The sequence below is a fragment of the Pseudorhodobacter sp. MZDSW-24AT genome, assembly GCF_002794355.1.
Classification (GTDB): Bacteria; Pseudomonadota; Alphaproteobacteria; order Rhodobacterales; family Rhodobacteraceae; genus Pseudotabrizicola.
The window spans coordinates 337,526-774,398 of sequence record NZ_PGOI01000008.1; the positions used below are offsets into that span (position 1 = coordinate 337,526).

Sequence of the window (436,873 nt, forward strand, 5' to 3'; positions counted from 1 at the left end):
TCTGTTCGCGGGCTTTCTGATCCTGACCGGCATCAAGATGCTGTTTGTCGCCGACAAAGAGCACAAGATCGAAGACAATGCGCTGATCCGCTTTCTCAAGCGGCGGTTGAACGTGACCGAAGAGCTGCATGGGCATGATTTCTTTGTGAAAAAGCCCAACCCGCAAACCGGGCGCATGGTGCGCTATGCCACGCCACTGTTTCTGGCGCTGGTGATGATCGAGATTGCCGATCTGGTCTTTGCGGTGGATTCGGTGCCGGCGGTGTTTACCATCACCACCGACCCCTATCTGGTCTACACGTCGAACATCTTTGCCATCCTTGGCCTGCGCGCCCTGTATTTCGCGCTGGCGGCGATCCTGCACCGCTTTGCCTATCTGAAATATGCGCTATCGGTGCTGCTGATCTTCATCGGATCGAAGATCTTCATCGCCGATGCCATGGGCTGGGAGAAGTTCCCGCCGGAATGGTCGCTGGGCATCACCTTTGCGATCCTTGGCGCGGGTGTGGCCTTCTCGTTGTGGAAGACCAAAAGCCCCGAAGCGGCGCAGGTTGAGGCCCCCAAGGCCGAGTCCTTGCGCTAAGCACGCGGCACGGGCGGATCGACCCCGGCCTTGCAGCCGCGCGGTTGATCCGCCACAGTTTCTTGGCCCGGAGTCGGCCTGCCCTGCCGGGCAAACCGACTCCGGGCCGCCTGTCTTGGGCATGACGCCCGATTTTTTGCATTTTGAAGCGCCTTTCAACCTTAACGGATATCCCAGCCATGTGGCTTGAACTGCTGATCGTTTTTTCCCTTACCCTTGTGAACGGGGTGCTGGCCATGTCGGAGCTGGCGATCGTGTCGTCACGCAAGGCACGGTTGCAGGTGATGGCAGATGCCGGGAGCCGGGGGGCGGCGCATGCCATCCGGCTGGCCGCCGATCCGGGCCGGTTCTTGTCCAGCGTGCAGATCGGGATCACGCTGGTGGGGGTGCTGTCGGGGGCCATTTCGGGGGCGACGCTGGGGGTGCGTCTGGCGGCGGCCTTGCAAGAGGCAGGGCTGGGCGCAGACCTTGCGCAGACGCTGGGCGTGGGCGGCGTGGTGGTGCTGATCACCTATGTCTCGTTGGTGTTCGGCGAATTGGTGCCCAAGCAAATCGCCCTGCGCGCGCCCGAAGCGGCGGCGGTGCGCATCGCGCCGCTGCTTACTCTGATCGCCACCGTGGCCGCGCCCTTGGTGTGGGTGTTGAACAAATCGGGACAGGCCTTGCTTGCGCTTTTGGGTCAATCCGGCGCGGTGGATCGCAACATGACCGATGAAGAGGTCAAGATGGTGCTGTCCGAGGCGCAATCTTCGGGCGTCATGGAACAGGCCGAGACAGAGATGATCGCGGGGGTGATGCGGATCGCCGACCGCACCGCACGCGGTCTGATGGTGCCGCGCCATGAGGTGGAGACCATCGAGGTGACGGAGACGCCCGCCGCCATCATCCGCCGGTTCCGCGAGACGGGCCATTCCCGGCTTGTCGTGCGCGAAGGCGCGGCGGACAACATCATCGGTGTGTTCAAATCGCGCGATTTTCTGGATGCGGGGCGCAAGACGCAAGGATTTGACCCGCGCGCCAAGCTGATTGCCGCACCGGGCATCCGCGACGGGATGGCGGCGCTGGATGTGCTGGAAACCCTGCGCAGGTCGCCCGCGCATATGGTGCTGGTCTTCGACGAATACGGCAATTTCGAGGGGATCATCACCCCGATGGATGTGCTGCAGGCGATTGCAGGTGAATTCATTGATGGCGATGAGACCGAAGAGAAAATCGCCGAGCGCGAAGATGGCAGCTTGTTGGTGGCGGGCTGGATGCCAGCGGATGAATTCGCAGAACGTCTTGGCATCCCGCTGGAAAGCGACCGCGATTATGAAACGGCGGCGGGCTTTCTGATTGCCCGGATGGGGTCGCTGCCGAAACTGGGCGATTATGTCGATCTGCGCGGCTGGCGGATCGAGGTGATCGATCTGGATGGCCGCCGGATCGACAAGCTGTTGGCGACCCGGCGCGAGGACTGAAAGACCCTTGCCCCCTTCCCTGCCGAAGGGGGCTTGCACTGTGCGGCGGGGCCGATGCCCGCCCTTAGCGGCGGTTCTGACGCATGGTTTGCAGCATGTCCCAACCGGCCAGCGCCACGGTGATGCCCACCACCGCAAGCAGATCGAGCCGGGGCACCTTCCACAAGAGGATGCCAAGGAAGGCGCAGAAGATGGCAAAGGCAAAGAGCCCCAAAAGCTTGTTCATCGGTTCAGGCTCCGTCACTGAGGGAAAGGAGATGCTGGGACAGCCAACGGGCGCTGCGCAGCAGGCGGGCATCATCGCCGCGCCGCCCCACCAGTTGCAAGCCCATCGGCAGGCCGTTTTCAGCCGTAAACAGCGGCAGCGTCAGCGCGGGCACGCCCGCCAGCGTCCACAACCCGTTGAAAAGCGGGGAGCCGGTGGAGGCGAGCCCCTGTGGCGCAGGGCCAAGCGCTGCCGGGCAGAGGATGGCGTCGCAGCGTTCGAAGATCTGTTCCAGCCCTGCGTTCATCAGGGTGCGCCAGTCCAGCGCGGCGATGTAATCGCGCGCGAGCACCGCCTTACCTTCGTCCATTGCGGCGCGCAGCGGGTCTGACATCAGATCGCGGCCCCGGCGTTCCAAACCGAAATAGCATTTCGACATTTCGGCAAAATTGATGCGTTGCCGGGCGGCGGCGACCTCTTCGAACCCCGAGAGCGGCAGTTCGAAACAGTCGGGCAACAGGCCTGCCAGTTCCGCCATGGCCGCCTGCATCTGCGGATCGGCCTGATCCTGACCGGGCAAGGTGACGATGGCAAAGGTTGGCGTGACCGGCGCCGGCGACAGCGCCACATCGAGCAGTCTTGGCGTGGGCAGCGGGGCGGTGGCGGTGTCGGCAGGGTCATGCCCGGTGAGGGTTTCGGCCAGCAGCGCGCAATCCTCGGGCGTTTTGGCGAAGACGCCGATGGTGTCGAGGAAGGGCGACTGCATCAGCACGCCGCTGCGGGGGATCAGCCCAAAGCTGGGCTTGAAGCCGACCACGCCGCAATAGCTTGCCGGGCGGATAATCGAGCCGCCGGTTTGCGTGCCGATGGCCAAGGGGACCATCCCGGCGGCGACGGCAGCAGCAGAGCCTTGGCTGGAGCCGCCGGGGGTGTGGTCGGGGTTGTGCGGGTTGCGCGTCTTGCCCGGATGCAGGAAGGCGCATTCGGTGGTGACGGTCTTGCCCATCACGATGGCGCCGCTCGCGCGCAGGCGGGCGACAAGCCACGCATCCTCGGTGGGCACGCGCCCCGCATCGATGGCGGTGCCATTGGCGGTGGGGATGCCTTTGGTGTCGATGATGTCTTTCAGCCCCACCGGCAGGCCATGCAGCGGGCCGATCGGCAGTCCGGCCAAGCGGCGTTTGTCGAGCGTGCGCGCCTGCTCCAGCGCGTAGTCGCCATCCAGCCAGGCCCAGGCCTGCACGTCGGGTTCACGCGCGGCGATGCGGGCAAGACAGGCCTCGACCAGTTCCACCGCGCGCAAGGCGCCCGAGGCGAGCCTGTCGCGCAGCTCAACCGCGCTGAGCGACAGGATCGCTTGGGTCTTGTCAGCGGCCCGGGCCATAGAATGCCTCCGGCAAGGAGAAGACGATCTGCGGGAAGATATACATGAGCGCCATGCAGACAATGACCATGCCACAATAGGGCAGCACGCCGGAGAAGATTTCGGTGAGCTTCACCTGCGGCGGCGCGATGCCCTTGAGGTAATAGGCGCTCATCGCCATGGGCGGGGTCAGGAAGCTGGTTTGCAGGTTCAGCGCCACCAGCACGCCAAAGAACAGCGGGTCGATGCCAAAGACGGGCAAGAGCGGAAGGAAGATCGGCACAAAGATGATGATGATTTCCGACCATTCGAGCGGCCAGCCCAGAAGGAAGATGATGAGCTGCGCCATGATCAGGAACTGGAAGGGCGTCAGATCAAGCCCTTGCACGAATTCCGCGATCACATGCTCGCCCCCCAGATAGCTGAACACCGCCGAGAAGGTGTAGGAGCCGACGAAGAGCCAGCACACCATCGCCGTGGTGCGCACCGTGAGATAGACGCTTTCGCGCAGGCGCTGGAAGGTCATGGCGCGGTAGGCCACCGCCAGCACGATGCCGCCCAAGGCGCCGATGGAGGCGGCTTCGGTGGGGGTGGCAAGGCCAAAGAGGATGGAGCCCAGCACGGCAAAGATCAGGATGGCCAGCGGCAGGAAGCTGGTGGCCAGCATCCAAGCCAGCTTGGCAAAGGGCACCTCGGGCATTTCTTCCTTGGTGGGTTTCGGCGCGAGCTTGGGGTTCAGGATCGAGCGCACGACGATGTAAATCAGATAAAGACCCACCAGCGTGAAGCCGGGCAGCAAGGCCCCCGCGTAAAGCCGCACGATGGAAACGCCCGAGGAGGCGGCGTAGACGATCAACATGATTGAGGGCGGGATCAGAATGCCCAGCGTGCCGCCCGCGCAGATGATGCCGGTGGCGAAGGAATGGTCATAGCGCGCCTTGAGCATCTGCGGCAGCGCCAAGAGGCCCATCAGCGTGACCACCGCGCCCACGATGCCGGTGGCGGTGGCAAACAGCGCGCAGGTGATCAGGGCGGCCACGCCCATCGATCCGGGGATGTTGCGGGTGGCAATGGCCAGCGTGCCAAACAGCTTGTCCACGATATTGGCGCGTTCGACGATATAGCCCATGAACAGGAACAGGGGGATCGCCGTCAGCACCTCGTTCGAGATCACCGTATAGGTCTGGTTCACGAAGAGGTCGAAGATGCGGTTGTTGTAGAACCCCTCGATCCACAGGCTTGTGCTGTCCCACCAACTGGCGTCTTCGGTCAGGCGGTTGTAGCCGCGCCACATGCGGCCAGCGTCGAAATAGGCGTAGTAGCCAAAGGCGATGCCCAGCGCCATCAGCGTGAAGGCAATCGGAAAGCCCAGGAAAACGAAGGCAATGAAGATGCCCAGCATCAAGAGGGCGATTTGCGGGTCGGTCACGGGTGCGAACTCCGGGGAATGGGGCGGCGGTGGGGCCGATGGCCTGAGCGGCGATTATCGGGGGGCGGCGGCGTTGGCCTTGGCGGCAGCCTCTTCGGCGGCCTGACGCATCAGAAGCTGTTCGGTTTCCTCGACGTCTTCTTCCGCCTCGAGCCATGTGCCGGTGCGCATGCAAAGGATGCAGCGGAACACCTGCGCGAGACCTTGGATGAGCAGCAAGAGGCCCGCGGCGACGATCACCGCCTTGAACTGATAGATCGGGATGCCGGCGGGGCTGTTCACCGAGACTTCGCCATAGCCCCAAGAGCGGCTGGCGTATTTCCAGCCGGTAAACACCAGCGCCAGAATGCCGGGGAAGAAGAAGGTGATGTAAAGCACCAGATCGACGAAGGCCTGCGTTTGCGGCCGCCACGTGCGATAAAGGAAGTCGCCCCGCACATGCCCGTTGCGCGACAGCGTGTAGGCCCCGCCCATCATGAACAGCGTGCCATACATGATGAAGCTGAGGTCCAGCGCCCAAGGCGTGGGGCGGTTGAACAGATAGCGCACCATGACCTCATAGGCCATGCCAAAGGTCATCAGAATGATCAGCCAGCCAAAGGTCTTGCCGAAGAAGGCAGAGAGCCGATCGGCAAAGCGAATATACCAGATCATGGGAAAGGGCTCCGTTCATGCGGCAGGCAAGGCGATGCCGCGCGCAGCAGGGATCACGGGGAAGGCGCCGGACAGGCCGGGGCATCAGCGGGAAAAAGCGGGGCAGAGTGGCCAAGCAGACAGGGGCGCGCCGGGCGCGCCCCTGAAGAGCAGGTCAGAGCTTGAGCTTGCCGGGGAAGTAATGCTCATAGGCAAGGCCCAAGTCGGGCGCGCCCATCAGCTCGTAATAGGACACTTGCTCGACCCAAGCGCGCTGGCTGTCCATCACCTTCTTGTTGAAAGGATCGGCTTCCAGATCGACGATCAGCTTGTCCCAAGCCTCGATCTGCGCGGCGAGGATCTCTTTGGAGGTGCGGTGCACGGTGACACCGGCTTCGCTTTGCAGTTCGGCCAGATCCTTGGAGTATTCGCGCTGCGCCAAGGCGAGGTTTGCCGTGGCCGAGGCTTCGACGCCATATTTCAGGATGGCTTGCAGATCGGGATCAAGATCTTCGAAGAAATCGCGGTTGAAGGTGTATTCAAACGCTTCGGACGCCTGATGGTAGGAGGACAGGTAGTAGTTCTTGGCCACATCCTGCGCGCCAAAGCGGCGGTCGGAAGAGGGGTTATTGAACTCGAATGCGTCGATCACGCCGCGCTCCATTGCGGGGACGATCTCGCCGCCCGGAAGCTGGGCCACCGACATCCCCATTGCCTGCAACAGGTCCGCTGCCAGACCGACGGTGCGATACTTGAAGCCCTGAATGTCGGCGACGGTGTTCACTTCGGTCTTGAACCAGCCAAAGGGCTGGGCGGGCATCGGCATGCCCATGAAGCCGATCACGTTCAGCCCCAGAATGTCTTGAGTCAGCTCGCGGTAGAACTCGGCGCCGCCGCCTTCGTAGAACCAGCCCAGCATGGTGGAGGCCGAGCCGCCGAACACGGGCCCGGTGCCAAAGAAGGACGCGGCCTTGTGCTTGCCATACCAGTAGACGGGCACGGTGTGGGTGGCATCGATCACGCCGTCATGCACGGCATCCATCACCTGAAACGCGCCGACGATGGCGCCTGCGGGCGACAGGTCAATCTTGAGCCGCCCGCCCGACATTTCCTCGACCCGGGTCACATATTGACGGGCGAAATCCATCCAGATGTCGGAGGCAGGCCAAGAGGTCTGCATCTTCATCACAATCGGGGCCTGCGCTAGCACGGCCGGTGCGGCAAGCACCGAGGCGGCAGCGGCGGCAGAACCGCCAAGCGCCCCCTTGCGCAGGAACGAACGACGGGAAAGCCCGGTGTCGCGGGTATCGGTCATATGGTGTCCTCCCAGACGATTGTGGCTGCTCCCCGCAGCCTGTTATCCGGGGCAGTGTAATGCGGAGGACATGAAAAGCAAGCACTGGTAAGTTTGTTTTACCACAACTACCCACTCTTCGGTATAGGTCAGCCCTTGGCCTGCGCGTGGGGGTTGTGCATGCCGCAAGGGAAAGTGGCATCAGATCAGGCACTTCACGCGCGCCGGGGCGTGCCGCGTCTAGGCCAGCGCCAGCACAGGCCCGTCAAGAAGGCGCATCAGATCGCCGAAATAGCCCCCCGAGCGGGCCGTCTGCGTGGGGTCAGAGGTGATGGCCACGGCCAGACGACGCTCGGGATGGGCGGCGATGATCTGGCCGCCATAGCCGCGCGCGATCGTCCAGCCCGTCGGACTGAGAAACCAGCCCAAGCCATAGTCCAGCCCGGAATAGGGCGAGCGGGTCACGGCGCTGCGCGAGGCCGTGATCCAATCCGCGGCGATCACCTGCGCGCCGTCATATTGGCCACCATCGCGCAGCATCAGGCCGACGCGCAGCATCGCCTCTGGCGAAAGCGCCATTTCATTGCCGCCGAAGTAATAGCCCTGCGGGTCGCGCGTCCAGGACGGCACGTCGATGCCCAAGGGCTGGCCCAGCCGTTCGCGGGCCAATGTGCGCAGGTCCTTGCCGGTGGCCACGGCGATGGCCGCGCCCAGCACATGGGTGGTGCCGGTGGAATAGATCATCCGCCCGCCATTGGCGGCGATGCGCGGCTGGCGCAGGGCATAGGCGATCCAGTTGCGCGAATTGACCCACGCACCGTAGTTGCCGCCCGAGGTGCCCTGAAGCCCCCCGCGCAAGGTCACAAGATCGCCCATCGTCAGGTCGGCCACGCCTTCGGTGGCATCGGCGGGAATCAGCTGCGGCGCCACATCGCCCAAACGCGCGGTCAGCCCCGCGATCTCGGCGCGTGCGATGGCGCTGCCAAGGATCAGCGCCAGCAGGCTTTTGGAACAGGATTTGATATTGGCCGCCGCGGCAAGCCCCCTGCCCCGAGGCGCCTCGGCCAGCACCACCTCATCGCCCCGCTGCACCAGAATGGCATGCAGTTGCGGCAGGTTCAGCGCGGTGTCGCGCAGGTCGGGCAAAGACACCGATTGCGCGCGCAACAGGCCCGGCGACAAGGCAAGACCGGCAACGGCGGCGGTGAAGGTGCGGCGCGACAGCATGAGACCCCGAAAGCTGGCAGCGGCGACGGTGCCGCACCCGATCAGATGCGCATATGCCGGGCAAAGGCAAACCACACGCCATCACAAAGCGGCGAGGCGTCGGGAGGCGCCCAGACCTCCCCCCCAGATCCGGCAAAGCTGGCCGCCGCACAAGGCTGCAGCCGGCGGCGCGATCACCCTTGGGCCATGCCCCAGATGGACAAGCCCCGAGCCGCGTGACATCAGTTTTCGCTGAGGCGGCACGCCCGCCCTTTTCCTTATACGCGGCGCAAATGCCGCATGGCCCCTTTCAGGACTCCCGCATCATGGCCCTTCCTTTTTCCGTTCCCGTCACCACCATCGGCCTTCTGCTGGCCAGCAATATCTTCATGACCTTCGCCTGGTATGGACATCTGAAGTTCAAAAGCACCGCCTTGGTCACGGTGATCTTTATCAGCTGGGGCATCGCGTTCTTCGAATATCTGCTGATGGTGCCCGCCAACCGGATCGGGCATGGCCATTTCAGCGCCGCCGAGCTGAAGACCATTCAAGAGGTCATCACCTTGTGCGTTTTTGCCGTGTTTTCCGTCTTTTACCTGAAAGAGCCGCTCAGCTGGAACCACCTTGTCGGCTTTGCGTTCATCGCAACGGGGGCGTTCTTCATCTTTCACAAATGGGCATAGCTGCACAGACCACTCTGCCGGAATGGCGTGGACAGGTCGCGCGCCCCAGCATAGCAAGGTCGGATGGCTGACAGTGTTTTCCTAGATCGCCGGACGCCGCCGCATATTGCGACGCTGATCCTGCTCGCCGGGGTTTCGGCCCTGACGATGAACATCTTCCTGCCCTCGCTGCCCGGAATGGCCGAGTGGTTCGGGGTGCCCTATGCCACGATGCAGCTTTCGGTCGCGCTGTATCTGGCGCTGTCGGCGGTGCTGCAAGTGGTGATCGGCCCGATTTCCGACCGCTATGGACGGCGCAAGGTGCTGCTGGGGTCGCTGATCCTGTTCCTGATCGCCACGGTGGGCACGCTTCTGGCGCCCAATGCGACCGTGTTTCTGGCGTTCCGCATGGCGCAAGCGGTGATCGCCGCCGGCATGGTGCTGAGCCGCGCGGTAGTGCGCGACATGGTGCCGGATGCGCAGGCGGCCAGCATGATCGGCTATGTCACCATGGGCATGAGCATCGTGCCGATGGTCGGCCCGGTGATCGGCGGCGTGCTGGAAGAGGCGATCGGCTGGCAGGCGAACTTTGGCCTGCTGCTGGTGCTGGGCCTTTTGACGCTGTGGCTGACATGGGCGGATCTGGGCGAGACCGCCACGCTGCGCCCGGTCACTCTGGGGGCGCAGATCCGGCAATATCCCAAGCTGTTGCGCTCGCAGCGGTTCTGGGGCTACGCGCTTTGTGCCGGCTTCTCGTCCGGGTCCTTCTTCGCCTATCTGGGCGGCGCACCCTATGTGGGAACCGAGGTCTTCGGCCTGTCGGCGTCCGGCGTGGGCGCGCTTTTTGCACTGACGGCGGTGGGCTATGCGGCCGGAAACTTCGTGGCCGGACGCTTTTCGGTGCGGGTGGGGATGAACCGGATGGTGTTTCTGGGCGCGCTGATCACGCTGCTGGGCCTTGGCGCGCTGGCCTTGGTGACGCTGGCGGGCGTGCATTCGGCACTGGTGTTCTTTGGCTTTACCACTTTTGTCGGCCTTGGCAACGGGATGACGCTGCCCAATGCCAATGCGGGCCTGCTGTCGGTCAAGCCCGAACTGGCGGGCACGGCCTCGGGTCTGGGCGGCGCCATCATGATCGGCGGCGGCGCGGCCTTGGCGGCACTGGCCGGGGCTTTGCTGGGGCCGGGTGCGTCCGAGATGCCGCTGGTCCTGTTGATGCTGGCCTCTGCCAGCGGGGCGCTGCTGTCGATCCTGTGGGTGATGCGGCGCGCGCGGGCGCTTGGCCTGCCGGGCTGAACGGCGGGCGGGTTTCGGGGCTTGACGCGCCCTTTGCAAAGGCAATGATGGCTTTGCAAATCCGGGGAGCGCGATGGCCACGCAAAAGCTGTATGCAGGGGCAAAACTGCGCGAGATGCGGGCCCGGCTGGGGCTGACGCAAAAGCTGTTTGCCGACAAGCTGGCGGTGTCGCTGCCCTATCTGAACCAGATGGAAAACAACCACCGCCCGGTCTCGGCCGGGGTGGTGCTGGCCTTGGCGCAGGAGTTCGGGCTGGATGTCACCGAACTGACCGTCGGCGAAAGCGAGCGGTTGGTGAGCGACATGAAAGAGGCCTTGGCAGATCCGGTGTTCGGCGCCTCCAGCCCGCCCTTGGCCGATCTGCGGCTGGCGGCCTCGAACGCCCCGGCGCTGGCGCGGGCCTTTCTCGATCTGCACCGGGCTTACCGGCAAACGCATGAACGCCTCGCCTCACTCGACGAGGCGCTGGGGCGTGACGATGCCGCCTTGCGTGCTTCGCCTTGGGAAGAGGTGCGCGATTTCTTTCACTACTGCGACAATTACATCGATGCGGTCGACCGCGCCGCCGAAGCCTTTGTCACCGGGCCGCAGGGGCGCCGCCCGGTGGTGCAAGCCGCGCGCGAGGCGCTGGAGCGGCGCGGCATCACCTTGCACTTCAGCGACACCGGCGCGATGCGCCGCTATGATCCGGCCGCGCGGCGGCTGGATGTTTCGGCCCGCGCCTCTGAACCCACACAGCGCTTTCAATTGCTGCATCAGGTGGCGCTGATCACCCAGAATGACCTTCTGGAGGCGACGCTCGATCTGGCCCGGTTCCAAAGCCCGGAGGCCCGCGAGATCGCCAAGATCGGGCTGGCGAACTACTTCGCGGGCGCGGCCCTCCTGCCCTACCGCGCGTTCCTCGAGGCCGCGACCACCCATCGGCATGATCTGGAGCGGCTGGCCGATCTCTTCGGCGCCAGCATCGAACAGGTGGCGCATCGCCTGTCCACCTTGCAACGCCCCGGCGCCAAGGGGGTCCCGTTTTTCTTCGTGCGGGTGGATCAGGCGGGCACGATCACCAAACGCCACTCGGCGACGCGGCTGCAATTCGCCCGCTTTGGCGGCGCCTGCCCTTTGTGGAACGTGCATCAGGCCTTTGAAACCCCGGGCCGCTTCCTGCGCCAGCTGGCGGAAACCCCCGATGGTGTGCGCTATCTGTGCCTGTCGCGCGACGTGTCGAAATCAGGCGGCGCCTTTCACGCGCCGACCCGCCGCTATGCGATCGGTCTGGGCTGCGAGGTGCAGCACGCGAACGCGCTGGTCTATGCCGATGGCCTGGACCTGAGAGGTCGTTTCGAGCCGATCGGCATCTCCTGCCGCATCTGCGAACGGCCCGACTGCCACCAACGCTCGGTGCCGCCGCTGGAACGCCGCCTGCGCGTCAATCCGGACCGCCGCGATGTGCTGCCCTATGAGATCCTGTCCTGACGCGGGATCGCCTGTGCCCCCCCTGCGCGCTCCGCGCGGGAGTATTTAAGAAAGGTGCAAATGGAGGCCGCGTTCCGCTTGCACCTTTCCGAAATACTCTGGGGGGAGCCGCAGGCGGGGGGCAACGCCCCCCTTCTTGCGCCGCGGGTCACGCAGGCCTAGCGCCGGGCGGGGCGGAAGCCAGCGGCGCGCGCTTCGGCTTCGCTGCAGAACCACGCCTCGCCCTTGGCCGTGTCGATGCGGGTGGCGTCATAGTCGCGCTGGCCGGGGCGGTGGTAGATCTTGCCCGAGCTGCCGATATTGCCCTTGATGGCGCAGCCTGTGGGCGCGCCTTGGCGGGAGGTGCTGGACTGGGCGCGATGCGCTTCGGGCGAGACCATGGCCCCGGCCCAGATGCCACTGCGCGCGGCCTTGGCCTTGGCCTCCTCGGCCACGTAGCGGGTGGAATAGCGGGTATAGGCTTGGGCCGCCCCGGCCTGCACCTGCGCGCGCGACAGGTCGCGCGTGCCGGCCGTGCAGGTGGCGACCATGCGGCCATAGCGGTCGGTGTCTTCGCGGGTGCAGCTCACCCGGCCAGAGGCGAGGGTGCGGGCGAGTTGCTGCGCCGACCAGGCGCCGCAGTCCCAGCTTTTGCCGCCGCGTTCGCAGCGCTGGCCGCGTTCGGGCGCGTCGATGCCGAACAGGCGCACCCGCTGGCCTTGCCAGTCGAGCGTATCGCCGTCGATCACCCGCACATCATCGGTCACGGCATGGGCGGCGGGCGCGGTTCCGGCCAGCACGGCCAGAACAAGGAGCGAACGAAGTGTTAACATCCCCCGTTGATCGGGGGTTTGGCGCGGCGGCGCAAGCCAAAAGTTAACAGCGGGTTAACGTGCGCGGGCGCAAGGGACGGCGCTCAGCGCTGCGCGCTTTGCCAATTCGGGTTCATCACCGGGCCAAGGTTGCTGGGCGCCAAGGGCGCGCGGCCCAGGATGTGATCCGCCGCCTTTTCTCCCACCATGATCGAGGGCGCGTTCAGGTTGCCATTGGTCACCTGCGGGAAAACCGAACTGTCGGCGAGGCGGAGCCCTTCGACCCCGATCACCCGGCATTCGGGGTCGACCACCGCCATCGGATCGCTGCGCCGCCCCATCCGCGCGGTGCCGCAAGGGTGATAGGCCGATTCCACATGCGCGCGCAGGAAGGCGTCGATCTCGTCATCGCTCTGCACATCAGGCCCCGGCTGGAGTTCCGATTTCACGTAAGGCGCCATCGCCTCTTGCGCGAAGATTTCGCGAGTCAGGCGAATGGCGGCGCGGAATTCGGTCCAGTCATCAGGGTGCGACATGTAGTTGAAACGGATCACCGGGGGGGCCGACGGGTCGGCCGAGCGCAGGGTGACCGCGCCGCGTGATTTCGACCGCATCGGGCCGACATGGGCCTGAAAGCCGTGCCCGCCTGCCGCCACCTTCCCATCATAGCGCACCGCGATGGGCAGGAAGTGATATTGGATATTGGGGTAGTCGATGCCCGCATGCGAGCGGATGAAGGCACAGGCCTCGAACTGGTTGGACGCGCCAAGGCCCTTGCCGGTGAACAGCCATTGCGCGCCGATCAGCGCCTTGGACCAGATGTTCCAGTGCTTATACAGCGTGATCGGCTGGGCGGCGGCGAATTGGAAATAGATTTCCAGATGGTCTTGCAGGTTCGCCCCCACGCCGGGGCGGTCGGCCACCAGCGGGATGCCGTGGCGGGCGAGTTCGGCCGCAGGGCCGATCCCCGAGAGCATCAGGATCTTGGGGCTGTTGAGCGACGAGGCGGCGAGGATCACCTCGCGCCCGGCCTGCACCACGAAAGGAGCGCCGCCCTGATCCACCTCAACCCCGGTGGCGCGGCCATTTTCGATCACCACGCGGCGGGCGTTGGCGCGCAACAGATGCACATTGCCGCCTGCGAGCGCGGGTTTCAGATAGGCATTGGCGGCAGACCAGCGGCGGCCTTTGTAGATCGTGGCCTCCATCGGGCCAAAGCCTTCTTGGGCCGCGCCGTTATAGTCCTCGGTGACCGGATAGCCGGCCTGCGCCCCCGCCTGAATGAAGGCGTTGAAGAGCGGGTTGTCGCGCGGGCCACGGGTGATGTGCAAAGGGCCATCGGTGCCACGGTATTCGGGGCCCGATCCGCCGTGTGACTGTTCCATGCGCTTGAAATAGGGCAGCACATCGGCATAGGCCCAGCCATCGGCCCCCAGCTCGGCCCAAGTGTCAAAGTCGCGGGCGTGGCCGCGCACATAGACCATGCCGTTGATCGAGGAGGAGCCGCCGATCACCTTGCCGCGCGGGGTGGCCAGACGGCGCCCCCCCAGATGCGGCTCGGGTTCCGAGTGCAGGCCCCAATCATAGATCCCCATGTTCATCGGATAGGACAGCGCGGCGGGCATCTGGATGAAGGGGCCGGCATCAGAGCCGCCCGCTTCGATCACCGTGACGCGCCGCCCGGCCTCGGCCAGACGATAGGCCATTGCGCAACCGGCAGAGCCGGCCCCGATGATAACGTAATCCGCGTGCATGTCTTTGACTTTTCGTGTATTTTTCAGGTTCAGAAAGAAGCGTCGACCGGGCCCATGCCGACATAGACCGATTTGACCTGCGTGTAGTGCTGCACCGCCGCATGGCCGTTTTCACGGCCCACGCCCGAGGCCTTGTTGCCACCGAATGGCCCTTCGACCGGGGTGAGGTTATAGGCGTTGATCCAGCAGGTGCCCGCCTGCAACTGCCCCACCACGCGGTGCGCGCGGGTGAGATCGGCGGTGAAGACCCCGGCGGCAAGGCCGAATTCGGTGGCATTGGCGCGGGCAATCGCCTCGGCCTCGGTGTCGAAATCAAGGACCGCCATCACCGGGCCAAACACCTCTTCGCGGGCGAGGGTCATGTCGTCGGTGACATCGGCAAAGACGGTGGGCTGCACGAAATAGCCGCTGTTCAGATCGGCGCGGGCGCCGCCCGTGACCAGCCGCGCGCCTTCGCGCTTGGCGGTGTCGATATAGCCCATCACCTTGTCCAACTGCGTTTGCGACACCAGCGGGCCCATCTGGGTGGCCTCCTCCAGCGGGTCGCCAAGGCGGATCGCCTCGGACCGCTCTTTCAGACGGGCGAGGAAGGCGTCTTTCAGGCCCTTTTGCACGAAGACGCGGGTGCCGTTGCTGCACACCTGACCCGAGGAATAGAAATTGGCCATCATCGCCGCGCCCACGGCATCGTCCAGATTGGCGTCATCGAACAGGATCAGCGGCGATTTGCCCCCCAGTTCCATGGTGACATAGCGCATGCCTTCGGCGGCAGCGGCATAGACCTTGCGCCCCGTCGGCACCGATCCGGTGAGCGAGACCTTGGCCACGCGCGCATCGGTGATCAGCGCGCCGCCCACGGCGCCCCGGCCTTGAACCACGTTGAACAGGCCCGGCGGCAGCCCGGCCTGCATGTAGATCTCGGCCAGTCTGAGCGCGCTGAGCGGGGTGACTTCGGAAGGTTTGAACACCATCGCATTGCCAAAGGCGAGCGCGGGGGCGGATTTCCAGCAGGCGATCTGGCTGGGATAGTTCCAGGCGCCGATGCCCACACAAACACCCAGCGGTTCGCGTAAAGTATAGATGAAATCGCGGCCCAAGGGGATGGTTTCGCCCGTCACGGTGGGGGCGAGGCCCGCGAAATATTCCAGCGCATCGGCCCCCGAAGGCCAGTCGGCCACGCGGGTTTCCTGAAGCGGCTTGCCGGTGTCGAGCGTTTCCAGACGCGCCAGCTCTTCGCCGTGCGCGCGGATGAGATCGGCGGCACGACGCAGGATGCGGGCGCGCTCCACCGGGCGCAGCGCCGCCCAGTCACCTTGAGCGCGGGCCGCGGCGGCCAGCGCGCGGTCGATCAGCGCCGGAGTCGCTTCGTGCAGGCGCGCCAGCACCGCGCCGGTGGCAGGGTAGATGACCTCGATCACCGCGCCGGAGGTGTCTTCGACAAAGGCGCCATCGATGAAATGGCTGGCGGTTGGTTGCGCTTTCATGCGGCATCCCCCGTGAGTTGTGAGTTGAGATAATGGAGCGCCGTGGCCACCGCCGCCGCCCCGTCGGGCTGGCCGGATTTCAGCACTTCGCGCAGATAAAGCCCGTCGATCAGCGCGCCCAGACCCGTGGCGAGGGCCGCGGCCCGGTCCCCGGCGAGGGGGCGCAGGCATTCCATCAGGTTGGACCGCAGGCGGCGTTGATAGATGGCCAAGAGGCGGCGGGCCTGCGGCACGGTTTGCGCCAGAACCCAGAAGTTGAGCCACGCCCCCACCGCCTCGCGCCGGAAGTTGCCGGGGCTGAAGCTGGCGCGCAGAATCGCCTGAAGCCGCGCCTCGGGGCCTTGGGCGGCGGCCAGAGCGCCGCGCACCTCGGCCCCGTAAAGCGACAGGATGTGGCGCATGGCGGCCAGAAACATCTCTTCCTTGGAGCCAAAGTAATGGTGCGCGAGCGCAGGCGACATGCCGGCCCGCCGGGCGATCTGCGACACCGTCACGTCCAGAGACCCGGCCCGCCCGATCTCGGAGATCGTGGCTTTGACCAGGGCGTCCTTTCGGATAGGCTCCATCCCGAGTTTGGGCATTCTGGGGTAACCTTGTGGAAATTCCTTGCCAAACCAAGTAAGCTTGAAGTTCATTGACTCGTCAATCAACAAAAAACAGGGAAGTTCCATGACCCTTCGTTCTGCCTTTCTGGCCACAACCGTCAGCTTCGCTTTTGCAGGAAGCGCCTTTGCCGCCAGCTGTGACAAGGTGATCTTTTCCGATGTGGGCTGGACCGACATCACCGCGACCACAGCCGCCACGACGGTGGTGCTGGAGGCCTTGGGCTATGAGACCGAGATCAAGCTGTTGTCGGTGCCGGTGACCTATACCGGCCTTGCGGGCAATGATATCGATGTGTTCCTTGGCAACTGGATGCCGACGATGGAGGCCGATATCGCGCCTTACCGCGAGGCGGGCACGGTGGACACGGTGCGCACCAATCTGGAAGGGGCGAAATACACGCTGGCCACCAATGAGGCGGGGGCTGCGCTGGGCATCGCCGACTTCAGCGACATTGCGACGCACAAGGACGCGCTGGGCGGCGAGATCTATGGGATCGAACCCGGCAATGACGGCAATCGGCTGATTCTGGAGATGATCGAAAGCGGGCCTTTCGGGCTGGAAGGGTTCACGATCGTGGAATCCTCGGAACAGGGGATGCTGTCGGCGGTGGCGCGGGCAAATCGCAGCAACACGCCGATCGTCTTTCTGGGCTGGGAGCCGCATCCGATGAACGCCAATTTCACCATGACCTATCTGACCGGCGGGGATGATTTTTTTGGTCCCGATCTGGGCGGGGCGACGGTGGCCACCAACACCCGCGCGGGCTATGTGGCGGAATGCCCCAACACCGGCAAGCTGTTGCAGAATCTGGAATTCACGCTGGCCATGGAAAACGAGATCATGGGCGCCATCCTGAATGATGGCGCAGATCCGGCGCAGGCGGCCAAGACCTGGCTTGCGGCAAACCCGGCCACCTGGGAAGCCTGGCTGGACGGCGTGACGACCAAAGAGGGCGGCGATGCGAAAGCCGCGGTGGCGGCCGCGCTGAACTGATGGCGCGCGGGAGTGACAGGGCCGTCTTGCGGCCTGTCGCCGGGGGCTTCGCGCCCCCGGACCCCCGCGGGATATTTGAGCCAAGATAAAGAACAGCAGGGGCAGGCCGAAGTGATGGATTGGCTGACGGAGCACAAGATTCCGGTCGGGCGCACGGCGAAAGCCGCGTTCGACTGGTTGAACGACAATATGGCGGGGGTGTTCGACACGATCTCGGACGGGATGGAGGCGATGATCAATGCCATCCTGTGGGTGCTGTCGACGCCGCATCCTTTGGTCGTGGTGGCGGCCTTTGTGGGGCTCACCTATGCGGTGCAGCGGCGCTGGACGGTGGCACTGGGGGTGTTTGTCGGGTTCTTGTTCATCCTGAACCAAGGTTATTGGACCGCGACGATGGAGAGCCTGACGCTGATCCTCTCGGCCTGTGTGGTTTGTATGGGGCTGGGCGTGCCGATCGGGATTGCGGCGGCGCACCGGCCCCGGCTTTATGCGGCGTTGTCGCCGGTGCTGGATCTGATGCAGACGCTGCCGACCTTTGTCTATCTGATCCCGGCCATCGTGTTCTTTGGACTTGGCATGGTGCCGGGGCTGATCGCCACGGTGATCTTTGTGCTGCCCGCGCCGATCCGGCTGACCTATCTGGGGGTGTCCTCGACGCCCACCCCGCTTCTGGAGGCGGCGACCGCCTTTGGCGCGACGCCGCGCCAGCGGTTGTGGAAGGTGGAACTGCCCTATGCGCTGCCCCAGATCATGGCGGGGTTGAACCAGACCATCATGCTGAGCCTGTCGATGGTGGTGATCGCGGCGCTTGTCGGGGCCAATGGTCTGGGCGTGCCGGTGGTGCGGGCGCTGAACACGGTGAACACCTCGCTTGGCTTCGAATCGGGCATCATCATCGTGGTGGTGGCCATCATGCTGGACCGGATGCTGCGACTGGGGGCCCGCAAATGAGCGCTGTGCGCGATGGGAAAGACAGCGCCGGGCTGGCGGTGCGGTTTGACACGGTGTCGATCGTGTTTGGCGATCACCCGGAGCGGGCCTTGCCGCTTATGGACAAGGGCCAGAGCCGGGGCGAGATCCAGAAGGCGACCGGGCAGGTTCTGGGGGTGCATGACTGCAGCCTGGAGGTGGCCACAGGCGAGATTCTGGTGCTGATGGGGCTGTCCGGGTCGGGCAAATCCACGCTCTTGCGTGCGGTGAACGGGCTGAACCCGGTGTGCCGGGGCGCGGTGCATGTGTCGGATGGCGCGGGAATGGTGGATGTGACCCATGCCGATGCCGCCACCTTGCGCCGGATGCGGTTGAGCCGGGTGGCGATGGTGTTTCAGCAATTCGGCCTGCTGCCGTGGCGAACGGTGCGCGAGAATGTGGGGTTGGGGCTGGAGCTGGGCGGGGTGCCGGTGGCCGAGCGGCGGGCGCGGGTGGATGCGCAGCTCGAGCTGGTGAACCTCACGCAATGGGCCGAGCGCAAGGTGGGCGATCTGTCGGGCGGCATGCAGCAGCGCGTGGGGCTGGCGCGCGCCTTTGTGACCGAGGCGCCAATCCTTCTGATGGATGAGCCGTTTTCGGCGCTGGACCCGCTGATCCGGGCGAAGTTGCAAGATGAGCTGCTGGCGCTGCAATCGACGCTGAAGCGCACCATCATCTTTGTGAGCCATGATCTGGACGAGGCCTTTAAGATTGGCAACCGCATCGCCTTGATGGAAGGCGGGCGGATCGTGCAATGCGGCACCGCGCGCGAGATCATTGCCAATCCGGTGGATGCCTATGTGCAGGATTTCGTGGCGCACATGAACCCGCTGTCGGTGCTGACGGCGCGGGATGTGATGGTGGCGGGCGAGACCGCCGCCGCGCAAGTGGTCGAGGCGGAGACGCCGGTGCGCGAGATCATGGCGCTGATGCGCGACGGGGCGGGCGAGCTTGCAGTGGTGGAGGCGGGCGCGCGCATCGGGGTGCTGCGCGCCGGGGCGGTGATGGGGCGGCTGATCAACCCGCGCACGGGGTGAGCGCGCCGCCCCCTTTGGCCTATTCCGCCGCCTTGGGGGCGGCTTTCGTTGCGGTTTTCTTGGCGGCGGGCTTTTTCGCGGGCGCCTTCTTCACTGCGGGTTTTGCGGCCTTTTCTGCTGCGGGCGCAGCTTTCTTGGCGGCGGGTTTTTTCGGCGCGGCTTTCTTCTTGGCCGGCGATTTGGCCGCTTTTTCCGCGATCAGTTCCAGCGCCTGATCAAAGGTGATCTCTTCGGGCGGGATCTCCTTGGGGATGGTCGCATTGACCTTTTCCCATTTGATGTAAGGCCCATAGCGGCCCGGCATCACGCTGATGGCGCCGCCTTCGGGGTGGTCGCCCAGCGCCTTGATCGGCTCGGCCGGGGCGGCGGCCCCCCTGCCCCGGCTGGCCTTTTGCGCCAGCACTTCCATCGCGCGGTTCATGCCGATGGTGAAGACTTCCTCGACATCGGGGATGTTGGCATAGGTCTTGCCATGTTTCACATAAGGCCCGTAGCGGCCGATCGCCGCCTCCACCGGTTCGCCATCTTCGGGGTGCAGGCCGATGTGGCGCGGCAGCGACAAAAGCTCCAGCGCGCGGTCGAGCGTGAGGCTGTCGGCGCCCCAGCCTTTGGGCAGGCTGGCGCGGTCGGGCTTGGGCTGCTCTTCGGTCGCCTCGCCGCGCTGGACATAAGGGCCAAAGCGGCCCGCGCGCAAGGAGATGGGCAGGCCGTTTTCGTCATTGCCCAAGATGCGGCCATCGGCCCCGGCGCTGTCTTCGCCGCCCGAGATCGGGCGGGTGTAGCGGCATTCGGGGTAATTGCCGCAGCCGATGAAGGCCGAGCCGGAGCGCGCGGTCTTCAGATGCAAACGCCCGGTGCCGCAGGTGGGGCAAGAGCGCGGGTCAGAGCCATCTTCGCGCAAGGGGTAGAGATGCGGCGACAGGAAATCGTCAATCTTGTCCAGCACTTCGCCGATGCGCAGATCGGCGGTTTCCGCGATGGCGGCGGAAAAATCGCGCCAGAAACGGTCCAGCACATCCTTGTAATCCAGCGCCCCGGCAGAGACATCATCCAGCTGGTTTTCCAGATCGGCGGTGAAATCATATTCCACATAGCGGCGGAAATAATTGGTGAGGAAGGCCGTCACCAGCCGCCCTTTATCTTCGGGGATCAGGCGGTTCTTGTCCTTGCGGACATATTCGCGGTCTTGGATGGTGGAGATCACCGAAGCATAGGTCGACGGACGCCCGATGCCCAGTTCTTCCATGCGCTTGACGAGCGTGGCTTCGGTATAGCGGGGCGGCGGTTGGGTGAAATGCTGTTCGGGTGCGACATCGCGCTTTTCTGCCGCTTCGCCTTGCATGATCTGCGGCAGGCGGCCGCCTTCTTCATCCTCATCATCGCGGCCTTCGTCATAGACCTTGAGGAAGCCGTCGAACTGCACCACTTGCCCCGTGGCGCGCAAGGTTACCTGCGCGTCGGCGCTGCCCACATCCACCGTGGTGCGTTCCAGCCGCGCGGCGGCCATCTGGCTGGCAATCGTGCGCTTCCAGATCAGGTCATAGAGATTGGCCTGATCCTTTTCCGACAGGCGCAGCTTTTCGGGCGCGGCGGCCATATCGGTGGGGCGGATACATTCATGCGCCTCTTGCGCGTTCTTGGCCTTGTTCTTGTAAAGGCGCGGCTGGTCCGGGACATAGGCGGCGCCAAAGCGGTCCTTGATCGCGTCGCGGGCCTGCGCCACGGCCTCGGGGGCCATGTCGATGCCATCGGTCCGCATATAGGTGATGTGCCCGGCTTCATAGAGGCGCTGCGCCGTGCTCATGCACTGTTTGGCGCCCATGCCCAGCTTGCGGCTGGCCTCTTGTTGCAGGGTCGAGGTCATGAAGGGCGGATAGGGGTTGCGGGTGGCGGGCTTGGCCTCCACCGATTGCACGGTGAGGGTTCGGGACGTGACAGCCTGCACCGCAATTTCCGCGGCCTCGGCGGTGGGAATGTCGAATTTGTCCAGTTTCTTGCCGCCCAGCACCGTCAACCGCGCCTCAAACTCTTGGCCGCGCGGGGTGACGAGAACGGCCTTTACAGTCCAGTATTCGCGGGCACGAAAGGCCTCGATCTCCATCTCGCGCTCAACAATCAGGCGCAGGCAGACCGATTGCACGCGACCTGCGGATTTGGACCCCGGCAGCTTGCGCCACAGGACCGGCGACAGGGTAAAGCCCACCAGATAATCCAGCGCGCGGCGGGCGAGATAGGCCTCGACCAGCGGGGTATCAATCTCACGCGGTTCCTGCATCGCCTTGGTCACCGCATCCTTGGTGATGGCGTTGAAGGTAACACGGGCGACCTTTTTGCCCTTTTTCAGGCTGCTGGCCAGCGCCTCTTGCAGGTGCCAAGAAATCGCCTCACCTTCGCGATCAGGGTCGGTGGCAAGGATCAGGGTGTCATCGGTCTTCAGCGCTTCGGTGATGGCGCGGATGTGCTTTTTGCTGTCGGCCGCGACTTCCCATTTCATGGCAAATTCATGCTCGGTGTCGACAGACCCATCCTTGGGCGGCAGGTCGCGGACATGGCCGTAAGAAGCCAGAACCGTGAATTCGGGGCCAAGATATTTGTTGATTGTCTTGGCCTTGGCAGGAGATTCGACTACGACGACGGCCATGAATTACCCTTTTTTGCACGAAGCCCCGAGAGGCGCGGCAAGATGTGGGGGAAGCGGTGCGAATGTCAATGCAACAATCTTCATGACCGATCCGCAGGACTTGGGCGCGGTTATTCCACCCGGCTGAGCAAGCCGCCGGGCGCGCGGTGGACCCGCCCCTCCAGCTCCAGCGTCAGAAGGTGCTGCGCCACCGTCGCGGGGGGCATCGACAGATCGCGGATCAACTGATCCTCGGCCAAAGGGCTGGGGCCAAGGCGTGACAGGATCTGGCTGTGCACCGCCGCCATGTCCGAAAGCGGGCGACGGGCGGGAACCGGCCCCGGCAGGGGCGGCGCCTCGGGCACGGTTTCTGCGCGGAAGGGCAGCACCTGCGCGCCCAGGCTTTCCAGCACATCGGCTGGCCCGCGGATCAGCGTGGCCCCGTCGCGCAAAAGCAGGTTGCAGCCCGCCGCGCGCGCATCGAAGGGATGGCCCGGCACCACCAGCACCTCCCTCCCCTGATCCAGCGCGGTTTTCGCGGTGATGAGCGAGCCCGAACGTGCCGCCGCCTCGACCACCACCACGGCGCGGGCAAGGCCCGAGACGATGCGGTTGCGTTGTGGAAAATGGCGTGCCTGAGGGTGCAGACCCATGGGTTGTTCCGACACCAGACAGCCCTGTTCGGCGATCTGTGCCATCAGCCGGGTGTTTTCTTCGGGATAGGGCACATCCACGCCGCCCGCCTGCACCGCCACAGTGCCGCTGGACAGCGTCGCCTCATGCACCGCGGTGTCGATGCCACGCGCGAGGCCCGACAGGCTGGCATAGCCGGCCTGCGCCACGCCTTCGGCCAGCCGCCGCGCCATGCGCAGCCCAAGCGATGAGGCATTGCGCGCGCCCACCATGGCGATCAGCGGGCGCTGCAACAGCGCCGCATCGCCCTTGACCCACAGCACCGCCGGGGCGTCGGGCAAATCGCACAGCGCAAGAGGATAGGCGGCGCTGCCCCAGACAATGAGCTGCGCGCCAAAGGCGCGACCTTGGCCCAGTTCGTGGCGGGCCACCTCGGGCGGGCAGGGCGTGTAATCGTCAACACCGGCGGCGCGCGCCACGGCGGGCAAGGCGGCCAGCGCGGCGCGGACCGAGCCATGTTCGGCCAGCAAACGGTGGAAGGTGACCGGCCCCACCTTGCGGGAACGAATGAGACGAAGACAATCCACCGGGTCATCGTCCAGGGGTGTGGGGTGGGGTGTGGGTTTGGATGTCTGTCCCATGGCCGCCTCGCCTCATTCGCAGGGCCAGACTGCACCGGGCAAGGTTAACGGCGGATGAATCCCGCAAGGCCCGCTGCGGTTTTTTCGCGCCCGTTTCCAAAGCAGGCGGCTGCGGTCCGGCCGCATGGCGAAAACGGCCCTTGCAGGGTCGGGAAGGTGATGGACGCGCGCGCGAAAGTTTGATCAAATGTTGGGCAACGGCCCATGTCGGGCCAAAGGGAGTGCCAAGCCATGTTGAACGCCGAAGTTGCCCGCCGCCGCGATGATGCCATCTCGCGCGGGGTGGGGATGATGACCCAGATCTACGCCGACCGCGCCCTGAATGCCGAGGTCTGGGACATCGAGGGCAACCGCTACATCGACTTTGCCGCAGGGATTGCCGTGGTCAACACCGGGCATTGCCATCCGCGCGTGATGGCGGCGGTGACCGAACAGCTGGGCCGCTTTACCCACACCTGCCATCAGGTGATGCCTTATGAAAACTACATCCGTCTGGCCGAGCGGCTGAACGACAAGGTGCCGGGCGATTTCGCCAAGAAAACCATTTTCGTCACCACAGGGGCCGAGGCCTGCGAGAATGCGGTCAAGATCGCGCGCATCGCCACCGGGCGCAATGCGGTGATCGCCTTTGGCGGCGGCTTTCACGGGCGCACCTTCATGGGCATGTCGCTGACCGGCAAGGTCGAACCCTATAAAAAGGGCTTTGGCGCGATGATGCCGGATGTGTTCCACGTTCCCTTCCCGATGGCGCCGCATGGCATTTCCACCAAGGATGCGATGGCGGGGATTGAAAAGCTGTTCAAATCCGATCTGGACCCGGCGCGGGTGGCGGCGATTGTGTTTGAACCCGTGCAAGGCGAAGGCGGCTTCTACCCTGCCCCCGCCGATCTGGTCAAAGGCATCCGCGCGCTGTGCGACAAGCATGGCATCGTGATGATCGCCGATGAGGTGCAAACCGGCTTTGCCCGCACCGGGCATCTGTTCGCGATGGAAGCTTATGGCGTGGCGGCGGATCTGACGACCATGGCCAAGGGCCTTGCGGGCGGCCTGCCGCTGGCGGCGGTGACAGGCCGGGCCGAGCTGATGGATGCCGCCAATCCCGGCGGCTTGGGCGGCACCTATGCCGGCAACCCCTTGGGGATTGCCGCCGCCCATGCGGTGCTGGATGTGATCGAGGACGAAGACCTGTGCGCCCGGGCCAATGAGTTGGGCAGCCGGTTGAAGCAGCGGCTGGAGGCGATCCGCGCCACCACCCCCGAGATCATCGACATCCGGGGCCCCGGCTTCATGGTGGCGGTGGAATTTGCCAACCCCGGCACGCAAGAGCCCGACGCAGGCTTCACCGCCCGCGTGCGGATGGAGGCGCAAAAGCGCGGGCTGATCCTGCTCACCTGCGGGGTTTATGGCAATGTGGTGCGCTTCCTTGCCCCCATCACCATTCCCGACGCGCATTTCGCCGAAGGTCTGGACATTCTGGAAGCCTCGGTCGCGGCCGCGCGCCAAGGCTGAGCCCAAGGCTAAACACGGCCACCGTCCCCTGCCGCCGTCTCCCGGCGGCAAGGGGCGGGCTGGCAGTTTGAGCACAGTTGCGGGCTGCATGACCAGAATATGGCTCGCCTTCTGCGGAAGCTGTGGCAAGTGTTCGCGAATGAGTTGTAAGCTCTGGGCAAGACACCTGACGAACCGGCTTCTGGAAGAATGACGACAGTGACTTCGTTCACCACAGACCTGCTTCAATCGCTTGAAGAAACGTCCGATCGCGACCGGTTGGACGAGGTGATGGCATGGACACTGCGCGAATGCGGCGCGCAATCCGCCCTGCTGCTGATTGGCGCGCCGGATGCCAGCGCCTTTCTGCGCATGGCATGGCCCGAGTCAGAGCTGGAGCCTTTGTGCGCGCTGTTTGCGGGCGCGGCCCCACCACCCGACGGCCCTGCCCCCGGCCAGTTCCGCATCAGCCTTGGCCTGATCGCGGGCCTGCCGGCCCACCTGCTTTTGACGCTGCGTTCAGACAGGGTGCCGCCCGAGGTGCAGCGCGCGCTGGACGGGTTGCGCGCTGTGCTGCGGATCACGGTGGAGGCCGTGTTGTCCCGCCGCAATTCGGACCGGCTGACCGAGCTTGCCGGGCTGGTCGGGGTCTGGGTCTGGGATATGGATGCGCAGGGCAATGTGACCTATCTGACCTCGCCCAAGGACGGTGAAGGCGGGCCCGGTTTTCCCGAGAGCGTGCTGCGGCAGGCCGACTGGGCGGGCACCGACTGGTCGGAGATCCGCGCGCGGCTCCCGCAGAAAACACCCTTTCGCAGCCTCGTGCACGCGGTCACGCTGGCGGATGGCAGCAAACGCTGGCTGCGCAGCAGCGCGACCCCGCGCCGCGACAAAGATGGCCGCTTTCTGGGCTTTACCGGGATCAGTTCCGAACGCGCCGATCCTTCGGTCAAGGAACACAATGCCATTGCGGCACATCAGCGTTTGCAAGCCATCCTTGGGGTGCTGCCGGATCTGGTGTTTGAGCTGACGGAAGATGGCCGCTACACTGATTTCATGGCGGGCCCTTCTGACATACTGGGCGACGCGCGCGAAACCTTGCCGGGCAAGACGCTGGAAGAAGCGCTTCCGCCCGATGTGGCCGCCCGCAGCCGGAAAAGCCTGAACGAAGCGCTCAAGACGGGCCGCAGCGCCTCCAACCGCTTCAAACTGATGACCCCGCTTGGCCTGCGCTGGTTCGAGGCCACAGCCGCGCGCAAGCTGGGCCGATCGAAAGAAGACCCCAGCACGGTGATCTTTGTCGTGCATGACGTGACGCGCGACATGCAGATCTCGGAAGATCTGGGGCGGCTGGGGCGGGTGGTCGAGAACATGTCGAATCTGGTGGCGCTGGTCGACACCGATCAGACCATCACATGGGTCAACCGGGCGTGGGAAACCCGCACCGGCTGGACCCTGCCCGAAGTGATCGGGCGCAAACTGGCCGATGTGGTGCGCGGCAAATACAGCGAACCGCGAAACGCGGCCGAGGTGACACGCGCCATCAAACTGGCACAGCCCTATCACGGCTCTACCATCAATTTTGATCGGAATGGCGTGGGATATTGGATCGATTTCAACATCCTGCCCCTGCATGACCGGGAAGGCAAAGTGAACGGTTATGTCTCGATCGAAACCGATGTCACCGCGCAAAAGGAAAGCGAAGCCCAGATGGCGCAACTGGCCGATGAGGCCGACCGGACGCGCGCGCAACTTTACAATGCCATCGAAACCCTGCCCGACGGGGTGCTGATCTGGGATTCGAACGAACGGCTGGTCTTTGCCAATTCCGCCTACAAGCGCATGTATTCCGAAGCGGCCAAGGACATGGTGCCGGGGGCCGCGCAGGAGGATTTGCTGCGCATCGGTCTGGCAAAAAAGGCCTTTCCCGAAGCCTTCGGGCGCGAGGAAGACTGGCTGCGCGAACAACTGGAACGCTATCGCAACCCCAACACCGACGAGGTTCAGCGCGCAGGCGATCGCTGGATCCGCCGGGTGGACCTGCGCACGCCCGATGGCGGGCGCATCGCGGTGCGCATCGACACCACCGAACGTCACCGCCAGCTGCGCGCCTTGGACGAGGCGCATCGGTCGCTGGCCGAAGCGCGCGATTCCCTTGCGCAGGTCATCGAAAGCGCCGATGTCGGCACATGGCATTGGCGGGTGGACACGGGCGCGCTCCAGATCGGCGGGCGCTATGCGCAGATGCTGGGCTACACGCCCGAAGAACTGGGCGACCCCACCAACGATACCTTCCGCAATCTGGTTCATCCCGACGACATGTCCCGGCTCGACATGACCGAGATGGACGATTTCGCCCCCCTTCCCGACGGGCGCGAACCGGTGCGCGAGCATCAGCTGCGGATGCGGCGCAAGGATGGCAGCTGGGCATGGATCCTGTCCCGTTCGGCCGTCACCGAACGCTCGGCCGACCGCAAGCACAAGGCAGTGGTGGGCATCCATCTGGACATCACCGAACGCAAGAAGCTGGAAGACCTTGTGCTCAGCAATCAGGCCTTCTTGGCCGAGGTGATGGATGCGTCGATTTCCGCCATCGTCGTGATCGACAGCGCCGGGTTCATCACCTATGCCAACGCCGAGGCAGAGCGCATCCTGGGCCGTCCACGGGCCGTGATGGAAGGGATGGACTTCAAGGATGCGATCTGGCGCATCACCCATGCCGATGGCAGCCCGATGCCGGTGGAAGCGCTGCCGGTGGCCCGAGCGCTTGCAGAAGACCGCATCGTGCGCGATGTGCGGCTTGCGATCGAGCTTGAGGATGGCACCCGGCGCGTGCTTTCGGTCAATGCGGTGCCGCATCAGGGCATAGATCCGTCAAACCCCGAGCGGCGCATCATCGCCACCTTTGTCGACATCACCGAAGATCTCGCCAAGGCCGCCCGGCTGGAGCAGGCGCTTGTCGAGGCCAAGACCGCCAGCCAGTCGAAATCGACCTTCCTTGCCAATATGAGCCACGAAATCCGCACGCCCCTCAACGGCGTGCTGGGGATGGCGGAATTGCTGGACGGGCTGATCGACGATCCGCGTCGCAAAGAAATGATTGGAACCATTCGCCGGTCTGGGGAGTTGTTGCTCAACGTCATCAACGAAGTCCTGGATATGTCCAAGATCGAAGCTGGCAAGATGATCATTGAGCGGATCCCTTTCGTGCCCGCCGAGGTCGCGCGGCAGATCGAGCCGCTGCATGGGCTGCGGGCCGAAGAAAAGGGTCTGGACTTCGAGGTTCTGACCAATCCAGGCGCGGAAAAGCTGCGGCTGGGGGATTCCTTCCGCATCCAGCAAATCCTGAACAACCTGCTGAGCAATGCGATCAAGTTCACCGAAAGCGGCTCTGTGTCGCTGGTGATGTCGGCGCGCGACGGCAAGCCCCTGACCATCGAGGTGAGCGACACCGGCATCGGCATGTCGCCCGAACAGGTGGACCGTGTGTTCGACAATTTCGAACAGGCCGAAGGCGGCACCACGCGCCGCTTTGGGGGCACGGGTCTGGGCATGCCCATCGTGCGCAATCTGGTCGAACTGATGGGCGGCACCGTCACGGTGTCGAGCAAGCTGGGCCAAGGCACCCGGGTGCGGATCACCCTGCCCTTGGACGAGACCACCGAACCGGCAGCACCCGAACCCGCGCGCAGCGAGCAGACCGTGCTGAAATCGCTGCGCGGGGTGTCGCTGCTGATCGCCGACGATTCCCCAACCAACCGCATCGTCATCAGCGAGATGCTCAAGGACACCGGGGCCGAGATTGTGCTGGCCATCAACGGCTCGGAGGCGGTCGACCTTTGGCGGCAGCGGGCAGAGGCCGGGAAGCCCTTCGACATGCTCATCCTCGACATCGCCATGCCGGTGCTGGATGGCATCGGGGCACTGAACGCGATCCGCAAGCACACCCAGCGCGGCGCACAGGCACCGGCCATCGCGGTGACGGCCAATGCGATGTCGCATCAGGTGTCGGAATACATCATGGCGGGCTTTGATTCGCATGTTCCCAAACCCTTCCGCCAAGCCGAATTGCTGCATGCAATCTCAACGCTTCTTCTGCGGAAATGACACAATCCTTGCGCGCATTTCACAACCCAAAATTGTGAACGTTAACGGCGCATTCCGGATACCGGGTAATGGGGCGGCAAGAGCCCATTTTAATCCTTGGTGCAGCCACAATCTGATGGGATAAGAGCGCATGAATTATGTCCATTACGCGTTGACCATCAAGTTAGTTGCAGTGTGTGTCCGAGGGGGGCTCAGTAATGACCCGGGTTGTTGACACTTCGCCAGCAGTAGTTCTGCTGGCCGAAGACGATGAAATCAATCAGCAGGTTGTCCGTCATCTTCTGGCGGACTTTCCTTTTATTGACCTGGTGGTGGCGTCCGATGGCAAGATGGCGCTGGAAGCGGCCATTTCGCGCCCGTTCGATCTGATGATCTTTGACCGTCAGATGCCGCTGATCACCGGGGACCGGGTGATCCGGCATCTCAAGGCCGCGCGCACCCCCAACACACAAACCCCGATCATCCAGTTCACGGCGGAGGTGACCCATGCCACCCTTGACCCGGGCCAGAATGATCACGCCGATGCGGTCATCCCCAAGCCGATCCCGGCCGATGTCTTCCGTTCTACGGTTCTGCGTCTGCTGAACCGGCAGCCCAATCTGGGTGCCGAAAAGATTCACAGTTAACGCCGTATTTATGCCGTAAATGCCAGCTTAGGTTGTGCGAAGCAACTGCGGGTGGTGAAGATGTCTTCGAGCATGAGGTATTTGGCGGTCGATGATGATCCGGCGTTTCACTTTGTTCTGACGAAGACGATGACCCATCTTGGCTACCAAGCCCCGGTTTGCGTGATGTCCGCAGACGAGGCCTTGGCTTGGCTTGCCGACCCGCAAGAACACTTCGACGCCATCCTGCTCGACATTCAGATGCCCGGAACCAGCGGAATCGAAGCCTGTCGGCTGATCCGCGACATGCCCCACCGCCGCGATACGCCGATCATGATGATCACCACCATGAACGGGCGCGAATATGTGGATCAGGCCTTCGCCTATGGCGCGACCGATTACCTGACCAAACCGATCAACCGGATCGAATTGCAAGCGCGTCTGGGCATGCTGGACCGCTTGGTGAAGGAACAGGCGCATCTGCGCTCGCTTCAGTTTGCTATGGAGTCGATGGACGACATGCAAAGCTTTGGCTTTGCGTTCGAAGACGCGGTTGCCTTGCCGAAGTGCGGATCCTTGATCGAATATCTGGCGCTGGAAAACCACCTGCTCACGCTCAGCCGGCTCAAGCTGCATGCGCATACTGCCCTTGCCTTTCAAGTGGTGGGCAGCGGCTCGCTGTTCAAGCGGCTGGATCGTGTGGCCTTTCTGGATTGCATGGCCGATGTCGGGTCGGCCATCGCGGCCTGCCTGAAGCGGCAGACCTTTCTGCTGGCCTATGCGGGCAGCGGCGAATTCGTGGCCGTGCTCAACCGGACCGAACCTGTCGATATGCTGGAGCTGGAGAACGAGCTGGCGTCCGAGCTGATGGTCTATGATGCCGTCTATGAAAGTCTGGGCCTGCCGATGTTGCAGGTGCGGATCGGCGCGACCGTGCATTCCGGCCTGTTCTCCACCTCGGCAGTGAAAACGATGCTTGGCCGCGCCCGCGCCGCCGTGCGCGGACAATCGGGTTACCAGATGCAGTATTTGGCAGGGTAAAAATGCAGCATGACACGCGACTTGTGATGACCGGCGTTCTGGGCGAGGTCAATTCTTGGGCCGAGTCCATCCTGCCGCAATTTCTTGACATGACGGCAGGCCGTCAGATCGAACTGGATGTCGCACGCTTTTCCCTGCTGTCGGGGGGCGATGCTTTTGAAGCCGTGCAAGACATCGGGCGAATGGCCCATAAAATCGCGGGAACCGCCGCCAGCTTTGGCTTTGCCGCCTTGGGCGATCAGGCGCAAGAGGTGGAGGGTCTGTGTCTGCGGATCGAACGCATGCCACCGGCGGCCCTTGCAACCGCAGCCCACAGCGAAATGCTGCCAGCGCTGGAACGGCTTATGCTTGAGCTGGACCTGATCTTGGTGACGCCGCTTTGATCCGGCGCGCCCCCTGCCCCGCGTCCGTCACAGGCCCGGCTTCCGGGCCTGTTCGCATTTGCGCGCCCCCGCGCAGGCGCGATGGCGAAAGGGCGCCGAAAATCAACGAGTCACATTTTGATGACTGGAACCTTTCGCTCCTTTGCCGCGTTATGGATGCATAGGAACACTAGTTTGCCAATTCAACGAGGCCTCTCCATGAAAAAATTCGCCCTTCTCTCCGCTGTCGCCCTGTCCTTGGCCGCTTGCCAAACCTCTGACCAGAACGCCGCTCTGGGCGCTTTGGGCGGTGCGGCTGTCGGCGCGGCCGTCTCTTCGGGCAGCGACCGCACCACCGGCGCACTGATCGGTGCAGCCGCAGGCGTTGCGGCCTCGACCCTGATCGGCCCCGCACAGCAGCGCGGCCAGTGCTACTACCGCGACCAGAACGGCAACCGCTTCATCGCGGCCTGCTGATCTGCCGCAAGGCACAGCAAAGGCGGGTCCGGGCAACCGGGCCCGCCTTTTGCATGGGGCGCTCGACGTGCGTCCCGCTTTGCGCACCTGCCAGCGGCCTTTTCACGCCGCGCCTCACCCGATAAGACCGGGGCACGCATCGCCACCCAAGGCCGCCTCGCATGACCCAAATCCCATCCGCTGCCCCGCCCGGCCTTGTTCTGACAGGCGCCTGCGTTTCGCTGGCGGGCAAGGCGGTGCTGCACGACCTGACCTTGCATCTGCAAGAGCAGCGAATCGGCATCATCGGGCGCAATGGCTCGGGCAAGTCCACGCTCTTGCGGCTGTTGGCCGGGCTGATCGCCCCCAGCACGGGCCGCGTTCAGGTGGAGGGCGTCGATCCCTTTCGTGCGCGACGCGAGATGCTGTCGCATTTGGGCATCCTGTTTCAGAACCCCGATCACCAGATCCTGTTTCCCACCGTGGAAGAGGAACTGCGCTTTGGTCTTGAGCAGATGGGCCTGCCGAAAGCCGAGGCGCAGGCGCAGGTGATGGCCTTGCTGGCCCGCCATGGCCGCAGCCATTGGCAAGGCGTCTCGACCGCCACGCTGTCACAAGGCCAGCGCCATTGGCTGTGCCTGCAAGCGGTTCTTCTGATGCAGCCGCGCAGCATTTTGCTGGACGAACCCTTCGCCGGCTTGGATCTTCCCACGCAGGCCCGACTGACGCGGGCGTTGGCCGCGCTTCCGCAGCGGCTGATCACCATCACCCATGATCCCGGCAGTCTGGCGGGCTGTGACCGGGTGATCTGGCTCGAACACGGCCGCGTCGCCGCAGATGGCCCGCCCGAGGCGGTGCTGCCCCGCTTTGAAGCCGAGATGCAGCGACTGGGAGGGCTGGATGCTGACGCTGACCTCGCCGGTTGAAACGCCTTTGCACCGTTTGCGCGCGGGCGGAAAACTGGGCGCCTTGGCGCTGTTCACCTTCGCGTTGTTCTGGACTCACTCTGCCCTTGTGCTCGGGCTTGGACTGATCTTGGTGGCAGGGCTTTACCTTGGCGCAGGGGGCTTGCGATTTGCCCGCCACGGGCTTCAGATGCTGCGCCCGCTTTGGCCTTTTGTCGCGGTGGTCGCGCTCTGGCATCTGTGGCTGGAGGATCTGGCCATGGGCGCGGTCGTGGTGCTGCGCATGGTCACGGCCGTGGCCGCCGCCAATCTTGTCACCATGACCACGCGGCTGTCCGACATGATCACCGTGCTGGAAGGCTTGGCCCGCCCGCTGGCACCGGTGCTGCCGCCGCGCCGTCTGGCGCTTGCCATCGCGCTGGTGATCCGTTTCATCCCGGTGCTGTCAGGACGCGCCGAACAATTGGCGCAGGCGTGGCGCGCCCGATCCGGGCGCCCGCCGCGCTGGCGCTTGTTCGGCCCGGTGGCGCTGGCGGCCTTGGATGATGCCGAGACCGTCGCGGAAGCCTTGCGCGCGCGCGGTGGCGCAGGCTAGGAAGCCCCACCAGCTTTGCGGTGGCCCGGCGCGTGACCGGGACAGCCCGCTTTTTCGCATCCAACCCGAGGACCAGATGGAACGCAACCTGACCCATATCGCCCTGTTTGCCGCGCTGATCGCCGTTCTGGGCCTTGTCCCGCGCGTCGATCTGGCCGCCGGTGTGCCGATCACGGCGCAATCGCTGGGCATCATGCTGTGCGGCACCGTGCTGGGCGCCAAGCGCGGGGCGCTGGCGGTGCTTTTGTTCCTGCTTCTCGTGGCGCTTGGCTTGCCGCTTCTGTCAGGCGGGCGCGGTGGACTTGGCGTGTTTGTCGGGCCTTCGGCGGGCTTCCTTGTGGGCTTCCCCATCGCCGCCTTCGTCGCGGGCTGGATCATGGAGCGCACCACGCTGCCGCCGTTCTGGGCGGCGGCTTCGGGCGGTGTGATTGGCGGCATCGGAGTGCTTTATGTCTTCGGAATCAGCGGCATGGCCATCGTGCTGGACAAGACGCTGTCGGAAGCCGCCTTGCTGGGACTTGGGTTCCTGCCCGGCGATGTGATCAAGGCGGCGCTGGCCGGACTGGTGACGCAAGCCATCGCCCGCGCGCGGCCCGGCGCTTTGCTCGCGCGCGCCTGAGCGCGGCGGGGGCCGCGCTTGCCGCCAGGCAGTAGTCATCGCGCGCGCTGAACCGCCAGCGCGGTGCCGATGCCTCCGGCCGAGGCAATCGCGGCCAATCCCACCCCTGTGCGCAGGCTGTGAAACAGCCGCACCGCCAGAATGGCCCCCGAAGCCCCAATCGGGTGCCCGCGCGCCAAAGCCCCGCCGCCGATGTTCACCGACGGCGGGTGCAGCCCCAGCCTCTGCACACAAGCCATCGCCTGTGCTGCATAGGCCTCCATCACCTCGGCCTGCGTGATGTCATCGACGGTCAGGCCAAGCGCCGCCAGCAGGCCCTGCACAGCCGGAACGGGGGCAAGACCCGGCTGTTCCGGGTCCGCGCCCAGCGTGCGCCCGCCAAGGATGCGTAAAGCCCCCGGGCGGGCAAAACGATCCGCCGCGACCAGACAGAACGCCGCCCCATCCGCCGCCACCGCTGCCGTGGTCCGCGTGACCGTGCCCGCCACCGCAGGCGCGCGGGCCAAAAGCCCCGGCGTCAGCCGCCGTGCAAAGGCATCGCGCGCGACGCCCGCCAGAGGCACGATTTCGGGCCAGTCCGCCTGACCCAGCGCCTTGACATGGCTTTCCACTGCCCAAGCCTCTTGTGCCGCGCGCCCATAGCCGCAGGCCTGCGCCAGCGCCGCCGCCGCCTCGGCCATGCGCGGGTTGCGCGCGGGCCACGGGGTGAAGGGCGCCTCGTCATAGGCGATGGGCGGCCCGCCATCGGGGTCAGTGGCCAGCCGCAGCGGGCGGCGCGAATAGCTCTCCACCCCGCCCGCCAGCACCAGATCCGCCTGCCCCGAGTCCACCAGCGCCGCCGCAAGCCGCAGCGCATCCAGCCCGCCCGCACATTGCCGGTCGATCGTCAGCCCCGCCACGGCCTCGGGCAAACCCGCCGCCAGCGCAAGGCGCCGGGCCGGGTTGCCGCCCGGTCCGATGGCATTGGCGCAGATCACCTCAGACGCGGCCTCCACCCCGGCATCCGCCAGACAGGCTCGCAGCACCGGCACCGCCAGATCTTCCAGCGACAGCCGCGCAAAGGCGCCCCCCTTGGGCACCACCGCTGTCCGCCGCGCCGACAGGATCACCGCCATGCATCCACCTCGGCTTGCAGCGCGGCAAGATCGGTCTTGCCCGAGGCCAGCACCGGCCAATCCCTGCGCCAGATCACCCCGCGCGGCGCCAGAAGCGGCCCCAGACGCGCGCGCAGTGCCGCCAGAATCGCCGCCTCCGCCGCAGGCGCGCCCATCAGCACCGCCACCAGCAGATGCCCCCTCAGCGCATCGCGCCGGGCCAGCACCGCCGCCCGCGCCACCCCCGGCAGCGTGGCGGCAAAGCGCTCGATCTCTTCGGGAAACACATTCTGCCCCGCGATGGTGACCATCCGCCCCGCGCGCCCGCGCAGAACCAATCCGGCGGGCGTCAGCGCGCCAATCTCTCCGACGCTCAGCCACCCCCTATCCCAGCGCGCCGAACCCGCGTCCTCTCCGGCATAGCCCTCGAACAGATAGGGGCTGCGCACCCAGACCGCCCCCGTCTCGCCCGACGCCACCTCGCGCCCAGCCGGGTCCCGGATCTGCACCTCGACCCCCGGATAAGGCTGCCCCACCGACTCGGGGGCATCTTCGGGGCCTGCCAGCGTGATAAAGCTCGCTTCCGCCGCCCCATAGAATTCCCGCACGTCGGCGTTGGGCGCCGCCGCGTGCAAGGCCGCGCGCACCCCGGCCTCCAGCTTCGCGCCCCCCACCAAGACAAGCCGCACCAAAGGCCAAACCACCCCGCTGGCCAGCATCTGCGCCAGATGCACCGGCGTGGCATAGATCACGCCGATGCCGCGCGCCGCCACGGCCTGCGCCATCCGGTCCGGGCGCACCCCGTCGAGCAGATGCACCTCGGCCCCGAGCGCCAGCCCTTCCAGTGCCGCATAAAGTGCGAGCGATTGCGTCAAGCGCCCCGGCACCGCCACCCGCACCCCCGGCCCGATGCCAAACAGCCGCGCATTCACGGCAAAGCTTGCCAACCACGAAGCCTGGCTGCGCCGCACCCGCCGCGCGCCGCCCAAGGAACCGCCCGTCAGGGTTTCAAACGCGCCAAAGCCCGCCTCCAGCGCGCCCGCGCCGCCCACCCGAAAGCCACGGCCTTGTCCGGCCAACACCGCCGCCAGCGCATGCCCGCCCGGACGATCCGGCACCACAGGCGCAAACGCGGCCTCCCGCCGCACTTCCGCCCCGTCCGGCCCGATCAGGCGCGCCGCCTCATGCCATGAAAACCAAGGACTTGCAGCTTTCCCAAATACTCCCGCCGGAGGCATCCGCCGCGCACCGCCCATGACCGGGTTCAGGACGAAACCAAACTGCGCATCCGCCGCAGCGCCAGCAGATAGCCTTCGGTGCCAAAGCCCGCGATCACCCCTTCGGCGCGCAACGAGACATAAGAGTGATGCCGAAAGGACTCGCGCTTGTGCACATTCGAGATATGCACCTCCAGCACCGGGCCTTCAAAGGCGTTCATCGCATCCAGAATCGCCACCGAGGTATGGGTAAAGGCCCCGGGATTGATGATGATCCCCGCCCCTTGCCCGCGCGCCTCATGAATCCAGTCGATCAGCACGCCTTCATGATTCGATTGGTGAAACCGGATCCCCAGCCCCAGATCCTCGGCCAGCGCGCCACAGGCATTGGCCACATCCTCCAGCGTCTCACGCCCATAGATCTCGGGCTGGCGCAGGCCCAGCAGGTTCAGGTTGGGACCATTCAGAATATAGATCGGCTTTGCCATACTGTCCTCTTTGCATCTGCCCCCATGCTATCTACAGCGCGCGCAACAGGAAACCGGCATTTGCGCCCGCAGGCGATGCCAGCCGTAAGACCTCTGACGTCAGACGAAAAGAGCGTGCCCCAAAAAAAAGGCCCAAGCCACAAAGGGCAAGGGCCTCAGGGAGACGTCGTTGGCCTGATCTCAGGCGACTTTCTCCAGAACCACCTCGGGCTGAATGCCCAGCGCGCGCACCACTTCACGGGTCAGATGCGGGCGGTTCAGCGTGTAGAAGTGCAGATCCTCCACCCCGCCTTGCAGCAGATTGTCGCAAAGCTGGGTGCAATGGGCCAAGGCATACAGCTCTTCCCGCCCGTCGCGCGCGGCGGTGGTAAAGGCCTCGTCCAACCGCGCCGGAACCGCCGACCCGCAGCGCTGCGCGAATTTCTTGGCCCCCGCCCAGCTGGTGATCGGCAGGATGCCCGGAATGATCGGCGCGGTGATGCCTTCTTTCACGCACAGATCGCGGAAGCGGAAAAACGTCTCCGCATCAAAGAAGAACTGCGTGATCGCACTGGATGCCCCCGCGTCGATCTTGCGCTTGAGCCAGCGCACATCGGCCAGCGTATCCGCGGCATCGGGGTGCGGCTCGGGATAGGCCCCCACCCGCAGCGTGAACTTGCCCGTCGCCGCCAGCGCCTCGATCAACTCCACCGAAGACGCAAAGCCCTCGGGATGCGCGGTGAACCGCTCTGCCCCTTTGGGCGCATCGCCGCGCAGGGCGACGATCTCGGTCACACCCGCCTCGGCATAGGCCGCCGCGATCTCCAGCGTCTCGGCGCGGGTCGCGTCGACACAGGTGAGGTGCGCCGCCACATTGAGCCCGTAATTCTTGCCGATCGCCGTTACCGCCTCATGCGTCAGCTTACGGGTGGTGCCACCGGCGCCATAGGTGACCGACACGAATTCCGGCTGCATCGGGGCCAAGGCCTGCACGGTTTCCCAAAGACGGAACGACGCATCCAGCGTCTGGGGCGGGAAGAACTCGAACGAAATGCGCGGCGTGGCCATGGTCGTCTCCTTGTGATGCCCCCTTGTCGCAGATTCGACGATGTGAGACAAATTCATAAACTTCACCATCATCATGTGGTTCCCTTCATGTATATCGAGCTTCGCCACCTGCGCACGATCCGGGCCATCCATCAGGCGGGCGGCCTTGCGCGCGCGGCCGATCTGCTGAACATGACGCAATCGGCGCTGTCGCATCAGGTCGCCAATCTGGAGGATCAGGCCGGGATGGAGCTGTTCGTGCGCCGCTCGAAACCCATGCGCCTGTCAGCCGCCGGAATCCGCATGTTGCGCGCCGCCGACCGCATCCTGCCGGAAATCGAGCAGATGGAAGAAGAATTCCGCGCGCTGCGTGCGGGCAAGACCGGGCGGCTGCACATCGCCATTCAGTGCCATGCCTGCTTTGACTGGCTGTTCCCGGTGCTGGAACTCTTCCGCCAATCCTGGCCCGAAGTGGATGTCGACATCCGCGCAGGCTTGGCCTTCGACAGCTTTCCCGCGCTGTTGCGCGAAGAGGTGGATCTGGTGATCACCTCCAACCCCGAACCGCTGCCGGGCCTCGCCTACAACCCGCTCTTTGACTACCACCCGGTGTTCCTCGCCTCGGCGCAGAACCCGCTGGCGGCCAAAGAGGTGATCACGGCCGAGGATTTCCGCGATCAGGTGCTGATCACCTATCCGGTGGCCCGCGACAAGCTGGATGTGTTTACCGAGCTTCTGACCCCCGCCAAGATCGAACCGCGCGGCCAGCGCCCGGTGGAACTGACCGCGGTGATCCTGATGCTGGTGGGCTCCAACCGGGGCGTGGCAGTGCTGCCCGATTGGGTGCTGCGCGACATCAAGTCCAACGCCGATTACGTCACCCGACCGCTCGGCCCCGAAACCGTGACCAAACGCCTGTTTGCCGCCACCCGCGAGGAAGATGCCGCCAAACCCTTCATGGCGCATTTCCTGCGCCTGTGCCGGACCGAGCCGGTCAAACTGCAACGCGGCTGACCGCCAACAGCCGCTCCTCGCCCGAATCGCGCCGAAACCACAGGAAATCCCCATCCCCCCTTTCCTTGTGCGCCGGTCGGGCCTATACGCGGGCGCTGACGCGGAACGGAGTTCTCACCATGCAAGGCAGCGCCAACCTCAACCTGATGATCAAGGCCGCGCGCCGCGCGGGCCGCAGTCTGGTGAAAGACTTCCGCGAGGTGGAAAACCTGCAAGTCTCCACCAAGGGCCCCGGCGATTTCGTCAGCAAGGCCGACCGCGAAGCGGAACGCATGATCCGCGACGACCTGATGGGCGCGCGCCCCACCTATGGCTGGCTGGGCGAGGAAACCGGCGCCGCCGCCGGGGCCGACCCCACCCGCCGCTGGATCGTCGACCCGCTCGACGGCACCACCAACTTCCTGCACGGGATGCCGCATTGGGCGGTGTCGATCGCGCTGGAACACAAAGGTGAGATCGTCTCGGCGGTGGTCTATGATGCCGCTAAGGACGAGATGTTCTGGGCCGAGAAAGGCTCGGGCGCGTGGTTGAACGACAGCCGCCGTGTCCGCGTCTCGGGCCGCCGCAGCCTGTCGGAAGCGGTCTTCGCCACCGGCGTGCCCTTTGGCGCCAAGAAAACCCTGCCCGCCACCTTGCAGGATCTGGCCCGCCTGATGCCCGCCTGCGCGGGCGTGCGCCGCTGGGGCGCAGCGGCGCTCGACCTCGCCTATGTGGCCGCCGGTCGCTATGAAGGCTATTGGGAACGCGAGCTGAACGCCTGGGACGTCGCAGCGGGCATCCTGTTGGTGAAAGAAGCAGGCGGCATGGTCAGCGGCATCCGCGATGGTCAGGACCCGCTTGAAGATGGCAGCATCGTCGCCGGCAACGAAGGCCTGTTCGAACCCTTCCGCAAGATCATCCGCAACGACGGCTGACCCACCCCGCCCGCGCGGCAGGCCCCTAGCGGGGCCGCCGCGGCACCTGCGGCACGCGCGAGCGCGTCAGCTCATAGCGCGCCTCGGGATGCGGCGGCGCGCCATGGGTCCGGCTCCAGAAACCGATGCCCCCCCGGCGCAGCCACAAGGGCAGCGTCAACAGCACCCCCGCCACAAAACCGCCCGTATGCGCCCAATAGGCCACGCCGCCGTCCTCGGTTGGCGTCACCGCGCCGTTGAACAGCTGCAGCCCGAACCAGACCCCCAGCACGATCCAGGCCGGAATGGGAAAGATGCGGAAAAAGATCACGATGATCAGCAGCACATCGACGCGTGCCTTGGGAAACAGCAAGAGATAACCGCCCATCACCCCGGCAATCGCCCCCGAGGCCCCCACCATCGGGATCTGGGACAATGGGTCCACGGCATATTGCAACCCCACCGCCGCCAGCCCTCCGGCGAGGTAGAACAGCGCAAAGCCAAAATGCCCCATCTCATCTTCGAGATTGTCACCGAAGATGAATAAAAACAGCATATTGCCCAGAAGATGCATCCAGCCGCCATGCAGGAACATGTGGCTGAAAACCCCCTGCACCCCAAAGCCTTCGGAGACAAAGGCCGGCACGAAGCCCCAGACATAGAAAAACCGCGCCAGCGTGATTTCGTCCATCATCTGGTTGAACAGAAGAAAGATCCCCACATTCGCCGCGATCAGCAGCCAGGTGACATAGGGCCTGCGCCCCGACGGGTTATGGTCGCGGATGGGAAACATGACCGGCAGCTTTTCCCATCGCCCGAACGCCGTCAAGCCCAAGGCCGCCTTTCGTCTCGCGCGGCACGCGGCCGCAGCGACAGAGGGGGGCGCTGCCCCCCGCCTTCGGCCCCCCCGGAGTATTTTCAAAAGGTGCAATACAAGACCGCGCCTGCCTTGCACCTTTTCCAAATACTCCCGCGCGGAGCGCCTCTCCGAGGAGACGCGGCACCGCCGCGCGACGAGACAAAAACCTGCGGCGCAGCCGCGCCTTGAGATCCCGCCGCGTCAGCCTGCGGCTTCGGTCAGAAGCTGCGCATTGCCGCCGGAGGCGGTGGTGTCGATGCAGGCATGGCGCTCGAGTGTGGCGTGGCCGGTGTCCGGCAGATCGGTGATCAGCGGCAGGATCGGACCTTTGCGCGACGCCAAGGCCTGCGCACAGGCGCGCGCGGTGGCGGCGTCGCCCCACCAGATCGCGCCGGAGAAGCCCGTTTCCGTCGCCAGCACCGCGGGCTCCAGCCCCGGCACCTCGACCGCCAGCCCGCCCAGCGCCCGCACCGCCGTCGCCTGCGCCAGCGCCTGTGCCGCGGTCGGGCCAAGGCACAGCAGCGGGGCGCGCGCCAGCGTGGTCAGCCGGTTTGACTCGCCGGTCGGCCCTGGCAGATCGGTTGTCACCGCGGCCGGCGCCGCCTGCGGCGCCCGCAGCCGCGCGCGCAGATCCGCCTCTGTGCTTTTGCCCGCAGTCTTGTCCGCGGTCTCGGTCGCGCCTTGGGGCGCGGTGGCGCGGGTGAAGCGGTGCAGATAATGCGGCCCGCCCGCCTTTGGCCCGGTGCCCGACAGGCCCTCGCCGCCGAAGGGCTGGCTGCCCACCACCGCGCCAATCTGGTTGCGGTTGACATAGATGTTGCCCACCTGCGCCGCCGCCACCACCTGCTGCACCCGGTCATCGATCCGGCTGTGCAGGCCAAAGGTCAGCCCATAGCCGGTGGCATTCACCGCCGCGATCACCTGATCCAAGTCCGAAGCGCGGAAGGTCGCCACATGCAGCACCGGGCCAAAGATCTCGCGCGGCATTGCGGCGATGCCCGGCACCCGGAGCACCACGGGCGCAATGAAGGTGCCGCCTGCTGGCGCCGCCAATTCCTTCAGCACCCGCCCTTCGGCGCGGGCCTGCGCGACATAATCCGCGATTCCCTTCTGCGCCTCGGCATCGATCACCGGCCCCACATCGGTGGCCAGATCCCAAGGATCGCCCAAGGCCAGATCCTCCATCGCGCCGAACAGCATCTCCAGCACGGTCTCGGCGATGTCCTCTTGCACATAGAGACAGCGCAGGGCCGAGCAGCGCTGCCCCGCCGATTGGAAGCTCGAGGCGAGAATGTCGCGCACCGCCTGCTCGGGGAGCGCCGTCGAATCCACCACCATCGCATTCAGCCCGCCGGTTTCCGCGATCAGCGGCGCGCCGGGCGCGAGATGCGCGGCCATGCTGGCGCGGATCTTCAGCGCGGTCTCCGTGCCTCCGGTGAAGGCCACGCCCGCCACCCGCGCATCCGCCGTCAGCGCCGCGCCCACCGCGCCATCGCCGGGCAGCAGTTGCAAGGCGCTGAGCGGAACCCCCGCCTTGTGCAAAAGCCCCACCGCAAGCGCCGCGATCAGCGGCGTCTGTTCCGCAGGCTTGGCCAGCACGGCATTCCCTGCCGCCAAGGCCGCCGCAATCTGCCCGGTGAAAATGGCCAGCGGGAAGTTCCAAGGGCTGATGCAGGCGAAGACACCCCGGCAAGGGTGGCGGAGCACGCCTGCCCCATCCGCGTAATAGCGCAGGAAATCCACCGCCTCGCGCAGTTCCGCCACCGCATCGGCTTGCGTCTTGCCCGCCTCGCGCGCCAAGAGGGCAAAGATCGGGCCGAACTCCGCCTCATAGAGATCCGCCGCGCGGCGCAGCACCTCGGCGCGTAGGCCCGCCTCGGCGGCCCAAGGCTCGGCCAGTCGCAGCGCGGTGTCGATGTCGGGGGCCGCCGCCTCGGTCACAAAGCCCACCCTTACCCCCGTTGCGGGGTTGATGACCGCGCGCTGCATCCCGCCCACCGCACGCCCCGCCAGCATCGGGGCCGCCTCGAACATATGGTCGGCAAAGGGCGCGCGCGCCGCCTCGATCGCCGCCAGATCAGGGGCTGCCGTCAGGTCAAACCCGCGCGCGTTCCGGCGCGTGCCGAACAGCTCTGGCCCGGTCAACAGCGCCTTGTTGGGCAGGCTCATCGCCTCGACCGCGGTCAGCGGACAGGCGGCCACCCGCGCGGGCGGCACGTCTTCGTCCACGATCTGGTTCACGAAACTGCTGTTCGCCCCGTTCTCGAGCAAGCGCCGCACCAGATAGGCGAGCAAATCCCGATGCGCCCCCACCGGCGCATAAATCCGGCAGCGCGTGCCCTGATCGCTCAGCACGATGTCATGCAGCCTTTCGCCCATGCCATGCAGGCGCTGGAATTCATAGGCCAAGGGCTCCACCCCCATCGCCGACGCCATCTGAAGCACCGCCGCCACCGTATGCGCGTTATGGGTGGCGAATTGCGGATAGATCCGTCCGGTCATGCCGAGCAGCTTGCGCGCATTGGCGATATAGGAGACATCCGTCGCCTCTTTGCGGGTGAACACCGGGAAACTTTCAAGCCCCAGCACCTGTGCGCGCTTCACCTCGGCGTCCCAATAGGCGCCCTTGACCAGCCGCACCATGATGCGCCGGTCCAGCCGCCCAGCCAGATCATGGAGCCAGTCGATCACCGCGCCCGCGCGCCGACCGTAGGCCTGCACCACCACGCCGAACCCGTCCCACCCGGCCAGCGAGGCATCGTCCAGCACCGCCTCGATCACCTCGAGCGACAACTCCAGCCGGTCGGCCTCTTCGGCGTCGATGTTGAAGCCGATCCCCGCCGCCCGCGCGAGCCCTGCCAGCGCCCGCACGCGGGGCACCAGTTCGGCCATCACCCGGGCGCGCTTGGCCACCTCATAGCGGGGGTGCAGTGCCGACAGCTTGACCGAGATCCCCGGATTGGCGCGGATGTCATTGCCGCGCGCCGCCGCCGCAATCGCCGTGATCGCGCGGGTATAGGCCAGATGATAGCGCCGCGCGTCGCCTTCGGTGCGGGCGGCCTCGCCCAGCATGTCATAGCTGTAGGTATAGCCCTTGGCTTCCAGATCGCGGGCGCGGTCCATGGCGCGCTCGATCGTCTCGCCCAGCACGAAGTTGCGGCCCATCTCTTTCATCGCCTGCGCCACCGCGCGGCGGATCACCGGCTCGCCCAGCCGCTTGACGGCGGCGCGCAGATGCCCCGCCACCCCCGGCTCGCGCTCTTCCAGCACCTTGCCGGTCAGCATCAGCGCCCAAGTCGAGGCGTTTACGAGCGAAGACGCCGACCGCCCCAGATGCCGCCCCCAATCGCTGGGCGCGATCTTGTCTTCGATCAGCGCATCCATGGTTTCTGCATCCGGCACCCGCAACAGCGCCTCGGCCAAGCACATCAGGGCGATGCCTTCATCCGTGGACAGGCCATATTCGGCCAGAAACACCTCCATCAACCCGGGCTTGGCGCTTTTGCGAATGCGCGTCACCAACTCTGCCCCTTGCGCAGAAATCGCGGCGCGCGCCTCTGGCGACAGATCCGCCTCGGCCACAAGGCGCTGCACCAGCGCCGCCTCGTCGCGCAGGGCCGCGTTGCGGATGATCTCGATGGGCTGGGGTTGGGAATCGTGCGGCATCTGGCCTCTCCTGTTTGTCCCATGATACTGCGCTATTCAAAGGCCGTTCTCCTGATTATGAAGGGATTGACAGCCATTCCGCCCGCAATTCAGGAAATAAACCATGCCATCCGCCTTGCCCGAACTGGACCGCTTCGATCATGCCATCCTGCGCATCCTCTCGGCCGAAGGGCGCATCAGCGCGGTCGAGCTTGCGCGCCGCATCGGCCTGTCGAAAAGCCCCACACAGGCACGCATGAAACGGCTGGAAGATCTGGGCGTGATCACCGCCTATCGCGCGGGGCTTGACCCCATCAAGATGGGTCTGGCCCATGTCGCCTTTGTCGAGGTGAAACTGGCTGACACCCGCGAAGCGGCCTTGCAGGCTTTTAACAGGGCCGTGCAAACGGTGCCGGAAATCGAGCAGTGCCACATGATCGCCAGCCGCTTCGACTATCTGCTGAAAGTGCGCACCGCCGATATTCAGGCCTATCGCAGGGTCTTGGGCGAGCGCATCTCGGCCCTGCCCCATGTCACCAGCACCTCCACCTATGTGGCGATGGAATCCGTGAAAGAAGGCCCGATCTGAGGGGTCCGGCGGCAGACCAAGACCCGTCCGGCCTTAGGAAAAGGTGGTGCCCGCGGCCGGACTTGAACCGGCATGACCTTGCGATCGGGAGATTTTAAGTCTCATGTGTCTACCATTTCACCACGCGGGCAGTGCCGCGCCAGCATAGCGATGCGCGCGTCAGGGGAAAGGGGGGCGCGCGCAGATTCCTGCGGCGGCCGAAGATGCCGCACAAAAGGCCGCGCGGCTCAGCCGTTCCAAGCCCGCCCACAATGCTGCTCTGCGGCAATTGACAGCACGCCGCTTCCCCCGCTTTATGAACGCAACGGTTTTGCGGGGAAAGTCACCATGAAAAAGGTCTATCCGAATGCGGCAGCGGCGCTCGATGGCCTGCTGTTCGACGGCATGCTCATCGCGGCGGGCGGCTTTGGCCTGTGCGGCATCCCAGAGTTGCTGATCGCCGCGATCCGTGACGCGGGCACCAAGGGCCTGACGGTGGCCTCGAACAACGCGGGCGTCGATGGCTTTGGCCTTGGCCTGCTGCTGGAAACCCGGCAGGTCAAGAAAATGATCTCGTCCTATGTGGGCGAAAACGCCGAATTCATGCGCCAGTATCTCAGCGGAGAGTTGGAACTGGAGTTCAACCCCCAAGGCACGCTGGCCGAACGCATGCGGGCGGGCGGCGCCGGAATCCCCGGCTTTTACACCAAAACCGGCGTTGGCACCGTGATCGCGACCGGCAAGCCCACGATGACCTTCGACGGGCAAGAGTATATCATGGAACGCGGCATCGTGGCGGATCTTTCGATCGTCAAGGCGTGGAAGGCCGACCCTTCGGGCAACCTGATCTTTCGCAAGACCGCGCGCAACTTCAACCCGCCCGCCGCCACCTGTGGCAAGGTCTGCGTGGTGGAGGTCGAGGAAATCGTGCCGCTGGGCAGCCTCGACCCCGATCACATCCACCTGCCCGGCATCTATGTTCACCGCATCATCCAAGGGCAGCACGAAAAGCGCATCGAACAGCGCACCGTCCGCCCGCGCAGCTAGAACCGGGGGCGCGCGCGTGGCCGGCTCTCCCTATGATGGGCTTCCCGACCGGGCCTATTGGCGCAAGGCCGTGGCCGCACGCGGGCCCGGTCGCCTGCGTGATCTCTATCGCCCGCGCTTTGCCATCGGCCCCGACACGCCCATCCTGACGGCGGGAAGCTGCTTTGCCCAACATGTCCACCGCGCGCTCAAGGGCGCGGGGCTTGCGGTGATCGAGACCGAACCCGCCCCCGCCTGCCTTGATCCCGCCGTGGCGGCGCGGTTCTTTTACGGCACCTTCTCCGCCCGTTATGGCAATCTCTACACCCCCCGCCACCTTCTGCAGCTCTTGCGCGAAGCGGCGGGTGATCATCGCCCCGCCCATCCGATCTGGCAGCGCGACGGCCGCTTCTTTGATGCGCTGCGCCCCAACACTGACCCCGAGGGCCATGCCTCCGCCACCTCTGTTGCCTTGGCGCGCGCCGATCATCTGGCGGCCGTCCGCGCGGCGGTGGCGCAGGCCCGCGTGGTGATCTTCACCCTCGGCCTCACCGAAACCTGGGCCGACCGCGCCAGTGGCACCGTCTACCCAACCGCGCCCGGCGTGCTCGCCGTCCCGCCCGAGGGGGCGGACATCGGCTTTCTCGCGCTGGGGCATGATGCCATCACCGCCGATCTGCGCGCGCTGCTTGCCCTGTTGCGCACGCAAACCCCTGACATCAAGCTCTTGCTCACCGTGGCCCCCGGCCCGCTGGTCGCCACCGCGAGCGATGATCACGTCTTGCCCGCCTCCACCGCCTGCAAGGCCATCCTGCGCGCGGCCGCCGCGACATTGGTCGCCGAAGACCCCGGGGTGGACTACTTTCCCTCCTATGAGATCATCACCAATCCCGCTGCCCGGGGCGGGTTTTTTCAGCCCAATCTGCGCCACCCCACCCCCAAAGGCATCTCGGTGGTGATGAAACAGTTCATGGCTGCCCATGCTCTTGCAGCGCCGACAGAGGCCTTGGCCGACCTGCCCGGCGCAGCCGCCACCGCCGACGCAGGCGATGACGCGGCCCTCTGCGACGAACAGCTGAACGATCCGTCTTTGCGCGCGGGGCCGCGATGACCCGCCTCCTGATCCTTGGCAATTCCCACGCCGCCGCCCTGCGCCGCGCCTTTCCGGCCATCACAGCGGCGCATCCGGACATGGATCTCTGCTTCTGGGGCCTGCCCGGCGGCGCTTTCGCCAAGGCCCGCACCGGACCCGATGGCCTGCTGCGCCCCGACCCCACAGACCGGATCAGCCTGCGCAAGGCGGCACACTGGGGCATCGCCCCCGAAATCGACCTCACCGCCTTTGACCAGATCTTCCTCGTGGGCCTGCGGTTCAACCTGCAACGGGTGCACAGCCTCTTGCACGCCCTGCAACCGCTGGACCTTGGCCGCCGCCCCGGCGCGCTCGGTGTTTCCGACAGCCTGCTCCGCGCGGCGCTGCGCGCCGAGGTGGACAGCTGCCTTGCCGCACAGATGGACCGCACCCCGCTGGGGCCTCGGGTCACGCTGATGCCCGCCCCCTACCCCGCAGCCGCTGTCACCCAAACCGGCAGCCCGCTTTATGAACCCCTCACCGCTGGCACCGCCGCCTTGCCGGATGCGGCCGCGTTGATGGCGCTTTACGAAGCCGAAATCACCGCTGGCGCCGCCCGCCACGGGCTGCGCCTTGCCTTGCAACCGCGCGCCACCCTGGCCACCGCCTTTCTCAGCGCCGACCGCTACCTTGACGACCCGACCCGCGATGGCCGCCACCTGAACGCCGATTACGGCCGTCTTGCCTTCCGCGCCTTGCTGGACGCGGCCCCGCTTTCCCCATCCGCCGCGCCTGCGGCACCGATAACCGCCTGAAGAGGAGACAGATCATGCCTTGGGACCGGAACCAGATGGCCGCACGCGCCGCACAGGAATTGCAGGATGGCTGGTATGTGAACCTTGGGATCGGCATCCCCACACTGGTGTCGAACCACATACCCGCAGGGATCAGCGTCACCCTGCAATCCGAGAACGGGATGCTCGGCATGGGTCCTTTCCCCTTTGACGGCGAAGAAGACGCCGACCTCATCAACGCGGGCAAACAGACCATCACCGAATTGCCGCAAACCGCCTTCTTCGATTCCGCGCAATCCTTTGCGATGATCCGCGGCGGCAAGATCGCCATGGCCATCCTCGGCGCGATGGAAGTGGCGGAAAACGGCGATCTGGCCAATTGGATGATCCCCGGCAAGCTGGTCAAGGGCATGGGCGGCGCGATGGATCTGGTGGCCGGTGTGGGCCGCGTGGTGGTGGTGATGGACCACACCTCGAAACATGGCGACTCGAAGGTGCTGAAAGCCTGCACCCTGCCGCTGACCGGCAAGGCGGTGGTGGACCGCATCATCACCAATCTAGGGGTGCTGGATGTGGTGCCCGGCGGGTTGAAACTGGTGGAACTGGCAGAGGGCGTGTCCGAAGCCGAATTCCGCGCCGCGACGGAGGCCACCCTTGTCAACTGAGGGCGCGATCCACAGCGAACAGACCGGCAGCAAGGGCCGCTACGTCCTGTTGAAAAACGGGCTCGAGGCCGAGATCACATTCTCGGTCACCACCCCCAGCCTCATCATCGCCGATCACACCCATGTCCCCGATGCCTTGCGCGGCACCGGGGCCGGGGTGGCGCTGGTGCATTTCATGGCCCAAGACTCCCGCGCGCGCGGGATCAAGATCGTCCCGCTGTGCCCTTTCGTGAACGCGATGCGCAAGCGCCACCCGGACTGGGCCGATGTCTTCGCGGTCTGACCGCGGGGGGCTGGTGGCCTGATCCACGCCTTGGGGCACAGGCCGCCACCCACGATTTTTCTGCGAAAAATCGGTCCCGGTTCTTCTTCCTGATTTTTCGCAGAAAAATCGTGCCTGCGGCTTCAGCCGCCCGCGGCGATCACCTTGAAGACGCAAGGATCGGTCACCAGCTCCGGCGGGGTCAGGCACAGGCCTTGCGACACCTGCCAGGCCGCCAGCACCTTGGGCACATAGTCGCGCGTTTCGGCATAGGGGGGTACGCCATCATTGGCCCGCACCGCCCCCTCGCCCGCGTTATAGGCCGCCAGCACCATCAGCGGGTCGCGGTTGAATTCTTTCAGGAGCCAGTCCAGATAGGCCACCCCGCCCTTTATGTTCTGACCCGGGTCCTTGGCATCGGTGACGCCAAAGCGTGTCGCCGTCGCCGGGATCAACTGCATCAGGCCTTGCGCCCCGGCATGGGACACCGCATCCGCCCGCCCCGCGCTTTCCACACCGATCACCGCCAACACCAGCGCGGGCGACACTTCGGTGCCGATCGTCGCGGTCAGGATATGCTTGCCATAGGTTTCGGCGATGCCTTGCATGTGTTGCAAGCGCGGCGCCGCCACCCGCGCGCCTTGCGGCCCCTTCGACAGCGTGGCCATCGCCAGTGCAAAGCGGTCTGCCACCGCGGCGCGGCTGGTGGGCACGGTCTGCCAGAACCAGTCATAGCTCGCCGCCTTCGGCGGCAGCTGCGTCAGCGCCCCCGGAGACGCCCCCGGAGAGGCCGCCCCCGCTTCCCCCTCGGGCTCGGCCGTGGGCAGGCGCGGCACCACCTTTGGCGCCAGTGCCAGCAGGCGGGCCTGCTCTTCGGGATCAATCTGCACGATGCGGCGTGGTCCCGCGGCTTCCCCCACCTTCACCCGCTTGAAGGTGAAGTCGCGTTCGCCCGACAAGCCCTGCGCCACACCCGCACCGGGCGCGACCCCAAGGCCCGCGATCAATACTCCTGCCATGAATCGCATCGCTGCTCGATGCCTGTCTGTTGTTGTGCTTGCGCGCATCCTCGCATGAATCTGCGCGCCACTCCATCCGGGGCGGAAATTCAGGCCGCAATTCTGGCGAAATTGCCGCAATTGCAGGCTTGTGCACCAAAATCAATCCAAAACTACATTCACCATTAACGGTATTTTAATTCCTTTTCAGAGACTTGCACAATTCGCTCGAAAAATTTCCACAGGACGAAAATTCACCCGATGCGCGCCCAGATCTTGCCACCGTGCAAAGGGACAACAGGCCATACCGAACGGAAGACGGAACGGAACAGAGGCCAGACCGAAAAGACGCCGCGCGGTGGAACAAACCAAAGCAACAGTGAAAGAGAGACTTGTCATGAAATTCCTGACCATGATCAAAAACTTCAAGAACGACGAATCCGGCGCTGTGACCGTTGACTGGGTGGTTCTGACCGCCGCCGTCGTGGGCCTCGGCCTGATCGTGATCAACGCTGTGACCCCGGAGATCGAAACGGCTGGCACGACCATCGCCACCGACCTGGCAAATGCAACCGCTCTGGGCCGCGAAGCAGCCGAAGAGTAAGGCGTTCCGGCAACACACCGTTGCCCATCACATTGGCGGGCGCGGGCCGAAACACGGTCCGCGCCCCCTGCTCGTCACGGCGATGCGTCGGCCGACCATTGCAAATCTGGTGTCCGCAACCCCTGCAGCCCGTCCGGCCCTTGGCCAAGGGGGCCCGCCTGTCCAACGGAGTGTCGACGATGGCCTTTCGCTGTCTCAAGCCGTTTCTGAACGTCAAACGCTTCCGTGACTGTGAGGACGGTGCCGTCACCGTCGATTGGGTGGTGCTCACCGCCTGTACCGTCGGTCTTGCGATCTGGCTGTTCACGGTCATCACCGAAGATCATTTCCGCGAGGCAGCCGTGTCGATCAACGAAGACATTCAAGAGGCCACGGTCCGCGACTGACGGGCCCGGCCCAAACAAAGGGTAAGATGATGCGCGGCATGTTCGGACTGGTTCTGGTGGCAGGCATCGCCCTTGCGGGCGGCGCTGTCTATCTGGCCAAAGGCTATATCGGAGAAACCCAGTCCCAACTGGCCAAGGAACGCCAGCTGCGCGAGCTGGTGGGGCCGATCGTGCAGGTCTATGTTGCGGCGAAGACCAAGAATTACGGCGAAGAGCTGAAGCCCGCCGATGTGCAGCTGGTCTACTGGCCCAAGAACTCTCTTCCCGAAGGCGTGTTCCTGGAAGAAGCCACCCTTTTTCCCACCGGGGTCAAGGAGAACCGCTTCGTCCTGCGCCAGATGGACAAGTTTGAACCCATCCTTGCTTCCAAAGTCACCGATCCGGGCCAAGGCGCGGGCCTGACCGGACAGATCGCCAAGGGCATGCGCGCCTTTGCCATCAAGGTCGACGTGGCCTCGGGAGTCTCAGGTTTCGTGCAGCCCGGTGACCGGGTCGATGTCTACTGGACCGGCGCGGTGGATGGCACCGGAGGCGAGATCACCCGCCTGATCGAAAGCTCCACCCGCATCATCGCAGTGGACCAACAGTCCGATGCCTTGGGAGGCGCCATGGTGGCCCGCACCGTCACCGTTGCCGCCACGCCGGAACAGGTGGCGCGCTTGGCGCAGGCACAGGCCACCGGGCGCCTTGCCCTCTCGCTCGTGGGCTCCGGCGATGACAGCATCACGGAAACCATCTCGATCAACAGCCGCGAATTGCTGAACATTCAAAAGCCCGAAGTCGTGCAGGTCGAAACCGAAAAGGTCTGCACCGTGATTCAGCGCAACGGCAACGAACGGGTCGAAGTGCCGATCCCTTGCACCAACTGAACCATCCGGGCCTTCCGGCGGCCACCTTATCTGGTGGCCGCCGGAAAGCTTTGACCGACCTGTTGCGGGGTGTGGTATCTTATCCACATAAGCTTTACCGAATAACCGTTTGATTGTTGCAAAAAAACGGCTTTGCAGGCATCCTCGCCGCAATCACGGGCGAAAAGACCCGGAAAGAGGCGTGATCAAAAGGGCAGGTCACATGAGCATGAACATCCTTCTCAAGGCAGGCCTGATGGCAACCGCCTTGGCCACGTCGGCGCTGACAAGCGCCGCCTCGGCAGAGACCCTGCGGGTGATGCGAGGGTCCGTCTCCGCCCCGTTGCAGGTGCCGATGAACCGCGCGGTGGTGGTGGAAAGTGATACCGCCTTTGCCGAACTCTCGATCGCCAACCCCGGCATCGCCGACATTTCCACCCTGTCTGACCGCTCGATCTATGTGCTGGGCAAGACGCCGGGGCGCACCACGCTCACCCTGCTTGCCCCCGATGGGCGGCTGATCTCGAACGTCGATGTGCACGTCACCCCCGACATTGCGGAATTCAAGGAACGCCTGCAGCAGATCCTGCCGGGCGAACCCATCGAGGTGCGCACCGCCAATGATGGCATCGTGCTGTCGGGCGTCGTCTCCTCCACCGCCAAACTTGACCGCGCGCTGGATCTGGCCAACCGCTACGCGCCCGAGCGCGTGTCCAATCTGATGAGCGTGGGCGGCACCCAGCAGGTGATGCTGAAGGTCCGCTTCGCCGAAATGCAGCGCTCGGTCGCCAAGAACCTTGGCGTGTCCTTGGCCGCGCGGAATGGCGGCCGCAACATCAGCGCCGCAGAAACAGGCACCTTCCTGTCCGGCAACAACGGCATCGGGGCTCCGGTCACGGTCGCGCCCGGCACGCGCGGCGCGCTGAACATCGGCTTCAACGCGGGCTCGGTGGAATTCGCGGTTTTGCTTGAAGCGCTGGAATCCAAAGGCGTCGTGCGCACGCTTGCCGAACCCAACCTCACCGCCCTGTCAGGACAAGAGGCGCGCTTTCTGGGCGGCGGGGAATACCCGATTCCCGTGCTGAGTTCGGATGGCGTGGTGATCGATTACAAACCCTTCGGTGTCGAGCTGAGCTTCACCCCCACGGTTGTGGATGGCGATATCATCAACCTGCAGCTCAATGCCGCCGTCTCTTCGATCGACACCACCATCAGCATCGAATCCGGCGGTTTCGCCATCAACGCCTTCAAGCGCCGCGAAACCTCGACCACGGTGGAAATGCGCGATGGAGAAAGCTTTGCCGTCGCCGGTCTGCTGCAAGACGATTTCCGCAACCTGAACAACCAGCTGCCTTGGATCGGGGATGTCCCTGTTCTGGGGGCGCTGTTCCGGTCTTCCGATTACCAGCGCAACCAGTCGGAACTGGTCATCATCATCACGCCGCATCTGGTGACCCCCACGCGCGGCGATGTCTATGCCTTGCCGACAGATCGGGTGCGCCTGCCCACCGAACGCGAATTCTTCCTCAATGGCGTTGTCGCCAGCACCCCGCGCGGCGCGGCTGGCGAGGTGGCGCGACAGGACTTCAGCTCTTCCTATGGCTATGTGATGGAGTAAGGCCGATGCTCAAGCCATCCACTGCGTTGCTGACCTTCGTGCTGACCACATCCCTCGCCGCCTGCACCGCTTCTTCGGGCTTTGACCGCCCGCTGGGAGACGAGCTTGACAACATCAACACCGGTCTTGCCACCCGCAACAATGCGGCGATCATGTCGGGCGAGATCGATGCCACGATGCAACTCAACACGCGCTTCCGCGCCGAAGTGCCCAGCACCGTGACCTTTGCCTTCAACAGCGATGACCTGACACCCGAAGCCCGGCGCATCCTTGCGCAACAGGCCAACTGGATTCGCCAGTTCCCCGAGCTGCGGTTCTCGGTTTATGGCCATACCGATCTTGTCGGCTCGAACGCCTACAATCAGGCGCTGGGCAAACGCCGCGCGCAGGCGGTGGTGAACTTCTTTGCCAGCCAAGGCATCAGCCGCCACAGGCTCGAGGCGCTGGTGTCTTACGGCAAGACCCGCCCGGTGATCGCCACCCAAGGGCCGGAAGAGGCCAACCGCCGCACCGTCACCGAAGTGTCCGGCTTCCACCGCCGTCAGGGCGCGCCGCTCAACGGCAAATATGCCGCCGTGATCTTCCGCGAATATGTCGCTGGCGCAGTGCCTCCCCACACCTCCGGCGGGCAAGGCAGCCAGGTCAATCCCGGCGGCTGACCGCCGCCTTTTGCGTGCTCTGCGCAGTGTTTCCAAAAAGGGGGCAGTCATCTGCCCCCTTTCTGCATCCGGAACACCGCGCCACGAAGGCCCGAGCCGCCCCGGCCAAATACCAAAGAATCACGATCTTTTGGCCCCAATCCTGCCACCATTGGCCAGCATTCCTTGCCCTCATGGAAACAGTCGCGGGCGCAATCCCGCACGGGTCCGAGGCACGTTTCTTTTTGGTATCGGTGCGGCACCGACACTCCGCCTCTGGAACCGTCTTCTGGAAGGACAAGAAACGAGATGACGAGCGTGGCAACCCTTCACCCTGATCCGGCTCCGATCAAGGCCTGCACCATCTCGCGGGATGTGCAGAACTTCGATCTGCTGATCGACGACATGGAAAACGCCCTTGGCGAAAGCTGGGGCGATCTGTCGTTTGAAGATGCCCTCGTCTTCATGGGCCAGCCAGAGGCCGCAACTCTTGAATTCGTGGCCCTTGCGGTCGATGCCGAGGACGAAGCCGATATGTCCCGCATCTCCGAGATCGTGCGCGGGGCCAAGGCGCGCGACATCAAGGTAATCTTGATCGCCGATCAACTCAGCCCGATTGCGCTGCACCAGCTGCTGCGTCTGGGCGCCGATGATTTCGTGCCCTACCCGCTGCCCGAAGGCGCGCTTGACGAGGCCATCGCGCGCCTGCGCAAACCCGCCGTGGCCACGCCCCCCCCCGAGCCGCAAGCGCCCGCCCCGTTCGACGACCCCGATCTGGAGGCCGTGGCCACCCCCCGCTTCAAGGCCAAGGGCGACCGCGAAGGCGTGGTGCTGCCCGTCCATGGTCTGGCAGGGGGCACCGGCGCTTCTACCTTTGCCGTCAATCTCGCTTGGGAACTGGCGACCATTTCCAAGACCGATGCGCCGCGCGTCTGTCTGCTGGATCTGGATTTCCAATATGGCTCCGCCGCCACCTATCTCGATCTGCCACGCAAAGAGATCGTGTTCGAAGTGCTGTCCGACACCGCCAGCATCGACAGCGATTCCTTTCTGCAATCCATGCTCACCTTCAACGACAAGCTGCATGTCTTTACCGCACCAGCCGACATGCTGCCGCTCGACATCCTCGGCCCCGAGGACATTGGCCGGATCATCGACATGGCCGCCGCGAATTTTGACTATGTCATCATCGACATGCCCAAAACCATTGTGGCCTGGACCGAAGCCGTGCTGACCCGTGCCCATGTCTATTTCGCGCTGCTTGAACTGGATCTGCGCTCTGCGCAAAACATCCTGCGCCTGATCCGGGCCCTGAAGGCCGAGGCGCTGCCGCATGAAAAGCTGCGCTATGTGCTGAACCGCGCGCCCAAATTCACTGACCTTTCCGGGAAAAGCCGCGTCAAGCGGATGGCCGAAAGCCTTGATATCGCCATCGAAGTGCAACTGCCTGATGGCAGCAGCCAAGTCACCCAAGCCAATGACCACGGCCTGCCCTTGGCAGAAACCTCGGCCAAGAATCCGTTGCGCAAGGAAATCCAGAAACTCGCCAAATCGCTGCACGACCTGAACCGGGGCGTGGAGTCTGGCAAGGCCTGATCGGGCCAAGGGGGCAACCACGATGTTTTCGCGATTCAAGAAGCCCGAAGCAGGCCCGGCAGCGACCGGGTTAAAGCCCGTTACGGCGTCCGGCCCGACGGCCCCCATCGCGGCGGCGACGCCAAAGCCCGTGGCCGTCACCGCGCGCCCGCTGACGGCCGCCGCAGCGCCGAAATCGCCCGCCGAGGCCATGGCGGCAGACAAGGAGAAAAAGCGCAAGGACAAGCTGATGGAGCTCAAGGTCGAGCTTCACAAGCGCCTGCTTGACAACCTGAACCTGTCCGCACTGGAAAAGGCGTCCGAAGCCAGCCTGAAGCAGGAAATCGCCTCGATCACCGCCGAGGCGCTGGACGAGATGAGCGTGGCGCTGAACGCGCAAGACCGGCAGGTGCTGCATCAGGAACTTTACGACGAGGTCATGGGCCTTGGCCCGCTCGAGGCGCTGCTGAAAGATGACACCGTCAACGATATTCTGGTGAACGGCCCCAAGCGCATCTTTGTGGAACGCGCAGGCAAGCTCACCCTCACCGACATCACCTTCAAGGATGAACGCCACCTCTTGCGCATCATCGACAAGATCGTGTCGGCCGTGGGCCGCCGCGTCGATGAATCCAACCCCTATTGCGACGCCCGCCTTGCCGATGGCTCGCGCTTCAACTGCATGGTGCCGCCGGTGGCGGTGGATGGGTCGCTGGTGTCGATCCGCAAGTTCAAGAAGGAAAAGCTGGGGATCAGCGATCTGGTCCGCTTTGGTGCCTTCACCGAGGAAATGGCCGCCTATCTGCAAGCCGCTGTCGCCACACGGCTCAACATCATCGTCTCGGGCGGCACGGGTTCGGGCAAAACCACCACGCTCAACGCGCTGTCGTCTTTCATCGACAATGCGGAACGTGTGCTGACCATCGAAGACACTGCCGAACTTCAACTGCAACAAGTCCATGTCGGCCGCATGGAAAGCCGCCCGCCCAACGTGGAAGGCAAAGGCGCCGTCACCCAGCGCGACTGCCTGCGCAACGCGCTGCGGATGCGCCCCGACCGCATCATCGTCGGCGAAACCCGCGGCGAGGAAGTGATCGACATGCTTCAGGCGATGAACACCGGCCATGACGGGTCGATGACCACGATCCACGCCAACTCTGCCCGCGATGGCATCAGCCGTCTGGAAAACATGATCGCCATGTCCGGCATCGAAATGCCCATCAAGGCGATGCGCAGCCAGATTTCCTCGGCTGTGAACCTCATCGTGCAGGCCAGCCGCCTGCAAGACGGCTCGCGCCGGATGACCTCGATCACCGAAATCACCGGGATGGAAGGCGACGTGATCTCGATGCAGGAAATCTTCCGCTACGAACGTCTTGGCACCGAACCCAATGGCAAGATCATCGGCCGCTTCAATGCCACCGGCATCCGCTCGGCCTATTCCGACCGCTTCCGGCAATGGGGCTATGATCTGCCCGCCTCCATCTACGAGCCGATTGTCTAAAGGACAGCACCATGGAAATCTCAGCCGCACCGCTGATCTACATCCTGATTTTCGTCGCGGTGGTGGTCCTTGTCGAAGGCCTCTACCTGACCGTTTTTGGCAAATCCATCAGCATGGACAGCCGCGTCAGCCGCCGTCTGGCGCTGATGCAAAAGAACGGCAACCGCGAGCAGGTTCTGGAACAGCTCCGCAAGGAGATGAGCCAGCACATGTCCTCGCGCGGGATTCCGCTCTATGCGCTGCTCGCCGACAAGGCGCAGAAGGCCAATATCGCCTTCTCGCCGCGCCAACTGGTCGGGATCATGGCCCTCGTCACCGTCTTTGCCTTTGTCGGCCTTACGGTCGGAACGGGCGTTGAAACCCCGGTCCGCATCGCCATCGCGGTGGTGATGGGTGTGGGCGGCGTCTATTTCTGGGTCAACAAAAAGGCCAAGACCCGCATCTCGCTGATGGAGGATCAGTTGGCCGAAGCGGTGGAACTGATGGTGCGTTCCTTGCGCGTGGGCCATCCCTTCGCCTCGGCCATCGGCATTGTCGCCAAAGAGGTGCCCGACCCGCTTGGCACCGAATTCGGCATGATCGCGGATGAAGCCGCCTATGGCCGCAACATCGCCGACAGCCTCAAGTCCTTTGCCGAACGCATGGACAATCAGGACCTGCGCTTTCTCGCGGTCGCCGTCGCCATCCAGCAACAATCGGGCGGCAACCTTGCCGAAATCCTCGAAGGTCTGGGCAAGGTGGTACGGGCCCGCTACAAGCTTTTCCGTCGCGTCAAGGCCATCACCGCCGAAGCGAAATGGTCGGGCATGTTCCTGTCGGCCTTCCCCATCGTCGCCCTGATCGTCATCAACCTGATCGACCCGCTCTATTACGAAGAGGTCAAGGACTCCCCGATGTTCGTGCCCGCCGGCATTTTCGTCGGCGTGATGCTGACCTTCAACATCATCTACATGAAAATCATGACCACGATCAAAGTCTGAGGCAGGCCATGCAAATCCTTGACCAAATCAATGCGCTGCTGATCGATCTGCTGGGTCCCATGGGGCCCTTGCTGGCGCTTGGCTTTGTCGGCATCGTGCTCATCATCGCGGCCCTGCCCTCCATGCTGCAAAAGCAGAAAGACCCGCTGGATGGCATCCGCGCCTTGCGGACCGGCAAGGCGGTCACCGAAGAAAAGCTGCGCCGGGGCGGCCCGTCCAAGGCCGACAAGCTGGAACGGTTCGCCACCTATCTTGAACCCAAAAGCGCCGAGGAACTCTCGGCCACCAAGCTCAAGCTCCTGCGCGCGGGATATCGTGGCAAGGGCGCGGTGCGGATGTTCCACTTTTCGCAATTCGCGTTGGGGATCGGCATTCTGGTGGTGGGCCTGCTCTATGCCCTGCTCAAATCGTCACAGACCGAGATGACGACGCAGACGATGGTCCTTTACACCATCCTGCCCGCCGCCATCGGCTATTATGCCCCGGTCTACTGGGTCACCCGCCGCATCGCCGAACGGCAGCAACAAATCACCGAAGGCTTCCCCGATGCGCTCGACATGATGCTGGTCTGCGTCGAAGCGGGCCAATCGCTGGACCAATCCATCATCCGCGTCGGCAATGAGGCCCGCAACGGCTACCCCGCCTTGGCCGAAGAATTCGAAACCGTCGCGCAAGAGGTGAAGGCCGGCAAGGAACGCGTCACCGTGCTGCGCGATTTGTCAGAACGCGTGGGCCTGCCCGACATCACCTCTTTCGTCACCACCCTGATCCAATCCGCCAGCTTCGGCACCTCGATCGCCGATGCCTTGCGCGTCTACTCCGCCGAGATGCGCGACAAACGGATCATGCGGGCCGAAGAAAAGGCCAACACCATTCCCACCAAGCTTACCTTGGGCACAATGCTCTTCACCCTGCCGCCACTTCTGGTTATCCTGATCGGACCCTCTCTTGCCAAATTTGCCAGCGGCATCGGGGGTGGAGGCTGAGATTCCACAGACCCAATTTCACACAGGCGTGCTTCTGGCGCTGACAATCTGCCTCGCCGCCTGTGGGTCCTCGGGCGGCGTCGGGCTTTTTGGCGGCAGCGCCCCCCGTGAAACCCCCTTTGGCGTCAATCCGCGCGAAGACTCGGTCGACGGACTGATCGTGGGCCATCGGCTGATGGAAGCCCAAGAATATGATCTTGCGCTCAAGGCCTATTTGCGCGCGGCGGGCGAGCAGGGCTTTACCTCGGATGTGCTGTCGGCCCTTGGCTCTGCCAACCTCCACCTTGGCCGCCTCAACCAATCGGAAAAGCTGCTGCGCGACGCCGTCACCGAAGACCCCAATTTCGTCCCGGCCCTGAACAATCTTGGCGTGGTGCTGATGGAGCGCGGCAATTACGGCGAGGCCCGGATCTTCTTTCAGCGCGCCTTTGCGGCCGATAGTGGCCAAACAGACATGATCCGCGAAAACCTGATGCGCGCCATCGCAAAAAGCGAAGATGCCGTGTATGTTGAGCCCGAGGAAACATCACGGTTCACCCTCGTGCGGCGCGGCTACAGCACTTACGAATTGCTGTCCGAACTGTAACGCGGGCCAAGGGCCGGAGCAGTCAAAGAGGACGCGAATGCGCCGACCGATCGTAGCGGCACTGTGCCTTTCCGGCGCGGTTGCTCTGAGTGCTTGCCAGAAGTCCCCCGATGCCGAAGTGCAACGCGCGTTGAAAGACGTGAACGTGATCGACGAGTCCAACCTCTCGGACATCATGCTCACCGTGGGCGATCCCAATGAGGCCGTCTCCTATTTCCAGCGCACCGCCGACCAGAACCCTGACCGCATCGATCTGCGGCGCGGGCTTGGCAAATCGCTGATCCGTGCCAACCGTCCCGCCGAGGCCGCCACCGTCTGGCGCAGCGTCGTCGCCCATCCGCAGGTCACCAACGAAGACCGTGTCGCGCTGGCCGATGCGCTGATCCGCGCCAATGAATGGCCCGCCGCCGAGGCCGAGCTGAACAAGGTGCCCCCCACCTTTGAAACCTTCGAACGCTACCGGCTGGAAGCGATGATCGCCGACAGCAAGAAAGACTGGCGCAAGGCCGACAGTTTCTATGAAATCGCGGCCGGTCTGACCACCAAACCTTCGGGCGTGCTCAACAACTGGGGCTTTTCCAAACTGACGCGCGGCGATGCCGTCGGGGCCGAGCGCCTGTTCGTGCAGGCCCTCACCTTCGATCCCAATATGTTCACGACCAAGAACAATCTGGTTCTGGCGCGCGGCGCGCAGCGCAAATATGAACTCCCTGTCGTGAAGATGACACAGGCGGAAAAGGCCGAACTGCTTTACACGATGGCGCTGACAGCGATCAAGCAAGGCGATGTCAGCACCGGCAAGCAACTGTTGCGCGAAGCCGTCGACACCCATCCGCAGCACTTTGAAACCGCCGCCCGCGCGCTGGCCGCACTCGAGGCCTGAGCTATGGAGCTTCCCACCCTCGCCCCGCTGACCCCGGGCGCCGCCCTCGCCTTCCTGCCGTTTGCGCTGGTCATCGGGGTTTGGGTTGCGTGGTCCGACATGAAGCGGATGAAGATCCCCAACAAGACCATGCTCGCCTTGCTGGCGGTCTGGCTGGGGGTGGGCTTGGGCGCCGTGCTGCTGACGGAACTGCCGCTGCAATCTTGGCTTTGGGGCTGGGCGCTGGCCGCCGTCACACTGGTGGTGGGTTTTGTCGCCAATGCCTTGCGCCTTGTGGGGGGCGGCGATGCCAAATTCGCCACCGCCATGGCCCCTTTCTTCGTCGGGGCCGATTGGCGCATGGTTTTTGTCCTTGCGGCCTCTTGCCTGATCGGCGCCTTCATCGCCCATCGCATCGCCCGCAGCATCGGCGCAATCCGCCGCGCCACCCCCGATTGGATCAGCTGGACCAGCCGCGATTTCCCGATGGGGCTGGCCCTTGCCGGAACACTGATTTTCCATCTTTTGCTCACAATTTCGGGCGCATTCTAGGACAATCTGCGGCGCAGGGCCGTGCCAGGCTGGCACCGCCCTCTCCCGCCTCCAACCCAAGGTGTGCCCGCGCATGAACATGCCCTTCACCCCCAATGTGATTGCCCCGCCCACGCCCAAATCGCTGGCCGATACGGGCCTGTCCTTGGTGATGATGCGCGACATCCTGTTGAAAACCATCTTCCGGATGAACCTTGATCTGGTGTCCGACATCAGCCGGGTGATCGCCCTGCCACCGATGCTGACGCAAGAACTGATCGACATCGCGCGCGGGCAAAAGCTGGTCGAGGCGACGGGCACCCTGCACGCCACCTCGGGCAATGAAATGGGCTATCAGCTCACCGACAGCGGCAAGGCCCGCGCGCTCGACGCCTTGTCGCAGTCCGAATATTACGGCGCCATCCCCGTGCCACTGGCCACCTATGCCGAGCAGATGAGGCGGCAATCGGTGCGCAACATCCGCCTGACGCGGGAACAGCTGATGGGCGCGATGGGCCACCTGATCCTGCCCCCCGATCTTCTGAGCAACCTTGGCCCCGCCATCACCTCGGGCCGGTCCATCCTGATGTATGGCCCGCCCGGCAATGGCAAATCCTCGATCTCGAACGGCATTCGCGCCGCCATGGGCGACAAGATCTATGTCCCGCGCGCGCTTGAATACGCCGGGCAGGTCATCACCGTCTATGATCCCATCGTGCATACCTCGGCCGAGGAATCGGTGGATGACCCGAATTCCCTGCGCCGGACCTCGGGCCGCTTCGACACCCGCTATGTCTATTGCGAACGCCCCACCGTCATCACCGGGGGCGAACTGACGCTCGACATGCTGGATCTGAAGTTCAACCCGGTGGCCCGCACCTATCAGGCGCCGCTGCAACTCAAGGCCTCTGGCGGCATCTTCATCGTGGACGACCTTGGCCGTCAGGCGGAACCGCCGCAGAAACTGGTCAACCGCTGGATCGTGCCGCTGGAAGAGGCGCGCGACATCCTCTCGCTTCAATCGGGTGAGAAATTCACCGTGCCTTTCGACACGCTGGTGATCTTTTCCACCAACTTCCACCCGAACGAGATTTTCGACGGCGCCGCCCTGCGCCGCATCTTCTTCAAGATCAAGGTGGATGGTCCCAACCAAGAGATGTTTCTGAAGATCTTCGCCATGGTGGCCCGCAAAAAGAAGATGCCGCTCGACGAAGCCACGCTGCTGCACATGCTCAAAACCAAATATCCGACGATCCAGAACACTTTCGCAAACTATCAGCCCACCTTCTTGATCGATCAGATGATCGCCATTTGCGAATTCGAAGGCATCCCCTATCAGATGCGCCCCGACCTGATCGACCGCGCGTGGAGCAATATGTTCGTGCGGGACGAAAAGATCGCCAAGTAACGATTTTTCTGCGAAAAATCAGGCGCGTTCCGCCGAATTTTCGCAGAAAATTCGTCTGCGCGCGTCAGAACCGCCGCACCCCGCGCTCGGTCACCAGCATGTCAAGCCGCTGGTCGGTCGCCTCGATCGGCACCTCGGCCACCTCTTGCGCGGCAAAGGCAAAGCCCACCGCCAGCACCGGCCCGCGCGCGCGCAACGCCTCCAGCGTGCGGTCGTAGAACCCGCCGCCATAGCCCAGCCGATAGCCGCGCGCGTCAAAGGCCAGCAGCGGCACGATCAGCACCCGGGGCTCCACCCAAGCCCCCTCCTCGGGGATCTGCGCGCCGAACTCCCCCGGCACCAGCGCACAGCCCGGCGACCATTCGCGAAACCGCAAGGCCTGCGCCCTCCCCATGATCACCGGCACCCCGACCGGGCCTTGATGCGCCGCCATCGCGGGCAAAGGGTCGATCTCGGTCCGCATCGGCATATAGCCCGCCAGCACCTTTCCCCGCTCGGACGCCAGCACATCGGCCAGAATCTCTGCCGCCTGCCCTTGCCCGGCGGCAAAGGCCGCCTTGCGCGCGGCAAAACCCGCCTGCCGCGCCGCCGCCTTCAGATCAACATCCATGTCGCCAGTCCCAAAAAGGCAAAGAAACCCACCACATCCGTCACCGTGGTCACAAAGGTGCCCGAAGCCAGCGCCGGGTCCGCCCCCAGCTTGTTCATCGTCAAGGGCACCACCACCCCCGCCAGCGCCGCCACCAGAAGGTTGATGATCATCGCCACCCCCAGCACCACGCCCAACAGCGCCCAGCCAAACACCAGCCAGCCCACCATCCCCATCAGCGCCGCGAACACCATCCCGTTCAGCAAGCCCACCGTGGCCTCGCGCCGCACCACCCGCAGCGCGTTGGACGAGGTGAGGTCCCGCGTCGCCAGCGCCCGCACCGCCACGGTCAGCGATTGCGTCCCGGCATTGCCCCCCATCGAGGCCACAATCGGCATCAGCGCCGCCAGCACCACCACCGCCGAAATCGTCGCTTCAAAGCGCGAGATCACAAAGGCCGCCAGATTGGCCGCCAGAAGGTTCACGAACAGCCACGGCAAGCGCCCCTTCAACGTCTCGAACACCCCGTCCGAAACACTGGCGTCATCGCTCACCCCGGCCATGCGCAGCATGTCCTCTTGGTGCTCCTCGTCCAGCACATTCATCGCGTCATCAATGGTGATGACGCCGACCAGACGGCCATAAGCATCGACCACCGGACAGGAAATCAGGTGATACTGGTTGAACAGATAGGCCACATCCGCCTCTGCGTCATCGGCGGTGATGGTGCGGAAACTCTCTTCCACGATCGCCTGCAACGGCACCTCACGCCGCGCCGACAGCATCCGCCCCAGCGTGACATAGCCCACCGGCTTCATCCGTGGATCGACCAGAATCACGTGATAGAACTGGTCAGGCAGCGTCTCGGCGCGGCGCAAATGGTCGATCATCTCGCCCACTGTCCAATGGGCAGGTGCCGTCACCACCTCGCGCTGCATCAAGCGCCCGGCGGAATACTCCGGATAGGCCAGCGCCTGCTCCACCGCCAGACGGTCGGCGGTGTCCAGCGTCGACAGGATCGCCTCCTGCGCGGGCTCTTCCAGATCCTCAAGGATGTCCACCACATCATCGGTGTCCAGATCGCGCATTGCCTCGGCCACCACGGCGGGCGGCAAGGCCTCGATCACCTCCTCGCGGATCGAATCCGAGATTTCCGACAGGATCTCCCCGTCAATCTCGCCCGCGCCCAGCGCCAGCAGGGCCCCGCGCTCTTCGGCACTGATCTGCTCCAGAAGGTCGGCCACGTCGGCAGGGTGCATCGGCTGCAACAGCCGCGCCAGCGCCGCCCGGTCCTCTGCCTCCACCGCCTGCAGAATGGCCGCCACCCGCCGGGCATCCAGACCATCTTCCGCCTCGAAGCGCGCGTCATCTGCCATGGCTCGTCCTTTCCGATTACCCCAACACTAGCGAAAGCTGTTTCCGGCAAACAGGGGGCATCCGGCAAATTTACCCAAGCGCGGAAAGACGATAGGCTGCGCCGATCACAAGGGGACGCTCTGGAATGCCGATGACCGAACTTTTGCTGGGCCAAGTGCTGCGCTACACCTCCGATCCATTTGATCACGGCCTTGGCGCCGCCCGTGTCGATGAGGCGCTGGTGATCGAAGCGGGGCGCATCCGCGCCGTGGGCAGCGCCGATACGCTCCGCCGCCAGCACCCCGACGCCCGCGTCACCGATTATGGCCGCAACCTGATCAGCGCGGGTTTTGTCGATGCGCATGTGCATTATCCGCAAACCGCCATCATCGCCTCTTGGGGCAAGCGGCTGATCGACTGGCTCAACAGCTACACCTTCCCCGAGGAGATGCGCTTTTCGAACCTGCCTTATGCGCAAGACGTGGCAAACCGCTACTTCGACCTGACCGTTTCGAACGGAACCACCTCGGTCTGCTCTTACGCCACCATCCACCCCGAAAGCGTGGACGCCTTCTTCACCGCCGCCGCCCGACGCAATCAACGCGTCTGGGCGGGCAAAACCTGCATGGACCGCAACGCGCCCGACGCTCTGCGCGACACCGCGCAATCCGCCTATGACGACAGCAAGGCGCTTCTGGCGAAATGGCACGGCCAAGGCCGCGCGTCTTATGTCATCACGCCGCGCTTCTCGCCCACGTCAAGCGAAGTCCAACTCGCCGCTATGGGCGCGCTCTGGGCCGAACACCCCGACTGTCTGATGCAAACCCATCTCAGCGAGCAGACCGATGAAATCGCCTGGGTGAAATCCCTGTTCCCCACCGCGCGCGACTATCTTGATACCTATGAACGCCACGGCCTTCTGGGCAAAGGCGCGCTGTTGGGCCATGCCATCTGGCTGGAAGAGCGGGAAAAATCCCGCATCCTTGAAACCGATGCCAGCCTGATCCACTGCCCCACCTCGAACACCTTCATCGGCTCCGGGCTCTTTGACATGGGCGGGCTGAAAGCCGCAGGCCACCGCATAGGACTTGCCACCGATACCGGCGGCGGCTCCAGCTTTTCCATGTTGCGCACCATGGCCGCCGCCTATGAGGTCGGCCAACTCAAGGGCCGCGCCTTGCATCCGTCAGAACTCTGGTGGCTCGCCACCGCAGGCTCGGCGCGCGCCTTGCATGCCGATGACCAGATCGGCACCATCGCCCCGGGACGGGAGGCCGATCTGGTGGTGGTCGATCTCGCCTCCACTCCGGCCATCGCGCAAGCCACGCAAAGGGCCGAAGACCTCTGGCAGGCGCTGTTCCCCACCATCATGATGGGGGATGACCGCGCGATCCGCGCCACCTACGTGGCAGGCGCGCGGGTGCACAGCCGCTAGGCGGCGTCAGTCAAAGCCGAATTCCCAGCCATCAGGCAGGAAATCATAGGCCACGCCAATCTCGCTCACCTTGCGCTCTTCCTCCCACAGCACTTCGGGGGAAATGCGCAAGGCCGTTTTGGTAGTCACGATCAACGTGTCCTCTTCCGCGTCGCGCTCGGTGGCATAGCCCTTGGCGTGCAAGGCCTTCTCGCAAGCCTTCCAATTGGCCTCCTCGCTTTCCGCCAGCAAATAGAACTCCACCACCGATGTCTGCGGCAGCGTCGCACCCGCCTTTTTCATCTCGTCAAAACTGTCGAATGTCTCGCGCCGTTGCGCTTCGAAATCATGTGCCATGCTCAACCCCTCAGCTTTTGCGCCAAGGCGGTCTGGCGCTCGACGATCCGGCCCACGTCTAGCGTAACCATCTGCCCGCCCGCAACCACCCTGCGCCCTTCGACAAAGAGATCGCGCACCCGTCCCGGCCCGCACAGGATCAGCGCCGCCACCGGGTCCCATGAGCCCGCCGCTTGAATCCCCGACACATCCCAGATCGCCACATCCGCCCGCTTGCCCACAGCCAACTGCCCGCAATCTTCGCGCCCCAGCACCTGCGCGCCGCCCAGCGTCGCCACCTCCAGCGCCTCGCGCGCGCTCATCGCATCCGCTCCGCGCGCCACCCGCTGCAACAACATCGCCTGCCGCGCCTCGCCGATCAGATTGCCCGCATCATTGCTGGCCGACCCATCGACGCCCAAGCCCACCAGCACCCCGGCGTCGCGCATCTCCCGCAGCGGCGCGATCCCCGACCCCAGCCGGCAGTTGGAGCACGGGCAATGCGCCACCCCGGTCCGCGTGCGGGCAAAGAGGTCAATCTCCCCCGCATCCAGCTTCACGCAATGCGCATGCCAGACATCCGGCCCCGTCCAGCCCAGATCTTGCGCATATTGCCCCGGCCGCACCCCGAACTTGGCCAGCGAATAGGCAATATCTTCTGCGTTTTCCGCCAGATGGGTGTGCAGCATCACCCCCTTGTCGCGCGCAAGCAAGGCCGTCTCGCGCATCAGATCGCGGCTCACCGAAAAGGGGGAGCATGGCGCAAGCCCCACCCGGCACAGGCTGCCTTCACCCGGGTCATGGAACGCGTCCACCACCCGGATCATATCCTCCAAGATCGCCGCCTCGCGCTCCACCAGACTGTCCGGCGGCAAGCCGCCCTCCGACTCGCCAATGCTCATCGCCCCGCGCGTGGGGTGAAAGCGCAGTCCCACCTCCGCCGCCGCCGCGATGGTATCCTCCAGCCGGGCGCCATTGGGATAGAGATACAGATGATCCGACGTCAGGCTGCACCCCGTCAGCGCCAGTTCCGCCAAACCCACCTGCGCCGAGACGAACATCTCCTCCGGCCCGAACCGCGCCCAGATCGGATACAGCGTCTTCAACCAGCCAAAGAGCAGCGCATCCTGCCCTCCCGGCACCGCCCGCGTCAGCGTCTGATACAGATGATGGTGCGTATTCACCAAGCCCGGCGTCACCACACAGCCCCGCGCCGACACCACCTCGGCCCCCGGCGCCTTCAGCCCCACGCCCACCGCCGCCACCACGCCGCCGCGCAACAGAACATCCGCCCCCGCCATCTCACGGCGGTTCGCGTCCATGGTCACCACCACATCCGCATCTTGAATCAGAATATCCGGCAAAATCGGTCCCTCCGCCCCTTCGCTGGACCCAAAGGCGGGCCGACAGAAGGGGAAAAGGACTCGGTCACCGCAGCAGAACCCTACCAAGGCCACAAAGCCCCCGGCAAGCCATGTTCATCTGTTCACAAATATCCTCGGGGGGTGAGGCCGCAGGCCGAGGGGGGCAGACAGCCCCCCTTTCAACGGTTCAGCAGCGCCAGCGCCTCGGCATGCACCGCCGCATTGGCCGCCGCCAGCACCTGCCCGCCCTGATGGCAAGGCCCGCCCTGCCAATCGGTCACCACGCCGCCCGCCGCCTCGATCACCGCAATCGGCGCCTGCACGTCATAGGCCTGCAACCCGGCCTCGATCACCAGATCCACTTGCCCGGCGGCCAGCAGCGCATAGCCATAGCAATCCATGCCATAGCGCACCAGCCGCACGGATTCGGCCACCCGGCGAAAGGCCGCGTGCTCTGCCGCCGTTCCCACCTCAGGGAAGGTCGACAGCAGGATCGCCTCGCCCAAAGGCCGCGCCGGTCGGCACGCCAGAGGAAATGCCCCCGACGGCCCCACCACCCGGGCCACACCAAAGCCGCCCTCGAACCGTTCCCGGATAAAGGGCTGGTCGATCAGCCCGTAAATCGGCCCCGTCGCATCCGCGACCGAGATCAACACCCCCCATGTCGGCGTGCCCGACAGATAGCCGCGCGTCCCATCGATCGGGTCCAGCACCCAAGTCAGACCTGATGTGCCCGCCTTGCGGCCATATTCCTCGCCCAGAATCGCATCTTCAGGCCGCCGCTCGGCCAGAATCGCGCGCATCCGCTCTTCCGCCAGCCGATCGGCCACGGTCACCGGGTCAAAGCGCGCCGCCTCTTTGCTGTCTGCCGCCAATCCGGCCTTGCGGAAATGCAAAAGCGTCGCCTCCCGCGCGGCTTCGGCCAGCGCATGGGCGGTGTCTTTCAGCGCGCGCTGAACATCATCGGTCAAATCTGCCATGGGGTCCCCCTGCGGTGCGCGGGGCGCGCCATGCCCCCGGTTCACAGCGCGCTAGCGCCGCACGGAACCGGGGTCAAGCTTTGTCTCAGGGCCGCAAGGGCTTCAGGCCGCTTCGCTCAGCACGCGGGCCAGATCAAACAGGCGGCGGCGCTGCGCTTCGGGAATCGCGTAATAGGACCGCACCAGTTCCAGCGCTTCCTTGTCGGCGAAGAAATCACCGGCGGTGGCTTCGGCCGGGGCGGCACCCTCTTCCGACAGGCCTTCAAAGAAGAAGGAAATCTGCACGCCCAGCGTGTCGGCGATGTCCCACAGGCGCGACGCGCTGACGCGGTTCATCCCGGTCTCATATTTCTGGATCTGCTGAAACTTGATCCCGACCTTGTCGGCAAGTTGCTGTTGCGTCATGCCCACCATCCAACGACGATGGCGGATCCGCTTCCCGACATGGGTATCAACTGGGTGCTTCATCACATTCTCCGACCTTGGGACTCCCTATCCATATCACAAGCAACTTGCGTGCCAAAGTAACGATATGGTTTCACTTGGTAAGAATTATGAACAATGCCTCCGGTCCGGCCCGGTTTATGGGGCCAGAATTGCACAACTGACCAAATCCCGCGATCTGTTACCTGTGGAGGAATTGCATCGTCGACAATTCTCGTCCTGCGTGTTTTTCATAATGCATTGCAATTTGCAATGCATTCGCAAAACAGATCACGCGCCCCGCCCCCGCGGGGCACTGGCACCGCCGCAGCCAAGCGCATAAACTGCCGGGCAAAGCCCCCCGGGGGAAACCGTCGCTCAAAGAGGGTCCGATGCGCGCTTGGCAGATCGACAGCCTGACCACCCCCGCCCGCCTGTGCGACGTGCCGATGCCGGAGCCGCGCCACGGTCAGGCGCTGTTGCGCATTCACGCCTGTGCGCTGAACTTCGCCGATCTCTTGATGGCAAAGGGCCAGTATCAATCCAAACCGCCGCTGCCTTTCACCCCCGGCCTCGAACTGGCCGGAGAGGTGGTGGCGCTTGGCCCCGACACCACTGGCCCCGCCCCCGGCACCCGCGTCGCCTGCTATGCCGGGCACGGCGGCTTGGCCGATTACGGCACCTTCCCCGTGGACCGGCTGATCCCGATCCCCGATTCCATGCCCTATGACCACGCCGCGGCCTTCCTGATCGCCTACGGCACCTCGCATCTCGCGCTCTGGCACAAGGCGCGCCTACAACCGGGGGAAACCCTGCTGGTCACCGGGGCCGCAGGCGGCGTCGGCCTCACCGCGGTCGAGATCGGCAAACGCATGGGGGCCCGCGTCATCGCCACCGCGCGCGGGGCCGAGAAACTGGCCGTCGCCCGCGCCGCAGGGGCCGATCACTTGATCGACAGCGACGCGCCCGACCTGAAAGACCAGCTCAAGGCGCTCGGCGGGGTCGATGTCACTTATGACGCCGTCGGCGGCGCAGGTTTTGACGCCGCCCTGCGCGCCACGCGGCCCGATGGCCGTATCCTCTGTATCGGCTTTGCCGGGGGGGACGTGCCCAAACCCGCCGCCAATATCCTCTTGGTCAAGAATATCTCGGTCATCGGCTTCTGGTGGGGGGCCTACCTCGACTTCGCCCCGCATCTGGTGACCCAAAGCCTCACCACCCTGATGGGCTGGTATGAAACCGGCGGCCTGCGCCCTCACATCTCCCACCACCTGCCACTCGACGCCCTCCCCGAAGGCCTCGCCCTGCTGCAAGAGCGCAAGGCGACGGGCAAGGTGGTCATCCAGATCGGCTGATCCCCCCGCCTTGCCCCCCCTTGCACCCCGTGGCGCTCCTTGCCACGATGGGGGCGCTGATCTTTTCCCCGTCCCGCAAAGGCCCCTGCATGCTCGATATCACCCATCTCGACCACCTTGTGCTCACGGTGGCCGATCTCGACAAAACCTGCGCCTTTTACGAAACCGTCCTTGGCTTTCAGGTGGTTACCTTTGGCCAAGGCCGCAAGGCGCTGGCCTTTGGCCATCAAAAGATCAACCTGCACCCGGCAGACCGCCCGTTTGACCCCAAGGCCCGCCACCCCACCCCCGGCTCGGCCGATCTGTGCCTGATCACCACGCGCCCGCTCGACAGCGTCATCGCCCATCTGGCCCGCACCGGCACCACGATCGAGGACGGACCCGTCGCCCGCACCGGGGCCACCGGGCCGATCACCTCTGTCTATATCCGCGATCCCGACCACAATCTGATCGAAATCGCCCGCTACGACAGCCAAGCCTAAGAAAGGCCTTCTGCCGCATCCGCCCGCACGATCCGCGCCTGAAAGCAATTGTTCCGCGCCGAGCGCACATCGACAAAGCAGATCTCATCCCGCGCGAGCAGCGACGCCGCATAGGACTCGATCTGGTCCCTTGGCACCACCTTGCCCGTGCCATAGCGGATGCGCTGATCCGCCGTATAGCCCTTGAGCAGATAGTCCGCGCTGTCCAGTGCGGGCGGCAAGCCCTCGCCTGCCCAAGCCGCGCAGTCTTGCGCGCACAGAAAGATCGGCCCTGTCTCGGCATAGGGCTGCACTGCGTCAAACGGCCGATAGGCCAGCACCAGCATCCCCGCCCCTTTCGGCACATGGTCCAGACAGTGGCGGCATGGGGAGCCGCCACCTTCCGACACCGTCACCTCGGGCGCGCAGCCATAGGCATCGGGGCCGCCGTCCCGCAGCCTTTGCGCCACCGCTGTCGACACCCCCAGAAATCTGATCCGCGCCATGGTTCCCCTCCTTGTCGTGCCAGCAAGGATTCCCCAAGCGCCCCGCGCGCCTCAATCCGCTTCTTGCGCATTCGCGCGGCGACAGGCCTCACCCTGCCGCGCGCACCACGCCGCGCGCCTGATAGGCGCGCTGGATCATGGCCGCCATCTCCAGCACCACCGGGCTGTGCGCCGGGTCGGCGACATACAGGTTCACCTTCATGCGCTGCAATTCCGGCAAGGCGCCGCCATGGCTCACCCGCTCCACATAGGGCGGCTCCGACCCGGCCAGCACCGTATGCACCGCCAGATCGGCGCTCACGCTCGCCTCGATGGTGCGGGTGCTGTCGCTCTCCACCGCCATCTGCCACGGCACCCCCGCCCGGTCCAGCGCGGCCTGCACCCCCTGCCGGAAGATGCAATTGTGCTCATAAGCCAGCTTCAAGGGCCGCCCCTTCCACGCCACACCCCCCGGCGCCCCCACCCAGACCAAGGGCAGCTCGGCCAGCGTCACCCCGCCCGGATCGACCAAATCCTCGGTGGTCAGGATGATGTCACACTCCCCCCGGCCAAATTGCGCCTTGAGCACCCGCGTGAAGCTCGAAATCAGCGACACCTTCATCCGCGGATAGCTGCGCGCGAAATGCTGCAAGACCTGCGGGATCACCGGATAGACAATGTCATGCGGCACCCCCAGCACCACTTCGCCCTCATGCGGGTCGCGCGTCAGCCGCTCCATCACCTCATCGTTTAAGGCCAGCATCCGCCGCGCATAGCCCAACAGCTGTTCCCCCGCCGCCGTCAGCGCCACCTGCCGGCCCGAGCGGTCCAGCACCTCCACCCCCAGCATCTCCTCCAGCCGCTTGATCTGCATCGACACCGCCGATTGCGTCAGGTTCAAAAAGCCCGAGGCGCGGGTCACCCCCCCGGCATCGGCCACCGCCACGAAAGACCGCAAGGCGGTCAGGTCCAGATTGCGCGCCACATCACATTCCTTGATGCCAGACTTCAAAAGCATTCACTTTTCTAATGTCGCTGATTCGCCTATATCCGGCAAGTGCCCAAACCCTTGGGCAAGTGCGATGGCGCAGCCCGCCTCGCACCGCTGTTCATCCTGAAAGGAAAGACCATGTTTGCCTCGCTCCACACCGCAACACTCGCCACCCGGCGCGTGCAGTCGGCTGGACGCGCTCCGCGCCTTCTTGCGCTCGTGCAGGCGGCCCTCGCCGCCCACCGCCAGCGCCAGTTTCTTGCCCGCCTCGACGACCGCACGCTGGCCGACATCGGCCTCACCCGCGATCAGGCCCTGACCGAGGCCGAACGCCCGATGTGGGACATTCCCGCCAACTGGAACGGCCGCATCCTCGCCTGATCGGCCCAAGGACCCGGCACCCGATGCCGGACTGCGACGAAAAAGCCGCTTTTTCGGCACAGGTTTGGCCCGGAAATCCTTGAATTCAGCCGCAGCCTTCCCGATATTGACCCCATAAATCCTGCGCGGACGAACCGCGCAGGGCACGGGGTAACTATCGGAGGCTTTCACATGGCTGACTATACAACGATCCGTACAGCCGGCGCAGGTGTCCGCGCCGCTCAGATCGACGAGGGCCTGCGCGCCCATATGAACAAGGTTTACGGGCTGATGTCCGTCGCCATGGTGCTCACCGGCGGCGTCGCCTGGGCTGTTGGCACCAATGACGCGATGATCGCGGCCATCTTTGGCACGCCCGTGAAGTGGCTGGTGATGTTTGCCCCGCTGATCATGGTCTTCGCCTTCAGCGCCATGATCAACCGCCTCTCGGCCGCGGCAGCGCAGCTGTTCTTCTACACCTTCGCCGCGCTGATGGGTCTGTCGATCAGCTTCATCTTCGCCGTCTACACCGGCGTGTCGATCGCACAAACCTTCTTCGCCACGGCGATCGCCTTCGCCAGCCTCTCGCTGTACGGCTACACCACCAAGCGTGACCTGTCGGGCATGGGCACCTTCCTGATGATGGGTCTGATCGGCCTGATCGTCGCCTCGATCGTGAACATCTTCATGGCCTCCTCGGCCCTGCAGTTCGCGATCTCGGTGATCGGTATCCTGATCTTCGCAGGCCTCACCGCCTATGACACGCAAAGCATCAAGAACGAATATGTGCAGCACGCCGCTGCGATGGATCAGGAATGGCTGGGCAAGTCGGCCATCATGGGGGCCCTGCGCCTCTACCTCGACTTCATCAACATGTTCATGTTCCTGCTGCAATTCATGGGCAACCGCGAATAAGCGCAAAGCGCACAGACGTGACCGACTGGGCCGCCTCCGGGCGGCCCTTTTCATGCGCGCGCCCCTTTTCTGGCACGCGCCCCCGCCCTGCCAGCGCCGCTTTTGCCCCAAAGGCCGGGCCGGCGCCCCGCTCTACCGAGGCGGCACCGACCGGGCAAAGCCATCCACGAAACGCGCCACTTCCGCCGGGGATTGCAGCCGCACCCGGGCCTTGCCGTCCGGCACCCGGTCCCACAGCCGCTGCAACCCTGCACGGGCGCTGTGCCGCGTGCGCCAGATGAAGCGCCAGAACGGCAGCGTCTCGCGGTGAAAGCCCTCAGGGCAGTCTGGTGGCAAGTCGGGCCGGTTGCGGCCATGCCAGCGCAGACTGCGCCCGAGCACGCGCATCAGGCGCCGCCCCACCGGCACATCCAGCCAGATCAACATCTGCGCACGGTCAAGACGGGTGTTCCACGTGGCGGAATGCCCGCCCTCGAAGATCCAGGCCTCTCCCGCCTCCACCACATGGCACAGCCGCGTCTTCTCGTCGCGCGGCCGCTCCACCCAGCCGGGCATCCAGTGAATATGGTCGATATGCACCACCGGCAAACCCGTGCGCGCCCCCAACATGCGGGCCAGCGTCGACTTGCCCGATCCCGGTTGCCCGACAATCATGATCCGCTGCACCGCCACGGGATCTTCCCTTTCCTTGCCCCGCGCGGCTCCGGTCCCCGATCTGTCGCGCGTCCGAAATGCAAAAGGCCGCCCAAAGGCGGCCTTCAGACAAAAGACAGCAGGATCTTACTTGATCTTGCCTTCCTTGTATTCCACATGCTCCCGCTTCACGGGATCGTATTTGCGGACCGTCATCTTCTCGGTCATGGTCCGGGCATTCTTCTTGGTCACATAGAAGTGCCCGGTGCCAGCCGTCGAGTTCAGACGGATCTTGATCGTCGCCGGTTTGGCCATAGTCGTCTCTCCTGCATCGGGGAAACACCGTTGCCCCGCGAAATCCTTGAAGCCCGCCTTTTACCCGTGCCCCAGTCAGAGTCAACACGCAAACAGACCCAAAGCGCGAATTCTGCGCGCAAAACGCACAAGCCCCGGACTTGCCCCCGGCAACCCTGCCCCACCCGGTGAAAAAGAGCCTCCGGCGGGGATATTTAAGAACAGATGACACTCATCAAGAACACGCACCAGGGCTGTCATCTGTTCTTAAATATCCTGGGGGTGAGGCGAAGCCGAGGGGGCAAAGCCCCCTGACACCGGTTGGGATAATGCGCGCGGACGGCCTGTAAGCCGGATTCTGTCCAAGGCCCCCCTCTTGCGACGGGCGCCTCTGGATGACCATTCCTCTGCCACATCTGTTGCCAGATGCAGTCAAGCTGCCAACCCGGGCCTCTGGGCTGAAGCGTCCCTGTGGAGGTCTCTGCTGTCGCCTTCCGCTTGCGCGTCAGACAGGCGCAGACCTTTCCACACGAGGCCCCTATTCGGCATTGCTCCGGGTGGGGCTTGCCGTGCCGGTCCTGTTGCCAGTCCCGCGGTGGGCTTTTACCCCACCGTTTCACCTGTTCCCTGCCACGCCAAAGGCGAACCTTCGCGAACAGCAGGGAAGTCTGTTCTCTGTGGCGCTTTCCCTGGGGTTGCCCCCGCCGGGCGTTACCCGGCACCCTTGCTTCATGGAGTCCGGACTTTCCTCGAAGGGTCGCCCCCCCGCGATCATCCAGCCATCCGCGCGATGCGGGGCTTACGCTGGCGCGGGCGGGGCGTCAACGCCAAAGCGCAGGGCAAGGTTGGCCGCCATCGCCGCATCCAGCGGCGTCACCGGTCCCACCGCTCCGGGCCGAAAGCGCAGGCGGAAGGCCTGTAGCAGCGTCTCGAGCGGCAGCGGCGGATAGCCGAAGCGGCAGGCCGCAGCCGCGAAATCGCCCGGGTCCGCGCCTTCCCCGGCCTCGGGCCAGACCGACAGCCCGCCCCGCGCCAACCTGCGCCAGTCAAAGCGCGGGCCCGGATCGGATTTGCGCGTGGGCGCCATGTCGGAATGCCCGATCACCCGCTGCGCCGGAATGGCCCAGCGCGCCATGATCTCGGCCAGCAGCCGCTCCAGCGCATCCATCTGCGGCGCGGCGAAAGGCTCCGCGCCACGATTGTCCAGCTCGATCCCGATGGAATGGCTGTTCACATCCTCCAGCCCGGCCCAAGCGCCCGCGCCAGCGTGCCACGCGCGGTCAGCCTCGTCCACCAGCGCCTCCACCGCGCCTTGGCGCGCGATCAGCCAATGCGCCGAGACCTCGGCCGCCGGGTCACACAAACGCGCCCGCGCCGCCGCGCAGCTTTCCATCGCGGTGTAATGGATCACGATCAGCGACGGCCGCACCCCGCCCCGCCGCGGGCCGAAGTTCGGCGACGGCAGGGCCGCCATCCTCAGCGCAGGCGGTAGGGCGCCGGGTCCCAAGCGCAGGCATAGCCGTCCCCATCCGGGTCAAGGCCCAGCCGGTCGCGCTCGGGCCCGCCACGCTCCAGAAACGCCTCTTGCGCCAGATCCGGCGAGGCATAGGCCGCGCATTTCGCCGCCGTGTTGCCAACGCCAAAGCTGGAGCGCCGATAAAGCTGGGTGCCGCGAGGATGGTTGGTCGCCAGTGCATAATCCACGATGTTCGGCCCCAAGGCCCCCGGACGCACCGGCAAGGCGCCCGGCTGGATCACCTGATATTGTGCCCGGTTGCGGTCGATCCGCGCGCGGTCGCTTTCAATCGTCTCGCGGCTGGACACCGCCTCGAAATCATTCTCGTCCGAGATCGCCACACTGCCGCCGCCGCCCAGCGCCGCAATCCGCGCCGCCTCGCCGGTTTCCTCGCGGATGCCCGCCGGTGCATTGCCGCGCGGCCGGTCACCACTCACGATGCCCCCCGGCGATGCGCCGATCACCGCACCCTGCGCAGGGCCAGATGCGGCACCAGCGGGCGAGGCTGGCGCAATCCCACCGCGCCCGTCGGCCCGGTCAATCGCCGCGCCGATCTGGTCGGGCGAAAAGCCCGGAGTCACGATCGGCTGCGCACGGCCCGCCGCCGCATCGCGTTCGCGCATATAGGAATTGTAATCCTGAAACCCGACACCCGACCCGCTGTCCGGCACGGTCGGCGCGCAGGCCACAAGAGCCAAGGGCAAAAGCATCATCAGGGAAAGACGCATGATCTGACAGACCCATTCAAGAATTCAGCGGCAGGAACTACCACCATTTCGCAGGCTTGGCCACAAAACCCGCCGCGCGCTCCAGCACATAGGCGTGATTGAGCAAATCCGCCTCTTCCCACGGCCGCCCGATCAGTTGCAGGCCCAAGGGCAGCCCCTTGGAATCCAGCCCCACCGGCACCGCCACCCCCGGCAGACCCGCAAGGTTCAGCGTCACCGTGAACACATCGTTGAGATACATCTCCACCGGGTCCGCCCCGCCCTGCTCGCCCAAGCCAAAGGCCGAAGACGGTGTGGTGGGCGCCAGAATCGCATCGATTCCGGCCGCAAAGGCCTGCTCGAAGTCGCGCTTGATCAGCGCCCGCACCTTGCGCGCACGGTTGTAATAGGCGTCGTAGAACCCTGCCGACAGCACATAGGTGCCCGCCATCACACGCCGCTGCACCTCGGGGCCAAAGCCTTCGGCGCGGGTCTTTTCATACATCTCGGTGATGCCATCGCCCTGCGCCAGCTTGGCGCGGTGGCCATAGCGCACCCCGTCATAGCGGGCGAGGTTGGAAGACGCCTCGGCCGGGGCGATGATGTAATAGGTGGGCAGCGCGTATTTCGCATGCGGCAGGCTGATATCGACGATCTCGGCCCCGGCATCGCGCAGCATGTCCATGCCGCGGTCCCACAGCGCCGCAATCTCGGCGGGCATCCCGTCCAGCCGGTATTCGCGCGGGATTCCGATCTTCTTGCCGCGAATGTCGGCGGTCAGCGCGGCTTCGAAATCCGGCACGGCCAGATCTGCGCTGGTCGAATCCTTCGCATCATGCCCAGCCATCGCCCCCAGCATGATCGCCGCATCGCGCACCGATTTGGTCATCGGCCCCGCCTGATCCAAGCTCGACGCATAGGCCACCACGCCCCAACGGCTCACGCGCCCATAGGTCGGCTTGATGCCCGTGATCCCGCAAAACGCCGCAGGCTGGCGGATGGACCCGCCCGTGTCGGTCCCCGTCGCGGCAAGGCACAGATCCGCAGCCACCGCCGCGGCCGAGCCACCCGACGATCCACCGGGAGTCAGCCGACGGTCATCCACCTTCCACGGGTTCACCGCAGGCCCATAGCACGAGGATTCGTTCGACGACCCCATGGCGAATTCGTCCATGTTCAGCTTGCCAAGGCACACTGCCCCCGCCTCCCACAGCTTGGCCGTCACCGTCGATTCATATTCCGGCTTGAAGCCGCGCAGGATGTTCGACCCGGCCTGTGTCGGCACACCCTTCACCGCAAACAGATCCTTCACCCCCACCGGAATGCCGCACATCGCTGGGGCATCGCCCGCCGCGATCCGCGCATCCGCCGCCCGCGCCTGCTCCAGCGCCAGCTCCGGGGTCTTGTGCACAAAGGCGTTCAGCCCGTCGCCCGCATCCATCGCCGTCAGGCAGGCCATCGTCAGATCGACAGCCGTCACCTCACCCTTGCGCAGCGCATCCCGCGCCGCCGCGATGGTCCATCCGTTGGCACCCGTCATATCCACGCTCATTCCACCACCTTCGGCACTGCAAAGAAGCCTTCGCGCGCATCGGGCGCGTTCTTCAGCACGGCGGCCTGCTGGCCGCCATCCGTCACCACATCCACCCGACGCTTCAGACGCATCGGCGTCACCGATGTCATCGGCTCCACACCCTCCACATCGACATCCTTCAACTGCTCCATGAAGCCAAGGATCGAAGACAGCTTCTCGGCCAGCGCCGGCAGATCGCCGTCTTCCACCCGGATTCGGGAAAGTTTCGCCACCTTGCGCGCGGTGTCGATGTCGATGGACATGGGTTGGCCCCCTTTTTCCTGCGATGATCCGCTTCGTTTAGCCCCCCGGTCCAAGGCCTGCAAGCCCGCGCAATCCGTTCGCGCCTTGTCAAAGCCGCGCCGCGCGCTCAATTCCACCTCACAACAGCTTCAAGGACCTTTCCCCATGCAGATCATCTGGCTTGGCCACTCTGGCTTTCGGATCGAAATCGAAAACGCCGTCCTGCTCATCGACCCGTGGCTCGAGGGAAACCCGATGTTCCCCGCCGATCAGCGCGCCGCCGCCACGCAAGGCGCCACCCATATCTTCCTGACCCATGCGCATGGCGACCACGCCTCCAGCGCGCTTGCCATCGCCAAGGACACCGGCGCCACGCTCTGCGCCATCCATGAACTCGCCGAATATCTCAAGCGGCAGGGCGCCGAAAACGTCATCGGCTTTGGCAAGGGCGGCACGCTCGAGGCGCATGGCGCCAAGGTGACGATGGTCAACGCCAGCCACTCCTCCAGCATCGATTTCGCAGGCGGCGATGCCATCCATGGCGGATCGGAAGCCGGTTTCATGATCGCGGGCGAAGGTCAGGTCATTTATGTCTCGGGCGATACGGACATCATGGCCGATATGGATTGGATGGCGGATTACCACAAACCCAACATCGGCATCCTGTCCTGCGGCGGGCATTACACCATGGATATGGCGCGTGCGGCCTATGCCGCGCGCCGCTATTTCAATTTCAAGACCGTGATCCCCTGCCATTACAAAACCTTCGGCGCTTTGGCGCAGGATGCCTCCGAGCTCAAGGCGGGCCTGCCCCCCGGCGTCACGATGATCGAGCCGCAGGTGATGGACCCGATCCGGCTCTAAGGCGCGCCGCGGCGCGGGGACAGCGCAGATCACCCGCGCCGCAGGGCAAAGAAATCCCGCAGCAGGCCCTCGGCCTCTGCGGCCCCGATCCCGTCATAAACCTCGGGCACATGGTGGCATTGCGGATGGGCGAACACCCGCGCCCCGACCGCGACGCCGCCAGATTTGGGGTCCGCCGCCCCATAGTAAAGCCGCGCCACCCGCGCCGCCGCAATGGTCGCCGCACACATCGGACAGGGTTCCAGCGTCACATAAAGGGCATGCCCCACCAGCCGCTCTGACCCCGCCAGGCGGCAGGCCTCGCGAATCGCCAGCACTTCGGCATGGGCCGTGGGATCGTGCAGTTCGCGCGTCCGGTTGCCCGCGCGCGCCACCACCTGCCCCCCCGGCGCCACCACCACCGCCCCCACCGGAACCTCGCCGCGCGCCGCCGCCGCCCGCGCCTCTTCCAGCGCCAGATCCATGAAGGAGGTAAACCCGCGTTGCTCTTTCATCTGTTTCTAAATATCCTCGGGGGTCCGGGGGCAGACAGCCCCCGGGGCTGGCCACCCCGCGCCAAGGATGACAGTCATGGCCGAGAATGAAAAGCCACGCCGCCCGAAAGCGGCCCCGAAAACCGCCGCCCGCCCCGCAGCCGAAGGGGAGCGCATCGCCAAGGTGCTCTCCCGCGCGGGCATCTCTTCCCGGCGGGAAGCCGAGCGCCTGATCGAGGCGGGCGAGGTCACGGTGAATGGCAAGATCATCGCCTCCGCCGCCCTGAATGTCACCGCCGCCGACAAGATCACCGTCTCCGGTCAACCCGTGGGGGCGCCGGAACCACCCCGGCTGTGGCTCTACTACAAGCCCGAAGGCCTCGTCACCTCGGCCTCGGATGAAAAGGGCCGCGACACGGTCTTCGACCACCTTCCCGAAGACATGCCCCGCGTCATGTCTGTCGGGCGGCTCGACCTCAACTCCGAAGGCCTGCTGCTTCTCACCAATGACGGCGCGCTGAAACGCCAGCTGGAACTGCCTTCCACCGGATGGCTCCGCAAATACCGCGTGCGCGTCAAGGGCAACCCGACCGAGCCCGAGATCGAACCCCTGCGCAAAGGCATCACCATCGATGGCGAGCGGTTCCAGCCGATGGAGGTCAAGATCGACCGCCATCAAGGCGCCAATGCTTGGCTGACCATTGGCCTGCGCGAAGGCAAGAACCGCGAGATCCGCCGCGCCATGATGGCGATCGGGATGACGGTGAACCGGCTGATCCGCATCAGCTATGGCCCCTTCCGCCTCAACGAGATGGAACCGGGCGAGGTGCAAGAGATCAAGGCCCGCATCCTGCGCGATCAACTGGGCGCGCTGATTTCGGGCCAGATCGACGACGCCTCCGATCTTGGCGGCAAGCCCAAGGCGCGTGTGCGCACCACCAGCCGCACCGCGGGCGATGCCGACCGCCCGCCCCGCGACACGGCGGCGCGCAGCCCTCGCGCCCCGGCAGACACCTCCGCGCGCGCGCCCCGCGCCGGGGCCGCCGACAGCACCACCCGCGCGCCGCGCGGCGCCGCGGCAGAGGCCCCCGCCCGCACCGCCGCACAGGCCTCCGCCCGCGTGGCCAAGCCCGGCCGCGCCGCGGCCAGCCCGTCCGGCCGCGCCGCCTCGGAAAAAGCGCCCGGCGCGATCAGCAGCACGCGCGGGCGCAAAGCCTTGGGCCAGCTGGCCGACAGCTGGTCTGCCGCCACCCGCCCCGGCCCCAAGGCCGAGTCCAAGCCCAACCGCCGGGCATCCGCCCCGCGCGAAGAAGGCGAAACCGCGCCGCCCAAACCGCGCAGCCGGAAACCCTCGGGGGCCAAACCCAGCACCCGTAACGCCCCCCGCGACGGCAGCGCAAAGCCGCCGACGCGGCGAAAGTGAACAAAACGGGGGGGCCGATGGGCGACTTCTCCCGCTGCCTCTGGCAAGGCCTTGCCGCATCTCCTATACTGATAGGATAGGCCCGCCCGACGCCGTGCCACCGCCAGAATGAGGCTGATATGACCGGAAACGGGACGCAAACCCTGTCTTTCCTTCTGCTGATCTGCCTTGTGGCCTATGTCGCGTTCGGAGGAGGCGTGTGATGGCACAGCGGTTTGGTGGCAAATACAGCCCGGGAGCCCCGCCACAGGCAAAAAGCAGCCTGCCGCCCGCGCACCCCTTTGATGGCAAACAGCCTCTGAAGGGCGCAGGGCGCGCGCGCTTTCTGGGCGTCATGGGGCTGTTGTTCCTGCCCGCCGCCTTTACCGGCAGCCCGCGCGCGCTGATGTTCGGGCTGGTGGCCACGGGCCTTCTCTTGGCGGCCGCCTTCCTCACGCGCGAAGGCATCAAGGCCCATGCCGCCTATGACGAGCGCAAGGTGGCCCGCCGCCCGGCCTTCCCGCGCAAGATCTTTGGCGCGCTCTTCACCGGGGCCGCCTTGGTCGCGGGCGGGTTGATGAGCCATGACGCCCTGCTCTATCCGCTGCTCTTTGGGTTTGCTGGCGCGGCCTTGCATTTCAACACCTTCGGCGCCGATCCCCTGCGCGACAAGGGCGCCGAAGGCATCGACACCTTCCAGACCGACCGGGTCGCCCGCGCCGTGGATGAGGCGGAGGGCCATCTGTCCGCCATGCGCGATGCCATCCTGCGCGCGAATGACCGCCAGCTCGAATCCCGCGTCGACCGCTTTACCGCCGCGGCCCGCCGCCTTTTTCGCACGGTCGAGGATGACCCGCGCGATCTGACCGCCGCGCGCAAGTATCTGTCGGTTTATCTGCTGGGCGCGCGCGACGCGACGGTGAAATTTGTCGATCATTACGCCCGTGCGCGCGACGCACAGGCCCGCGCCGATTATCTGGCCCTGCTGGATGATCTGGAAACCACCTTCGCCGATCGCTCGCGCCGCCTGCTGGACGACAGCCGCAGCGATCTTGAGGTCGAGATTTCCGTGCTGCGCGACAGGCTGAAATCCGAAGCCTGATCCCCGTTTTCCCCGAGTGCCCGACAACAGTGAGAATGATCCCATGACCAAGACCACCCGCGAAGAGGCCGCCCGCACCTTGACCCAGATCGAAGAGGTCACGGCCGTCGTGTTGCCCGAGCCCGGCACCGAAATCGTGGCCCTTGACGCTGCTTCGGGCGACAAGCACGAGGCGATCCGCGCCCGCATGGCGGAGCTGGACATGTCGAACACCCAGTCGATCATTTCTTTCGGCTCCAAGGCACAGGCGGAACTGCAAGTCATCTCGCAAGAGATGCTGGCCGATGTGAAGAACAAGGATGCAGGCCCCGCCGGGGAGTCGCTGCGCCAGATCGTCACCACGATCCGGGGCTTCAGCTCGGAAGAGCTGGACATGCGGCGCGACCGCAGCTGGTGGGAAAAACTGACAGGCCGCGCTGCCCCCTTTGCCAAATTCGTCGCGCGCTACGAAACGGTGCAAGGCCAGATCGACAAGGTCACGGACGAGCTTTTGCGCCACGAACACACCTTGCTCAAGGATATCCGCGCGCTGGATATGCTCTATGAAAAAACGCTGAATTTCTACGACGAGCTGGCGCTTTACATCGCGGCGGGTCAGGCCAAGCTTGACGCGCTGGATGCCACCGACATTCCCGCCAAGATCGCCGAGGTGTCGGCGGCTTCCGAGGATGAACAGGTGAAGAAAGCGCAGGAATTGCGCGATCTGCGCGCCGCGCGCGATGATCTGGAGCGCAGGGTGCACGACCTGCGCCTGACGCGGCAGGTCACCATGCAATCGCTGCCGTCGATCCGTCTGGTGCAGGAAAACGACAAATCCCTTGTCACCAAGATCAACTCCACCCTGATGAACACCGTGCCGCTGTGGGAAACCCAGCTCGCGCAGGCCGTCACCATCCAACGCTCGCGCGAAGCAGCCGAGGCGGTGCGCGGCGCCAATGACCTGACCAATGACCTGCTGACCAAGAACGCCGAAAACCTGCGCGAAACCAACCGCGTGGTGCGCGAGGAAATGGAACGCGGCGTGTTCGACATCGCATCGGTCCGGCAGGCCAATGAACAGCTGATCGCCACCATCAACGACAGTCTGGCCATCGCCGACGAAGGCAAGGCCCGCCGCGCCGCCGCCGAGGCCGAGCTGCAAAAGATGGAGGCCGAGTTGCGCGACACCCTCGCCTCGGCCTCGGCCCGTCCCTCTCCGTCCCAGTCCCAAGGATAAAGCCCGCCCCATGCGCGTTTCCGCCGTTCTCCGTCTGTCTCTGTCGGCCCTGTGCGGTCTGGCACTTGCGGGCTGCGTGGCCAGCCCGCAGGCTCCGCGCACCGCCCCCAAGGCCCCGGCGCGCCCCGCTCCGGCAGCCGTGCAGGTGCCGCAGACCCCGCCTTCCGCCGCAAGCGAGGCGGTGCGGCAGCATTTCGCGCGCGTGCAGGCCGACCTGCTCTCGAACGGCCTGCTCCGCACCGATGGCGGCGGGCGCGACACGCCCTTCACCGACCGGATGCTGGCCGAAAACTTTATCCGCATCGCGCTGTATGACGAATATGTGCGCGGGGCCGGTGGCCCGATCCAGCGCCAGACCGCCAGCCGCCTGCGCCGCTGGGAATCGCCCGTGCGGGTCGGCCTGCGCTTTGGGGCCTCGGTCAGCCCACAGGCGCGCGCCACCGATACCGCCCGGGTGCGCTCTTATCTGGCCCGGCTCAGCCGCCTCACCAGCCACCCCATCTCGCTCAGCGATGCGCAGCCCAACTTCATGATCTACATCGTGAACGAAGATGAACGCCGCGCCCTCGGCCCCACCGTCAATGCCGAACTGCCGGGGCTCAGCGCGGGGGAACTGGCAGGCATCACCAACATGCCTTTGTCCACCTATTGCCTTGTCTATGCGATGTCCGAAGGCAACACCGGGCGCTACAGCCGCGCCTTTGCCGTGATCCGCTCGGAACACCCCGATCTGCTGCGCCTGTCCTGCATGCACGAGGAAATCGCCCAAGGCCTTGGCCTCGCCAATGACAGCCCGCGCGCCCGCCCCTCGATCTTCAACGATGACGAGGAATTCGCCCTGCTCACCCGTCAGGACGAACTGATGCTGCGCATGCTCTACAACCCCGCCCTGCGCACCGGCATGACCGAATCCGAGGCGCGGCCCATCATCGAATCCCTTGCACGCGCCCTGCTGGGCGGCGAAAGTTGAACAGCCTTCGCGGGTGTTTTCGCGGGCTTTAAGGAGTTTTGGCCATGGTTTTTGATTTCCTCAAAGGCGAGTTCATCGATGTCATCTCCTTTCTGGATGACACCCGCGACACGATGGTGTGGCGCTTTGAACGCCGGGGGCAGGCGATCAAATACGGCGCCAAGCTGACGGTGCGCGAAGGGCAAGCGGCGGTGTTCGTGCATGAAGGCCAGATCGCCGATGTGTTTGGCCCCGGGCTTTACATGCTCGAAACCAACAACATGCCGATCATGACCACCTTGCAGCACTGGGATCACGGTTTCTCCAGCCCCTTCAAATCCGAGGTCTATTTCATCAACACCACCCGTTTCAACGATCAGAAATGGGGCACCAAGAACCCGATCATGACCCGCGACCCGGAGTTTGGCCCGGTCCGCCTGCGCGCGTTCGGCACCTACTCCCTGCGCGTCAGCGATCCGGCCTTGTTCCTGCGTGAAATCGTCGGCACCGATGGCGAATTCACCGCCGATGAAATCTCGAACCAGATCCGCAACGTGATCGTGCAGGAATTCAGCCAGACCATCGCCAAATCGGGCATCCCCGTGCTCGACATGGCCGCCAACACCCGCGATCTGGGCCAGATCGTCACCACCGCGATCAACCCAACCGTCGCCGAATACGGGCTGACGCTGCCAGAATTCTACATCGAGAACATCAGCCTGCCCGAAGAGGTGGAAAAAGTGCTCGACAAGCGGACGTCGGTGGGCATCGCGGGGGATCTGAACAAATACATGCAGTTCAACGCCGCCGAAGGCATCGCCAACCCCGCCTCGGGCGCGGGGGCCATGATGGGGGCCGGCATGGCCGCCGGGATGGGGGCCGCGATGGCGCAGACCGTCGGGCCATGGGGCGCCCCCGCCGCCCCCGCGCAAGGCGTGTCCCCGCCGCCGCCGCCACCACCGCCCGCCGCCCCCCTGTGGCACCTCGCCGAAAACGGCGCGACCAAAGGCCCCTTCGACGAAGCCACGCTGGCCGGCATGGCAAGCGCAGGACAGCTTTCACGCGCCAGCATGGTCTGGACCGCCGGGCAAGACGGCTGGAAGCCCGCCGGTGAGACCGCTCTGGCCCGCCTGTTCGATCAGGTGCCACCGCCGCCGCCGCCCGGCGCGTGACAGGCCCCGACCATGGCTGAAACCGAACACCGCTGGCCTTGCGAGCGTTGCGGCGCTGACCTGCGCTTTGCCCCCGGCGCCACCGCGCTCAAATGCGATCACTGCGGCCATATACAGGCCTTGCCCGACGCGCCCCCGGCGCGGCAAACCGCGCTGGAAGAGCTCGATCTGAACCGCGCGCTGCACAACGACCTGCCGCCCGCGCGGATGGAAGAGGTGCGCATCACCCCTTGCCCTTCTTGCGGCGCGCAGGTCGAATTTCAAGGCGCCGAGCACGCCACCCAATGCCCTTTCTGCGCCAGCCCCGTGGCCATCGGCACCGGCACCCAACGCCTGATCAAACCGCAAGCGGTGCTGCCCTTCGCCTTGACCGAACGCCAAGGACGCGAGGCGATGACCGCTTGGCTCGGCAGCCTCTGGTTCGCGCCGAATGGTCTTGTCGAATATGCCCGCAAAGGCCGCACGCTGGCGGGCCTCTATGTGCCTTACTGGACCTATGATGCCGCCACCCGCAGCCGCTATGCGGGCGCGCGCGGCGATTACTATTATGAAACCCGCACCGTCACCGTGCAAGTGAATGGCCGCAACGAACAGCGCCAGCAACAGGTGCGCAAGACCCGCTGGCGGGCCGCCTCGGGCTGGGTCTCGCGCCGGTTTGATGATGTGCTGGTGCTGGCCAGCACCTCGCTGCCGCGCCGCTATACCGACGGGCTTGCCCCTTGGGATCTGGGGGCGCTGCTGCCCTATTCTCCCGATTACCTCGCGGGTTTCACCGCTGAAGGCTATACCGTCAGCCTTGCCGATGGCCAGACGATCGCGCGTGAGGTGATGGCCGCGCAGATCGCGCAAGACATCCGCCGCGACATCGGCGGCGACGAGCAGCGCATCGATCAGGTCAACACCGCCTATAGTGCCGAAACCTTCAAGCACATCCTGCTGCCGATCTGGATGGCGGCCTATAAATACAACGGCAAGACCTACCGCTTTGTGGTGAACGGCCAGACCGGCAAGGTGCAGGGCGAACGGCCATGGTCGGCGTGGAAGATCGCCTTTGCGGTCCTCTTTGCCGCCATCGTGATCGGCGGGGTCGCGTATCTGGGCGGCATGTAAGCCCGGCCTGTCTTTCCCCAGCCGCCACAATCGTTTAGCATCCACAGCCAATATCAGGCACGGCAAAAGCAAGACGGGGCAGATCATGCAGGCAAAACGGCGCGCGTTCATCCTTGGTTTGGGAGCCTTGTCGCTCTCGGCCTGCGTTGGCGGCGGTGGCCGCAGCATGGGGGGCGTCGTCTCGCGCGCCGCAGAACCGGGGATGAGCCCGGTGCCCAATGCCGGCTTTGACGCTTGGGTTGCCAGCTACAAGACCCGCGCCGCCGGACGCGGCATCGCCGCCTCGACACTGGACAGCGCCTTCCGCTCGGCAGGCTTCCTGCCCGGCGTGGTGGAACGGGACCGCAACCAGACCGAATTCACCCGCACACTGGAAGATTACCTCGCCATCGCGGCCAGCCCCGACCGCATCACCAAAGGCCGCGCTTCACTCGCCCGCCACCGGACGACGCTGTCGGCCATCGAATCCCGCTACGGGGTCGAGGCCGAGGTGGTCACCGCCGTCTGGGGCTTGGAAAGCCAGTATGGCGAACGTCGCGGCACCGTGCCGGTGATTTCCGCCCTTGCCACGCTGGCCTATGACGGGCGCCGGGGCGCGTTTTTCGAACAGCAACTCACCGCCGCGCTGCGGATTCTGCAGAACGGCGACACCACCCCCGCCAACATGACCGGCAGCTGGGCGGGTGCCATGGGCCACACCCAGTTCATCCCCACCAGCTATCTGGAATATGCGGTGGACTTCACCGGGGATGGCCGCCGCGACATCTGGGCCGACGATCCGACCGATGCACTGGCCTCCGCCGCCGCCTACCTGTCGCGCGCGGGCTGGCGCAAGGGTCAGCCTTGGGGCGTCGAAGTGCGCTTGCCCGCAGGCTTCAACACCGCGCTGGCCGGACGCGGCAAGGGGCGGGCGCCCTCTGACTGGGCGGCCCTCGGTGTCACGACCGCCGACGGCGGCCGCCTGCCCAACCACGGCGCAGGCTCGATTCTCATTCCGCAAGGACCAAGCGGGCCAGCCTTCCTGATCTTCAACAATTTCAACGCCATCGCCCGTTACAACAACGCGGTGAACTATGTGATCGGCGTCGGCCACCTGTCAGACCGGCTGCGCGGCGCGGGCCCCTTGCGCGCCAGCTTCCCCCCGGATTCCGCCGGACTGACCATGCAGGACCGGCAAGAACTGCAACGCCGCCTCACCGCCGCAGGCTTTGACACCGAAGGCAGCGATGGCGTGATTGGGGCCAAGACCCGCGCCGCAATCGAAGGCTTCCAACGTGCCCGCGGGATGGCGGTGACCGGGGAACCCTCGGCCGCCCTTTTGCAAACCCTGCGCGGCTGACCCTGCGGACGGGGGGCTGTCTGCCCCCCGCACCCCCCGAGAGTATTTGGAAAAGGTGCAAAGCAGACAGAGCCCCCTGCTTTTGCATCTTTCCCAAATACTCCCCGCGCGGAGCGCATCCCCGAGGAGACGCGCGGCACGCGCGCGACGAGACAAAAAACAACGCGGCGCAGCCGCACCATAAGATCACCTTGGCAGATCACGCCGGGGCTTGCGTGTCGCTGGCCCGTTGACTCCCCGTGCCGCCCGCGCAATAGCGCAGTATAGTCCGACCGGAGGCCCCGATGCTTGATCTGTCCCGCGTTCTGCCGCATGCCCGCATCCCGGAACTGCCCCATCCCTATTTCGGCAAGGTGCGCGATTGCTATGACCTGCCGCCCAGCCCCGAGCACCCCGGCGGGCGGCGGATCCTGATTTCTTCCGACCGGATCAGCGCCTTTGACCGCATCCTTGCCGCCATCCCCTTCAAGGGGCAGGTTCTGACCCAGACCGCACGCCACTGGTTCGACCACACCGCCGACATCTGCCCCAATCATGTGCTGGGCTACCCCGACCCGAATGTGGTGATCGGCCAGCATGTGAGCATCCTTCCGGTCGAGATCGTGGTGCGCGGCTATCTGGCGGGCACCACCTCGACCTCGGTGCTCACGCTTTACCGCGCGGGTCAGCGCGAGATGTATGGCCACCGCCTGCCCGACGGTCTGCGCGACAATCAGGCCTTGCCACAGCCCCTCATCACCCCCACCTCCAAGGCCTTCGACGGCGGCCATGACGCGCCGCTCACGGCCGATGAGATTCTGGCTCAGGGCCTTTTGACGCCGGATCAATGGGAAGCGATCTCCGCCTATGCGCTCGCCCTGTTTGACCGCGGGCAAAAGATGGCCGCCGCGCGCGGGCTGATCCTTGCCGACACCAAATACGAATTCGGCCTCGACGCCGAAGGCCGCATCCTGATCGCCGATGAGATTCACACGCCCGATTCCAGCCGTTACTGGCGCGCCGAAGGCTATGCCGAGGCGTTCGAGACAGGCGCCCGCCCGCCCAGTTTCGACAAGGATGTGGTGCGCGCCTGGGTGGCCGCCCGCTGCAACCCCTATACGGACCCGATCCCTGAGATTCCGGCCGAAATCATCGCTCAGACCGCGCAGGTCTATGTCGAGGCCTATGAAATGATCACCGGGCAGCCCTTCCAGCCCGACAACGCGGGCCCTACCCCGCTGGACCGCGTTCGCGCCAACCTCTCGCCTTGGTTCACGACGCCATCCAAGGCTTGACAGTCGCCCACCACTCGCGTGCACTTTGACATCGACAGGATCCGGGGACCGCATATGCAAGAGCCCGACGATCATCTGGCACTCAAGATTTCGGGCGCGCTCGAAACCGATTTCCTGCGCGCGATCCTCAACGCTTCGCAGGATTGCGTCAAACTGCTGGAACCCGACGGCACCCTGACCTTCATGAACCGCAACGGCATGTCCCGGATGGAGGTGGACGACTTCGCCACCCTCTTCGGCTGTCCTTGGCCCGATCTCTGGCCCGAGGCCTTGCGCCCGCGTCTGGAAAGGGCGCTGGCGCAGGCCCGCTCGGGCGGGCGCGACAGTTTCGAGGCCGAATGCCCCACCGTGAAAGGCACCGCGAAATGGTGGCATGTGTCGGTGCTGCCGCTGCGCGCGGCGGGCGGCCCGGTGGAAAAGATCCTCGTCTCCTCGCGCGAGATCACCGAACGGGTGTTGCGGGAACGCGAACAGCGCGCCTATGCCACCGCGCTCGAGCAGGAATTGGCAGAAAAATCCGACCTGCTGGCGCAGCGCGATTTCCTGATGCGCGAAGTGGATCACCGGGTGAAAAACAGCCTTGCGCAGGTCGCCTCCATCCTGCGCCTGCAGGCCCGCCGCGCCAGCCCAAGCGTGCGCCCCGCGCTGGAGGAGGCCGCGCATCGGGTGGCGTCGATCGCCCGGGTGCATGAATTGCTGCAATCCAGCACGGATTTGCGCACCATCCCGGTGGTGCCGCTGGTGCAGCGGCTTTGCTCCGAATTCGCGCTCTCGCTCGACCGCCCGGTGCAGGTCGACACCGCCCAAGCGGGGCCTCTGGCGATGCAGTCGGACCGTGCCTCGGCGCTTGCCATCATTCTGGGTGAGCTGGTCGCCAATGCCGTCCGCCACGGTCTGGCGGGGGACGCGGTGCAGGTGCGCCTGCACCGCCGCGACGATGGCACCGCGCTGCTGACCGTCACCAACCCCGCCTCGGGCCCCAAGACAGCGCGCGGGGGCTTGGGCACGACGATCTGTGAAACCTACGCCAGCACACTCGACGGTCATCTCGACTGGGGCTTCGCGGCAGGACAGGTCATTGCGCGGCTGGATTTCCGCGCGGATCAGAACGAGTGTTTGCGCTAACAGCGGCAGACCGCATATACTGCGCCGCATCCATCCCCTGTTCCCGTGCCGGAGACCCCGATGATTCTCAGCTGTGGCGAAGCCCTGATCGACATGCTGCCCCGCACCGCCACCAGCGGCGAGGCCTGTTTTGCGCCCTATGCCGGCGGTGCCGTGTTCAACACCGCCATCGCTCTGGGCCGCCTTGGCACGCCCTCGGCCTTCTTCTCCGGCGTCTCGACCGACATGCTGGGCGAGATTCTGGCCGAAACCCTCACCGCCTCGCAGGTGGACATCCAGTTCCTCGCCCGATCGAACCGCCCCACCACGGTGGCTTTCGTGAAACTGGTGGAAGGGCAGGCCACCTATGCCTTTTATGACGAGGCGACAGCAGGCCGCATGCTCGCCCTTGATCAGCTCCCCACCCTGCCCGACAGCGTCAGCACCCTGTTCTTCGGCGGCATCTCTTTGGTGAACGACCCCGCCGCCAGCACCTATGAGGCCTTGCAGGCCCGGGAAAGCGCCTCCCGCGTCACCATGATCGACCCCAACATCCGCCCCGGCTTCATCGCCGGACAAGAAGACAGCTACCGCGCCCGGATCGAGCGGATGATCGCCCGCGCCGATATCGTCAAGCTCTCCGATGAAGACCTGCACTGGCTGATGGGCGCGGGCGATCTCACCGCGCTTGCGCGCCAGATCATCGCCAAAGGGCCGAAACTCGTCTTCATCACCGAAGGCGCCTCGGGCGCGCGGGCGGTCACCGCCACCAAAGACCGTTTCGTCGCAGCCACCCGCGTGACCGTCGCCGATACCGTCGGCGCGGGCGATACGTTCAACGCGGGCGCGCTGGCGGCGCTGCACAGCGCGGGCGCCCTGTCGAAAGCCGCTCTCGCCACCCTCTCCGATGCCACGCTTGACGCGGCCCTTTCCTTGGGAACCCGCGCCGCCGCCATCACCGTCAGCCGCGCCGGGGCCAACCCGCCATGGGCGCATGAGCTGTGAGAGCGGTCGTCCAACGCGTCAGCGCGGCTTCGGTGCGGGTGGACGGCGCGCTGATCGGTGAGATCGGGCCCGGCCTTCTCATCCTGATCTGCGCCATGCAAGGCGACACCCCGGCACAGGCCGAAGCCATGGCCAGCAAGATCGCCAAACTGCGCATCTTCAAGGATGACAGCGGCAAGATGAACCGCTCTTTGCTCGACACCGGCGGCGCCGCGCTGGTGGTGTCGCAATTCACCCTCGCCGCCGACCTGCGCGGCAACCGCCCCGGCTTTTCCACCGCCGCCGCGCCCGAACTCGGCAAAACGCTCTACGAGCACCTCACCCAGAGCCTGGGCAAACTTGGCATCTCCACCGCCACGGGCCAGTTCGGCGCAGATATGGCCGTCAGCCTCACCAATGACGGCCCGGTCACCCTCTGGATCGACCTCTGACACCACCTTGTTCTTGCAGCTTTCCCAAATACTCTGGGGGTCCGGGGGCAAAGCCCCCGGGGGTTGCCCCCCCCCGCACCGCGCCCCCCCGCACCAGCCCCCTCAGCGCACGAGAAGTTCCAGCGGGTCATACAGGCTTTCCGCCGTGCCCCAGGCCGCCTCGGGCAGGCTGTCGGGCTTGAAGCGGATCGCCGCCATCTCGGCGCGGCTGAAAAACCGCCGCTCGGTCACCACGCCTTCCGGGTCGCGCCAGCCCGTGCTGATCTCGCCCGCCACCACCGTGCAGCGGAAATACAGATCCACCTGATGAAAGCCCCGCTTCGGATCGTGGAACTCGTTCACAAGGCACGGCGCGCCGACCGCCACCGTCAGCCCGGTCTCTTCCCAGATCTCGCGGATCAGATTGTCATGCAGCGATTGCCCCACCACCGCGCCGCCGCCCGGGGCGCACCACAGATCCGACACCCCGCCGCGAAAGGCATTCACCAGCAAAAGCCGGTCATCCTGCAGGATCATCGCGCGGGTGGCCAGACGGGGAGAGCGGTTCGACATTCTCCCACCCTGTGACGTTGCGCGCCTTTTGTCCACTCCCCCTTGGCAACAGCGGCATGCGGTTGCATCTTGGGGCCATGTTGCGTGCCTTGGTTCTCTCTGCCCTCCTCGCCACCCCGGCCAGCGCCGATTGCGTCGTGCTCCTGCATGGATTGGCGCGCAGCGATGCCTCCCTCGTCCTGATGGCGCAAGCGCTCGAAGGCGCGGGCTTCCGCACTGTCAATCAATCCTATCCTTCCACCTCGGCCCCGATCCCCGATCTCGCCAGCTTCGTGGGCGACGGCATCGAGTCCTGTGCGCTGGCCGAAGGCGAAAAGCTGCATTTCGTCACCCATTCGATGGGCGGCATCCTCGTGCGTCACTACCTCGCCGAGACGCGCCCCAAGGCGCTTGGCCGCGTGGTCATGCTGGCCCCGCCCAACCAAGGCTCGGAACTGGTGGATGCCTTCGCCGATATCGCGCCCTTTGGCTGGATCAACGGCCCCGCAGGCGCGCAGCTGGGCACCGACCCGGACTCGGTGCCGCTCTCGCTGCCCAATCCCGATTACCCCTTGGGCATCATCGCGGGCACCCAATCGCTGAACCCGGTCTATTCCAGCCTGATCCCCGGCCCCGATGACGGCAAGGTCAGCGTGGCCTCCACCCGGGTCGAAGGCATGACCGCACATCTCACTGTCCCCGCCACCCACACTTTCCTGATGATGAATCCGGTGGTCCTGCGCGAAACCATCCTCTTCCTGCGCAGCGGCGCCTTTGATCCCGATCTGGGCTATACCACCGCCGTGGAAGACCTGCTCTCGCCGGACCAAGCCCCCTGAGTGCAGGTCTGGCTTGACTTCGGGCGCAGCAAGGGGTGTATCGGCGCGATGACGCCTGAACCCTTGAAAGGGGAATACCGATGCACGCCTATCGCAGCCATACCTGCGCCGCCCTGAACACGTCCCATGTGGGACAAACCATCCGCCTGTCGGGCTGGGTGCATCGGGTGCGCGATCATGGCGGCGTCCTGTTCATCGACCTGCGCGACCATTACGGCATCACCCAAGTGCTGGCCGACAGCGACAGCCCGGCCTTTGCCGAGATCGAAAAGGTCCGCGCCGAATGGGTCATCCAGATCGAAGGCCGGGTCAAGGCGCGCGACGCCGCGCTGATCAACCCCAAACTCCCCACCGGCGAGATCGAGGTTTACGCCACCGGTCTCACCGTTCTGGGTGAGGCGGCAGAACTCCCGCTCCCGGTCTTTGGCGAAACCGAATACCCCGAGGAAACCCGCCTCACCTACCGTTTCCTCGATCTGCGCCGCGAAGGCATGCACCGCAACATGATGCTGCGGTCAAACGTGGTGCGCTCCTTGCGCAACCGCATGTGGGACATGGGCTTCAACGAATTCCAGACCCCGATCATCACCGCCAGCAGCCCCGAAGGCGCGCGCGATTTCCTCGTGCCGTCGCGCCTGCATCCGGGCAAGTTCTACGCCCTGCCGCAGGCGCCGCAGCAGTTCAAGCAGCTGATCATGGTCGCGGGCTTTGACCGCTATTTCCAGATCGCGCCCTGCTTCCGCGATGAAGACCCGCGCGCCGACCGCTCGCCCACCGACTTTTACCAGCTCGACATCGAAATGAGCTTTGTGGAACAGGAGGACGTCTTCGCCGTGGTGCAACCGGTGATTTCGGGCCTGTTCGAGGAATTCGCCCCGCACAAATCCGTCTCGAAAGACTGGCCGCGCATCGCCTATCGCGACAGCTTGCTCTGGTATGGCTCCGACAAGCCCGACCTGCGCAACCCGATCAAGATGCAGGTGGTGTCCGAGCATTTCGCAGGCTCCGGCTTTGCCGTCTTCGCCAAACTGCTGGAGCAAGAGGGCACCCAGATCCGCGCCATCCCCGCGCCCAAAGGCGGCAGCCGCAAATTCTGCGACCGCATGAACGCCTTTGCCCAACAACAGGGCCTGCCCGGCATGGGCTATATCTTCTGGCGCGAGGCGGAAGATGGCTCGGGCATGGAAGCCGCAGGCCCCTTGGCCAAGAACATCGGCCCCGAGCGCACCGAAGCCATCCGCCAGCAGCTTGGCCTTGGCATGGGCGACGCCGCTTTCTTCCTTGGCGGCAAACCCGAAGCCTTCGAGGCGGTCGCAGGCCGCGCGCGCAACGTGATCGGCGAAGAACTGGGCCTGACGGAGAAAGACACGTTCCGCTTTGCATGGATCGTCGATTTCCCGATGTATGAGAAAACCGACGACGGCAAGATCGACTTCAGCCACAACCCCTTCTCGATGCCGCAAGGCGGGATGGAGGCGTTGCAGGGCAATCCGCTCGACGTCTACGCCTATCAATACGATCTGGCCTGCAACGGCTATGAGCTGATCTCGGGCGGCATCCGCAACCACAAGCCGGAAATCATGTTCAAGGCGTTTGAACTGGCAGGCTACCCCAACTCCGAGGTGGAAAAGCGCTTTGGCGGCATGGTCAAGGCGTTCAAATACGGCGCGCCGCCCCACGGCGGTTGCGCGGCGGGCATCGACCGCATCGTGATGCTCTTGGCCGACACCACCAACATCCGCGAAGTCATCATGTTCCCGATGAACCAGCGCGCCGAAGATCTGCTGATGAATGCGCCTTCGGAACCCACCAACGAACAGTTGCGCGAATTGCGCCTGCGCGTGTTGCCGAAAGAGGCGTGATGTACAGCGCCACCGTCCCTGTCTTTCGCCACTACCTCGCCCAAATGGCGGGGATCGTGGAGAAAGCGGGGCGGGGCGCGATGACCGCGCAGATTGCCGACAGCTTCAGCGCCTCGCAGCACTTTGCAACGGCGGCGGGGTTCTCCTTGCGGGTCGCCTGCCCGCTTGCCGGGCGGGCGGTGCCCGATCTTCCTGCGGCCCTCGCGCCGCGCATGGCGGTGGCCCGCGCCACCCTCGGCGCGATGAAACCGGCCGAGTTTGAAGGCGCAGCCGACCGCGTCATCCACCATCGCGCGGGCTTTGCCGATCTGGAACAGCCCGCGCAGGATTTTTTGTTCCTTTACGGTCTGCCCAACTTCTTCTTCCATGTCACCATGGGCTACGCCGCCTTGCGCGCTGCGGGGGTGCCGCTTGGCAAGGCCGATTTCGACGGCCTTCACGCCTATCCCCCCGATTTCCACTTCGAGGGGCCGCACACTCGCAAATAAGCCGCGCGTGCCCGTCCCCCGCCTGCGCAGCGCCCTGCGCGCCAAACCCCACCACCTTCCCACCCGCCGCTTTTCGTCCTGCACCGGTCCGCCCGGCCACGCACAGGGGGTGGGCCGCATGCCGCCAAGCGGTGCACAGCGCCCGCATGTGTGCTTAACATCGCCCAAACGCCCCAAAGGCCCGATGCCCACCGCCCCATGACCCAAGACATCCCCACCGCCGCTTTTCGCCCCGCACCGGTCCGCCCGGCCACGCACAGGTGATCCGCCGCGCGCCACCAAGCGGTGCACAGCGCCCGCATTTGTGCTTAACATCGCCCAAACGCCCCAAAGGCCCGATGCCCACCGCCCCATGACCCAAGACAGCACCACCGCCGCCTTTCGTCCTGCCCCGGTCGGCCCGGCCACGCACAGGTGATCCGCCGCATGCCGCCAAGCGGTGCACAGCGCCCGCATTTGTGCTTAACATCGCCTAAACGCCCCAAAGGCCCGATGCCCACCGCCCCATGACCCAAGACAGCCCCACCGCCGCCTTCTGCCCTGCACCGGTACGCCCGGCCACGCACAGGTGATCCGCCGCGTGCCACCAAGCGGTGCACAGCGCCCGCATTTGTGCTTAACATCGCCCAAACGCCCCAAAGGCCCAATGCCCACCGCCCCATGACCCAAGACAGCACCACCGCCGCCTTTCGCTTTGGCTATGGCCTGCCCCTCCCCGCGCAAGCGCCGAGCGAGCCCGCCTCGATGCTTGCCGCCTTGCGCGGACCCGATGTCATGGCCGAAACCTATTCGGGTCCGCGGCTCGCGGATCTGACCGAAACTCTTGCCCGTGCCGACAGCATGCTGCGCACGGCACGCCGTGCCGCCGCGCCCGAGGCCAAGGCGGCCCGGCAGGATTACCGGCAGGCAATCGCGCAGCTGGAAAGCGTCACTCAACACGCCGCCAAGACCACCGTCGCCCGCGCCCTTGATGCGCCCGATGGCTTTCGCGAACGGCTGGTGCAGTTCTGGGCCGATCATTTCACCACCGTTGCCCGCGCCCGCCGTGACCGTCCACTGCCCGCCACCTTGGTGGAAGAGGCGATCCGGCCCCATATCACCGACCGCTTCGCCGATATGTTGCGCGCGGTGATCCAGCACCCGGCCATGCTGGGCTATCTCGATCAATCGCGCAGCTTCGGGCCCAATTCCCGCATCGGGCAGCGCCGCAGCCGCGGGCTGAACGAAAACCTGGCCCGCGAAGTGCTGGAGCTGCACACGCTTGGCTCTGGCTACACGCAGGAAGACGTGACGCAGATGGCCGAATTGCTCACCGGGTTGACGGTGGGCAAATCCGGTCCCACGTTCGACAGCCGTCGCGCCGAGCCCGGGCCCGAAAGCGTGCTGGGCAAAGTCTATGAGGGCGATTCGCTGGGGGCGGTGCTCAAGGCGCTCGACGATCTGGCCGAACACCCCAACACAGCGGCGCATCTGGCGCGCAAACTCGCCGTGCATTTCGTGTCGGATCAGCCGAACCCCGACCTGGTCCAAGCCCTGACCGATGCCTGGCGCGCCTCGGGCGGCGATATGCTGGCCGTGGCCGAAGCCTTGCTGACCCAGCCTGCCGCCTGGAGCAAGCTCCAGGAAAAGGCCCGGCAACCTTTCGATTTTCTGGTGGCCTCCTTGCGCGCCTTGGGGGTCGACGGCGCGGATGTGATGCGCATGTCGGATGCGGTTTTCCGCCAAGTCGTGCTGACCCCTTTGGCCGCCATGGGACAGCCTTGGCAAAGCCCGCCCGGCCCCGATGGCTGGCCCGAGGCGGCCGAGGCCTGGATCACCCCCGAAGCCATGGCCATCCGCATCACCTGGGCGATGGACATGCCCGCGCAGTTGGTCAACCCCTTGCCGGACCCCGTCGCGCTGATGACGCGCGCCTTGGGCAGCCATGTCGGAGAGCGCCTTGCTTGGGCGATCCCGCGCGCAGAAAGCGCGCGCGAGGCGGTCGGTCTCGTGCTCGCCAGCCCCGAATTCAACCGAAGGTAGCCGCCATGGACCGTCGTTTCTTTCTCAAGTCCCTGACCGGCACCGCCTGCTCGATCGCCGCGCATCCGCTGACCACGACCGTCACGTTTGCCGGTTCCGAGAACAGCGCGCTTTTGGGGGCGCATCGGCTCGTGGTGGTGATTCTGCGCGGCGCGATGGATGGGCTCGATCTGGTGCGCCCGTCGGGTGATTCGCTGCTCGCAGGCTACCGCCCCACGCTCTTGGCGGAACAAGGGCCGGATCTCACAGGCTATTTCACCCTTCACCCCGCGTTGACCGGGCTCATACCCCTGTGGCGGGCGGGGCAGCTTGGCTTTGTCCACGCCACCTCCACCCCCTACCGTGACCAGCGCAGCCATTTTGACGGGCAAGACATCCTTGAGGCTGGCACCGGGCTGGACCTGCCCGATGCGGCGGTGCGCGACGGCTGGCTCAATCGTATGTTGCAGGCCGTGCCAGGCCTGCACGCGCAAACCGCCTTTGCCATCGGCACCGATTCTGCCCCCGTGCTCCAAGGCCCGGCCCCCGTCAGCAACTGGCAGCCCGATCTGCGGCTGGACCTTTCGGCACAAAGCCGGTTGCTGCTCGACCATATTTACCACGACGATGCGCTGTTCCGCGAAGCCGCGAGCGAGGCCGTCACGCTGACCCAAAGCCTTGACCCCACCGACATGGCCCCCGCGCTGACGACCGGGCCGCTCGCCGGCATCGACCGCCTGACCGACTTCGCCGCCGAGCGGCTGCGCGCCGACACCCGGATCGCCTCTTTCTCGCTCAACGGCTGGGATACGCACCGCAATCAGTCGGGCGGCATCACCCTGCCCTTGCGGCGGCTGGAGCGGGTGGTGCTGCGCCTGTCCGACCGTCTGGGTCCTGAGATCTGGGGCAAGACGCTTTTGGTGGCGATGACAGAATTCGGCCGCACCGTTGCGGAAAATGGCAGCAAGGGCACCGATCATGGCACCGGCGGCGCCATGCTTCTGGCGGGCGGCGCCTTGCGCGGTGGGCGGGTCATGGGACGCTGGCCGGGGCTGGACGAGGCCGCGCTCTATCAACGGCGGGATCTGATGCCCACCACCGATGTGCGCGCCTGGGCGGCCTGGGCCTTGCGCGGGATGTATGGGTTCGACCGCAGCCTGCTGGAAACCAGCGTCTTTCCCGGCCTGTCCATGGGGGATGACCCGGGCATCCTCGCCTGATGCCATCGGCAAATGCCCATTGCGCCCTGCCCCCACGGCAGGACATAACCGCCACAGGATCACGAGGGCGCGCGCATGCAAGGACAAGCACCACAAGGGCAGGCTCTGGGCAAATGGGCCCCGCCACCGCCGCCCCCCGCACGCCTCTCGCTCAGCGGCACCCATATCCGGCTTGACCCGCTCGACGCCGACACCCATGCGGCCAGCCTGTTCGCCGCCTTCTCCGGCCATGATGCGCTGTGGGACTATATGCCCTATGGCCCGTTTTCCTCGGCCTCCGCCTATCACCGCTGGATCAAGGATCATCAGGGCCGTGCCGACCCGCTCTTCCTTGCCCTCACCGATCGGGCCAGCGGGCAGGCGCGCGGCGTGGCCGCCTATCTGCGAATCACCCCGGATCAAGGCAGCATCGAGGTGGGCCACATCTGCCTCTCCCCGGCCCTGCAGCGCAGCCCTGCCGCCACCGAGGCCATGATCCTGATGATGGACTGGGCCTTTCGCAGCGGATACCGGCGCTATGAATGGAAGTGCAACGCGCTCAACCTGCCCTCGCGCCGCGCCGCCCAAAGGCTTGGCTTCAGCTTCGAGGGCATTTTCCGCCATCATATGGTCGTCAAGGGCCGCAACCGCGACACCGCCTGGTTCTCGGTGATCGACAGCGAATGGCCTGCCCTGCGGGAGGCCTTTGCCGCCTGGCTTTCTCCCGCCAATTTCGACGCGCAGGGCCAGCAGCGGGAACGTCTGTCGGATCTGTCGCGCCTTGTGCGCGCAGGCTCTGATCCAGCCCTGTAGCCGGCGCAGCCGCCACAGCGCAAACCCCCGGCCACAGGCGCAGGCCCCTGTCAAAATGCGGCACTCTGGTGAAGCCTGCGCTGCACAAGCTCTTGCAGACGCGGCAAGGCTTCGGCCCGCAGACCCGCTTCGGTGGCGGCGGCGCGCAGATCCCGGTCGCCGATGGTCTGCGCCAACCCGGCCACGAAACGCGCAAGATAATCGCGTCCGCGCGCATCGATCGCCTCGGCCATAAGCTCTGCGGCATGGGTCAGATCATCGCGCAAGGCCAAAGGATCGCCCGAGATGGCCGCCGCATCGCCTTCGCGCGCGGTCGGGGCAAAGCGGTCTGGGAAATGGCGCAGGATGGCACGCTGAAAGGCCCCGATCCCGGCCAAGGGCTTTTCCAGAAACCCCGCCGCCCCGGCAGCAAGCGCCCGGCGCCGCAGCGTGGGATCGGCGGAAAGACCCAGCACCACCGGCGCTGGCCGCCCCCCCCCGGCCAGATCGCGGATCAGCTGATCCCCCTCCCCGTCCGGCAGGCCCAGATCGACCAGCACCACATCGGGGCAATAGGTGCGCAGATGCAGCCGCGCCTGTGCCAGCGTTTCCGCCCGGCGCAGCCGCCCGCCCGACCGCTGGCACAACAGGCGCAACGCATCCGAAGCGAACCGGCTGTCTTCCACCAACAGCACCGTCACCCCGGCAAGCGGCAGTGCCCCCGCGACAGGCGCCGGCATCCCGTGAGACGGCATCGAGGCCCCCCGCGGCGCAAGTCCGGGGGCGGGCGTGGCAGCAGCAGGCTCAGGCAAGGGCATGGCGGTTCTCCGTCGGGAAAGGTCAAGGCCGCAGCGGCAGACTCCCATCAAACGGGGAAAGCTGCTAAAATCGGGTTAAGCCCCGCATCGGCCGCAGCGGAACGGCCCCTGCGGCGGTTCGGCCCCTTGCCTGATCCGCCGCGCCCGCCCATAACCCGCGCATCGCCTCAAGGAGTTGCCCATGATCGGCCGCCTGAACCATGTCGCCATCGCCGTGCCCGACCTTGCCGCCGCCGCCGCACAATATGCCGGCCCCCTCGGCGCCGCCGTGCGTGCGCCACAGGACGAACCCGATCACGGCGTCACCGTGGTCTTCATCGACCTGCCCAACACCAAGATCGAACTCCTCACCCCCTTGGGCGAGAACTCTCCGATTCAAGGCTTTCTCGACAAGAACCCCGCAGGCGGCATCCACCACATCTGCTACGAGGTGGAAGACATCCTCGCCGCGCGCGACAGTCTCAAGGCCGCCGGGGCGCGCGTGCTCGGCAGCGGTGAGCCCAAGATCGGCGCCCATGGCAAACCGGTGCTCTTCCTTCACCCCAAAGATTTCAACGGCTGCCTGATCGAACTGGAGCAGACATGACCATCACCGCCGCCGCCGTCCTGTTCGCCGTGACTTGGTTCATGGTGTTCTTCATCGTGCTGCCCTTGCGCCTGACCACCCAAGGCGATGCGGGCAGCGTGGTGCCCGGCACCCCTCCCAGCGCCCCGCGCGATGAAATGGTGGGCCGCAAGGCCAAGATCACCACGCTTTTCGCCGTCATCGTCTGGGCGATCCTTGCCGCCATCATCACCTCGGGCACCATCACGGTGCGCGATTTCGACTGGATGGGCCGGATGCCTCCGGTGTCTTCGGCGCCGTGATCCGCGCGCTGCATCCGCAAGACGACCGCGCGGCGGTGGCCTTGCTGCTCACGCAGGCACAAGATTACTACCACCTTTGGCTCGGCCACGCCCCCGGCCCGGCCGAGGTTGAGGATGTGTTCACCGGCACGCCGCCGGGCTGCGATCCCGCCGCCTCGCAGCGGCTCGGCCTCTGGCGTCACGGCGCGCTTCAAGGCGTGGCCGAGCTCTCCTTCGGCTTTCCCGGCCCGCAAGACGCCTATCTTGGCCTGATGATCCTCGCCCCACAGGCCCGGGGCCAAGGCCATGGCGCGGCCTTCCTCGCCCATCTCGAAGCGCTTGCCCGCGCCCGGTCCACGCAGCTCTTTCTTGCGGTGCTCGACGCCAATCCGCGCGGCGCCGCGTTCTGGGCCCGCAATGGCTTTGCCCCCACCGGCGTGTCGCGCCAAGACGCCGACACCGGCCACAGCCTTCACCGCCTCGTCAAACCGCTCTGACCCCGCCCCAGCGGCAGGCTCGCCAAGGCCACCCCGCCCAAGATCACCGCCGAGGCCGCCCAGAACCGCCAGCCCACCGCCTCGCCCAAAACCAGCGCGCCGCCCAGCGCCGCCAGCATCGGCACCGTCAGCTGCGCCACCCCGGCCCGTGCCGCCCCCAGCTGCGGCACCACCCGATACCACAGCGCATACCCAAGCCCCGAGGTCACCGCCCCCGACAGCACCGCCAGCGCCACGCCCGCCGGGGTGGCCTGCATGCCCCCCCACAGCAGCGCCACCGCCAGCACCACCGGCACCGACAGCACGAAATTCCCCGCCGTGGCCGCCAGCGGATCGGCCTCCTTCCGCCCGGCCAGAGAATAGATCCCCCAGCCAAATCCCGCCGCCGCCATGGCCAGCGCGCCTGCCACCGGCACCTCGGCACCCCCCGGCGCCACCAGCCCGACCAGCCCGGCAAAGGCCAGCCCCGCCCCCAGCCAGCGCCGCACCGGCACCGCCTCCCGCGCCAGAAGCGCGCCGCCAAACATCGTCACCTGCACGGTGCCGAACAGGATCAGCGCCCCCACCCCGGCGCCCAGCGCCAGATAGGCCAGCGAAAACCCGATCAGATACAGCGACAGGCCAAACACCCCCGGCCCCCGCCCGCGCGCCTTGGGCCACACCGCCGTGCCGCGCAGCGCCAGCAGCAGCATCAGCATCCCCGCCCCCGCCACCACCCGCAGCGCGGCAAAGCCCAGCGCATCCATCCCCCCTTCGGCCACCGCCATCCGGTTCAGCACCGAATTCGCCGCAAAGGCCAGCATGGCCAGCGCCGTCCAGCCGAACAGTCGCACCCCGCTCATGGCTTGCACCTTTCTGAAATACTCCCGCCGGAGGCGTCTGCCCTCGGCCTCAGGCGCAGGTCCGGCCGCCCTTGGCCTCCCCGCCAGCGCCGCGCCTGCCCGCTCTCAGCCAAGCCACACCGCCTCTGACATCCCGCGCAAGGCATTGCCCAGCCACAGGCGCACGCGCGGCAGGTCCTCGGCCAGCAGCACCTCTTCGGGGCAGCCGATCTCGGCCCGCAACACCCCCGGCAAAAGACCACTGCTCAAGGGCGGCGTGCGCAGCCCTGCGCCTCGGTCAAAGAACAGCGTGGTGATGCTGCCATCGCAGACCTCGCCGCGCTCGTTCAGAAACAGCACCTCGTCCAATCCCGCAGGCAAGGACGCCCGCGCCCGGTCATAGACCGCGCGCTGCGTCGATTTCACCCGCAACCACGGATCGTCCGATCGCAAGCGCGCCGCCGCCAGCCCCAGCCGCCAACAGCCGATCGGCGGCGGCACGGGCCCTGCCTCCATCAGGGCCTCCCCCGCCGGATCCAGCGTCAGGCGCAACCGCGCCGCCTGCCCCTCCGGCCCCTGCGGGTGCAGCTCCGGCAGCCCCCAGCCCAAGGCCGCCGCCCCCGCCCGCAGCCGCGCCAGATGCAAAGGCCAGCGCGGCACCGCGCTGCCATCCCACAGCATTGTCTCGATCAGCTTCAGTCCCGGCGTGCCAGCCGCGCCGCAAAGCGTGCTTTCCACAGCGCCTCCTCCCATTCGCCTTGCGCGGTGGAATCATGCACCACCCCGCCCCCCACATTCAGCCGCACCGCACCCTCCGGCCACACCCGCACCGTGCGGATCGCCACGGACCAACAATGCGCCCCTCCGGGCGCGGACCAAGCTTGCGCCCCTCCGGGCGCGGGGGCACGTCCCGCCCCGTCCGGCGCGGCCCAGCCCACAGCGCCGCAATACACGCCGCGCGGCTCGGTCTCGACCTCGGCGATGATCTCCATCGCCCGGATCTTCGGCGCCCCCGTGACCGACCCGCAAGGAAACAGCGCCGCCATCAGCCCCGGCAGGCCCGCGCCCGGCAACAGCCGCCCCTGCACCCGGCTGCTCATCTGATGCACGGTGGCGAAACTCTCCACCGCATAAAGCTCGGGCACCTTGACCGACCCCACCTCCGACATCCGCGCAATGTCATTGCGCAGCAGATCCACGATCATCAGATTCTCGGCGCGGTCCTTTTCACTCGCCTGCAAGGCCGCCGCCAACCCGGCATCCTCCACCGGGTCATCGCTGCGCGGGGCCGTGCCCTTCATCGGGCGGCTCTCGATCACGCCCGCCGCCACCCGGAAAAACAGCTCCGGACTGCGCGACACGATGGCAGGCCCCACCCCCAGATCGACAAAGGCGCCATAGCCCACCGGCTGCCCCGCGCGCAGCGCCCCATAGAGGCCCAAGGCCGTGCCACCCTCCAGATGCGAGGCGATCGGAAAGGTCAGGTTGATCTGATAACAGTCCCCCGCCGCGATATAGGCCTGCACCCGCGCGAAGGCGGCGGCATAGGCCTCAAAGCCCACCACAGGCGCCAGCGGCGCCAGCCGCATTCCTTGCCCTTCCGCGCTTGCGCGCGCCAGCGCCGCCTCGGCATCTTCCGGCCCGTCAAAGGCGGCAAGGCAGACCAGCGGCCCCCCCGGCGCCTCCGGCATCACCCGCTGCAAGCGTGGCTCCAAGGCATAGCCCGCCTCATAGCCGATATAGCCCGCAATCCACGCGCCAGCCGCGCGCGCGTCCTCCGCCGCGGCAAGAGCCGCCTGCACCTCGCTTGCCTGCTGCGCCACGAACAGCGCGCGCGGCCGCGCAAACAGCGCCGCCTGCCCCCCCGGTCCATGCTCGATGATGATCATGCGGTTTCCCCGGCCTCAGAACCCCCGGCCCGCCTGTCCTGACCCGCGCGCCGCCTCTCGCATCTAGCACGCGCCCCCCGGCCCGAACAGGCGCGATGCGACCCCGCCTTTGCCATCGCACCGCCCCGCAAGGCATCGGTCGGGCGGGGTTCACCTCGCCTTGCGAAGGGCGCAGCCGGGGCGAACCCCGCCCCACCCCAAATCCCCTGCCCGCAACCCGCTCGCAAAGGGTTGCGCGCGGTCGCGCAACCCCCTAAACCCCCGTCAATTTGTCAGACCGCTCGAATCCGCGACCCGGTGTCACCGCGCCGGGATCAGCCATGCACAGGGGCCACCGCCATGCCAAAAAGAACCGACATCACATCCATCATGATCATCGGTGCCGGCCCCATCGTCATCGGACAGGCCTGCGAATTCGACTACTCCGGCGCACAGGCCTGCAAGGCCCTGCGCGAGGAAGGCTACCGCGTCATTCTGGTGAACTCGAACCCCGCCACCATCATGACCGACCCCGGCCTCGCCGATGCCACCTATATCGAACCGATCACGCCCGAAGTGGTCGCCAAGATCATCGAGAAAGAACGCCCCGATGCGCTCTTGCCCACCATGGGCGGCCAGACCGGCCTGAACACCGCGCTTGCCCTCGCCGACCTCGGCGTGTTGGAAAAGTTCAACGTGGAGCTGATCGGCGCCAAGCGTGCCGCCATCGAAATGGCAGAAGATCGCAAGCTCTTCCGCGAGGCGATGGACCGGATCGGCCTTGAAAACCCGAAGGCCACCATCATCGCCGCCCCCAAACTGGCAAATGGCAAATACGACATCAACGCCGCCTTGCGCGAAGCGATGGACACGCTCGATTACGTCGGCCTGCCCGCCATCATCCGCCCCGCCTTCACCCTTGGCGGCACCGGCGGCGGCGTCGCCTACAACCGCGACGACTACGAAGCCATCTGCCGCTCCGGCCTCGAAGCCTCGCCCATGGCGCAGATCCTCGTCGATGAATCCCTGCTCGGCTGGAAAGAATACGAGATGGAGGTGGTGCGCGACACCGCCGACAACGCCATCATCGTCTGCGCCATCGAAAACATCGATCCGATGGGCGTGCACACCGGCGACTCGATCACCGTGGCCCCGGCCCTCACGCTGACCGACAAGGAATATCAGATCATGCGCAACGGCTCGATCGCCGTGCTGCGCGAAATCGGCGTCGAAACCGGCGGCTCCAACGTGCAATGGGCGATCAACCCCGCCGATGGCCGCATGGTGGTGATCGAGATGAACCCCCGCGTCTCGCGCTCCTCGGCGCTCGCCTCCAAGGCCACCGGCTTCCCCATCGCCAAGATCGCCGCCAAACTTGCCGTCGGTTATACGCTGGACGAACTCGACAACGACATCACCAAAGTCACCCCGGCCAGCTTCGAGCCCTCCATCGACTATGTCGTGACCAAGATCCCGCGCTTTGCCTTTGAAAAATTCCCCGGATCGGAAAACAACCTCACCACCGCGATGAAATCCGTGGGCGAGGTGATGGCCATTGGCCGCACCATCCACGAATCCATGCAAAAGGCGCTGGCCTCCTTGGAAACCGGCCTCACCGGCTTTGACGAAATCGCCATTCCCGGCGGCCCCGACCGCGCCGCCATCTCCAAGGCCCTGTCCTTGCAAACGCCCGACCGCCTGCGCGTTATCGCCCAAGCCATGCGCGACGGCTTCTCGAATGACGAGATTCAGGCCATCACCTCTTTCGATCCGTGGTTCCTCGCCCGCATCCGCGAAATCATCGAGGCCGAGGCCGAGGTGCGCAAGTCCGGCCTGCCGCTCGACGCCACCGGCATCCGCAAGCTGAAGATGATGGGCTTCACCGATGCCCGCCTCGCCAAGCTCACGGGCCGGGACGAAGCGCAAGTGCGCCGCGCCCGTCGCAACCTTGGCGTCACCGCTGTCTTCAAACGCATCGACACCTGCGCCGCCGAGTTCGAGGCGCAGACGCCTTACATGTATTCCACCTATGAAACCCCGGTGATGGGCGATGTGGAATGCGAAGCCCGGCCTTCGAATGCCAAAAAGGTCGTCATCCTTGGCGGCGGCCCGAACCGGATCGGTCAGGGGATCGAGTTCGACTATTGCTGCTGCCACGCCTGCTACGCGCTCACCGATGCGGGCTATGAAACCATCATGGTCAACTGCAACCCCGAAACGGTCTCCACCGACTATGACACCTCCGACCGCCTCTATTTCGAGCCGCTCACCTTGGAGCATGTTCTCGAAATCCTGCGCGTCGAACAGGAAAACGGCACCCTGCACGGCGTGATCGTGCAATTCGGCGGTCAGACGCCGCTGAAACTCGCCAACGCCCTGCATGAAGAAGGCATCCCGATCCTCGGCACCACGCCCGACGCGATCGACCTTGCCGAAGACCGCGAGCGGTTCCAGCAACTCTTGAACACTCTCAACCTCAAGCAGCCGCACAATGGCACCGCGCGCAGCCGCGATGAGGCGTTCGCTGTGGCGGCCAAGGTTGGCTATCCGCTGGTGATCCGCCCCTCTTTCGTTCTCGGCGGCCGCGCGATGGAGATCATCCGCGACGACGCGCAGTTGGAACGCTACATCCGCGAAGCCGTGCAGGTCTCGGGCAACAACCCGGTTCTCCTCGACAGCTACCTGTCGGGCGCGATCGAGGTGGATGTGGACGCGCTCTCTGATGGCACCAATGTCCATGTCGCGGGCATCATGGAGCATATCGAAGAGGCGGGCGTGCACTCGGGCGACTCCGCCTGCTGCCTGCCGCCGCACTCGCTCTCGGCAGACACCATCGCCGAGTTGAAAACCCAGACCATCGCCATGGCCCGCGCGCTGAACGTGGTCGGGCTGATGAACGTGCAATTCGCGATCAAGGACGGCACCATCTACGTCCTCGAAGTGAACCCGCGCGCCTCGCGCACGGTGCCCTTCGTCGCCAAAGCCACCGACTCCGCCATCGCCGCCATAGCCGCCCGGCTGATGGCAGGCGAGCCGATGGCAAACTTCCCGCTGCGCGCGCCCTATGAGGCCGGGGTCGGCCCCGACACCGATCTGCCGCTGGCCGATCCCTTCACGCTGGCCGACCCGATCACCCCGTGGTTCTCGGTGAAAGAGGCCGTGCTGCCCTTCGCCCGCTTCCCCGGCGTCGATCCGATGCTCGGGCCTGAAATGCGCTCCACCGGCGAAGTCATGGGCTGGGACCGCACCTTCGCCCTCGCCTTCCTCAAGGCGCAGATGGGCGCAGGCACCATCCTGCCCGAGTCTGGCCGCGTCTTCCTCTCGGTCAAGGACATGGACAAGACCGAAAGCCTTGCGCAAGCCGCCCGCGATCTGGTGGCCATGGGCTTCGAGATCGTCGCCACCAAAGGCACCGCCACATGGCTCGCGGGGGTGGGCGTCGCCTCTACGCCGGTCGCCAAGGTTTATGAAGGCCGCCCCAACATCGTGGACCGCCTGAAAAACAACGACATCGCGCTGGTGATGAACACGACCGAAGGCACCCAAGCCATCAACGACAGCCGCGACATCCGCCGCGTCGCCCTGATGGACAAGATCCCCTACTTCACCACCGCCGCCGCCAGCATCGCCGCCGTCGCCGCGATGAAGGCCCGGGGTGAGGGGTATGGCGTGCGGACGTTGCAGGGTTAAACGCGGCCACGGCCTTGCCGGGGCAAAAACGGTCCAGTGGACCGTTTTCAGCGTTTAATGGGCGCGCACACCTGCGCGCCCCAGACGTGCAAGTCACGGGGGGAGTGGGCCGGAAACGACTCCGCCCCCTCTACTCCCACCGCCCCAGCCGCCGGAGGTCTGCTTCCAGCGCGTCCCGCTCGCGCTTCTGGCGCGCGGCCAGTGCCGCCGCTTCCTCCTCGGTCCGATAGAGCCCGCTGTAATCCACATCCTCCGGCCCTTTCACCACCCCCGCCAACCTTGCGTGCATGAAGGTCGCCAGCACCTCGGCCATGCGCGTTGTGTGGCCTTTGCCCAGACTGCGGAAGAAGCGCAGCACATCGGCCTCCACCCACAGGGTCAGCTTCACCTTGCGGCCCGGCCCCACGGCTTGCGCAATCGCATGCCACGCTTCGGGCACCGCCCCCTGCCCGCGCCGCGGCCCGTGCAGCGCGCGCTCCAGATCGCGCAGCCCTTCGGCCATGCGGTGATAGCTGGCCTTGCGATTGTCATCCTTTGTGCTCATGGCGCACCTCCGGCGGTCAGTCTGTCCTACACTCCCCGCAAAAGGCGTTAACCGCACGCGCGCCACCCGCATGACACAAGCCATACGCGGGCCAGACGCAGGCCGCACCCAAACCAGACCCTTGACTTCTGCCGGAAAAAGGCCCATCTGCCCCTCAGACCGAAGCCCGTGCCGCGTGAGCACCGAAAGGCCCGGACGATAGGTTCCCACCATCACGCAGGGGCGCCGACGGCGCGCACGGTCATCCGAACTGTCGGGGGACGAGGACCGCCGTTTCCTTGTTTGATGGAACGACCAGATGACAACATTCGCCGATCTCGGCCTCAGCGCCAAGCTGTTGAAGGCCCTCGAAAAAACCAAACTTCAAACGCCCACGCCCATTCAGGCGCAGGCAATCCCGCACATCATGCAGGGCCGCGATCTGATGGGCCTTGCCCAGACCGGCACGGGCAAGACGGCCGCCTTTGGCCTGCCGCTTTTGCACCGCCTGCTCGACATCGGCCACCCGCCGGGGCCCAAGAACGTGCGCGCGCTGATCCTCGCGCCGACGCGGGAATTGACGTTGCAAATCAAGGACAACCTTGAAGTCTTCACCAAGGGAACCCCGGTGAAGGTGACCATGGTGGTCGGCGGCGCCTCGCTGTTCCGGCAGGCGCAGGCACTTGCAAAAGGCAGCGACGTCCTCGTCGCCACCCCCGGCCGTCTGATCGACCTGCTCGAGCGTGGCGATGTCAAGCTTGACCAATGCGGCTATCTCGTGCTGGACGAGGCCGATCACATGCTGGACATGGGCTTCATCCACTCCTTGCGCAAAATCGCCAAGCATATCCCGCTGAAACGCCAGACCCTGTTGTTCTCGGCGACGATGCCAAAGGATATCTCCGAGATTGCAGACACTTACCTGCGTGACCCGGTTCGGGTTCAGGTCACCACCACCGGCAAAACCGCCGACAAGGTGACCCAAGGCGTGCATTTCCTGCCCAATGGCGACAAGGCCCGCGTGCTCGAGGATTACCTGAAAAAGCATCCCGGCGAACAGGCGCTGGTCTTTGGCCGCACCAAGCATGGCTCTGAAAAGCTGATGAAATTGCTGGCAGGCTGGGGCTTCAAGGCCGGGTCCATCCACGGCAACAAGTCGCAATCCCAGCGTGACCGCACCCTGACCGAGTTCCGCAACGGCGAGCTGGACGTGCTGGTGGCCACCGATGTGGCCGCGCGCGGCATCGACATTCCGACGGTGCGGCACGTCTACAATTTCGACATGCCGAACGTGCCCGAAAACTATGTGCATCGGATCGGCCGCACCGCCCGCGCCGGTGCCGAAGGCAGCTCGGTCAGCTTCTGCGCGCCAGCCGAGATGGGAGAGTTGCAGGCCATTGAAAAGCTGCTGAAAAAGCCGCTCCCCATTCTGGGTGGGGCACCTTGGGCCGCCGACATCGTGGCCGCGACGCCAAAGCCCGGGCAAAACCGGGGCCAGCGTCCGGCCCGTCCGCAAGGCGGCCGCCCGCAAGCGGCCAAACCGGCCGGGTCGAAACCGCAAGGCGCGCGCCCTGCCGCCAAGCCAAAGCCCATGGGCGGCGGCAATGCCCCGCGCCGGTCCGACGGTGGCAAGCCTGCCGGTCAGCGTCGCAGCAGCTGACGCCGCCCGCGTCGGCCCGGACATCCGCGCAGACGCTTTGCTTTTTGCTCTGGATGACACCGCCCCCGTGGCGGTGTCTTCATATCTGCACAACACAGGCCTGCTATTTCTTGTGCGCGGATGGGGCAGTGCCCCGCCGCCCGCGCGCAAAAACGCCCGCCCCTCCCCACCGCCCGCTCAAAAGTTAACGGTGCCAGACCGCGAGACCGGCTGCCCGAAGGCAAAGCAGCCGCGCCTTTTCTCCATGTTAACGGATCGTTAACCCATCTCTGGCATCCAAGGGCCGCCGGGTGTTTGCCGGTATGTAGTGAGTGACCGATGCCTTGATCATCGGCCCGTGTAAGGAACCGCCGCGCCCTGGTGCCTTCCGGGTGTCCCCCAGTCGGCGCGGCGGGCGCCTTAGCAGCGCGGCCAATGCTTGCGGATCTGTGGTGAAATCGGCTAGGTGCTCCGCCATGGCCAAGCTGTATTTCAATTACTCCACCATGAACGCCGGGAAATCGACCCTGCTCTTGCAGGCCGCCCACAACTATGGCGAGCGCGGGATGGAGACCTATCTGATCACCGCGCAGTTTGACACCCGCGCCGGCGAAGGCCGGATCGCCAGCCGCATCGGCATCGCCGACCCCGCCGACACCTTCGCCCCGGACGAGGATATGTATGCCAAGCTCAAGGCACGGCTTGCCCTTGGGTCGGTGTCTTGCGTCTTCATCGACGAGGCGCAGTTCCTGTCGAAAGAGCAGGTCTGGCAACTGGCTTGTGCGGTGGATGATCTGGCGGTTCCCGTCATGTGCTACGGCTTACGCGTTGATTTCCAAGGCCAACTCTTTCCGGGCTCGGCCGCCCTTCTGGCTTGGGCCGATGAAATGCGCGAGGTGCGCACCATCTGCCATTGCGGCAAGAAGGCCACCATGGTCGTGCGCAAAGGCGCTGATGGCCGTGCCCTGCGCGATGGCGATCAGGTGGTGATTGGCGGCAACGAAACCTATGTCAGCCTGTGCCGCAAGCATTGGCGCCATGCCGTGGACGACGCCGTCGAACACCCGCCTCAGGCCTGAGGCAGCACCGTCTCCCGCGCCTGCGCGCGCAAGGCAATCATGCACCCGGCGGTCACGATCAGCGCCATGCCCGCCACCGCCATTGGGGCCAGAAGCTCGCCCCAAAGCAGCCAAGACCAAAAGGCCGAAGCGGGCAGGATCACATATTCAATCACCGAGGCCCGCCCGGCATCGGTGATCTGATAGGCGCGGATCATCATGCCCACGCCCAGCAAGGACCCCGCCGCCTGCACAAAGGTCCAGAACAGGAAAGGCCAGCTCGGCGTTACCCAACCGCGCAGCAAGAAGCCATCAGGGCCAAGCGGGGCGACCAAAGGCACCACCGTCAGCACCACCATCCCCAAGGCCCCGAAAAGGCCGAGAATGCCGAAGAACCCGGCCACCAAGGTCTCGGCGCTTTCGTTGGGGCACCATTCGCGCGTTGCCACATTGCCAAGCGCATACAAGGCGCCCGCCAGAACCGGCAGCACCGCCGCGACCGAGGCACCGGAAAGCGCCTCTGGCCCCAGCACCAGCAGCACCCCCACAAAGCCGATGAGCACGGCCAAAATCCGCACCGGCCCAATGGCATGGCCATAGGCAAAGCGCGAGATCAGCAGCACAAAGATCGGTGCGGTGAACAGCCCCGCCGCAACGATGGCGACGGGCAAAAAGGCAAGCGCACCGAAATAGATCACCATGGCCAAGCCATGGATCAGGCTCCGCGCCAGCACCGCACGCGGGTTGACAGGGCGCAGCCGCATGCCCAACAGCGGCACCACCAGCCCCAGCAGGGCCAACGCCATGACCGTGCGGGTAAAATGGAACTGCCACAGCCCGTGCTCTTGCGCGATGACCCGCACGTAATTGTCGGTAAAGCCGATCACCAGCGCATAGCCGCAGATCAGCCCGGCGGCGGCAAGGGTGCGGTCCGTGGTCGGCGGCATGCTGCGCTCCTTCTGTCTCGCCATAGGTGAAACGCGTCACCTCGCGGCTGCGCGTCGGAAAGCGACACCCGTGGTCTGTTCCGGGCGATCTGGCCTTTTTCCTCCCGCCAAACGCCCCCCCAAGGGCGGTGTGAAGTGCGGGCGGGTGATTGTGGCCTGTTCAGCCTTCGTCTAGTGTCGACCTCATGACAGGTAAGTCACCGCGCGCCATGACGGCTTTGAAGAAATACACCCGGCTGGAAAGCCGCGGGCTTTGGCGTGATACGCCGAACTCGCAGCGCCGCGAGGTGATTGTGGCCTTCGGAGAGGCGACGCTCGTCCTGTCCGACCCCAAGAGTGAATCCGCCCTCAGTCACTGGTCCTTGCCCGCGATCGAACGGCTGAACCCCGACGAAAGCCCCGCGCTTTTCGCCCCCGGAGAGGAGGCGATCGAAACGCTGGAACTGGACGACCGGGACATGATCGCAGCGCTAGAGACCGTGCGCAGCGCTTTGGCAGGCCAGCGCCCAAAGCCGGGGCGGTTGCGGGGCGTGCTTCTGGGTGGCGGCACGCTTCTGGTGCTGGCCTTGGCCGCGTTCTGGCTGCCCGACGCCTTGATCAAGCATACAGCCTCTGTCCTGCCAGCGGCGACACGTGCAGCCATCGGACAAGCGGCGCTCAATGATGTGCAACGGCTGACCGGATCGGCCTGCGCCAGCCCCTTGGGCAGCTTTGCCCTGACCGCCCTCGGAGACCGGTTGTTCGGCCCGCATCGGGCACAGATCCTCATTCTCCGCGAAGGTCTGAACGGGGCGCGGCATCTGCCGGGCGGCACCATCCTGATCGGACGGCAGATCGTCGAAGAAGAAAGTGGCCCCGAAGTGCTCGCTGGCCTCGCGCTGGTGGAGCGCTTGCGCGCAGAAGCCCGCGACCCCATCCTGCCTGTGCTCGAGCACGCCGGGCTGACCGCCACCTTTCGCCTGCTCACATCGGGCGTGCTGCCGGACTCGGCGGTCGCCGGATATGGGGAAGTGCTGCTACAGGAAACGGGCGCTCCGATCCCCGATGCCGCGGTTCTCGCACGGTTTAGGGCGGCCGGACTCTCCACCACGCCCTATGCCTATGCGATTGATCCCACGGGCGAAACCACCCTTTCGCTTATCGAGGCCGACCCACTTGCCGGCTTGGTGCCCGAACCCTTGATGCCCGATGGCGACTGGGTCAGCCTGCAAGACATCTGCACCACAAGCTGACAGCCCTTCGCAGCGCGCGCCTTGCGGTCGGCCTGTCAGCGGATGAACGCATCCGAAAAGCCTGCGCTTCGGGCGGCGGCAAGCGCAGCCTGCGCCTCGGCGTTCGAGGCAAAGGGGCCTGCCATCACGATCTGCAACGCCTTGCCATTCCGGGCCGCTTCGCCGCGGGCCACCGGCAAACCCAACCGCGACAACGTCGCAAAGGCCCCTTCGGCATTCGCAGGCTCGCCAAATGTGCCGACTTGCACATAGGCGCGCCCACCCTCGCCGACCGGCGCGGCGCTTGGCACGGCCTTGGACGAGGCATGAACCTTGGGAAGGACACGCACCTTGCCCCGCGTGCTCTCCTCATTGGCGACAAGACGCGCCGGCACGTCGCGCGTCCAGATCTGGTCTTGCTGCGCCCAGCCTTCCCGCGTGCCAATGCCCCGGTTGGGGTTCAAGCGATCATCGTCAAACGCTTTCTTGTAGCCTTTGGGCACAACCGGCTGATCGACGGGCGGCATTGCCCGCCGCATGTCCTGACCCGCGCGAAGCCCCGCCGCCGGATCGGGACCGACAAGATAGCCAGACGGCGCCACTGCCGCGCCCCCCTCCACCAAACGCGGTGCACGCGCATGGGCCAGATCGCCATCTCCACGGGTGCACAAGACCACAGAGCCACCATTCTGCAAGCTGAAGCGCTCAGCCACCGGGACATCGCGGTAGCATCCGATCTTGCCGCTTCCGGCCGTCGTCGACACGCGTTGCGCGGGCTGCGTGCGCGGCACTTGCGGCTGCGGCCGGGCGACAGCCACGGGCGGCGGCACGTAAGAGGGTGGGGCCACGCGCGACGGCGTCTGTATGGCCCGAATGCGCGGTGCCGTGGTCGTGCTGGCCACCGTATCGAGCGGAGGCCGCTCCGCCGGCACCGCCCGTGGCTCTGGCGCGCGCGCCACCGGGGCAGGTTCCGCACGCGGCGGATCAACGATCACAACCTGATTGTTCCCGAATGTCGGAGGATAACCGCAAAGGGGGGCCCGGCTGGCGTTCACACGCGGCACCCAGTTCACACGCCCACCAAACCCCGCGCGCAGAAACACACAGCCACGGCTGTCAACATATTGCTGACCGGTAAAAGAGGCTGGCGGCAGTTCCCGCGGCGCCCCAAAGTCATTGGTCGTCTGTGCACTGGCGATATTCAAACCAGCCAGAACCGCAAGCACTGCGGCCCCCGAAAGCAATTTCAACACCATGACTACCCCCGAGTAGCGTGTGAGGGATACTGGATTACTCTTGCTGCTGAGTAAAGAGCTTGAGCCGCTATTTTGTGCCGAACATCCGGTCTCCCGCATCCCCTAGACCCGGCACGATATAGCCGTGATCGTCCAGATGGCTGTCCAGCGACGCGGTGACGATGGGAACATCCGGATGCGCTTCCTGCATACGCTTGACACCTTCGGGCGCGGCCAGAAGACACAGGAAACGCAGGTTCTTCGCGCCATTGTCTTTCAGCAACTGCACGGCCGCCACCGAGGAATTTCCAGTCGCAAGCATCGGATCCACGACGATGCAGATCCGGTCTTCCAGCTGAGTCGGAACCTTGAAGTAATACTGCACCGGTTGCAGCGTCTCGGGGTCACGATACAATCCCACAAAGCCCACCCGCGCCGCCGGGATCAACTCCAGAATGCCATCCAAAAGCCCGTTGCCAGCCCGCAGGATCGAGATCAGCGCAAGCTTCTTGCCCTCGATCACCGGCGCATCCATCGGCTGCAGCGGCGTTTCGATCCGCTGTGTCGTCATCGGCAGTTCGCGCGTCACTTCATAAGCCAGCAGCAAGGAAATCTCGCGCAAAAGCTGGCGGAACGAAGCGGTCGAAGTGTCTTTTTCCCGCATTAGGCTCAGCTTGTGCTGGACCAGCGGGTGGGTCACGACGGTCAGATGGTCCAGCATACTCAGGCCTCCAGCAGTTTTGCGATGCGTGCGCGTGTATCGACGTCACAGAAAGCGGCGTCAAGCGCGGTGCGGTTGAGCGTGGCAAAAACCCCGTCATCCCAGTCGAAGGCGCGGTTCAGTTCTTCAAATTCACGCGCCATGGTGGTGTGAAAGAACGGCGGATCATCGGTGCTGACCGTCACCTTGACACCCCGCTCATAAAGCTGCGCGATCGGATGACTGCGCCAGTTGGGGTAAACCCCCAAGGCCACGTTCGATCCCGGGCACACCTCCAGCACGATGCCGCGCTCCGCCAGTTCATCGACCAGCGCCAGATCCTCGATGGCGCGCACGCCATGGCCGATGCGTTCGACCCCAAGATCATTGACGGCATCACGCACCGATTGCGGACCGCCCCATTCCCCGGCATGCGCCGTCAACCGCAGCCCGGCCTCACGCGCGCAATCAAAGGACCAGCCAAAATCCTTGGGCGCAAGCATGGCCTCATCCCCGGCAAGGCCAAAGCCCACGATCCAGTCCCCCGCCGTATCCGCCGCACATTGTGCGGTTTCACGCGCTTTTTCCGGGCCGAAATGCCGGATGCAGGTGACAATGCCGCGCAAGGTGATGCCCATGCTGCGCTCGGCCTGATCCGCCGCCTCGCGGATCGCGTGCAGGTATTCGCGCCACGCCCCCACATCGCGCCCGCCGCAGAAATCAGGGCTGAGGAAGGTTTCCGAATAGACCACCCCATTTGCCGCGCTTTCCTCCAGCACCGCCAAGGTGAGACGCGCATAATCCTCGGGCGATTTCAGCGTGCTGGTGGCCGCCTCGTAGACCTTCAGAAAGTCCCAGAAGTCCTTGTATTGATAATGCCCGCGCGCATCGAAGATGCCGCCGATATCCATGTGCTTTTCCTTCGCCAGCCCGCGGATAAAGGCGGGCGGTGCCGCGCCTTCCAGATGAAGGTGCAATTCGACTTTCGGCATCATGGCTTGGGCATCCTTTTGTTCAGCGGGGGGCATAGGGTTCAGGACCGCATCCTGCGGCAAAACCTGCTTTTGCAGGTCACAGAAAGCTTGAACCGGGCGGCCGCGCCGGCACGCCCAGATGCGCCGCCACACTCGCCGCCACATCGGCAAAGGCGCGCAGACCAATGGGCCGCAGCCCAAGTCCAGCGCCAACAACCGGCACGCGCTCCCGCGTGTGTTCGGTGCCGCGAAAGGTCGGATCATTGCCGTGATCGGCGGTAAAAAGGGCCAGATCGCCGGGGCGGAGTGTGGCCAGAAAGCGCGGCAGCGCTGCATCAAAGGCCTCCAGTGCCCGAGCATAGCCCGACACGTCTCGCGGATGCCCGTACAGGCTGTCAAACTCGACAAAGTTGGCAAAGGTCAAGGAACCGGGTTCCGCCTCACTGCCTAAGCGGACGAGATGTTCAAAAAGGTCAGCGTCAGACTTGCCCTTGTGCAGCGTGTTGATGCCGCGCATAGAGAAGATATCGCCGATCTTGCCAACAGCATGCGTCACCCCACCCTGCCCTGACACCCAATCCAACAGCGTGGGTCCCGGAGGCGCAATTGCGTAATCGCGGCGGTTTCCGGTGCGGCGGAAATGGTCGCAAGTGCCGGTAAAGGGCCGCGCGATCACACGGCCCACCTTCATCGCGTGCAACGTGGGTGCCAGATCCTCGCAGAGCTTCAGCAGCCGATCCAACCCAAAAGCCTCTTCATGCGCCGCGATCTGAAACACGGAGTCGGCCGAGGTGTAGCAGATTGGCCAGCCCGTCCTCAGATGCGCTTCACAATGCGCCGCGATGATCGGCACGCCCGACGCGTGGCAATTGCCCAAAATGCCTTGCGTGCCCGCCAGCCTGCACACTTCTGCCACCAGTTCCGGCGGAAAGGCAGGTGTGGCCTTTGGGAAATAGGTCCAGTCCCAAGGCACGGGCACCCCTGCCAGTTCCCAGTGCCCCGAGGGTGTGTCCTTGCCGCGCGAGACCTCGGTCGCCGCGCCCCAAAGCCCCGTGGGCGCGGCGGCCAAGCCCGGAGCGTCAACCCCCGAAGCCAAACGGATGGCCGCGCCAAGGCCCAAGGCATCCAGATGCGGCATCCGCAACGGTCCGCTGCGCCCTTCTTCAGCGCGGCCTTCGGCACAGGCCTGTGCGATGTGGGCCAGCGTATTCGCGCCCGCATCACCGAAATCAGCGGCATCGGGGGCGCCGCCGCAGCCGACGGAGTCCAGCACCACAAGAAAAGCGCGTGCCATCAGGTGATCCTTTTCAGCACAAGCGGGCCTTCATCCAACACGGACGTCCCCACCACATAGGCCGCCTGCACCGCGCGCACCGCGGCATCGGCGGCATCCTCGCTGGCCGCGTGGACCATCGCCAAGGGCACCCCGGCCCCGATCTCTTCGCCCAGACCGATCATGTCCGACAGTCCCACTGCCGGATGGATCCGGTCGCCCTCGCGCAACCGGCCGCCGCCCAGATGCACCACCGCATGGCCTAGGGCCTCCCCGTCGATACGCGCGATGTATCCGTCATCCAGCGCAGGCACCTCGCGCACCACGGGGGCTGCGGGCAACCGGTCGGGCCAGCGTTCCACAAAATCGGCAGGCCCGCCCTGCGCGGCAACCATCCGGCCAAACGCCTCCGCCGCCGCCCCCGACTCAAGCGCCTGCGCGATCCGCCCGGCCCCATCCTCGGCATCTGCCGCCAGCCCGCCAAGCGCCAAGGCCTCACCGCCCAAAGCGCAGGTCAGATCCCACAGCGCCGCATTGACGGAACTGCCCGTCAATGTCTCCATCACCTCAATCACCTCCAACGCATTGCCCGCGGCCGTTGCCAAAGGCTGCGACATGTCGGTGATCAGCGCGGTGGTCATGCAGCCTGCCCCTTGTGCCGTGCTGACAAGAGCGCGGGCCAAGGCTTCGGCCTCTGCTTCGGTTTTCATGAAGGCGCCCGATCCGCATTTCACGTCCAGCACCAACCCCTCCAACCCTGCCGCCAGCTTTTTCGACAGGATCGAGGCGGTGATCAGATCCACGCTTTCGACCGTGCCGCTGACATCGCGGATCGCATAAAGCCGCTTGTCCGCCGGGGCGAGATCGCCACTTGCCGCCACAATGGCGCAATGCACGCGCGTCATCTGCGCGCGGAACTGCTCTTCGCTCAAGCCAGTCCGAAACCCCGGAATCGCCTCCAACTTGTCCAGCGTGCCGCCTGTATGCCCCAAGCCGCGCCCCGAGATCATCGGAACATAGGCTCCGCAGACCGCCAAGGCCGGAGCCAGCAACAGCGACACGCAATCTCCGATCCCGCCGGTCGAATGCTTGTCCAGCACCGGCCCGGGCAGATCCCAGGTCAGCACCCTTCCTGTGTCGCGCATCCCCCGGGTGAGCGCCACCCGCCCCGGCTCGGTCAGCCCCCGCAACAGCACCGCCATGGCAAAGGCCCCCGCCTGTGCATCCGTGACAGCACCCGAGGCAAGGCCAGCGGCGAACCACGTCAGCGCCTCGGCCGAGGGCGTTTTGCCATCGCGCACCTGTGCGATGATGCCTCGCGCATCCATCAGGTGCGGTCCATATGCGCTGCCGTAAAGACGCCGGGCAAAAGCTCGCCCACCGTCAGCGTGCGCTGCGCGCCATCGGTGGTGCACAGGGTTACCTTGACACCTGCATCGGCAAACTCAGCGATCTTTTGCCGGCATCCGCCACAGGGCGGCACCGGCTCGGGGCTGTCGGCAATGACGAAAAGCTCGGCGATGCGCGTGTCGCCCCCTGCAATCATCGCGGCAATCGCCCCGGCTTCGGCACAGGTGCCTTCGGGATAGGCGACGTTTTCGACATTGCACCCAACATAGACCGCGCCCGAGGTGCTGCGCAGCGCTGCCCCCACCAAAAAGCGGGAATAGGGCGCATAGGCCCGCAGACGAACATCGGTGGCAGCTTGCAACAGGGTCATATCAGCCTCGGTTCTTGACCAATTGGTCGGGAATTGTGGGCTTACGGTGCCCAAAGCGCAAGTGTCACTCTAGGGATGTCACTGGATTGCCCGGCAGCGACACCTCCAGCAGTTCCAGATCGGCACTCGGCTCTGCATAGCGTGTGGCCATTCCAGGCGGAATGACAAAGGCATCTCCCGGCGACAGGCGAAAGGGTGCCTTGCCTTCGCCTTCCAGCGTCATCTCGCCCGCCATCACGAAGGTGAACAGGATGTCCCCCGCATGGCGGGTCCAGCGGGCCTCATGGCCATCGGGGCGCAGCACCATGACGCTTGCAACCCCTTTGGTGCCCGCGTGAATGGTGGTGTCCCGCGCGACGAACCCCGGCAAACGACTGGGCGCGAACACGCCGCTTTTGCTTTGGTTGAACACAAAGCGTTGCCCCTGCCATTCCCGGTCGGGGCGCAGATGCGGCGTGGGCAGCACCATCTCATGGTCAATCTCGGTGACATGCTCGGCGGGCACGCCGATCTCGATCACCTCGATCCCGTCGCTTGCCTCCAGCACCCGGTGGCGGATCTCGGGCGGCTGGATAAAGCAATCGCCCGCGTGCAACCGGATCGGGCCGCCCTGATCTTCATAGACCACATCCACCCAGCCCTTGATGCAAAAGATCAGCTGAAAGCCGACGCGGTGGAAATGCACCATATCGGGCACCGGGCCGCCATCGGGAATGCGGATATGGCTGGCGATCACCGCGCCCCCCAACCGGCTGGGCACCAGATCCCGGTAGTGCATCCCTGCCCGCCCGATCACCCATGGCGCCTGATCCGCCAGACGGCGCACCACAAAGGCATGTTCGGTCTGCGGCAGCATCACCGGCGGGTTCAGATCCTCGATCTCGACGCGCGTGCCATTGGGCGCGGTCAGACTGCGCTGCCCCCCGGCAAAGCTGTCCGGGTCTTCAGTCAGGATGCGCAGTGTGCCGGGCGCCTCGGCGGCCCCCTTCTGGATGCGCAAGCGCAGGCCATGGCCCGAAAGCACCGCCACCTCGGGGTCATCCGCCGGATAGATCATGTCCAGCCGCATCCCCAGAACCTTTGTGTAGAAGGGCAGATCGTTCCGCAGCTCTTGCGTGGCAAGCCGGATCTCGGCGCGCGTCTCGGTCATGGATTTCCCCTGAATTTGCCGCCATGCTGGGCTGGGGATGCAAATTTTGCAAGCGGCTGCGGCATTGGTGGCGCTATCACCCGGTTGGCGGATCAAAAAAAATGGTTTAAGGCTAAACCAAATTCGCGGGAGGCAGAAATGGAAGAAGTGCGTCAGGACAATGCCCGTCAGGCAGCGCTGGATTATCATGAATTTCCCAAGCCGGGAAAGCTTGAAATCCGCGCCACAAAGCCGCTTGCCAACGGGCGCGACCTGAGCCGCGCTTACTCTCCGGGCGTGGCCGAAGCCTGCCTCGAGATCAAGGCAGATCCCGCCACCGCCTCACGCTACACCTCACGCGGGAACCTCGTGGCGGTGGTGTCGAATGGCACGGCGGTGCTTGGGCTTGGAAACATTGGCGCCTTGGCCTCGAAACCGGTGATGGAGGGCAAGGCCGTGCTCTTCAAGAAATTCGCCAACATCGACTGTTTCGACATCGAAGTGAACGAGTCAGATCCCGAAAAGCTCGCCGATATCGTCTGCGCTCTGGAGCCGACCTTTGGCGCCATCAATCTGGAAGACATCAAGGCGCCGGATTGTTTCATCGTTGAACGACTTTGCCGTGAACGTATGAACATCCCCGTGTTCCACGACGATCAGCACGGCACCGCCATTGTGGTGGGTGCGGCCGCGACCAATGCGATGATTATTGCGGGCAAAAGCTTTGACCAGATCAAGATCGTCTCCACCGGCGGCGGGGCGGCGGGAATCGCCTGCCTTGAGATGCTGGTCAAACTGGGGGTCCGGCGCGAGAACATATGGCTGTGTGATCTGGAAGGGCTGGTCTACCACGGCCGCACCGCCCAGATGACCCCGCAGAAAGAGGCCTTTGCCCAAGGCACCACGCCCGCCACGCTGGGCGATGTGATCACTGGGGCGGACCTGTTCCTTGGCCTGTCGGGGCCGGGGGTGCTGACGCCAGAGATGGTGGCCCGCATGGCCCCCAACCCGATCATCTTCGCGCTTGCCAACCCGAACCCGGAAATTCAGCCCGACCTTGCCCGGGCGGTGGCCCCCGGTGCGATCATCGCCACAGGGCGGTCTGACTTTCCCAATCAGGTCAACAACGTGCTGTGCTTCCCCTTCATATTCCGGGGCGCGCTGGATGTGGGGGCGACCACGATCAACGACGAGATGAAGATCGCCTGTATCGAAGGCATCGCGGCGCTTGCGCGCGCGACGACCAGCGCCGAGGCCGCGGCGGCCTACAGCGGTGAGAAGCTTTCCTTTGGCGCTGATTACCTGATCCCCAAACCCTTCGACCCCCGCCTGATGGGCGTGGTTGCCAGTGCGGTGGCCAAGGCCGCGATGGAAACCGGGGTGGCGACGCGGCCCTTGGACAATCTCGAGGCCTACAAGACCCGGTTGGACGGATCGGTGTTCAAATCCGCCATGCTGATGCGCCCGGTGTTTGAAGCCGCCCGGCATGCCGAACGGACGATCGTGTTCGCTGAAGGCGAGGATGAGCGGGTTCTGCGCACGGCCAATGCGATGCTCGAGGAAACCACCGACCGGCCCATCCTGATCGGGCGGCCCGAGGTGGTGGAGGCGCGGTGCGAGCGGGCGGGGTTGCCGATCCGTCCGGGCAAGGACTTCCATCTGGTCAACCCCGAGAATGACCCGCGCTACCGCGACTATTGGGGCACCTATGCCGAGTTGATGGCACGGCGCGGGGTGACGCCGGATATTGCGCGGGCGATCATGCGGACCAACACCACCGCGATTGCCGCGGTGATGGTGCACCGGGGCGAGGCGGACAGTCTGATCTGCGGGACCTTCGGGCAGTATCTGTGGCATCTGGGCTATGTCCGGCAGGTGCTGGCGCGCGGCGGGTTGCAGCCGGTGGGGGCGCTGTCGATGATGATCCTCGAGGACGGGCCGCTGTTCATCGCGGACACCCATGTCCATGCAGAGCCCACACCGCAGCAGATCATGCAGACGGTGCTGGGGGCGGCGCGGCATGTGAGGCGCTTCGGGCTGACGCCGAAGGTGGCGCTGTGCACGCAGAGCCAGTTCGGGAACATGGAGAATGAAAAGGCTTTGCGGATGCGGGCGGCGCTGGAGCTTTTGGATCAGCGCGAGCCGGACTTTTCCTATGAGGGCGAGATGAACGTGGACTCGGCGCTGGACCAGTCCTTGCGGGACCGCTTGCTTCCGGGCAGCCGCTTTGAAGGGGCGGCGAATGTGCTGGTCTTTGCCTCGGCCGATGCGGCTTCAGGGGTCAGGAACATCCTGAAAATGAAGGCGGGCGGGCTTGAGGTCGGGCCGATTCTGATGGGGATGGGCAACAAGGCCCATATCGTGACCCCGTCGATCACGGCGCGGGGCTTGCTCAACGTCTCGGCCATCGCGGGGACGCCGGTGGCGCATTACGGATGAGGTATCCCCCTGTGTTACAACAGGGGGAAGTATTTAAAATCAGTGGGTTGACCTAGGGGGATTCAGGATTTCTTAATCCTTTTCCGCGAGGGCCCCTCGGGCTTTTCAGCCCCTTTTCGCTGACCCCTGCGGCGGCACGCGAGACGCGCGGCCATGCGCGAGGAGCGGATGGAAGAGATTCGCTGGGCAAGTTTGCAAACTTTGCCTGCCTTCGCGGTTCTCTTCGCTTTCCTGTGGGCTTTGCAACAATTTGCACGCATTCCCCCCGCGATTCTGCAAATATTCCGTCCCCGCCGCTGCCTGTCAGGCGGTAACAGCGTTGCGTGCGCGCCCAGCGATGCACTAACAGAATCATCATGCGTTGGGAGGAGGCGCAGGTGATGGGATATTCCGACATTTATGCAAAATGGCAGGCCGACCCTGAGGGGTTCTGGATGGATGCGGCGGGCACCATCGACTGGACCCGCAAGCCCAGCCATGCGCTGAACGACTCCCGCGCGCCGCTTTATGAGTGGTTCACCGATGCCAGCGTCAACACCTGCTGGAACGCCGTGGACCGCCATGTGCGCGCCGGTCGCGGCGCGCAAGCCGCCATCATCCATGACAGCCCGGTGACCGGCAGCAAACAGGTCATCACCTATGCTGAATTGCAGGAGCGGGTGGCGCGGCTGGCGGGGGCGCTCAAGGCCAAGGGCGTGACCAAGGGGGACCGCGTGATCCTTTACATGCCGATGGTGCCCGAGGCGCTGGAGGCGATGCTGGCCTGCGCCCGTCTGGGCGCCATCCATTCGGTGGTCTTTGGCGGCTTTGCTGCCGCTGAACTGGCGGTGCGCATCGACGACTGCAAACCCCGCGCCATCATCGCCGCCAGCTGCGGCGTCGAGCCTGCGCGCGTGGTGCATTACAAACCGCTGCTGGACGGGGCCATCGAGATGGCCACCCACAAGCCAGAGTTCTGTGTGATCTTGCAGCGCGCGCAAGAACCGGCCCAGCTGGTTGCGGGGCGCGATCTGGCATGGGACCGTTTTGTCGAGGGGGCAGAGCCTGCCGATTGCGTGCCGGTCGAGGGCAATCACCCCGCCTATATCCTGTATACCAGCGGCACCACCGGCGCCCCAAAGGGTGTGGTGCGCCCCACGGCAGGCCATCTGGTGGCGCTAAACTGGACGATGCGCGCCATTTACAATTGCGGCGTGGGCGATGTGTTCTGGGCGGCGTCTGACGTGGGTTGGGTCGTCGGGCACAGCTACATCTGCTATGCGCCGCTGATCGCAGGCTGCACGACGATTGTTTTTGAAGGCAAGCCGGTGGGCACGCCGGATGCGGGCACGTTCTGGCGGGTGATCGCCGAGCATCAGGTGAAGACCTTTTTCACCGCGCCGACCGCGCTGCGCGCCATCAAGCGCGACGATCCCGAAGGGCTGCTGGTGAAGGATTATGACACCTCTGGCTTGCAGGCCTTGTTTCTGGCCGGAGAGCGCGCCGACCCCGACACCGTGGACTGGGCCGGACGGCATCTGAAGGTGCCCGTGATCGACCATTGGTGGCAGACCGAAACCGGCTATGCCATCGCCGCCAATCCGCTGGGGCTGGGGCTGTTGCCGATCAAGGTGGGGAGCCCTTCGGTGCCGATGCCCGGCTTTGATGTGCGGGTGCTGGACGAAGGCGGGCATGAGGTATCACCCGGCACCTTGGGCGCGATTGCGATCAAGCTACCCCTGCCGCCCGGCACCCTGCCCACGCTGTGGAATGCGGAAGAGCGCTTCGTGAAATCCTATCTGGCGCATTTCCCCGGCTATTATGAAACCGGCGATGCGGGCTATGTGGATCAGGACGGCTATCTGTATATCATGGCGCGCACCGATGATGTGATCAATGTCGCGGGCCACCGGCTGAGCACGGGCGCGATGGAAGAAGTGCTGGCCGCGCATCGGGATGTGGCGGAATGCGCGGTGATCGGGGTGGCGGATGCGCTCAAGGGACAATCGCCGCTGGGATTTCTGTGCCTGAACAAGGGCGTGGCGCGGGCGCACGCAGAGGTTGTTTCAGAATGCGTGCAATTGATGCGCGACAAGATCGGCCCGGTGGCCGATTTCAAGCGCGCGGTGGTGGTGGAGCGCCTGCCAAAGACTCGATCGGGAAAGATCTTGCGGGCCACCATGGTGAACATCGCCGATGGCAGACCGTGGAAGATGCCTGCGACGATTGATGATCCGGCCATTCTGGACGAGATCACCACAGCCTTGCAAAGCCTTGGGCTGGCCAAAGGGTGATCTTGGCACAGGAATGCCACAGGAAAGCCATTGGACAGCCGCGTGCGATGCAGTAAACTCGCGCCATGGTTGACACGCTCGCTGCCCTTCCCCCCGACATGACGCCGCACCTTCGGGTGCTGCGCGCCTCTTTGACCCGCATGGCGGCAACGTCTCTGCCCGGCCCTGCGCGCGTCGCCTTGGCCGAGGCGCAGGTGGCGCTTGCCGCGCTGGAGGGCGCGCAAGGGGCGGTGGTGGACCGACGGGTGTTTGATGCCCTGATGGAACTGGCTGGGCCGGATCTGGCGCCGGATCTGGTGACGCAGATGGCGGCGGATTTGCGGATGGTGCAGATGACGCTGGCGCGCAGCCTTGCCGGACCGGACTGGAACAAGGTGCGCGGCCAGACGCATATCCTGATGGCGCTGGCCGGGTCGGCGGGCGCGCATCGGCTTGAACAGGGTGCGCGGGCCTTGAATCTGGCGGCGCATGCTGCCGATGACACGCGGGCGCAGAAGCTGACGCCAGAGATTCTGGCAGGGTTGGAGCAGTTGATCCGCTTTGTCGATGCGGCGGGGGCCACCGTCGGGGCCCGCCCATGAGCGCGGGCGACAGGTCGACCGCCTCTGGCGCTGTGGCGCCGGGGGGCGTGCGGCCGGTGCTTTTGATCGAGGACACGCCCTCCTTGCAGATGGTCTATCGGTCGGTGCTGCAAACGGCAGGGCATGTGGTGCGGGCGGCGTCCACCGCCGCCGAAGGCATGCGCGCCTTTCAGGACAGCGGCGCGGTGACGGTGTTGCTGGATCTGATGCTGCCCGACCGCGACGGGCTGGCCTTGATGCGCGAGATGCTGGTGCTGCGGCCCGAGACGCGGGTGATCGTGATCACCGCCAATGCCAGCATCAATCGCGCCGTCGAGGCGATGCGGGCCGGCGCGCATGATTTTCTGGTGAAGCCGTTTGACGAAGGGCGGTTTCTGGGGGCGGTTGCCAATGCGGCGGGCGCGGTGCCCGTGCCGCCCAAGGCCCTGCGCAAGGCGGCGGTGCCCGAGCCGGAAGCGATGGGCGAGGTGTTCATCGGGTCTTCGGCGCCGATGCGGGAGGTGCAGGACACCATCCGGTCGGTCGCAGGGTCGATGGCGACGGTGTTCATCACCGGCGAAAGCGGGACCGGCAAGGAGCTGTGCGCTTTGGCGGTGCATGCGGGCAGCCCGCGGGCGAGCGGTCCGTTCATCGCGCTGAACTGCGGGGCGATTCCGCAGGATCTGCTGGAGTCCGAGGTGTTCGGCCATATGAAGGGCAGTTTCACGGGGGCGATTTCCGACAAGCCGGGGGCGGCGGCGGCGGCGGATGGCGGGACGCTGTTTCTGGACGAGATCTGCGAGATGGCGCCGGCCTTGCAAACCAAGCTGCTCCGGTTCTTGCAAACCTCGACGGTGCAGCCTGTGGGGGCGGTGCGGCCGCGCAAGGTGAATGTGCGGATCGTGTGCGCCACCAACCGCGACCCGTTCGAGGCGGTGCGGCGCGGCGAGTTCCGCGAGGATCTGTATTACCGGCTGTTCGTGGTGCCGATCCACATGCCGCCCTTGCGCGACCGGGGGAGGGACGTGGTGGAGATCGCGGAAGCCGCGCTGGAGCGGTTCGCCCGTGAAGAAGGGCGGCGCTTCGAGGGTTTTGCGCCCGAGGTGCTGGATCTGTTCTGCCGCCTGCCTTGGCCCGGGAATGTGCGGCAGGTGCTGAATGTGGTGCGCAACATCGTGGTGCTGCATCCGGGGGGCCGGGTGACGCTGGAGATGCTGCCCGCGTCTTTGCAGCCGATGACGGCAGAGGCCCCCTTTGCGCCCGCCCCCGCCCCGGCGGCGGACCCGCTAGGGGGGCTCATCGGGCGCAGCATGGCCGAGATCGAGCGCATCGTGATTGAAGAGACCATCGCGCGCAACGAAGGCTCGGTGCCGCGCGCGGCGCGGGTGCTGGAACTGTCGCCGTCGACGATCTATCGCAAGCTGGAAAGCTGGGGCGTGAAGGTTTAACCGATCAGGCGAATTGTTCGACCAGCAGGCGTTCTTCCAGCCCGTGGCCGGGGTCGAAGAGGATGCGGTGGCTGATCGCGGCTTCGGACCAGATCTCGACCGAGGCCACGTCGCGGACCGAGCGGCCATCGGCATCGGCCATCACCGGGCGCTTGGCGGCGTCGCGCACCTCGAACCGGACAAGGGCGGTTTTCGGCAGCAAGGCGCCACGCCAGCGGCGGGGGCGGAAGGCCGCGACCGCCGTGAGCGCCAGCACGTCCGAGCCGATGGGCAGGATCGGGCCATGCGCCGAGTAGTTATAGGCGGTGGAGCCCGCCGGGGTGCACAAGAGCGCCCCGTCGCAGACCAGTTCGTCCAGCCGCAGCTTGCCATCGACAAGGATGGCCAGTTTGGCCGCCTGCGGGCCTGCGCGCAGCAAGGACACCTCATTGATCGCCAGCGCCTCGACCACACGGCCCTGCACGGTGGTCGCGCGCATGTGCAGCGGGTTGATCACGGTTTCCTCGGCCTGCGCCACCCGATCGGGCAGGCCTTCGGGATCATAGCCGTTCATGAGAAAGCCGACGGTGCCGCGATTCATGCCATAGACCGGCAGCCCGGCACTTTGGGTGTCGTGCAGAGTTTGCAGCATGAAGCCATCGCCCCCCAGCGCCACCACGACCTCGGCCCGCCCCAGAGGGGTTTGCCCGTGCCGCGCGGTCAGCTCGGCAAGCGCGGCCTGCGCGGTGGGGGCAGAGCTGGCACGAAAGGCGATCTTTGATATGGGCAAGGCAGTTCTCCCTTGGGCCCAGTCTTGACGGGCTGCGCGCGGGAACTCAAGCCTTTGCAGACACGCATGGGGGCGTACGGCGCGGTTGCCATGGTCTGCTGCGGGTGACGCAAGGGCAGCGGCAGCCGCCAAATTTCGCCCCGATCCGGGGATGCGTCGTTTTCCTCCCTTTCCCGACAGCGGGGCTTGGTCTAAATGGGCGCTATCCCGACCCCCGGATCAGGCAGGAGACGCCCATGAACGCCCCGCACCGTGACAACGGCTTTTTCACCGAAACCCTTGCTTCGCGCGACCCCGAGCTGTTTGGCTCGATCACCGAAGAGCTGGGCCGTCAGCGCCATGAGATCGAGCTGATCGCTTCGGAAAACATCGTGAGCCGCGCCGTGATGGAAGCGCAGGGTTCGGTGATGACGAACAAATATGCCGAAGGCTATCCGGGCAAGCGCTATTACGGCGGCTGCCAGTTTGTCGATGTGGCCGAAAACCTTGCCATCGCACGCGCCTGCAAGCTGTTTGGCTGTGACTTTGCCAATGTGCAGCCCAATTCGGGCAGCCAAGCCAACCAAGGGGTGTTTCAGGCGCTGTTGCAGCCGGGCGACACGATTCTGGGCATGTCGCTGGACGCAGGCGGCCACCTGACCCATGGCGCGGCCCCGAACCAGTCGGGGAAGTGGTTCAAGGCCGTGCAATACGGCGTGCGCAAGCAGGACCTGCTGCTGGATTATGACCAAGTGGCGGCACTGGCGGCCGAGCACAAACCGAAAATGATCATCGCCGGGGGCTCGGCCATCCCGCGCGTGATCGATTTTGCCCGCATGCGCGAGATTGCGGATTCGGTGGGGGCCTATCTGCTGGTGGACATGGCGCATTTCGCCGGGCTGGTGGCGGCGGGGCTGTATCCATCGCCCTTCCCGCATGCGCATGTGGCCACCACCACCACGCACAAAACCCTGCGCGGGCCGCGCGGCGGCATGATCCTGACCAATGACGAGGCGCTGTCGAAGAAGATCAACTCGGCGATTTTCCCCGGCATTCAGGGCGGGCCCCTGATGCATGTGATCGCGGCCAAGGCCGTGGCCTTTGGCGAAGCGCTGCGCCCCGAGTTCAAGACCTATCAGGCGCAGGTGATCAAGAACGCACAGGCGCTGGCGGATCAGCTGATGAAAGGCGGCCTTGATATCGTGACCGGGGGGACGGACAGCCACTTGATGCTGGTCGACCTACGGCCCAAGGGCGTGAAGGGGAATGCGACCGAAAAGGCCTTGGGCCGGGCGCATATCACCTGCAACAAGAACGGCATCCCGTTCGACACCGAAAAGCCGACGATCACCAGCGGTGTGCGTCTGGGCACGCCCGCAGGCACCACGCGCGGTTTTGGCGAGGCCGAGTTCCGTCAGATCGGGATCTGGATCACCGAAGTGGTGGACGGCTTGGCCGCCCATGGTGAAGAGGGCAATGCCGAGGTCGAGGCCAAGGTGCGCGCCGAAGTTGAGGCGCTGTGCAAGCAGTTCCCGATCTATCCTGACCTGTAAGGCCGAGCGGGCGTAAGCCCGGGGGGGCGCATCGCCCCCTTTTCGGTCCCTCTTCGCGCTGCGCTTTGCGAAGAGGGGCCGACGCGCGCCTCAGATCCGGCCTTGCAGCTTGTAGACCAGAAGCACGATGCCACCCACCATCAGGAATCCGAGGGTGACGGTGGCCGCCACCCGCACCAGCGCGTGCAACAGCGGCGAGCCGCCTTGCCGCGCGGACAGGTGGCGCAGGCAGGTGTCATAACAGGTGGCGACGCGGGCCTGATCAATCTGCGCCAAAAGCTTGGGGTTCTGCGCCTTTTGCGCCATATCGGCCAGTTCTTGCGCCTGCAAGCGGACCCGGCGGGGCAGCAAGCGGCCGCCTCGGCGCAATTTCTGCGAGAGTCCCTTGCCGCGAATATGCAGGCGCTCTTCCATCAGCCCGGCAATCCGGTCGGCCATCTGCTGAATTGTGACTGCGCTCATGCCCGTGCACCCTTTTTGGGGCGACACTAGGCCGGGCGGCGCCAATGCTCAACTGCTCTGGCACGGCGGGCAAACTGGCGGTAAAGAGGTGGCATGCTTGCCACGATCCACCACCCCGCCGCCACGCCCACCGATGCCTTGCCGCTGGTCATTGCCCATGGGCTTTATGGCAGTGGGCGCAATTGGGGGGTGATTGCCCGGCGCTTGGCGGATCAGCGCGATGTGGTGGCGGTGGATATGCGCAACCATGGCGAAAGCCCGCGTGCAGCGGCTCAGGGCTATCCCGAGATGGCGGCGGATCTGGCCGAGGTGATCGACAGCCTTGGTGGCCGGGTGGATCTTTTGGGCCATTCGATGGGCGGCAAGGCAGCGATGCAGCTTGCGCTGACGGCAGGGGACCGCATCCGGCGGCTGGTGGTGGCGGATATCGCACCAGTGGCCTATGGCCACGACCAATCGCACCATGCGCGCGCGATGCGCGGGCTGGATCTGGCGGGGGTCACGTCGCGGGGCGAGGCCGATCGGCGGCTGGCCGCCGTGGTCGAGGACGCGAGCCTGCGGGCGTTTTTCCTGCAATCCTTGGACCTCAAGGCCGAAGGCGGGCCGCGCTGGCGGTTGAATCTGGATGTGCTGGAGGCCGAGATGCCCAAAATCGTGGGCTGGCCGGGCACGCAAGGCGTGTTCGAAGGGCCTGCGCTGTTCCTGACGGGTGCGGACAGCGCCTATGTCAAACCCGAGCACCGCGACACGATCCGCACGCTGTTTCCGGCGGCGCGTTTTGCCAAGATTCCCGGCACCGGGCATTGGCTGCATGCGGAAAAGCCGCGCGCGTTCGAGGAAACCGTGCGGGTGTTCCTGACCGCGTGAGGTGGCGGCCGCGAGGCGCTTGGCGGCGTGTTTGCGCAGACCGATCAAATGCCACGACGGGACGGGAACTGCCGATGGGCTGCGGTGTTGTTGGGGGGGCGCCGCCACCACGCGGTGCTTGTGCCGCAGGGCCGCGCGTGGTCTGATCCCAGCTTTCAAGGATGATTGCCCCATGAAACTTTTCCAGTGCCAATGCTGCGGCCAGATCCTGCATTTCGAAAACACGGTCTGCCTGAACTGCGGCAGCACCCTTGGCTATCTGCCCGAAGCCGACCGCATGATCGCGGTGGCCCCCGAGGGCGCGGTCTGGCGGGCCTTGCCCGACAGCGCGGGGGCCGGCGGCGGGGATGATCCCGGCACCTTGCGCTTTTGCCGCAACTGGGAGCGCAGCGCCTGCAACTGGATGCTGCCTTGCGCCCCGGAGGACGCGGGCGCCGAGGCGGGCTATTGCCTCGCCTGCCAGCACAACCGCACGGTGCCCGACCTGTCCACCCCCGAGCATCTGGCGCTGTGGACCAAGATCGAGGCGGCCAAGCGGCGGCTGGTCTATTCCCTCTTGCGGCTGGAGTTGCCGCGCCCGCTGCCCGACACCGGGCATCCGCAGCCGTTGGTGTTTGACTTTCTGGCCGACGCGCCCGGCAGCGCCGATCCGGTGATGACGGGCCACGCCGATGGTGTGGTGACCATCGCGCTGATCGAGGCGGATGATGCAGCGCGCGAAGAGCGGCGCAGCCAGATGGGCGAGGCCTATCGCACCCTGTTGGGGCATTTCCGCCATGAGGTGGGGCATTATTACTGGGACATTCTGGTGCGCGACAACCCGGCCGCGCTGGATGCCTGCCGCGCGCTGTTTGGCGATGAGCGCGCCGATTATGGCGAAGCGTTGCAGCGCCATTACGCGCAGGGCGCGCCGGACGGCTGGGAGGCGCGCTTTGTGTCGGCCTATGCCACCATGCACCCATGGGAAGACTGGGCCGAGACTTGGGCGCATTACCTGCATATGGTTGACACGCTGGAGACCGCGGCCACGCTGGGCCTGCGGGTGAATGCCGGGGCCGATCTGGCGGCACAGGTTCGGTTCGACCCTTATGCGCATGGTGCGGCCGAGGCGTTGATCACGCCTTGGGTGCCGCTGACACTGGCGCTGAACAGCCTGAACCGCTCGATGGGCCTTGCGGACCTTTACCCGTTTTCCTTGCCTGCCGAGGTTCGGGAAAAGCTGGGCTTTGTGCATGATCTGGTGCATGGGCGGATCGGCGCGGCGGAACCAAACGGCGCTTTGGCCGTTTGCCCGGGCGGCATGGCGCCGACAGGAGTGTGGCCCCATGCGGGAACCGATTTGTGTGCTGGCGAATGCGGGCTCGGGGCAGAAGGCGGCGGTGCGCATTCACGAGCTGATCGCACCGCTGCGGGCGGCGGGATTGCGCCATGAGGTGCGGTTGATCCGCAACGGCGCGCTGATCGCCGCCGAGGCCCAGAAGGCGCGGGCCGAAGGCTTTGCCACTGTGATTGCCGCCGGGGGCGATGGCACCATTTGTGCGGTGGCCACAGAACTGGCGGGATCGGGCATTGCCTTGGGCATCCTGCCGCTGGGCACCTTCAACTTCTTCGGACGCAGTCTGGGTTTGGAGAATGATGCCGAAGCCGCGATGGCGCAGTTGCTGGACGGACAAGAGACGCAGGTGGCGGCGGGCGAAGTGAACGGCAAACTGTTCCTGAACAACGCCAGTCTGGGCCTGTATCCCGCCTTGCTGGAGCGGCGCGAGGCCGCCTATGCCAAATGGGGGCGATCCCGGATTGCCGCCTATTGGTCGGGTCTGCGGGTGCTGGTGACCTATAACCGTCCCAGCCGGATGACCTTGGTGGTGGATGGGGTCGAGCAGGTGCGTCACTCTCCGATGGTCTTCATCGCGCAGAATGCCTATCAGCTGGAAGAATACGGAATGCAGGAAGGGGTGGACCTGATCCGGGCCGGAAAGCTTGCCGTGTATATCGCGCCGCCCTTGCGGCGCTGGCAATTGCTGGGCTTCGCGCTGAAGATGGCCACCCGGATGGCACGGCCCTATCACGATTTCACCCTGCTGGGCGCGAGCACGGTGGAAATCAGAACGCGCGCCCGCCGCCGGACCATCGCGCGCGACGGGGAGCGTGAGAAGATGCGCTCGCCCTTTGCCTTTCGCTACTTGCCCGATGTGCTGACGGTCATCGTGCCAAAGGCCGTGTAGGATGGCGCGGCTGCTGCATCTGTCGGATCTGCACTTCGGCACCGAGCGCCCCGGTCTGGTGGCGCCGCTGATCGCGCTGGCGCATCGGTTGCGGCCGGATGTGGTGGTCATCTCGGGGGATCTGACCCAGCGTGCGCGGCCCGAGCAATGGGCTGCGGCAGCGGATCTGATCGCGGCCTTGCCGGGGCCGGTCCTTTGTGTGCCGGGCAATCATGATGTGCCGCTGCACAACCCGGTGGCGCGGCTGTTGTGGCCATGGCGCGGCTATCGCGCAGCCGTTGGGCAGAATCTGGAGCCGGTGCTGGAGGTGGGCGATCTGCTGGTGGTGGGGGTCAACACCACAGATCCTTTCGCGTGGCAGCGCGGCGTGCTGCGCACATCATCGCTGGCACGGGTGGCCGAGGCGTTTGGTCGGGCGCGGCCCGGGCAATTGCGGGTGGTGGCCTTGCACCATCCACTGACCACACCGCGCGCGACTGGCAAGACGCCGATGAAAGGCGCCGAAGCCGGAACCGAAGCCTTGGCGCGCGCCGGGGCGGATGTGGTGCTGAGCGGGCACCTGCACCTGTGGGCGGCAGCCCCTTTCGCGCTGCATGCGGGTGCGCGGGCGATGCTTTGTGTGCAGGCAGGCACCACCTTGTCGAGCCGGTTGCGCGGGGAAGACAACGATCTGAACGTGGTGGAGTGTGAAGATGGGCTGGTCACGGTGACCCGCTGGCGCACGCAAGGCGATGCGCTGGACTATGTGCCGGACAGTGTGACCCGTTATCAGCAGGACAATGCGGAGGCGGGCTGGCTTGGCCTGAGCTGACCGCCGTGGTCAGACGGCCCTGCCCCGCAGATGGCTTTCGACAAAGGCCACGATCTCGGCGGCGGGACGTGCACCGGCAAGACGGGCGATTTCGCGCCCGCGGTGATAGAGGATCAGCGCCGGAATGCCACGGATGCCCGCGCGTTGCGAGACGGCGGGGTGATCTTCGGTGTTGAGCTTGGCAAGGCGCGCGCGCGGCGCCAGCATCTTGGCCGCCTTGGCGAATTCGGGGGCCATCATCCGGCACGGTCCGCACCATGGCGCCCAGTAATCGACCAGCAAGGGCAGGTCATCGCTGCGGGTGGCTTTGTCATGGCCCGCCGTATCCAGTTCCAGCACCTTGTCGGCCACCAGCACCTCACCACAGCTGCCGCATTTGGGCCGGTCGCCCGCGCGGGTGGCCGGGATGCGGTTGATCTGACCGCAGGTGGTGCAGGTGAGCTTGAGGCTGGTTTGGGTGGAGGCGGTCATGGCGGGCCTGATATTCGGGTGTTTGAATGTATCTGGCATCGGGCGGATGGCGCTGCAAGAGGGGGCGCGAAAGATTGCGCCGGAATGAAAGGGGCCGGAGCAGTGCCCCGGCCCCCTTGAACATGCTCTGACCAGCGGGGCTTACTCCGCCGCCTCGGCATAGCTTTCGACCGGCGGGCAAGTGCAGATCAGGTTGCGGTCGCCATAGACGTTGTCGACGCGGCCCACCGGCGGCCAGTATTTGTCCACCCGGAAGGCGCCGGGCGGGAAGCAGCCCGCTTCGCGCGTGTATTTGCGGTCCCACTCGGCCACAAGATCGTTGACGGTGTGGGGCGCGTGGCGCAGGGGGCTGTCAGAGGCCGCGATCTCGCCCTGTTCCACCGCGCGGATTTCGTCGCGGATCGCCAGAAGCGCGGTGATGAAGCGGTCGATCTCGGCCTTGGTTTCGGACTCGGTCGGCTCCACCATCAACGTGCCCGACACCGGCCAGCTCATGGTGGGGGCGTGGAAACCGTTGTCGATCAGGCGCTTGGCGATGTCATCCACGGTGACGCCCACCTCGGCAAAGGGGCGGGTGTCAAGGATGCATTCATGGGCGACGCGGCCCTTGTTGCCCATAAAGAGGATCGGGTAGCTGCCCGCCAGCCGGGCCGCGATGTAATTGGCGTTCAGGATCGCCACGCGGGTGGCTTGCGTCAGCCCCTCGCCCCCCATCATCAGGCAATAGGCCCAAGAGATGAGCAAGATCGAAGCCGAGCCATAGGGGGCGGCCGAAACCGGGCCTTCGCCCCCGCCAAGCTCGGTATGCCCCGGCAGGTAAGGCGCCAGATGCGCGCCGACGCCGATGGGGCCCATGCCCGGGCCGCCACCGCCATGCGGGATGGCAAAGGTCTTGTGCAGGTTCAGGTGGCTGACATCGCCGCCGATCTGCCCCGGTTTCACCAGCCCGACCAGCGCGTTCATGTTGGCGCCGTCGATATAGACCTGACCGCCGTGGTCATGGGTGATCTTGCACACCTCGCGCACGGTTTCTTCAAAGACGCCATGCGTGGAGGGATAGGTGATCATGCAGGCGGCGAGACGGTCGCCCGCGGCAATCGCCTTGGCGCGGAAGTCTTCGACGTCGATATCGCCATTGGGGGCGGTTTTCACCACCACCACCTGCATCCCCACCATCTGGGCGCTGGCCGGGTTGGTGCCATGCGCCGAGGTCGGGATCAGGCAGATGGTGCGCTGCGCATCGCCGCGCGCGCGGTGATAGGCCTGAATGGTGAGAAGCCCCGCATATTCGCCTTGCGCGCCCGAATTGGGCTGCATCGACATCGCGTCATAGCCGGTGATCTCGCAGAGTTTGGCGGCCAGATCGTCGATCGCCTCTTTATACCCCAGCGCCTGATCGGCAGGGGCAAAGGGGTGCAGCGCACCGAACTCGGGCCAGGTGATCGGCATCATCTCGGCGGCGGCGTTCAGCTTCATGGTGCAGGACCCCAGCGGGATCATGGCGCGGTCCAGCGCGAGGTCACGGTCCGACAGGCGGCGCATGTAGCGCATCATCTCGGATTCGGCCCGGTTCATGTGAAAGACCGGGTGGGTCAGATAGTCGGACTGGCGCGCCATCGCTTCGGGAAAGCCCAGTTGCGCGCGGTGGGGCGGCACGCCTTCGATGCCAAAGGCGCGCAGGATGCGGACCAGCACGCGTTCATCGGTGGTTTCATCCAGCGCGATGCCGACGCGGTCGGTGCCGATCTTGCGGAAGTTCAGCCCTTCGTGCCGGGCGGCGGCAAGGATGCCCGCCTGCCCCACGCCCACCTCGACCGTCAGCGTATCAAAGAACGCGGCGGGCGAGACCTTGGCCCCGGCGGCTTTCAGCGCGCGGGCCAGACGGTTGGTCAGGAAATGCACGCGTTCGGCAATTGCCCGCAGGCCGAGGGGGCCGTGGAACACCGCATACATCGAGGCCATCACCGCCAGAAGCGCCTGCGCGGTGCAGACGTTGGAGGTGGCTTTCTCGCGCCGGATGTGCTGTTCGCGGGTTTGCAGCGACAGCCGGTAGGCCTTGTTCCCGCGCGAGTCGATGGAGACGCCGACGATGCGCCCCGGCATCGAACGTTTCAGATCATCGCGGCAGGACATGAAGGCGGCGTGCGGGCCGCCATAGCCCATCGGCACGCCAAAGCGCTGTGCCGAGCCGACGGCGATATCGGCCCCCATCGCGCCCGGTTCTTTCAACATGCACAGCGCCAGAAGATCGGTCGCCACAATGGCCAGCGCCTTGGCGGCGTGCAAGGCGGCGATCTGATCGGTGAAATCGGTCACATGACCATAGGTGCCGGGATATTGGAAAATCGCGGCGAACACCGCCGAGGCGTCCATCTTGGCCGGATCGCCGATGATGACCTCGATCCCCAAGGGGGCTGCGCGGGTCTGGATCACGCCGATGGTTTGCGGGTGGCAGTTGCGGTCGACGAAAAAGCCGCGCGCCTTGGATTTGGCGCTGCGTTCTGCCATGGTCATGGCCTCGGCGGCGGCGGTGGCTTCGTCCAGAAGCGAGGCATTGGCGACCGGCAGCCCGGTCAGATCGGCCACCATGGTCTGATAGTTCAGCAAGGCCTCCAGCCGGCCTTGGGCAATCTCGGGCTGATAGGGGGTATAGGCGGTATACCACGCAGGGTTTTCCAGAATGTTGCGCTGGATGGCAGGCGGGGTGACGGTGCCATAATAGCCCTGCCCGATCAGGCTGGTCATCACCCGGTTGCGCTGGCCCACGGCGCGCATCTTGTCCAGCAGCTCATGCTCGGCCAAGGGGGCCCAGGACAGCGGCGTGTTCTGCCGGATCGAGGCGGGCACGGTTTCATCGATCAGCGCGTCCAGCGAGGGCACGCCGATCACCTTGAGCATCGCCTCCATCTCGGCCGGGGAGGGGCCGATGTGGCGACGGTTGGCGAAATCATAGGCGTTATAGGCGACGGGTGTGTAGGTCATGGCTTGCCTGCGAATATCAGCGCTCGGGCGGGCGCGGAACTGCGCCCACCGCCTGTTGTCAAACCGGGTCAGATGCAGCCGATCGGATCGGCCTTGGCCGATGCAATCCGCCTTAGCCGATGAAGTCGGCGTATTCGTCTTCGTCCATGTAATCGTCCAGCGCGGCCAGATCGTCGATCTTCATCTTGAAGAACCATGCCTCGCCGGTCGGATCTTCGTTCACCAGCGCGGGCTTGTCGACCAGCTTGGTGTTGACCTCGACGATCTCACCATCCAGCGGGGCCAGAATGTCCGACGCCGCCTTCACGCTTTCGATGACACAAACCTCATCGCCTTCGGCCACCATGGTTTCGGTTTCCGGCAATTCCACGAACACCACATCGCCCAGCTGGGTGGCCGCATGTTCGGTGATGCCGACGACGACCAGATCGCCCTCGACGCGCATCCATTCGTGTTCCTTGGTGTATTTCATCGCTTTGCCTCAGCGTTTGTAGGTGGTGAGTTGGAAAGGAAGCGGGGTGACGGTCACGGCCATGCGCTTGCCGCGCACTTCGCCTTCGAGCGCGGTGCCGGGGGCGGCATGGCTGGCAGCGACATAGCCCATGGCGATGGGGGCCTGCACCGAAGGGCCAAAGCCGCCCGAGGTGACCTCGCCCAGCGGGGTGCCATCGGGGGAAAACAGGGCCGTGCCTTCGCGCATGGGCGCGCGGGTCTGCGGGGCAAGGCCAACGCGCAGACGCTCCGGCCCTTCGGCGAGTTCGCGCAAGATGCGCTCGGCCCCCGGAAAGCCGCCCGCGCGGGCGCCGCCCGTGCGGCGGGCCTTCTGGATGGCCCAGGTCAGCCCGGCCTCCACCGGGCTGGTGCCGGTGTCGATGTCATGGCCGTAAAGGCACAGACCCGCCTCCAGCCGCAGACTGTCGCGCGCGCCAAGGCCAATCGGCATGACCCCCGGCGTCGCCAAGAGCGTGCGGGCAAGGCCTTCGGCCCCGCCTTCGGGCACCGAGATCTCAAACCCATCCTCGCCCGTATAGCCCGAGCGGCTGACCCACATCGGGCCAAACAGCGTGTCGAACACGCGCACATCCATAAAGCGCATCTCGGCCACCCCCGGTACCCAAGCCGACAGCGCTGCCTCGGCGCCCGGGCCTTGCAGTGCCAGCAGCGCGCGGTCGGTGAGGTGCTCCACCTCGGCCACCTCCGCAAGATGCGCCTGCATATGGGCCACGTCCGCCGCCTTGCAGGCGGCATTGACCACCACGAACAGGTGATCGCCGGGGTTGGCAAACATCAGGTCATCCAGAATGCCGCCCTGTTCATTGGTGAACAGGCCATAGCGCTGGCGGCCTTCGGGCAGGCCCGCCACATCCACCGGCATCAGCGCTTCAAACCCCGCGACCAGCGCCGCCATGTCGCCTTTCGGGCGCAGGATCACCTGCCCCATATGCGACACATCGAACAGCCCGGCTTGGGCGCGGGTGTGCAGATGTTCGGTCATCACCCCGGCAGGGTATTGCACGGGCATTTCATAGCCCGCAAAAGGCACCATCTTGCCACCCAGCGCGACGTGCAGATCGTGCAAGGCCAGCCGTTTCAGGCCTTCAGTCGTGTGGTCGGTCATCCCGCCCCCTCTGTTCCGCCGGCAAACAGACTCCGGCACCGTTCGGACAGACTCATCCCTGCCCTGCGATGCCCCCTCTGTCCTTGCCCTGCCTTGCGGCCTGCGGGCGCCTGAGATCGTTATCCCTTCGGCGGGCCGGTGAAGGCCACTCTCCAGAGTTCCGGTGCCAAGAACGGTCCCTTGCGCCTGAGAGTTTACCGGGGCGGTTGCTCCTTCGGCACCGGGGTGAGCGTGTGGCGCTTTCCCGGATTCTCCCGAACCTGACCGCTTCGGTCTAGCCCGGCCCCGCGCCTGCTGGCAAGGGGGAAAACGAAAGCGACGCATGCGCTTGCAAAAGCGACGACGTCGCGCTCAGGCTTTGGGCAGGCTGGTCTGCGCGGCTGTCTGCTGATCCACCACGCGGAACACCAGCCAGAGCGAGACGATGCCAAAGATCACACCGCCCAAGCCTTGGCCGATCAGCACGCCTTGGGCCCCCCAAAGGCTGGAAAACCACAAGGCAAAGGGCACGGTGCCCAGCGTGTGGCGGCCCCAGTTCAACGCGGTGGACAGGAACGGGCGGCCCAGATTGTTGCAGGCGGCATTCGAAATGAAGAGCAGCCCGTTGAAAAAGAACAACAGGCACAGCGGCCCGCAGAACAGGTAGACCAGATCGCGCGTCAGGCCTTCGGCATGGAACAGATCGGCAATCGGACCGCGCAAGACAAAGAGCACCAGCGTCACCAGCGTGATCACAACGGCGGTAAAGATCACCGCGTCCCAGATGGCGCGGCGGACCCGGTCCATGCGCCCGGCCCCCGCATTCTGTCCGACGATGGGGCCAATCGCGCCTGCCAGCGCGAAGATCACCCCCAGCGCCACCGGGGTCAGCCGCCCGGTGATCGCCATGCCCGCCACCGCCGCCTCGCCATAAGGCGCGATCAGCCGCGTCACAAAGGCCTGCCCCACCGGGGTGGCCACCTGTGTCAGCACCGCAGGCCCGGCGATCCCGGCCATGGCGCGCCCGTCCTCGGCCAGCTCGGGTGCCGTCACCGGGGTAAAGCCGCCGTAATGCCGCCACAGCGGCCAGAGCGCCATGCCCGCCACCACCAGCCGCGACAGATTGGCGGCCCAAGCGGCGCCGCTGAGCCCCCAGCCCAGCCCGAAGATCAGGATCGGATCGGCGATGGCCAGCGCCACCGCGCCCCAGACCGTCACCATCATCGACCGCCGCGCATCGCCATGGCTGCGCAGCACCCCGGCCCCGGTGATGCCCAGCATCAGCAAAGGCTGGCCAAGCATCGACAGGCTCAGATACTGCACCGTTTCGGCCGCGGTGGCGCCTTCGGCCCCCAGCAAGGCCACGATCGGCGTCAGAAACGCCCAGACCACGGCCGTGAAGGCCACCCCCAACCCCAGCGCCAGCACCAGCCCGTTGGTCGCCCGCCGCCGCGCCAAAGCCGCCTCGCGCTGCCCCAGCGCGCGGGCCACCACCGCCGAGACGGCGATGGACAGGCCGATCCCGAAACTGGTGGTAAAGAACAAGACCGCCCCGGCATAGCCCACGGCGGCGGTGGCCACCGGGTCTTGCAGCCAGGAAATATACAGGATGTTGATCAGATCGACGCTGAAAATCGCCATCAACCCCACCGACGAGGTCAGCGACATCACCACCACATGGCGCATCAGACTGCCGGTCACGAAACGCGGCGCCGGTCCGCCTTTGGCTTCAGTCACGGACGCACCATCTGGTCTTGCACCTTTTGCAAATACTCTCGGGGGTAGCCAATTCGGTTCGCCATTGGTCCGAGAACCCAATTGGCTGGGGGGGCAGACAGCCCCCCGGCGCGGTCAGCAGGCACAACGCCACACCCTCGCGCCGGGTTGCCCCTGCTCTTACAGGCTGGGGCGTTTTTCCAGCAAGGGCAGCACATCGGCCATTTCCGGCCCATGCTCTTGCCCGGTCAGCGCCTTGCGCAGCGGCATGAACAGGCCCTTGCCCTTGCGGCCCGTGGCCTCTTTCACCGCCGCCGTCCACTGGCCCCAGGTCTCGCGCGTCCAGGGTTGCGGCGGCAGCATGTCCAGCGCCTGCGCGATGAACTCGCGGTCCTCATCGGCCACCAGCGGGGTGGCGCCATCGCGGAAGAGCCGCCACCAGCCCTCCAGATCCTCCAGCACGGTGATATTGCCGCGCGCGACCTGCCAGAAGCCTTCGGCCTTGTCCGCCGGCACGCCCAAGGCTGCAATGCGCGCCTGCACCGCCGCATAGGGCAGGCCCTGCACATGCGCCCTTGTCAGCGGGAACAGGTCTTCGGCGTCAAACTTGGTGGGGGCGGCGCCGAAGCTGCCAACATCAAAGCCTGCGATCAGCTCGTCCAGCGAGCTCACCAGCTCCACCGGTTTGGACGATCCCAGCCGCGCCATCAGGCTCAGAAGCGCCAGCGGCTCTACGCCGCGCGCGCGCAGGTCGCGCAAGGACAAGGTGCCAAGCCGCTTTGACAATTCCTCGCCCTTGGCCCCGGTCAACAGCGAGTGATGTGCGAAATCGGGCGGGGTGCCGCCCATCGCTTCCATGATCTGGATCTGGGTCGCGGTATTGGTCACATGATCGGCGCCGCGCACAATGAAGCTGACCCCCATGTCGATGTCATCGACCGAAGAGGCAAAGGTATAGAGCACCTGACCATCGGCGCGGATCAGCACCGGGTCCGACACCGAGGCCGCGTCGATCGACACCGGGCCGAGGATGCCATCGGTCCATTCGATGCGGTTCTGGTTCAAGAGGAACCGCCAATAGCCTTCGCGGCCTTCGGCGCGCAGGCGGGCCTTGTCCTCGTCAGACAGGTTGAGCCCCGCGCGGTCATAGACGGGGGGCTTGCCCATGTTCAGCTGCTTCTTGCGCTTGAGGTCGAGTTCGACCGGCGACTCGAACACCTCGTAGAACCGGCCCTTGGCCTTCAGGTCTTCGGCGGCCTCGCGGTAGCGGTCCATCCGCAGCGACTGCTTTTCCACCCGGTCCCAGTGCAGGCCCAGCCATTCCAGATCGGCCATGATGGCATCGGCATATTCCTGTTTGGACCGTTCCTGATCGGTGTCATCCAGCCGCAGGATGAACTGGCCGCCGGACTTGCGGGCGATCACGTAATTCATCAGCGCGGTGCGCAGATTGCCGACATGGATATAGCCGGTGGGCGACGGGGCAAAACGGGTAATGGTGGGGCGGGTCATCGGGCATCTCCTGCAACCGCTTCTCCCTGTCACAGCGCCCGTCAATTGTCCAGTTTGCGCAAGCCCCCTTCCCCCCGGCTTGGGCCCCCGCCTGCCCCCGCCTGCCTGCACGCCTGTGCCTGCGCCCTTTTGCAGGCACATCGGCTCAGCGCCCCTGCGCGAGCGGCCACTTGCGCCGGAGCCTTGGGTCTTTTTCCGCGCCGCCGCTGCCCTATATCGCTGCCATGACCCAGATCCCGCCCGGCGCGCTTGCCCCCGACCTTGCCCTGATCGACACGCTGGCCCAAGAGGCGATTGCGGACCTGCCCGCGCCGTTTCGCGCGGCCGCCTTGCAGGTGCGACTGCGGGTCGAGGATTTCGCGCCCGAGGCCATTCTGGCGCAGATGGATATTGACGATCCCTTTGAGCTGACCGGGCTTTATGAAGGCATCCCGCTGACCGAAAAATCCTCCGACGATCCGCCGATGCAGCCCGATGTGATCTGGCTGTTCCGCCGCCCCATTTTGGACGAATGGCTGGACCGGGGGGATGTGACGCTGCAAGATTTGGTGACTCATGTGCTTGTGCATGAACTGGCGCATCACTTCGGCTGGAGCGATGACGACATCGCCCGCATCGATCCGTGGTGGGAATAAGCGCGCATCTTTGCATTTGCGCACAGGAGACTGCGCGCATGCGCGCAACGGATGACAGGCCCGTGATTGGGCGGGACGGGCCGGGGTTCTATGCTTCGCCCTATCCAACCACAGGAGGACACCGATGACGATGCCCGCACTGACCCGCCGCTCGGCGCTGTTTGCCGCCGCCGCCCTGCCCTTTGCCCCTGCCCTGCTGCCGCGCGCCGCCCATGCCAGCGCCGAGATGATGGGGGCCACGATGCCCAGCTTCAACCGCTTCAAACTGGGCGGGTTCGAGGTGACGACGCTGTTGGGCGGCACCCGGGCGCTGGAAAACCCGCAGGAAACCTTTGGCCTGAACGCCACCCCCGAAGAGTTCGCGGCGCTGTCGGAGGCGAATTTCATCCCCGCCGACCGCAGCCAGAACTTCTTCACGCCAACGGTGGTGAACACCGGGGCCGAGCTGGTGCTGTTCGACACCGGACTGGCGGCCGAAGGCATCGTCGCGGCACTGGCGGCGGCGGGCTACACCCCGGATCAGGTGGATGTGGTGGTGCTGACCCATATGCATGGCGATCATATCGGGGGTGTCGCGGGCGATGCCGGGGTGACCTTCCCCAATGCGCGCTATGTGACGGGCGCGGTGGAGCACAACCACTGGTCGAGCGCCGGGAACGAAGGCTTTGACACCAAGGTGGCACCGCTGAGCGAGCAGACCACGCTGCTCGACGATGGCGGCGCGGTTGTGTCCGGCATCACCGCGATGGCGGCCTTTGGCCACAGCCCGGGGCATATGGCCTATATGCTGGAAAGCGACGGGCAGCAGCTGGCGATCATCGCGGATACCGCCAACCACTACGTCTGGTCGCTGCAAAAGCCCGATTGGGAGGTGCGCTTCGACATGGACAAGGCCGCGGCGGCGGCGACGCGCAAGGCGCTGTTCGGGATGCTGGCGGCCGACCGGGTGCCCTTTGTCGGCTATCACATGCCCTTCCCCGGCGTCGGCTATGCCGAAGCGATGGGCGATGGTTTCCGCTATGTGCCGGTCAGCTATCAGATGATGCTCAACGGCTGAGCTTTCGTAGGGTGCGTGACCTTTGGTCACGCACCCTACATTGCGGCACGGGGCGGGGATGAACCGCCCCGGCTTTGCCTCAGGCCTTGAGCTTGGCCGCGATTTCCACCGTGCGCCGCGCCTGATGCCCGATCGAGGCCTTGGCCTTGTCGTCGAAGTCTGCCCCTTGGGTGTGGCTATAGCCATAGGGGTTACCGCCCGTCGCGAACAGCGCCTGATCGGTGTAACCGGGCGCCACGATCACCGAGCCCCAGTGCATGAAGGTGGTGTAAAGGCCCAGAATCGTGGCCTCTTGCCCGCCATGCGGGTTCTGGGCGCTGGTCATCGCGCTGACCGCCTTGTTGGCCAGTTTTCCGTTGAACCATTGGCCGCCCAGCGTGTCGATGAAGGCGCGCAGCTGGCTGGGTGCCGCGCCAAAGCGGGTGGGTGCCGAGAAAAGATAGGCGTCCGCCCATTCCATGTCTTCGGGTGTGGCCACCGGGATTGCCGCCGCCTTTTCCACCTGTGCCTTCCAGGCATCCTGGCTGTTGACCACCGAGTCCGGCGCGGTTTCCGCGATGCGCAAAAGCTTGACCTCGGCCCCGGCGGCGCGGGCGGCCTCGGCGGCGATGGTGGCCATCTGATGGTTGGTGCCATAGGTGGAATAGAACAGGATCGCGAGCTTGACAGACATAGGGAGCCTCCGGCTTCGGGTTGCGTTGCATCAAAGGTAGATCTGGGCCGCATGGCGCGGAATTCCAAGTTATTGCGCAGAATTCGTGCGAAATCGCACAATGCGCCCTGCGCAGGTGCAGCGGTGCCAGCGGGGGTTGCGCGAGGCCTGCAAGGGGGTAGCATCGGCGCAGATGAAGGAGACCCGCATGCAAGCCCCGATCCTGACCCTGACCCTGAACCCCGCGCTGGACATGGCGACCGAGGTTCCCGAGATCCTGCCCGGACAGAAGCTGCGCTGCACCGACCCGCATCTGGACCCGGGCGGCGGCGGGCTGAATGTCAGCCGTGCGATCAAGGCCTTGGGCGGCGATTCGCTGGCGCTGGTGGCGCTGGGCGGGCTCACGGGGGATCGGCTGGCGGGGCTGATCCGGGCCGAAGGCGTCACCTTCCTGTCGATCCTTGGCCCCGGCGAGACGCGGCAAAGCCTGACGGTGACAGAAGGGACCACGGGCAAGCAGTTCCGCTTCATGCTGCCCGGGCCGCTGTGGGGCGCGGCCGAGCGGGCGCGGGTGTTCACCCTGCTTGCGGCCACCGCGCGGCCCGGCGGCTATGGCGTGATCTCGGGCAGCCAGCCGCCGGGTGTGCCTGCCGATTTCCCGGCTGCCCTTGCCGCCAGCATGGAGGGCACGCGGGTGGTGCTTGACACCTCGGGCGCGGCGCTGACGGCGGCGGTGGACGCGCCGATCCCGGGGCTGGAGGTGCTGCGGATGGACGGCGAGGAAGGCGAGGCGCTGGCCGGGCGGCGGTTGGAGACGCTGGCCGAGACGGCGGATTTTGCCGCCGATCTGGTGGCGCGCGGCGTGGCGCGCCGGGTGATCGTGGCGCGCGGGGCCGAAGGCAATGTGCTGGCCGAAGCGGGGCGGCGGCTGTTTTCGCCCGCGCCGCGCGTGCGGGTGGTGTCCACCGTGGGGGCAGGCGACAGCTTTGTCGCGGCCTTCGTGCTCGCGCTTGCGCGCGGGCAGGATGCGGCAGAGGCGCTGACGCTTGGCTCTGCCGCCGCCGCGGCCGCCGTCACCACCGATGCCACCCAACTGTGCCGCGCGACGGATGTGGCGCGCCTGTTGCCCGAGGCCACGGCGCGCGCGCTCTGATCCTGGCCTGTCCGACGCGGGCCGCGTGATCCCGGCGCTCAGGCCCCGCTTTGGTCGCGGAAGCGGTTGGCGATGGGATAGCGGCGGTCCAGCCAAAAGGCCTTTTGCGTGAGCCTTGTGCCCGGCGCGGATTGAAAGCGTTTGTATTCCGCGATGTAGAGCAGGTGTTCCACCTTTTTCACCGTGGCGCGGTCATGGCCTTCGGCCACCAGATCGGCCACCGAGGCCTCACGCTCGACCAGACCTTCGAGGATGGCGTCCAGAACCTCATAGGGGGGCAGGCTGTCCTGATCGGTCTGATTGGCGCGCAGCTCGGCAGAAGGCGGCTTGGTGATGATGCGTTCGGGGATCACCTCACCGCCCGGGCCCTTCATCCAAGGGCGGTGGTTTTCGTTGCGCCAGCGCGCGGTCAGGAACATGCGGGTTTTATACATGTCCTTCACAGGGTTATAGCCGCCGTTCATGTCGCCATAGATGGTGCAATAGCCAACCGCCATTTCCGATTTGTTGCCGGTGGTCAGCAGCATTTCGCCGTATTTGTTGGAAATCGCCATCAGCATCACGCCGCGCAGGCGGGATTGGATGTTCTCTTCGGTAATGCCTTCCTCGGTGCCAGCAAAAAGCGGCGCAAGCGTTTCCAGCACCGCCCCTTGGGCCGCGCTGATCGGCACCGTATCCAGCCGGCAGCCCAGCGCGCGGGCGCATTTCTCGGCATCCTCCAGCGAATGGGCACTGGTGAATTCGGACGGCAGCATCACGCAGCGCACATTCTCGGGGCCCAGCGCATCGGCGGCGATGGCGGCGACGATGGCGGAATCGATGCCCCCTGACAGGCCCAGAACCGCCTTCTTGAATCCGGTCTTGGCGAAGTAATCGGCCACCGACAGCACGCAAGCGCGGTAATCGGCCTCGCCGATCGGGGGGATGGCGGCCACCTCGCCCTTGTCCGCGCGCCAGCCTTGGGGCGTGCGACGGAACACAATCTGGGTGATGTGTTCGTCAAACTGCGGCAGCTGCGCCGCCAGCTGGCCGCCGGGATTCAAGACCATGGACGAGCCGTCAAACACCTGATCATCCTGCCCGCCCACCATATTGAGGTAGACCAGCGGCAGCCCGGTTTCGACGACGCGGGACACCATCAGGTTCAGCCGCAGGTTGGGCTTGCCCCGGTGATAGGGGCTGCCATTGGGCACCAAGAGGATCTCGGCCCCGGTTTCGGCCAGCGTTTCCGACACATCGGGGTGCCAGGCATCCTCGCAAATCGGGGAGCCGATGCGGACCCCGTTGACCGTATAGGGGCCATGCACATCGGCCGGCGTAAAGAGCCGCTTTTCATCAAAGAGCGAATCGTTGGGCAGATGGTGCTTGAGCACGGTGGCGGTGATCTGTCCGGCCTGAAGGATGTAATAGGCGTTGAACAGCCGCCCCTCTTGCAGCGCAGGCCCGCCGATCGCCAGCGCAGGGCCATCGGCACAATCGGCGGCCAGCTGATGGATGGCGGCGATGGCGGCCTGCTGGAAAGCGGGTTTCAGGATCAGATCCTGAGTCTGATAGCCGGTGATGAACATTTCCGTCAGCGCGACCAGATCGGCGCCGCTGTCCCGGCCTTGCGCCCAGGCGGCGCGGGCCTTGGCAGCATTGCCCGCCAGATCCCCCACGCTCGGGTTCAGCTGGGCAAGGGTCAGACGAAACAGATCGGCCATGGCGGCACCTTTATGCAAAGCGATGCGCTGGTTCTAGCAGGTTACCACGCGAGGGGAAGGGCGGCAGGCCATTGGCCCGCAGCGCGCCCCCGAAAGCCTCTCCCAAAATCGCCATGCCGCATAAGATGACGGTCCCACGCCCCTGCCGCGCCAAAGGCCGTCTTGTGCGCTGCCGCCGCGCAATGTGAAGCCGCGCGCCCCCCCGCCCGGCTTGTCAGCCAAGGGCGCCGCCGCTAGGGTCTGCCAGCGGTTGCGGCAGGGGGCCGCGATGAGGGGGACGGGATGCGGCACGGAATGAAGGCGATGCTGGGGGTTCTGGTTCTGGGTCTGAGCCTTCCCCTCGGCGTGCGGGCCCAGCAGGGCGAAATCGTCACCAAGCAATATGATGACGGTTCCTTCTATGAAGGCACCTTCCTGAACGGGCGACAGCACGGCACCGGCACCTATACCCTGCCCAATGGCTATAGCTATACCGGCGACTGGGTGGCCGGAGAAATTTTGGGCCAGGGCGTCGCGCGCTATCCCAACGGCTCGGTCTATGAAGGCCAGTTCGCGGCGGGCAAGCCCGAAGGCCGGGGCAAGATCACCTATGCCAATGGCGGCAGCTATGAAGGCGACTGGACCGGCGGCAAGATGACTGGCGCCGGGGTGGCCAGCTATCCCGATGGCTCGGTCTACACCGGGGCCTTTGTCGACGGGCGCCACCACGGCCAAGGCGTGCAGGAGGGCCCCGGCGGCTATCGCTATGAGGGCGGCTGGGCTGACGGGCTGAAAGAGGGCAGCGGCAAGATCACCTATCCCGATGGCGCGGTCTATGAGGGCACGCTGGAGGCGGGTGAGCGGCAGGGCAAGGGCACGCTGACGATGCCCGACGGGCTGACCTATGTCGGCGACTGGTTGGCCGGGCAGATCACCGGCACCGGCCGCCTGACCCAGCCCAATGGCGATGTCTACGAAGGCGGCTTTGCCGAAGGCCAGCGGCAAGGCCAAGGCAAGACCACCTATCCCAATGGCGATGTCTTCGAAGGCGCGTTTCGCGCCGACAAGCGCAACGGCACCGGCACCTTCCGCGCCAAAGACGGCACCGTTCTCGAGGGCGACTGGGTCGACGGGCGTTTGACCGGCACCGGACGCATCCGCTTCCCGGATGGCTCGGCCTATGAAGGCGCGGTGCGCGATGATCAGGCGCATGGACGCGGCAAGATCACCTATGCCGATGGCGCCACCTATGACGGCGAGTGGCAGGCCGGCCAGATCACCGGCAGCGGCACCGCAACCTATGCCAATGGCGCCCGCTACACGGGCGCCTTCCGCGCGGCGCAACCGCATGGCCAAGGCAAGCTGACGCTGGCCGATGGCTACACCTATGACGGCAGTTTCACCAATGGCCAGCGCGAAGGTCAGGGGGTGGCGACCTACCCCGATGGCACCGTCTACACCGGCACCTTCGTCGCAGGCCTGCGGCAAGGCAAAGGCGAGATCACGGGCCCGGACGGCTTTCGCTACAGCGGTGACTGGTCCGCGGGCGAGATCGAGGGCACCGGCATCGCCACCTATCCCAATGGCGATGTCTACGAAGGCGCCTTCGTCAAAGGCCGCCGCGCCGGACCCGGCACACTCACCTATGCCGGTGGTGAGGTCGCGGAAGGGATCTGGGAAAACGGCATCCTGATGGCCCCTGCACGCCAGCCAGCCCCCGAAGCCGACGCCGCCCCCGAAGCGGCCGCGCCCAACGCTCCCACCCCTTGAGGCCGTCCTGCCGCCGTCCCGCGCAAGACAAAGCGCGCAAGATGAGTATTTGGAAAAGGTGCAAATCCTCAGGCCTTGCACCTTTCTGAAATACTCCCGCGCGGAGCGCCTGCCCCCGCACCGCGCGCGCCGCAAGGAAAAGCCAAGGCAGCGCGGCGGGCCATCCGTGGCAACGCCGCCAGAGGGGGCTCGATGCCCCCTCTGGCGGCCCTTGGCCCAAGGTCAGACCGTCTTGCCCGCGTCCAGTCGCGCAAGAAAGGCCTCGGCCTCAGCCAAAGTCGCCGCCTTGCGCGAACCGTCCATCTTGTCCCAGGTGCGATACATCTGCGCCATCCGCGGGTTGCCCGCAAAGCGCGCGCGGTGGCGCAAGAGAAAATCCCAGTAGAGCAGGTTGAACGGGCAAGCCCCCTCCCCTGTCTTTTGCGCCACCTTGTAGCGACAGCCGCCACAGTAATCCGATTGCCGATCGATATAGGCGCCCGAGGCAGCGTAAGGTTTCGACCCCAACACCCCGCCATCGGCAAACTGGCTCATGCCGATGGTGTTCGGCGCCTCGACCCATTCGAACGCATCCACGTAAACCGACAGATACCATTCGTGCAAAGCCTGCGGGCTGATCCCCGCCAGCAGTGCGAAATTCCCGGTGACCATCAGCCGCTGGATGTGATGTGCATAGGCCAGATCCCGGGTCTGCCCCACGGCATGCGAGAGACAAGCCATATCGGTTTTCGCGCCCCAATACAGCGCCGGCAAGGCCCGCCCGGCCTCCAGCGCGTTCTGATCGGCATAGCCCGGCCCATGCCGCATATAGATGCCGCGCACGAATTCACGCCAGCCGATGATCTGACGGATGAACCCCTCAACCGCGTTCAGCGGCGCCTTGCCCGCGGCATAAGCCTCTGCCGCCGCCTCACAGACCTCCATCGGCGCCAGCAGGCCGATGTTCAGATAAGGGGACAGCAGGGAATGGCTCAGCGTGGGGTCGGCCGCCAGCATCGCATCCTGTTCGTCGCCAAAGCGCGGCAGCGCCTGTGCGATGAACCACGCCAAAGCGTCAAGCGCCTGCCCGCGCGTCACCGCCCATCCAAAAGGCTCCAGCCGCCCGAAATGCGCGCCGAACCGCGCCGCCACCAGCGCCAGCACCTCTTGCGTCACCGCATCGGGCGCAAAGCGCGGCGGGCGCGGGCGAAACAGATCCGCCTTCGCCGCCTTGCGGTTGTCGTGGTCAAAGTTCCACTGCCCGCCCACCGGCTGATCGCCCTCCATCAAAAGCCCGGTCTTGCGCCGCATCTCGCGGTAGAACCACTCCATCCGCAGTTGCTTGCGCCCCTCGACCCAAGCGGCGAACTCGGGCTCCGAACATAAGAAGCGGTCATCGGGCAGCACGCGCAGCGTGAGCGGCACCTCCTCCAGCGCCGTGATCAGCCGCCATTCGCCCGCGCGCGTTGCCAGCACCTCGCGCGCGCCGAACTCCGCCGCCCGCCGCACCAACTCGCCGCCGATGCTGTGGCTGTTCTCAGGATCGTCCAGCCGCGTGTAAGCCACCTGCCACCCCGCCGCCCGCAGCTCTTGCGCAAAATGGCGCATCGCCGACAGGATCAGCGCGATCTTCTGCGGATGATGCGGCACATAGCGGCCTTCGGCTTCCACCTCGGCCATCACCACCACATCGCGGGCCGGATCTGCCGCCCGCAGGGCGCTGAGCCCGAGGCTCAGCTGATCCCCCAGAACCAGAACCAGCCGCGTCACCATGGGATGGCCTTGCCTTGCCAGTCAAAAAACCCGCCGCTCTCCGCAGGCCCCAACCCGTCCAGCACCGACAGCAGATGCCCAGCTGCCGCCTCCGGCGTCACCGTCGGATGCCCGCCCGCATATTTGCGGGTCAGCGCTGTTTCCACCGTGCCGGGATGCAGACAGACCACCACCGCCTGCGGATGGCTGCGCGCGACCTCGATGGCCGCAGTGTGCATCAGCTGATTCAGCGCCGCCTTGGCCGCGCGGTAGCCGTGCCAGCCCCCCAGGCGGTTGTCGCCGATGCTGCCCACCCGTGCCGACAGCGCGGCAAAGGCCGTGGGGCGGTCGCGCGGCATCAGCCGGAGCGCGTGTTTCAGCACCAAGGCAGGTCCGATGGCATTCAGCGCGAATTGCGCCGCCATCGCCGCCGGGTCCAAGGCCCGCAGCGCTTTTTCGGGCGGCACCCCGTTCAGCTCGAGTGCGCCGGTGGCGACCCAGATCCGGTCATACCCCCCCTCCAGCCCGCCCAAAAGCCGCGAGACAATGGCCTCATCCGTCAGATCAAGCCCGTCCGCGCGGCGCGAGAGCCGCGTCACTTGGGCCCCGTCGGCCTCCAGCCGCAAGGCCAGCGCCTGTCCGATCCCGCCCGAAGCGCCCACCACCAATGCCCGCACCTCAGCCCCCTTTGCCCGTCTGCTGCGCCGCTCAGCTAGGGCGATGGCCTCGGCAATCAACACCCGCCCAGGCCCGCCCCCGCCCCTTCTCCCCATGCTTCCACCCGTGCGCCACCCGCATGCTTGCAGCTTTCCCAAATACTCCCGCCGGAGGCTCCGCCGCCGCCGCAGGCGCTGTCTCGGACAATTCTGCCGCGCCGCCCGAGCCGCCCGTGGCAACGCCGTCGCAGGGGGCTCGATGCCCCCTGCGACGGCCCCATGGCGCAGGTTCAGATCCTGCGCGGGGCGGCAAGGCCATTTCCCCCCTTTACATTCGCGCCCCCGTGGATAATCGTCGCCGGCATGACACGGGACACACATATCGCTTGCTGCAACGGGGCCGCTGCCCTGTCGGCCACCCGTGGTCTGCTTCTCCTTAGCTGCCTCTGAGCGTGCCCTTGGGCGCGACCGCTCGGAGGTGAACAGCGCCCAGACAGGACAAGCACAGACAGATCAAGGAACAGACCCATGACAGCTGCACCCGCATCGCAGGACCGCGTTTTCATCTTCGACACCACCCTGCGCGATGGCGAGCAATCCCCCGGCGCCACCATGACCCATGAGGAAAAGCTGGAAATCGCCAGCCTGCTCGATGAAATGGGCGTCGATATCATCGAGGCGGGCTTTCCCATCGCTTCCGAAGGCGATTTCGCCGCCGTGTCGGAGATTGCGAAACGGTCGAAGAATTCCACCATCTGCGGCCTTGCGCGCGCCAATTTCAAGGACATCGACCGCTGCTGGGAGGCGGTGAAACATGCGGCCTCGCCGCGCATTCACACCTTCATCGGCACCTCGCCCTTGCACCGCGCGATTCCGAACCTCGACATGGACCAGATGGCCGAGCGCATCCATGACACGGTCACCCATGCGCGCAATCTGTGTGACAATGTGCAATGGTCGCCGATGGACGCCACCCGCACCGAACATGATTACCTCTGCCGCGTGGTGGAAATCGCGATTCGTGCCGGGGCGACCACGATCAACATTCCCGACACCGTGGGCTACACAGCCCCGCGCGAAAGCGCCGAGCTGATCCGCATGCTCTTGGAGCGGGTGCCGGGCGCGGACAACATCATCTTTGCCACCCATTGCCACAATGATCTGGGCATGGCGACGGCGAACTCCCTCGCCGCGGTCGAGGCGGGTGCGCGGCAAATCGAATGCACGATCAACGGTCTGGGCGAGCGTGCGGGCAACACCGCGCTGGAAGAAGTGGTGATGGCGATGAAGGTCAGGAATGACATCATGCCCTTCCGCACCGGGATCGACACCACCAAGATCATGAACCTGTCGCGCCGCGTGGCCTCTGTCTCGGGCTTTCAGGTGCAGTTCAACAAGGCCATCGTGGGCAAGAACGCCTTTCTGCATGAGTCGGGCATCCATCAGGATGGCGTGCTGAAGAATGTGGAAACCTTCGAGATCATGCGCCCCGAGGATATCGGGCTCGTGCAGAAGAACATCGCCATGGGCAAGCATTCGGGCCGCGCGGCCCTGCGGGCCAAGCTCAAGGAGCTGGGGGTCGAGCTGGCCGACAACCAGCTCAATGATGTCTTCGTGCGCTTCAAGGCGCTCGCCGACCGCAAGAAAGAGGTCTATGACGACGACCTGATCGCGCTGGTTGCCGATGAGCAGACCAATGACGCGCATGAATATCTGCAACTGAAAAAGCTGCGGGTGATCTGTGGCACCGAGGGCCCGCAAGAGGCCGATATGGTGCTGTCGATCGACGGGGTCGAGCATCACATCGACGCCACCGGCGACGGTCCGGTGGACGCGGCCTTCAACTGCGTCAAGATGCTGTTCCCGCACAAGGCGCGGCTGGAGGTGTATCAGGTGCATGCGGTGACCGAAGGCACCGATGCGCAAGCGACCGTCTCGGTGCGGCTGCAAGAGGAAGGCCGCATCGTCACCGGGGCCTCGGCGGACACCGATACGATCGTTGCCTCGACCCGCGCCTATATCAATGCGCTGAACAAGCTGATCGTGCGGCGCCAGAAAACCGCGCCGGGCACCGACACCAAGACGGTCAGCTATCACGGCAAGTGAGGCGAAAGGCGTGGCGTCGCCTGCGGCCAAGGCCAGCGCGCGGGGCAGGCTTGGGCAAAGATGAGTATTTGGAAAAGGTGCAAGCCGAGGGGTCAGCCCTTGGCTTGCGACCGCTGCCGCGGGTGATTCGGCGGCATGGCGCGAAAAGGCATCGGGCTTCGCGGGCCGCGGGCTTCGGGTGCTGCGGCGGTGATGATTGCAAAGCTGCTAGAGAGCGGCGCCAGTTTGCCGGATCGCAGCACAAAAAAATCGTAATTTGACAAGTCTGGCCCGGTCACAGCGGATTGACGCCCGCCCGGCCCTTTGCCCTTTCGCGTCGTTTCCCTGCGCCTTATATGGACCCGCCCCCCTTTGCGTTGCGAGTCGCGGGGCTTGGGACGTTGCAAAAGGACACCAAAGGCATGTCGATACTCTCGGGTCTGTTTTCCTCGGATATGGCGATCGACCTCGGCACGGCGAATACGCTGGTCTATATCCGTGGCAAAGGGATCGTGCTGAACGAGCCTTCGGTGGTGGCCTATCACAGCAAGGACGGCAAGAAGCAGGTTCTGGCGGTTGGCGAGGATGCCAAGCTGATGCTGGGCCGCACGCCCGGGAGCATCGAGGCGATCCGCCCGATGCGCGACGGGGTGATCGCCGATTTCGAGGCGGCGGAAGAGATGATCAAGCATTTCATCCGCAAGGTTCACAAGCGCACCACCTTTTCCAAGCCCAAGATCATCGTCTGCGTGCCGCATGGTGCCACCCCGGTGGAAAAGCGCGCGATCCGGCAATCGGTGCTCTCGGCGGGTGCGCGCCGTGCCGGGCTGATCGCGGAACCCATCGCGGCGGCGATTGGCGCGGGCATGCCGATCACCGATCCGACCGGGAACATGGTGGTGGACATCGGCGGCGGCACCACGGAAGTGGCCGTGCTGTCCTTGGGCGACATCGTCTATGCGCGCTCGGTGCGCGTGGGCGGCGACCGGATGGACGAGGCGATCATCAACTATCTGCGCCGTCATCAGAACCTGCTCATCGGGGAATCCACCGCCGAGCGCATCAAGACCAGCATCGGCACCGCGCGGATGCCCGATGACGGGCGGGGCGCGGGCATGACCATTCGCGGGCGCGACCTGCTGAACGGTGTGCCCAAGGAAACCGAGATCAATCAGGCCCAAGTGGCCGAGGCGCTGGCGGAACCCGTGCAGCAGATCTGCGATGCGGTGATGCAGGCGCTGGAAGCCACCCCGCCCGATCTGGCCGCCGACATCGTGGACCGGGGCGTGATGCTGACCGGCGGCGGCGCGCTTTTGGGCGATCTGGACCTGAGCTTGCGCGAACAAACCGGGCTGTCGATCAGCGTGGCCAATGAGTCACTCAATTGTGTGGCGCTGGGAACCGGCAAGGCGCTGGAATATGAAAAACAGCTGCGGCATGTGATCGATTACGACAGCTGATCCGGGGTTGCGCCCCCGGGAGTGGAAGCCACGGCCAAAGGGCCGGGCGTGACAGGCGGAACTGAAGACCGGCATGGCAAAGACGCGGACCGACCCCGAAGATTTCTCGCGCCCGCTGCGCCGGGTTCTGGTGGGGATTCTGGTGCTGGCGCTGCTGGGGCTGTTTCTGCTGTGGCGGATCGACAGCCCTCGGGTCGAGCGGTTCCGCGCGGCGCTGATCGACCGGGTGGTGCCGTCTTTCGACTGGGCCATGGCCCCTGTCACCACCGCCGCCGGGATGATCGAGCAGTTTCAAAGCTATGCCAGCCTGCATGCGCAGAATCAGGATCTGCGCCGCGAATTGCAGCAGATGAAGGCGTGGCGCGAGGCGGCTTTGCAGCTGGAGCAACAGAATGCGCGGCTTCTGGACCTCAATCAGGTGCGGCTGGACCCGAAGCTGACCCATGTGACAGGTCAGGTTCTGGCCGACAGCGGCAGCCCGTTCCGGCAATCGGTGCTGATCAACGTGGGCGCGCGCGACGGCATTTTGGATGGCTGGGCCACGATGGATGGCATCGGCGTGGTGGGGCGGATTTCCGGCGTCGGCGAGCGGACGGCGCGGGTGATCCTGCTGACCGATACCAACAGCCGCATCCCGGTGACGGTGCAGCCTTCGGGGCAGAAGGGGCTGTTGTCGGGCGACAACACCGCCCTGCCCCCGCTGGAGTTTCTGGAGAAATCCGATGAGGTGCGCCCCGGCGACCGCGTGGTCAGTTCGGGCGATGGCGGCATGTTCCCGGCGGGCCTGCTGGTGGGGCAAGTGGTGCTGGGCAATGACCGCCGCCTGCGCGTCAGCCTGAGCGCGGATTATCAGCGGCTGGAATTCCTGCGCGTGCTGCGCAGCCATGAGCTTGCGCCGATCACCGATGCAGGGGCGCTGGTGGCGCCGCCGCTGCTGCCCGATGGCCCCGATACCAGTGGCGCCCTGAACACCGAAGCCCTGCCTGCGCGCGGCAATCAGCCCGAGGCCGAGCCCGATGCCGATGCCAGCACCGAGACGGATGGCAACAGTGGGTGACGCGCTGCGCTCCAGCGTCTGGTTCTATCGCGGGCTGTTCGTGGCCATCGCGGTGGTGCTGCTTTATGTCCGCCTGCTGCCCTTGGGATCAGAAGCCGGGGATTGGCCGGGGCCGGATCTGTTGCTGTGCCTGATCTTTGCTTGGGCCACACGGCGGCCCGATTATCTGCCGGTCTGGCTGTTGGCCATGGTGCTGCTTTTGGAGGACATGATCCTACTGCGGCCACCGGGCCTGTGGACGGCGCTGGTGGTGCTGGCGGTGGAATTCGTGCGCAATCGTGTCGCGCTGACCCGCGAACTGACGCTGGTGGCAGAATGGTTCATGGTGGCGGGGCTGATGATCGCATGCCTTTTGGCCTATCGACTGGCGTTCACGCTATCGTTCCTGCCGCAACCGGCATTCGGCTTTGCCATGATGCAGGTTTTGTGGTCGATCCTGTGTTACCCTGTGGTGGTCGGGGCCAGCCGTCTGGCCTTTGACTTGCGCAAGCCCGCCACGGGCGAAGTCGACAATTACGGACGTAGGGTATAAGGGGCAGGACGTGAGACGCAGCCCGAAGGAAACCGAAGAAAGCGCCAGTGTCACCCATCGCCGCGCCCTGCTGATGGGCGGCGCGATGACCGCGATGTTTGCGGTGCTGGGCGCGCGGATGCGCTATCTTTCGGTGGATCAGGCCGATCAGTTCAAGCTGCTGGCCGAGGAAAACCGCATCTCGATCCGGCTGATCCCGCCCGCGCGCGGGTTGATTCAGGATCGCAACGGCAAGGTTCTGGCCGGGAATGAGCAGAATTACCGTGTGGTCATCACGCGCGAGGATGCCGGGGATGTGGACGCGGTTCTGGCCAAGCTTGCCCATATCATCCCGCTGAGCGCCGAAGATCTGGACCGCACCACCAAGGAGATGCGCCGCACCAGCCCCTTTGCCCCGATCACGGTGGCTGACCGGCTCAGCTGGGATGACATGTCAAAGGTGGCGCTGAACGCCCCGGCCCTGCCCGGCGTCTCGCCCGAGGTGGGCCTCAGCCGCCAATACCCGCGCGACACCGATTTCGCGCATGTGCTGGGCTATGTCGGCCCGGTGTCGGACCGCGATCTGGCCGAGCTGGAAAGCCCGGACCCGCTGCTGCGCATCCCCAAGTTCCAGATCGGCAAGATCGGGGTGGAGCGCTGGATGGAGGCCGAGCTGCGCGGCCGCGCCGGCACCCGCCGGATCGAGGTGAACGCCGTGGGCCGCGTCATGCGTGAGCTGGAGCGCGAAGAGGGCGATCCCGGCTCGGACGTGCGGCTGACCATCGATGCCGATGTGCAGAACTTCATACAGGCGCGGCTGGGCGATGAATCCGCCGCCGCCGTGGTGATGGATGTGACCAATGGCGATCTGATCGCCATTGTCTCGTCGCCCTCGTTCGACCCGAACCTGTTCGTGCGCGGCATCAGCCACACGGATTACAACAGCCTGATGGAAAACGACCACCGCCCCTTGGCCAACAAGACGGTGCAGGGCGTTTATCCACCGGGATCGACCTTCAAGATGATCACCGCGCTGGCCGCGCTTGAGGCCGGGCTGATCACCGTCAACACCAGCGTGCGCTGCCCCGGCCATCTGGAATTTGGCGGGCGGCGCTTTCACTGCTGGAAACGCGCAGGCCATGGGTCAGTGAACCTTGAAAAGTCGCTCGCCGAAAGCTGCGACGTTTATTATTACGACATCGCGCAGCGGGTCGGGATCGAGAAGATCGCCGAGATGGGCAAGCGATTTGGCCTTGGCATCCGCCACGATCTGCCGATGTCGGCGATTGCCGATGGCATCATGCCCAACCGCGCCTGGAAGCAGGAACGCCACAAGCAGGACTGGCGCATCGGCGACACCATCAACGCGAGCATCGGCCAAGGCTATGTTCTGGCCTCGCCCTTGCAGCTTGCGGTGATGACCGCGCGCATTGCAACAGGCCGCGCCGTGGTGCCGCGCCTCGTGCGCTCGATCGATGGCAAGGAGGTGCCGGTGGCCGAAGCGCCCGACATGGGCATTTCCGAAGAAATCATGCGCAAGATCCGGTCAGGCATGTATGCGGTGATGAACGGTGAACGCGGCACCGCCACCTCGTCCCGCATCGTGGATGACGCACTGGTCTGGGCGGGCAAGACCGGCACCAGCCAAGTGCGCAACATCACCGCCGCCGAACGGGCGCGCGGGGTGATTTCCAACGATCAGTTGCCGTGGAACCGGCGCGACCATGCGCTGTTCGTGGGCTATGCGCCCTACACCAACCCCCGCTATGCGGTGTCGGTGGTGGTGGAGCATGGCGGCGGCGGCTCCACCGCGGCGGCCCCCATCGCGCGCGACGCCATCCTGCGCGCGCTCAGCGACGGGCTACCCCCGCTCAGCGCCTATCCGTCCAGCCAGCGCAACCGCATCGCCTCGATGCTGGAAAAGCTGCCGCTGCGCGATGCCGAGGGCCGCGCCCCCGACACCTCGCGCGCCTGAGGAGCCGGGGCATGAGCTTTCTGGAATACCGCGTCAAATTCGTGCCCACCGGCCTGCGCAAGGTGCTGCATCTGAACTGGCCGCTGATCGTGCTGGTCACCGCCGTGTCGGCCGTGGGCTGGCTCGCGCTGTATTCGATCGCGGGCGGCCGGTTCGAGCCTTGGGCCGGGCGACAGATGCAGGTCTTTGCGCTGGGGATGGTGGTGATGATGTTCATCGCCTTCGTGCCGATCTGGTTCTGGCGCAACATGTCGCTGCTCGCCTATGGCGTTTCGGTGCTGCTGCTTTTGGTGGTGGAATTCTTCGGCACCATGGGGATGGGGGCGCAACGCTGGATCGAGGTGGGCGGCATGCGCCTGCAACCCTCGGAGCTGATGAAGGTCACGCTGGTGATGATGCTGGCGGCCTATTACGACTGGCTGGATGTCAAGAAAACCTCGCGGCTGTTCTGGGTGCTGATCCCGGTGGTGCTGACCGCGATCCCCACCGTTCTGGTGCTGATGCAGCCCAACCTTGGCACCGCGCTGATCCTGCTGATGATCGGAGGCACGGTGATGCTGCTCGCAGGCGTCAGCTGGTGGTATTTCGCGGTGGTGATCAGCGCGGTGGTCAGCGTGATCTGGGCGGTGATGGCCAGCCGGGGCACCGATTGGCAGCTGCTGCACGATTATCAGTTCCGCCGGATCGACACCTTTCTCGACCCCACCTCCGACCCGCTGGGCGCAGGCTATAACATCATTCAGGCGCAAATCGCGCTGGGATCAGGCGGCTGGAACGGCAAGGGCTTCATGCAAGGCACCCAAAGCCGCCTGAACTTCCTGCCCGAAAAGCACACCGACTTCATCTTCACCACGCTGGGCGAGGAATTCGGCTTTGTCGGGGTGCTCAGCCTTCTGGTGCTTTACGCGCTGATCCTGGTGTTCTGCTATGTCTCGGCCATGCAGAACAAGGACCGTTTCTCCTTGCTGCTGATTCTGGGCATCGCGGCCAACTTCTTCTTTTATCTCGCGATCAATCTGGCCATGGTGATGGGGCTGGCCCCGGTGGTCGGCATTCCGCTGCCTTTCCTGTCTTATGGCGGATCGGCGATGCTGGTGCTTTTGCTGGCCTTTGGCCTGATCCAAAGCGCCCATGTCCACAGACCGAGGTAGAACATGATCACCGTCCTTTTCGCCGCGCCCGCGCTGTGGGACGAATACCGTGACCCGCTGCCGCAAGCGCTCAAGTCGGCGGGGCTGCGCGCGCAGGTGGTGCTGGAGGCGGCCCCCGAGACGGTGGATTACATCGTCTACGCGCCCAGCGCGCCTTTGCAGGATTTCCGCCCCTTCACCCGGGCCAAGGCGGTGCTGTCGCTTTGGGCGGGGGTCGAGCGCATCGTGGGCAATCCCACGCTGACGCAGCCCTTGTGCCGGATGGTGGACCCCTCGCTGACCGAGGGCATGGTGGAATGGGTGGTGGGCCATGCCTTGCGTCATCATCTGGGCATGGACGCGCATATCGTGAACCCGAGCCACGCCTGGGTGCCCGACCCCGCCCCCCTCGCCCGCCACCGCCCCGTCACCGTGCTGGGTCTTGGCGCGCTAGGCACCGCCTGCGCACAGGCGCTGGCCGCACTGAACTTTCCGGTGACCGGCTGGAGCCGGTCGCCAAAATCGGTGCCGGGCCTGCGCTGCCTGTCAGGACCGGAGGGGCTGCGCGCAGCCCTGACCGGGGCGCAGATCGTGGTGACACTGCTGCCCCGCACGCCCGAGACAGAGAACACGCTGAACGCGGAAACCCTGGCGCTGCCCGCGCGCGGCGCCGTGATCCTGAACCCGGGCCGAGGCCCGCTGATCGACGATGACGCCTTGCTCGCCGCGCTCGACCAAGGCCAGATCGGCCATGCCACATTGGATGTGTTCCGGGTGGAACCCTTGCCGCAGGACCACCCGTTCTGGGCGCATCCCAAAGTCACCGTCACCCCCCATATCGCGGCTGATACCCGCGCGGATTCGGCGTCCGGGGTGATCGCGGAAAACATCCGCCGCGCCGAATCCGGCGCAGCGCTGCTGCACCGCGTCGACCGTGCCTTGGGCTACTGAGCCCGCAACTCCCCGCAGGATCCAATAGAGCGGCTGCGCCGCACTGTTTTTGTCTCGGCTCTGGCCTGCGGCCAACCGCCTCGGAAGAGGCGCTCCGCGCGGGGAGTATTTGAAAAAGGTGCAAGCCCGCAGCTCTCTTTGCAGCTTTCCCAAATACTCTGGGGTGAGCCGCCCCTCTTCGGGCGGCGAGGGGCGAAGCCCCTGATCCCCGAGACGGTTGGCCGCAGGCCAGAGCCGAGACAAAGACAACGCGGCGCAGCCGCTCTGTTAAAAGTCACTTACAGCTGGCCCGGCACCACCTGATCCGGGGGGCGGTGGCCGTCGGCGAAGGTCTTGATGTTCAGGATGACCTTTTCCCCCATTTCGATGCGGCCTTCGCGGGTGGCGCTCCCCATATGCGGCAGCAGCACCACATTGGGCAATTCGCGCAGGCGCGGGTTCACCTCATGCCCGTGTTCGAACACATCGAGCCCCGCCCCCGCCAGCTCGCCCGCGCGCAGGCCGCGCGTCAGGGCGTTTTCATCGATCACCTCCCCGCGCGAGGTGTTCACGATCACCGCCGTTGGCTTCATCAGCTTGAGCCGCCGCGCATTCATCAGGTGATAGGTCGACGGCGTGTGCGGGCAGTTGATGGACAGAATGTCCATCCGGCTGACCATCTGGTCCAGACTTTCCCACCAGGTGGCGTCCAGTTCGGCCTCGACATCGGGCCGCAGACGCTTGCGGTTGTTGTAATGCACCTGCATGCCAAAGGCGCGGGCGCGGCGCGCCACCGCCTGCCCGATGCGGCCCATGCCCAGAATGCCCAGCCGTTTGCCGCCCAGCCGCCCGCCCAGAAAGGCGGTGGGGGCCCAGCCTTCCCAGTCTCCGGCCTGCATCACCGCCAGACCTTCGGGGATCCGGCGCGTCACCGCCATGATCAGCGCCAGCGTCATGTCGGCGGTGTCTTCGGTCACCACGCCGGGGGTGTTCGACACCAGAATCCCGCGCTGGCGGGCGGTGGCCACATCAATGTGGTCGACCCCTGCCCCGTAATTGGCGATCAGCTTCAGCTTGTCGCCGGCCTGCCCGATCAGGGCGGCATCGATCTGATCGGTCACGCAAGGCACCAGCACATCTGCGCGGCGCATCGCCTGCGTCAGCTCCTCGCGTGACATCCGTGTATCGGGGTCGCGCAGCTCCACATCGAAGAGTTCCTTCATCCGTGTCTCGACCGGTTCCGGCAACCGTCGCGTGACTACAACACTCAGCCGTTGTGCGGGCATCTTCAGCCTCCCTGGACTTGATCTTGGCAGCTGCCTGAGGGCAAGGTGACGGCAACCGGCGCGGGGCACAAGACCCTAAGCAAGCAGATCCGGGGCGTTGAGTGTTTGCGGCCCGCCCGGGCCGCGCGATGGCAGAAGCAACAAACCGGGGCAACACCCGGCCACAGGAAGATGGTGAGCGGCATGCTGAAGGCGGTGGTTCTGGCCCCGGTTCTGGGCCTAGCCCTGATCGGGATGGTCTCGGACGCCGGGGCACAGACGGTGCGGCCCAAGCCGAATCCGGTGCTGATCGCAGCCCCGGCCCCGGTCGAGACCGCCCCCGAGGCGGGCGAGGAGGAAGATGCCGAAGCGCCTCTGACCGCGAGCGAAGCCACCGGCACACCGCCCGCCTCGCTGCCGCTGGGTCCGCCCGCGCCGCGCCCGGCACCGGTCGCTGCCCCTGCGCCGCGCGATCCCAACAAGGGGGCCGTCACCAACCTGCCGCTGCCGCGCTATGTCTCGCTCAAGTCCAGCGAAGGCAATGCCCGGCGCGGGCCGGGCCTGTCGCACCGGATCGATTGGGTGTTCACCCGGGTCGGCATGCCGCTCAAGGTCACGGCCGAACACGGCCATTGGCGCCGGGTCGAAGATGCCGAAGGGCTGGGCGGCTGGGTGCATTATGCGCTATTGTCGGGCGTGCGTTCGGTGATGGTGGCCGATGAGATGGCCACCTTCTACAGCCGCGCCGACACGGCCTCGCTCGAGGCGTTCAAGGCCGAGCGCGGCGTGGTCGCGCGGGTGATCACCTGCAAGGACGGCTGGTGCCGGGTTTCGGTCGACACCCAGCGCGGCTGGACGCCGGTGTCGAGCCTCTGGGGTGTCACCGCCGATGAGGTGATCGACTGACCGGCCCGCAAAAGGCCACGCTCTTGGCTTGCGCTTGACCACGGTCTTGCTGTAGCGCATGCGACCTTTGACAGAAGAAGGAAGCGCAGATGGCATCCGATCAGACCCGGTTGAACTTGTCGGCGGGCGTGGCCTCGGTCTGTGTTGCGCTGGTGCTGGTGGTGCTCAAGCTCTGGGCGCTGGGGCAGACCGGGGCGCTGTCGGTCGCGGCCTCTTTGGCGGACAGTGCGATGGACCTGATGGTCAGCCTGATGGCGATGGCGGCCATTCTCTATGCGGCCAAGCCCGCCGATGAAGACCATGCCTTTGGCCATACCTCGGCCGAGGATCTGGCCTCGCTGGGGCAAGCGCTGTTCATTCTGGTCTCGGCCGGGGTGATTGCGGTGGCCTCTGTGCAGCGGCTGCTGGCCCCAGAGCCAGAAGCGCTGTCGCGCGAAGGCGTGGGCATGGGCGTGATGGCGATCTCTATCGTGCTCACGCTGGCGCTGGTGATGTGGCAGGGTCGGGTGGCGCGGCGCACCGGCAACAAGGTGGTGGCGGCCGACCGGCTGCATTATCTGGGCGATCTGTTGCCCAACATCGGGGCCATTGCGTCGCTCTGGGCCTCCCGTGCCTTCGGGCTCACGGCGGTGGACTCGGTGGTGGCGCTTGCGGCGGCAGGGATGCTGGCCTTGGGGGCGCTTCGGATCGGGCGCGACGCCTTTCACGCGCTGATGGACCGGCGTGCCGATCCGTCGGTGATCGCGGGGATCGAGGCGATTGCCCGCGACTGGCCCGGGGTGCAGGGCTTTCACGACATCAAGACCCGGATGGCAGGGAGCCGCATCTTCGTGCAGATCCATATCGAGCTCGACGGTCATCTGCCGTTGCGGCAGGCGCATGACATCGGCGCCGCCCTGCGCCGCGCGATCCTCGAGGCCTATCCGCAGGCCGATGTCATCGTGCACAAAGACGTCAGCGCCGCGTCGGAGCAGCAGCCAAACGCGAAATGAGTCTGCCACAGCGGTGAAACAGGATTCCCTCTTGCTTGGGATTGTCCTATGCTCGGGTGATTATACAAGCGTATAACAAGGGAGAGCCATGGCCGAAGACCGCCGCCCATATCGCCGCGAGTCGCAGGAAAGCCGACGGGAGGCGCTGATCACGGCCGCGCTGGAGCTGATGGCGGAAGGCGGAGCACAGGCCGCCACGGTGCGGGCCATTGCCGACCGGGCCGGAATCACCCCGGGACTGATCCGGCATTACTTCCAGACCAAGGACGATCTGACCCGCGCCGCCTATGCCGCCTTGATGGAGCGCATGGCCGAACAAAGCCTGCGCGCCACGCTGACCGCGCCCGATGATCCGGCGGCGCGGTTGGCGGCCTTTGTTGCGGCAAGCCTGCGCCCGCCGGTGATGACCGGCGATCGCGTCCGGCTTTGGGCGGGATTTCTGCATCTGGTGCAGCGCGATCCCATGATGCGCGCGGTGCATGAGGCCACCTATCTGGGCTATCGCAACCGGCTACAGGCCCTGATTCAAACGCTGCCCGGCAAGGGCGATCCTGTGCAGGCCCGGGCGCTGGCCATCGCCTGCAATGCCGTGATCGACGGGCTGTGGCTGGAAGGTGGCACCCTGCCCGAAGGCTTTGCCCCGCAAGAGCTGGAGCAGATCGGCCTTCAGGCGATCGCGGCGATCTTGGGCACCGCCCTGCCCCCCACACAGACCACAGATGAGGCACCATGAAATACGCGGATGTTCTGGACGATCTGGCGGGGCTGGGAGGCGCCAAATGGGGGGTCCATCTGCGGGCGCGCGCGCTCAAGGCCGAAGGGCGGCAGGTGCTGGAGCTGACAATCGGCGAGCCGGACACCCCACCCCCGAAGCGCCTGATGGAAGTGGCGGAGGCTGCGCTGGCCGCCGGACGCACCGGCTATTCCAACGGCCGGGGGGAATCGGGGCTTCTGCAGGCGCTGGCCGCGCGCTACAGCACGCGGCGCGGGCGCGTCTTTACCCCCGATCAGTTCCTGTGCCTGCCCGGCACGCAAACCGTGCTCTATCTGGTCTTGCGGGCCTTGGCAGGCCCCGGCGACGAGGTGCTGGTGGGCGATCCGATGTATGCCACCTATGAAGGGGTGATCCGCGCCAGTGGTGCCCGCATGGTGCCGGTGCCCTTGCGCCCCGAGCATGGGTTCCGCATGCAAGCGGAAGATGTGGCGGCGCGCATCACGCCGCGCAGCCGGGTGCTGTTCCTGAACACCCCTCACAATCCCACCGGCGCGGTGCTGCGCCCCGACGACATCGCCGCCTTGGGGGCGGTGGCGCGGGCGCATGATCTGTGGGTCCTGTCGGATGAAGTGTATGAAGAGCTGGTGTTTGAAGGCACTGCGTTTCACTCGCCACTCTCTGACCCGGATCTGGCCGAGCGGGTGATTGCGGCGGCCTCGATTTCCAAATCCCATGCGGCCCCCGGCTTTCGTTCGGGCTGGTGTGCCGGGCCTGCCGCCTTTGTTGCGCGCGCCTTGCCGCTGGCCGAAACCATGCTGTTCGGCAACCAGCCCTTTCTGGCCGATGCCACGGCGGATGCGATCACCGCCCCCTCGCCCGTCGCGGGGGGAATGGCGGCCCGCTATGCCGCCCGCGCCGCGCGGCTGGCGGAGGCGTTGGACGGGGTGGCCGGGCTGCGCGTCCATCGCCCCGATGCGGGCATGTTTGCGCTGCTGGACGTGCGCGCGCAGGGGTTGGACGGCGAGGCCTTTGCGCTGGCCCTGCTCGAGGCCGAAGGCGTGGCCTGCATGCCGGGCGAAAGCTTTGGCTCTGGCTTGGCGGGCTGGCTGCGGATCAGTCTGACGCAGCCCGATGCGGTGATGGACGAAGCGGCGGCGCGCATCGCGCGCTTTGCACAAGGGCGGAGGTAAGGCCATGGCAACGGTGGGCATGCGCTTGGTGGAAGGTCTGGCGGCGCGCGGGGTGGAGGTGGTGTTCGGAATTCCGGGTGTCCATACGGTGGAGTTGTACCGCGGTCTGGCCGGATCGGGGCTGCGTCATGTGACCCCCCGGCACGAGCAAGGCGCCGCCTTCATGGCCGATGGCTATGCGCGGGTGACCGGGCGGCCCGGCGTGGCCTTCGTGATCACCGGGCCGGGGCTCACCAATGCACTCACCGCAATGGCACAGGCGCGCGCCGATTCGGTTCCGATGCTGGTGGTGTCCGGCGTCAACCGTCGCGACAGCTTGGGCAAGGGGCTGGGCCATCTGCATGAATTGCCCGATCAGGCGGGGATGGTGCGCGCGCTTTGCCCCAGCCTGCGCGTCACCGCGCCCGAGATGCTGGGCCCGGTGCTCGACCGCGCTTTTGACCTGATGCTGGGGGGCCGCCCCGGCCCGGTGCATATCGAGGTGCCGACCGATGTGATGGCGCTGGAGGCCGCCGCCTTGCCGCCGCCCGCCGCCGTGCCGCGCCGCGCGCCAGAGGCCGAAGGACTGGCTCAGGCCGTAGCGCGGCTGGATGCGGCGGCGCGGGTGGTGATCCTTGCGGGCGGCGGCGCGCGGGCGGCAGGCCCGGCCTTGCGCGCGCTGGCCGAGCGGCTGGACGCCCCGGTGGTGCAAACGGTGAACGCGCGCGGGCTGATGTTCGGCCATCCTTTGGGCGTGCCCGCCTCGCCCAGTCTGGACGCCGTGCGTGCGCTGATCGCCGAGGCCGATCAGGTGCTGGCGGTGGGCACGGAACTTGGCCCGACGGATTACGACATGTATCTGCGGGGCGGCTTTCCCGACCTGTCGGGGATGATCCGTGTGGACATCTGCCCCGCGCAACTGGCGCGGCACCCGGCGGCGTTGCGCATCACGGCAGAGGCGGATGCGGCGCTGACCGCCTTGGCCGGGGTGCGCGCAAGGCAAGCCGAGGGCGCGGCGCGCGCCGCCCGCTGCCGCGACGCGGCCCGCACGGAACTGGCGCAACTGCGCGCCGACATGCCCGCGCAGCTTGCCATCGTCGAGTCCCTGCGCGCCGCCGTGCCGGGGGCGATCTTTGTGGGCGACAGCACCCAGCCGATCTATGCGGCGAACCTGTTTTACGATCATGACCGCGCGGGAGGCTGGTTCAACGCGGCCACCGGCTATGGCGCCTTGGGCTTTGGCCCCGGCGCCGCCATCGGGGCCGCCTTGGGCGCGCCCGGCGTGCCGGTGGTCTGCCTGATCGGAGATGGCGGGCTACAATTCAGCGCCGCTGAATTGCGTTGCGCCTGTGATGAAGGCCTGCCCATCACCTTTGTCGTCTGGAACAACGCAGGCTATCGCGAGATCGCCGAAGCCATGGCGGGCGCGGGCGCCGAGGTCATTGGCTGCGACCCTTCTCCCCTTGCGCTCGCGCCTTTTGCTGCGGCCTGCGGCCTGCCGTTCTCCAGCCTGGCCCTTGATCCAGAGGGCTTGCGCAGCGCCCTGCGCGCCCCGCACAGCGGCCCCCGGCTCATCGAATTGCGCGTGCCGTGAAAGCTGCCATATCCTAAGCCATTGGTTTCATTGGCGCTATCCCATAACATCGCCGCGTTTTTGCCTAGCGCGGGGGTTTGGTCCATCTCAGGTCTCATCACAGCGGCGCTCTGCTCAGCCCCGCGATATCTGGGAAAGGAAACCCGATGTTCAGAACTGCAAAATCCACCGCGATTGCCACCGTCACCGCCCTTTCGCTTGCCCTGACCGCCGCTGCCCCGGCACAGGCGCTTGGCAAGAACGAGCGCAATTTCCTCAAGGGCGTGGCGGCCGCCGTCATCGTCGGCGCGCTCATCAACGAAGCGCAGGCCCGCAGCCCGCAGCCCGTGTATCGCCCCGCGCCGCAGCCGCAGCCGGTCTATCGCCCCGCGCCGCAGCCGCAGCACCCGCCGCATTACACCCGCCCGCGCCATGACCATCACCACAGCACAAGCGGCCGGGTGATCGGGTCGAACACCTCGGTCCATGCCACGGTGGCGGCGCAGTCCTTCAACAATTACACAGCCGCCGAGCGCCGCGCGATCCAAAGCCGCCTGCGCGCCTTTGGCTATTACACCGGCGCGGTGGATGCCTCCTTCGGCCCCGGCACCTATCGCGCGGTGCTGGCCTATGCCCGCGACACCGGCGGCGAGCGGCAGCTGGAAAGCCGTGCAGGGGCCTATGGCGTCTATGACAGCCTGATCTACTGATCCGGTCTGCGAACAGCGCCGTGCCCAACTGTCCCCCGTGGCACGGTGCTTTGGCGCCCCGGCCCGTCCCCGGCCGGGGCGTCCTCGTCCCCCCACCCCAGCCCGCCCCCTGTGGCCAATTGCAGACGCCTTTCTTTTTTGCCGGATTTTCCGCCAAGGATTGCACCCCGGCTTGCGTCTGACCTATCGTGATGCTGATGGAAACGCCGGATGAAACCCTTGCCTTAGCCGCTGCAAGCGGCGACAGCGCTGCCTTTGCGGCGCTGGTGACGCGGCATTACGACCGGATTTTCGCGCTTGGCTGGCGACTTACCGGCAGCAAGGCCGAGGCCGAGGATCTGGCGCAAGACATCTGCGCCGCCCTGCCCCACCGTCTGCGCGGCTGGCGGGCCGAGGCGCGCTTTACCACATGGCTTTATCGTGTGGTGGTGAATGCGGCGCATGACGCCCGCCGCCGCGCCGCCGTGCGCAACCGCGCCGCCGATGGCTGGGGCGATTGGGAAATCGCGCGGCAAGAGTCCATGGCGCAAGACCGCGCGGCGCAGGATTGGCTGAGTGAGTCGATGGGCCGCCTGCCCCCAGAACTGCGCGACACGGTGGCGCTGGTCTTGGGCGAAGACATGACACAGGCCGAAGCCGGGGCGGTGCTGGGTCTGTCCGAAGGCACCATCGCTTGGCGGATGTCCGAGGTGAAAAAACGGCTGCGCGCCATGGCCGCCGAGGAGGCACAGGCATGACCCGCGACCCCGAGCTTGACCGTCTGAAAGCCGCGCTGAAAGCGGCCCCCGCCAGCAGCCCCACAGCCCGGGCCGCCGCCTTGGCGCGCGCGATGGAAGCCTATGAAGACTCGGCCTTGTCACGCCAAGGACCGACGCCGCCGCTGCGGTCTGGCCCTGATCATCCGGTGAAAGCGGGCTTGGCAAAGGGCCTGACCAGATTGCTGAGCGTCTTCACGCTAAAGCCCATGCTGGCCGCCACCACGTCGGTGGCCGCGCTGGCCGTGGGGCTCTTCGTGGTGCTGCCGCAAGGCGAAGCCCCACCTGCCCGGCGCAGCGCGCCGCCGGTGGCCGAGCCGATGACCGCAACCGGAGCCGAGGCCCCACTGGCTCGTCGCGCACCAGAGGCCGCGCAGGGCGGGGCCCAAGGCATCACGACGCAAGGCGCGGAGGCGGCCCCCATGGCAGCGCAAGCGCCCATGGCCGCGCCCGCCCCTCTGCCCGGGGCAAAGGCGCCTGCCGCCGCGGCCCCCGGCGCCCCCGAAGCGGCCCCGCTGACCTCGCGCAGCGCTCCGCTCGGCGATCTGGCCCCAGAAGCGCCTCTCGCAGACACTTCTGCCATGGACACCGCCGCGCCCGAGGGGATGGCCGCTTCCGACAGCGCGGCCGAGGTGTTTGCCAACAGCGCCAATGCCCGCGTGCAAAGCGTGGCCGAAGCCCCGGTCTCTGCGTTTCCCGTCGATGTCGATACGGCCTCGTATGCGCGCCTGCGCGACAGTCTGATCGCCGGAGCGCTGCCCCCGCCCGAGGCTGTGCGCATCGCGGAGATGGTGAACTATTTCCCCTATGCCTATCCGGCGCCCGAGGTGGGGGCGCCGCCCTTTCGCCCCAGTGTCTCGGTGATCCCCACCCCGTGGAATGCTGAGACGCGGTTGGTGCATATCGCGCTGCAAGGCCGCCTGCCCGAGGTGGCGGCACGCCCTCCGCTGAACCTTGTCTTCCTGATCGACACCTCGGACTCGATGGATGACCCGGCCAAACTGCCTTTGCTGCGGCAAGCGCTGGCCCTGATGCTGCCCGATCTGCGCCCCGAGGATCAGGTCGCCATCGTCACCTATGCCGGATCGTCGGGGGCGGTGCTGGCGCCCACCCCGGCCTCAGACCGCGGCACCATTCTCTCCGCGCTGAACCGGCTCGACGTCGGCGGCGCAACCAACGGGGCCGAAGGGTTGGCGCTGGCCTATCGGCTGGCCGAAGGCATGACCGCAAAGGGCGAGGTCAGCCGCGTGCTCTTGGCCACGGATGGCGATTTCAACCTTGGCGTGGACGATCCCGAGGGGCTGGCCGCCTATGTGGCACGCAAACGCGCTGCGGGTGTTGCGCTGTCCGTGCTGGGCTTTGGCCGCGACACGCGGGATGATGCCACCATGCAGGCGCTGGCGCAAAGCGGGAATGGCACCGCCACCACCATCGACACGCTGCAAGAAGCCCGCAAAGTGCTGGTGGATCAACTTTCGGGGGCGCTGTTCCCCATTGCCGATGACGTGAAGGTCGACGTGGAATGGAACCCCAGCCAAGTGGCGGAATACCGTCTGATCGGCTATGAGACGCGCGCGCCGCAAGGCGCGGACGTCAACGGTGGTGTTGACGCAGGCGAAATCGGCGCCGGTCATGCAGTGACAGCACTCTACGAGGTGACCGCCCCCGGCAGCCCCGCGCTTGTGAACACCCCGCTGCCCTCTGCCCCGGCACAGGCCACCACGGCTGAGACCGCGCAGAACACCGCTCAGGCCCCGGCGCAGGACACTGCCGAGCTGGGCGTTTTGCGCCTGCGCTACAAAGCCCCGCGCGAGTCGGTCAGCGCCTTGATCGAAGCGCCGATCCAAGCGCAGGATGTGCCCGCTGACCTGCTGCCCGAGGTCCGCTTTGCCGCCGCCATCGCGGGCTTTGGCCAATTGCTGCGCGGGGCGCCCGATCTGGGCAACTGGGGCTGGGATCAGGCCATCCGTCTGGCCGAGGCAAACCGGGGCGCAGACCCCTTTGGCTATCGGCTCGAGGCGGTGAGCCTGATGCGGCTGGCCCAATCCTTGGCGCAACAGACCCCGCCCGCCGCGCCTGCGCCCTGACGGGCGTCGTCGCTGGCAGCCATGAGCGCCGCAAGATGCGCGAAGCGGCCCCAAGACGCACACATCACACCGCAGAAAAAGGCCCGCCGGAGCATCCGGCGGGCCTTGGTGTCACGAATCGTGCGCGATCAGACCGTGGTGCTTTCCAGCGCCTTGGTTTCCAGATCGGCGGGGCGGCCAATCTCGATCCGGCGCGGCTTCAGCGCCTCCGGCGTTTCGCGGATCAGGTCGATGTGCAGCATCCCGTGCTCATGCGTCGCGCCGGTCACGCGCACATGATCGGCCAAGGCAAAGCGGCGTTCAAAGGCGCGGGTCGCGATGCCACGGTGCAGATAGGTTTTGCCCTCAGCCTCGGGTGCCTTGCGGGCGGTGACGTGCAAAGCGCCTTCTTTCACCTCAACCGAAAGCTCATCCGGAGTGAACCCGGCCACGGCCACCGAGATGCGATAGGCATCTTCTGCGGTCTTTTCGATGTTATAGGGGGGATAGGTTGGCTGGGCCACATCGGCCGACAGCGCGCGGTCCATCAGATCGGCAATGCGGTCGAAGCCGACGGTGGCACGATACAGCGGGGCAAGATCAAAGCTACGCATGGGTCATCCTTTTCAAAAGCGATGCGTCTATGTTGGCCCCCCGGTCAAGGGCGGGCCGTTCGGTCCTCCGGGCCCGTTGTGGCACCCGGATGCTCCCAAGGTAGGAAAGCCAAAACCGCCTTTCAAGAGCCGCACGCTGTGAGCCCAAAACGAACCTGACCGGTTCGGGGCCAAGACGAACCTAACCGGTTCGGGGCCAAAAACGAACCTGACCGGTTCAGGGCTTCACGAACTTGCCGCCCGACCCGCCCGACAGCACCCGCACATGGCTGGGCCGCAGCGACGATCCGCCCTCCGCCAGCTTGCCGCGCAAAAATGCGACATGATCGGCCAAGGGCGTGCCAAGGGACACCTTCTGCCCATCCACCTCGGCCTTGGCCGAAATCACCGAAACGATGCGCAGCGCCCCGTCGCGCAAGGAAAACACGGGCGCGCCCGATGAGCCGAAATCCACATCGCAAGACAGCACCAGCGTGTCGAACTCGGCCCCGCCCGGCTTGACCACCACACCTGCGCGCAAAATCGATTGCCGCCCCAGCACATGACAAACCTGCTGCAATGAAGGCGCCTCGGCGCGGTCTTGCGCGTAGGACACCACGCCCACCTCGTCGCCCGTCTGCGGACGGGCATCGGTGGCATAGGGGCGCACCGAGGGCAGGCGGATCGGCTGATCCAGTTGCAGCAGCGCCACGTCAAACGGCACCCGCTCGGCACTGTCATGCCCGCCATAGACATATTCCGGATGCGCCAGCGCCTTGCTCACCCCGCGATAGGCCGCTGCCCGCCCGTTGCGCCACCCCGCCAGAAACCGGATGTCGCGCACATCGATGCTGACGCCGCTGGTCTTGTCAAACAGGCAATGCGCCGCCGTCAGCACCAGATCCTCGGCGATCAGGGCACCGGTGCAAAACCCGCGATCCCCCAGATCAAGCCGCCCCACCGCCTCCCACCCGCGCGAGTCGTCGCCCGTCTGCAGGCTGCGCAGGCCCTTGTCCTGCGCCACAGCCGCCGTCGGCAGCAAAAAGCCCAATGTTGCAAAAGCGGAAACAGCAAGGATGCAGGCGCGCAGGTAACTCATGACAACTCCGTTCTCTGTCACAGGCCAATGCCAGCCGAGTTTGGCGGATTTGTGGCCATTCGCCCCGCCCCTGTCGCCGCCCCCCCCTGTCGCCGTCCTTCCGCACGGTCGCGCTGCGCCGAACGCCACGCTTGCCTGAATGCGGCAACAGGGATACCTTTTTCCTGCGTCACGCCATCGTTATCAACCAGTGAGGTTCCATGCGCAAATCCCTTTTTACAGCCGTTCCTTTGATGCTTGCCCTGTCGCTTCCCGCCGCAGCCGATCCCACCGTGGGCCTTGGCGTCACCTTCACATGGGGCGGGGGCCAGCGCGGCGACACCGGCATTGGCCTGCGGGTCTTCTCCGATGATGAACGCAAAAAATTCGTGGGCTCGCTCGGCGTCGATTATCTGCTGCGCGCGCAGCGCGTGCGCCCGAACGTCGGCTTCGCCTATCTGGCGTCGAAAAGCTATGTCGGCATGGACATCGGCTTCGGCGGCGAAGGCGTCGATGTGGGTGTGGGCCTTGGTGTGGCCAATACCCGCAAGAAAGCCAGCCCGGCACCCGAGATCATCGACGAAGGTCCGGATCCGGACATCGATTTTGAAACTCCCCCACCGGTGTAATCTCCCGCCCTTCAGCCCTGCGCGGTAAGCGCGCGGGGCTTTGGCCCGCCGGTCGCCCAATCCAGCAATTCCACCGTATGCACCACCGGCACCCCGGTGCCTGACCCGATCTGCATCATGCAGCCAATGTTTCCGGCCGCAATCACATCGGGCGCACGCGCTTCGAGCGTTTGCACCTTGCGCGCCTTCAGCTGCTGGCTGATCTCGGGCTGCAAGAGGTTATAGGTCCCCGCCGAGCCACAGCACAGATGGCTGTCCGCAGGCTCCACCACCGTGAACCCGGCCCGCTTGAGCAGATCCTTGGGCAGCGACTTGATCTGCTGACCATGCTGCAAACTGCACGCCGCGTGATAGGCCACCCGCATCCCCTTGGCCGCCCCTTCGGGCAGGCCCAGCCGCGTCACCACCTCCGACACATCCATCGCCAGCCCCGCCACCGTGGCCGCCTCCGCCGCCAAGGCCTCGTTGCGGAACATATGGCCGTAATCCTTCACCGTGGTGCCGCAGCCGCTGGTGTTGATCACGATGGCATCCAGACCCGCGCCGTTCTTCTCGGCCATCCAGGCGCGGATATTGGCCGCCGCCGAGGCATGGGATTGCTCGGCCTTGCCCATGTGATGCGTCAGCGCCCCGCAACAGCCCGCACCCTTCGCCACCACCACCTCGGCCCCCAGACGGCAGAGCAGCCGGATGGTGGCATCGTTGATATCGGTGTTCAGCGCCTTTTGCGCACAGCCCGTGAGCAGCGCCACCCGCATCCGCCGCGGCGCCGTGGCCGCAAACACCTGCGGGTCATCATTGCGGCTGACCGGCGGGATCGGCGCGGCCGCCATGTCCAGCATCGCCCGCAGCCGCGCATCCGGCACCAAGCGCCGGAACGGGCGCGCCAGCTTGGCCCCCAGCATCGCCACCCGGAACCGCATCGGATGCGGGATGATCCAAGCAAGCAGCCCCCGCAACATGCGGTCCATCAGCGGGCGCTTGTAGGTCGCCTCGATATAGTCCCGCGCGTGGTCCACCAGATGCATGTAATGCACGCCGCTCGGGCAGGTGGTCATGCAGGCAAGACAGGACAGGCAACGGTCGATATGCTTGACCGTCTGCGCATCGGCCGGGCGGCCTTGCTCCAGCATATCCTTGATCAGGTAAATCCGCCCGCGCGGACTGTCCAGCTCATCGCCCAGCACCTGATAGGTCGGGCAGGTCGCGGTGCAAAAGCCGCAATGCACACAGCTGCGCAGCACCTCATTGGCACGGGCAATCCCGGGGTCTTTCAACTGATCGGGGGTAAAGGTGGTCTGCATGTCAGGCGTCCATCAAGCCGGTGTTCAAAATGCCGCGCGGATCGAACTTGGCCCGCAGCCCGCGCGTCAGGGCCGCCACAGCGGGCGCCTCCGGTTGGAACGCGCCCGGCCCCGCGCCGCGCACCCGCGTTGCATGGCCTTGAAACGGCCCCAGCCGGCCCCGCAGGTCGCAGCCTTCAGCGCACAGCGCCCAGATCAGGCCGCCGCCCCAGTCGTACAGCACCGCCTCCGCCTCCATCCGCGCCACGATCTCCGGCGCCTCCGAAGGCTTTACCGACAGCCGCCACACATCGCCCGCGCGGTCCTGAAACGGCGCCACATCGCGGATTGCCGGCCAGCGTGCGGTGCCCGGCTCCACCTCCACCGCGCCAAAGCGCGCCAGATGCGCCCGCAACCGCTCCGCCCGATAGGCGACCGAGGCCGAGAATCCTTCGATCCGCAGGAACGTCCCCTCCCCCGGCCAATGCGCCGCGCCGTTCACCTCAAAGGGCGATCCCAGCGCCGCCGCCATCGCCGCCACCGCCTGCTGGTCCGACAGGCCGTGCAAGATCAACGTGGCCCCCGCCTCCGGGACCGGAAGCAGCTTGAAACTCACCTCGCTCAGCACGCCCAAGGTGCCCCAAGACCCGGCCATCAGCTTGACCAGATCATAGCCGGTGACATTCTTCATCACCCGCCCGCCGTTCTTGATCACCGTCCCCGCGCCATCGACAAAGCGCACCCCGATCAAGCTGTCCCGGCAGGCCCCCACCTGCACGCGGCGCGGCCCGCTGGCATTGGCGGCCACCACACCGCCCAGGGTGCTCTCCCCCTGGCGCCCCAAGAGCCCGCGCAGATCCGGCACCTCGAAAGCCAGCCGCTGCCCTTGGGCCGCCAACAGCGCCTCCACCTCCGAAAGCCGCGTGCCCGCCCGCGCCACAAGCGTCAGCGCGCCCGGCTCATAAAGCGCCACGCCCGAGAGGCCCGAACAGTCCAGAACCGCGCCCGGAGCTTCGCCGATCCCCCGCGTGCCGCCCCCCCGCACCACCATCGGCCCCGTGGCCGCGGCTATGATCTCGGCCAGTTCGGCCTCTGTCGCAGGACGCATTCCCTGCCCTTTCATCTGTTCATAAATATCCCGGGGTCTGGGGCAGAGCCCCAGTCCTCCGGCTCAGGCCGCGCGGCGGCTGGCGGTCACGGAAAGCGGGAACACCTTGGCCGGGTTCAACAGCCATTTCGGATCAAACACATCCTTGACCTTCAGCTGCGCCTCCAGATCCTCGGGCGCGAATTGCACCCCCATCAGATCGCGCTTTTCAATCCCCACCCCATGCTCGCCGGTCAGGCACCCGCCCACCTCGACGCACAGCCGCAGGATATCGGCCCCCAGCGCCTCGCAGCGCTCCAGATCGCCCGGCTTGTTGGCGTCAAACAGGATCAGCGGGTGCATGTTGCCGTCCCCGGCATGAAACACATTCGCCACATCCAGCCCGATCGCGCGGCTCATCTCGCCGATCCGGCGCAGCACATAAGGCAGGCTCGACACCGGGATCGTGCCATCCAGACACATGTAATCGTTGATCTGCCCCATCGCGCCAAAGGCCGACTTCCGGCCCAGCCAGATGCGCTTGGCCTGATCCTCATCCGCCGCCTCGCGGAACTCCACCGGGTCATGGCGCAGCGCGATCGCCTTGATCAGCGCCAGCTGTTCGTCAATTTCGGCAGGGCTGCCTTCCACCTCGACAATCAGCAAGGCCTCGCACATCGGATAGCCCGCCTTGGCAAAGGCCTCGGTCGCCTCGATACAAGGACGGTCCATGAATTCGATCGCGACGGGCAGCACGCCCGCCTTGATGATGTCGGACACGCATTCCCCCGCCACCTCATTGCTGTTGAACCCCACCAGCACCGGGCGCGCGCCTTCGGGCTTGGGCAGGATGCGCAAGGTGGCTTCCGTCACCACGCCCAACTGCCCCTCGCTGCCGCAGATCACGCCCAAAAGATCCAAGCCCCCCGCATCCAGATAGGGCCCGCCGATCTCGACCACGGTGCCATCCATCTGCACCAGCGTGACGCCCAACAGGTTGTTCGTCGTCACCCCGTATTTCAGACAATGCGCCCCGCCCGAATTCATCGCGATGTTCCCCGCGATCGCGCAGGCCAGCTGGCTGGACGGATCGGGCGCATAGAAGAACCCATCCGCCTCCACCGCGCCCGTCACACTCAGATTGGTGCGCCCCGTCTGCACCCGGATGAAGCGGTTGTCATAATCACAGTCCAGCACGGCCGTCATCCGCGCCACCCCCAGCACCACGCAATCGGCGGTGGGCAAGGCCCCGCCCGCAAGGCTGGTCCCCGATCCGCGCGGCACCACCGGCACGCCTTCGGCATGGCACAGCCGCAGCACCGCCGCCACTTCTTCGGTCGAGCGCGGCAGCACCACCACCAAGGGCGGGCAGCGATAGGCGGTCAGCGCATCGCATTCATAGGCGCGTGTCTCGGCCTCGTCCCAGATCACCGCATCGGCGGGCAAAATCTGGCGCAGGCCCGCCACGATGCGCGCCTTGGCGCCAAGAACCATGCTGTCGGGCAGCGGCATTTCCATCGGCAGACCTCGATCCGAAACCTCTCTTCCGCGCAGAGTAGCGCAGAAATTGGTCAAGTGAAATAACCAATTTTCAACAAGCCGCCACCCTGTCTTTTCCCAGTAGGAAAGCCGCCGCCGCCGCAGTAAACTGCCGCCATGACAACACTTTTCTCTACCCTCTCGCTCGACCGCGCCGATGCCATCGCCTTGGGGCTCTTGATCCTGTCTTGGGCGCTGATCGGCTGGCTGGTGGAACATCCGCCGAAATCGCGGCCTTCGGTCACCGCCCTGATGGCCGATTACCGGCGCGATTGGATGCGCCAGTTCGTCACCCGCTCGCCGCGCATCTTTGATGCCAATATCATCGACTCGCTGCGGCAAAGCACCGCTTTCTTCGCCTCCACCTCGATGATCGCGCTTGGCGGCGGGGTGGCGCTGATCGGCAATGTCACCCAGCTGGAAGGTCTGGCCCATGACCTCACGATCGAGGCGGCGGGCGTGCGGGTGGAATTGAAGATCATCCTTGTGCTGCTGTTTCTGGCCAATGCGCTGCTGAAATTCGTCTGGGCGCATCGTCTTTTCGGCTATTGCGCCATCCTTATGGCCGCCGTGCCGAACGATCCGGCCGATCCGCTGGCCTATACCCGCGCGGGCCAAGCGGCAGAGATCAACATCACCGCCGCCAAAAGCTTCAACCGTGGCCTGCAATCCATCTATTTCGCACTCGCGGGCATCACGTGGCTTTTGGGGCCCATCGCGCTCATCGCGGCCACGGTGATCACCTCGGCGCTGCTCTTGCGGCGCGAGTTTGCCTCGCTCTCGCGGCAGGTGATGCTCTCGCGCTGATCAGGCGGCCTTGCGCGCCCCCCGGCGCCCTTCGATCAACCAAGCCGCAATCGCGAACAGCGCCACCAGCACCAGCCAAGCCCAGCCCGGCAACAGCGCCGCCACCCGCACATCCTGCGTCACATACGCGCCGCGGGGCGTGATCCCGATCCAGCCGCGCCCGGCGGCAGGGCGCCCCTCGCGCACGCTGCGCACATCGGGCGCACCGTCTGACAGGCGCAGCACGCCCCCATTGGTGGCCGCCACCGTGGACGCCAGCACCTCGCCCGAGGCGATGGTTTCCACAAACTCGCGCGGGGCCGATGGACCCACGGCAACCACCCGGCTCAACTCCCCCTGCTCCATCCGATAAAGGCCCACCGTCGGCGCTTCGAACAGGCCCTCATAGCGTCCGGGCGAGACTTCCGTCAGGCTCAGCGCGGTTTGCGCCCCATCCGGCCCGGTGATCGTCACATCCCCCGGCGGCGTCTCCTCGATGCTGCGCCGCGTGACCGTCAGGCTCTGGCCCGACACCGTGGCGGACAGGGTTTCCTCCTCCAGCTCCGGCTCTTTCAGCATCCAATGGGCAAGCCGCCGCAACAGCTCCAGCTGCGGGCCGCCGCCCTCATAGCCGCGCCCCCACAGCCAAGCGTGATCCGACGCCAGAATCGCCACACGCCCTTCGTCCACCCGGTCCAAAATCAGCAGCGGGCGACCTTCCGGCCCTTCCATCACCACTTGTCCCGCGCGCGGGATCACATCCACCATACGGAACCAGCGGCCCCAGCCGCCTTCGGGGGCCATGGCTTCCAGCCCTTCGGTCACCGGATGGCGTCGGCCAAGATCGGTAAGCTGGGGCTGAAACCCACCCTCGATCACCCGCGCGGTCGGATCGGCGGGCAGGATCTGCGCCAGAGGCGACCGCCACAGGCTGTCCACCGCGCCATATTCCGGCCCTGCCGCCACCAGAACCGTGCCGCCGCCGCGCACATAATTCACGATGTTTTCCATGTAAGACATCGGCAGGATGCCCCGCATGGAATAGCGGTCGAAGACGATCAGATCGAATTCCTCGATCTTTTCCACGAAAAGCTCACGCGTCGGGAAGGCAATCAGCGACAGTTCACTGACAGGGATGCCATCCTGCTTTTCCGGCGGGCGCAGAATGGTGAAATGCACCAGATCCACACTCGCATCGGATTTCAGCAGGTTGCGCCAGACTCGCTCCCCCGCATGCGGCTCGCCGCTGACCAACAGCACCCGCAAGCGGTCGCGCACGCCATTGATCTGCACCACGGCGGCATTGTTGCGGTCGGTCAACTCACCCTCGGCGGTCGCAACGGTGAATTGCAGCACGTTCATCCCGCCATGCGGCAGCGTCACCGGCAGTTCAAGATCTTCGCCCACCGGCACGGTATAGGTTTGCGGTGCCTCGGCATCCACGGCGATGGTCAGTTCCGCCATCGGGCCGACGCTGGCAGGCACCGCGCCCTGATCCTCGATCCGCAGGGTCAGCAGCACCTCTTCGCCCAAGATGGCAAAGGCCGGGGCGTTCTTCACGATCAACCGGCGGTCCCAATCCTCGGGCTCCCCGGTCAACAGCAGATGCAGCGGCGCGGGCATGTTCGGCGCAAGCTCCAGATCATGCACCTGCCCGTCGCTGATGATCACCGCGCCCGCCACCCGCGCGCGCGGCTCTTCGGCCAAGGCCTCGGCCAGCGCGGTCATCGCCAGCGTGCCCGCATCCTCGGGCCCGTCGCCCAGACGCGTTACCCGCAACTCGGTGTTCTCCAGCGCCGCCACCTCAGCCTGAAGCGCGGCCAGCGCGGCTTCGGTCTGCGCCGGACGCGCGCCCAGCTGTTGGCTCGCACTGTCATCCACCACCGCGATCACGATGTCGGATTGCGGCGCGCGGTCTTCCTCTTGCAGCGCCGGATTGGCCAGCGCCAGCAGCACCATCCCCGCCGCCAGCGCCCGCAAGCCCCAGCCCGACAGGCCGCGCAGCACCGCCAGCCCCAGCAGCACCACGGCAAAGGCCAAGGCCCCCCAGAGCATGGGCCAAGGGATCAGCGGCGCGAAGATAAGGCTTTGTGTCATTGTCCCAACCTGTCCAGCAGCGCAGGCACATGGACCTGATCGGATTTGTAGTTGCCCGTCAGCACATGCATGATCAGGTTCACGCCAAAGCGATACGCCATCTCGCGCTGTCGCTCTCCGGCAAAGCCGCGCCCCACGGGCAAGAGCGGCGCGCCATTCGCGCTTGTGGCCCAAGCCGAGGCCCAGTCATTGCCGCCAATCACCACCGGCGTCACCCCGTCATTGAGGTTGCGAAACGGCATCCCCTCCACCTGCTCGGCATCCGGGGGCGCGGCCTCCACCCAGACAGCCCCGCGCGCGTGACGCCCCGGAAAATCCTGCAACAGATAGAAGGTGCGCGTCAGCACGTGATCAACCGGCATCTGCTCCAAGGGCGGGATGTTCAACCCCGCCGCCAACCGCTGCAAGTGCTGCGCTTCCGGCGAAGACCCGCCCGCCAGATCGGCATCCCGGGTGTCGAACAGGATCATCCCCCCGGTGCGCAGATACTCGTTCAGCTTGGAATAGGCCGCCGCCGAAGGCAGCGGCTGCGCGGTCGACACCGGCCAATAAAGGAACGGAAAGAACGCCAGCTCATCGGTTTCGATGTTCACCCCGATGGGCCGGTCGGGTTCAATCGAGGTGCGCTGCCACAAGATCTCGCCCAGACCGAACAGCCCCGCCGCCGCCGTCTCATCCAGCCGCGCATCGCCCGTGATCACATGCGCCAGCACCAGCCCCGTGGTGGCCTGAAGCGCAAACTCATCCCCCGGCGCCTCCTGCGCCTGCGCTTCGGGCACCATCATCATCAGCGCCAAAATCACCGCCGCCCCGCGCGCGAACCCGCCCAGACGGCCCGAAACAAACAGCGCCGCCAGAATGTCCAGCATCAAGAGCGCCAAGGCCCCCGACAGGAACGCGCCTTTCAGCGCCTGCTCGGGCGGGGTCTCCAACCCTTCGATCACCGTCCCCGAAGGCCAGGCCGCCGGCACCAGCGCGGTCTCGGCCCCGATCACGTTCAGTGCCACCCGCCGATCCGCCCCGGCATAAAGGCCCGGCGGCTGCTCCGGCCCCGGCCCGGCCGCCATCGCCTGCGCCAGCACCTCACCCGGCTGTCCCGGCAATTCGCCCGCATCTTGCAACTGGCCATAGGCATCCAGCACCACCTCGGGCACCCATGTCTGCCCCGCCAGATCGGCGGCCTCGGGCGCGGCAGGGCGGGTCGACACCGCCAACCGCTCCAGCATCGACATGAACAGCCCCGACAGCGGCAAGGTGGACCATTCGGCATTGGCGGTCACATGCACCAGCACCACCTGCCCCTGCCCCACCACCTTGCGCGTCACCAAGGGCGTGCCATCGGCCAAGGCCGCAATCGTGCGCTCGGCCAGATCCGGCCCCGGCTGCGCCAGCACCTGTGCCGTCACACTCACATCCGATGGCAAAGGCAAACCATGAAAGGGCGAGTCCTCGGGGAACGGCGCCAAGGCCTTCGGCTCGCCCCAGCTCATGGCGCCGCCCACACTGCGCCCGCCTTCCCGCAGCCGCACCGGCATCAGCGGGTCTTCACTCATCCGGCTCACATCGCTTGCCGCCAGTTGCGGCCCGGCAAAGCGCAGCAACAGGCCGCCATCGTCCAGCCAGTCCAGCAGCGCATCGGTATCGCTCTGCGACAGCCGCGCCACATCCGCCATGATCACCACATCGGGCGAGGCCAGCAGCAAGTCGGTCAGCGACCCTTCCATCAGATCGGCCACCGGCTCCAGCGCCTGCCGCAGATAGTGCAAGGGCGACAGCAGTTGCAGCCCCTCTCGGTCGGCCCCGCCGCCGATCAAGGCCACCTTGCGCCGCTTCAAGCTGTCATCCGTCAGGCTCACCGCCCCCGCCGACCGCAGCCCCGCAATCTCAAACCGGGTGATCCGGTTGCGCAACTCAGGCGGCAGCGACAGTGCCGCCTCGGCCCGCTCTTCGCCGCCGCTAAAACTCAGGCCGATCCGCGCCAACTCCCGCTCGACCCCGGCCGGGTCTGGCCCGCGCGCCGAGACTTCAACCGCCACCTCACCCTCCACCGGCAGGCGCGAGGCCGCAAGCTGCACCGCGCCATCGCCATAAGTGGCAGGATGCAGCGCAAAGACCGGACGCGGGCTTTCAAAGATCGTCACCCCGCCCTTGGCTTCAAACGCCGTCATCAGCGCCGCCCGCCCCGGATGATCCAGCCCATCCGAAAGCCAGAATGTGTCAAACCCGCCTTCGGGCAGCACCGGAACCCAAGCCGCCAGATCGCGCGGCCCCCAAGCCTGCGGCGACACCCCGCCCAGCCGCGCCGCCACCGCATCCGCCGCCTGAAACGCCACCTGACCGGGCGCATCGCTCAGGCGGATCACGGCCACCGGTCGGCCATCGCGCCCGGCCTCTTCGATCAGGGCGGCTGCCCGGTCGATCCGGCGCGGCCAGTCGCGCGCATCGGCCCATGTCGCATCCAGCGCAATCAACAATGGTCCGGTGCCCGCCTGCCGTGCGACCGGGTTCAGCACCGGCCCGGCAAAGGCAATGATCGCCGCCGCAATCGCGGCCATCCGCAGCAAAAGCAACCACCACGGGGTCTTGTCGGCTTCTGCCTCCTCATCGCGCAGGCCGAGCAGCAGTGCCACGCCGGGAAAGCGGCGGCGGATCGGCGCTGGCGGCACCGCCCGCAAAAGCAGCCACAACAGCGGCAAGGCAATCAGGCCCAAAAGCAGCATGGGCGTGGCAAAGCCGATGGGACCCAGCATAAACATCAGCGGCCCCCCTGCAAGGCGCGGTAAATCCACAACAAGGCCGCTTGCGCCGGCTGCCCCGAATGATGTGTGGTCACATGCCAACCCACCGCGCGGCCCAGTTGCGCCAACTGATCCTTGCGCTCGGCCAGCCGGGCCAGATAGCGGTCCCGCAGATCGCCCGCCTGTTGGGTTTCATGGCGCATGCCGCCCCCCATCGATTCAAAGATGGTGCGGCCCGAGAAGGGAAACTCTTCTTCCGCCGGGTCCAGCACCTGAATCAGCGCGCCGCGCACGCCACGATCGGCCGCCGCTGTCAAAGCCGCCTCCACCGGGGCGAGATCGCCAAGGAAATCCGAAAGAAACAGCGCGCGGCCATGGCTGACCATCCCAGTCGCGGTGGGGGCGCCATAGTCCGCCGCGTCTTCCGCCCCCGACAGCACGGCCGCCAGCTTCACGATCTGCGCCCGACCCGGGCGCGGCGGGGCGGCATCGCCCGCCAGCCCCACCCGCTCGCCCGCGCGCAGAAGCAGCACCGCCGTCGCCAGCGCCAAGAGCCGCGCCCGGTCGGCCTTGGGCGGGCGCGCCTTGTCGCCGGAAAACCCCATCGACTTGGCCGGGTCCACCCAAAGCGTCACCGATTGCGCCGATTGCCATTCGCGCTCGCGCACGAAATGCGCGTCCCCGCGAGCCGACCGCCGCCAGTCGATCAGCCGCGCGGAGTCGCCCGCGTTCACCGGGCGGTATTGCCAGAACTCATCCCCCTGCCCCGCGCGCTTGCGGCCATGCTCGCCCATCATCACCGTGGCGGCCAAAAGCTCCGCCTCGGCCATCAGGGGCGGCAGCGATTGGCCAAGCGTCTCGGCGCGGGACTGAAGCTCAAGGCTCACGCGGCGGCCTCAAGCCGCAAGGTGCGGGTGGTCACCCGGTCGATGATGCCCGCAAGCGTTTCGCCGCGCGCGCGGGCGGCAAAGGACAGCGCCATCCGGTGGGTCAGCACCGCACGCGCCATCGCCGCCACATCCGCCACCGAAGGCGCCAGCCGCCCGTCCAGCAACGCCCGCGCCCGCACGGTAAGCATGAGCGCCTGCGCCGCGCGCGGCCCCGGCCCCCATGACAGGCTGCCCTCCAACGCGCGGCCCTCGGCCTCGCCGGGGCGGCAGGCGCGCACAAGGTCCAGAATGGCCTCCACCACCGCCTCGCCCACCGGCATCCGGCGGATCACGGCTTGCGCGGCGATCAGCTCTTCGGCGGTAAACACTTGGGTGGATTCCGCCTCTTCGGCACCGGTGGTGGCGATCAGAATATCCCGCTCGGTCGCGCGGGTGGGGTATTCCACATCCACCTGCACAAGGAAGCGGTCCAGCTGCGCCTCGGGCAGCGGATAGGTGCCTTCCTGCTCAATCGGGTTCTGCGTGGCCAGCACATGGAAAGGTTTGCCCAGCTTGCGGTGCTGGCCCGCAATGGTGACTTCCTTTTCCTGCATCGCCTGCAAGAGCGCCGATTGCGTGCGCGGGCTCGCGCGGTTGATCTCATCCGCCATCAACAGCTGGCAAAAGATCGGCCCTTCGATAAAGCGAAACGCCCGCGCGCCCCCCTCCCCGGTTTCCAGCACTTCTGACCCCAGAATATCGGCGGGCATCAGATCGGGGGTAAACTGGATGCGGTTGGCCGACAGCCCCATCACCGTGCCCAGCGTATCCACCAGCCGCGTCTTCCCCAGACCGGGCAGCCCCACCAGAAGCGCATGACCGCCACAGAGCATCGACGCCAGCACCAGATCGACCACCTTTTCCTGCCCGATGAAACGCCGGTTGATCGAGGCCTTGGCCTGCCCCAGCTTGTCACCCAAGCGCTCAATGGCCTCCACAAGATCGGCTTCGGGGGAAGTTGCGGCCATGTCGTCGCCTCCTTGGGGTTGCTGCGGTCCCATTAGAGCGAGTTATGCCGCAGGGCACAAATGGCAAAAGCGCGAGGCACACAAATGATCGTGAGAAGCCGAAATGTTCGGCAACGGGGTCAGCGCCCCTTCCACACCGGGTCGCGCTTCTCGGCAAAGGCCCTTGCCCCTTCCCGCTGATCCTCGCTGGAATAAAGCCGGTCCACCGTGGGCAACTGCCGCTTGGTGATGCGGTTCATCGCGTCCTGAAACCGCATGTCTTCGGCCTCGCGCACCACTTCCTTGATCGCCGCATACACCAGCGGCGGCCCCGATTCCAAAAGCCGCGCCAGATCCCACGCCTTGGGGAGCAGCTCCTCCGGCGCGCAAACCTCCTTGAGCAAACCCCAGTGCCGCGCCTCCTCGGCATCGAACCAGCGCCCCGTAAGCAAAAGATCCATCGCCACATGATAGGGAATGCGCTTGGGCAGCTTGATGCTCGCCGCATCCGCCACCGTCCCCGACCGGATCTCTGGCAGCGCAAAAGTTGCCGTGCGCGACGCAAGGATCAGATCGCAGGACAGCGCCAGCTCCAACCCGCCGCCGCAACAGATGCCATTCACCGCCGCGATCACCGGCTTGTTCAGCCCCGGCAACTCCTGCAAGCCGCCAAAGCCGCCCACGCCATAATCGCCATCCACCGCATCGCCCGCCGCCGCCGCCTTCAGATCCCAGCCGGGGCAAAAGAACTTGTCGCCTTCCGCCCGGAGGATCGCCACGCGCAAACCCGCGTCATCGCGAAAGGCGCGGAACACCTGCCCCATGATCCGGCTGGTCACCAGATCGATCGCATTCGCCTTGGGCCGGTCCAGCGTCACCTCCAGCACCGCGCCTTCAACACGCGTGCGGATCGGCCCCTCGGTCAGCATCTCCATCGCCTATCCTTTCCACATCACGGCATCCACCGCCATCACCCCGCGTTCAAACACCAGAACCGGGTTCAGCTCGATCTCTTCGTAATCGTCCGCCAGCATCAGATCACACAGCCGCAGCACCATCGCCTCCAGCGCCGCCAGATCGCCGCGCGGCCGCCCACGATAGCCGTCGAGCAGCGGGAACAGACGCAAGCGCCGCAGCGCCGCCTGCACCTCGGCCCCGCTCACCGGCAGGACCAGCGTCACCGTATCGGCCAGAAGCTCCGCCGTCACCCCGCCCATTCCCAGCGTCAGGGCGATGCCGTAAACCGGATCGCGCCGCAGCCCCACCAGCACCTCGGCCACAGCACCTTCGGCCATCTCCTCCAACAGATAGCCCGTGGCCCCCGGCATCGCGGCCTGCCCCTCCAGCGAGGTCAGGCCAAGCCGCACCGCCCCGGCCTCGGTCTTATGCGCAAAGCCCAAACCCTTGAGCACCCAAGGTGCCGGCACCCCCGCGCCCGCAGGCGCAAGCGCGGCCAGATCCGCCGCCACCACGCCGCGCGGCACCGGCAGGCCCGCCGCGCGCAAGACCTCCTTCGCCGCCGCCTCATCCAGCAGCGCCGCCCCGCGCGCGGCACGCGCCGGCAAAGGCAGCGCCGGCACGGTGGCCGCCACGTCCTGCGCCGCCCGGATCGCCCCCAGCGCCGTCTCCAGCCCCATCAAGGGCACCACTCCATCGGCCAGCATCCGTGCGGCCAAAGCCTCGTCAAAGTTTTCCGGCAAGGATGACACCGCAAAGGCCGGCTTGCCCGTGATCCGCGCCGCCGCCCCGATCGCGTCCAGCGCCGGCTGGAACGAGGCCGGATCACAGCGGTCGGGACGCGGCGGATCGATGAGGAAGACCCCGGCGTCATATCCGGCCAGCATGGTGGCAAACACGTCGGTGGTGCGCGGCCCGTCCCCCCAGATGAAAGTATGGTAATCCAACGGATTGGCGATGGTGACCAAGGGTCCAAGGATCTCGCCCAGCCGCGCCCGCGTCTGCGGCGCAGGCGGCGCAAAGGCCAGCCCCGCCGCAGCCCCCAGATCGGCCACCAACCCCGCCTCGCCCCCTGAACAGGACAGCGAGCACAGGCGCGGCCCCAGACCCCGGCCATGGGCGTGAAAGATCTTCAAGGTCTCCAAAAGCTCCGGCAAGGTCGCCACCTCGGCAATGCCTGCCTTGCGGAAAAACGCGGAAGACACCGCCGCATCTCCGGCCAAAGACGCAGTGTGCGACGCCGCCGCTGCCCGGCTGAGCGCGGTCTTGCCCGACTTCAGGCAGACGATCCCTTTGCCCGCCGCCGCCGCGGCGGTCGCCAACTGCGCCAGCGCCGGGGCATCGTCGATGCCCTCGACATACATGCCCAGCGCCGTCACCCGGTCATCGCCCAGCAAGGCGCCCGCCAGCTCGGCCAAGCCCACCTGCGCCGCATTGCCCAGACAGGCGACATAGGCCACCGGCAAAGCCCGCGCCTGCATCGTCAGATTGATCACGATGTTCGAGGATTGTGACACCAGCGCCACCCCCCGCTGCACCCGCTGCCCGCCATGCTGATCCGGCCAGAGCAGCGCGCCATCCAGATAGTTGATGAGCCCATAGCAATTGGGCCCCAGCACCGGCATTTCTCCGGCCGCCGCCACCAGCTCGGCCTGCAACCCGGCCTCCCCCGCCTCTTCCCAGCCACTGGCAAAACAGATCGCGCCGCCCGCCCTCATATCGGCAAGCGCGCGCACGACCTCCAAAGTGGCATGGCGGTTGACGCCGATAAAGGTGGCATCCGGCACCCCGGGAAGGTCCGACAGCGCCCGGTAAGCTGGCACCCCCGCCACGCGGGCACGCGTCGGATGCACCGGCCAAACCTCGCCCGCAAACTCCATCTTATGGCATTGCGCGATGACATTCTCGGCCCAAACCGAGCCCAGCACGGCAATCGATCGCGGGCGCAACAGGCGGGACAGGCGCGTCACGAGCGACCTCGCTCTGCGGAGCAAGCCCCGGGGCTCTGCCCCGGACCCCGGGATATTTTTGAACAGATGACATACAGGCAAGGTCGCCCTGCCCCGAGCCAACGGGGCAGGGAAACGTCACCTGTTACCGTCATCGGGGTCCCCCCCTGTTCGGCTGCATCAGAGTCGCAGACCATGGTTAAGACTCCGTTACCTGACGTTCATCTGTCGAGAAATAATGTTCATCTGTTGAGAAATATCCTCGGGGGTGAGGCCGCAGGCCGAGGGGGCAGACAGCCCCCTGATTTTTCGCAGAAAAATCGTCATCCGCCGAGGGCGCGCAGAAGCTCGCGGCTGATGATATGGCGCTGGATCTCTGAGGTGCCTTCCCAGATGCGCTCCACGCGGGCGTCGCGCCAGATCCGCTCCAAGGGCAGTTCCTCCATCAGGCCCATGCCGCCGTGGATCTGGATCGCCTCATCCGCCACCATCGCCAACACTTCGCTGGCCTTCAGCTTTGCCATGCTCATGTCGGCCTCTGACACGGTGCCTTGGTCGCATTTCCAACCGGCTTCCCACGTCAGCAGTTCCGCCGCCTTCAGCTCCATCGCCATATCGGCCAGCTTGAAGCTGATGCCCTGAAACTTGCCGATGCTTTGGCCAAACTGCTTGCGTTCCGCCGCATAGGCGATGGCAAGCTGCAAGGCACGGTCGGCGCGGCCAAGGCAGGTGCTGGCCACCTGCAACCGCGTGGCGCCCAGCCAGGTGTTGGCAACCTCGAACCCCTTATGCGCCTCACCCAGCACGTTTTCGGCTGGCACCCGGCAATCGTCGAACTCCAGCACGGCATTGGTATATCCGCGATGGCTGACGTTGCGATAGCCTTCCCGCACCGTGAAACCTTTGGTCCCCTTGTCGACGAAGAAGGCCGTGATCTTCTTTTTCGAACCTTTCGACGTGGTCTCTTCGCCGGTCGCCATGAAGGCGATGGTGAACCCGGCCAGATCGGCATGGCTGATGAAATGTTTGGTGCCGTTCAGCACCCAGTCAGTGCCGTCTTGCCGGGCGGATGCCGTCATCCCTCGCAGGTCCGATCCGGCCCCCGGTTCGGTCATCGCCAGACAATCCCAGGTTTCCCCGCGGATACAGGGCATCAGATAGCGTTCGCGTTGCTCCGGCGTGCCCGCCAGCAGGATATTCGACGGGCGCGCCACACAGGTCCAGTGCAGCGCATAATTGGCCCGCCCCAACTCCCGTTCATAAAGCAGCCACGACAGGGTATCGAGCCCCGCGCCCCCCACTTCCGCCGGCATATTGGCCGCGTAAAGCCCCGCCGCCATCGCCTTTTTCTGGATCTCGCGGATCAGCTCCAGCGGCAAATGGCCAGAGCGTTCCACCGCCAGCTCATGCGGGTAAAGCTCGGCCTCCACGAAAGCGCGCGTGGTGTCCACGATCATCCGCTGTTCGTCGGTCAGCCCGAACTGCATCACGCGCGCCCTTGGCCGACGTGGCGACCCGCCGCCTCGGGCCTTGGCAAGGCCGCATGGGCCTGCGCAATCGGCCTCACGCGGTCCAGGATCGCCGCAGGCGCCGCACAGGTCTTGCCGCGCGCCATATCCACATGCAGCAGCATCTGCTCCAGCGTCGCCACCGGCTCGTCCCCTTTCAGGATGCGGATGAACAGGTGCAGCCGCTTCTCATCGGCCATCAGCACCTGCACCGTCCCGGTCAGCGCATCGCCAAGCTTCGCCTCGCCTAGGTGCATTATATGGGTTTCCGCCGTGTAATAGCTGAACCCCGTGCCCACATAGGCCACATCCGCCCCGATATGGCGCAAGAACGCGTCCGAGGTTTCCGAGGCCGCGAACAGATAGCGGCTTTCGGTCATATGGCCGTTGTAATCGATCCAACCGGGCAGCACGGTCATCCGCGCCATCTCCAGCGGACCCTCGCCCACCACCGGCGCGGGCGCCGCCGCACGTCGGCGCGCGTCATGCGCCAAGAGCACCTGCCCCGCCCCCCAATTACGGTCCTTCAGCACCCGCAGAAAGCCGATCAGGTTCTGGTCACGGATCCGCTCCAGCTCGCGGATCGTATGCATCCCCGATTGCGCATCCGACTGCCCCGCGATCAGATCGACCAGCTCATCATTGAATTCCGGCACATCCGTCAGCCGCGTCCAGGGCCATTGCAGGCACGGCCCGAACTGCGCCATGAAATGCTTCATCCCGGCCTCGCCCCCCGCCACCCGGTAGGTCTCGAACAGCCCCATCTGCCCCCAGCGCAGACCAAACCCCATGCGGATCGCCTCGTCGATCTCCTCGGTCGTGGCCACACCGTCCTTGACCAACCACAAGGCCTCACGCCAGACCGCCTCAAGGAAACGGTCCGCGATATGGGCATCAATCTCCTTGCGCACATGCAAAGGAAACATCCCGATCTCGCGCAGAACCTCCTTCACCCGCTCGATCAGGCCCGGATCAGACAGCGCCGAAGGCACCACCTCGGCCAAGGGGAGCAAATACACCGGGTTGAACGGATGGGCGACAAAGATCACCGCCGGATTGGCCGCCCCCGCCTGCAACTCCGACGGCTTGAACCCAGAGGTCGAAGACCCGATCGGCACATCCGGGGCCACCTGCTGGATCTGCGCAAACACCCGATGCTTCAGATCCAGCCGCTCGCTGACCGACTCCTGCACATAATCCGCGCCCTCCACCGCCTCGGTGATCGTGCCGGCAAAGACCAGCCGCCCTTCCGCGGGCATCGGCCCGTCCGACAGCGCGGGCAGCGCCGCCCGCGCATTGGCCAGCACCTCGCCCAGCTTGCGCGGCGCTTCGGGGTCGGGGTCGAAGACCGCCACATCCCAACCGTTCAGCAAGAACCGCGCGGCCCAGCCGCCGCCGATCACCCCGCCCCCAATGAGTGCCGCCTTGCGCGCCATCCGCTCCTCCTCGTTGCGCCAAGGCCGCCCCCGCCGGGGGCGGCGCCGCCCTTATCTCTGCTCCGTGCGCTGCAGCGCCGCCGCGTCATAGCCATTGCGGGCAAACACCTCGGCCGCCCAGCGCCGCTCGGCTTCCGTCACCACAGGGTCGCGGTGCAGCATCCAGCCCGCGAGCCGCGTCGGCGTGCCCACCAACACGGTCCGCCCGTCACGGCTTTGCCCGATCACCCAGTAATCCCCGGCAAAAGGCACACCGCCCAGCTTCACCTTCAACTGCCCCGGCCCCACTGGCACCGCCGTGCCGGTGATCTGCACCAGCTGCCCGCCCTGCCGACAGCGGTTCACCACACTCAAGCCCCCCTCGATCACAGCATAGGTGGCAGTGGTGTGGCTGCACCCGTCCTGAAACGGCGCGGGAAAGCTCGCCACCTCATACCAGGTGCCCGCCAGGCGTTCCGGCGCGATATCCAGCAGATACATCGGCGCGGTCGCATAACGCGGCGAGGGCGTGTGAAAATCACAGCCTGCCAAAGCCAGCACAGACAGCAAAAGAAGTCGTTTCATCGCGGGGCCCTTTTCTCCAGCTTCAGCCGAGCCCGCACCTCCGCAGGGGTAATCACCCGCGCGCCCATGTTCTCGATGATCGTGGCCGCGCGCTCGACCAGCTGAGCATTGGTCGCCAGCACGCCTTTGTCGAGCCAAAGGTTATCCTCCAGCCCCACCCGCACATTGCCGCCGCCCAAAACGGCCGCCGCCACATAGGGCATCTGATGCCGCCCCAAGGAAAACGCCGACCAGTGCCAGCCAGCAGGCACGTTGTTCACCATGGCCATAAAGGTGTTCAGATCATCCGGCGCGCCCCATGGCACCCCCATGCACAATTGCACCAGCACGGGCTCCGGGATCACACCTTCGCGCACCAACTCCTTGGCCAGCCACAGATGGCCGGTGTCAAAGGCCTCGATCTCGATGCGCACCCCCGCCGCTGTCATCCGGCGCGCCATGTCGCGCAACATGCCCGGCGTGTTGACCATCACATAATCGGCCTCGTTGAAGTTCATCGTGCCACAGTCGAGCGTGCAGATCTCGGGGCGGCAGTCCACCACATGCGCCACCCGCTCGGCCGCCCCCGCCATGTCTGACCGGGGGCCGATGCGCCCCATATCCTCGGTGCCCTCGAAATAGATGTCGCCGCCCATCCCGGCGGTCAGGTTCAACACCACATCCTCGCCCGCGTCCCGAATGCGCTCGGTGACCTCACGATAGAGCGCCAGCGCGCGGGCGGGCTTGCCCGTCTCGGGGTCACGCACATGGCAATGCACCACCGCCGCGCCTGCCTTGGCGGCGTCGATGGCCGAATCGGCAATCTGTTTGGGGCTGCGCGGCACATGCGGGCTGCGGTCTTGCGTGCCGCCCGATCCGGTGACGGCACAGGTGATGAAAACCTCACGGTTCATGGTCAGCGGCATGGCATCCCCCTTTTGGTGGCACCAGCTTAACGCGCTTGCCAGCCCGCGCTTTGCGTTTTACGAAATGACGATGACGGAAAATGTGCTGTTCTCCCCCAGCGCCGATCGGCTCGACATCGCGGTGTTGGTGCTGCCGCATTGTTCGATCCTCGAGGTCGCCAGCCTGCTCGACCCGTTGCGCGCCGCCAACCGCCATCTGGGGCGCGAGGCGTTCCGCTTTCGCATCGTCACCCCCGATGGCCGCCCCGCCCCGCTCACCTGCGGGATCGAATTGCCCAGTTCCGGCCCTTTGCCGCAAGCCCAAGGCGCGGCGCTGCTGATGGTGGTCGCGGGCTACCGGCTGGCCGAGGTCACCACCCGCCCGCTGATCCGCGATCTGCGCCGCATGGCGCCCCGCTTTGGCGCCATCGGCGGCGTGGATGCCGCCCCATGGGTGCTGGCCCGCGCGGGGCTGCTCGATGGCCACCGGGCGACGGTGCATTGGGAAGATCTGGAGGATCTGGCGCATGCCCATCCGCAGATCACCGTCAGCCCCGCCCGGTTTGTGGTCGATCGCACCCGGCTCACCGCCGCTGGGGCCGCCCCGGCCTATGACCTGATGCTGCACCTGATCCGCGCGCGCCATGGCGCAGGGGTAGCGCGGCAGGTGGCGCAAAGCTTCCTGCACCCCCCGCGCCCCGGAGACGCGCCGCAACTCGGCGCCACCGCCCTGCCGCCGCGCCCCGAACCGGGCCAAGACCCGCGCGTCGCCCGCGTGCTTGCCCGGATGGAGGCCACCCTCGACGCCCCGGACTCCATGGCAAATCTCGCGGCAGAGGTCGGTCTCTCTGCCCGGCGTCTGGAAAGCCTGTTCCGCGCCGAATTGGGCACCACGCCGGGCGCGCATGCGCTCGGCCTGCGCCTCGCCGCCGCCCGCAGGATGCTCACCGACACCCCGCATTCCATGGCCGAAATTGCCCTGCGCTGCGGTTTCTCAAGCCCGGCCACGCTCTCGCGCGCCTTCCGCCGTGCCTTCGCCTGTGCCCCGGCGTCGCTCCGGCGGCCAAGGGCTTAGGGGGGCGCTGCCCCCCGCCTTCGGCCCCCCCCGGAGTATTTTGGAAAGGTGCAATGCAGGGCCGCTCTTCCGGGGCTTGCACCTTTTTCAAATACTCCGGGGGATGGGCCAAAGGCCCAAGGGGGCAGCGCCCCCTTTCCCCAGAAGATGAAGAAAGTCTAAATCTGGAAATTCAAGCCATTGATTTTGAACGTTTCTCACAAGTGTAACACAGGTGTCACTCACACCTCTTCCAACAAACCGCGCCCTTTCAGCAAGGCCTCCACCCCCGGCATCCGGCCCCGGAAGCGGGTATAAAGGCTCTCGGCCTCCTCCGACCCGCCCGCCGCCAGAATGAACCGCTCCAGCCGCGCCGCCGTTGCCGGATCAAACGGGTCGCCCGCCTCTTCGAAGGCCGCAAAAGCGTCGGCATCCATCACCTCGGACCACATGTAGGAATAGTAGCCCGAAGAATAGCCGTCCCCCGAAAACACATGGGCAAAATGGGGCGTTGCGTGCCGCATCCGGATCGCCCGCGGCATCCCCAGCGCCGCCAGCACCTCGGCCTGTTTCTGCATCGGATCGGCCGGTGCCGCCCCCTCGTGGAAGGCCAGATCGACCATGGCCGAGGCGATGAATTCCACCGTCGCAAACCCCTGATCATAGGTCCCCGCGGCGAGCAGTCGCGTCAGCATCTCCGCCGGCATCGGCGCGCCCGTCTCCCAATGCCGGGCGTGCTCTTCCAGCACCGAAGGCACTTCCAGCCAATGCTCATAAAGCTGGCTCGGAAGCTCCACAAAGTCGCGCGCCACAGAGGTGCCCGAGATGAAGCCATAGGTCACATCCGACAGCATCTGGTGCAGCGCATGACCGAATTCATGGAACAGCGTGCGCGCGTCATCATAGGACAAGAGCGTGGGGCTTCCCTTGGCGAAGTTGCAGACATTGACCACAATCGGGCGCACCTCACCCCCCAGCTTGCGCTGTGCGCGCATCGCAGAGCACCACGCCCCTGACCGCTTGGACCCACGCGCAAAGTAATCGCCAAGGAACACTGCAACATGCGCGCCGTTGCGGGTCACCTCCCAGCCGCGCACGTCGGGATGATAGAACGGCCCCTCAAGCGCGCGGAATTCCAGCCCGAACAAGCGGTGCGCGCAGTCGAACTGCGCGCGCAGCATCGCCTCCAGCGACAGATAGGGTTTCAGCGCCGCCTCATCCAGATCATGCTCTGCTTGGCGGCGTTTTTCACTGTAGTAGCGCCAATCCCACGGCTCCAGCGGCCCCTCGATGCCATCGGCCTGCAACATCGCCTCAAGCACCGCTGCGTCGGCTTCGGCCTTGGCGCGTGCCGGCTGCCAGACCCGCAGCAGCAAGTCCCGAACCGCGGCGGGTGTCTTGGCCATCTCGGGTTCCAGCTTGTAGTCGGCAAAGCTCTTATACCCCAAAAGCGCCGCCCGCTCTGCGCGCAGGGCAAGGATCTCTGCCGCGATCGCGCGGTTGTCTTGGGCATTGCCATTGGCCCCCCGCGCGCCCCAAGCCTCATAGGCACGCTGCCGCAATGTCCGGCGCGGCGAAAACTGCAGGAACGGCACAATCAGCGAGCGGTTCAGCGTCACGACCGGCCCTGCCACCCCGCGTTCTTCACCTGCCGCGCGAGCGGCGGCCACGACAAACTCGGGCAAGCCCTCCAGATCCGCCTCGGCAAGCGGCATGAACCACGCACGTTCATCGGCCAGCAGGTTCTGGCTGAACTGGGTGCCCAAGACCGCCAGCCGCGATTTCACCTCTGTCAGCCGCTCGGCCGCGGCGCCTTCCAAAAGCGCGCCCGACCGGACGAACATCTGCCGATAGAGCGTCAGCACCCGCAGCTGTTCCGACGTCAGGTCCAGGTTTTCGCGGCCCTGCCAAAGGCGCTCGATCCGCGCAAACAAAGCCTTGTTGTTCGACACTTCCGAGGAAAACGCGCTCATCTTTGGCGCAAGATCGCGCATCAGCGCCTCACGCGCGTCATTGGAATCCGCGCCGGACAGGTTGTAGAATACCCCTGCCACCCGGTCGAGCGTGCCTTCGGCCAGTTCCAGCGCCTCAATCACATTTTCAAAGCTGGGCGCATCCGGGGAGGCGGCGATTGCGGCAATATTGGCTCGTGCCTCGGCAAGAGCTGCGTCAAAGGCCGGGCCGAAATCATCATCCTTGATCTGCTCGAACGGGGGCAGGCCAAAGGGGGTGGCCCAGTCTTGCGTGAATACGGTCATGCGGATCTCCTTTGCGTGCAAAGCTAGGCACGCAAAGGCCAAAGGTCCACACCCCTTTGGAATTGCACCTTTCTGAAATACTCCCGCGCGGAGCGCTTCTGGCGGCTGACCCTAGCGAAAGCGGTCCAGAAGCTTCTGCATGGGGCTGCGGCTGTCGGGTGCCTGTGGCTCCGGCGGCGCCTTTTGCTGCGCCTGCGCGGCGGACCCAGAGGCGGGCGCGCCCTCTGCCTTGGCGCGGGCCTTGTCGGACGAACGCGGGGGGGCCACACGCAAGGCCACTGCATTCATGAATTTCTGCCCGTCATCTGTGGCCAGATGTGGGGCCCCGTCGGACAGCCCGCGCATCAGATCGTCGAGCCACTCCTGATCGGCCTTGGCAAAATCGTGCAGCACATAGGCCGCCACCGCATCCTTGTGACCCGGATGCCCGATGCCCAGACGCACACGGCGATAGGCCTCTCCCACCATCCCGCTGATCGAGCGCAGGCCATTGTGCCCGGCATGCCCCCCGCCCTCTTTGATCCGACATTTGCCGGGCGCAAGGTCAAGTTCGTCATGAAACACCGTGATCTCGCCCAAGCCCAGCTTGTAAAAGGCCATCGCCGCCTGCACCGATTGGCCGGAGAGGTTCATGAAGGTGCCGGGTTTCAGCAAGAGCACCTTTTCCGACCCCAGGCGCCCCTCGGCCACGTCGCCCTTGAAGGCGGCTTTCCACGGGCCAAAGCCGTGATCCGCCGCGATCCGGTCCAGCGCCATGAAGCCGATGTTATGGCGGTTGCCTGCATATTTCGCGCCCGGATTGCCAAGGCCGACGAAGAGTTTCATCACAGTCTCCTTTGGCCCTCTCCTTGACGAAGCGCACCCCGCCCGTCAAGCATCCGCGCATCACATGGGAGCCAACATGCGCTGTGCCACCGTCTGTTCTGTCCGCGACGAAGGGCCGTTTCTGGTGGAATGGGTGGCATGGTATCTTTGGCTTGGCTTTGACGAGATCGTGGTGGTGACGAACGACTGCACCGATCACTCACCAGCCCTGCTGGATGCGTTGCGCCCGGCGGGGGTCACGCATCTGCGTCATGATGTGCCCGATGGCATCCAGATCTGCGCGCGGAAGCTGGAAGCCGCCAAGGCGCTGCCACAGGTCAGCACGGCGGATTGGGTGCTGGTCTGCGATGTGGATGAGTTTCTGGTCATCCACAAAGGCGCGGGACGCATCCGCGACCTGATCCCCGATACGCCCGACTTTTTGGGCATGGCGATCAACTGGCGTGTCTTTGGCACCTCGGGCCGGGATCGGTGGGCAGATGGGCTGACGCATCGCCAGTTCCGGCACTGCGCCGAGAGCCGGGATTTCTCCTCGACATGGGTCAAGACCTTGCATGCGCAGCCGGGGTGGTTCCGAAAGCTCGGGGAACACGGGCCCAAGCGCCTGCTGCCACGCCATGCACGGCGCTGGGGCACAGCGGGTTTGCGGTGGGTGAACGCCGATGGCACGGACCTGCCGGAATGGACGCCCGAGGGCGAGTATCTGCGCCGGGTGCCGCTGGAACGGGTCAGCCATGAGACCGCGCAGATGAACCATTACATGATCCGCGCGCGGGAAAGCTTTGCGCTGAAAAAGGGTAGCCTGTCTTCGGTGGCGGGAAAGGATCGCTATACCGACAGCTTCTTTGACCGCTACAACCGCAACGAGGTGACGGACGACAGCGCGCTGCGCCATGCGGCGGCCTTTGATGCGGTGCATGACCGGCTGATGGCGCTGCCGGATGTCGCGCGGCTGCACCACCTGTGCTGCGCCGACTATGTGGCGCGGCTGGCGGCAAAGGCGGGGCGGCGCCCCGAGGATGACCCGCGCCACGCGCATCATCTGCGCCTTGCGCAAGGCTGAAAGGGGGATAAAGGATGCACACAGGGTCCTGTCAATGCGGCGCGGTGCGCTTCACCGTAGCGAGCAGGTTGCCGCCGCCCAATGCCTGCCACTGCACGATTTGCCGCAAGCAATCGGGGCATGTCTTCGCCTCGACCGAGGTCAAGAAGGCCGATCTGACCATCTCCGGCGCGGCAGAAATCCGGTGGTATGCTTCCTCGGCGAAGGTGCGGCGCGGGTTTTGCGGCACCTGCGGATCGTCCCTGTTCTGGGACCCGCCGCAGCATGACTGGATTGCGGTGGCGATGGGGGCGTTTGACGGGCCGACGGGCACGCAGATGCATCTGCACATCTTTGTGGCCGACAAGGGCGATTATTACGAAATCGGCGACGGGCTGCCCCAGAACGCGCAGTAAACTCACGGATTGCCAAGGAAAAAGGCGCGGCAGGTTTCCCCACCGCGCCCTTGTCTGTCGCGCATCTTGGCCCGAAGGCCACAGATCACGCTTCGGCTTCTTCTGCGTTGTCGTCCGACCGCAGGCCCGAAGGTGCTGCGATGTTGGCAATCACAAAGTTGCGCGCGATGGTCGGCTTCACGCCTTCGGGCAGGGTCACGTCGCCGATGTGGATCACGTCGCCGATGTTCTTGCCGGTCAGGTCAACCGTGATGTGATCCGGGATTTCCCCTGCGGTCACTTCCAGTTCGACTTCCTGACGCACCACGGTCAGCGTGCCGCCACGCTTCAGGCCGGGGGCCTTGTCGTGGTTTTCGAAGTTCACGTGGATGAACAGGTTGATGCGCGAATTGCGACGCAGGCGCATCAGGTCGACGTGGGTCGGAAGATCCTTGACCACATCGCGCTGCACACCGCGGCAGATCACGCGGACGTCTTCCTGACCTTCAACCTTCAGGTTGAACAGCGTCGAAAGGAACCGGCCTTTGCGCAGTTTGGTCAAGAGATAGTTGTATTTGATGTTGATGGGCTGCGGGTCAACGCCGCCACCATACACAATACCGGGCACGAGTTGCTCACGACGAGCTTGACGGGCGGCCCCCTTGCCTGTCCCCGTACGTGCCTCGGCGATCAGATCAGGGATCTCACCAGCCATTGCAGTTCTCCATATAAATAAGTCCACCGCCCTCCAAGGGTGCGCGGCGCGACCCGGGCGCTATAGCGGGGAATCAGCGGGGGGGAAAGTGCAAATCGCCCTTGCCCTGCGCACTGCTCTTGCCCCGCGCGCCATCCGCCATGGCTTGCGCAAGGTCGGCAATGGTGCGGCGGGCAAAGTGGCGGCGCAGCACCGCCTCGGCCTCAGTTGCCGCTTCGGTCACGGTCGCATGCAGCGCGGCCACGATGGCACAGCCTTGCGCTGCCGCCAAGGGTTCGACCGTCATCAAGGGAGCGCCGATCGCATCATAGACATCGGCAACCGTGATCTGCACCGCCGGGCGGGCCAGACGCCAGCCCCCGGCATGGCCCTTGCCCGACACCACCAGCCCGCGCACGCGCAACAGCCCCAGCACCCGGCGGACCACCACCGGGTTGGTGGCATTGTGCGCGGCAATCACCTCGGACGTGAGGGCCTGATCCGGCGCCACCGCCATATGGCCAAGCGTGTGGAGGGCAAGAGAGAGCTTGTTGTTCCTTTTCATGTAACCATAATAGTTACGTGATTCGACGGATGCAAGGAAAAGCAGATGGACAGGCAAGTGGATGTGGCGATCGTGGGCGGCAGCTTTGCCGGGCTGGCGGCAGGGTTGATGCTGGCGCGGGCGCGGCGGCGAGTGGTGGTGTTCGACACCGGGCAAACCCGCAACCGCTTTGCTCAAGCCGGGCATGGCTTTCTGGGAATGGATGGCCTGCCCCCGGCCGAGATGCAGCGGCGGGGCCAAGCCGATCTGCTGGCCTATCCGACCGCGCGGATCGTGCCGCAGCACGTCACGGAGCTCCACGGGGCGCAGGGTGCCTTTACCCTGACGGCGGGCGCGACGTGGGAGGCCAAACAGGTGATCCTTGCGCATGGGATGCGCGACACCCTGCCCGCCATTCCCGGGCTGACCGAAGGCTGGGGCACATGGGTGATGCAATGTCCTTACTGCCATGGATATGAGGCCGCGGATCAACCTACGGGCATCTTGATGACCACCCCAGCCCCCCCGCACCACCTCACCCTGCTGCGCGACTGGACCACGGACCTTGCCTTGTTCTGCAACGGCCACCCCCTGCCCGAGGAGCTGCGGACCAAGGCCCGCGACTGGGGAATCCCGGTCTATGAAGCGTCAGTGGTCGCGGTGCAGGATCAGGCAGGCACGCGTGTGATCTGTCTTGCCGATGGGCAGCAGGTGCAACGCAAGGTGCTGTATCTGGTATCGCGTGCCGAGCCGTCTTGTGATCTGCCGACCCAGTTGGGCTGCGCCTTTGAAGACGGGCCATCCGGTCCTTTTGTTCAGGTCGACATGATGCAGCGCACATCTGTACCGGGGGTCTTTGCCGCCGGGGATCTGTGCCGCCCGATGTATGGCGCGCTGTTCGCCGCCGCCGATGGCGCACGGGCAGGCAGTGCCGCGCATCACGCCTTGCTGTTCGGGCAAGGCTGATCCCGGTCGCCTCTTTCCCCGTCCCTGTCGTCTTCAGGATGGCGCGGGCGGGGTGGCTCTGCTAGGCCCGGACGGCAAGAACGGAGTTTCCCCCATGCCCCATATCCTGACAGTCGCGCGTGCGCCGCTGGCGGCCTTTGCCGCCATGGGGGTGGTCTGGGGCGGCTTCGCGGCGGCCTTGCCCGACATCAAGACGCAACTGGGGGTGGACGAGGCGCAGCTGGGCCTGATGCTGCTCTTCAGCCCGATCGCCGCCGTGACGGCGATGCTGCTGGCGCCTGCCTTTGGCGCCGCGATGGGGCGGCTGGCGCTGCCCATGGCGGCGCTGACCATGGGCTTGGGCATGGCGCTGCCCGGTCAGGCGGCAAGCTTGGTCCTGTTCCCCTTGGCGATCATGGTCTGCGGTGCGGGCACCGGCCTGACAGATGTTCTGATGAACGCCCGCGTCGCCGAGCTGGAAAACACCCGCAAGATCCACCTGATGAACCTGTGCCATGCAGCCTATAGTTTTGGCTATGCAGGCGCGGCGATCGGCACCGGAGTGATGCGTGGTGCAGGCTGGAGCCCGGCTTGGGTGCTGGGCAGCATGGCGCTGGTCGCGGCCGCGCTCGCACTCACCACATGGGAGCAGGATGGCCAGATCGACGGGTTGCGCAAGCCAAAAGGGCCCGGCGCGGCGGGGCTGGGCCTGCTGCCGTTGCTGGGTGGCGCGGTGGTGCTCATCGCCTTCATGACCGAAAATGCCGCCGAGGCCTGGTCGGCCCTGCATATCGAAAAGACGCTGGGGGGCAGCCCCGAGCAAGGCGCACTTGGTCCGGCAGCTTTGGCCTTGACCATGGGCTTTGCACGGCTGGCAGGGCAAGGGTTGGTGGCGCGGGTCAACCCGTATCGGCTGATGACAGGCGGAGCGGTGATTGCCGCATTGGGGGCCATGCTGGCCGCAACGGCGCAGACACCGCTGATGGCTTACACCGGGTTCATCGTGATGGGTCTTGGGGCTTCGGTGATTGCCCCCACCGCCTTTTCGCTGGTCGGGCGGTTGGCGCGGCCCGAGGCGCGGGCGCGGGCGGTGGCCCGGGCCACGCTGTTCGGCTATTGCGGCTATTTCTTCGGCCCGCCGCTGCTTGGCTTTATCGCAGGCGGCTTCGGGCTTCGCTGGGCCTTTGTGTTCGCCGCCTGCCTTTTGTTGGTCGTCTTGGTGCTGTCACCGCTGATGGCGCGCCGGGCGCGCTAGGGACATCACGCCCAGCCGTCGGAAAAGCCTTTGGGGATCAGCAGATTGTGGCGGCCAAGGTTGTGGACATCCCGCTCGCCACACAGGGCGAGCGTGGTGTCCAGCTCCTTGCGGATGACCTCCAGCGCCTTGGTCACCCCGGCCTCACCCATGGCGCCAAGTCCGTAAATATAGCTGCGGCCAATCATCGTGCCCTTGGCCCCCATTGCGAGTGCCTTCAGAACATCTTGACCCGAGCGAATGCCTGAATCCATCCAGATCTCGACCCGGTCGCCAACGGCATCGACAATGCGTGGCAACATGCGGATGGAGCTGACCGCGCCATCCAGCTGCCGCCCGCCATGGTTCGACACGATGATCGCATCCGCGCCGAAGTCGGCGGCCTTGCGGGCGTCGTCTTCATCCAGAATGCCTTTCAGGATGAACTTGCCGCCCCATTGGTCACGGATGCGCGCGATCTTGGTCCAGTCCAACTGGGGGTCGAACTGATCGGAAATCCAGCTCATCAGACTGGAGGTGTCGCCCACGCCTTTGACGTGACCCACGATATTGCCGAACTGGCGGCGCTTGGTACCCAGCATCTCCAGCCCCCAGCCCCATTTGGTGGCCAGATCCAGAAGCACTGGCAGTGTCAGCTTGGGGGGCGCAGAAAGCCCGTTTTTCAGATCCTTGTGCCGCTGACCCAGGATTTGCAGATCCAGCGTCAGCACAAGGGCAGAGCATTTGGCATCCTTGGCGCGCTGGATGATGCGGTCGACGAAATCTTCGTCCTGCATGACGTAAAGCTGAAACCAGAACGGAGCCGGGCTGTTGGCGGCCACATCCTCGATCGAGCAGATCGACATGGTCGAGAGCGTGTAGGGCACCCCGAACTTGGCCGCGGCGCTGGCGGCCTTGATCTCGCCATCGGCGGCCTGCATCCCGGTCAGGCCCACGGGTGCAAGCGCCACCGGCATGGTGACAGGGAAACCCGCCATTGTGCTTGAAACATTGCGGCCCAGCATATCGACCGCCACCTTCTGCCGCAAATTCAGCTGCGCAAAATCAGAGGTGTTTTCCCGGAAAGTCTGCTCGGTATAGCTGCCCGATTCCGCGTAATCGTAAAACATCTTGGGCGTGCGGCGTTTGTGAATGCGCTTGAGATCTTCGATACAGGTAATCACCGGCATGATCCGCCCCTCTGATGTGGTCAAACATCCTTACCAATCGGCGCAACCCCGCGCAATTGCAAAGGCAGACACGGCAAAAGCTGTTTCCCCGAAGCCCGCGATGCGCTACGACCCCGGCCAACACAGGAGGCCAACATGACAGCATCGGTATTCATTGACGGCGAGGCAGGGACGACGGGGCTGCAGATCCGCGACCGATTGCTGCCGCGCGCGGATATCCGGCTGATTCAGGTGGACCCGGCACGGCGGAAGGATCCGGACGCGCGGCGCGAGGCCTTTGCTGCCGCGGATGTCGCGATCCTGTGCCTGCCCGATGCTGCGGCCATCGAGGCGGTGGCCTTGTGTGAGGGCTTGTCCACGCGGATCATCGATGCAAGCACGGCTTACCGTGTGAACCCCGACTGGGCCTTTGGCTTTGCAGAGCTCAGCGCGGCCAACCGCGCCCGCATTGCCGGGGCGGCGCGGGTGTCGAACCCGGGGTGCTACTCTACCGGGTCGATCGCCTTGCTTGCGCCTTTGGTGGCGGCGGGGCTGATCGCGCCGGATGCGGGGCTGACGATCAACGCGGTCTCGGGCTATTCGGGCGGCGGGAAATCGATGATCGCCGAGTTTGAAGCGGGCACCGCGGGGGCGCATTTCGTTTACGGGCTGGAGCACAAGCACAAGCATATCCCTGAGATCATGGTCCATTCGGGGCTGACGCGGCGGCCGATCTTTGTGCCGTCGGTCGGGAATTTCGCCCAAGGGATGATCGTGCAGGTCCCGCTGCATCTGCCTGCCGGGCAGACGGCGAAGGATTATCAGGCGGCTTTGGCGGCGCATTATGAAGGGGCCCGCTTCGTGCGGGTGGTGGAGGGGGACAGCCTGTTGCCCCGCGTCAACCCCGAGCGGCTGAATGGGTCCAATCTGATGGAGCTGTCGGTTCATGCCGGGCCGGAGGGGGACCGGGTGGTGCTGCTGGCCACGCTGGACAACCTTGGAAAAGGGGCCTCTGGCGCGGCGGTGCAGAACCTGAACCTGATGCTGGGCATGGAAGAAGGGGCCGGGCTGTAACACGGGGTTCTCTCTGTGTTACACCGGCATGAGTTGTTTGGGATCAATGGCTTAGGCTGTTGAGATTCATGGTTTGTTAACCTTTGCTCCCGGGCGCGGCGTGCCGCGTGCGGGGGGAGGAACGCGCCTCTGGCTTTGGGAGGGGACGCCTTGGCGTCACAGACGCCCCATCCCTGATCTCTGCGCCTTTGCAGCCTTTTGTCGAAAGCCAGTCGGAGGGACACCAACAGCGCCTTATGAGGCGCAGAAGAGATCTCCCCGGCGCTTCCCTGTCAGGGCGTGCTTGGGGGACGGGGTAGGTGTGATGTGAGACCGACGCGAAGAGCCCAATGCCGACACTCGTCACTTCCGCAGAGGCTGCAGGTGCAGCATCGCTGATAAGCTAGAACTTTGCGGGGAGGCTTGCTGTCTCATGCTGTGCGAGTCCTGCAAAGCAGACGTTCCGGCAATCTCGTGGGATCGCCGGAACTCCAGGTGAGATTGCGGTCGCCTGCCGCGTGTGCTTTGCGTTACCAGTAAAACTTTGGCGGTTCACGAGCGCTTTGAAGAACACGCAGGCTGTCACTCCACAGGGCTGACCGCCATTTCCTTTCGCGTGTGCCGCGATAGCAGTCCGATCGCCGCGACCATGCTCCAGCCAAGACCCATCGCAATCAGCCATGCGCCGCTGCCGGCGGGCAGGATCACCGAGGCGAGGCCGGCCACTCCGATGGGCAAGCGCCACGCCCAGGTCAGAGGGCGTCCGCACCAGCCGCCGAAGGCTACAGCCCACAGGGCTGTCGAGGCGAAAAGGCCACCCGCGCTAAGGGTGACCTGGGCGAGACCGCCCTGGCCCAACACTCCCGGATCGAAGACGAAGCCGAAGGGCACGAAAAAGGCCACGAGGCTGAGCCCGAAGGCCGAGAAGCTCGTCTTGGCCGTCGAGGCCTGCCCCACGGCGGCGGCCGCGAACGAGGCCAAGGCCACGGGCGGAGTTACCATCGACAGCACGCAATAGTAGAAGACGAAGAAATGTGCGGCCAGCGGCTGAATGCCCAGCTCCTGCAAGGCGGGCACGAACAGGACCGCACCGATGATGTAGGCCGCGACCGTGGGCAGGCCCATGCCCATGACGATGCACCCGAACATCGCAAGCGCCAGCGAGGCATAGAGCGAGCCCTCGGACAAAGACAAAAGCGAGGCCGCGAACTTCAGCGCCAGGTTCGATTGGACCGCCACCGCGATCACCAGGCCGATGGCCGCGATCGGGACGGCCACATCGGCGACCTGCCGGGGCGCGTCACGCAGCGCCGTCGCCAGCTCGGACCAGCCGATGCGGGTCGACGGGCGCAGGAAGGGCACGATCAGGCATGAGGCAGAGGCCGCGACGGCGGAATAGGGCGCCGAATAGCCCGTGACCAGCAGCGCGATCAGCACGAGGGGCGGCAGGATCAGGTGCAGGCGCGAGGCGATGGCCGGGGTGGCGTTGACCTCTTCGCGGGTCAGGCTGCGCAGGCCGTCGCGCCGCGCCGAAAGGTCCACCACCAGAAGCAGCGCCAGGTAGAAGGCCAGCGCCGGGATCAGGCCAGCCAGCGCCAAGTCGACGTAGGGCATGCCCAGCATCTCGGCCATGACGAAGGCAGCGACACCCATGACCGGGGGCATGAGCTGGCCGCCGGTCGAGGCGATGGCCTCGATCCCCGCCGCGCGATGGGGCGCAAAGCCCGTGCGCTTCATCAGCGGGATGGTGAAGACCCCGGTCGAGACGACATTGGCGACCGCGCTGCCCGAGATCGAGCCCATCAGGCTGGAGCCGACGATTGCCGCCTTGGCCGTGCCGCCGGTCGCGCGCCCGGCCAACCGGACCGCGAGGTCGATGAACAGTTGCCCGCCGCCGACCGCCGCGTAGAAGGCGCCGAATAGGATGAAATAGAAGATGAAGTTGACCGAGGTCGACGTGGTGATCCCCAGAACGCCGGCGGTGGTCATCGTCGCGATCTCGACTGCAGCCTCGGCGTCGAAGCCACGAAAGCCGATCCAGCCCGGCAGCAGGTTGCCCCAGAAGGCATAGAGAATGAAGACCAGCAGCACCCAGACCAGGACCATGCCGACCGCCCGGCGCGCGCCCTCCAGCAGCAGCAGGACCAGCGCCGCGCCGGCGGCCATGTCCACGGGCAGAACGGGCGAGACGTTCTCCATTCGTGTGGTCAGGCGTGGAAACTCGATGAGATAATAGGCGGTAACGGCCAGCGTCGCCGCGATCAGAACGCCGTCGATGGCAAGGCGCAAGCCGCGCGGCCAGGACGGCGCCTCGAGCGGGCGATAGAGAAACAGCAGGACCAGTGCGAGGCCCAAATGGATGGGCCGTTCGAACAGCGGTTGCTGCGGGGCCAGAAGCAGCCAGATCTGGAACAGGATGAGGCCGGTGCCGATGACGAAGGCGGCCGTCTGGACGGGGTGGCGGGGTGCTGCGGACATGGGCTCCTCCCGAATGTCGCGGATGATCGCCGCTCTCCCTGCGGCGGTGGTCGTGGACCGGCGCCGATCGGCGCCGGCCTGTGGGCCATCACATCAGCCCGGCTTCCTGGTAATATCGAGCCGCGCCAGGGTGCAATGGTATGCCAGTGCGTTCAGGTTGCATCGCGGTCGCCGGATCGAATTGCGACCAGGCGCCGTGCGATGCCTTTAGCGCCTCAGCATTCTCAATGATCGTCTTGGTGATCGTATAGGCAATTTCCTCGTCCAGATCGTTGTTCGCGATCAGCACCGTGCCGAGATTGGCTCCACTAGTCGGCCCGGTCTGGCCCTCGAACCACGGGCCGTATTCCCCGATGGTCATGCCGTTCTGCGACAACATCTCCTGCGCCTCGGGCGGCAGGTCGAGGAAGGCCACGCGGGTCGTCAGGCCGACCTCGGTGATCGTTGGATGGCCTTGAATGATCGTATCGATGTAGATGTCCGCCCCACCATTGCGAAGCTGGTCGGCGATCTGGTTTGTGTCCAATTGGATCACGTCGCCGCCCCGCGCGCGGATGTCGTCCATGCTAACACCGAGGGACTCGAAAATCATCTCGGCCGCAGGCACTGCGGACGACCCGACGGGCTTGATCAGCAGGCGGAACGGAATATCCGACTGCGCGATCTCCTTGAGGTCGCGGGTGCCGGCACGCTGCAGGAACTCCTCGCGCGCGATGACGCCAATATAGACGTCATTCAGCCCTCCCACGAGCGCCGAGATGTCAGGGGCGGCCATGCCGTCATAGACGTCGCTGCCCTCCTGCGCCCAGACCGCCGTGGCAACATTGGACAAGGCAATCTCGGCCCGGCCGCTCTGGACGACCATCGGATTAGCAATGCCGCCGCCGCGCGCGATGATCTCGGTCGAGTTCGAGCCGAGGATCGGCTCGATCATCTGCTGCAGCGTCGCAGCAAAGACATACCAAGACGAGCCTTCGCGCATGGCGCCGATACGCACGTCCTGCGCAGCTGCCGGCAACGCTGCGGTTGTCACCAGCACCGCGGACATGGCCACGCCGCGCATGGCGGTGGTGAGTTTGTCAAACATCTGATCCTCCTCCCCTGAAAGATGCGGCCCCCTTATGACGGGGGGCCGCGATGTTACTCGGCCGCCATCAGCTGGTGCACCGGCTCGATCTTCGCCGCGTCGAAGGCGGCAAAAATCTCGGCCTCGGCGGCTTCGCCCAGGTTCTTCAGCGGCTCGCGGATCGTCGCGTGATCCAGAACGCCGCGCTTCACCAGTCCCAGTTTCAGCGCCACTGTGCCCTCCATGTGCGAGCCGCGATGATAGACGGCCTTGGTCACGGGCAGAAGCTGGTCGTGGATCTTGCGGGCACGGGTGTAGTCCTGCGCCTTGCCGGCCTCGATCAGGTCGACCAGCAGTTCGGGCGCTATGTTGCCGTAACCGACCAGCAGGCCGTCCACGTCGAACATCGTCGGCAGAAGCCATTCGTCATGGCAGGACAGGATCTGCAGGTCAGGGTTCGCCGCCTTCAGCTGCGGGATCTCGGTATACCAGCGCTTCATGTTGCGCACGCCGTTTTTGGTGGCGACGACGCCCTCCTGCGTGGCGATCTCCAACTGGGTATCCAGATCATAGCTGGCCTTGGTTGCGTCTGGATACTGGAACAGAATGCATTGCAGCCCGGATTCCTGCCAGATCGCCTTGTAGCGATCCTGCGGCGCACCTTTCTGAAAGCCGAAGCGCAGCCAACCGTGATTGGGATAGACCAGCGCGCCGGTCGCACCGGCGGCCTTGCACTTCTTGGCCTCTTCGGCGGCGACCTTGGTGCCCTCGCCGGTGATGCCCGCGATGATCGGCACCGCGCCGTCCACGGCCTCGACATAGGTGCGGATCAGGGCCAAGCGCTCGTCCTCGGTCAAGAAGGTCCCCTCGCCCGCGTGGCCTAGGATGACAAGCGACTTCACGCCGCGCACCGAGACCAGCCAGCGGGCGATCCGGGCATTGGCCTCGTGATCGACGGCGCCGTTTTTGGTGAAGGCGGTGACGGGGGCGGGGCTGAGGCCGCGAAGATCCATTGGTTGCATATCTGAACTCCTCCTGAAGCGTCCGGTATCATTAGCCGTTCCCTGTGTTGCCGATTGGGAACGATTGTGGGAACGTTCCCAAAAAATCATTGTTGCAGCGGCCCGTCAAGTGCTAATCTAGGGCTGCAACCAAAAAGGGGCTTCGTCTTGAACTTTGACGACCACTCTCACCAAGTCGCCCGCGCACGGGTGACGCTTCATGATGTCGCTCGAGAGGCCGGGGTCTCGAAGTCCACCGTCTCGCGTATGCTGGACGAGCGGCTGCCGAAGTCCGACAGCGCCACCGCGCAGCGGGTGCGCGAAATTGCGTTGCGCTTGGGATACATGCGTGACGTCTCGGCGGCGGCCCTGCGCCGGGGTAGCACAGGCATGATCGGCGTCATCGTGCCTCGCCTGACCGACACGGTCATGGCGATGTTATACGAGGCGCTTGCCAAGGCGGCCGCGCGGGCAGGTCAGTTCACAATCGTCGCCACAACCGATGACGAGCCCGACGCGGACCGCCGCGCCGCCGAGGCACTGCTGCGCCGCGGGGTCGACGGCCTGATCCTGGCAACCGCCCGCGAGGGCAGCGACTTCACTTATGACCTTGCCGCACGGGGGGTGCGCTACGTCCTTGCGCTGCGGCATAACGGTAGCAGTCTTGCTGCCGTGGGGGACGATCAGCTTGGCGGCTATCTCGCGACTCGGCACCTGATTGACTTGGGCCATCGGGACATCGCGGTGCTGACCGGACCAGGCTATGCGACCAGCGCGCGTGGGCGTGTCGCGGGCTATCGTCAGGCCATGCAACAGGCAGGCTTGTCGGTGCGTGCCGATCTGGTCGTGCCGTCAACCTTCAGTATCGAGTCTGGCGCCGAAGCTGCAGCTCACTTGCTAGCTCTGCCGCAACGGCCGACCGCGATCTTTGCAATCAACGACAATACTGCGATTGGCGTGCTCTCCACCCTTGTCCAATTTGGAATGGCGGTTCCCGGCGAAATGTCGGTGGTTGGCTACAACGACATTCCTATAGTCCGGCGGCTCCCCACGCCGCTAACCACAGTGCGTGTCCCATTCGACCAGATTGCGGCCGCCGCCTTGGAGCTGTTCATGGCTGAAGATGTTCCGGATGTAGACCGAGTTCGTGCGGTGGCGCCAACCTTGATCCCGAGAGCGACGACCGCACGGTCGCGAGAATAAGGCCCTTGGCAATCCAAGGTAGATGTCTGCATTCCTCTAATAACCCAAGCCGTGCAACCATGATCACCCTATCAACCGGCACGATAAACCTTTGCTAGCTGTAGACAAGCTGCAGGTGCAGCGAACGGCAGAAAAGTCCGCTAAGTAGACCTGTCGATGATTCAGACATAGGGCAGCGTCTGACCGCCGGGTGGGCGCTGCATCGCTGGTTCCAGGCACTTTCTGGTTCAAATTCTTCCCCCGAAGTTCTGCGGGTGACGTTGCATAAGCGCCCGCCCGAGGGGGCGGTCGGGCGCTGCACGGCAGGCTTCGCCTTGAGTCCGGGCAAAAGGGCAAAATGCGGCCTTTTGGCAATTGAGCTTTGCGTGGCCTTTCCAAGGGCGGGCGCGGCCTTTTTTGTGGGCGGCAGGGGATCGTCTTGGCAAGTGCGGTTCGGTGTGCTCTGCGCCTGTGGCGGGTCAGGCCGCGTGGGCGCCAGCGGCGAGGGCCGCCACATTCGCCAGCACTTCCGCCACGGGCTTGCCGGCGCCGATGTCTTTCACGATGGCGGAGCCGACGACGCAGCCATCGGCCACGCCAGCAATCGCCTTTGCCGCGTCCGGCGTGGTGATGCCGAAGCCCACGATCACCGGCAGATCGGTCGATTGCTTGATGCGCGCCACCTCTGGCCCCACATCGGCGGCTTGCGCCGCCGCCGCCCCGGTGATGCCGGTGACAGAGACGTAATAGACAAAGCCGGAGGTGTTTTTCAGAACGGCGGGCAGGCGTTTGGCATCGGTCGTGGGCGTGGCGAGGCGGATGAAGTTCAGGCCCGCGGCTTGGGCGGGGAGGCACAGCTCGCTGTCTTCTTCGGGCGGCAGGTCGACGACGATCAGCCCGTCGATGCCTGCCTCTTTCGCCTGAGTCAGAAAGCGATCGACGCCGCGCGCGTAGATCGGGTTATAATAGCCCATCAGCACGATGGGCGTGGTCGCGTCGCCCTTGCGGAAGTCGCGGACCATATCGAGCACCTGATCCATCTTCATGTGATGATCGAGCGCGCGTTGCCCGGCGAGTTGGATGGTGGGGCCATCGGCCATCGGGTCGGTGAAGGGCATCCCGAGTTCGATGATGTCGACCCCTGCCCCCGGCAGACCCTTCATCACGTCGAGCGATGTGGCCACATCGGGGTCACCTGCCATGATATAGGCGACGAAGCCTTTTTTCCCCTGCTGGCGCAGGCGTGCGAAGGTCGCGTCGATTCTGGTCATGTCTGGCCCCATCCCTTTTGTCCTTATGCGGTTTGCACGGGCGGGCGGGGAAAATCAATGGGGCGCGGCGGGGCTGGCGGGATTGATCCCGTGCGCTATCGCGCATAAGAGCCTGTCAACCGCCGGATGGAGAGTATCATGGGTTTCAAGATGGGTATCGTGGGTCTGCCGAATGTCGGCAAATCGACCCTGTTCAACGCGCTGACCCGCACGGCTGCCGCGCAGGCGGCGAATTTCCCCTTTTGCACCATCGAGCCGAATGTGGGCGAAGTGGCGGTGCCGGATGACCGTCTGGACAAGCTGGCGGCGATTGCCGGATCGAAGCAGATCATCCCCACGCGAATGACCTTTGTTGATATCGCGGGGCTGGTGCGCGGGGCCTCCAAGGGCGAGGGATTGGGCAACCAGTTTCTGGCCAATATCCGCGAATGCGATGCGATTGCCCATGTGCTGCGGTGCTTTGAAGATGGCGACATCACCCATGTGGAAGGGCGCATTGATCCGGTGGCCGATGCCGAGACGATTGAGACCGAGCTGATGCTGGCCGATCTGGAGAGCATCGAGCGGCGGCGGGCCAATCTTGCGCGCAAGATCAAGGGCGGTGACAAGGAGGCGGCGGATCAGGACCGGCTTTTGGTGCTGGCGCAGAAGGCGCTGGAGGATGGCAAGCCCGCGCGCACGGTTGAGGTGGCGGCGGATGATCTGCGGGCGTGGCGGCTGTTGCAGCTGTTGACCTCGAAACCCGTGCTTTATGTCTGCAATGTCGAGGAATCCTCGGCGGCGAGCGGCAACAGCCAATCGGCGCGGGTGGCCGAGATGGCCCGCGCGCAAGGCGCGGGGACGGTGGTGATTTCCGCCCGGATCGAGGAAGAGATCAGCCAGTTGCCCGAGGATGAGGCGGCGATGTTCCTGGGCGAGATGGGGCTGGAAGAGGCCGGGTTGGACCGGCTGATCCGCGCGGGCTATGAGCTTTTGGGCTTGCAGACCTATTTCACCGTGGGGCCGAAAGAGGCGCGGGCCTGGACGATCCTGAAGGGCACGCTGGCGCCGCAGGCGGCGGGCGTGATCCATGGCGATTTCGAGAAGGGCTTTATCCGCGCGGAAACCGTGGCCTATGCCGATTACATTGCCGGCAAGGGCGAGGCGGGCGCGAAAGAGGCGGGCAAGTTCCGGGTGGAAGGCAAGACCTATGAGGTCAAGGACGGGGATGTGCTGCACTTCCTGTTCAGCGGCTGAGGCGCGGCGCAAGGCGTGATCGCGGCAAAACGGCAGGTGGCGGGGACGCTGGCTGCCGTTTTTGCGTGTTCGGGGGGCTGCTCTGTGGGGCTGTTCGGGGGCGGCGGTTGAATTTGTTCCCGTTATGTTCTATATCCTGATGGTGTAGAACAGCGGAGTCGTCCCATGGAGAGCCCCACGTTTGCCCTGCCCGCCACCCCGCGCCAGATCGCCTATGCGCGGTCTTTGGCCTTGCGCAACCAGACCTTGCTGCCGTGGGAGGTGCAGCAGGACCGGCGCAGTCTGAGCGCATGGATCGAGTCGCAGGCGCAGATGGTGCCCGCCGCGCAGTTGGACGCGCGCCCAAGCTCCCGCCAGGTGGCCTTTGCCGAACGGCTGGCGCGGGTGAAGCGGCGCGCGGTGCCAGAGGCGTGCTTTCGGGACAAGGCCTTGATGGCGAAGTGGATCGACGGCAACAAGTGAGGGGGCTTGGGCCAGAAATTTCTTGTATAGCGGATTTTAGGGCGTTATAGCGCCACCATCGACGCGCCGATTTGAGCACCAGCTTGCGGGCGCGAAACAAATGCAGCTAAAGCGAAGGGATCGTCAGGTCTTCTTCGATCAACATGGCCACGGGGTCGTGGCCGGGAAGGAGACAAGGATGCGGGACAGTTGCGTGACGGCGGATGAGAGCAGCGCGCCGATTCCGATCAGCGATATCGCGCGCAGCCGCGCGGATTTTCCGGCGGCACGGATCACCTTTCATCTGGAACTGGTCTGTCAAGGCCTAGGCGGACTGGCGGCGCTGTGTGAGGTGCTGGACCGGGCAGGCCTTGGCTTGCGGGCCTTGCGGGTGAGCGAGGGGGGGCGGGTGTCCTGTCTGTTGCAGGATGATCCGGCGGCGGATCTGACGGGTCTGGCGGTGCGGCTGCCGCAGGTGGCGGTGCTGGTGAGCTGGCAGACGCAGATCGCGTTCTGACGGCGGAGCAGCCAAATATTCCGTGATGGCGGAATGTTATCTCTTATATTGACAACTTTCGGATTTGGCCTGACGATGCGGCGACAGCACAGGAGGCTCCATGTCGCGCAATGGCTTTCTTCAGCAGGTGTCGCGCACACTTGCGGACATCGAGGACGCAGGCTTGTTCAAGCGGGAGCGGCAGATCACCTCTGCGCAATCCGCGCATGTGGCGGTGGAGGGGCGGTCGGTTCTGAACCTGTGCGCCAACAATTATCTGGGGCTGGCGGATGACCCGGCGCTGATCGCGGCGGCGCATAAGGCGTTGGACGACAACGGCTTTGGCATGGCCTCGGTGCGGTTCATCTGCGGGACGCAGGACTTGCACCGCAAGCTTGAGGCGCGGATCGCGGCCTATCTGGGGATGGAGGACAGCATTTTGTTCGCCGCCTGTTTCGATGCCAATGGCGGGCTGTTCGAGCCGCTTTTGGGGCCCGAGGATGCGGTGATTTCAGACGCGCTGAACCACGCGTCGATCATTGATGGCATCCGGCTGTGCAAGGCGCAGCGCTACCGTTACGCCACATCCGATATGGCGGATCTGGAGGCGCAGTTGCAGGCGGCACGGGCGGCAGGGGCGCGGCATATCCTGATTGCCACCGATGGCGTGTTCTCGATGGATGGCACCTTGGCCAAGCTGCCCGAGATCACGGCGCTGGCGGAGAAATATGGCGCGCTGACGATGGTGGATGATTGCCACGCCACCGGATTCATGGGGCCGCAAGGGCGCGGCACCCCGGCCCATGCCGGGGTGACGGTGGATATTCTGACCGGCACGCTCGGCAAGGCGCTGGGGGGCGCTTTGGGCGGCTATATCGCGGGGCCGCAGCCGGTGATTGATCTGTTGCGGCAACGCGCGCGGCCTTACCTCTTTTCCAACGCCCTGCCCCCGATGATTGTGGCCGCAGGTCTGGCGGCCATTGACATGGTTGAGGCGGCGGATGATCTGCGCGCGCAACTCTTTGAAAACGCGGCCTATTGGCGGGCGGGGCTGACGGAGGCAGGCTTTACGCTGTTGCCCGGCGCGCATCCCATCATTCCGGTGATGACCCATGAGGCGCCGCTGGCGCAGGCCATGGCGCGGGAGTTGTTCGCGCGCGGCGTCTATGTCTCGGGCTTTTTCTTTCCGGTGGTGCCGAAAGGACAAGCCCGCATCCGCACGCAGATGAATGCGCGGCTGACCCGAGGGGATCTGGATTTCGCGCTGGAGCAGTTCCGCGCGGCGGGCAAGGCTGTGGGGGTGATCTGATGCGCAATGACATGAAGGCACTGGCCAAGAGCAAGCCGGAAACCGGGCTGTGGATGGAGCGCCGTCCGGTGCCCGAGATTGGCCCGGATGATGTGCTGATCCGCATTCGCAAGACCGGGATTTGCGGCACTGACATTCACATCTGGAACTGGGATGACTGGGCCGCGCGCACGGTGCCGCTGGGGTTGGTCACGGGCCATGAATTTGCGGGCGAGATTGTGGAATTGGGCCGCAATGTCACGGGTCTGTCGGTCGGGCAGCGCTGTTCGGGCGAAGGGCATCTGATTTCCAACCAGTCGCGGCAATCCCGCGCGGGCAAGTTCCACCTTGACCCGGCGACGCGCGGGATTGGCGTGAACGAGCAAGGGGCTTTTGCGCAATATCTGTGCCTGCCCGCCTTTAACGTGGTGCCCCTGCCCGATGAGATTGACGACGAGATTGGCGCCATCCTCGACCCTTTGGGCAATGCGGTGCACACCGCGCTGTCCTTTGATCTGGTGGGCGAGGATGTGCTGATCACTGGCGCCGGCCCCATCGGGATCATGGCGGCGGCGGTGGCGCGCCATGTGGGCGCGCGGCATGTGGTGATCACGGATGTCAATCAGGATCGGCTGGATCTGGCCGCGCAGGTGACCGATGTGGTGCCGGTGAACGTGGCCCGGCAAGACCTGCGCGATGTGGTGGCAGGGCTGAAGATGAAGCAAGGCTTTGATGTGGGCATGGAAATGTCGGGCAATCAGGCGGCGCTGGACCAGATGATCGAACATCTGGTGATGGGCGGGCGCATTGCCATGCTGGGCATCCCGCCCGGAAAATCCCCCGTGGACTGGAGCCGGATCGTGTTCAAGGCGATCACGCTGAAAGGCGTCTACGGGCGCGAGATCTTTGAGACATGGTACAAGATGATTGCCATGCTGGAGAACGGGCTGGATGTGCGCCGGGTGATCACGCACCGCTTTCAGGTGGAGGATTTCCGCGACGGATTCGAGGTGATGCGCGCCGGGTCCAGTGGCAAGGTGGTGCTGGACTGGGGCTGAGGCCTAGAGCAGGCGGTTCAGATCGGTGGGGCGGTTTTCAAAGATCTGCTCCATCGAGAACAGGCCCGTGACCTTGTCGAAATCAAAGCCGTCGATCAGCTTTTGATAAAAGCGGTCATAGCCCGCCATGCCGGGGGTGACGATTTTCAGCAAGTAATCCCATTCGCCGCCGATCCGGTTGAAATCGATCACCTCGGGCAGGCTTTGGACGTGGCGCGAAAAGCGGTCGACCCAATCGCGGGCGTGGTGACGGGTGCGGATCATCACGAAAACGGTGAGATCAAGGCCAAGGGCCGCCAGATCCACCCGCGCCTGCGATCCGGCAAGGATGCCCGTCGCTTGCAGCGCCTGCATGCGCCGCCAGCAGGCGTTTTGCGACAGGCCGACCCGTTCGGCCACCTCGCGCTGCGAAAGCGACGAATCGCGTTGCAGGGCGGTGAGGATGCGAAGATCAAAAACATCGAGATTTTTCATGACGCCGATCATATGATCGAATTTTTCATGAGAACAGCGAAAATGAATGGGATTTGATCGGCGGCCTTCGTTCTATCGTGGTTCCAACAGAAGGAGACTGCGGTGTGACGGAAGAAGCCAATTTGTTTTCCCCCTTTCTGGCTGCGTTGCAGGCGGGTGATACGATGGCGGGCCTGCGGGCGGGGCTGATCGGCGAGGGCATTCCGGTGGATGGCGGCTTTGGGCCGAAGCCTTTGATTTATGCGGATTACACCGCCTCGGGCCGGGCCTTGCGGCAGGTGGAGCAGTTCGTGATGGAGCAGGTGCTGCCCTATTACGCGAACAGCCACACCGAGGCGTCGTTCTGCGGCGCGCGCATGACGCGGATGCGGCGGGCGGCGCGCGGCTTTGTCGCGCGGTCATGTGGGGCGGGGCCGGACCATGCGGTGGTGTTTTGCGGATCGGGGGCGACGGCGGGGATCAACCGTCTGGTCACGCTTTTGGGGGCCGGGCCGGGGGCGCGGGTGATTCTGGGGCCTTATGAGCACCATTCCAACCTGCTGCCGTGGCGCGAATGCGGGGCCGAGGTGATCGAGCTGGACGAAGATCCGCAAGGCGGGCCGGACCGCGCGGCGCTCGCGGCGGCCTTGGCGGGCGCGCCTGCGGGAGCGCGGGTGATCTGTGCGTTTTCGGCGGCGTCGAATGTGACGGGCGAGGTGGCCGATGTGGCGGGCCTGACGCGGCAGGTGCGGGCGGCAGGTGCGCGGATCGTCTGGGATTACGCGGGCGGCGGGCCTTATCTGCCGATTGCGATGCGCCCTGCCCCGGGGGTGGAGATTGACGCCGTGGTGGTGTCGCCGCACAAGTTTGTGGGCGGGCCGGGGGCTTCGGGCGTGATGATCGTGCGGCGCGATGCGGTGCTGGGCGACCGTCCGAGCCAAGCGGGCGGCGGCACGGTGCGCTTTGTTTCGCCGCAAGCGCATGATTACAGCCCGCGGATCGAGGCGCGCGAAGAGGCGGGCACGCCGAATGTGGTGGGCGATATCCGCGCCGGGCTGGCCTTTCTGGTGAAGGATCACATGGGCACGGCCGAGATGGCGCGGCGCAATGCGGTGCTGGTGACCGCAGCGCACAAGGCTTGGGCCGCGCATCCGAGGATTGCCTTGCTGGGGCCTTTGGCGCGCGAGCGCTTGCCGATCTTCTCGTTCCGGGTGCGCGATGGCGCGGGCGGGTTTGTGCATCATCAGCTGTTCACGCGGATGCTGTCAGACCGCCATGGCATTCAGGCGCGGGGCGGGTGTGCCTGCGCGGGGCCCTATGTGCACAGGCTTTTGGGCATTGATGCAGAGGGGTCGGCAGCGCTGCGGGCGGCGATTCTGGCGGGGTCGGAACTGGACAAGCCGGGGTTCGTGCGGCTGAACCTGTCGCCGCTGATGAGCGACGAAAAGGTGAAATCCATTCTGGACAGTGTCGCCGCGCTGGCGCAAGAAGCGCCCGAACTGGCGCGCCACTATGGGGCGGACCCGGCAACGGCGATTTTTTCCGCGCTGACGCACAAGGCGGTGGCGTGAGGCGGACGAAACCCCGGTCGGGGGCCGGATTCACCGGGTCTGCGTGAAAAACTTTCTTGACAGTGACTTCCGCTATGGCAACATTGAATCCGTGATGTCGGAGGATGGTTGCTGCGATGCGATGTGTGCGTCATGTATACTGGGCAGGGATGCCGGGATGCGATGGGCGGATCGAGTCGGGTGAGGCCGGTGTCGAACAGGCGGCATGGGTGGGTGCGGGCAAGCCCCCTCCCCTGCTGCACAACAGCAACCTGACGGAGAAGTGACGATGAGCGGGCAAGGTCTGACGGAGTTGGAAGCGCGACTGGCGCGCGATCTTGAGGATCTTTGCTATCCGCCGAACAATTGGGTGCCCCCGCGCCGGCACAAGGGCGAAGCGGTTGTCGATGCGGTGATCGTGGGCGGCGGGATGTGCGGGCTGGTCGCGTGGCTGGCGCTGTCGCGGGCGGGCATCCGCAATGTGCGCATTCTGGACAAGAACCCCGAGGGGCGCGAGGGGCCGTGGGTCACCTATGCAAGGATGGAGACCCTGCGCTCGCCCAAGGTGCTGACGGGGCCTGCGATGGGGTTGCCGTCGCTGACGTTTCAGGCGTGGTATCGCGCGCAGTATGGGCAGGCGGCTTGGGCCGCGCTGGACAAGATCCCGCGTCCGATGTGGATGGAGTATCTGCGCTGGTATCGGCGCAGCCTTGGCATTCCGGTGGAAAACGGCGTGACGCTGGAGCGGGTGGACCCTGAGGCCGGGATGCTGCGGCTGCACCTGACGGGGGCGGCAGAGGCATCGGTTCTGACGCGCAAGCTGGTGATGGCCACGGGTCGCGATGGCACCGGCGCGCCGCAGATCCCCGGCTTTGTCGAAGGTGTCGACCGCGCCTTCTGGGCGCATTCGTCGGACCCGATCGATTTTGCCGCGCTGAAGGGCAAGCGGGTTGCGGTGGTGGGCGTAGGGGCCTCGGCGGTGGACAATGCCGCCGAAGCGCTGGAAGCGGGCGCGGCCGAGGTGCGCCACCTGATCCGCCGCCCCAAGATGCCCACCGTGAACAAGATGATGGGCATTGGCAGCTATGGCTTTACCAGCGGCTTTGCCGCGATGAGCGATGACTGGCGCTGGCGGTTCATGCATTATTCCTTTGCCACCCAGACGCCACCGCCGCGCGGATCGACCCTGCGTGTGAGCCGCCATCCGAATGCCTATTTCCATTTCGGCAAGGCGGTGCAAAGCGTGACGCGCGATGCGCGCGGCTTGCAGATCGGCTTTGCGGATGGCACCCGGCTGGAGACGGATTACCTGATCCTTGGCACCGGATTCACGGTGGACCCGCTGTCGCGGCGCGAATTCGGGGCAGCGGCCGAAGATATTCTGCTGTGGCAGGATGTTTACACGGCGCCCCCCGGGCTGGAGTCGCGCGATCTGGGGCTGTTCCCCTATCTGAACCCCGATTTCACCTTTGAGCCGAAGGTGCAGGGCCGGTCGGACTGGCTGCGGCATGTCTATTGTTTCAACTATGGCTCGACCGTCAGTCTGGGCAAGACCAGCGGCGACATTCCGGCGGTGTCGGTGGGCGGCGACTGGCTGGGGCGCGAGATGGCGCGCAAGCTGTATCACGAAGACATCGAGCAGCATTGGCAGGCCTTGCAGGACTATGCCACGCCCGAATTGCAGGGTGACGAATGGCGCGCGAGCGACCTGCCGGTTGCCGCTGTGGCCCATGCAGAGTGAGGACCCGCGCATGACCGAGACGATTGACACCCCGACCCTTCCGGCCACCAGCGTCACCGCGAGCGTGGCGGGCCTGTCCGGCACCGCGACCGAAGCCGCGATTGCCGCCCGGCGCGACATTTTTGAAAAAACCGAAGCCGCAGAGATTGCGGTGCTGACCCCGGCCGAGGCCGGGGGCCTGTCGCATGATCTGCGCCATGCGCTGGCCGCGCGGATCGCGGCCTTGCACGGGGCAGACGATCAGGCCGCGCGTTACCGGGCCGGTGTGAAAGAGGCGACGCTGGCCGCGCTGGCGGACGTGGGCACAACAGCGCAGGACCCGCGCCTTGCCGCGATGCTGCGCTTTACCGATGCGGTCAGCACCAAACCGGCGGGGATCACCGCGCAGGATGTGCGCGACCTGCAAGGGGCCGGGATTTCGGACGCCGATATTGTGCGTCTGGCCGAGTTGAACGCATTTCTGGCCTATCAGCTGCGGCTGATCGCGGGCCTGCGACTGATGGTGGAGGCGGCACGATGAGCGATGATGTGATCCACCGTTTCACGCGGACCGTGCCGGAGTGGCGCCCGCGTGTGGTGCCGGTGAAGCTGGCGGAGGCCACGCCAGAGCAGCTGGAGGCGCTGCAGGTGACGCCGTCGAACACCAAGGTGTCCGATTATGTGCTGGTGCTGGCGCATGATGTGGAAACGCTGAAGGTGCGCTCGCCGCTGTTCAACGCGATCATGTATGGCAAGGGCGGCCTGAGCCGCGCCGAGCGCGAGTTGGGGGCGCTGGCGGCTTCGGTGGTGAACCACTGCATCTATTGCGCCGCCGTGCATGCCGACCGCCATGCGCAGCTGTCGAAAGACAAGACGGTGACGGACAAGCTGTTTGCCATGGGCGAGAAGGCCGATCTGGGCCCGCGCGACCGCGCCATTCTGGATTTCGGGATGCGGCTGGCGCGCACGCCGCACGAGGCCACGGTGGAAGACGTGCAGGCCTTGCGCGACGCGGGGCTGGATGAGGGGGAGATTCTGGATCTGACCCTTTCGACGGCGCTGTTCAGCTGGGCCAACCGTTTGATGCATATTTTGGGAGATCCGGTCCGCAAGGCCGGGTGACGACAGGAAAGACAAAGGAAGAACGATGGCTGAGACAGGCGAAAAACGGACCGTGGGTATTGCAGGTGCAGGGGCTGTTGCCTTTGCCACGGCGGCCTGTCTGGAAGATGCGGGCCATCGGGCCGTGCTGTGGTCGCCTTCGGGGGCGCGGACGGAGCGGCTGGCAGCCGGGGCGCCTTTGCTGGCCAAGGGCGCGCTGGAGGGGGAATTCCGCCCCGGCGTGGCGGCCTCGGCGCAGGATCTGGTGGCGGGCTGTGATGTGGTGCTGGTGGCCCTGCCCGGCTATGGCCACAAGGCGGTGCTGGATGCCATCGCGCCGCATATGCGCGACGGGCAGCCCGTCATCATCAGCTCGCACGCGTCTTTTGGGGCGCTGTATCTGCTGAAGCGTCTGGCGGCGCGGGGGGTGACGGTGCCGGTGACGGTGTGGGGCACCACGCTGGCCACCGCGCGGGCGCCGGATCTGACCACGGTGTCGGTGAACACGATCCGGTCGAAGATCGATGTGGCGACGGTGCCGGTTTCGGCGTCGGGCGCGGGGCTGGCGCTGTGTCAGGCGCTGTTTGGCGACCGCTTTGTGCCACGCGATGATTTGCTGGCGATTGCGCTGTCGAACCTGAACCCGCAGAACCATATGGGCATCGCGCTGTGCAACATGACCCGGATGGAGCATGGCGAAAGCTGGAGCCAAGGCGGCAATGTGACGCCGAATGTGGGCCGGTTGATGGAGGCGCTGGATGCCGAGCGGGTGGCGATTGCCACTGCCCTTGGGCTGAAGGTGCGCACGATTTTCGAGCATTATCACCTGTCCTATCATGTGCCGATCGCCTCGATCGCCGAGATGAATGCCGAGCTGCATGCCAAGGGCATCGGCGGGCAAGGTCCGGCCACGGCGGACAGCCGCTATGTGACCGAGGATGTGCCTTATGGGCTGGCGGTCACGGCGGCGCTGGGGCGGATGGCCGGGCATCCGGCGGTGCTGCATCAGGCGGGGGTGGATTTGTTCTCGGCGATGTATGGCCGTGATTTTCTGGCCGAAAACACCTTGCTTGCCGAAATCGGTCTGGAGCGGCTGAGCCTTGAAGAGCTGCGCCAAGCCTGCCACGACGGGGTGTTGCCGTCGCAATAAAAGACGCGCCCTGTGCGCGCGCATACTGGCCGACCCAACAGTTTAGAGAGGATATCTCCATGACCAAGCTTCTGATGAACCGCCGCCGCTTCCTGCATGGCACCGCCTTGGGCGCTGCCGCTTTGGCCAGCCCCGCCTATCTGCGCCACGGGATGGCGCAGACCGGGGGGGAGGTGAACATCTGGACCTACAACAACTTCGTGCCGGAAGATTTCAAGGCGCAGTTCGAGGCTGAAACCGGCATCAAGGTGAACATCCGTCTGGTCGATGACCAAGGCAAGCAGTTCAACCTTCTGGCGGCGGAACAGCCGAACCCGACGGTGGACATCCTGACGGTGGCGGGCCACCGCTATTTGCAGTTCATCGATTCCGACCTGCTGGCGCCGATGGACACGGGGCGTCTGTCGAACTGGGGCAACATCAATCCGGTGTTCTCGGAAAGCGACTGGGGCACGATCAACGGCGAGAAATGGGGCGCGCCGATCCTGTCGGGGGCCGAGGTGCTGGCCTATAACACTGAAGTGGTGAGCGAAGAGGAAGCGCTGACCTGGGACACGCTGTTCTCGGACAAATACAGCCAGCAGAACGCCTATATCCTGCAAGACATGATGTCGGTGATGATGCTGGCCAAGGGCTATGACGGCAACATGGTGGAATATCTGGGCAATGAGGCCGAGGCCGCCCGGATCATGACCGAGATGCGCGACTTCTTCATCGCGCAGAAGCCGAAGGTGCGCAAATACTATGACGGCGGCGCGGAAGTGCAGCAGATGTTCGTCAATCAGGACATCGTGCTGGCCCATGCGTGGAACGGCCCGATTGCCACGCTCATCACCGATGGCTTCCCGGTGGCGATGACCATTCCGAAGGAAGGCAGCTATGGCTTTGTCTATACGCTGAACATCGCCAAGGGCGCGCCGAATGCGGACAACGCCTATCTGTTCCTGAACGCGCTGCTGTCGAGCCCCGAGATCGGCGCGAACCTGAGCCGCAGCTCGGGCTTTATCTCGACCTTCAAGGATGCCGACAAGCATCTGAGCGAGATCGAGCGCAAGGCCACGTCCTTCCCCGAAGAGCAGCTGGCCGGATTGCAGTTCTTCCGCGCCGAGGCGAACGAGATGAAATACGGCCTGATGGACCCGGCCGTGGAACAGATCAAGGCCGCCTGATCGCCTTGGCAGGCGGCGCCCCCGGGGGGCCGCCTGCCGCCGCTCTGGCTTTCGTTTTCGCCCGGCCCGACCCTTGCGGTCAGGCCCATCAGAGGCTTTTTCCCTCATGACAATGACCACCGACACCGGCAGGGCCGGCACGCGTGACCGCCCGGGATTCTGGGGGCGGCTGAGCACCTTTGGACCCTATACGGCGCTGACGGATGTTTTGCTGTCCTCGCCGCGCCGGCAGTTCTGGGTCTTGCTGACCATTCCGATCCTGTGGGTTTTCGTGACCCATCTGGGCCCGATCCTGCAGATGCTGAATGTCAGCCTGCTGACCAATTATCCGCCGAGCCCCAACAAGGTGGCGAGCTATACGCTGGAGAATTACAGCAAGTTCTTTGCCGACAGCATCTTCATCACCCCGTTCATCCGGACGCTGGTGTTTTCAACGGTGCTGACGCTGACCACGCTGATCATCATGTATCCGGTGGCGTATTTTCTGGCCCGGCATGTGCCGCGCAACAAGCAGATGCTGTTCCTGATGCTGCTGCTGATCCCGTTCTGGGTGGGTGAGGTGGTGCGGATCTTTGCCATGATGATCCTTTTGGGCAACAACGGCGCGCTGAACCTTGCGCTGCAATGGCTGGGGCTGACCGAGCGGCCGATCCCCTTTATGTATACCGGGTTTTCGCTGAGCGCCGGGATCATCTACCTGACCGCCCTCTATATGCTGATGCCGCTGTATTCGGCGCTGGAGAAGATCCCCACCAGCTATGGCGAGGCCGCCGCCGATCTGGGCGCCGGGCCATGGACGCGGTTTCGCCGCATCACCCTGCCCTTGTCGCTGGAAGGCATCGCTTCGGGCTGCACGCTGGTGTTTCTGATCTCGACAGGCATGTATGCCACGCCGGTTCTGCTGGGCGGGCCGAGCACCACGCTGTTCTCGGAAGTGATTGCCGGGTTCTTCCACGTCGCAGGGGACCAATGGCCGGTGGGCGCCGCGTTTTCCTGCATCATGCTGCTGACGGCGCTGGCGCTGTCGGGCGGGTTCAACAAGCTGATGGGGCATCTGGCCGGGAGGGTGAAGAAATGACCCGCAACACACGGATCTTGATGCAATGCATCTATTGGGCCTTTGTGCTGTATCTGCTGGTGCCCTTGGCGCTGATGATGCTGATGGGCTTCAAGGACTCAAAATTCATCGGCTTTCCGATCCGGTCGTGGACGCTGGACTGGTATCTGGGCGTCTTTGGCGATGCGGCGGTGATGCAGGCCTTTGGCTATTCGATGTTCATTGCCGTGGCTTCAACCGCCATCGCGCTGTTCATGGGGGTTTGGATCGCGGTCGCGCTGACCGGGCGCAGCTTCTGGGGCCGGGCCATCGTGCTGGGCCTGACGCTGTTGCCCGCCGTTATTCCGGGGGTGATCTCGGCGATTTCGTTCCGCATCGCGGCGCGGGTTATTGGGATGGAGCCGGGGATGTGGGCGATCATCTGGTCGCACGCCATTCACAACGTGCCCTTCGTGGTGCTGGTGGTGATGGCGCGGCTGACGACGCTGCCAAAAAGCTATGGCGAGGCCGCGCAGGATCTGGGTGCAGACCCGATCATCACCTTCTTCCGGGTGACCCTGCCTTATCTGAGCCCGGCCATGGTGGGCGGCGGCGTCTTCTGCATGTTGCTGAGCTTTGACGACTTTGTCCGTTCGTTCTTCCTTGGCGGCTATGAGCCGACCCTGCCGGTGCTGATCTTTGCCAAGCTGCGGTCGGGCATGTCGCCGGAGATCAACGCAATTTCCACAATCGTATTGGTGCTGACCGCTTTGCTGGGCCTGTGGGCCGAACGGTCGATGCGCGGAATGTCCAAGAGGGCTGCAAATGACTGACACGAAAGATCCGATCGTCCGGATCGAGGGCGTAACCAAATCCTTCGGCAGCTTCACCGCGCTGCATGAGATGAACCTGAGCATCGCCAGCGGCGAATTCGTGACCTTCCTTGGCCCGTCGGGCTGTGGCAAGTCGACGACGCTGCGGATCTTGGGCGGGTTCGAGCGGCCCGACACGGGCCGCGTGATCCTGAACGGGCAGGATGTGACCGCCCTGCCCCCGAACAAGCGCAATGTGAACATGGTGTTTCAGGACTATGCGCTGTTTCCCAACATGACCGTGCGGCGCAACATCGCCTTTGGTCTGGAACTGAAGGGCATGGGGGCCTCGGCGATTGCGGCCCGGATTTCCGAGCTGGCGTCTTTCCTTGAGCTGACCGCCTATCTGGACCGCCGCCCCGACCAGCTTTCGGGTGGGCAGCGGCAGCGGGTGGCCTTGGCGCGGGCCTTGGCCCCCGATCCGGCGCTGTTGCTGCTGGACGAGCCTTTGGGCGCGCTGGATGCCAAGCTGCGCGCGCAGGTGCAGGTGGAGCTGAAGGCGATCCAGCGGCGGACCAACAAGACGTTCTTCTTCGTGACCCATGATCAGGAAGAGGCGCTGACGATGTCGGACCGGATCGTGGTGATGAACAAAGGCCGGATCGAACAGGACGGCACGCCGGAAGAGCTGTATTTCCGGCCCGCGAGCCGCTTTGTGGCCGAGTTCATCGGCGAGACCAACCTGCTGACAGGGCGCGCCTTGGGGCTGGATCAGGGCAGCGCCGGGTTCGACTGGCAAGGGCACAGCTTGCGCGCTGTGGCCGCCCCCAAGGGCACCACGGCGGCAGGAGCGACGGCCACGGCATCGCTGCGGCCCGAAAAGGTGCAGGTGACGCGCGAGCGGCCCGCGACCGAGAATGCGGTGGAGGGCACGGTGGTGAGCCGGTTGTTCAAGGGCCACCGGATGCTGCTGGATGTGGCGGTGGGCGATCAGGTGATTCAGGCCTATACCGACACCGATCGCGGCCGCGATCTGGCGGATGGCAAGGTCTGGCTGGGCTGGAACGCCGCCAACCTGACGCTGCTGGCCGACTGAGGCCCAAGAAGTCCGGGCCGCGCGGGGATGCGCGGCCTGTCCGCGCGCGCCGGGACGCATCATGCTTGAGATTACCAACCGCAGGGTTCTGAACATTGCCCTGCCCATTCTGTTGTCGAATGTGACCATTCCGCTGCTGGGGTTGGTTGACACGGCGGTGATCGGACAGATGGGGGCGGCGGCCCCGATCGGGGCGGTGGCGCTGGGCGGGATCATCCTGTCGACCATCTATATGCTGTTCACCTTTCTGCGCATGGGCACGTCAGGGCTTGCGGCGCAGGCGCATGGGCGGGGCGATGCGCGCGAGACCGCGCTGGTGCTGCACCGGGCGCTGCTGATTGCGGCGCTGTGCGGGGCGGGGCTGATCTTGCTGCACCTGCCGCTGCTGGCGGGGGCCTTTGCGCTGTCGCCTGCTTCGGATGAGGTGGAGGATCTGGCGCGCAGTTATGTCTCGATCCGGATCTGGGGCGCGCCTGCGACGATTGCGGTTTATGCGATTTCCGGCTGGCTGATCGCGCTGGAGCGTGCGCGGTCGGTGCTGGTGTTGCAGTTGTGGATCAACGGGGTGAACATCGCGCTGGATGTGTTGTTCGTCATCGTGCTGGGCTGGGGCGTGCCGGGGGTGGCGGCGGCCACGTTGATCGGCGAGTGGTCGGGCTTTGCGCTGGCGGTGTGGCTGTGCCGCGATGCTTTCGTGCCCGCGCTGCGCTCACGCTGGGCCGAGATCGCCGAGCGGGTGGCGTTGAAGCGCACGATGGCGATGAATGCCGATCTGGTGGCGCGGTCGGTGCTGTTGCAGGCAAGCTATACGTCTTTTGTCTTCTTGTCGGCGGGTCAGGGGGATGTGAGCCTTGCCGCCAATCAGGTGCTGTTGCAGTTCCTGCATCTGTTTTCCTATATGCTCGACGCTTTCGCCTTCTCCGCCGAGGCGCTGGTGGGGCAAGCGGTGGGCGCGCGGCAGGTGGGGCCGCTGCGCCGGGCGGCGACGCTTTCGGGGCAATGGGCCTTTGGCGGCAGTCTGGTGCTGACGACGGCGGCCTTTTTCGGCGGGCCGCAGTTGATTGCGCTGATGACCACCGCGCCCGATGTGCAGGCGGAGGCGATGCGCTATCTGCACTGGGTCTGGATCATGCCGCTGGCGAGCTTTGGCAGTTTCATCTTTGACGGCATCTTCATCGGGGCGACGATGTCGCGGCAGATGCGCAATGTGATGTTCTTTTCGCTGATCCTGTATACCGCGACCGTGCTGATCGGGCTGCCCCTCATCGGCAACCATGCGCTGTGGCTGGGGTTGATCGTGATGAGTCTGGCCCGCACCGCGCTGATGGCGCGCAGCTATCCGCTGGTGGAGGCCAAGGCGCGGGGGGCGGAAGGGGCTTAGCTGTTTTGCACGATGAGGATGGCACGGGCGGGGCCGCCCACGGCTTCGATCCGGTGGGCGCGGTCGGCGAAATAGCGGGCGGTGTCGCCCTTGGTGAGCCGCTGGGTTTCGTCGCCCGAGGTGACATCAATCACCCCGTCGAGCAGGGTGAGGTGTTCCCGGCAGCCGGGACCGTGCGGATCACTGATCAGCTTGCCGCCCATGCTGAAGGTGAGGTCATAGACTTCGTGCACGCCCACCGCCTCGGCCGGGGACAGGATGCGGATGCTGACGCCCACCCCGCGCCCGCCGATGACCGGCGCGGCCTCGGCCCGGATGACTTCGATGCGGGGGGTTTCGCGGGCTTCGAGCAGGCCCGCGAAATCAACCTGAAGCGCCTGCGTCAGGTTCCAGAGCGTGGCGACCGTGGGGCTGGATTCGGCGCGTTCGATCTGGCTGACCATCGAGCGGCTGACGCCGGAGAGCTTGGCCACCGCTTCGAGGCTGAGACCCTTGGCGGTGCGCGCCTCTTTCAGCGAGGCAGCGAGGCGGACGTGGATTTCGGACCGGGGGTTCATCGGAGCTTTCTGGCACGGGCGGGTGTTGAAACGCGGCACCGGAAGGGGTGCACCGCGGTGAGGGTGGCGCAAGATATGAATTCTGGCAACCGTTTAAGTGGCACGGGCCGTGAGGTCACAGGCGTGGCCATGGCGAAGCGCCCTGCCCCGCGCACGGCACAGGCGCGCGACGCTGGCCCCGGACGAGGGCGCGTGGCATGACAGGTGGCATGGAGATCTGGATCGTTTTCACCGTGTTCGCGGCGCTGGCGCAGACCTTGCGCTTTGCGCTGCAAAAGGCGCTGGGGGCCACGGGGCTGTCGCCCGGCGGCGCCACCTTTGCGCGCTTTCTGTTTGCCGCCCCCTTGGCAACGGCGGCGGCGCTGGGGCTGGCGCTGCATCTGGGGGTGGTGCCGCCAAGCCCGGGCCTTGGCTTTTATGGCTTTGTGCTGATGGGGGGCGTGGCGCAGATCATTGCAACCGAATTGACGGTGCGGCTGATGGGGATGCGCAGCTTTGCCACCGGCATTGCCTTTACCAAGACCGAGACCTTGCAGGTGGCGCTGGCGGGCGCGCTGATCTTGGGTGAGCGCATTTCGCTGGCCGCAGGGCTGGCCATGGCGGTGGGGGTGTTGGGGCTGATCTTCCTGTCCTTGCCCGCCAACCGCAGCACGGCCTTTGCGGGCAAGCCGGTGGCGATGGGGCTGGCGGCGGGCGGGTTGTTCGCGATGGCGGCGATCAGCTATCGCGGGGCAACGCTGGCGCTGGAGCCTGCGCCCTATCTGCTGCGGGCGCTGATCGCGCTGGCGGTGGCGACGCTGAGCCAATCGGTGATCATGGCGTTGTGGCTGGCGCTGCGCGAGCCGGGGCAGATTGGCCGGGTGTTGCAAGGCTGGCGCAAGACAGGGCCGGTGGGCGTGACGGGGCTTTTGGGCTCTTTGGGCTGGTTCGCGGCGTTTTCGCTTCAGAATGCCGCGTATGTGCGGGCGGTGGGACAGGTGGAGGTGATTTTCACGCTGCTGTTTTCGGTGCTGTATTTCCGCGAGCGCCTTGGCCTGCGCGAGGTCACGGGGGTGCTTTTGGTGTCGGCCTCGGTGGTGATGCTGGTGCTGGCGCTGGGCTGAGCGCGCGCGTTCGAGGGCGCATCCGCCGGCTTGCCTTATCCCCCCCGGGGGGATAGCCTGCGGGCATGACAGAGCCCCATGTGCACCGCAGCCACCCCGCCATTGCCACCCGCCTGCGCCGTGCCGAAGGGCATTTGCGCCGTGTCATCGTCATGATGGAGGAAGGGCGGCCCTGTGTGGATCTGGCAACGCAGTTGCAGGCGGTGGAGCGGGCCGTGGCGGCGGCCAAGCGCGCGTTGATTCATGACCATATCGATCATTGCGTGACCGGTGAGTCGCCGCACGACCTCAATGAGATCAAGGCATTGACGAGGTTGCTGTGATGCTGGAGCCGCTGCGCCATCCGACGTTCCGCTCTCTGTTCGCCGCGCAGATCGTGGCGCTGGTGGGCACCGGATTGGCGACAGTGGCGCTGGGACTGCTGGCGTGGGAGTTGGCGGGAGAGAGCGCCGGGGCGGTGCTGGGCACGGCGCTGGCGATCAAGATGGTGGCCTATGTGGGCCTTGCGCCGGTGGCGGCGGCGATTGCCGAGCGGTTGCCGCGCCGGGCCTTTCTGGTGGGGCTGGACCTGATCCGGGCGGCGGTGATCTTTTGCCTGCCCTTTGTCGATCAGGTCTGGCAGATTTACGTGCTGATTTTCCTGCTCCAGGCGGCCTCGGCCGGGTTCACGCCCGCGTTTCAGGCGGTGATCCCGGATGTGCTGCCCGATGAGGGCGACTATACGCAGGCGCTGTCGCTGTTGCGGTTGGCCGAGGATCTGGAGCAACTGGCCTCGCCCATTCTGGCGGCGCTGCTGCTGACGGTGATCGGCTTTCCGGTGCTGTTTCTGGGCACCGTGCTGGGCTTTGTCGGATCGGCGCTGCTGGTGGCGACGGCGCGGGTGCCGGGACGACAGGCGGGGCAGACCGGGGCGTTCTGGGCAGATGTGACCAAGGGGCTGCGGATCTATCTGGCCACGCCGCGGTTGCGCGGGCTGATGGTGATGGAGCTGGCGGTGGCGGCGGCGGGCGCGATGATCTACGTCAACACGGTGGTGCTGGTGCAGGCGCGGCTGGGGTTGGGAGCGCAGGCGGTGGCGCTGGCCTTTGCCGGCTTTGGGGCCGGGTCGATCGTGGCGGCGGTGCTGCTGCCGCGCCTGTTGCGCCGGGAGGCCGACCGCAGCGTGATGCTGGCGGGGGCGGCGCTGATGGTGGGCGGGGTCGCGCTGGTGCCGCTGATCGGGTCGCTGGCAGGGCTGATGGCGCTGTGGGGGGCGATCGGTTTTGGTTTTGCGCTGACGCAGACGCCGATTGGCCGGATCATCAGCCGCTCGGCGCGCGCGGAAGACCGGGGCGCGGTGTTTGCGGCGCAATTCGCGCTGAGCCATGCCTGCTGGTTGCTGACCTATCCGCTGGCCGGACGGCTGGGGGCGGAGATCGGGCAAAGCGCGGTGGCGCTGGTGCTGGCGGTGCTTGGCGCGGTGGCGCTGCTGGCGGTGGGCTGGATCTGGCCCCGGCGGGAGCCGGGCGCGGTGGCGCATGCGCATCCCGACCTGCCCCCGGATCACCCGCATCTGCGTGACCATGGGGCGGCGCATGCGCATGCCTTTGTGATCGACCGGCTGCACCCGCGCTGGCCGAAGCCGGCCTAGGGCGTGTCGGGGGCTGGCGCGGGAGCTGGGTCGGGGGCCAGACGCTCGGCGATCAGGCCAAGGGGGTGGCGCAGCGCGGTGCCCGCAAAGCGCTGCGACTGGCAGCGGCAGGAAAAACCGGTGGCAACCACCGGATCGGCGCTGTCCAGCGGCGCGCGCCATGACAGATCGAACAGGCGGCGCGAGGTGGTTTGGTGGCGCTTTTGGTGGCCAAAGAGCCCGGCCATGCCGCAGCATCCGGTGGCGGGGGTGGCAAGGGTGAGGCCAAGAGCGGCAAAGACATCGGTCCAATCTTGCGCGCTGTTCGGCTGGGCGGTGGTTTCGGTGCAATGGCCCAGAAGCGTGGCCTGCCCTGTCGCCTGCGGGAAGCGTCGACCGGCGGCCTGTTCGTCGCGCAGGAATTCCTGCGCCATCCGCACCTTTGGCACGGCGATGCCCGCCTTGGCATAGTCTTGCCGCAGCATCATCCCGAAGGCGGGCTCAAAGGCGACCAGCGGCGCGCCGGTGCGGGCGGCGGCGTGCAGAAGGTCGGCCAGATGGCGGGCCATGCGGGTAAAGCCTGCCATGTCGCCCATGCCATGCGCGGCCTTGCCGCCGGGGCGCATGTCAAGAAGGCGAGGCTGGTAGCCCAGCGCGCGGAGGCCTGCCAGCGCATCCTGCGCGGCTTGCGGATCGAAGAGCGCGCTGAACCAGTCTTGCACGAGGATGACGGTGCCTGCGGGCAAAGGCTGGCCAAGGTCAGCGGCGGTGAGCGCCTGCTGCGGGCGGGGCGCGAGGCGGCGCGGCAGATCGGTGGTGCCGGTGAGCGCCTCGCCGATGCGGGCGGCGAGCGGCCAGAGCGGGGCCAGCAGCGGCGCAAGGCGCTGCACGCGCGGGCTGTGACGCTCGGCCATCAGGGTGAGACGGTCGGCCAGAGGGCGGCGGTGGCGGCGGTGGTAATCGGCGTAAAAGGCGCTGCGCATGGAGGGAATGTCCACCTGCACGGGGCAGCTGGAGGCGCAGGCCTTGCAGCCAAGGCAGGTGTCGAGCACGCCACGCAGATCGGCCTCGCGCGTGGCGAGATCGGGCGCGTTGCTGCGGCGGGCGCTGTGCCAAGCGCGCAGGGCATCGGCGCGGCCCTTGGGGCTGTGGCGCACATCGGCGCTGGCCTTGAACGAGGGGCACATGGGCGTGCTGGCGGCATAGCTGAGGCATTGCGCATTGCCGTTGCAGCGGAAGGCAAGGTCGAGCGCATCGTCCTCGGGGGCGTTGAAGGCGCGGAAAGGGGTGGTGGCGATGCCCATGATGCGGTCGCCCGCATCCACCAGCTTGCCGGGGTTGTAGCGCCCGGCGGGATCGAAGGCGGCCTTGACGCCTTGCAGCGCGGCATAGGCTTGCGGGCCGATCCAGTCGCGCAGATAGGCGCCGCGCACGCCCTTGCCATGTTCGCCCCAGAAGATGCCGCCATGGGTGCGGGTGAGGGCGTAGACGGCATCGGAAATGCGCAAGAGGCGCGCGCGGTCGGCTGCGCTGTCGATGTCGAGCGCGGGGCGGATGTGCAGGCAGCCGACATCGACATGGCCATAGAGGCCGAAGCTGACACCCTCGGCGGCGAGAAGGGCGAGGAAGTCATCGACAAAGGCGGGGAGGTTTTCGGGAGGCACCACGGTATCTTCGACAAAGGCGACGGGGCGGGCGCGGCCTTGCACCTTGCCCAGAAGGCCCACGCCCGCCGAGCGCACCGCCCAGAGCGCCCGGATCTCGGCCAGATCGGCGGCGACATAAAGCGCGCCCATGCCGGGGAGGCGGGCTAGGATGGCGTGGCAGTCTTGCACCCGGGCCTCGGCGCTGGCGGGGGTGGCATCGTTGATTTCCACAAAGACATAGGCAAGCCGCGCCCCCTGCCCCGGACGCAGCGCGGCGGGCAGGCGGTTCAGAAGACCGGCCTGCTGTGCCAGATGCTGCACCTGTTCGTCCATCACCTCGATGGCGGTGGGATTGGCGGCCAGAAGCGGCGGCGCCGAGGCGAGCGCGGCCCGCAGGCTGGTGAAGGCGGCGACGATCAGACGCTTTTCCGGCTCGATCCGGGTGAGCTTGACGCGGATGCGCGAGATGAGGCCCAGCGTGCCTTCGGAGCCGGGGAACAGCCGCCACCAGTCGAAGCCACCGTCTTCGGGGCAGGCACGTTCCAGATCATAGCCGGTGAACCGGCGGTTGAGGCGGGGCGTGGCCTGCACGAAGGCGGCACGCCCGGCGCGGGCGGCCTGTTCGGCGGCGGCGAGCATGGGCTGCGCCCAATCCGGGGGCGCATCGCCACTGAACAATAAGCCTTGCGGGCGGGCGATTTCGATGCCGAGCAGGTTGTCGGAGGTTTTGCCATAGACGCGCGAGCCTTTGCCCGAGGCATCGGTGCTGACCATGCCGCCGATGGTGCAGCGGGTGGAAGTGGAGGTTTCGGGCGCGAAGAACCAGCCGCTGTGGCGGATCTGGGCATTGAGATCATCCAGAACCATGCCGGGCTGCACATCGGCCCAGCCTTCGGCGGCGTTGAGGGCGATCAGCCCGGACATATGGCGGCGCGTGTCGACGATCAGCCCGGCATTCAGGCTTTGCCCATTGGTGCCGGTGCCGCCGCCCCGCGCGGTAACGGGCACATCGGCAAAGGCGGGCGTGTCAAGAACCGACAGCAAGGTGACCATATCCTGCGCATCCCGCGGTGCCGCGATCAGATCGGGGGTGATCTGATAAACCGAATTGTCGGTGGACATGGCGGCGCGCAGCGCGGTGTCGGCCTCGAGCGCGCCGCGAAAGCCCGCGGCCTGCAAGGCGGTGACAAGGGCGCTGCGCTTGTCCGCAGACAGAAGGAAAGAGGTCGTCATTTTGCCGGGGCGCTTTCACGAATGTGTTGTGTCACAGGCGATAGTATCATAAATTCAGATGATGATGAAGATTGACACGGAAAATCTGAACATAAACTTTCGCCATCTGCGCGCGCTGCATGCGATCGCGGCGGAAGGGTCGTTCAGCCGTGCGGCAGAGCATCTGGGGGTGGTGCAATCGGCGCTGTCCGAGATGATCCGGCAGCTGGAGGCGCATGTGGGCGCGCCGCTGTTTGACCGGCGGACGCGGCCGCCGACGATCACGCCGCTGGGGCAGGATTTTCTGCGCGACACCGAACCTTTGCTGGAAGGCATGGCCCGCGCGGTGAGCCGCTTGCGGCAAAGCACGGGGCTGGAACAGGGCACGCTGCTGCTGGGCGCGTCGCCTTCGGCGATTTCGGAACTGGTCGCGCCGGTCTTGGCGGATTTCCTGCGCGGGCGGCCCGGTCTGGGCTGCACCTTGCACGATGACATTGCCGAGCGGCTGGCGGGCATGGTTTCGGAAGGACGGCTGGATCTGGCGATTGCCGGGCGCTCGCAACATTCGGCCGATCTGCGGCAGCGGGCGATCTTGCGCGACCCGGTGGGGCTTGCCTGCCCGGCGGATCACGCGTGGGCCGGACGCGCAGCGGTGGGGCTGGAGGAGATCGACGCCGGGAGCCTGATCGGGCTGGACCCGGACACCGGCACGCAGAATCTGCTCGCGGGCTGCGCGGCGGTGCCGCGTGACTTTCTGACGCCGCGACTGGCGGCGCATTCCACCATCGCGCAACTGTGCATGGTGCGGGCGGGGTTGGGCGTGGCCTTGTTGCCGCGCAATGCGGTGACCCTGTTCCGCGACCCGCAGATTGCCTTTGTGAACCTGCGCGGGCTGGATCTGTGGCGGACGCTGTATCTGCTGGAGCCTGCCCGCCGCCCCTTGACCGAAGCCGCGCGCGCCTTTGTGGCGTTGCTGGAAGACCGGGTGCCGATCCTGACCGGCACGCCGGACGCCCCTGACCCCTTGGACACAGGACCGATGCCATGACCCATTCCCCCGCGTTGCCATTCGTCTGCCGCAAGGCGCCTGCCACAGGCTCGGGGGGGATGGTGGTGACGAACCATCCGCTGGGGTCGGCGGCGGGGCATGAGATGCTGGCGGCGGGCGGGAATGCGGTGGATGCGGCGGTGGCGGCGCTGCTGGCGCTGACGGTGGTGGAGCCGATGATGGTGGGCATCGCCGGGGGCGGCATCGCGCATCTGCGCACGGCGGCGGGGGCGCATGAAGTGTATGACTGCCTGTCGCATGCCGGGGCGGCGGCGCGGCCCGACATGTTCCGCCCGGTGTCGGACCGCTTGCCCGATTACATGGAGACGGAAGGGCGGCGCAATCTGGTGGGGGCGGCGGCGGTGGCGGTGCCGGGCAATCTGGCCGGATGGCACGCGATGCAGGCCGCGCATGGGGCGCTGGACTGGGCGGATGTGATAGAGCCCGCGATCCGGCTGGCGGCAGGCGGCTTTCGGGTCACGTCCTATCTGACGGCGAATATCGAACGGCATGCCGATGATCTGGCGCAGGATGCCGGGATGGCGGCGCTGTTCCTGCCCGAGGGGCGCCCTGCCCTGCCCGGGCACCGGATGGTGATGGGGGACTATGCCGAAAGCCTGCGGCTGATCGCGCGCGACGGCGCGGCGGCGCTGCATGGCGGGGCCTTGGGCCGCGCGCTGGTGGACCGGCTGTCAGACGGCGGCACGGTGTCGATGGAGGATTTGCAAGCCTATACCCCCCGGGTGCGGGAGGCGATTTTCAGCACCTATCGCGGGTTCGACATCGTGGGGCCACCGCCCCCGGCCTCGTCCGGGGTGCATGTGGCGCAGATGCTGAACCTGCTGGAAGGGTTCGACCTGCGCGCCATGGCCTTTGACGATCCACGGCGGCTGCACCTGCTGGCCGAGGCGATCCGCATTGCCTTTGAAGACCGCCGCGCGGCCTCGGGCGATCCGGATTTCGTGGATATTCCGGTGGCGCGGTTGATTTCAAAGGCGTTCGGGGTCGCGTGTCGGGCGCGGGTGCGGGAGAGCGGAGGGGCCAAGGCGGTGCCGCCCGCGCAGGAAAGCCAGAACACCACGCATGTGACGGTGGCGGACCGGATGGGGAACATCGTGTCGGCCACCCATACAATCAACTTCCTGTTCGGGGCGCGGATCATGGTGCCGGGCACCGGGATCATTCCGAACAATTACATGTATAATTTTGATCCGCATCCGGGCAAGGCAATGTCGATCCAGCCGGGCAAGCGGGTGCCGACCTCGATGGCGCCGATGATCGTGCTGAAGGACGGCCGGCCGCGCTTTGCGCTGGGGTTGCCGGGGGCCTTGCGCATCTTTCCGTCGGCGATGCAGGCGATCGTGAACCTGATCGACCATGGCATGAGCGCGCAAGAGGCGGTGGAGGCGCCGCGCCTGTGGACGGAAGGCGCGCATCTGGAACTGGAACCGGGCTATGCGCATCAGGCGGACGCGCTGCGCGCGATGGGGCACGAGGTGGTGGTGGTGCCGCATGTGGCCGGGGGGATGAATGCGATCGTGTTTGGCGACACCGGCGAGATGACGGGCGCGGCCTGCTGGCGGGCGGATGGCACGGTCTCGGCGCTGGGCGGCGGTCTGGCCGAGGCGGGGGTGGCCTTTCACATCTGACACAGCGGGGCCCGGGGGGCCCCGCCGCGATGCAAGACGACAGGCGGGCGGTCAGTAGCCCCGCTGGGCATCGGCCACATCGGCGCAGGTGCCGGTTTCGGCAAAGGTGCGCAGGTTGGCCGCGATGATGCGCCCGCCGGTTTCCGCATCGATCTGCGAGGCGACATGGGGGGTGACGGTGACGGCAGGATGCGTCCAGAAGGCATGATCGGCGGGCAGCGGCTCGACATGAAAGACATCGAGCGTGGCTTGCTTGATCTGGCCGCTGTCGAGGGCGGCCAGCAGATCGGCATCCACCAGATGCGGCCCGCGCGCGCAGTTGATGACGCAGGCGCCCTTGGGCAGGCGGGCAAAGAGATCGGCGTTCAGGATGCCTTTGGTCTCGTCCGTCAGCGGCAGGAGGTTCACCACGATGTCACAGCCGGTGAGGAACGCGCTCAGCCCTTCGGCGCCCGAAAAACAGGTGACGCCTTCGATGGTTTTGGGCGATTTCGACCAGCCGCGCGTGGCAAAGCCCAAGCCTGCCAGCGTGCGGGCGGAGGCCGCACCAAGGTTGCCAAGGCCCATCACACCGACGGTGCGGTTGGGGGCGACGGGGACCACGATGGCATGCCAGTCCCGCTCGGCCTGCGCGCGCAACTGGCGCGGCATGTCGCGGTGGTGGCGCAGGACATGCAGCGCCACATATTCGCGCATGCGCTGGGTGAGATCATCCCCGACGGTACGGATGATCGGCACGCCTTGCGGCAAGGCGGTGTCGGCCAGCACATGATCGATCCCTGCCCCGATGGAGACGATGGCCTTGAGGTTGGGAAAGCGCGCGAGATCGCCGCTGCGCGGACGCCAGACCACGGCGACATCGACGGTTTCCGGGCTGTCTTCGGGGTTCAGCGCGACCACCTGCATCTCGGGCAGCAAGGATTGCAGCATGTCGACCCACCATTGGGTCTTGTCTTGGGACGGCAGGTAGATGGCAGCTTTCATATCGGGTCTTTCTTCGGTTCGGGCAGGAGGATGCAATGAATTTCAAACAGCTTGAAGCCTTCTACTGGCTGAGCCAGATTCAGAATTACCGGCAGACGGCCGAGCGGCTGGGCTTGACGCAGCCAGCGGTGTCGGCGCGCATCCAGTCGCTGGAGACGGATCTCGGCAAGGTGCTGATCGACCGCGATGCGCCGGGGTTCCGGCTGACCGATCAGGGCATGGAGGTGGCGGAATTCGCGTTGCAGTTCCTGAACCTGCGCGAAACGATGAATGCCCGTCTGCTGGACAAGCAAAAGCTGCGCCTGTCGCTGGGGCTGGCGGGGATGATCGCGATCACCTGGGGGCCGGTGCTGCGGCAGCGGATGGCGGCCGCGCATCCCGAGATCCTGCTGGACATCTATTCCGGGTCTGACTTGCAGTTGCGCCGGTTTATCGATGCGGGCACGCTGGACCTTGCCTTTACCGCCAGCGGCTCGCGGGTGCCGGGGGCGGACTTCACGACCCGGTTCACCGTGGGCTGGGTGGCGCGGCCCGATGTGATTGCAGGGCGGGCGCTGCCCATGAGCCGGGCGGCGCTGCGGGACCTGCCCTTGGTGCTGTATCCAAAGACTTCGCCGCTGTTCAACCCGGTGGCGGAATACATCGACGAGATGCATTCGCAGCCCGCGCCGCGCCATTACGGCAATGCGCTGGCCACCATTTGCGAGATGGTGCGGCAGGGCTATGGCGCCTCGGCCCTGTCGCTGGCCGCGCTGGAGGCCGATCTGGCGCGCGGCGATCTGGTGGAGATCGCGGTGGCAGAGGCGATTGCGCCTTTGGATGTGGCCTGCACCCATGTGAACCGCGCCCGCCGCACGCAGGTAAACTTGGTGCTGAGCATGGCGCGTGAGGTGTGCGAGCAATGGTGCGCAGAGCATCCGCGATACACGTCCTTTCTGGCACGGCCGGAAGGTTGAGGGGCCGGAAGGATAAGAAGCCGCCGGGCGCGGTGTCTGGCCCGGCGGCGGCGGGGCATCAGTCGTGCAGGCCCTTGGCAACATGGTCGCGCACCAGACCGGCACCGATGGACGCCAGACGCTGGACCAGCGCGGCGCCGGTTTCGGCCGAGCAAAGATGCGGGTCGCAGCCATAGGCGCCGGTTTCGGTGGCCTCCAGCGCCTCGATCGGAACTTGGATCTTGGCACCGTCATAGGTGATGGTGGAGAAGCCCGAGATGGCAAGGCCCTTGACGGTGGTGCCCGTGGGTGCGGGCCGCATCAGATCGGGGCGGAGCAGATCGGGGTAGAAATGCAGGCCCACCGAGGTGAGCGGATCGCCCCCATGGCCCGAGGATTTCGCGGCCTTTTCCTTGCCGATCAGCGCGGGCAATTCGCCATAAGCCACCTGCCAGAGATACATCGACGGCACGAAAAGCCCGGCCTTTTGCCGCCAGCGCAAGGCGACTTCGGTGATGGCGGGGACGTTGCCGCCGTGGCCGTTGACGATCATCAGCTTGCGGATGCCGTGACGGTCAAGGCAGCCAAACATGTCATCGAGCAAGGCCACCAGCGTGGCATTGCTGATCGAGATGCCGCCGTGGCTGGAGTCGAAGTAATCCTTGCCGCCAAAGGGGATGACGGGGGCCACAAAGGTGGGGACACCATCGGCGCGCGCGGCCTTGGCAATTTCCATCGCCATCAGGTCGGCGGCGAGATAATCGCCCATCGGGGCATGGATGCCCTGATCTTCGAGCGAGCCCATGGGCAAAAGCACCACGGCCTTTGCATCCAAATGCTCGCGTGCCTCTTGCGAGGTCAGTTCGGCCATGCGGATCTTGTCGATCATGTCGTGTCTCCCGTGATCTTGGTCTGTGTGTGAGGGATGAAAGAGACGCGGCGCGCCGCTGTCCAATTCAAAGGATTTGAAGGGGGATCGGAAAAATCTTTCTGTAATGTCAGGTGTTTGCGCCAAGGGTGGGGGCTTGGGTCAGGCGAAAGCGGGCCAGCGCGAAGGGGGCGGCATCGACCAGCGGGGCAGCCCCGATGGCGAGTTCGGCGGCCAGTTGCCCCGAGGTGGGGCCGATGCCGAAGCCATGGCCGGAAAAGCCGGTGGCGATGACCAACCCCGGCAGGCCGGGGGCGTGGTCGATGATGGGGACGCCATCGGGGGTGACATCAATGATGCCGCCCCAGCGTTCAGCGACGGGAACGCCCCGGAAGGCGGGGAATGCGGCCGTGACGGCCCGCAGGGCGGCGGAGAGGCTGCGGCTTTGCGGCTTTGGGTCGAGCACGCGCGCCGTTTCGAACGGGGTGCGGCCCTCGGCGGGCCAGCGGCGCGGCGTGGTCAGGCCTTGCCAGAGGCTGTGGTCGAGGGTGAGGGAGAGGTCGCCCAAGTTCTGGCGCAGGCCGGGCAGGAACTGCGGCAACAGGCGGAAGGCATCGGGGGTGATCTGCACCCGGGACCGGCCGCGCAGCGCGATGGTATAGCCACCGTCCAGCCGGGGGCGCAGACCAAAGCGCCCGGTGCCAAGGGTCAGGCGCGGGCCGCCCGCCACCGGCCCGGTGCGCAGGACCGAAGCGCGGATGCGCAGTTGCGGCAGGTTGAGCCCCAAAGCTCCAGCAAAAAGCCGCGACCATGCCCCGGCGGCAAGGATCACCGCATGGGTCAGAATGCGGCCCCGCTCGGTGACGACGGCGCTGACGTGCCCGGTAGAGGTTTCCAGCCCGCGTGCGGCGCAGGCGGTGAAGATCTGGGCACCGTGCTTGCGCGCGCCCTTGGCGATGGCGGCGGTGGCAAGCGCCGGTTCGGCGCGGCCATCATCGGCCGAGAGCACGCCGGAGAGATCGCCCAAAGTTGCGCCGGGGAAGAGGCTGGCCATGTCGGCGGGGCCAAGGCGGCGCAGGTCGATGCCGAAATCGCGCGCGTCTTGCGCCACCGTATCGAGCCAGCGATGCTCGGCCGGGGTGGTGCCGCCGTAGACGATGCCGCTGCGGCGAAAGCCGGTGTCATGCCCGGTGCGGGCGTTCAGCCCGTCCCAGAGCCGAAGGCTGGCGATTCCCAGCGGGTATTCGGCGCGGGCGCGGCCCATGCGGCGGACCCAGCCCCAGTTGCGCCCGGATTGCTCGGCGCCGATGCGGCCCTTTTCGAGGATCACGACGCGGAGGCCTTGTTCGGCGGCCCAGAGGGCTGCAGCGCAGCCGATGATGCCGCCGCCGATCACCACCAGATCGGCCTGCGCTGGCAGGCGGTCATCGGAGGGCACGGGGTCGATGTTTGGGTGCATGTCAGAATCCCGGCTCATAGCGCCAGTTGACCATCAGTTCCGGCACGCTGGCGGTGTTGGGCAGGGTGACGATGTCGGCGACGAGGCGCGCGAGATCGGCGGGATCGGTGATCTCGTGCCGGGGCAGATCGTGGTGCCGGGTGAGATCGGTGGCCACAAAGCCGGGGCAGACGGCACAGGCGCGCAGGCCATGGTCCCAGCCTGCGCGGCGGGTGGCATGGGCCAGCGCAACGGCGGCATGTTTGGTCATCTGGTAGCCTGCATTCAGGCCGAGCACCCGCTTGCCCGAGAGCGAGGCCATCACGATCACCCTGCCCTGCCCCGCGCGGCACAGCGCCGGGAGTGCCGCGCGCGTCAGGCGGAAAGGGGCCTTGACGTTGACCGACAGGAGGCGGTCGAGCATGGCTTCCATCTGGTCATCAGGCTGGGCCGGGTCGGGCATCAGCTCGAGCGGGCCGCCGATGCCCGCGTTGTTCACGAGCGCGTCGATGCGGCCAAACTGCGTTTGGGTGGCGTCGACAAAGGCACGGGCGGCGGCGGGGTCTTCGGCGCTGTAGGGGATCAGGAGCGGATCGAGGGCGCGCAGATCCTCGGGCAGGCTGGCCGTGTCGCGCAGAGCGAGTGCGAGGCGATAGCCGCGCCCGGCGAGCGCGCGGGCGATGGCGGCCCCGATGCCACGGTTGGCGCCCGTGATCATGGCGACCGGGGCGGTCATGCGCCTGCCTTGATGCAGGCGGCCTTCCAGCCGGGGGCGAGCGTGCGAAAGTCGGGCACGGCGGCGGCGCATTGTGGCTCGGCCACCGGGCAGCGGGTGCGGAAAGGGCAGCCCGAGGGCGGGTTGGCGGGGCTGGGGAGTTCGCCCGGCAGCACGCCGTGCAGGCTGTCCTTGTCGCGCGGGTGCAAGGACGGAGTCGCCGACAGGAGGGCGCGGGTGTAGGGATGTGCGGGCGCGCCGAAGACCTTGTCGGCGGGGCCTTCTTCGACGATGCGGCCCAGATACATCACCACGATGCGGGTGCAGAGATGGCGCACCACATGCAGATCATGGCTGATGAAGAGCATCGCCAGATCAAGGTCGCGGCGCAGGTCCATCAGCAGGTTGACGACCTGCGCCTGAATGGAGACATCGAGCGCCGAGACGGGTTCATCGGCCACGATGTAATCGGGCCGGGTGGAGAGCGCGCGGGCCACGGCGATGCGCTGGCGCTGACCGCCCGAGAATTCATGCGGCCGACGCTCGGCGGCGGCGCTGGGCAGGCCAACCTGATCGAGCAGGCGCGCGACCTCGGCCCGGATATCGTGGCGCGGCACGATCTGGTGGATGCGCAGCCCGTCGCCGATCTGGGCGCCGATGGTGCGGCGTGGGTCGAGCGAGCCGAAGGGATCTTGAAACACCATTTGCATCCGGCGCGAAAGGCGGCGCTTTTCAGCCCCTGCGAGGCTGGCCAGATCGCGGCCTTCAAAGAGCATCTGGCCGCGCGTTGGCGTATCGAGGCCCAGCATCATGCGGCCCAAGGTGGATTTGCCGCAGCCGGATTCGCCGACGACGCCCACGGTTTCGCCGCGCGCGATGGAGAGCGAGACATCGCGCACCGCCCAGACATCGCGGGCCCGGCCCAAGAGGCCCTGCCGCTGCGGGAAGTTGCGGCCAAGGCCACGGGCCTGCACCAGAGGGGTGTCGGTGGAGGGCATGTCCAGCATCAGGTCACCTCTTTCCAGCGGATGCAGCGGGTGATGCGCGCCGGATCGGGCCGTTCGGCTCCGGGTGGCGCGGCAGAGCAGGCCGGGAGGGCATGGGCGCAGCGCGGGGCGAAGCGGCAGCCGGGCGGCATGGCATTGGGCGGCGGCACGGTGCCGGGGATGGCCACCAGCCGATCGGCAGCCCCTTCAGGCACCGAGGCGATCAGCGCCGCAGTATAGGGGTGGCGCGGACGGGCAAAGACCTGCGCGACGGGGCCGGATTCCACCACCTCGCCCGCATACATCACCACCACGCGGTCGGCGATTTCGGCGACGACCGCCAGATCATGGGTCACGAAGATCAGGCCCATATCGGGGGTGTCGGATTTCAGCTTCTGGAACAGATGCAGGATCTGGGCCTGAATGGTGGGATCAAGCGCGGTGGTGGGTTCATCGGCGATGAGCAAGCGGGGCGCGTTGGCGACGGCGAGCGCGATCATCGCGCGCTGGCGCTGGCCGCCCGACAATTCATGCGGATAGGCGCGCTGGCGACGTTCAGGATCGGGGATGCCGACGTGGCGGAGAAGATCCACGACGCGGCGCGAGATCTCTTGCGCATCGCCAGTGTCGCGCAGGGCCTCGGCCAGTTGGTCGCCGATGCGGTGCACGGGGTTGAGGGCGGCGGCGGCGTCTTGGAAGACCATGGAGATCTCGGCGCCCCGGAAGCGGCGGAAGCCGTCTTCGTCCAGCTGTGCCAGATCGGTGACGCGGCCATCGCGGCCCCGGAACAAGGCCTGTCCGCGGCTGATGCCCAGTTGATCGGGCAGCAGGCCCATCAGGGCAAGGCTGGTGAGGGTTTTGCCAGAGCCGGATTCGCCGACCAGTGCCACCGTCTCGCCCGAGTGCACGCTGACATCGGCGCGGCGGACGAGTTCAAGGCTGCGCTCGGAGGTGTTGACCGAGATCGCCATGTCGGTGATGGCAAGAAGCGGGCCATCGGTGGCGGCGGGAACGGCGGGCAGAGCGGCACGGCGCGGCCCCTTGCGCAGCCAAAGCGCGCCGCCTGCGGTGACGTTGCGCGGGTCGAGCACCGCTTGGAGGCGGTCGCAGAGCAAGTTGAAGATCAGGATGGTGCCGGCAAGCGCCAGCGAGGGCCACAACAGCAGAAGAGGAGATACCTCCATCGCGCCGCGCGCGGCACGGATCATCAGGCCCCATGAGGGCGTGGGCGGCACCACGCCAAGGCCGAGAAAGCTGAGCCCGCTTTCGATCATCATGGCCGAGGCCACCACCAGCGACATCTGCACCAAAAGCGGCGGCATGACATTGGGCAGGATGGTGCGCCACAGGATGGCAAGCGGATGCGCGCCCATGGCCATCTGCGCGGTGACGAAATCAAGCGCGCGCACTTGCAGGGTGGCGGCATAGACCACACGGGCATAATTGGGCGTGTAGAGCAGCGTGAGCGCCACCATCAGCGGGCCGGTGCCCGCGCCAAGGATGGTGACGACCAGAAGCGCCAGCAGCAGCGGCGGCAGGCAAAGGATCACCTCGGAGGCGCGCACGGTGAGCGCTTCGACCACACCACGGAAATAGCCGCCGAGCAGACCGAGGAGGGTGCCCAGCACCGCCGCCGACAAGGCCGAGCCGACCGCGATAAACAGCGAGGCGCGCCCGCCCCAGATCAGGCGCGCCAGCACATCGCGGCCGAACTCGTCCTGCCCCAGCCAATGCGCGGCCGAGGGTCCGGCAAAGCGGTTGGGCACATCCATGGCGCGCACGTCATGGAGCGGCAGCACCGGGGCCAGCACGATGACCGCGAGGATCAGGCCGATAAGGGTGCCGGGCAGCAGCAGCTTGCGGGTGGTGCGGGTCATGATTTCACCAGCGAGATGCGCGGGTCCAGCAGCGCGTTGACCACATCGACCGCGAGGTTGAGAAACACGAACAGCATGGAGATGACGATGACGATGCCGACCACCTCGGGGTAGTCGCGCGCATCGACGGCCGAGACGAGGTAGCCCGAAAGGCCCGGCCAGTTGAACACGAATTCCACCAGCACGGTGCCGCCGATCAGGGTGCCCATTTCCAGCCCGGTGATGGTGAGCACCGGGATCATGGCGTTGCGCACGACATGGCGGCGCAGGATGGGCGCGCGGGACAGGCCCTTGGCGCGGGCGGTGCGGACGTAATCGCGTTCAAGCACTTCGATCACCGTGGCGCGGGTCATGCGGGTGATGACGGCCCAGAGGCTGATGGCGACCGCCGAGGCGGGCAGGATCAGCAGCTTGAGGTGCTGCACAGGGTCTTCGGAGAAGGAGACAAAGCCCCCGGCGGGCAGCCATTGCAGCTTTTGCGCGAAGATCAGGATGGCGACCGAGCCCACGACGAAGACCGGTGTGGAGAGCGCGATGGAGGACAAGAGCGAGAGCAGGCCATCGGCCTTGCCCCCGGCGCGCACGGCGGCATAGGTGCCCAGCGGCACCCCGAGGAGGGCCGCCAGAAGAGTGGCTGCCCCGATCACTTCCAGCGTTCGGGGCAGGCGCAGGGCGATTTGCTCGGCCACCGGGGCGCCATCGCGGAAGGATGTGCCCAGATCACCAGTAAGAACACCGCCCAGATGGTCGAGATATTGCCGCCAGAGGGGGTCATTCAGCCCCATCCTTTCGCGCAAGGCGGCAACGGCGGCCGGATCGGCGGCCAGACTGCCTTGGCTGAGCAGAAGCTCTGCCGGATCGCCGGGGATCAGGTGCAAGAGAAGGAACACCAGACTGACGACGAGCCAGACGAGGAAGAGCGCCACAAGGCTGCGATAGGCGATATATCTCAACATGCCGGGGGATCAGCCGAAGAAGGTTTCTTCCAGCGTGATGCCGGAATAGAACGTGAGTTGGCCGGGAAGGTTGGCAAAACCGTTGACGTTGGATTTCATCCCATAGCCTTGCGCGCGCCACGCCAGACCGACGATCGGGGCGGTGTCGATGGCCACCTGTTCGAGTTCACGGTAGATCGCCTGACGTTCCGCCGGATCAAAGGCGGCGCGGCCACGGGCGAAAAGCGCGGTGATTTCCGGCGTGGGCATGCCGAAGCTGCGCACGAAATTGTTGGGCAGGCTGCCATCGACAACACTGACCAGACCATCGGGGTCGTTGTTGTCGGCGGTGGTGCCCATGATGGCCAAGTCATATTGGCCTTCGTTGCCCTTTTGCACGCGGCTGGACCATTCGGGCAAATCGAGGGTGACGTTGATGCCGATCATCGAAAGATAGGCTTGGCAGACTTCGGCGGTGGATTGATGCATGCCATATTGCGCGGTGGAGAGCATGGTGCAGTCAAACCCGTCGGGATAGCCCGCCTCGGCCAGCAGGGCCTTGGCCTTTTCGGGATCGTAATTCCAAGCGTTGGCGAATTCGGCGTTGTAGAATTCCGAGCCTTCGGCGATCGGCAGATGTTCAAGCGCCCCGCCCCGCCCGAAAAAGGCGGCGGCGACGATGTCGGCGCGGTTGATCGCATGGGCTGCGGCGCGGCGCACCAGCGGATTGTCGAAGGGCGCGCGGCTGCCGTTGAAGGTGAGATACATGAAGGGGCCATCCACCACATCGAGCTTCAGCGCGCTGTCGGTCTCGACCTGATCCATCGCCTGCCATGGCACATATTCGGCAAGGTCCACATCGCCCGCCTGAAGTGCGGCCACGCGCAGGTTTTCATCGGCATAGACGATGGCCTGAATGCCCGCGAGCTTGGGCAGGCCTTCCTTGTAGTAGCCGTCAAACGCCTTGAGGCTGAGCGACACGCCCCGGTCGATGGCATCGAGCATGAAGGGGCCAGCGCCGATCTGGGTGTCTTTGGGCTCGCCCTTTTTCAGGATGGGCATGTGGTAATGCGCGAACCAGCCGGGCAGCACGGCGAGCGGTTCTTCGGTGACCATGCGCACGGTGCGGGCATCCGGCGTTTCGACGGCGGTGATCATGGCAAGCTGGCCTTGGCGGAAGGCGGCGTTGTCGGGGTTGGCGACCTCGGCGATGGTCCATGCCACGTCTTCGGCGGTGACGGGCGAGCCATCGTGCCACTTGGCCTCGCGCAGCTTGAACACCCATGCGCCCTCGGCATCGGTTTCCCAGCTTTCGGCGAGTTCGCCGCGCAACATGCCATCGGGGCCATAGCTGAGCAGGCCGCGGTGCATCAGAAGCTTGATGGTGCCTGCGGCCGTGCCGGTGGAGGTCCAGGCCTCGAAGTTGGGCGGGAAGGCCGAAAGGGCGAAGCGCAGGGTGCCGCCCTCTTGCGCGAGGGCCGCGCGGGTGCCCAGAAAGCCCAAGCCCCCGGCCGCGAGGGAGGTTGCGAGGAAGTGCCGGCGGTTCAATCCATTGGTCATCGTGTAACTCCTTGCTGAATGTGCGAGCTCTTGAGCGGCCCTTGGGTTGGGTGAGGTCGGTCTGTTATTGTGCGGCGATCTCCAGCGCGGCGCGGTCTGCTTCGGGCGTGCCGTAGCCGCCGCCGCCGGGGGTGATGACTTCGAGCCATTCGCCCGCGCGCAAGAGGCCTTGGCCCCGGTCGAAGGCGGGGGTTTCGGGGCTGGTGGCAAAGCTGCCGTGGCCCCCTGCCCCGCCCCCGTCGAGCCCCCAAGAGCGCGAGAGGTTGCGCGAGATGTCGACGCGCACCATGCAATCTTCGGTGGCTCGGTAGACGCGGCGCAGGCCCATGCCGCCCCGGTGGCGGCCCGCGCCCGCCGAACCATCGACAAGTTCATAGCGTTCGAGGATCAGCGGATATTCGACTTCCAGCGCCTCGACGGGCAGGTTGGAGGTGTTGGTGGCATGCACATGGATGCCGTCAAGGCCTTGGGCATCGGGACGCGCGCCACCGCCGCCGCCGATGGTTTCCAGATAGACCCAATAGCTGCCCTTGAGCGGGCCGTCCTGCCGGGTGCCCGAGAAGAGCGCTACTGTGCAGGTGGAATTGGTGCAGGCCGAAACCCGCTGTGGGGCAGCCTGCGCCAGCGCGCCGAGGATCAGGTCGGCCACCCGCTGACAGGTTTGCACGCGGCCATTGACAGCTGCCGGATGGCTGCAATTGAGGATGGAGCCTTCGGGCGCGCGCACGGTGATGGGGCGGGCAAGCCCGGCATTGGGCAGCACCGTGGGGTCGACCACCGATTTCACGATGTAATAGACGGTGGCCAGAAGGGCGGTGCGGGTCATGTTGATGCCCGCGCGGACCTGAGGCGGGGCTTCAAAAGACAGGTCGATCTGATCGCCCGCGATGGTGACGGTGACGGCCAGCGGGATGGGCGCGTCAAAATCGAGATTGTCGAACACATCCTCGAAGCGCCATTGGCCATCGGGCAGCGCCGCGATGCCCGCGCGCATCTTGCGCTCGGCATAATCGAGGAGTTCGCGGCCCGAGGCGAGCACGGTCTCGACGCCATAGCGGGCGCAGAGATCCTGAAAGCGCTGCACGCCCACGCGGTTGGCGGCCATCTGGGCGCGCAGGTCAGACAGACGTTCGCGCGGCACTTGGCAATTGAGCAGGATCAGATCCTGCACATCGGTTTGCAATTGCCCGGCGCGGTAGAGTCGGATGGGCGGAATCCGCAAGCCTTCCTGATAGATATGCGCATGCGCCCGGTCGACGAAATCGGAATGATGCGCGAGGTTCACCGTCCATGCGGAGAGGGTGTCGTTCACGAAGATCGGCTCGGCCAGCACGATATCGGGCAGATGGGTGCCGCCGCCGCGATAGGCATCATTGCCGATGAAGACATCGCCGGGCTGGATGCCGCTGGCATCGTGCCCGGCCAGCACCATCGGGATGAAATCGAGAAAGCTGCCCAGATGCACCGGAATGTGCTCGGCTTGGCACAGGGTGCGGCCTTCCCGGTCGAAGAGGGCGGTCGAGCAGTCGCGCCGCTCTTTGATGTTGGTGGAATAGGAAGCGCGCACCAGCGCCTCGCCGGTTTCCTCGACAATCGAGGAAAGCGCGGCGCCGATGACTTCGACGGTGATCGGATCGAGGGGGGAAGGCGTTGTCATTTCGGCACCTCGAGGATCAGGTTGTCGATTTCATCGACCCGCACGGTGACTCCGGGAGGGACGAGGGTGGTGGTGTCCATCTGCTCGACAATCGCGGGGCCTGCGAAAGCCATGCCGGGGGCGAGCCTTTCGCGCGAGATCAGCGTGGTTTCGGTGAAGGCGCGGGTTTCGGGGAACCAGACCGGGCGGGTGCCGGTGATGGCAGCGCTGGCATCCGCAGGGCCAAGAGCGCGGCGCGGCAATTGGGCCTTTTGCACCAGACCCAGCGCTTCGGCGCGGAAAGTGACACAGAAGATGCGTTCGTCATTCACCGCGAAACCATAAAGGCGCTTATGGGCCTCGGTGAAGCCCTCGCGCAGGGTGGCGAGGGTGGCTTCGGTGATCGGGCCATCGGGGACCGGGATCGAGAGTTCGTAGTTTTGTCCTTCGTAGCGCATGTCGATCTTGCGCAGCGCACGGCGGCTTTCAGGGGCGATGGCTTCGGCGGTGAACCATGCTTCGGCCTCACGCGCGACCTGCGCGGCGGCGGCGGCGATGGCGGGCAGATCAGCCGCATCCAGCGGCACCAGCCGCGTGGTGGCGAAATCGGCGCGCAGATCGGTGAGCAAAAGGCCCATGGCGCATAAGATGCCGGGGTTGCGGGGCACGATCACGCGGGTCATGCCCAGTTCCTGCGCCAGACGCACGGCATGCAAGGGGCCTGCGCCGCCAAAGGCCATCAGCGCATAGGCGCGCGGATCGTGGCCGCGCTGGACCGAGATCACACGGATCGCCTTGGCCATATTGGCGGTGACCACCGAGATGATGCCTTGGGCGGTGTCCATCACCTCCATCCCGAGGGTGTCGGCCATGCGGGTGATGGCGGCGACGGCCAGATCGCGGCGCACCGCCATCCGGCCTGCGAGCAGATGGGTGGGGTTGAGCACCTGAAGCACGATATTGGCGTCGGTCACGGTGGGGTCGGTGGCGCCGCGGCCGTAGCAGACGGGGCCGGGATCGGCGCCCGCGCTTTCGGGGCCGACCTTGAGCAAGCCGCCGGAATCGATCGAGGCGATGGAGCCGCCGCCTGCGCCGACGGTGTGGATGTCGAGCATCGGCGCCTTGATCGGGTAGCCGTGCACGGTGCTTTCATGGGTGCGCGCGGTTTGCCCGCCCGCCATCAGCGCGACATCCGAGGAGGTGCCGCCCATATCGAAGGTGATGATGTCGGCAAATCCGGCCTGCGCGCCGATGGCTTGCGCCGCCACCACGCCGGTGGACGGGCCCGAGAGCACCGCGCGCACCGGGGTTTCGGCGGCGGTTTCAAAGCGCACGACCCCGCCGTTGGACTGGGTGAGATGCGGCGCGACGGGCAGGCCCAGCGCGTGCAGGCGCGGCGTCAGGCGGCTGATGTAGCGGTGCATGATCGGGCCAAGGTAGGCGTTCACGGTGGCGGTGGACAGCCGTTCGAATTCGCGGAATTCGGGGGCGATCTGGTGACTGGCACAGAGAAAGACACCGGGCAATTCCTCGGCAAGGATGCGGCAGGCGGCCTGTTCATGGGCGGGGTTGATGAAGGAATAGAGAAAGCACACGGCGACCGCGCCCACCCCGGCCTCACGCAGGGCCTGCCCGGCCTGGCGCACGGCGGCTTCGTCCAGCGGCAGGGAGACCGCGCCGCTGTGCAGCATCCGCTCGGCCACCTCGAACCGCAGATCGCGCGGCACCAGAATGGGCGGTTTGCTGGCAAACAGGTCGTAAAGATCGGGGCGTTTCTGGCGGCCGATTTCCAGCAGATCGCGGAAGCCCGCGGTGGTGACAAGACCCACCTTGGCGCCGCGATGGGTGATCAGCGCATTGGTGGCGACGGTGGTGCCATGGCCAAGGTAAGAGATCGCCGCCGCCGGCCCCTCTTGCGCGCCAGCGCAGGTGCGCATCCCCTCCTCCACGCCCTGTGCGATGCCGCGGGATGGGTCGTCGGGGGTGGAGGAGACCTTCCAGACCGCGATGGCGCCGGAGGTTTCGTCAAAGAGGCAGACATCCGTGAAGGTGCCGCCGGAATCCACCCCCACCCGCCAGCGGCCAGAAGGATCGAACTTTGGGGCGCCATCCATCATGGTCAACGAGTCCTCTTGCTGTCTACTTCATGTATACAATACAAAGATGGTCCAAGCGTAAAGATTTTTTTTGACGCCGCGCGCAAGACAGCCGATTCAGAGGCAAGAGGAACGCCATGACCACACAAGACGACACCCGCCCTGCCGCCTCTGCCCGGGAACGCGCCTATCAGGCGGTGCGGGCAGGCATTCTGAACCGCGACTTTGCGCCCGGCCAGTTTATCGAGGAGGCGCAGGCCTGCGAATTGGCGGGGGTTTCGCGCTCGCCGGTGCGCGAGGCGCTGAACCGGCTGGCGGCGGAGGGGTTTTTGGAGTTGCATGCGCGGCGCGGGGCTTTGGTCAAGCCGCTGTCGGCCACGGAAATGCATGATCTGTTCGAGGTGCGGTTGATGGTCGAAAGCCATGCCGTGGCGCGGATCTGCCGGGAGCGGCGCACCGTGCCCGAGGAGATGGCCGAGATTTGCGCGCGGCACGAGGCTGTGTCGCCCAAGGATCTGCTGGCCTGCGCGGAGTTGAACCGGCAATTCCATCAGGCGCTGGTGAAGGCCTCGGGGAATGTGGTGTTGTTGCAGGTGTTTGACAGCCTTGAGGCCAACCTGACGCGGATTTCCATGCTGTCCTTGCAACTGGGTCTGGGCAAGACCGACAAGATCGAGCGCGAACACCGCGCCTTGATCGAGGCGCTGCGGCACCATGACGAGGCGGCGGCGCTGGCCTTGCTGGAAGCGCATCTGCAACCCCTGCCCCGCAAGAGCGAGGCGCTGGTCGGCTAGGCCGTGCGACGGGAGGGCATGGGGGCGGCGCATCTGGGGCTTTCGGTCCTGCGGGCAGCGATGGCGGGTGTGTCCCCATCCGACACCGGGGGGGAGGGACGCGTCCAATCCAAAACTTTTGTGACGGGGAAGAATTTTCTTATGGCGCGGCCTTGGGCTGCGCAAAAACCGCCTGCCGCAGATTGCGCCGCGCGAGAGCGCAGACTGCCGCCCCGCGGTGCGGGCCTGTCACCCGGATGCGGGCGCCGCGAATCACTTTACCTTACGTTAACCCTTTGACTTCGCGCCGGTTGACGCTGCGCTGACGGTGACGCTGCCAAGCTGTGACCTGATCGGCGGAGGCCTGATCACGACTTGGGGTTTTCATCAGGGAAAGGGGTTCACCATGAGAAATCGTGGATGTTATGTGGCGATGCTGCTGGGCACGTCGGCACTGCTGTCGGCCTGCGGGGGCAGCGGCGGGGGAATGGTGGCGAGCCGCGCAGGCAATGCGCCTGCGGATCAGGTTCTGGCCTCGGAGGGCAGCAGTGCCGAGGTGCTGGCCGAGGGGGCCACGCTGACCGCCTCGCAGCGGACATCATCAGGCATCACGCGCGATTTCGAGGCCGAAACGGCCCGTCTGTCGCCGGACACCACCGCCAAGGTTTCGCGCAATGAGAGCGGGGCGCTGACCTTGGTGGCGGGCGGAAGCACCATTGTCTTTGCGCCGGGCGATCTGTCCGAGGACGGCTATGGCTATGAAAGCGAGGATCAGGAAGCCGGGATCTGGGCATGGAGCGCGGATTCGATGGCCGAACAACTGGACCCGACGCGGCCCGATGCCAGCATGGTCTTTGACTATTACGTCAATGCGGCCGAAGGTGGCACGGGCCGGCAAGGGTTTCTGGTCGTGGGGACCGAGACGGATGCGGCCACGCTGTCGGCCTTGCCGACCGCGACCTATACCGGGCGCAGCCGCATTCGGGTGGCCCCGACCACCGGGTTCAACAGCTTCAGCGAAGACGTGTCCGAAGCGCGGGGTGACCTTGAGATGACCGCGAATTTCGGGGCGGGCACGGTTTCTGGGGCGATCAACCGCCTTGAAGGCCGCCCCCCGCAGGCCGAGGACCCGACCCGCACATGGTCGGCGGTGCCGGGCAGCCTGACGCTGGAGCGGACGGCCATTTCCGGCAACGGCTTTACCGGAGCGGTGCGCGCAGACAGCGGCTTTACCAGCGCCATTGGCACGGTTGCGGCAGGATCAAGCTATTCGGGCACGTTCTTTGGCGTGGGGGCCGGGGAAGTCGGCGGCGGCCTTTCGTTGCAGGGCACAGCGGCGGAGACGGGCCAAGGCTATGTGGGCTGGGGCTTTTTCTCGGGCCAGAGATAGCCGCAGATCCTTGGCAGTGTCTGGCTTTGGACGCACGCGCTTGGGGGCGTGAACAGATGACCCCGACCCGCTGTGACTGCGGTGGGGCGGGGTCAGGTGCGGGCTCGTCCCCAAGTCGCGCCCGCACCACCCTTTTGCAAAATCTTGGGGAACATCATGTCATTCACCATATCACGCCTGTGGATCGGGCTTTGCGCCTTGATCCTGACGCTCGCCGGGCTGTCTGATGTCGCAGGGGCACAGAGTCGGGCCTTGACCGAAAGCCTCGCGCGCGGCGATGTGGTCCGCGCGCGGGCCATTCTGGATGCAGAGGTGGCGGGGCGCGCCGATGCCGCGCTGCACCGGGCGCATCTGGAAGGGCTGATTGCGCTGCGCCAAGGCGATGCGGGCAAGGCCGTGGAAATCTTTGACGCCATCGTCGATATCGCGCCGGGCTTTGCGCCCTCGCGGCTGGCGCTGGTGCAGGCGCTGCATGCGGCAGGGCGGCGGGGGCCAGCGCTGGCACAGGCCCGCCGTCTGGCCAATATGACCGAGGATGCCCAGTTGCGCGACACGCTGCTGGATCAGACCGCGCTGAGCGAGGGCGCCCGGCGCGGCGGGGTGGCGCTGCGGTTTTCGCTTTTGCCATCAAGCAATATCACGGGCGGCGCCTCGGCCGAGACGGTGATGCTGGGCGGGGTGCCGTTCGTGCTGGACCCGGCGTCACGCAAGGCGCGCGGAACCGGGGTGGCGCTGGGCGTGACCGCGTGGCGGTCGTGGACTTTGGGGCGGGCGTGGACGGCCACGGCAGCGGCCTCGCTGGACCGTCGGCTGTTTGACACGGCGTTGAAGCCGCATGAAAGCGAGCTTTCCCTGAGGCTGACCGCCGCGTATCGCAGCGCGCGGGCCGAGGTGAGCTTTGGCCCGCGTCTGGCGCTGTTGCGGCAATCGGGGGGGCTGGCGCGGCGGCAGGTGGGCCTTGGTATGGCAGGCGCGTGGCTGATGTCACCCCGGGCGCGACTGACCCTGACGGGAGACTGGCTGCGGCAAGACTATCCGCAGGCGCCGTTCCGCTCGGGCACCTTGACCAGTCTGGTGCCCGGGGTGCATTGGGCGGTGGGCAAGCGCACCACGCTCTTTGCCGAAGCGCCCATGCTGCGGGAAACGGCGGCCGCCCCGCATCTGGCGCATCGCGATCTGGGCCTTGTGCTGGGCGTGGCGACGCAGACCGCCGGAGGGTTGACGCTGGGCCTGTCGGCCTATGCCGGGCGCAATCGCTATGATGCGGTTTATCCCGGTTTTGACCTCGCCCGAAAGGACAAGGTGCGGAGCCTGCGCCTGAGCCTCAGTCATGAGCGTTTTGTCCTGCACGGGCTGCGCCCCGAAATCAGCCTCACCCGCAAATGGCAAGCCAGCACCATTCCCTTGCATGACCTGACCACCACCGATGTGGGCCTGTCGCTGGCGCGGCGGTTCTAGGCCGATGTGGCGCCCTGCCGGACAGGCCCGTGGCGCGGTGCGGGAGCCCCGAGACATGCCGCGCGGAATTTTTGCAAAAACCGCCGAAAAACTGATACCCTTTGGATCTGTGCGGGGTGTTTATGAGTGCGATGAGACAGTGCAGGACGGGACAAAGGTTTCCCGGCGCGGCTCGGGGGGGATAACAGAGGGGCAGGCCACGGCCATCTTGCATGGCCCCTTTCGGCTGTTCTGTCCGGCAGGCCGGGACCTGACGCCCAACAGCACGATGCGTCAAGCCATTCTGGCGGTGCTTTTGTGTGCGCCGGGGATGATCCGGGCGCGGCGCAGCTTGCAGCAGATGTTTTGGGGAGAAGCGGACACCGCGCGGGCCTCGGCCAATCTGCGCACGGCCTTGTATCAGTTGCGCGCGGATCTGGAGCCTTTGGGCGCGGGGTGCCTGCTGAGCGACCGGCAGACGGTGCAGCTTGTGCCCGCGCGGTTCCGGCTGGACGCGGCGGCACCGGGGGGGCCTCGGTTTCTGGAAGGCATGGATCTGACGCTGGAAGGATGTTCCGGCTTTGAGGACTGGCTGCGCGACAGGCGGCTGGAAGAAGACACAGAGGCGGCGCAGACGGCGGTTTTGGAAAAGGGGCTGGCCAGAACGCCCAAGGCTTTGGTGCGGCCTGCCGTGTTGCGCCCGGTGCGGCGGCATCTGGCCTTGGGCATTCTGGCCTGTGCGGCTGGGGAGACTTGGGCCGGGAAGATTTGGGCGGCGGGGGGCACTTGGGCCGGGGGGCATCTGGCCGATGGCGTGATGGATGAGATCATCCATGCGCTGACGCTCACCACCTTGCTGGACATCCATGATCTGCGGGGGGGAGAGAGCGGCCCGGTGCCGCTACCGATCGAGACGGGGCGCGGCGTGAGCCATTGGGTGCAGGCGGCGGTGCTGCGGCGCGGGGCGCGGGCGTTGATGCGGCTGCGCCTGATCGAGGCCGGGACGCAGCGATTGCTCTGGCTGTCGGATCTGATCCCGCTGGAGGAAGACGACGGCGCCGCCGTGGCGCAGGGTCTGGCCGAAACGATCACCGACCGGCTGAGCGCGGAGGCGGATGCCGAGGGCGCGCCCGACCTGTTCCCGGTGACGGCGCTGGCGGCCATGTTCAGTCTGGACAGCGCCCTGATCCTGCAAACCGAGGCACAGCTTGTGCGGATGCAGGCCGAAGGCGGGCCCGAGGTGCTGGAATATCTGCGGGTGTTCCTGCAGGTGTTCAAACAGCATGAGGGGATCGGCGCCGCGAGCGCGATCGAGGCCAGCGCGCTGTGTGAGCGGTTGTCGCGCATGCGCACATCCGACCCGATGCTGCCCTTGTGCCAGAGCCTTGCCGGCTATGCGCTGCACATGCTGACCGACGAGCAGGAGGCGGCGGCGGCTTTGGTGGAGGCCGCCTATCAGCGCGCACCCGGCCTTGCGCTCAATCTGGACCATCTGGCGGTGCTGCGCCTGATCCGGGGCGATCTGGACGGCGCGGCGGCGGCGCTGGCGCAATGCCTGCGCGCCGGGAGCTTTAGCCCGTGGCGCTATACCTATGAGGTGACGGGCGCGATGATCTGCATGGCGCGGGGCGAGTATCAGGCCGCGATCTACCATGCCAATCAGGCGCTGTTTCGCAAGCCGAAGTATCTGGGCGCGCTGCGCTATGCGATGGCCGGGCTGGCGGCTTCGGGCAAGCATGCCGATGCACGGCGCATGGTGGCGCGGATTCAGACCTTGCGGCCAGAGCACGACCTTGCGGGCTGGACCCAAGGGCTTTTGCGCCGCGCGCCCGCACCTTTGGGGCAAAGCTTGGTGGCGGGATTGCAGCAGAGCGAGATCATCTGAACAGGAGGTGGGAATGGGGTTGGAGGAATACCGCAAGATACTCGGCCGCTCGGCGCTGATCGTGGGTGGCGACAAGATCCGGGTGGAGTCGGATGACCTGATCCGGACGCTCAAGCAGATGGTCGATGCGCCCGATGCCGATGATGCCCGCCTTGGCGCGACCCTGCGCGGCCTTTTGGCGGGGCGCGTGGCGGCAAGCCGCGTGTCGGCGGGCGGCGGTGCGCTGCACAAGGGATTGCACAAAGGGCTGCACAAAGGGTTGCACAAGGGTTTGCATAAGGGGCTGCATAAGGGCCTGCACAAAGGGGGCTTTGGGGCGGCAGGCTGGGCTTGGCCCGAAATCGACACGCCGTGGCGGGCGTTGAGCGCGCTGTGCGATCTGAAAGAGCGTTTCGGCTGGGATACGCTTCCCTTGGAGCCACCGCCGCCGATGGAAGAGCGGCTGGCCGAGGTGGACGCCTTGCACGCCCTTGAGGCCGATTTGCAGGGCGCGGGTCAAGCCCTGCGCCGTGCCCGGATCGAGGCCGAGGCGGGCAATGACCTGACGGCCTTCATGCTGCCCTTGGGGGGAAGCGAAGCCGCCGCCGCATCGCAGACGGCCGTTCTGTTCCAGACCGTGATCTGGCTGGGGGGCTTTGTCGGGCAGCATTACAAGGCGCGGTTCAAGGCCGCACGCCCCAGCGAACTGGACCCGAACCTCAAGCCTTATCTGCCGGTGCCCACCCACTCTTCCTATCCGTCCAACCATGCGCTGCAATCCTTTCTTGTGGCCGAGGTCTTCGCGCGCGCGGTGCCCGAGCACCCGGGCCTTCCGGCGCTCTACCGGGCCGCATGGGAGGTGGCGGTGAACCGGGAATGGGCCGGGTTGCATCTGCGCTCTGACACGCTTGCCGGGCAGACACTGGCGCGCTTGTGCATGCCGGTGATGGAGCGGGTGCTGGCAGATCAGATGCGCCTTGTGCATGCGGAATGGTATTGAACGCGGGAGATCACAGGATGAACACACAGACCCCGACAGAGGGATTGTCCGCGGCGCCGGAAGAGGGCGTGGGATTTTATCCAGAGTTTCACGCGCTGTGGCATTTGCAGGCCTTGGGCGTGGTGCAGGACTTCGCCGATGTGAGCCACGGCGCATGGGGCGCGGTCGACCCGGAGCGGCGGGTGCGCGTGGTGGTGATGGACACCCCGGTGGACTGGGGCCATCCCAACCTGATCGGCGCCATCAACACCGATCTGATGCGCGATTTCTCCTCGGTCAACGCGGGGGCGCCGATGACCGGTGCAGAGGGCACGGCGGAAGCGGTGATCTATGGCGCGCATGGCACGGCGGTGGCCGGGCTGATCGGTGCGCGCCCGAGCCGCGTTGTCTTGCAACTGCCGCAGCGGGCGGATGACACCGCGCTGCCGCCCGAGAAACGTCGGCGCGAGGTTGATCTGCCCTATGCGGGGATCAATCCGTTCTGCGAGATCGTCCCGGTTGCGCTGACGGCGGCGCCCGATACCGAGATGGTGCTGGCGGCCCTGCGGTATGTTGAGACACTGGATGCCGATATCGTGGTGGTGGCCGCCGCGTGGGATGACACCCCGCGCGCTTTGGCAGATGAGCACAGTTTCGACCCCAACGCGCCGAAATGGTCGGAGGTAGAAGCGGCGTTGCAGCGTGTGGCGCGCAAGGCCACGGTGCTGTGCGCCGCAGGCAATTCCGGGCCGGGATTGATGGCCTATCCGGCCTGTCTGGCGGGGCGGGTGGACGGGCTGATCGCCGTGACGGCCTGTGACGCCCACGGGGCGTTGCTGACCTATGCCTATGACCCCAAAGGACAGGCGCAGGTGATCCGCACGCTGAGCACGCAAGGGCCGCGCTATGATCGGGTGCAGGCGCTGCTGGACCCTTGGGCAGAGCGGGACGCCAGCCTGAAGCTGCCCGGCAACACGACCGCCTTTCCGGCGGAGCGGATCCTGTCACTCGATCCGCGCGGGCCGCGCGGCTATAACCCCTCGCCCTATCGCTATACGCCGCCGCCGGACGGTCCTCATCTGGAGATCGGCTCGCTTTACGCCGCGTTTTCGGGGACATCCGCCGCCACCGCCATCGCAGCGGGCTTGCTGTCGCTGGCGCTGCAAAGCCCGCAGGCCAAGGCGGCGCGGCCCGGCCCCGAAGACAATGCGATGATGCCCGGTGCGCTGTTCGATCTGGCACAGGCCAAGGCGCTGAGCGCGGCGCGGCTTAGCGGCAGGGCGAGGTGAGAAGCCCGCTGTCATGCGCCGTGCCAAGGAATGCGGCGACATCAGTGGCGATCTGGTCGGGGGGGATGTGGGGGAAGGCTTCGCACAACAGCCCGACGAGGCTGTTTGTCGTGTGATCGGTTTCGAGCAGCGCCCAGATCGCTTGGGCCAGCGGGTTCAGGTGCCAGAGCATGGGCGTGTCGGGGTGCCAGAGAAAGAGGCTTTGGCCAAAGTGGCGCAGATGCACTTCGGGGTGGCGCTGCAAGGGCAGATCCGGGGGAAGGTTTGCGCCGCTGGCCAAGGCGGCGCTTGGCAATGGCGGCAGAAGATCGGGCGGCAGGGCTGTGGTGCCGCCGAATGCCGCGCCAAGCAGGGCGGTTGCGGGCTCGAGCGCATCATAGCGCAGGGTGACGCAGGTCATGCCGTGCAGCAAGGCCTCGGCCTGCGCGAGGGCGGCGGCGGGCGTGTCGGCCAGCGTGAGGGTTTGTTGCAGGATCAGACGGATGGCCGCGTCGGGGGGCAGATGGTGCAGACGGGGCGCGCCGCTGCCGGGGCGACGGTCGAGCGCGACCAGCACCTTCGGACGGGCGCGGGTGCCATGGGGCGCGGGGTTGCGGGGGCGCAGATAGGCATAGCGATCATCCGCCAGAAGCGGCGTCACGTGGCCCAGCGCCGGAGCCGCAGGAAGCCGGATGCGCGGCGCGAGGCCCAAGGCGAGCGCGTCGCCTTGCGCGGTGATTGGCAGCACGTCATCGCAGAAGATCTGGGCGGTTTCTTCGCGTGCGAGGCGGGCGATCAGGGTGCTTTTGCCTGCGCGCCGGGGACCGGCCAGCAGAAGAAGCGGCCCCTGCCCCAGCCGCACCGCCCCGCAATGCAGGCCCATGCCGCCGGGCAAGGATTCGCAAAAGCCCAGCGCCAGATCGGCGATCAGGGCGCAGACGGCGGCGGTGGTGCTGAGCCCGCTGAGGGGCCTGTCCAAGGCGCGCGCGCCAAGGCGGAAGGTGCCGCCCTGCTCTGCCGCGACCACGGCGAGTGTTTGTTCTGGCGGCGGCAGCGTGGGCGAAAGGGTTGCGGGCCAGCCGAAAAGGCAATCGGTGAGGCCTTGGATCAGGTCTTGACGGGCGGGCAGGACGATGGCCCCGCCCGCCCCGGCCAGATGCACGGACAGGATCGGCGCTCTGGCGGGCCGTTGCGGCTGTCGGCGCGGTCTGGCGCGGAGGCTTGGCATGGATCACATGCCGAGCATGCGCTGCATCCAGCGCGGCAATTCGGCGGCGGAGGCCTGAACCTCGCGGCGCTGGCTGCTGGACGCGCCCTGCCCGCGCGACGGGCGGCTGTTGCGCGACGGGCCACTGTTGCGAGACGGGCCGCTGTTGCGAGAAGGGGCGCTTGCGCGGGAGGGCGCGCTGTTGCGCGACGGCGCACTGCTGCGCGACGGCGCGCTGGCCCCGGACGGCCCGCTGGTGCCCGAGGCGCGGGCGGCGTGGAAACCTGCCAAGGTGGGCGCGACATAGGCGGTGCCTGCGGCAAGGCCGATGCGGGTCAACATCTGGCGGCGCGACAAGAGGTTTGCTTTTGTTGCTTTCGTCATGGTCTTTACCTTTCGGTTTGAGCGATGGCCGAGCGTTGCGGCACATCACAAGAACCGTGCGGCAGCGGGTTTTATTCCCGAGGCATGGCATTTTTTCCGCACGGCGCGGGCCGGAGCCCGCCCGGATGGCGCAGGTGCAGAAGGCATGGAATAAACGCGCGACGGGCGCGTTGTCAGGCGCGGAACCGAACAAGAGGTGGGCGGATGGCGGACCAGACCAAGGCGATGTTTCAGGCGGATCTGGTGGCGCTGGTGCCCCGCTTGCGCCGCTTTGCCCTGTCTTTGGCAGGCAACCGGCAGGATGCGGATGATCTGGTGCAGGCCGCCTGTGAAAAGGCCCTGCGCAATGCGGCGCAATTCGTGCCGGGCACGCGGATGGACAGCTGGATGTATCGGATCATCCAGAACCTGTGGCTGGATGACCGGCGGAAGTCGGCGCGCCACGGGGCGGCGGTGGACCCGGACGAGGCGCTGCTTTCGGATGACGGCAAGGCCGCCCGTCTGCCGCAGGACCGCATGATGCTGGCGCAGACGCGCAAGGCGATGGGCGAGTTGCCCGAAGGTCAGCGCGAGGTTCTGGCGCTTGTCGCCATCGAAGGGCTGAGTTACCGCGAGGTGGCCGAGACGTTGCAGGTGCCGATTGGCACGGTGATGAGCCGCCTGTCGCGGGCGCGTGAGGCGCTGCTGCCGAAACTGGGTTTGGGCGCGGGGAGACGTCAGTGATGCAGGAGACACGGATGGACAAGGAAAGGCTCGCGGCCTTTGCCGATGGCGCGCTGACCCCGGAAGAGGCGGCGGCTGTGGTGATGCATCTGGTGGATCATCCGCAGGATCAGGCCTATGTCGATGATCTGATGGCGGCGAATGCGGCGCTGGCGCAGGCCTTTGCGGCGCCAATGTCAGAGCCGGTGCCTGCGCGGATTCGTGCGGCGATTGAAGAGCGCGCGCCCGAGGGTGCCAAGGTGGTGCCCTATGCGCGGCGGCTGCCGCTGCGGATGGGGGGGCTTGCGCTGGCGGCCTCGGTGGCGCTGGCGGCGTTTTTGTGGCCGCAGACCGAGCCGCTGCGGCTGACGGTGGGGGATGTCCCTGCCGGATCAAGGCTTGATGGCCACCTGCAAGGGCTGCCTTCGGGTGAGGTGGCTGTGCTGGAAAGCGGCGCAGAGCTGACCATTCTGGCCACGCTGCCCACGCCGCAAGGGCTGTGCCGCGAGGTCGAGGTGATTGACCGCGGGGCCGGGCGCGTGGATCTGGCGCTGGCCTGCCGTCAGCCCGAGGGTTGGCGGGTGGAAGTGGCGTTGTCGGAACCTGTGCCGGAAGGGCGCGCGGAGGCGGGCTATGTTGCGGCAGAGGGGGGTGACACGCTGGCGCTGACCCCGTGGCTGGACCGTTTGGGCGCGGGGCTGGCGCTGGATGCGGCGGCCGAGGCCGAGGCGATGGCGCGCGGCTGGCAACCCTAAGGGCGCGCCTGCCCCGATCAGGGGCAGAGCGCGGCGGCGGACAAGAGCCCATGACCAAAGATCGGATCGCGCCCGGCGGCGCCCAGATCACGGGCGGCGGCGGCGAGGCTGGTGCGGATCTGGGCCCCCGTTTGCGCGGCGGGGCGTGACATCTGCACGGCGGCGGCGGCGGTGACGAACGGCACGGCAAAGGATGTGCCGGTCTTGCCGCGCGCACCGCGCACGGAGGTGGCGGCAAGGAGGTTCACCCCCGGAGCCGCCAGCGCCAGATGATCGCCCCGCTGCGCGCCGGGATAGACGCGGCCGCGCGGATCGGTGGCGGTGACAGCGATCACCTGCGGATGGGCGGCGGGCCAAGCGGGCGCGGCCGTGGGGCCCGCGTTTCCGGCGGCGGCCACGATCACCGCATCCAAACCCTCGGGCGCGGTCAAGCGGTCGAGCATGCGCGACAGCACGCTGTTGGGCGGTCCGGCCAGCGAGAGGTTGAACAGGCGCACCTCTTGAGCCGCCAGAAGATCCAGCCCTTCGACCAAGGCGGCCACATCGGCGCGCTCATCCCCGGCGCTGCGCGAGAAGACATCGACCGCAAGCAGCTCGGCCCCCGGCAGGAGGCCCGGCACCCGTGAGCCGGGCGCGCCCACCAGAAGCGAGGCAATGGCGGTGCCATGCACCGCGCCCGATGGCAGCGGGTCGCCCGCGCGCGGGAGGAGCTGGACCGACGCCCCTGCGAGGATGTCGTGATCCGGGTTGATGCCGGTATCGATGAGGCCGATGCGGGTGGTGAGCGGGCAGCTTGGGGTGCCGATGCGGTCGGCAGGCCAGCCGATGGCCGCCCAAGCCGCACAATTCGCATGGGTGCAGGCGGTGGCCCGCGCCGCGGGCTCGGCTTGGCTGCTGCGGTAGAAGTGATTGAAATCGGCATCCGCGCCGCTGGCCAAGAGACGCACGCGGGCGCGCGCCGCCGCAAGCGAGAGGCCCGGCGGAGCGGCAAGCCGATCGAGCGTGAGGGCAAGGGTGGTGATGGTCTTGCGCTCGAGCAGCACGAAGCCTTCGGCTGCCAGAAGCGCGAGATCTGCTTGCGACAGATCGCTGACCACGAGTTCGGGGGCAAAGTCGGGGCGCGGGAGGGCTGGCTGACGCGGGGCGGCAGAGGCCCCCGGACTGCGGCGCGACGGGGGCGTGGCGTCGTCGTCATCATCATCGTCCCGCCCATCGTCGTCGTCATCATCATCATCGTCGTCATCGTCATCGTCGTCGTCATCATCGTCCGCCCAAGCCGCAGACCAGCCCGCGGGGAGGGTTTCGCTGACCACCAGAGGGGCCACACAGAGAAAGGCCATGATCCAAAGGCCCAAACGGTGCGAAAGGGGATGTCTGGGCATGGGCAACAGTCCGTTCGTGAAGAGAGGGCAACCACCGAGACAACGTGCGCGGCGCAGACGTTATTCCAAGGGCGCCTTTGCCTTTTGTGTGCCTTGCGACGACAGGCCATGGAATGGCCTTGGCGACAGTCGCGCATCACGAAAGCGCGAGGGCTGTAATGCCCCCTGCCCCGGGCGCGAAATGCGAAGGGAAAGGCGCGAGGCCTTTCGGATTTGACAGGGAGATTGAGATGAGTGCGATGACGTCCCGACTGGTTTTTGGTGCTTCGTTGGCCTGCGCGCTGGGCGCGATGGCGGTGACGCCGGTGATGGCGCAGGATATGGAAAAGTGCTTCGGCGTTTCCCTTGCGGGCAAGAATGACTGCGCGGCCGGGCCGGGCACCACCTGCGCGGGCACCTCGACCGTGGATTATCAGGGCAATGCCTGGGCGCTGGTTCCGGCGGGCACCTGCGTGACGATGGAGCTTCCGGCGGCGGCGGATGGCATGGCGCGGGCGGGTTCCTTGCAGGCGCTGGAACGCGATTTGCCAAACGCCTGATCCGTGCGGCGCGCGGACGGAGGCCCCGCCGCGCGCCTGCCTTTTGTGCAAAGGAGCTGCCATGTTGCCCGCCTTGCCCGGCGTGGGGTTCAAGCCCGCGCATTTCGCCGCCATTCGCCAAGACCCTGCGGGGGTCGCGTTCTTTGAAGTGCATGCCGAGAATTATCTGGGCGCGGGGGGCCTGCCCCATGCGCAGCTTGCGGCAATCGCGGGCGAGTTTCCGCTGTCGGTCCATGGGGTTGGCCTGTCGATCGGGGGGGCGCGCGGGATTGATGCCGCACATCTGAACCGCGTGCGGCGCCTGTGCGACCGCTATGCCCCGGCCAGTTTCTCGGAACATCTGGCGTGGTCGAGCCACGGCACCGAGACGATGGGGACCGCGTATCTGAACGACCTGCTGCCGCTGCCCTATACCGAAGAGACGCTGGCGCTGGTCTGCGATCATGTCGATCAGGTGCAAGAGGGGCTGGGGCGCAGGCTTTTGCTGGAAAATCCCGCGACCTATGTGCAATTCGCGCAATCGGTGATCCCTGAACCTGCGTTTCTGGCAGAAGTGGCGCGGCGCACGGGATGCGGGCTGCTGCTGGATGTGAACAATGTCTTTGTCAGTTGCACCAATCACGGCTGGGACCCGCGCGGCTGGCTGAACGCCCTGCCGCTGGATCTGGTGGGGGAGATCCATCTGGGCGGGCATGCGGCGGAAGACCTGCCCTCGGGGCCGCTGTTGATTGACAGTCATGGCGCTGCGGTGGCCGATCCGGTCTGGGCGCTTTATGCCGAGGTGATCGCGCAGGCGGGGCCGCTGCCGACGCTGGTGGAATGGGACAATGACCTGCCCGACTGGCCGGTGCTGGCAGCAGAAGCCGCGCGGGCGGGGGCCATTCTGGCGCAAGGGGGGATGGGTCTTGCCCGGGCATGCTGACATGATGGCGGCGTTTCACGCGGGCCTGCGGGGCGGCGCGGTGCCGCCGGGTCTGATGGCGCGGCACGAGGATGAGCTGGGGCGGCGCTTTGCCATCTATCGCAACAATGTGGCGGTTAGTCTGGGCGAAGCCTTGGCGACGCGCTTTCCGGTGATCCGGCGTCTGGTGGGAGAGGCGTTTTTTGCCGCCCTTGCGCGGGTCTATGCCGAGGCAGAGCCCCCGTGCTCGCCCGTGTTGGCGGAATGGGGCGAAGGGTTTGCTGGGTTTTTGGCAGGATTTCCGCCGGTTGCGGAGTTGCCTTACCTGCCCGATGTGGCGCGGATCGAATATGCGCGCGGGCAGGCCTTTCACGCGGCAGATGCGGCCCCGGTGGACCCGAGGGCCTTGGCGGCGGCAGACCCGGCGCGGGTGCGGCTGCGGCTGCACCCGTCGCTGCGGATGCTGCGGCTGGCGCATCCGGCGGTGTCGATCTGGGCGCGCAACCAACCCGATGGCGCGGACGGCCCGCTTGCAACGGGGCCCGAGGTGGCGCTGATCCTGCGCGATGCGGGCTATGACGTGCCTGTGTGGTCACTAGGCGCCGGGGATGCGGCGCTGATCGAGGCGATGCTGACAGGCGCGCCGCTGGCCGAAGCGGCGGCGATGGCCGCAACAGCGGAGATCGGGCACGCGCCGACGCCGCTGTTGTCGCGGCTGATGCAGTCGGGCGCTGTTACGGGGGCAGAAGCATGAGGATGACCGGATTTTCCCAAGTGATGGCGCGGTTTGACCGCATCCCCGATGCGGCGGTGGCGCTGGGGCTGCGGGTGTTTCCGGCGTTGGTGTTCTGGCAATCGGGGCGGACCAAGGTAGAGGGGCTGGCGATCAAGGACTCCACGTGGTTCCTGTTCGAGCATGAATATGCGCTGCCGCTGATCCCGTCGGATCTGGCGGCGGTGGCGGCAACGCTGGCCGAGCATGTGCTGCCGGTGCTGCTGATCCTTGGGCTGTGCACGCGGCTTTCGGCGCTGGCCTTGCTGGCGATGACGGCGGTGATTCAGATTTTCGTCTATCCCGGCGCGTGGATCACCCATGGCCTGTGGGCCGCGCCGCTTTTGGCGGTGGTGGCGCGCGGTCCGGGCGCGTGGTCGCTGGACCGGGTGCTGGGGTTGGACGGGCGGCGGGGTGCCCGCCCGCGCGCGGCCCCGATGGCGGGGGGGACGCGATGACGGGGGTGCTCGCGATTTCACCAGGCTGTGACTATGCGGGGGCGGTCGTCTCCGCTAGGCTGATGCCAGCGAGGCAGGAGGCGGCACTGCACAGGGATGACTCTTGGGAAAGTCTGCTGGCCCGCGCCAATGACGGGGATGGCGCGGCCTTTGCGCGGTTCCTGATGGTGGTCAGCCCGACAATGCGCGCGGTGATCCGGCGGCGGGGGTGCGATCTGCCCGCCGATCAGCAAGAGGACATTCTGCAAGAGGTGCTGCTGGCGATCCATCTGAAGCGGCAGACGTGGCGGCGGGGCGAGCCCGTGCGGCCATGGCTCTATGCCATTGCGCGCTACAAGGTGGTGGATGCCTTCCGGCGGCGCGGCGCGGTGGTGAACCTGCCGATCGAGGATTTCGCCGATCTGTTGCCCGAAGAGCAGGCGGCCAGTCCGCTGGCGCTGCGCGACACCGATGTGATGCTGGCGCAGATTGACAGCCGCTCGGCGGGCTTGGTGCGGGCGGTGGCGCTCGAGGGTAAGACGGCCGAAGAGGCGGGCGCGGCGCTGGGACTGACGGCCGGGGCGGCGCGCGTGGCGCTGCACCGGGCGATGAAGCGGCTGTCGGAAGCCGCTGGAAGGATGATGAAATGACCCCGAAGCGGTCCACCGAAGATCTGATCCGCGCGTTGGCAGGACAGCCCGTGCCTGCGCCGTGGTCGCCTGTCGCAACGCTGGGGGCCACGCTGGGGGCGGGAGCCCTTCCGCTGGCGCTGTTTCTGGCGCTGACAGGGGTGCGCGCCGATCTGGCCGGAGCGATGACGCAACTGGCGGTGCAGGCCAAGACAGTGTTGCCCTTGGGGCTGGGCGGCTTGGCCGGGGCGCTGGCCTTTGCCTCGGCGCGGCCGGGGCAGCGGTTCGCGCTGTGGCCCTTGGCACTGCCTTTGGCGCTGGGGATGGCGTTGGTGCTGTTGCGGCTGGGGATCGGGCCAGAGGCCACGGTGCTGGCCGAGTGGGTGGGCAGCACGGCGCTGGTATGTCTTTTGTCGATCACCGCGCTGTCGGCCTTGCCACTGGCGACGGGCTTGGTGTTCCTGCGCCGCGCCGCACCGACGCGGCCCGCGCTGACCGGCGCCCTGCTGGGGCTGGCGGTGGGGGGCGGGGTGACAGCGGGCTATGCGCTGCATTGCACCGAGGATTCGCCTTTGTTCTTCATGACATGGTACAGTCTGGCGATCTGCCTTGTCACCGCGATGGGGGCGATGTGGGGCGGGCGCTTCCTGCGCTGGTAGCGATCAGCCCACCGGGGCGCGGATATGGGCGCAGGCGGCTTGGGCCAGCGGCGACAGCCCTGCCCCGCCGGCGGCGGCGTGGTCAAGCAGTTGCGCGCGCATTCTTGGTTCCCAGAAATCATTGATATGGGCCGCCACCTTTTCGGCGCGGTCGGGAAGGGGCTGCGACTGGAAAAAGGTGGCGATCTGATTGGCCATCCTGACCATCTTTTCAGGCTGCATGGGGGGCTCCGGTCTGGATGCGGTGCGGATGGGCATAGACATCAAAGCCGCCGCCGCGCGCAAAGGCCACAAGGGTAAGGTTGGCCTCGGCGGCAAGGCGCTGGGCATGGGCGGTGGGGGCGGAGACGGCGATGAGCGTGGGGCAGCCCGCCAGCACGGTTTTCTGCACCATATCGACCGAGACGCGCGAGGTCAGGACAAAGGCCCCTGCCCCGGCATCCCTCCCTGCGCGGGCCATCGCGCCGATCAGTTTGTCCAGCGCATTGTGACGCCCGACATCTTCGCGCGCGAGGACGATCCCCTGCCCCGGCAGCAGGAAGCCTGCGGCGTGGACGGCGTGGGTCTGATCGTGCAAGGGTTGGTGCGCGCGCAAGAGATCGGTCGCGGCGGCGACCTCGGCGCGGGCGAACACCGGGCCGCCGGGGGGCAGCACCGGCAGCGGGCGGATCGCCTGATCCAGACTGTCGATGCCGCAGAGGCCACAGCCCACCGGCCCCAACATGCTGCGGCGGCGGGCGTCTATCGCGCGGGCCTGCGCCTCGTCGATCCAGAAGCGCGCCTCGGTGCCCGAAGGGTGGGCGATGATGTCAAGCGAGCGGACTTGAGCCGGGTGGTCGATGAAGCCTTCGGTCAGCGCGAAGCCATAGGCGAAATCCTCCAGATCCAGGGGCGAGGCCATCATCACCGCCGCTGTGGTGCCGTTGAACACCAAGGCGACCGGGGTTTCCTCGGGCAGGCTGCGCAGCACGTCGCGCGTGCTGTCGCCCTGCACCGACACCCCGCGCAGACCTGTGAGGGCGGCGCGCATGACTATTCCGCCGCCGGGAGGATGCGGCGCGATTGCGCGGCTTGGGCGGCGTAGTCTTCCTGCCAGTCGGACGGGCCGTTTGACGGCGAGACCTGCACCGCCGTCACCTTGTATTCCGGGCAATTGGTGGCCCAGTCGGAAAAATCGGTGGTGATCACATTGGCCTGTGTGTCGGGGTGGTGGAAGGTGGTGTAGACCACGCCGGGCGAGACGCGGTCGGTGATCTTGGCGCGCAGCGTGGTTTCGCCCGAGCGGGAGGCCAGGCGGACGAAATCGCCATCGGTCACGCCGCGCAATTCGGCATCATGCGGGTGGATTTCCAGCACGTCCTGATCATGCCAGACCACATTGGCGGTGCGCCGGGTTTGCGCGCCGACGTTGTATTGCGACAGGATGCGCCCGGTGGTGAGCAGAAGCGGGAAGCGTGGGCCGGTGCGTTCTTCGGTGGCGACATATTCGGTGACGATGAACCGCCCCTTGCCGCGCACGAACCCGTCGACATGCATCAGGGGCGTGCCATCGGGGTTGGCCTCGTTGCAGGGCCACTGGACGGAGCCTTTCTCTTCCAGCACCGCGTAGTTCACCCCGGCAAAGCTGGGCGTGGTCAGCGCGATTTCATCCATGATCTGCGACGGGTGGGTATAGTGCCAATCCGCCCCCATGGCGCGCGCCAGCATCTGTGTCACCTCCCAATCGGCATAGCCGTTGCGCGGGGCCATCACGCGCCGCACGCGGTTGATGCGGCGTTCGGCATTGGTGAAGGTGCCGTCTTTTTCGAGGAAGGTGGAACCGGGCAGGAAGACATGCGCGTAATTCGCGGTCTCGTTCAGGAAGAGGTCATGCACGATGACACACTCCATGGCCGCCAGCCCCGCCGCGACATGTTTGGTGTCGGGGTCGGATTGCAGGATGTCTTCGCCTTGGCAGTACAGGCCTTTGAACGTGCCTTCCACCGCCGCGTCCAGCATGTTGGGGATGCGCAGGCCGGGTTCGGGGTCGATGGTCACACCCCAGGCGGATTCGAACACGGCGCGGGCCTCGGCGCCTTTGACATGGCGATAGCCGGGGAGTTCATGCGGAAATGACCCCATGTCGCAGGAGCCTTGGACGTTGTTCTGGCCGCGCAAGGGGTTCACCCCCACGCCGGGGCGGCCGACATTGCCGGTGAGCATGGCAAGGTTGGCAATGCCGATGACGGTGGTGGAGCCTTGGGAATGTTCGGTGACGCCAAGGCCGTAGTAGATGGCCCCGTTGCCCCCGGTGGCGAACAGCCGGGCGGCGGCGCGCAGATCGGCGGCGGGCACGCCTGTCAGCAGCTCGGTCGCCTCGGGCGCGTGGCGCGGGTCCGAGATGAAGGCGGCATAGTCCTGAAACTCATCCCAGTCGCAGCGGTCGCGGATGAAGGCCTCGTTCATCAGCCCTTCGGTCACGATCACATGGGCAAAGGCCGAGATGACGGCGACATTGGTGCCGGGGCGCAAGGGCAGGTGGTGGGCCGCCTGAATATGCGCCGATTTCACCAGATCAATGCGGCGCGGGTCGATCACGATGAGCTTGGCCCCAGCGCGCAGGCGCTTTTTCAGGCGGCTGGCAAAGACCGGGTGGCCATCGGTGGGGTTGGCCCCGATGACGATGACCACATCGGTCTGTTCGACCGAGTCGAAGTCTTGCGTGCCTGCGCTGGTGCCAAAGGTCTGGCCCAAGCCATAGCCGGTGGGCGAATGGCAGACGCGGGCGCAGGTGTCGGTGTTGTTGTTGCGAAACACCCCGCGCGCGAGTTTCTGCACCAGATAGGTTTCTTCATTGGTGCAGCGGCTGGAGGTGATCACGCCAATGGAGCGGCGGCCGTATTTTTCCTGCAAGCCGCGCATCCGATCGGCGGCAAAGCGCAAGGCCTTTTCCCAGCTGACCTCTTGCCAAGGCGCGTCGATGCGGTCGCGGATCATCGGCTTCAGGATGCGGTCGCGGTGGGTGGCGTAGCCATAGGCAAAGCGGCCCTTGACGCAGGAATGGCCCCGGTTGGCCTTGCCGTGTTTGTAAGGCACCATGCGGACCAGTTGATCGCCGTTCAACTCTGCCTTGAACGAGCAGCCCACCCCGCAATAGGCGCAGGTGGTGATGACGGATTTCTGCGGCGTGCCGAGTTCGATCACCGATTTTTCCTGCAAGGTGGCGGTGGGACAGGCCTGCACGCAGGCGCCGCAACTGACGCAATCGGACTCGAGCGCGGTATCGGTTTTCGCGCCAAAGGACACCCGGCTGTCAAAGCCGCGGCCTTGAATCGTGAGCGCGAAGGTGCCTTGCACCTCTTCGCAGGCGCGCACGCAGCGCGAGCAGACGATGCATTTGGCCGGGTCATAGGTGAAATAGGGGTTGGAGGTGTCTTTCGGGATGAATTGGGGGTTGGCCTCGCCGCTGGTGTTGCGGGGGCGGAAATGGGTTTTCTGTGGCTCATAGCGCACATCGCGCAGGCCGACCGCGCCCGCCATATCCTGCAATTCGCAATCGCCATTGGCGGCGCAGGTGAGGCAGTCGAGCGGGTGGTCGGAGATGTAAAGCTCCATCACGCCGCGACGGATCTTGCGCACGGTGCTGGATTGGGTGTGGACCACCATGCCGGGGGTGACGGGGGTGGTGCAGGAGGCCGGGGTGCCGCGCCGGCCTTCGATTTCCACCACGCAGAGGCGGCAGGAGCCGAAGGCCTCGACACTGTCGGTGGCGCAGAGTTTGGGCACCTGAATCCCCGCTTCGGCGGCGGCGCGCATCACCGAGGTGCCTTCGGGCACGGTGACTTCGAACCCGTCGATCGTCAGGGTGACGGGTTTGCCCTGTTTGGCGGGGGTGCCCATGTCACGGTCGGTGGGGAGGATGAAATCCTTCATTCCGCTGCCTCTTTCTGGGTCGCGAAGTCATCGGGGAAATGCGTCAGCGCCGACATCACCGGGAAAGGCGTGAAGCCCCCCAAGGCGCAGAGCGAGCCGAGTTTCATCGTCTCGCACAGGTCGGTGAGGATGGGCAGGGCGGTGGCGTCGCCGCGCGCGATGCGGTCGATGGTTTCCATGCCGCGCACGGCGCCGACGCGGCAGGGCGTGCATTTGCCACAGGATTCCACGGCGCAGAATTCCATGGCAAAGCGCGCCATGCCCAGCATGTCGGTGGTGTCGTCAAAGACCACGAGGCCCGCATGGCCGATGAGCCCGCCTGCGGCGTCGAAATCCTCATAGCCCAGCGGCGTGTCAAACTTCGACACCGGCATATAGGCGCCCAAGGGGCCGCCGACCTGCACCGCCTTGACCGGGCGGCCGGTGGCGGTGCCGCCCGCGATTTCGGTGACGAGTTCGCCAAGGGTCATGCCGAAGGCGGTTTCAAACAGGCCACCGCGCGCGACATTGCCCGCGATCTGCAAGGTGACGGTGCCGCGGGAGCGGCCAAGGCCGAAGGCGGCGTAATGGGCGGCGCCTTTCTCGAAGATCACCGGCACGGTTGCCAGCGAGATCACGTTGTTCACCACGGTGGGGCGGCCCATGAAGCCTTCGAGCGCGGGTAGTGGCGGCTTGGCGCGGACCACGCCGCGCTTGCCTTCGAGCGCATTCAGAAGCGAGGTTTCCTCGCCGCAGACATAGGCCCCGGCACCGATGCGCAGCTCCAGATCAAAGGCGTGGCCCGAACCCAGCACATCGGGGCCAAGCACCCCTGCCCCGCGGGCAAGATCAATGGCGGCGGTCATCACCTTGATGGCGTCGGGATATTCCGACCGCAGGAAGACAAAGCCGCGCGTCGCCCCGACGCCAAGGCCCGCGATCACCATGCCTTCGATCACGGTGAAGGGGTCGCCTTCCATGATCATGCGGTCGGCAAAGGTGCCGCTGTCGCCTTCGTCGGCGTTGCAGACGATGTATTTCTGCGCGGCCTTGGCCCCCAGCACGGTGTTCCACTTGACGCCGGTGGGAAAGCCCGCGCCGCCGCGCCCGCGCAGGCCGCTGTCGGTGACCTCTTGCACGATCTGCGCCGGGGTCATGGCCAGCGCGCGGCGCAGGCCCGCAAGCCCGCCATGCGCGGTGTAATCGGCCAAGGACAGCGGGTCGATCACGCCGCAGCGGGCAAAGGTAAGCCGGGTCTGGCGGGCAAAGAAGGGGATGTCCTCGACCGGGCCAAGGGTCGCGAGACGGCCCGTCAGCAGCGCCGGCACATCTGCCGGGGTGAGCGGGCCATAGGCCAGACGGCCCGCGCCGGTGTCGACCTCGACCAGCGGTTCGAGCCAGACCATACCGCGCGAGCCGGTGCGGATCAGATCGACGCTCAGTCCAAGGCGGGCGGCCTCGGCCAAGACCGCCGCCGCCACCGCATCCGCGCCCAGCGCCTTGGCGGAGCTGTCCATCGGGACATAGATCTTCATGCGCCCACCTCGGCCAACACTGCGTCCATCCGGGCGGCATCGACGCGGCCCAGCACCCGGTCATCCACCAGCACCGCCGGGGCGCAGGCGCAAAGGCCAAGGCAATAGACGGGTTCAATGGTGACCGCGCCATTGGCGGTGGTGCCATGCCAGCCGATGCCCAGCCGGGCCAACGTGGCTTCGGCCATCGCGGTGCCGCCCATGGCCTGACAGGCCTCGGCCCGGCAGATTTTGATGACATGCCGCCCGGCGGGCACCTCGCGGAAATCGTGGTAGAAGGACACCACGCCATGCACCTCGGCCTTGGAGATGTTCAGCGCCGAAGCGATCAGCGGTTGTGCCGCGGCGGGCACATGGCCAAAGCGCGCCTGAATGGCGTGCAGGATCGGCAAGAGCGGCCCTTCGAGTGCCAAAAACGGCGCGATCAGATCAGTGATCTCGGCATCAGAGGGGGGGATCGGGGTTTGGGGCATGGCTGGCCTTTGGCTTGCGTCCGCCGCAGGCTACCCCGTGCTTGCCTCGCCAATCAATATCGCAAATCCGTTGAATGATAGGAAACGCCTATCAAACCGGCGTCAGCGATGCTTGCCATAGGCTTTGGTCACCTTGTTGCCGCGCGCGCCGGTGACAACGGGGGTGTTGACCCGGTTTTCATCGTCCAGCTTGCGCCAGCGGTCCAGCCGGGCGGCATCGAGCGTGCCTGCGGCCACCGCCGCCTGCACGGCGCAGCCCGGTTCATGCGCATGGGTGCAGTTGCGAAAGCGGCAGTGCGGCGCAAGCTCGGCAATTTCGGCGAACAGCACATCAAGGCCCACGGAAATATCCGAGACATGCAAGGTGCGGATGCCCGGCGTGTCAATCGCCCAGCCGCCACCCAGGATGCGGTGCAAGGAGCGTGAGGTGGTGGTGTGCCGCCCCTTGGCATCGGATTCGCGGATGCTGCCGGTGGCCTGCGCTTCCTCGCCCGTCTTGGCGGCGAGTGTGTTCAAGAGTGAGGATTTGCCCACCCCGGAGGAGCCGACCAGCGCCACGGTTTCGCCCTGCCCGCACCATGGTGCAAGCGCCTGCGCGGCCTCGGGCGTGTTGGCGTTGAGGGGAACCACGGGCAGATCGCGCTGCAAGCCCGCCACCTGCGCCACATAGGGCGCGACATCGGGCACCTGATCGGCCTTGGTGAGCACCAGCACCGGAGTGGTTCCCACTTCATTGGCAAGGGCAAGATAGCGCTCCAGCCGGGCGGGGTTCAGATCGTCATTGCAGGAGGTGACGATGAACAGCGTGTCGACATTGGCGGCGATCAGTTGCGGCACCTTGGCGCCTTCGGTGCGGCGCTGGATCAGGGTCTTGCGGTCCAACCTGCGGACCAGAAGATGGCTGTCGGGCTCGGCCAGCACCCAATCGCCGACCGCGTAATCCGAGGTGTTGGTCTGCGGCGGCAGCATCAGGCGGACGGGGCCTTGGGGGGATTGCGCGCTCATCCGGGCGCGGTGGACGGTGGCCACGCGCAAGGGAACAAGGGCGCTGTCGTCGGGGCCGCACTGATCTTGATAAAAGGCGGTCCAGCCCAGATCGGCGAGCGTGACGGGGGGCATGGCAGGATCGGGTGTCATCCTCTCTGCATGCGCGGGCGCTGGCCGTGATGCAAGGGGCAGGATGGCGGTCGGCGCAGATTCCGCCGAAGGCTTGGGCTTTGCAGCGGTGGTCAAAGGCGTTTGCGATGCCTACATAAGGCTTTCGCCCCCAAGGGGGCAGCCGCAAGAAGGGGCGAGGAATGTCAAAAGATACGCGCGCGCCAGTTTCGGCCGAGGGCCTTGGCGCCTCGCTTGCGGCGCTGCCCAAGAAGGGGCCGCCGCCCGTGCATCTGTGGAACCCGCCCTATTGCGGCGAGATGGACATGCGGATCGCGCGCGACGGCACGTGGTTTCACGAAGGCACGCCGATCGGGCGGCCCGCGATGGTGCGGATGTTCTCGTCGATCCTCAAACGCGAGGGGGAGCGGTATTTTCTGGTGACCCCGGTGGAGAAGGTGGGGATTCAGGTGGAGGACACGCCGTTTCTGGCGGTGGATTTCACCGCGACCGGCGACGGGCGGGATCAGGTCTTGCGCTTTGTCACCAAGACCGAGGATGAGGTGGTGGCGGGTCCCGAGAACGCGCTGCGGGTGGTGCAGGATGCGGCGGGCGCGGCGTCGCTGCCCTTGGTGCATATCCGGGGCGGGATGGAGGCGCGGATCGACCGCAAGACTTTCTATCGGCTTGTCGCGCTGGGCGTGCAGGAAGAGGTTGACGGCGCCCCCTGGTTCGGCGTCTGGTCTGCGGGTGTGTTTTTTCCCATGATCCCATCGGCCGACCTGCCCTGAATGCCCCGTTTCGCCGCAAATCTGACGATGCTGTTCACCGAGGTGCCCAGCCTGCACCGGCCGGAGCTGGCGGCTCAGGCCGGGTTCGACGGGGCCGAGATCCTGTTTCCCTATGACCATGCTGAGGCAGAGTGGGAAAAGGCGCTGGCCGGGTTGCCGCTGGCACTGATCAACACGCCGCCGGGCCATTGGGCGGCGGGGGACCGGGGCTTTGCTGCGGTGCCCGGTGAGGAAGAGCGGTTTCGCAGCGGGTTCCTGCGGGCGGCGGGTCTGGCCACAAGGCTGGGGGCCGAGCGGGTGCATGTGATGGCGGGGGTGGCCAAGGGGCCGCTGGCCGAGCAGGTGTATCGCGAGAATCTGGCTTGGGCGGCGCAGCAGGCGCCGGGACTGCGGTTGACGGTGGAGCCGATCAACCCGGATGACATGCCGGGGTATTTCCTGAACGATTTCGATCAGGCGGCCCGCATCCTTGAGGATCTGAACCTGCCGCAGATCGGCATGCAGTTTGACGTGTGGCACGCGGCGCGCATTCACGGCAATGCCAATGCCGTTTGGGCCGCGCATCGCGCGCGGGTGAGCCATGTGCAGATTGCGGGATTCCCGTCGCGCAATGAGCCGGGCGGCGGCGGGTTCGATCTGCCTGCGCTCTGTGCGGAGCTGGATGCGGTGGGGGGCGATGTCTGGATCTCGGCCGAATACCGACCGGCGCGCGCCACGGTGCATGGGCTGATGTGGTTGCAGGCGTTGAAAGCGCGGCATCGGCCGATCGGGGCCTGAGCGCTTTTGACGGGCCGCGGCTGTCGGCCTGCCCTTGCCCCAGCGGCGGTTTTCCGTATGATGCGGACGCAGCAAGCCACAGGATTGAGCCATGAGCATCGACGCGCCCGAAACCCAGATCGTCACCACCTGGAAAGTCGCCTGCGACGGTGGCGAGGGGGCTTTGGGCCACCCGCGCGTCTGGCTGACGATCCCGGACGATCTGGGCTATGTCGAGTGCGGCTATTGCGACAAGCGCTACGTGATCGACCGCGCGCACGCGCACGGCGACCACTGAGGCCTGACGGCTACGCCAGAGGCACCGCGAAAGACGGGCCGGGGAGCGGACGTTCCACCAGCCCCATCGCACGGTAGGCGGCGGCGGCAGCGGCGTTTGTCGGAGGGGTGCCGATGGTCAGGCGCTTGCAGCCTTCGTCTTGCGCAAGCCTGCGGGCGGCGGCGATGAGCGCGCGGCCAATGCCTTTGCCGCGAAACACGTCCTGCACGAAGAGATGCGTGATGTCATAGCCCGACCGCCCGGTGATCAGGTCGGTGCGCCGGGACAAAAGCGCGTAGCCGACCGGAAGACGGGACGGACGGTCGCCGGGAAAGGCCACCAGACCGCGCAGATCGGGCGCATCCAGCACCAGCGCACGCAAGGCGGGCGGGGTGATGGTGGCCACATCGCCGTGATGGCGGGCGAGATCGATCAACATGCGGTGCACCTCGGGCAGATGCGCGGCCTGTAGCGGGCGGATGTCGACGGGGGGCGTATTGGGGATCATCTGGGTTTCTCCTTGCGGGGGGCCCGCAGGGGAGAACCCTTTCATCGGCCAGTCCCTTGCGGGCGGCTGATGGGGTTTCACACGAAACTGCCCTGCCGCCTATGTGGCGCAGGTCCAATAAAACGACGCAGGGGCCGTGAGGATGGCAATCGGGTTCCGCATGGGCCGCAAGGTGAGGTGGATCGGCGGTGAAGTCAAGGGTCCGTTCGGAGGGCCGTGGCTTGGGTCTTCGCCTTCCCTGCGGCCGCCTGTCGGGCGACGCATATTCCGCCGCGCGAAGGGTGGCAGCGCGGGGCGGAACATGGCAAGACTAAGCGCGAGATCGGGAAAGGGAGTTGGATCATGGGCGACGCTTTCGGCAAAGGGCACCACCTGCATCTGATCGACGGATCGGCCTATATCTTTCGCGCCTATCACGCGCTGCCGCCGCTCACGCGCAAATCCGACGGCTTGCCGGTCGGCGCGGTGGCGGGATTTTGCAACATCCTCTGGGGCGAGCTGACGAAATCGGGGCGCGAGGTGCCCACCCATATCGCGGTGATCTTTGACTATTCCTCCAAGACGTTCCGCAATGACATCTATTCCCTTTACAAGGCCAATCGGCCCGAGCCGCCCGAAGATCTGCGCCCGCAATTCCCGCTGACGCGGGATGCCACCCGCGCCTTCAATGTGGCCTGTATCGAGATCGATGGCTATGAAGCGGATGACATCATCGCCACGCTGGCCCGCCAAGCGGTAGAGGCTGGCGGGGCCTGCACCATCATTTCCTCGGACAAGGATTTGATGCAGTTGGTGGGCAATGGCGTGCTGATGCGCGACCCGATGAAAGACCGCACCATCGACCGCGATGAGGTGATGGAGAAGTTCGGGGTGGGGCCCGAGCGGGTGGTGGACGTGCAGGCGCTGGCCGGGGATTCGGTGGACAATGTGCCGGGCGCGCCGGGCATCGGGTTGAAGACCGCCGCCTTGCTGATCAACGAATATGGCGATCTGGAAACGCTGCTGGAGCGCGCGGGCGAAATCAAACAGCCCAAGCGGCGCGCGGCCTTGATCGACAATGCCGAGCTGATCCGGATTTCCAAGCGGCTGGTGTCGCTGGATGCGCAAGTGCCGCTGGACTTTTCCCTTGCAGATCTTGCCGTGCAGGAACCGGATGCCGAGCGGCTGCTTGGCTTTTTGCAAGAAATGGAGTTCCGCACGCTGACGCGCCGCGTGTCTGAGCGGTTGCAGGTGGAGGCCCCTGCCCTGCCCGATGCGCCAGAGACGCAGGCGACGGCCGCGGCGGCGGCGCCCGAGCGGTTGCCCTTTGACCCAGCCAGCTATGAGCGTGTCGACAGCCTGCCTGCGCTGGAGGCTTGGGCCGCGCGCATCCGGGAGGTGGGGCATGTGGCGGTGGACACCGAAACCACCAGTCTGGATGAGATGCGGGCCGAGCTGGTCGGCATTTCCTTGGCGGTGGACGCGGGGCGCGCCTGCTATATTCCCATCGGGCATAAGCAAGGCGGCGGCGATCTGTTTGGCGGCAGCGATCTGGTGCCGGGGCAACTGGATCTGGGCGCGGTGTTGGCGGTGCTGAAGCCACTGCTGGAAGATCCGGCGATCCTGAAGATCGGCCAGAACATGAAGTATGACTGGAAGATCTTTGCCCGCGAAGGGGTGACGGTGGCCCCGATCGAGGACACCATGCTGATGTCTTCGGCCATGTATGCGGGGCTGCACAACCATGGCATGGATGTGCTGTCGGAAACCTATCTGGGACACACGCCGATTCCGATCAAGCCGCTGTTGGGGGCGGGCAAATCGGCGATCACCTTTGACCGGGTGGCCATTGAGGACGCGGTGAAATATGCCGCCGAGGATGCCGATATCACGCTGCGCCTGTGGCAGAGCTTCCGCCCGAACCTGCACCGCGCGCGGGTGACGACGGTCTATGAGACGCTGGAGCGCCCCTTGGTTCCGGTGCTGGCGCGGATGGAGATGCATGGCGTTCAGGTGGACCGCGATACGCTGTCACGCATGTCGAACGCCTTTGCGCAGAAGATGGCGGGGCTGGAGGACGAGATCCAGACGCTGGCGGGGGATCGGTTCAACGTGGGCAGCCCCAAGCAGTTGGGCGAGGTGCTGTTCGACAAGATGGCCCTGCCCGGCGGCACCAAAGGCAAGACCGGGGCCTATGCCACCGGGGCCGATATTCTGGAAGACCTGACCACGCTGGAAGACACCCACCCGCAAGGCGCGCAGCTGGCGGCACGGGTGCTGGACTGGCGGCAACTGTCGAAGCTGAAATCCACCTATACCGATGCGCTGCAGGACCATATCAACCCGGACACCGGGCGGGTGCACACGTCCTATTCGCTGGTGGGGGCGGTGACGGGGCGGTTATCCTCGACCGATCCGAACCTGCAGAATATCCCGATCCGCAGCGAGGAAGGCCGCCGCATCCGCGAGGCCTTTGTGGCGCCGGCGGGGCGGGTCTTGGTGTCGCTGGACTATAGCCAGATCGAGCTGCGGATTCTGGCGCATGTGGCGGATCTTCCGTCCTTGCAACAGGCGTTCCGCGACGGGATCGACATTCACGCCTTGACCGCCTCTGAGATGTTCAATGTGCCGCTGGACCAGATGACCAGTGACATCCGGCGCCGGGCCAAGGCGATCAATTTTGGCGTGATCTACGGCATCTCCGGTTTTGGGCTTGCGCGGAACCTGCGCATCCCGCGGGCCGAAGCGCAGGGATTCATCGACCGCTATTTCGAGCGGTTTCCGGGCATCAAGGAATATATGTCCGAAACGGTCAAGTCCGCACAGGCCGCGGGCTATGTGCAAACGTTGTTTGGTCGGAAAATTCATACGCCCGAGATCAACGCAAAAGGGCCGACGGCGGGCTTTGCCAAGCGCGCCGCGATCAACGCGCCGATCCAAGGCACCGCGGCCGATGTGATCCGGCGCGCGATGATCCGCATGCCGCAAGCCATCGCGCATCTGGATGCCAAGATGCTGTTGCAGGTGCATGACGAATTGCTGTTCGAGGTGGCCGAGGCAGATGCGGCCGAGCTGACGCGGATTGCCAAAGAGGTGATGGAAAACGCGCATCACCCGGTGCTGACGCTCAAGGTGCCGCTGACGGTGGAAGCGGGGCAAGGGCAGAACTGGGCGGCCGCCCATTAAGGCGGCCTGACCGGTTTGGTGCTGGGGGGCGGGAAATCAGGCGCGCTCCACCAGACGGCCAAGGATGCGCCCGCCAAGAATGTGCAGGTGGTAATGCGGCACCTCTTGCATGCCGTGGGTGCCGGCGTTGGTGATGGCGCGATAGCCTTCGGCCCCGGTCAGCCCCAACATCTCGCAGACCTGCGCGCAGGCGCGGTGGAAATCGACCAGCTCTTCGGCTGACGCGCGGGCGGCGAAGGCCGCGAAATCGACATAGGCGCCCTTGGGGATCACCAGCACATGCACGGGGGCCTGTGGGTTGATGTCATGGAAAGCAAGGCTGTGCGGGGTTTCCAGCACGGTCTTGTTGGGGATTTCGCCGCGCAGGATACGGGCGAAGATATTGTTGGGGTCGTAGGCTGCTGTCATTGGTCTTCAATCCACAAAAAGATATTTGGTTGCCGCGATCTCACGCGCCTTGTCGACCGGAATATCAAGAAACTCGGCCAGCGGAAGGGTGTTTTCATCGGCGGTGGCGGCTTGGCGGATGCGGTGCAGATTGCGAAACCCGGCGTCGCGGATGCGATCGGATTCAAACGTCACATCATAGCGGATCGTGGGCAAGAGACGGTCGAGCGTGTCTTGCGGCGTCTGCTCCCCCGCCAGCCCAACCCGACGGGCGTGGCCGATCAGGTAGTCGTCGGTAAAATCACAGTCGATTTCGAGCAGGCGCACGGTGGCCTTGTCGTTGTAGAAATCCTGCATCAGATCGACATTGGCCGGGTCGATGCAAAGCACCAGCTTGTCGGTCTGCCAGTAATCGAACAACATGCGGACGAGCGCCCGCCGGTGACGGGTGCGCTTTTCCAGCGTGGTCTGGATGCCGCCCAGATCGGGCAGGTCTGTGCAGCCTTCGTTGAAAAGATAGTCGACGGCAGGCATATTTGTGACCTGCCGCACCCGTTCGACCAGCCGCTTGGCGACATGCCATTTCTTGCAGGTGACCATCATCAACTGCCGCTCACGGCCCAGCGTGCTTTCGCGTTCCCAAAACCGCGGGGCAAAGCGGCGGCCCATGCGGCCCCGCCCCGTGAGAAACGTGAAAAGGCTGCGGCCTTCGTTGGAAATCTGGAAGCGAACGTTGCGGGAGGTGTAAAGCTGGCCGAGACGCGCCTTGAGATCTTTGGCCTGCGGGCTGATCTTGCGGGCGAAGATGAAATCCTGACTGAGCAGCAGGTCGTAGTGATCGTTGTAGAACGTGACCGGCATGCCGTAATCGGTGAACATCAGAAAGGTGAGCGAGCGGCTGTTGATCTCGGGCTCGGGCACCAGATGGCGCACGAGGGTTTGAAAAAAGGTTTCATCCGGAATCCAAGTGGTGCGGAAAAAGCGCATCACATCCCGGCGGCGGTCGCAGAACAGAAGGACCTGTTCGATGGTCCGGCGGCGCAGACACCACCATTGTGAGCCGATCTGCATCTGAAGATCGGCAGGGGGCTTGCGGGTCAGCCCCAGTTTGCGCTGCCAGTTCATCGCGCGGTAGAACCAGTCCTTCTGGCTGCGCTCATTGAAATAGTGGCGGAAGATCAGGCGCTCTTCGCGAAGTCCGGTCTTGATCCAGTCCGAATTGAAGAAATCGACGCTTTCGATGTAGTCGACATCAGAGCCATCCAGAAAATCATGCGCGTATTCGGCGGATTTGATCGGCATGCAGTCGCCAGACAGCAGGAAGAAATGGGTGGCGCGGGGGAAAGCCTCAACGGCGGCGCGCAATGCAGCCAAGGTGGCCTCGACCAGGCTCCATTCCCCCCAGCCGCAGCGAAGGCGGCGCTTGGCCAAGACCACGGCGCTGTTCGAGGCCAAAGCGGTTCTGATCCGGTCAAAGTCGGCCACGGGCGCATTGGCATCGAAATGGATCGCAACGAAATCGCCGGCCGCCGTCAACCGTTCGGCCTGCGCGATGACGCCGTCCGGGTCCTTGTGGGTCAGCAGGATGTAGGCGATTCTTGCCATGCTGGCGACGGTTCCCGAGGCGGCTGAGTCACTCTGGGTTTAATTAGCGTCATCACACGTTGAAACGACAGAGTTTATTTGCGACTCTTGACGCAAGAATGCGCCGGGCGGTCAAGCCGGGCAGGCAAGGAGCAGGTCGATATGGGGTTTCCCGGCACGTGGATGACGGAAAGCGAAAGCATGGTCTACCGGGTGGTGCCGAAATGCGCCTGTTCGACCATCGGCCAGATCATGTATTATTCCGATCACGGCCAGTTCTTTGACGGCGACATTCATGACTCGAAAACCGGCTTGCACAAATGGGCGCAAGAGGAGAGCCAGCCGCTGATCGCGCGGAATGTGACGGCGCGCAGTTCCTTTGCCTTTACCTGCGTGCGCAATCCCTATCAGCGGGTGCTGTCGTCGTTCTTTGACAAGATTTGCGGCATACAGCGCAATGGCAAACGCTATCGCGGCAATCTGGTGCCGCAACTCGCCCAGAAATACGGGGTCGAGGTGGGCAGCCCTGAGGATGCGTTCGACTTTGACCAGATCAAGAGCTTTCGCCGCTTTTTGCTCTTCGCACGCGACACCATCCGCTGGCGAAAACCGATGGAGCCCGACATCCACTGGTCGGCGATGTCGGGGCATATCTCGACCTTTATCGTCAACGGCGGGCGTTATGACCACATCTTCTTTACCGAGATGTTCAATGAGGGGATGCAGGTGGTGCTGGACAGGACAGCGCAGACACATCCGGTGGACCTGAAGACGATCCCCCGCTTTAACGAGAGCGAAGGTCATGGGCCAAAGCGGGCGCATCCGGTGGAGGATTACTTCGACGATCTGTCGCGCCATCTGATGTGGGAAATCTACAAGCGCGATTTCCAGTTGTTCAAATATGACTTCGACAATCCGGGAAACAAGCTGCCGACCGGGCCGGTTGATCTGGACGAAGTGCACGCCAAATTGGGTGACTGATTTTCGGCTGGCCATGCTGCACCGCCGCCCTAGGTTGCGGCGCAGCAGTTACGGGGGCGGCAGATGCGGACGGTGATCATTATGGGCTCTGGCCCCGGCGTGCTGGCAGCGCGGGAGTGGGCCAAGGGCGATGCGTTGTGGGTGGCCATCAACAACGCATGGCAGGTACGCCCGGATTGGGATGTGCTGATCCACCCCGACGATTTTCCGGCCGACCGTCGTCCGGCGGCGTGCCGTGCGGGGCAACGGATCGTCACGTCAGCGGAATATGTGCCGATGCAGAACCGCTTTGGCGGCTTTGTCTATGCGGGGGGCACCATGGCCTTTACCGCCGCCTATTGGGCGCTGGCCGCGCTGCGCCCCGAGGTGATCGGCTTTGTCGGCTGTGACATGGTGTATCCGACCAGCGGCAACACGCATTTCTATGGCACCGGCACCGCCGACCCGCTGCGCCCGGATGTCACCCTGCGCTCACTGGAGGCGAAGTCGGCGCGGTTCATGCTGCTGGCGGCGCGGGTTGGCTGCGCGGTGGTGAACCTGTCGGAGGCGGCGGAAAGCCGGCTGGTGTTTCCGCGCGCCACACCCGCTGGCATGGCGCGCCACCGCCCCTTGCCGGTCGCGGCCAAGGCGGGCTTTGCGCTCCAGCGCGAAGCCGACTTGGGCTATCTGGTGCCGTCGGGCAAATACTGGAAAGAGGCCGATCGCTTCGACCCGGTCGAGATCGACCGGATCGATGCGCTGTGGCTGGAAGCCGCCGGGATCAGATCAGCCCTTCACGCCGAAACAGTGCCTTGAGGTCTGCCTCGGGGCGCGCCCCGAAATGGCTGATGACCTCGGCGGCGGCGACGCAGCCCATCCGGCCACAGGTGGCCAAGGATTGGCCGGTGGCCATGCCATAGATGAACCCGGCGGCGAACTGGTCCCCTGCCCCGGTGGCATCGACGGGCACAATGCGCTTGACCGGAGCCATGGCCCGTTCCTCGCCGCGCAGCAGGATCACGTCTTGGCCCGAGCGGGTGCAGACCACCAAACCGCAATCCTGCGCGGCCTGCGCCAAGGCCGAGTCGAGATCGGTCTGATAAAGCGATTCCCATTCATGTTCGTTGCCGATCACATAGTCGAGGTCCTTGACCAGATGGCGGAAGCCATCGCGGTGGCGGTCCACGCAAAACGGATCGGACAGGGCAATGCCTGCCTTGCCACCCCGGGCGCGGCAGAGGTGCGCCGCGCGTTCAAAGGCCTGTTTGCCTTTGGGCTTGTCGTAGAGATAGCCTTCCAAAAACAGGATCTCGGCTTGCCCTGCCACATCATCGGACACGTCCTCGGGGCCAAGCTCGGAGGAAATGCCCAGATAGGTGTTCATCGAGCGTTCGCCGTCGGGGGACACAAAGATCATCGAGCGCGAGGTGGGAAGCTCTCCGCCCTGCACCGGCGGGTTCACGAAACTGGTGCCGTTGTCTTCCATCGACTTGGCGTAGAAGCGGCCCAAGGCATCATCATGCACACGGCCGATGAAGCCGGTGGTCAGCCCCAGATTGCCCAGTCCCGCGAGCGTGTTGGCAACCGAGCCGCCGGGGGCCTGTTTGCGGTCTTCCATCGCGGCGTAAAGCAGTTCGCCGCGCTCCCGCTCGACCAGCTGCATGATGCCCTTTTCGATGCCCATGAGTTCCAGAAAACTGTCGTCTGACTGGGCAAAGACATCGACGATGGCATTGCCGATCCCGACAACCTGATACGTTTTCATTCGGTTTTATCCTCGTAAAGGCACCACTCCCGGATCGGGCAGATACCGCATTTGGGTTTGCGCGCGACGCAGATATACCGGCCATGCAGAATAAGCCAGTGATGCGAATGCTGCTGGAACCCGGCTGGAACATGGTCTTCCAAAGCGCGCTCGACCGCGAGTTCGTCGCGCCCCGGCGCAATTCCTGTGCGGTTGCTCACGCGGAACACATGGGTGTCGACGGCATGGGCCGGATGTCCGAACCACATTTGCAGCACCACATTGGCCGTTTTGCGCCCCACGCCGGGCAAAGATTGCAGCGCGGCGCGGCTGGAGGGCACTACACCGCCAAACTGCTCATGCAGGATCTGGCTGAGGCGGATGACGTTCTTGGCCTTGTTGCGGAACAGGCCGATGGTCTTGATATGCTCGATCAGGCGCTCTTCCCCCAAGGCGAGCATCTTTTCGGGCGTGTCGGCGATGGCGAAAAGCGCACGGGTGGCCTTGTTCACGCTGATGTCGGTGGCTTGCGCAGAAAGCGCCACCGCCACCACAAGGGTGAAGGCATTCACATGCTCCAACTCTCCCTTCGGCTCGGGCTCCAGCGCCTGAAACCGGGAGAAGATTGCGTGTATCGCGTGGTAATCAAGCTGCTTGGCCATGGGCTTTTGCATCACAGATTGCGGGGCGTCGCAAGCGTTCAAACCCGCAGGAAACGGGTCGCAATGCCGCAAGGGCGGGCATAGGATATCTGCAAGGAGACCGCCATGACAGACCTGCCGCCCGCCTATCATTACACCGTCATTGACCGCGCCATCCGCGAGATTGATGCCGCCGGGCCCGGTTTAACGCTGGAGGCCTTGGCCGCGCGGATGGGGATGAGTGCGGCGCATTTCCAGCGGGTGTTTTCGGCATGGGTGGGGGTCAGCCCGAAGCGCTATCAGCAATATCTGGCGCTGGATCACGCCAAGACGCTGCTGGCCACCCGCCACACGACCTTGGCCGCCGCCGATGGGGCGGGCCTGTCGGGGGGCGGACGGTTGCATGATCTGTTTCTGACGTGGGAAGCGATGACACCGGGGGAATTCGCGCGCGCAGGCGGTGGGCTGACCCTCCGTTATGGCTGGTTCGACAGCCCTTTCGGTCCGGCGCTGGTGGCGGGAACCGAGCGGGGGATTTGCGGCATCGGCTTTGCCGCGGAGATGGGCGCCGAAGCGACGCGCGCCGATCTGCTGGGACGCTGGCCGCAGGCGACTTTTCGAGAAGACCCCGATTTTCTGCGCCCTTGGGCCATGCAGGCCTTTGGCGCGCGGCAGGGGCAAAACGCGGACACGCCCCTGTTTCTGATCGGTGCGCCGTTTCAGATCAAGGTCTGGGAGGCGCTGTTGCGCATCCCCTCGGGTCATGTGACCACATATGGCGACATTGCCACGGTGATTGGCCATCCCAAGGCTGTGCGGGCGGTGGGAACCGCGGTGGGGCGCAATCCGATCAGCCTGCTGATCCCCTGCCACCGCGCCTTGCGCAAGAGCGGCGGTTTGGGCGGCTATCACTGGGGCCTGCCTGTGAAGCGTGCGATGCTGGCGCATGAGGCGGCCCGTGCCGAGGCCATCCACACCGCAATGTGATGCGCGGAAATTTGCGCAAGACATAAGGGAACTGTTTGGGCCGACGGCGCGTTGCTATAAGCGCAGTCAGCTTGCGGGCCCTGCCCGCGGCGCACAATATTCATGAGGCGGCAGACATGACCTTCAAGACCCCCCTTCTTCTTTCTGCGGCATCGCTTCTGGCGCTGACCGCTTGTGTTGATCCCAATGCTTTCCCCGACAACCCGAATGCGCGCGCGCAGCAAGGCGCGATCATGGGCGGCCTTGTGGGGGCTGCTGCGGGTGCAAGCTCGGGCGAGGATCGTCTGAGCCGCGCGGTCTTGGGTGGTGCGGTTGGCGCCATCGCCGGGGGCGCGATCGGTGCCACGCTGGACCGTCAGGCGGCAGAGCTGCGCGGATCGCTCAACAACCCGAATGTGACCGTCACCAACAATGGCCAATACCTGACCGTGAACCTGCCGCAAGACCTGCTGTTCGCCGTGGACAGCACGGCGCTGCGTCCAGATCTGCGCGCGGATCTGGCATCGGTGGCCCAAAGCCTGATCCGCTATCCCAACAGCCGGATCGAGGTGATCGGGCATACCGACAACACGGGCTCTGCCGCCTATAACTATGACCTGTCGCAGCGCCGCGCCTCGGCAGTGTCGGCCGTGCTCACGCAGAATGGCGTGCCATTCGGGCGCATCACCAATGTGGGCCGTGGTTTTGACCAGCCGATCGCCTCGAACGCGACCGCGCAAGGTCGGGCCCAGAACCGTCGGGTGGAAATCATCATCCGCCCGATCCAGTAAGGCCCAAAGGACTGCGGCCCGGACCGGGCTTGCACCATCGGCCGCCCCATCGGGGCGGCCTTTTTGTTGCCGTGACACGTTTCAGATTGGCCTTGAGCCCAAGGCGCCGTGGTCATAGATTTTGACCAATCCAATCAGGTGCCGCTTCCCATGCCCTTTACCAAGATCCAGACCGAAAAACTCTCGCAATCGGTGGTGCGCCAGATCGAGCAGTTGATCCTGCGCGGCATCCTGCGCCCCGGGGAGCGGTTGCCTTCGGAGCGGGAACTCTCGGATCGGCTGGGCGTGTCGCGCCCGTCGCTGCGCGATGCAGTGGCGGATTTGCAAGCGCGTGGGCTGCTGGTCAGTCGGGCGGGCGCCGGGATTTACGTGGCAGAGGTACTGGGATCGGCGTTTTCGGGCGCCTTGGTGCAGCTGTTTGCCACCCATGACGAGGCGGTGTTCGATTACATCTCGTTTCGACGCGACATGGAAGGTCTGGCGGCCGAACGCGCGGCACGGCTTGGCTCTGACACCGATCTCAAGGTGGTGGATGCGGTGTTCCAAAAGATGGAAGCCGCGCATCTCAAGCGCGACCCAACCGACGAGGCGGGGCTGGACGCAGCCTTTCATCTGGCGATCATCGAGGCGAGCCATAATGTGGTGATGCTGCACATGATGCGGTCGATGTATGATCTGCTGCGGCAGGGCGTGTTCTACAATCGCCAAATGATGTTCCGCAACCGCACCACGCGCGACATGCTGCTGGATCAACACCGCGCCATCAATGTGGGGCTACAGGCGCGTGACCCCGCCGCCGCACGCGCGGCGGTTGAAGCGCATCTGACCTATGTGGAACAGGCGCTGTCGGATCAGATCAAGGCAGAGCGGAATGAGGCCATTGCGCAGCAGCGCTTTGAGCATGAGCGCAACCGACCGTGATGCGGCCATAAAAAAACCGGCCCGAAGGCCGGTTTTTAAACTGTGTTGACCGAAGCGATCAGTGCAGCTTGGCATCCACCTGCTTGATGGCCGCGTCGATCGACGCTTGCGCGCTTTCGGCGGTCTTCTGCTGGGCCAGAACGGCGCTTGCTGCGGCCACGGCGACCGAAATCGCCTCTTCCCGCACCGCCCGAACAGCCGAATTCTCGGCCGCCTGGATCTGCTCTTCGGCCGCAGCCATGCGGCGTGCGATCGCATTGTGCATGTCAGCCTTGGCTTGGGCCGCAGCGGCCTCGGCCTCGGCTTTCGCGGCAGCGACGATGCGCTCGGACTGATCGCGCACTTCTTTCTGCTTGCGCTCGTAAGAGGCCAGCAAAGCCTTTGCCTCTTCCCGCAGGGCGCGGGCCTCGTCCAGATCAGCCTTGATCTGGGCGGCGCGGGCATCCAGCAATCCTGTAATCTTCGACGGCACCTTGAAATAGAGCAAGATGGCGATGAAGACGAGGAACGCGATCGAGACCACGAAGTCAGAATTGCGCAGGCTGAAGAAGGGGCCGCTGGCCGCGAAGGCCGGGCTTGCGGCAAGGGCCAGAACGAGAGTGGTCAGTCTGGTCATTGCGTTACCCCTTCAACCGAGCGGAAACTGCCGCATCCACGGCACCTGCATCGCGCGCACCGCCCAATGCAACCACCAGTTCCTGCGCCGTTTCCTTGGCCACCTGTGCCACAGCCTCCATCGCACCGGCCCGGATTTCACCGATGCGGCGCTCGGAGTCGGCGGATTTGGCGGCGATTTCGGAGTCCGCCTTGGCCAAAGCTGCGTCAAGATCCTTCTGGATCTCGGCTTTCGCCTCGGCCACGATCCGGTTGGCGTCGGTGCGGGCCTGTGCGAGCGCAGCCACATAGGCCTGCTCGGCCGCAACGGCCTGCAGCTTCATTTCTTCAGCAGCGGCCAGATCATTCGTGATCGTGCCCTGACGTTCGGCCAGAACCGCTCCGATGCGGGGCAAGCCAACGCGCGACAGGAAGAAGTAGATCGCGATCAGGGCAACCAGAAGCCAGAAGATCTGGTTCGGCATCCAGTCGGCGCAGAGCTGTGGCATGCCAATGGCACTGCCGTTCACCCCGAGACAGGAGCTGACAGCAGCCCCGCCCTGCGCAACACCTTCTGCGAGTGTTTCAGTAGCCATCATGTCCTCCATCGGACCCTTTGAAACTCAAGGGGGCAACGCAAACGCGCTGCACCCCTGTTTCGCAAGACGTCAAAAAGGATTAGGCTGCGAACATCAGCAGGAGGGCGACGAGGAAGGCAAAGATGCCCAGAGCTTCGGCGAAGGCCAGACCGATGAAGAGGGTCGCGGTTTGCGAAGCGGCTGCCGAAGGATTGCGCAATGCGCCAGCCAGGTAGTTGGCGGCCACGTTGCCCACGCCGACGGCGGCGATGCCTGCACCGATGGCTGCAATGCCGGCGCCGATGAATTTGCCGAGTGCGGCTGCTGCTGCGAGTTCCATGTGATGCTCCTTACGATGGAATTTGGATTTCTGGACGAGACGACCGGTGTCAGTGCGCCGGATGCAGGGCATCCTTCAGATACACACAGGTCAGGATGGTAAACACGTAAGCTTGGATCACGGCCACCAGCACTTCGAGTGCGTAGATCGCGGTGATCGCAAGAATGGAGGCCGGCGCGATCAGCGCGATGCCGGCGAAGGCTGCGAACACCTTAAGCACGGCGTGACCGGCGGTGATGTTGCCTGCAAGACGGATCGAATGGCTGACCGGGCGCACGAAGTAAGAGATCACTTCGATCACGGCGATGATGGGGCGCAGGAAGACCGGCGCGTCTTTCATCCAGAACAGGCCGAGGAAGTGGACACCGTTCTTGACAAAGCCGATCACGGTGACCGCGATGAAGACACCAAAGCCCAGCACCGCCGTGACGGCAATATGCGAGGTCGGCGAGAAGGACATCGGGATCAGCGCGAGCATGTTCGAGAAGAAGATGAACAGGAACAGCGTCATGATCCAAGGGAAGTACTTCACGCCATCATGGCCGGTGACATCTTCCACCATCTTGTAGATGAAGCCGTAGAACACCTCGGCCACCGATTGCAGGCGCGACGGAATGATCGCCCGGCCGCGGGTGCCCAGAACGAACAAAGCCACCACACAAGCCACTGCGATCAGCATCCACAGCGCCGCGTTGGTTGGCGTATACCACATCACCGGGCCTTCGCCGAACAGCGGCTTCACGATGAACTGGTCCATCGGGTGGAACACCAAGCCCGTGCCTTCTGCTTCCGTTGCCACGTCAGTCATCCCTCTTTTCGGCGGCGTCTTTTGCCAGCCGGCGTTCTTGCACTTCATTGGCCGAGCGCAGCATGGTTTTCACCCCCGCAGCCAGACCGAACCCGATGAACAGCACCAGAAAAATCGGCATGGTTCCCAACAAGGTATCCAGCCCGTATCCGATGCCAAAGCCGATCACCAGACCGGCCACAAGCTCTATCACCATCCTCCAGGCGACCTGCGCCTGCGAATAGTCCTTCTTCATATGCGGGGTCGGCTCCGTCGCCGCCTTTGCCGCTGCGATCCGGGCCTCCAACGCCTTTAACCGGGCGCTTTCGGACGGAGAGTGCGGGTCGGACACGAGCCTTGCCCCCATGAAGATGGTTGTCGCGGTGCTAATGGCACAGCGGCACAGAGTCAAGCAGACTTGGCTTGGCATATTCTGTATGAATATCAACATTTTAAGCAGGTCGCCTTGGCCGCCGACAGGCTGACGGACCGCCAAAGCGACACATTTCGATATTCAACTGATCAGTTTATCTTGCCAGAGCGCCTGCGACTTGCGCGGAACACTCAACCCGCCGGTTGACCTTTTTGTCAAAGAATGACCATGGTTTGCGGCATGACGGATGCGCTTTCCCATGTCTTTGCTGCCCTCGCCGACCCGACCCGTCGGGCGATTTTGGCGATGCTTCTGGAAGACGACATGGCGGTGACGGATGTCGCGGCCCCCTTTGAGATGAGCCTTGCGGCCATCTCGAAGCATCTGACGGTGCTCACCGAAGCTGGGCTGGTCAGCCGGGAGAAACGCGGGCGGGTGATCTGGTGCAAGCTGGAGCCCGATGCGCTGCGCGCGGCGAGTGTCTGGATGCAGGGATTTGGGCAGTTCGAGCCAGTGGATCTGGATGCGTTCGAACGCTTCCTGCTGGGGGAATTGGCCGACACGGGTGACGTTCTGGACGACGCCGAAGCATCATCTGAAGACGCGATGGCGCCGCAGCGGCACGAATAACGCCGCAAGTCCCCTGCCCTGCAACCGCTGCCAACAGGGCGTCGCGCCAGACGGGGCCGGGGCGTCCCCCTCTCAAGGGCCGCTGCGGGGGGCAGGCCTGACAACACTTCGTTGCAACAATGCCTTGCATCGGGCCATAGACTGCCGCGATTTTGCCGCAAGGCAACGCGAGGTTATGTTCATCGGGTTATCCACATGGGAACAGGAGCCGGTTATGAGTTTCGCGCGCACATTGCTTCAGAAGTTCGGGTTGTTCACCCCGAAAGCCGATACGACGGATGCCTTTGCCCATCGGCTTTCACGCATCGGCACGCGAGATTCGCGCCGCGAAGTGCGGGCCACGGTCTTTTTCAGAACTCCGGCGTAACGCCCGGCAAGCGCAGTTCGCGCATCAGGTCCCGCACTTCTTGTCGGGCCGCGATGTTCGAGATGTTGAGCTGGTCCACGCCAGTATCCTTGAGATCGAGCAGCGTGATGCCGCGCGGAAAAAGCTCGCGGAAGATCACGCGCTCGGAAAAGCCGGGCGAGACGCGGAAACCGATGCGTTTCGAGAGTTCCTCCAGCGCGGCGCCGACCTTTTTCTTGTTGTGCATTTGCTGTGCGCCAAGCCGGTTGCGCAGCACGATCCAGTCGATCGGCTTCAATCCGGCCTGCGCGCGCAGCTGGCGCGCATTCCAGACCATTTCCGAATAGATCGACGGGCCTTTCACCTTGCCGGTTTCCGGATCGGTGCGGGCCAAAAGGTCAAAGTCGACAAAACTGTCGTTGAGCGGCGTGATCAGGGTATCGGCGAGAGAATGCGCCACTTGTGACAGCCGCGTGTGGCTGCCGGGGCAATCGATGATGATGAAGTCCGACACCGGGTCCAGCACCGCCACGGCTGCGGAAAGCCGCGCGTCAAACGGGTTCTCGCCCGGGGCCAAGGCAGATTCATCGATTTCGGGCAGATCAAGATAGTCAGGGCTGGGAAGTGTCAGGCCCGCGCGCGCCAGATAGGCGCGGCGATTTTCGACATAGCGGCCAAAGGACTTCTGCCGCAGGTCAAGATCAAGCCCGCCCACCCGAAAACCTTGGCGCACGAGGGCTGTTGCCACATGCATGCAGGTGGTCGACTTGCCCGACCCGCCCTTTTCATTGCCGACGACGATGATATGCGCCATGCCCTGCCCCTTTTCCCCAAGTCAGGCTGCCCTTTTAGGCGGGTTCCCGCGCAAGGGAAAGCGCGAAGGCACGCGGCGGGAGCCTCGGGCGGGGCACTGTGTCCGCGCCGCGTCAACTGGGGGCTTTCGGTGACCACATATGAAAAAGCCCCGCCGAAGCGGGGCCTTGCCATGACGCGGTGTGGGATCAGAACCCCAGACCGGCGTATTTGTTCTTGAACTTCGACACGCGGCCGCCGGTGTCCATCAGCTTGGCGTTGCCGCCGGTCCATGCCGGGTGTGCCAGCGGGTCGATGTCGAGCGCGAGGCTGTCGCCTTCTTTGCCGTAGGTCGAGCGGGTCTGATAGGTCGAACCGTCGGTCATCTTCACGGTGATGAAGTGATAGTCGGGGTGAATGCCTTCTTTCATCGGTCCGATCCTTATTCAGATTTCGGTTTATAGGTCGTATCTTCCGAGATACGTGCCGATTTCCCGCGACGGGTGCGCAGGTAATACAGCTTGGCGCGACGCACCTTGCCGCGACGCACAACCTCGATCGAGTCGATGTTGGTCGAATACAGCGGGAACACACGCTCGACGCCTTCGCCGAACGAGATCTTGCGCACGGTGAAGGAGGCCGCGATGGTGGCGCCGCCTTGGCGGGCGATGCAGACGCCTTCGTAGTTCTGAATGCGCGAACGGGTGCCTTCGGTCACTTTGTAACCGACGCGCACGGTATCCCCGGCCTTGAAGTCCGGAATGGTCTTGCCAAGCGCAGCGATCTGCTCGGCTTCGAGTTGGGCGATCAGGTTCATGCCCTGGTCCTTTCATAGCCTGCGGTGGGTCCGCAGAGGTGATGCCATGCCTCAGAGCTCTTGGTCTTCACCGGGTCCCCATCGCATGCGATGAGCCCGCCAGAGGTCAGGCCAGCTTTTCATATGTGCCGCCCTGTCAGCCTGCGCATCGGGGAAGGGCCCGATGAAACGACAAACAGGAATCGGGTCCGACGGAGCTTTCGATCCCGGACAGGCGCGTATAGGGGCAAGCCGGGCCATCGGTCAAGAGCGAGAGGCTTGCGCTGCCCGGCATTTGCGCGGAAAACACCTGCACCCAAGGAGTTTCCCGATCTTATGGACAAGACCACCGGAGGAAGCGCGCTGAAAGGCGTGCTGTTTGTCATGTTGGCTGTGTTCCTGTTCGCCGTGGCGGATGCGATGAACAAATATCTGGTCGAGCGCTATCCGATCGGTTTCGTGCAGGCGGGACGCTATCTTGTGAATGTGGCGCTGCTGGTTGTGCTCATGGCGCCCCGGCACGGAGCCGCGCTGTGGCGCACCCAGCGGACGGTCTGGGTGGTCGGGCGGGGCATCATTCTGGCTTTGGCGACCCTGACGATGAGCCTTGCCTTGCAGGTGATGCCCGTCGGAGAAACAGTGGCGATCATCTACCTTGCGCCCATTCTGGTCATGCTTTTGTCGGGGCCGTTGTTGCACGAAAAGGTGCATCCCGCCGCATGGTTCGGGGCGCTGCTGGCCTTTGGCGGAGTCATTCTGGTGATGCGGCCCGGCGCCGGGCTGGATGCGTGGGGCGTGGCCTTTGCGCTGATGAATGCCGTGTTGGGCACGGCCTATCACCTGATGACACGGGTTCTGGCGCGCACGGAATCCACCATGTCAATGTTGTTTCATGTGGCTGTCGTGGGTGCGGTGACCTTTAGCCTGCTGGCGCTGCCCGATCTGCCCACCGTTCTGCCACCCGCGCGCGATCTGGCCCTGATCGTGGGGATGGGCGTCATTGCCACCGTGGGACATTTTCTGTTCACGATTGCCTATCGCGAAGGCCCGCCCTCCCTGCTTGCACCGGTGAACTATCTTCACCTCGTCTGGGCCGGTCTGTTGGGCTGGATCGTGTTCAGCCACGTCCCAGATGGCTTGAGCATGCTGGGGATGGCGATGGTGCTGGTGGCAGGAATCGCGGTGGCGGTCAGGGCGGGCCGGGTGGGTTGACCCTTTGGGTCATCCCCGCGACGGCTCCCTGCCCTGCTTGGCCCAGAGATCGGGCCGCCGCTCCGCCGTCAGCGCTTCGGCCTGCGCGCGCCGCCATTTGGCGATCTTGGCATGGTCCCCCGACAGCAGCACGGGAGGGATCTCACGGCCTTCCCATTCCGGCGGGCGGGTGTATTGCGGATGCTCCAGCAAGCCGTTGGAATGGCTTTCCTCTTCCAGACTTTCGGCATTGCCCACCACACCGGGCAACAGCCGCACCGTGGCATCCAGAATGGCCTGCGCCGCGATCTCGCCCCCGGTCAGCACAAAATCCCCGAGAGAGACTTCTTCGACCGCGTGATGATCCAGCACGCGTTGATCGACGCCTTCAAAGCGGCCGCAGAGCAATGTCAGACCTTCGCAGGCGGCAAAGCGCCGGGCCATCGCCTGATCAAAAGGCTTGCCGCGTGGCGAAAGGTAGATCACCGGCCAGCGGGCGCGGTCGGGGTTGGCCCCCACACTGGCCGCGTTGAAGGCGGCGTCCACCACATCGGCCCTGAGCACCATCCCCGCGCCGCCCCCGGCAGGCGTGTCATCGACATTGCGGTGCTTGCCGATGCCAAAGCTGCGCAGGTCATAAGATTCCAGCCGCCACAGCCCCAGATCCATGGCGCGTCCGGTGAGCGATTGTTCCAGCACGCCCGGAAAGGCCTGCGGGAACAGGGTGATCACCCGCGCCAGCCACGCGCCGCGGACGGCACGCGCATCATCGAACAGATCACGCGGGCGCAGCACAGGCTTGGCCGAAAGCCGCCCGTGCGAACGGGAGGGCGCAGAGACAAGGGAGGGATCTTCGGGGTGTTCATCAGACATGCGCCCGGTCTTACTCAAGCTGCCGCGGGCGTGCAAAGGAATTCACCGCCCGCGCCCGATCCTTGGCGTGGGGGCAGGTCAGACCAGCCCTTCGGGCAGGTCGGCGATAACGCGGCCGCTGGCCAGATCCACGGTCGGCACTGCCGCCTTGGTGAAAGGGATCAGCAAGGCCTGCTTGCGGTTCGGGGCATAGATTTCAAGCAGGTCCCCGGCGCCATGATTGTGCACGGCGCGCAGCTTGCCCAAAAGCACCCCGCCGGTGTCATAAACATCCAGACCGATCAGATCGGAGTGGTAGAATTCATCATCCGGCAGCGAGGGCAAACGGGCGCGATCGACATAGAGATCGGTTCCACGCAAGGCATCGGCCTGATCCTTGGTCGCCACACCGGCAATCCGCGCGCCCAAGCCGCCGGCCACCGGGCGGGTCAGCTTGATCTGGAAACTGCGGCTGCCGTCCTCGGTGAACAGCGGGCCATAGTCCGCAATCGCCTCGGGGTCGGCACAATAGGATTTCAGCCGCACCTCGCCCTGCACGCCAAAAGCGCCCGCGATAGAGCCGACACAGATACGTTCGGAAGATGTGGTCATGGCTGATCCCGAAAAGGGGTGCATGGCCCCAAGGCGGGGCCATGCGACAAAGATCACTCTTCTGCCGGAGCTGCGGCGCGCGCGGCTTTCTTGGCGGCACGCTCTGCCATCTGCTTGCCCGGGACAGCCGATTTCGGGTTGTTGCGGGCTTTCTTTTCCAGAACGCCAGCCGACTCCAGGAAACGGGCGACGCGGTCGGTGGGCTGAGCGCCGGTGGCCAGCAGTTCCTTGATGCGGTCAAGGTTCATGACAACGCGCTTTTCGTTGTCCTTGGCCAGCATCGGGTCATACACGCCCAGCTTTTCCAGGAAACGGCCATCGCGCGGGTTGCGCGAGTCGGTCAGAACGATGGAATAGTGCGGGCGCTTTTTCGAGCCGCCGCGGGCCAGACGAATTTTAACAGCCATGGGTAGTCTCCTTCAGGGTCAGTGTAGGGTGCGTGATCTCACGCACCCTTGTTTGGGTTATTTTTGCAGTTTTTCGTGATGCCTGATGACTTCGGAAATGATGAAGGTCAGGAATTTCTTGGCGAATTCAGGGTCGAGGTTGGCGTCTTGCGCCAATTGCTCCAGCCGGGCAATCTGGCGCGCCTCGCGCGAAGGATCGCTGGGCGGCAGCGCGTGTTCGGCCTTGAGCCGCCCCACCGCCTGCGTGTGCTTGAAACGCTCGGCCAGCGTGTAGACCAGTATGGCGTCCAGCCGGTCGATCGACTCGCGATGCTCTTTGAGCACCTCGGCGGCACGGTTTGCCGTGTCTGTCATTGCATCCTCCGGGTGTGACGCCACACCAGATCATCCGGCTCCGGGCGCGCGGCCTGTTCGTCCCGCACTGCCCCCAGACGCTGCGCCACGCGGATCGAGGCGTGATTGTCCGGGTCGGTGTAAGACACCAGACTTGCGACGGGCAGGTTTTCAAAGGCCCAGTCGCGCAAGGCGCCGGCGGCTTCGGTTGCATAGCCTTGGCCCTCGGCCCCGTCATAGAGCATCCAGCCCAGCTCAGGCTCGGGAAACAGCGGGCCGCCGTTCACCCCGACCTGACCAAGGGTCTGCCCATTGCCGCGCAGGTCCACCATCAGCGCGCCATGGCCAAACAGGGGCCAGCCCGCTGTGTCATGGCAAAACATGCCCCAAGCGGCGCGCGCATCATAGGGCCCGCCCATGCCCGCCGCGCGCGGCGATGCCATGGCCGCCGCATAGGCCGCGAAATCCTCGGCCCGCATCGGGCGCAGCGTCAGCCGCTGGGTATGCAGGGTGGGCGGGGTCATTTCTTCTTCATCAGCCCCGACAGGCCCGAGGGCAGGCTCAGCCCGCGTGGCATCCCCGGAAAGCCTGCGCCTTGGCCCAGCGATTCCTTCATGCCCTTGGCGGCCGCCTCGAGTTCGGCGGGCGACATCTTCGACGGGTCAGGCATTCCGCCTTTGCCCATCATCTGCTTGATGGCCTGCTTCATGCCGCCACCCTTGCCCATCTTCTTCATCATCTCGGCCATCTGCTTGTGCTGTTTCAGCAGACGGTTCAACTCCGACACCTCAAGCCCCGCCCCTGCCGCAATCCGCTTCTTGCGGCTGGCCGCCAGCAGATCGGGGTTGGCGCGTTCCTTCTTGGTCATCGAGTTGATCAGCGCCACCTGACGGCGCAGCATCTTGTCGTCAAAGCCCGCCTCTTCGGCCTGCTTCGCCATCTTGCCCATGCCCGGCAGCATGCCCATCAGGCCCTGCATGCCGCCCATCTTCTGCATCTGCTCCAGCTGGCCTTTCAGGTCGTTCATGTTGAACAGACCCTTGGCAAAGCGCTTGGCCATGCGTTCGGCCTGTTCGGCCTCGAAGGTTTCCTGCGCCTTCTCGACCAGCGCGACAATATCGCCCATCCCAAGGATGCGGCCCGCCACACGCTCGGCCTCAAAGGTCTCGAGCGCGTCCATCTTTTCGCCAAGGCCGACAAAGCGGATCGGCTTGCCGGTCACCGCGCGCATCGACAGCGCCGCACCGCCGCGACCGTCGCCGTCCATCCGCGTCAGCACGACACCGGAAATCCCGACCTTGCCGTCAAACTCGGAGGCCACGTTCACCGCATCCTGCCCGGTCAGACCATCGACCACCAAGAGCGTTTCACGCGGCTGCGCGATGTCGCGCACGGCCTGCACTTCATCCATCAACACTTCGTCGATGTGCAGACGGCCCGCGGTATCGAGGAACAGCACGTCATAGCCGCCCATCGCGGCTTGGGTCTTGGCACGCCGGGCGATCTGCACCGCCGACTCGCCCTTGACGATCGGCAGGCTGTCCACCCCGATCTGCCCGGCCAGAATCGCCAGCTGCTCCATTGCGGCGGGGCGGTTGGTGTCGAGCGAGGCCAGAAGCACGCGCTTGTTGTTGCGGTCCTTCAACCGCTTGGCAAGCTTGGCGGTGGTGGTGGTTTTCCCCGAGCCTTGCAGACCCACCATCAGGATGGCCGCCGGCGGATTGTCGATCTTGAGCGTATCGGCCGGTTCATCGCCGGCCAGAACCCGGATCAGCTCGTCATGGACGATCTTGACGACCATCTGCCCCGGCGTGATCGATTTCGTGACCGCCGCACCTGTCGCCTTGTCCTGCACTCGCTTGATGAAGTCGCGTGCGACCGGCAGCGAGACATCGGCCTCGAGCAGCGCCACGCGCACCTCGCGCAGGGCCGCGATGACGTCAGCCTCGGACAGCGCGCCCTGTTTGGTCAGGCGGTCAAAGACGCTGCCAAGGCGATCTGATAGGCTTTCAAACATGCGCGTCTCCCGACAGGCGTTGCGGCAATGACCAAGGGCACCTGCGGGCGCAACGCGCTGGCAGATGGCGATCCCGGCATATGCCAAGGGACCGGAAGCGACAGCCTCCGGGGAATTGCGGGCAGCCCTACGCTTTCAGGACCAGCGAGTCAAGGGATGCCCGACACGACACAGCAAAACGGCCCGCACCAGATGGCACGGGCCGTCGCAAGACTGTGGTTCAGTCAGCCCGAACCACAGGGCACTCATACGCAGACTGACTTACGAACGGTTGTCTTCCAGGGTCTTGGCATAGAGAGCGGTCAGCTCGCTCAGCGTGTACTGCGACGCGTCCACACCCAGCGAGGCGGCCAGTTGTGCCTGACCGGGGGTCACGGTGGTGGTCGGATTGGCCTGTGCGCGGTTCTTGCCCGACAGGATGAAGTCAACCATGAAGTCGTCGTTGTCACGCTTGGCTTCGATCAGGAGCTGCATTTCGTTCGCGGTGAAACGGCCCGGCTCCACACCTGCGGCGGCTGCGAGCTGTGCGTCGTTCGACACCGTTTCTGCGCCCATGTTGCTGCGGGTCACTTCAGCGGTGCCAGCCTGCGACAGGATGAAGTTCGCGGTCACGGTGTCATTGTCGCGCAGTGCTTCTTCCAGCTGGATCAGCTGGGCTTGGGTCAGAGCACCGGGAGCAACGCCCAGCGAAGCGGCGTATTGGTCCACGCCCGGGTTTGCGGCGGCGATGCCAGCGGTCAGGGCAAGAGCGGCAGCAGAGATCATCAGGGTACGCATTACTATCTTCCTTCATTAAAAAGCTGCAGGGTTGCAGCGTATAATTCTCTAACGAGACGGGCCCTTCCGGAGTTTCAGCACTGCCGTGTTCCCGTCTTGTGAGGGGTAGATAGGCCCTCTGATTTTTCTTTACATTACAAAACTTTGCCCTCACTCTGTGCACAGGCGCACAGCAAACTTTCGTGATTTTGCGTGATTAAGAAAGGGTTTTCACCATGGCACAGCCTGCGTGGGATGAGATCAGAACCGCGTTTCAAGTGGCCCGTTTGGGCACGGTTTCAGGGGCGGCCGAGGTCTTGGGCGTGCATCACGCGACCGTTATTCGGCACATTGACGCTTTGGAAAAAACGTTGGGAACAAAACTGTTTCAGCGGCACGCGCGTGGCTACACGCCCACCGAAGCAGGGCGTGATCTGCTGACGGTGGCGCAAACGACGGAAGAACAGTTCGCCCAGCTTTCAAGCCGCATCAAAGGACAAGGCGAAGTGGTGGCGGGCGAATTGACGGTCACCTCGATTTCCGGCGTCGCCGATCTTCTGGTGCCTTTGCTGACCGATTTCCAAGCGCTCTACCCCTTGGTGCAGGTGCGTTTCTTGACCGACATGCGCGTGTTCCGGCTGGATTACGGCGAAGCGCATGTCGCCATCCGCGCCGGGGCCGCCCCCGAAGAGCCTGACAACGTGGCGCAACCCCTGCCCCCGATCCGCACCGGACTTTACGCCTCGCGCCGCTACATCGCCCAATACGGGAAACCGGCCGATGAAAGCGATTTCGCGCAGCATCGCTTTGTCTGCATCGACAATGAAAACACGCGCGCGCCCTTTTACCGCTGGCTGCGCAACACGGTGCCGGCCTCGGCCCTCAGCTTTCGCGGCACCGAGGCTGCGGCGCTGGAAGAGGCCTTGCTGCAAGGAGCGGGCATTGGCTTTCTGGCCGCCTACAAGGCCTCGGCCAATCCGGATCTGGTGGAGATCCTGCCACCCCGCCCGGAATGGGATGCCCCTTTGTGGATTGTGACCCATGTGGACCTGCACCGGACCCGCAAGGTTCAGGCCTTTTTGACCCATCTGAAAGAGGCGGCGAAGGTCTGGCCGGTCTGACCGATGCCAAGGTCCGAGGCCGCGCGCGGCCATCTTGCCATGCTGGCATTCTCGGCCTTGGTGGCGGGATCGTTCAGCTTGGGCGCTTTGGCGGCGCCGCTGATTGATCCGGGGGCGCTCACGGCCCTGCGCTTCCTTCTCGCCGCCGCTCTGGTCGGGGCGGTGGCGTGGGCGCAAGGAGCCCTGTCGCGCCACGCGCTGCGCGCGCCGTGGCGCTATGCGCTTTTGGGCGGGCTGCTGGCGATTTACTTCGTGCTCATGTTTCACGGATTGAAGACGGCGCCCCCTGTGTCGGCTGCCGCTGTCTTTACCCTGACCCCGCTGATGGCGGCTGGGTTTGGCTGGCTTTTGCTGCGCCAGCAACTGACAGCGCGCATGGCTTTGGCGCTTGTCTTGGGTGCGGCAGGCGCGCTGTGGGTGATCTTTCGCGCCGACCTTGCGGCGGTGCGGCACCTTGATCTGGGGTTTGGCGAGGCGATTTACCTGCTCGGCTGCGTGGCCCATGCGCTCTATGCGCCCTTGGTACGCAAACTGAACCGAGGCGAGCCCGCCTTGGCCTTTACCTTTTTCACCATGATTGCCGGCTGCCTGCTGTTGACGGTCTGGGCCGAGACGCCCTTGCGGGAAACCCCTTGGCGCGCTTTGCCAGCCGTGGTTTGGGTTGCGCTGCTTTATCTTGCGGTTGCGGCCAGCGCCGCCAGTTTCGTTTTGCTGCAATATGCCAGCCTGCGCCTGCCTGCCGCCAAGGTGATGGCCTACACCTATCTCACCCCCGCGTGGGTGATCCTGTGGGAATTGGCCTTGGGCCATGGCGCCCCACCGCCTGCGATCCTGATGGGTCTGGGGCTCATCTGCGCGGCGCTTTGGCTGCTGTTGGAAGACGCTCCGGCCCGTTAACACCTTGGAAACATCGCGGGCCGTAAAGTCCATGTTCAGCCACATTTGCGCCCGAATTTCGGGTGATCTTCTTCGGGCAACGGCAGGAGAGCGTAATGGCAGCGGTGTTTGTTCTGGCAGGTGGTGTGGTTGGTTTTTTCAGCGCAATCGCTTCCCTGATTCTTCTGGACGCCAGTTTCCTGATGGCGCTGGCCATCTGGTCCGGCGCGGGCGTGGGCTTTCTTGGGCTTGGACTGGCCCTTACCCTGCTTGGCAAGCCCTCTGATCAGGCCACATCGCCCTTGGGCGCCGATCCGCACTCGGCCTGATCCGCAATCCTTGGCAAATAATCTTGCCTTGCGTCGTAACTGACCCCATAATTGCGCTGCGACGTTATCTATTTCGACCACTGTCTTCGCCTCACGGCCACAGCAATCGACGATCAGCTGACTGCGCCGGGCCGCCGCAATCCCGCGGGCGGCGATACTACAGGAGACTTCACGATGGCCAAGGGCACCGTGAAATGGTTCAACGAAACTAAAGGCTACGGCTTCATCGCACCAGAAGGCGGCAAGAAGGACGTTTTCGTCCACATCACCGCTTTGGAGCGTGCCGGGCTGCGCGGACTGAAAGACGGCCAAGCGGTCACCTTCGACATTGAAGCCGGGCGTGACGGCCGCGAATCCGCGACCAACCTCTCTCTGTCGTAATCCGCCGCACGGGTTGAGCTGCCGAAAGGCGGGACACAGGTTTCAAAAGGGCGCGCCAATCTGGCTGCGCCCTTTTTTATTGGCTGTTGTGTCCTTGGTGCGCGCGCGATTTGCGCAGGACAAGGCTGACAGCGGTAATCTTTCTTGTGACACGCGCCCGCCCGCGCCACACTGGCGCAATGACCGATCCGCCGCCCCCCACGTTGACCGCTTTCGATTACGAAAGCCTGATCGATGCCCCGACTTGGGCGTTCATCCGTGCCACCGAAGCCGCCTATGCAGCGGAAGGCGCGGGATCTGAGATTTCCGATCAGCGCCGCGCCTATGATGCCATGTGCCGGGCGTTTTACGCAGGACGCCCCCCAGACATTCGCGTGGAGGAGACGCAAGTGGCGGGGATTGCCTGCCGTCGCTATCTTGGGCGCGGGCCGGTCGTGATCTATCTGCATGGCGGAGGTTTTGTTGTCGGCGGGCTGCACAGCCATGACGATATCTGCGCTGAGATTAGCGCGACAACCGGCTTGACGGTGCTGTCGGTTGATTACCGGCTTTGTCCGGAACACCCGCATCCTGCGGCCTATGAGGATTGCCTCGCCGTGGTCCGGGCCACACCCGGAGATCTTTTGCTGGCGGGCGACTCGGCCGGGGGCGCGCTGGCCGCTGCGGTCGCCGCGACGCTCCGCAGTTCGCGCGTCTTGGGACAGGTGCTGATCTATCCCGGCCTTGGGGGCGCGGGCGACAGCCACCGACGCCACGCACGGGCGCCGCTGCTGACCGCCGAAGACGTTGCCCTCTATGCCCGCCTTCGCGGCGCCGCGGGGGACGATGCCACCGCGTTTCCGCTGCGGGGTTCTGATTTCAGCGGTCTGCCGCCAACGCTCGCGCTTGCGGCGACCTGCGACCCTTTGGCCGATGATGCGGTCGACTATGCTGCCCGGATCACTGCCGCCGGGGGCCGCGCCGTCGCGTTCACCGAGACGGGGCTTGTCCACGGGCATCTGCGCGCGCGTCATCGCGTGCCCCGCGCCCGTGAAAGTTTTGCGCGCGTCACATCCACCCTCGCCGCTTTTGCCGCAGGACGTTGGCCGTTTGGAGACCGCTCATGAACAGCTTGCCCCATCAGATGCACTGGACCGAACGCTGTGACATGGCAGCCGCGTTTCGCTGGACCGCGCGGCTGAACATGCATGAGGCGGTCGCCAACCATTTCAGCCTTTCGGTCAGCGAGGATGGCAGCCGGTTCCTGATCAACCCGGCGGGGCGTCATTTCAGCCGCATCACCGCCAGCAGCCTAATCGAAAACGACGCCCATGACCCGACCACGCTGCAGCGCCCCGACGCGCCCGACCCCACCGCTTGGGGCCTGCACGGAAGCCTTCACCGGGCGTGCCCACATGCCGTCTGTGCGATGCATGTGCATTCGATCCATGCCACTGTGCTGGCCAGCTTGGCCGACAGCCGCCTGCCGGCGATCGACCAGACCACGGCGATGTTTCACAACCGCAGCGTGGTGGACGAGCACTATGGGGGAATGGCCTTTGAAGACGAGGCCGCCCGCTGTGTCAGCCTGCTGTCAGACCCGAAGATCACCACGCTGATCATGGGCAACCACGGTGTGCTGGTGATTGGCCGCACGGTCGCCGAAACCTTCAACCGGCTTTATTACTTCGAGCGCGCCGCAGAAACCTATATCCGCGCGCTGCAGACCGGGCGCCCCCTGCGCCTTCTGCCTGAAGCGATTGCCGAGAAAACGGCCCGTGAATGGGACAGTTATCCCGGATTTGCCGATGACCATCTGCGCGAGATCCGGGCGATCCTTGAGGTCGAGGCGCCGGATTACGCGCAGTGACGCTGGCTCTGAAATGGTCCGCGCGCGGCCAATGCCGGATGCGCTCCGCGCGGGAGTATTTCAGAAAGGTGCAAGACCTGCGGGCAGACCTAATGCCCGGCGGCGGCCATCTTGCGGCTGTCCAGCACGCCTTCGAGCCAGCCGAGCTTCATGTCCGGCACCGAAGACAGAAGAAGTTCGGTATAGGCGTCATAAGGGGGGGCCAGAACATCGGTCTTGCTGCCATAACGGCGGACTTCGCCGCGATACATCACCGCAATCCGGTCGGCGATGGCGCGCACGGTGGCCAGATCATGGGTGATGAAGAGATAAGCCACCCCCTCCGCCGCTTGTAAGTCAAGCAGAAGCTTGAGAATGCCGTCGGCCACCAACGGGTCCAGCGCCGAGGTTACCTCATCACAGATGATGAGCCGGGGCTTGGCGGCAAGCGCACGGGCGATGCAGACCCGTTGTTTCTGCCCCCCGGAAAGCTCGGCCGGGTAGCGATCAATGAAGCCCTTGCCCATTTCGATCTGATCGAGCAACTCCTGCACGCGGGCCCGTTTGGCCTCTCCCTTCAGGCCAAAATAGAATTCCAAGGGGCGCCCGATAATGGTGCCAACGGTTTGACGCGGGTTCATGGCGGTGTCGGCCATCTGATAGATCATCTGCACCTCACGCAGATCATCCCGGCTGCGCGCGGCAAGATCGGGCGCGAGGTTGCGCCCGGCAAAGCGGATCTGACCCTGCCCCGGCGGCAGAAGCCCGGTGATCACGCGGGCCAGCGTCGATTTTCCCGATCCACTCTCCCCGACCACCGCCAAGGTCTGGCCGGCCGGCAGATCCAGCGTGATGTTCTTGAGCACATCGAAAGACGTGCCCTGATAGCGCGCGGTGACGTTTTGAATCTGCAAGACCGCAGGCGCATCCGATTTCTCAACATGGTCGAGCGAGCGCACCGAGACCAGTGCCTGCGTATAAGGCTCGGCCGGGGCGGTGATGATCTGCGCCGTGGACCCGTATTCCACGCGCTTGCCATGACGCAACACCAGAATATCATCTGCCACTTGCGCGACAACCGCGAGATCATGTGTGATGTAAAGAGCCGCCACCCCCGTATCGCGGATGGCCTCTTTGATTGCGGCCAGCACCTCGATCTGCGTGGTCACATCCAGCGCCGTGGTCGGCTCGTCAAAGATCACCAGATCCGGCTTCGGGCACAGCGCCATCGCCGTCATCGCGCGCTGCAATTGCCCGCCCGAGACCTGATGCGGGTACCGCTTGCCGAACCGCTCGGGGTTCGGCAGGCCCAGCTTGCGAAAGAGCAGGATCGCGCGCGCCTCGGCCTCGGCCCGGGTCATCACCTTGTGCAGGAGGCTGGTCTCGATCACCTGATCCATCAGCGGAATCGCCGGGTTGAAGGCCGCCGCTGCCGATTGCGCCACATAAGTCACCTCGCGCCCGCGCAAGGCCCGCAGCGCTTTGGCGTCGGCCAGCCGGATATCACGCCCGTTGAGCGCAATCGTGCCCCCCGTCAGACGCACGCCGCCCCGGCCATAGGCCATGGACGACAGGCCGATGGTCGATTTGCCTGCCCCCGATTCCCCGATCAGGCCAAGCACCCGCCCCTTGTCGACCGACACCGAGACATCATCGACCAACACCACATCCCGCGGTGGTTCTCCCGGCGGATAAGAGGTCGCCTCGATGCGCAGGTTGCGAATGTCCAACAGGGTGTCAGCCATGCGGTGTCTCCTGACTTGCAGCTTTTCCAAATACTCCGCGGGGGGTCTGGGGGGCGCGAAGCCCCCCGGGGGCAGCCGCTGCGCAAGGCGTCAGGATCATCCGCGCCCCCCTTTCAGGCTGGTCGTGCGCGACAGCACCCAATCGGCCACCAGATTGACCGAGATCGCCAGCGCTGCGATGGCAAAGGCCGGGATCAGCGCCGCCGGGATGCCATAGACCAGACCCGAAGCGTTCTCCTTCACAATGCCGCCCCAATCGGCCAGCGGCGGTTGCACGCCCAGGCCCAGGAAAGACAGGGTCGAGATGAACAGGACCGCAAAAATAAAGCGCAACCCCAGTTCGGCCACCAAGGGCGACAAAGCATTCGGCAGGATCTCGCGGAAGATGATCCACCCCCAGCCCTCCCCGCGCAGGCGTGCCGCTTCGACATAGTCCATCACCGTGATGTCCACCGCCACCGCGCGCGCCAAGCGGAACACCCGCGTTGCATCCAGCAGACCCATCACAAGGATCAGCACCGTCAGCGTGACGGGCAAGACCGACAGGATCACCAAAGCAAGGATCAGCGCCGGGATGGCCATGACCAGATCGACAAGGCGGCTGAGCCCCTGATCCACCCACCCGCCAGCGACCGCAGCCGAAAACCCAAGCACAGAACCAAGCGTAAAACTCAGGATCGTCGCGGCAGAGGCCACGAAAATCGTGGTTTGCCCGCCATAGATCATCCGGGTCAGCAGGTCGCGACCGATGGCATCGGTGCCCAGCAAATGCGCGCCAGAGGCCGGGTCCCAGACCCCGCCGACGATCTCGGCCATGCCATAGGGCGCGATCAACGGCGCCAGAATCGCGGCGAGGAAGAAAGCCCCGGTGAAGACCATCCCCACCAGAGCGGACAAAGGTATCCTCATTTCGGGTGCCTCAGTCTTGGGTTGGCAAGGATCGAGATCACATCCGCAAGGATATTCAGCCCGATATAGACAGCGGCAAAGATCAGCCCCACCGCCTGCACCACCGGCAGGTCGCGCTTGGCCACATGGTCCACCAGATACTGGCCCATGCCGGGGTAGACAAAGACCACCTCAACCACCACGACCCCCACCACCAGATAGGCAAGGTTGAGCATCACGACATTCACCACCGGTGCGATGGCATTGGGAAAGGCGTGGCGCCAGATCACCTTCATCGGCGACAGGCCCTTCAGCTCGGCTGTTTCGATATAGGCCGATTGCATCACGTTGAGGATCGCGGCCCGTGTCATGCGCATCATATGGGCCAGCACCACCAGCACCAGCACGATCACCGGCAGGATCACCGCGTTCAGCCGCTCCATCAATCCCATACCGGGAAAGACCATGGCGACCGACGGGAAGAGCTGCCATTTGACGGCCAGAAAATACAGAACCAGATAGCCCACCACAAACTCGGGCAGGCTGATGGTCGACAGCGTCACGCCAGAGATCAGCTTATCCGGCCAGCGCCCGTTGTAACGCGCGGCGACCAGCCCCAGCAGGATGGCCAGCGGCACCGAGATCACCGCTGCCCAGAACGCCAGAAACAGCGTATTGCCCAAACGCTGCCCGATGGCCGTGGCGATGTCGGTGCCGTTGGAAATCGAGGTTCCCAGATCGCCGGTCAGGACACCGCCAAGCCAATTGAAATAGCGCGTGAGCGGGGGTTGATCCAACCCCATTTCGGCGCGCAGATTGGCAAGCGCTTGCGGCGTGGCCGACTGGCCCAGAATGGCCTGCGCCGTATCGCCCGGCAGCGCCGCGACGCCCAGAAAGATCACGGCTGACACCGCCAGCAACAAAAGGAAGCCCAGCGCAACGCGCTGGACAACCAAGGTCAAGACCGGATGCACGCGCCCCGGCCCTTATGCCAGCCAGCACTTGACATGGGCACGGCCGTTCATCAGCTCGCCATTGGGGTCGGGCTCCCAGCCCTGCACCTCGTCGCGCACCGCCTCAACGAAATCGTTGAACATCGGCAGGATCAGGCCGCCTTCGTCGCGCACCATTTTGGCCATTTCCGAATAGGTGGCCTTGCGGGTGTCGCTGTTCAGCTCGGCCCGAGCGGCAAGCAGCAATTCGTCAAACTTGGCGTTCTTGAACCGGGTGTCGTTCCAGTCGGCGGTGGAGAGGTAGGCTGTGGCATACATCTGGTCCTGCACCGGTCGCCCGCCCCAGTAGCTCGCGCAGAAGGGGGCCACGTTCCAGACGTTCGACCAATAGCCATCATCAGGCTCGCGCTTGATTTCCAGCGGGATGCCGGCGGCATTGGCCGATTGCTGGAAAAGCTGGGCGGCTTCGACCGCACCCGGGAAAGCGCCTTGCGCCACCTGAAGGATGATCGGGCTGCCGTCATGGCCGGATTTGGCATAGTGGTCGGCGGCGGCGGCAGGATCGTATTCACGCTGCGGGATGCTGTCATCAAACAGCGGATAGGCGGCGTTGATCGGAAAGTCATTGCCGATGCTGCCCAGCCCGCCCAAGATCTTGTCGACCATTTCCTGACGGTTGATCGCCAATTTCAGGGCCGTGCGCAGATCATTGTTGTCGAACGGCGCCGTGTCGCAATGCATGATAAACACGTAATGCCCGCGTCCCGGCACCGATTTCACCTGCACGCCCGGCGCGCGCTTGAGCAGTTCGGCGATCTTGGGATCGACGCGGTTGATCATATGAACCTGCCCCGATTGCACCGCCGAGGTGCGGGCAGTGCCATCGTTGATGACCAGAATTTCGGTCTGATCGGCGTGGCCGATGGTGTCGTCGAAATAGTTGGCGAATTTCTCGAACCCGTGGCGCACACCCGGTTCATGCACCACGACCTTGTAAGGCCCGGCGCCCACCCCTTCGGTCGGGTTGTCAACGCCGCCGTTGGGTTGGATCACAAGGTGATAATCGGCCAGAAGGAAAGGCAGGTCGGCGTTGCCGCTGGCAAGTTTCAGCGTGACCATATCGCCTTCGGCCGACATCTCGCTGATGCCCTGCACGATGCCCAGCGCGCCGGATTGCGATTTCTCATCGGTGTGACGGCGCAAGGTCGCGACCACGTCTTCGGCGGTGACGGTTTTGCCATTATGGAACTCGACGCCTTGGCGGATCTTGAACTTCCATTCGGTCGCATCGGCATTGGCGCTGACCTCTTCGGCGATCCGCATGACCACTTCACCGCCCGCGCTGACATCCACCAGCATCTCGCCCCAAGTGTAATTCACGGCAAAGGGCACTTCAGAGGCCGCAAGGGCGGGATCAAGGCTGTTGGTGGACTCGCCCCCTTGCATCCCCATGCGGATCAGACCGCCTTTCTTGGGCTGAGCATGCGCAGCCTTGGTGAACAACGCCGAGGCCAAGCCTGCGGAAAGACCCAAGGCGGTGGTGCGCCCCACGAACTCACGGCGCGACATCCGGCCTGCTTGGGCGGCAGCAATCATACGGTCAAGCGGATCTGTCATTCTGGTCGTCTCCCTGAATGGCGGCGGTTTTCCCACCCCGGTTTTGTTGATTGGTGAGTCAATAGAAACGGGTGTTTTGCCATCGGGCAACGATTCGTGGCCCTTCACACGATTTTTTCAGACAAAGCGGCGCGGCACCTTTTCCTTGAAATCACGGGAAAAGATCAGCTCATCGCCTTCCCAAGCGGCCAAAGTGGCATGCATGTGCAGATGCGACGCATCGCCAAACATTTGCGCCGTCACCTGCGTGCGCACCCGCCACGCCTCGCGCGACAGGCGCTGCTCCCAGACATGGGTGGCGCGGGCGCTCAGCGGGTCGTCGGGGTGGATTTCCCAGCGTTCGGTCAGCGTCTCACCCGTGCACAGCCCGTGGCTCAGGTTTTCGACATCCCCCCCATCCTCCAGCACGCAAAGCGCGCGGGCGCCGGTGATCAGATCGGTCTCGACACAGCGGCGCGATTGCCCCTTGCGCAACACCCGGTGCGCCCAAGGCGTTGCGGCCTCGGGCGCGGGCGGGGACCAGCTGTCGCCCCCCTGATGCAGGGGCAGGGTCAGGCGGCCTTGGGTCAATGTCAGTTGGGCTTTGGCGGGCGAGGGCCAGAGGAAAGGCCAGTAGCTGTTCGACAGCGCCAGCCGCAGGCGATGGCCGGGGGAAAGGCGGTAGGCCATCTGGTCAAGATCGAAGGAAATCTCTTCCGCTTTGCCCGGCGTCATCGGCTCTGGCGCGGCCCGATCGTGACGGTGGCAAAGGTTCAGCATCCCATGCGCGATGCGCACCGAAGTGCCATCCGGGGCCACGTCACACAGCCGCGCCACCACAAGGCCAAGCGGCTGGTCCGAGGCCAGCCGCAACCGTAGGCGGGCGGCGCCCAGAAGCGACAGGGGCGCGTCCAGCACCGGCCCGTCAAAGCAGAGGCTGAGCGCGTCATCCGGGGCCTGATCGCCGGGCATTTCCGCGTTCAGACCCATGGGAAAGAACTCGCCCGCCCAGAGGCCAAGGTGTTGCGCTGTCGACACAATCCGCTCAAAACCTGAGGTTTCGACTTGCCCCAATATCCCGCCGCCGTCTGCGGTGACACCCAGATGCAGATCCTGCGCCGTGACCTGCGGGCTGGGCCAGTCCGCCTCGGCCACCCAATGCCCGGCGCGGTGGCGGGCCGAGGCATCGGGTGGGGCAGAGTGCAGCATGTAGGCGCGCATGGCCGGATCGGCCTCGGCCCCGTTGGGCAGGCCCTTGAGCCAGCGGTCCCACCAGCGCAGCGCCTCTTGCAGAAAGCCGATGGCCGGGCCCGGCACCGCCGTGTGCGGATATTGATGCACCCAAGGGCCGATGATGCCTTTGGCGCCCACATGGCGCACCAGCGCATCGACCGTGTTCATATAATTGTCGGCCCAGCCCCCGATCGACAGCACCGGCACCTGCACGCGTGCGAAATCCTCGCAGATGGAACCATGCTGCCAATAGGCGTCGCGCGCCTGATGTGCGGCCCAGCGCGGCGCAAGCCACGGATTAGCCTCCAGCCGCCGGAGCCAATCCGCGCGCCAATCGGGGCGCAGCGCGGGATCGGCGGGGCGGCTGGAGAAGGACAGCATCACCGCGCCCCAGCCGAAATTCTCGCCCAGAAGGCAGCCCCCCTTGAAATGGATATCATCGGCGAAACGGTCCGTGGTCGAGCAAACCGAGATCACCGCCTTGAGCGCAGGGGGCTGCAGAAAGGCGGTTTGCAGACAATTGAAGCCTCCCCAGCTTTTGCCCATCATGCCCACTGCGCCCGTGCACCACGGCTGTGCGGCCAGCCATGCGATCACATCGCAGGCATCCTGCAATTCCTGCGCCGTGTATTCATCTGTCATCAGCCCGTCACTGTCACCATTGCCGCGCATATCGACCCGCACGCAGGCATAGCCGTGGCCGGCAACATAAGGGTGCATCAGCTCATCGCGGGGCAGCGTGCCATCCCGCTTGCGGTAAGGAATGTATTCCAGCACGGCTGGCACCGGATGCTCTGCCGCATCTTGAGGCAGCCAGACCCGTGCCGAAAGGCGGGTGCCATCGGGCATCACGATGCCCATGTCCTCGACCTCGCGGATCGAACGCGGAAAGTCCGTTACTGTTTTCAAGGCATCCCCCATGGTGGCGCATTTGGCTTGCGCGGGTCGCCTGTGATCAAGACAAGGAAAGGCACGCTTTGCAAGCTTGGGCCGACGTGCCAGCCAGAAGGATACCGCCGATGTCCAGCCCCCAGACGCCACAAACCGACCGCCCGAATATTCTGGTGGTCATGGTCGATCAGCTCACGGGGACCCTGTTTCCGGACGGCCCTGCCCCGTTTTTGCACGCGCCCAATCTGCGACGGCTGGCCGACCATGCCTTGCGTTTTCAGAATTGCTACACTGCCTCACCGCTGTGCGCCCCGGCGCGCGCGTCCTTTATGTCGGGGCAACTGCCCAGCCGGACGCGGGTTTATGACAATGCTGCCGAATTCGCCTCGGATATCCCCACCTATGCCCATCATCTGCGGCGGGCAGGCTATTACACCGCACTTTCGGGCAAGATGCATTTCGTCGGGCCCGATCAGCTGCACGGCTTTGAAGACCGGCTGACCACGGATATCTACCCCGCCGATTTCGGCTGGACCCCCGATTACCGCAAACCCGGCGAGCGGATCGACTGGTGGTATCACAACCTTGGCTCGGTCACTGGCGCCGGTGTGGCCGAGATCACCAATCAGCTGGAATATGATGACGATGTGGCGTTTCAGGCCGTGCAGAAGCTTTACGATCTGTCGCGGGGAGGCGATGCCCGGCCTTGGTGCCTGACTGTCAGCTTCACGCATCCGCATGATCCTTTTGTCGCGCGGCGCAAGTATTGGGATCTTTACACGGGCGTGCCCGAACTGGAGCCGCCAGAGGCGATCCCTTATGCCGATCAGGACCCGCATTCCCAGCGTTTGATGGAGGCCTGCGACTGGCGGGCCTTCGACATCACAGCCGATCAGATCCGCCGGGCGCGCCAAGGCTATTTTGCCAACATCTCTTACGTCGACGCCAAGATCGGCGAAATTTTCGCCGTGCTCGAGGCCACCCGACAGGAAGCCATCGTGGTGTTCCTGTCAGATCACGGCGAGATGCTGGGGGAGCGTGGCCTGTGGTTCAAGATGAACTTCTTTGAAGGCGCGGCGCGGGTGCCTTTGATGATTTCAGCCCCGGATCTTACGCCCGGGCTGATCACCGATCCGGTGTCCACCATCGACCTTGCGCCGACGCTGGCAGCGCTGGCCGGAGTCGATATGGCCGAGGTCAGCCCTTGGACTGATGGGGTCAATCTTTTGCCGATGGCCACAGGCGGCACCCGCCCCGTGGTGGCCATGGAATACGCCGCCGAAGGCACCCTTACCCCGATGGTCGCGTTGCGAGAGGGCGCGTGGAAATACATTCGCTGCCCTGCCGACCCCGAGCAACTGTTTGATCTCGCCTCTGACCCGGAAGAGCGCGAAAACCTTGCCAGCGATCCGCGCGCGGCCGAGATTCTGGCGCATTTCCGCAAGATCGCCGATCACCGCTGGGATTTGCCCCGCTTTGACGCCGCGGTGCGCGAAAGCCAGGCCCGCCGCTGGGTCGTGTATGAAGCGCTGCGCAACGGGGCCTATTTCCCATGGGACCACCAGCCGCTGCGCGCTGCGTCAGAACGCTATATGCGCAACCATATGGATCTGAACGTGCTGGAAGAAAACAAGCGATTTCCCCGCGGAGAATAGCGGGGCAGCGGCGGGCCAAGGCAGGATCATGCCTCGACGAAACGATAGCCATGGACCGCCGCGGCGGGATTGGCTGTGATGAGGTGCTTTGCAGACATAAGCCGGGTGCAGAACTTCAGCCTGGACGCTGTCGATACAAAAGGTCTCTCATTCACCACGCCGGTGGGCCGCTCCCTGATCTTCCTGATGACCTCGACCGCCGGGGGGATTACCTTTTCTGTCGGTGCCGTGGCTGAGTCATGGTCAGAGCCTTGATCGGTCCTGCCAAACGCGGGCTGTTCCGCTGAAAAGCCTGCGAAGACCCACAAGAATTGGCCAGTCAGGTATGCGGCGCTGTCTTACGCCTGCGCCAGTTGATTCGCGACTGCCAGCGCGCCTGATCCCGAAACACGCCGCCACTTTAGGCCTAAGTAGCAAACTTAAAGGGCGACGTGATCGCTTTCCGAGTAGGTCCAATCGTCCTGCCGGGCATCTGCCTTATGTGTCGTGCCGATGCGCCGGTAATTCGCGCGTGAACTGAGCAGATGCGCCCGCATCGCAGCCTCGACCCACTCTTTATCCTGTGCGTCAAACGCTGAAACCACATCTTCGTGCTGCCGGTTGCTGCGGATCAACTCGGCTTGCGTCCAGTTGTTGAAGGTGGGGCTGACCACGGGTTTGCGCGCCACCATATTCACCAGATCGCTGAAGATCGCATTGCCCCCCTGACGCCAGATGACCCGATGAAACTGCGCGTTCAAATCGCGATAGGCGCGCCGATCAGGGTCTGTCTGCAGGATGGCATAATCCATCCTTGCATGGAGATCGCGCAAGGCATCGATGAAGCCCACATCGGCGAAGGGCACGGCCATGCCAGCGGCAATCGGCTCCAAGGCTGCCCGCGCAGTGAAAATATGGATCACCTCATTGGGGTCGAGATCTACGACGATAGCGCGCCGGTAAGCTTCTCGGCGGATCACGCCTTCGGCCTGCAAGCGGCGCATGGCCTCGCGGACAGGGGTGCGGCTTACGCCAAGACGTGTTGCCAGTTCGCTTTCCGGAATACTGTCGCCGCCAATATAGGCCCCTTCCGCGATAAGCGCCCGAATTCTGGCATAGATGTCTTCTGCCATTTCAGCTCCCCGTTTCCTTTGCGACTATCCGAAATCCCGTGCCGCAAGCCAATCGGAAACCAAAGTAGCTGCGGCGGTGAGTTCCCGGGGCTGACCAACGAAATAGTGGTTCGCTTTTGGCACCACCTGCATTGCCTTGTCCTGTGAGGCGACGGCAGCAAAAATGCGCCCTGTATGTGGCTGCGGAACGGCATCATCGGCGCCACATTCCAGTGCCAAAAACGGCACGCTGATGGCTTTCCCGGCAACAAGAGAGTCAGCCCGGCTATGCGCGGGCGACCATTGTGACAACCAACTGCGCAAAGTGGAGACGCGCCCCAGACCAACCGGGCCGCTGTTAACGACCTCTGGTTTGCCCAGGTAGCTCCACCCCGGCTTGCGGCCGTTCGGGTCGATGCGAGGGTCCAGAAATCGTGGATCGGCCATCGTTCTGTGCGTGACAAAGACCCGCTCGGCTTCCAGCCCGCCCGACTTGCGCAGCCGCTCCAGCACCTCCAGCACACGCGTGGTAATCCGCTTCATCCGCGCGGCCTGAGCCGCACGATAGGCGGCAAGGAAATCGGCCGAAAAGGCCTGATCCAAGGGCTGCGCATAGAGGTCAAGCAGAGGATCCCGATCATCCGGATCGCTTTCATCGCGGACCGACGGGTCAACCCATTCGGTCAGAAGCAAGGCGCGTGAACTGTGCGCTGCAATGCTTAGAACCGCGTCTGCCGGGCGAAGGTGCGCCCCTGCAATGTCCACCGGATCTCCTGCCGCTGTCTGGGTGATCGTTGGACGTTCTGCCTGTGATTGATAAAGCATGGCCAAAGAGCCCCCCCCGCTCCACCCGCACAGAACCACCTTGTCGTACCCCCAGTCTTCGCGTGCAGCCCGGATCCATGCGCCCAGATCCAGAACAACATTCTCCATGATCAGAGTGGTGTCATTGCGCTGATAGCGGCTTCCCGCGCATAAGACGTGATAGCCGGCCCTCGCCATGGCTTGCGGCAAGGGCAGGAGATGCAAGGTCGAGGATGGATGCATGAAGACAAGCAGGCTGCGCGACGTGCCTGTGGCGGGCCGGATGAGCACGCCTTCAATATGGGTCAGCCCTTGCGAGCCGCTGAAGCCATAAGTTTCGGTAAAGGCCCGATTTGCGGCAAAGGCAATATGTTTCCAGTCAAAAATCAACTCTGCCATCTTGCATCCTCAGCCGCTGCGACCAAGGCCCCTGTCTCCGCGACCTCTGTGATCTTGCCGGCGCGGGGCGCGGGCAAATCAGGATGTGCCCGCGCGGCGCGGTCATCATAGATGTGGCAACGCACGCGATGCGCCTCGGCTTGGTCCGACAGCGCGGGCTCCACCGCCTCACACAATGCGGTGGCATAGGGGCAGCGCGATGAGAAGCGACAGCCCGGTGGCACCGCCAAGGGGGATGGCACGTCGCCACGCAACTCGATCCGTTCCGGTGTCTCGCCCGGGGTCATGCGCGGGATCGCATCCATCAGGCGCTGGGTGTAGGGATGCAGCGGGCGCATCAGAACGTCTTCCGACCGTCCCTCTTCGACGATGCGGCCAAGATACATCACTGCCACATGATTACAGATATAGCCCACCGTTGCGATGTCGTGGGAGATGTAAAGTACTGCCAGACCAAGCTCGCGCGACAATTCATCCAGCAATTCCAGCACACTGGCCTGAATGGACACGTCCAGCATCGACACTGGTTCATCCGCAACGATAAACTTGGGTTCTAGCACCAAAGCGCGCGCAATGGCCACCCTTTGCCGCTGGCCGCCCGACAGATCAGACGGGTATCGGTCGATATTGCCTTCCGCCGGGATGCGGACCAGTTCCAATGCCCGGATCACCTTTTCGCGCCGCTCGGCCGCGGTGCCAATGCCATGGATGATCAAGGGCTCTTCAATTACCTGCCCGATGGTTAGGCGCGGGTTCAGCGATGAGTAGGGGTCCTGAAAAATGATCTGCGCCGAATGGCGATACGCTTTAAGGCGCCGCCCTTCAACCTTGGTAATATCTTCCCCGCGATACAGAATCTGTCCGTCGGTGGGCTGATACATCCGCACCAGCGTCATGCCCAAAGTCGATTTCCCGCACCCAGATTCGCCAACCAGCCCCACAATCTCGCGCTCGCGGATGCGCAGGTCGACGCCATCCAAGGCACGCGCGCTTGGTGGCTTGACGCCGACCAAGGCGCTGAGGATGCCGCTTCGGCCCTGAAAATGGGTCTTCAGATCCTGTGCTTCGATCACGAGCGGTGCAGAGGGATCAATGGCGTGACGCGTGCTCATACCGCACCTCTCATGGTTCGCCAGGTTTCGGGACGTGCCGCCGCGACACGGAATTCGGCGGCACGGTCCGTATGGTGGCAAGCCGCGCGCTGCGCGCCCACCTGCACCACAGGCGGCGTCACCCTGTGGCAGACCTCGGTTGCAAAGGGGCAACGGCTGGCAAAGCGACACCCCGCCGGCGGCAACAGAAGGTTCGGCACCACGCCGGGGATGGAAATCAAGGGCTGGCGCGGCGCACCCCGCTCTGGCAACCGTGGGAAGGCGTTTTTCAAACCCATGGTATAGGGGTGTAATGGGCTTTCCAGCACTTCCGCCGTCGGCCCACTTTCCGCGACTTTGCCCGCATACATCACCACGATGTTCTCGCAGGTCTCTGCGACGACCGCGATGTCGTGGGTCACAAGGATCATGGAACAGCGAAGATGCGCATGAATGCCGCGGATACGTGTCATGATCTGGGATTGCATGATTGGATCGAGTGCGGTTGTCGGCTCATCCGCCAATAGCAGACCGGCATTCAGCGCAAGGGCCATGGCGATCACGGCGCGCTGCCGCATTCCGCCCGAAAACATATGCGGAAACTCATAAAGCCGCCCCGCTGGTAGCCCGACGAGGGCAAACATCTGCTCTGCTCGCGCCCAAGCCGTGGCCTTGCTGACAGGCTCGTGCGCCAGAATGGCCTCCGAAATCTGGTCGCCGATGCAATAGACGGGGTCTAATGAGTTCATTGCGCTTTGGGTGATCAGCGACATACGCTTCCAGCGCACATCGCGCAGGGCGGTTTCATCAAGGCCAAGGATGTTCTGGCCATCCAGCAAGGCGCGGCCGGAGACCTGCGTGGCCTCGGGTTGCAGCCCCATCAGCGTTTTGACCACAGTACTTTTCCCGCAGCCACTTTCTCCCACCAAGCCCAGATTGGTGCCAGCAGGCACTTCAAAGCTCACGTCTTCCACAGCGTGAAACCGACCGCGCAAGGTGGAATAGCCAATAGATAGCCCATCGACCAGCAGATGCGCCGCAGGCTTGCGTGCGAGCCTTTCGGTCAGTTTCTCCAACTCGGCCAAGGTGGCGGGGCTGGCCGGACGTTGGCCAAAACGGGGCGAAGCAACGGCAACCATCAGCGCTTCCTCAGTCGGGGGTTGGTCTGTTCCTCATAGGCCCGACCGATCAGGTAAAGGGCAGATACCAGCATCACCAGTGCCAGAGAGGGCGGCACCACCCACCACCACGCGGTGCGCAGATTGCCGCTGGAAAAGGCAGTGTTGAGCATCTGGCCCCAGCTGATCACCGTTGGATCACCCAGGCCCAAGAACGACAGACTGGCCTCGGTCAGCACCGCAAAGGCCACCGACATTGTCACCCACAGAAAAACGACGCGGATGATATTGGGCAGAATGTGTCGCATGATGATGTGAAAATGCGATGCCCCCGCTGCGCGGGCCCATTTTACGTAAACCCGCTCGCGCTCTGTCAACACTGCCGACCGGATGATCCGCGCCCCGTTGCGCCAGAACAGAACGGTGATCACAAGGATGATGTTCTCAATGCTGGGCCCCAGCAGGGCAACCGCGACGATGGAAAAGGGCAAGGTAGGGATGGACAATGCGACATCGGTGATCCGCATCAGCACATCATCCACCCAGCCCCCAAAGTAACCTGACAGCACACCGAACAAAGTCGAGATAAAGCCCACAGCAATCGCTGCGACCAAGCCCACCAACAGCGCCACTCGGAAGCCATGCAGAAACTGGCTCAGCACATCATTGCCAAAGGCGGTGGTGCCCAACAAATGCTCTCCCGAAGGCGGCCGCAAGCGCGCGAGACGCCCTGTCTCGGTCATCATTGCTTTGAACGGATCGAAGGGGGCCAGATAGGGCGCCGTGAGTGCGATGATTACGAACAGAAGCAAGATCGAGACGCCCACCACGGCAAAGCTGTCCTGCATGACTTGACGCCACGAGTCCCATGCCGCAGACCACGCGCTGCGACCCCGGATGGCGGCGGGGGTATGGGGAGAAGCCTGCTTCATTTGTAAACCACCCGTGGATCGAGTTTTCCATAAATAAGATCGGCCGCAAGGTTTGCGATCACGATCATCACGGCCAGCAGGAAGAAGGCAGCCTGCGCAAGAGGATAATCCTGCCGGGTCACCGCCAGCACCAATTCGCGCCCCACACCTGGCCATGAGAACACGATTTCAATTACCACGATCCCCGCGATGGTTTCAGCCAAGGCTGGAAACAGCCATGTGATCAGTGGCAGCATGGAATTGCGTGCGGCGTGCCATGCCACCCGCCGCTGCGGCACGCCTTTGGCGCGGACGAGCTCGATGTAATCCTCGGTTCGATTCTCGACCACGCCAGACCGCATCAGAAGCAGGTTTTCCGGCATGAAATAGATGATCACCGCAATCAGAGGCAGCGCCAGGTGGTGCAGAAAATCCAGCGTCATGTAGCGCGCAAAGCCGGTCGTCTCGCCCGGATCTCCCATGCCAAAGCTAGGGAACCAGCCCAATGTGCTGGAGAAGATGGTCAGCAGCGCGATCCCGATGACAAAGTTCGGAACGCCTCGAATGATGGTCGCCAAAAATATGCCCGACCGTTCCAGCTTGCCCCCCCGCTTGGCCCAGCCCACCGCGGTGCCGATGGCCGCGCCCAGTGCCGCGCCAAGGAGCAGACCGGGCACTGCAATCCACAATGTGTTGATGATCAACGGGGTCAGCACTTCCCAGACTGGTTTGCGATACAGGAAGGACGACCCGAAATCCCCGGTCAGGATATTGCCCAGGTAGGCGATGTATTGATCCCAAAGTGAGCCGGTCAGCCCCCATTGCTCCAACAGCGCCTGACGCGCCTCGTCGGTCAGTCCGCGCTCGAGCAAAATCGCGGTGGGGTCTGCGGGCATGACGCGGAACATGAAAAACATGATCGTCGTCACGGCCCAGACGACAAGCACGCTTTGTGCAAGGCGACGGAAGATGTAAGCGCGCATGTGACTCTCTGCCTGGAGATTACTTCGGTCAAACGCGTGCGATCTGCGTCTGGCCGCATGGAAAGCCCGGCCCCGTCAGCAGGGGCCGGGCTTCGGCCTATCACTGCTTGGGGTAATGAAGCGCGCCCTGCGCATCCCAGCCAAAGCCCGCTTCGGCCAAGGCGGCACGCGCCGCCTCGACATCGAAGGCGATTTCAGGCAGGTCAGGATTGTACCACATGCCCAGTTGCTTGGGCACTGGCCCCTCTCCGGCCGGCACGGCAAACCCTAGCCAGCCCTCTATTGCGGCGCGGTCCTTGGCGGTCGCCAAGCGCAACGCCTTGCGGAAGGCCGGGTTGGTGAAAGGCTCCTTCTCATTGTTCAGCCAGATCAACATTGTGCCGTGCGACGGGATCTCTAGAAAATCGAGATCGGCATTCTGATCGGCCAAATCGTTCATTGACGCGACCGGCAGCACCATGGTGGCAATGTCACCTTGCCCCGAAAGCATGGCCGAGCGGATGGCATCTGCCTGCCCCAGCGCCAGACGCCGCACGCCATCATAGCCCGGTGCGTTGAAATGCGCCGTGTTGGCATCCAACTCGTGCACCTCGTTCACACGCCACGTCTTGAACTTGAAAGGACCGCTGCCGATCGCAACGCCATCGGCGATCACGTCGCGCGCCACCATGTCGCCCGTGTAATCTGCCCACAGGTGTTCTGGCAGGATAAAGGCATAGGGCAGCACCGTGGTGACGAAGGTGGCATCCGGCGCTTTCAGTTTAACGATGAAAGTCAACTCATCCACCTTCTCTGCGCCCGCAAGGTTTGCGATCCGCGAAGACATCGCGGGCGGTTGCAACTCCACCACCTTGCTCAGAGTAAAGACAGCATCATCAGCCGTGACAGGCTCGCCATCGTGAAAGGTCATCCCCTCGCGCAGGGTGATCTTCACCGTGGTCGGGTCGGTGAATTCCCATTCCGTGGCCGCCCAAGGGATTGTCTGCCCCTCGGAATTGTTCTTGGCGAAGGTATCATAGACAAAGCGCAGCCAGCCGACAGCGCCTTCCTCGGCCAAGGGGTTGTAGGTGGTCACATCTTCATAATGCGCCCAATCCAGCCAGCGGTCATCCGTCAAGGGGCGCGCCGACAGCCAAGGGTCAATCAAACCCTCATGCGCGGCCACCGGCTCGGGCGAGGTTACATTTTCCCATTTCGCGCTGTTCCAGACCATGCCATAGACCGTGTTCGTCGCGGGCCACCATGGCATCGTGTCATAGAATTGCTGCTGCGCGGCGTGGACGGCGGCAATACGCTCGTCCTGATCAATCAGCTCGCGCTGGCCTTTGACGGCGGCGGTGTACCCCTCATCGCACCACTTTGCGCCGTTCCGCCGCGCGCCGCAGGCGCCAAGGTCATGCAGCCAATAGGTTGGGTCCACCCGATCCGGGTCGGCCCCCACGGTGAAGACGGCCATATCTTCCAGCCCACCCCCAACCATGATGTTCGAGATAAAGCTGCTAAACTGGACCGGCTGCATCTGGAACCGAAGCCCCAGCTTCGCCCATTCTTCCGACAAAACGCGGGCAGACTGTTCATACATCGGGCCCATGTCTGCGGCGTAATAGGCGATCTTCAACTCTGGAACCGGCTCTCCGAGATCCTGCGCCAGTGCGGGCACGGCACATGCAAAAAGTCCTGTGGCCAGCCCAAAGGGCAGCCTCCTGACGATGGCAGTCATTGGTCTCTCCTCCCATTCACCGAACCATACAGGGAACCGCGCGACCCTCCTCGGTCGGAACGGCTTTTGGCATTCGAGTCGGCGTGTATAAAAACTGTATACAACTTTTCAGAAGGTCAACAATTTTCTGCTTGATTTAGATCGAAACATGTCGAAATTGGATGCACTTGGGATTTGCCTCCGTTTCAAACGTTGAGGACAAAGCGCCATGGCGCCGGAAATCACAGCGCCACACAAACGCTTGGGAGGGCGAGTATGACGCAATCATGGGTGAAGGGGGCAAATCGCCCAGACTGCGATTTCTCTTTGGGAAATTTGCCCTATGGCGTGTTCGAGGCCAATGGAAACACGCCCCGATGCGGGATAGCGATCGGCGACATGATCCTTGATCTGTCAGAACTGGTCTTTGCCGGAAAGCTGGTCGCGGAGAATTGCGGATTTGACCGCCCTGCCCTGAATACCTTCATGGCTGCCGGACCAAACACTTGGGAAGCTGTACGCAATCGGGTGACGGAACTTCTGGCCGAAAATGGCAGCACCGATCTGCGCGATGATGCAGCGCTCTGCCACCGGGCGCTGGTGCCACAGTCCTCCGCACAGATGCATCTTCCCATCGAGGTCAAAGGCTATACGGATTTTTATGCCGGTCGGCAGCACGCCTTCAATTCTGGCTCGATCCTGCGTGGGCCAGAGAATGCGCTGCCCCCCAACTGGTCGCATATGCCGATCGGCTATAACGGACGCGCCTCAACGGTTGTCGTCTCGGGCACGCCAGTGCGGCGGCCCTTGGGCCAGACCTTGCCGCCGGGCGGGGACTCACCGGTCATCGGGCCTTCGCGGCGACTGGACATCGAAGTGGAATTCGGAGCCATCGTCGGTATTTCGACCGAGCTTGGCCAGACCCTGACATTGGCCGAGGCATGGGAGCACCTGTTTGGCTTTGTGCTGCTGAACGACTGGTCCGCGCGCGATATCCAGCGTTGGGAAGGCCAGCCGCTTGGCCCCTTTCAGTCAAAAGCTTTTGCCACCTCCATCAGCCCTTGGGTCGTCACCCGCGCCGCTCTGGAGGCGTGCCGTCGCTCAGCGCCTGCGCGCGACAAAGCGCTTTTGCCTTATCTGCATGAAACCGCGCCCTATTTCTTTGACATCACGCTGGAAGCGCATCTAAAGCCCGCCGATGCAGACCGCGCGAGCCGGATCGTGCAATGCAACACCACACAACTCACCTATTCCGCGCCACAACTTCTTGCCCATCACGCCCTGTGCGGCTGCCGGATGCAAACTGGCGATCTGCTTGGCTCCGGCACGATTTCAGGGCCAGAGCGGCATAACTTTGGCTGCCTTATGGAGCAAAGCTGGGGAGGCCGCGACGAGATTGCCCTTGAGCACGGTGGAAGCCGCAAGTTTCTGGAGGACGGGGATAGCGTAACCCTGACGGGCTGGGGCATGGCGAACGGTAATCGGATCGGGTTTGGCCGTTGCGAAGGGCAGATCTTGCCCGCGCATGCCGAAGTCGGAAAGGGCGCCTGATGCGGATTTGCAGGTTCAATGACAATCGGCTTGGCGTCGTGCGCGGCGCGGGTGTGCACGATGTTACCTGTGCGCTGGCGAGCCTGCCAACTTGGCAATACCCCTTGCCCGACCACGACCCCTTGATCGCGGCGCTGCCGACTCTTCGCCCCATGCTTGATGCTTTGGCAGACAAGGCCCCCGCCCTGCCCCTCGACACCCTGCAGCTGCTGCCGCCGGTTGCTTCGCCGCGCAAGATCATCGCGGCCCCGGTCAATTATCGTCTGCACCATGACGAGGCCTTGGCGGATCCATCCATCCACCATGGCACCAATATCTTGCCCATCGACAAGGCCGGCCTGTTTCTAAAGGCCACCAGTTCGCTGATCGGAGCCTCTGATCCGGTGGTGATCCGGTTCCCCGAAGCACGCAACGACCACGAGATCGAACTCGTGGCCATCATCGGACGCCCCGCGTCAAAGGTGACTGCAGAGCAAGCGCTGTCTTATGTGGCGGGCTACAGCATTGGTCTGGACATGACGCTGCGTGGCACACAAGAACGCAGCCTGCGCAAATCCTGCGACAGCTACACTGTTCTGGGCCCGTGGCTGGTCACCTCGGACGAGGTTCCCGACCCAAGCGGGCTTGAGATGGAATTGCAGGTGAACGGTCAGACACGGCAACGCGCATCAACCAAAGACCTCTTGCGCGATGTTGCCACGCTGATCGCCCGCGCCTCGGCCTTCTACACGCTGATGCCCGGCGATCTTCTGTTTACCGGTACGCCCGAAGGGGTTGACCCGGTGATACCGGGCGATGTGATGCGCGCCCGGATTTCAGGCATTGGCGAAATGCAGGTCATGGTGACCTAACAGCAGGAGCACTCCTTGGACTATCTTTTTGATCCTCTCCCCATCCAAAGCGTCGCGGTTGAAGGCGAAAGCCACCGCTTCCCATTGCGCCGCATTTTTTGCGTCGGCCGCAACTACGCGGATCATATCCGTGAAATGGGCTTTCAGCCCGAGCGCGAACCACCGTTCTTCTTTACCAAGCCGATTGATGCGCTAGTCCAAGATGGTGAAACAGTAGCCTATCCGCCACTCACAGAAAATTTCCACCACGAGGCAGAGCTTGTGGTCGCAATTGGCAAGCCTGGTGCGGACATCCCTGTCGAACGCGCCCTTGATCACGTCTACGGCTACGCAGTCGGAAATGATCTGACCCGGCGCGACGTGCAGTTCGCCCTTCGCGACCGCGGTCGTCCATGGGATTGGAGCAAGGCGTTTGACAGATCCGCCGTCGTCGGCACGATCACCCCTTCGCAACGGCGCGCCCTTTCCGGCGAGACCCGGATTCACCTTTCGGTCAATGACGAGGTGCGTCAAGATGCAACGCTGAAGACGATGATCTGGAGCGTCGCTGAAATCATCGCAGCCTTGTCAAACTCGGTCACCATTCGGCCCGGAGATCTGGTGTTTACGGGCACACCAGCGGGCGTGGGCCCTCTGACACCGGGCGATATCTGCACCGTCAGCATCGACGGCCTGCACCCCATCACGACAGTCATCGGGCCCAGAGAATGACCGCAATCCGGCTGCACAGCTATTTTCGCTCCTCCACCTCAGTGCGGGTACGCGTAGCGCTGGAGTTGAAAGGCCTTGCCTATGACTACATCGCTTGGAACCTGCGGACGAATGAACAGTGCAGTCCTGATTATCTCGACATTAACCCGCAAGGTCTTGTGCCAGCCATTGAAATCGATGGGCAGGTGCTGACGCAATCCCTGCCCATCATCGAATACCTTGACGAACGATTTCCGGGCTCGCCCCTTTTGCCTGCGGAAAGCATGGCGCGGGCGCGGGTGCGGTCGCTTGCCGCCATGGTGGCGAGCGATCTTCACCCTTTGAACAACCTGCGGGTCCTGCGATACCTTGAGGCGCAGTTTGGTGCTGATATGGCCGCACAAACCCTTTGGTTCAGGCACTGGGCCAAGGCCACGCTTGATCCGCTCGAGATGCTTTTGGCCCATTCGACGCAAACTGGACGGTTTTGCCATGGCGATGAGCCAAGCATGGCCGACATTTGCCTGTTCGCCCAATTGCTGAACAATCGCCGCTTTGACATCGACAACGCGGCTTGGCCCACTTTGGCGCGCATTCACGCGGCGTGCGTCGCCGATCCTGCCTTTGTCAAAGCCATGCCAGAGCAGCAGATCGATGCTGCGTGAGGACGCAAGAATATTCTCACCTCTGTCGGCTCGGGCGCGTTTGGGCGGCTCTTTAAGGTGCATCCTCCCAACGCCGGACGCGATGTTCGGACGAAACCTTGTCCCACATGGGCAGCGGCGGCGAGGCCCCAATCGGGTACACCGGCGCCGAAGTGACACCGCTTGCGGGCGCCCGCGCGAAGCGACGCCCCGGATGGGACACCGGCACCGCCTCTAGCAGCCGCCGGGTGTAGGGATGGGCCGGACGCGCCAACACCTGCGCTGCCGGGCCCTGTTCGACCAGACCGCCCCGATACATCACCAAGATGCGGTCGGCGATGCGCTCCACCACTGCCATGTCATGCGAGATGAAAAGAAGGCCCATACCCTCTTCCTTGGTCAGACGTTCCAGAACTGCCAACACCTGTTCCTGCACCGCCACATCCAGCGCCGAGACGGGCTCGTCAGCGATCAGCACCTTGGGCCGAAGGACAAAGGCACGCGCGATACAGATGCGCTGGCGTTGTCCGCCGGAGAACTGGTGAGGGTAGCGGTCAAGGCTATCGGTAGGCAGTCCGACGCGGGCAATCAGCGCAGAAAGGCTGCCGTCGCTGGCCTCTGGGCTGCAGTGCAAGCCCCGGATGCGCAGAGGCTCGACAAGGATCTGGCGCACCGACATGCGCGGATCGAGCGCAGCATAGGGGTCTTGGAACACCATCTGGATATCATTGCGGGCCAGCCGCAATTCGGGGCCGGAGAGCGAAAGGATGTCCTTGCCCCCCAAGAGCGCGCGCCCCTCCTGCGCAGTCACGAGCCGCAGCAGGCATTTCGCCAGCGAGGATTTCCCGCAGCCGCTTTCGCCGATCACGGCGACGGTCTCGCCAGAGTGCAGGTCAAAACTGACATCCTCGACTGCATGCAGATTGGCAGTGTGCCGCCGCAAAAGGCCACTACGCACCGGAAAGCGCGCGCTGAGGTGGCTGACAGAGAGCACAGGCGCGGCTTGCGGCGGGGCGGCACCGGGGCGGGCATCGGCCTCGCGGAACTTGGGGGCCGCTGCAAGAAGGCGTTGGGTGTATTCATGTGCAGGCTGATCAAAGACGCGGGCTGCGGGACCTTCCTCGACGATGCGTCCCTTCAGCATCACCGCCACACGGTCGGCGATCTCGGCGACCACACCCATATCATGCGTGATGAACAGCACCCCCATGCCCGTCTGGCGTTGCAGGCTGCGAATCAAGTGCAGGATTTCAGCCTGAACCGTCACATCCAACGCGGTGGTGGGTTCATCAGCGATCAGGATGTCGGGCTCGCAGACCAAAGCCATGGCGATCATCACCCGCTGCCTCATCCCTCCCGAAAGTTCGTGCGGGAACTGGTCGAAACGACGCATTGGGTCTGTCATACGGACCTTTTCCAGCATGGCGACGGCACGGGCCTTGGCCGTTTGCTCTTCATGTGGACGATGCTGACGAATCGCTTCCACCAGTTGCGCGCCGACAGTCATAACCGGATTCAGTGAGGTCATCGGATCCTGAAAGATCATCGCAATCCGCGCGCCCCGAACGCCGCGCAGCTGCCGCTCTGACTGGCGTACCAGATCCAGTGGTGCTTTGCCGGGGCTGTGCAGCAGGATCTGTCCCCCAGTGATGCGCCCGCCCTGATGATCGATCAGGCGCATCACCGCTTTGACCATAACCGATTTTCCCGAACCAGACTCGCCCACCAGCGTAAGGATTTCGCCGCGGTACAAATCAAGCGACAGATCATGCACAACCGCTTTGGCCGAAGGACCAAAAGCGACGGTCAGGTTGCGCAGGCTAAGAAGCTGTTCGGGCATGGCGGCTTATCCTTGGGTTTGATCCGCGCGGGCGGCCCAGACGCGGATTTCCAGCATGGAATCGCGGCGCGAGGCCGACATCTGCACCACCGACAGGCCGGGTGGCGCATTGTTGTTAATCCAGTCGTTCCAGAGCGGGACGAACGCAGGCCAGTCGGCGATATCCGCCAGCCAGACCTGCGCCGAGAGAAGCTGCCCCCGATCGCTGCCCATCTGGCCCAGAAGATCGTCGATGACGGCCAAGATTCCGCGGGTCTGGCCCGCAAAGTCTTCTGATTTGTCGGGCGCGGTCAGGCAGACCGAAGCGATATCCCCCGCGGCGGATCCTAGAAATATCTTGGGGCCCCAACTGTCAATGCGGCCTGTTTTCTGAATGGTCATGCCGCATCCTTTCGATAGGCGACGGCGACGATTTCCAGGAGTAGATCCGGCCGATACAGCTCACCCGACACACAGGTGCGGGCAGGCGGATTGGCCGCATCAACCCAGCTGTTCCAGACGGCGTTCAGGCCCGAGAAATAGCGCATGTCCTTGAGCCAGATGGTGACCGTGAAGAGATCGGATTGCGCAAGACCGGCTTCCATCAACAGCGCGTCAAGCTGTTCCACCACATCACGGGCCTGCGCTTTGATGTCACCGTCCAGATTGCGTGGCTGCAGGCCGGTGATGTGGGTCCAAGGACCCTTACTGCACACCAGCGCGCGTTTTGCGCCATCGAGGGTTTGGGTATGGGTGCGGGTAATCATAGGGTCTCCTGTTAGTGGGATTTCAGTTTAGGGTCGAACTGGCTGCGCAGTGCGTCGCCAAGTAGGTTCATGCCCAGAACGGTTAAAAAGATCGCCAGTCCGGGGAAAAGGGCCATCCACCAAGCGGTGGAGATGTAGGAGCGCGCATCTGACAGCATCCCGCCCCACGTCGGAATTGCAGGGGGTACGCCAAGGCCCAGAAAGCTGAGCGCGCTTTCGGCAATGATCGCATTGGCCATGGCAAAGCTGGTCATGACAATGATCGACAACATCACATTGGGCAGAATGTGATGACGGATGATAAAGCCATCCGAGGCACCAAGCGTGCGCGCCGACAGGATGAATTCGCGTTCGCGCAAGGCTATCGTTTCGGCGCGGGTCACGCGGCAATAGGGGATCCAGCGCTGCGCTGTAAGGGCGATTATGACGATCCCAAGACCTTGCCCGACAAAGGCCACAATCGCGATGGCCAACATCAGAGGCGGGAACGACCAGAAGATTTCAACCAGTTTCTGGATAGCGTCGTCGATCCAACCGCCAAACCAGCCTGCGATCACGCCCAGCGCCACGCCGGTAGCGCTGGCAAAGATGGCCACCGCACCTGCGATGATCAGTGACACGCGCGAGCCATAAATGATCCGACTCAGGATATCACGCCCCACGTGATCCGTGCCCAGCACATAGGGCCCAGTCCAGTCGGGGGGGAGCATGGCTGCCATCAGATCCTGCTGATTGGGAGGATGCGGGGCGAGCCAAGGGCTGAAGAGTCCCATCGCCAGCAAAATCGCAAGCATCGCAAAGCCAAAGCCTGCTTTGAAACCCGTGAGGTGGCGATAGTCGCGTCGCAAAGCCTGCCAGCGCAGAGCGGAAAGGGAAAAGCTCATCTCAGCGGATCCTGATGCGGGGGTCGATAATGGTGTAAGCAAGGTCGATCAGCAGGTTCACCAGAATGAAGATGGTGGTGTAAACCAGCACCAACCCGATGATCAGCGGATAGTCGCGGGATGAGATGCCCTGTACCAAGAGGCTCCCGATGCCGGGCCAGGCAAAGACCGTTTCGACGATCATCGCACCCGAAAGCAGGGCTCCGAATTCCAACCCGATGATGGTGACCACCCCGATCAGAGCGTTGCGGAAGGCATGACGCCACAGCACCCGGGCGGCGGACAGGCCCTTCGCACGCGCAGTCATCACGAAATCTTCGTGCAACGCTTCCTGCACCGAGGCGCGGGTCAGCTGGGTGATGATGCCCATCATATTGGTGCCCAGCACAATGGCGGGCAGCGCAAGGTGTTTCAGTGCGGCAGCAAAGGCATCACCCCGTCCTTGCAGCAGCGCATCCAGCAGCAGAAAGCCGGTGATGCGGTCTAGCCCCAAGCCCCAAGGCTCACGCCCACCCGAGGGCAAGATGTGCCAATGGCCTGCAAACAGCAGAATGAGCAGAATCCCCATCCAGAAGTTGGGCATGGAAATGCCCGCAAAGCTGAAGGTGGAGGCGAGGCTGTCCCAGATCGAACCGGGCCGCGCCCCGGCCAACACGCCCAAGGGGATGCCTACAAGAACGGCCACCAACGTGGCAGCCATTGCCAGCTCTACCGTAGCAGGAAGCCGGGCCAAGACGATCTCCATCACCGGTTCACGGTAGCGAAACGACATGCCAAAATCGCCCTGCGCGGCCTTGGCCAGAAAGTTCAGGAACTGGACCACGGGTGGGCGGTGCAGCCCCCAAGCCTCACGTATGCGGGCTTTGTCGGCTTCCGATGCTTCGTCCGAGATCAACATGCTGACGGCATCGCCCGGTGCAAATTGCATCAGGGCAAAGACGATGCCTGCCACCACCACTAGCACGGGGATAGCCCCAAGCAGACGTTTTGAAAAATAAACAAACATCGCGGCCTCCTGTGCGGGGCGTGGGCCGCAGGACGGCCCAAACCTAAGCGTTACTCGACGAAAACTTCCCAACCGTTGACCTGATCTGCCGGGCGAGGGGTAAAGCGGATGCCTTCGGCGATCCCCCAAGCCATCTGGTGCTGCCACATGAAGGCTGCGGGGGCTTCTTCCACCAGATGGGAAATGGCCGCTTGCATCTTGGCGCTGCGATCGGCCGGATCAAAGGCGGCGCGCTCAGCATTCAAAAGCGCGTCCAGCGCCGGATCCGCGAAACCAATGCGCGGCGAGCCTCCGGTGGCAAAATATTGGTGAAGCGCGCGCGAGGGATCGATCATCGAGCCGCGCCCCATGTAATAGAAGGGCACATTGCCCTGCTGCACATTCGCCCAGAGGGTCGCCCATTCCGGCGTGTCGAGCGTGACAGTGAACCCAGCGGCTTCCAGCATCGGCACCATGGCCTCGGCGATCTGCCGGTCGGCCGTATAGCGGCCCACGGGGGTCGACAGCGTGACTTCGACACCCTCTAAGCCCACCGAGTGCAGCAGCTCGCGCGCTTTCTCGGGATTGTAATCAAAGGGGCTGACGAAGCCCGGATCAAAGCCGATCTGGCCTTCGCTGACTGGGCCATTCAGCAGATGCGCCTGCCCTTGAAGGATGGCCCGCACAATTGCCTCACGGTTGATGGCATGTGCCACCGCTTGCCGTGCCTCTTTGACATCCCAAGGATGAGTTTTGGGCGACATGGCAAGGAACATCATCTCAACCGAGTTGACCGAGGCGATGCGGGCGTTGGGCAGGTCTTCGACCCGCTGCATCAGTTGCGGCGGCACGCTTTGTGCGATCTGAACCTCGCCGTTGGCCAGTGCCGTTACACGTTGCTCGGGTTCGGCCATAATTCGGTACATGATCTGGGCCGGATTTGAGGGCGATACGAGCGGGTGGTCGTCGTTGCGCTCAAGCACGATGTGCTGACCGATGGCAACTTCAGACAGTTTGTAAGGCCCTGCGCCATAAGGAGCCTCCGCGAACATGGCATCGCCCAATTGATCGAAAAGCGCTTTTGACGTGACCGCAACGCCGGCAAGGTTATCCCGCAGAGTGGCATCGGGGGTGGCAGTCGTGATGCGCACGGTGCGCGCATCCAACGCTTCGACTTTTTCCCAGCCGGCTACAAGGTAAGCCTTGCCCGAGCCCGGGTTGCTGCCGAGATATTGGATAGAATGCACGATGTCCTCGGCCAGTACCGGATCACCGTTATGGCGTTTCAGTCCCTCGGGCAGCACGATTTCCCAAGTCAACTCATCGAGCGAAGTGACGGATTCAGCAAGGTAGGGGACGAATTCACCCTTGTCGAAATCATAACGCGTGATGCAGCCATAGATCTGGCACCAGACGCTGCCCAAAAGAACCACCGGATCACTATAGGGGTTATAGCCCGAGATGGTTTCGGTGATGGCCACCGCAATCCGCGCGCCCTGAGGCTCCTGCGCCTTGAGGGTTGTGGCCGGGCTTGCCACCGCGAGCGCCGCGAGAAGAGGTAGAAGTTTCGTTCGCATCCTGGTCCGCTTTCCTGGGCCATGTCACAGTGACAGGTCTTTGGGTTCGATTTTGTCTTGCCGTGCCACAATCAGCTGGCCATTAAATAAGTGATCGCTTACTTACTAAACGCAAGCCAGTGTGGCGGCACATCCCGGCAAAAGCCAAAGACCCGGACAAACGCGCCTTCGATTTGAACCAAATGCCCGAATTTCGCGCAAAACGGAGACAGACATGACCCAGATCGCCCCCTCCGAGCCCGAAGCGCCTTTCTACACCGGCGTCGCCGAGCGCCTGATTGAAGCAGGCATGCGGGAGTTCGTGCGGCACGGCTTTCAAGGCGCCAGCATTTCGCAAATTGTCGAAGCAGCCGAATGCAATGTGCGGATGATCTACCATTATTTCGGCAACAAGCTGGGCCTGTATCGCGCCTGTATCGACCGGGCCTATGCCGAACTGCGGCAGGCAGAGCGGGAGGCCACCTTCTGGTCTCTGCCCCCGCGCGCCGCGATGGCTGAACTGGTGCGCTTTACATATGACTACATGGTGGCCCATCCCGAGTTTCAGGGATTGATGCGAATCGAGAACATGGCGGATGGCGCGCATGTGCGCGGGCTGGAGCAGGTGAGCGCCCGAGCGGAAAGCCTGTTCGATGCCATTGCGCGCGTTCTGGATGCTGGGCGCGCCGCAGGCGCGTTTTCCCGGCGTCCCGATCCGGGGCGGCTTTATCTTACCATCCTGGGCTTGTGCACAATTCATGTGTCAAACCGCCACACGATGGGCGTAGTGATGGGCTGCGATCTGGCAGATCCCGTGTTTCTGGCCGACCGTCGCGAAGAGGTCGTTGCGGTTGTCCTGGCCGCATTGGGGGCGGCAGCATGAGCGGGGCACTAACGACGCCGCATCCGCTGGCCACCAAAGCGGGACTGGCCGTGTTGCGCCAAGGCGGCACCGCGCCCGAAGCGCTGATCGCGGCGGGGGCAGTGCTAACGGTGGTGATGCCGCATTTTTGCGGCCTTGGCGGCGATGCCGTTTGGCTGGTGGCGGATCGCAAAGGGCAGGCACGATCTTTTCTGGCGATTGGCCAAGGGGTTTCTCGGCCGATGCCCGCGTCCCCCTTGCCGCTGCGCGGCGCGGGCTCGATCCTGACAACGGCGGCGGTGGTCGATGGCTGGCACCATGCGCATGAACATGCGCGCCAGCATCTGGGCGGCCGAATGGTCTGGGGTGATCTGCTGGCCCCTGCGATTGCCGCCGCCGAAAACGGATATGACGTCACGCCGTCGCAAGCCTTCTGGGCTGACTACCGTGCCGGAGAGATTGAAAACTGGCCCGGGTTTGAAGGTTTGTTCTTGCATAAGGGGCGCAGTGTGCCAGCCGGGCAGCGCCTGCGCCAACCCGGTCTTGCCCACGCTCTGAACGAGATCGCAAGCGAGGGTGCCCAAGCCTTCTACACCGGAGCGCTGTCACGGCGGATCGTGGAAGGGCTAACAGACGCCGGAGCGGTGATCTCGGCCGAAGATCTGGTCCGCACCACCACGCGCGAGGTTTTTCCCCTGTCGCAACGCTATCGTGGTGTCGCGCTATTGGCACCGCCTCCGCCCACCCAAGGGCTCACCACGCTGCAGATCATGGGCATTCTTCAGCGCTACGATCTGCAAAGCCTAGAGGTGGGCAGCGCTAATCATCTGCACCTCTGTGTCGAAGCCGTGAAACGCGCCTTTCTGGATCGCCCCGCCATCGCAGACAGCGGGGAAAAGGATCTGGCGCAGTCCTTGCTTGACCCCGCGCATCTGGACCAGCTGGCGGCAGGGATCTCACAAGATCAGGCCATGCCTTGGCCACATCTGTGGCAGCACGGCGATACTGTCTATCTGGGCGCCATCGACGACCAAGGCAATGCAGCAAGCGTATTGCAAAGCACCTATTTCGACTGGGGCAGCGGGGTAGTGGCAGGCGACACAGGCATCCTGTGGCAAAACCGAGGTGCGGCCTTCAGCAGCGACGCCCGTCACCCAAATACCTTTGCGCCGGGCAAACTTCCGTTCTACACACTCAACCCCGGCATCGCCCTGCGCGATGGCACGCCCGCTTTTGTCTACGGTACCCAAGGGGCTGATGGACAGCCGCAAACCCTTGCGATGCTGCTCACAAGGCTGATCGATTTTAGTCAAGACCCCGAAACCGCCTTGGCAGCCCCGCGCTTTCTGCTGGGACGAACGTTTTCCGATCAGCGCGACAGTCTTAAGATCGAGGCGCATGCGGGGGAGGCTGTGATCGCGGCGCTTGCCGCCAAATCGCACGAAATCTGCCCGATCTCCGCGCTCAGCCCGCTGGCAGGTCTGGCGGGCATCGTGACGGCCAAGGCCGGTTTTCAGGACCCGCGCGGCAGCATCAAGCTGACAGAGTAAGCCACGCGTAGGATTTTTAAGCCAGCGCGAGTCGCGCCTTGCGGCGCTCTGCCTGCACGTCTGGGTCTGGATCCAGACCTGCAGCCAGCAGCCGCTGGGTATAAGCCGCACGCGGCGCGTCAAAGACCTGCGCCACCGGGCCAAGCTCGACCACCCTGCCTTTTTGCATAACCATCACCTGATCGGCAAAGTCGCGCACGACCGGCAGATCATGAGCGATGAATACATAACTTATGCCTAACCGCTTGCGCAGATCATCTAGCAGCGCAATTACCTGCGCCTGCACCGAGACATCCAGCGCCGACACGGCCTCGTCGCAGATGATTAGCTTCGGCTCCAAGGCCAAGGCCCGGGCGATCGCAATTCGCTGGCGCTGGCCCCCCGAGAATTGATGCGGATAGCGGCTTGCCATCTCGGGTTTGAGCCCGACCTGCAACAACAGCTCAGCCACCCGTGCTTTCCAGCGGTCGCGCGGCAGGATCTCGGGGTGAATGACCCATGCCTCAGTGATCAGCTGCCAGACAGTCATCCGCGGATTAAGGCTTTGCGTCGGGTCCTGAAAGACCATCTGCAAATCGCGCCGGAGCTTGAACAACTCGGCGGGAGGCATGGCAAAAAGATCTCGCCCTTTCCAAAGCGCCTGCCCACCACTTGGCTCTTCCAATCGCAATAGCATTTTAGCGACAGTGGATTTGCCCGAGCCGGACTCGCCGACTATGGCAAGGGTCTCGCCTTCCATTAGGTCAAAAGACACGTCCTCCACCGCTGTAAATTGCCCGAACTGCTTGCGCACCTTTCGCACGCTGAGCACCGGCTCCCGGCGTGGCTGTTCAGGGTGCATCTCGCCCTTACCCGGCGCTGCCGCGATCAAACGGGCGGTATAGGGGTGCTGCGGATTGCGGTACACTTCATGCGTCGCCCCCGTTTCCACCACCGCGCCCCCGTTCATCACCGCAACACGGTCGGCGATTTCGGCCACGACGCCCAGATCATGGGTGATGATCAGCACTCCCATGCCGGTTTCCAGCTGCAGCTCTTTCAACAGCGCCAGCACTTCCGCTTGAACAGTCACATCCAGCGCGGTTGTCGGTTCATCCGCAATCAGAAGATCGGGACGCAAAGCCAAGGCCATGGCGATCATCAGACGCTGCCGCTGGCCGCCGGAAAATTCATGCGGGTACTTCTGCAAGCTGGTTTCGGGGTCTGGAATGCCAACACGCCTGACCAAGCGCAACGCTTCGGCTTTGGCGGTTGCCCGATCGGCACCATGCGCGGTCAGCGCCTCTTCGATCTGCCAGCCTACAGAATAGACCGGGTTCAAATGACTTAAAGGATCTTGAAAGATCATGGCGATCCGCCGCCCGTTGATCTCGCGGCGCGCAGAAGCAGGCATCCTCAGCAAGTCTTGTCCGTCAAACCAGATCTCGCCGCTGGTGATCTTGCCCGGCGGCATGTCGATCAAGTCCATGATAGCCGAAGAGGACACGGATTTCCCTGAACCAGACTCGCCGAGAATGGCAAGCGTCTCACCCCGGTCCAGATAAAAACTGACGTTCCTCACGGCATGGACCGTGCCTGTGACAGTGTGGAAATCGACCGAAAGATCGCGGACGTCCAGGAACCGGGTCATGGTTTCACCTCGTTCTTTGACGCGCGCATCTCCAGCCGCCAACGCTGGGTCGGGTCAAGCGCGATGCGCATCCAGCTGGACAGCAGGTTCAGCGAAAGGGTGGTCAGGATGATCGCCAGCCCCGGCCAGAACGACAACCACCACGCCGTCGTCAGGTATTGCCGTCCTTGAGCGATCATCAGGCCCCAAGTGATCTCAGGCGGTTGGATGCCGATGCCAAGGAAAGACAGCGCACTTTCAGCCAACATGACAAAAGCGAAATCCAAGGTAGCAATCGTCATTAAGGTGGGCAGGACCACAGGCAGGATGTGGCGAAAAATGATACGCGGCGACGACGCCCCCATCACCTTGGCGGCCTGCACGAACATACGCTCACGAATCTCCATCACCTCGGCCCGCGTTGTGCGCAGGTAAACCGGAATGCGTGTGATCGCCAAAACCACCACAAGATTCAGGACCGAAGGCCCAAGGATATACAGCACCACGACCGCCAGTAGCAACGAAGGGAAAGACATGATCACATCCGCAAGGCGCATGATCACCAGCCCAGTCCGCTTGCCCGCGTATCCAGCGACCAAACCCAAAACCGTGCCGATCACCGCTGACCCGAGCACCGCTCCCGCCGCAACGGTCATCGTGTTCTGCGACGCGACCACGATGCGGGCCAGCAAAGGCCGGCCCAGCGCATCGGCTCCCAAGATCCAGATCCAGCCGCGCTCCCAATCGAAGGGTGGCGCATTTCTCCCGCGCAGGTTTTGCTTTTGGGCCGCCGCATCCAGCAGCCACGGTCCGATCAAAGCAAGCACGAAGATCAGGCACAAAAACAGCGCCGCCGCCAAGGCAAACTTGTCGGCCCAGAGCATCCGGGCAAAGCGGATCAGCGCCTTGGGTTCATCCGGGATCACATCGATCTGCGTCATCATTGCTCCTTAATGCCGGATGCGCGGATCGAGCAGCGAATAGGCCAGATCGATCAACAGGTTCATCAGAAAAATCGCCATGGCCGTAACCATGATTGCGGCAAGCACCACGTTGAAATCGCGCTGCAGGATAGAGTCGATCATCAGCTTCCCTACCCCCGGGAAACCAAAGATCGTCTCGATCACCACTGCGCCATTTAGTAGCGCTGCCGCCTGATCCCCGATTACAGTGATCACCGGCAGCATTGCATTGCGCAGGGCGTGTACAAAGATAATGGCCTGCGACTTGACACCTTTGGCACGCGCGGTTTTCACATAGGCCGAAGACAGTGCTGTGATCATCGCGCCGCGCACGACCTGCACGATCAGACCAAACGGCCGGATGAACAACACGGCAATCGGCAAGATCCAATGCGCAAGTGTCCCCGTCCCCGACGTGGGCACCCAGCCCAGCCCGACCGAGAAGACAACGATCGCCACGATGGCAACCCAGAAATCCGGAGCCGAGGCGCCAATCAGTGAACTGACGGTCGCCAGCCTGTCGAACAGGCCCCCTGCGCGAAAGGCCGCGAGTGACCCAAGCACGATTGCGGCGGCAGTCACTAGCGCCATGGTGATTAGAGCCAATTGCAGCGTCCACCAGAAAGCTTCGATCACGATCTCGAAGGCGGGCCGCGCCTTGCGGATAGAGTCTCCGAAATTCAGCTGCGCCAAGTCAGAAACATAGCGCCCGAACTGCACTAGAACTGGGTCGTTCAACCCATGTACCTCGCGGAACTGCTGGCGCATCTCCTCTGATGCCTCGACCGGCAGATAAAGCGCCGCAGGGTCCCCGGTCAGCCGCGACAGGAAAAACACCGCCACCACCAGAAGCATGAGTGAGATCAAGCTGGCAATCGCCCGCTGTCTGATGAAACGGTGCATGGCTCCCCCTTGAAAAGGCACAGGGCGAAGGGAAAAGCCCCCTCGCCCTGCAAATGTGTCAGTTGAAGTTGATTTCAGCCAGCGGCAGCATCGAGTTGGTAGCCATCGTCGGGCGCCAGTCCAGACGTTCCGAGACACGGCTGAAACCGACCATATGGAAGAGCAAAAGATCGGCCACCACCTCATCATGTAGATAGGCCTGCAACTCCTGCCACAGCGCAACCCGCTCATCATCTGTCGCGGCCGAGGCGCGTGCGATCAGATCATCAACCTTCGAATCAGCGATGCCCGACTGACGGCCTTCGCTGGCGTATTTAAAGAACATCGAGAAGGAAGGATCGCCCTTGGAGTTGTCATGCATTGCCACCACCATCATTGGGCCGCGCCCATCTGGGTAGGGTTTGGAATACAGCGCTTCAAACTCAGCCACTTCATAGAACTGCAGCTCGACCGTAAAGCCTGCTTCCTGCAACTGCTGCTGAACAGCCTCCAGAATTTCGGTCACGTTGGGGAAGTTCGCGGTGCGACCGATGAGCGTGATCGGTGTATCCACAGCCACGCCGTCAGCGCGCGCCTCTTCCAGCAATTTTCTAGCCTCGTCCGGGTTGTATTCCCAGACCGTCACATCCGGGTTCCAGCCCAGGGTCGGCGGCGGATAAACAGCCGTCGCTAACAACGCACCTTCTGGCAGAAGGGTGCCGACAAAGGCTTCACGGTCCACGGCAAGGTTCAGGGCTTTGCGCACCCGCAGATCATCCAACGGTGGGACAGAGTGATCAAGACGGGCGTAAACGGTTTCCGAGTCGAGATAAGAGAAATCGGTGGCCGCATTGGTTGCATCTAGGGCCGCGATGGATGGCGCGATATCCGCTTCACCGGTGGCAACCATAGCGCCGCGCACAGCCGGATCACCGCGGAACAGGTAGGTCGCGGTCTGAACCGCAGGCGCATCCCCCCAGTACCCCTCACGGGCCGTCAGTACGATTTGCTGGCCCGGCGTCCATTCCGTCAGCGCATATGGTCCGGTTCCGACAGGCTCACGGATGAACTCGACCGGAGTTTCCTCGGGTACGATGGTCAGCAGTGTCATCAGCAAGGGTAGGATCGGCTGTACCGGATCTACCTTAAAGTCGATGGTCAAGTCGTCCAGCACCTCGGCGCTGATTGTCATGCCGCCAAAATAGCGTGGCACCTCACACGTGATCGAGGCATCCATGGCCCGGTCGAATGAATGCTTAACATCTTTGGCGTCAAAGGTGGTGCCATCCGAAAACGTCACACCCGAGCGCAACTTGAACCGCCACGACCCATCGGGGTTCTGCTCCCAGCTTTCAGCCAGCTTCGGTTGCAATCCGGTGCCGCCTTTGATGTCCAGATAGGTCAGCGTTTCATTGATGTTCTGCATGGTGATCCGGCCCACGTTCGATCGCGTCGCCATGCAGGGTTCCAAAACGTCTGCCTCTTCGTTCAGAACAATCTTCACATCCTGCGCAAAAGCCGGGGTCAGGGCTGTTGCAGCCGCCAAAGCCCCCCAAAGCATCACTTTCTTCATCTCAATCCTCCCGTTTTCAGTAGTGCTGTCGTAGGTACTTCCACTCAATCCGCCCGCTGAGCAGGGGTCCTCCCTCCGCGCGAGGCAATCATGGCGGCGACACTGATAAGACCGCCCCCGACCCAGGTGGCGGGGCGGGCGGTCTCGGAGAACACCAGCCAGCCCAGCAGCGCGATCAGCGGTAGCCGCAAAAAATCGATTGGGGCCACGACAGAGGCATCGGCCAGACGAAACGCATGGGTCATCATCACCATGCAGGCCGCCCCTAGAACGCCCTGCAGCGCGAGCAGGCCCAACTGCGGCAGCGTTGGCGGAACCCAGACCGTCGCTGCCAGCACCGCCGCCATCGGCACCGTCAAGAGCAAGTTCAGAACCACAAGCGTGGCCGTACTGTCGCCCGAGGACATGCTTTTCAGCATGAGCTGAATCACCGCCTGCATGACCGCACCGGAAAGTGCGAACCCCATCCCCCATGTCAGCCCGGCACCCTGCGGACCAAGGATCACAAGTGCACCGACGAACCCCAAGCCCAGCGCGATCAGCTTCAGCAAGCCCAACCGCTCACCCAGCATCAGAGCCGCCCCGACCACCACGAATAACGGCGACGTGAAAGCGATGGCCGTCACATCTGTCAGCGGCCCCTGCGCAAAAGCAGCAAAGAATGCAACCAAGGCCGCAAGCTTCAACCCGGCGCGCAGCATGTGTTGACGTAATGTGAACACGCTTTGCAGAACGGCCGGACGCAGGATCACGAGGGGCAGCACCACCAGAGCACCGAAACTGGCGCGAAAGAACGCAATGACAAACGGATGCACATCGCCATCGATCGCACGCACGATCGCAGCATCAACCGCCGCTAAGCAGGCCCCCATAGCCGCGAGCCCTACAGCGAGGCTCGTCAACTGCTTTTGGCCACCCGCACGGATCATCTACCCCCCCGAATCCGGACGACACGCCCGGCACCACGACCATCCTCCGGGCGAATATATTTGTCAACACTTTCAACAATACCATCTGATGAACTGGATATATAGAAGTTAATTTGCTGTTTTTAAACAGTTTTATATTGATGACATTTCCAAATCCTCGAATAACACAAATCTTCAACTTGACAACTTAATAAATTTACTGCCCTCTCCCCTCATCACGGCCAAGGAGAGCGGCATGACTCCCACACAAATCAAAGACGGCATGACAGGAATTCTGCACACAGATGACAAAGGGCGCATCACAGCGCTTCTGCCGTCGCCCAAAGTGCATAACCATGCGGCGTTTCTGTCCTTGCAGCCTGATGGCGCCTTGATCTGCGCTTGGTTTGGCGGAACGCTTGAGGGCAAGTCGGATATTTCGATTCACGCGTCCGTCCTTTTGCCAAGCGCTTCAGCTTGGGGTGCGGCCCACGCGCTTTCAGCTGACGTGAACCATTCCGAACAGAATCCCGTTCTTTTCGCTGCACCCGATGGCGCACTTTGGCTGTTCCACACATCACAACCCTCCGGCAATCAGGATCAGTGCCGCATCCGCATGGCGCGGGTCACGCGCGACGGCGCAAAGCTGTCCACCGATGCAGGCCGTTACCTTGATCTGCCGCGGGGCTGCTTTGTGCGCGCCCCCGTGGTGCTGCGTGACGATGGCGCTTGGCTCTTACCAATTTTTCGCTGCGTCATGCGCCCCGGTCAAAAGTGGAACGGCAGTCATGACACCGCAAATCTGGGCGTGTCGACCGATGGTGGCGTCACATGGCGGCTGGAAGATGTGCCGGAGTCGATCGGCTCGGTGCATATGTCTCCGGTTCACCTTAAGGCCGGCAAGTGGGCTGCATTCTACCGCCGACGGCAGGCAGATTTTGTACACCGCTCGGTCAGCACGGATGGCGGGCAAAGCTGGTCAGCCCCAACGCCAACCGATGTGCCCAATAACAACTCCTCCATCGCCGCCATCAGCCTTGCGGACGGTCGTGTGGCCATCGTCTGCAACCCTGTGAACGCGGCGATGTCGCCAGACCGGCGCGCCTCTCTTTATGATGAACTGGGTGAGGACGACCCCCGCCCCGATGCCGACCCTACCGGCGGCTGCACGCCTGTTTGGGGAGTTCCGCGCGCGCCTGTCTCTGTCTGCGTTTCAGAAGATGGCGGGCAGACGTTCCCCCTAAGACTGGTTATCGAGGATGGCCCCGGCACCTGCACGTCGAACGACAGCCTCGATGGCCGCAACAAAGAGCTTTCTTACCCTTGGCTGCTGGAAGGACCGGATGGCGCACTGCACATCGCCTATACCTGTCACCGCCGGGCCATCCGCTACACCCGTCTGGCCCCTGGCTGGACCGCAGAGCTGAAGGACAGTCGCGCATGAGTGACATTATTGGCATTACCATGGGCGACCCAGCTGGCGTTGGCCCCGAAATCTGCATCAAAGCGCTGGCTGAGATGCCACCCGAAGACAGGGCGCGCACGCGCATTTACGGCAACCGCGCTACGCTTGAGGCTGCAAAGGCCGCCGTCGGCATCGATTTAAATCTCGAAAGCACCGTTGTGAATATTGAGTACGAAGGGGCGCCGCTGCCTTGGGGCAAGCTTTCTGCGGTGGCGGGCGATGCGGCCTTCAGCTTCATCAAGATGGCCGTGCAAGATGCTCAGGCGGGGACAATCGGCTGCATTGTTACCGCCCCAATCAATAAGGAGGCTCTTAACGCCGCGGGTCATCATTATGACGGCCACACCGGGATGCTCCGCAGCCTAACCGGATCGAAAGCGGCTTACATGCTGCTTGCCTCTGAGCGGCTTAAGGTCATCCACGTTTCTACACATGTCGCGCTGCAGGAGGCGATCCGTCGCTCCACGACGGAGCGGGTTCTGGCCACCATCCGCGCGGGCCACACACATTTGCAGCGCATCGGTTATGTTAAGCCCCGGATTGCTGTGGCCGGGATCAATCCGCATTGTGGCGAGAACGGCCTGTTCGGCACCGAAGATGACGATCAGATCGCGCCAGCGGTCAAGCTGGCGCAGGCGGAAGACATCGACGTGCAAGGCCCAATCTCGGCCGACACGGTCTTCCACCGCGCCTACAACGGCGCCTTCGATCTGGTCGTCGCCCAGTACCACGATCAGGGGCATATCCCGATCAAGCTGGTGGCATTCGATGACGCGGTGAACGTGTCTGTTGAGTTACCGATCGATCGGACTTCGGTGGATCACGGCACGGCATTCGACATCGCAGGCAAAGGCATTGCCAGTCATGGCAACATGCTTTCGGCCATCGCCTATGCCCGCAAACTGGTTTCGGGGGGAAAAAAATGAGCTTTGCGATTGAAGGCGTCTACTGCGCCGCCGCCACACCGCTACGATCAGACGGCACACCTGATCTTGCCCTTTTCGGCGCACACACCAAGGCGCTAATCGACGAAGGTTGCCATGGCATCGCGATGCTTGGATCCACCGGAGAGGCCAACAGCTTCTCCGCGCGCGAACGGATGGACCTTCTGGAGGCCGCGCTGGAGGGGGGCACCCTGCCCCAGCAGCTGCTTCCGGGCACCTCGTCTTGCGCGGTCACTGAGGCGGTCGAGATGACACGCCATGCGGTGCAGGCGGGCGTCAAGGGCGTTGTCCTGCTGCCCCCCTTTTACTACACCGCCTTCAGCGATGAGAGCCTCTTCCGATTTTACGCCACGATTATCGAACGGGTGAACGACCCCCGTTTGAAGGTGGTGCTGTATCATATCCCAATGCTGACCGGAGTGCCCATCAGTCACAGTTTGATCGAGAAGCTGATCAAAACCTTCCCCGAAACCGTGGTGGGCATCAAAGATAGCGACGGCAAGATAGAGAACATGCACGCGATCTCGGCTCGCTTCCCCGGATTTAGCGTGCTGGCCGGTGCCGATCCACTGCTGTTGCCGGTGCTGCAGGGCGGCGGCGCGGGCTGCATCACCGCCAGCTCGAACCTTGTCGCGCGCGAATTGCGCATCGTCTATGACCATTGGAACGATTTGGCGCAGACGGAAAAGGTTAAGGCGGCGCAGGATGTGATTGTTGCGTGGCGCAACCTGACCAACAGCTACACCCAGCTTCCCACCGTTAAGACAATGCTGGCTAAGCGCAGGGGGGATACGGGCTGGCTGAACGTCCACCCACCGTTTTCACCGCTTTCCGTGGCCGAAGCCAAACAAGTTTGGGCCACCATGGATCAGCTGGAAGCGGTGACAGCATGACCCTGTCGCACGCCATCAGCCTGCATCAACCCCGCCGCCTTGACATCGGAGCCAACTCCACGGCGCGGGTGGGCGGCTGGGCCCGTGATGCCGCCAGCATCTTCATACTGGCCACACCGCAGACGGCTGCTTTTGCAGAAAGGCTGTGTCTGCGTGGCAAAGTGACAGTCTTTTCCGACATCCTTGGCGAGCCCGACATCGTTACCTTTGAAGCTGCCCTGCAGGCCGCCCGTGCGGCCAAGCCGGATCTAGTGATCGGCCTTGGCGGCGGCTCGGTCATGGATGTGGCCAAACTGGTGGCTGCAATGTGGAACGGCGCGCAAACGCTTGGCGACGTGGCAGGCCCCAATCGGGTGGCAGGCCGCAGCACGCGGCTTGTTCAAGTGGCAACCACCGCAGGCACCGGATCGGAAGCGGGCATCCGTGCACTGATTACAGATAGGGACAAGGGAACGAAAGTTGCGGTGGAAAGCCCGTATCTGATCGCCGATCTGGCGGTACTGGACCCAACGCTCACCTATTCGGTGCCGCCAGCAGTGACGGCGGCCACCGGTATCGACGCATTGGCGCATTGCGTGGAGGCCTTCACCAACAAGAATGCCCACCCGGTTATCGACGGCTTCGCCCGCATGGGCATCGCGCTGGTCGGGACTTATCTGGCGCGCGCAGTGCGCGATGGGCAAGACACCGAGGCCCGCGAAGGCATGATGCTAGCCAGCTTTTATGGCGGCATCTGCCTTGGCCCGGTCAACACCGCTGCGGGGCATGCGCTTGCCTATCCGCTGGGCACGCTGCTACACCTGCCACACGGATTAGCCAATGCGATCATTTTTCCCCATGTACTTGCGTTCAACGAAAGCGCGGTGCCCTCGAAAACCGCCGAGGTGATCGACGCCCTTGGCCTTGCCCCGCGAGCGGAAGAAGAAGGCCTGTATAAGGCAGCGCACGCCTTTTGTGCCGAACTTGGGGTCGAAATGAGGCTGTCACAAAATGGCGCTTCGAAAGCGCAGTTGCCCCGCTTTGCACGTGATGCCCACGCCATCCGCCGACTGATGGACAACAATCCACGCGACATGACGGAGGACGAGGTCGAGGCGATCTACCGCGCCGCCTTCTGACAGAACGGATGGGCAGCCTTGCCCCTCCGGCACCTACTGCTCAGTTTCAGAACGCCGCTTTTCAAACAGGCGCCCGCGCGAGCCGATCAGATGGTCGCGCATGAGCGCGCGCGCAGCAGACACATCCCGATCGCGGATGGCTTCGAAGATGGCCGAGTGCTCACCGAACACGCGTGTCAGACCGCTCGCCTCTCGCTTTACCGAGGCGCCGTGAAACCGCATGCCCACTGCAATATGGTCTTTCAACGCTTCCATTGCCGTAGAGAAATAAGTGTTTTCCGAAGCCCGCGCGATAGCGAGATGGAACTGAAAATCGGCATCCTCGCGGTGAGACTGACGGTTTGTCGCGTCGCGCATCATTTCCAGCGCGGCGCTGATTGACGCGAGGCTGGCCGTATCCTGCCGCTCGGCGGCCAAGGCCGCAGCCTCCGGCTCTATGGTCACCCGGAATTCATAGCAATACAGCAGGTCAGACACATTCTCCAACTGGCCAAAGCCCAAGGGCTGCTTCAGGCCGATGACCCGCACAAAACTGCCCGCACCGCGCCGGGAATAGATCAAGCCCTGATCACGCAGCCGCTTCAGCGCCTCGCGCACGATGGGACGCGACACCTCGAACTCGGCCGCCAGGTCATGTTCGGTGGGAAGCCGTTCATCGGGCCGATAGGCCCCCGACTTTATGGCGCGCTGCAGCCGGTCGAACACCACATCTGCCAAAGACCGACGGCCCGCGCCCTCGCCCTGCCCCATCATGCGCCCCTTCTTAAAAGAGCGGCGAGGCGGATCAAGGTGTCGCCTCCGCCAAATCCGCCTGATTTCAAGATCACCGTCACTCTTTCTCCCCGCCCCATTGGCACGCCCGGCAGCACTTCACCGTCCAGATGCAGCAGTTCTAGCTCCATCTGCGCCAGTACCGCCTCGGCCGTGGCACCGCCGGTCAGAAAAATCGTATCTATCCCATCCGTCAGCGCGGGGTGCACCGAAGCGCCAAGCCTTAGCGCCACCTCATCCCCGGAAGCTACGGCCTCTCCCTGCACCGCCTGAACCAGCGTCAAACCCTGGGACGACGAAGCTTGGGCCACCGCCAGCTGACCGTTGGGCGCGGGCCGCCAGTCGACCCCCTCCTTGCGCAGCGCCTCGACCTGCGCCACCGTGATCGGATCCCGCGATCCTACCACCATCAGCGCGCGCGATGCGATAGGGCGCGGGGCCACTGCCTGCGCGCGGCCTGTCATTTGCACGGCCAAGGCCTCGGCGAGGCCGCGGGCACCCACCAAAAGCGCGCCTGCAGGCGCCGCTTTAAGCGCCATTGCCATGTCGCGCGACGTCTCGGTGTCGGGCACCGTAGCGCGAGTCGCAAGGTCGCCCAAAACCTTCGCCACCGGGATCGGGGCCTCAACGCCAAACCCGGTCACAGCACCGCTTCGCACGACACGACCGAAATCAGGGATGGCCGGGGCAACAAAAAGTGCACCCGGGGTTAAGGCGGTCAATTCAGCCGCAATATGCCCTTTCAACCGCGAGTCGACTTTCTTGAAGATCCGCGCACCAACCGGAAGCTGCTTCGCCACCTCTGCAAGCCGCGCCACCGCGACCGCTTCGGACACATCACGTGACTGCGTGCTGAATGCCACCACATCAGGAGCCAATGCCACTGCACGGGCCAAAGCGCCATGCGCCAGCGCCACAACAACGGAAAGTCCGCGCCCCGCGAAAGGCGCCGCCGCGTCAAGCGCACCGGTCAGATCGTCAGCGATGATACAAAGCAAAGATATTTCTCAACCGAATTGTTAGAAAGTTGATAACAACTATCCACTTTCCTGCGTTTGATAATGCTGACTTATATTGCACGCATCAAGGCTATAGTTGCAAATCTGATGCAAACTTACGAACCGAATTGCGAATAAGATTCAGCGGTGGTGCCCACCGCTTTTCCGGCCACCGGGCTTCGTTCGATTCGGTATAAGCAAGAAAGACCTGTTCAGGCACAGGGGACCAAATCCTGCGCGCAGCCCTTTTGAAGGGCGGTCCTTCTCTTTCCGATGCCGGGAACAGAACGGACGCCCTAACCCCTTGGATTGCAAATATGCGACTCGAACGATAGATATTCGCTATCCCGCGCAGCACTTTGCGAGGCTGTGCCGAAAGATGGAGAATTTTATGTCTGCAGATCATCGTTTCACGCGCCGCGCCCTTTTGGCGGCCTCCAGCTTTGCGCTCGCGCTCGCTTTCGGCCCGGCCGTGCAGGCCGATACGACCAAGATCAAGGTTGGCATCATTGGTGGCGAGGATGAAGCGGTCTGGGCCGTCGCTGCCGAGCAGGCCAAGGCGGCTGGCCTTGAACTGGAACTGGTGGTGTTCAACGATTACACCCAGCCGAACGAAGCCCTGCAGCGCGGCGAGATTGACGCCAATGCTTTCCAGCACGGTCCCTATCTTGACGCCCAGATCGCAGGCAACGGCTACACGATCACGCCCGTGGGCCTGACAGCGGTCTGGCCGATTGGCCTTTACTCCACCAAGGTCGACACGGTTGCCGAACTGCCCGACGGGGCGGTGGTGGGCGTGCCCAACGATCCGTCCAATGCGGGCCGCGCCTTGAACCTGCTTCAAGCCCAAGGGCTGATCACCCTGCGTGAGGATGCGGGCATTCTGGCCACCGCCGCCGATATCGTTGAAAACCCCAAGAACCTTGACATCAAGGAACTGGACGCCGGGGTTGTGGGCCGGGCCATCGCCGACCTGGATGCCGCCGTGGTCAACACCGATTGGGCGTTGAAATCGGGGCTGGTGCCAGAAACCGACCGCATCGCGCAAGAGGCTGTGGAGGGCAACCCCTACAACAACTTCATTGCCGTAAAGACCGACCGCAAGGATGAGCCTTGGGTGAAGGATCTGGTTGCCGCCTATCAGAATGAAGCCGTGCGGGCAGAGTTCGACAAGGTTTACAAAGGCACGGGCATCGCCGCCTATTGAGGATACGGGCGTCTCATGATCGGAAACGGGGCGACCTTCGCCCCGTTTCTCGCATTTCAAGGACTAGAGAATGGCTGACACAGCTTTCAACGGCGCAGACATGGCACAGACAGGCCCCATCGTGGCCTTGCAGGGCGTGTCCCGCCGCTTTGGCGACCGCCCGGCCCTGCAAGACATCACCGCCACCATCGCGCGCGGCGAGATCATCGGGCTGATTGGCCGCTCCGGCGCGGGCAAATCCACCCTGATCCGTGTGCTCAACGGTTTGGATCGTCCGCAAGCTGGACGCGTGGTCATTGCAGGGCAGGACATCACCGATCTGGACGAGGCCGCGTTGCAGCCGATCCGTCGCCGGATCGGCATGATCTTCCAGCACTTCAACCTGCTCGCCCAGCGTACCGTGGCCGAGAATGTGGCCCTGCCGCTCAAGATCGCGGGGCAAGCGCCTGCCGCGCGGCGCAAGCGGGTGCTGGAATTGCTGGATCTGGTCGGACTCGCCGACAAGGCCGACCAATACCCCGCGCAGCTTTCGGGCGGGCAAAAGCAACGCGTCGGCATCGCCCGCGCCTTGGCCCCCGATCCTGTGCTGTTGCTGTCAGACGAGGCGACATCGGCGCTGGACCCTGAAACCACGCATTCGATCCTTGATCTGCTGGCGCGGGTCAATCGGGACTTGGGGCTGACCATCCTGATGATCACCCATGAAATGGAAGTCGTGCGGCGTATTGCGGGCCGGGTTCTGGTGCTGGATGCGGGGCGCATCATCGAAGAAGGCCCGGTGGCGCGTGTTCTGGCCTCGCCGCGCGGCGACACCACAAAAAGCCTTGTCAGCGGCCTGTCTCCGAGCCTGCCTGCGGATCTGCTCGCACGGCTGGCCCCGACAGGAGAGCAGGCGCTGTTGCGTGTCGACCTGACAGGGACCGCCGCGCGTTTGCCGATCTTGCAGCGCATCTCGCGCCTGACCGGGACGGATGCCCGGCTGCTGCATGGCGGCGTGGGCGATGTGCAGGGAGAACCCTACGCGCGCTTTTTCATCGCCTTGGGCACGGCCGATCACGCCACTGTCGCGCAGGTCACCGCTGACCTGCATCCTCTTGCCACCGCTGTGGAGGTTCTGGGCCATGTCCCCCATGATGTTTGATCTGCTGCTGACGGGCCTTTGGGAAACCATTGTCATGACTGGGGTTTCCGGTGCGCTGTCTTTTGTGCTGGGCTTGCCGCTGGCCCTGATCCTGTTCACCACCGAAAAGGGTGGGATCTATGAAAATGTCGCGCTGAACCGCATTCTCGGCGGGATCGTCAACGCGCTGCGCTCGGTGCCGTTCATCATCCTGCTGGTCGCGGTCATCCCCCTGACCCGCCTGATCGTGGGCACCGCCATCGGCATCTCGGCCGCCATCGTGCCGCTGACCATCGCCGCCACACCCTATTTCGCCCGGATCGCCGAAGTGTCCTTGCGTGAGGTGGATCGCGGCCTGATCGACGCCGCGCGCGCCATGGGGGCCAGCCGCTGGACCATCGTGCGCGAGGTGCTGGTGCCAGAGTCGCTTCCGGGTGTGATCTCGGGCTTCACCGTCACGCTGGTCACGCTTGTGGGCGCCTCGGCCATGGCGGGCGCGGTCGGAGCGGGCGGATTGGGAGATCTGGCGATCCGCTACGGCTATCAGCGCTTTGAAACCGGCGTGATGATTGCGGTCGTCGTGGTGCTGATCATCTTGGTCTGGGGCATGCAAGGCGCGGGCGATTGGCTGGCCCGGCGGCTCAATCACCGCTGATCCGACTGGCGCGCCCCTTCCCGCATGCGGTCTGGGGCGCGGCCGTTCTTTTGCGATCAGATCGCTTTGATCGCGCCGCCATCAATGCGGATGCGTGAGCCTGTCACATATCCGGCCCGCTCCGAGGCAAGGAAGGTCACCACATCGGCGAACTCTTCGGGCTTGCCGTAGCGCCCTGCCGGGATCGTCGCACGGGATTTCTCGGCGACTTGAGCCACTTCTGTCTGCGTGCGTTTGGCGGCGGCGGCATCGAGTTCATCCACCCGCTCGGTATGGATGCGCCCCGGCAGCACCACGTTCACCGTGATGCCATCCGCCGCGACCTCATTTGCAAGGGTTTTTGACCACCCGACCACGGCCGAGCGCACGCCGTTTGACAGCGCAAGGTTCGGGATCGGTTGTTCGACCCCAGAGGAGGTGATGGAAATCACCCGCCCCCATTGGCGGCTTTGCATCGGCGGCAGCAGCCGTGCGGTGAGGTGAAACAGGTTGGCGGCCATCGCCTCGAAATGCAGGATCCATGCGGCGCGCTCTGCGCCCATGGCGGTGCCGGGCGGCGGGCCACCGCTGTTGTTCACCACGATATCCACGCCACCTTGTGCCAAAAGCCTGTCCGCCAAGGCATCGACGCTGGCAATATCGGCAAGGTCAAGCTGCACGGGGTGCACCAAGGGATTGCCCGCGGCCCAAGCCGTTATCTTGTCAAGGCTGCGTGCCGCGGCGATCACACTTGCGCCTTCGGCCGCCAGCGACATGGCAATCGCCTTGCCAAGACCACGGCTGGCCCCCAGCACAAGGGCGCGTTTTCCTGTCAGACCCAAATCCATCAGTTCAGTTCCTTCAACCGTTTGTCCAACCGCGTCATCAGCACATCCACCTCTTGCCGTGTCTGCGCCGAAAGCGCTGCCCCCGGCTTGCGCAAGGCGTCATGGGCGATCACCCCGCGCTTGGCCAAGACATACTTGCGGATCGCCAGCCCCAGCCCCGGCTGCTGTTCAAAGCGCGCCAGCGGCAGATAGGCATCAAACAGATCGCGCGCGGCGTCGATGCGGCCTTCGTCGAAAAGCCGCACCACGCCCGTCATCATTTCAGGGTAGGCAAAGCCGGTCATTGCGCCATCGGCCCCGCGCACCATCTCTTCCGGCAGGAAAACCCCGCCATTGCCGCAGAGAATGGAAATGCGGCGGTTCAGCACGCCGTCGCGCCGCAGGGCCGAGATCTTTTCAAGCCCCGGCCAATCTTCATGCTTGAGGCAGACACAGGTGGGGAGTTCGTTCACGATGCGCGCGATCACGCTGACCGACATCTGCACCGAAGTGACCAGCGGGAAATCCTGCAACACAAAGGGCACATCGCCGATCAGTTCCGCCACCTGCCGGTAATAGGTGACGATCTGGTCATCCGTGCGCAGGGCGGAAGGCGGCGCGATCATCACCGCAGCGGCCCCCATATCCATCACCATCCGCGTCAGGGTCGAGATCTGTGCGAAACCGGGAGCAGAGACGCCCACAACAACCGGCACGCGGCCATCCACCCGAGCGAGGATGCGCGCCACAACGTCGCGCGACTCCTCGACCGTCAACTTCGGGGCCTCGCCCATCATGCCCAGCACGGTCAGGCCGGTCGCCCCTGCGTTCAGATAGAAATCCACCATCGTGTCGCAGCTTTCCATGTCGATCCGGCCATCGGGATGAAACGGGGTCACCGCGATGACGTAAACGCCGCGTGCGTCTGTGGTAAGCTGGGTCATGGTCTGTCCTTGAATGTCTTTTGCAATGCAACGCGCCCGATCGCCATGGCCACGGCGGCTTGGCAGGGTTCAACCACCGGCAGGCCCAGATGGTCCTCCAGTTCGCTGCGATAGGCTGTCATGCCCGCGCATCCCAGAATGATGACATCCGCCATCGCCGTATCCCGCAATTGGGCCCCCACGGTTTTCAACCGCTCGAAAGTGCGGGTCTTGTCTTGAAGGTCAAGCACGCCGAGTTCAAGCGGCATATCCGCCGCCAAGCGGTCCATCACCCCCATCGCGCCCACATAGCGCATGTGCCGAGGAATGCTGCGCGACAGGATCGAGACGATGCCGAACCGCTGGCCCAAAGTCATCGCCGTAAGGATCGAAGCCTCTGCGATGCCCAGAACGGGCCGCGCCGATTGCTCGCGCAGCGCGGCAAGGCCGGGGTCGGAATAGCAGGCCACGACAAAGGCACTGGCGCTGTCTTCCAAGCGCGCACAATGGGCCAGCAACGGCGTCACCACCCCGTCGACATGCGCCTGCGTCTCGATGCCGGGGGGACCTTCGGCAAGCGTGCGCGCTTCGATGGCCACCGGCGTCATCGCCCGCATCGGATCAACCGCGCGGGTGATGCCATCGGTCACATGCTGGCTGCTGTTGGGATTGATCACATAAATCGTCATGGCCTGCGCCCCTCCTGCCCCCAGAAATCGGCGGGCAATTCAAGATCGGCGGCAGCGCCGATCCGGTCAATCATCAGCGCGGCTTGCGCGGCCGCATCGGCCAGCACCTCGGCCGCGTCCACGCCGGTGGCGCGGCCATCGCGCAAGACCATGCGGCCCGCCACCATCACCGATGACACGTCATTGCCATTGGCAAAACAGACCAGACGGTGCACCGGCATGTTGGGCGGCGCAAGATGCGGCTTTCGCAGGTCCACCAGCACCAGATCCGCCGCCTTTCCCGTTTCAACGGACCCGATCCGGTCGGCCATCCCCAAGGCCTCGGCGGCGCCGATGGTGCACATCTCCAAGACCTTGCCGATCGGCAGAACGGAAGGATCGCGAAAGAAGGTGCGGTGGTAGTGCATGGCCTGCTGCATGTGGCGGAACATATCGCCCGACCGGTCTGGCGCGGTGGCATCCGACCCAAGCGCCACGCAGGCCCCGGCGGCCATCAGCTCGATCGCCGGGCAGCGTCCCATCACCGAGGCGATGGCCGAAGGGTTGTGCGCCACCTTGGTGCCAGTCTCTGCGATCAGGGCGATTTCATCCTCGTGCAGGTCGATGCAATGCGACAGCAAGCTGTCCGGCCCAAGCAGGCCAAGGTGTTTGGCCCGCCGCACCGACCCGCGCCAATGGCCATCTTGCGTGAAGATCAGCCCGCGCGCCCGCGCATAGTCGCGGATGATCTGCGACTGGTCACAAGCGGCGGCGTAATCGCCGGGGGCCATGTCGCGTTCATGTTCATCGCGCAGCACCGGATACAGCAGCGCAATCTGGATGCGCCCGTCATGGGTGTTGTGCCAGTCTTCCACGATCTTGCGGCAGGTCTGGAACTGACGGTCAAAGCCCACGTCGTAGGTGTTTTGCGTCTCTCCCGCCCAATCCGCATAGCGGCGCGGATGCGGGGCGCGGGTCGGCCCCACCGCCACCATGCTGCGGGTGCCCACCTCGACCACCGCACGGCAATGCGCCTCGGCATAGGCCGGGTCATCCGTCCGCATGATCGTGTCGCCGCCCCCCAGCAACGACACCCCGGTGGTCACGCCAAAACGCAAGCGTTCCAGCGCGGCAAGACGTGCCTCGGCATACCAGAAAGCGGGGGGCGAGGCTTGGGTGTAAACCTCGCCGCAGATTTCTTCCCAACGGTCACCGCCATGCATCCCGATGGACTTGACCAGCCCGTGGCCCGCATGCGCATGCACGTCGATCAGGCCGGGAATGACGATTTGCCCGCTGGCATCCACGGTTTCAGCCGCCTCGATGCCACGCAGGGCCTTGGCCGTGTCAACCGCAATGATCTGCCCGTCGCGCACCGCGACGGCGCCTTCGGCGATCACGCGCCGGGCCGGGTCCATGGTGACGACAACGCCACCGGTGATCAGTGTATCCGCCTGCATGGTCAGCCCTCGTCAAGTGCGGGCAGGCGCGCCACGTCGATCACGCCGTCCACCGGCATCTGGAAATCGGGATGCCGCCCGGCAAGTCCGATCACCCGCAGCGGGTTGTAGAGCGTCAACCACGCCGGATCCTCTTGCATCATCGCATAGGCCTTGCCCCAGATCGCCGCCCGACTTGCGCGGTCGGTGGTGACGCGGCCTTCGTCGATCAGCGCCTCGATGCGAGGGTTGGCGTAGCCTTGCCACCACGCCCCGGCGACGCGGGAGTCGATTTTCTCATAGAGCACGCGGTAGGTGCTCATCGGGCTTGAGTCAAAGACGCAAAGATCGCGGATCTCTTTGCGGCGGACCATATGCGCATAATCTTCGCGTTCGGGGTGAATGTGGACGTTCAGGCGGATCCCCACCTGCGCCAGTTGTGCGCCAAGTGCTGCCGTCAGCCGTTCAGCCTCATCCGGCAGTCGGGTCGGGCAATCCACTTCGAGCGTCAGCCCTTGGGCAAAACCCGCCTCGGCCAGCAAGGCGCGGGCGGCGGCGTGATCCGGCCCAGTTGCACCACCCTGCCCCGCGCCATAATGCACCGGGCTGACAAAGCCTTCAAGCGGACGCGCCGCCCCTGCCACCACAGTATCGATCAGCGCGGCGCGGTCCACCGTCAACGCAAGCGCCTTGCGCACCCGCGCATCCGCCAAGGGCCCTTTTGCCGCGTTCAGAAGGTAAATGATGGCGACCGGAGACAGGAACACATGCCGCATGTCCCCCAAGCTCTGCGAGGCGACGAAGTCCAGCCCATTGGCCACCTGCACCGCGCCACGCTTTAGCAGCGCCAGCCGCTCGGCCGGCTCTGGCACCGCGCGCCATGTCACGCTGGCATTGGCAGGCGTTCCCGCGAAATGATCCTCCACCCGGATGGCCGTGATCTCCCCGGGGTGGATCGTGGTGATCCGGTAAGGGCCAGAGCCGATCTGGCTGCCGTGATCCCCCGCATCCAAGGCGGCAAAGGCCGAGGGCGCCACGATGAAACCTTGCTCCAGCACATCGAGCAGATCGGCCATCGGCGCGCGCAAACGCACCACCAAAGTGGTCGCATCCTGCACCTCCAACTCTGCATCGCCCAGATACTGCCGCCAGACAGCGGGCGCGCCCAGCGTATAGCCTTTGTCCTCGCGCGCCATCCGGGCAAGCGATGCTGCCACGGCAGCCGCATCGCAGGGCGTGCCGTCGTGAAACCTCACACCGGGGCGCAGATGAAAGGTCCAGACCTTGGCATCCGAGGCCACCTCCCACTGGTGTGCCAGATGGGGCACATAATCCTGCGCCACGCGCCGCACCAGCGTGTCATAGACCGCGTGGTAGATTGTCAGCGTATCGCTGGCATCGGTGCAGTCATGCGGGTCTTGCAGCGCCACTCTGGCTTGCGCGATCGTTGTCATGCCGTATCCCTTTCAGGTTCGTCCACCAGATGGCAGGCAACCTTTTGCCCGCCGCCCACATCGGCCAATCGTGGCCTTTCCCGCGCGCAGCGCTCCCATGCCAGCGGACAGCGCGTGCGGAAACAACAGCCCGAGGGCAAGGACAGCGCCGAAGGCACCTCACCGCCAAGGCTGATTTCGTCTTCCGCGCGCCGCTCCTTGATGCTGGGGGCCGCTGACAAGAGCGCCCGCGTGTAAGGGTGGCGCGGGCGCGAGAACAAGGCATCACGCGGCGCGGTTTCCACGAGGAAACCCAAGTACATCACCCCCACCGTATCGGCGATGTGATGCACCACCGACAGATCGTGGCTGATGAACAGGTAGGCCAGCCCGAATTCGTCGCGCAAATCCATCATCAGGTTCAGGATCTGCGCCTGAATCGACACATCCAGCGCTGACACAGGCTCATCCGCGATGATCAGATCCGGCATCACCGACAGTGCCCGCGCGATCCCGATCCGTTGCCGCTGCCCGCCAGAAAACTGGTGCGGATAACGCCCGCCATGTTCGACACTCAGCCCCACCTTGGCCAGCAATTGCTCGATCCGCGCGGGCACGCCCTTTCGCTCGGCAGCGGTGCGCGTTTGTTGCAGCAAGGGCTCGGCCACGATGTCGCGCACTTTCTGGCGCGGGTTCAACGAAGCGTAAGGATCTTGAAAGATCATCTGCATCCGGGACCGCACCGGCAGCATCTTGGCGAAACCGTATTGGGCGATATCCTCGCCATCCACGCGGATTTCGCCTTCTGTGGGCTTGTGAATGCGCGCGATGGTCTTGGCGACCGTGGATTTGCCGCAGCCGCTTTCGCCCACCAAGGCCATGATCTCGCCCCGGTTGATCGCAAAGCTCACGCCATTCACCGCGTGGACAACAGGCGTTTCCAACCGGATGCCGCCTTTGCCAAACGCGATGCGGTCGAGCACGCTGCCCCCCACTGAGAAATGCATCTTGAGGTCGCGGACCTCGAGGATCGGCACTGCGGCGCTCACGCGGGTTCTCCGGGTTGCAGGGGGTAATGGCAGGCGGCCGAGCGCGCGGCATTAAGCGCGCGCAAAGGCGGTTCTTCCACCGCGCAAAGCGCCTGCGCCCTTGGGCAGCGCGCGCGAAAGGCACAGCCCGGTGGCAGGTTGCGAATGTCGGGGACCATGCCGGGGATCTGGCGCAAGCGCGGGTGGCGGTTCGACGGATCGGGAATGCTGTCAATCAGCCCGCGTGTATAAGGATGCGCAGGGGCCGCGATCAGCGCCCGCGTCGGCCCCCGCTCGACCACCTTGCCACAATACAGCACCGTGATGTGATCGGCCATTTCCGACACCACCGCCAGATCATGGGTGATCAGGATCATCGACGCCCCGCGCGCCGCGATCTGCTGGCGCATCAGCTTGAGGATCTGGCTCTGGATCGTCACATCCAGCGCCGTGGTCGGCTCGTCCGCGATGATCAGGCGCGGTTGCGCCAAAAGCGCGATGGCGATCACCACCCGCTGGCGCATCCCGCCGGAAAACTGGTGCGGGTAGGCCCCCAGCCGATCCGCCGCCCGGCTGATCCCCACGCTTTCCAGCATGGCCACACAGGCCTCGCGCCGCGCCGCGGCATCCAGATCGGTATGCAGGCGCAGCACCTCGTCCATCTGCTGGCCCACCGTGTGCAGCGGGTTCAGCGACGTCATCGGGTCCTGAAACACCATCGAGATGTCGCGGCCCCGGATCTGGCGCAGGCGCGGCTCTCCGGCGGTGACCAGATCCTCACCGTCGAGCAGGATCTGCCCGCCCTCGATCTTGCCGGGGCTGTCGATCAGGCCAAGGATGGAAAACCCCACCACCGACTTGCCGCCGCCGCTTTCGCCCACCAGCCCCATGATCTCGCCAGTGCCAATCTCGAAGCTGACTCCGTTCACCGCCTTTACGGTTCCGGCAAAGGTGTGGAAATGCGTGCGCAGATCCCGCACGGCCAGAAGGGCGTTTTGCGTCTGTGCCGTCATTTCAGCCTCGGGTTCAGTTCGTCGCGCAGGAAATCGCCAAACAGGTTGATGCCGAACACCAAGGCCATGATGGCAAGGCCGGGAAAGACGGAGGTCCACCACAGCCCGCTGAACAGCACGTCAAAGCCGTTCTTGATCAGAAGCCCCAGCGAAGGCTGGGTGATCGGCACCCCCACCCCCAGAAAGCTCAGCGATGCCTCGATCAGCACAAAAGTGCCGACCTGAATGGTGGCGATCACGATCAGGGGCGTCATCACATTGGGCAGCACATGCTTGCGGATGATCTTGGCGTTTGGCAGGCCCGCGACCTTGGCCGCCTGCACATATTCCTTCTTGATCTCCGACAGCGTGGTGCCGCGCACCGTGCGGGCATAGACCACCCACCCCACCGCCGTCAGCGCGATCAGAACCTTGTCGACCCCGGTCCCCACCGCCGACATCAGGAACAGCGCGATCAGGATGGATGGGAACGACAGCTGGATATCCGCGATCCGCATGATGACGGAGTCGATGATCCCGCCATAAAACCCCGCCACAAGCCCAAGAAAGGTGCCAATCACACAGGAGGCCACCATCGCGACCAGCCCGATGAACAGCGAAATCCGCGCGCCATAAAGGATCGAGGCCCAGACATCGCGTCCCTGCCCGTCTGTGCCCAACAGAAACCGCGCATCCCCGCCGTCCATCCAGAACGGCGGCTTGTAGCTGTCCATCAGGTTCAGCCCGGCAATGTCATAGGGATTCTGGCTTACAAGAAACGGTCCTGCCGTCACCGCCAGCACGAAGCCCACCATCAGCGCGCTGCCCAAGATGGCCGAGGTGCTGCGCGTGTAATTGTGAAAGAACTCTGATTGGACGAAGCTGCTCATACGCCCCTCATTTCAAGGTGATGCGGGGATCGATCAGCGTGTAGACCAGATCGACCAGAAAATTGATGACGACGAAGATCAGCGCCACCAGCATCAGATAGACCACGATCACCGGGCGGTCGGCGCGATAGATCGAGTCGATCAGCAGCTTGCCCATCCCCGGCCAAGAAAAGATCGTCTCGGTGATGGTGGCAAAAGCGATCAGATCGCCCAATTGCAGACCAAAGATCGTCACCACCGGGATCAGCGCGTTCTTAAGGCCATGCTTATACAGCACATCCTGCCGGGTCGCGCCCTTAGCGCGCGCAAATTTCATGTAGTCCTGCCGCGCCACTTCCATCATCCCGGCGCGGGTCATGCGCAAGAGGATGGCCATTGTTGCCAAGGAGAGGGTGACCGCAGGCAGGATGATGTGGTGCCAGCCATTTGCGGTGACCAGACTGGTCCGCACGCCCAGCACCTCGCCGGTTTCCCCGCGCCCCGAAGACGGGAACCAGCCCAGGTAGACGGCAAAGAAATAGATCAGCACCATGCCAACCCAGAACCCCGGCAAGGACACCCCCATCAGCGATCCGGCCATGATGATGCGGCTGAGCCGCCCCTTGGGGTTTGCCCCGGCATAGACCCCCAGCGGAATGGCCACGACGACTGCAATCAGCATCGCGACCAGCACCATTTCAACCGTCGCCGGCATCCGCTCGACAATCAGACTGAGCGCGGGTTGGCGGAACACATAGGATTGCCCGAAATCGCCCTGCAACAGGCTGGTGATGAAGATCCAGTATTGCACCGGCAAAGACTGATCGAGGCCGAGAATGCGCCGGGCCTGCGCGATCTGATCCTCGGTGGCATCGATCGGCACGATCATGAACACCGGGTCCCCGGTAAAGCTCATCATCAAAAAGACGACCAAAGACACGACCCAGAGCACCAGAAGCATCTGGATCAGGCGTTTGATAAGGTATCCAAACATATCAGATTGCTGACTTTTCTTGTGCTGAAGGTCAGAAAATGCCCCGGCTTCGCGCACGCACGCGGCCGGGGCAATGACGCGTCGGGGTTATTCGACGTCCATCTCGTAAGCCTGCAGGAACTTGTCGGCACGCGGGCTCAGGGTCACGCCGTCGCGCACGCCGTAAATGTCCTGCTCGTAATGCAGCGGGATCATCGGGATCTCGGCCATCAGCAGCTTGGTCGCTTCTTGCAGGATCGCATCGCGCTCGGCCACATCCGCCGTTGCATCGGCGCGGTCCACCAGATCATCCAAGGCGGGGTTGGAATAGCCCCCCCGGTTGACCTGCCCATAACCCTCTTTCTTGTCGCGGCTGTAGAACAGGGCCTGATACATCGATCCGGCATCGCCCGACGGGACGTCCCACCCGCTCATGATAAAGCTCGAGTTGTCGGACGGGACCCGGATATAGCCCCAGAAGTTCGACTTCGGCATGATGTTCAGGTTCAGCGTGATGTTGACCTGTGCCAGCATCGACGCAAGCGCCTGCGCGATCTGCGCATCGTTCACGTAGCGGTTGTTGGTGGCATCCAGCGTCATCGTGAAGCCATCCGGGAACCCAGCCTCTGCCAGCAGCGCCTTGGATTTCTCGATGTCCAGCGGATACATCTGCCGGAAGTCCATGCCTTCGACAAAGCCCAGATGCGACTCGGGCACATATTGCGCGCTTGGCGTTGCCAGCCCGTTCATGACGATCTTGTTGAGGGCATCCACATCGATCGCCCGGATGATCGCTTCGCGCACCCGCTGATCGCGCATGGGGTTCGGGCCTTCGATGGTGGGCGAGGTTTCGCGCGCATCCATCCCCAGCACCACGTTCAAGAGGCTTGGGCGGGTCACCACTTCGAACCCGGCTTCGTTCTTCACCCGCTCCACATCGCGCACGGCCAGATCCTGCACCACATCCACCTCACCGGTCAGCAAGGCAGCGGTGCGGGTGGCAGGGTTGGTGATCGGGCGGAAGGTCACGGTTTCGATCTTGGGCGCGCCGCCCCAGTAATCGGCATGGGCCGCCAGAACCAGACGCTCTTCCTTGATCCATTCCTGCAACTTGTATGGGCCAGTGCCCATCGGCTTCAGATCCATGTCCTGATCGCCGGTCGCGGTGGTGTATTCCTCATCCAGGATCAGGAGTTCGGCCAGATCGTTGGGCAGCACGGCATAGGGCTGCGGGGTCTTGATCTCGACCGTCAGATCATCAATCGCCGTAGCCGAAGCGATGCTGGCGACCAGATCCGGACGGATCGACGCCCGCGCCTTTTCCACCGTGAAGACCACATCCGCTGCGGTAAAAGCGTTGCCGTTGTGGAAGGTCACGCCTTCGCGCAGCTTGAAGCGCCACGTGGTATCATCCACCTGTTCCCAGCTTTCGGCAAGGCCCGGCCCGAATTCCAGATCGGCGCTGCGCGACACCAGCGGATCATACAGATGATAATACATGATGTTTGACGACAGCTCCTCCCCCGCCAGCGGGTAAAGGTGGCTGGGATCTGCGGTCAGCCCGATGGTCAGGCTTTTCGTCTGTGCATAAGACGCACCCGCCGCCCCAACGACAATCGCCGCCCCAAGCGTGCAGGTTCGCCAAGCTTTTTGTGACAGGATCTTCATAAACACTCCATTGTTGGTCTCGCGCCGCGAGAAGGGGATGGAGACGGTGTGCCGTCTCTCGTGCTTGTTTGTGATATGCGGAGGAGAGGCTTCAGTGGCCCGGCTTGGCCGTCTGCACTTCGATCTGATAGCCTTCTGGATCATTCATCACGAAGGCGCGGATGCCCAATTCGGCGCTGTCGCGCGGGGCGGTCAGCCCCTCTACCCCGCAATGCGCCGCCCAAGCGTGCCAAGCATCCACGTCGGGCACCCGCAGGCAGATCTGGCAGGTCTTTGCCTCGGCCCAGTTCTGCATGCCACGGACCTCATCCACGAGGCCCAGATGCGCCTGCCCGTCGATGCGGTAAATCTTGGACCACCCCTGATCGATCGCGAGCGTCAGCCCCAGCACGTCCTCGTAGAAAGCCATCGCGGCCGGGAGGTTGCGGTAATACTGAAAGGTGATCGCAAGCACGATCCCATCAGAGGGGCGCTGCGGTGTTGGCGTCGTCATTTGTCCACCTGGTGCTCGTGTAACGTATCCCGACTGTATACAGAGCGAACACTGAGTCAACAAACCTCTTCAGGGTTGGACGCGCCTGAGGCCATTTTTGTCAGAACGGATGATAAATGTGCGAGATGATCGATTCCCGCACTTTCTGTAAATGGAACCGCATCGCCTCGGCTGCTTGGTCCGCGTCGCCAGCGACGATCGCGTCGATGATGGCGATGTGTTCATGGCATCCGGGCTCGAATCGCTCGGGGATGAAGCCTTGGTCATACATGCGGGTCTTGATCTTCAGACCCTCGATCAATTCCCCCAACAGGCGCGAACCCGCCATTTCGGCGATGGTCAGATGCAGCCGCCGATCCAGCGCATAATGCTCAGCCGGGCCGGGGCGCGGACCCGCCAAAAAGCCCTGCACCTTGGCGCGCATCTCCATCAAGTCATTGTAATTCTTTCCAGAAGCAGCAGCTTTGCGGGCGGCTTCACATTCAAGCAGGCTGCGCACATGCAGGATTTCCATGATGTCTTGCAGCGACACGCGATTCACCGCAGGGGCGCCGCCCGGGGTGCGCGTCGCCAGTCCTTCGCTGATCAACTGGCTGATCGCCTCACGCACCGGCGTGCGCGAGACGCCCAGTTGATCGGCAAAGTGGTTCTCGCGCAGCGCAGCCCCCGGAGCCAGGGTGCCATCGAGGATCATCGCCTTGATGCGTTCATAGGCTGAACTGCCCAAAGTTTTCGCCGTCTCGGCCATCGAATCCCCTCTTGTCATCCTGACACACCCGTTACACTTGCACCTAACATACAAATGCGACACAAATCAGTATACACACTGTATATCAAAATAGAAAAGCAGCGACGGTCAGCGATGGAAAATCAGCCTTACGACACGATCCTCCGTGGCGGCACCGTGGTGCGCGAGGGCGCCACCGGGATCGGCGATATCGGCATTCGGAACGGCAGAATCGTGACCATCGCCCCCCAGATCGCGGGCGGCGCCGACGAAGAGATCGACGCCAGCGGACATCTGGTGCTGCCCGGCGGTGTCGATACGCATTGCCATATTGAACAGGTGTCCGGCGCCGGGCTGTTGAACGCAGACACGTTTGAAACCGCCACCCGCTCTGCCGCAATGGGAGGCACCACCACCGTGGTCTCCTTTGCCGCCCAGCACCCCGGCCATAAGATGGCACAGGTCGTCTCTGATTACGCCGCCCTTGCCCGCAAAGGGGCGATGATCGACCACGCGTTCCACATGATCGTGTCCGACACCTCGAACGGCAACCTTGCGCAAGACATTCCCGCGCTGATCGCCCAAGGGCACCGGTCCATCAAGATTTTCACCACCTATGACAAGGTGCGGCAGGACGACAAATCGATCCTTGATATCCTGAGCGTGGCCAAGACCCATGGCGCGCTGGTGTGCTTTCACGCCGAAAATGATGGCCTGATCCGCCACATGACGGAGAAGCTGATCGCCGAGGGCAAGACGGCCGCGAAATACCATGCCGACTCGCATCCGCGCGAAGCCGAGATCGAGGCGATTGAGCGGATGTGCCGCTTTGCCGAATTCACTGGCGCACGGATCATGATCTTTCACGTCTCGACCCGCGAGGGGGTTGAAATCGTGCGCGCGGCCCAAGCGCGCGGCGCGCCGGTGCAGGCCGAAACCTGTCCGCATTACCTGTTGATGACCCGCGATATTCTGGAACAGCCCCGGGCCGAGCGTTTCCTGTGTTCGCCGCCCCAGCGCACGGGTGACGATCAGAACGCCCTGTGGGAGGGGTTGCAGGACGGGACCCTCACCTTGCTCACTTCGGACCACGCGCCGTATCGGATGGATGAAACAGGCAAATTCGCAAATGGCCGCGACGCGCCGTTCAACAAGATCGCCAATGGCATGCCGGGTCTGGAAACCCGCCTGCCGCTGATGTTCGATGCGATCATCTCGAAGGGGCGGATGTCGGCAGAGCGCTTTGCGTATCTGACGGCCACGGCCCCGGCCCGTGCCTTTGGTCTGCCAAACAAAGGGGAGATCGCAGAAGGCTTTGATGCCGATATCGTCCTGTGGAACAAGGACATGCCACACACCTATGGCAGCGATGATCTGTGCGACAACGTAGGCTACAACCCGTTTGAAGGCACCCGTGTGATCGGGATGCCTGTCACGGTTTTGCTGCGGGGAAAGGTTGTGGTGCGCAATCGCAAACTGGAAGCGGTGGCAGGCGGTGGCCAATGGCTGGCCATGCAGCCGCCGCCCTCGCAACTGGGAACGGGCAAGACCCCAGCCGCCTGACCCCGCACCTTTGCACCCAGCAAGGGCCCCCGAGGCTTGCAGGTCACGCAACTGTCAACACATCCTGCTCCCCTGCCCCTTTGGCATGGGACGAAAAGCAGCCGATGACAGCGTTTTGCACAAGTGGATCAATGCATTACCTTGGCATGGGTTTTTCGTCCTCACGCGACGCCTGCCCCTTGCATCGCGCGCCGAAATCCGCCGGACCCTTTGCGTTTGGCAGCGGAAAGGCGCAACCCAAAGAAGAAAGAAGGTTTACATTGCCGCCCCAAAAGTGCGTTGTCTTCCTTTACCACATCTACACCCGGAGCCGCGCATGTTGGATTTGATCCTGACGTCTTCCAACACGATCGGGCTCATGGCGATCTGCTGCATGGTCTTTGGTGCGTTGCAAAGATCCGTTCGGCAGACGGCATTGCGCCGGGCCGGTGTCGGCCTTGCCTTGGGACTGGGCACGGTCCTTGCGATGTTAGAGCCGCTTCAGTTCGCGCCGGGGTATCAGGCAGATGCCCGTGGCGCTTTCGTGGGGGTCGCCGCTCTTTTCGGCGGGCCGATCGCCGCATGGGTCACGATCACAATCGCGGGGCTAGGGCGCTGGCTGATCGGCGGTGCAGGCGCACCGCTTGGCATGGCGGTGATCGCGGCAACCGGTCTTGCCGTCTGGATGTGGACAAAGCTGGAACGCCCGACCGTGGCACGCAATTGGCAGGCTTGGCTGGCGCTCTCGCTCATGTGCGCGCTGCCCACCACGCTCGCGTTCTTCCTCACCCCGGCGCCAACGCTGCGGCTGATTTTCTTCATCGCGGCGCTGAATGTTTCATCTGTGCTGATCTTCGGACATATGATGGAGCGTGAACAACGGCTGCGGCGGAGAGAGCGGCTGCTGAGCCTTGCTGCGGCCACGGATGAGCTGACCGGCCTGCCCAATCGCCGCGCCTTTGTGGAATATTGCGATGCGCTTGAAAAAGACCGCCCCAAGACGCTGGCCCTGCTGATGATGGACATTGATCATTTCAAGTCGGTCAATGATCGCTATGGCCATGCCGCGGGCGATCACGCCCTGCGCTCGGTGGGGGCGGCAATCTCGCAAACGCTCGGCGCCGAAGATTTCGCCGCGCGCCTTGGAGGCGAGGAGTTCGGGATCGTCCTGCGCGTCGACAGCACAAACGCGGGCTTCAAGGCAGCTGAACGCCTCAGGGAAGCGTGCCGGGTCAGCTATGGCCCGCCCGAGTTGAAGTTGCGCACCAGTGTCAGCATCGGCGGCTTCTTCTTCGAGGCCGGAGCGTTCAACAGGACCGAAGGTCAGAAGTTCGCAGACCGCGCGCTTTATCAGGCCAAAGCCAGCGGCCGCGACCAGACCGTCATGCTGGAACCCTCCAAACCGGCGGCGGGCTCGATGTCGGCACGCTATGCAGACAGCTTCGGACGGTAAGACGGGCGGCCAGTCGGCTGCACGTCCGCCCTTCCCGTCTGTCAGCATAGCAGACGCGGTGTGCGCGCCGTCGCCAGCGGAACACCCCTCTTTGCCTCAGGCGCCCCAGACCCGCTGAAGCAAGGCAAGCCAGTTGCGATGTGCGATCTTTTCCACAAGCTCGGCCCCGAAACCATGATCGAGCATCGCCTGCAGAAGCGCCGGCAGCCCGCTCACATCCCCGATGCCAGCGGGAATGGTTGCTCCGTCGAAGTCAGAGCCAAGGGCGACTCCCTCTTCCCCCAGATGGGTGAGCAGATGGTCCAAGTGCCGCAACACGGCCTCCCATCCCATATCGGGGGATTGCCGCCCGTCTGGACGCAGAAAACAGGTGGCGTAGTTCAGCCCGACAAGCCCACCACTTTCCGCGATCATCGCCAACTGGCGGTCGGTCAGGTTGCGTGTGGATGCGGTTACGGCATGCGCATTGGAATGCGTGGCAACCAAGGGCATGCCCGAAATCCGCGCCACGTCATCAAAGCCGGCCGCGTTGAGATGGGACAGATCCAGCATGATCCGCATCTTCTCACAGGCACGGACCAGATCCTTGCCTGCGGCGGTCAATCCCGGCCCGGTGTCTGGGTCGCCCGGAAAGCGGAACGGCACACCATGACCAAACACCGTCGGACGCGACCAGACCGGGCCCAGCGACCGCAGCCCCATCGCGTGCCACAGCTGCAACTCATCCAAACTTGCGCTGATCGCCTCGGCGCCTTCCATATGCATCACGCCCGCAATGCGCCCCGCAGCCATCGTCTCGCGGATCTGGGCAGCGGTGGTGCAGAGCGTGAAATCATCGGGCGCAACCCGTGCCATCCAGTGCAGATGCCCCGCCATGGCCAAGGCCACCGGCTGCGCGCCTTTGGCGTCGATCAAATCGGGCAGCGGCACGTCATAGGGCGGCGCATCCATCAGCGCCTGATAGTCCGGGCTGTCATGTGCCACCGGGGATGGCACATAGATCGCAAAGAACCCGCCCGCAAAGCCGCCTTGTCGCATCCGGGGCAGGTCCAGATGGCCAACAGGCTTGCCTGCCGCATCCACCTCGCCCTTCAGCCACAGGTCTTCACGCCGGTCAGGCGCGTTGTAGAGCCGCAAGAGAAAATCATTGTGGCCGTCGAAAACCGGGAAATTCATCATATCCTCTTCGTGGCTGTTCAAGCGCCCAGCATCCGGTCCGCGCTCGCCTCAAAAAGCGTGCGGGCGTAATCCGTGGTCATCGTGGCGCTGGCCAGCTGATCGCGGGTCAGTTCTTCCACCGCGCGGCCATGCTGCATCACCAGAACGCGGTCACACATATGGTCGATCACGGCAAGGTCATGACTGACCATAAGGAAGGTTAGGCCACGCTCGCTGCGCAGTCGGTTCAAGAGGTTCAGCGTTTCCGCCTGAACCGAGGCATCCAGCGCCGAAGTGGGTTCGTCCAGAAGCAGGATTTCGGGCTCCAGCATCAGCGCCCGCGCGATGGCCACGCGCTGCCGCTGGCCGCCCGAAAGCTGATGCGGATAGCGGAAGCGGAAGTTGGCGGGCAGGCCCACGTCCTGCAACGCCTTGACGACACGGGCGTCGGTATCGCCGATGCCATGGATCGCCAAAGGCTCGGACAGGGTGCGGTCCAGCGTGTGGCGCGGGTGCAGGCTGGCATAAGGGTCTTGAAACACCATCTGCACCCGGCGGCTGAAGGCGCGCCCGCGCGGGGTGGGCACGGGCTGGCCGTCAATGCGGATCTGGCCTGCCGTGATGGGCGCCAGCCCGCAGATGGCCCGCAGAATGGTGGATTTGCCTGATCCACTCTCCCCCACCAGCCCATAACTTTCGCGGGCGTCCAAGCTTAGACTGACACCCTCCACCGCGCGCACGAGCTTTTCCTTGGTCCCATAATGGACCGACAGATTTTCAACCTCGATCAGTGCCATCGCCTTACTCCGCCCATTCCGCCGCACGGTCGAGCCCGGGCAAAGGCGCCCGCTCTCCGCCGATCCGGGGCAGGCAGTTCAGGAGGCCCCGCGTATAGGGATGCTCTGCCTGCATGAGGTTCTTCGCCTCCAACTCTTCGACCACGCGGCCCTTATACATCACCAGAACGCGGTCACAGAAGCGCCCCACCAGCCGCAGGTCATGGCTGATGAAGATCAGCCCCATGCCACGGTCGCGCACCAATCCGTCAAGGATCGACAGCACCTCGGCCTGCACAGTCACATCCAGCGCCGACGTGGGTTCATCGGCGATCAGCAGGTCAGGGTTCGGGATCAGCATCATGGCGATCATCACCCGCTGGCCCATCCCGCCCGACAATTCATGCGGATAGGCCTCCATCACCCGCTCGGGGCCACGGATCTGCACGGCCTCCAGCGCTTCGATGGCCTTCTCACGGGCCACCTTGGCCGAAAGGCCGTCACGCCGCCGCAACCCTTCTGTCAGTTGCGCGCCAATCTTCATCACCGGGTTCAGCGAATATTTCGGATCCTGCATGACCATGGCGATCCGCTGGCCGCGCAAGGCCCGCATCTCGCGCTCTGACGCACGCATCAGATCGGTGCCGTCAAACACCATCTCGGCGGCCTCGATGCGGCCCGGCGGACGGATCAGGCGCAGGACGGAGCGGCCGGTCATGGTTTTGCCCGATCCGCTTTCGCCCACGATGCCCAACCGTTCGCGCCCAAGGCTGAAGGACACGCCGCGCACGGCCTCGACGCGCCCCGCTTCGGTGTCAAAGGTCACGCGCAGGTCTTTTACCGAAAGAAGGGTCATTTGCCGCTGCTCCTTGGGTCCAGCACATCGCGCAACCCGTCACCCAGCAGGTTGAAACCCAGCGAGACGATAAAGATCGCAAGCCCGGGCATGGTGGCGACCCACCATTGCTCAAACAGGAATTTGCGGCCAGACGAGATCATGAGGCCCCATTCCGGGGTGGGGGGCTGCACGCCGAGGCCCAGAAAGCCAAGCCCGGCCGCAATCAGGATGACGCCCGCCATATCCAGCGTGACGCGGATGATGACCGAAGGCAGACACATCGGCATGACATGGCCCCAGATGATCCGCCCTGCCCCGGCGCCTTGCAAGCGCACGGCGGCGATATAGTCAGAGGTCCGCACCGTGAGCGTTTCTGCCCGCGCCACCCGTGCATAGGGCGGCCATGCGGTCAGCGCGATGGCAAGCACCGCGTTTTCAATCCCCGGCCCCAGAACGGCGACCAGAGCCAGCGCCAGGATCAGGCGTGGGAAGGCCAGGAAGATGTCGGTGATGCGCATGAGCACCTGATCTACCCAACCACCAAAATATCCGGCCACGGTGCCGATCAACAGCCCCAGCACCGGGGCCGTCACCGCAACCAGCGTCACGATGTAAAGGGTGATGCGCGAGCCATAGACGATCCGGCTCCAGATATCACGCCCGAAGTCATCCGTGCCCAGCCAATGCCCCGGCGTTCCCGGCGGCAGCAGCCGCTGGCTCAGGTTCTGCGCCAGCGGGTCATGCGTAGCCACCCACGGCGCAAAAGCCGCCATGAATAAAAGGGCAAGGATGATGACAAGCCCCACCATCGCCAGCGGATTGCGCCGCATCCGCAGCCACGCAAGGTAACTTTGCCCAAGGCGTGCCTGCGTGCGCGAGGCCGGGCTGGGATCTCGCAGCCATTCAATCATCGTGGCCATCAGCGCGCCCTCGGATCAACAAGGCGATACAGCAGGTCGGACACCATATTCACCGTAACAAAAACGACTCCCACCACCACCGTGCCACCCAGAACGGCGGGCATGTCTCCGGCAAACAGGGCGTCTGTGATGTAGCTGCCAAGGCCGGGCCAGGCAAAGATGGTCTCGGTCAGCACCGAGCCTTCGAGCAGATAGGCATAAGACAGGGCAATGACGGTGATCAGCGGCACCATCACGTTTTTCAGCGCATGCACCCAGACCACCCGCCATTCGGGCATCCCTTTGACCCGTGCAGTGGTGATGTATTCCTGCCCCAGTTCATTCATCATGAAACTGCGGGTCATCCGGCTGATGTAAGCCATCGAGGTGTAACCCAAGACCGCCGAAGGCAGAATGATATGGCTGATCGCGTTTCGGAACATGGCCCATTCACCAGCAAGGGCGGTGTCGATCAGGATCATCCCCGTCCTTGGCGGAACATCCAGTTCGAACATCATCGAGAAACCCGCATCCAGCCGTCCCGGACCGCCGACCCAGCCCAGAATGCCGTAAAACACCAAAAGCGCCAGAAGCCCCAGCCAGAAGACCGGCATGGAATACCCCATCAAGCCCACGATCCGAACGATCTGGTCCACCCATGTTCCGGGGCGGGTTGCCGCCAAAACGCCGGCTGGCACCCCGACCAGAACGCCAAACAGCGTGGCAAGCGTGGCAAGTTCCAGCGTCGCCGGAAAATAGCGGATGATATCGTCTGCAACCTCGCGCTTTGTGCGCAAGGATTGGCCAAGATCGCCTTGAACGGCATTGCCGACATAAATCGCGAACTGCTTCCACATCGGCTCGTCAAGGCCAAGCGCAACGCGGGTGGCCTCGTATTGTTCCGTGGTCGCCCGCTCGCCGACGATGGCCAAAACCGGGTCGATTGGCACCACGCGACCGATGACGAAGGTGACAAGCAAAAGGCCCAGAATGGTGATGGCCAGAGTGAGCGCCGTGCCGCCGATCAAGCGCAACAGGCGGGGCAAGCCGGACAGAAAGCCAGCGGACGGGGCGGGGGTGTCGGGATCTGCGGTCATAGGCGGCAGGCTCCGGCGGGCAGGATGATCCCGCCCGCCGAAAGACCCTTACTTTTCAACCAGCCAGTAGGTCACCGAATCCACGGTGCCGCCGGTGTAGAAGTTTTTGACATTGGCGCGCATTGCGGTGCGGTTGTTTTCCTGGAACATCGCAATGAAGGGCGAGGTGTCGCGGTGTTGCCGCTGAATATCCTCATACATCGCGCGCCGCTTTTCGGTGTCGCGCTCGATCACGGCCGCTTCGGTCATGGTCATCAACTCACCCGGTTCATAGGCGTTGCGCCATGCCAGCGACCCCGTAAGCTGGGCCTCGTCCGAGTTGTCCGCATTGATGGCAAAGGTCGACGCGTTGGTGTGCGGATCGGGATAGTCCGGCCCCCAGCTTTGCAGCGTCAGATCATGTTGACGAGCGCGGTATTCGCCCAGCACTTCCGCCCCTTCGGCAATGGACAGGGTCAGGTTGATCCCCACTTGCGCAAAGGTGTTCTGGATCGACTGCGCCATATCGGTGCGGTTCTGGGCGTTGCGCACCGACATCTTGATGTTCAGCGGCAGCTCGACGCCCGACTCTTCCAAAAGTGCCTTGGCCTTTTCCACGTCCAGCGAATAGGGCGTTTCCTCAATCGCGCCCAGATAGCCGCGCGGCAAGAACGCCTGATGCACGGTCTGCTCGCCTTTCAGGAAGCTGTCGGCCATGCCCTGATAATCGATGGCCCAGCGCATCGCTTCCAGCACCTTGGGGTTGGCCAAGGCTTCGTTCTTCATGTTGGCCGAGACATAGTAGATGTAACCGGCAAGGTCGGTTTCCACGCGGATATCGGCATTGCCTTCCATACCTTCGATGTCCACCGAAGTGACTTCGCGGCTGACGTCGATATCGCCGCGCTCCAGCAGCAGGCGGTTGGTGGCGCCTTCGGGAATATGGCGCATGAACACGCGCTTGAGCTTGGCATCGCCGCGCCAATGGCCCTCGCGGGCCTCAAGGATATAGCTGTCGGACGGCTTGAACGACCGCAGGACATAGGCCCCCGTCCCTGCCGTGTTCGATTTCAGCCATTCGTTGCCCATGTCGCCATTGACCTCATTGGCCATGACGGTTTCCTTGTCCACGATAGAGCCGACGGCAGCGGTCAGGCAGTTGTAGACAAAGCTGGGCGCGAAGGGCTTGTCGGTCTTCAGGGTGACGGTATCACCTTCAAAGGTGATCATTTCTTCAACGTTTTCAGCGGTAAACCCGAACTGCTTCAGGATAAAGGCAGGTGTTTTGTCAAGCTTGACCACGCGCTGCAAGGAAAAGACCGCGTCTTCGGCCCGCACCGGATTGCCCGAAGCAAAGGTCACGCCGGGGCGCATCTTGAAAGTGTAGGTCAGACCGTCTTCCGCCACATCCCAGCTTTCCGCAAGGCCGGGAACCAGCTCGCCCGGACGGGTCGGATCTTGTTCGATCAGCGTGTCATAGGTGTTGTTCACCAGATCGGTGCCGGAAAATTCGAATGCCTCATGCGGGTCGATCGAGACGATGTCATCAATGGCATCGCCGATCACCAGCGTATCGGCCGGCGTTTGGGCCATCAGCGCGGCTGGAGCGGCCCCGGCCAGCAAAGATGCCAGAACAAGCGCGCCGGCATGGCGAAAGGTAAGATCAAGCTTCATGGAAGACTCCCTGTCTCTCTTGTTGGGAAGCGTCTATAACCCAAAACGGGCAGGCGCAACTTTGACCAAATGGGCAATTTTTGCGCGTCCCTGTCAAGGCGAGTCATGTGACTGCCACAATCTAGGAGCGAACCATGCCGATGCGCCCAGTTTTCGACGGACACAACGACCTGTTGAGCAAACTCTGGGCAGCGGGTGACCGGCATGGGGCGTCGTTCTTCGCGGGCGCAGCGCGCGATCTTGATCTGGAAAAGTGCCGCGCCGGCGGGTTTGCGGGCGGTTTCTTTGCGATCTGGGTCCCCGGCGATCCCGCCAATGCGCCGGACCCGATGGCGACCTATCGCGCGTTTGACCCTGTCGATCCCGTCGCTGCACGACAAGTTACGCTGGAAATGGCCGCCATTCTGCACCGCATGTCCGCAGACCGGCCCGATGCGATCCGGCTTTGCCGAACGGCTGCCGAGATCGAGGCCGCAGAGGCGGCAGGTGCGATCGCGGCCTTGCTTCATATCGAAGGATGCGAAGGGATTGGCCCGGATCTGGACGAATTGTATCTGTATCATGCGGCAGGGCTCCGCTCTCTGGGGCCGGTCTGGAGCCGCGACAACATCTTTGGCCATGGCGTTCCGTTCAATTTTCCGGCCTCCCCTGACACCGGGCCGGGGCTGACACAGGCCGGGCGCAACCTGCTTGCCGCCTGCAACCGGCTGCGCATCCTGTTTGACCTCAGCCATCTGAACGAAGCAGGGTTCTGGGATGTGGCCAAGCTGACAGACTCCCCGCTGGTGGCCACCCATTCCGCCGCCCATGCTTTGACGCCCGCCACCCGCAACCTGACAGACCGCCAGCTTGATGCCATCGCCGAAAGCAAGGGTTTGGTCGGCCTGAACTTCGGCGTGGCCTTTTTGCGCGAAGACGGCGTGAAAAACGCAGACACCGGGCCAGAGGTGATCTTGCGCCATATTGACCACCTATTGAGCCGCTTGGGCGACAAAGGTGTCGCGCTTGGGTCTGACTTCGACGGCACCACAATTCCGCGCTTCATCGGGTCCACCGCTGGACTGCCCAAACTGGTCGAGGCAATGGAACGGGCAGGCTATGGATCAGAGCTGATTGCCCGGCTGTGCTGGGGCAACTGGCTGGATGTCCTGCGCCGCACCATCGGCTGAAAGGCTCAGACCAAGCTTTTCACACGCGCAAGGTTCGCCTGCGCGTCCGCGCGGGTTCCGCCCAGCACAATGCCTGTGCAGGCGGCAGGTGGCGCCTCATCGCCCAGCCAACGACCATCAATCACACGGGTGGGAACAAGCCAGCCATCGGCGATGGCCGGGGCAAGTCGGTCCATCAGCGCATCGGCCGACAGCGTGCTGGCAACATGGAAAGACTGGCTGGCCCCAAGGCCTGCGCGCTGGCTGGCAGCGGGATGCAGCAAAACCTGACTTGTGCAGGCGTTAATACGAAAATTCGGATCAAACACGATCAAGCGGCCATCACGGCTGCGCCCGATGTCAAATCCCGCGATGCCACGAAAGCCCCGCGCCCGTGCCGTCTCACCGATCTGAACCACCAGATCCTTCCCTTCCTCTGGAAAAGGGAAGTCCGGGTCAATCATGCTGCCCGACTGTTGACCGGGGGCCTCCAGCAGTTGCTCCGCGGCCCCAAGATAGTGCGCTCCGGTTTCGGTCACCGCAATATTCGCGCACCACGTGATGTCGGTGTCGATGGCCTCTTCCATCACAAGCTGATCGGCGCAGCCTTCGGATCTGAACCAATCGATGGCGCTGACAAAACTGTCTTTATCCGGGCAATACCGCACACAATGCCCCACGCCAGTCGGCTCTGTGCCTGCGTATTTCAGATAGATCCCGCCGATGGGAAGGTCCGGACTGTCATCCTCGCGCCACAACTGACGGGCGGCCAGATGGCGGAGCGGCACCAGATCGCCAAGCTTGGCCTTGCTGTTCAGGCTTCGCCATAGCCCGGCAGGCACGAGTTGCGCCGCATCTGGAAAACGCGACTCTCGCAAGGGATAGGGTCCGAACAGCCGATAGCCTTCGGCGATGAGGGCATCGGCGTGCTGCTCGGCCTCCTCTGCAACGCGATAAACGCGAATGTCTTCCCCGACCGGCAGACCAGCATCCTTGAGAAACGTCAGGATTTCATCGGTCACGCAGGCCTGATGGCGCACCGAAGGACGCTGTCCGATCACGCCCAGAGCATGGCCCGTGATCGTTTCAACGTTCAGCGCGTTCATGCCAAGCCAGCGCAGATGCGCCAAGACCGTGCGCGGCATGAAGGCCGCATCGTCGGGAAGCAAGGCATTGATCGGGATCAGAGGGTTGAGCATGGGCATCTTACTTCAAGAAAGGTTGCACACCGCGCGCCAGACGCATGACGCGTTCACTGCGCGCACCGCGGACAAGGCTGGGCGTCTTGTTGGCATCCAGAAGGATCGGCGTGCCATCATGAACAACATAGTCGAACTTGCCAAATTCGATCCCCATCTCTTCGCGCCAGCGCAGGATGGGTGCGCCGGGCGGCTCATCCAGATATTCATGACGCACGATGGATTTGACCTTGACCAAAGGGTCGGTCGCAAACATCCGGTAGCCATAACTTTCCGCACCGAAAAAGATCCAGCCGCGCAGGCAATACATGCCCTCGTGCCGTTCGGGCAGAAACTTTTCGACAATCAGATCGTGGTTCCGCCAGACCCAATCGGGCACTGCCGCAATTCTGTCCAGCACAGGATAGCCCTTGGGCGGCAGCCTTCGGGCCAAGCGCCATGACAGCTTCGCCAGTGTCTTCCTCAGTTCGCTGCCGACGGTTTTGCCATCGCGTCTTTCCGGCGCCCCGAAGTGGTTGAGATTGGTCTTCAGGATGACCGGGCCTGTCCAGTCGCTGTCCGGGGTCAGCAGCAAGGAAGTATAGCGTCGCTTCGAGATGTCATGCGCCGCGCCATTCAGCACACGAACACCGGCAGGCGCTGTCGGGATATCGGAGGCCGGAACAAAGGTGCGATCATGGTGCAAGATGCAAAGGTCGGCACTGGGATGAAAATCCTGCGCCACATGCACGTCGTGACCTTGTTCTCGCCAGATCTCACTGAGTTGAGAGACCATGGCCACCGGCTTCAGGGGCAGATCTCGGCTGCTAATGCTGATCAGTGGCACGATGGGGTTCCAGATCTTGATGAGATGCGTTCAAGGCTTGGCAGAAAGAGACGGCGTTTGTCATGTTTCAAGCACCTTGCCACTCGGCCAGATTTCCCCACGCCGCAGCATCCACCATGACCTGCGCATGTAATTTGCGGCCTTCAGCCGGTAATAGGGAAGACGCCTGAACGCGGGGGGCTTGCGGACATCGGCATGGTGAAGACCGGTGATCTGGCTGTCACCGAAATCTTCGATATGGCTGGGAAAGGGTTCCAATCCGCGCAGGCGAAAGTCATGCACGAAGAAGCGGTTTATTTCATGATCCGCGGCGCGTGTCTGTGGCACCATTGTGCCGAGCATGCGTCGCGCCGTCTCGCGGTGAATCAGATAGGCGCCGTTTCCCGTGCAAGGCCCGATATAGGCGTTGAGCACATAGGGGCCGATGCGCCCCTGACATATCGGCAACTTGGCACGGATGCGGTTCAACCGCAAAAGATCCCAATGTGCTTTGGCAGCGATGGCAAGTGTCAGAGCCTCACGGAAATCGGCGTGAAAGACGACGTCATCTTCCAGAATCAAGGCCATCTCTGCGCCGGATGCAATCAGACGCTGCCAAGCAAGGAGATGAGAGAAATAGCAGCCCACCTTCCCCGGAAGCAGGCTCTGGCCCATGTTGCGCTCATAGGCCACCGGATCGACCTTGGGAAGCAGTCTCTGAAATTCGCTTCGTCCGTCAATCCCGGAGATGCGCTCATATCGCAAGCCTTGCGCACGCAGACCCGCGTCCATCCGAGCCATGCGCTCCGTGGCCCTCTCAAGGTTGATCACCCAGATTTTCAGAGCGTCGATCGGGTCAGACATCGCTGCGCTTCTCCTCTGCATGACCAGTTCGGGCCGCCTACCCGAGGTTTTCAAGCGACCAAGCGCGTAGGCGCTCTTTGACCCGTCTGGCGCGCCCTATCAAGCGTTTTTCAGCCCAGACGGTTTTGTCGTGAAACAACCGCTGCCAAAGTCGGACGCGGGCTTTGGCACTCTCCGCACTGTCTTGTGGCAGGCCGTCAATGCCCGTCATGCCGCCGCTCGTTTTTTGACATGTCTTTAATGCAGGCGAAAGACGCACAAAGCCGCACGCTCGGCTGGGGTGGCGCGCGCCTGACTGCTGGGCGTTGCAGGTGCCTGCGCGCTGGGGCACCTTGGGGGCAAACAAGGAAAGCCGCCCCCCAATATGGCCAAGAAAACGTTGAACGCAGAGAACCTTGAGAGACTGGGAGCAGAGCGGCTTGCAGGGTTGGTGATGGACCTCGTGCAAGGCAATGCGACCCTGCAACGGCGGGCGCGGCTGGAGTTGAGCGCGGCGCAAGGCCCCAAGGACATTGCGGCAGATCTGCGCAAACGCTTTGTCTCTCTGCGGCGGTCAACCAGTCCTGTGGGCTGGCGCAAACACAAGGCCTTCGTCAAGGATCTCGCAAGCCTCGTCGCATTGATTGAAACCGGCGTGGCCCCGCAAGATCCGGATGACGCGTTTGATCTTGCGTGGACGTTTCTGCAACTTGCGCCGTCGATCCATGCGCGCAGCGATGACAGCAATGGCGCCATCGGCGCAGTCCTGCGCGACGCGATGCGCCTGATCGCAGGTTTGTCGCCACGGCTCTCGACAAGCCCGCAAGTGCTGGCAGAGCGCATTCTGGACGCGGTGTCAGAAGCGGCTTTTGGCGAATTTGACGGGATCATTCCAGCCTTGGCCGATGCGCTGGGACCAGAGGGGTTGGAGCACCTGAAGACCATCACCACCGCATGGGCGGCGGCGGCCCCCACCGCGCAAGAGATCTCGCGCCACAAGGCGCGGGGGCTGAGCGGATCGCCAGACCTGCGCGCACGTCGCCACAAGGACAGCACAGGATCCCTCATCCTTGCGGACGTGGCCGATGCGCAGGGCGACGTTGACAGCTACATCGCCCGTTATTCAGCCGAACAATTGATGCAAGGCAGCATCGCCCTTGGTGTGGCACGCCGGTTGATGGATGTGGGCCGCGTGGAAGAGGCGTTCGAGCATTTGGCGCGCGCCCGCAATGCGGCGGCGGGACAATCGCTGCGCATGTTCCGCCCCGATCTTGACGCGGCTTATGCCGAAGCGTTGGAAAAACTGGGCAGGCGAGAGGATTTGAAGCAGCACCTGTGGCAGACCTTCACCCAAACGCTGGACGGCCCTAAGTTGCGAAAATATCTGCAACTCCTGCCGGATTTCGACGACATAGACGCTGAGGACGCAGCGCTCACCTTGGCTGAGACCCATCCTCAACTGAGCGCGGCGATCCAGTTCCTGATCGGCTGGCCCGACCTTGGCCGTGCCGCCCGCGTGATCGAGGCGCGCGCAAAAGACCTCGACGGCGACGCTTATGACATCTTGTCCCCCGCCGCCGATGCACTCTCGGCCCGACACCCGCTTGCCGCAACCTTGCTGCGGCGCGCAATGATCACAGATACGCTAAGCGGCGCAAAGTCGAGCCGTTACCGCCATGCTGCGCGGCATTTAGCGGAATGCCGGCTCTGCGCTCCCCAGATCAAAGATTATGGCGCCGCCCTCCCGCATGCGGATTTTGTCCGGCGGCTCCGGCAAACCCATGCGCGCAAAACCGCCTTCTGGCAATTGGTGGACGCGCACTGACTGCCCCACCCAAAGACCAGAGGCCGGTGCTGCCGTCCACGATCCGTGATGATCAGGAAACGGCAGCACCGCCCCAGCGCATGCTGTCGTCACGCGATGGGAAATGCAGGGCGCAGCGCCGCTCGGGCGTCACTGCGCGAGATAGACATAAGTAACATACGCAACCAAAAGCCCCACACCGATCGCGCGTCCAATCACCGGGCGCGTTAAAAGCAAGGCCGCGAACAGCACCGAGGCTGCGATCATAATGGGCAAATCAAAGGTCAGGAAGCGCGCTTCAACCGGGATAGGCGAGATCAACGCCGTGACACCCAAGATCCCCAGAACGTTGAAGATGTTCGATCCGACGATGTTGCCGATGGCAATTTCGGACTGCTTGCGAAACGCAGCGATGATCGACGTCGCCAGTTCGGGCAGCGATGTGCCCACCGCCACAATGGTCAAGCCGATGAAGGCCTCGGAAAGACCAAAATCGCGCGCGATATTTGTAGCGCCCGTCACAAGGAACCGCGCGCCAAAGATCAGGACAACCAGTCCCCCGATCACCCACAAGACCGATACAGGAATCGACTTGGGCATGGCGCCATCCACATCCTCATCTGCGGCATCCCCCGGCTGCACATAAGCCCAGACCAGATAGCCGATCAGGCCCGCCAGCAGCAAAAGCCCCATCAGCCGTCCCATCTCTCCGGCCATGAAGATCGGGACCAAGACCGCAGCGGCAGCGATCATCACGGCAGTGTCACGCTTCAAGGTGGCGCCCGAAACCCGGATCGGCCAGACCAGACAGGTCAAACCCCCAATGAGCAGGATGTTGGCGATATTCGATCCGACGATGTTGCCGATGGCGATGGCTGGCACATCCGCCAAAGCCGCTTGGACCGAGACCAGAAGCTCAGGCGTCGATGTGCCAAAGCCGACAACCGTCAATCCGATCAGCAAGGACGACATGCCCAAGCGTTTCGCAATGCCGACACTGCCGCGCACCAGCGCTTCACCGCCGAAAAACAGGCCAATCAATCCGGCCACGATAAATAAGTAATCCAAGACGTTTTCTTTCTTGCTGACGGAACGCCCCCTTGCGGCTCGCAGAGCGAAGTGGCGGCGCTTTACATAGGCATGCCGCAGGCCGCTTCCACCACCGAGCAGAAAAATAGGGCGGCGCGACATGAACCTCACGTCGCCCGCCCCCACGCATGCACCGAAAGAGACAGCCGTGGCAAGGTGCGCTCCCCGCTCGGCGTTTGTCAGACCCCATGCCTGAACAGGGCAGCGGTCAGGCGGAACCTTCGCGCGCCTATTGTGCGTCAACCACCACGGACATGCCAGCGCGCAGCGCTTCGGCACCCGCCTGTTCTGGCGCAATCGCGATCCTGACGGGCAGGCGCTGTGCAATCTTGGTGAAATTGCCGCTGCTGGCGGTGGCCGACATCAGCCCAAACTCCGAGGCGGTGGCAGGCGAAAGCGCCTCGACATGTCCCGCAAACCGGCGCCCACCCAATGCATCCACCGAAAAGGCGATGGCCGCGCCCGGCGCAAGGCCTTTGATATTCGTCTCGCGGAAATTGGCGACAACCCAGAGCCGCGTGCCAACATGAGAGACAAGCGCCGTTCCCGGCGTCACGTATTGGCCAAGATGCACTCCGAGTTGTCCGAGCGTGCCATCCGCCGGCGCACGGACGACGGTATTGGTGAGTTCAATCTTGGCCAGTTCGACCGCCGCCTTGGCGGCCGAGATGTCAGCCGCGCGGGCGTCCAGCGCGACGCGGGCAGATTGAACGGTTTCGTTTTGAACTTCCAAGCGCGTGCTGGCTTGGATCTGGGCCGCTTCCGCCTGTTGCAGCGCGTTCAGCGCCTGATCGGTCGCGGATTGAGAGCTGACGCCGCGGTTCAGAAGTTGACCCACGCGCTCGGCTTGGCTGCGCGTTGTCTCGAGTGCAGAGCCCGCCGCGGCAAGGGCTGCCGCAGACGCGCGGGCCGCAGCCTCGGCAGAATGGACCTCCTGCTCGGCCACCTTCAGCGCTGCCCGCGTAGCGGCCAGTTGCGCTTCGGCCTGCGCCAGTCTTTGCCGCGGGATGCGGTCGTCGATCCGCGCAATGATGTCGCCCTGCGCCACGGTCTGAAAATCCGTGACTTCGACAGCGGTGACATAGCCTGCCGCCTGCGGAGCGATCTGGGTCACCTCACCGCGCAGATAGGCGTTTTCGGTGCGCGGGGTTTCTGGCGCGAAGGGCGGCAGATGCCACGCAAAAAGCAGCAGGAAAACGCCTGCCGCGCCAAGCACCAGCGCAATAAGGGTGGGAAGGAGAGCCGTCTTTTTCATAGCGTTTTTTCCGTGAGCTTGGCGGCCAAACGGTCGCGCAACAGATGAAGGACCAGTGCCGAGGCCGCGATCACGGCAGCCCATCCGGTCAGGGCATAGGCATCGGCATAGGCTTCGGTCCAAGCGATCAGGCTGGCCTGACCCGCAAGATCGGCTGCCGCTTGTGCGCGTCGTGCCGCAGCGTCGGGCAACATCCCGGCGAGCGCCGCCACACGTCCGGCCAGCGCATGCAGGGTCTCTGGATCAGACGGGGTCAGTTGAACGGCAAGATCTTGCAAGTGCAGAGCTTGGCGATGGGTGGTGAAGGTCGTGAACAGGCCAGAACCAAGGACCCCGCCAAGGCTCTGGGTCGAAATAAACACAATGACGAAAGAGAGAATGTATTGCGGCCCTTTCGTCAGCGCCGAAAGCAACCCTGCCATCATCGCCGGCGGCATGAACAACATCCCGGCAAAGCCGATCAACGCTTGGCTGACAATCATCTGCGCGGGTCGCCAGTCGGGAGTCACGCCGGAATCGGCAAAGGCAGCAAAGGCGATCAGGATCAGCGCCACCAGGTGAAAGGCGGCGACACGCCCGGGCCTCATCCACGCGATGCAGGCCAGCGCCCCCAGAACGCCCGCCAGCGTGATCACCGCAAACAGCCCGGTCAACGCATGGGGGCCCACCCCCAGCACCTGAAACATCCGGGGCGCACCCGCCGACTGTTCCGACAGGATCAGACGAAACACAAGCAGCGTGCCCGTCAGATGCAAGATCGCAGGGCTGGCGAGCCAGCGGATATCAAGAAGCGGCGCTCTGCGGTTCAACTCGACCGCAATGGCCAGCGTCAACGCGATGACAGAAGCCACCAGAGCAGCGCCAATCCATGGGGCATCGAACCAGTTGTGGATCGGGCCCATCACAAAGGCCACGATCAAACCGGCAAAGCCCGACCCGATCAGCGCAAAACTCAGGAAATCCAGCGGCTCAATCACCTTTTCGCGGGGCATCGGGCGCAGCGGCAAAAGCAGCACCAGCATCAGTGACACCAGCGCCAGCCCCAGCCCGGCAAGATGCACCCCTGCCATGCCGCTGTCGCCGATCAGAGACGGCCCGATCACGCGCGCAAGCGCAGGCCCTGTCATCAGAACCACCATCGCCAGCGGCAGGCCCAGCACCATTTTCGCTTGCGGAGACAACGGCTCAAGCATGTAAAGAAAGGCCAGCGTGGAAAGGGGCGCGGCAGCCGCCCCCGCCAGTGCTTGCAGCACCAGCGCCGAGCGGAAATCATCCGCCCAGAGCGACGCCAAGGCGACAAGGGCATAAGCCGCAACCCCGATCTCGGTAAAGCGACGCAACCCGAATTGGGTTCGGATCTTGATAAGCAAGACCGGCAGCGCCGCGCGCGGGATCATGTAAACCGCCAGAAGCCATGCCGCCGTGGGTGTCGTGACCCCCAGATCCCCCGCGAATTGCGGCAAGCTGGTGGTGACAAACCCCTGCTGCAGGCCCTGTGCCAGCCCGATCACGGTCGCCGCCGCCATATAGGCCAAGGCGCGCCCTGCGGGCAGCGGCGGGTGCTGCACCGGTGCTGGTGGTGCAGACGCGCTCATGTTCGATCCGTCTTTTCAAGGTTTAGCGCGATCTGTTTCAGCACCCGCGCTGCCACCTCAAGCTCTTCTGATGGAATGCCTGCCAGCACTTCGCGCCGCAAGCGCGCCGTAAAGTCGACGATCGCGCTGTCGCGGCCACGCGGCGTGAGGACCAAGGCATTCTTGCGCCCATCATCCTCTTGAGGTTGCCGGGCGACGAAACCATCGGCCACCAGCGCATCGATCTGCCGCTTAAGCGAAGGCGCTTCGATGGCCAGTTCTGCCGCCAGCTCGCTTTGTGTCACCCCCTCGCGCCCGGCAAGCGCCGTCAGCGCCCGCGCGCGGGAAAGCGTGAGCCCGATCGCACGGGCACGCGTGTCATAGCTGCGTCTGAGGGCGCGGATGACCCCCATCAGCGTGTCAATGAAAACTGCATTCTCCGTCATACCCGGCGCCATCCTGTAAAACTCATTAGCTAGCTAAGTATATTCTTGCAGGCTTTCAAGACCCGACGGTTCTTCGTCGGGCTGGTTCAGTTGCGCTTTCCTGTGCGCAGGCGGACAAGGCACCGGGCATTGTCTGTGTGACAGGCACGGGTCTTCGCAAAGGCCGCAGAGACCCATTGATTGGGAAATCCGGTCTCGCCCGGCCCCACGCCCCCCTGTCCGGGGTTCATGCAGGTTCTGATGCGGTCAGGCCAAAGCCCGAGACCGCTTCAGCCAGCGACCACGGGCCGGATCTCGCCCGAGCCGCCGTCACATATCCCAACGTCGGTGACATGCGGGCCGGGGTTGCACGCCAAAGACGCGCCAACAATCGCCTTGAAACTGCGCAAGGGCGGCAGCCAGTCGGCCACCCGATCCGCTGCGGCCCGAAGTGCGGCCAGCTGTGCCCCCACCTCGGCAACAGGTGCATCGGACAGAAGGCCACAGACGGGCAAGGGCAGCACCGCCAGAACCTGCCCCCGCTGCGCCACCGCCATGCCCCCGCCACAGGCGATCAGCGCGTTTGCGGCAAGGGCCATATCGCCCGTGTCCGAGCCAAAGACATTCAGGTTGTGGCTGTCATGCGCAACGGTGGTGGCAATTGCCCCCGACCATGTGCCCCAGTCCTCGAGCAAACCCACAACAGGCTCCGCCGGGGCAAGCCCGTGCCGATGCACCACCGCCATGCGCAGCATGTCAGCCGGCACCTGCACCCGCCCGTCCTGCACGGGGAGGCGGGCCGTTCCCCATTCGGTAAAGCGCGGGCGCTTGACTGTATTCACGGTGACACTGTCACCGCTGGCCGCAATCTCGAAATCCTGCGCGGTCAGGCGTGGCAGCTTCATCGTGTCGGTAAAGCGCAAGTCAGTGGCCGGCCCCTCACCGCGCAATGCCGTGCCGCCTTCGGCCACCACCCGGCCCGACGCCAGCACACGAGCCGCGCGAAACCCGGTCAGATCGTGAAACGCCACGATATCGGCCCGGCGGCCCGGCGCGATCAGCCCCAGATCCGCCCGGCCCAACCGCATCGCGGCGTTGAGCGTTGCCGCCCGCAGCGCATCCACCGCGCCCAAACCATGCCCGACCAGGCGCCGCAGCACATCGGCCATCCCGCCCGCCCGGTGCAAGTCATCGGGGAAGACATCGTCGGTGCAGATGGTGAGGGTCTGCGGCACATGGGGCAAGCCCGCCAAGGCCTGCACCACCCCCGGCAGCACATAGTCGTGCGATCCGCGCAATTCGATGCAATAGCCCGCCCGCAGCTTGTCCAGAAAATCCTCGGGGCCGCTGATCTCGTGGTCAGACTGAATTCCGGCACTGGCAAAGCCTTGAACCTCGGCACCGCGCAGCCCGCGGGCATGTCCGCAAATCAGCTTGCCCGAGGCCAGCCCCGCATTCACGATGCCCGCCATCTTGTCAGACCGCGTCAGCACCCCGCGCATGTCCATCACTTCGGCCACGCCGATGATGCCCGGCCAAGCCAGCATCGTCTGCATCTCGGCAAGGTTGAACGCCGCCCCGGCGCGCTCGATCCCGGGGGCAGAGGGCACGCAACTGGGGGCCAGCACCAGCACCCGCAGGTCAAGCCCGCGCGCGGCCTCGATCGCCCAGTCGACACCCTCCAGCCCTGCGACATTGCCCACCTCATGCGGGTCCCAGACCACGGTGGTCGTGCCTTGGGGCACCACCGTTTCGGCATAGCGGCGCGGCGTCACCATCGAGCTTTCGATATGCATATGCACATCGATCAGCCCCGGCGTCAGATACTGACCCGCGCAATCAAGCACCTGCTCCGCATCCCCCCGCGTTGCCGGCGCGTGAACCGAGGCGATCAGCCCCCCCACTATGCCGATATCGGCCGGATAGATTTCCGATGTGGCGACATTCACCACCTGCCCGCCCGTCAGCAGCACATCAAAGGGCCCGGCCCCGGTGGCGGCCCGCACCGCGCGATCGCGCAAGGCGGGAAGGTCGAGGTCGTGAGGTTCGGCTTGCATGTCTTGTCTTTCGTGTCAGGCTTGCGCCATGCGGATCAGGCCCGCATGAAATTGTGCGCGAATGATGTCCGCCTGCGGCGCCGTTGCGACGCGGGCATTGGGCGCGGCCTTGTGGCGGCGCCATTCGATCACCGTCATGCCGCGCGTGAGGGTGCCGTGCAATTCGGCGGCGATGAACACCGCTTCCTGCTGCGATAGGCCGGGGTCCAGCGCCAAGGCTGCCGCCACCGGATCATAAAGCGCCATGGGGCGGGTGCCATTGGCCGCGATCCGGATATAGCCTTCGTAAAGATCCGCAAGCAGCGCCGCCTTTTCCCCGGGCATCGCGCGCAGCGGCGTCAGGTCGGACAGGGTCACCTGCACCTCGCGGCAGCATTCCAGCCCGACCATCAGCAGGTTCATGCCCGCGCGCAATACAAAGTCGACCGCTTCAGGGTCGACCGCCGCATTGAATTCCGCCACAGAGGTATGATTGCCGCGCGCGAAGGCCCCCCCCATCCAGACCACATCCAGCCCCTGCACCAGATCGGGCGCGGCCATCGCCAGATGCGCGAGATTGGTCAGCGGCCCCAGCGCCAGAACCCGCTTGCCCCCAGCGCGCCGCCACGCGGCCATTGCGGTCACGGCATCTTCCCCGGTCGGAACCGATGCGCCGCCCGTGGGCAGACGGCGGTTCGCACTGCGCATTCCATCCGCGCCCAGCACATAGTCGGCGGTTTGCAGCGCCCCTTTCAGCGGCGCTGCCGCACCGGGATGGATCGGCAGCGCCCAACCAAACAAGGCGATGGCGCTTTGCGCATTCCGCACGGCTTGCGTCAAAGAGACGTTGCCCGCAACGATGGACAGGCCCGCCACCTGCGCGCCTTGGGCCAGACACAGGCCAATGGCGGCCAGATCGTCAAAGCCCAGGTCAGTGTCGATCCAAAGTGATGGCGTGGTGGCAGAATGCGTCACCAGATCACACGCGCGCCAAAACTGCCGCCGCCGATACCGGCAGATCAAAGGCCAGCATGTCGCCCACCGTGTGGCGCGGGGCGGTGGCATGCGTCTCTGCCTTGATCATGCCAACGGGGCTGTCGATCAGATACTCCACCATCTCGCCCAGATAAGACGCGCCCATCACGCGGCCCCGATGTGGCCCTGCCCCCAATTGCACCGCGCGCGGCCGCCACGCCAATCCGGCTGCGGCAGGCGCGTTGGCGCAAGGCAACTGACCTTTGGGGCCTTTCAGCGCATCGCCTTGCAGCGCGAAAGTGTTCTCAAACCCGATGAACTCGGCCACAAACCCCGATTGCGGGCGTTCGTAAATCTCGGGCGGGGTGCCGATCTGTTCGATGCTGCCTTGCCGCATCACGATGATCCGGTCGGCAAGCGCCAAAGCCTCGGATTGGTCATGTGTGACATAGATCATGGTGATGCCCAGATCGCGCTGCAACCGCGCCAGCTCTGACCGCATTTCCAGCCGCAGCCTTGCATCAAGGTTCGACAACGGCTCGTCCAGCAACAAAAGCTTGGGCTCGGCGACGATGGACCGCGCCAAGGCGACGCGCTGTTGCTGGCCGCCCGAAAGCGCACGCGGCTGGCGGTCGCCAAAGGATGACAGCCCCACCGAGGCCAGCGTCGCGTTCACCCGCCGCGTGATCTCATCGCGGGCCACACCTTGCAGGCGCAAGCCAAAGGCCACGTTTTCGAACACGCTCAGGTGCGGGAACAGCGCATAAGACTGAAACACCAGCCCGATGCCACGCTTGTTGGGCGGCGTGCGGGTAATGTCGCGCCCGTCCAGCGTGATCCGCCCCGACACTGGCTGCATCAGCCCGGCCACGGCCCGCATCGTCGTGGTCTTGCCGCAGCCCGATGGCCCCAGCAGCGCCACAAGCTCGCCCTGCTTCATCGACAGGTTCAGCCGATCCACCGCGATGGTCCCGCCATAGCCCAGTGTCAGGTTCTCAAGTGTCAGGAAATCATCAGACATAGCGCGACAGTCCCAGAAGTTTTTCGGCAAGCAGCACAATGGCCAGCGACATCAGCGCCAGCAGGCCGGACAGTGCGGCAATCGAAGGGTCATAGTTGAATTCCATATAGGCCATCATGTCGATCGGCAGCGTCGACACCCCCGGCCCGGTCAGGAACAGCGACACCGGCACCTGATTGAACGAGGTGATGAAGCCGATGATGAAAGCCGCCATGATGCCATTGCGGATATTGGGCATCACCACCTTGAAGAATGCCTGCATCCGGCTGGCCCCCAGCATCACCGCGGCTTCCTCGATATCGACCCGCAGGTTGGTCAGCGATCCCGACACGATGCGCACCGCATAAGGGATCAGCAGCGCCGTATGGCCGATGAACAGCGCGGGCAGGATGCCAATGCCCATCGGGATCACCAGATAGCGCAAGAGCGACAGGCCCACGATGATGCCCGGCACAATGATCGGCGTGGACAGGATATTGCGGATCAGGCCCGCACCCGGCGGGTTGTAGCGGTCCAAGGCATAGGCCGCAGGCACCCCGATCAGCAAGGCCAGCAAGGTCGCCCCGATGCCCAGCGTGATCGAGATGGCAAAGGTCGTGCGGAAGCTTTCCACCTCGAACACCCGCGCCACCCAGCGCAGTGACAGGCCCTGCGGCGGAAAGGCCAGCGTCTCTCCGGCGGAAAGCCCCGCGACACAGATCAGCACAAAAGGACCGATCAGAAAGACAAGCACCGCCGCAAGCAGGATCTGCCCAGACAAGCGCATCATTTGGCACCCCCTTTGCCCGTGCTGGCAATGCGTTTCAGAACGACGTTGGTCAGAACGGCCATCAGGATCAGGATCACCGCGATCACGGCCGCCGAGGCGAAGTCATTGGCGACGCTGACCCGCTGATACAACAACGTCTCCAGCATCAGGACCTTGGACCCGCCCAGAATGGCTGGCGTGACATAGGCGGTCAGCGATCCGACAAAGACCAGCGTGCCACCAACGACCAGTCCTTCGCGGGTCAATGGCAGGATCACCTTCCAGAACACCTGAAACCAATTGGCCCCCAGCATCCGCGCCGCAGGCACCACATCGCGCGGCAGGTTCTCCAGCGCCGAGATCAGCGGCAGCACCATCAGCGGAAAGAACAACTGTACCAATCCGATGAACACCGCCGTTTCGGTAAACAGAATGCGCGCCGGGCTGTCCAGAATGCCCGTCGATGTCAGAAAGCCGTTCACAATCCCTGTGCGACCCAAGATCACCACCCAAGCATAGGTGCGGGCCACCGGCGAGATCATCAGCGGCAAAACCAGCGCCGCCACCAACCGCCCCCGCTGCGTGGCCGAGGCATCGACTATGGTCAATGCCACGCCATACCCCACCAGCGCCGAAACCCCAGTCACCCACAGGCCCAGACGGAAGGTCCGCCAGAACACCTCGCGGTTCAGACTCTGGCTAAAAAACTCGGTGAAGTTCTGGAAATGCCAGCCGGCATCGGTCTTGAACGCGCCGGACAGAAGGATCACCACCGGCAGCAGAAAGCCCACCAGAATGAACACAGTCGCGGGGGCCAGCAGCAAAAGGCCCAGTCTTCGATCCTGAAACATGGACCTCTCCTTGAAAGGGCCATGACCTTGCGCGGTCATGGCCAGTATGGGTCGGGGGGCTGCGCTTATTGTGCGACTTGGCTGTTCCAGCCGGACAGCCAGCTGTCACGGTTCTCCAGCAACGTCTGCGCTGGCAGGAACTGAATGGCCGCCGCCATCTCTTCGCCATAGGACAGGCCTTCGGCAATCTCGTCCGATACGCTGACTTGCGTGTTCACCGGGCTGTCCACCTGCATTTCGGCCAGCTTTTGCTGCACTTCGGTTGACAGCCAGTAATCGGCGAAGGCATGCGCCAGATCGGCGTTCTGGCTGCCCGCGACCAGCGACAGCACGTTCATGCCGCCCGCCTGGCCTTCTTTGGGGCTGGCCCAGCGCGCGGTCGGCACCGTCTTGGCAAGGTTTGCCCAGCCAAAGCGCCCGATCACCGAGGCCGCGATTTCGCCCTGCTGCATCAGCTGCGGGATCTGGCTGCCCTTTTCGTAGAAGGTCACGATTTCGTCGCGGTTCTCGCCCACCAGCGCAATCGCCTTGGCAAAGGTCGGATCATCCGATCCAAGCGCGCGCTCGATCATATACAGCGTGATCGGGCCTTGGGTGGTGGCAATGTTGGGCAAGGCCACCTGCCCGCTCATCTTGTCGCCAAAGAGATCCAGCCAGCTGTCGACTCCATCAATCACCGCCGAGTCGTAAACGATCGAGCTGCCATAGAAGGTATAGGCGATGGCCAGATTGCCCCCCACCGGATCGCGGGCAAAATCATAGATGTTGGCAAGGTTCGGCACCTGCGCAGGGTCGAACGGAGTCAGCAGATCCTTGCGCGACGCATCCAGCGCATTGGCATCGGAAAAGGCGATCAGATCGATCAGCGGCGCGGCAGCATTGGCCTCCAGCTTGGCCAGACGATCCGCCGAGTTCCCGCTTTCGATCACCAGCTTGCAGCCGCATTGCGCCTCGAACGGGGCATAAAGCGCGTCACGATAGGCATCCTGCGACACCCCGTAAACCGAGATGGTCAGCGTGCGGTCCTGCGCTTGCGCGGCAGAGACAAAGGCCAGCAGGCTGGCAGCGGTCAGAAGTGTGGCTTTCATGGGCTTATCCTGTTCAGGAGGGGGGAAGGGAAAGGGGCCGTCGACTCGCGCAATTCCAGCGCAACGGGAACAAGGCCCGGCGGCACGGTGTCATTTGCAGCATAGGCCAGTGCACGCTCGGCCACGCTGTCCAAGTCCTGCCGGACCGTGGTCAACCGGGGCGTTGTGATCTGGCCCCAGATCGTGTTGTCAAAGCCGGTGATCGAGATTTGGCCCGGCACCGGAACCCCGCGCGCCACCAGCGCCGACAAGGCCCCCACCGCCAGCGCGTCATAAGTGGCGGCAATCGCCGTCACCGCCCCCACGTGCCAGTCGGTGAAATGCGCCCGCGCCACTTCAAGCCGGTTGGGCAGCGTCAGCGAATGCACAGTCACACCCGCTGCGGCAAAAACTTCCGTCAGGCCCGCCACCCGGGCATCGTTCACGCGTGAGGCATCCCGCCCTGTCGGATCACTTGGCGCGCTCAACACCAAGACCTCGCGATGCCCCAGCCCGATCAGGTGCCGCGCGATCTGCCGCCCGCCGTCACGATGATCCGAGGCCACCGCATTCAGCGGGTTGGTTTCGGCATCAATCACAACAAGCGGCTTGCTCAGCTTTGCGGGGTCAAGCTGAGACCCGCGCATCGGAATGACAACCAGCGCATCACTGCCACGCGCCGCCAGATCAAGCAGATTGTGCTCTTGGATCTCGGGGTCGCCCATCGAATCCGCGACCATCAGCACCATGCCCCGCCGCCGTGCCGCCATGGCAAAGGCTCGGGCGAATTCGGCAAACAGCGGCATCCGGAAATCCGGCAGCACAAGCCCGATCGTCGCACTACGCCCGGTGCGCAAGGCCCGCCCCAGCCGCGACGGCGCAAAGCTCAGCTCGGCCGCCTTGTCGAGCACGCGCTGCGTCAGCTCTGGCGAAAGCCGCCCGGTGCCGTTCAACGCATTCGACACCGTCGCCCGAGAAATGCCCAAGGCGTCGGCAATGTCTTGTTGCGAAGTCGGTCTGGAGCGGGTCATCCGAGGCTCGGTTTGGCTGGTTCCTCACTAGATTACACGATTAATCAAATCAAGCCATGCTCTTTCGCGATTTTTCAAATCCGATGCGCCCAAGGCTATGGAAGTGCCGCTTTTGCAGGCAGTGCGTGCGGGACTTGCCCTCTTCTCACGCAGCGTATCGATCAGCCTGCGCGGCGCCTGTGGTGATTCAGGGATTGATCAACAGCGCCGCAGCACGCGCTTGCGACGGCACACTGCAGATGGAACACATGCAAGGAGCGCGCGCACCTTGCCTTGCGCCCTATGGCCAACCGGGCAACCTCGGTAAGGTCATGCCGCGCCGTTCAGGCCTCATCTCCCATCGGAAACTCACGGCCGCGCATGCCCCGAATGCGGGCAGAGAGCGCCGCCTCAACATGCGCCCGCATGGCAGCTTCGGCCCCGGCCCCGTCGCGCATCTGCAACGCCGCCAAAACAGCCGCATGTTCCGCAACAGCCGCGCGCGCGCGTTCGGGATCTGCCAAAGTGCTGGGCCCCAAGATCAGCAGGGTTCGTTGCAGCGCGCTCATCGACTTGATCAGAAACCTGTTGCGCGCCGTCTCTATCAGGGTGCGGTGAAAGACTCGGTTCACCTCGCGCGCCGCCGAGCCGACGGAAATCACCTCCAGCTCCGCATTCAGCGCCGCCAGTTCCGCCAGCTCGACATCCGAAGCCGCCCGCGCCGCAAGCCGCGCGGCCGTGCCCTCCAGCACGGCCCGCATCTCATAAAGCTCCACCACCTCGGCGTGGTCAAGGCTGCGGATCGTGGCCCCCTGACGGGGCAGGTGCATGACAAGCCCATCTGTCTCCAGCTGCCGGATCGCCTCGCGCACCGGGGTGCGGCTGATGCCAAGCCGCTCGGCAAGCTCTGTCTCCCGGAGCCGCGCACCGGGCGCGAGGGTTCCGTTGCGGATCTCCTCCAGAAGGCGGCGATAGGCTCCCTGCCCTTGTGGAATTTCAGTGTCCTCGGCCATCCATCGACTCACTTGCACAGAATGTATGCTGATGTATACAGTTGGATACGATTGCAGACAAGGACGCGGCTCATGCGCCTGCCACCCCTCCCAGACCTGATGACACGCCGCGTGGCAACCTTCGGCCTCGCGCTGCTTGGGGCTGGCGTCTTCCATCTTCTTGGCCTGCCCCTGCCCTTCTTGTTCGGGCCGATGACAGCCTGCCTGATCGCCGCGCTTGCGGGCGCGCCCTTGAGGGGAATGGGCACCCTATCCACGCTGGCCCGCACCATCCTTGGGGTGGCGGTCGGTGCATCCATCACCCCTGATGTGGTGGCGCGCATTCCGCAAATGGCGGGCAGTGTCGCGTTAGTGCCGCTCTATGTGGTGATCATCGGGCTTGTCGGCGTGCCCTTCTTTCGCCGCCTTGGCTATGACCCGGTCACAGCGTGGTATGCCGCGATGCCCGGCGGGTTGCAGGATATGGTGGCCTTCGGGACAGAAGCCGGGGGGGACACGCGCGCCTTGGCGCTGATTCACGCCACCCGGGTGCTTATCATCGTCTCGCTGGCGCCGCTGATCTTGACTGGCCTCTATGGCTCCAGCCTGACCGGGGCCTTGGGGGCGCCCACACTGGACCTGCCCGTGGGAGAGCTGTGCCTGATGGGCGCCGCCGCCGTGATCGGCTGGAAAGGGGCCGAGTGCATCGGCCTCTTCGGGGCCTCGATCCTTGGCCCCATGATCGTGACAGCCGCCTTGTCGCTCTCTGGGCTGATCCATAGCCGCCCCCCCGCCGAGGCCATTCTGGCAGCACAACTCTTCATCGGGCTGGGGATTGGGGTGCATTATGTGGGGGTGACCTTCCGCGAACTGCGCAGCTTCATCTTGTCGGGCCTTGCCTTTGTGGGGGTTCTTGCGGCTTTGGCGGCGCTCTTCACCGAAGCGGTCACGCTGAGCGGGCTGGCACAGCCGGTCGAAGGCTTCCTCGCGTTCGCGCCCGGTGGACAGGCGGAGATGACCGTGCTGGCACTGGTCGCGGGGGCAGATCTGGGGTTTGTCATCCTGCATCACCTGACGCGGATGGTCGTGGTGATCCTTGGCGCACCGATTGCCGCACGGGCCTTGCGCGTGCGCCGCCCCTGAGGGGTGACAAGATGGATCGGCCGTCCCGCAACGACGGCAGACCATCGGAAAGAACGTTGCGCGACAGCATCTCAGCGGCAGGATCGCCCCCACCGCCTAAGCCGCCATAGAAAGGGTGCGCAGCCCACATAGGATCGGAACACGCGTCAGGGAAGCGATGATGATGCCGCCGGTGAGGATCTGAAAGGACCCGCCGTCAACCTGCACCGCTTGATGACGAAACGTCTCGGCCTGCGGCGTTGGCATACTCGCGCCAACTGCGCGGGGCGCGCTCAGCCAAAGCGCTTCATCAGCCCCCAATCCCCCCGCGCGCCCGCAGGCCATGAAGAACGGCGGCCGCCCTCTCAGCGCCCGTCGCGCCTCAGGGCTGAAGGATCAGTCCGGCCAAGCTTGACGACGTGTTCGGCTGCCAACATGCAGGACATGTTCGCACGCCCTCTGGCGGGATCGACCTGACCCGATCAAACAAGGCCTGCGCCAGTGACCCCCGGTCAGCCGACGATCATCGCCCAAAACGGCATTGGCCCTTGCCGGACAGTCTGGGTCACTCCTCATAGCCTCAAACGCCTGCCGACTGGCCGTGACAGTTCGCGGCAGAGAGGCCAAGGATCATCTGTCCATCCGGCGTGGCGCGGGCGGCGAGCAGGGTCGCGCCCTTGCTTGGGGCCGCCACAGGGCTCGGTCACCGCCCCCCACCGGGGAGCCCGGCAGATGTGTAGCAAACAGGCGGTTCAACGCGGATGGCCCGATCTTCCGCCAGACCTGCGCGAACGGACCTTTGATCGCTTCCGTCATGGGGATGAAGATCAAGAGCTTGGCCGTGGTTTCCGACTCGCCCTCGTCAAGAACGTGGCTGCGGCCCATGATGGCGCTGCACGGCGCTTGCACGGGCCGCGCGGTCTGACAGTGGCGCCGCCCTGCTCGCCCTTCTCTTTTGATCAGGGTGACGACCGGTGTCTTGGCCGTCACCCCCGCCAAAAGGCTCTGGCGCCGCTTCATCCAAGCGAGATCAGTGCCGCCTGAACCGAATGGTAGATGTCGGGCTTTCCCTTGAAAAGACGATCCGTTGGGCGCAGCGCGTCATCCAGTTCCGGGAACCAGCCGCCGTGGTCATGGTCAATCAGGTGATCTTTGGCGAAAGTCCAAAGCCGCCGATACCAGTCTTCATCCTCTGCGCGTCCGTCAAAATCTTGCAGGGTTGCCATCGCCCCAATGGCTTCCGTGACCGGCCACCAATACAGCGCAGGTCTCGACACCTTCCCATCCGTCCCCAAGGTATAGGCAAATCCACCAGACGGCTTCCAAGCATCGGTCAGTGCTTGGGCGATCAGGCGGCGCGCCCGATCTGGCGCATCCGTCTCTGGGCGCCCGGCGAGATCCCAATGCTGCAACAGCAAACGGCCCAGCTCGAACGAATGCCCCGGCGTACTCCCCGAAGGGCGAAACATCGGATTTCCGCTATACTCAGGATCAACGCTCCAATCGCTGCGATAATGCTCAGGCAAGCGCCAGTTATAGGCCGGAGCAATTTTCTGCGTGAAAAACGCAAGGATCCGCCCGGCGCGCTCCAGAAAGCGGGGTTGGCCGGTGGCCTCAAAGGCGGCCAACAGGGCTTCCGCCCCGTGCATATTGGCATTCATCCCGCGATAGCTCGAAAAAGGCGTCCAGTCTTGGGCAAATTCATCCCGCAAAAGCCCCGCCTCCTCGTCCCAGAAATGGCGGTCGATAACAGAGTCGACATCTGCAAGGAGCTTGGCCGCATCCGGGTGACCCGCTTTGAGGGCGCTTGCCGCCGCGAGTAGAACAAACATATGGCCATAGGCAAGCTTGGTGGCATCCGCGGCACCGCCATCAGGGGCCACAGACCAGACATACCCCCCGTGCGCGGCGTCACGATGACCCGACCACAAAAACGCCATCCCCGCATCGACTATCGGCAGGCAGTCGGGTTCCCCCCAAAGATGGCCCAGCGCGTAGGAATGCACCAAACGTGTCGTCGTGTGCAATTCTTGCGGCCCCCCGGCCATCGGCGCTCCCGCCACATCCAGAATGTCAAATCGCCCATCCGCGCGCAAACTGCGCCGAAAGAACGCGAATTGGGCGCGGGCTTCCGCAGCCAACCAGTCGCGGTGAAGCGCATCGCTGCGCCAGTTGCCTTGGGCATCGGAGGAGGCAAGGGGGCCATGTGGCATCAGTCGATCCATTCCAGTCAGTCAGATGTCAGGGGTGCCGGTCAGCGCCAACACGGTTTTCCAATCGTGCCGCTGGCCTGTGACCTTGGCAAGATGCGCAAGTGCGGCCTCTGGGTCCAGCACCGAAAGGGGTGTGCCTGCCGCGCACCAACACAGCAGCACGCTTGTGCCCGCTTCGATGCGCCCCAGCAGCTGCGGCACCCAAACACACGCATGACCCAAATTTGTATTCGCCTCCGGTGCGTGAATGCGCGCAGCCCGGGTGCCGCCCAGATCAACGATCTGGCTCGTCGCGCTGTTGCCGACGCAGGCAGAGCCTTGCGTCAAGCTCTGGTGATCGGAAGTGCCATCATGGCGTGGAAGCGCAAAGCCGCCTTCGACCGTGTCAAGCGAAACAGGGGAGGTGATGACATGCCGGCGCAGGTGTCCGCCGCACCATGGCACCAGCCACGTCTCGACTCTGACATCGTCATAGGGCCACCAAACCGCATACACGGCTTGGGCCGACAGCTTGGCCGAATGACAGCCCCGCCGGGCCGTCCACGATCGCCCGTCACCTTGCACCCCCAAGGCGCTGTCCAGCGCGGCAACGTTCAAGGTCGCCCCCTTCCCCTCGACGCTGAACGGAAAGCGGGTCGAATAGGCAAACTTTGCGTATTTCTCGGCACCATGACGAAAAACCGCTGCCTCCTGCCCCGCAGCCAGCGCCACTGTCTGATCTGGCAGGCGCTGCAACAGAAATCCGGGAGCCGCCTGTGCCTCTGGCAAGGCTGGCGGCAGCGGCAGGCCGTCTGCGCTCCAGAACGGATGATCCACCGGCAAGGCCAAAGGTAGAAATGCCTTCAACGTCCAATAGGGCGAGCAGGCCGAATTGTAATCTTCCCCGATGAACGGGCTGGGATAGCCATAGCCCACCGACAGAACGCCATCCCTGTCTGCGATAGGCTGGCGGCACCAATGATTGAGATGCCGCAGCACAAGGCCCCTCAACACGCCCCATGGCAGCACGGGCACATCGCGTTCTGCCAAAGCATATGCCCCAAAGAACGCCGCCATGCCAAAGCGATATGTCATCGAACGACCATAGGCCAGACCACGCCCTTCGGCATCGAACCACGCCGCGAACTGGGGCGCGAAAAGCCGCGCGCGGGTCAAAGCCTCTTCGGTGCCGGGTTCGCTGGCATAGCGGTGCAGCAAAAGCGCATAGGTATGAAAGGCAAAGCCTGTGTAATGGTCGACGCGGCGGCCCGGCCCATCCCGATACCACCCCTCTCGCAGATACAGCGCCTCCAACGCAGCGCGATAGCCATCGCCTCCGGCGTCGGGCACAGTCTCGCCCACCTGTCGCAGTCCTGCCTCAACCAGCAATCGGAAATACATCCAGTTGTTGGCAGAGTGCTCCTGTGCGCAGGCGTGCCGAAGATAGCGGGCAACAAGGCGTTTGGCCTCTGGCGCAAGAGGCTGCCAGATACGGTCCGGCACCGCGAGCAAGGCAAAGCCCACGGCGGCCATCTCAACCAACCGCTGATCCTTTGTGCCGGGCCAGCCCCAGAATTCCGGGTGCTCCGGGTCGCAGCCATGGGCCAGACCTTGGCGAAGCCTATCCCAGTCCAGCACGTCAAACCCACCCATCGCGGCCGGAACGCCCCCCCAAAGACGGCGGGCGAACCCCTCCAAGCCGATGGCGGCACGGTCAAACGCCGCGCCAGCGGCAGACAACTCAACGCGCGCGCCACCCGGGCTCAGGTAGGCCTCCAAAGGCGCCAACAACCGGCACAGCGCCGCCGCCATATCGGCGCGCGTCTCGATCACCATTCCGGCCAGCGGATTCCACCCAAGGCCCGTCCGCGGTGTCATAGGCCGAAAAACCGCGGGATCGCCAAGGATAGCGCCGGAACATAGGTGATGAGGAGCAGGCCCGCGATCTGCAGCATGAAAATCGGGATCAGCGGCCGGGTCACCGCGCCGATCTTTTCGCCACTGATCGCGCAGGACACGAAAAGCACGGTCCCCACCGGCGGCGTGACAATGCCCATCGCCAGATTGTAGACCATGATGATCCCGAAATGCACCGGATCGACGCCAAGCTCGGTCACGATCGGATAGAAGATCGGCGTGAAGATCAGCATCGCAGGCGCCATGTCCATCGGAATTCCGACGATCAGCAACACGATGTTGATGACCAGCAGCACCATGATCTTGTTGTCGGCCACAAGGGACAACAGCGAGGCCACCGTTTCCGGGATCGAGGCAAAGGTCATCGCCCACATCATCATGGTCGAGCAGGCAATCAGAAACAGGATAGAGCCCGTCATCAAGGCGGTGTCGACAAGGATCGTATAGAGCCGCGCAAAACTGAGGCTGCGATAGAGAACGCCCAAGACAAGCGCATAGATGACCGCAACCCCCGATCCTTCGATGGCAGTAAATGCGCCCCCCAAGATGCCCGCGATCACGATCAACACCAACAGCAGGCTCGGCACCGCGCGCAGCAGGATGCGAAGCGCCTCTTTGCGGCTTGGCCGCACCGCTTCGGCTTCATAGCCGTTGCGTTTCGCATACCACCAAGCCCAGATCATCACCGACCCGCCCATGATCAGCCCGGGAAGGTATCCGGCCATGAACAGCGCAATGATCGAGGCGCTGCCCCCCGTGATCAAAGAATACACGATCAACGCGCCCGATGGCGGAATCAGCATGCCAGCCGGGGCGGAAGCCGCATTCACGGCGGTCGTCATCGCCATGTCATAGCCCTTTTCGCGGGCCACCGGATTGATGATCCCACCAATCGCCGAGGCCGCGGCGATCCCCGAACCAGACAGCGTGCCAAACAGCATGTTTGCCAAGATATTGGTGTGCCACAGGCTTCCCGGAAACCGCCCGCCCAGCAACATCGCCAGATCGATCAAACGCCGCGCAAGGCCCGTCGCGTTCATGATGTTTCCGGCCAGAATAAAGAAGGGCAGCGCCAGAAAGCCGAAACTGTCCAAGCCGTTGAACATCGTCTCGCCCACCGTCGGCAGGATGCGGGGCAGATCGAGCTGAAGGCCCAGCGTCAGCACCCCCGCCATCGCAAGCCCAATGGCAATGGGCGTTCCAAGAACCAGCAACACCGTCGCCACCACGAAAAGGACAAGCGTCGAGGTCAATTCCAGATTGCCCGCAACAGCCGCCGCCATCCAGTCCGACCGCCAGATGACCCAGACCAACCCCGAAATCAGCGCCAAGGAAACCGCCGCCGCGCCGAAGGGCGCCAGACCAATCCGCTCACCCGCGATGCGGCGTCGGATCACATCACCCTGCGTCAGAAAGATCAGAACGCCACAAATGATGATCACCGACAGCAGAATGCCCATGGGCACCCGCAGCATGGGGCTGATCATCGCACCATTCACGGCAATGCTTTTCCAGCCGCCCCAGATGAGAATGCCTCCGAAAAGGATGTTGATGAGGCTGTTCAAATGCGCCAGCGCCACAGCGCCGCGGGGGGGCAGCATTTCCCCCAACAAAGGCAGGTTCATGTGATAGCTGCCGAAAAAGCATGCGCCAGCGCCGAAAAGGCCGAGCCAGATCAAGGAGAAGCGCAAGAACTCTTCGCTCATCAGGCTGGGGCTGTTGAACACATAGCGTGCGCCCACCTGCCATGTGATCGCAGCCACCATCAGCGCCAGCAGCAAGGCCAGCAAAAGATGCGTGATCTTCTGGCCGATCTCGGCAAAAGAACCCGCCGCTTCGGGTGCCTGAACAGCGGCGAAATGGTCATCCATGCTAATCCTCCTCCTGCAGGATTGCGGCCGCCTGCCCTTGGCGGCAGCCGCGCTCGCGTCTGGGCAGGCGGTGAACACGCGTCCCCGCCTGCATGGAAATCACCGCCCCGTCAGGGTGAAGATGGCGTCGATCAAAGGCGCCTTGGCAGGATCGGCACGCGCGGCGTCATACATCGGTGTCACGGCCGACATGAACGGCGCAAGATCCGTCTCTGTCACCAAGACACCCAGTTCACTGACCGCGAGCGCAAGTTGATCAGCCTCATTCTTATCCGCAAAGGCGATCGACTCCAGACTGAGCTTCTCGAACTCCTCACGCAGGATCGCCATATCGGCCTCCCCGACACGGGTGTTGAAGTCCGGCGACGTGACGACAAAATCCGTCAACCGGGTGTGGTTGCTGACCAGCGCATGCTTGGCCACCTCGCCGAACTTGGCCACCCAAAGACCCGCGAGCCCTCCCTCGGCCCCATCCACAACCCCGGCCTGCAGGCCCGAATACAGCTCTCCAAAGGGCAGTGGTGTGGGCACCGCACCAAAAAGCGTGACCATCTCTGTATAGGTCGGACTTGCAATCGAGCGCAGCTTCAACCCTTGCAATCCCGCGAAATCGGTCACGGGCTTGGTTGTGTAGATCGACCGGAAGCCCGAAGAGATGAAGCCCAGCACGCTCACATTCTTTGCGGCGGACGCTTCTGACAACGCCGACAGAACCGTGTCATCGGTCATCACTTGGGCATATTCTTCCGACGTGCGGAACATATAGGGCAGGTTCATCACCCCAACGGCAGGCACCACCGTCTCAAGCGTGCCGGAATTGACCAGCCCGGCATCCAGCACACCGCTTTGGATCTGCTGCAGATACTGCGCCTGCTCGCCCAGAACGCCGTTGTGGAACATCTGAAACGCCACACGGCCTTCGGTTCTTTCAGCCACGGCGGACGCAAAGCTGGCCAAAAGCTGCCCAGCCGTGCTGTCTTCGGTGACATTGGTTGCCAGCCGATAGGTGTCGGCATGGATCGCTGTGGTGGTTGCCGCAAAGGCGAGCAAAGCGCCGAAGGCGCGCGAGCAGATGGTCATCGGGTCCTCCTCCTGAATGCCGCCCCCTCGGCGGCGATCGAAAAGCGCCCCCGCTCCACGGCCAAAAAGCCGACACAGGGGCGCGCCTTCTTGCTTCATCTGTAGAAGGTCAAAGTCCCGCCGTCAAGAAAGTTTCTAAATTGACGAAAGTTTATGTTAATGCGAAAACATCAGGAAAGGAGTCGCCATGACACGTTCGCAGCACACCACCTACTTTCTGACGGAAAGCCCGGCGGCCCACCGCCCCGCCTATCAAAGCGCCCTTGGCCGCAGCTTGGATCGCCTCGACAGTCTGATCGGCATCGCTGGGCTCAGAAATCCCAAGATCGGGCAGATCGGGAATCGATGGGCCTATTGCGACGGCCCGGATTGGGTCATGGGCTTTCTCTCCGGGCAACTTTGGCTCGCGTATCAACTGACCGGCAATCCTGCTCTGGCGGCCGCAGCACGGGCCCGCCGACCGCAATTCCGCGCTGTCCTCGAAAACCGAAAAGCGCGCGATCATGACCTTGGCTTCATGTTCTCGCTGTCCTCGGTCGCAGAGTTTCTCTCGACCGGGGATGAGGTCGCCCGCGCCATGGCGCTAGACGCCGCACGCTGCCTGCTGGGCCGCTTTCGCGAAGACGGGCAGTATCTTCAAGCATGGAATCCGGTCGGACCGCAAAACCGCAGCCAAGCCAAGTTCGCAAATGGCCGGATGATCGCGGACACCATTCAAAACCTAGCCCTTTTGCATTGGGCCCACCGCGAAACCGGGGTCACGGATTTCCGCGAGGTGGCCGATCTGCATGAAGACAGCAGTCTTCGGCATCTGGTGCGCGCAGATGACACCAGCTACCACACCTTTCTTTTCGACCCGGCCACGGGCGAGCCCCTGCGCGGAGAAACCCATCAAGGCTATGCCGATGAGTCCAGCTGGGCACGCGGGCAGGCTTGGCTGATCCATGGCTTTGCCAATTGCCACAGATTGACCGGCCGGAAAGCCTCTCTCGACGCCGCCTGTCGGCTGGCCGCCAAGGCAGAATTGCTGATGGGCGACTCTGCCGTCCCGGTTTGGGATTACGCCCTTCCGGCGGATGGAACGCATCCGATCGACAGTTCCGCAGCAGCCATCATGGCCGCAGGCGTTCTTATGCTGGCAGATCTTGTGCCAAAAGCCGAAGCCGCCCGTTGGCGCGCCTTTGGCCACCGGTTGCTGGATGGCCTGCTGGACCACTGCGATCTGACCCAAACCCCCGGCGCCGAAGGTTTGCTGGCGCATGGCGCAGGCCACGTTCCCGCCGGACGCGGCGACGCGATGCTGCCTTACGGTGACTACTATTTCATCGAAGCCCTGATGCGCGCGCAGGGTCACCAGACCTTCTTCTGGTAAAAACAAGAAAGCAAAACTTCAACTTTCGTTTCCAACGTCTGGTTTCGTTGTGCTATTCGATCAGACAACCATCGCAGCATGACGAAGGACACAGAAAGATGCAGCCCACCCTGCCGGCAGAGCCCACGCTCAAAGACATCGCAGATCGCGCGGAAGTCTCCGTGGGCGCGGTCTCCAAGGTGATGAACAACCGGGAAGGTGTCGGCGCCGCCACCCGCGACAAGGTGTTGCGCATCGCCGAAGAGCTTGGCTATCGCGGCCGCTCGGGCCGTCAGCAGGGCCGCATCTCGGTCATAACGCTCGAGCGCTACCTTTCCAACGATGCATTTTATGGCGACGTCCTGACCAGCATCGGCACGGCGGGTGCAGCCTGCGGGATGGAGGTCAGCATGGCCGTCTTCCGGTCGATCGAGGAAATGCTGCAACCGGGCCAATTGCCGCAAGGTCAGCCACTGCTTCTGGTCGGCGTCGACGATCCGACCCTCGTCGATGCGGTGGTGGCGCTTGGCGTTCCTGCGGTGATCGTCAATGGCATGGACCCAAGCATGCGCCTCAGCAGCCTCGCCCCGGACTATCTTTATGGAGCGGCGATCGCCACGCGGCACCTGCTGGACCTGGGTCACCGTGATATTGTGCACGTCACCCATCCTTGGCGCGAATCTCTGCGTCGCAGACTGGCCGGGTTCCGCGCAGCCCTTGAAGCGGGCGGGCTTGGTTTTGACCCAGCGCGCCACATCCTTGATCTGAACAGCCCGGGAAACATCAGCCTCTCGGCCCGCGACGTGGTCGGGGAATGGCTGGATGCGGGCCACGCGCGTCCCTCTGCCTTCTTCTGCGTCAATGATCTTGTCGCGCTTGGTGTGATACAGGCGCTTCAGGCCCGGGGGATCGCCGTCCCGGCGGATGTGTCGGTGGTCGGCTTTGATGGCCTGACGCTTGGCAGCCTGTCTGCGCCTCCGCTGACCACCATCAGGTCTGATCGGCAGGCGCTCGGGCGCCTTGCTGTCGATATGCTCACAAACCTGAGCGCAGATCCCACCACCCCCCTTCAGCGGATCAGCGTCGGTGTCGAGCTTCTGGTGAGACGCTCCACGGCAGCGCGAACAGCCTGATACGACGGCGTCAGCACCACACGCGGCCTCTCTCGCGGCCCGGCCCCGACTTGCCTCTCACCCGCCTCGTCTCGTGGCGGTGACGGCGTCCCTTTCGCGCCAAACGGCGAGGCGCCACCCTCAAGCGGCCAGCGTGGAAAACCCGTCGGGGCCCGCAAGGAAATCAAGGAAACTGCGGGTCTTGGCAGGCAGGTAACTGCGGTCAGGATAAATCGCCGACAGTGCAACCTTGGGCGCAGGAATATCTGGAAGAAGTCGCTCCAGCCGCCCTTCTGTCAAATGGGCGCGGCACACCGGATGCGGCATGATCGCGATGCCCATACCCTCTAGGGCGGCCTGAAACAACAACGTCTCGTTGGCACTTTGCAAGATCGGCGTCATCCGGATCTCTGGCGCCTGCGGGCCCAGCCCCAAGCGCACACGCCCGCCCACGCTGACCGGGCTGTAGGCCAGGAAAGGCGCACCGACCAGATCCGCAGGGCTCTTCGGACGACCGATCTGCCGTATCAGATCTGGCGACGCCACGATATAGAACGACACCTCCCCCAGACGCCGCGCGATAAGCCCTTCGTCCAAAGCCGGGCTCACGCGCAAGGCGAGGTCAAAGCCATCGTCCACCAGATTGACCTGCGCGCCACTCAGGTCCAGATCAAAGGTCACCTCTGGATGGCGCATGCGGTAAGCGGCCAGCAGGCGGATGAACCCCGGCTCTGCCAGCCAGACCGGCATGCTGATCTTCAGCATACCGCGCGGCTCGACCGTTGATTGCGCAAGCTGCGCCCCCGCCTCGTCCAGCGCATCCAGCAAAGGGCGCACGACAGCAAGGTAGTGCGCGCCAGCCTCGGTAAGGCTCACGCTGCGGCTGGTTCGGTTCAATAGCCGCGCCCCCACTTCGGCCTCGATGTGCTGGACGTGCTTGGTGGTCATCGCCGCCGAAATCTCCATCCGGTCGGCCACAGCGGCAAAGCTTTTCGCCTCGGCCACAGCGGCAAACACCCGAAGGCTGAGAAGGCTGTCCATGATGTTCTCCGGATAACTCAGGTCGCTTGGCCGCAGCGAAAGGGTGTCAAAGTGAAAGCAAAGGCGTCAACCTTTCAAATCCGCGCATGATACTGCCGGTCAAGACAAAGATCATCAACGGCCCAGCAATTGAGGCTTTGCTCCTGCCTCAACGATCGCCGACCCTGATCCGGACACACCTTTGGTCACAAAAGATCGGGGCCCGTGGCCCATGGCAGGAACGGCGCACAAGATGGCCACGGCTTCACCCTGCCCGCGCCCGTCAACCGTGGCTGGCACCTCTGCGCAGCCCGGATTGCCCTTGCCGGACCCGACCTGATGGAAGCGCAGCCCCCCCTGCCCGCCGAAGCGGCCGCCAGAATGGGCGCGGTCTGGATGCCGGAAGTGCAGATTGCGCGGCCCCGCTTCATCGCGATAAGGCAGGTCTCGGGCGTCATCGGCTGACCTTGCCGTCCGCAACGCCAACGGCCTTCCCAAGCGGCGGACGTGGCCCCGCTTGACCTTGTCGGGCACCAATCTTGACCGCGCTGCGGCCCCCCGAGCTTCGGTCTGGTGCGCCGGGCCGACCCGGGGCCGGGCCTTGCGCGCGACGCCTCCAAAACCCCTCCAAAGGCTTTCGCCGCTTTGGCGGCAAGCGTGGCCTCTTCGCCTACGCCTTCCGCAAGGAAGAGCCATCGGCGCCTATGGTCCCGACACGTCGCCAGTGATGACTGACCACGCCCTGACAATAGCGAAAGTTTATATAATCCCAGCGGCGTTCGGAAAACCCTCCCCCCCCGCCTAGCATGATCAGATGCAAACCGCCTGCGCGCCAAGGTTGAAGCGCACCGTTGCGCAGGGCGCCTGCAATGAGGGAGGGGAAAACAATGAAGATGGTCTTGATGGGCCTTGGCTTGATTGCTGCCAGCCTGCCCGCCGCCGCGCAGGCCGAGACGCGCCAACTCGGAACGCACCTTCACGGGCATGGTCATCTGGATGTCGCAGCAGAGAATGATGCCCTGTCGATGGAGCTTCGCGTGGCCGGTGCAGACATTGTCGGCTTTGAACACTTACCGGCGAGCGCTGCCGAGCAGGCTGCCATCGAAGCTGCGCTTGCGACATTATCAGACTCCTCCAGCCTGTTCACCTTTCCAGCCGCTGCGGCCTGCCGACAAGAAAGCGCCGAAGCCAGTCTGGTGGTTCTTTCCGATCCCGCTGAAGACGAGCCCCACGGCCACAGCCACAGCCATGCCCACGCGGAAGACAAGGTTGACGGTGGCCATGCAGAATTTCACTCCCGCTACCTGTTCATCTGCGACAATCCCGCCGCGTTGGACCGCATCGCGCTGTCCTATTTTGAAGCGTTCACAAACGCGCAAGAGCTGACGGTGCAACTCGTCGCCGATGGAGCAAGCTTTGGCCACGTGGTGACCAGAGCGGCACCCGTGCTCGATCTGCCCCGCCGCTTCTGACCATGGGCGCTCAGCCAAGCCACACCCTGTCCTTGCGCGACGTCAGGTTTTCTTGGCCCGGAACAGGGGCCTTCGGGATCGAGGTGCCACAGCTTGATCTGGCCAGCGGAGAATCAGCGATGCTCCTTGGCCAAAGCGGTTCTGGAAAATCCACCCTGCTCTCGCTCATCTGTGGCATCGTGCTGCCAGACTCCGGCGATGTGGCCGTCATCGGGCAAAAGATTTCCGCGCTGCGACCTTCCGCGCGCGACCGCTTCCGTGCCGAGACGATTGGCCTTGTTTTCCAGCAGTTCAACCTGCTGCCCTATGCAAGCGTCGCCGACAATATCCTGCTGCCCTTGCGCTTTGCCCCCGCGCGGCGCGCGCGCGTGGACGATCCTCTGCGCGAGGCAGCCCGCCTGTGCAGGGCCTTGGATCTGCCCGAGGCTGCGCTTGGCCAGTCCGCCGGGCGACTCAGCGTCGGACAACAACAACGGGTTGCCGTGGCGCGCGCGCTCATCGGGGCACCGCCGCTGATCGTGGCCGACGAACCGACCTCGGCCTTGGATGCCGAAACACAGACCGCATTTCTGGACCTCCTCTTCGCTCAGGTGCGCGCGGTGGGCGCAAGCTTGCTGATGGTCAGCCATGATCCCCGGCTGGGCGCGCGTTTTGATCGTGTCCTTCAGATCAGCACCATCGTTCGTCCGCTTTCGAGGCCGACATCATGATCTTGCGCTTGGCGATTGCCTCGCTGCGTGCCCGCGCGCTGACGGTGGGGCTCACGATCTTGTCGATCGCGCTGTCTGTCACCCTGTTTCTCGGGGTCGAGAAAATCCGCATCGGCGCGCAGCAAAGCTTTGAGGGGACGATTTCCGGAACCGATCTGATCTTCGGAGCCCGGGCAGGCTCGGTGCAATTGCTGCTGCATACGGTGTTCCGCATCGGCACACCAACCAACAATGTCACTTGGGAAAGCGTACAAGATGTGGCGGCGCGGCCAGAGGTCGCGTGGGTCGTCCCGATCTCCTTGGGCGACAGCCATTTTCAGTTTCGTGTGATGGGCACCACCGCCGCGTTTTTTGATCGCTTCCGCTATCGCGGCACGCAGACGCTGAGGTTTGCGTCGGGCCAAGCCTTCGATGATCTCTTCGACGCTGTGATCGGCGCCGACGTCGCAGCCGAACTTGGTTATCAGGAAGGGCAACCCATCGTCCTCTCCCACGGCATTGCATCCTTTGTCGCGCATGAAGACTGGCCTTTCCGGATCTCGGGCATCCTTGCTCGCACCGGAACCCCTTTGGACCGCACGGTCATCGTCAGCCTTGAAGGCCTTGAGGCGATCCACGTGGACTGGCAAGGCGGGGGGCGGCGTCCCGGCTCTCCCACGCCCAAAGCCGCGCTACGTGCGATGGATCTCACGCCGCAATCGGTTACGGCGGCCTTGGTGGGTGTGGAATCGCGCCTGCACATCTTTCAACTGCAGCGCTGGATCAACGGCTACCGTCAGGAACCCCTGATGGCGATCCTTCCCGGGGTCGCCCTGTCAGAGCTTTGGCAGATCGTAGGCCTGGCCGAAATCGCCCTGCGCGCCGTTTCGGCCATGGTTGTGATCACGGCCTTGTTCGGAATGACGGCTAGCACTTTCGCCAGCCTAAACGAAAGACGCAGGGAAATGGCCATCTGGCGCGCCAATGGCGGATCGCCGGGCACAATACTGGGCCTTCTGGTCTTGGAGGCGGTGCTGATGGGGGTCATCGCCAGCCTCATCGGCATTGCACTGGTCCACGCCGTGCTGTTCGCAATACGCCCCCTCATCGATTCAACCTTCGGCCTTTGGTTGCCGATCGGTTGGCCGGGCGCACAGGAACTCATGATCGTCGCAGTGGTGATCGGAACAGGGGCGCTGGCCAGCTTGCTGCCGGGGTGGCGCGCGTATCGCATGTCCCTTGCCGATGGGATGATGGTCCGGACCTGAGGCCAACAGCGTGTGCCGCCACGTCCGTCAACCTTCGAACACAGGAGTTGAGAATGATCCAGAAACATCCCCGCCGGCGCGTGTTGCAATTGGGCTTGGCCGCCGCGACCTTGGCGCTCGGCGCTCCGGCTCTGGCGGCCACGCGGATCCGCTGGGACGATCTGATCCCCCCGGGGGTGGCCTATGGGGAAATCATCGGGCTTGGCTCACAGGATTTCGAACGGGATGTCTGGCTCCCGGAGTTCGACGAGAACGGCCTTGCGCTCAACATGGCTTTGGATGGGACAGACGTCACAATTGCAGGCTTTATGATCCCGTTGGATCTGCTCGCAGGCGGTGTGACAGATTTCGTGCTGGTGCCCTTCGTGGGGGCCTGCATCCATGTTCCGCCGCCGCCGCCTAATCAGCTGATCTTTGTCACCGCACAGCGGCCTTGGCCGCGCAGCAACCTGTGGGAAGCGCTCTTGGTCACGGGGCGGCTTCGCGCCAATCTTCACACCACCCAGATCGCGCAGACGGGCTATGAACTCGACGCGGTGCAGATCGAACCCTTCGTCAGATAAGGCCGCGCCACCCACGAAACCTCACGACGTGCCCCTCCTGCCCCGCCCCCAAAGGGCACGCCGGATGACGCGCAGACACAGCCCAGTGCCGCTGTCCCCAAAGACGGCCCGCAGCCGCACGCGTTCCTTGGCAAAGCCATGGCGTTACGCCCGCTGCCGCGCCGAGAGCAAACGCCATCAGGATCATGTCAGATCTCTATATAATCTGCACGGTGTTAGGGGAGCTTTACCACCCTGTTAGCCTTCCTCTGCGGGGGAGGCGTGCGCCTATGCACATCCGCGTCGATACCCTCGCGGAATTGGAGGAGAACCCTATATGCGAAACACCTTACTGGGAACTGTGGCACTCGCTGGCCTGATGGCTGGCCCCGCTGCGGCGATTGAACTGGAGGATATGATTGCCGCGCGCCAACATGTGTTTGGGGCCGAGCATGTGAACCCCCAGACAGGGGCGCTGCCAAATGACAAGGTCATTTTTTCTTGGCTGTCCGCCGCCTCCTTTGCGGCTTCGGTGCAAGGTCGGGTCGTGATGTTTGATACCTTTGTCTCTCGGCTCGAGGTCGAGCGCGGCCGCACGCCCTTGACCATCATGGATATCACCAACATCAAGCCGGACGCGATCACGGTGAGCCATGGGCATGGCGACCATGCCGACAACGCCGTTTTCATCGCCGCCCACAGTGGTGCACCGATTTACGCGACCGAAGAACTCTGTGGCTCTTTGGTCAACCTTGATTGGGAACGCATGCGCAATGACCCGCGCATTCAGAACAACCCGACCTATGCCTTTCCTGCGGAAGCGGCGATCTCATGCGTTCCGGTCACCAGCACCGGATCGACCCCCGGCACCGAGATCCTCAACATCCCGCTTCTGGAGCCTGATGCCTGCGTGATCGGTTTCCGCCACCTGCATTCGGTGGCTGTGCCACCGGACCCGGAGTTCCCGCCGACCCCCGTCGAAATCATTGTCGACCCGCGCGATGCACAGTTCTTTCCCGAAGGAACCCCGCTCTGGCCGCGTCAGGCGCCACCTGATTATGAACCCGTGGATGATCGCCAGTTCGACAGCCGGACCACCGCCGGGGCGCCGGGTGGGGCCGAGTCCCTGTTTTTCAGCGTGATCCTGCGCGGAGGGAGCAATTTCTCGTTTGTGTATCAGAACACCGCCGGCGCATTGAAAGAAGGCAAGGGCCGCGACTGGGATGGCACGCCAGAGGACGGGCAACGCATCATTGCGGTGCTCGAAGCGCTTGGCCCAACCGATGTGCAGCTGGGCACCGCAGCCACCGGCAATTTCGCCAACAACGGCCTGCGCGATCTGATTGAATATCAGGCGGCGCTGAAGCCAAAGATCTACATTCCCAATCACATCACCACCGGCACCAGCGCCAAAGAGGGGTCGTCGCTCTCGGTCTATGCGGGCTATGTGAACCAGATGGATCTCATGAATGTGCCGATGGAAGACCGCCCGCGCCTGCATTGGCTGATTGACCCGGTCGATTACCTGAAGCCCATCGTCTATGATGTGAACAACCCCAACTGGTCTGCGCCCGAAAAGCAGGAGATGCTGAACAGCTTCTGTGCTCCGACGGGATCTTCCGATCCTGTGCTTGTCTCACTTTCCGACTGACCCAAAGCAACAGCTTTTTCCGTGCCACATCGCACCGCCGCCTTGCGCGGCGGTGCGTCTTTTCATGCGATCAGGCTCTGCCTGCCCCTTGGGGAAGCACGCCCTTTTCACGGGTCAGGCGCCTCCAAGCGCACTGCCGCCACAGCGGCCGAAAACAGCAACGGTGCGCCGATCGCGCAAAGCAGCGATGGCGTTCCGCCCCCTCCGCGCACCAAAAAGGGTGGCCGAAAACCATCGGCCACCCCCTATCGTTCCGCTTGTAAGCCTTCAGCCTTTGCTTTCCGCCACGGCTTGACTGCCCGCGCTGCGGCGCTGCCAAAGGAAGAGCAAAGCAGCAATGCCGAGCCCGATCGCATCCGTCACCAGCCCGGCCTTCAGCATCCCGAGCGCGCCTGCAATCAGCAGGATGCGCGCGGGCCAGCCAACCGTGCCGAAGAACCAGCCAATCACCCCGCAAGACAGCAGATAGATGCCCAGCAGCGCCGATCCCACGACATGCGCGGTTTCCAGAAGGTCGCCTTGCAGCAAAAGGGCGTCCGAGAAATAGAACATGTAAGGCACAACAAACGCGGCAAGCCCGATGCGAAACGCCTCGACACTGGTTTTCATCGGATCAGACTGTGCCAAAGCCGCTCCGGCATAGGCCGCCAAAGCCACTGGCGGCGTGATGGCGGACATGACAGCAAAGTAGAAGATGAAGAAATGGGCCGTCAGCGGCGCGATGCCAAGGTTGATCAGCCCGGGCGCAATCACGCTGGCCGCCACCGCATAGGCGGCCGTGGTCGGCATGCCCATGCCCAGCACAACGGCCACGAGCATAGAAAAGATCAGCGCCAGCAACTGCGATTGATCGGCAATCCCCAAAAGCAGCGCTGAAAAGCGCGTGCCGATCCCGGTCAGCGCGATCACACCCACAATGATGCCCGCTGCAGCACAAACCGCAACCAGTTGAAAGGTCATCCTTGCGCCAAAGTCGAGGGCATTGAGCAATTGACGCGGCCCCATTTTGTGCGGTGTCAGCCACGACACCACCGCGGCGGTCATCATCGCCAGAGTGCCGCAGCGGATGACCGAATAGCCCATGAACAAGGCCACGATCAGCACGACAATCGGCGAAAACAGATAGGCTTGCGCCATCAACGCGCCAAGCTTGGGCAATGCAGATTTCGGCAGCCCCACCATCCGGAACTTCTGCGCTGTCAGATCAACCATGAAATAGATCGACGCGAAGTAAAGAATGGCCGGGATCAATGCAGCCCAGACGATCTCGGTATAGGGGATGCCCGTGATCTCTGCCATGATAAAGGCCCCGGCCCCCATGATCGGCGGCATGATCTGCCCTCCGGAGGACGCGGCCGCTTCGACCGCCGCAGCCGTCTGTCCGCGGTAGCCAACTTTCTTCATCAAGGGAATGGTCAGACTCCCCGTGGCCACCACATTCCCTGCCGATGTGCCGTTGATCATCCCCATCAGACCCGAGGCGAAAATCGCCACCTTCGCAGGCCCCCCCCGCTTGCTGCCTGCCATCGCAAAGGCAACATTCACGAAATACGCGCCCACACGGGTGGTTTGCAGAAAGGCGGCAAAGACCACGAACAGAATGATGTAGGTCGAGGAAATCGCGATCGGCGCACTCAGCACGCCATTGTCCGTGAAGATATAGGTAAAGAACCGCTTGGGCGTGTAGCCGCTGTGAGACAGGATGCCCGGCAGCCAAGGGCCGGCAAAGGCATAGGCGACAAAGACGCCCGCGATGATCACCAGTGCAAGGCCCGCCATGCGCCGCACGGCTTCAAAGATCAAGATCACACCCGTGATCGCTGCCCACATGTCCGATGGCAAGGCCATGGGCATTCCAGCCCGCATCTGCAACGCCCGAACGAAGAAAATGAGATACCCCACCGCGGCAACCGTGGCCAGCGCAAGCAGGACATCGGACGGCGCGAACCGGTCTGTTCTCTGCGCCGGAAACAGCCACCCGTGCACGACGGCGAGAACCGTCCCGAGTGTCAGCGGAAGCCCGAAACTGGCAAGAGCCCAAGCCGGCGGCCGGGCAGAGCCGAAGACCCACCAATTGCCCCACAGCACGCCAACCCCGACCAGACCAAACAGGACCCCCGCTGCGGCAAGGCCCAACAGAGCAAAATTGGCACCCGAACGCGGGGTTACTTTCGTTCCGGGCTCCACCGCATGCGCGCCGAACAGAAGAAAGCCAAGCGCCAGTCCCCCCGCAAGGTGGATCAGCCGATAGGTCCAGCTTTCCAGCGGGTAAAGGTTCATCACGATCAGATGGAAAAGCGTGTATGCCGCACAGGCGGCTGCAAATGCGTAATGCCGGCTGCCGATGAAAGCCCGCTGATTGCTTGCCAGCGGTTCTTCGTCGACGGCGGCCGTGGCTGATATCCTGATGTCGGACTCCGCAAGGGTGTCAGAGGGGGGAGTCTCACCGCGGGCAGGGTGTGTCATGGGGGCTCCGGAAGATGAAGGTCACAAAAGAGCGGGCGGCCCTTCGCCGCCCGCTGTGTCGGCAAAGCCAGCGCGGCTCAGCGCAGTTCTTCCGGAATGCTGATGCCGATTTCCTCGTAATAGCGCACGGCACCGGGATGGAACGGCATGAAGTTGTTCTTGTCCCAGTTTTCCGCCAGCGCCTCCACAGCCGAGGCATGGATCTGCACAATGCGGGCATTGTCTTCCAACGCAAGCTTCGTGATTTCATACGCCAGACTGTCGGGAACAGACGCATGCGCAATCGCGAAGTTCCACATCGAAACGGTGTTCACCTCGTAGTCCTGGTTGTTGTAAGTGCCGGCAGGAATGGTGAAAGGCTGCATCGACGGCACCGCTTCCAAGAAGGTCGACACATTGGCATCGCTCATCGACAGGAAGGTAACCTGCTGCTCCACAGCCAGTTGGCTGAAGGCACCGGTCGGCAAACCCGCCGCAAAGACGAAGGCATCGATAAGCCCATCGGCCATCTGGCCTGCCGCATCGGACGCCCCGGCGAAACTGGCATTGATGGTCATGCCCGTCGTCTCGAAGTAACGCTGCCAATAGGTCGCAGACGTCCCCGAGGCCGGGCCCATATTCACCCGCTTGCCTTCAAGATCCTCAAAGCTCGAAATCCCGGACGCGCTCAAGACGGCGGCCTGCAACGGGGTCTGATACATCGGGAAAAGGGCGCGCAGGTTGCTGGCCTCCATCCCCGGCATCAATTCGCTTTCTCCCTGCATCGCCTCTTGCGCAGGACCGGTGGTTACAAAGCCCAGCAAGGTCTCGGCCGTCTCGACAAGCGCAACGTTCTGACCGGGACCTCCGGTAACCTCAACGCTGGTGGAAATCCCCAGACGTTCGCCAATCAACGATGCGAAGCCCGACCCCCACACAAAGTAAGCGCCCCCTTGCGATCCGGTCGAAATGCTCAGACTGGACGGCCAGCCCTCACGGTCTTGGGCAGAGGCAGGTAGGGCCAGCATCGCACCGGCGACAAGCGTCGCAGCTGTGGTCAATTTCATTGTTTTTCTCCTCCCGTGGTCACACTGGCACCGCGCTCCTCAGCGGCGATGCCTATGTTTCGACCATGCAAGCCGCTGCCCAGCCGCTCAACGTGCAGAAGAATATATTCAAAACTGATATGATCAGGCCGTTTCCTCGATTTCAGACAGGTGCTGGTCCAACGTGCTCAGCAGGGCATCGCGCTGCGCATCGCGGGTGCCGCGCGTCCATGCGGCGGCCAATATAAGCTTTGACAAAGGGCGTCCCGGCGCAACGGCAAGCGGCACAAACCGGACTCCGGGAACCGAGATCCGGGCCGTCCAGCGCGGCACGATGGCCAGTCCCGTCCCCGTCGCCACCAGATTGACGATGGTGTGCTTTTCCTCGGCAACCTGAGTAATCCGTGCCGTGAGCCCCGCATCCAGAAAAAGTTTGATCGTAAGATCATGCGAATGCGGGCGCGAACGGCGATCTGGCACGATCAGCGGCGCCTCTGCCAGATCCGTGATCGAGATTTCGCTTTGCTGCGCCAAGGGATGGTCTGTGGGCAGGGCCACCACAGCCGTTTCGAAGAACAGCGTCCGAAAGTTGATGCGCGGGTCACGGATATCCGGCGGACGGCAAAACACGATGTCAAGCGCGCCACTCAGCAGCTTGGGCAAAAGGTGAATCGTTTTTTGCTCGATCAACTGAACATCAATGTCCGGATATTCGTCGCGCAGGTGTTTCAAAAGCTGCGGCATCAGGCCCGCTGCGGCACTGTCGATGGCCCCCACCTTCAGAACGGATTTATCAAGTTTGCGCAGGCCCCGCAGACGTTCCTCCAGTCGCTGCGCCTGCATCACAAGGGCACGGGCATCCTCGACGATCGCGGCGCCTGCCTCGGTCAGCGAGACGGTGCGCGTGGTCCGCAAGAACAGCCGGGTTTCCAGCCGCTCCTCCAGAATTCGGATCTGTCGCCCCAACGAAGCTGGCAGCATATCCAAAGACTGGGCCGCACGGCCGAAATGCAGCTGATCCGCCACGGCCAGAAAACAGCGAAGCTGGGTCGTATCCATCCACCCGGTCCTTCCGTCTAGTTATTTCAGTTTTGTATATAATCGCCTGCAAATTGAGACGTCCAGTCTCTTGGCTCTAGGGTGGCGATGTGATGGCCGGGCGATGTCGCGCCGCAGAATGAACTGGGCAGCCTGTTTGCGGCTGTCCGCGTTCTGCGGTGCATCCGGGCAGAATTTGATCGCGAGAGGAACGGATCACCATGAAGACCTACAAGATTGCCGCCATACCCGCCGATGGTATCGGCCCCGAGGTGATCGCCGCCGGGCTTCAGGCGCTGGAAGCGCTGCAACGGCGCGACGGCGGCTTTATGCTGGATGTGACAACATTTGACTGGGGGTCAGAGCGCTATCGCAAAACCGGTGCCATGATGCCCGAAGATGGGACGGCGCAACTCAAGGCCTTTGACGCAATCTTTTTCGGCGCGGTCGGCGCGCCAGACGTGCCCGATCACATCACGCTCTGGGGTTTGCGACTGCCGATCTGCCAAGGCTTTGACCAATACGCCAATGTGCGCCCAACGCGCATCTTGCCGGGGATCGTCTCGCCTTTGGCGGATGTGGGCCTGGGCGATCTGGATTGGGTTATCGTGCGCGAAAACTCTGAAGGCGAATATTCGGGGCATGGGGGCCGGGCGCACAAGGGTCTGCCCGAGGAAGTGGGGACAGAAGTTTCCATTTTCACGCGTGTCGGTGTCACCCGGATCATGCGCTACGCGTTCCGCCTCGCACAATCGCGCCCCCGCAAGTTTCTCACCGTCGTGACCAAATCCAACGCGCAACGCTTTGGCATGGTGATGTGGGATGAGATCGCGGCGGAAGTGTCAAAGGAATTCCCGGATGTGACTTGGGACAAGATGCTGGTGGACGCAATGACTGTGCGCATGGTCAAGAACCCGCGCAGCCTTGATACCATCGTGGCCACGAACCTTCACGCCGATATCCTGTCCGATCTCGCCGGCGCCCTTGCAGGAAGTCTTGGCGTCGCGCCAACCGCCAACATCGACCCCGAGCGCCGCTATCCGTCAATGTTCGAACCGATCCACGGCTCCGCCTTTGACATCACCGGCAAAGGGATTGCAAACCCGGTGGCAACCTTCTGGACGGCAGCGCAGATGCTGGAGCATCTCGGAGAGCCCGCGGCCGCCAAACGCCTGATGCGTGCCGTGGAAAAGGTCTGTGCCGATGGGGTGATGACACCCGACGTGGGCGGCTCGGCCAACACCCGGGAGGTGACCGAGGCCGTGTGCGAAGCCATCCGCGCAGAGAACATCTGACGATGAAAGACGCACGCGCCTGTGCCCTCTTGCGACAGATGCTGGATGCGGCCATCTCGGCTGCAGACCCTGCCACAGTCGTGGCGCCGCATCTGCCCGAAAAACCGCGCGGACGTTGCATCGTGGTGGGGGCGGGAAAATCCGCCGCCGCCATGGCGCAGGCGGTCGAGCAGGCATGGCCGGACGTTGATCTCACAGGTGTGGTTGTCACCCGCTACGGTCATGCCGTGCCGACCCAACGCATCCTTGTGCGCGAAGCAGCCCATCCCGTCCCCGACGCCGCCGGAGAAGCGGCGGCACAAGAGATCTTGCGCATCGTGCAAACCGCAGGGCCTGATGATCTGGTGCTGGCCCTGATCTCGGGCGGCGGCTCAGCGCTGATGCCACAGCCAAAGCCACCGCTCACCTTGGCCGAGAAGAAAGAGGTCAATCGCCTTCTCTTGCATTCGGGCCTGACCATCGACGAGATGAACCGGGTCCGGCGGCGCCTGTCGCAGATCAAAGGCGGCGGTCTGGCCCGGGCCGTCGGCGCGGCCCGCCTCGTCACGCTCGCCATTTCCGATGTGCCGGGCGATGATCCCGCCGCCATCGCCTCGGGTCCGACCGTTCCCGATCCGACCGCATCGGTCGATCTGTCCCCTTTGGTGGACCGTCTCGGGGATGCCTTGCCAAGGGCTGCGCGGGCGCTGTTGCTTGCCACCCCCGCCCCTGCCCCAAGCTTTGTGCCAGACTATCGATTGATCGCCACGCCGCAACTGTAGTTGCAGGCGGCAGCTCGGGTCGCCCGCGACCACGGGATTGCCCCGGTGCTTCTCGGCGATGCGCTGGAAGGCGAGGCCCGCGACTTGGGGATCGTGATGGCTGGCATCAGCAAGGCCGCGGCCCGCCACGGCACCCCCGCCCAGCCCCCTTTGGTCCTGCTGTCCGGAGGTGAAACGACCGTCTCCATCGGCGCCCGCACACCCGGAAGAGGCGGGCGCAACACCGAGTTCCTCCTATCGCTCGCCACCGCGCTCCAAGGCCACCCAGACATTTTCGCTCTTGCCGCCGACACTGACGGCATCGACGGAACAGAGGACGCTGCCGGAGCCCTGATCAGGCCAGACACACTCTCGCGCGGATCGGCCCGCGGGCTCGATGCTGGTGCCAAACTCATGGCACACGACAGCTACAGCTATTTCGATGCCATCGGTGAACTGATCCGAACCGGCCCCACCCTGACCAACGTCAATGATTTTCGGGCCGTCCTCGTGCTTTGAAATCCCGTTCCTACAAGGATACCTCCCATGATTCGTGACAGACGCGCCAAGATCGTGGCCACCGTCGGCCCGGCCAGCGCAGCGCCGTTCATGTTGCGTCGGTTGTTCACCCAAGGGGTCGACACCTTTCGGCTGAACTTCAGTCATGGCGACCATGCCACCCATCAGGCCGTGATCCGCGCCATCCGCGCCTTGGAAGAGGAGGTCGGCACCCCCATCGGGATCGTGCAGGACCTGCAAGGCCCGAAAATCCGCATCGGCCGCCTGACAAATGGCCCGCGCACACTCGACCGGGACGAACGCGTCACGCTGGTGTCAACCAGCGAAACCGGCGAGTCAACAACCCTGCCCCTCCCGCATCCCGAGATTTTTGCCGCCATCCGGCCCGGGCACCGCCTGTTCATCGATGACGGCCGCTTGCGCCTGAGGGTGCTTGAAACCACAGCCGAGCGGATAGAAGCGGTGGTGCTTGAAGGCGGCAAGATCAGTGACCGCAAGGGGGTGAACCTGCCCGATACCATCCTTGATCTGCCGGTCCTGACCCAGAAAGACCGGCACGATCTGGACTTCGGTCTGGCCGAAGGCGTCGATTGGGTCGCGCTGTCCTTCGTCCAGCGCGCCAGCGATCTGGACGAGATTTCCACGATCATCGCAGGGCGTGCGGGGCTGATCGCCAAGATAGAAAAGCCCACCGCGCTTGACGAGATCGAAGAGATCGTCCGAAAATCCGATGCCATCATGGTCGCGCGCGGCGATTTGGGCGTGGAAATCCCACCCGAAGACGTCCCGGCACGCCAGAAGGAAATCATCGCCCTGTGTCGGCGCGAAAGCCGCCCGGTGATCGTCGCCACCCAGATGCTGGAATCGATGACAGGCGCCCCTGCCCCCACCCGCGCCGAAGCCTCCGATGTCGCGACTGCGATCTATGACGGGGCTGATGCCGTCATGCTTTCGGCCGAAAGCGCCAGCGGAGCCTATCCGTCAGAGGCGGTTGAGGTCATGGACCGCATCATCCGGTCCACCGAAGCACATTCTTGGTATGCCAACGCCATCCGCAGCTCGCGCGAGGCGGCGGCCACCCCGGCAGATTGCATTGCCGATACCAGCGCGCAAATGGCTGTGGCACTGGGCGCACGCTGCATTGTCGCCCATTCCGTAACCGGGACGACCGGCACCCGCATTGCCGCGCGACGGCCGATGTTGCCTTTGCTGGTCCTGACCCGAGATGTGCAGGTGTCCAGACGCATGGCCTTGGTCTGGGGTCTCCGCTCGGTTTTGGAAGATACGGTGTCGGATTACGACAGCATGATAGAAAGCGCGCGGGTCAAATCCGCGCAACTCCTTGCCCCGACCGCAGGCGAGCTTTTGGTGGTCTTGGCCGGCATCCCCTTCGGACAGATCGGCAGCACCAACAACATCAGAGTGGCAAGTTTCGCCTGACCGCCAGCCCTCCCTTCCGCCCTCCCGGCCTCTGCGGAACCGGGTTTGTGTCCGCCACGGGTCATGCATCCCGCCGAAGCGCCGTTCTGGCTCAGGGTCTCAGCATCTCGACACCCCCATTGGCCCCCCATGATCTGCATGGGAGAAGTGTCGGGTTTGTCGCCCATCTGTCGGCTCCAGCTGCCAGACGGCGTTGATCCGTGACGTCGCTCCCCGGCGCTGAGGCTCCAGTCACAATGATGCCAAACGTCAGAACATGAAGGCTGCGGCTTGGGCACCGGCGCACAAAAGGGTTTTGGCGCATCTGTGGTAAAGGGTTGCGACCCTGCGCCACTCTTTCAGCCGAGCCAAGCTGATCTCGATCCGATTGCGGCGCCCGTCATCGCGGAGGGCCTTTCCACATCGCCTCGCCCTTCATGCGCTGACGAACGCGCGCACGAAGGGTGTAGCGGGCCTTGCGCGGATGTCTTGGGGTTTGCCGATTTGTTCGATCCGCCCCATCGACATGACCACCACCAGATCCGCGAGTTCCATCGCCTCTTCCTGATCATGGGTCACAAAAACCGTGGTCAGCCCCGTGGTGTCGTGGATATCGCGCAGGCCTTGGCGCAGTTCCTTGCGGACCTTGGCATCCAGCGCGCCGAAGGGTTCGTCGAGGAGGAGCATCCGCGGCTCGATGGCCAGCGCGCGGGCAAGCGCCACACGCTGCCGCTGACCGCCCGAGAGCTGGCTGGGATAGCGCGCGCCGATGTCAGGGAGCTGGATCAGCTCCAGCAGTTTGGTCACACGCCGGGCGATCTCGGCCTTGGTCGGGCGGCTGGCGCGCGGGCGGGCGTTCAGGCCGTAGGCGATGTTGTCGAACACGGTCATATGGCGGAACAGCGCATAGCTTTGGAACACAAATCCCGCGCGGCGATCCTGCACCGACAGGCCCGTGGCATCCTGCCCGTCGAACATCACGCGCCCCGAACTGGGGAACTCAAGGCCGCCAAGGATGCGCAAAAGCGTGGTCTTGCCCGACCCCGAAGGGCCCAGCAGCGCCACCAGCGCGCCCGACGGCAACGACAGCGAGACCGGGTGCAGCGCCGCCGTGGTGCCAAAGCTTTTGGAGATTTCGTCGATTTCGATATGCATGGGATGTCTCCTAGTGGCGGTGCGCGGCGGCGAGTTGATCGGCATGGCGGATTTCCAGAGCGGTCTTGAGCAGAAGCGTGACAAGCGCCAGCAGCGCCAACACAGCGGCAAGGCTGAAGGCCGCGACCGAGAGGTATTCCTGATAGAGCATCTCGATCGTGGTCGGCATGGTGGCGGTCTGGCCACGGATCTTGCCCGAGACCACGGCGACCGCCCCAAACTCGCCCATCGCGCGGGCGTTGCACAAAAGCACGCCATAGAGGAGCGCCCAGCGGATATTGGGCAGCGTCACCGTCCAGAACACCCGCCAGCCGCTCGCGCCAAGGGTCAGCGCGGCCTCTTCCTCGGCCCGGCCCTGTTCGATCATCACCGGGATCAACTCGCGCGCAACAAAGGGGAAGGTCACGAACATGGTGGCCAGAATGATCCCCGGCATCGCAAAGACGATCGGATAGCCATTGGCCACCAGCCAGCCGCCCACCAAAGAATTGGTGCCGAACATCAACACGATGCAGAGTCCCGCCACGACTGGAGAGACCGAGAACGGCAGATCGATCAGCGTGATCAGGAAGGCCTTGCCACGGAAGTCGAACTTGGTGATGAACCACGCCGCCGCCACGCCGAAGATGGCGTTCAAGGGCACCGAGATCGCGGCGATGGTCAGCGTCAGCTTGATCGCCTCTTGCGCGTCCCGCGTCGCAAGGCTGGCCAGCGAGGCCGCCACGCCCTGCGCCAAGGCTTCGACAAAGACGGCGATCAGCGGCGCAAAGACCAGAATACCAAGCCCCAGCACCGCCGCCGCGATCATCGCCCAGCGGGCGAGCGGGGACTCTTCGGTGGCCGAGCGGAAGCGGGGCGGCGCGCCCTTGGTCACGGTGATATCAGACATAGCCAATCCTCCGGCGGCTCCAGACCTGGATCAGGTTGATGACCAGCAGCATCGCAAAGCTGATCAGCAGCATGGCGATGCCGATGGCGGCGGCTGCGTCATAGTTGAACTCTTCCAGCTGGATGATGATCAGCAGCGGCGCGATTTCCGTGACCAGCGGAATATTCCCCGCGATAAAGATGACCGACCCGTACTCCCCCACCGCCCGGGCCAACGCCAGGGCAAAGCCCGTCAGCGCGGCGGGCGTCAGCATCGGCAGGATGACATGGCGGATCGTGTGGAAGCGGCTTGCGCCAAGGGTGGCAGAGGCCTCTTCCACCTCGCGCTCGATTTCTTCGACCACCGGCTGCACGGTGCGGGTGACAAAGGGCAGGCCCACAAACACCAGGGCGATGAAGATGCCCCATTGGGTATAGGCGATTTTCCAGCCGATCTCCCCGGCGAGTTGCCCGAAGAAGCCGTTGGGCGCATAAAGCGCGGTCAATGAGATGCCCGCCACCGCCGTTGGCAGCGCAAAGGGCAGATCCACAGCAGCATCCAGAATACGGCGCCCCGGAAAGCGATAGCGCACCAGCACCCAAGCCAGCAGCACACCGAAGACCAGATTGAACAGCGCCGCAAACAGCGACAGCCGGAACGACAAGAACAGCGCCGCCCAGACGCGTTCACGGTTCACCGTTTCCCAGATCCCCGCCAAGCCGTAATTGGCGCCCTTCAAAAGAAGGGCGCCGATGGGCAGAAGGACGACAAGGGAAAGCATCGTCAGGGTGATCCCCATGCTGAGGCCAAGGCCGGGCATCGGGGATCGGTGGATCAGAGGTCTGCCCATCATCTTTCCTTATTTCGGCACGTAAATCTGGTCGAAGATGCCGCCATCGGCGAAGTGGTCGGCCTGCACCTTTGCCCAGCCGCCAAAGCTGGCGATGTCCACAAGCTTCAGCTCCGGGAAGCGGGCCACATCTTCGGGATTGGCGGCAGAGGCATCCCAGGCTCGGTAGAAGTGCTTGAACGCCAGCGCCTGACCTTCGGGCGTGTAAAGGAAGTTCAGGTAAGCCTCGGCCAGCTTGCGCTGCTCGTCCGACTTGATGTTGCCTTCCACCAGCGCAACCGGCGGTTCGGCCAGAACGCTGATCGACGGCACCACGATGTCGAACTGATCTTCGCCCAGTTCCTTCAGCGCGAGATAAGCCTCATTCTCCCAAGCCAGCAGCACATCGCCGATGCCGCGCTGTGCGAAGGTGGTGGTCGATCCGCGCGCGCCGCTGTCAAGCACCGGCACATTCTTGTAAAGCTGGCCGACAAAGGCCTTCGGGTCCTGCCCGTTCTTTTCCGCCCAGGCCCAGGCCGCAAGGTAATTCCAGCGCGCCCCGCCCGAGGTTTTCGGGTTGGGGGTGATCACCTCCACATCCTCTTTCACCAGATCATCCCAATCGGCGATGCCTTCGGGGTTCCCTTCGCGCACCAAGAACACGATCGTGCTGGTGTAAGGCGAAGAGTTGTTGGGCAGTTTCGATTGCCAGTCGGCAGGCAGTTTGCCCGCCCCCGCCACGCGGTCGATATCGCCCGCCAGCGCCAGCGTCAGAACCTGCGCCTCCAGCCCGTCAATCACCGCGCGGGCCTGAGAGCCCGAACCACCATGGCTCACCTCGATGGTCGGCGCTGCGTTGCCCTGCCCCACCCACCACGCGGTGAAGGCTTCGTTGAACTCACGATACAATTCGCGCGTCGGGTCGTAGCTCACGTTCAGCAGGGTTTCCGCCTGCACCGGCGCAGGGGCCGCGCCAAGCGACACCAGCGCCAGCGCAAGGGCCGAGACCCCCGCCTTGACAAGGCGCGGCACCGGCCAGCCCGTCACCCGTTCACGCCCGGTTTCAACCGTCACCCGGCCGTCGCTCAGTTCAGCGACCTTAAGGCCCTGCGCCGTCGCATGGTGGGCGATCTTGATGGTGGTCAGCATGGAAGTCTCCGATGATGTCTGTGGGGTTTGAGCGTCCAAAGCCTTTGGGCGGGACAAAAAGCGGGGCAAAACCGGGACAAGGCCCAGAGTGCTGGAGGGGTGGCCATAAGCGTTCATCGCGGCACCTCTGCCTCAATGGGCTCGATCCGAACCTCCCAGATGCGGGCGTCGCGACCCTGCATCAGATCGGCGGCAGCCTCGGTCGGGCGGCGGGTGTAAAGCGTGAGCGGCGTGCCGTTGATCCGGTGCGCAGCCCCCGTGCGTCGGTCGATCAGACGCACCATGCAGGCCCGCGCCGTGCCCTGCATCATCGGCATGGACCCGGCCCAGCTGGCAGCAGGGTGGAATGCGGGATAGGCGGCGGTCATCTGCAATCTCCTTTCGGTCCGGCGGGCGCGACTGTGGCTCCCGATGCCTTAATAACGACAGGACTGGTCGAGTATTGCAACAGAATATTCACGCCAAAGTTGGTCGTGTATATAGAAGAATATTCTCCGGGGCCGCCCGCATGGCGCCGCGCATGCAGAGGATTACTTTAAGAATATCAAAATTTTAGCGCGCCCGATCAGGCGCCGATGACCTGATCGGCCACCGCAGAAGACCGCAGCATGTCTTCCAGGGTCAGCGAGTCGATGATCAACAGATACGACCAGAACACCTCGGCAAAGATCTTGCGGATCCGGCAGCTCGCCTCATCCACGCAATCCTCGCAGCGCTGATAGGCGCGGCGCGACAGGCAGGGCAGCGGCGCAATCGGCCCATCAATCGTGCGCAGAAGTTCCGAGATCGAGATATCGGTCGGCTTCTTGATCAGCACATAGCCCCCCGAGCGCCCCCGGATCGACGCGATCACCCCGGCGTTGCGCACCTCCAGCAGGATATGCTCCAAAAACCGTTTGGGCGCGCCCGAGCGTTTGGCGATTTCTTCAATGGTCAGCGATTTTGGCGCGGCCTGCCCCGCCTCATCCGCCAGCACCAGAAGCGCCTTGAGCGCATATTTCATTTTCTGCGTGATCATGGCTGACGCTAGCCTGGCCAAATCTCAGAATCAAGGTCGGGATTTTTGGCCATCGCCGCGCCACAAGGCTTTGGCGGTCAACAAAGCGTTTTAAAACAATTGCATACAGCGACGGCATTTATACACGATAAAGATGGTAGACAAATTGATTTTCGGTGTCATGCTATTGGAAAGGCCCCGTGAAGGCCCGCCCGACGACATGGAGACCCCGCATGGACGCCCTCGACCTGATCGACCGCAAGATCGTGGCAGAGCTGATGCGCGATGCGACGCTGCCGGTGTCGCAGATCGCCGACAAGGTTGGCCTGTCGCAAACCCCGTGCTGGAAGCGCATCCAGAGGCTGCAAGATCAAGGTGTGCTGACCGCCCGCGTGGCGCTGGCCGATCCCGGAAAGCTGGGCTTCGGCCTCACCGTCTTTGTCGGCATCGAAGCCCCGGACCACACGGCCGACTGGCGCGATGCCTTTGCCAAAGCCACCCAATCCATGCCGCAGATCATGGAGGTCTACCGCATGGCCGGAGAGATGGACTACCTGCTGCGCATCGCCGTGCCGGATATGGCCGAATTCGACACCCTTTACAAACGCCTGACCGATGCGGTGCCGATCAAGAACGTCACCAGCCATTTCGCGATGGAACGGATGAAGTTCACCACCGCCTACCCGGTCGACACCCTGCGCCGCTGACCCGCCAAGAGAATAATCTTCTCTTTCCGGGCCGGTCTTTGGAAACACTAATCACGACTGATTTGATAGATTTAACCCACAGAAGAGTCGCGAACAGGAGACCGAGATGACCAAGACCTTGATCGTTCCCGGCCTTGATGCCTCCCCCGCGCCGCATTGGCAGCACTGGTGGGCGGCAACCGAACATGACGCGATCACCGTCGAGCTGTCGCAGCCCGACCGGCCCTCGCCCGCCCTGTGGGAAACCGAACTCGCAGGCATGATCCTGCGCCACCCGGACAGCATTCTGGTCGGTCATTCGCTGGGCGCGGTGTTGATCGCCCGCATCCTGACGACCTGGCCGCATCTGCGGGTGCGCGCGGCCCTTCTGGTCGCGCCCGCCGAGACCGAGGGCGCAGAGCGGATCGGCCAGTTCGGCGCCATCCCGCAGATACGACTGGAGGTGCCAACGACCGTTGTTGCCAGCCGCAACGACCCGTGGATGAGCTTTGGCCGCGCCCGCCATCTGGCCCGCGCCTGGGGCAGCGAGATCATCGACATGGGCTTTGCTGGCCATATCAACGTCGCCTCGGGCTTTGGCCCTTGGGCCTACGGCAAGGACCTGCGCGACGAACTTGCGCAGCGCGCCGCCCCAGCCACCCATTTAGCCTCCCGCATAACACGCACCGCCCAGAGCCATCGCTTGAGCACAAGGATCGCGCCATGAACCGCCTGTTTCGCAGCACAAACCCCACCGCCTCCGACTACGCAGGCCTCGCCCTCTTCGCCGCCGTCTACCTCGCCGCCCTCACCTTCGTCGTGGCGCCCGAAACCTTCATCGCGCAACCAGCCCCGCACAGCAGCACCCTCGCCTCAGACTGACAGGAGACAGCACATGCTCGACGGACGCTTTGACCCCGCCTTCCATCAGGTGTTCCTCGCCCGTGGCCGCACCGTCACCACAGAACCGACGCCGGCACCATCCGGCGCAAAGGGCCACTCCAAGGCAGACACCCAGAGCGACCCTGTCAGGATAGGTCAGCCCGCGACATGCACATCGCGCGAAAGGCCTGACAAGATGCGCGCGCCGCTGGCCGTGACGACGGCCACTTCTTCCAGCCGGATACCAAAGCGCCCCGGCAGATAGATGCCCGGCTCTACGGTGAACACCATGCCTTCTTCCAGCACCAGTGGATTGGTCGCGGTCATATACGGCGGCTCATGCACTTCCGAGCCAAGGCCATGCCCGGTGCGATGGGTGAAATACGCACCATAGCCTGCCGCTGTGATAACCCCACGCGCCGCATCATCCACTGCCTTTGCAGACACGCCGGGGCGAATGACCGCAAGAGCCGCCTGCACGGCGGCATCGACCACCGCATGCACCTCGGCATAGCCTTCTGGTGTTTGCCCAACGGCGGCCATCCGCGTGATGTCGGAATAGTAGCCATCCTTGCGCGCGCCGATGTCCACCACGATGGCATCGCCGCTGCGCAGCACCGTGCTGCCGGTGTGATGATGCGGGAAGGCCGAATTGGCCCCGGTGCCCACGATCGCAAACTCGCAGCGCGCGCCATGCGCGGCAAAGGTGGCGATGGCCACATCGGCCAACTCGGCCTCCGTCACGCCCGGCCGAATGGCCGCCCGCACTGCCGTCTGCGCCAGATCGGCGATGCGGGCATTTTCTTCCAAAGCCGCCAATTCTGCCGCATCCTTGACCATGCGCAAAGCGCCGATCGTCTCGCTGGCAAAACCGCGCGCCACATTGGGCAGGCTGTCAAGCACAAGCAAGCCATGATCGGTCCGCATCTGCTCATCCAGAGACACCCGCCGAGGGCTGGGAGCAACGGCCTGGAACGCCGCCGCCAAGGCCTCTGCCGGCCCTGTCGCATCGGCCCATTCCCAGAACGGCAGATCCGTGTGCTGCCGCGCATCCGCGGCATTGAGCGCAGGCATCACAAAGCCCGCCTGTTCCGGCCCGATCAGAAGCAGGCAGGCGCGCTCATCGGGATGGGGCGCAAATCCCAGCAGCCAACGCATATGCGCGCCCGGGGCAAGCGCCACAAGCCCTGTCCCGGTCGCCTCCATCCGCGCGCGCAGGCGCTCCATCCGTGTCATGCCGGGTTCTCCATCGGCACCTTGGCGATGGCGGCCAGCAACTCGGCCTTGTGATCGGCCACCAAGGCCTCCAGCACGGCCACCCGTTCTGGTGTGAAATGTCCTTCAACGTCGAGCACGTTGACAGTGCCCACAACCTTGTCACCGTCTGACACCGGCATGTTCAGGGCCGAATGGCAGCCCAGCGCGTTGATCAGCGCGTGGTCGTTGAAATAGATCGCAAATTCCGGCGTGGTGTTGGCCACAAAGCTGCGCTTGCCGTCAATCACCTGAGCCGACCAAGCGTCCGAGCGCATGGGTTTGGTCCCGGTCGCCGGGTAATCCTCGGGGTGGGATGTGTAGGCGCGCCGCACCAGATCTGCCTTGCGATCAAGCACGGTGACGGTGAACAGGCGGGCCCCGGCGGCGTCTTGCGCGGCACGGTGCAATGCCGCGAAAACGGCGGTCGGATCAGTCATGGCGTTACCTTGGGTCATTTGAAGTAACAGGGCGGCCCGAGGCCGCCCCATCAGAGCTGTGGGATCAGTTCTTTTCCACCAGACGGTAGAACACGAAGTCGGCGCTGGCCCCGTTGACGTAGCCTTGCACGTTTTCGGCCATCGCCACCTGCTTGATGGCTTGGAACATGATGACAAAGGGCGACTCGTCCTGAACCGATTTTTGCAGGTCCAGATACATCTGGTTGCGGGCGTTCTCGTCTTGTTCGGACAAGGCCGCCAAGGTCTTGGCGTTCATCTCTTCGGGTGGCATCCACGCGTTGCGCCATGTGGTGGTGGAGACGTATTTGTCATCCGCGTTGTCGGCGTTATAGGCGAAGGCCTTGGCGTTGGAATGCGGGTCCATGAAGTCTGGGCCCCAATACAGCAGCATCCCCTGATGGGTCCGCGCGCGATACTTGGTGATCACCTGCGCCCCGGTGCCCGGCAGGATTTCAAAGTTGATCCCCGCAGGCGCAAAGGTCTGTTGCAGCGAAGCCGCGATATCGGTGAACGGCGCCGAGTTGATCACATCAAGCTCGATCTTCAACGGCGTGGTCACCCCGCCTTCGGCCAAGATCTGCTTGGCCTTTTCCAGATCATAGCTGAAGGGCGTCTCGGTCAGCGCGCCGGGGAAACCTTCAGGCCAGAAGGCCTGATGCACGTCCATCTGGCCCTTCAGGAAGCTGTCGGCCATGCCTTGGTAATCCACCAGATAGCGGGCGGCTTCCCACAAGGCGGGGTTCTGCAAAGCCTCGGTCTTCTGGTTCAACGAGATCCAGTGCACGGCGGTTTGCGGATAGGTTTCGATCTTGACGGCCGCATTGCCCGCAAGCCCGGCAACCTGATCGGGTGACAGGTTCTTCGCCATGTCCACATCGCCGGATTCCAGCAGCAAGCGCTGGGTCGCGGCCTCGGCCACATGGCGGATCAGCACTTGTTCCACCTTGGGCGCGCCGCCGAAGTAATTCGGGTTCGCGGCCAGCATCATCACTTCACCGGGCGCAAAGCGCGCAAGCGTAAAGGGGCCGGTGCCCGCGCTGTTGGCGTTCAGCCACGCGTGGCCCATGTCGTCGCCTTGCGCATTCGCCATCGCCGTTTCCATATCGACGATCGACGCCGGGCGCGAGGCCAGCACGTTGAGCACAAAGGACGGCGCGAAATCGCCTTCCCAGCGTGCGGTCACGGTGTTGCCATCGGCGGTGACCATCTCTTCGATGTTTTCCGCCGTCCAACCCAGCGTGCCCAGAATGAAAGCCGGCGCCTTGTTCAGCACCAGAACCCGCTTCCAGCTGCCCACCACATCAGCACCGCGCAGCGGATTGCCCGAATGGAACGTCACCCCTTCGCGCAGCTTGAACACCACCGTCTTTGCTGCCGTGTCGACTTCCCAGCTTTCGGCAAGTCCAGCCGCCAGCGTCGTGGTGTCGGTCGCATCATAACGCACCAGTTGGTCATAGGTGTTGGTCACATACTCGCCCGAGCTGAACTCATAGGCGGTGGCCGGGTCGATGGTCACGATATCGTCGATGTTCTGTGCGATCACCAGCGCGGTGTCGGGTGTGGCCGCAAGGGCGGGCGCAGTGGCCAGCGCGATCAGGCTGACCGCCAGCGTGGTTCGAAGAAAGGACATCTGTCTCTCCTGTTGGGTGCCGCAGGTTGTCCCCGCTACGGGCTTTCGGGGGATCGTCCGATCAGGCGGGGCGACGTGCCGGTCCACAACAAGCGGGCCGGCGTTTCCCCGATATTGGCAAAGGAATGCGGGGTGTCCCCCATGAAGTGCAAGCTGTCGCCCGGATGCAGCACAAAGACCGCATCGCCCAGCGTCTGGCGCAGCGTGCCATCCAGCAAATAGATCAGCTCTTCGCCGGTATGGGCTGCGATTTCAGAGGCATAGCCGACCGGGATTTCGATGATCAGCGATGACAGAACCCCGCCGGGCAAGGTGCTGTTGACGCGCTGATACCGCAACGAACTGTCGGCGATCGCAAAGCTGGGGCGCTCTCCTTGACGGCTGATGCTGTCCGATGGGCGCGGCGTGGCGATGAACCAGTCGATCTCAACCCCAAGCGCCGCCGCCAGACCCGCCAGCGTGGCAAGCGAGGGTGTCGCCTTGTCGCGCTCGACCTGTGACAGAAAGCCGACCGAAATGCCCGCCTGATCCGCCAGAACCTGCAAGGTCAGGCCCGCCTTGCGCCGCAAATCACGAATGCGGCCACCAAAGGCAAGCGGCTGCGCCTGATCAGGGACGGGCATCGGATGAGACATGGCGTTCTCCTTCCCGACTCACGCTAGTAAAAAAATTTTGCCAAGTCAAAAATTTTTGATAACGTGCAAAAAATCTTTACGGGGAGCCGTCTGCCATGACCCAGACTTTGACACCCCCCGGCGAAAAGGCCGGAGGACAGGACGCAGGCCCGCGTGTGGCGCGGGGCTTGCTGGCCGCGGGGGGCGTGCTGCTGACGGTGGCGCTCACCTTTCTGGGCCTGCTGGCCATCACCTTTGTGATCGGCCGCGTGGTGCCGATCGATCCGGTGCTGGCAGTGGTGGGCGACCGGGCCAGCAAGGAAACCTATGATGCGGTGCGCCTGTCGATGGGGCTGGATGATCCGCTGTTGATCCAGTTCGGCCGCTATGTCGGCGCGGTTTTGCAAGGCGATCTGGGGCAATCCGTGGCGACGGGTCGGGCTGTGGCAAGCGATCTTGCGCGGGTGTTTCCGGCCACGCTGGAAATGGCCACCATCGGCATTCTGATCGGCGTGGCGGTTGGGGTCCCGATGGGGGTTCTGGCGGCAGCACGGCAAGGAAGCTGGGTGGATCAGGTCATCCGTGTGGTCGGACTGGCAGGCTACGCCATTCCGGCCTTCTGGCTGGGTCTCGTCGGTTTGGTCTTGTTTTACGCCAAGCTGCGCTGGGTCGGCGGTCCGGGGCGGATCGACCTGTTTCTGGATGGGATGGTCCCTGCCCGCACGGGCTTGTTGCTGATCGACTCCGTAATCGCTGGCAATTGGGCCGCGCTGCGCAGCGCGGCATCGCATATCGTGCTGCCCGCAACCATCCTTGGGTTCTTCTCGCTGGCCTATATCGCCCGCATGACCCGCAGCTTCATGCTGGAACAGCTGGGGCAAGAGTTCATCACCACCGCGCGCGTCAAGGGCGTGCCCGAGCGGGTGGTGATCTGGCGCCATGCGTTCCGCCCGATCCGGGTGCAGCTGGTGACCGTGATCGGCCTGTCCTATGCGGGCCTGCTGGAAGGATCAGTGATGATTGAAACCGTGTTTTCTTGGCCGGGGATCGGCAATTACCTGACCACAGCCCTGCTGAATGCCGACATGAATGCCGTGCTCGGCGCCACGCTGGTGATCGGTGCCGTCTTCATCGCCATCAACAAAGGCTCGGATCTGCTCTACCGCCTCTTGGACCCGAGGGCTCGCACATGATCTCGCGCGCATGGCTGATGGACGAAGACCCGGCAACCCGCGCGCAGGCACGGGCGGGGCAGGCTTGGCGGCTGGCGCGCGATCTGTCGCGCAATCCGCTGGCCATGGTTGGGCTGGCGATCATCGTGCTGCTTCTGGTGGTGGCGGCCTTCGCGCCGTGGCTCGCCCCCTATTCCCCGACCGAAGGCATGCTGACCAACCGGCTCCAGCCGCCGTCTGCCGTTCATTGGATGGGCACGGATGAGCTGGGCCGGGATATCCTGTCACGCGTGATCCACGGCGCGCGCATCACGCTTTATATCGTCCTGCTGGTCGCTGTGATCTCGGCGCCGCTTGGGCTCATCATCGGGGCGGTGTCGGGCTATTTCGGCGGCTGGGTGGACCGGGTGATGATGGGGCTGACCGACATTTTCCTGTCGATGCCCCGGCTGATCCTTGCGCTGGCCTTCGTGGCCGCCCTCGGACCCGGCATCGAGAATGCCGTCATCGCCATCGCCATCACCGCTTGGCCCGTCTATGCCCGGATCGCACGGGCCGAAACATTGACCTTCCGGCGGTCTGATTTCATCGTCGCGGTGCAGATGCAAGGGGCCAGCCACGCGCGGGTGATCGGCCTGCATGTGCTGCCGCTGTGCATGTCCTCCACCATCGTGCGGGTCACACTCGATATGGCGGGCATCATCCTCACCGCCGCAGGCCTCGGCTTCCTCGGCCTTGGCGCGCAGCCGCCCTTGCCGGAATGGGGCGCGATGATCTCGAAAGGCCGGTCCTTCATCCTCGACCAATGGTGGGTCGCCACCATGCCCGGCTTTGCCATCGTCGTCGTCTCGCTGGGGTTCTGCCTCTTCGGCGACGGGTTGCGCGATGTGCTTGACCCCCGTCAAAGGAGTAAGGGATGACCCTGCTTTCCGTTCAAGACCTCCGGGTCAGCTTTCCACGCCCCTCCGGCGGGCGGGTCGAGGTCGTGCGCGGCCTGTCCTTCGATCTGGGGCGCGAGCGTCTGGGCATTGTGGGCGAATCCGGCTCGGGCAAGTCGATGACAGGACGGGCCCTGATGGGGCTGATCGCGCCGCCGGGGCGTGTGACCGCACAGCGGATGCAGTTTGACGGCACGGATCTCACCAAGCTGTCGGAAAAAGGCTATCGCGCGCTGCGCGGGGCGCGGATGTCGATGGTCCTGCAAGACCCGAAGTTCAGCCTGAACCCGGTGATCCGCATCGGCGATCAGATTGCCGAGGCACTGGAGTTTCACACCACCCTCTCCGCCGCCGCCCGCCGTGCCAAGGTGCGCGACGCGCTGGAGGCCGTGCGGATCGACGATCCTGACCGTGTCGCACGGCTTTTCCCGCATGAAGTGTCGGGTGGGATGGGCCAGCGGGTGATGATCGCAATGATGGTGGTGCTGGAACCCGATCTGATGATCGCCGATGAACCCACCAGCGCCCTTGATGTCTCGGTGCGAGAACAAGTGCTGGCGATCATGGATGATCTGGTGCGTCGGCGCGGCATGGGTCTGATGCTGATTTCCCATGATCTCAACATGGTGGCGCGCTGGTGCGACCGCATTCTGGTGATGTTCAACGGCGAAGTGGTCGAAGAGATCGGTCCCGGTGGCCTCCAAGCCGCAAGCCACCCTTACACGCGCGGACTGATCGCAAGCCTGCCCAAGCTGGATGACACCCGCACCGAACTGCCGGTGCTGGACCGCGCCGCCTTGGCGCGGGTAAACGCGGAGGTGCGCCCATGATCCGGGTGGAAGATCTGACCGTGCGCTACGGCCCGTCGACCGTCTTGCACGGGGTCAGCTTTGCCGTGGCGCAAGGCGAAAGCTTTGCCTTGGTGGGCGAAAGCGGGTCGGGCAAATCGACCATCCTGAAGGCGCTGGCAGGCCAAGTGGATGACTGGTCGGGCCAGATGTCAGTGGGCGGCGCGCCCATCACCCGCGCGCGCAGTCGTGCGCAGGCCGCGCAGGTCCAGATGGTGTTTCAGGACCCCTATGGCAGCCTGCATCCGCGCCGCACGGTGGATGACACGCTGTCCGAACCGCTGGCCATTCACGGCCTGCCCGACCGCGATGCCCGCGTGCTCTCCATGCTCGATGCCGTCGGACTGGCGCGGCGCTTCCGCTTCCGGCTGCCGCATCAGCTTTCGGGAGGCCAGCGCCAGCGGGTCGCCATCGCCCGCGCGCTGATGCTGTCCCCCAAGGTCTTGCTGCTGGACGAACCCACCAGTGCGCTCGATGTCTCGGTGCAAGCCGAGATCCTCAACCTGCTCAAACGGTTGCGGGCAGAGCAGGGCCTGACCTTCCTGCTGGTGACACATGACCTGCCGGTGGTGTCCTTCCTGTGCGACCGGCTGGCGGTGTTGCGCGCCGGGCGTGTGGTCGAAACCGCCCCTGTGGCCACCTTGCGAGACCGCGCATTGGCAAGCGACTATGGCCGCGAACTGCTGGCCCGCAGCGAAGGAACGCCCTGACACCAAGGCCCCTGACCGCACACCGCCGCCCCAGAACGGAGCCGAGCCAAGCCTTTCCGGCTCGGCCCGCTCCGCGCGGTGCAGGTCAGAACTTGCCGATCACGTTCAGAAACACACCTTCCCGATTGGTCTCGAAACTCCGCAAGTCGTCCTTCACACCGCCCCAAGAGTATCCGACGCCAATCCTCGCCTTGTCTCCCAGATCGCGGTAAACCGCCAGCAGCGCACCAAGATCGGTGGTGTTGACATCCGGGAAAGACATGGCCCGAAGCTCGCTCATGATGTCCCAGTTGTGGACCACGTGATAGTCCAGCCGGATGACGCCAAGGTGCGCCTTGGACGCAGAAAAGCTGTCAGACCCGCGTGCCGCCTCTTCCCGCAAACGAAAGCCATACTTGCCACCCAAGGTGAACTGCTGGTTCAGATCATAATTCAGCGCCAGATTCACGATATGGCTGCGTTGTTTCGGCCCATTCAGATTGCCATCGACGTTGACCTGATCCGCCCCGGGCATGTCGTAAAGGAACGTGTAGCTGAACAGGGCGTTCAGCCTGTCATTGTCGATCGGGCGGTAGGCATAGCCAAGCTTGCCTTCGACAAATCGGCCATCGCGCAGATTGTCGCCATCGGCATCCGACAAAATGGCGTCCAGCGCCCCGATCAGCCTCCAGTTCGGATTGGTCATGCGTTCGAAATTGCCCGACACAAGCAGCGTATCACGATCGCGCGCACGGTCCGGAGTGTCGCTGTCTTCAGTCCGGAACTCAGCGCGCAACCCGGCACTGTGTCCTTCGCCGCCAGAATAGGCGAACCCAAGCGAAACACCGCGCCGCTTGATGTTCGTGCCGTCGCTTTCCCGATTGTCTGCGGCCAGAAGGCCCATGTCATACCGCCAGACGTCCGACGGCGTATAGCTGATGCCATAGGTGGTCTGAAGCGCCGGCTCGCTGCCCAGCGCGCTGTAGCTGTGTTCTGTGGTGTAGCGCAAACGGTCGTTCACCTGCGATTGCGCCCCCAAAACAACTGTGCCCCGATCAGACCCCGTGACGGTCTCACTCTCGAGCAGCCGCGTGGGGTCGAGCCGATACCCCAAGGTGTATGTCGTGCTGGCATTCGGGGCCCAAGCCAACTCTGCGCGCCCCGCCGCCCCGGTGGTGCCATGTGACACTTCGCCGAGCAGCCGGAACGCGTCGCTCAGGCGCGCCTCGGCGCCAAAACCAAGGCGATCATTGTTGCCCAAGCCCCCGCTCCGCTCCAGCGTGCTCTGACCAAAGACCCAGATCGACTGATCAAGGCTGCGTTGCCACGTCAAACGGGCTCCGAAGTCGGTGCGCCGACCATTGTCTGCTGAAATCGGGCTGCCCGGATTTTCCCGGTCCGTCTGGGCGATTTCGACGTCAAGCACGCGTGTCTCGCTCAGGTCCACCGATGCCCCGACGCGCGCGTCATTGCGTGCCTTGCCAAGGGCATCGCTGAACCGATCAGCCCCAAAGGTCAAACGCGCACGCGCGCTGACCGCAACTTCGCCGGTCACACCATAGGCTTGCTGCGCGTGCTCGATGTCCAGATCGGGCGAGGTGAACCCGGCTTCACGATCATCGAAATAGCCAGAGACAAAGCCTTCAGCACCCAGTTCCGCCAGATCCACGCGCCCGTCGATCCGATACCCAAGCGCCGCCTTGCCGACCACCCCTGCGCTCGGGGACGCGGGGTCGATGTCCAGCCCGCCATTCAAGGACAGCGAAGAGCCAAAGCCCGGACCTTCGCTTTGCGCCACCTCAAGGTTAAGCCATGTCTCATCGCTCCGCTGCCAGAGCAGATCACCGCCCACCAGCTCATTATCAGCAAGACCACTGGCCTCTTGCGCCATGGACACACCCAGACGTATCTGATCGGTCACCCATGTTTCCGCGCGCGCACCGGCTGTGATCCCGTCCACATCGCCGGTGGTCGGCACATACTCATACTGGGCGACGAGGTTCACATCATAATCACCCAACGGGCGATCAGACAGCACCCCCCCGGCGGCTGCCGACGGCGCCAGAGGCTTGCTCAGGATGACAACGCCTTGGACCGGATTGATGCGGTAGTCCTGCCCTTCGACAAGACGTCGCGCACTGATCACACGACCGGACACCGGATCACGCAATTCAATTACAAGCGTCTCTGTGCCGCTTTCGATGTCACGCCGAGAAAGGAAATAGCTGCTGCCTCCGGTTCCCCGGAACACATCCCGCTGCATCAGACTGTCGGGCTGCGAAGCATAGCCGCTGATGCGGTATCGCGAATCCCCATTGGACATCACCTCGGTCGCCCGAAGCGTGCCATTCAAACCATAAAGGGTTCGGTCCGACCGGACGATCCTGCTCAGATCTTCCGTCGCCTTGAAATCCCCCCACATCAGATGGCTGCCATTGCGCTCTAGCTTGAAGAACAGTTTTCCCGACGTAGGGGCAAGGTCTTCTGTGGTGGAATCATCGCCAGTCGTTACCCAGACATCTTCTGCCTTGATGCCGCGCAGCACGTTATTGGGATCCTTGCGCCCGAAATTGCGGAACAGGTCCCGAAGATCGTCTTCGGTCGTATCCGCAGAGACGGTGAATCTGGTGCCATTGGCCAGAACACCTTGGGCAAACCCCGCCAGTCGGCCTCGGCTCCATTCTTCCTCTGTCGCAAAGTCACGTCCCAGCGTCAGGTCGATGATACCTGTCGCAAAGACATCGCGCTCAGGAATGCTGACATCTCGGGTCTGCGACAGGCTTCCCACACCGATCTGCACACCGTGATCTCCGGTCGGCAATATGCGCTGCACAAAGAAACCACGCCGGACGTCCAAGGGGACCGTCTCCCCCATCACCGAAATCGCAGTTCCGAAGGGCACGTCGCGGCCTGTCACAGTGACGGCTCCCCCCCGCACCGGAATGGTGCGACGGGCGGTTCTGTCCTCGCCTTCGCCAACAGCAATGACCGGACCATTCAGAGCCGCCTCTTCCAATCGGGTGGAGGTGCGTGTCAACGGAAGTGGCACGGTTTCGTCATAGCGCCCCTGCGTGTCATAAACCCGCAAAGTGTATTGCATTTCCGTGGCGCCAGCCGAGGGCATGATCCAGCTGGACTGTCCATTCGGGCCGATGTCCAATATCGTCAGCTTGCCGTCACGATCCTTGATGCGCACCTCGGCGCGCTCGATCCAAGCCGGGTAATTCGTGCTCGCTCGAAAGACAATTGTGTCGCCCGCCACATAGCTCCGCCTCAGATCAGCTGTGCCAATGTTCAGCCTTTGCTTTGCGCCAAGGCCATCATAGCTGAGCTGAATGCCCAGATCTGCGAAAAGGCGGTCTGTCTCCTGCATATCGCCCCGCACCGCCGGGGGGCTCCCGCCTGCCTGCCGCGCGGCCCGAGGATCAACCGGGTCGATCGAGATCGAAAACCCCAGATCGCCCAGATCCGACACCGGGGCCTGAGCCGTATTTGCACCGACCTCACGCTTCACGACCTGCCCTTGATTGGCATGTGAACAAGTCTGCTTGAGCGCACCGTTCTCCAAGGCGCAGCCTTGGACCTGCGCATGGGAAGGGAATGCAGCCAACAGCGCAACTGCCGTGCCGCTTGCAAGCCGGGCTCTCGCTGCGCGCGACGCCATAGAGACCTTAATCGTCGAAAACCACATCACTTTTTCCCCTCGCCCACAGGCTGGCGCTGAAGCACGCTTTCCAGGTTCAACTGGTATCTGCCTTGGGAAGGCCACATCCTGCGCAACAGTTTCTCTACAGCACGGGTCCGCTCCCGGCCCTGTCCGGCCGTCTCGTCGGGTCCCAAAACATAACTGATCCGCACCATGACCGGCGTGCTTGCAATGTCATTCACAAGCCGGTCAAGAGCTGTGACAAGCTCGGCGCGCGGCGCCCCATTTTCAGCAAAGGCCGTGCGGGAAAGATCAATCCGCACAATCCGTGCCGCCGTGGCGCCAAAGTTCAGCTTCGTGATCATCCCGGGCGTCACGCGCACAACACGTGGGTTTTCCGTTGTCAGACGATACCCCGACGGCAATGTGCGCGTATCGAGTTTCAGCATGAAGTTCGAGCCGATATCCGCCGGAAGCGCTGCGCAAGGCACGCTGAAGCGGCCATACTGGTCGGTGGTGATCGCCAAACCATTCGGACTGATCAGCCGAACGCCGGGCAAGCCCTTTTCGCCGCTCGCCTGTGGGTCCACGCCAAGCTTGTCGGCGTAGTAGGTCTGATCCGTGATGACAGACCGATCTTCCGGCGGCTCGTCGTTGAAATAGCCATCTTGGTTCGGGTCATCGAAAACCCGGCCAATAACGGTTGCGCAGGCGAAAACAGGCTCCGCCGCAACCCGCACCGTCGCAATGGCATCGCGGCTGACCGCAAGCCCGGTCAACGGGCTGACAGCACGCGCGACGTTGTCATGTGTGCCCGGACGGACACTCGCGCCAACCAGAACATCAAACACCGCAGCCACACTGCCGCCCGGCGGAAGGCTGACAGCTTCCCATGTCAGACTGCGCCCCGAACGGGTGGGCTCTACCGCCAGACCATCCAGCGTTGCCGTCCCAAGTTGGTAAACAAAACCGCGCGGCAGCACATCCACGATGTTTGTCACGGTGGTCAAAGTCGTCGAGTCATTGGTGACCGTAACGGTGTAGCGGACAACATCGCCCAGGTTCACCAAACTGCGATCGGCTGTCTTGGTGATACTCAGGCCACCGACAAGCAGGGTCGGCGACACCACAGCATCATCATCAGAGACAACGACGCCCGAAATCGCGGTGCCGTTCACAGTCCCCGAAAGACTCACGGTGCCATTGGTCACATCGGCAGCGGTGATGCTGTAGGTGTTTCCGGTGCAGGTCAGGGTCTGGGTCTCGCCCACCGCCAGACTGATGGGTGTGCAGACAAGATCCAGCGGCAAGCTGAGCGAGGACCGGACCATATCGACATCGGCCAAAGGCACGCCGCCGGTGTTGGTCACGGTAAAGGTATAGGCGATGATGTCTCCGGCATCGATGATCCCGTTGCCATTTGTATCCTCAATGTCCGCGATCTCGATGCTAAGCGAGATTTCCGGATTGCCGACCGGCAAAACTGTCGGGTCATTTGTCGGGTCCCCATCGGTTGTGCCGTCGCCGTTGGGCGTCTCGACCGCTTCCGGATCGGGGATCGCCGATCCATCAGGATTGGTTCCAGTGTCAGATACATCTGTGACGACAATCGGTTCGCCGTCGCCATCGACAAGAGGCGTGCCATCTTCGGCAACGGCGGCACCTCTCGCGAGGGCCGTATTCTCAACATAGCCCCGCGTCAGATCCGCTTCGGTTATCGTATAGCTTGCGGTGAAACTGTCCGTGTCCGTCTCACCTGCCGCAAGCGTCACCGCCCCCCCGATCACCGCCGCGATGGAGTCGGCGATGGTAACCTCAAGCCCCACATTCCCGATGTTGGTCACATCGAAGCTGTAATTGGCGATATCGCCGACATCCACAAAGCCGTTCTCATTCACATCGACGGTGCCTGCCAGACGTTTGATCAACCGGATACCCGGCTCTTGGCGCAGCAGAGCAACCGTCGGGTCATTCGTCGGATCTCCATCCGTGGCGCCGGTGCCATCAGGTGTTTCCGTCGCCAAAGGATCGGCGACTGGCGTGCTCTCCGCATCCGGGTTGGTGCCGGCGTCAGAAACCGCCGTCGCGGTGATGGGTTCCCCCGATCCATCCGTGACCGGTGTGCCAGCAGTGGTAACCGCAACCCCGGAAACGATGGCCGAGTTCTGCACATAGCCTCGGTCAACATCGGCCTGCGTCAAGACATAGGCCGCCGTGAAAGCTGTCGCATTGGTCTCACCGATCGCAAGCTCAATCGGCCCGCCCGCAACAGAGACCAAGGGGTCGTCAATCGTTACGTCATTCAAACGCAGGTTGCCGGTGTTGGTCACCGAGAACACATAGGCCACCGTGTCCCCTGCCCCGATCAGACCATCTCCGCTGGTGTCAGTGACCGACGCCACCGACTTGATCAGCTGGATACGCGCGCTCGGAGCCAGAATGGCCACTGTCGGGTCATTGGTGGGGTCTCCATCCGTCGCCCCCGTGCCATCGGGGGTTTCGGTCGCTTCTGGGTCTGCCACTGGGGTGCCGGCTGGGTCCGGGTTTGTGCCACTGTCCGACACATCTTCGGCAACCACAGGATTGCCCGAGTCATCCAGCACCGGATCACCCGCAGAGGTCACGCCATTGGCCGTGACGAACGCGGTATTCTCGACATAGCCAAGGTCGATATCGTCTTGCGTCAACACATAGGTGCCCGTGAAGGTGGATGTATCGCTCGCGCCCACCGCAAGGGAGATCGGGCCTCCAACAACCTCGAGAAGAGGGTCGGTCACCGTGACATCGACAAGCGGCACATTGCCCGTATTGCGCACGGCAAAGGTGTAGGAAACAAGATCACCGACCTCGATCAAGCCATCGTCATCCGCGTCAGTTATTCCTGCAAGCGACTTGATCAGGCTGATCTCTGCGGTCGCCGCGAATGGCGCCACAGGGGTGGGATCATTCTCACCCGCTTCGTTGCCAATGCCATTGCCATTGCGATCGGCCAAAGTGCCATTGTCAGAAAGGTCGGTCAGTTGCGGATTGGTTTGCGACGTCTGGCCAGACAACACCCCTTCGGCTGTCACCACTGCCTGATTGAGATAGGTCCCACCGTTCGTCAAGGCAGGCGGCAGCGGATTGGGCGACTGAACACGCAGTTGCAGATCGATCGCACAGCTGGCCCCCGCGGCCAGGCCGAAACCAGAGGCCAGCGTGTCAGACCCGGCGCCGGTGTATCCCGACACCAGCCCGCCACAGCTGCCGGTCGGGCCCGCAAGCACGGTATAGCTCCCCGACGCCATGGGGTCGGTCAGCGGCGCCGACAGCACCACGTAGCTTCCAAAGGACGGCGCGGCACCTTGCAGGGTATCCGTGACGTCGATGTTTTCAAGCGCTTCCAGCCCGAGGTTGGCCACGCGCAGCCGGAACGATACGGTGAAGCTGCCGTCAGGGTTCAGCGCAGGTCCCGACTCGACAGCTTTAGCAATCGCCACACGCGCTTGCGGAATCTTCGGGAAAAGATACCCCGTCGCTTGCTCGTCCGCACCAAGGGTGATCCCCGTGATCTGGACCGGCGTGGCAACGGTCCCGCCCGCATCGCCCGCCGCGGTCTGACCGTCCGTCAAATGCGCCTCTGAGATCGCACCTTGTGTGATCACATAGGTGCCTTCTGGAAGGAAGGCGAAACGATAGGTTCCATCGGACGCGGAAGTGGTCGTCAAGGTGATGGGAGCGCCGTTCACATCTGTGCTGGTCAGCGTCAACGTGACGCCACCGATACCCGTATCGCTGTCATTCAACGCCCCATCATCCGCGAAATCCCGAAACACGGTGCCCGCGATCGAAGAGCCGGTGACGACAACAGGTCCAGCGTTCGAATTGTTCGACGGGACCTCATCGAACGAGCTCGTTTCAACGCTGGCGGTGTTGGTGAATGTCTGGGGGGTCCCGGAAATGGCATTCACAACCACGGGCACCGTGATTTCGACCGTGCCGCCGCTTCCACTGACACCACCGCTCAGACTGCCCAGAGAACAACTGAAAGACGTGCCGCCCGCCGCGCCGGTGCAGGTGGTCAAGCTGGCCGTGCCTGCGATGACGGCCACCGTCGGAGGACCGGTCAGCACCATCCCGCTCGGAAGCGTGTCCGAGACAACCACATTGTCTGCCTCCGCGCGTCCGGGGCCGGTATTGTTGCGCACGCCGATCACATAGGTGAAAGGCTCTCGCAGGCCGACTGTCCCGGGATCAGAGGTCTTGCTGTAGACCTCAACATCGGCGCGCGTCCGCACAGTGGTGCGCTCTTCTGCCTCGTTGTTCGAGGTGATGCTCTCGAACCCAAGCGCCGTCTCATCCGATTCAACGCTAACGCTGTTGATCCCTGTCCCCTTTACAACACCCAATGCGCTCACCGTGATCGTGCGGGTCGCGCCCGGAGCCATGTAGGGGAAGCTGCACGTCAGCGTCTCACCAAACGAGCCGACCGCCGGAACCGCGCTACAGACCCCATCTGCCGCGATGCTGTGGGATTGATAGGTCAGAGTGGTGGCAGGCATGCGGTCGGTGACAACCACATTTTCTGCTGCCGATGGCCCCAGATTTGTCACCGTAATCGTGTAGGTGGTCGCGTCCCCCGCTGGCAGGGGATCAATCGAATCCACCTTGTTGACCAAAAGGTCAATCGTCGGTTCTGCCACCGCCGTCGTGACCGAGGTGCTGTTGTTGGTGGTGTCGGTTTCAATCGTCGTGGTCGTGACATCTGCGCTGTTGGTCAGACTCGTCCCACGGGTCACCAAGTTTGGACGCGCCGTGATGGTCACCGTCTGCTGCGCGCCATTGTTGATGCTGCCAAGGTTGCACACGACCAAATCGTTGCCCGGCCCCGTGACAGAGCCTGACGCAGGCGCCGCGCTACAGGTGCCAGAAGACGGCACCGCGGATACGAAGGTCAGATCGGCCGGCAGGGTATCAGTGACAGTGACATTGGCTGCCGAGGACAGTCCATTTGCCAAATTGCGTGCCGACACCACGTAGGTCAAATTCTGCCCTGCGGCCACCGGATCAGCACTTGCCGCTTTTGTGACGGTCACATCCGCACGCGCTTCGACGGAAAAAACGTCAGAGCCGGTGTTATCGTCAAAATTCGGGTCCGCAATCGTGTCGGAAACAGCCGTCGCCGTGTTGGTGCGTGATCCCGCATTGCCGCCGGGCCGAACCTCCACGGTGATCACCGGGCAGCTAACACCCGTGGTGCACACCGGCAGTTCTTCGATCTCACACGTCAGGCTGCGCCCGGTCCCACCCGCTGGGCTGCTGCTGCAAGACAGGCCCGAAGCCGAATTGGCAACGACGCTGGACGACACAAAGCCTGCGCCGGTTGGTCCGCTCAGGTTGTTGATATGCCCGCTCAGCGCGTCACTGACCGTAACCGATGTGGCTGTCTGCGGCCCGGCATTGGTGATCTCCAGACGGAAGGTTTGAACCTCACCCGCAGGAAGGGACGCCAAGGCCGCAGTCTTGATAACGCCGATATCCGCGGCATCCGCTGTCACGCTGCCGCTCACACCATAACCCACCGTGTTGTTCGACAGGTTGGTCTCTTCGATATTGGCGTTCAGGGTGCTCACCGTCATGGTGTTCAACAAGGCCCCTGTCTCGGTGACAAGCGTCTCGATGGTCACCGGAGGGGCCGCCGCACCGGGCGCCAACGGTGCAAGCGAGGTATAGTCGCGCGTGCAGACCAGATCCACCGGCCCCACCAAAGGCTCTGCCAAGGATGCGGCAGGTGTGCAGCTCCAGCCGTTGGAGGCGACAGCCGTCACACTCAATCCAGCCGGAATCGTGTCCGTCATCACCAAGGTTCCGAAAAATCCGGCATTCCCCAGATTTGCAGCGCTGATCTGGAAATCATAGGTATTGCCCACAACGACAAGCGCTGGCACCGGGCCGGTTTTCCGCGCCTCAAGATCAACGGTCGGCGCCGCGATCGTCACCCCGCCATCGTTCGCGCTGTTGTTCGCTGGGTTCGGGTCGACGGGCCCGCCGGAAGCGATGCTCGCCGTGTTGGTCGCCTGTCCTGCCGCAACGGCTGTCGTGGTGATCGTGATGGGGCCAAGCGCGACATTCGCCCCCGGTCCACTCCCGGCCGCGCGACGGAAGGTCAGAAGCTGGCCTGACTGCTCCACGGTCCAACCCGGCGCGGAGACGCTGTCAATCGTGTAACTCGCCGGTATCGTGTCCAAGACCTCGATGTCGGTGGGCGAGTCGCCGGTGTATTGCGGCGTCAAGGTAAAGGTCACAGAGCTGCCCAGCAGGATGACGCCAGAAGGGCTGCGGGATTTGGTGATCGAAAGATCGCTTCCTTCGGTCACAACCGTGTTCTGCAACGCCTCGTTATTCGTCGACACCGGATCTGGCGGAGTCCCGCCGGAAACAGTCCCGACCGCCGTGATGGTCGAGCCGGAAGCCGCGGAAATCTGCCCTTGGAAAACCCTGTCCACCGACCCGCCAACAGGAATCGGCCCTGCGATTGTGCAGGCGTAGCTTGACCCAGAAAGCACGCACCCGGGCGGTGGCAAGACTCCGACGATGCCCGCGGGAATGGGAAACTGCAAAGCAACATTGCTCGCCGCATCCGGCCCGTTGTTGGTGATAGAAAAGCTATAATCAATGACAGAGCCCGCCGATCCGCTGGGCGGGGCACTCAGCGTCAGACTGATGTCAGCACCTGCGGTGACAGTGGTGGTTTCCGTCTGGCTGTTGTTGGCGCCGTTGGTATCGCCCTCCGTTGGAAGAGAGGCACCGAATTCCACGGTGCCAGCCGTGCGCGTCAGAACTTCTGCCGTCAGGCTGGCCTGCGCATCAGACACAAGCGCGGGCACTTCACACAGAACGGTGGACGGGCCGAGCGAGGGCGTCGGGCTACACCCTGTAATGGTTCCGGACGCGCCAGTGAAAGTCGTGTTCGCCGGGATGTTCAGCTCGATCGTGGTGGGCGGCGCGGTGTCAAATCCATCATTCGTAACGGTGATCTGATACGCGATCGTGCCACCCGCCGCTGTCGGATCAGAGCCCGTGTCGGAAAGGTTCAAAACCCAGTCCACGCTTTGCGCCCGGGCCTGCCCCATCGTGGCAACAAGGGCGAACACCACAACCAAACCGAACAGGATTTTGTTCAGGAAAGACACGACTCTGTGGCGACGGTTGCGCAACACGTCATGAAGGCTCAGCGCGCCGTTCTGCGCCGCAGGTTCGATATGCCCTGTCAGAGACCCTGTAAACTGCTGTTTTTTTAAGCTGCGCGAGATCGGCCATTCAAATTCAACCGCGCCAGGGGCACGGTGAAAGGCTTGCGTCCGAACTGCGGTCTTTTCGCCACAGAAACCATGACCACAGCGCCACAGATCCGCACCTTCTCGTCTTCGTTCTGTCGGGTCTCACGCATCGCTGACGGCTTGCCCCCTCAGGCCTCCCGCCGAACCCGCACCTTGCCCGCGCGGCGGCGCGGAAGGTCTTGCCTGTCAATCGGCGTTCAAAACTGCCCCTTATCGGCGCCCAATTCCCCCCTATGCGGCGGGGAGATGAGGGCCTGAGCCGACAGCACGGATCAGAGGGCGGAGGTGGCTCAGGCGCTGATCCGAACCGCCCCGGGTTTGCCGGAGGGCAAAACTTTCGGAGAATTGCCTGTTATGGAACAGACATCAAAGAACAAGACCGCGAAGCCGTATTCACCCGAGTTTCGCGAACGCGCGGTGCGGCTGGTGGTGGAACACCGCGATGAGTATCAAAGCGAAGCTGCCGCACTGACGGCGATTGCAGGTAAATTGGGTTTTTCGCCGGACAGCTTTCGGGTTTGGCTGCGTCAAGCTCAGCGCGAGGGTGGCGAGCGGCCGGGTCAGACGACGGCTGAGAAAGCCCGGATCAAGGAGTTGGAGCGTGAGATGCGCGAACTCCGTCAAGCCAACGAGATCCTGAAGAAGGCGTCAGCGTATTTTGCGATGGTGCGGAAGGCAGTGCGGCATTGCTTCAGCACTGCCTGTAGCGGCTCGACCGCCCGTTTCGCAAATGACTGCTTTCATTGAAGAACACCGCGGAACATACGGGGTCGAGCCGATGTGAAAAATTCTACAAATCGCCCCGTTCCTAGCCCGGCAGGCGAATTGCAAGGCAATTTTGCCGAGAGGGGACCTATTCTGACCCGCGGGCCATCGCATATGATCCTGACCGGGCTTCAGCCCGGGCCAAGTCCGATGCCGCCTTGATCCTCAAGATCAA

The 436,873-nt window shown here is 64.6% G+C and carries 402 protein-coding genes, 1 tRNA gene, 1 other RNA gene, 1 riboswitch and 1 other annotated feature (1 of these 406 only partly in view); of the genes, 197 read left to right on the plus strand and 207 right to left on the minus strand.

Going from position 1 to position 436,873, the window contains the following annotated elements; genetic code table 11:
• A protein-coding gene (locus tag CUR21_RS11280; RefSeq protein ID WP_198431681.1) for a TerC family protein crosses the window boundary here: on the plus strand, positions 1 to 583 show its 3' portion. Its footprint begins 425 nt before the window's first position; 583 of the gene's 1,008 nt are visible here — the last part of the coding sequence; the start codon falls outside the window, past its left edge; the stop codon is at positions 581 to 583.
• A 179-nt stretch (positions 584 to 762) separates the two neighbouring features.
• Positions 763 to 2,043 carry a hemolysin family protein gene (locus CUR21_RS11285; RefSeq protein ID WP_100197128.1) on the plus strand — a complete coding sequence of 427 codons (1,281 nt, stop codon included), beginning with the start codon at positions 763 to 765 and terminating at the stop codon, positions 2,041 to 2,043.
• Positions 2,044 to 2,107: 64 nt separating this feature from the next.
• Here CUR21_RS11285 and CUR21_RS18800 read toward each other — a convergent pair whose 3' ends face one another.
• The 6 genes from CUR21_RS18800 to CUR21_RS11310 all read right to left on the minus strand — a co-directional run bounded on the left by CUR21_RS18800 (position 2,108) and on the right by CUR21_RS11310 (position 8,194).
• Complete coding sequence (locus CUR21_RS18800) at positions 2,108 to 2,269, minus strand: hypothetical protein (RefSeq protein WP_198431682.1); 162 nt, start codon at positions 2,267 to 2,269, stop codon at positions 2,108 to 2,110.
• A gap of 4 nt (positions 2,270 to 2,273) precedes the next feature.
• On the minus strand, positions 2,274 to 3,632 hold the full coding sequence (locus CUR21_RS11290; protein WP_100197129.1) for an amidase: 1,359 nt from the start codon (positions 3,630 to 3,632) through the stop codon (positions 2,274 to 2,276).
• Positions 3,616 to 5,040, minus strand: coding sequence for a TRAP transporter large permease subunit (locus CUR21_RS11295; RefSeq protein ID WP_100197130.1), 1,425 nt, complete (start codon positions 5,038 to 5,040; stop codon positions 3,616 to 3,618). Before CUR21_RS11295 ends, CUR21_RS11290 begins: the two co-directional genes overlap by 17 nt.
• 54 nt (positions 5,041 to 5,094) lie before the next feature.
• Positions 5,095 to 5,694 carry a TRAP transporter small permease subunit gene (locus tag CUR21_RS11300; RefSeq protein WP_100197131.1) on the minus strand — a complete coding sequence of 200 codons (600 nt, stop codon included), beginning with the start codon at positions 5,692 to 5,694 and terminating at the stop codon, positions 5,095 to 5,097.
• A gap of 154 nt (positions 5,695 to 5,848) precedes the next feature.
• The gene (locus CUR21_RS11305; protein ID WP_100197132.1) at positions 5,849 to 6,988 is read right to left on the minus strand and encodes a TRAP transporter substrate-binding protein; all 1,140 of its coding nucleotides are present in this window, start codon (positions 6,986 to 6,988) and stop codon (positions 5,849 to 5,851) included.
• 219 nt (positions 6,989 to 7,207) lie between these two features.
• Positions 7,208 to 8,194 (minus strand): serine hydrolase, encoded by a 987-nt coding sequence (locus tag CUR21_RS11310; RefSeq protein WP_100197133.1) that lies wholly within the window; start codon positions 8,192 to 8,194, stop codon positions 7,208 to 7,210.
• Positions 8,195 to 8,499: 305 nt separating this feature from the next.
• Between CUR21_RS11310 and CUR21_RS11315 the strand changes: the two genes are divergently transcribed.
• The 3 genes from CUR21_RS11315 (at position 8,500) to CUR21_RS11325 (ending at position 11,602) form a co-directional block, all read left to right on the plus strand.
• Positions 8,500 to 8,856, plus strand: coding sequence for a DMT family protein (locus CUR21_RS11315; protein ID WP_369802520.1), 357 nt, complete (start codon positions 8,500 to 8,502; stop codon positions 8,854 to 8,856).
• 63 nt (positions 8,857 to 8,919) lie between these two features.
• A complete protein-coding gene (locus tag CUR21_RS11320) occupies positions 8,920 to 10,131 on the plus strand; it encodes a multidrug effflux MFS transporter (protein WP_100197134.1) in 1,212 nt (403 codons plus the stop codon).
• A 73-nt stretch (positions 10,132 to 10,204) separates the two neighbouring features.
• On the plus strand, positions 10,205 to 11,602 hold the full coding sequence (locus tag CUR21_RS11325; protein WP_100197135.1) for a short-chain fatty acyl-CoA regulator family protein: 1,398 nt from the start codon (positions 10,205 to 10,207) through the stop codon (positions 11,600 to 11,602).
• Between the two features lie 158 nt (positions 11,603 to 11,760).
• On the opposite strand, the gene CUR21_RS11330 is transcribed toward CUR21_RS11325, so the two are convergent.
• From CUR21_RS11330 to betI, 4 genes are all read right to left on the minus strand, one after another.
• Positions 11,761 to 12,414, minus strand: a complete 654-nt coding sequence (locus CUR21_RS11330; RefSeq protein ID WP_100197136.1) for a thermonuclease family protein — start codon at positions 12,412 to 12,414, stop codon at positions 11,761 to 11,763.
• 83 nt (positions 12,415 to 12,497) lie between these two features.
• Positions 12,498 to 14,147, minus strand: coding sequence for a choline dehydrogenase (betA, locus tag CUR21_RS11335; protein ID WP_100197137.1), 1,650 nt, complete (start codon positions 14,145 to 14,147; stop codon positions 12,498 to 12,500).
• Positions 14,148 to 14,176: 29 nt separating this feature from the next.
• Entirely contained in the window at positions 14,177 to 15,631 is a 1,455-nt protein-coding gene (gene betB, locus CUR21_RS11340) for a betaine-aldehyde dehydrogenase (protein ID WP_100197138.1), read from the minus strand.
• Positions 15,628 to 16,212 carry a transcriptional regulator BetI gene (gene betI, locus CUR21_RS11345; protein WP_100197513.1) on the minus strand — a complete coding sequence of 195 codons (585 nt, stop codon included), beginning with the start codon at positions 16,210 to 16,212 and terminating at the stop codon, positions 15,628 to 15,630. Before betI ends, betB begins: the two co-directional genes overlap by 4 nt.
• Before the next feature lie 88 nt (positions 16,213 to 16,300).
• Here betI and choX point away from each other — a divergent pair, with 88 nt between their 5' ends.
• The 3 genes from choX to choV all read left to right on the plus strand — a co-directional run bounded on the left by choX (position 16,301) and on the right by choV (position 19,236).
• Complete coding sequence (gene choX, locus CUR21_RS11350; protein ID WP_100197139.1) at positions 16,301 to 17,230, plus strand: choline ABC transporter substrate-binding protein; 930 nt, start codon at positions 16,301 to 16,303, stop codon at positions 17,228 to 17,230.
• 114 nt (positions 17,231 to 17,344) lie between these two features.
• On the plus strand, positions 17,345 to 18,181 hold the full coding sequence (gene choW / locus CUR21_RS11355; protein ID WP_100197140.1) for a choline ABC transporter permease subunit: 837 nt from the start codon (positions 17,345 to 17,347) through the stop codon (positions 18,179 to 18,181).
• Positions 18,178 to 19,236: a choline ABC transporter ATP-binding protein gene (gene choV / locus CUR21_RS11360; protein WP_100197141.1), complete on the plus strand. Its 1,059-nt coding sequence runs from the start codon at positions 18,178 to 18,180 to the stop codon at positions 19,234 to 19,236. The genes choW and choV overlap by 4 nt, the downstream gene beginning before the upstream one ends.
• A gap of 19 nt (positions 19,237 to 19,255) precedes the next feature.
• Here the strand turns inward: choV and topA are convergent, their stop codons facing one another.
• Entirely contained in the window at positions 19,256 to 21,877 is a 2,622-nt protein-coding gene (gene topA / locus CUR21_RS11365; RefSeq protein ID WP_100197142.1) for a type I DNA topoisomerase, read from the minus strand.
• A 110-nt stretch (positions 21,878 to 21,987) separates the two neighbouring features.
• Positions 21,988 to 23,130 carry a DNA-processing protein DprA gene (gene dprA / locus CUR21_RS11370; RefSeq protein WP_100197143.1) on the minus strand — a complete coding sequence of 381 codons (1,143 nt, stop codon included), beginning with the start codon at positions 23,128 to 23,130 and terminating at the stop codon, positions 21,988 to 21,990.
• A 231-nt stretch (positions 23,131 to 23,361) separates the two neighbouring features.
• Here dprA and CUR21_RS11375 point away from each other — a divergent pair, with 231 nt between their 5' ends.
• The 9 genes from CUR21_RS11375 to CUR21_RS11415 all read left to right on the plus strand — a co-directional run bounded on the left by CUR21_RS11375 (position 23,362) and on the right by CUR21_RS11415 (position 33,308).
• A complete protein-coding gene (locus CUR21_RS11375; RefSeq protein ID WP_100197144.1) occupies positions 23,362 to 24,639 on the plus strand; it encodes a 4-aminobutyrate--2-oxoglutarate transaminase in 1,278 nt (425 codons plus the stop codon).
• 189 nt (positions 24,640 to 24,828) lie between these two features.
• A complete protein-coding gene (locus CUR21_RS11380; RefSeq protein WP_100197145.1) occupies positions 24,829 to 28,725 on the plus strand; it encodes a PAS domain S-box protein in 3,897 nt (1,298 codons plus the stop codon).
• Between the two features lie 197 nt (positions 28,726 to 28,922).
• Positions 28,923 to 29,351 carry a response regulator gene (locus CUR21_RS11385; RefSeq protein ID WP_100197146.1) on the plus strand — a complete coding sequence of 143 codons (429 nt, stop codon included), beginning with the start codon at positions 28,923 to 28,925 and terminating at the stop codon, positions 29,349 to 29,351.
• Between the two features lie 72 nt (positions 29,352 to 29,423).
• Complete coding sequence (locus CUR21_RS11390; RefSeq protein WP_157791998.1) at positions 29,424 to 30,371, plus strand: two-component system response regulator; 948 nt, start codon at positions 29,424 to 29,426, stop codon at positions 30,369 to 30,371.
• Between the two features lie 2 nt (positions 30,372 to 30,373).
• The gene (locus CUR21_RS11395; RefSeq protein ID WP_100197148.1) at positions 30,374 to 30,754 is read left to right on the plus strand and encodes an Hpt domain-containing protein; all 381 of its coding nucleotides are present in this window, start codon (positions 30,374 to 30,376) and stop codon (positions 30,752 to 30,754) included.
• A 198-nt stretch (positions 30,755 to 30,952) separates the two neighbouring features.
• Entirely contained in the window at positions 30,953 to 31,210 is a 258-nt protein-coding gene (locus tag CUR21_RS11400; RefSeq protein ID WP_100197149.1) for a glycine zipper 2TM domain-containing protein, read from the plus strand.
• Between the two features lie 161 nt (positions 31,211 to 31,371).
• Positions 31,372 to 32,115, plus strand: coding sequence for an energy-coupling factor ABC transporter ATP-binding protein (locus CUR21_RS11405; RefSeq protein WP_100197150.1), 744 nt, complete (start codon positions 31,372 to 31,374; stop codon positions 32,113 to 32,115).
• Positions 32,090 to 32,689 carry an energy-coupling factor transporter transmembrane protein EcfT gene (locus CUR21_RS11410; protein ID WP_100197151.1) on the plus strand — a complete coding sequence of 200 codons (600 nt, stop codon included), beginning with the start codon at positions 32,090 to 32,092 and terminating at the stop codon, positions 32,687 to 32,689. The genes CUR21_RS11405 and CUR21_RS11410 overlap by 26 nt, the downstream gene beginning before the upstream one ends.
• Before the next feature lie 76 nt (positions 32,690 to 32,765).
• Positions 32,766 to 33,308 carry a biotin transporter BioY gene (locus tag CUR21_RS11415; RefSeq protein WP_100197152.1) on the plus strand — a complete coding sequence of 181 codons (543 nt, stop codon included), beginning with the start codon at positions 32,766 to 32,768 and terminating at the stop codon, positions 33,306 to 33,308.
• Positions 33,309 to 33,343: 35 nt separating this feature from the next.
• On the opposite strand, the gene CUR21_RS11420 is transcribed toward CUR21_RS11415, so the two are convergent.
• The 4 genes from CUR21_RS11420 to metF all read right to left on the minus strand — a co-directional run bounded on the left by CUR21_RS11420 (position 33,344) and on the right by metF (position 37,154).
• On the minus strand, positions 33,344 to 34,423 hold the full coding sequence (locus CUR21_RS11420) for a thiolase family protein (RefSeq protein WP_100197153.1): 1,080 nt from the start codon (positions 34,421 to 34,423) through the stop codon (positions 33,344 to 33,346).
• The gene (locus CUR21_RS11425; protein ID WP_198431683.1) at positions 34,414 to 35,550 is read right to left on the minus strand and encodes an AMP-binding protein; all 1,137 of its coding nucleotides are present in this window, start codon (positions 35,548 to 35,550) and stop codon (positions 34,414 to 34,416) included. The genes CUR21_RS11420 and CUR21_RS11425 overlap by 10 nt, the downstream gene beginning before the upstream one ends.
• Positions 35,551 to 35,666: 116 nt before the next feature.
• Positions 35,667 to 36,107, minus strand: a complete 441-nt coding sequence (gene aroQ, locus CUR21_RS11430) for a type II 3-dehydroquinate dehydratase (RefSeq protein WP_100197155.1) — start codon at positions 36,105 to 36,107, stop codon at positions 35,667 to 35,669.
• A gap of 180 nt (positions 36,108 to 36,287) precedes the next feature.
• Complete coding sequence (gene metF / locus CUR21_RS11435) at positions 36,288 to 37,154, minus strand: methylenetetrahydrofolate reductase [NAD(P)H] (protein WP_100197514.1); 867 nt, start codon at positions 37,152 to 37,154, stop codon at positions 36,288 to 36,290.
• Positions 37,155 to 37,241: 87 nt separating this feature from the next.
• Between metF and CUR21_RS11440 the strand changes: the two genes are divergently transcribed.
• Together CUR21_RS11440 and CUR21_RS11445 are read left to right on the plus strand one after the other, a co-directional pair.
• Complete coding sequence (locus CUR21_RS11440) at positions 37,242 to 38,147, plus strand: LysR family transcriptional regulator (RefSeq protein ID WP_100197156.1); 906 nt, start codon at positions 37,242 to 37,244, stop codon at positions 38,145 to 38,147.
• A 119-nt stretch (positions 38,148 to 38,266) separates the two neighbouring features.
• On the plus strand, positions 38,267 to 39,061 hold the full coding sequence (locus CUR21_RS11445; protein WP_100197157.1) for an inositol monophosphatase family protein: 795 nt from the start codon (positions 38,267 to 38,269) through the stop codon (positions 39,059 to 39,061).
• Positions 39,062 to 39,086: 25 nt separating this feature from the next.
• Here CUR21_RS11445 and CUR21_RS11450 read toward each other — a convergent pair whose 3' ends face one another.
• Together CUR21_RS11450 and putA are read right to left on the minus strand one after the other, a co-directional pair.
• Entirely contained in the window at positions 39,087 to 39,833 is a 747-nt protein-coding gene (locus tag CUR21_RS11450; RefSeq protein ID WP_100197515.1) for a rhomboid family intramembrane serine protease, read from the minus strand.
• Between the two features lie 267 nt (positions 39,834 to 40,100).
• A complete protein-coding gene (putA, locus tag CUR21_RS11455) occupies positions 40,101 to 43,565 on the minus strand; it encodes a bifunctional proline dehydrogenase/L-glutamate gamma-semialdehyde dehydrogenase PutA (RefSeq protein WP_100197158.1) in 3,465 nt (1,154 codons plus the stop codon).
• A gap of 103 nt (positions 43,566 to 43,668) precedes the next feature.
• On the opposite strand from putA, the gene CUR21_RS11460 reads away from it, so the two are divergent.
• Complete coding sequence (locus CUR21_RS11460) at positions 43,669 to 44,133, plus strand: Lrp/AsnC family transcriptional regulator (RefSeq protein WP_100197159.1); 465 nt, start codon at positions 43,669 to 43,671, stop codon at positions 44,131 to 44,133.
• Positions 44,134 to 44,177: 44 nt separating this feature from the next.
• Here CUR21_RS11460 and CUR21_RS11465 read toward each other — a convergent pair.
• Positions 44,178 to 44,263: transfer RNA gene (locus CUR21_RS11465), tRNA-Leu, on the minus strand.
• A 197-nt stretch (positions 44,264 to 44,460) separates the two neighbouring features.
• Between CUR21_RS11465 and CUR21_RS11470 the strand changes: the two genes are divergently transcribed.
• From CUR21_RS11470 to CUR21_RS11490, 5 genes are read left to right on the plus strand one after another with little or no spacing between them, the layout of a single operon-like run.
• Positions 44,461 to 45,159: a CoA transferase subunit A gene (locus tag CUR21_RS11470; RefSeq protein ID WP_100197160.1), complete on the plus strand. Its 699-nt coding sequence runs from the start codon at positions 44,461 to 44,463 to the stop codon at positions 45,157 to 45,159.
• A 16-nt stretch (positions 45,160 to 45,175) separates the two neighbouring features.
• Positions 45,176 to 46,249, plus strand: a complete 1,074-nt coding sequence (locus CUR21_RS11475) for a GSCFA domain-containing protein (protein WP_157791999.1) — start codon at positions 45,176 to 45,178, stop codon at positions 46,247 to 46,249.
• The gene (locus tag CUR21_RS11480; RefSeq protein ID WP_100197162.1) at positions 46,246 to 47,025 is read left to right on the plus strand and encodes a hypothetical protein; all 780 of its coding nucleotides are present in this window, start codon (positions 46,246 to 46,248) and stop codon (positions 47,023 to 47,025) included. Before CUR21_RS11475 ends, CUR21_RS11480 begins: the two co-directional genes overlap by 4 nt.
• 14 nt (positions 47,026 to 47,039) lie before the next feature.
• Positions 47,040 to 47,669, plus strand: coding sequence for a 3-oxoacid CoA-transferase subunit B (locus CUR21_RS11485; protein ID WP_100197163.1), 630 nt, complete (start codon positions 47,040 to 47,042; stop codon positions 47,667 to 47,669).
• Positions 47,659 to 47,952 carry a GNAT family N-acetyltransferase gene (locus CUR21_RS11490; protein WP_100197164.1) on the plus strand — a complete coding sequence of 98 codons (294 nt, stop codon included), beginning with the start codon at positions 47,659 to 47,661 and terminating at the stop codon, positions 47,950 to 47,952. The genes CUR21_RS11485 and CUR21_RS11490 overlap by 11 nt, the downstream gene beginning before the upstream one ends.
• 122 nt (positions 47,953 to 48,074) lie before the next feature.
• On the opposite strand, the gene CUR21_RS11495 is transcribed toward CUR21_RS11490, so the two are convergent.
• Positions 48,075 to 48,959, minus strand: a complete 885-nt coding sequence (locus tag CUR21_RS11495; RefSeq protein ID WP_100197165.1) for a lytic transglycosylase domain-containing protein — start codon at positions 48,957 to 48,959, stop codon at positions 48,075 to 48,077.
• A gap of 367 nt (positions 48,960 to 49,326) precedes the next feature.
• On the opposite strand from CUR21_RS11495, the gene CUR21_RS11500 reads away from it, so the two are divergent.
• The 13 genes from CUR21_RS11500 (at position 49,327) to CUR21_RS11560 (ending at position 61,455) form a co-directional block, all read left to right on the plus strand.
• Complete coding sequence (locus tag CUR21_RS11500; RefSeq protein ID WP_100197166.1) at positions 49,327 to 49,533, plus strand: Flp family type IVb pilin; 207 nt, start codon at positions 49,327 to 49,329, stop codon at positions 49,531 to 49,533.
• Positions 49,534 to 49,712: 179 nt separating this feature from the next.
• Positions 49,713 to 49,919: a hypothetical protein gene (locus CUR21_RS11505; protein WP_100197167.1), complete on the plus strand. Its 207-nt coding sequence runs from the start codon at positions 49,713 to 49,715 to the stop codon at positions 49,917 to 49,919.
• A gap of 29 nt (positions 49,920 to 49,948) precedes the next feature.
• On the plus strand, positions 49,949 to 50,788 hold the full coding sequence (gene cpaB, locus CUR21_RS11510) for a Flp pilus assembly protein CpaB (RefSeq protein ID WP_100197516.1): 840 nt from the start codon (positions 49,949 to 49,951) through the stop codon (positions 50,786 to 50,788).
• A gap of 202 nt (positions 50,789 to 50,990) precedes the next feature.
• Positions 50,991 to 52,385: a type II and III secretion system protein family protein gene (locus tag CUR21_RS11515; protein WP_100197168.1), complete on the plus strand. Its 1,395-nt coding sequence runs from the start codon at positions 50,991 to 50,993 to the stop codon at positions 52,383 to 52,385.
• Between the two features lie 5 nt (positions 52,386 to 52,390).
• Positions 52,391 to 53,044 (plus strand): OmpA family protein, encoded by a 654-nt coding sequence (locus CUR21_RS11520; RefSeq protein ID WP_100197169.1) that lies wholly within the window; start codon positions 52,391 to 52,393, stop codon positions 53,042 to 53,044.
• Between the two features lie 288 nt (positions 53,045 to 53,332).
• On the plus strand, positions 53,333 to 54,619 hold the full coding sequence (locus tag CUR21_RS11525; RefSeq protein ID WP_100197170.1) for an AAA family ATPase: 1,287 nt from the start codon (positions 53,333 to 53,335) through the stop codon (positions 54,617 to 54,619).
• Between the two features lie 22 nt (positions 54,620 to 54,641).
• Positions 54,642 to 56,102: a CpaF family protein gene (locus tag CUR21_RS11530; RefSeq protein WP_100197171.1), complete on the plus strand. Its 1,461-nt coding sequence runs from the start codon at positions 54,642 to 54,644 to the stop codon at positions 56,100 to 56,102.
• Between the two features lie 11 nt (positions 56,103 to 56,113).
• The gene (locus CUR21_RS11535) at positions 56,114 to 57,082 is read left to right on the plus strand and encodes a type II secretion system F family protein (protein WP_100197172.1); all 969 of its coding nucleotides are present in this window, start codon (positions 56,114 to 56,116) and stop codon (positions 57,080 to 57,082) included.
• Positions 57,083 to 57,090: 8 nt separating this feature from the next.
• On the plus strand, positions 57,091 to 58,068 hold the full coding sequence (locus tag CUR21_RS11540; protein ID WP_100197173.1) for a type II secretion system F family protein: 978 nt from the start codon (positions 57,091 to 57,093) through the stop codon (positions 58,066 to 58,068).
• The gene (locus CUR21_RS11545) at positions 58,040 to 58,654 is read left to right on the plus strand and encodes a tetratricopeptide repeat protein (protein WP_232622798.1); all 615 of its coding nucleotides are present in this window, start codon (positions 58,040 to 58,042) and stop codon (positions 58,652 to 58,654) included. Before CUR21_RS11540 ends, CUR21_RS11545 begins: the two co-directional genes overlap by 29 nt.
• A 37-nt stretch (positions 58,655 to 58,691) precedes the next feature.
• Positions 58,692 to 59,537, plus strand: coding sequence for a lipopolysaccharide assembly protein LapB (locus tag CUR21_RS11550; protein WP_100197174.1), 846 nt, complete (start codon positions 58,692 to 58,694; stop codon positions 59,535 to 59,537).
• Positions 59,538 to 59,540: 3 nt separating this feature from the next.
• The gene (locus CUR21_RS11555; protein WP_100197175.1) at positions 59,541 to 60,068 is read left to right on the plus strand and encodes a prepilin peptidase; all 528 of its coding nucleotides are present in this window, start codon (positions 59,541 to 59,543) and stop codon (positions 60,066 to 60,068) included.
• Positions 60,069 to 60,141: 73 nt separating this feature from the next.
• On the plus strand, positions 60,142 to 61,455 hold the full coding sequence (locus tag CUR21_RS11560; RefSeq protein ID WP_198431684.1) for an ATPase: 1,314 nt from the start codon (positions 60,142 to 60,144) through the stop codon (positions 61,453 to 61,455).
• Between the two features lie 64 nt (positions 61,456 to 61,519).
• Here the strand turns inward: CUR21_RS11560 and CUR21_RS11565 are convergent, their stop codons facing one another.
• Positions 61,520 to 62,065 carry a 5-formyltetrahydrofolate cyclo-ligase gene (locus CUR21_RS11565; RefSeq protein WP_100197176.1) on the minus strand — a complete coding sequence of 182 codons (546 nt, stop codon included), beginning with the start codon at positions 62,063 to 62,065 and terminating at the stop codon, positions 61,520 to 61,522.
• Positions 62,050 to 63,420, minus strand: a complete 1,371-nt coding sequence (mgtE, locus tag CUR21_RS11570) for a magnesium transporter (protein ID WP_100197177.1) — start codon at positions 63,418 to 63,420, stop codon at positions 62,050 to 62,052. Before mgtE ends, CUR21_RS11565 begins: the two co-directional genes overlap by 16 nt.
• Before the next feature lie 131 nt (positions 63,421 to 63,551).
• Here mgtE and guaD point away from each other — a divergent pair, with 131 nt between their 5' ends.
• Entirely contained in the window at positions 63,552 to 64,835 is a 1,284-nt protein-coding gene (gene guaD, locus CUR21_RS11575) for a guanine deaminase (protein ID WP_100197519.1), read from the plus strand.
• A gap of 6 nt (positions 64,836 to 64,841) precedes the next feature.
• Here guaD and CUR21_RS11580 read toward each other — a convergent pair whose 3' ends face one another.
• From CUR21_RS11580 to CUR21_RS11595, 4 genes are all read right to left on the minus strand, one after another.
• Complete coding sequence (locus tag CUR21_RS11580) at positions 64,842 to 65,171, minus strand: ribonuclease E inhibitor RraB (RefSeq protein ID WP_100197178.1); 330 nt, start codon at positions 65,169 to 65,171, stop codon at positions 64,842 to 64,844.
• A gap of 2 nt (positions 65,172 to 65,173) precedes the next feature.
• Positions 65,174 to 66,514 carry an 8-oxoguanine deaminase gene (locus tag CUR21_RS11585; protein ID WP_100197179.1) on the minus strand — a complete coding sequence of 447 codons (1,341 nt, stop codon included), beginning with the start codon at positions 66,512 to 66,514 and terminating at the stop codon, positions 65,174 to 65,176.
• Positions 66,515 to 66,693: 179 nt separating this feature from the next.
• Positions 66,694 to 67,494, minus strand: a complete 801-nt coding sequence (locus CUR21_RS11590; RefSeq protein WP_100197180.1) for an inositol monophosphatase family protein — start codon at positions 67,492 to 67,494, stop codon at positions 66,694 to 66,696.
• Between the two features lie 102 nt (positions 67,495 to 67,596).
• A complete protein-coding gene (locus CUR21_RS11595; protein WP_100197181.1) occupies positions 67,597 to 67,962 on the minus strand; it encodes a helix-turn-helix domain-containing protein in 366 nt (121 codons plus the stop codon).
• 347 nt (positions 67,963 to 68,309) lie between these two features.
• Between CUR21_RS11595 and CUR21_RS11600 the strand changes: the two genes are divergently transcribed.
• The gene (locus CUR21_RS11600) at positions 68,310 to 69,272 is read left to right on the plus strand and encodes an NADPH:quinone oxidoreductase family protein (protein WP_100197182.1); all 963 of its coding nucleotides are present in this window, start codon (positions 68,310 to 68,312) and stop codon (positions 69,270 to 69,272) included.
• Positions 69,273 to 69,361: 89 nt separating this feature from the next.
• Complete coding sequence (locus tag CUR21_RS11605; protein ID WP_100197520.1) at positions 69,362 to 69,754, plus strand: VOC family protein; 393 nt, start codon at positions 69,362 to 69,364, stop codon at positions 69,752 to 69,754.
• Here the strand turns inward: CUR21_RS11605 and CUR21_RS11610 are convergent.
• On the minus strand, positions 69,751 to 70,239 hold the full coding sequence (locus CUR21_RS11610) for a DUF1203 domain-containing protein (protein ID WP_100197183.1): 489 nt from the start codon (positions 70,237 to 70,239) through the stop codon (positions 69,751 to 69,753). The two genes, CUR21_RS11605 and CUR21_RS11610, sit on opposite strands and share 4 nt — an antisense overlap.
• An 88-nt stretch (positions 70,240 to 70,327) precedes the next feature.
• On the minus strand, positions 70,328 to 71,203 hold the full coding sequence (locus CUR21_RS11615; RefSeq protein WP_100197521.1) for a LysR family transcriptional regulator: 876 nt from the start codon (positions 71,201 to 71,203) through the stop codon (positions 70,328 to 70,330).
• 144 nt (positions 71,204 to 71,347) lie between these two features.
• On the opposite strand from CUR21_RS11615, the gene CUR21_RS11620 reads away from it, so the two are divergent.
• Both CUR21_RS11620 and CUR21_RS11625 read left to right on the plus strand, forming a co-directional pair.
• Positions 71,348 to 71,590, plus strand: a complete 243-nt coding sequence (locus tag CUR21_RS11620; protein ID WP_100197184.1) for a DUF1127 domain-containing protein — start codon at positions 71,348 to 71,350, stop codon at positions 71,588 to 71,590.
• Between the two features lie 171 nt (positions 71,591 to 71,761).
• Entirely contained in the window at positions 71,762 to 72,484 is a 723-nt protein-coding gene (locus CUR21_RS11625) for a Bax inhibitor-1/YccA family protein (protein ID WP_100197185.1), read from the plus strand.
• Between the two features lie 132 nt (positions 72,485 to 72,616).
• Here CUR21_RS11625 and CUR21_RS11630 read toward each other — a convergent pair whose 3' ends face one another.
• The 7 genes from CUR21_RS11630 to gatC all read right to left on the minus strand — a co-directional run bounded on the left by CUR21_RS11630 (position 72,617) and on the right by gatC (position 77,470).
• Positions 72,617 to 73,150 (minus strand): AAA family ATPase, encoded by a 534-nt coding sequence (locus CUR21_RS11630; RefSeq protein ID WP_100197522.1) that lies wholly within the window; start codon positions 73,148 to 73,150, stop codon positions 72,617 to 72,619.
• 114 nt (positions 73,151 to 73,264) lie between these two features.
• Entirely contained in the window at positions 73,265 to 73,432 is a 168-nt protein-coding gene (gene rpmG / locus CUR21_RS11635; protein WP_100197186.1) for a 50S ribosomal protein L33, read from the minus strand.
• Between the two features lie 310 nt (positions 73,433 to 73,742).
• An RNA gene (gene rnpB, locus CUR21_RS11640) (RNase P RNA component class A) lies at positions 73,743 to 74,198 on the minus strand.
• 12 nt (positions 74,199 to 74,210) lie between these two features.
• The gene (locus CUR21_RS11645; RefSeq protein WP_100197187.1) at positions 74,211 to 74,885 is read right to left on the minus strand and encodes an N-acetylmuramoyl-L-alanine amidase; all 675 of its coding nucleotides are present in this window, start codon (positions 74,883 to 74,885) and stop codon (positions 74,211 to 74,213) included.
• Positions 74,886 to 74,887: 2 nt separating this feature from the next.
• Positions 74,888 to 75,655, minus strand: coding sequence for a hypothetical protein (locus tag CUR21_RS11650; protein ID WP_100197188.1), 768 nt, complete (start codon positions 75,653 to 75,655; stop codon positions 74,888 to 74,890).
• 37 nt (positions 75,656 to 75,692) lie between these two features.
• Positions 75,693 to 77,174 (minus strand): Asp-tRNA(Asn)/Glu-tRNA(Gln) amidotransferase subunit GatA, encoded by a 1,482-nt coding sequence (gatA, locus tag CUR21_RS11655; RefSeq protein WP_100197189.1) that lies wholly within the window; start codon positions 77,172 to 77,174, stop codon positions 75,693 to 75,695.
• A gap of 8 nt (positions 77,175 to 77,182) precedes the next feature.
• Positions 77,183 to 77,470 (minus strand): Asp-tRNA(Asn)/Glu-tRNA(Gln) amidotransferase subunit GatC, encoded by a 288-nt coding sequence (gene gatC, locus CUR21_RS11660; RefSeq protein ID WP_100197190.1) that lies wholly within the window; start codon positions 77,468 to 77,470, stop codon positions 77,183 to 77,185.
• A 145-nt stretch (positions 77,471 to 77,615) separates the two neighbouring features.
• On the opposite strand from gatC, the gene CUR21_RS11665 reads away from it, so the two are divergent.
• Positions 77,616 to 78,314, plus strand: coding sequence for a metal-dependent hydrolase (locus CUR21_RS11665; protein ID WP_100197191.1), 699 nt, complete (start codon positions 77,616 to 77,618; stop codon positions 78,312 to 78,314).
• Between the two features lie 29 nt (positions 78,315 to 78,343).
• Here CUR21_RS11665 and CUR21_RS11670 read toward each other — a convergent pair whose 3' ends face one another.
• Positions 78,344 to 78,808, minus strand: coding sequence for a nucleoside deaminase (locus CUR21_RS11670; protein WP_232622764.1), 465 nt, complete (start codon positions 78,806 to 78,808; stop codon positions 78,344 to 78,346).
• A 76-nt stretch (positions 78,809 to 78,884) separates the two neighbouring features.
• On the opposite strand from CUR21_RS11670, the gene CUR21_RS11675 reads away from it, so the two are divergent.
• From CUR21_RS11675 to dtd, 11 genes are all read left to right on the plus strand, one after another.
• Positions 78,885 to 80,210, plus strand: coding sequence for a pseudouridine synthase (locus tag CUR21_RS11675; RefSeq protein WP_198431685.1), 1,326 nt, complete (start codon positions 78,885 to 78,887; stop codon positions 80,208 to 80,210).
• A gap of 202 nt (positions 80,211 to 80,412) precedes the next feature.
• Positions 80,413 to 81,291: a 5-bromo-4-chloroindolyl phosphate hydrolysis family protein gene (locus tag CUR21_RS11680; protein ID WP_100197194.1), complete on the plus strand. Its 879-nt coding sequence runs from the start codon at positions 80,413 to 80,415 to the stop codon at positions 81,289 to 81,291.
• Between the two features lie 43 nt (positions 81,292 to 81,334).
• Complete coding sequence (locus tag CUR21_RS11685; RefSeq protein WP_100197195.1) at positions 81,335 to 82,507, plus strand: toxic anion resistance protein; 1,173 nt, start codon at positions 81,335 to 81,337, stop codon at positions 82,505 to 82,507.
• A 10-nt stretch (positions 82,508 to 82,517) separates the two neighbouring features.
• A complete protein-coding gene (locus CUR21_RS11690) occupies positions 82,518 to 83,477 on the plus strand; it encodes a DUF2927 domain-containing protein (RefSeq protein WP_100197196.1) in 960 nt (319 codons plus the stop codon).
• Between the two features lie 44 nt (positions 83,478 to 83,521).
• The gene (locus CUR21_RS11695) at positions 83,522 to 84,628 is read left to right on the plus strand and encodes an SPFH domain-containing protein (protein ID WP_100197197.1); all 1,107 of its coding nucleotides are present in this window, start codon (positions 83,522 to 83,524) and stop codon (positions 84,626 to 84,628) included.
• 12 nt (positions 84,629 to 84,640) lie between these two features.
• Positions 84,641 to 85,738, plus strand: coding sequence for a primosomal protein N' (replication factor Y) - superfamily II helicase (locus CUR21_RS11700; RefSeq protein WP_100197198.1), 1,098 nt, complete (start codon positions 84,641 to 84,643; stop codon positions 85,736 to 85,738).
• A gap of 85 nt (positions 85,739 to 85,823) precedes the next feature.
• Positions 85,824 to 87,077 carry a lytic murein transglycosylase gene (locus CUR21_RS11705; RefSeq protein WP_100197199.1) on the plus strand — a complete coding sequence of 418 codons (1,254 nt, stop codon included), beginning with the start codon at positions 85,824 to 85,826 and terminating at the stop codon, positions 87,075 to 87,077.
• 284 nt (positions 87,078 to 87,361) lie between these two features.
• The gene (locus CUR21_RS11710) at positions 87,362 to 88,351 is read left to right on the plus strand and encodes a phosphoribosylaminoimidazolesuccinocarboxamide synthase (RefSeq protein ID WP_100197200.1); all 990 of its coding nucleotides are present in this window, start codon (positions 87,362 to 87,364) and stop codon (positions 88,349 to 88,351) included.
• A 54-nt stretch (positions 88,352 to 88,405) separates the two neighbouring features.
• Positions 88,406 to 89,476, plus strand: coding sequence for a sensor histidine kinase (locus tag CUR21_RS11715; RefSeq protein WP_100197201.1), 1,071 nt, complete (start codon positions 88,406 to 88,408; stop codon positions 89,474 to 89,476).
• 60 nt (positions 89,477 to 89,536) lie between these two features.
• Positions 89,537 to 90,460, plus strand: a complete 924-nt coding sequence (locus CUR21_RS11720; protein WP_100197202.1) for a carbohydrate kinase — start codon at positions 89,537 to 89,539, stop codon at positions 90,458 to 90,460.
• Positions 90,457 to 90,891: a D-aminoacyl-tRNA deacylase gene (gene dtd / locus CUR21_RS11725; protein ID WP_100197203.1), complete on the plus strand. Its 435-nt coding sequence runs from the start codon at positions 90,457 to 90,459 to the stop codon at positions 90,889 to 90,891. The genes CUR21_RS11720 and dtd overlap by 4 nt, the downstream gene beginning before the upstream one ends.
• A gap of 102 nt (positions 90,892 to 90,993) precedes the next feature.
• Here dtd and CUR21_RS11730 read toward each other — a convergent pair whose 3' ends face one another.
• Positions 90,994 to 91,443, minus strand: coding sequence for an NUDIX domain-containing protein (locus tag CUR21_RS11730; protein WP_100197204.1), 450 nt, complete (start codon positions 91,441 to 91,443; stop codon positions 90,994 to 90,996).
• A gap of 56 nt (positions 91,444 to 91,499) precedes the next feature.
• On the opposite strand from CUR21_RS11730, the gene CUR21_RS11735 reads away from it, so the two are divergent.
• The 6 genes from CUR21_RS11735 (at position 91,500) to CUR21_RS11760 (ending at position 98,624) form a co-directional block, all read left to right on the plus strand.
• A complete protein-coding gene (locus CUR21_RS11735) occupies positions 91,500 to 92,261 on the plus strand; it encodes a triacylglycerol lipase (protein ID WP_198431686.1) in 762 nt (253 codons plus the stop codon).
• Between the two features lie 80 nt (positions 92,262 to 92,341).
• Positions 92,342 to 94,123, plus strand: a complete 1,782-nt coding sequence (gene aspS / locus CUR21_RS11740) for an aspartate--tRNA ligase (RefSeq protein ID WP_100197205.1) — start codon at positions 92,342 to 92,344, stop codon at positions 94,121 to 94,123.
• Entirely contained in the window at positions 94,123 to 94,611 is a 489-nt protein-coding gene (locus CUR21_RS11745; RefSeq protein ID WP_100197206.1) for a DUF1993 family protein, read from the plus strand. The genes aspS and CUR21_RS11745 overlap by 1 nt, the downstream gene beginning before the upstream one ends.
• Positions 94,612 to 95,271: 660 nt before the next feature.
• Positions 95,272 to 96,633, plus strand: coding sequence for a DUF1800 family protein (locus CUR21_RS11750; RefSeq protein WP_232622765.1), 1,362 nt, complete (start codon positions 95,272 to 95,274; stop codon positions 96,631 to 96,633).
• A gap of 5 nt (positions 96,634 to 96,638) precedes the next feature.
• On the plus strand, positions 96,639 to 97,832 hold the full coding sequence (locus CUR21_RS11755) for a DUF1501 domain-containing protein (protein WP_100197207.1): 1,194 nt from the start codon (positions 96,639 to 96,641) through the stop codon (positions 97,830 to 97,832).
• Positions 97,833 to 97,907: 75 nt separating this feature from the next.
• Positions 97,908 to 98,624, plus strand: a complete 717-nt coding sequence (locus CUR21_RS11760; protein WP_100197208.1) for a GNAT family N-acetyltransferase — start codon at positions 97,908 to 97,910, stop codon at positions 98,622 to 98,624.
• 50 nt (positions 98,625 to 98,674) lie between these two features.
• On the opposite strand, the gene CUR21_RS11765 is transcribed toward CUR21_RS11760, so the two are convergent.
• Positions 98,675 to 99,421 carry a response regulator gene (locus CUR21_RS11765; protein WP_232622766.1) on the minus strand — a complete coding sequence of 249 codons (747 nt, stop codon included), beginning with the start codon at positions 99,419 to 99,421 and terminating at the stop codon, positions 98,675 to 98,677.
• Between the two features lie 181 nt (positions 99,422 to 99,602).
• On the opposite strand from CUR21_RS11765, the gene mce reads away from it, so the two are divergent.
• The 3 genes from mce to CUR21_RS11780 are packed head-to-tail and all read left to right on the plus strand — an operon-like array spanning position 99,603 to position 100,764.
• Complete coding sequence (gene mce, locus CUR21_RS11770; RefSeq protein ID WP_100197209.1) at positions 99,603 to 100,007, plus strand: methylmalonyl-CoA epimerase; 405 nt, start codon at positions 99,603 to 99,605, stop codon at positions 100,005 to 100,007.
• Positions 100,004 to 100,288, plus strand: a complete 285-nt coding sequence (locus CUR21_RS11775) for a DUF1467 family protein (RefSeq protein WP_100197210.1) — start codon at positions 100,004 to 100,006, stop codon at positions 100,286 to 100,288. The genes mce and CUR21_RS11775 overlap by 4 nt, the downstream gene beginning before the upstream one ends.
• Positions 100,285 to 100,764, plus strand: coding sequence for a GNAT family N-acetyltransferase (locus tag CUR21_RS11780; RefSeq protein WP_232622767.1), 480 nt, complete (start codon positions 100,285 to 100,287; stop codon positions 100,762 to 100,764). The genes CUR21_RS11775 and CUR21_RS11780 overlap by 4 nt, the downstream gene beginning before the upstream one ends.
• On the opposite strand, the gene CUR21_RS11785 is transcribed toward CUR21_RS11780, so the two are convergent.
• From CUR21_RS11785 to pabB, 3 genes are all read right to left on the minus strand, one after another.
• On the minus strand, positions 100,740 to 101,606 hold the full coding sequence (locus CUR21_RS11785; protein ID WP_100197212.1) for a DMT family transporter: 867 nt from the start codon (positions 101,604 to 101,606) through the stop codon (positions 100,740 to 100,742). The two genes, CUR21_RS11780 and CUR21_RS11785, sit on opposite strands and share 25 nt — an antisense overlap.
• A gap of 105 nt (positions 101,607 to 101,711) precedes the next feature.
• Positions 101,712 to 102,323, minus strand: a complete 612-nt coding sequence (locus tag CUR21_RS11790; protein WP_369802523.1) for an aminotransferase class IV — start codon at positions 102,321 to 102,323, stop codon at positions 101,712 to 101,714.
• The gene (pabB, locus tag CUR21_RS11795; protein ID WP_100197213.1) at positions 102,281 to 103,474 is read right to left on the minus strand and encodes an aminodeoxychorismate synthase component I; all 1,194 of its coding nucleotides are present in this window, start codon (positions 103,472 to 103,474) and stop codon (positions 102,281 to 102,283) included. The genes CUR21_RS11790 and pabB overlap by 43 nt, the downstream gene beginning before the upstream one ends.
• 339 nt (positions 103,475 to 103,813) lie before the next feature.
• On the opposite strand from pabB, the gene carB reads away from it, so the two are divergent.
• Positions 103,814 to 107,143, plus strand: a complete 3,330-nt coding sequence (gene carB / locus CUR21_RS11800) for a carbamoyl-phosphate synthase large subunit (protein ID WP_100197214.1) — start codon at positions 103,814 to 103,816, stop codon at positions 107,141 to 107,143.
• A 130-nt stretch (positions 107,144 to 107,273) separates the two neighbouring features.
• Here carB and CUR21_RS11805 read toward each other — a convergent pair whose 3' ends face one another.
• A complete protein-coding gene (locus CUR21_RS11805; RefSeq protein ID WP_157792000.1) occupies positions 107,274 to 107,687 on the minus strand; it encodes a BrnA antitoxin family protein in 414 nt (137 codons plus the stop codon).
• Between the two features lie 298 nt (positions 107,688 to 107,985).
• Between CUR21_RS11805 and CUR21_RS11810 the strand changes: the two genes are divergently transcribed.
• Both CUR21_RS11810 and CUR21_RS11815 read left to right on the plus strand, forming a co-directional pair.
• Complete coding sequence (locus CUR21_RS11810; protein ID WP_100197216.1) at positions 107,986 to 109,326, plus strand: DEAD/DEAH box helicase; 1,341 nt, start codon at positions 107,986 to 107,988, stop codon at positions 109,324 to 109,326.
• A 455-nt stretch (positions 109,327 to 109,781) separates the two neighbouring features.
• Positions 109,782 to 110,384 carry a thymidine kinase gene (locus tag CUR21_RS11815; RefSeq protein ID WP_100197217.1) on the plus strand — a complete coding sequence of 201 codons (603 nt, stop codon included), beginning with the start codon at positions 109,782 to 109,784 and terminating at the stop codon, positions 110,382 to 110,384.
• Here CUR21_RS11815 and CUR21_RS11820 read toward each other — a convergent pair.
• On the minus strand, positions 110,375 to 111,310 hold the full coding sequence (locus CUR21_RS11820; RefSeq protein ID WP_100197218.1) for a DMT family transporter: 936 nt from the start codon (positions 111,308 to 111,310) through the stop codon (positions 110,375 to 110,377). The genes CUR21_RS11815 and CUR21_RS11820 overlap by 10 nt on opposite strands.
• 185 nt (positions 111,311 to 111,495) lie before the next feature.
• On the opposite strand from CUR21_RS11820, the gene CUR21_RS11825 reads away from it, so the two are divergent.
• Positions 111,496 to 112,542, plus strand: coding sequence for a hypothetical protein (locus CUR21_RS11825; RefSeq protein ID WP_232622768.1), 1,047 nt, complete (start codon positions 111,496 to 111,498; stop codon positions 112,540 to 112,542).
• A gap of 35 nt (positions 112,543 to 112,577) precedes the next feature.
• Here CUR21_RS11825 and CUR21_RS11830 read toward each other — a convergent pair whose 3' ends face one another.
• The 7 genes from CUR21_RS11830 to CUR21_RS11860 form a co-directional block, all read right to left on the minus strand.
• On the minus strand, positions 112,578 to 113,777 hold the full coding sequence (locus CUR21_RS11830; RefSeq protein ID WP_157792001.1) for an SPOR domain-containing protein: 1,200 nt from the start codon (positions 113,775 to 113,777) through the stop codon (positions 112,578 to 112,580).
• A 67-nt stretch (positions 113,778 to 113,844) separates the two neighbouring features.
• Positions 113,845 to 114,477 (minus strand): uracil phosphoribosyltransferase, encoded by a 633-nt coding sequence (upp, locus tag CUR21_RS11835; protein WP_100197221.1) that lies wholly within the window; start codon positions 114,475 to 114,477, stop codon positions 113,845 to 113,847.
• Between the two features lie 2 nt (positions 114,478 to 114,479).
• On the minus strand, positions 114,480 to 115,451 hold the full coding sequence (locus CUR21_RS11840) for an adenosine deaminase (RefSeq protein WP_100197527.1): 972 nt from the start codon (positions 115,449 to 115,451) through the stop codon (positions 114,480 to 114,482).
• 76 nt (positions 115,452 to 115,527) lie between these two features.
• A complete protein-coding gene (locus CUR21_RS11845) occupies positions 115,528 to 116,724 on the minus strand; it encodes a phosphopentomutase (protein ID WP_100197222.1) in 1,197 nt (398 codons plus the stop codon).
• Positions 116,724 to 118,031: a thymidine phosphorylase gene (locus CUR21_RS11850; RefSeq protein WP_100197223.1), complete on the minus strand. Its 1,308-nt coding sequence runs from the start codon at positions 118,029 to 118,031 to the stop codon at positions 116,724 to 116,726. The genes CUR21_RS11845 and CUR21_RS11850 overlap by 1 nt, the downstream gene beginning before the upstream one ends.
• Positions 118,031 to 118,423, minus strand: a complete 393-nt coding sequence (locus CUR21_RS11855) for a cytidine deaminase (RefSeq protein ID WP_100197224.1) — start codon at positions 118,421 to 118,423, stop codon at positions 118,031 to 118,033. Before CUR21_RS11855 ends, CUR21_RS11850 begins: the two co-directional genes overlap by 1 nt.
• A 64-nt stretch (positions 118,424 to 118,487) precedes the next feature.
• Positions 118,488 to 119,573, minus strand: a complete 1,086-nt coding sequence (locus CUR21_RS11860; RefSeq protein WP_100197225.1) for a cupin domain-containing protein — start codon at positions 119,571 to 119,573, stop codon at positions 118,488 to 118,490.
• Between the two features lie 138 nt (positions 119,574 to 119,711).
• Between CUR21_RS11860 and CUR21_RS11865 the strand changes: the two genes are divergently transcribed.
• The 4 genes from CUR21_RS11865 (at position 119,712) to CUR21_RS11880 (ending at position 126,272) form a co-directional block, all read left to right on the plus strand.
• Positions 119,712 to 121,991, plus strand: a complete 2,280-nt coding sequence (locus CUR21_RS11865; RefSeq protein ID WP_100197226.1) for an NADP-dependent malic enzyme — start codon at positions 119,712 to 119,714, stop codon at positions 121,989 to 121,991.
• Positions 121,992 to 122,371: 380 nt separating this feature from the next.
• Positions 122,372 to 124,264 carry a propionyl-CoA synthetase gene (locus CUR21_RS11870; protein ID WP_100197528.1) on the plus strand — a complete coding sequence of 631 codons (1,893 nt, stop codon included), beginning with the start codon at positions 122,372 to 122,374 and terminating at the stop codon, positions 124,262 to 124,264.
• Positions 124,265 to 124,329: 65 nt separating this feature from the next.
• Complete coding sequence (locus CUR21_RS11875; RefSeq protein ID WP_157792002.1) at positions 124,330 to 124,845, plus strand: hypothetical protein; 516 nt, start codon at positions 124,330 to 124,332, stop codon at positions 124,843 to 124,845.
• Positions 124,842 to 126,272 (plus strand): sigma-54 dependent transcriptional regulator, encoded by a 1,431-nt coding sequence (locus tag CUR21_RS11880; protein WP_100197228.1) that lies wholly within the window; start codon positions 124,842 to 124,844, stop codon positions 126,270 to 126,272. Before CUR21_RS11875 ends, CUR21_RS11880 begins: the two co-directional genes overlap by 4 nt.
• A gap of 4 nt (positions 126,273 to 126,276) precedes the next feature.
• Here CUR21_RS11880 and CUR21_RS11885 read toward each other — a convergent pair whose 3' ends face one another.
• Positions 126,277 to 127,041 (minus strand): NAD kinase, encoded by a 765-nt coding sequence (locus CUR21_RS11885; RefSeq protein WP_100197229.1) that lies wholly within the window; start codon positions 127,039 to 127,041, stop codon positions 126,277 to 126,279.
• Between the two features lie 236 nt (positions 127,042 to 127,277).
• Between CUR21_RS11885 and glyA the strand changes: the two genes are divergently transcribed.
• On the plus strand, positions 127,278 to 128,573 hold the full coding sequence (glyA, locus tag CUR21_RS11890) for a serine hydroxymethyltransferase (protein WP_100197230.1): 1,296 nt from the start codon (positions 127,278 to 127,280) through the stop codon (positions 128,571 to 128,573).
• 90 nt (positions 128,574 to 128,663) lie between these two features.
• On the opposite strand, the gene CUR21_RS11895 is transcribed toward glyA, so the two are convergent.
• Positions 128,664 to 129,035: a hypothetical protein gene (locus CUR21_RS11895; protein WP_100197231.1), complete on the minus strand. Its 372-nt coding sequence runs from the start codon at positions 129,033 to 129,035 to the stop codon at positions 128,664 to 128,666.
• Positions 129,036 to 129,128: 93 nt separating this feature from the next.
• Between CUR21_RS11895 and CUR21_RS11900 the strand changes: the two genes are divergently transcribed.
• The 4 genes from CUR21_RS11900 to CUR21_RS11915 all read left to right on the plus strand — a co-directional run bounded on the left by CUR21_RS11900 (position 129,129) and on the right by CUR21_RS11915 (position 132,938).
• Positions 129,129 to 129,902 (plus strand): alpha/beta fold hydrolase, encoded by a 774-nt coding sequence (locus tag CUR21_RS11900; RefSeq protein WP_100197232.1) that lies wholly within the window; start codon positions 129,129 to 129,131, stop codon positions 129,900 to 129,902.
• Between the two features lie 172 nt (positions 129,903 to 130,074).
• Complete coding sequence (locus CUR21_RS11905; RefSeq protein WP_100197233.1) at positions 130,075 to 131,334, plus strand: putative zinc-binding metallopeptidase; 1,260 nt, start codon at positions 130,075 to 130,077, stop codon at positions 131,332 to 131,334.
• Positions 131,228 to 132,127 (plus strand): diacylglycerol kinase family protein, encoded by a 900-nt coding sequence (locus tag CUR21_RS11910; RefSeq protein WP_157792003.1) that lies wholly within the window; start codon positions 131,228 to 131,230, stop codon positions 132,125 to 132,127. Before CUR21_RS11905 ends, CUR21_RS11910 begins: the two co-directional genes overlap by 107 nt.
• A gap of 1 nt (position 132,128) precedes the next feature.
• Positions 132,129 to 132,938: a metallophosphoesterase gene (locus CUR21_RS11915; RefSeq protein ID WP_100197235.1), complete on the plus strand. Its 810-nt coding sequence runs from the start codon at positions 132,129 to 132,131 to the stop codon at positions 132,936 to 132,938.
• 9 nt (positions 132,939 to 132,947) lie between these two features.
• Here CUR21_RS11915 and CUR21_RS11920 read toward each other — a convergent pair whose 3' ends face one another.
• The 6 genes from CUR21_RS11920 to gltX all read right to left on the minus strand — a co-directional run bounded on the left by CUR21_RS11920 (position 132,948) and on the right by gltX (position 141,216).
• Complete coding sequence (locus CUR21_RS11920) at positions 132,948 to 133,409, minus strand: co-chaperone YbbN (protein ID WP_100197236.1); 462 nt, start codon at positions 133,407 to 133,409, stop codon at positions 132,948 to 132,950.
• A gap of 141 nt (positions 133,410 to 133,550) precedes the next feature.
• Entirely contained in the window at positions 133,551 to 136,391 is a 2,841-nt protein-coding gene (gene gcvP, locus CUR21_RS11925) for an aminomethyl-transferring glycine dehydrogenase (RefSeq protein ID WP_100197237.1), read from the minus strand.
• Between the two features lie 112 nt (positions 136,392 to 136,503).
• Positions 136,504 to 136,863, minus strand: coding sequence for a glycine cleavage system protein GcvH (gene gcvH, locus CUR21_RS11930; protein WP_100197238.1), 360 nt, complete (start codon positions 136,861 to 136,863; stop codon positions 136,504 to 136,506).
• A 9-nt stretch (positions 136,864 to 136,872) separates the two neighbouring features.
• On the minus strand, positions 136,873 to 138,009 hold the full coding sequence (gene gcvT, locus CUR21_RS11935) for a glycine cleavage system aminomethyltransferase GcvT (RefSeq protein ID WP_100197239.1): 1,137 nt from the start codon (positions 138,007 to 138,009) through the stop codon (positions 136,873 to 136,875).
• Between the two features lie 163 nt (positions 138,010 to 138,172).
• Positions 138,173 to 138,276: riboswitch (glycine riboswitch) on the minus strand.
• Positions 138,277 to 138,360: 84 nt separating this feature from the next.
• On the minus strand, positions 138,361 to 139,725 hold the full coding sequence (locus CUR21_RS11940; protein WP_232622769.1) for an MATE family efflux transporter: 1,365 nt from the start codon (positions 139,723 to 139,725) through the stop codon (positions 138,361 to 138,363).
• Between the two features lie 159 nt (positions 139,726 to 139,884).
• On the minus strand, positions 139,885 to 141,216 hold the full coding sequence (gene gltX / locus CUR21_RS11945) for a glutamate--tRNA ligase (protein WP_100197240.1): 1,332 nt from the start codon (positions 141,214 to 141,216) through the stop codon (positions 139,885 to 139,887).
• A 224-nt stretch (positions 141,217 to 141,440) separates the two neighbouring features.
• Between gltX and CUR21_RS11950 the strand changes: the two genes are divergently transcribed.
• Both CUR21_RS11950 and CUR21_RS11955 read left to right on the plus strand, forming a co-directional pair.
• Positions 141,441 to 141,851, plus strand: a complete 411-nt coding sequence (locus CUR21_RS11950) for a metallopeptidase family protein (protein WP_100197530.1) — start codon at positions 141,441 to 141,443, stop codon at positions 141,849 to 141,851.
• Between the two features lie 124 nt (positions 141,852 to 141,975).
• Positions 141,976 to 142,908 carry an MBL fold metallo-hydrolase gene (locus tag CUR21_RS11955; RefSeq protein ID WP_100197241.1) on the plus strand — a complete coding sequence of 311 codons (933 nt, stop codon included), beginning with the start codon at positions 141,976 to 141,978 and terminating at the stop codon, positions 142,906 to 142,908.
• A gap of 79 nt (positions 142,909 to 142,987) precedes the next feature.
• Here CUR21_RS11955 and wrbA read toward each other — a convergent pair whose 3' ends face one another.
• Positions 142,988 to 143,581, minus strand: coding sequence for an NAD(P)H:quinone oxidoreductase (wrbA, locus tag CUR21_RS11960; protein WP_100197242.1), 594 nt, complete (start codon positions 143,579 to 143,581; stop codon positions 142,988 to 142,990).
• 187 nt (positions 143,582 to 143,768) lie between these two features.
• On the opposite strand from wrbA, the gene CUR21_RS11965 reads away from it, so the two are divergent.
• A complete protein-coding gene (locus tag CUR21_RS11965) occupies positions 143,769 to 144,713 on the plus strand; it encodes a 1-phosphofructokinase family hexose kinase (protein ID WP_100197531.1) in 945 nt (314 codons plus the stop codon).
• Positions 144,714 to 144,751: 38 nt separating this feature from the next.
• Here the strand turns inward: CUR21_RS11965 and CUR21_RS11970 are convergent, their stop codons facing one another.
• A complete protein-coding gene (locus CUR21_RS11970; protein ID WP_100197243.1) occupies positions 144,752 to 146,416 on the minus strand; it encodes an NAD+ synthase in 1,665 nt (554 codons plus the stop codon).
• A 282-nt stretch (positions 146,417 to 146,698) separates the two neighbouring features.
• On the opposite strand from CUR21_RS11970, the gene CUR21_RS11975 reads away from it, so the two are divergent.
• Positions 146,699 to 148,165, plus strand: coding sequence for an MORN repeat-containing protein (locus CUR21_RS11975; protein WP_369802524.1), 1,467 nt, complete (start codon positions 146,699 to 146,701; stop codon positions 148,163 to 148,165).
• Between the two features lie 222 nt (positions 148,166 to 148,387).
• Here CUR21_RS11975 and CUR21_RS11980 read toward each other — a convergent pair whose 3' ends face one another.
• Entirely contained in the window at positions 148,388 to 149,914 is a 1,527-nt protein-coding gene (locus CUR21_RS11980; protein WP_198431698.1) for a cryptochrome/photolyase family protein, read from the minus strand.
• Entirely contained in the window at positions 149,911 to 150,573 is a 663-nt protein-coding gene (locus CUR21_RS11985) for an SDR family NAD(P)-dependent oxidoreductase (RefSeq protein WP_100197246.1), read from the minus strand. Before CUR21_RS11985 ends, CUR21_RS11980 begins: the two co-directional genes overlap by 4 nt.
• Positions 150,574 to 151,080: 507 nt before the next feature.
• Between CUR21_RS11985 and CUR21_RS11990 the strand changes: the two genes are divergently transcribed.
• The 7 genes from CUR21_RS11990 (at position 151,081) to CUR21_RS12025 (ending at position 159,721) form a co-directional block, all read left to right on the plus strand.
• A complete protein-coding gene (locus tag CUR21_RS11990; protein ID WP_100197247.1) occupies positions 151,081 to 152,658 on the plus strand; it encodes a 2-isopropylmalate synthase in 1,578 nt (525 codons plus the stop codon).
• A gap of 401 nt (positions 152,659 to 153,059) precedes the next feature.
• Complete coding sequence (locus CUR21_RS12000; protein ID WP_100197249.1) at positions 153,060 to 154,097, plus strand: rod shape-determining protein; 1,038 nt, start codon at positions 153,060 to 153,062, stop codon at positions 154,095 to 154,097.
• 73 nt (positions 154,098 to 154,170) lie between these two features.
• Positions 154,171 to 155,154, plus strand: a complete 984-nt coding sequence (mreC, locus tag CUR21_RS12005) for a rod shape-determining protein MreC (RefSeq protein ID WP_100197250.1) — start codon at positions 154,171 to 154,173, stop codon at positions 155,152 to 155,154.
• Positions 155,138 to 155,686 carry a rod shape-determining protein MreD gene (locus CUR21_RS12010; protein ID WP_100197251.1) on the plus strand — a complete coding sequence of 183 codons (549 nt, stop codon included), beginning with the start codon at positions 155,138 to 155,140 and terminating at the stop codon, positions 155,684 to 155,686. The genes mreC and CUR21_RS12010 overlap by 17 nt, the downstream gene beginning before the upstream one ends.
• A 10-nt stretch (positions 155,687 to 155,696) precedes the next feature.
• Positions 155,697 to 157,640 carry a penicillin-binding protein 2 gene (gene mrdA, locus CUR21_RS12015; protein WP_100197252.1) on the plus strand — a complete coding sequence of 648 codons (1,944 nt, stop codon included), beginning with the start codon at positions 155,697 to 155,699 and terminating at the stop codon, positions 157,638 to 157,640.
• An 11-nt stretch (positions 157,641 to 157,651) separates the two neighbouring features.
• Positions 157,652 to 158,791: a rod shape-determining protein RodA gene (rodA, locus tag CUR21_RS12020; protein ID WP_100197253.1), complete on the plus strand. Its 1,140-nt coding sequence runs from the start codon at positions 157,652 to 157,654 to the stop codon at positions 158,789 to 158,791.
• A gap of 3 nt (positions 158,792 to 158,794) precedes the next feature.
• Positions 158,795 to 159,721, plus strand: a complete 927-nt coding sequence (locus CUR21_RS12025; RefSeq protein WP_100197254.1) for a glyoxylate/hydroxypyruvate reductase A — start codon at positions 158,795 to 158,797, stop codon at positions 159,719 to 159,721.
• A 278-nt stretch (positions 159,722 to 159,999) separates the two neighbouring features.
• Here CUR21_RS12025 and CUR21_RS12030 read toward each other — a convergent pair whose 3' ends face one another.
• Positions 160,000 to 160,986, minus strand: coding sequence for a D-glycerate dehydrogenase (locus tag CUR21_RS12030; RefSeq protein WP_100197255.1), 987 nt, complete (start codon positions 160,984 to 160,986; stop codon positions 160,000 to 160,002).
• A 183-nt stretch (positions 160,987 to 161,169) separates the two neighbouring features.
• Here CUR21_RS12030 and CUR21_RS12035 point away from each other — a divergent pair, with 183 nt between their 5' ends.
• From CUR21_RS12035 to CUR21_RS12070, 8 genes are all read left to right on the plus strand, one after another.
• Positions 161,170 to 161,871 (plus strand): SH3 domain-containing protein, encoded by a 702-nt coding sequence (locus CUR21_RS12035; protein ID WP_232622770.1) that lies wholly within the window; start codon positions 161,170 to 161,172, stop codon positions 161,869 to 161,871.
• Positions 161,872 to 161,960: 89 nt separating this feature from the next.
• Complete coding sequence (locus tag CUR21_RS12040; RefSeq protein ID WP_100197256.1) at positions 161,961 to 162,863, plus strand: cation diffusion facilitator family transporter; 903 nt, start codon at positions 161,961 to 161,963, stop codon at positions 162,861 to 162,863.
• An 88-nt stretch (positions 162,864 to 162,951) separates the two neighbouring features.
• A complete protein-coding gene (locus CUR21_RS12045) occupies positions 162,952 to 163,596 on the plus strand; it encodes a TetR/AcrR family transcriptional regulator (RefSeq protein WP_100197257.1) in 645 nt (214 codons plus the stop codon).
• Complete coding sequence (locus CUR21_RS12050; protein WP_100197258.1) at positions 163,593 to 164,768, plus strand: pyridoxal phosphate-dependent aminotransferase; 1,176 nt, start codon at positions 163,593 to 163,595, stop codon at positions 164,766 to 164,768. Before CUR21_RS12045 ends, CUR21_RS12050 begins: the two co-directional genes overlap by 4 nt.
• Positions 164,769 to 164,772: 4 nt before the next feature.
• Positions 164,773 to 166,341 (plus strand): 5-guanidino-2-oxopentanoate decarboxylase, encoded by a 1,569-nt coding sequence (locus CUR21_RS12055; RefSeq protein WP_100197259.1) that lies wholly within the window; start codon positions 164,773 to 164,775, stop codon positions 166,339 to 166,341.
• Between the two features lie 146 nt (positions 166,342 to 166,487).
• Positions 166,488 to 167,030: a peptidoglycan-binding protein gene (locus tag CUR21_RS12060; RefSeq protein WP_100197260.1), complete on the plus strand. Its 543-nt coding sequence runs from the start codon at positions 166,488 to 166,490 to the stop codon at positions 167,028 to 167,030.
• 197 nt (positions 167,031 to 167,227) lie between these two features.
• Positions 167,228 to 167,767, plus strand: a complete 540-nt coding sequence (locus CUR21_RS12065; RefSeq protein WP_100197533.1) for an RNA polymerase sigma factor — start codon at positions 167,228 to 167,230, stop codon at positions 167,765 to 167,767.
• The gene (locus tag CUR21_RS12070; RefSeq protein ID WP_100197261.1) at positions 167,764 to 169,872 is read left to right on the plus strand and encodes a von Willebrand factor type A domain-containing protein; all 2,109 of its coding nucleotides are present in this window, start codon (positions 167,764 to 167,766) and stop codon (positions 169,870 to 169,872) included. Before CUR21_RS12065 ends, CUR21_RS12070 begins: the two co-directional genes overlap by 4 nt.
• Before the next feature lie 128 nt (positions 169,873 to 170,000).
• Here CUR21_RS12070 and CUR21_RS12075 read toward each other — a convergent pair whose 3' ends face one another.
• Positions 170,001 to 170,465: an Hsp20 family protein gene (locus tag CUR21_RS12075; RefSeq protein ID WP_100197262.1), complete on the minus strand. Its 465-nt coding sequence runs from the start codon at positions 170,463 to 170,465 to the stop codon at positions 170,001 to 170,003.
• A gap of 217 nt (positions 170,466 to 170,682) precedes the next feature.
• Positions 170,683 to 171,543, minus strand: coding sequence for a serine protease (locus CUR21_RS12080; RefSeq protein ID WP_100197263.1), 861 nt, complete (start codon positions 171,541 to 171,543; stop codon positions 170,683 to 170,685).
• A gap of 200 nt (positions 171,544 to 171,743) precedes the next feature.
• Here CUR21_RS12080 and CUR21_RS12085 point away from each other — a divergent pair, with 200 nt between their 5' ends.
• Positions 171,744 to 172,151, plus strand: coding sequence for a hypothetical protein (locus CUR21_RS12085; RefSeq protein ID WP_100197264.1), 408 nt, complete (start codon positions 171,744 to 171,746; stop codon positions 172,149 to 172,151).
• Positions 172,152 to 172,162: 11 nt separating this feature from the next.
• Here the strand turns inward: CUR21_RS12085 and glcF are convergent, their stop codons facing one another.
• The 3 genes from glcF to CUR21_RS12100 form a co-directional block, all read right to left on the minus strand.
• Complete coding sequence (gene glcF, locus CUR21_RS12090; protein WP_100197265.1) at positions 172,163 to 173,455, minus strand: glycolate oxidase subunit GlcF; 1,293 nt, start codon at positions 173,453 to 173,455, stop codon at positions 172,163 to 172,165.
• 1 nt (position 173,456) lies between these two features.
• Positions 173,457 to 174,542: an FAD-binding protein gene (locus CUR21_RS12095; protein ID WP_100197266.1), complete on the minus strand. Its 1,086-nt coding sequence runs from the start codon at positions 174,540 to 174,542 to the stop codon at positions 173,457 to 173,459.
• A gap of 63 nt (positions 174,543 to 174,605) precedes the next feature.
• Positions 174,606 to 176,039, minus strand: a complete 1,434-nt coding sequence (locus CUR21_RS12100) for an FAD-linked oxidase C-terminal domain-containing protein (RefSeq protein WP_100197267.1) — start codon at positions 176,037 to 176,039, stop codon at positions 174,606 to 174,608.
• Between the two features lie 138 nt (positions 176,040 to 176,177).
• Between CUR21_RS12100 and CUR21_RS12105 the strand changes: the two genes are divergently transcribed.
• Complete coding sequence (locus CUR21_RS12105; RefSeq protein ID WP_100197268.1) at positions 176,178 to 176,867, plus strand: DUF599 domain-containing protein; 690 nt, start codon at positions 176,178 to 176,180, stop codon at positions 176,865 to 176,867.
• On the opposite strand, the gene CUR21_RS12110 is transcribed toward CUR21_RS12105, so the two are convergent.
• From CUR21_RS12110 to CUR21_RS12155, 10 genes are all read right to left on the minus strand, one after another.
• Positions 176,868 to 178,943, minus strand: a complete 2,076-nt coding sequence (locus tag CUR21_RS12110) for a hypothetical protein (RefSeq protein WP_100197269.1) — start codon at positions 178,941 to 178,943, stop codon at positions 176,868 to 176,870. It lies immediately after the preceding gene.
• On the minus strand, positions 178,940 to 181,699 hold the full coding sequence (locus tag CUR21_RS12115) for a DUF4159 domain-containing protein (protein WP_100197270.1): 2,760 nt from the start codon (positions 181,697 to 181,699) through the stop codon (positions 178,940 to 178,942). The genes CUR21_RS12110 and CUR21_RS12115 overlap by 4 nt, the downstream gene beginning before the upstream one ends.
• Positions 181,699 to 182,511 carry a DUF58 domain-containing protein gene (locus CUR21_RS12120; protein WP_100197534.1) on the minus strand — a complete coding sequence of 271 codons (813 nt, stop codon included), beginning with the start codon at positions 182,509 to 182,511 and terminating at the stop codon, positions 181,699 to 181,701. Before CUR21_RS12120 ends, CUR21_RS12115 begins: the two co-directional genes overlap by 1 nt.
• Positions 182,512 to 182,564: 53 nt before the next feature.
• Complete coding sequence (locus tag CUR21_RS12125) at positions 182,565 to 183,578, minus strand: MoxR family ATPase (RefSeq protein WP_100197271.1); 1,014 nt, start codon at positions 183,576 to 183,578, stop codon at positions 182,565 to 182,567.
• A gap of 119 nt (positions 183,579 to 183,697) precedes the next feature.
• Positions 183,698 to 184,492 (minus strand): carnitinyl-CoA dehydratase, encoded by a 795-nt coding sequence (locus tag CUR21_RS12130; protein WP_100197272.1) that lies wholly within the window; start codon positions 184,490 to 184,492, stop codon positions 183,698 to 183,700.
• Positions 184,493 to 184,495: 3 nt separating this feature from the next.
• Positions 184,496 to 186,484 (minus strand): acetate--CoA ligase family protein, encoded by a 1,989-nt coding sequence (locus tag CUR21_RS12135; protein WP_255413784.1) that lies wholly within the window; start codon positions 186,482 to 186,484, stop codon positions 184,496 to 184,498.
• 302 nt (positions 186,485 to 186,786) lie between these two features.
• Complete coding sequence (locus CUR21_RS12140; RefSeq protein WP_100197273.1) at positions 186,787 to 187,950, minus strand: acyl-CoA dehydrogenase family protein; 1,164 nt, start codon at positions 187,948 to 187,950, stop codon at positions 186,787 to 186,789.
• A complete protein-coding gene (locus CUR21_RS12145) occupies positions 187,950 to 189,407 on the minus strand; it encodes a carnitine 3-dehydrogenase (protein ID WP_100197274.1) in 1,458 nt (485 codons plus the stop codon). The genes CUR21_RS12140 and CUR21_RS12145 overlap by 1 nt, the downstream gene beginning before the upstream one ends.
• A 51-nt stretch (positions 189,408 to 189,458) precedes the next feature.
• A complete protein-coding gene (locus tag CUR21_RS12150) occupies positions 189,459 to 189,971 on the minus strand; it encodes a lipocalin family protein (protein ID WP_100197275.1) in 513 nt (170 codons plus the stop codon).
• Complete coding sequence (locus CUR21_RS12155) at positions 189,968 to 190,876, minus strand: 3-keto-5-aminohexanoate cleavage protein (protein ID WP_100197276.1); 909 nt, start codon at positions 190,874 to 190,876, stop codon at positions 189,968 to 189,970. The genes CUR21_RS12150 and CUR21_RS12155 overlap by 4 nt, the downstream gene beginning before the upstream one ends.
• Between CUR21_RS12155 and CUR21_RS12160 the strand changes: the two genes are divergently transcribed.
• Positions 190,875 to 191,930 carry a GlxA family transcriptional regulator gene (locus CUR21_RS12160; RefSeq protein ID WP_232622771.1) on the plus strand — a complete coding sequence of 352 codons (1,056 nt, stop codon included), beginning with the start codon at positions 190,875 to 190,877 and terminating at the stop codon, positions 191,928 to 191,930. The genes CUR21_RS12155 and CUR21_RS12160 overlap by 2 nt on opposite strands.
• A 221-nt stretch (positions 191,931 to 192,151) precedes the next feature.
• Here the strand turns inward: CUR21_RS12160 and CUR21_RS12165 are convergent, their stop codons facing one another.
• A complete protein-coding gene (locus CUR21_RS12165; protein ID WP_100197277.1) occupies positions 192,152 to 194,167 on the minus strand; it encodes a M3 family metallopeptidase in 2,016 nt (671 codons plus the stop codon).
• Between the two features lie 111 nt (positions 194,168 to 194,278).
• On the minus strand, positions 194,279 to 194,992 hold the full coding sequence (pth, locus tag CUR21_RS12170; RefSeq protein ID WP_100197278.1) for an aminoacyl-tRNA hydrolase: 714 nt from the start codon (positions 194,990 to 194,992) through the stop codon (positions 194,279 to 194,281).
• Positions 194,993 to 195,068: 76 nt separating this feature from the next.
• On the opposite strand from pth, the gene CUR21_RS12175 reads away from it, so the two are divergent.
• Positions 195,069 to 196,055 (plus strand): glycosyltransferase family 2 protein, encoded by a 987-nt coding sequence (locus CUR21_RS12175; RefSeq protein WP_157792004.1) that lies wholly within the window; start codon positions 195,069 to 195,071, stop codon positions 196,053 to 196,055.
• Positions 196,056 to 196,069: 14 nt separating this feature from the next.
• Positions 196,070 to 196,450, plus strand: coding sequence for a GFA family protein (locus CUR21_RS12180; RefSeq protein WP_100197279.1), 381 nt, complete (start codon positions 196,070 to 196,072; stop codon positions 196,448 to 196,450).
• 85 nt (positions 196,451 to 196,535) lie between these two features.
• On the opposite strand, the gene CUR21_RS12185 is transcribed toward CUR21_RS12180, so the two are convergent.
• Together CUR21_RS12185 and CUR21_RS12190 are read right to left on the minus strand one after the other, a co-directional pair.
• Entirely contained in the window at positions 196,536 to 197,144 is a 609-nt protein-coding gene (locus tag CUR21_RS12185) for a 50S ribosomal protein L25/general stress protein Ctc (RefSeq protein ID WP_100197280.1), read from the minus strand.
• A 73-nt stretch (positions 197,145 to 197,217) separates the two neighbouring features.
• Positions 197,218 to 197,688: an Rrf2 family transcriptional regulator gene (locus tag CUR21_RS12190; RefSeq protein ID WP_100197281.1), complete on the minus strand. Its 471-nt coding sequence runs from the start codon at positions 197,686 to 197,688 to the stop codon at positions 197,218 to 197,220.
• A 45-nt stretch (positions 197,689 to 197,733) separates the two neighbouring features.
• On the opposite strand from CUR21_RS12190, the gene CUR21_RS12195 reads away from it, so the two are divergent.
• Both CUR21_RS12195 and CUR21_RS12200 read left to right on the plus strand, forming a co-directional pair.
• Positions 197,734 to 198,633 (plus strand): NAD(P)/FAD-dependent oxidoreductase, encoded by a 900-nt coding sequence (locus tag CUR21_RS12195; RefSeq protein WP_100197282.1) that lies wholly within the window; start codon positions 197,734 to 197,736, stop codon positions 198,631 to 198,633.
• A 94-nt stretch (positions 198,634 to 198,727) separates the two neighbouring features.
• Positions 198,728 to 199,867 carry an MFS transporter gene (locus tag CUR21_RS12200; RefSeq protein ID WP_100197283.1) on the plus strand — a complete coding sequence of 380 codons (1,140 nt, stop codon included), beginning with the start codon at positions 198,728 to 198,730 and terminating at the stop codon, positions 199,865 to 199,867.
• Between the two features lie 5 nt (positions 199,868 to 199,872).
• On the opposite strand, the gene CUR21_RS12205 is transcribed toward CUR21_RS12200, so the two are convergent.
• A complete protein-coding gene (locus tag CUR21_RS12205) occupies positions 199,873 to 201,036 on the minus strand; it encodes an alpha-hydroxy acid oxidase (protein ID WP_100197284.1) in 1,164 nt (387 codons plus the stop codon).
• Positions 201,037 to 201,171: 135 nt separating this feature from the next.
• On the opposite strand from CUR21_RS12205, the gene argC reads away from it, so the two are divergent.
• Positions 201,172 to 202,089: an N-acetyl-gamma-glutamyl-phosphate reductase gene (gene argC, locus CUR21_RS12210; RefSeq protein WP_100197285.1), complete on the plus strand. Its 918-nt coding sequence runs from the start codon at positions 201,172 to 201,174 to the stop codon at positions 202,087 to 202,089.
• Between the two features lie 561 nt (positions 202,090 to 202,650).
• On the opposite strand, the gene CUR21_RS12215 is transcribed toward argC, so the two are convergent.
• The 3 genes from CUR21_RS12215 to CUR21_RS12225 form a co-directional block, all read right to left on the minus strand.
• Positions 202,651 to 204,546, minus strand: coding sequence for a TRAP transporter fused permease subunit (locus tag CUR21_RS12215; protein ID WP_100197286.1), 1,896 nt, complete (start codon positions 204,544 to 204,546; stop codon positions 202,651 to 202,653).
• An 88-nt stretch (positions 204,547 to 204,634) separates the two neighbouring features.
• The gene (locus CUR21_RS12220; RefSeq protein WP_100197287.1) at positions 204,635 to 205,633 is read right to left on the minus strand and encodes a TAXI family TRAP transporter solute-binding subunit; all 999 of its coding nucleotides are present in this window, start codon (positions 205,631 to 205,633) and stop codon (positions 204,635 to 204,637) included.
• Positions 205,634 to 205,686: 53 nt separating this feature from the next.
• Positions 205,687 to 206,634, minus strand: coding sequence for a dihydrodipicolinate synthase family protein (locus tag CUR21_RS12225; protein ID WP_198431687.1), 948 nt, complete (start codon positions 206,632 to 206,634; stop codon positions 205,687 to 205,689).
• Between the two features lie 147 nt (positions 206,635 to 206,781).
• On the opposite strand from CUR21_RS12225, the gene CUR21_RS12230 reads away from it, so the two are divergent.
• Complete coding sequence (locus tag CUR21_RS12230; protein ID WP_232622772.1) at positions 206,782 to 207,816, plus strand: LacI family DNA-binding transcriptional regulator; 1,035 nt, start codon at positions 206,782 to 206,784, stop codon at positions 207,814 to 207,816.
• A 458-nt stretch (positions 207,817 to 208,274) separates the two neighbouring features.
• Here the strand turns inward: CUR21_RS12230 and trpA are convergent, their stop codons facing one another.
• Complete coding sequence (gene trpA / locus CUR21_RS12235; protein WP_100197538.1) at positions 208,275 to 209,066, minus strand: tryptophan synthase subunit alpha; 792 nt, start codon at positions 209,064 to 209,066, stop codon at positions 208,275 to 208,277.
• A gap of 138 nt (positions 209,067 to 209,204) precedes the next feature.
• Between trpA and ychF the strand changes: the two genes are divergently transcribed.
• The 5 genes from ychF to tdh all read left to right on the plus strand — a co-directional run bounded on the left by ychF (position 209,205) and on the right by tdh (position 213,585).
• Entirely contained in the window at positions 209,205 to 210,302 is a 1,098-nt protein-coding gene (gene ychF, locus CUR21_RS12240) for a redox-regulated ATPase YchF (RefSeq protein WP_100197289.1), read from the plus strand.
• Positions 210,303 to 210,467: 165 nt separating this feature from the next.
• A complete protein-coding gene (locus CUR21_RS12245) occupies positions 210,468 to 210,764 on the plus strand; it encodes a hypothetical protein (protein ID WP_100197290.1) in 297 nt (98 codons plus the stop codon).
• Between the two features lie 178 nt (positions 210,765 to 210,942).
• Entirely contained in the window at positions 210,943 to 211,260 is a 318-nt protein-coding gene (locus CUR21_RS12250; RefSeq protein WP_100197291.1) for a hypothetical protein, read from the plus strand.
• Between the two features lie 100 nt (positions 211,261 to 211,360).
• Entirely contained in the window at positions 211,361 to 212,548 is a 1,188-nt protein-coding gene (locus CUR21_RS12255) for a glycine C-acetyltransferase (RefSeq protein ID WP_100197292.1), read from the plus strand.
• 11 nt (positions 212,549 to 212,559) lie between these two features.
• Positions 212,560 to 213,585: an L-threonine 3-dehydrogenase gene (gene tdh / locus CUR21_RS12260; RefSeq protein ID WP_232622801.1), complete on the plus strand. Its 1,026-nt coding sequence runs from the start codon at positions 212,560 to 212,562 to the stop codon at positions 213,583 to 213,585.
• 3 nt (positions 213,586 to 213,588) lie between these two features.
• On the opposite strand, the gene CUR21_RS12265 is transcribed toward tdh, so the two are convergent.
• The gene (locus tag CUR21_RS12265; protein WP_232622773.1) at positions 213,589 to 214,059 is read right to left on the minus strand and encodes an Lrp/AsnC family transcriptional regulator; all 471 of its coding nucleotides are present in this window, start codon (positions 214,057 to 214,059) and stop codon (positions 213,589 to 213,591) included.
• 164 nt (positions 214,060 to 214,223) lie between these two features.
• Here CUR21_RS12265 and CUR21_RS12270 point away from each other — a divergent pair, with 164 nt between their 5' ends.
• From CUR21_RS12270 to CUR21_RS12315, 10 genes are all read left to right on the plus strand, one after another.
• A complete protein-coding gene (locus CUR21_RS12270; protein WP_100197539.1) occupies positions 214,224 to 215,609 on the plus strand; it encodes an aminotransferase class V-fold PLP-dependent enzyme in 1,386 nt (461 codons plus the stop codon).
• Between the two features lie 268 nt (positions 215,610 to 215,877).
• Positions 215,878 to 217,329, plus strand: a complete 1,452-nt coding sequence (locus CUR21_RS12275; RefSeq protein ID WP_100197295.1) for an NAD(P)-binding domain-containing protein — start codon at positions 215,878 to 215,880, stop codon at positions 217,327 to 217,329.
• Between the two features lie 10 nt (positions 217,330 to 217,339).
• On the plus strand, positions 217,340 to 217,849 hold the full coding sequence (locus tag CUR21_RS12280) for a hypothetical protein (protein WP_100197296.1): 510 nt from the start codon (positions 217,340 to 217,342) through the stop codon (positions 217,847 to 217,849).
• Positions 217,846 to 218,430, plus strand: coding sequence for a peroxidase-related enzyme (locus CUR21_RS12285; RefSeq protein WP_100197297.1), 585 nt, complete (start codon positions 217,846 to 217,848; stop codon positions 218,428 to 218,430). Before CUR21_RS12280 ends, CUR21_RS12285 begins: the two co-directional genes overlap by 4 nt.
• Before the next feature lie 25 nt (positions 218,431 to 218,455).
• Positions 218,456 to 219,559: an NAD/NADP octopine/nopaline dehydrogenase family protein gene (locus CUR21_RS12290; RefSeq protein ID WP_100197298.1), complete on the plus strand. Its 1,104-nt coding sequence runs from the start codon at positions 218,456 to 218,458 to the stop codon at positions 219,557 to 219,559.
• A 59-nt stretch (positions 219,560 to 219,618) separates the two neighbouring features.
• Entirely contained in the window at positions 219,619 to 220,728 is a 1,110-nt protein-coding gene (locus CUR21_RS12295; protein WP_100197299.1) for a PotD/PotF family extracellular solute-binding protein, read from the plus strand.
• A gap of 106 nt (positions 220,729 to 220,834) precedes the next feature.
• Positions 220,835 to 221,806 carry an ABC transporter permease gene (locus tag CUR21_RS12300; RefSeq protein WP_100197300.1) on the plus strand — a complete coding sequence of 324 codons (972 nt, stop codon included), beginning with the start codon at positions 220,835 to 220,837 and terminating at the stop codon, positions 221,804 to 221,806.
• A complete protein-coding gene (locus CUR21_RS12305) occupies positions 221,803 to 222,597 on the plus strand; it encodes an ABC transporter permease (protein WP_100197301.1) in 795 nt (264 codons plus the stop codon). The genes CUR21_RS12300 and CUR21_RS12305 overlap by 4 nt, the downstream gene beginning before the upstream one ends.
• Positions 222,590 to 223,672 (plus strand): ABC transporter ATP-binding protein, encoded by a 1,083-nt coding sequence (locus CUR21_RS12310; RefSeq protein WP_100197302.1) that lies wholly within the window; start codon positions 222,590 to 222,592, stop codon positions 223,670 to 223,672. Before CUR21_RS12305 ends, CUR21_RS12310 begins: the two co-directional genes overlap by 8 nt.
• A 61-nt stretch (positions 223,673 to 223,733) precedes the next feature.
• On the plus strand, positions 223,734 to 225,053 hold the full coding sequence (locus CUR21_RS12315; RefSeq protein WP_100197303.1) for an MATE family efflux transporter: 1,320 nt from the start codon (positions 223,734 to 223,736) through the stop codon (positions 225,051 to 225,053).
• Here the strand turns inward: CUR21_RS12315 and CUR21_RS12320 are convergent.
• Positions 225,050 to 225,610: a helix-turn-helix domain-containing protein gene (locus CUR21_RS12320; protein WP_100197304.1), complete on the minus strand. Its 561-nt coding sequence runs from the start codon at positions 225,608 to 225,610 to the stop codon at positions 225,050 to 225,052. The genes CUR21_RS12315 and CUR21_RS12320 overlap by 4 nt on opposite strands.
• Before the next feature lie 197 nt (positions 225,611 to 225,807).
• Between CUR21_RS12320 and CUR21_RS12325 the strand changes: the two genes are divergently transcribed.
• The 3 genes from CUR21_RS12325 to CUR21_RS12335 all read left to right on the plus strand — a co-directional run bounded on the left by CUR21_RS12325 (position 225,808) and on the right by CUR21_RS12335 (position 228,343).
• Positions 225,808 to 226,713: a DMT family transporter gene (locus tag CUR21_RS12325; protein ID WP_232622774.1), complete on the plus strand. Its 906-nt coding sequence runs from the start codon at positions 225,808 to 225,810 to the stop codon at positions 226,711 to 226,713.
• Positions 226,714 to 226,778: 65 nt separating this feature from the next.
• A complete protein-coding gene (locus tag CUR21_RS12330) occupies positions 226,779 to 227,036 on the plus strand; it encodes a metal-sensing transcriptional repressor (RefSeq protein WP_100197306.1) in 258 nt (85 codons plus the stop codon).
• A complete protein-coding gene (locus tag CUR21_RS12335; RefSeq protein WP_100197307.1) occupies positions 227,036 to 228,343 on the plus strand; it encodes an MFS transporter in 1,308 nt (435 codons plus the stop codon). The genes CUR21_RS12330 and CUR21_RS12335 overlap by 1 nt, the downstream gene beginning before the upstream one ends.
• Here CUR21_RS12335 and CUR21_RS12340 read toward each other — a convergent pair.
• The gene (locus tag CUR21_RS12340) at positions 228,340 to 231,201 is read right to left on the minus strand and encodes an FAD-binding and (Fe-S)-binding domain-containing protein (protein WP_100197308.1); all 2,862 of its coding nucleotides are present in this window, start codon (positions 231,199 to 231,201) and stop codon (positions 228,340 to 228,342) included. The genes CUR21_RS12335 and CUR21_RS12340 overlap by 4 nt on opposite strands.
• 58 nt (positions 231,202 to 231,259) lie before the next feature.
• On the opposite strand from CUR21_RS12340, the gene CUR21_RS12345 reads away from it, so the two are divergent.
• Together CUR21_RS12345 and ggt are read left to right on the plus strand one after the other, a co-directional pair.
• Positions 231,260 to 232,228 carry a LysR family transcriptional regulator gene (locus CUR21_RS12345; protein WP_232622775.1) on the plus strand — a complete coding sequence of 323 codons (969 nt, stop codon included), beginning with the start codon at positions 231,260 to 231,262 and terminating at the stop codon, positions 232,226 to 232,228.
• Entirely contained in the window at positions 232,225 to 233,877 is a 1,653-nt protein-coding gene (gene ggt, locus CUR21_RS12350; protein ID WP_100197309.1) for a gamma-glutamyltransferase, read from the plus strand. The genes CUR21_RS12345 and ggt overlap by 4 nt, the downstream gene beginning before the upstream one ends.
• A 51-nt stretch (positions 233,878 to 233,928) precedes the next feature.
• Here the strand turns inward: ggt and CUR21_RS12355 are convergent, their stop codons facing one another.
• Entirely contained in the window at positions 233,929 to 234,861 is a 933-nt protein-coding gene (locus CUR21_RS12355) for a glyoxylate/hydroxypyruvate reductase A (RefSeq protein WP_100197310.1), read from the minus strand.
• 35 nt (positions 234,862 to 234,896) lie between these two features.
• On the opposite strand from CUR21_RS12355, the gene CUR21_RS12360 reads away from it, so the two are divergent.
• The gene (locus CUR21_RS12360) at positions 234,897 to 235,817 is read left to right on the plus strand and encodes a LysR family transcriptional regulator (protein ID WP_100197311.1); all 921 of its coding nucleotides are present in this window, start codon (positions 234,897 to 234,899) and stop codon (positions 235,815 to 235,817) included.
• A gap of 58 nt (positions 235,818 to 235,875) precedes the next feature.
• Here CUR21_RS12360 and CUR21_RS12365 read toward each other — a convergent pair whose 3' ends face one another.
• The 9 genes from CUR21_RS12365 to CUR21_RS12405 all read right to left on the minus strand — a co-directional run bounded on the left by CUR21_RS12365 (position 235,876) and on the right by CUR21_RS12405 (position 247,928).
• Complete coding sequence (locus CUR21_RS12365; protein ID WP_100197312.1) at positions 235,876 to 236,685, minus strand: creatininase family protein; 810 nt, start codon at positions 236,683 to 236,685, stop codon at positions 235,876 to 235,878.
• Positions 236,686 to 236,794: 109 nt separating this feature from the next.
• A complete protein-coding gene (locus CUR21_RS12370) occupies positions 236,795 to 238,123 on the minus strand; it encodes an FAD-binding oxidoreductase (protein ID WP_100197313.1) in 1,329 nt (442 codons plus the stop codon).
• Position 238,124: 1 nt separating this feature from the next.
• Positions 238,125 to 238,838: an SDR family NAD(P)-dependent oxidoreductase gene (locus CUR21_RS12375; RefSeq protein WP_100197314.1), complete on the minus strand. Its 714-nt coding sequence runs from the start codon at positions 238,836 to 238,838 to the stop codon at positions 238,125 to 238,127.
• A complete protein-coding gene (locus CUR21_RS12380; RefSeq protein ID WP_157792005.1) occupies positions 238,835 to 239,824 on the minus strand; it encodes an ABC transporter ATP-binding protein in 990 nt (329 codons plus the stop codon). Before CUR21_RS12380 ends, CUR21_RS12375 begins: the two co-directional genes overlap by 4 nt.
• Positions 239,824 to 241,680 (minus strand): dipeptide/oligopeptide/nickel ABC transporter permease/ATP-binding protein, encoded by a 1,857-nt coding sequence (locus CUR21_RS12385; RefSeq protein WP_100197315.1) that lies wholly within the window; start codon positions 241,678 to 241,680, stop codon positions 239,824 to 239,826. The genes CUR21_RS12380 and CUR21_RS12385 overlap by 1 nt, the downstream gene beginning before the upstream one ends.
• Complete coding sequence (locus CUR21_RS12390) at positions 241,677 to 242,636, minus strand: ABC transporter permease (protein ID WP_100197316.1); 960 nt, start codon at positions 242,634 to 242,636, stop codon at positions 241,677 to 241,679. The genes CUR21_RS12385 and CUR21_RS12390 overlap by 4 nt, the downstream gene beginning before the upstream one ends.
• Before the next feature lie 9 nt (positions 242,637 to 242,645).
• Positions 242,646 to 244,175, minus strand: a complete 1,530-nt coding sequence (locus tag CUR21_RS12395; protein WP_100197317.1) for an ABC transporter substrate-binding protein — start codon at positions 244,173 to 244,175, stop codon at positions 242,646 to 242,648.
• A 64-nt stretch (positions 244,176 to 244,239) separates the two neighbouring features.
• Positions 244,240 to 245,832 (minus strand): hydantoinase B/oxoprolinase family protein, encoded by a 1,593-nt coding sequence (locus CUR21_RS12400; RefSeq protein ID WP_100197318.1) that lies wholly within the window; start codon positions 245,830 to 245,832, stop codon positions 244,240 to 244,242.
• The gene (locus tag CUR21_RS12405; protein WP_100197319.1) at positions 245,829 to 247,928 is read right to left on the minus strand and encodes a hydantoinase/oxoprolinase family protein; all 2,100 of its coding nucleotides are present in this window, start codon (positions 247,926 to 247,928) and stop codon (positions 245,829 to 245,831) included. Before CUR21_RS12405 ends, CUR21_RS12400 begins: the two co-directional genes overlap by 4 nt.
• Positions 247,929 to 248,044: 116 nt before the next feature.
• On the opposite strand from CUR21_RS12405, the gene CUR21_RS12410 reads away from it, so the two are divergent.
• The 6 genes from CUR21_RS12410 (at position 248,045) to CUR21_RS12435 (ending at position 255,639) form a co-directional block, all read left to right on the plus strand.
• On the plus strand, positions 248,045 to 248,701 hold the full coding sequence (locus CUR21_RS12410; protein WP_100197320.1) for a GntR family transcriptional regulator: 657 nt from the start codon (positions 248,045 to 248,047) through the stop codon (positions 248,699 to 248,701).
• Positions 248,702 to 249,086: 385 nt separating this feature from the next.
• A complete protein-coding gene (locus CUR21_RS12415) occupies positions 249,087 to 250,070 on the plus strand; it encodes a transferrin-binding protein-like solute binding protein (RefSeq protein ID WP_100197321.1) in 984 nt (327 codons plus the stop codon).
• A gap of 156 nt (positions 250,071 to 250,226) precedes the next feature.
• Positions 250,227 to 251,528: a surface lipoprotein assembly modifier gene (locus CUR21_RS12420; protein WP_100197322.1), complete on the plus strand. Its 1,302-nt coding sequence runs from the start codon at positions 250,227 to 250,229 to the stop codon at positions 251,526 to 251,528.
• A gap of 208 nt (positions 251,529 to 251,736) precedes the next feature.
• Positions 251,737 to 253,392, plus strand: coding sequence for a hypothetical protein (locus tag CUR21_RS12425; protein ID WP_157792006.1), 1,656 nt, complete (start codon positions 251,737 to 251,739; stop codon positions 253,390 to 253,392).
• A 13-nt stretch (positions 253,393 to 253,405) separates the two neighbouring features.
• A complete protein-coding gene (locus CUR21_RS12430) occupies positions 253,406 to 254,371 on the plus strand; it encodes a phosphatase PAP2 family protein (RefSeq protein WP_100197324.1) in 966 nt (321 codons plus the stop codon).
• A gap of 17 nt (positions 254,372 to 254,388) precedes the next feature.
• Positions 254,389 to 255,639, plus strand: coding sequence for a S8/S53 family peptidase (locus CUR21_RS12435; RefSeq protein WP_157792007.1), 1,251 nt, complete (start codon positions 254,389 to 254,391; stop codon positions 255,637 to 255,639).
• On the opposite strand, the gene CUR21_RS12440 is transcribed toward CUR21_RS12435, so the two are convergent.
• A complete protein-coding gene (locus tag CUR21_RS12440) occupies positions 255,620 to 256,846 on the minus strand; it encodes a PqqD family protein (protein WP_100197326.1) in 1,227 nt (408 codons plus the stop codon). The genes CUR21_RS12435 and CUR21_RS12440 overlap by 20 nt on opposite strands.
• Before the next feature lie 3 nt (positions 256,847 to 256,849).
• Positions 256,850 to 257,209 carry a hypothetical protein gene (locus CUR21_RS12445; RefSeq protein ID WP_100197327.1) on the minus strand — a complete coding sequence of 120 codons (360 nt, stop codon included), beginning with the start codon at positions 257,207 to 257,209 and terminating at the stop codon, positions 256,850 to 256,852.
• A 204-nt stretch (positions 257,210 to 257,413) separates the two neighbouring features.
• On the opposite strand from CUR21_RS12445, the gene CUR21_RS12450 reads away from it, so the two are divergent.
• Positions 257,414 to 257,932: an RNA polymerase sigma factor gene (locus CUR21_RS12450; protein WP_232622776.1), complete on the plus strand. Its 519-nt coding sequence runs from the start codon at positions 257,414 to 257,416 to the stop codon at positions 257,930 to 257,932.
• A gap of 14 nt (positions 257,933 to 257,946) precedes the next feature.
• Complete coding sequence (locus CUR21_RS12455; RefSeq protein ID WP_100197328.1) at positions 257,947 to 258,666, plus strand: anti-sigma factor; 720 nt, start codon at positions 257,947 to 257,949, stop codon at positions 258,664 to 258,666.
• Positions 258,667 to 258,683: 17 nt separating this feature from the next.
• Here CUR21_RS12455 and CUR21_RS12460 read toward each other — a convergent pair whose 3' ends face one another.
• Positions 258,684 to 260,048 carry a S8 family serine peptidase gene (locus CUR21_RS12460; protein WP_100197329.1) on the minus strand — a complete coding sequence of 455 codons (1,365 nt, stop codon included), beginning with the start codon at positions 260,046 to 260,048 and terminating at the stop codon, positions 258,684 to 258,686.
• Between the two features lie 230 nt (positions 260,049 to 260,278).
• Between CUR21_RS12460 and CUR21_RS12465 the strand changes: the two genes are divergently transcribed.
• The 6 genes from CUR21_RS12465 to CUR21_RS12490 all read left to right on the plus strand — a co-directional run bounded on the left by CUR21_RS12465 (position 260,279) and on the right by CUR21_RS12490 (position 263,985).
• Positions 260,279 to 260,587 (plus strand): DUF2282 domain-containing protein, encoded by a 309-nt coding sequence (locus CUR21_RS12465; protein ID WP_100197330.1) that lies wholly within the window; start codon positions 260,279 to 260,281, stop codon positions 260,585 to 260,587.
• 61 nt (positions 260,588 to 260,648) lie between these two features.
• The gene (locus tag CUR21_RS12470) at positions 260,649 to 261,509 is read left to right on the plus strand and encodes a DUF692 domain-containing protein (protein WP_100197331.1); all 861 of its coding nucleotides are present in this window, start codon (positions 260,649 to 260,651) and stop codon (positions 261,507 to 261,509) included.
• Complete coding sequence (locus CUR21_RS12475) at positions 261,493 to 262,242, plus strand: DUF2063 domain-containing protein (RefSeq protein WP_157792008.1); 750 nt, start codon at positions 261,493 to 261,495, stop codon at positions 262,240 to 262,242. Before CUR21_RS12470 ends, CUR21_RS12475 begins: the two co-directional genes overlap by 17 nt.
• Positions 262,243 to 262,244: 2 nt before the next feature.
• Positions 262,245 to 262,718, plus strand: a complete 474-nt coding sequence (locus CUR21_RS12480) for a DoxX family protein (protein WP_232622777.1) — start codon at positions 262,245 to 262,247, stop codon at positions 262,716 to 262,718.
• A 62-nt stretch (positions 262,719 to 262,780) separates the two neighbouring features.
• Positions 262,781 to 263,347 (plus strand): sigma-70 family RNA polymerase sigma factor, encoded by a 567-nt coding sequence (locus tag CUR21_RS12485; RefSeq protein WP_157792009.1) that lies wholly within the window; start codon positions 262,781 to 262,783, stop codon positions 263,345 to 263,347.
• Entirely contained in the window at positions 263,344 to 263,985 is a 642-nt protein-coding gene (locus CUR21_RS12490) for an NrsF family protein (protein ID WP_100197334.1), read from the plus strand. Before CUR21_RS12485 ends, CUR21_RS12490 begins: the two co-directional genes overlap by 4 nt.
• Positions 263,986 to 263,988: 3 nt before the next feature.
• Here the strand turns inward: CUR21_RS12490 and CUR21_RS12495 are convergent, their stop codons facing one another.
• The 6 genes from CUR21_RS12495 to rsgA all read right to left on the minus strand — a co-directional run bounded on the left by CUR21_RS12495 (position 263,989) and on the right by rsgA (position 271,021).
• Complete coding sequence (locus CUR21_RS12495) at positions 263,989 to 264,207, minus strand: formate dehydrogenase subunit delta (protein WP_100197335.1); 219 nt, start codon at positions 264,205 to 264,207, stop codon at positions 263,989 to 263,991.
• Positions 264,197 to 265,015 carry a formate dehydrogenase accessory sulfurtransferase FdhD gene (gene fdhD / locus CUR21_RS12500; RefSeq protein WP_100197336.1) on the minus strand — a complete coding sequence of 273 codons (819 nt, stop codon included), beginning with the start codon at positions 265,013 to 265,015 and terminating at the stop codon, positions 264,197 to 264,199. The genes CUR21_RS12495 and fdhD overlap by 11 nt, the downstream gene beginning before the upstream one ends.
• Before the next feature lie 2 nt (positions 265,016 to 265,017).
• Positions 265,018 to 267,897, minus strand: coding sequence for a formate dehydrogenase subunit alpha (gene fdhF, locus CUR21_RS12505; RefSeq protein WP_100197337.1), 2,880 nt, complete (start codon positions 267,895 to 267,897; stop codon positions 265,018 to 265,020).
• Positions 267,894 to 269,411, minus strand: a complete 1,518-nt coding sequence (locus CUR21_RS12510) for an NADH-ubiquinone oxidoreductase-F iron-sulfur binding region domain-containing protein (RefSeq protein ID WP_100197338.1) — start codon at positions 269,409 to 269,411, stop codon at positions 267,894 to 267,896. Before CUR21_RS12510 ends, fdhF begins: the two co-directional genes overlap by 4 nt.
• Entirely contained in the window at positions 269,408 to 269,884 is a 477-nt protein-coding gene (locus CUR21_RS12515; RefSeq protein ID WP_100197339.1) for a formate dehydrogenase subunit gamma, read from the minus strand. The genes CUR21_RS12510 and CUR21_RS12515 overlap by 4 nt, the downstream gene beginning before the upstream one ends.
• Positions 269,885 to 269,986: 102 nt before the next feature.
• Positions 269,987 to 271,021 (minus strand): ribosome small subunit-dependent GTPase A, encoded by a 1,035-nt coding sequence (gene rsgA, locus CUR21_RS12520; RefSeq protein WP_100197340.1) that lies wholly within the window; start codon positions 271,019 to 271,021, stop codon positions 269,987 to 269,989.
• A gap of 161 nt (positions 271,022 to 271,182) precedes the next feature.
• Here rsgA and CUR21_RS12525 point away from each other — a divergent pair, with 161 nt between their 5' ends.
• The 3 genes from CUR21_RS12525 (at position 271,183) to CUR21_RS12535 (ending at position 272,824) form a co-directional block, all read left to right on the plus strand.
• Positions 271,183 to 271,770 (plus strand): DUF1285 domain-containing protein, encoded by a 588-nt coding sequence (locus CUR21_RS12525; RefSeq protein WP_100197341.1) that lies wholly within the window; start codon positions 271,183 to 271,185, stop codon positions 271,768 to 271,770.
• Positions 271,771 to 272,547 carry a hydroxypyruvate isomerase family protein gene (locus CUR21_RS12530; RefSeq protein WP_100197342.1) on the plus strand — a complete coding sequence of 259 codons (777 nt, stop codon included), beginning with the start codon at positions 271,771 to 271,773 and terminating at the stop codon, positions 272,545 to 272,547.
• 91 nt (positions 272,548 to 272,638) lie between these two features.
• Positions 272,639 to 272,824: a zinc-finger domain-containing protein gene (locus tag CUR21_RS12535; RefSeq protein WP_100197343.1), complete on the plus strand. Its 186-nt coding sequence runs from the start codon at positions 272,639 to 272,641 to the stop codon at positions 272,822 to 272,824.
• A gap of 10 nt (positions 272,825 to 272,834) precedes the next feature.
• Here the strand turns inward: CUR21_RS12535 and CUR21_RS12540 are convergent, their stop codons facing one another.
• Entirely contained in the window at positions 272,835 to 273,311 is a 477-nt protein-coding gene (locus tag CUR21_RS12540) for a GNAT family N-acetyltransferase (RefSeq protein WP_157792010.1), read from the minus strand.
• 342 nt (positions 273,312 to 273,653) lie between these two features.
• On the opposite strand from CUR21_RS12540, the gene polA reads away from it, so the two are divergent.
• On the plus strand, positions 273,654 to 276,476 hold the full coding sequence (polA, locus tag CUR21_RS12545) for a DNA polymerase I (protein WP_100197345.1): 2,823 nt from the start codon (positions 273,654 to 273,656) through the stop codon (positions 276,474 to 276,476).
• A 36-nt stretch (positions 276,477 to 276,512) separates the two neighbouring features.
• Here the strand turns inward: polA and CUR21_RS12550 are convergent, their stop codons facing one another.
• Positions 276,513 to 276,884, minus strand: coding sequence for an HIT domain-containing protein (locus tag CUR21_RS12550; protein WP_100197346.1), 372 nt, complete (start codon positions 276,882 to 276,884; stop codon positions 276,513 to 276,515).
• Between the two features lie 6 nt (positions 276,885 to 276,890).
• On the minus strand, positions 276,891 to 278,468 hold the full coding sequence (locus CUR21_RS12555) for a DUF5928 domain-containing protein (protein ID WP_100197347.1): 1,578 nt from the start codon (positions 278,466 to 278,468) through the stop codon (positions 276,891 to 276,893).
• 141 nt (positions 278,469 to 278,609) lie between these two features.
• On the opposite strand from CUR21_RS12555, the gene CUR21_RS12560 reads away from it, so the two are divergent.
• Entirely contained in the window at positions 278,610 to 279,428 is an 819-nt protein-coding gene (locus CUR21_RS12560) for a sulfotransferase family protein (protein ID WP_100197348.1), read from the plus strand.
• Positions 279,429 to 279,491: 63 nt separating this feature from the next.
• Positions 279,492 to 280,223, plus strand: a complete 732-nt coding sequence (locus tag CUR21_RS12565; protein ID WP_100197349.1) for a hypothetical protein — start codon at positions 279,492 to 279,494, stop codon at positions 280,221 to 280,223.
• Here CUR21_RS12565 and CUR21_RS12570 read toward each other — a convergent pair.
• Both CUR21_RS12570 and nth read right to left on the minus strand, forming a co-directional pair.
• Positions 280,189 to 281,172, minus strand: a complete 984-nt coding sequence (locus CUR21_RS12570) for an adenosine kinase (RefSeq protein ID WP_100197350.1) — start codon at positions 281,170 to 281,172, stop codon at positions 280,189 to 280,191. The two genes, CUR21_RS12565 and CUR21_RS12570, sit on opposite strands and share 35 nt — an antisense overlap.
• Positions 281,169 to 281,813 (minus strand): endonuclease III, encoded by a 645-nt coding sequence (gene nth / locus CUR21_RS12575; RefSeq protein ID WP_100197351.1) that lies wholly within the window; start codon positions 281,811 to 281,813, stop codon positions 281,169 to 281,171. Before nth ends, CUR21_RS12570 begins: the two co-directional genes overlap by 4 nt.
• A gap of 105 nt (positions 281,814 to 281,918) precedes the next feature.
• Between nth and CUR21_RS12580 the strand changes: the two genes are divergently transcribed.
• The 3 genes from CUR21_RS12580 (at position 281,919) to CUR21_RS12590 (ending at position 284,470) form a co-directional block, all read left to right on the plus strand.
• Positions 281,919 to 282,779 carry a bifunctional helix-turn-helix domain-containing protein/methylated-DNA--[protein]-cysteine S-methyltransferase gene (locus CUR21_RS12580; protein WP_100197352.1) on the plus strand — a complete coding sequence of 287 codons (861 nt, stop codon included), beginning with the start codon at positions 281,919 to 281,921 and terminating at the stop codon, positions 282,777 to 282,779.
• Between the two features lie 116 nt (positions 282,780 to 282,895).
• A complete protein-coding gene (locus tag CUR21_RS12585; protein WP_100197353.1) occupies positions 282,896 to 283,549 on the plus strand; it encodes an OmpA family protein in 654 nt (217 codons plus the stop codon).
• A 150-nt stretch (positions 283,550 to 283,699) separates the two neighbouring features.
• Entirely contained in the window at positions 283,700 to 284,470 is a 771-nt protein-coding gene (locus tag CUR21_RS12590) for an FCD domain-containing protein (RefSeq protein WP_100197544.1), read from the plus strand.
• Positions 284,471 to 284,528: 58 nt separating this feature from the next.
• Here CUR21_RS12590 and CUR21_RS12595 read toward each other — a convergent pair whose 3' ends face one another.
• The 5 genes from CUR21_RS12595 to CUR21_RS12615 all read right to left on the minus strand — a co-directional run bounded on the left by CUR21_RS12595 (position 284,529) and on the right by CUR21_RS12615 (position 287,121).
• Positions 284,529 to 285,086 (minus strand): F0F1 ATP synthase subunit B, encoded by a 558-nt coding sequence (locus CUR21_RS12595; RefSeq protein WP_100197354.1) that lies wholly within the window; start codon positions 285,084 to 285,086, stop codon positions 284,529 to 284,531.
• Between the two features lie 4 nt (positions 285,087 to 285,090).
• Positions 285,091 to 285,660 carry a F0F1 ATP synthase subunit B' gene (locus tag CUR21_RS12600; protein WP_100197545.1) on the minus strand — a complete coding sequence of 190 codons (570 nt, stop codon included), beginning with the start codon at positions 285,658 to 285,660 and terminating at the stop codon, positions 285,091 to 285,093.
• A gap of 82 nt (positions 285,661 to 285,742) precedes the next feature.
• Positions 285,743 to 285,982 (minus strand): F0F1 ATP synthase subunit C, encoded by a 240-nt coding sequence (locus CUR21_RS12605; RefSeq protein WP_100197355.1) that lies wholly within the window; start codon positions 285,980 to 285,982, stop codon positions 285,743 to 285,745.
• Between the two features lie 49 nt (positions 285,983 to 286,031).
• Complete coding sequence (locus CUR21_RS12610; protein ID WP_100197356.1) at positions 286,032 to 286,790, minus strand: F0F1 ATP synthase subunit A; 759 nt, start codon at positions 286,788 to 286,790, stop codon at positions 286,032 to 286,034.
• The gene (locus tag CUR21_RS12615) at positions 286,783 to 287,121 is read right to left on the minus strand and encodes an AtpZ/AtpI family protein (RefSeq protein ID WP_369802525.1); all 339 of its coding nucleotides are present in this window, start codon (positions 287,119 to 287,121) and stop codon (positions 286,783 to 286,785) included. Before CUR21_RS12615 ends, CUR21_RS12610 begins: the two co-directional genes overlap by 8 nt.
• 261 nt (positions 287,122 to 287,382) lie before the next feature.
• Here CUR21_RS12615 and CUR21_RS12620 point away from each other — a divergent pair, with 261 nt between their 5' ends.
• Both CUR21_RS12620 and CUR21_RS18630 read left to right on the plus strand, forming a co-directional pair.
• The gene (locus tag CUR21_RS12620; protein WP_100197547.1) at positions 287,383 to 287,772 is read left to right on the plus strand and encodes a metalloregulator ArsR/SmtB family transcription factor; all 390 of its coding nucleotides are present in this window, start codon (positions 287,383 to 287,385) and stop codon (positions 287,770 to 287,772) included.
• Positions 287,773 to 287,986: 214 nt separating this feature from the next.
• A complete protein-coding gene (locus tag CUR21_RS18630; RefSeq protein ID WP_157792011.1) occupies positions 287,987 to 288,139 on the plus strand; it encodes a hypothetical protein in 153 nt (50 codons plus the stop codon).
• On the opposite strand, the gene CUR21_RS12625 is transcribed toward CUR21_RS18630, so the two are convergent.
• The 3 genes from CUR21_RS12625 to rplS all read right to left on the minus strand — a co-directional run bounded on the left by CUR21_RS12625 (position 288,123) and on the right by rplS (position 289,727).
• Positions 288,123 to 288,932, minus strand: a complete 810-nt coding sequence (locus CUR21_RS12625; RefSeq protein WP_100197357.1) for a division plane positioning ATPase MipZ — start codon at positions 288,930 to 288,932, stop codon at positions 288,123 to 288,125. The two genes, CUR21_RS18630 and CUR21_RS12625, sit on opposite strands and share 17 nt — an antisense overlap.
• A gap of 187 nt (positions 288,933 to 289,119) precedes the next feature.
• Positions 289,120 to 289,341 carry a 50S ribosomal protein L31 gene (gene rpmE / locus CUR21_RS12630; protein WP_100197358.1) on the minus strand — a complete coding sequence of 74 codons (222 nt, stop codon included), beginning with the start codon at positions 289,339 to 289,341 and terminating at the stop codon, positions 289,120 to 289,122.
• A gap of 11 nt (positions 289,342 to 289,352) precedes the next feature.
• A complete protein-coding gene (gene rplS, locus CUR21_RS12635) occupies positions 289,353 to 289,727 on the minus strand; it encodes a 50S ribosomal protein L19 (protein ID WP_100197359.1) in 375 nt (124 codons plus the stop codon).
• A gap of 315 nt (positions 289,728 to 290,042) precedes the next feature.
• Here rplS and CUR21_RS12640 point away from each other — a divergent pair, with 315 nt between their 5' ends.
• Positions 290,043 to 290,918: a DMT family transporter gene (locus CUR21_RS12640; RefSeq protein WP_198431688.1), complete on the plus strand. Its 876-nt coding sequence runs from the start codon at positions 290,043 to 290,045 to the stop codon at positions 290,916 to 290,918.
• Positions 290,919 to 290,927: 9 nt separating this feature from the next.
• Here the strand turns inward: CUR21_RS12640 and trmD are convergent, their stop codons facing one another.
• The 7 genes from trmD to CUR21_RS12675 form a co-directional block, all read right to left on the minus strand.
• Positions 290,928 to 291,770, minus strand: coding sequence for a tRNA (guanosine(37)-N1)-methyltransferase TrmD (trmD, locus tag CUR21_RS12645; protein WP_100197361.1), 843 nt, complete (start codon positions 291,768 to 291,770; stop codon positions 290,928 to 290,930).
• A 78-nt stretch (positions 291,771 to 291,848) separates the two neighbouring features.
• Positions 291,849 to 292,361: a ribosome maturation factor RimM gene (gene rimM, locus CUR21_RS12650; protein ID WP_232622778.1), complete on the minus strand. Its 513-nt coding sequence runs from the start codon at positions 292,359 to 292,361 to the stop codon at positions 291,849 to 291,851.
• Positions 292,362 to 292,414: 53 nt separating this feature from the next.
• Positions 292,415 to 292,768, minus strand: coding sequence for a 30S ribosomal protein S16 (rpsP, locus tag CUR21_RS12655; protein WP_100197362.1), 354 nt, complete (start codon positions 292,766 to 292,768; stop codon positions 292,415 to 292,417).
• Between the two features lie 57 nt (positions 292,769 to 292,825).
• Positions 292,826 to 293,122: a chorismate mutase gene (locus CUR21_RS12660; protein WP_100197363.1), complete on the minus strand. Its 297-nt coding sequence runs from the start codon at positions 293,120 to 293,122 to the stop codon at positions 292,826 to 292,828.
• Positions 293,119 to 293,625 carry a GNAT family N-acetyltransferase gene (locus CUR21_RS12665; protein ID WP_100197364.1) on the minus strand — a complete coding sequence of 169 codons (507 nt, stop codon included), beginning with the start codon at positions 293,623 to 293,625 and terminating at the stop codon, positions 293,119 to 293,121. Before CUR21_RS12665 ends, CUR21_RS12660 begins: the two co-directional genes overlap by 4 nt.
• Complete coding sequence (gene ffh / locus CUR21_RS12670) at positions 293,622 to 295,118, minus strand: signal recognition particle protein (protein ID WP_100197365.1); 1,497 nt, start codon at positions 295,116 to 295,118, stop codon at positions 293,622 to 293,624. Before ffh ends, CUR21_RS12665 begins: the two co-directional genes overlap by 4 nt.
• 261 nt (positions 295,119 to 295,379) lie before the next feature.
• Positions 295,380 to 295,895, minus strand: coding sequence for a hypothetical protein (locus CUR21_RS12675; RefSeq protein WP_100197366.1), 516 nt, complete (start codon positions 295,893 to 295,895; stop codon positions 295,380 to 295,382).
• Between the two features lie 215 nt (positions 295,896 to 296,110).
• On the opposite strand from CUR21_RS12675, the gene CUR21_RS12680 reads away from it, so the two are divergent.
• The 6 genes from CUR21_RS12680 to CUR21_RS12705 all read left to right on the plus strand — a co-directional run bounded on the left by CUR21_RS12680 (position 296,111) and on the right by CUR21_RS12705 (position 300,430).
• A complete protein-coding gene (locus tag CUR21_RS12680) occupies positions 296,111 to 296,995 on the plus strand; it encodes a LysR family transcriptional regulator (protein WP_100197367.1) in 885 nt (294 codons plus the stop codon).
• 3 nt (positions 296,996 to 296,998) lie between these two features.
• A complete protein-coding gene (locus CUR21_RS12685) occupies positions 296,999 to 297,892 on the plus strand; it encodes a DMT family transporter (protein WP_100197368.1) in 894 nt (297 codons plus the stop codon).
• Between the two features lie 95 nt (positions 297,893 to 297,987).
• Entirely contained in the window at positions 297,988 to 298,200 is a 213-nt protein-coding gene (locus CUR21_RS12690; RefSeq protein WP_100197369.1) for a hypothetical protein, read from the plus strand.
• Positions 298,201 to 298,374: 174 nt separating this feature from the next.
• Positions 298,375 to 298,581 carry a cold-shock protein gene (locus tag CUR21_RS12695; protein WP_100197370.1) on the plus strand — a complete coding sequence of 69 codons (207 nt, stop codon included), beginning with the start codon at positions 298,375 to 298,377 and terminating at the stop codon, positions 298,579 to 298,581.
• 179 nt (positions 298,582 to 298,760) lie between these two features.
• Positions 298,761 to 299,687 carry an alpha/beta hydrolase fold domain-containing protein gene (locus CUR21_RS12700; protein WP_100197371.1) on the plus strand — a complete coding sequence of 309 codons (927 nt, stop codon included), beginning with the start codon at positions 298,761 to 298,763 and terminating at the stop codon, positions 299,685 to 299,687.
• Positions 299,684 to 300,430, plus strand: coding sequence for a class II aldolase and adducin N-terminal domain-containing protein (locus CUR21_RS12705; RefSeq protein WP_100197372.1), 747 nt, complete (start codon positions 299,684 to 299,686; stop codon positions 300,428 to 300,430). Before CUR21_RS12700 ends, CUR21_RS12705 begins: the two co-directional genes overlap by 4 nt.
• Before the next feature lie 89 nt (positions 300,431 to 300,519).
• On the opposite strand, the gene CUR21_RS12710 is transcribed toward CUR21_RS12705, so the two are convergent.
• The 5 genes from CUR21_RS12710 to CUR21_RS12730 all read right to left on the minus strand — a co-directional run bounded on the left by CUR21_RS12710 (position 300,520) and on the right by CUR21_RS12730 (position 307,733).
• The gene (locus CUR21_RS12710) at positions 300,520 to 302,154 is read right to left on the minus strand and encodes an ABC transporter ATP-binding protein (protein ID WP_100197373.1); all 1,635 of its coding nucleotides are present in this window, start codon (positions 302,152 to 302,154) and stop codon (positions 300,520 to 300,522) included.
• Positions 302,155 to 302,250: 96 nt separating this feature from the next.
• Positions 302,251 to 303,063 carry an ABC transporter permease gene (locus CUR21_RS12715; RefSeq protein WP_100197374.1) on the minus strand — a complete coding sequence of 271 codons (813 nt, stop codon included), beginning with the start codon at positions 303,061 to 303,063 and terminating at the stop codon, positions 302,251 to 302,253.
• Positions 303,060 to 304,016, minus strand: coding sequence for an ABC transporter permease (locus CUR21_RS12720; protein ID WP_100197375.1), 957 nt, complete (start codon positions 304,014 to 304,016; stop codon positions 303,060 to 303,062). The genes CUR21_RS12715 and CUR21_RS12720 overlap by 4 nt, the downstream gene beginning before the upstream one ends.
• Before the next feature lie 12 nt (positions 304,017 to 304,028).
• Complete coding sequence (locus tag CUR21_RS12725; RefSeq protein ID WP_100197376.1) at positions 304,029 to 305,612, minus strand: ABC transporter substrate-binding protein; 1,584 nt, start codon at positions 305,610 to 305,612, stop codon at positions 304,029 to 304,031.
• 117 nt (positions 305,613 to 305,729) lie between these two features.
• Positions 305,730 to 307,733 (minus strand): CocE/NonD family hydrolase, encoded by a 2,004-nt coding sequence (locus CUR21_RS12730; RefSeq protein ID WP_255413785.1) that lies wholly within the window; start codon positions 307,731 to 307,733, stop codon positions 305,730 to 305,732.
• A 110-nt stretch (positions 307,734 to 307,843) separates the two neighbouring features.
• Between CUR21_RS12730 and betC the strand changes: the two genes are divergently transcribed.
• Positions 307,844 to 309,370, plus strand: coding sequence for a choline-sulfatase (gene betC / locus CUR21_RS12735; protein ID WP_100197378.1), 1,527 nt, complete (start codon positions 307,844 to 307,846; stop codon positions 309,368 to 309,370).
• Positions 309,371 to 309,789: 419 nt separating this feature from the next.
• Here betC and CUR21_RS12740 read toward each other — a convergent pair whose 3' ends face one another.
• The 7 genes from CUR21_RS12740 to CUR21_RS12770 all read right to left on the minus strand — a co-directional run bounded on the left by CUR21_RS12740 (position 309,790) and on the right by CUR21_RS12770 (position 317,487).
• A complete protein-coding gene (locus CUR21_RS12740; protein ID WP_100197379.1) occupies positions 309,790 to 310,482 on the minus strand; it encodes a GntR family transcriptional regulator in 693 nt (230 codons plus the stop codon).
• 24 nt (positions 310,483 to 310,506) lie between these two features.
• Positions 310,507 to 311,664 carry a S9 family peptidase gene (locus CUR21_RS12745; RefSeq protein ID WP_100197380.1) on the minus strand — a complete coding sequence of 386 codons (1,158 nt, stop codon included), beginning with the start codon at positions 311,662 to 311,664 and terminating at the stop codon, positions 310,507 to 310,509.
• Complete coding sequence (locus CUR21_RS12750) at positions 311,652 to 312,776, minus strand: ABC transporter ATP-binding protein (protein WP_100197381.1); 1,125 nt, start codon at positions 312,774 to 312,776, stop codon at positions 311,652 to 311,654. Before CUR21_RS12750 ends, CUR21_RS12745 begins: the two co-directional genes overlap by 13 nt.
• A complete protein-coding gene (locus CUR21_RS12755) occupies positions 312,773 to 313,894 on the minus strand; it encodes an ABC transporter ATP-binding protein (RefSeq protein ID WP_100197382.1) in 1,122 nt (373 codons plus the stop codon). Before CUR21_RS12755 ends, CUR21_RS12750 begins: the two co-directional genes overlap by 4 nt.
• Positions 313,894 to 314,805: an ABC transporter permease gene (locus tag CUR21_RS12760; protein ID WP_100197383.1), complete on the minus strand. Its 912-nt coding sequence runs from the start codon at positions 314,803 to 314,805 to the stop codon at positions 313,894 to 313,896. The genes CUR21_RS12755 and CUR21_RS12760 overlap by 1 nt, the downstream gene beginning before the upstream one ends.
• Entirely contained in the window at positions 314,802 to 315,767 is a 966-nt protein-coding gene (locus CUR21_RS12765) for an ABC transporter permease (protein WP_100197384.1), read from the minus strand. The genes CUR21_RS12760 and CUR21_RS12765 overlap by 4 nt, the downstream gene beginning before the upstream one ends.
• Positions 315,768 to 315,867: 100 nt before the next feature.
• A complete protein-coding gene (locus CUR21_RS12770) occupies positions 315,868 to 317,487 on the minus strand; it encodes an ABC transporter substrate-binding protein (protein ID WP_100197385.1) in 1,620 nt (539 codons plus the stop codon).
• 255 nt (positions 317,488 to 317,742) lie between these two features.
• Here CUR21_RS12770 and fahA point away from each other — a divergent pair, with 255 nt between their 5' ends.
• From fahA to maiA, 4 genes are read left to right on the plus strand one after another with little or no spacing between them, the layout of a single operon-like run.
• Positions 317,743 to 319,017 carry a fumarylacetoacetase gene (fahA, locus tag CUR21_RS12775; RefSeq protein WP_100197386.1) on the plus strand — a complete coding sequence of 425 codons (1,275 nt, stop codon included), beginning with the start codon at positions 317,743 to 317,745 and terminating at the stop codon, positions 319,015 to 319,017.
• A complete protein-coding gene (locus CUR21_RS12780; RefSeq protein WP_100197387.1) occupies positions 319,017 to 319,868 on the plus strand; it encodes a fumarylacetoacetate hydrolase family protein in 852 nt (283 codons plus the stop codon). Before fahA ends, CUR21_RS12780 begins: the two co-directional genes overlap by 1 nt.
• A 15-nt stretch (positions 319,869 to 319,883) precedes the next feature.
• Positions 319,884 to 320,579 carry a fumarylacetoacetate hydrolase family protein gene (locus CUR21_RS12785; RefSeq protein ID WP_100197388.1) on the plus strand — a complete coding sequence of 232 codons (696 nt, stop codon included), beginning with the start codon at positions 319,884 to 319,886 and terminating at the stop codon, positions 320,577 to 320,579.
• A complete protein-coding gene (maiA, locus tag CUR21_RS12790; RefSeq protein ID WP_100197389.1) occupies positions 320,576 to 321,223 on the plus strand; it encodes a maleylacetoacetate isomerase in 648 nt (215 codons plus the stop codon). The genes CUR21_RS12785 and maiA overlap by 4 nt, the downstream gene beginning before the upstream one ends.
• A gap of 52 nt (positions 321,224 to 321,275) precedes the next feature.
• Here maiA and CUR21_RS12795 read toward each other — a convergent pair whose 3' ends face one another.
• Genes CUR21_RS12795 through CUR21_RS12820 form a run of 6 tightly spaced genes read right to left on the minus strand, consistent with a single transcriptional unit; the run spans position 321,276 to position 327,234 of the window.
• Positions 321,276 to 323,042, minus strand: coding sequence for an ABC transporter ATP-binding protein (locus CUR21_RS12795; protein WP_100197390.1), 1,767 nt, complete (start codon positions 323,040 to 323,042; stop codon positions 321,276 to 321,278).
• 6 nt (positions 323,043 to 323,048) lie between these two features.
• Positions 323,049 to 323,423, minus strand: coding sequence for a Rid family hydrolase (locus CUR21_RS12800; protein ID WP_100197391.1), 375 nt, complete (start codon positions 323,421 to 323,423; stop codon positions 323,049 to 323,051).
• The gene (locus tag CUR21_RS12805; protein ID WP_100197392.1) at positions 323,420 to 323,788 is read right to left on the minus strand and encodes a RidA family protein; all 369 of its coding nucleotides are present in this window, start codon (positions 323,786 to 323,788) and stop codon (positions 323,420 to 323,422) included. The genes CUR21_RS12800 and CUR21_RS12805 overlap by 4 nt, the downstream gene beginning before the upstream one ends.
• Positions 323,789 to 323,799: 11 nt before the next feature.
• Entirely contained in the window at positions 323,800 to 324,672 is an 873-nt protein-coding gene (locus CUR21_RS12810; RefSeq protein ID WP_100197393.1) for an ABC transporter permease, read from the minus strand.
• A gap of 1 nt (position 324,673) precedes the next feature.
• Complete coding sequence (locus tag CUR21_RS12815; RefSeq protein ID WP_100197394.1) at positions 324,674 to 325,678, minus strand: ABC transporter permease; 1,005 nt, start codon at positions 325,676 to 325,678, stop codon at positions 324,674 to 324,676.
• Between the two features lie 50 nt (positions 325,679 to 325,728).
• Positions 325,729 to 327,234: an ABC transporter substrate-binding protein gene (locus CUR21_RS12820; RefSeq protein WP_100197395.1), complete on the minus strand. Its 1,506-nt coding sequence runs from the start codon at positions 327,232 to 327,234 to the stop codon at positions 325,729 to 325,731.
• A gap of 214 nt (positions 327,235 to 327,448) precedes the next feature.
• Here CUR21_RS12820 and CUR21_RS12825 point away from each other — a divergent pair, with 214 nt between their 5' ends.
• Positions 327,449 to 328,096, plus strand: coding sequence for a TetR/AcrR family transcriptional regulator (locus CUR21_RS12825; protein ID WP_100197396.1), 648 nt, complete (start codon positions 327,449 to 327,451; stop codon positions 328,094 to 328,096).
• Positions 328,093 to 329,625: a gamma-glutamyltransferase family protein gene (locus CUR21_RS12830; protein ID WP_100197397.1), complete on the plus strand. Its 1,533-nt coding sequence runs from the start codon at positions 328,093 to 328,095 to the stop codon at positions 329,623 to 329,625. The genes CUR21_RS12825 and CUR21_RS12830 overlap by 4 nt, the downstream gene beginning before the upstream one ends.
• Positions 329,626 to 329,641: 16 nt before the next feature.
• Here the strand turns inward: CUR21_RS12830 and CUR21_RS12835 are convergent, their stop codons facing one another.
• The 5 genes from CUR21_RS12835 to CUR21_RS12855 are packed head-to-tail and all read right to left on the minus strand — an operon-like array spanning position 329,642 to position 335,580.
• Positions 329,642 to 331,255, minus strand: coding sequence for an ABC transporter ATP-binding protein (locus CUR21_RS12835; RefSeq protein WP_100197398.1), 1,614 nt, complete (start codon positions 331,253 to 331,255; stop codon positions 329,642 to 329,644).
• Positions 331,252 to 332,175, minus strand: coding sequence for an ABC transporter permease (locus tag CUR21_RS12840; RefSeq protein WP_198431689.1), 924 nt, complete (start codon positions 332,173 to 332,175; stop codon positions 331,252 to 331,254). The genes CUR21_RS12835 and CUR21_RS12840 overlap by 4 nt, the downstream gene beginning before the upstream one ends.
• 9 nt (positions 332,176 to 332,184) lie before the next feature.
• Complete coding sequence (locus CUR21_RS12845; RefSeq protein ID WP_100197400.1) at positions 332,185 to 333,099, minus strand: ABC transporter permease; 915 nt, start codon at positions 333,097 to 333,099, stop codon at positions 332,185 to 332,187.
• 58 nt (positions 333,100 to 333,157) lie between these two features.
• Positions 333,158 to 334,651, minus strand: a complete 1,494-nt coding sequence (locus CUR21_RS12850) for an ABC transporter substrate-binding protein (RefSeq protein WP_100197401.1) — start codon at positions 334,649 to 334,651, stop codon at positions 333,158 to 333,160.
• 44 nt (positions 334,652 to 334,695) lie between these two features.
• Positions 334,696 to 335,580, minus strand: a complete 885-nt coding sequence (locus tag CUR21_RS12855) for a DMT family transporter (protein WP_100197402.1) — start codon at positions 335,578 to 335,580, stop codon at positions 334,696 to 334,698.
• Between the two features lie 235 nt (positions 335,581 to 335,815).
• Between CUR21_RS12855 and CUR21_RS12860 the strand changes: the two genes are divergently transcribed.
• Genes CUR21_RS12860 through CUR21_RS12875 form a run of 4 tightly spaced genes read left to right on the plus strand, consistent with a single transcriptional unit; the run spans position 335,816 to position 339,979 of the window.
• Positions 335,816 to 337,003, plus strand: coding sequence for an exo-alpha-sialidase (locus tag CUR21_RS12860; RefSeq protein ID WP_100197403.1), 1,188 nt, complete (start codon positions 335,816 to 335,818; stop codon positions 337,001 to 337,003).
• Entirely contained in the window at positions 337,000 to 337,950 is a 951-nt protein-coding gene (gene pdxA / locus CUR21_RS12865) for a 4-hydroxythreonine-4-phosphate dehydrogenase PdxA (protein WP_100197404.1), read from the plus strand. The genes CUR21_RS12860 and pdxA overlap by 4 nt, the downstream gene beginning before the upstream one ends.
• A complete protein-coding gene (locus CUR21_RS12870; protein ID WP_100197405.1) occupies positions 337,947 to 338,861 on the plus strand; it encodes a dihydrodipicolinate synthase family protein in 915 nt (304 codons plus the stop codon). The genes pdxA and CUR21_RS12870 overlap by 4 nt, the downstream gene beginning before the upstream one ends.
• Positions 338,858 to 339,979, plus strand: coding sequence for an iron-containing alcohol dehydrogenase (locus CUR21_RS12875; protein WP_100197406.1), 1,122 nt, complete (start codon positions 338,858 to 338,860; stop codon positions 339,977 to 339,979). Before CUR21_RS12870 ends, CUR21_RS12875 begins: the two co-directional genes overlap by 4 nt.
• Before the next feature lie 33 nt (positions 339,980 to 340,012).
• Here CUR21_RS12875 and CUR21_RS12880 read toward each other — a convergent pair whose 3' ends face one another.
• Both CUR21_RS12880 and CUR21_RS12885 read right to left on the minus strand, forming a co-directional pair.
• Positions 340,013 to 340,732, minus strand: a complete 720-nt coding sequence (locus CUR21_RS12880; RefSeq protein ID WP_232622780.1) for a FadR/GntR family transcriptional regulator — start codon at positions 340,730 to 340,732, stop codon at positions 340,013 to 340,015.
• Complete coding sequence (locus CUR21_RS12885) at positions 340,729 to 341,748, minus strand: four-carbon acid sugar kinase family protein (protein ID WP_100197408.1); 1,020 nt, start codon at positions 341,746 to 341,748, stop codon at positions 340,729 to 340,731. Before CUR21_RS12885 ends, CUR21_RS12880 begins: the two co-directional genes overlap by 4 nt.
• A 391-nt stretch (positions 341,749 to 342,139) precedes the next feature.
• On the opposite strand from CUR21_RS12885, the gene CUR21_RS12890 reads away from it, so the two are divergent.
• From CUR21_RS12890 to CUR21_RS12900, 3 genes are all read left to right on the plus strand, one after another.
• The gene (locus CUR21_RS12890) at positions 342,140 to 342,955 is read left to right on the plus strand and encodes a MetQ/NlpA family ABC transporter substrate-binding protein (protein ID WP_198431690.1); all 816 of its coding nucleotides are present in this window, start codon (positions 342,140 to 342,142) and stop codon (positions 342,953 to 342,955) included.
• A 70-nt stretch (positions 342,956 to 343,025) separates the two neighbouring features.
• Complete coding sequence (locus tag CUR21_RS12895; RefSeq protein WP_100197410.1) at positions 343,026 to 344,096, plus strand: methionine ABC transporter ATP-binding protein; 1,071 nt, start codon at positions 343,026 to 343,028, stop codon at positions 344,094 to 344,096.
• Positions 344,077 to 344,730 carry a methionine ABC transporter permease gene (locus CUR21_RS12900; RefSeq protein ID WP_100197411.1) on the plus strand — a complete coding sequence of 218 codons (654 nt, stop codon included), beginning with the start codon at positions 344,077 to 344,079 and terminating at the stop codon, positions 344,728 to 344,730. The genes CUR21_RS12895 and CUR21_RS12900 overlap by 20 nt, the downstream gene beginning before the upstream one ends.
• Before the next feature lie 56 nt (positions 344,731 to 344,786).
• On the opposite strand, the gene CUR21_RS12905 is transcribed toward CUR21_RS12900, so the two are convergent.
• The 12 genes from CUR21_RS12905 to CUR21_RS12960 all read right to left on the minus strand — a co-directional run bounded on the left by CUR21_RS12905 (position 344,787) and on the right by CUR21_RS12960 (position 356,788).
• Positions 344,787 to 345,557 carry an SDR family oxidoreductase gene (locus CUR21_RS12905; RefSeq protein WP_100197412.1) on the minus strand — a complete coding sequence of 257 codons (771 nt, stop codon included), beginning with the start codon at positions 345,555 to 345,557 and terminating at the stop codon, positions 344,787 to 344,789.
• Entirely contained in the window at positions 345,557 to 346,480 is a 924-nt protein-coding gene (locus tag CUR21_RS12910; RefSeq protein ID WP_100197413.1) for a dihydrodipicolinate synthase family protein, read from the minus strand. Before CUR21_RS12910 ends, CUR21_RS12905 begins: the two co-directional genes overlap by 1 nt.
• Positions 346,477 to 347,148 (minus strand): aspartate/glutamate racemase family protein, encoded by a 672-nt coding sequence (locus tag CUR21_RS12915; protein ID WP_100197414.1) that lies wholly within the window; start codon positions 347,146 to 347,148, stop codon positions 346,477 to 346,479. The genes CUR21_RS12910 and CUR21_RS12915 overlap by 4 nt, the downstream gene beginning before the upstream one ends.
• On the minus strand, positions 347,145 to 348,587 hold the full coding sequence (locus CUR21_RS12920; RefSeq protein ID WP_100197415.1) for an amidohydrolase family protein: 1,443 nt from the start codon (positions 348,585 to 348,587) through the stop codon (positions 347,145 to 347,147). The genes CUR21_RS12915 and CUR21_RS12920 overlap by 4 nt, the downstream gene beginning before the upstream one ends.
• A gap of 2 nt (positions 348,588 to 348,589) precedes the next feature.
• On the minus strand, positions 348,590 to 350,020 hold the full coding sequence (locus CUR21_RS12925) for an ABC transporter substrate-binding protein (protein WP_100197416.1): 1,431 nt from the start codon (positions 350,018 to 350,020) through the stop codon (positions 348,590 to 348,592).
• A complete protein-coding gene (locus tag CUR21_RS12930; RefSeq protein WP_232622781.1) occupies positions 350,017 to 351,048 on the minus strand; it encodes an ABC transporter ATP-binding protein in 1,032 nt (343 codons plus the stop codon). Before CUR21_RS12930 ends, CUR21_RS12925 begins: the two co-directional genes overlap by 4 nt.
• Positions 351,045 to 352,040, minus strand: coding sequence for an ABC transporter ATP-binding protein (locus CUR21_RS12935; protein WP_100197417.1), 996 nt, complete (start codon positions 352,038 to 352,040; stop codon positions 351,045 to 351,047). The genes CUR21_RS12930 and CUR21_RS12935 overlap by 4 nt, the downstream gene beginning before the upstream one ends.
• Positions 352,037 to 352,909 (minus strand): ABC transporter permease, encoded by an 873-nt coding sequence (locus tag CUR21_RS12940; RefSeq protein WP_100197418.1) that lies wholly within the window; start codon positions 352,907 to 352,909, stop codon positions 352,037 to 352,039. The genes CUR21_RS12935 and CUR21_RS12940 overlap by 4 nt, the downstream gene beginning before the upstream one ends.
• 7 nt (positions 352,910 to 352,916) lie before the next feature.
• Complete coding sequence (locus CUR21_RS12945; protein WP_100197419.1) at positions 352,917 to 353,882, minus strand: ABC transporter permease; 966 nt, start codon at positions 353,880 to 353,882, stop codon at positions 352,917 to 352,919.
• An 87-nt stretch (positions 353,883 to 353,969) separates the two neighbouring features.
• On the minus strand, positions 353,970 to 355,529 hold the full coding sequence (locus CUR21_RS12950; protein WP_100197420.1) for an ABC transporter substrate-binding protein: 1,560 nt from the start codon (positions 355,527 to 355,529) through the stop codon (positions 353,970 to 353,972).
• Positions 355,530 to 355,620: 91 nt separating this feature from the next.
• A complete protein-coding gene (locus tag CUR21_RS12955) occupies positions 355,621 to 356,022 on the minus strand; it encodes a VOC family protein (protein ID WP_100197421.1) in 402 nt (133 codons plus the stop codon).
• Positions 356,023 to 356,122: 100 nt separating this feature from the next.
• On the minus strand, positions 356,123 to 356,788 hold the full coding sequence (locus tag CUR21_RS12960) for a GntR family transcriptional regulator (RefSeq protein WP_369802526.1): 666 nt from the start codon (positions 356,786 to 356,788) through the stop codon (positions 356,123 to 356,125).
• 96 nt (positions 356,789 to 356,884) lie between these two features.
• On the opposite strand from CUR21_RS12960, the gene hydA reads away from it, so the two are divergent.
• Both hydA and CUR21_RS12970 read left to right on the plus strand, forming a co-directional pair.
• Positions 356,885 to 358,312 carry a dihydropyrimidinase gene (gene hydA, locus CUR21_RS12965; RefSeq protein WP_100197423.1) on the plus strand — a complete coding sequence of 476 codons (1,428 nt, stop codon included), beginning with the start codon at positions 356,885 to 356,887 and terminating at the stop codon, positions 358,310 to 358,312.
• 316 nt (positions 358,313 to 358,628) lie between these two features.
• The gene (locus CUR21_RS12970; RefSeq protein ID WP_198431691.1) at positions 358,629 to 359,744 is read left to right on the plus strand and encodes a diguanylate cyclase; all 1,116 of its coding nucleotides are present in this window, start codon (positions 358,629 to 358,631) and stop codon (positions 359,742 to 359,744) included.
• 96 nt (positions 359,745 to 359,840) lie between these two features.
• Here the strand turns inward: CUR21_RS12970 and CUR21_RS12975 are convergent, their stop codons facing one another.
• From CUR21_RS12975 to CUR21_RS13000, 6 genes are read right to left on the minus strand one after another with little or no spacing between them, the layout of a single operon-like run.
• Positions 359,841 to 360,920, minus strand: a complete 1,080-nt coding sequence (locus CUR21_RS12975; protein WP_100197425.1) for a dipeptidase — start codon at positions 360,918 to 360,920, stop codon at positions 359,841 to 359,843.
• A gap of 20 nt (positions 360,921 to 360,940) precedes the next feature.
• The gene (locus tag CUR21_RS12980) at positions 360,941 to 361,699 is read right to left on the minus strand and encodes an ABC transporter ATP-binding protein (protein WP_100197426.1); all 759 of its coding nucleotides are present in this window, start codon (positions 361,697 to 361,699) and stop codon (positions 360,941 to 360,943) included.
• Between the two features lie 4 nt (positions 361,700 to 361,703).
• The gene (locus tag CUR21_RS12985) at positions 361,704 to 362,534 is read right to left on the minus strand and encodes an ABC transporter ATP-binding protein (RefSeq protein WP_100197427.1); all 831 of its coding nucleotides are present in this window, start codon (positions 362,532 to 362,534) and stop codon (positions 361,704 to 361,706) included.
• Complete coding sequence (nikC, locus tag CUR21_RS12990) at positions 362,531 to 363,436, minus strand: nickel transporter permease (protein ID WP_198431692.1); 906 nt, start codon at positions 363,434 to 363,436, stop codon at positions 362,531 to 362,533. Before nikC ends, CUR21_RS12985 begins: the two co-directional genes overlap by 4 nt.
• Positions 363,436 to 364,512, minus strand: coding sequence for an ABC transporter permease (locus CUR21_RS12995; RefSeq protein WP_100197428.1), 1,077 nt, complete (start codon positions 364,510 to 364,512; stop codon positions 363,436 to 363,438). The genes nikC and CUR21_RS12995 overlap by 1 nt, the downstream gene beginning before the upstream one ends.
• Before the next feature lie 48 nt (positions 364,513 to 364,560).
• On the minus strand, positions 364,561 to 366,165 hold the full coding sequence (locus CUR21_RS13000) for an ABC transporter substrate-binding protein (RefSeq protein WP_100197429.1): 1,605 nt from the start codon (positions 366,163 to 366,165) through the stop codon (positions 364,561 to 364,563).
• Positions 366,166 to 366,305: 140 nt separating this feature from the next.
• Here CUR21_RS13000 and CUR21_RS13005 point away from each other — a divergent pair, with 140 nt between their 5' ends.
• Positions 366,306 to 367,334 (plus strand): dipeptidase, encoded by a 1,029-nt coding sequence (locus tag CUR21_RS13005; protein ID WP_100197551.1) that lies wholly within the window; start codon positions 366,306 to 366,308, stop codon positions 367,332 to 367,334.
• A gap of 5 nt (positions 367,335 to 367,339) precedes the next feature.
• Here the strand turns inward: CUR21_RS13005 and CUR21_RS13010 are convergent, their stop codons facing one another.
• From CUR21_RS13010 to CUR21_RS13020, 3 genes are read right to left on the minus strand one after another with little or no spacing between them, the layout of a single operon-like run.
• On the minus strand, positions 367,340 to 368,512 hold the full coding sequence (locus CUR21_RS13010) for a hypothetical protein (protein ID WP_157792012.1): 1,173 nt from the start codon (positions 368,510 to 368,512) through the stop codon (positions 367,340 to 367,342).
• A gap of 7 nt (positions 368,513 to 368,519) precedes the next feature.
• Positions 368,520 to 369,338, minus strand: a complete 819-nt coding sequence (locus CUR21_RS13015) for a hypothetical protein (protein ID WP_157792013.1) — start codon at positions 369,336 to 369,338, stop codon at positions 368,520 to 368,522.
• A gap of 60 nt (positions 369,339 to 369,398) precedes the next feature.
• On the minus strand, positions 369,399 to 370,181 hold the full coding sequence (locus CUR21_RS13020; RefSeq protein WP_100197432.1) for a glycosyltransferase family 25 protein: 783 nt from the start codon (positions 370,179 to 370,181) through the stop codon (positions 369,399 to 369,401).
• A gap of 364 nt (positions 370,182 to 370,545) precedes the next feature.
• Between CUR21_RS13020 and CUR21_RS13025 the strand changes: the two genes are divergently transcribed.
• On the plus strand, positions 370,546 to 371,985 hold the full coding sequence (locus CUR21_RS13025; protein ID WP_100197433.1) for a DUF6880 family protein: 1,440 nt from the start codon (positions 370,546 to 370,548) through the stop codon (positions 371,983 to 371,985).
• A gap of 129 nt (positions 371,986 to 372,114) precedes the next feature.
• Here the strand turns inward: CUR21_RS13025 and CUR21_RS13030 are convergent, their stop codons facing one another.
• The 12 genes from CUR21_RS13030 to CUR21_RS13085 form a co-directional block, all read right to left on the minus strand.
• Positions 372,115 to 373,032, minus strand: coding sequence for a calcium/sodium antiporter (locus CUR21_RS13030; protein ID WP_100197434.1), 918 nt, complete (start codon positions 373,030 to 373,032; stop codon positions 372,115 to 372,117).
• A 250-nt stretch (positions 373,033 to 373,282) separates the two neighbouring features.
• Positions 373,283 to 374,308, minus strand: a complete 1,026-nt coding sequence (locus CUR21_RS13035) for an HlyD family secretion protein (protein WP_100197435.1) — start codon at positions 374,306 to 374,308, stop codon at positions 373,283 to 373,285.
• Positions 374,305 to 375,903 carry an MFS transporter gene (locus tag CUR21_RS13040; RefSeq protein WP_100197436.1) on the minus strand — a complete coding sequence of 533 codons (1,599 nt, stop codon included), beginning with the start codon at positions 375,901 to 375,903 and terminating at the stop codon, positions 374,305 to 374,307. Before CUR21_RS13040 ends, CUR21_RS13035 begins: the two co-directional genes overlap by 4 nt.
• Entirely contained in the window at positions 375,900 to 376,328 is a 429-nt protein-coding gene (locus CUR21_RS13045) for a MarR family winged helix-turn-helix transcriptional regulator (protein ID WP_157792014.1), read from the minus strand. The genes CUR21_RS13040 and CUR21_RS13045 overlap by 4 nt, the downstream gene beginning before the upstream one ends.
• Before the next feature lie 269 nt (positions 376,329 to 376,597).
• Complete coding sequence (locus CUR21_RS13050) at positions 376,598 to 378,364, minus strand: adenine deaminase (protein WP_100197438.1); 1,767 nt, start codon at positions 378,362 to 378,364, stop codon at positions 376,598 to 376,600.
• A gap of 15 nt (positions 378,365 to 378,379) precedes the next feature.
• Complete coding sequence (locus tag CUR21_RS13055) at positions 378,380 to 379,318, minus strand: nucleoside hydrolase (RefSeq protein WP_232622783.1); 939 nt, start codon at positions 379,316 to 379,318, stop codon at positions 378,380 to 378,382.
• Between the two features lie 4 nt (positions 379,319 to 379,322).
• Complete coding sequence (locus tag CUR21_RS13060) at positions 379,323 to 380,339, minus strand: ABC transporter ATP-binding protein (protein ID WP_100197440.1); 1,017 nt, start codon at positions 380,337 to 380,339, stop codon at positions 379,323 to 379,325.
• Positions 380,332 to 381,108, minus strand: coding sequence for an ABC transporter permease (locus CUR21_RS13065; protein WP_100197441.1), 777 nt, complete (start codon positions 381,106 to 381,108; stop codon positions 380,332 to 380,334). Before CUR21_RS13065 ends, CUR21_RS13060 begins: the two co-directional genes overlap by 8 nt.
• Positions 381,105 to 381,938: an ABC transporter permease gene (locus CUR21_RS13070; protein WP_100197442.1), complete on the minus strand. Its 834-nt coding sequence runs from the start codon at positions 381,936 to 381,938 to the stop codon at positions 381,105 to 381,107. The genes CUR21_RS13065 and CUR21_RS13070 overlap by 4 nt, the downstream gene beginning before the upstream one ends.
• A gap of 65 nt (positions 381,939 to 382,003) precedes the next feature.
• Positions 382,004 to 383,026 carry an ABC transporter substrate-binding protein gene (locus CUR21_RS13075; RefSeq protein WP_100197443.1) on the minus strand — a complete coding sequence of 341 codons (1,023 nt, stop codon included), beginning with the start codon at positions 383,024 to 383,026 and terminating at the stop codon, positions 382,004 to 382,006.
• Positions 383,023 to 384,036 carry a LacI family DNA-binding transcriptional regulator gene (locus CUR21_RS13080; protein WP_100197444.1) on the minus strand — a complete coding sequence of 338 codons (1,014 nt, stop codon included), beginning with the start codon at positions 384,034 to 384,036 and terminating at the stop codon, positions 383,023 to 383,025. The genes CUR21_RS13075 and CUR21_RS13080 overlap by 4 nt, the downstream gene beginning before the upstream one ends.
• A gap of 323 nt (positions 384,037 to 384,359) precedes the next feature.
• Positions 384,360 to 385,028, minus strand: a complete 669-nt coding sequence (locus CUR21_RS13085) for a GntR family transcriptional regulator (RefSeq protein ID WP_100197445.1) — start codon at positions 385,026 to 385,028, stop codon at positions 384,360 to 384,362.
• 72 nt (positions 385,029 to 385,100) lie between these two features.
• On the opposite strand from CUR21_RS13085, the gene CUR21_RS13090 reads away from it, so the two are divergent.
• On the plus strand, positions 385,101 to 386,150 hold the full coding sequence (locus CUR21_RS13090) for an AbrB family transcriptional regulator (RefSeq protein WP_369802527.1): 1,050 nt from the start codon (positions 385,101 to 385,103) through the stop codon (positions 386,148 to 386,150).
• Positions 386,151 to 387,145: 995 nt separating this feature from the next.
• Here the strand turns inward: CUR21_RS13090 and CUR21_RS13105 are convergent.
• The 4 genes from CUR21_RS13105 to dctP all read right to left on the minus strand — a co-directional run bounded on the left by CUR21_RS13105 (position 387,146) and on the right by dctP (position 393,189).
• Positions 387,146 to 388,342 (minus strand): AGE family epimerase/isomerase, encoded by a 1,197-nt coding sequence (locus CUR21_RS13105; protein WP_100197448.1) that lies wholly within the window; start codon positions 388,340 to 388,342, stop codon positions 387,146 to 387,148.
• 21 nt (positions 388,343 to 388,363) lie between these two features.
• Positions 388,364 to 390,199, minus strand: a complete 1,836-nt coding sequence (locus CUR21_RS13110) for a DUF2264 domain-containing protein (RefSeq protein WP_100197449.1) — start codon at positions 390,197 to 390,199, stop codon at positions 388,364 to 388,366.
• Positions 390,196 to 392,109: a TRAP transporter large permease subunit gene (locus CUR21_RS13115; RefSeq protein WP_198431693.1), complete on the minus strand. Its 1,914-nt coding sequence runs from the start codon at positions 392,107 to 392,109 to the stop codon at positions 390,196 to 390,198. The genes CUR21_RS13110 and CUR21_RS13115 overlap by 4 nt, the downstream gene beginning before the upstream one ends.
• 99 nt (positions 392,110 to 392,208) lie before the next feature.
• Positions 392,209 to 393,189 carry a TRAP transporter substrate-binding protein DctP gene (gene dctP / locus CUR21_RS13120; protein WP_157792015.1) on the minus strand — a complete coding sequence of 327 codons (981 nt, stop codon included), beginning with the start codon at positions 393,187 to 393,189 and terminating at the stop codon, positions 392,209 to 392,211.
• A 187-nt stretch (positions 393,190 to 393,376) separates the two neighbouring features.
• Between dctP and CUR21_RS13125 the strand changes: the two genes are divergently transcribed.
• Both CUR21_RS13125 and CUR21_RS13130 read left to right on the plus strand, forming a co-directional pair.
• Positions 393,377 to 394,561: a glycoside hydrolase family 88 protein gene (locus CUR21_RS13125; RefSeq protein ID WP_100197451.1), complete on the plus strand. Its 1,185-nt coding sequence runs from the start codon at positions 393,377 to 393,379 to the stop codon at positions 394,559 to 394,561.
• Positions 394,562 to 394,659: 98 nt separating this feature from the next.
• Positions 394,660 to 395,673, plus strand: a complete 1,014-nt coding sequence (locus CUR21_RS13130; protein WP_100197452.1) for a LacI family DNA-binding transcriptional regulator — start codon at positions 394,660 to 394,662, stop codon at positions 395,671 to 395,673.
• 120 nt (positions 395,674 to 395,793) lie between these two features.
• Here the strand turns inward: CUR21_RS13130 and CUR21_RS13135 are convergent, their stop codons facing one another.
• A complete protein-coding gene (locus tag CUR21_RS13135; protein WP_100197453.1) occupies positions 395,794 to 396,693 on the minus strand; it encodes a LysR family transcriptional regulator in 900 nt (299 codons plus the stop codon).
• Positions 396,694 to 396,897: 204 nt separating this feature from the next.
• On the opposite strand from CUR21_RS13135, the gene CUR21_RS13140 reads away from it, so the two are divergent.
• From CUR21_RS13140 to CUR21_RS13165, 6 genes are all read left to right on the plus strand, one after another.
• Positions 396,898 to 397,137, plus strand: a complete 240-nt coding sequence (locus CUR21_RS13140) for a hypothetical protein (RefSeq protein ID WP_100197454.1) — start codon at positions 396,898 to 396,900, stop codon at positions 397,135 to 397,137.
• A gap of 437 nt (positions 397,138 to 397,574) precedes the next feature.
• The gene (locus CUR21_RS13145) at positions 397,575 to 398,144 is read left to right on the plus strand and encodes a DUF2796 domain-containing protein (protein ID WP_157792016.1); all 570 of its coding nucleotides are present in this window, start codon (positions 397,575 to 397,577) and stop codon (positions 398,142 to 398,144) included.
• Positions 398,145 to 398,146: 2 nt separating this feature from the next.
• Entirely contained in the window at positions 398,147 to 398,854 is a 708-nt protein-coding gene (locus CUR21_RS13150) for an ABC transporter ATP-binding protein (protein ID WP_100197456.1), read from the plus strand.
• Positions 398,851 to 400,101 (plus strand): ABC transporter permease, encoded by a 1,251-nt coding sequence (locus CUR21_RS13155; RefSeq protein WP_100197457.1) that lies wholly within the window; start codon positions 398,851 to 398,853, stop codon positions 400,099 to 400,101. The genes CUR21_RS13150 and CUR21_RS13155 overlap by 4 nt, the downstream gene beginning before the upstream one ends.
• A gap of 53 nt (positions 400,102 to 400,154) precedes the next feature.
• Positions 400,155 to 400,664, plus strand: coding sequence for a DUF3299 domain-containing protein (locus tag CUR21_RS13160; RefSeq protein ID WP_232622784.1), 510 nt, complete (start codon positions 400,155 to 400,157; stop codon positions 400,662 to 400,664).
• 316 nt (positions 400,665 to 400,980) lie between these two features.
• On the plus strand, positions 400,981 to 402,294 hold the full coding sequence (locus CUR21_RS13165) for an MBL fold metallo-hydrolase (RefSeq protein WP_157792017.1): 1,314 nt from the start codon (positions 400,981 to 400,983) through the stop codon (positions 402,292 to 402,294).
• Positions 402,295 to 402,561: 267 nt separating this feature from the next.
• Here the strand turns inward: CUR21_RS13165 and CUR21_RS13170 are convergent, their stop codons facing one another.
• From CUR21_RS13170 to CUR21_RS13180, 3 genes are all read right to left on the minus strand, one after another.
• The gene (locus CUR21_RS13170; protein ID WP_100197459.1) at positions 402,562 to 404,760 is read right to left on the minus strand and encodes a TRAP transporter fused permease subunit; all 2,199 of its coding nucleotides are present in this window, start codon (positions 404,758 to 404,760) and stop codon (positions 402,562 to 402,564) included.
• Positions 404,761 to 404,837: 77 nt separating this feature from the next.
• Complete coding sequence (locus CUR21_RS13175; protein ID WP_100197460.1) at positions 404,838 to 405,806, minus strand: TAXI family TRAP transporter solute-binding subunit; 969 nt, start codon at positions 405,804 to 405,806, stop codon at positions 404,838 to 404,840.
• 123 nt (positions 405,807 to 405,929) lie between these two features.
• Positions 405,930 to 406,844: a LysR family transcriptional regulator gene (locus tag CUR21_RS13180; RefSeq protein ID WP_100197461.1), complete on the minus strand. Its 915-nt coding sequence runs from the start codon at positions 406,842 to 406,844 to the stop codon at positions 405,930 to 405,932.
• A gap of 200 nt (positions 406,845 to 407,044) precedes the next feature.
• On the opposite strand from CUR21_RS13180, the gene CUR21_RS13185 reads away from it, so the two are divergent.
• Genes CUR21_RS13185 through pyk form a run of 4 tightly spaced genes read left to right on the plus strand, consistent with a single transcriptional unit; the run spans position 407,045 to position 410,817 of the window.
• Positions 407,045 to 408,118, plus strand: coding sequence for a tartrate dehydrogenase (locus tag CUR21_RS13185; RefSeq protein WP_100197462.1), 1,074 nt, complete (start codon positions 407,045 to 407,047; stop codon positions 408,116 to 408,118).
• Positions 408,119 to 408,120: 2 nt separating this feature from the next.
• A complete protein-coding gene (locus tag CUR21_RS19075; protein ID WP_369802528.1) occupies positions 408,121 to 408,879 on the plus strand; it encodes a glycerate kinase in 759 nt (252 codons plus the stop codon).
• Positions 408,880 to 409,377, plus strand: coding sequence for an MOFRL family protein (locus CUR21_RS19080; protein WP_369802529.1), 498 nt, complete (start codon positions 408,880 to 408,882; stop codon positions 409,375 to 409,377).
• Between the two features lie 27 nt (positions 409,378 to 409,404).
• Positions 409,405 to 410,817 (plus strand): pyruvate kinase, encoded by a 1,413-nt coding sequence (pyk, locus tag CUR21_RS13195; RefSeq protein ID WP_100197463.1) that lies wholly within the window; start codon positions 409,405 to 409,407, stop codon positions 410,815 to 410,817.
• A gap of 414 nt (positions 410,818 to 411,231) precedes the next feature.
• Here pyk and CUR21_RS13205 read toward each other — a convergent pair whose 3' ends face one another.
• The 6 genes from CUR21_RS13205 to CUR21_RS13230 form a co-directional block, all read right to left on the minus strand.
• Positions 411,232 to 411,951, minus strand: coding sequence for a sulfate/molybdate ABC transporter ATP-binding protein (locus tag CUR21_RS13205; protein WP_198431694.1), 720 nt, complete (start codon positions 411,949 to 411,951; stop codon positions 411,232 to 411,234).
• Between the two features lie 10 nt (positions 411,952 to 411,961).
• Positions 411,962 to 412,840: a sulfate ABC transporter permease subunit CysW gene (gene cysW, locus CUR21_RS13210; RefSeq protein WP_198431695.1), complete on the minus strand. Its 879-nt coding sequence runs from the start codon at positions 412,838 to 412,840 to the stop codon at positions 411,962 to 411,964.
• Positions 412,833 to 413,672, minus strand: a complete 840-nt coding sequence (cysT, locus tag CUR21_RS13215; RefSeq protein WP_369802530.1) for a sulfate ABC transporter permease subunit CysT — start codon at positions 413,670 to 413,672, stop codon at positions 412,833 to 412,835. The genes cysW and cysT overlap by 8 nt, the downstream gene beginning before the upstream one ends.
• Before the next feature lie 6 nt (positions 413,673 to 413,678).
• The gene (locus CUR21_RS13220; RefSeq protein ID WP_232622785.1) at positions 413,679 to 414,797 is read right to left on the minus strand and encodes a sulfate ABC transporter substrate-binding protein; all 1,119 of its coding nucleotides are present in this window, start codon (positions 414,795 to 414,797) and stop codon (positions 413,679 to 413,681) included.
• Between the two features lie 113 nt (positions 414,798 to 414,910).
• Positions 414,911 to 415,165 carry a hypothetical protein gene (locus CUR21_RS13225; RefSeq protein WP_232622786.1) on the minus strand — a complete coding sequence of 85 codons (255 nt, stop codon included), beginning with the start codon at positions 415,163 to 415,165 and terminating at the stop codon, positions 414,911 to 414,913.
• A 197-nt stretch (positions 415,166 to 415,362) separates the two neighbouring features.
• A complete protein-coding gene (locus CUR21_RS13230) occupies positions 415,363 to 415,815 on the minus strand; it encodes an Rrf2 family transcriptional regulator (RefSeq protein WP_100197466.1) in 453 nt (150 codons plus the stop codon).
• 212 nt (positions 415,816 to 416,027) lie between these two features.
• Between CUR21_RS13230 and CUR21_RS13235 the strand changes: the two genes are divergently transcribed.
• The 3 genes from CUR21_RS13235 to CUR21_RS18635 all read left to right on the plus strand — a co-directional run bounded on the left by CUR21_RS13235 (position 416,028) and on the right by CUR21_RS18635 (position 417,362).
• A complete protein-coding gene (locus CUR21_RS13235; protein ID WP_100197467.1) occupies positions 416,028 to 416,501 on the plus strand; it encodes an Lrp/AsnC family transcriptional regulator in 474 nt (157 codons plus the stop codon).
• A gap of 106 nt (positions 416,502 to 416,607) precedes the next feature.
• Positions 416,608 to 417,207: an alpha/beta hydrolase gene (locus CUR21_RS13240; protein ID WP_100197468.1), complete on the plus strand. Its 600-nt coding sequence runs from the start codon at positions 416,608 to 416,610 to the stop codon at positions 417,205 to 417,207.
• Positions 417,204 to 417,362, plus strand: coding sequence for a hypothetical protein (locus CUR21_RS18635; RefSeq protein WP_157792018.1), 159 nt, complete (start codon positions 417,204 to 417,206; stop codon positions 417,360 to 417,362). The genes CUR21_RS13240 and CUR21_RS18635 overlap by 4 nt, the downstream gene beginning before the upstream one ends.
• Positions 417,363 to 417,518: 156 nt before the next feature.
• Here CUR21_RS18635 and CUR21_RS13245 read toward each other — a convergent pair whose 3' ends face one another.
• The 4 genes from CUR21_RS13245 to CUR21_RS13260 form a co-directional block, all read right to left on the minus strand.
• Positions 417,519 to 418,598 (minus strand): Xaa-Pro peptidase family protein, encoded by a 1,080-nt coding sequence (locus tag CUR21_RS13245; RefSeq protein WP_100197469.1) that lies wholly within the window; start codon positions 418,596 to 418,598, stop codon positions 417,519 to 417,521.
• The gene (locus tag CUR21_RS13250; protein ID WP_100197470.1) at positions 418,595 to 419,056 is read right to left on the minus strand and encodes a GAF domain-containing protein; all 462 of its coding nucleotides are present in this window, start codon (positions 419,054 to 419,056) and stop codon (positions 418,595 to 418,597) included. Before CUR21_RS13250 ends, CUR21_RS13245 begins: the two co-directional genes overlap by 4 nt.
• 64 nt (positions 419,057 to 419,120) lie before the next feature.
• On the minus strand, positions 419,121 to 420,707 hold the full coding sequence (locus tag CUR21_RS13255) for an ABC transporter substrate-binding protein (protein ID WP_100197471.1): 1,587 nt from the start codon (positions 420,705 to 420,707) through the stop codon (positions 419,121 to 419,123).
• Positions 420,708 to 420,742: 35 nt separating this feature from the next.
• Positions 420,743 to 421,342 (minus strand): helix-turn-helix domain-containing protein, encoded by a 600-nt coding sequence (locus CUR21_RS13260; RefSeq protein ID WP_100197472.1) that lies wholly within the window; start codon positions 421,340 to 421,342, stop codon positions 420,743 to 420,745.
• 95 nt (positions 421,343 to 421,437) lie between these two features.
• Here CUR21_RS13260 and CUR21_RS13265 point away from each other — a divergent pair, with 95 nt between their 5' ends.
• The 4 genes from CUR21_RS13265 to CUR21_RS13280 are packed head-to-tail and all read left to right on the plus strand — an operon-like array spanning position 421,438 to position 424,989.
• Positions 421,438 to 422,514 carry an ABC transporter permease gene (locus CUR21_RS13265; protein ID WP_100197473.1) on the plus strand — a complete coding sequence of 359 codons (1,077 nt, stop codon included), beginning with the start codon at positions 421,438 to 421,440 and terminating at the stop codon, positions 422,512 to 422,514.
• Positions 422,511 to 423,413: an ABC transporter permease gene (locus CUR21_RS13270; protein WP_100197474.1), complete on the plus strand. Its 903-nt coding sequence runs from the start codon at positions 422,511 to 422,513 to the stop codon at positions 423,411 to 423,413. The genes CUR21_RS13265 and CUR21_RS13270 overlap by 4 nt, the downstream gene beginning before the upstream one ends.
• Positions 423,410 to 424,261 (plus strand): ABC transporter ATP-binding protein, encoded by an 852-nt coding sequence (locus CUR21_RS13275; RefSeq protein ID WP_100197475.1) that lies wholly within the window; start codon positions 423,410 to 423,412, stop codon positions 424,259 to 424,261. The genes CUR21_RS13270 and CUR21_RS13275 overlap by 4 nt, the downstream gene beginning before the upstream one ends.
• Complete coding sequence (locus CUR21_RS13280; RefSeq protein ID WP_100197476.1) at positions 424,258 to 424,989, plus strand: ABC transporter ATP-binding protein; 732 nt, start codon at positions 424,258 to 424,260, stop codon at positions 424,987 to 424,989. Before CUR21_RS13275 ends, CUR21_RS13280 begins: the two co-directional genes overlap by 4 nt.
• A gap of 85 nt (positions 424,990 to 425,074) precedes the next feature.
• Here CUR21_RS13280 and CUR21_RS13285 read toward each other — a convergent pair whose 3' ends face one another.
• Both CUR21_RS13285 and CUR21_RS13290 read right to left on the minus strand, forming a co-directional pair.
• On the minus strand, positions 425,075 to 428,482 hold the full coding sequence (locus CUR21_RS13285) for a hypothetical protein (protein WP_232622787.1): 3,408 nt from the start codon (positions 428,480 to 428,482) through the stop codon (positions 425,075 to 425,077).
• Positions 428,483 to 428,658: 176 nt separating this feature from the next.
• The gene (locus tag CUR21_RS13290; protein ID WP_100197478.1) at positions 428,659 to 435,786 is read right to left on the minus strand and encodes an SdrD B-like domain-containing protein; all 7,128 of its coding nucleotides are present in this window, start codon (positions 435,784 to 435,786) and stop codon (positions 428,659 to 428,661) included.
• A 432-nt stretch (positions 435,787 to 436,218) separates the two neighbouring features.
• Here CUR21_RS13290 and CUR21_RS13295 point away from each other — a divergent pair, with 432 nt between their 5' ends.
• Positions 436,219 to 436,680 (plus strand): transposase, encoded by a 462-nt coding sequence (locus CUR21_RS13295; RefSeq protein WP_157792019.1) that lies wholly within the window; start codon positions 436,219 to 436,221, stop codon positions 436,678 to 436,680.
• Positions 436,584 to 436,738 (plus strand) — a sequence feature (AL1L pseudoknot). (Overlaps the previous gene by 97 nt.)
• Positions 436,739 to 436,873 lie beyond the last annotated feature (135 nt).

Coding starts and splice junctions, on each gene's coding strand:
- CUR21_RS11285 (WP_100197128.1), top strand. CDS start 763: ATGTGGCTTGAACTGCTGATCGTTTTTTCCCTTACCCTTGTGAACGGG.
- CUR21_RS18800 (WP_198431682.1), bottom strand. CDS start 2,269: ATGAACAAGCTTTTGGGGCTCTTTGCCTTTGCCATCTTCTGCGCCTTC.
- CUR21_RS11290 (WP_100197129.1), bottom strand. CDS start 3,632: ATGGCCCGGGCCGCTGACAAGACCCAAGCGATCCTGTCGCTCAGCGCG.
- CUR21_RS11300 (WP_100197131.1), bottom strand. CDS start 5,694: ATGATCTGGTATATTCGCTTTGCCGATCGGCTCTCTGCCTTCTTCGGC.
- CUR21_RS11305 (WP_100197132.1), bottom strand. CDS start 6,988: ATGACCGATACCCGCGACACCGGGCTTTCCCGTCGTTCGTTCCTGCGC.
- CUR21_RS11310 (WP_100197133.1), bottom strand. CDS start 8,194: ATGCTGTCGCGCCGCACCTTCACCGCCGCCGTTGCCGGTCTTGCCTTG.
- CUR21_RS11315 (WP_369802520.1), top strand. CDS start 8,500: ATGGCCCTTCCTTTTTCCGTTCCCGTCACCACCATCGGCCTTCTGCTG.
- CUR21_RS11320 (WP_100197134.1), top strand. CDS start 8,920: ATGGCTGACAGTGTTTTCCTAGATCGCCGGACGCCGCCGCATATTGCG.
- CUR21_RS11325 (WP_100197135.1), top strand. CDS start 10,205: ATGGCCACGCAAAAGCTGTATGCAGGGGCAAAACTGCGCGAGATGCGG.
- CUR21_RS11330 (WP_100197136.1), bottom strand. CDS start 12,414: ATGTTAACACTTCGTTCGCTCCTTGTTCTGGCCGTGCTGGCCGGAACC.
- betA (WP_100197137.1), bottom strand. CDS start 14,147: ATGCACGCGGATTACGTTATCATCGGGGCCGGCTCTGCCGGTTGCGCA.
- betB (WP_100197138.1), bottom strand. CDS start 15,631: ATGAAAGCGCAACCAACCGCCAGCCATTTCATCGATGGCGCCTTTGTC.
- betI (WP_100197513.1), bottom strand. CDS start 16,212: ATGCCCAAACTCGGGATGGAGCCTATCCGAAAGGACGCCCTGGTCAAA.
- choX (WP_100197139.1), top strand. CDS start 16,301: ATGACCCTTCGTTCTGCCTTTCTGGCCACAACCGTCAGCTTCGCTTTT.
- choW (WP_100197140.1), top strand. CDS start 17,345: ATGGATTGGCTGACGGAGCACAAGATTCCGGTCGGGCGCACGGCGAAA.
- choV (WP_100197141.1), top strand. CDS start 18,178: ATGAGCGCTGTGCGCGATGGGAAAGACAGCGCCGGGCTGGCGGTGCGG.
- topA (WP_100197142.1), bottom strand. CDS start 21,877: ATGGCCGTCGTCGTAGTCGAATCTCCTGCCAAGGCCAAGACAATCAAC.
- dprA (WP_100197143.1), bottom strand. CDS start 23,130: ATGGGACAGACATCCAAACCCACACCCCACCCCACACCCCTGGACGAT.
- CUR21_RS11375 (WP_100197144.1), top strand. CDS start 23,362: ATGTTGAACGCCGAAGTTGCCCGCCGCCGCGATGATGCCATCTCGCGC.
- CUR21_RS11380 (WP_100197145.1), top strand. CDS start 24,829: ATGACGACAGTGACTTCGTTCACCACAGACCTGCTTCAATCGCTTGAA.
- CUR21_RS11385 (WP_100197146.1), top strand. CDS start 28,923: ATGACCCGGGTTGTTGACACTTCGCCAGCAGTAGTTCTGCTGGCCGAA.
- CUR21_RS11390 (WP_157791998.1), top strand. CDS start 29,424: ATGAGGTATTTGGCGGTCGATGATGATCCGGCGTTTCACTTTGTTCTG.
- CUR21_RS11395 (WP_100197148.1), top strand. CDS start 30,374: ATGCAGCATGACACGCGACTTGTGATGACCGGCGTTCTGGGCGAGGTC.
- CUR21_RS11400 (WP_100197149.1), top strand. CDS start 30,953: ATGAAAAAATTCGCCCTTCTCTCCGCTGTCGCCCTGTCCTTGGCCGCT.
- CUR21_RS11405 (WP_100197150.1), top strand. CDS start 31,372: ATGACCCAAATCCCATCCGCTGCCCCGCCCGGCCTTGTTCTGACAGGC.
- CUR21_RS11410 (WP_100197151.1), top strand. CDS start 32,090: ATGCTGACGCTGACCTCGCCGGTTGAAACGCCTTTGCACCGTTTGCGC.
- CUR21_RS11415 (WP_100197152.1), top strand. CDS start 32,766: ATGGAACGCAACCTGACCCATATCGCCCTGTTTGCCGCGCTGATCGCC.
- CUR21_RS11420 (WP_100197153.1), bottom strand. CDS start 34,423: ATGGCGGTGATCCTGTCGGCGCGGCGGACAGCGGTGGTGCCCAAGGGG.
- aroQ (WP_100197155.1), bottom strand. CDS start 36,107: ATGGCAAAGCCGATCTATATTCTGAATGGTCCCAACCTGAACCTGCTG.
- metF (WP_100197514.1), bottom strand. CDS start 37,154: ATGGCCACGCCGCGCATTTCGTTCGAGTTCTTCCCGCCCCAGACGCTG.
- CUR21_RS11440 (WP_100197156.1), top strand. CDS start 37,242: ATGTATATCGAGCTTCGCCACCTGCGCACGATCCGGGCCATCCATCAG.
- CUR21_RS11445 (WP_100197157.1), top strand. CDS start 38,267: ATGCAAGGCAGCGCCAACCTCAACCTGATGATCAAGGCCGCGCGCCGC.
- CUR21_RS11450 (WP_100197515.1), bottom strand. CDS start 39,833: ATGTTTCCCATCCGCGACCATAACCCGTCGGGGCGCAGGCCCTATGTC.
- putA (WP_100197158.1), bottom strand. CDS start 43,565: ATGCCGCACGATTCCCAACCCCAGCCCATCGAGATCATCCGCAACGCG.
- CUR21_RS11460 (WP_100197159.1), top strand. CDS start 43,669: ATGCCATCCGCCTTGCCCGAACTGGACCGCTTCGATCATGCCATCCTG.
- CUR21_RS11470 (WP_100197160.1), top strand. CDS start 44,461: ATGAAAAAGGTCTATCCGAATGCGGCAGCGGCGCTCGATGGCCTGCTG.
- CUR21_RS11480 (WP_100197162.1), top strand. CDS start 46,246: ATGACCCGCCTCCTGATCCTTGGCAATTCCCACGCCGCCGCCCTGCGC.
- CUR21_RS11485 (WP_100197163.1), top strand. CDS start 47,040: ATGCCTTGGGACCGGAACCAGATGGCCGCACGCGCCGCACAGGAATTG.
- CUR21_RS11495 (WP_100197165.1), bottom strand. CDS start 48,959: ATGCGATTCATGGCAGGAGTATTGATCGCGGGCCTTGGGGTCGCGCCC.
- CUR21_RS11500 (WP_100197166.1), top strand. CDS start 49,327: ATGAAATTCCTGACCATGATCAAAAACTTCAAGAACGACGAATCCGGC.
- CUR21_RS11505 (WP_100197167.1), top strand. CDS start 49,713: ATGGCCTTTCGCTGTCTCAAGCCGTTTCTGAACGTCAAACGCTTCCGT.
- cpaB (WP_100197516.1), top strand. CDS start 49,949: ATGCGCGGCATGTTCGGACTGGTTCTGGTGGCAGGCATCGCCCTTGCG.
- CUR21_RS11515 (WP_100197168.1), top strand. CDS start 50,991: ATGAGCATGAACATCCTTCTCAAGGCAGGCCTGATGGCAACCGCCTTG.
- CUR21_RS11520 (WP_100197169.1), top strand. CDS start 52,391: ATGCTCAAGCCATCCACTGCGTTGCTGACCTTCGTGCTGACCACATCC.
- CUR21_RS11525 (WP_100197170.1), top strand. CDS start 53,333: ATGACGAGCGTGGCAACCCTTCACCCTGATCCGGCTCCGATCAAGGCC.
- CUR21_RS11530 (WP_100197171.1), top strand. CDS start 54,642: ATGTTTTCGCGATTCAAGAAGCCCGAAGCAGGCCCGGCAGCGACCGGG.
- CUR21_RS11535 (WP_100197172.1), top strand. CDS start 56,114: ATGGAAATCTCAGCCGCACCGCTGATCTACATCCTGATTTTCGTCGCG.
- CUR21_RS11540 (WP_100197173.1), top strand. CDS start 57,091: ATGCAAATCCTTGACCAAATCAATGCGCTGCTGATCGATCTGCTGGGT.
- CUR21_RS11550 (WP_100197174.1), top strand. CDS start 58,692: ATGCGCCGACCGATCGTAGCGGCACTGTGCCTTTCCGGCGCGGTTGCT.
- CUR21_RS11555 (WP_100197175.1), top strand. CDS start 59,541: ATGGAGCTTCCCACCCTCGCCCCGCTGACCCCGGGCGCCGCCCTCGCC.
- CUR21_RS11560 (WP_198431684.1), top strand. CDS start 60,142: ATGAACATGCCCTTCACCCCCAATGTGATTGCCCCGCCCACGCCCAAA.
- CUR21_RS11565 (WP_100197176.1), bottom strand. CDS start 62,065: ATGGATGTTGATCTGAAGGCGGCGGCGCGGCAGGCGGGTTTTGCCGCG.
- mgtE (WP_100197177.1), bottom strand. CDS start 63,420: ATGGCAGATGACGCGCGCTTCGAGGCGGAAGATGGTCTGGATGCCCGG.
- guaD (WP_100197519.1), top strand. CDS start 63,552: ATGACCGAACTTTTGCTGGGCCAAGTGCTGCGCTACACCTCCGATCCA.
- CUR21_RS11580 (WP_100197178.1), bottom strand. CDS start 65,171: ATGGCACATGATTTCGAAGCGCAACGGCGCGAGACATTCGACAGTTTT.
- CUR21_RS11590 (WP_100197180.1), bottom strand. CDS start 67,494: ATGGCAGATTTGACCGATGATGTTCAGCGCGCGCTGAAAGACACCGCC.
- CUR21_RS11595 (WP_100197181.1), bottom strand. CDS start 67,962: ATGAAGCACCCAGTTGATACCCATGTCGGGAAGCGGATCCGCCATCGT.
- CUR21_RS11600 (WP_100197182.1), top strand. CDS start 68,310: ATGCGCGCTTGGCAGATCGACAGCCTGACCACCCCCGCCCGCCTGTGC.
- CUR21_RS11605 (WP_100197520.1), top strand. CDS start 69,362: ATGCTCGATATCACCCATCTCGACCACCTTGTGCTCACGGTGGCCGAT.
- CUR21_RS11610 (WP_100197183.1), bottom strand. CDS start 70,239: ATGGCGCGGATCAGATTTCTGGGGGTGTCGACAGCGGTGGCGCAAAGG.
- CUR21_RS11620 (WP_100197184.1), top strand. CDS start 71,348: ATGTTTGCCTCGCTCCACACCGCAACACTCGCCACCCGGCGCGTGCAG.
- CUR21_RS11625 (WP_100197185.1), top strand. CDS start 71,762: ATGGCTGACTATACAACGATCCGTACAGCCGGCGCAGGTGTCCGCGCC.
- rpmG (WP_100197186.1), bottom strand. CDS start 73,432: ATGGCCAAACCGGCGACGATCAAGATCCGTCTGAACTCGACGGCTGGC.
- CUR21_RS11645 (WP_100197187.1), bottom strand. CDS start 74,885: ATGGCGGCCCTGCCGTCGCCGAACTTCGGCCCGCGGCGGGGCGGGGTG.
- CUR21_RS11650 (WP_100197188.1), bottom strand. CDS start 75,655: ATGCGTCTTTCCCTGATGATGCTTTTGCCCTTGGCTCTTGTGGCCTGC.
- gatA (WP_100197189.1), bottom strand. CDS start 77,174: ATGACGGGTGCCAACGGATGGACCATCGCGGCGGCGCGGGATGCGCTG.
- gatC (WP_100197190.1), bottom strand. CDS start 77,470: ATGTCCATCGACATCGACACCGCGCGCAAGGTGGCGAAACTTTCCCGA.
- CUR21_RS11665 (WP_100197191.1), top strand. CDS start 77,616: ATGCAGATCATCTGGCTTGGCCACTCTGGCTTTCGGATCGAAATCGAA.
- CUR21_RS11670 (WP_232622764.1), bottom strand. CDS start 78,808: ATGAAAGAGCAACGCGGGTTTACCTCCTTCATGGATCTGGCGCTGGAA.
- CUR21_RS11675 (WP_198431685.1), top strand. CDS start 78,885: ATGGCCGAGAATGAAAAGCCACGCCGCCCGAAAGCGGCCCCGAAAACC.
- CUR21_RS11680 (WP_100197194.1), top strand. CDS start 80,413: ATGGCACAGCGGTTTGGTGGCAAATACAGCCCGGGAGCCCCGCCACAG.
- CUR21_RS11685 (WP_100197195.1), top strand. CDS start 81,335: ATGACCAAGACCACCCGCGAAGAGGCCGCCCGCACCTTGACCCAGATC.
- CUR21_RS11690 (WP_100197196.1), top strand. CDS start 82,518: ATGCGCGTTTCCGCCGTTCTCCGTCTGTCTCTGTCGGCCCTGTGCGGT.
- CUR21_RS11695 (WP_100197197.1), top strand. CDS start 83,522: ATGGTTTTTGATTTCCTCAAAGGCGAGTTCATCGATGTCATCTCCTTT.
- CUR21_RS11700 (WP_100197198.1), top strand. CDS start 84,641: ATGGCTGAAACCGAACACCGCTGGCCTTGCGAGCGTTGCGGCGCTGAC.
- CUR21_RS11705 (WP_100197199.1), top strand. CDS start 85,824: ATGCAGGCAAAACGGCGCGCGTTCATCCTTGGTTTGGGAGCCTTGTCG.
- CUR21_RS11710 (WP_100197200.1), top strand. CDS start 87,362: ATGCTTGATCTGTCCCGCGTTCTGCCGCATGCCCGCATCCCGGAACTG.
- CUR21_RS11715 (WP_100197201.1), top strand. CDS start 88,406: ATGCAAGAGCCCGACGATCATCTGGCACTCAAGATTTCGGGCGCGCTC.
- CUR21_RS11720 (WP_100197202.1), top strand. CDS start 89,537: ATGATTCTCAGCTGTGGCGAAGCCCTGATCGACATGCTGCCCCGCACC.
- CUR21_RS11730 (WP_100197204.1), bottom strand. CDS start 91,443: ATGTCGAACCGCTCTCCCCGTCTGGCCACCCGCGCGATGATCCTGCAG.
- CUR21_RS11735 (WP_198431686.1), top strand. CDS start 91,500: ATGCGGTTGCATCTTGGGGCCATGTTGCGTGCCTTGGTTCTCTCTGCC.
- aspS (WP_100197205.1), top strand. CDS start 92,342: ATGCACGCCTATCGCAGCCATACCTGCGCCGCCCTGAACACGTCCCAT.
- CUR21_RS11745 (WP_100197206.1), top strand. CDS start 94,123: ATGTACAGCGCCACCGTCCCTGTCTTTCGCCACTACCTCGCCCAAATG.
- CUR21_RS11750 (WP_232622765.1), top strand. CDS start 95,272: ATGACCCAAGACAGCACCACCGCCGCCTTTCGCTTTGGCTATGGCCTG.
- CUR21_RS11755 (WP_100197207.1), top strand. CDS start 96,639: ATGGACCGTCGTTTCTTTCTCAAGTCCCTGACCGGCACCGCCTGCTCG.
- CUR21_RS11760 (WP_100197208.1), top strand. CDS start 97,908: ATGCAAGGACAAGCACCACAAGGGCAGGCTCTGGGCAAATGGGCCCCG.
- CUR21_RS11765 (WP_232622766.1), bottom strand. CDS start 99,421: ATGCCCTTGCCTGAGCCTGCTGCTGCCACGCCCGCCCCCGGACTTGCG.
- mce (WP_100197209.1), top strand. CDS start 99,603: ATGATCGGCCGCCTGAACCATGTCGCCATCGCCGTGCCCGACCTTGCC.
- CUR21_RS11775 (WP_100197210.1), top strand. CDS start 100,004: ATGACCATCACCGCCGCCGCCGTCCTGTTCGCCGTGACTTGGTTCATG.
- CUR21_RS11785 (WP_100197212.1), bottom strand. CDS start 101,606: ATGAGCGGGGTGCGACTGTTCGGCTGGACGGCGCTGGCCATGCTGGCC.
- pabB (WP_100197213.1), bottom strand. CDS start 103,474: ATGATCATCATCGAGCATGGACCGGGGGGGCAGGCGGCGCTGTTTGCG.
- carB (WP_100197214.1), top strand. CDS start 103,814: ATGCCAAAAAGAACCGACATCACATCCATCATGATCATCGGTGCCGGC.
- CUR21_RS11805 (WP_157792000.1), bottom strand. CDS start 107,687: ATGAGCACAAAGGATGACAATCGCAAGGCCAGCTATCACCGCATGGCC.
- CUR21_RS11810 (WP_100197216.1), top strand. CDS start 107,986: ATGACAACATTCGCCGATCTCGGCCTCAGCGCCAAGCTGTTGAAGGCC.
- CUR21_RS11815 (WP_100197217.1), top strand. CDS start 109,782: ATGGCCAAGCTGTATTTCAATTACTCCACCATGAACGCCGGGAAATCG.
- CUR21_RS11820 (WP_100197218.1), bottom strand. CDS start 111,310: ATGCCGCCGACCACGGACCGCACCCTTGCCGCCGCCGGGCTGATCTGC.
- CUR21_RS11825 (WP_232622768.1), top strand. CDS start 111,496: ATGACAGGTAAGTCACCGCGCGCCATGACGGCTTTGAAGAAATACACC.
- CUR21_RS11830 (WP_157792001.1), bottom strand. CDS start 113,777: ATGGTGTTGAAATTGCTTTCGGGGGCCGCAGTGCTTGCGGTTCTGGCT.
- upp (WP_100197221.1), bottom strand. CDS start 114,477: ATGCTGGACCATCTGACCGTCGTGACCCACCCGCTGGTCCAGCACAAG.
- CUR21_RS11840 (WP_100197527.1), bottom strand. CDS start 115,451: ATGATGCCGAAAGTCGAATTGCACCTTCATCTGGAAGGCGCGGCACCG.
- CUR21_RS11845 (WP_100197222.1), bottom strand. CDS start 116,724: ATGGCACGCGCTTTTCTTGTGGTGCTGGACTCCGTCGGCTGCGGCGGC.
- CUR21_RS11850 (WP_100197223.1), bottom strand. CDS start 118,031: ATGGATGCGCGAGGCATCATCGCACAGGTGCGCGATGGCAAAACGCCC.
- CUR21_RS11855 (WP_100197224.1), bottom strand. CDS start 118,423: ATGACCCTGTTGCAAGCTGCCACCGATGTTCGTCTGCGGGCCTATGCG.
- CUR21_RS11860 (WP_100197225.1), bottom strand. CDS start 119,573: ATGACCGAGACGCGCGCCGAGATCCGGCTTGCCACGCAAGAGCTGCGG.
- CUR21_RS11865 (WP_100197226.1), top strand. CDS start 119,712: ATGGAAGAAGTGCGTCAGGACAATGCCCGTCAGGCAGCGCTGGATTAT.
- CUR21_RS11870 (WP_100197528.1), top strand. CDS start 122,372: ATGGGATATTCCGACATTTATGCAAAATGGCAGGCCGACCCTGAGGGG.
- CUR21_RS11875 (WP_157792002.1), top strand. CDS start 124,330: ATGGTTGACACGCTCGCTGCCCTTCCCCCCGACATGACGCCGCACCTT.
- CUR21_RS11880 (WP_100197228.1), top strand. CDS start 124,842: ATGAGCGCGGGCGACAGGTCGACCGCCTCTGGCGCTGTGGCGCCGGGG.
- glyA (WP_100197230.1), top strand. CDS start 127,278: ATGAACGCCCCGCACCGTGACAACGGCTTTTTCACCGAAACCCTTGCT.
- CUR21_RS11895 (WP_100197231.1), bottom strand. CDS start 129,035: ATGAGCGCAGTCACAATTCAGCAGATGGCCGACCGGATTGCCGGGCTG.
- CUR21_RS11900 (WP_100197232.1), top strand. CDS start 129,129: ATGCTTGCCACGATCCACCACCCCGCCGCCACGCCCACCGATGCCTTG.
- CUR21_RS11905 (WP_100197233.1), top strand. CDS start 130,075: ATGAAACTTTTCCAGTGCCAATGCTGCGGCCAGATCCTGCATTTCGAA.
- CUR21_RS11910 (WP_157792003.1), top strand. CDS start 131,228: ATGCGGGAACCGATTTGTGTGCTGGCGAATGCGGGCTCGGGGCAGAAG.
- CUR21_RS11915 (WP_100197235.1), top strand. CDS start 132,129: ATGGCGCGGCTGCTGCATCTGTCGGATCTGCACTTCGGCACCGAGCGC.
- CUR21_RS11920 (WP_100197236.1), bottom strand. CDS start 133,409: ATGACCGCCTCCACCCAAACCAGCCTCAAGCTCACCTGCACCACCTGC.
- gcvP (WP_100197237.1), bottom strand. CDS start 136,391: ATGACCTACACACCCGTCGCCTATAACGCCTATGATTTCGCCAACCGT.
- gcvH (WP_100197238.1), bottom strand. CDS start 136,863: ATGAAATACACCAAGGAACACGAATGGATGCGCGTCGAGGGCGATCTG.
- gcvT (WP_100197239.1), bottom strand. CDS start 138,009: ATGACCGACCACACGACTGAAGGCCTGAAACGGCTGGCCTTGCACGAT.
- gltX (WP_100197240.1), bottom strand. CDS start 141,216: ATGACCCGCCCCACCATTACCCGTTTTGCCCCGTCGCCCACCGGCTAT.
- CUR21_RS11950 (WP_100197530.1), top strand. CDS start 141,441: ATGACCCAGATCCCGCCCGGCGCGCTTGCCCCCGACCTTGCCCTGATC.
- CUR21_RS11955 (WP_100197241.1), top strand. CDS start 141,976: ATGACGATGCCCGCACTGACCCGCCGCTCGGCGCTGTTTGCCGCCGCC.
- wrbA (WP_100197242.1), bottom strand. CDS start 143,581: ATGTCTGTCAAGCTCGCGATCCTGTTCTATTCCACCTATGGCACCAAC.
- CUR21_RS11965 (WP_100197531.1), top strand. CDS start 143,769: ATGCAAGCCCCGATCCTGACCCTGACCCTGAACCCCGCGCTGGACATG.
- CUR21_RS11970 (WP_100197243.1), bottom strand. CDS start 146,416: ATGGCCGATCTGTTTCGTCTGACCCTTGCCCAGCTGAACCCGAGCGTG.
- CUR21_RS11975 (WP_369802524.1), top strand. CDS start 146,699: ATGCGGCACGGAATGAAGGCGATGCTGGGGGTTCTGGTTCTGGGTCTG.
- CUR21_RS11990 (WP_100197247.1), top strand. CDS start 151,081: ATGACAGCTGCACCCGCATCGCAGGACCGCGTTTTCATCTTCGACACC.
- CUR21_RS12000 (WP_100197249.1), top strand. CDS start 153,060: ATGTCGATACTCTCGGGTCTGTTTTCCTCGGATATGGCGATCGACCTC.
- mreC (WP_100197250.1), top strand. CDS start 154,171: ATGGCAAAGACGCGGACCGACCCCGAAGATTTCTCGCGCCCGCTGCGC.
- CUR21_RS12010 (WP_100197251.1), top strand. CDS start 155,138: ATGGCAACAGTGGGTGACGCGCTGCGCTCCAGCGTCTGGTTCTATCGC.
- rodA (WP_100197253.1), top strand. CDS start 157,652: ATGAGCTTTCTGGAATACCGCGTCAAATTCGTGCCCACCGGCCTGCGC.
- CUR21_RS12025 (WP_100197254.1), top strand. CDS start 158,795: ATGATCACCGTCCTTTTCGCCGCGCCCGCGCTGTGGGACGAATACCGT.
- CUR21_RS12030 (WP_100197255.1), bottom strand. CDS start 160,986: ATGCCCGCACAACGGCTGAGTGTTGTAGTCACGCGACGGTTGCCGGAA.
- CUR21_RS12035 (WP_232622770.1), top strand. CDS start 161,170: ATGCTGAAGGCGGTGGTTCTGGCCCCGGTTCTGGGCCTAGCCCTGATC.
- CUR21_RS12040 (WP_100197256.1), top strand. CDS start 161,961: ATGGCATCCGATCAGACCCGGTTGAACTTGTCGGCGGGCGTGGCCTCG.
- CUR21_RS12045 (WP_100197257.1), top strand. CDS start 162,952: ATGGCCGAAGACCGCCGCCCATATCGCCGCGAGTCGCAGGAAAGCCGA.
- CUR21_RS12050 (WP_100197258.1), top strand. CDS start 163,593: ATGAAATACGCGGATGTTCTGGACGATCTGGCGGGGCTGGGAGGCGCC.
- CUR21_RS12055 (WP_100197259.1), top strand. CDS start 164,773: ATGGCAACGGTGGGCATGCGCTTGGTGGAAGGTCTGGCGGCGCGCGGG.
- CUR21_RS12060 (WP_100197260.1), top strand. CDS start 166,488: ATGTTCAGAACTGCAAAATCCACCGCGATTGCCACCGTCACCGCCCTT.
- CUR21_RS12065 (WP_100197533.1), top strand. CDS start 167,228: ATGGAAACGCCGGATGAAACCCTTGCCTTAGCCGCTGCAAGCGGCGAC.
- CUR21_RS12070 (WP_100197261.1), top strand. CDS start 167,764: ATGACCCGCGACCCCGAGCTTGACCGTCTGAAAGCCGCGCTGAAAGCG.
- CUR21_RS12075 (WP_100197262.1), bottom strand. CDS start 170,465: ATGCGTAGCTTTGATCTTGCCCCGCTGTATCGTGCCACCGTCGGCTTC.
- CUR21_RS12080 (WP_100197263.1), bottom strand. CDS start 171,543: ATGAGTTACCTGCGCGCCTGCATCCTTGCTGTTTCCGCTTTTGCAACA.
- CUR21_RS12085 (WP_100197264.1), top strand. CDS start 171,744: ATGCGCAAATCCCTTTTTACAGCCGTTCCTTTGATGCTTGCCCTGTCG.
- glcF (WP_100197265.1), bottom strand. CDS start 173,455: ATGCAGACCACCTTTACCCCCGATCAGTTGAAAGACCCCGGGATTGCC.
- CUR21_RS12095 (WP_100197266.1), bottom strand. CDS start 174,542: ATGCGTCCTGCGACAGAGGCCGAACTGGCCGAGATCATAGCCGCGGCC.
- CUR21_RS12100 (WP_100197267.1), bottom strand. CDS start 176,039: ATGGAAATGCCGCTGCCCGACAGCATGGTTCTTGGCGCCAAGGCGCGC.
- CUR21_RS12105 (WP_100197268.1), top strand. CDS start 176,178: ATGACAACACTTTTCTCTACCCTCTCGCTCGACCGCGCCGATGCCATC.
- CUR21_RS12110 (WP_100197269.1), bottom strand. CDS start 178,943: ATGACACAAAGCCTTATCTTCGCGCCGCTGATCCCTTGGCCCATGCTC.
- CUR21_RS12115 (WP_100197270.1), bottom strand. CDS start 181,699: ATGTTTATGCTGGGTCCCATCGGCTTTGCCACGCCCATGCTGCTTTTG.
- CUR21_RS12120 (WP_100197534.1), bottom strand. CDS start 182,511: ATGGCCGAGGCGGAGCTTTTGGCCGCCACGGTGATGATGGGCGAGCAT.
- CUR21_RS12125 (WP_100197271.1), bottom strand. CDS start 183,578: ATGGCCGCAACTTCCCCCGAAGCCGATCTTGTGGAGGCCATTGAGCGC.
- CUR21_RS12130 (WP_100197272.1), bottom strand. CDS start 184,492: ATGGAGATGCTGACCGAGGGGCCGATCCGCACGCGTGTTGAAGGCGCG.
- CUR21_RS12140 (WP_100197273.1), bottom strand. CDS start 187,950: ATGCAGTTCGGGCTGACCGACGAACAGCGGATGATCGTGGACACCACG.
- CUR21_RS12145 (WP_100197274.1), bottom strand. CDS start 189,407: ATGGCGCGCAAGGCGGCACTCATTGGGGGCGGGGTGATCGGCGGCGGC.
- CUR21_RS12150 (WP_100197275.1), bottom strand. CDS start 189,971: ATGAAACGACTTCTTTTGCTGTCTGTGCTGGCTTTGGCAGGCTGTGAT.
- CUR21_RS12160 (WP_232622771.1), top strand. CDS start 190,875: ATGGCATCCCCCTTTTGGTGGCACCAGCTTAACGCGCTTGCCAGCCCG.
- CUR21_RS12155 (WP_100197276.1), bottom strand. CDS start 190,876: ATGCCGCTGACCATGAACCGTGAGGTTTTCATCACCTGTGCCGTCACC.
- CUR21_RS12165 (WP_100197277.1), bottom strand. CDS start 194,167: ATGACCGTATTCACGCAAGACTGGGCCACCCCCTTTGGCCTGCCCCCG.
- pth (WP_100197278.1), bottom strand. CDS start 194,992: ATGAAACTCTTCGTCGGCCTTGGCAATCCGGGCGCGAAATATGCAGGC.
- CUR21_RS12175 (WP_157792004.1), top strand. CDS start 195,069: ATGCGCTGTGCCACCGTCTGTTCTGTCCGCGACGAAGGGCCGTTTCTG.
- CUR21_RS12180 (WP_100197279.1), top strand. CDS start 196,070: ATGCACACAGGGTCCTGTCAATGCGGCGCGGTGCGCTTCACCGTAGCG.
- CUR21_RS12185 (WP_100197280.1), bottom strand. CDS start 197,144: ATGGCTGGTGAGATCCCTGATCTGATCGCCGAGGCACGTACGGGGACA.
- CUR21_RS12190 (WP_100197281.1), bottom strand. CDS start 197,688: ATGAAAAGGAACAACAAGCTCTCTCTTGCCCTCCACACGCTTGGCCAT.
- CUR21_RS12195 (WP_100197282.1), top strand. CDS start 197,734: ATGGACAGGCAAGTGGATGTGGCGATCGTGGGCGGCAGCTTTGCCGGG.
- CUR21_RS12200 (WP_100197283.1), top strand. CDS start 198,728: ATGCCCCATATCCTGACAGTCGCGCGTGCGCCGCTGGCGGCCTTTGCC.
- CUR21_RS12205 (WP_100197284.1), bottom strand. CDS start 201,036: ATGCCGGTGATTACCTGTATCGAAGATCTCAAGCGCATTCACAAACGC.
- argC (WP_100197285.1), top strand. CDS start 201,172: ATGACAGCATCGGTATTCATTGACGGCGAGGCAGGGACGACGGGGCTG.
- CUR21_RS12215 (WP_100197286.1), bottom strand. CDS start 204,546: ATGTCCGCAGCACCCCGCCACCCCGTCCAGACGGCCGCCTTCGTCATC.
- CUR21_RS12220 (WP_100197287.1), bottom strand. CDS start 205,633: ATGTTTGACAAACTCACCACCGCCATGCGCGGCGTGGCCATGTCCGCG.
- CUR21_RS12225 (WP_198431687.1), bottom strand. CDS start 206,634: ATGCAACCAATGGATCTTCGCGGCCTCAGCCCCGCCCCCGTCACCGCC.
- trpA (WP_100197538.1), bottom strand. CDS start 209,066: ATGACCAGAATCGACGCGACCTTCGCACGCCTGCGCCAGCAGGGGAAA.
- ychF (WP_100197289.1), top strand. CDS start 209,205: ATGGGTTTCAAGATGGGTATCGTGGGTCTGCCGAATGTCGGCAAATCG.
- CUR21_RS12245 (WP_100197290.1), top strand. CDS start 210,468: ATGGAGAGCCCCACGTTTGCCCTGCCCGCCACCCCGCGCCAGATCGCC.
- CUR21_RS12250 (WP_100197291.1), top strand. CDS start 210,943: ATGCGGGACAGTTGCGTGACGGCGGATGAGAGCAGCGCGCCGATTCCG.
- CUR21_RS12255 (WP_100197292.1), top strand. CDS start 211,361: ATGTCGCGCAATGGCTTTCTTCAGCAGGTGTCGCGCACACTTGCGGAC.
- tdh (WP_232622801.1), top strand. CDS start 212,560: ATGAAGGCACTGGCCAAGAGCAAGCCGGAAACCGGGCTGTGGATGGAG.
- CUR21_RS12265 (WP_232622773.1), bottom strand. CDS start 214,059: ATGAAAAATCTCGATGTTTTTGATCTTCGCATCCTCACCGCCCTGCAA.
- CUR21_RS12270 (WP_100197539.1), top strand. CDS start 214,224: ATGGCGGGCCTGCGGGCGGGGCTGATCGGCGAGGGCATTCCGGTGGAT.
- CUR21_RS12275 (WP_100197295.1), top strand. CDS start 215,878: ATGAGCGGGCAAGGTCTGACGGAGTTGGAAGCGCGACTGGCGCGCGAT.
- CUR21_RS12280 (WP_100197296.1), top strand. CDS start 217,340: ATGACCGAGACGATTGACACCCCGACCCTTCCGGCCACCAGCGTCACC.
- CUR21_RS12285 (WP_100197297.1), top strand. CDS start 217,846: ATGAGCGATGATGTGATCCACCGTTTCACGCGGACCGTGCCGGAGTGG.
- CUR21_RS12290 (WP_100197298.1), top strand. CDS start 218,456: ATGGCTGAGACAGGCGAAAAACGGACCGTGGGTATTGCAGGTGCAGGG.
- CUR21_RS12295 (WP_100197299.1), top strand. CDS start 219,619: ATGACCAAGCTTCTGATGAACCGCCGCCGCTTCCTGCATGGCACCGCC.
- CUR21_RS12300 (WP_100197300.1), top strand. CDS start 220,835: ATGACAATGACCACCGACACCGGCAGGGCCGGCACGCGTGACCGCCCG.
- CUR21_RS12305 (WP_100197301.1), top strand. CDS start 221,803: ATGACCCGCAACACACGGATCTTGATGCAATGCATCTATTGGGCCTTT.
- CUR21_RS12310 (WP_100197302.1), top strand. CDS start 222,590: ATGACTGACACGAAAGATCCGATCGTCCGGATCGAGGGCGTAACCAAA.
- CUR21_RS12315 (WP_100197303.1), top strand. CDS start 223,734: ATGCTTGAGATTACCAACCGCAGGGTTCTGAACATTGCCCTGCCCATT.
- CUR21_RS12320 (WP_100197304.1), bottom strand. CDS start 225,610: ATGAACCCCCGGTCCGAAATCCACGTCCGCCTCGCTGCCTCGCTGAAA.
- CUR21_RS12325 (WP_232622774.1), top strand. CDS start 225,808: ATGACAGGTGGCATGGAGATCTGGATCGTTTTCACCGTGTTCGCGGCG.
- CUR21_RS12330 (WP_100197306.1), top strand. CDS start 226,779: ATGACAGAGCCCCATGTGCACCGCAGCCACCCCGCCATTGCCACCCGC.
- CUR21_RS12335 (WP_100197307.1), top strand. CDS start 227,036: ATGCTGGAGCCGCTGCGCCATCCGACGTTCCGCTCTCTGTTCGCCGCG.
- CUR21_RS12340 (WP_100197308.1), bottom strand. CDS start 231,201: ATGACGACCTCTTTCCTTCTGTCTGCGGACAAGCGCAGCGCCCTTGTC.
- CUR21_RS12345 (WP_232622775.1), top strand. CDS start 231,260: ATGATGATGAAGATTGACACGGAAAATCTGAACATAAACTTTCGCCAT.
- ggt (WP_100197309.1), top strand. CDS start 232,225: ATGACCCATTCCCCCGCGTTGCCATTCGTCTGCCGCAAGGCGCCTGCC.
- CUR21_RS12355 (WP_100197310.1), bottom strand. CDS start 234,861: ATGAAAGCTGCCATCTACCTGCCGTCCCAAGACAAGACCCAATGGTGG.
- CUR21_RS12360 (WP_100197311.1), top strand. CDS start 234,897: ATGAATTTCAAACAGCTTGAAGCCTTCTACTGGCTGAGCCAGATTCAG.
- CUR21_RS12365 (WP_100197312.1), bottom strand. CDS start 236,685: ATGATCGACAAGATCCGCATGGCCGAACTGACCTCGCAAGAGGCACGC.
- CUR21_RS12370 (WP_100197313.1), bottom strand. CDS start 238,123: ATGCACCCAAACATCGACCCCGTGCCCTCCGATGACCGCCTGCCAGCG.
- CUR21_RS12375 (WP_100197314.1), bottom strand. CDS start 238,838: ATGACCGCCCCGGTCGCCATGATCACGGGCGCCAACCGTGGCATCGGG.
- CUR21_RS12380 (WP_157792005.1), bottom strand. CDS start 239,824: ATGCTGGACATGCCCTCCACCGACACCCCTCTGGTGCAGGCCCGTGGC.
- CUR21_RS12385 (WP_100197315.1), bottom strand. CDS start 241,680: ATGACCCGCACCACCCGCAAGCTGCTGCTGCCCGGCACCCTTATCGGC.
- CUR21_RS12390 (WP_100197316.1), bottom strand. CDS start 242,636: ATGTTGAGATATATCGCCTATCGCAGCCTTGTGGCGCTCTTCCTCGTC.
- CUR21_RS12395 (WP_100197317.1), bottom strand. CDS start 244,175: ATGACCAATGGATTGAACCGCCGGCACTTCCTCGCAACCTCCCTCGCG.
- CUR21_RS12400 (WP_100197318.1), bottom strand. CDS start 245,832: ATGACAACGCCTTCCCCCCTCGATCCGATCACCGTCGAAGTCATCGGC.
- CUR21_RS12405 (WP_100197319.1), bottom strand. CDS start 247,928: ATGATGGATGGCGCCCCAAAGTTCGATCCTTCTGGCCGCTGGCGGGTG.
- CUR21_RS12410 (WP_100197320.1), top strand. CDS start 248,045: ATGACCACACAAGACGACACCCGCCCTGCCGCCTCTGCCCGGGAACGC.
- CUR21_RS12415 (WP_100197321.1), top strand. CDS start 249,087: ATGAGAAATCGTGGATGTTATGTGGCGATGCTGCTGGGCACGTCGGCA.
- CUR21_RS12420 (WP_100197322.1), top strand. CDS start 250,227: ATGTCATTCACCATATCACGCCTGTGGATCGGGCTTTGCGCCTTGATC.
- CUR21_RS12430 (WP_100197324.1), top strand. CDS start 253,406: ATGGGGTTGGAGGAATACCGCAAGATACTCGGCCGCTCGGCGCTGATC.
- CUR21_RS12435 (WP_157792007.1), top strand. CDS start 254,389: ATGAACACACAGACCCCGACAGAGGGATTGTCCGCGGCGCCGGAAGAG.
- CUR21_RS12440 (WP_100197326.1), bottom strand. CDS start 256,846: ATGCCAAGCCTCCGCGCCAGACCGCGCCGACAGCCGCAACGGCCCGCC.
- CUR21_RS12445 (WP_100197327.1), bottom strand. CDS start 257,209: ATGACGAAAGCAACAAAAGCAAACCTCTTGTCGCGCCGCCAGATGTTG.
- CUR21_RS12450 (WP_232622776.1), top strand. CDS start 257,414: ATGGCGGACCAGACCAAGGCGATGTTTCAGGCGGATCTGGTGGCGCTG.
- CUR21_RS12455 (WP_100197328.1), top strand. CDS start 257,947: ATGGACAAGGAAAGGCTCGCGGCCTTTGCCGATGGCGCGCTGACCCCG.
- CUR21_RS12460 (WP_100197329.1), bottom strand. CDS start 260,048: ATGCCCAGACATCCCCTTTCGCACCGTTTGGGCCTTTGGATCATGGCC.
- CUR21_RS12465 (WP_100197330.1), top strand. CDS start 260,279: ATGAGTGCGATGACGTCCCGACTGGTTTTTGGTGCTTCGTTGGCCTGC.
- CUR21_RS12470 (WP_100197331.1), top strand. CDS start 260,649: ATGTTGCCCGCCTTGCCCGGCGTGGGGTTCAAGCCCGCGCATTTCGCC.
- CUR21_RS12480 (WP_232622777.1), top strand. CDS start 262,245: ATGACCGGATTTTCCCAAGTGATGGCGCGGTTTGACCGCATCCCCGAT.
- CUR21_RS12485 (WP_157792009.1), top strand. CDS start 262,781: ATGCCAGCGAGGCAGGAGGCGGCACTGCACAGGGATGACTCTTGGGAA.
- CUR21_RS12490 (WP_100197334.1), top strand. CDS start 263,344: ATGACCCCGAAGCGGTCCACCGAAGATCTGATCCGCGCGTTGGCAGGA.
- CUR21_RS12495 (WP_100197335.1), bottom strand. CDS start 264,207: ATGCAGCCTGAAAAGATGGTCAGGATGGCCAATCAGATCGCCACCTTT.
- fdhD (WP_100197336.1), bottom strand. CDS start 265,015: ATGCGCGCCGCCCTCACAGGTCTGCGCGGGGTGTCGGTGCAGGGCGAC.
- fdhF (WP_100197337.1), bottom strand. CDS start 267,897: ATGAAGGATTTCATCCTCCCCACCGACCGTGACATGGGCACCCCCGCC.
- CUR21_RS12510 (WP_100197338.1), bottom strand. CDS start 269,411: ATGAAGATCTATGTCCCGATGGACAGCTCCGCCAAGGCGCTGGGCGCG.
- CUR21_RS12515 (WP_100197339.1), bottom strand. CDS start 269,884: ATGCCCCAAACCCCGATCCCCCCCTCTGATGCCGAGATCACTGATCTG.
- rsgA (WP_100197340.1), bottom strand. CDS start 271,021: ATGACACCCGATCCTGCCATGCCCCCCGTCACGCTCGCCGATCTGGGC.
- CUR21_RS12525 (WP_100197341.1), top strand. CDS start 271,183: ATGTCAAAAGATACGCGCGCGCCAGTTTCGGCCGAGGGCCTTGGCGCC.
- CUR21_RS12530 (WP_100197342.1), top strand. CDS start 271,771: ATGCCCCGTTTCGCCGCAAATCTGACGATGCTGTTCACCGAGGTGCCC.
- CUR21_RS12535 (WP_100197343.1), top strand. CDS start 272,639: ATGAGCATCGACGCGCCCGAAACCCAGATCGTCACCACCTGGAAAGTC.
- CUR21_RS12540 (WP_157792010.1), bottom strand. CDS start 273,311: ATGATCCCCAATACGCCCCCCGTCGACATCCGCCCGCTACAGGCCGCG.
- polA (WP_100197345.1), top strand. CDS start 273,654: ATGGGCGACGCTTTCGGCAAAGGGCACCACCTGCATCTGATCGACGGA.
- CUR21_RS12550 (WP_100197346.1), bottom strand. CDS start 276,884: ATGACAGCAGCCTACGACCCCAACAATATCTTCGCCCGTATCCTGCGC.
- CUR21_RS12555 (WP_100197347.1), bottom strand. CDS start 278,468: ATGGCAAGAATCGCCTACATCCTGCTGACCCACAAGGACCCGGACGGC.
- CUR21_RS12560 (WP_100197348.1), top strand. CDS start 278,610: ATGGGGTTTCCCGGCACGTGGATGACGGAAAGCGAAAGCATGGTCTAC.
- CUR21_RS12565 (WP_100197349.1), top strand. CDS start 279,492: ATGCGGACGGTGATCATTATGGGCTCTGGCCCCGGCGTGCTGGCAGCG.
- CUR21_RS12570 (WP_100197350.1), bottom strand. CDS start 281,172: ATGAAAACGTATCAGGTTGTCGGGATCGGCAATGCCATCGTCGATGTC.
- nth (WP_100197351.1), bottom strand. CDS start 281,813: ATGGCCAAGCAGCTTGATTACCACGCGATACACGCAATCTTCTCCCGG.
- CUR21_RS12580 (WP_100197352.1), top strand. CDS start 281,919: ATGACAGACCTGCCGCCCGCCTATCATTACACCGTCATTGACCGCGCC.
- CUR21_RS12585 (WP_100197353.1), top strand. CDS start 282,896: ATGACCTTCAAGACCCCCCTTCTTCTTTCTGCGGCATCGCTTCTGGCG.
- CUR21_RS12590 (WP_100197544.1), top strand. CDS start 283,700: ATGCCCTTTACCAAGATCCAGACCGAAAAACTCTCGCAATCGGTGGTG.
- CUR21_RS12595 (WP_100197354.1), bottom strand. CDS start 285,086: ATGACCAGACTGACCACTCTCGTTCTGGCCCTTGCCGCAAGCCCGGCC.
- CUR21_RS12600 (WP_100197545.1), bottom strand. CDS start 285,660: ATGGCTACTGAAACACTCGCAGAAGGTGTTGCGCAGGGCGGGGCTGCT.
- CUR21_RS12605 (WP_100197355.1), bottom strand. CDS start 285,982: ATGGAACTCGCAGCAGCAGCCGCACTCGGCAAATTCATCGGCGCCGGC.
- CUR21_RS12610 (WP_100197356.1), bottom strand. CDS start 286,790: ATGACTGACGTGGCAACGGAAGCAGAAGGCACGGGCTTGGTGTTCCAC.
- CUR21_RS12620 (WP_100197547.1), top strand. CDS start 287,383: ATGACGGATGCGCTTTCCCATGTCTTTGCTGCCCTCGCCGACCCGACC.
- CUR21_RS18630 (WP_157792011.1), top strand. CDS start 287,987: ATGAGTTTCGCGCGCACATTGCTTCAGAAGTTCGGGTTGTTCACCCCG.
- CUR21_RS12625 (WP_100197357.1), bottom strand. CDS start 288,932: ATGGCGCATATCATCGTCGTCGGCAATGAAAAGGGCGGGTCGGGCAAG.
- rpmE (WP_100197358.1), bottom strand. CDS start 289,341: ATGAAAGAAGGCATTCACCCCGACTATCACTTCATCACCGTGAAGATG.
- rplS (WP_100197359.1), bottom strand. CDS start 289,727: ATGAACCTGATCGCCCAACTCGAAGCCGAGCAGATCGCTGCGCTTGGC.
- CUR21_RS12640 (WP_198431688.1), top strand. CDS start 290,043: ATGGACAAGACCACCGGAGGAAGCGCGCTGAAAGGCGTGCTGTTTGTC.
- trmD (WP_100197361.1), bottom strand. CDS start 291,770: ATGTCTGATGAACACCCCGAAGATCCCTCCCTTGTCTCTGCGCCCTCC.
- rimM (WP_232622778.1), bottom strand. CDS start 292,361: ATGACCACATCTTCCGAACGTATCTGTGTCGGCTCTATCGCGGGCGCT.
- rpsP (WP_100197362.1), bottom strand. CDS start 292,768: ATGGCTGTTAAAATTCGTCTGGCCCGCGGCGGCTCGAAAAAGCGCCCG.
- CUR21_RS12660 (WP_100197363.1), bottom strand. CDS start 293,122: ATGACAGACACGGCAAACCGTGCCGCCGAGGTGCTCAAAGAGCATCGC.
- CUR21_RS12665 (WP_100197364.1), bottom strand. CDS start 293,625: ATGACCCCGCCCACCCTGCATACCCAGCGGCTGACGCTGCGCCCGATG.
- ffh (WP_100197365.1), bottom strand. CDS start 295,118: ATGTTTGAAAGCCTATCAGATCGCCTTGGCAGCGTCTTTGACCGCCTG.
- CUR21_RS12675 (WP_100197366.1), bottom strand. CDS start 295,895: ATGCGTACCCTGATGATCTCTGCTGCCGCTCTTGCCCTGACCGCTGGC.
- CUR21_RS12680 (WP_100197367.1), top strand. CDS start 296,111: ATGGCACAGCCTGCGTGGGATGAGATCAGAACCGCGTTTCAAGTGGCC.
- CUR21_RS12685 (WP_100197368.1), top strand. CDS start 296,999: ATGCCAAGGTCCGAGGCCGCGCGCGGCCATCTTGCCATGCTGGCATTC.
- CUR21_RS12690 (WP_100197369.1), top strand. CDS start 297,988: ATGGCAGCGGTGTTTGTTCTGGCAGGTGGTGTGGTTGGTTTTTTCAGC.
- CUR21_RS12695 (WP_100197370.1), top strand. CDS start 298,375: ATGGCCAAGGGCACCGTGAAATGGTTCAACGAAACTAAAGGCTACGGC.
- CUR21_RS12700 (WP_100197371.1), top strand. CDS start 298,761: ATGACCGATCCGCCGCCCCCCACGTTGACCGCTTTCGATTACGAAAGC.
- CUR21_RS12705 (WP_100197372.1), top strand. CDS start 299,684: ATGAACAGCTTGCCCCATCAGATGCACTGGACCGAACGCTGTGACATG.
- CUR21_RS12710 (WP_100197373.1), bottom strand. CDS start 302,154: ATGGCTGACACCCTGTTGGACATTCGCAACCTGCGCATCGAGGCGACC.
- CUR21_RS12715 (WP_100197374.1), bottom strand. CDS start 303,063: ATGAGGATACCTTTGTCCGCTCTGGTGGGGATGGTCTTCACCGGGGCT.
- CUR21_RS12725 (WP_100197376.1), bottom strand. CDS start 305,612: ATGACAGATCCGCTTGACCGTATGATTGCTGCCGCCCAAGCAGGCCGG.
- betC (WP_100197378.1), top strand. CDS start 307,844: ATGTCCAGCCCCCAGACGCCACAAACCGACCGCCCGAATATTCTGGTG.
- CUR21_RS12740 (WP_100197379.1), bottom strand. CDS start 310,482: ATGGCAGAAGACATCTATGCCAGAATTCGGGCGCTTATCGCGGAAGGG.
- CUR21_RS12745 (WP_100197380.1), bottom strand. CDS start 311,664: ATGGCAGAGTTGATTTTTGACTGGAAACATATTGCCTTTGCCGCAAAT.
- CUR21_RS12750 (WP_100197381.1), bottom strand. CDS start 312,776: ATGAGCACGCGTCACGCCATTGATCCCTCTGCACCGCTCGTGATCGAA.
- CUR21_RS12755 (WP_100197382.1), bottom strand. CDS start 313,894: ATGGTTGCCGTTGCTTCGCCCCGTTTTGGCCAACGTCCGGCCAGCCCC.
- CUR21_RS12760 (WP_100197383.1), bottom strand. CDS start 314,805: ATGAAGCAGGCTTCTCCCCATACCCCCGCCGCCATCCGGGGTCGCAGC.
- CUR21_RS12765 (WP_100197384.1), bottom strand. CDS start 315,767: ATGCGCGCTTACATCTTCCGTCGCCTTGCACAAAGCGTGCTTGTCGTC.
- CUR21_RS12770 (WP_100197385.1), bottom strand. CDS start 317,487: ATGACTGCCATCGTCAGGAGGCTGCCCTTTGGGCTGGCCACAGGACTT.
- fahA (WP_100197386.1), top strand. CDS start 317,743: ATGACGCAATCATGGGTGAAGGGGGCAAATCGCCCAGACTGCGATTTC.
- CUR21_RS12780 (WP_100197387.1), top strand. CDS start 319,017: ATGCGGATTTGCAGGTTCAATGACAATCGGCTTGGCGTCGTGCGCGGC.
- maiA (WP_100197389.1), top strand. CDS start 320,576: ATGACCGCAATCCGGCTGCACAGCTATTTTCGCTCCTCCACCTCAGTG.
- CUR21_RS12795 (WP_100197390.1), bottom strand. CDS start 323,042: ATGCCCGAACAGCTTCTTAGCCTGCGCAACCTGACCGTCGCTTTTGGT.
- CUR21_RS12800 (WP_100197391.1), bottom strand. CDS start 323,423: ATGACCATTCAGAAAACAGGCCGCATTGACAGTTGGGGCCCCAAGATA.
- CUR21_RS12805 (WP_100197392.1), bottom strand. CDS start 323,788: ATGATTACCCGCACCCATACCCAAACCCTCGATGGCGCAAAACGCGCG.
- CUR21_RS12810 (WP_100197393.1), bottom strand. CDS start 324,672: ATGAGCTTTTCCCTTTCCGCTCTGCGCTGGCAGGCTTTGCGACGCGAC.
- CUR21_RS12815 (WP_100197394.1), bottom strand. CDS start 325,678: ATGTTTGTTTATTTTTCAAAACGTCTGCTTGGGGCTATCCCCGTGCTA.
- CUR21_RS12820 (WP_100197395.1), bottom strand. CDS start 327,234: ATGCGAACGAAACTTCTACCTCTTCTCGCGGCGCTCGCGGTGGCAAGC.
- CUR21_RS12825 (WP_100197396.1), top strand. CDS start 327,449: ATGACCCAGATCGCCCCCTCCGAGCCCGAAGCGCCTTTCTACACCGGC.
- CUR21_RS12830 (WP_100197397.1), top strand. CDS start 328,093: ATGAGCGGGGCACTAACGACGCCGCATCCGCTGGCCACCAAAGCGGGA.
- CUR21_RS12835 (WP_100197398.1), bottom strand. CDS start 331,255: ATGACCCGGTTCCTGGACGTCCGCGATCTTTCGGTCGATTTCCACACT.
- CUR21_RS12840 (WP_198431689.1), bottom strand. CDS start 332,175: ATGACGCAGATCGATGTGATCCCGGATGAACCCAAGGCGCTGATCCGC.
- CUR21_RS12845 (WP_100197400.1), bottom strand. CDS start 333,099: ATGCACCGTTTCATCAGACAGCGGGCGATTGCCAGCTTGATCTCACTC.
- CUR21_RS12850 (WP_100197401.1), bottom strand. CDS start 334,651: ATGAAGAAAGTGATGCTTTGGGGGGCTTTGGCGGCTGCAACAGCCCTG.
- CUR21_RS12855 (WP_100197402.1), bottom strand. CDS start 335,580: ATGATCCGTGCGGGTGGCCAAAAGCAGTTGACGAGCCTCGCTGTAGGG.
- CUR21_RS12860 (WP_100197403.1), top strand. CDS start 335,816: ATGACTCCCACACAAATCAAAGACGGCATGACAGGAATTCTGCACACA.
- pdxA (WP_100197404.1), top strand. CDS start 337,000: ATGAGTGACATTATTGGCATTACCATGGGCGACCCAGCTGGCGTTGGC.
- CUR21_RS12870 (WP_100197405.1), top strand. CDS start 337,947: ATGAGCTTTGCGATTGAAGGCGTCTACTGCGCCGCCGCCACACCGCTA.
- CUR21_RS12875 (WP_100197406.1), top strand. CDS start 338,858: ATGACCCTGTCGCACGCCATCAGCCTGCATCAACCCCGCCGCCTTGAC.
- CUR21_RS12880 (WP_232622780.1), bottom strand. CDS start 340,732: ATGATGGGGCAGGGCGAGGGCGCGGGCCGTCGGTCTTTGGCAGATGTG.
- CUR21_RS12890 (WP_198431690.1), top strand. CDS start 342,140: ATGTCTGCAGATCATCGTTTCACGCGCCGCGCCCTTTTGGCGGCCTCC.
- CUR21_RS12895 (WP_100197410.1), top strand. CDS start 343,026: ATGGCTGACACAGCTTTCAACGGCGCAGACATGGCACAGACAGGCCCC.
- CUR21_RS12900 (WP_100197411.1), top strand. CDS start 344,077: ATGTCCCCCATGATGTTTGATCTGCTGCTGACGGGCCTTTGGGAAACC.
- CUR21_RS12905 (WP_100197412.1), bottom strand. CDS start 345,557: ATGGATTTGGGTCTGACAGGAAAACGCGCCCTTGTGCTGGGGGCCAGC.
- CUR21_RS12910 (WP_100197413.1), bottom strand. CDS start 346,480: ATGACCCAGCTTACCACAGACGCACGCGGCGTTTACGTCATCGCGGTG.
- CUR21_RS12915 (WP_100197414.1), bottom strand. CDS start 347,148: ATGACGATTTATGTGATCAATCCCAACAGCAGCCAGCATGTGACCGAT.
- CUR21_RS12920 (WP_100197415.1), bottom strand. CDS start 348,587: ATGCAGGCGGATACACTGATCACCGGTGGCGTTGTCGTCACCATGGAC.
- CUR21_RS12925 (WP_100197416.1), bottom strand. CDS start 350,020: ATGACAACGATCGCGCAAGCCAGAGTGGCGCTGCAAGACCCGCATGAC.
- CUR21_RS12935 (WP_100197417.1), bottom strand. CDS start 352,040: ATGACGGCACAGACGCAAAACGCCCTTCTGGCCGTGCGGGATCTGCGC.
- CUR21_RS12940 (WP_100197418.1), bottom strand. CDS start 352,909: ATGAGCAGCTTCGTCCAATCAGAGTTCTTTCACAATTACACGCGCAGC.
- CUR21_RS12945 (WP_100197419.1), bottom strand. CDS start 353,882: ATGTTTGGATACCTTATCAAACGCCTGATCCAGATGCTTCTGGTGCTC.
- CUR21_RS12950 (WP_100197420.1), bottom strand. CDS start 355,529: ATGAAGATCCTGTCACAAAAAGCTTGGCGAACCTGCACGCTTGGGGCG.
- CUR21_RS12955 (WP_100197421.1), bottom strand. CDS start 356,022: ATGACGACGCCAACACCGCAGCGCCCCTCTGATGGGATCGTGCTTGCG.
- CUR21_RS12960 (WP_369802526.1), bottom strand. CDS start 356,788: ATGACAAGAGGGGATTCGATGGCCGAGACGGCGAAAACTTTGGGCAGT.
- hydA (WP_100197423.1), top strand. CDS start 356,885: ATGGAAAATCAGCCTTACGACACGATCCTCCGTGGCGGCACCGTGGTG.
- CUR21_RS12970 (WP_198431691.1), top strand. CDS start 358,629: ATGTTGGATTTGATCCTGACGTCTTCCAACACGATCGGGCTCATGGCG.
- CUR21_RS12975 (WP_100197425.1), bottom strand. CDS start 360,920: ATGAATTTCCCGGTTTTCGACGGCCACAATGATTTTCTCTTGCGGCTC.
- CUR21_RS12980 (WP_100197426.1), bottom strand. CDS start 361,699: ATGGCACTGATCGAGGTTGAAAATCTGTCGGTCCATTATGGGACCAAG.
- CUR21_RS12985 (WP_100197427.1), bottom strand. CDS start 362,534: ATGACCCTTCTTTCGGTAAAAGACCTGCGCGTGACCTTTGACACCGAA.
- nikC (WP_198431692.1), bottom strand. CDS start 363,436: ATGGCCACGATGATTGAATGGCTGCGAGATCCCAGCCCGGCCTCGCGC.
- CUR21_RS12995 (WP_100197428.1), bottom strand. CDS start 364,512: ATGACCGCAGATCCCGACACCCCCGCCCCGTCCGCTGGCTTTCTGTCC.
- CUR21_RS13000 (WP_100197429.1), bottom strand. CDS start 366,165: ATGAAGCTTGATCTTACCTTTCGCCATGCCGGCGCGCTTGTTCTGGCA.
- CUR21_RS13005 (WP_100197551.1), top strand. CDS start 366,306: ATGCGCCCAGTTTTCGACGGACACAACGACCTGTTGAGCAAACTCTGG.
- CUR21_RS13010 (WP_157792012.1), bottom strand. CDS start 368,512: ATGCTCAACCCTCTGATCCCGATCAATGCCTTGCTTCCCGACGATGCG.
- CUR21_RS13020 (WP_100197432.1), bottom strand. CDS start 370,181: ATGTCTGACCCGATCGACGCTCTGAAAATCTGGGTGATCAACCTTGAG.
- CUR21_RS13025 (WP_100197433.1), top strand. CDS start 370,546: ATGGCCAAGAAAACGTTGAACGCAGAGAACCTTGAGAGACTGGGAGCA.
- CUR21_RS13035 (WP_100197435.1), bottom strand. CDS start 374,308: ATGAAAAAGACGGCTCTCCTTCCCACCCTTATTGCGCTGGTGCTTGGC.
- CUR21_RS13040 (WP_100197436.1), bottom strand. CDS start 375,903: ATGAGCGCGTCTGCACCACCAGCACCGGTGCAGCACCCGCCGCTGCCC.
- CUR21_RS13045 (WP_157792014.1), bottom strand. CDS start 376,328: ATGACGGAGAATGCAGTTTTCATTGACACGCTGATGGGGGTCATCCGC.
- CUR21_RS13050 (WP_100197438.1), bottom strand. CDS start 378,364: ATGCAAGCCGAACCTCACGACCTCGACCTTCCCGCCTTGCGCGATCGC.
- CUR21_RS13060 (WP_100197440.1), bottom strand. CDS start 380,339: ATGTCTGATGATTTCCTGACACTTGAGAACCTGACACTGGGCTATGGC.
- CUR21_RS13065 (WP_100197441.1), bottom strand. CDS start 381,108: ATGATGCGCTTGTCTGGGCAGATCCTGCTTGCGGCGGTGCTTGTCTTT.
- CUR21_RS13070 (WP_100197442.1), bottom strand. CDS start 381,938: ATGTTTCAGGATCGAAGACTGGGCCTTTTGCTGCTGGCCCCCGCGACT.
- CUR21_RS13075 (WP_100197443.1), bottom strand. CDS start 383,026: ATGAAAGCCACACTTCTGACCGCTGCCAGCCTGCTGGCCTTTGTCTCT.
- CUR21_RS13080 (WP_100197444.1), bottom strand. CDS start 384,036: ATGACCCGCTCCAGACCGACTTCGCAACAAGACATTGCCGACGCCTTG.
- CUR21_RS13085 (WP_100197445.1), bottom strand. CDS start 385,028: ATGGCCGAGGACACTGAAATTCCACAAGGGCAGGGAGCCTATCGCCGC.
- CUR21_RS13090 (WP_369802527.1), top strand. CDS start 385,101: ATGCGCCTGCCACCCCTCCCAGACCTGATGACACGCCGCGTGGCAACC.
- CUR21_RS13105 (WP_100197448.1), bottom strand. CDS start 388,342: ATGCCACATGGCCCCCTTGCCTCCTCCGATGCCCAAGGCAACTGGCGC.
- CUR21_RS13110 (WP_100197449.1), bottom strand. CDS start 390,199: ATGACACCGCGGACGGGCCTTGGGTGGAATCCGCTGGCCGGAATGGTG.
- CUR21_RS13115 (WP_198431693.1), bottom strand. CDS start 392,109: ATGGATGACCATTTCGCCGCTGTTCAGGCACCCGAAGCGGCGGGTTCT.
- dctP (WP_157792015.1), bottom strand. CDS start 393,189: ATGACCATCTGCTCGCGCGCCTTCGGCGCTTTGCTCGCCTTTGCGGCA.
- CUR21_RS13125 (WP_100197451.1), top strand. CDS start 393,377: ATGACACGTTCGCAGCACACCACCTACTTTCTGACGGAAAGCCCGGCG.
- CUR21_RS13130 (WP_100197452.1), top strand. CDS start 394,660: ATGCAGCCCACCCTGCCGGCAGAGCCCACGCTCAAAGACATCGCAGAT.
- CUR21_RS13135 (WP_100197453.1), bottom strand. CDS start 396,693: ATGGACAGCCTTCTCAGCCTTCGGGTGTTTGCCGCTGTGGCCGAGGCG.
- CUR21_RS13145 (WP_157792016.1), top strand. CDS start 397,575: ATGGGCCTTGGCTTGATTGCTGCCAGCCTGCCCGCCGCCGCGCAGGCC.
- CUR21_RS13150 (WP_100197456.1), top strand. CDS start 398,147: ATGGGCGCTCAGCCAAGCCACACCCTGTCCTTGCGCGACGTCAGGTTT.
- CUR21_RS13155 (WP_100197457.1), top strand. CDS start 398,851: ATGATCTTGCGCTTGGCGATTGCCTCGCTGCGTGCCCGCGCGCTGACG.
- CUR21_RS13160 (WP_232622784.1), top strand. CDS start 400,155: ATGATCCAGAAACATCCCCGCCGGCGCGTGTTGCAATTGGGCTTGGCC.
- CUR21_RS13165 (WP_157792017.1), top strand. CDS start 400,981: ATGCGAAACACCTTACTGGGAACTGTGGCACTCGCTGGCCTGATGGCT.
- CUR21_RS13170 (WP_100197459.1), bottom strand. CDS start 404,760: ATGACACACCCTGCCCGCGGTGAGACTCCCCCCTCTGACACCCTTGCG.
- CUR21_RS13175 (WP_100197460.1), bottom strand. CDS start 405,806: ATGAAATTGACCACAGCTGCGACGCTTGTCGCCGGTGCGATGCTGGCC.
- CUR21_RS13180 (WP_100197461.1), bottom strand. CDS start 406,844: ATGGATACGACCCAGCTTCGCTGTTTTCTGGCCGTGGCGGATCAGCTG.
- CUR21_RS13185 (WP_100197462.1), top strand. CDS start 407,045: ATGAAGACCTACAAGATTGCCGCCATACCCGCCGATGGTATCGGCCCC.
- CUR21_RS19075 (WP_369802528.1), top strand. CDS start 408,121: ATGAAAGACGCACGCGCCTGTGCCCTCTTGCGACAGATGCTGGATGCG.
- pyk (WP_100197463.1), top strand. CDS start 409,405: ATGATTCGTGACAGACGCGCCAAGATCGTGGCCACCGTCGGCCCGGCC.
- CUR21_RS13205 (WP_198431694.1), bottom strand. CDS start 411,951: ATGCATATCGAAATCGACGAAATCTCCAAAAGCTTTGGCACCACGGCG.
- cysW (WP_198431695.1), bottom strand. CDS start 412,840: ATGTCTGATATCACCGTGACCAAGGGCGCGCCGCCCCGCTTCCGCTCG.
- cysT (WP_369802530.1), bottom strand. CDS start 413,672: ATGATGGGCAGACCTCTGATCCACCGATCCCCGATGCCCGGCCTTGGC.
- CUR21_RS13220 (WP_232622785.1), bottom strand. CDS start 414,797: ATGCTGACCACCATCAAGATCGCCCACCATGCGACGGCGCAGGGCCTT.
- CUR21_RS13225 (WP_232622786.1), bottom strand. CDS start 415,165: ATGACCGCCGCCTATCCCGCATTCCACCCTGCTGCCAGCTGGGCCGGG.
- CUR21_RS13230 (WP_100197466.1), bottom strand. CDS start 415,815: ATGATCACGCAGAAAATGAAATATGCGCTCAAGGCGCTTCTGGTGCTG.
- CUR21_RS13235 (WP_100197467.1), top strand. CDS start 416,028: ATGGACGCCCTCGACCTGATCGACCGCAAGATCGTGGCAGAGCTGATG.
- CUR21_RS13240 (WP_100197468.1), top strand. CDS start 416,608: ATGACCAAGACCTTGATCGTTCCCGGCCTTGATGCCTCCCCCGCGCCG.
- CUR21_RS18635 (WP_157792018.1), top strand. CDS start 417,204: ATGAACCGCCTGTTTCGCAGCACAAACCCCACCGCCTCCGACTACGCA.
- CUR21_RS13245 (WP_100197469.1), bottom strand. CDS start 418,598: ATGACACGGATGGAGCGCCTGCGCGCGCGGATGGAGGCGACCGGGACA.
- CUR21_RS13250 (WP_100197470.1), bottom strand. CDS start 419,056: ATGACTGATCCGACCGCCGTTTTCGCGGCATTGCACCGTGCCGCGCAA.
- CUR21_RS13255 (WP_100197471.1), bottom strand. CDS start 420,707: ATGTCCTTTCTTCGAACCACGCTGGCGGTCAGCCTGATCGCGCTGGCC.
- CUR21_RS13260 (WP_100197472.1), bottom strand. CDS start 421,342: ATGTCTCATCCGATGCCCGTCCCTGATCAGGCGCAGCCGCTTGCCTTT.
- CUR21_RS13265 (WP_100197473.1), top strand. CDS start 421,438: ATGACCCAGACTTTGACACCCCCCGGCGAAAAGGCCGGAGGACAGGAC.
- CUR21_RS13270 (WP_100197474.1), top strand. CDS start 422,511: ATGATCTCGCGCGCATGGCTGATGGACGAAGACCCGGCAACCCGCGCG.
- CUR21_RS13275 (WP_100197475.1), top strand. CDS start 423,410: ATGACCCTGCTTTCCGTTCAAGACCTCCGGGTCAGCTTTCCACGCCCC.
- CUR21_RS13280 (WP_100197476.1), top strand. CDS start 424,258: ATGATCCGGGTGGAAGATCTGACCGTGCGCTACGGCCCGTCGACCGTC.